The following is a 461,373-nucleotide window of genomic DNA, read 5'->3' as shown; positions in this document are numbered from 1 at the left end:
GTTCCTGGCACCCTGATAACCGGTAGTCAAAGCTTGTTTGGTCTTTACACCGAACTGCAATTTGGCCGTCTCACCGTTTCAACCATACTGAGTAACCAGCGCAGCCAGCAATCGTCGGTAAGGGTGCAGGGCGGTGCCCAGCAAACAGAATTCGAAGTAGACATTGATAATTACGATGCCAACAGGCACTTCTTTTTATCGCACTTTTTTCGCGACAACTACAACACCTGGTTAAAAAACCCTCAAAACATCGAGTCGCAGGTACGCATCGAAAACATTGAGGTTTGGGTGGTAAACCGTCAGGGCAATTTCGAACAATCGCGTAACATTGTAGGTATCATGGACCTTGCCGAAGGTTATGGCCTTAATGAAGAAGATACTAATTTTTTAGCCAGTCCGGAATTACTTAACCCTAATCCTATTCCCAATCAGCCCAGCGAAAATGAACTGAACAAATTATACAGCCGACTGGCCAGCGAAACAGGAATTCGTGTATTATCTACAGTAGACCAGGCTTTTGCCAAAGTAAGCAATCAAAGCAATTACCTACTTTTCGAAGACCGCGATTATATCACCATAGAAAATGCACGTCCGCTATCCGAAAGGGAATTTACTGTTAATCGTGAGTTGGGTTATATCTCCCTCAATTCGCCCCTGCGCAACGACGAGATTCTGGCGGTAGCCTATGTCTATACCTACAAAGGAGAAATTAAAAAAGTAGGTGAACTCACCACCGAACTACCCTCACCCAATGTGCTGCTTGTAAAACTGCTTAAAGGTGTTATTCCATCACCGAAGCATCCGAATTGGGACCTGATGATGAAAAACGTGTATTCCATTGGTGCCTTTCAGGTTAGTCCCGAAAACTTTGTGTTGGATGTACTTTACCGAAACGATAAAACCGGTGTAGCCACCAACGTCATTAAGGAAACTAACCCCAATGCATCGATTTCGGAAGAGGTAGATGGCAAGATACTTCTAAAAGTGTTGAACCTCGATAAGCTGGATTCGCGCAGAGAGCCCTACCCCGATGGAATGCTCGATTTCATCGAAGGGGTCACCATCAACACGCGAAATGGTCGCATTTTCTTTACGGAGGTAGAGCCTTTCGGCAGCGACCTGAGGGCTAAAATTGTGGGCGATACCACCACTTTGAGCCCCGAAACTATTAAGGCACGAAATCGCACAGCCGACAAATACGTTTTTGAAGAATTGTACGATAGTACCCTTAGCAAAGCTCAGCAAGTAGCAGAAAAAAATAAATTCCTTTTAAAAGGCCGCTATCAATCCTCTGGAAGTTCAGACATTCAGCTGAATGCCATGAACGTTCCTGCCGGTTCGGTAAAAGTTACCGCCGGTGGAGTATTACTCACAGAAAATGTTGATTATACAGTTGACTATGCACTGGGCCGGGTAAAAATATTAAACCAGGGATTGGTTGAATCAGGCACGCCTATTAATGTATCGCTCGAAAACAATTCGGCTTTCAATATTCAGCAAAAAACCCTGCTGGGTACCCACCTCGATTACAAGTTTTCGGAAAATTTTAACCTTGGAGCCACCATCCTGCGCCTCAACGAAAGGCCGCTGACCCAGAAAGTTAACATTGGCGAAGAACCCATCTCCAATACCATCTGGGGATTAAATACCTCTTACCGGACCGAATCGCAATTTCTCACCTCGATCATCGATAAACTTCCTTTTCTCGAGACCAAAGAACCATCGAGCATTGCCCTCGATGCTGAATTTGCACAGCTTATCCCCGGCCAATCGAAGGCTATTGGTGAAAATGGAGTAGCCTATATCGACGATTTCGAAGGGGCACAAACCAAAATTGAACTGAAGGCCTTTCATCCCTGGTCCCTGTCAAGTGCCCCAAGAACGGATGCTGGTTCAAGGTATACTTTTTATAACAGTAACAGAGATAGCCTGGCATCGGGATACGGCAGGGCCAAACTCTCGTGGTACATCATCGACCCGATTTTTTATGGCAGCAGCGCAGGAAAACCCGATGTACCCGATGAATTCATAAACAGCCACGAACAGCGCGAGATTCTTATGAAGGAGTTATTCCCCAACAGAGACGACGATATTCCTGGTTTTACAAGCCGCATTTCCGTATTAAACCTTAACTATTACCCCAACGAGCGGGGACCTTACAACTACGATCCTGTTTCGAATGATATCAGCCTTAGCAATCCATCGGAACGCTGGGGAGGGATGATGCGCGAAATTGTGACCAGCGATTTCGAGTCGTCGAACATCGAATACATCGAATTCTGGATGATGGATCCATATCTTGAACGGGAAGGGCATGGAGGAGGGGATTTATTCCTACAATTAGGTGAAATGTCGGAAGATATCTTGCGCGACAACCGGAAATCGTTCGAAAACGGTTTACCCACTACCGAAGAAAAAATTAATGTCGATCAAACGGAATGGGGTTATGTTCCAAAAGGCCAGCAAAGTGTCAATGCCTTCAGCAATGACCCTGATTCAAGGGCATTTCAGGATATAGGCTTCGACGGATTGAACGATTTTGAAGAAGAAGCGTTCTTTCCGGAGTTAAGTGAGCTTCCCGACCCGGCAGGCGATAATTTTAACTATTTCCTCGGATCGGAATACGACAATGCTGGCAGCAGTATTCTTGAGCGGTATAAAAATATCAACGGAGTTGAGAACAATACCCCGGTTGCTTCCAGTGACAATGTAAATTCGGTAAAATCGACTCCTGATGTAGAAGATATCAACAAAGACAACACCCTCAACTCTACCGAAACCTATTATCAATATCATGTAAATCTGCGCAGCCAGGCCTTCGAAGTAGGTTCGAATTATATTGTTGATGAAGTCACATACAAATCGGATAAGAATGATATCCCTGCCAAATGGTATCAGTTTAGAATACCCATCAGCGAATTTGAGAGTAAAGTAGGACCCATCACAGATTTTAAATCGATACGGTTTATGCGCCTGGTCATGTCAGGATTCGAAGAACCTGTGGTATTGCGTTTTGCAACACTCGAACTGGTAAGGGGAGAATGGCGCAGGTACACCACTGACCTCCAAAAGGCAATACCTTCGGTTACCGAGCAGAACGATGGAACCAGCTTTGAAGTATCGTCGGTAAATATCGAAGAAAACGGTAATAAACAGCCAGTCAATTATACTCTTCCCGAAGGCATTACCCGGCAAACGGACCCGAGCCAGCCACAAGTGAAACAGCTTAACGAGCAATCGTTGCTGGTGAAATTCGAAAACCTGCAGGAAAACGATGGTCGGGCAGTATACAGAAACACACAAATTGACCTTAGGCAATATAAATACCTTCAGATGTTTGTTCATGCCGAAGCGTTAACTGGGCAGGAAGGTTCACTTCAAGACCATGAAGTAACCGCCTTTATCCGAATTGGCTCCGATTACAAAGACAACTATTACGAATACGAAATACCACTGAAAGTAACCCGCCACAGAAATGGTGGTGAACTTATTCCAGCCTACGAGGTATGGCCAGACAGCAACAAGCTCTATTTGGAATTGGATAAACTGGTCAATCTAAAAGTTTTACGCGATAAAGCCATAGAGAACGACGCGCAAATCTCCGCACAATCGGTCTATACCATTTACGATGGAAAAAACCGAATTAAAGTAAAAGGAAACCCCAACCTCAGCAACATTCGCCAAATTATGATGGGTGTGCGCAATCCGGGCGATGAATACCTGGACATTGATAACGATGGGCTTCCAAAATCGGGTGAAGTGTGGTTCAACGAATTGCGCATTACCGATTTCAATAACGATGGCGGATGGGCAGCCAACGGAAGAGTGCAAGCCAAGCTTGCCGACCTGGGTATAGTCAATGTAGCCGGAGCTACCAGCAAGCCTGGGTTTGGCTCGATAGAACAACAAACCATTGAAAGGCAGCAGGAAGAGATCAACCAGTTTGATATCTCTACCAACCTCGAAATGGGTAAATTCTTCCCTGAAAAGGCAAAAGTTTCCCTTCCTCTCTACATGGGTTACTCAACACAAGTGCAAAACCCCGAATATTATCCAAAAGAGCCGGACAGAAAATTGAAGGATGTGCTGGATGCCGCTGAATCCTCAGAAGAAAGAAAAGAGATAAAAAAAATATCGCAGGATCTGACAGAACGATCCAGTATTAACCTTACCAATGCACGATGGAACAAGCAGTTTAAAAAGTTCCAGGTTTTTCAGCCTGCCAACTTCTCAGCCAACATTCTCTATTCGCAAATTCAGGCAAGCAATTACAGCATCGATTACAACAAAACACGCAAATACGGAGCAGGTTTAAACTATGTCTACAACTACCGTCCTAAAGAAGTTGAACCCTTTAAAAAAGTAAAAGCACTTAATAATCCTTCTTACCGCATCGTGCGCGATTTCAACTTTACCTATCTACCTTCATCATTTACCTTTGGCACACGATTCGACCGAAATTATCAAACTATGAAGGTGCGAAACGTATACGACAATGTCGATCTGGTCATTGAACCTACCACCAGCAAATACCTTAACTGGGATCGCGAATATACCCTGCGTTGGGACCTGACCAGGGCACTGAAATTCAGCTATTCTGCTACCAACAATGCCATTATCGACGAACCCTATTACGATGAATATGGTAACAGTTACAGTTCGGCCGACTTGTTTGAATCGAATAACCAAATGTGGAAAGATTCGGTAAAGGCTCAGATACTGCAGGGTGGCAGAACTCTTCAATTTTACCAGAAGATGGATTTATCCTACACTCTGCCACTCAACAAAATTCCACTTTTAAACTGGACAAATTTCAAAGCCACTTATGGGGCAACCTATAACTGGATACATGGTCCAATTTTGTTGTCCGAACCCGGTGAGCCAAGTCGCAACCTGGGCCATACGCTTAAAAATGGCAATAACATGGATTTTACGGCAACGTTGAACATGAAAAACCTCTATTCGAAAGTTGGATATTTTAAAAGCCTCGACCGTAAATACAGTGCACAGGGCAACAAAAACACCAAAGAGACCCGGTATAAAACAGTGGAATTTCAAAAAATAACCTTTTTCCTGAAAGACACACCTAAAAACATACAGCACAAACTGAATACGGAAGAGGTTGTCGTAAAAGTCACCGACAGCGAAGGCAATGAGGTAAAAGTAAAGACCGTAATTGTCAACCCCAATAAGGTAACCATTGAAACCGATCATGACCTCACAGGAGCAAGCGTATTGGTAGAAGGAAAGATTGAGAAAGGTGAGAACCCCTTTGTATTTATTGGTGAAAATGGGATTCGGTTTTTGCTGGGTATTAAAAACATCAACCTGAATTATACCCGTAACTCATCGACCATGTTAAGTGGATACCTGCCTCAAACCAATATGTTTGGTTTCGACATGGCCAATTTCTATGGAGCGCCTGGTTGGCCCATCGTTTTAGGCTGGCAAGACGAAAACATCAACACGAATTTTAGCGAGAAAAACTGGTTAACCACCGATCCGACATTTAACACACCCACTTTGTTTGGAATCACCGAAAGCTTTAACTCCCGAACTACCTTCGAACCCTTTAATGGCTTTCGTGTCGACTTCTCCGCAATGCGTTCCTTTACTCGAACAACCGAGCAAAAGTACTTAAACAACTATTCAGGAAACAATTTTGTTCAACAAACCATCGACGATAAATATGTAGGTGGAAATTACACGCGTTCGGTAATTACCATTGGTACAGCCTTCGAAGATGTATCGCCTAACAACGGATGGGAGTCGGCAGCCTATAATCAGCTTAAAGCAAATCGGAGCATCATTTCGCAAAGGTTAAGTTACAGGGCCACTTCGGAGGATGAAGATTACAACCCTGATATTTCGCGCCCCGTAGAACCCGGTTATGGCGATGGTTATAGCTCCTCTTCCTCCGAAGTGCTGATGTACTCATTTCTTTCTGCCTATACCGGAACCAAACCGGAGAAAATTCAGCTCGAACCTTTTAGCTGGCTCATGTTACCTAACTGGAAAGTAACTTTTGATGGATTGACTAAGCTGGATTTGATTAAGAAATTCCTCAAAACGCTTACCCTCACCCATTCGTACCAGTCGCGTTATTCCATCGGACAGTTTAGCACAAACGTTGATTTTTACGAAAGTGACCTGAGCGAGCAAACTCGCTCGTTGTTACGACGCGATGCCCAAGGTGATTTTATACCGCAATACCGTATAAGTTCTGTATCCATCAACGAACAGATTAGTCCATTAATTGGTATGGATATGACCTGGCATAACAGCCTGCTTACTAAATTCGAAATTAAACATTCGCGTTTATTGACTCTTAGTCTAAACAACCAGCAACTCAGTGAAACACGCAACAAAGATTACGTGTTTGGAGCAGGATATATATTTAAAAATCTGCCCCTTACCATCAATACTGCCGGGGGTTCGAAAACGATAAAAAGCGATTTAAACCTCCGCTTCGACCTTACTGTACGAGACAACATTACTATTTTACGTACCATTAATGAGACATCAACCGACCAGGCTACAACAGGTGCCAGGAAATTTATTCTGGGTCTTTCGGCCGATTACCTGTTAAGTCAGAGGGTAAATGTTCAGTTTTACATCGACTGGAATAAAAACACACCCTTTGTGTCTAACTACTTCCCCAATTCGGAATTTAGCTTTGGTTTTAGCCTGCGATTGTCGTTGTAAGGATAGGTATTCTGATAAAAATCACGTTCTCAACAATTAGAGACCTGTCTTGAAAGAAGTGTTATTTTAAATAGTATTAGTATATTCGCGTTGTAGAATTATAACTTTAACATTATGAATATTCCTGCAAATCTTAAGTATACTAAAGACCACGAATGGATACGCCTTGAAGGAAATACAGCAGTGATTGGTGTAACCGATTATGCCCAGGGCGAACTAGGTGATGTGGTTTTTATCGAAATCGAAACTATGGGCGAATCACTTGACAAAGAAGAAGTATTCGGAACCATCGAAGCTGTAAAAACAGTATCTGACCTTTTTATGCCGGTAGCCGGAGAGGTAATTGAAATAAACCCTCAACTTGAAGACAATCCTGAACTTGTTAACAAAGACCCATATGGAGAGGGATGGCTCATTAAAATAAAAGTGTCAGATGTTGCACAGCTAACTGATCTGCTCGACGCAAAAGCCTATCAGGAACTTATTAACGCCTGAGTATCGAAATAATTAATACCTATTCAGCAAAGCAAAGGCCGTTTCAATTTTTATGTTGAAACGGCCTATTTCGTTTAAGAGGATTCATTTTGCAGCTTTGAAAATAGCTTTAGTTGTGCGATTCCAACCTCTGTGATAGGGAACTTGTATAACCTACATAAAGCTTATTTTGTGTGGGCGAAAACAATATGTAAACTTTGTATGCCATTTCATTAGATAAAAAAACCGCTTCAATTGCTTGAAACGGCTTCTTCTGTGTAGCGGGGACACGACTCGAACGTGCGTCCGCCCCAGGCGGATATGAGCCCTCCCTTATAGCGTTTGAATAGTTGGTAGTATTTTTCCCCTGATCATTTCACGTCCTTTGCCGCTTTTATAAAATTTCTCCCGTTGTAATGCCTCAGTTTTTGTGTCAAAGAATTCGATATGAATCAAAATCCACGGACGATAGCTTCTTGTCCAATCTTTTGTCCCCTTTATATTGTGCGATTCCAGCCTCTGTGAAAGAGAACTTGTATAACCTACATAAAGCTTATTATGAGTGGGTGAAAACAATATGTAAACTTTGTATGCCATTTCATTAGATAAAAAAACCGCCTCAATTGCTTGAAACGGCTTCTTCTGTGTAGCGGGGACACGACTCGAACGTGCGTCCGCCTCGGGCGGATATGAGCCCTCACTGTTTACCATTTCAATAGATCAAAAAAACCGCCTCAATTGCTTGAAACGGTTTCCTGTGTAGCGGGGACACGACTCGAACGTGCGACCTCCGGGTTATGAGCCCGACGAGCTACCAACTGCTCTACCCCGCAATATATTTTATAATTAAAATCTTATCAATATCAGGATTTCCCTGCTTCAGCCATAATCGATTTAAAGAGGGCCTACGATTACAGGGGGGCAAATGTAGTGCATAATTTTTACAACAACAAATTTTATTTCGTTAAAATATTTTTAACTTTTTCTGTCAATCTGGCACTAAGAAGATGACTATTTTAGTTTGGTAAGACTTTTGTAAAAGAAGAAAAAAACTTAAAAAAATGGGAATAGGATACATTTTAATTTTTGCTGCATTTGCTATATTCAGCTTAATTGTCAGCCATCAACTCAAATCGCGCTTCAAACGCTATGCAAAAATACCAATCAATAAAAGCATGACTGGTAAAGATGTAGCTGAAAAAATGTTACATGACAGTGGCATTCACGATGTGCGGGTTATTGCAACCGAAGGTCAGCTAAGCGACCATTACAACCCGGCTACAAAAACGGTTGCCTTGAGCCACGATGTCTATTATGGTCAGCATGTGTCGGCCGCAGCTGTCGCTGCGCATGAATGTGGTCATGCCATTCAGCATGCCCAGGCTTATGCCCCGTTAAAAATGCGTTCGGCAATGGTGCCCATTCAGAATATCAGCTCCACCATTTTAAATATCATTTTTACCATGATGTTTTTTGGTGTGTTTATTATGCAAGGGTTCGAGGCAATCGCTTTGCCTATTATAATTGTTGCATATGGTGTATTCACGCTATTTGCTTTTATTACTCTACCCGTAGAGATTGATGCCAGCCGAAGAGCACTAGCCTGGTTGTCGAACAGCGGAGTAACAAATTATAACAACTATCCGCAAGCCAAAGATGCCTTAAAATGGGCTGCCTACACCTATGTTGTTGCCGCTTTGTCATCGCTGGCCATGCTTATTTACTTCATTTTGCGCTTCGCCAATCGCGACTAACAATCAATTTTAAAATGATTGTTTTGTATAGCTCGGAGCAGCTTGCAAAAATAAATACAAGAACCTGTTTCCTGAAAGAGAAAGTTATCTCTTAAATGGAAACAGGTTTTTTGGGCAATCTATTTCTAGCTGAAATGAATATCAGCGACAAACTGAATTCAGAACTGGAATCAATAGCTGATTATAAATTCAATAAACGCCCTACCGAATAACCTGTATAACGCAGCATGACAGGTGCCTTCCTTAAGGCTGTTTGAAGATCAGATTCTCCGTCGGACAAGCAGAAAATTGCATCAAAGTCGTTTTCTAATAGTTTCTCATAATCTTTCCCAAGCGCACCAGCTATGGCAATTACCGGTTTGCCAAATTTTCTTGCCGCCCGGGCCACACCAATTGGTGTTTTTCCCGACAAGGTCTGTCCATCCATTTTTCCTTCGCCGGTAATTACAAGGTCTGCCCATTTGCAGTGCGCCTCAAAACCGATTAAATCAGCAATTAGTGAAAATCCGTTTTCGAGCCTTGCCTTACAAAAAGCAAGTAAGCCAGCACCGAGGCCACCAGCTGCTCCTGCCCCGGACACTTTTTCAATATCTAAACCCAACTCTTTGTGAATTGTTTGTGCATAATGCACCAGGTTGTTTTCAAGTGCCTCAATCATCCATGCCTCTGCTCCTTTCTGTGCAGCAAAACTTCGACTGGCTCCATTTTCGCCCGTGAGTGGATTCGACACATCGCATGCCACCAAAAACTCTGTCTGAGCTATTCTGGCATCTAAACCACTTAAGTCGATGTGGCTCAGTTTCGAAAGCGAGCCTCCGCCTGGTGAAATTGATTTGCCTTCTACATCGAGAAGCTTTGCTCCAAGTGCTGCAGCCATGCCCGAACCACCATCGTTAGTGGCACTTCCGCCAATTCCCAGGATTATTCGTCTACAACCCAAATCCAAGGCATGAATGATCAACTCACCTGTACCAAAAGTGCTGGTAACCCAGGGATTTCTTTCTTCCTGAGTAAGATGTTCAATGCCCGACGCCGCTGCCATCTCAATCACTGCAGTAATGCCATCACCCAAAAAACCATATTTAGCTTCCCGCAAGCGCAGAAGAGCATCTCTGACTTTACATATTCTCATTCCCCCATTTGTGGCCTTTACAATATTAACAGCAGTTCCTTCGCCTCCATCAGCCATAGGTATATTGCGAATATCGAATGATGGTGAAGCGCGCCATAATCCCTCAGACAAATATTGACCTGCCACTTCGGCATTCATGCAATCTTTCAGCGAATCAAAAGCAATTAAAATTTTCATTCAAAAGTATTTCGCATTTAAGGCTTTTGTTTATTTTCCTGTTATTTCACTATTATAAACCAATCCGTTCATCTTTGACGGTTATCTGGAACAGGCGCCTAAGTGTATTTATGCACACAACCATCGGTTTATACCCATTTTTAAGATTAAAGGAAACATCTATGCAACGCTTCCGTAACAACGCTCAAACAAACTTAATAAAGCAATTATGAACCTCAAAAAATTATTCATTCCCCTAGTACTTTTTATTGCCCTTTTAAGCGGTGGAAAACTTAATGCTCAATCTGATTTGGGTGAAGCTCAAGCCATGTTTATATACAATTTCCTGGCACACATTAAATGGCCAGATGCTGACCTCAGTAATAAATATGTGATTGGTGTTTATGGAAAGACCACTACCACTTTACATCTTAAAAAATATACCAGTAACCGGATGGTTGGCAACAGGCCAATAGAGGTAGTAGAATACACAGACCTGGCACAGGTGAAAGGTTGCAATGTTTTACTTATTGCCGAAAGCAAAAGCAGTCAGTTAGCTACGGCCACTTCCCAATTAAAAGGAAAAAGCTGTTTGATTATCAGTGAAAAAGAGGGTGCAACAGCCCAAGGTGCAGCCATTGCATTTCAGGTTAGTGAAGGAAAATTAAGGTACAAACTCAGCGAGAAAAATGCCTCAGAGCACAATTTGTATGTGAGCCGTGCTTTGACCACCATGTCGCTCTAAAAAAAATACAACATATAAAAAAACCGCCCCCATAAAGGGCGGTTTTTTATTTCTACCAACCTGAGATCAAGAAGCCATTCAGGCGGCGGGGTCAATTCTTTCCTCTTTGTAAACCTTGTTGATATCGAAAACGGAATGAAGTTTTACAAGCTGAATAAACTCCCATACTTCGGGTGTAACATGCGTTAGAACTACACGAGAGCCATATCGACGCGACATTCGCGATAATAAATTAAGGGTATCCATCATATGGCTGTCGATAAACCGTATGGCTGAAAGATCAATCTCCAGTTCGCTACCACGTTTGGTTACCATATCCATCAATATCTCTCGAATGCCTATTGTATTTTGAACTGTTAAGCGGTCGACACCAGTGAAAGAAACCAATTTTCCATTCATCGTATTCCTGATAACAAGGAATTTTGCAAATATTGTTTCCATTTTTTTAAGTGTTCGTTTCAAAGAACGAATTCAATCAATTCGTTAGAAAATGAAAAACAAGAACAATGCCAGAGTGATAACCAATTCGCCTAAACATTAAACAAATATCGATTGAGCTTTAGAAGCTATTCACATATTTTGGTTATCTTAGAGTACTGTAGAAACATTTTGCCGGGTGGCATTTTCTGAAAAATGATTTAAATAATGAGTGAATTATTTGCAGTTTTACCATACAGCTTGTTTTTAATTTTGAACGATTCCGGATGGTTTACAGTTCAATCAAGTATCATTTCGGCCCTATTTCTGGCAGTAATTATAGGACTTTTTTTTACAAACAAAAGGCTCTTGGCAAGCAAACACACAGTGAATACTCAGGTTGAGGGGTTAACCAATGAACTAGCCGATTTAAAAACAAACTTTTCAACCCTTGCCCGTGAATCTGAGCAATTAAAAGAAATAATTAAGTTTCAGAAAGAAGAGTTATCTCAACGTAGCACTAAAATCGCAGAAAACGAAGGACTGGTGTACAACGAGGTACTGAAACGCACCAGTGAATTACACACCATGCTTGAAATAGCTGAAGAAAGTAATAAACTGAAAACCGCATTTTTAGAGAAGATCAGTCGCGAACTTCGCACTCCTCTAAATGCCATACTAGGATTTATAAACCTGCTGAACAATCCCGATTTACCCGACCGTGACCGGGCATATTATTACAAATACATCCAGGATAGTGGAAATAACTTACTTAGCCTGATTGACAATATCATCGATTTTTCCAAGCTCGAGACCAACGAGTTAATAATAGAACCCAGAAGATGTAATCTTACAATCATGCTCACCGACCTGGTTGATAAATACAGAAATCGTATGGTGAGGCAAAATCAGTCTGTGAATCTGATATTTAACAAACCGGAATCCGACCACGAATCGCTGGTAGATTGTAAACGAGTTATACACATTGTCGATCAATTGCTTAGCAATGCCATTAAATTTACACCTGAAGGTAAAATTGAATTATACTATCAGGTAAAAGACGACCGTCATGTTTTCCAGGTCAGTGATACTGGAATAGGTATCGACAAAAAATACCAGGAAATAATTTTTGAACGCTTTTATCAGATCGAACCTGAAACAAGGGAGGTATTTCGGGGAGCAGGACTTGGCTTAACAATTGCCAAAAAATTGATAGAATTGTTAGGAGGTACAATCGACCTTCAATCCGAACCAGGGAAAGGCTCGGTGTTTATTTTTACCATTCCATTTATAGGCATCGACCATCCAAATGCCCAGCCCATTGAGGCAAGCAGAGATTATAACTGGGAATCGAAAAAGATACTGATTGCTGAAGACGAAGACTCCAATTTTCACTTTCTCGAGGCAGTATTGAAAAAAACCAAAGCAAAAATTATTCGTGCTGTCGATGGAGTTAAATTTCTCGAGATCATCAACGAAACCAAGGACATAGATCTTGTGCTGCTGGATATTAAGATGCCGGGCATCAATGGGTTCAATGCCATAAAAGTAGTGAGGCAGCAAAAAATTACCATACCTGTAATAGCCCAAACAGCTTTTAACCAACCCGAAGACAAACAAATGTGCCTCGATAGCGGCTGTAACGACTACCTGGCCAAACCTATCGATAAAGACCTATTATTGTCGAAAATTGCCCGGTTTTTTTAATCTCTTGCCTTATCCGAATAAAAAAGCCACCAGCTTTTCGGGCTGATGGCGCTTTGTGGAGGTTCCGAGCGGATTCGAACCGCTGTACATGGTTTTGCAGACCACTACCTAGCCACTCGGTCACGGAACCAATTGTACAATTGGGTTGCAAAGATAGTATTTTTTCGAAATGAACGAATTTTTAAAATGCAATCCTGTACTTATTCCGATTCATATTGCTTCATACAATCCGGACAAATGCAGTCGGAGAATTTTTGATTGAGTATAAGAAATTGCTTTTTATGCAGTTGCACTGTTTCACACCAACAATCGTTCTCTCCCATGCAAGAGAATTCCTTCCCGCACGAAGGACATTTTTTTATACTTACCATCAATTCTGTCTTTTTTGTTCAATTAAAACGGATACCGAAGGCACTCTGCCTTCCAGTGGGGGCTGCAATTTCGTGAGTCTCAATTTCACATGGCTAATCTGCCAAAAATCCTTCAGCAGTCTCGAAACTATTCTACCTGCAACATGTTCGATTAGTTTCGACTTTATTTCCATTTCATTTTTTAGTAGCAAATAAATCAGCGAATAATCAAGGCTCTGTAAAATATCGTCGGTGTTCAAAGCATCCGAAAAATCAAGCTCTATTTCCAGGTCAATTCTGTAATTTCCACCAATGCGCTGCTCCTCAGCCATCACGCCATGATAAGCATAAAATTCAAGACCTTCAAACTGAAGTTTTCCCATGGTAATCTTTCTTACAGTAAATTTAAGATCCAAATTTACCCTTTTTCATAATTAAGCAAGAAAATACTTACTTTTGCAATTCTAAAAACCAAAAAAGTATTTAGTCCAACAGAAGCGTTAATGAACATTGATATATGGGTACCGAAGAAAGTAAATCGTTAAATTTTATCGAGTGTTTAATCGAAGAAGACCTTCGGTCGAATAAACATCAGGGAAGGGTTCATTTGCGCTTTCCTCCCGAACCGAATGGATATTTGCACATAGGACATGCCAAATCCATATGTCTGAATTTTGGGCTTGCCAAACAATACAATGGAAAATGCAACCTACGTTTCGATGATACCAACCCGGTTACTGAAGATACCGAATATGTCAATTCCATAAAGGAAGATATACATTGGCTGGGTTTTGACTGGGAAGACCGTGAGTATTATGCCTCCGACTATTTTGGACAACTTTATGCCTGGGCACAAATGCTCATCCGCAAAGGGCTGGCTTATGTCGACGAGAGTAGTGCCGATGAAGTATCGGCAAACCGTGGAACACCCACTGTACCAGGCAAAGAAAGCATATATCGCAACAGGTCGACCAAGGAAAACCTTGAGCTTTTCGAGCGCATGAAGAAAGGCGAATTTCCGGATGGCACTAAAGTTCTGCGTGCTAAAATTGACATGGCCTCACCCAATATGCACATGCGCGATCCGGTGCTTTACCGGATTAAACATGCTACTCACCACCGTACCGGAAACGAATGGTGCATTTACCCCATGTACGATTTTGCTCACGGACAATGCGACTTTATCGAAAATATAACCCATTCGCTTTGCACACTTGAATTCGAAGTGCACCGGCCACTCTATGATTGGTTTTTGGATAACATCATCGAAGACGAGGCTGTAAATGCCCAGCGTACCCGTCAAACAGAATTTGCCCGTTTGAATGTAAATTACACTGTAATGAGCAAGCGCTTATTGCTGCAATTGGTACGCGAAAAACATGTATCGGGATGGGATGATCCGCGCATGCCCACCATATCAGGATTAAGACGCAGAGGATATACCCCTTCTTCGATTAGAAATTTTGCAGAAAAGGTAGGTGTTGCCAAGCGAGAAAATGTAATTGATGTGGGATTGTTGGAATTCTGTATACGCGAAGACCTCAACAAAACTGCTCAAAGAATAATGGGGGTGATAAATCCACTGAAAGTTACTATCGAAAATTATCCTGATAACCTGGTAGAAGAGCTTGAAGCCATCAACAACCCGGAAGACGAAAGCATGGGTACCCGGAAAGTTCCCTTTAGTAAAACAATTTATATCGAACGCGAAGACTTTATGGAAGATCCACCAAAAAAATTCTTCCGCATGTCGCCTGGTCGGGAAGTTCGTTTGCGCTATGCCTATTACATCACCTGCAAAGAGGTGATTAAAGATGCCAAGGGTGAAATTACAGAGCTCATTTGCACCTACGATCCTGAAACCCGTGGAGGCCAATCGGCCGATAACAGAAAGGTAAAGGCTACCTTGCACTGGGTATCGTGCACCGAAGGAGTAGAAGCTCAGATAAACCTGTACGACAGGCTCTTTAAAACAGAAAACCCTTACGAGGTAGGGGAGGGAAAAACCTTTCTGGATAATATCAATCCCGAATCGCTCATCTCCGTAAAGAGTTTTGTTGAACCCTTTGCTAAAGAGGCCACTATGCGGCATTTCCAATTCGAACGTTTAGGGTACTTTTACCTCGACGACGCGAGTACTCCGGGTCATTTAATTTTTAATCGTACCGTTGGTTTGCGCGATTCATGGGCCAAAGTGGCTGGAGAAGCCTGAAACTATAACCCTAAGAGCACACCTTTGCTTCCTTAAACTACCATGTATTTGTCTATTATGGTGTATAGGTCTTTCTTCAAAATAGGCTTGGCCAGATAATCGTCCATGCCATAGGAAATAAACCTGTCGCGGTCGCCCTCCAAACCAAAAGCTGTTTGCGCTATAATGGGTAATTTGCTGCGAAAAGCTTTTATTTTTTTAGCAGCAGTTAAACCATCCATTACAGGAAGTTTGATATCCATCAGCACAAAATCAATTTCCGGATGATTGATGACCATCTGAATGGCTTTTAAACCGTCATCGGCCCAAAGGACTGAAGCTCCCAGCGGCAATATTAACTCTTTAAGATACAGATAATTAAACTCCTCGTCTTCCACTATAAGGATGTTTTTACCCTGTATAGATTGTTTTTGTAATTCCACTATTGGTTCCGGAAGTTTTGGAATTATTGGATTGGCAGGACCAAGCGGCAACTCTAAATGAAACACAGAGCCCTTTTCGAGTTCTGATTCTGCCCATATATCGCCCGAGAGGGCTTCAGTGAAACCTTTGCAAATAGAAAGTCCAAGGCCTGTACCCTCTTTGAAGTCGTGCAAATAATGATCAGCCTGCCTGAAACGCTCAAATACCATCTCAATCTGAGTGGGAGGTATTCCAATGCCAGAGTCACTTACACGAATTTCGACCATGTCTTTTTTTGTGTTTAGATCGTATTCAATTCTTATCTGGCCTTTCCGTGTAAATTTCATAGCATTCGAAAGTAGGTTTGTAAGAATCTGGCCAACTTTACTTTTATCGCTGTTAAGCATTAAACCTGGAGTCAAAGGTGGTTGCAGGAATAATTCCAGACCTTTCTTCTCGGCTTGAGGGAGAAAGAATTCGTAGATATTTACCAGCAACTCATGTAAATCGAAAATTTCACGCGAAATATTGATAACCCCTGCCTCAATCTTCGAAATATCAATAATATCGTTGATAATGCCCAACAATCTGTCGGCACTCATTTTTATGATATCAACATAGCGATATATATCTTTTTGTGTGAGGGCTTCTTTTCTTAACAAGTCGGCAAAACCAATAATACCGTTCATAGGTGTTCTTATTTCATGGCTCATATTGGCCAGGAAGGATGATTTCAGCTTATCGCTTTCTTCGGCCTGCTTCAAGGCTACAACCAAATCCTTCTCAACCTGCTTTCGTGGAGTAATGTCTTTAAAAACGGTAAGCACTGTATTTTTTTTATCGAAAAAGAGTGGAATAGAAGCCATTTCCACATCTATAATTTTTCCATCGAGCCTTACCATCTGGGTTTCGATTCCTGTAATATCAACCCGGTTACTTTGAATTTGGTTAAATTGTTCCTCAATAATTTCCTTTTGGGGACCGCTGATAAGGTCGAGGATGTTGTTGTTTATAAAATCTCGTTTTGAGCTGCCGGCAAGGGTAGTTTTAATGGCATCGTTCACAAAAACAATTTTACTATCGCGGTGCAGGGCAATGGCACTTGGAAAGTTTTCTACCAGCTTTTTATAACGTTCTTCACTTTCGCGTAAAGCTTCGTCGGCTTTAATGCGTTTAGTAATGTCGCGAATAAGAGACAAGATGGCATTATCTCCATTATGGCTAATGATTCGGCTGCTGAATTCAAGAAAGATTTCCTCACCTGTTGATTGCACGAAATTCGTTACAAAGGTAAATTCGCCTTTATCCATTAACTGCCTGATAATGCTGGATCGCTGACGCGCGAAGCTTTCGGGCATCACTTCGGTGGTTTGCATCCCTATCAGCTTATTTGCCGGCACCTGAAAGATGGCTTCGGCCATTTTACTAGCTTCGAGTATTTTCCCTTCGAGGGTAGTTACTATAATGCCATCAAGGCTGAAATTAAAGATATTTCTGAATTTATCTTCACTTTGGGTCAGGGCCATGATGGCTTCGTCACGTTCTTTTTCGCGCTGATTAATGGCGATAAGCATGTGATTGAATCGGTCGTAAAGAATGCCTATCTCGTCGTTGCTTACTCTCTTTATTTCCTTTTTATAGTTACCTGTTTCGGATATCGCAGAAGCAATGCCCGCTAATCTTAAAATAGGCTGCGAAATGTATTTTTGAAAATGCAATGCTAAAAAGAAGGAAATAATTATTATGGAAACCAAAATAAGCAATGCAGTCAATAACTGCCTTACTATATAGTATTTAAGCCCTGTCTGATACTTTACAAGTACCATTCCGTAAAGTGCACCGTTGTGAAGGATGGGTTCGTAAACTGTGAGATTATTACCCGAAAATTCCACGAAAGTCTTCTGTCTGGAAATTCGCTCCGGAACAGGTTCGTCTCCGCTGCAGGATGCATTAAACAATTGCCCGTCTTTTTTGTATACAGCAGCGCAATACATATCACCCTCCACCAGTTGTCTGTCCAACACTTCTTTAACCCTGTCGGGGAAGTTAAATTCAATGGGCATCACACAATAGTCTCCAAGAAGCTGTGCGTTTTTAATGGCGGTTGTGCGAAATTCATTTTTAGTTTCAACTATCTTGAACACTAGGTTAACCACAAGACTTAAAAATACCGATAACGCACTGATAATGGTTACTATCAGCAAAATCTTAATACGAACCGATACTTTATTGTAAAAACTCATAGCTAATTCGTAATTACCTTGGCAAACTCGAACAACAAATACTCTACTTTATATTTATCCTGATCCAGTCTCTTTTTATTCATCTCGAAATGAATGGTCTGCTTGTTGGTGATATAGAAATTAATATGCGAACCCTTTTGGGCAAATCCTTCGGCATCGGTAACTAGCAGAAAAGTATTCTCCCTGCTTAATTCTGCAGCGTATTCAAGGTCCTTGATTTTTTCGCTTTGTAAGAATAACAAGTCGGTTGGGGGTACTTCCCTTAGTGCATCAAGGCAGGTCACCTCAACCTTCAGGTTTTTAATTTTCCTATTTACAAAAGCCTTTTTAACAGTAAGGCAAAACGACTCATCACCAACTACCGTGATGTTAAACAACTGGTCATCGAATGCATGTGATTCTGGCCAGGTAATATAGCTGGAAAATTTTTCGAGGTAAGCTGTTTTAATTACCTCCTCCTGGCTTTGTGCCTTCACAAATCCGGAAAAAGAAAGTATTAGAAAACTTAATTCAAAACAATATTTTACAACCCGATTCTTCAAAATGGCTCTTTTCCCTCGTAATAATCTCCAAAGATGAAATGTTCAGTTATGAAATACCAACCTATTTACTAAAGTTACGTGGTTTGATTCGATTGAGCAATAGCTTATCAAACTTTTAATCTATGCAAAAAATCACAGGCTTCTAATCGCATAATTCTCCTTGCAAAAAGGAGAATTTAGCAATATTTGTCGGTTATCCAACCTGAAAATATTTTATTCTTATCCACCAAAAAACCATTCAACTTCCAATGAGTTGGTAAAAAAAATCACAACATGTAGGTATTTTATTGCAAATGGCTTCAACATACTTTTGTGCCAATTCATATTTAATCTAAATAAAAATTCACTAGTGGGCATTATAAATTAAGTTACGTTCTTTGAAATTCTTTGTACATCGCAGTTGTAGCGTTTTTTGATAGCGTGACGATTTGAATTGAATAGTTAGATATTTGCTTCAAAACAAGCAAATTCTATGAATCAAGGTAAATTATCTTCGCACAACTTACAGATTTTTTACCCCGCAGGGTTTTTGATCGGATTGTTCAAAATCATGAAGGGAATAAGTATGTTAGAACATTCACTTGTTGGAATCAGATGCTTTGCATGGTCTTTGGACAGCTAACTTCAAGAGACAGTATGCGTGATCTAATGCTTAGTTTGGAAGCACATCAACCCAAATATTATCACCTTGGATTTGGGCCTTCAGTATCCCGACGAAATCTAGGCACTTCAAATGCAAAACGCAGTTATAGAATATTTGAAGAGTTTGCTTACGTTTTAATTGAGCAGGCCAGAAGGAGTTGCTACAAAACCGATTTCGAAGTCAAGGTAGACGGTAACGTTTATGCATTAGATTCCACAACTATTGATCTATGTTTGAGTGTTTTTTGGTGGGCTGAGTTCCGAAAGGCAAAGGGAGGCATAAAACTTCACACCTTATATGATGTGAAGACATCCATCCCAAGCTTTTTAACATATCACCAAAGCAAGTGTCCATGATGTCAATATACTTGATCTCATCCAATTTGAAGCTGGAAGTTTTTATGTGGTTGATAAAGCATATATTGACTTCCGTCGTTTGCATAGATTGCATTCTCAAGGCGCATATTTTGTAACAAGAGCCAAAGAAAATATGCGTTTTAGGCGACTATATTCCAGAGTTGTTGACAAAACAAAAGGAGTACAATATGATCAGGTTGGAAAGCTAGAAACACACTATTCGAAAAAGGAATATCCCGATAAACTTCGCAGAATAAAGTATTATGATCAGGAAAGTAAAAATGAACTTGTTTTCTTAACCAATAATACCGAGTTAGAAGCCAAAGAGATCGCCATGTTGTATAAGAAACGCTGGGAAGTTGAACTATTTTTCAAATGGATGAAACAACACTTAAAGATTAAATCCTTTTGGGGAAATTCAATGAATGCTGTTAAGATCCAAATATATTGTGGGATCATTGCTTACTGTTTAGTCGCCATAATTGGAAACAAACTGAAAGTTGACCGTCCAATCTACGAAATATTACAAATATTCAGCATTTCTCTACTCGATAAAACGCCTGTAAGAGAGATACTTACAAAATGCGATTACAAATATGTCAAAGAACTTCAAGTTAAACAATTAAAAATCAGTGGGTTTTAAGTGCCCACTAATGATAAAAATTATCATGAAAGTAATATTTGTAAAACTTCTTTTACTTGCCTCGGTTGCTTTGTCGGCAAACCCTGTTGACAGTATAAAAACATTGCCTGCCAATAGCGTCGACAAAATGATGACTGCAGAAAGTAAATTAACCATTGGAGGTTATGCACAAATCGATTACAACCAGCCACTTAATAGAAACAGCTATCAGAACGGATTGCTCGATGTGCATCGTCTGGTAATGCTTTTTGGATATAAATTCAACGACCGCACCCAGTTTTTTACCGAACTGGAATTCGAGCATATCAGTGAAGTGTATGTAGAACAAGCCTTTCTCGATTACAAAATTAATCCCTATATCCATTTCCGTGGTGGATTGATGCTCATTCCGATAGGTATTATCAATGAGTATCATGAACCTCCCACTTATAACGGTGTTGAAAGGCCCCATGTAGACAATGTAATAGTACCCACAACATGGAGAGAACTGGGCGCCGGATTTACCGGAAACATTCCAAGAGCCATGTTGAAATATCAGCTGTATGTAGTGAACGGGTTTAAAAGCTACGACGAGGATGGCTATTACCTGAATGGCAAAGATGCTTTTAGAAAAGGCCGGCAAAAAGGCGCAGAATCTATTATCTCCACCCCAAACCTGAGCGGAAAAGTGGATTATTACGGACTACCGGGACTGAACCTTGGGATGTCGCTCTATACAGGTAAAACCCAGAGTAAAGCCTATCAGAATGTGGAGAAAGACAGCAACTTAAAGGTTGCATCGGCCGATTCTACAGTAGTAGGTCTTACAATGCTTGGACTCGATGCCCGATATCAGATTGGAGGCCTTCATTTAAGGGGTGTATTTTACTATTCTAAAATTAAGGGATCGGCAGCTTACAATACAATTTCAGGTAAGGATCTGGGAAGTTCAATGGTTGGCTATTATGCAGAAGCCGGTTACAATGTATTTCATCTCCTGCGCAATGTAAAAAGCCAGCTGATACCTTTTATTCGGTATGAGCAATACGACACTCATTTTACAGTTGATGGAGGGTTAAACCGCAACAAGGCTTATCAGAACGAAATAATTACCTCAGGGCTAGGGTGGAAACCAACCCCAGGTACTGCTATAAAAGCCGATCTTCAGTTTATAAACAATGGCCTTGACCAATATAAAACTATTTTCAATGCTGGCATAGGCGTAATGTTTTAGAAGCAAAAATGAAACAATTCCCGAAGTATACGATTCTTTTATATGCTGCTGTTTTTCTGGCCAACCTTTCTTTTGGCCAGGAGAACAGCCAAGCATACAGGAATTTAGAAAGATATGCAAAAAAAGCCTGGGGCACTGGCAAGTCCGAAATTCAATTATTAGAGAGTTTTCAGGAGCTACCCTCCAACGGACTAATATACGCCATCAGTCAAAATAATTCCCTCATAGGCTATGCCTATACGGGCAGGGTTTTTTCGTGTCGCGAGGGAGGTTGCTCAGCCACTGCAGGTGATGCAGGTTCTGATAGTTATGAGTACTTCGATTACCTGATCTTATACAACATTAAGGCAAGCATCGAACTTGTGCGTGTATTCAACTACCAGGCTACTCACGGGCAGCAGATATGCAATCCTGCCTGGTTGAACCAATTTAAGAATTATAATGGATCTTCAGTTCTACACTATGGCAGTGACATCGATGCAATATCGGGCGCCACCATTTCGGCCATATCCATTATTTCTGACATCGAAAAAATATCGGCCATCGTGAACAAATCGCTCGCAGAAGAATTCGAAAAAACCTCCCGCATAAATTAGCTGGCACCCAAAATAAGTTCTGTTCATCAAAGCAGCAAGTGCAATTGTCAGTAGCCATTTGCTTTGCGTGGTGCTTTTCGCTAATTTAGCATCCCACTGTATTTAAGGGAAGCGGAAAAATTTGACCGCTGGCAGTTTAAATCATAAGACGCGAAAAGAGAATGCTACAAAATAAACTGCAACACGACAGTTTAATCACTTATTCACAATACGATTGGTTAGCGAGCGATGGCCAGCAACTTTATGCCCAGAAATGGGATGCCGGAAAATCTACTAAGGCCGCCATTATGTTGGTTCATGGCTTTGGCGAGCACAGTACACGGTATACAAACTGGGCATTAAGGCTGGCAAAAGAAAACATTTCCGTTCTCACATTCGACATCAGAGGGCATGGACAAACCCCAGGTAAACCAGGAAAAATAAACGATTACAACCTTCTGCTTAAAGACATTGAACTGCTTGTCGAAAAGGGAAGATTTGAGTTTAAAAATATACCTCTTTTCTTGTATGGCCATAGCATGGGTGGTAATCTTGTAGCCAGTTATGCAATTACGCGTAATGCGGACCTGGCAGGAATTATTCTCACTTCACCCTGGTTCGAGCTGACAAATTTACCTCCAAGTATAGTATTATCAACTATTCTGTTCACGAGCCGACTAATGCCATGGTACATAGGTAAGGCCTCGGTAAAACCTGAATTCATTTCGCGCGAGATGCGCGAAGTGCATCAATACAAAACCGATTCGCTGACTCATAACCGCATTTCGCTTGGTCTTCTTCGTGCTGTTTACGAAAAAGGAAAGATTGCCAAACGGAGTGTATACAAAATCAATTCGCCATTGCTGGTAATGCATGGTTCCGATGACCAGATTACATCCTGTAAAGCCAGCCGGGATTTTATAAGAAATGCAAGTGACAAAACTACTTTTGTTGAATGGCCTGGCTGTTACCACGAGCTTCACCACGACATTGACCGGGATAAGGTATTCGAAAAGTTGGTGGAATGGATCAATCAGCAAATAATGGATTAGAATGCTTCCGCTCCAAACGAAAGTTCAGATTCCTCAGCCCGGCTTTTTCATAAACTATGAACAGGTTGTATCACTATTTGGTTCCTGTTTTTCTGATCATATTGGCGAAAAGCTACTCCGTTATAAATTTAAAGCCTGCCCTAATCCATTTGGTGTATTGTACAACCCGGCTTCTATAATAAATGCACTTACGCTTCTTACCCACAAAGAAGCCTTCACCGAAAACAACCTTCAGCATCGAAATGACTTATGGTTTAGTTTTTTGCATCATACTTCCTTTTCGCATCCCGATAAATTAAGTTGCCTCGAAAGAATCAATACCCGTTTCGCTACGGCAAAATCTCAGTTTGAGCAATCGGAAATAATCATTCTTACACTGGGTACTGCTTTTATTTACCGCTTAAAATCGACTGGCCAGGTTGTGGCAAATTGCCATAAAATACCAGACAGTGAGTTCACGCGCGAGTTTCTTTCTCCGGAACAAATTGCAGAATTGATGAGCCACGAAATAGGCCGACTAAACCTTAGTAAACCTGGCATCCGGTTTATTTTCACAGTAAGTCCGATCAGACATTGGAAAGATGGCGCCATTGAAAATCAGCGCAGCAAAGCCTCTTTAGTTTTAGCCATAAGACTTCTGGAGCGAGCACATGAAAACTGTTACTATTTCCCCACGTACGAAATCTTTATGGATGAATTGCGCGATTATCGTTTTTACGCCAGCGATATGCTCCATCCTTCGGATTTTGCCGTCGACTACATTTGGGAAGCCTTTACACACACTTTTTTCGATACTCCCACCCAGCAGCTGATGAAAAAAGTTCAAAAAATCACCAAATCATACCAGCACAGAAGTTTCAATAAAAATACTCCTGCACATAAAAGTTTTGTGGAAAAACTCATCGAGGAAACTGATAAACTTTGCGAACTCCATTCCTATCTGGATTTTAGCACTGAGAAACATAATTTGTTGAATAATTTTTAGTATTCATTAAACAATTCGTTCTTTTTACTTGTTTCTACATTAAACATTACAGTATGAACAAACGCTCAGCCATAGCTTTCCTCTCATTTTTGTTTTTTATCCTACCTGTTTACAGTCAAACAAATGCAAATGGAATTATAGAAGGTAGAATCATCAATCAAGAAACCAACGAACCTATACCTTTTGCTTCACTTGCAATATGGGGCACCAGTATTGGAACCATCAGCGACCTCGATGGCCGATTTATTTTTACCGGCATAGCACCGGGCTATGTGCAGGTGGCAGCCACTTCAATTGGCTTTAGCGAATACCTTTCTGAGTCTTTCCTGGTAACCAATGCTAACAAAGCCTTTATCGAGGTGCCTCTTACCGAGGTAGACATTAAAATCGAGGAGGTAGTGGTAAAAGCATCTCCTTACAGAAAAAAAGAAGAGAGCCCACTTTCGTTGCAACGCATAGGAATTGAGCAAATAGAAAAAAACCCAGGGGGCAACCGCGATGTTTCAAAAGTAATTCAATCGCTTCCGGGTGTAGGATCGGGTGTTTCGTTCCGCAACGATGTTATTGTGCGTGGAGGTGGGCCTAACGAAAACACTTTTATACTCGACGGAGTGGAAATACCTACCATTAACCACTTTGCCACACAAGGGGCTTCGGGTGGTCCGGTTGGCATTATCAATGTGGACTTTGTGCGTGAGATAAACTTTTATTCGGGTGCCTTTCCGGCTAACTTAGGTAATTCGCTCAGCTCGGTGATTGAAATGCGACAAATAGATGCCAATCCGGACAAATTTAAATTCAAAGGTTCTGTGGGTTCGTCTGATCTTGCTTTCACCCTCAATGGACCAGTTTCTCCCAACACCGGCATCATATTTTCAGCACGCCGTTCTTATCTTCAATTTTTGTTTGCCGCTTTGGAATTACCGTTTTTACCTACTTATAACGACTTTCAGTTTAAAAGTAAAACCCGTATAAACGAGAAAAACGAGATTACCTTTATCGGTCTTGGAGCCATAGATCAATTTGTATTAAACGAATCAGCCAATAAAACACCAGAACAAAAATTCCTTCTGGGCACCTTACCGGTAAACGAACAGTGGAACTACACTGTAGGCGCAGTTTACAAGCACTTTCAAAAAAATGGGTTCTATAACCTGGTATTAAGCCGAAACTACCTCAACAATGTATCTTACAAATATTTCGACAACAACGAATCGAATCCGAAACAGTTTGACTATAAATCAGCAGAAATTGAAAACAAAATTCGTTTGGAAAGAAACGTTAACTTTAAAAATAATCTTAAAATAAACTATGGCCTTGGCGGTAGCTATGCCAAATACTTCAATAATACGGAGGCAAATATTTATCTCAACGAAGGATTAACTCCCGTGATTTACGAGACCTACATCGACATGTTCCATTATTCAATTTTCGGTCTTGTTAGCCGTTCGTTCCTTAAAAACAGGTTGTCGTTGGCGGCCGGAGTGCGAGCCGACGGTAGCTCCTATTCGCCAGATATGAGTAATCCTTTGGATCAACTTTCACCACGCGTTTCTGCTTCCTACTCTCTTACTCAAAAGTGGGCACTTAATTTCAGCACAGGCAGATACTATCAGAGACCTCCTTACACTGCCATGGGCTATAAAGACACAAACAATGTACTTGTGAACGAACAAAACGGGCTTAAATACATGCAGAGCAACCAAATAAACTCAGGCATCGAATTCAGGCCCAACGTCGAATCACTAATATCCTTGGAAGGTTTTTACAAAGCCTATTCCGACTATCCATTCTCTTTGCGCGATTCCATTCCACTCTCTACCAAAGGAGGCGATTTTGGCACCTTTGGCGACGAAGAACTGACACCTGTTTCGGAGGGTCGTGCTTTTGGTTTCGAAGTACTGGCCCGCTCTCAAAGCATCCTTAATTTTAATTTTATTCTGGCTTACACCTTTGTTCATAGTGAATTCAAAGACTTACGCAGCGATTTTGAAAACAACTACATCGCCTCATCATGGGATAACGTTCACCTTCTTAACCTTACAGGAACGCGCACCTTTAAAGGTAACTGGTATTTCGGCTTTAAATGGAGGTTGGTTGGTGGCGCACCTTATACCGACTACGATTACGATAAATCATCCATTAAAGAAGCCTGGGATGCCAAAGGGGGGCCGTATCTTGACTATTCAAGGTTCAACCAGCTTCGCTTCAGCACGTTTCATCAATTGGATATTCGTGTAGACAAGGAATATTTCTACAACAAGTGGTCGCTTAACATTTACCTCGACATACAGAATGTCTATAACTTTAAAAGCGAACAGCAGGATTTGCTTTTGCGCCGCTCCTTTGTTGAACCTGGCTACGATGATACTTATACCGATGCAGGAGGTATTGAAAGATATGAATTAGTTAATTTACCTTCGGAGGGAGGCGGCACGATCTTACCGACTGTGGGTATTATAATTGAATTTTAATTTTGTTGGATATGAAAATGCGCATCTCTGAACTGATTTCCATGACATTATTTGCTGCAAGCATGTTGCTTTTGCTGACAAACCAATATAGTTGCAGCACGTCTAAAATTCCGACCGTATACCCAGTCGATACACTCAGCACCAATGTGAATAACCAGGGAGCTGCGCTTTCCATCTATTTCGAAAGAGGAATAACACACAACCACCCTTTGATGGCTATATGGATTACCGACACCAATAACCGTTACATCGAAACGCTTTACGTGGCAAAGAGCATTGCAAAAGGAGTGTTTGAACATGGCGATAAAAGCACAGGAAAATGGCTTGCAGGTGCGCTCCGCAGACCCGCCGCACTTCCTGTTTGGGCTCACAATCGTGGAGTACGTGAAACCGATGGATTGTATATTCCCACTCAGGAAACTCCTATGCCCGATGCCGTAACAGGAGCCACACCTGCCAATAATTTCGTACTTAATACCAGACTCACCAAAGAGTCGCCCCAGGTAATTGATGTCTATTTCGAAATAAACCAACCTTGGGACTGGAACGAATACTGGACTACTACCCTGCATCCCGAAGATGCTGAATACAAAACATCTTGTCAGCCGGCATTGGTTTATAAAACCCGTATCGAATTAAATAATCCTCAACAGCAATATGTTTTTGAACTAATTGGACACAGCAAATTCAATGGATCCAGTGGGGATATATTTCCCGACCTCTCCACCATTACCACTGCAAAAGATATTGCCGCTAAAATTGAAGCAAGGTTAATTCAATAACATTCGTTACCGAAATGAGATGACGCATATCATCGCCTATGAATAGATAAATATTCTCGCGTATCGTATCTATATGTTAAATTTCCAGCATGAAACGATACTTCAACCCTATGGGCCTTTATTCTTATATTCTTGCAGTATTACTTTTCTTTTTTCCGGTTACCATCTATTGCCAGTCAGATATAACTCAGCTTGAGCAAAAAGTAACAGAATATGCCTCTGCCGGAAATAAGGTGGAACAAGCTTCGGCCTTAAACAAACTTGCTCTTTTGTTATGGCAAAGTGGCGAGCTCGATGCTGCCGTTTCACGCTTCGACGAATCTCTTCAAATTAACACAGAACTAAAGAACGCCAATGCCCAGCGTATTATTCACGGATACCTTGGATTAATTTACCTCGAAAAGGAAGACTATTCTCTCGCTGTGAAAAACTTTTCGAAATCGATAGAACTGGGCGAAGCCAAAGGACGGAAACAAGATTTGGTTACTGATTATTACAATCTGGCACTCGCTTATCAGGGCATGGGGAACTTTGTAAAATCGAATGAGCAAGCACATATTTCACTAGAGCTTTCGCTTGAGAGCAATAACCTTAAATCGACCAAGAGCAATTACCTTTTATTGGCAGAGAACAGCGAAAAACAAGGAAATAACAAATTGTCTGCTGAATATTACGAACAATACAATGCCCTCACACGCCACCTTCAAAAGGAGCAAATGCAGACCCTAGAGGCTGAAAAAAACCAGATTGCCTCGCAGATAGAAAGAAAAGAACACGAGTTGCGCTCCGCACTCGACACCCTCGACGAAGTAATGGCTACCAACAGGGCCATTCAGCTTCAGCAGGACCTGCGAGAAGCCCAGATACGCGAAGAGCAAGCCATAATCCGTGCCCGCGAACAATTGCGCAAATCGCAAATATTTTACCTTACCATTGCCCTGGGACTATTTATGTCGGTGCTTATTCTTCTGGTAATACAAAGCCGCCTTCGAAAGCGAAACAATACACGCCTAAAGGAACAAAATGCTGAAATCGAAAAACAAAAACTCGAAATCGAAAAACAACGCGACCTGGCGAATAAGCAGCGCAAAAACCTCACCGATAGTATTCAATATGCCCGACGCATTCAATCTGCTGTGATACCCAGGCAGGAATCGTTGCACAACAATTTTAACGATTCGTTTATATTTTACCAGCCACGCGATATTGTGAGCGGCGATTTTTATTGGTTTGCACGAAAAGATAACATTTTTGTGATTGCAGCAGCCGACTGCACTGGACATGGCGTACCCGGAGCCTTTATGAGCATGCTCGGTGTAGCCTACCTGAACGAAATTGTAAATAAAATCGCCATCAACATTCATATCAATGCCTTAAATGCCGATGACATACTAAACCAATTACGGGAGAAAATAATCGATTCCCTACATCAGTCAGAAAACCTCCGCGACCCGAAAGACGGCATGGATATAGCCCTTTGCATCATCGATTTTGAAAAGAAAAGAATGCAGTTTTCAGGAGCCTATAATCCGCTCATTTTAATCAGAAAAGGCGAATTGATGCACCATGCAGGCGATAAAATGCCTGTAAGCTACCATACTCGCAGGGACATTCCTTTTAGCCGAAAGGTCATCGATCTGAAAGAAAACGACTGTATCTACCTTTTTACCGATGGATTTATTGACCAGTTTGGTGGGAAAGATGGTCAAAAGTTTCTGATGAAAAATTTTACTGCCCTGCTTCAATCGATGCATCATAAACCCATGCAGGAGCAGAAAGAAATATTGAAAAACACCTTCGACTCATGGAAAGGTGAGTATACCCAGATAGACGATGTGCTGGTGATAGGTTTCCGCTTTGTTACTGCCTTGGCCGATCGCACCAGCGACTGGCAGAGCAAAACAGTGCTCATCGCAGAAGATACCGATATCAACTTCTTCCTTATGGCTGAGGTTTTGAAAAAAACAAAAGTCAAACTTCTGAGGGTGAAAAATGGCGCCGAAGCGGTTGAACTTGTAAAATCAAACCACGTCGATCTGGTGCTGATGGATATCAACATGCCAACTATGGATGGTTATGAGGCTACAAAACTGATAAAGGAGTTTAGGTCCGAAATACCAATAATTATACAGACAGCTATACACGAAGATGGCTACGAACGAGCCATGAAGGCTGGCGCCAACGATTTTATAGCCAAGCCTATTGACCTTAAATTATTTATGGAAAAAATTGCTAACTTTTTAAACTGATATTTACCCTATGAAAGCTCTATTTATTGAAGGGAAAGAAGATACTCCACAGATTAATTTCGATCCGGAGAAAGGAGTGTTTGAACTTACAGGCCGCTCCCTGCCTGAAGATACCCTTAGCTTTTATGGTCCTGTTTACGAATGGCTCGAAGAATATATTCAACAAGCCAATGACGAAACCAACCTGAAGCTTAAAATCGATTATTTTAATTCGGCCTCGCACAAAGCAGTAAACGAAATACTCCAGATTTTTTCGAAATTACCTGAGAAAGGAAAAAATGTTACGGTCTTTTGGCATTACCTCGATGAGGATGAAGACATGCACGAATCAGGCATCGATTTTCAGGATCTTACAGGTTTGAGTTTTGTATTTAAAAGCTATTCCCTTTAAGCTTCCGTATTTATTCTTAAATGGTTATATTTAACAAAACAATTAATACAGCCAAGCCTATGTTGAGGTACCGATTCTATTTAATAATAGCCATTGCCATGCCCTGCCTGATGCAGGCCCAGCAGAAGCCATCCTTCGAAAAAAAAACTTATGTATCTCCTGAAGGTAAACTTTTTATACAAAAAGATCTTGGTTTGTATTTATGGCTTTCGACTTCTGCCGACGAAAGTTCGAAAAAATACAAATTAGAAAGCAAGGAAACAGCACCTTATGCCAACCCTATGTACCTCGATACAGACGGGTTCAATTCATTCCGCTCGCCCTCGGCAGTAGATCCTGTAACCAGAAAAACTATTTACCCGATACAAGATGTTGTTTTTGAGGTTTATGCCGATGGCAGCTCGCCAAAAACATCCATTTCTTATGGCGAATCTGGCACCTTTGTGAGCGAAGGGAAAACGTACCTGATGGGAAATGCGAAAGTTACTTTTAAGGCGATCGATGATCAATCTGGCATTGAAAATATCTACTATTCACTGGATGGAAAAGAATTTTTACCTTATACTCAACCTATTTCCTTCAGTTCGGAGAAAGAATATATTTTGAAATATTTCTCGGTAGATATGGTTGGAAATGATGAGCCTGTGCACGAAATAAGCCTGGTATACGACAATTCTGCTCCTACCTCTTCACGCACCATCAGTGCCGATGAGCACAACAACATTCTATCGGCACGATCTCAAATTATTCTTAAAGCAGAAGACAAAGGAATAGGGCTTAAAAAGATTGTTTACAAAATCAATGAAGGTGCCGAGCAAAGTTACCTGCAACCCATTTATGCTGCTTCTCTCCCGCAGGGCGAACATACACTTACTTACTATTCTCTTGACAAAGTAGGTAATAAGGAAAATCTTCAGACTTACAATTTTTATGTCGATAAAACCCCGCCAACCATTATCGAAGAAATAGTTGGAAAAAGCTTTTTTGCCAATGGCAAAGAGTTTTCGTCGGGCAAAACACAATTAAAGCTTACAGCGTTTGACAACAAAGCCGGAGTAAAAGAAATTTACTACTCCATCAACAATGGCGAATATCTCTTGTACACCAAGCCTGTTTTTCTTACACAAGCCTCGGGTACGCTCAACATTAAAACATATGCAGTGGATAACGTCAACAACAAATCAGTTGCCCAGTTGGCCAACGAAAAAGCTTCAATACCTTATATCGATCTTTCGGGTCCGACACTTGGCCAGTTTATTTCTAATCCCACTTTTAAAACGCGCGATACCGTATTTGTAAGCTCAAAAACCAAATTGAGCCTGAGTGCACGCGATCTTGAAGCTGGGGTAAACCGGATCGAATATAGTATCAATGGCGCCACTTCAGAAATTTACGAAAAACCCTTCACGCTTCAGAACGAGGGTGTACATACAATCAGTTTTGTTGGCTACGATGAGGTAGAAAATACCAGCTCAGGTTCATTCATGGTAAAAGTTGATAACGAAGGACCTTCGATTAGTTATCAGTTCAGCACCTCGATTATTGGCAGCACTGCAAACGGCAATGTTTACCCCACACATGTAATATTATTCCTCTCTGGTACCGACAAGGTTACTGGTCTTGAAAACATAAAGTATTCTTTTGCCGATGGCATTCAAAAAGCTTATGTGGCGCCTATTACCGGGCTAACACCCGGTGTAAAAACCATCACCATTGTGGCTACTGACAAACTGGGCAACTCCACTCAACAGGAAATAAAGTTTGAAATAAAATGAAGCCCTGAAGCAAATCATTTTAATAGCCTCCCCGATATCGGGGAGGCTTTTTTATTCCCTTTCATTGAACCTTTGGAGAAAACTGTTGTTTAATATTCGTTATTTATATTCAGTCTAAATTAAATCTTAAAACAACACCTTATGGCCTTTGAATTACCAAAACTCGATTATGCGTACAATGCACTCGAACCGCACATTGATGCCCGTACCATGGAGATACACCATACCAAGCATCATGCAGCCTACACCACTAATCTGAACAACGCCCTCAACGGTACCGAATGGGCTTCAAAAAACATAGAAGCGATTTTAGAAAACATTTCGAAACAACCCATGGCCGTGCGCAATAACGGGGGTGGATTTTATAACCACAACTTGTTCTGGAAAATTATGGGACCCAATGGCGGAGGAGCTCCTACTGGAAAAATACTTGATGCCATTAACAAATATTTCGGGTCGTTCGAAAAATTTAAAGAACAATTTTCTGCAGCTGCTGCTACCCGTTTTGGGTCGGGTTGGGCCTGGCTGGTGCAAACCAAAGATGGCCTTGTAGTTTCTTCTACTCCCAACCAGGATAATCCTCTAATGGATATTGCAGAAGTAAAAGGCAATCCGATTTTAGGCCTCGATGTGTGGGAACATGCTTATTACCTGCACTACCAAAACCGGAGGCCAGACTATATTTCTGCCTTCTGGAATGTGATTAACTGGAATGAAGTGGCAGCCAGGTTGAAATAGAAAAATTCTAATCCGTCAACATTCAGCTTAAATTCCCCTTCAGTTTAATCCTGTGGGGGAATTAAATTTTTTTTACCCTATACAAAGCCCTGAAAAGAATAAACATCGTGAGATCATAGAGGTTGAGTTCAATTCGTATATTTTTCGTAAATTTATTTGTAAACCAAACTATTTAAGGCTATGATAATGGAAACCTTTGGCAGCCTGGTAAAAGAGGAACAATTAAAAACCGTTGAGGCGGGCATCATACCTAACACACTTGTACTTGAAAACCTTGAACCCTTTCCGGGCTATTACGGAGCACAACCTACTGACCGAATTCCAGACTCCTTTTTTCTGATTATCACACAGAAAGAATCGACTGAAAAGATTCTGCGACTTACGCATATCATTAAAAACAATACCAACATTGAATTCGAGGGAAGCCCGGGCCGTATTTGCATTTATAACGATACGTATCACTGCATCCGCATCAGGGGAATAGAAGACTATACCCTTTTGGCAGTGATACAAAATTATTACCGCGATGCAGGCATCAGTTTCATGAAAAAGAAAAAAATTGATGCCCCGGGTATCATACAGATAAAGAAAATATTCCCGATTGAAAAAATCGATGACATCATTTTTAAAGATGCCGAGCGTGATATGTATTACCTGCGAATCGACAAGCAAGTAAGTTGGAGCCATTTTAAAAAAGTTACCGGACAGGTAAAGAATAACCTCCAGTCGGCAGGTTTTGATGCAGCGCTTGCTGTGGTGTATACCCGTGAGGTGATGGACCTTATCCGCATTTATGGAAAAGATATTCAGATAAAAACCCTGCACGAAATACACCGCAAATACTCCGAGTTTCTTGCAAAATCAATTTATGAGGTGAACCCCTGATTTGTTTCTGAGATTTCCGAGTAATTAGAAGCTTTCCTTTTGTTCTGAAAAAGATTAAAGCTCTTTTACATAAATAGTCTTTATGTTGACAAATTCGAGGAGACCAAAACGCGAAAGCTCGCGGCCATAGCCCGATTTTTTAGTTCCGCCAAAAGGCAGGCGTGGGTCGGACTTCACCAGAGAATTCACAAACACAGCTCCATCCTCGAACAAAGGCGCCAATGAAAGTGCCCGCCCGACATCGTTGGTAATAATGGAAACTCCTAATCCGAAGGCTGAATGGTTCGATAGCTCAACCGCTTGTAAATCGTTCTCGACAGCCATTAATGGTATTACCGGACCAAAAACTTCTTCGTCGAACACCGGCATTCCGGGTTTTACATCAGCAAGCACAGTGGGTGCATAAAAAGCATCATTTTTAAACCCACCACAAAGTAGCTTTGCCCCCTGAGCAAGAGAAGCATTCACCTGTTTTTCAACCTCATCGGCCTGCCAATTTCCAGCCAGGGGTCCAATTTCTGTGGAAGGATTAAGGGGATCTCCAGTTTTTAGGCTACTAACTTTCTCAACCAGAAGTTGGGTAAATTCGGGAAAAACCTCACGACGCACAAAAAACCTTTTAGCCGCAATGCAACTTTGCCCGGCATTCATCATGCGGGCAGCCACTGCGATATCCACTGCCTTTTTTAAATCGGCATCTTCAAGCACAATCAAGGCATTGCTTCCACCCAGTTCGAGCACAGTTTTTTTTATACAATTGCCCGCCACAGCAGCAACAGCTGCCCCTGCCTGTTCGCTGCCAGTAAGTGTTACGGCCTTTATACGAAAATCCTCTATTAAAGCTTGCACTTTCGACGAACCCATTACCAGCGAAGAAAAAACCCCTTGGGACAAACCCGCATCAGAAAAAAGCTTTTCGATGGCAAGTGCACATCCCTGCACATTCGAAGCATGTTTTAACAAGCACACATTGCCAGCCATAAGTGTGGGTGCTAAAAACCGAAATACCTGCCAGAAAGGGTAGTTCCATGGCATGATGCCCAATACGATGCCAAGAGGTTCGAATTCTACCCTACTCAGGTAAGCGTCTGTTTTTATTTCTTCGGCTTGTAAAAAAGTAGATGCATTTTCGGCGTAATACTCACAAATCCAGGCACACTTTTCAATCTCAGCTTCTGCTTCCCGAACCGGCTTTCCCATTTCAGTGCTTATCAACACTGACAGTTTTTGTTTATCGGCGCGTAAACGATTGGCTGTGGCTATTAATTTTTCAGCACGTAGTGGGATAGATACCTTACTCCAACTTTTAAAAGCTTCGAGTGATTGATCCAGGCTTTGCTGAAGCTGGCGATCAGAAATTTCATCGTATTCGGCAATAAGCTGCTGATTGAAGGGATTGAGGCTTTGAAGTTTCATAGCGGTGATTTTTTCAAACTTAATGAAGTATGCCCATAATGAAAAGAACAGAAATCAGAGATGCTCAAAAACAAGGTTTATTTATCGCTTGTTTTTCTGTAAGTTTGGTCAAATGAAAACCCTGACAGTCGTATTCTTTGCCAGCTGGAAATTTGCCCTCACCTTTCCGCTGGCCATTTATTGCATGCATATGAGCATGGCCGAAACCCTTTTTTACATCAATTTGGGTGGAGCTCTTGGGGTGCTTTTCTTTGCCTTTTTATCGAAACAAATTCTAGTTTTCTGGAGAAAAAAAATAGAACCTATTTTATTTCCCGGAAGAAGAAAGAAACCCATTATGACGACATATAATCGAAAACTGGTAAAATATAAAAATAAATATGGTCTTGCAGGAATTGTAGTTTTAAACCCTTTGGTTCTTTCGATACCTGTGAGCACCTTTTTAATCATGCGATTTTACGGGCACAAGCTCCGAAACCTGGGCTGGTTAATTGCAGGACAAGTTGCATGGTCGGTGGTTTATTCTGTTTTCTATTTCTATGTAAAACAAAACCTGCCCATCTGGTTTTAGGCTACTATTTTTTTATAACTTCATGCAATAAGTAAGAATTTTTCCCGTCGAACTAAGGGTAAAATATCAATTATTTGTGTCACCATTAAAACCAGCACTATGCATCTCAGAAAAGCGTATCTTCTGCTTCCATTAATATCATTGCTGTTTCTTACAGACATCAAAGCCCAAAAAATCCCGGCAGGAGGTTCCCTTATCTATAACCTTCAAACCAGGGGATTCGGAGTTGGAGCCCGTGCCGAGTTTGAAATAAAACAAGTTGACCTTTTGGAAGGAATTTACCTTGTTCCGCAGGTAGCTTATTTTCCGGGTTTCAATACCATTCACGAATTTTATGCAGGTTCGAGCTTGCACCTGGGTGTTTATGCCACAAAAATGTTTAGGGTGTATGCACTCACTAACCTGTCGTACAATGGGTGGATTAACCATGATGAATCGGCTGCTTCAAACGCCAAATTCTCCAACCTTCAATTCGACCTGGGTGCCGGAATAAGTGGCACGAAATGCTGGCGGCCATTTTTCGAATACCGCTATAACCTTAAATGGAAAGAAGCCAGTCTGCATCTTGGCTTGCTTTATGTCTTCAACTGCAACCAGCGTGGCATGGTACCTTGTTCCGATATTCCTGATGCTCCGAAATTTTAACAAAAAAAATATTCGCATGAAAACTTATCTATCGGCTGTAAAATTTGCGGCCTGCTTTTTAGCCCTTGTCCTTATCGCATTTTCTTCCTGCTCTTCGGAGCGCATTGAGCCTGAAAATAATCTTGTAGAATACGAAGATGCTACTGAATACCTCGAATCGAAAAAGGCCCAGGAACAGGAGTATGAAATTACTGAAGAGGGTGATGGTCCGTTAGTATGCCAACAAGGAACAAAAATATGGCTATCGAATAGCTTGCTCATGTACCCAAATGGCGACAGCGTAGATTTTCCGTACACCATTAAAGTAATAGAGCTGTATACACCTGCAGACTATATTTATTATCAAATGCCCTCAGTATCTGGCTCAGTATTGCTAAGCACCTTGGGTGAAATACGTGTACGTGCTTATAAGGACAATGTAGAACTGGTTTTGAGACCCGAAAAAACATGGCGGATAGAAGTACCCTCAGACGAAGACATCAACGACCTGCTTTGTTATTATGGCAATGCAGCTGAGAGCAAGGTGAACTGGGCGAATCTGCACCAAACACCCTTCGACTCTGTGGCAGAGGGTTACCAGGCAGATGCCAAAGCTTTAGGATGGCTGGCCTGTTCGAAAGATGCCATTGGAGCCCTGGAAACCACCACCATCGGTTTTTATTCGGACAGTATCAGCCTTTCGAACCTTCAGATATTCATCTACCTGCCTGGTGTAAATGGAATTACTCAGGTTTCGGGCACCAATTCCATACCCGTGCCTGTGGATGAAACAGCCAGGATTATTGTAATTGGCCGCCAGGGCGAGCAACTTTATTGTTTCCATGAGGAAATTGAAACCGCCCCGGAAAACAATATCGAAGTAAGCCTTGAGCCTATCAGTGAGGCAGAACTGACAGCCCTGCTGAATGCGCTTTAAAACGAATGGCACATTGGTGTAATTGATGGATTCAATTCGACAGATTATTAAAACAATCATTTTTGCGAATCCAGGCCTGGGTTGATTCATAAATGATTAGCCCATATTATACCGGTTACAAGCTTATTTTATATTTTGCCCACGCTCACCCATCTTCCGATAACCGTCGGAACCCCTAAAGGAGATGAGCCACACGCGAAGCATAATGTGAATGTTGGTTAAAAAAAACAAATGCTTGATATTATGATTAATACAAACCAATATTTAATTTCCAGGCACGATAAAGAGCATTCATTATTCATAATTATTATGTCATAAAATGTTTTCGATTAAGAAAAACTCTGGTGATGGTCTGAATTATCGGGTTTTTAGGTTGTGACAAGCCTCCCGGGGTTAATGGTTAACTGTATGCCTTTGGTTTTACTCTATAAGCCTATGGCTATTTGTTAAAACGCGGAGGCAGAATTTAAAAACCCTTTGGCTATTTGTAAAAGTGCGAAGGCAAAATGTAAAAACCCTTTGTCTTTTTGTTAAAACGCGGAGGCAGAATGTAAAAACCCTCTGGCTATTTGTAAAAGCGCGGAGGCAGAATGTAAAAACCCTCTGGCTATTTGTAAAAGTGCGGAGGCAAAATGTAAAAACCCTTTGACTATATGTAAAAGCGCGGAGGTAGAATGTAAAATGCCTTTAGGAAAATGAAGAAGCACTTTTAAATAATGCAAAAGCCCTCGAAGTATATGAAAAATGCCTCTTGCTAAAAGGCAAAGTGCTTAGGCAAAATTTAAAAGTGCTAAGATTTAAGCGTAATTACCTGAGATTGGTAAACTTTAGCCCGCCAATTTGTTTGAATTGAGGGCTTGAGGCACCAAAAACTGACTTCACATAAGCCTTTGCATCGCCGGCAGCATCATATATACCCGACGGATTATGGTACAGCACTTCGTTACGGGCAATACGGGCATTGTTTAAGGTAACAGAGGCTGCGACAACGGCTGCATTGCTTGAGTTTAAAGCGGTATACAAAGCCGTGAGGCCGGTCACTGTTAACTCGGTTTCGTTGGGTGCATACACCGCATTGCTTGCCAGGAGTTTAATGAGTTTATCGAAATTGTCGAGGCGGTTGTCATAACTCATTTGTGAGGCCGAAGACTCTTTTACCGTTTTACCCGCCGCAGCTTTTAGCTGTTTTTCTTCGTCGCTTAGTTTTGCCGAAGCGCGGCCACCCTGAATTTTGCGTGCCAGTGATTTGGCACTGTCGATTGTTTGAGCGCTAGCCCCGGAGGCTTTTAGAGCATTGCTTACACGTGTAATGAATTTGCTTAAAGGAGCAAAAGCAATTTCGCGTGCAGCAATGGCATTGGTGTAGGCCGACAAAGCTGAATTGACCGCAGCCATGGCAGTTTTGGAACGTGCAGAGAGCGATTGTAAAGCCGGCAGCGCAATGGCTGCATTGGAGGGGTTGTAGGCTGTGCCATAATCCGATACAAAAGAGATTAAGACATCGAGGTTGGCCACATTTTTTGCATGGCCGGTTTCTACGGTACTTGCCATAATAATAGACTTAAGGGTTAGAAATGAGGGAACTATCGTGTTGAAAATTATGAAATTGGAAAAGGAAAAAAAATATTGCGTGCTGAAAAAAAATTAACAAGTTATTCACCTAGCCTTTGTTTTGTTTTTTTGAGGGAGGGAAAAAGGGACTGGATGGCTGCAAAGAGCAGAGCTTTTTTGAAATAAGGGCACGAGTTGAAAACGTGCAGTGGGTGGATTTTTAGGGTAAGGAATTTTTTTGTAAGTTGGGGGTATTATCGGGTTGGCAGCAATTATAAAAAAAATGAATACTTCCAAGAATAAGGATTTTGTATTTGAAGAAGATGATTATTTATGGAAATACCTTGATTTACATAAATTTTTCTATTTTATTATACATAAAAACCTTGTTTTTACCAGATTGGACAGGTTTGAAGATCCATTAGAAGGACTTCCTGATAAAATTTTAAGTATACTATCTATTTTGGAGATAGAACCTAATTCCAAAAAAGAATTAAATGATTCATTCACAGATGAACAAAAGGATGATTTTTTAATTAAACGCAGACACGATGAAAAATATGCAAATGAACAAATTGATTTATATCAAAAAATGCAATTTGCAAATTGTTGGTTTCTTAGTAGAAAGGAATCTTTTGCCATGTGGAATAATTACTCAAATAAAGATAGTGTCGCAATTAGATATAAACCTAATGATTTGCTTAAAATAGTATTGCCTTCTGCAAATAGCTATGTTCATGCGGATTTTCAAGAATTTGTTTATGGCCTTGTTGATTATGATGATATTTGGCCTTATAATCACTATAAGAAAAGCAGAAAAGATATAATATATACTGCTTTTAAAAAGGACAATAGCTATGAACACGAAAATGAATTTCGATTTTTAGTTGCAACAAATACAGAGTGTATAAATAAATACGATTCTTTTGAGTTGCCACTTGGTGATATAACAAAAGATGATTTTTGGATTTTTACAAATCCATATATGGACCAATGGAAATTTAATAACCTAAAACAGATGCTCAAAGATTATTCTATGGATAAAAAACTATATAAGTCAAAATTAAAAATAAAAAAATAACTGTTGGCAACATGCAGTATAGCCAATAAGGGTTTCAGAGGTATGTGAAGAGGTGAAACACGCTCTAACTTTTGTTTAACTTGATAGTAAATCGCCCGCAATGGGCAACTTTTCATACCGCCACCGTTAGCGGAATAGTTGGCAGTAAACCTGTATAAATTTGTTGAACCTTAAAAACTTAACGGCTAAGTATAGAAATGGCGAATAAAAAGTATTATGTTGTTTGGGTAGGAAGGCAAACAGGTATTTTTGATACTTGGGATGATTGCAATGCTCAAATATTTGGTTTTCCTAAAGCTATCTACAAATCTTTCAAAACAAGAGAATTAGCAGAGCTGGCTTTCCAGAGTTCAAGCAAAGAATTTATAGGTAAAGAAATATTTGAAACAGAGTTGACACCTGAACAACTATCTTTAATCGGAGAGCCCATTAAAGATAGTATTTCTGTTGATGGTGCGTGGAATACTGCAAATGGATTAGTTGAATATCAGGGAGTTCATACTGAAACGAAAAAGTTATTATTCAAAATTGGGCCATTAGAAGATGGAACAAATAATATTGTTGAGTTTTTAGCTATTGTTCATGCTTTGGCATATTGTAAACTACATAAATTAAACCTTCCAATTTATTCAGACAGTAGAAATGCAATTAGTTGGGTTAGAGATAAAGAAGTCAGAACCTATCATGAAAAGAGTGATAAGAATAAAAAATTATTTGAGCTCATTGATAGAGCCATCAAATGGTTAAATGAGAATAAATATGAGAATGATATTCTCAAATGGGAAACAAGAGCTTGGGGTGAGAACCCAGCAGATTTTGGAAGAAAATAACTTATATATTAAACCAATAATAAAAAAATTGACGACAACTATAAGAACCAATTTAGGCGCTTTAAATGATAAACAACGAGAAGCTGTTGTAAGCGAGGATAAGCGTTTACTGGTACTAGCTGGTGCAGGCTCAGGAAAGACTAAAACTCTTTTGCAAAAGCTCATTTACTTAATCGAAGAAAAAGGAGTAAGCCCTTCAAGTATACTGGCTATTACTTTCACCAAAAACGCGACCAACGAAATGATTGACCGACTTATCATCTCGACAGACGAAAGTGGTGTATATGAAAAGCAACTTTTTGACAAACGAAAAAGTATTGCAGACAAAGACAAAGAGCGATTTTTACAGCAGAAAAAATATACTTGGATTGACGGACTTACAATAAAAACTTTTCATAGTTTTTGTTATAGCGTTTTACGCAACTATGGTGTAAATGAATTTGATAACAAGTTCAAAATTATTGGTGATGAAAAACGTGATGAAGAAGATGAACTTTCAAAACACGTTGCACCCGTAACTGCTTTTGAAGTAATGCACAAACTTTTAATTGACGATTGTGAAAACACTGAATATCTATTAAAACTCAAACGCTACATACTTGATTATATCATTGACAAAATCCATTTAAAACAAGCAGACCCAAAATATATTCCGAAAGACGGAAAATATTTTTCGACACTCAATGGAACAAAAGTTCGTTCCAAATCAGAGCAGTTTATAGCAGACTGGTTTTATAGACATAGCATTAAGTATGAATATGAGCCACTTCTAAACGTAAAAGATTTTTCATTCCATCCAGACTTTTACATTCCTGACGCAAATCTTTACATTGAACATATCAGTGATAAAAGTTTTTCAACCAAAGACAAAGAAGAACAATTTCAAAAAGGAAATCTGTTGTTGGTGAAAACTTTTGAAAGCATGACAAAAGATTCTGCATTATTCAATCACACACTTGACAAAATTGTAAAAAATCGATTACCAGCCGACTATCACAAAACAATTTCTATAAACTTTAAAGAAGAATTTCACGGCTACCACGAAGATATAAAAGATTTTGTGCAACAGATTATGCGTATCACGGATATGATAAAAGTTGAAAATATCAATATTGACACCGTTTTAGAAAACGCAAGAAAAGACCAACACGAACGAGTTCGCAATTTTTATGAATTGGCAATTCCAATTGTTAAAAAATACATTCATTACTGTACAGATAAATCTTACCTTGATTTTAACGACTTAATTTCGCGCACCACTTCGTTATTTCAAAATCATAGCGATATTGCAAATAAATACAAAAGTAAATTCCAATACATTTTAGTTGACGAATTTCAAGATGTAAACAACTTGCAAGTTGAACTCATCAAATTGTTGCTTACTGACAATACACAGCTTTTTTGCGTAGGCGATGATTGGCAAAGTATTTACGGCTTCAGGGGTTCAAACGTTAGCTACATTGTAGAATTTGAAAAACATTTTTCAAACGCAAGGACAATTAAACTCAACTTAAATTATCGTAGCACACAAAACATTGTTGGTGCAAGTAATGAAGTTATCAAACACAACAAATTTAAAGTTGAGAAAGACGTTCAAGCATCAAAAAAATCCGAACATAAAATTGTTGTTTTTGCAGGTAACACAGAAGAAGAAAATATGCAATTTTGTTATGACAAAGTAAAAGAGTTATTAGATGAAGGGATAAACAATGACGAAATTTTATTTTTGTATAGACGAAGCAAAATGTATTCGCCATATTTTTTCAGATTTAAAAATGAAGACATTCGTGTTCAAAGCAAGACAATTCATGCTTCAAAAGGACTCGAAGCAAAAGTTGTTTTCATTATCGGCTTGACAGAGGGTAATGGTGGTTTCCCTGATATTTGGCTTGAAGACAGAATTTTTCAAGTGATTAAAAAAGCAAATCATGATTTGCTGATGGAGGAAGAAAGACGTTTGTTTTATGTTGCTATTACAAGAGCAAAAGACAAATTATTTTTAATCACACAAAAAGGCAACGAATCAAGTTTCTTGAAAGAAATCCCATCAGCCTATACAGTAAGGTCAACAAACGCAATTAAACAAGTAGTTGACAAAGTAATTCTATGCAACAATTGTTTTAGTCAATTGGAAAAACTTCATAAGTTTTGCCCATACTGCGGACAAAAAGTAGTCGAAGAAAATGAGGATAAGGAAAAATCATACACAGTTGATGAAATAAGAAAGACCTATGCTCAAGCTTATCAGCCATGGACAAAGGAAGATGACGATAAACTGGAACTATACTTTTGTGAAGGTAAAAAAGTGAAAGAACTAGCGCAAATATTTAGACGTAACGAGGGAGCAATAAATTCTCGCATAAAGAAACTTGACCTTAAAGAAAAGTACGAAAAATGATTTCTGAATATAAATCAGGAATTGCCCGAACACATAACAATGTATATGCAAAATAGGCGAAATAACAGTAGTTTCAATGGCTGTAGTCCGCTTCAAATTTGGAATACTTTAATAAGCTTGAAGCCCGCAATCGGCAACTTTAAATACGGCCAAACGTTAAGCCTAATTTAAAAAGTATGAAAAAAATAGAACAACTGGATGCCTTAATATTCATAGATACTAATATACTTCTTGATTTTTATCGAATACGAACAAGCGATGTTAGTTTAAAGTATTTAGAAAAGATTGAAGAAAATATGAATAGGTTAATTACAGGTGATCAAGTGGCAATGGAATACAAAAAAAATAGACAAAAAGTTATTCTTGAGTCACTTAGTAAATTTAAAAATCCAGATTGGAATTCCTTGACTCCTCCTGCTATTTTAAGTTCAGCACAACCTGTAAAAATAATAAATGATAAAAAGAAAGAAATTATTTCTCAGCAAAATAAACTAAAAACTCGTATTGAAGGTATACTAGCTAGACCTCAGTATAATGATGATGTTTACAAAGTTCTACAGCGCATATTTAAAAATAATTCAGAATATAATTTAGACAGAGAAAAAAAAGATCGTTTCAAAATTAGAAACCTTGCAAAAAAAAGATTTTTATTAGGTTATCCTCCTAGAAAAAAAGACGATAATTCAATAGGAGATGCAATAAATTGGGAATGGATAATAGAATGTGCCATTAGAAGTGGCAAAGACATTGTTTTGGTGTCCAGAGATACGGATTTTGGAGCATCATTTAATAATGAGTCATATTTGAATGATTGGCTTAAGCAAGAATTTTCGGAACGTGTAGGAAAGAAACGTAAAATCATATTGACTGATAAATTAGCATATGCATTTAAGCTTGTTGATATTGTTGTAACAAAAGCGATGGAAGAAGAGGAGGATCAAATAATTAAAAGTGAAAAAGGCAAATTGATTATGCCGAAAAACACAGAAACTGACTTTTTTGAGAGAATGAAAAAATACTTTGATAAAGATGAATAACTAGGCATAACAATGAATATACAAAATTGGCGCAACAGTAGTAAATTCAATGGTTGTAGCCCGCTTCAATCCCGAAGTAAATCGGAATGTAACTTGATAGGAAAACGCTCGCAAACGGCAACTAACCTTACCGCCAATGTTGGGCGCAAGTGGCCGAGAAAATCCGTCAAAAAAAATAGAATTAAAAATGATTGATGACAATTTAAATAAATCGGATTTAGAATGTATCGATATGTTGAAATATATCTTCAAAGATGCTTTACAATTTTATAATAAATTAGCACCAAATGGATTGATTAATTCAGAATATATCTTATTCTTACATCCCACGCCAGACCAGCAATTTGAGGAGTACATTAGAATAAACGACAACCTAAAACGGTTGACAAAAAACCCTAAAAAAGAGCAAAAACAAGTTGATATAAGCGATTTTAGACAAGATGAATTGACTGAATTATCAGAATACAATGAGTTTTTTTACATATTAGGACTTTCAACATATGATATATTTTCAAATAACCATGAAGTATTTGGAAATGACAATAAAATCTATGACTTCGGTTCTTTGAGAGGAAGTGGTAGATTTATTGCTGATTTTTTCAACAAACATTATCCAGATAATTCAGGAAAATATGACTACATGGATTTTTATATGGGGACAATCTGGATTAGAGAGAGAGGTAACCTGACACCTTTCTATGAATATATTTTCCAAAAATTAAAGGATTGGAAATGTGATTGGAAATATTCTTTTCCAAGAATGTTTTTAGTTGACCCGAAAAAAATATTTGATGATTCAAGTAATACCAAGATTGAGGAATATAAACCTGAGAAGGCAATACAAGAACAATTAGAATTATCGGACAAGGACAAACAAACTCAAAAGTTTCAGGATGAATTAGATAAGATTTATAATGAGGAATACGATGAAGCCAAATATAAACCTTTAAGCCAGATGGTTCAAGCTTATAAAAATATTTATGGTTTATTACCACAAGGACATCCTCAAAAAGAATTTGAATAATCACCAGCGCCCAACACATGGTATAGTGCATGCGGGTTTCAGCGGTTTGCAGGCGTTTGTATCACGTAAACAAAGGCAGCTGTAAACTGATAGATGATCAATCTGCCTAACCACCACAGCTCTCACGCGCAAACCGTTAGCAACAAGCTTGCATTATGCAACAACTTAAATAAACCAAAAGAAAAATAGCCATTGAGCAAATGTAAAAGTTTGGCAGCCCGTCCTTGCAGGTTTCGCGGCTCTGCAAAACACCTCGCCCGCCCTGCATAATTGTTTCATTAAGCTTCTGTTAAACAAAAAATAGTAACTTGTACGTATTAATAAAGCTTTATACACAACCATGAGCCTTTTTCAGAATTCCGTTGAAGTCAAATATTTAAATCAAATTGATTCGAAGCTACTCGATTCGAAGTTTGATGAATTTAAAGCATACTTTGGCAATCCTGCAATACAGGAAAACATTCGGAATAGCAAGGAAGAACAGTTTCAGGAAGGTTTTTTGAGGGAACTATTCGTTAAGATATTAGGTTACACACTCAACCCAAGTCCCAATTACAATTTAACAACAGAATACAAAAATATAAAGGATAGCAAAAAAGCCGACGGTGCAATAATTTCCACAAGAGGACATGTCCCCTTGGTTAAAGCCGTTATCGAACTAAAAGGCACCGATACTATTGATTTAGGTAAAATCGAAACTCAGGCATTCGGATATAAAAACAACCAGCCCGATTGTGTTTATGTTATCACTTCAAACTTCGAAAAGCTCCGGTTTTATATCGACAATGCCATTGAGCATATCGAATTTAATTTGTTTACCCTCACAAAGCAGGAGTTTCAATTGCTGTATTTGTGTTTGAGTTTTGCGAGCATTGAAAAAAACATACCTAAAAAGATAAAAGACGAATCGGTTAGTAAGGAAGACGATGTTACAAAGAAGCTGTATCAGGATTATTCATTATTCAAACGGGAATTGCACCAAAATTTAGTTGCACTAAATCCGCAATTCGACCCGCTTACACTTTTCAAAAAATCGCAGAAACTGTTAGACCGATTTTTATTCTTATTCTTTGCAGAAGACCGGCAGTTGCTGCCACCTAATTCTGTTCGTTTGGTGCTAAACGATTGGAAAGAATTGCAGGAGCGCGACGAGATTGTTCCGTTGTACGACCGGTTTAAAAAATACTTCGGATATCTCAATACAGGTTTCAAAGGAAAACGTTATGATGTTTTTGCATACAACGGCGGATTATTCCTGCCCGATGAAGTATTGGATAATGTAAAAATCAATGATGATTTATTGTTTAAGCATACCTGGAAACTCTCGGAATATAATTTTGTAAGTGAGGTTGATGTAAATATTCTCGGCCATATTTTCGAAAACTCACTGAATGAGTTAGAAGAGATAAACGCACAACTCGAAGGGAAGGAAGTCGATAAAACAAAAACCAAGCGTAAAAAGGATGGCGTTTTCTACACCCCAAAATACATAACAAAATACATTGTCGAAAATACGGTTGGTCGTTTGTGTGCAGAGAAAAAAACAGAACTTCAGATAAACGACGAAGACTATACAACCGATAAAAAACGACAACTTAAAACCAAGCAAGCTTTATTAGATAAACTTAATACCTATAGCAATTGGCTTTTGCAATTAACAATATGCGACCCTGCTTGTGGTTCCGGAGCTTTCTTAAACCAGGCATTAGACTTTTTAATTTCTGAACATCGGTATATCGATGAACTAAAAGCCAAATTATATGGAGTGCCAATGGTTTTGAGCGATATCCGTAAAAGCATTCTCGAAAACAATATTTTCGGTGTTGATATTAACGAAGAGAGCGTTGAAATTGCAAAACTCGCATTATGGTTACGCACTGCCGAACCAAATCGCAAACTCAACGATTTAAACAACAACATTAAATGCGGTAACTCCTTAATCGACGACCCTGCTGTTGCTGGCGATAAAGCCTTTAACTGGCAAAAGGAGTTTCCAAAGGTTTTTGTTGAAAAGGAAAAAAAGGCGTGGCACATAACAACTGCAACACATAATTCGCGCTATTCTCAACGAATGTTCGACAACCATGTTAAACTTGGAGAACCAGTTTGGCTGAGCGAAAAGGAAGAAATAATTGTTTCACAAACTCTTGCCGATATAGTAAAAAAAGACAAGCTAAATGTGCTGGCCTATAACATATGCGGCGACCACATGCACATCCTGCTCGTATGTGAAGAAAAAGAAGTGCCGAAAATAGTAGGTAAGATAAAAGCTATGTCTGCCCGGGCATGTAATATAGAAATGGGACGCACTATACCTATCGAGGAAACAACAAGGGAGCATGCTCCCTTGTCGAGAACCGGAACCGATACTTTCCCCTTGTCGGATATATCTGCTATATCTCCGTCGATAACTTCCTCGACCTTCTCGCCGGATAAGGCTTCGACAAGGGAGCATACTCCCTTGTCGAAAACCGGAACCTATACTGTCTCCTCGTCGGAAACCGATAGGGATAGGGATAGGGATAGGGAAACAAGGGGACATGTCCCCTTGTCCTATTCCGATTCCGATACCGATTCGGAAACCGAAACCGACTCCTCGTCGAAAAAAAATTCGAACTATACCGAAAAAGGCATAACACAGGCGCACCTGTGGACACAGAAATTCGGGTGCAAGGAAATAACTTCCGATGAACAACTGAACAATACCCTAGCCTATATACAAAACAACCGTAACAAGCACGAGTTGCCTTTCAACAAGGGGCTGCAACCCCTTATCGATGAAATTTGCTGTACGACCGAACACGCTTTCCGCACCGAATATGGCGGCGGCTTTGATGTAATAATTGGTAATCCGCCTTATGGAGCAACTTTTAATGACGAGGAAAAGAAATATATTTCGAATTTTAAAACATATAAGTATAGGTTTGAGAGTTATGTTTATTTTTATGAAATAGCACTTAGAATTTCTAAAAACTCAGGTTTTATTGGATATATTACACCTGAACTTTGGTTAAGTTTAGAAAATTGTGAGCCGTTAAGAAGTTTTATCTTTTCAAATTCTGATTTATTAGAGCTTTCTATCATTGGTGAAAATGTTTTCAATGATGCTGTTGTAAATACTGTTATTGCAATAATTTATAATGGGAAAAAGCATAATGAATTTACTATTATAAAAAATGGCATTAAGTCGATTTATTTATATGATGATTGGAAGCAAGCTAGGTTGCTAGCAATTGACTATAGGATAACAAAGATTGAACAAAAAATAATTGAAAAGATAGAAAGGAATTCGATTAATCTTAAAGAATTCGGTGAGGTTATACAAGGTATAACGCCTTATGATAAATATCGGGGACAAGATAGTGAATTAATAAAAAGCAGAGGTTACCATTTTAACTTTAAAAAAGATGATACTTGTGGAAAATGGTTAAAAGGTGAAGATTTAAATAGATATTCATTATCATGGAGTGGAGAATGGTTGAGTTATGGAGAATGGCTAGCTGCGCCAAGAGAAAAAAAATACTTTGAAGGCTATAGAATACTTTTTAGAGAGATACCCGGAAAAAATAGAAGAATTCAAGCTGTTATAACTAATGAAACAAGCTATTATGGGCATAGTATTACACCGTTTATATTAAACGATAGAGATAATATAGATATACTAAAAAAAATCCTATGTATAGTTAATTCTAAAACTTTAAGTTGGTACGGAGGTTTAAAACTTTCAAATTTTGGAAAAGAAATTTTCCCAAAATTAAATCCTCAAGACATCAAATTGTTACCAATCTGTATTGATATTAAGTCTACTATGGAACCCATGAGTGAAAAAGCAGACTTAACATTAACTTTAATTAATGAATTGCAAGAATTATCACAAAAATTCCAACGCACCATCCAGCGCAAGTTCAATTTAGAAGAATTACCTGCAAAACTTCAGGATTGGTATTTATTATCCTATTCAGGTTTTATAAAAGAACTAGCGAAAAAGAAAATAAAACTCTCGCTTTCCGAAGAGGCAGAATGGGAAACTTACTTTCAGGAAGAATCGAAAAAAGCATTGGAAATTAAAACCAAAATCGAAATCACCGACAAAGAAATCGACCAAATGGTTTATAAGCTTTATGATTTAACTCCAGAAGAAATAGAAATAATTGAAAACAGCATAAAATAGCCGTCATGACCCAAGAAACCGCCATAAAATTATTCGAGCAAAAGCAAATCCGCTCAGTTTGGAAGGATGAGGATGAAAAATGGTATTTTTCAATAATAGATGTTATTGAAGTTTTAACTGGTACTGACCGCCCACGCAAATATTGGAGCGACCTAAAAGTCAAGTTGAAGAAGGAAGGTAGTGAGTTGTCCGAAAAAATCGGACAACTGAAATTAGAATCCTCAGATGGTAAATTTTACAACACCGATGTTGCCGATACCGAACAACTTTTCCGGTTAATACAAAGCATTCCTTCGCCCAAAGCTGAGCCCTTTAAAATGTGGCTGGCACAGGTTGGCCGTGAGCGTATTGATGAGATTGAAGACCCCGAACTGGGCATAGACCGTTTAATGGAAACTTACCTGCGTAAAGGATATAGCAAAGAGTGGATAAACCAGCGTTTAAAAAGTATTGAAGTCCGCAAAGAATTAACCGATGAGTGGGATAACCGAGGCGTACAAAAAGGTCAAGAATATGCAATATTAACAGATGAAATTACAAAAGCTTGGAGCGGTTATACAACCAAGCAATACAAGAGCCTGAAGGCTTTGAAAAAAGAGAACTTACGTGACCATATGACAAATCTTGAACTGGTGCTGAATATGCTTGCTGAAGCTACAACCACTGAAATTTCAAAAGAAAAGAAACCGAAAACATTTAAAGATAATACACGGATTGCCCGACAAGGCGGGACAATTGCCGGAAACACGAGAAGGGAAATTGAGGAAAAAACCGGAAAAAGGGTTGTAACGCCCCAGAATGCAAAACAGCTAGATAAAAAGAAAAACAAAGAAATTGATGATTAATGCTTGCAATGCCATAGCAAAGCAGAAATTCAATTCAGTAAAATTGATTGTTCATGAGACAAATAAATAAAAATCGCCCACTGGCGCACCCCCACTGGCGCGCTTTTGTAAAGCGTGCTGAATTGTTTTGTATAGCATTAGGATAGGATTTGCAATCCGGTATTTTTAGTAAGTTGCTGCCTAGATGATAGTTCAATAAATATTGAAAAAGTATAAAGTCTGAGAGTTTTAAAAATAGAAAATCTAAAATCCGCACGCTTTACAAAAGCGCGCGAGAGGGTTTTTAGTTGTAGATATAACCTAGTTGTAGTGCATTTTGCGAACGGCTACTAGTTATCATTTTAAACTTACAAGGATAAGTAATATGGACAAATTTAGTATAGATATATATCGTCAATTTAGAGATGAAGATATTAATCCGACAGAATTTAAACTTGTTTTTTTGGAACTTTTGAAGCGTCAATTATTGTTGAGGAAATTGTTGATAAATTACATGCAGGGGAAGGGATTGCAATAGACTTGATTAAACCGCAAGGGGAAATACCATTAATACGGCTTGAATTCCTAGGTGGACAAGATGAACAAGGAACAATTGATTGGCTGAAGGAGAATTATTCATTTGTATCAAATGATAAAGATGATTTTCAAAATTTGATTGAAGACAATACGGTCCTTTCTTTAGGAGAAATTGAATTAAATGAAAAAGATTCGAAAGAATTACTAGCATTTCTAAATTCTGAATTTTCTGACGGTTTAGGAGCAATTACAAAAAAGATAGGGATTTATGAATGGGGAGCAAGTGATTATTTTGTTGATTTTATAATAAGCCTATCAGCTGGATTTAGTCAAAGTGGAATTGCTAAAATATTTCAATTTCTAAAGAGTAAAGGACATGATTATGCTGAGATTAAACAATTTGATATTAGCGGGATAAAGGATTTTATTTCAAAGAACTACGAAGTTAATTCTAATATGTTAAAATTGACATCAACAAGAACTTCCGAGAATAATCAGACCAGATTTACATTTTCATCAAGATATGCTGATTATATGGTGGAAATTGATAACAAGAATAATGTGAAAGAAAGTAAGGTAAGGCAATTTAGTCAGACAAACATATAAAAACGCACTACAACAATGTATATACAAAATAGGCGAAATAGTAGTAATTTCAACGGTTGTAGCCCGCTTCAACCTCTTAGCGGTTTGATAAGTTTGAAGCCTGCAATCGCCTACTTTGCATATACTAACCGTTGGCAAGACAAAGCGACAGTGCGATGCACAATGAAATAGAAAATTGAATTAAGCATAATAATAAAGGAATAAAATCCCATGCAGAAAAAGTCTTTAGTGGTAATTGACATTCAAAATGACATTACCAAAAACTACAAAGAAATTATTGAAAATGTGAATCGGTCAATAGATTGGGCAGTGGAAAATGAAATTCATGTCGTTTACATAAAGCATTATAACTTATCTGATGGTACAAGGACTTTCAAACCTAATACCCGTGGGTCTGAATTAGTTTCGGATATGAAATTGGTTTCCAATAACATTTTCGAAAAATCCAAAGGCAACGCATTGACCAGCGAAGATTTTGCAGACTTTATCGAAAAAAATGAAATAAGCGAATTTTACATTACAGGAGCAGACGCCATTGCCTGCGTGAAATCAACCGTTTTTAATATGCGCAAGGAAAACTACCAAGTTACAGTCTTATCAGATTGTATTACGAGCTATGATAAAAGGAAAATTGACGAAATGCTGAATTATTACGAGAAAAATGGCAGTAAGATAATTAGTTTGAATGACTTGATAAATTCTAATTAAAAATGCCAACGGCTCACATCGTATATTAAAACATTGGGCAGTCATTGGGTTATCGGGAATTTCAGCTCGTATTAAAAGTACTTGAAACTTAACTGTGAAGTGAAGTCAAGCCTTCCAAAATGAAGCTCCCCGCAGCAAGCTGACGGGGTATCTGCAAAGGACTTAATTACATTCTAAATGACAAGAAAACTATTCCCAGGGACCCCATTCCATGGTAAGCCGGTCGCGTGTACGACCCTTGCCGGTTGTGGTATTATGCTGATAATAACTCACTCCATCGTCTTCGAAGGTGCAACTAATAATTTCGACCTTTTCAGGGGCACCGGGAGTATAATTGATTAAAAGCGTCTGACTTACTTCTCCCTTATCCTGATACACATAGCGGCTCACATTGCCCTCCTCATTTAATTCAACAAATGTTTTCCAGTTCTCTGCTCCGCTGTTACTTCGGAATGAGCCTGCCCGCAAGTTACCGGCATCGTCAAAATCGTAAGTATATGTACCCTCGGTATATTCGTTTGGTGGATTATTCGATCGAACCAATTCGTAAGCGTAGCCTGTTTTTTTGACTGTATAGCTGGTAATCAGGCATACTTTTTCTTCCTCTTTGGCCGACCAGCGTTCGCAAAGCTTTACCAATTCATACGATGCCAATTCGTTACCCGAATAGATATATTGTTTAACCTGCCAAAGCTGATTGAAAAGAAAAGCCTCTCGCTGAAAGGAAGAACTGGCTGCATATACCTCAAAATACCTTTTTACTTTCACCAATTGATGCCGTTCGTTTAAAAAAACCGAGTCGACGGGCGATTTAAAGTAATTCGCATCGTTATGCCTGGCTAATACGGCCTGCTGGCGAATTACAACCACTTTGTCATTTGGGTTATAGGAATAGAAATGTTGAAAATCAGGTGTTTTCAAACTTTTTATTTTGAAAGGCTGATTCCCTGAACTGATTTGGACACCCTCAGATAAAGGAACCACCAGCTTCCAGGGCTGAAAAGGATCGGAGAAACGAAAGGGCAACACTGTGGCACAATAATCTGTAAGGCTTGTATCGCCTTGAATGTTTGCCTGTCCATCAGCTACGATTAGGTTATCGGTGAATGTATACAAACTGGCTTTTACCAATAAAGGCAACTCGCGCTGAAGGTTCTGAAGTGAATCAATTTCTGCCTGGCGTTTTAAAAGCGAGTCTTTCACAAAGGCAGCCCGCAGAGCAGAATCGATGGCCTGTTGCTGAAAAAAATAAGTAGAGTCAATCCCTTGTCCGATTTCATTCATCACCGAGTCTGTATTCTGTTCAGTGCTGTCGGCAACTATGGTCCTGAAAACAGAAGGCCTGTATATGTATGGCTGTTCGACAGTGCCTGAAGTATCGGATTCTTGTGCATGGACTGCCGGCCAATAAAGGGTAAAAGCCAGCACAAAAAATAAGGCCACTCTTATTTGGTTCATAAAATTTACTTTAAAGTGTAAAATCAATTTACAGATTAAAAATAACACCATCAAGGTTTTAAAACTAACAATCACTGAATTCAATGATACATTTTATTAACCAGTCGTGGTATACGCAGGCTCAACCCGAACCATCATTCTATAGCAAAGACATAATTCTCAATCATAGCCTTACGATTTGCATGAACTAAATGATGTATTACTTTTGCCCCACCATATTTAGATGTTTTGAATAAACAAATACTTCGTTTAGCCATACCTTTTATTATCAGCAACCTCACAGTGCCCCTGGTAAGTTCGGCCGACACAGCCTTTATGGGGCATTTGGGTTCTACAGTGCATTTGGGAGCTCTTGGCTTAGGGAGTGCCATATTCAATTTTATCTATTGGAACTTTGCCTTTATACGCATGTCGGTTGCCGGCATGACAGCCCAGGCCTATGGTGCCGATGACCATGCTGAAGCCGGAAAACTACTGGCCAGATCGCTGGCCATCGCTGTATTGGGAACAATTATCCTGCTACTTTTAAGCGGCCCCATAGGCAAACTTAGCTTTTATCTTGCCAAGGGAGAGGAAGCCGTAGAGCTTTCGGCCCTGAATTATTACCGTATCAGAATTCTGGCAGCCCCTGCCACCCTAAGCATGTATGCCTTTATAGGCTGGTTTATTGGCATGCAGAATGCCAGAGCACCCATGTTCATTGCTGTTGCCGTCAATGTCATAAACCTGGTCTGCAATTATTATTTTGTGGCCATTTTAGGAATGAAATCAGAAGGCGTTGCCTGGGGATCGGTTATTGCAGAATACTCAGGCCTGTTTATTGCCCTGGCAATTGTGTGGAAGAAATATCGCCAGTTCCTTCAACATTTTATGCTTAAAACCTTATTTGACTTAAAAAGCTACGGTCGCTTCTTCCGTATCAATTTCGATATCTTTATCAGAACCTTGGCGGTAATTTCGGTACTTACCTGGTACAATTTTGCTTCGGCCGACAAAGGTGCCCTTTTGTTGGGCATGAATGTAATATTTCTGCAAATGGTATATGCCTTCTCTTTCTTTTCCGACGGGTTTGCCAATGCAGCCGAGGCATTAACTGGAAAATTTGTTGGCCATCGCGACATTCAGAACCTGAAGAAACTCATTGGCAAGGTGTTTATCTGGGGAGCTGGAATAGCACTGGCCTTTACCTTGCTTTATGGCTTTGGCTGGAAGAGCATACTGGGTTTGTATACCTCCGATGCAGCCATTGTGGAATTGGCTGGAGATTATATAGGGTGGGTGGTTGCAATTCCTTTGGTAAGTATTCTTACATTTGTATGGGATGGTGTGTACCTGGGAGCAACAGCAACCAGCACTTTACGCAACATTACCCTGGTGTCGGCAGGATTGTTTTTTTGTATTTACCTTTTATTAAACGGAGTGCTGAATAACCATGCACTTTTATTCGCGCAGGTGTTGTTTTTTGCTCTAAGAGGAATTTTACAAACAATATTTTTTAAGAGAGCCATTATTCACCCCATGAGGAAAAATCGATAAAATGACACTTCTCTATTCTCTTGGTATTCTGGTTTATTACGGCTTGATACTGATTGTATCGGGTTTCAACAAAAAAGCAAAACAATGGATAAAAGGTCGCAAGGGTGTATTAAAATTTCTTCGGTCGAAGATAGGGCCTCAAGACAGGGTCATCTGGTTTCATGTTTCCTCGTTAGGCGAATTTGAGCAAGGCCGCCCGGTAATGGAAGCCCTCAAAAAAGAATTTCCCGATCGTAAAATCCTGCTTACCTTTTTTTCTCCTTCGGGCTATGAAATAAGAAAGCATTATTCCGGCGCCGATATTATCTGCTATTTGCCTCTGGACACATTTTTCAACGCGCGACGATTTATAGGCATTACCCATCCGGAACTTACCATTTTTGTGAAATACGATTTCTGGTACCATATGCTTCGCCAGGCCAAAAAATCAGGATCGAAACTGATACTTATCTCCGCTGCATTCCGCGAAAATCAGGTTTTTTTCAAGCCTTATGGAGGTTGGTACCGCAAAATGTTGAACTGGTTCGACCACCTTTTTGTGCAGAACCAGGAATCGTTAAACCTGCTTCAGAAGAATAATCTGAACAAATGCAGCCTTGCAGGCGACACCCGTTTTGACCGGGTAAGCCAGATAGCCCATGGCAGCCAAGAGATTGAAATTGCAAACACATTCAGCAAAAACAGCTTTACCATTGTTTGTGGCAGTACCTGGCCTGCCGACGAACAATTGCTGTTGCAATATATCCACGAAACACATCATCCGGTAAAACTGATTCTGGCACCACACGAAATACACCACACGCATATAAGCGCCATCGAAAAACAGTTAAAAACACCTTATGCTCTTTTTTCAAAGGCCCGGGAAATGAATTATGCACAGGCAAGGGTATTAATTATCGATAACATAGGTATGCTTTCGAGTCTTTACCGCTATGGCCAGGTAGCTTACATTGGCGGTGGTTTTGGAACCAGCATCCATAACACCCTCGAAGCTGCTGTATATGGCATTCCGGTTCTGTTCGGACCCCAATACCATAAATTTCAGGAAGCCCGGGACCTTTTAATGTGTAATGGGGCACGCACCTTTTTACTCTATGAAGAGTTAAAAGAAATGCTGGATGGCTTTTTTGTAAACTCCGAGTTACTTGAGAATTCTGGTAAGGCTGCTGGTAACTATGTTAACTCTATGCGGGGCGCTACACAAACCATAACGGATTATTTAAAGAACAATTAATACTTATTTAATCCTTATTACCCTGTGGAATATTAGCTTTACTAGTGAAAATTACAGCCAGCCGGCGACACGATAGAACACAGTGTATCGACACTTATAAGCCCTTTTAAGGGCTTTTTTAGTAGGTACTGGTTTGTTGAAGGTTTGGCACAGGATTTTTGGGTTGATTATTTCACCAACCGTCTTTCATTTGAAACTACAGCGATAAGCACTTTAGAAGAATATTTTAAAAAGTTGCTTAAATAATCTATATTCGGATTCTATCGAAAGGCATGGACCAGATCAAGGAACTAGGAAATATTATCTACAAGGAGCGACCTGACTTGTTCGCCATGTTGGCTCATACCGACTCAAAAAAAAGCATGCTTTTCAGGGCTATTATGGAAGGAATGGTCAACACCGACCAGTCAGCCAGCATGCTCATTTATGGCAAACTGGATAAGGGAAAAAAATACCAGATGCTCAAGCGAAATCTGAAAGACAAGCTTATAGAGCTGCTCAATGACCTTCACAGCCGTCATCAGCCCAGGTTAGAAAAAGAAATTGACGAATGCCGCGAGAAAATTATTCTCGCAGAAAATCTGCTTGCCAACAATGTGTTTCATTTTGCTGAAAAAATGCTTCTACAGGTAAACCGCAGAGCCGAATTGCATCAATTATTTTCTATTCTGGCAGAAACATCTAAGCTTTTTAGTCAGATCAATTCGCTAAAAGGTTATCCGGATGAGGTGGAACGATGGAATAAGCAGTATGAGCAGTTTCAGATTCTTAATCAGGAGCAACAGAGAGCCATAGGCTTTTTAAATTATCTGAACGCATACTTTGTGCATCATTGTGGCTTGCAGTCTGAAATAGCCTTAAAAATAGACGAATACGCCAACTCCATTGCACATTGGGCACATGACAAAACAGCACCCAACCTAAGGCTTGTTCTTTTGCAAATCAAAATCAAAGGGGCTTTGCACCAAAACCAGTTTTCGGAAATTGAGGCCTTGATTAAGCAAGAAGAAGGTCTTCTGAAGAAGAATCCCTTTTTCGACAACAAAACCTTGAGGTTGAATATGCTACTTGCCAATTCAGGCATATCTATTACAAAAGGAGACCTTTCCCAGGCAGACCTTTTTTTGCAACAAGCTTATGAGCAGAGCGATTACAAATCATTCAGACGTTTTGAGGTACAAGCCCTGCTTTTTAGTCTGAAAATAAAACAACTGGCCCATCTCGAAGCAGGAGAAATAATTCGCGAAGTAAGCAGCACCTATGAATTTACGCTTTTTCATCCCGAAGCCAAAGCAGCCTGGCACCTTAGAAAAGCCTATTTATTTCTGATTCTGAGCGCCAACCAGAACAATGAGGCCATTCAAACTTTTTTGCCCGAATTTTTAGCCGAAAACCTGGTACTTGCCCTAGACGAAAATTGTAAAAAACTTTTTAAGGATAAACAAGGTTTTCACCTTCATTACCTTATAGTAAGACTTTTACTTAGTTGGAAGTCGAGTTTAACTGAAGTATACTATATCGGAAAAAACATGCAACTCTATTACTACCGAAACCTGAAAAATATGCAGGAGTTGCGCCTGAAAAATCTTTTCCGCAGCCTTGCAAGCCTGGCCATCAATGGCTTCAGATTTTCGGATATCGCAGAGCAGGAAACTCTCTTTAAAAAAAGCCTGTCTGAGCAGCATTATATCAATCGCTTCGATTTAAACGAGATTGTTCCGGCAGAAATGTTGTATAAAATATTGCTCCAGATAAAATAATATCACGAAGGATTCTTACTTTTTGACTTATAGAGCAATATCTTTTTTCAGTAATTTAACATTGCTCCACAAATATTATCAAATGAATTCCGCTAGTTAACTGATTTATTGAGTATTTTAAGCTTAACGCAAATTCAGGATGGCTTAACTTAAAAATAACTTTAATGCAAAATGAATTATTATTTTATTCATTCATAATATCTTAAGCTAAATATGAGAGCGGTATTTTAAAAAAAATTAATATTACCCTTGCAACTCAAATGAATATTCCAATGAGCAGGCAAGAAACTATTTTAGCGCCAGATTGAAAAACAAATTATATATCTTATAATACGGTTTTTAAATGCCTGATTATTAATGAATAATTAACCCCACAGATAGATAACAAATACACTTAAGTTCTTATTTTCGCATGTAAAACCCAATTACAATACCATGAAAAGTAAAAAACACTTGATCTTATTTCTGGTTTTCTTCTCGCTTATGGCCACTGGCCTGAAAGCGCAGGTAGAAACAGTAATCAGCGGAACGCTGATGGACCTCTCAGGCTCTACGGTAATCGGAGCCAATGTCTATGTAAAAGGCACCACGGTGGGCACCGTTACCGGGCTCAACGGCAATTTTAAACTAAGCACCAGCCTCAGCGGCGAACAAACTCTGGTGTTTTCATCTGTAGGGATGGCCAGTATCGAAAAACCCATCGAATTGACAGGCCAAGCTATAACCCTTGGAATTATTGAAATGGAAAGCGATGCAGTGGGCCTTGCCGAGGTAATGGTATTTGCCGACGTTGCCATCGACCGCCGCACTCCGGTAGCAGTATCGAACGTTAAACCAGAGCAGATCGAAGCCAAACTAGGTTCGCAGGAGTTTCCTGAAATTCTGAAATCGACTCCCGGTGTATATGCAACCAAACAAGGTGGTGCATTTGGCGACTCGAGAATTAATATAAGGGGTTTTAATGCCCGCTACGTGGCAGTGATGATAAACGGTGTGCCGGTAAACGATATGGAAAACAACTGGGTATACTGGTCGAACTGGGCAGGCTTGTCGGATGTAACCCGCAGCATGCAGGTACAACGTGGTTTGGGAGCTGCCAAAGTGGCTATACCTTCGGTTGGCGGCACCATTAATATTCTTACCAAAACCACCGATGCCGAAAAAGGCGGGAATGTATTTGTAAGTACCGGCGACAACAACTACAATAAAATGGGTGTAACCGTGTCATCCGGTCTTACCGAAAACAACTGGGCCACCACTTTCTCACTTTCCCGCACAAATGGCGATGGCTGGGTAGATGGCACTCAGTTCGAATCGTATTCGTATTTTCTGAACGTATCGAAACGCGTAAACGACCAGCACCGTCTTTCTCTTTCAGTAGTAGGTGCCCCACAATGGCACGGCCAGCGCAGCACCAAAATGACAATAGGTACTTACAAGGATCCTCAGATTAACAACATAGCTTATAACAAGGACTGGGGTTATAAAAACGGACAGGTTTACCATATTCGTAAAAACTACTACCACAAACCCATGGCAGTGCTTAACCACTTCTGGGATATCAACAGCCAGCTAAGTGTTTCAACTGCAGCTTATGTCTCAACCGGAACCGGTGGCGGCACAGGTTATCTGGGAACCAATAAATTCTACGATACTGACTACCTGGTCGAGAACCAACCCGATGTGGACCGCATTGTGGATGAAAATATCCAACGTGGCTCTCTGGGTTCGGAAACCATTCTTAGGTCATCGGTCAACAATCACTTCTGGACAGGCATTCTGCCCCAGGTAAAATACAAAATGGATTTTCTAACCCTTAGTGGAGGGCTCGATTTACGTTACTATGTAGGAAAACATTACCAGGAAATAACTGATCTTTTAGGGGGCCAGTATTGGATTGAAAACAAAGACGTAAATAACCCCAACGACACAACCTTTGTAGGTGACAAAATTCAATACAACAACGATGGAGTTGTTGGCTGGTACGGTGGGTTTGCCCAGGCCGAAGTGGTATTAGGCAATCTATCAGCCTTTGCTGCTGCTTCACTCTCGCAAAAATCGTACAAGCGTGTGGAATATTTCCTGCTCGAGCACGATGGCGAAGGTGCAGCAACCCAATGGTACAATTTTATAGGGTATAGCTTTAAAGGTGGCGCCAATTATAACCTGAGTGTGAACCACAACGTGTTTATGAATCTGGGCTACTTTACCAACCCTCCCGATTTTAGATCTGTTTTCTACAACAATAATAACAATGCCAACACTAAAGCCCCCAACGAAAAAGTATATTCAGTGGAAGCAGGTTATGGTTTCCGCAATAGCTGGATCAATGGAAACATCAATGTTTACAGTACCACCTGGAAAGACAAAGCAAGAGTATATCCTTTACAAAATAATGATGGTACAACAACCTTTGCTAACCTTGAAGGTATCAATGCCTTGCATAATGGCATTGAACTCGACATGCGACTTAAACCTATCTCCAACCTCGATGTTACGTTGATGGGATCAATTGGCGACTGGCGATGGATGAACGACCTTCCAAAAGTCTATTTCTTTAATGAAGACAATACACTTAAGGATTCTGCTTCAGTCTTCATAAAAGATGTGCATGTGGGCGATGCCGCGCAGACTACCGCTGCCATTGGGGTGAACTATGAATTACTTACCGGCCTGTTTTTTGGTGCAGATTACACCTATTACGATCGTTTGTATGCCAACTTTCAGCCTGAAAACCGCAATTTAGAACCTGCCGAGGGAGAAAAAAACCCCGATGCATGGCAAGTGCCCAGTTTTGGCATACTCGATGCCAATATCCGCTACAAGTTTAAAATCAGTAACCTCAATGCCACCCTGGTGGGCAACATGAACAACCTGCTGGATACCGAGCACATTACCGATGCCGACGATGGAGGTACCTGGGAATCATCGACAGTATATTATGGATGGGGCCGTTCGTGGCGTGTCAGCCTTAAAATTGATTTTTAATTATCGCTCACTCATACAAAAGCATTTAAAATGAAGAAATTAATTTATTATATAAGCATTATAGGGTTAATGATGACAGCTTGCGACCCTATGGAAGACATCAACAAGGAACTTGAGGAGATGCCTAACTATTATATAGGAAAGGAGACCCTAACCCTTTCAAGTGCCGATTACGACCAGATTGCAGCGCTTGCTGTAAAAGGTGGTGTATCGAAATTGGACTCCACAAAAGCAGCCTTTATTGCCGCCCACGAACACTTCAACGATACCGTCTCAGCAGCCACTTATATTCCCGGCCTTTTGGCCCAGAAATACCCCAGATTCAATTATACTTCAAGTGCATTGGTTACCTACAATTACAATGGTGAGATGCCTGAAGAATTTGAGAAATACACTGAGGCCCTAAGCTATGCACTCATTGATGAAGACTATTCAAGCTCCGATTCGATCGTGGACCTCCTGAAGTATTATACTCCCACTTATTCCCCTTTGGTATATATTCCACAGGTGCTCGACAAGGTGGTAGCCGCACCCGAAGATGGCGATCTGATTTTGGTGAATTATGATTATTCCACCGTGCATCCCGATATCGATTTTTCGAAAGTAGGTGATAGCCCTGTGTTTGAACAAACCTTTGAAGAAGAGTCTGCCGGTTTAAATGGCTATACAGCATTTAGCGTGAGTGGTGACCAGGTTTGGGAATGGGCTTCTTATGGCGGAGGTTGCCTTAAAATGACTGGTTATGTCAATCCAACAAGGTATGTCAACGAAGACTGGCTGGTATCAGATGAGTATGATTTAACGGAAATAAGTGAACCAGCACTCTATTTTACCCATGCACTTAACTTTAATAGCGGCGAATGGGGCAATATTGCTGTATTTGTTTCAACCGATTACGATGGCAGTAGCAGTCCCGCTGCACAAGGAACATGGGTAGAACTGACAATACCAGGCGTTCCCTTTACCGAAAGCTGGACCTTTATTTCTTCCGGCCGTATCGACTTACAAGCCTATGCCGGCGAAAAAATTTATGTAGCATTTCGCTATCTTTCTTCTGCTGTCACTGCTGGAACATGGGAAATCAATAACATTCAAATTAGTGCCCCCGGAGTGCCGGTAAGTGGACCTGCCCCACAAAGCTATAAGGAATTCTACACCTATTCCTCCACTGAGGGTTGGGCAAAATCTACGGATGTATACTGTGTGACCAATGCCGACTATAAAGCCATGGGCTCGCCTGGTAAGTATAACAACTTCTCGGCCACAGACAAACCTGACGCTTACCTCCCAAATCTGCTTTATGACAAATTTCCACTTGCCGGCGAAGGTTCAGAAATGGCTGTGGTGTATAACTACTATAATGCTGCGAACAAAGCTACCACAGCACTGGCCGATAACTATACCTTTAAAAGTGGTCAATGGGTATCGACCTATAATTTTGTAGAGCCAAAAACCGATCAGTTTCTGGTTGCCTCTACCGGAAACTGGGTGTTCGACCCCACCATTAACCACACCATGGTTTCGGCCGACTTCCAGCTCATCGTAGACTGGGTAAAAGAAAACAAAGGTGCCGGATACATTGACGATTTTGGTACAGCTGAGTTTTACACAGGTGCATCTGCTTATCGTAAGAACTTCGATATTCGTAATGGAAAATTCGAAAGTGCCGATTTTGCGACGTGGGAGAAAGCTGTTGAATTTGCAATCGGAACAGTGTTACTCCCGGCACGTTACCCCGATATTACTGAGCAGGAAGCAGGTATCGATCAGCATGTGATCGTAACATTCGCTACCTACAGCGGCATTGCCGGAACGTACAAAATGAAATTCCAGGTAACCAAATCGGGTCCCGATCCTGAGTTTACCCTTGTGGAAGGACCTTACTAGTTTTTCGATAAAATTTTTAAAAGCTGGCCTGGTAAATCGGGCCAGCTTTTTTTATGCACTGTATTACAACCGGCCTTTAATATGGCTGTTTATCCATCGAATTTTTCCAACACTCAAATGCATCCAGCTTATATTGACTATGGCATTGACAAACTTCAATACTTCGTTTTTGATAAGGCATTTCTAATTGCTGGTAAATAAAGGCATCGGAAAAATCTATGCCAGGCGCTGCGGCATCGAAACGAGTGGCCGCAAAATAGAGATGCGAAATGCCCGCCCAGATTATAGCTCCATAGCACATAGGGCAAGGCTCGCAGCTGCTGTACAACTCGCAATGAGAACTTGCAGAATCTTGCTTTAACTTCGATTCAACCTGAATATTGTTGAGTTTATATACACCCAGCGAGGCACAAGCACTGCGAATAGCAATGATTTCGGCATGTGCGGTAGGGTCGTAAGAGCGGGTCACAAGATTATTACCTGTCCAATAGCGTAAAATCCTGTTTGTGCTATCATCGACCTGTAACAAAATGGCTGCGAAAGGTCCACCGCCCGTTTTTGCAGATTCAGTGGCAAGCTTACAGGCAAGGTCCATCCACTTATTGCCCTGGATTCCTATCTTAGAATAAAGCGATGTAAAAAGATTGTTTGGTGCAGAAGGATGGCTGCTATCGGTTACATTAATACCTTCTGATAAAGGCATTTGAATCTGGGGCGGCTTAAATTCGCCGATACACTCCACAGGTTTTTTCAATTCGAAATTATGACTCATAGAACCGTACAAAAAGGAAATTACTTGAACTTTGATACGGGGATGGTAAAAAAGAAGGTACTTCCATAACCTAATTTGCTTTCGAGCCATATTTGACCTCCATGCTTCTCAATAAATTCTTTGCAAAGCAGGAGACCCAGTCCACTTCCCTTCTCTTCGGCGGTGCCCAGGCGTACCGTTTGCTCGAGATGGTTAAAAAGCTTATCTTTTATTTCAGGTTTAATTCCTACCCCATTGTCCTTCACGCCAAATCGGATAAAATTACCCTCGCGCTCGCAATTGAGTTCGATCCGGCCCTGAATGCGTGTAAACTTGATGGCATTGCCTAAAAGATTGCGCAGAATAGCCCGAAGCATGTTTTCGTCGGCATAAAGCTCAAGCTCTTCTGGCATATTTGCTTCAATGGTAATTTGCTTGTTACTGGCCATGGGTTGAACGAAACCTAGGATATCGAGAATAATTGGTTTAGCATCGACTATTTTAGGTTCATAAGTAATTACTCCTCTCTGACTGCTAGACCAATTGAGCAGGTTCTCGAGCAATTCATAGGTAGTTTTTGCATTATCAGACAATAAGAGTAGCATACGTTTTTGCTCTTCTGCATTGAACTCTTCGGGCGCATTGACCATAATTTCGAGCATAGTGCGGAAATTGCCTAAGGGACCGCGCAGGTCGTGGGCAATAATCGAAAACATTTTATCTTTCGAGGCGTTAAGAATATTTAGTTCGTGTTTTTGTGCCTGAAGAAATTCAGCCTGCGCCTCGATTTCAGCATTTTTCTCTTCAAGGGTGTTGTTTTTCTCACGTATTTCATGCGTTCTTTTATCAATAATCCGTTCAAGCTCTTCCTGCTTGCGCTTAAGCTGTCGAATACGTATGTGATAGAATAGGTAAACAATGCCTGCAATGCCTAAAAAAACCAATAAATAAAACCAAAAGGTATCGACAAAACGGGGCTTAATGCTGAACGAATAGTTAGCCCCATCGGTATTCCAAACCCCATCGTTGTTGCAGGCGATAACCCTAAAAGTATAGTTTCCATGGGTAAGGTTGGTGTACGAAATAGAGCGGCTGCCGTTGGCTTCGACCCAATTGTCGTCGAACCCTTCTAACATGTATTTAAATTGAACCCTACGAGGTTCGTAAAGGCTTATTGCAGTATAAAAGAAGGTAAACCGCTTCTTCCCTGGTAAAAACACATGCTGACTTGTTAGCGGTACAGACTGGTTATCGACCAATAGTTCGAGCAAATGAACCGGAGGTTTGTAATTGTTACGGGGAATGAGTGATGGATAAATCTGGGCTAGTCCATTTAGGGTTGGAAACAGCAGGCTTCCATCGGCAGCCTTTAAGGATTTGCTTGTGGGGTTACATTCTGAGTCGGCCATACCATCATGTTTGTCGAATAATCGGCAGGCCACTTGATTGATTTTGCCTTCAGTAAGGTCAAACACTTCTTGCTTCCGAACCCTCATTATTCCTTTGTTGCAGGGTAACCACAGGTATCCATGACCATCTTCTACCACATCAAAAGGCGAATCGGCCAATAGGCCTTCCTTTACAGTGATACTGATTACCTTATTGTCGCGAATACAAACCAAACCTCCAAGGGCAGCCACCCAGATGACACCTTCCTGGTCGACATAAGTATTAAAAACAACATTGCTGGCAATTCCATCTTTGCTGGAAAAGGTCTTCACTACCTTGTCGTCTGCAATGATATTAAACCCACCTTCTCCTTCGCTTGTGCCTACCAGTATGTTCCCTTCCTTATCTTCATCGATGGACATAATTAGGTTGGCAGTGAGCCCATTGCTGGCACTTAAACGGGTATAGGTTTTATCGTTGTTAATTTTAATCAAGCCGTTGTTGCGAGTGCCAACCCAGATATTACCCTTGGAGTCCTCAAAAGTGAGGCGAATACGCGATTCGGGAAATCCTGTTTTTTCGTTCATCCAGGTCTCCTGCCCGGAAGGTGTTATTTTCAATATACCCGAATAGGTACTTATCCATAGGTTTTTATGGGTATCGAGCATAATATGCCGAATGCGCTGATCGGACAGGTCTGTTTTAAACCGGTGAGGTAATATTTTATTGTCCCGAATAATGTTAAACTCACCATTGTCGAAGGCAGTAAGAAATTTTCCGGGTTCCAGTTCGCAAATGGCATTCACTACTTTGCCGCTAAGCCCGCCATCCATGGTATAGTTCAGAAACTTTCCATCTTTAAGTTCTGCCAATCCTCCCTTGTAATAAGCCATCCAGGCATTTCCCTCCTGGTCGATTAAAAAATCGTTGATAAAATCGTTGGGTAACCCGCTCTGGGTTGTCAGTTCTTCGAGTAAGCCGGTATCACTTTTAAGTCTGAAGAGTCCCTGATTGCTGGCAATCCAATAGTTGTGGTATCGGTCTTCGAAAATATCATTCACAGTGTTTCCACTGAGCTGGTTATAATGTATAAACTTTTTTCCATCGAATACAGACAGACCGTTTACCTGGCCTATCCAGAGGGTACCTTTCGAATCGGAGTATAGCGAATAAATCCAATCACTGATTAAGCCATCAGCCTTGGTATACTGGGTGAATATCTTATTTTGGTATCGATAGAGTCCATTGCCAAAGGTTCCAAACCAAATACTGCCGTCGGGAGTTTGTGCAATGGTCCTTACCTCGCTATTCAACAATGACGAGGTATGAGTAAGAAAATGAAACTTGCCATTTTCGAAATAAAACCAACCTTTATTCGGGGTTGCAGCCCATACCCGGTCGAGGCTATCAATAAAAATACCCTGGTAAAAATGGCTGATGCCATTGTCATCACCAAAACGTGTAAAAACTCCCTCCTTGTATGACATCAATCCATTTCCCTGGGTTGTCATCCAGAGGGTACCTTTGCTATCTTCTGCAATACCCCGAATGGTATTACTTGTGAAAATTTGGGTATTACGCTTATTAAACACCTTAAACTCATGGCCATCGAAACGGATAAGCCCATCGTAACTCCCAATCCATAAAAAACCATCAGAGCTTTGAAAAATACTTAATAAAGAATTGGTTGGAAGCCCTTCGTTGGTGGTCCAACTTTGCGTATTGTATTGAACCAGTGACTTTTCAGGATTTAGATAATAAGTAGGCACCTGGCAAAAAATAACCCGTGGAAAAAGGAGCATGAACAATGCAAAAAAAAGACTCAGGAATGTGAAAAGCAATTTTTTATTCTCGGTGGCACTCATTCATGTGTCTTGTATTAAAGGCCTGGCTTTTGGTGTACTGCAAATTAATAAAATTTTCCCGACATCAGCCCGATATTCACTAAACTCTTTCGCCAGCAATTAAAAATCGCTTAACTGCTTTGATTTAATAGCTTTGATAAGACAGGTAAAAGAGAAAGAGTAGCATACCAGTAAGTCGTTTTTCAGATTAAAATGCCGCCATCAACAAGTCGATGTCTTTATGATTGATTTTAAATTCGTTACCTATGCGCTCGTGGGTTAAAATTCCATTGTATATATACACACCTTTTCTCACACCGTGATTGTCTTTGAGCAATGGCTTTAACCCTCCGGCAGCACCCATTTCGAGCAAAATAGGAGAAAGAATATTGCTAAGGGCAATGGATGCAGTACGTGCCACCCTCGATGGGATATTGGCCACACAGTAATGCAACACATCGTGTTTTTTGTACATGGGATCAAGGAGGTTGCGGCATTCTGAGGTTTCGATGCAACCACCATTGTCGATGGTAAGGTCGATGATAACAGCTCCTTTTTTCATGCTTTTCACCATTTCCTCGGTAACAAAAAAGCGCGCCCCAAGCTCGGTCAGATCAACTGCACCAATGAGCACATCGGCCGATTGAATAACACGGGAAAACACCTGAGGATGAAAAATAGAAGTATAAAGGCGCATTCCGAGGTTCTTTTGAAGCAATTCAAGCTGCTGAACCGAAGTGTCAAATACTTTCACAAAGGCACCCAGCCCCAACGCAGCCCGTATGGCCGATTCGGCAGCAGTACCTGCGCCAAGCACAACTACCTCAGTTGGGGTAATGCCTGTAACCCCACCAAGTAACACCCCTTTACCTCCTGTGATATTGGAAAGCAACTCGGCCGCCACTACTATTGCAGTACTTCCGGCAATCTCGCTCATTGACTGTACGATGGGGTAAGTGTTAAACTCGTTTTTAATGTACTCGAAAGCAATGGCTGTAGATTTCTTCTGAATGAGAGCTTTAATATACTCGGGATTCTGCTGGTTAAAATGGAAGGCAGAAATAATTACCTGGTTACCTTTTAAACTTTCAATTTCCGACAGGGTAAGAGGAGCTACTTTAAGCACCACATCGGCATTGAATATTTTTTCGTTATCTTCTACAATAAAAGCCCCATGCTCGCTATAATCGGTGCGCGAATAAAGGGCTCCATTGCCTGCTTCTTTTTGAATGATTACATCGTGTCCGTTGTTAACTAATACTTCTACTGCTTCGGGTGTAAGGCCGATGCGCTTTTCGTATTGCTGGTCTTCTTTTGGAAGACCAATAAGCAATTTTTTATGCTTCTTCCCTACTTCCAACATCTCTTCCTGTGGAAGCAATCCGGTATAGAACAAATGATTTTCTGAAGGTTTCTGGTTGTGTTCCATTCTTTTACCTGGGTTTTTGCTGACCAATCAAAATAAGAAAAAAAATAGCAACTTACCCAATAAAGATTTGATAAACCCTAAATCAATTGCATTATTCTGTGCTTTTTAAAATAAGTGAACCCAAATACCCGGATATAATGGGAACAAAAGGCCATTTCGAAGGCAGGCGAACAAAGAGGATGCAAAGAAAAAACTCTGCTTTAAATACTAACCAGAATAATCTTATTCTTTAAAGTTGCAAGAACGGTCTATGGAAGAAATATTTTTAGCAACCGCTTACCCTCATCGAGAGAGGTAATAAATACCTTCGCAAAACTATCAGGTATCAGTTCCTGAGCTTTCTCCGGCCATTCGATAAAGCACCAGCCCTGATTTTCGAGGTATTCTTCAAAACCAATGTCGAACAATTCCTCCGAGTTGGTAATCCGGTAAAAGTCGAAATGGTATATGGTGTCGTTGGTGTGTGTATTGTATTCGTTCACAATAGAAAAGGTCGGGCTGCTTACCATGTCTGTCGATTGAAGTTGATGGCAAAGTGCAGCAATAAATGTTGTTTTCCCGGCACCCATACTTCCATAAAATGCAAACTGTCTTACCGGTTTAACTAACTCCAAAAATTTTGCAGCCGATACGTTCAGATTGTCGAGCGTTATTTCAAGTTGAACGGGTTCCATCAGGTTCTTTACTTTGGCAACAAGCTAACAAGGGGCAAAATCATTTCCTCCATCGAAATGCCCCCATGCTGATAGGTATTGGTGTAATAATTAACAAAGTAGTTATAATTGTTTGGATAGGCCAGAAAACTTTCGCCCAGGGCAAAAATATATTTCGAACTCAATGTTGATTTTGGAAGAAATACTTTAGCCGGATCCAGCACCTCAAATACATCGCGAGGGTTGTAATCGAGGTTTTTGCCTAATTTGTAACGAAGGTTCTTCGAAGTGGTTTTATCTCCAATTACTTTTAGGGCTTTGTTCACCCTTATAGTTCCATGATCGGTGGTGATAACAACAGGAATGCCCTTTAGAGAAAGTTGCTTGAGCAAATCGTAGAAGGAAGAATGCTGAAACCAGCTTAATGTAAGTGAACGGTAGGCCGAATCGTTCGACGACAACTCACGTATCATTTCCATCTCGGTATTGGCATGCGAAAGCATATCGACAAAATTGTACACCAGCAAGATTAAATCGTTTTGAAGCGCATTGTCAATGCTATCGACCAATTTATCTCCGGCCTTTTTCGAAGCGATTTTTTCGTAATAATGCTTTACATTGATGCCATTTCGTTGCTTGAAACGAGTAAACAATTCATCTTCGAACTGATTTTTTCCACCCTCCTCATCATCGTTCAGCCAAAACTCAGCATAGCGCGAAGCGATTTCGCCGGGCATCATTCCGGCAAAAATAGCATTGCGGGCATATTGTGTAGCGGTGGGTAAAATGCTGCAATACACCTCTTCTTTTTCGATGGTAAAGAGTTCGCTTACAAAGGGGGCTATTACCTTCCACTGGTCTAAACGCAAATTATCGATGAGAATAAATACCATTTTGGGAAACTCCGACAACCTTGAAATGACTGACTTTTTAATTACTCCAGGTGAAAAAAGCGGGCGGTTTGCATCGGCTGTCGAAGTTTTATCGACTTGAAACCAATGCTGGTAATTATTCTTTACAAATTTGCTAAACTCTGTATTTGCTTCGGCTTTCTGATGCTTTAATACTTCGTGCATACTGGTGTCATCGGACTTTTCAAGTTCTAATTCCCAATACACAAGTTTGCGGTAAAGCAATTGCCAATCGTTGAAGTTTTTAGCCAGGGCAATTAAATTACTCAGTTCATTAAAAGCCGAACGGTACGCTGAGGTTGTTTCGCGGGTAATGAGTTCGCGCGTATCGACATTTTTTTTTATGGAAAGCAAAACCTGGTTAGGTTTCACGGGCTTAATGAGGTAATCGGCGATTTGAGAGCCAATAGCTGCATCCATAATATCTTCCTCTTCGCTTTTCGTAACCATTACCACAGGCAAAGCGGAGTGTATGCTTTTTATCACAGAAAGGGTTTCGAGGCCGCTTTTACCAGGCATATTTTCGTCGAGAAAAATAATGTCGTATTTTTTACTTTTAACAAGGTCAATGGCATCGTCGCCATTGCTGGCCGTATCAACCAGGTATCCTTTTTCCTGCAGAAACAAAATATGCGGTTTCAGAAGGTCTATTTCGTCATCGGTCCAAAGTATCGATACCTGTTTCATAATAAAGTGCAGCTAGATTTTAATTACCGGCATTAAAAAAGATCAGGTATTGCTCGATTTGCTTATCGCGAAGCAGACGTTCATAGTTCGATTTCGAGATATAAAACAACTGGGCATCCGTTTTATCTACCTCGCGAAACAGTTCCTCAAAAACTACAATCTGTGTGTAATACTTAACAGCCTCTTGCTTATCCTTAAAGGATTGAACTGCCAGGAGGATAGAATTATCGAGGTCGGATTTTTTCACCTTTAGTTCGTTATCGGCAAAATTGTCGATATTAAAATTGATGATATTGAACATTAACTGATTGGCATTGGAATAACGGGAAATTAGCACCACAACAAAATGTTCCTCCAGGGGAGTATCGGTAAAAATACTTGTAGCCTGTTGAATGGCATGCTCTCTGGCGGCTTGTGGACTTTCAGTCTGGAGAAATTTAATTATCTGTCCCGATCGTTCTGCGATATCTGTACCAGGGTATTTCACCATCAGCTTGTCGAGGTCGGCAATGAAGCTGGCAGTATCTTTCGATACACCTTCGGCAATTACAGCCATCAGGTCGTATTGGGGCGTATGTTTACTTTCGGGCCATTCGCTTCTGGCTTGATTAATTAGTTGCAAGGCATAGGCATAGTCGCCCTGGTCAAACACTTGATATATTTCTTGGTATTTAACTTCTTCTTTCCTTTCTTCTTCTTCTAATCTTTTGGTGTATTCCGGATCGGATAGTACACGTGCATAATTGCTTTCGGGGAATTCGCGAATAATTCTTTGCTGGTACTGCGATACCATGTCGATGTTCCGGGTTTCCTTACCCAGAGTATACAGCTTGTAATATACCAACAAGCGATTCGGGTAATCGGGATACCTGATTAAAATATCTTCGTAGGCATCTATTGCTTTTTGATAGTCTTTTAATTCCTCACTGTAGACATCGCCCGAAGTGAGCAAAGATTCCTGGATACGCAGGTGAGACTTGGTTTTCGCACTATCGGTAAAGGGTATTTGCTGCATGTAGTAATCACGCGAATATTTTCCAGCAGCATTTACTTTCTTTTCACCGGTTTGAAAGGTATCCTCAGCGTCTGTTTCGGTATTCAGGGCAAAAGACTGATCCAAAGTTCCCTTATTGGACCTTCTCCAATTGTCTTCCAGTCGCCTTGTTCCCCATTTGCGTTTAAACTCTTGCCGACCCAACTCTATGGTTGTTGCATTATAGAAATACCAACTTTGTGAGTTTGTTGGGATTGCAAACTCTTGCTGTGCAAAAGTATTTTGCTCTATTCTTTGTTCCTGTTCAAGCAAACGTTGTTCTTGTTCCTGTTTCTGAATTTCGGCAATATTTTTATCGATTAACGCAATCAGCTCAGGTTTAGGCATAGCAGAGAGTTTTAGCAGGCTGTCTTCCAGCTGCACACTAACAATGCTTTCAACCAATTTAGTAAGGCTAATCGATTTGGTATAAATCAATTTATAATTGGTGTAGTCAGGTTCGATTACCTGCACTGTACTGTCGTAATAGGCCTGTGCCGGAATATAATCGGCTTGTTCATAATAAATGTCGGCCATTGTCAGATAGGTTTTTGGCTTCTGAAAACTGTTGTCGAGGCTTACTGCCGAAGACATTCGATAATACCTGAGAGCCTCAGTGGTATTGCCTTCCTGAAAATATAAATTGCCAATTGCAAAATAGATCTGATCCTGATAATCGTTGTTTTTATCGTCGCGAAGCATTTTTTGCAATTGCTTCTCTACTTCTTTCCTCGAACCCAGCCCGGCCTGAAAACTTAAAGCCATATTAATCCTTGCATTAAAAGTCATTTCATAGGGAGGATTCAGCTTAATTACTTTTTTATAAGAAAGGGAAGCATCGCTTAATTGGTTGTTAAGCTGAAGTAATTGAGCCAGAATATAATTATATCGTTGCTGGTAAAAAAGTGGCTTCACAGTTTCTGCTGCTTTACGCATCGGGTCAATGGCAGCCACCAGATTACCTTTGGATATTTCAATTGCAGCCAGAGAAGCGTCAAGGTCTGGGGCCAATTTTTTAGGAAACCGGCTGTCTTTCTTTAATTCTGCCAGTATATTTTCCGATTCCTTAATCCTGTTTTTTTTGTGTGCCACATGCGCCAGCCAAAGACGGGCTTCGAAAGAGCTTGCTCCTTCGGGAAAATTGGACACTATATACTGGAAAGTTTCTGATGCCTTGTCGAAATCGTGTTTATAGAAATACGATTTTCCCATGAGAAGGTAGGCATCATCGACCCATTTATTGTATTCCTTTTTGCTGTAAAATTCGCGTTCTGCATCAGAAAGTTCATCGCCTTCCTTCAAAACAGGCTTGGCTGTGATAGAATGCAGGGATATCAGTTTGGCACATTTAGCAATGGCCCTGTCCATTTCTGAACCTATAGCCGAGATTTCGTTTTTGTTGTGGTAAATAAATACAGGCAGCACTTCGCTAAAATTGTCGCTATGGTTCTGTTCGAGCTTTTGCATGCCCTTTTCGAAACTCTCGCGGCCATTAAACAAGATGTTATACTTCGATGTCAGGTTATGATAACCACGTGAAAGAGAAGTGTTTTTCTGGTTAGAGCAAGAAGTTGCCACTACGAAAAGGGCAAAGAAAAGGCTGTATTTAAAGGATAAATGTTTCAAAGAGTATAATTGTTTCCAGATGTAATAACTGGAAAAGTTAAAACATATTTTCCTGCAAAAATAATTTTCATTCTGATATACGGTGCAAAAAAATTAGGAATCGGACAGATTAAACCGATTCGAGGGTTTTGAGCTCAGGCCATTCTTTACGTATTGCCTGCTCTATGCCAGCTTTCAGGGTCATCATACTAAAAGGGCAACCCTGACAGGCACCCAGAAGCCGGACCTTTACGGTATTGTCTGAGTCAACCTCTACAAGTTCAACATCCCCCCCATCGGTAACCAGGTAAGGGCGCACCGACTCTATACCTTTGTTGATTTTGGAGATAATATCTTTGTTGGTAATTTTTGACATAATCAATAGCTTATACAACGGTATCTATACGAAGAATTTCAATACGTATTTTTTCGGCAATGTGCTTAAAATACTCCGAAGTCTTATTTTTTCTTCCTGCGGTAGGAACCCCATTGTCGGCATCTTCGCGAATGCTTTGAACAATGGGTATATGCCCTAAAAAAGGTACATTTTTTTCATTGGCAAGGGCCTCGCATCCTCCTTTGCCAAAGATATAATACTTGCTTTCAGGCAATTCATCAGGTGTAAACCAGGCCATGTTCTCTATCAGTCCCAGCACGGGCACCCCGATAGCCTTATTCTGAAACATGCTGATTCCTTTTTTTACATCGGCAAGTGCTACATCCTGTGGGGTGCTAACTATTACTGCTCCCGTAAGTTTTTTATTCTGAGAAATGGTAATATGTATATCGCTTGTGCCAGGCGGAAGGTCGACAAACAAATAATCGAGAGTGCCCCAATCGCCATCGGAAATAAGCTGCGACAAGGCATTTGAAGCCATAGGGCCCCGCCAGATGGTGGCATCGTCCTGACTCACAAAAAAGCCAATTGAAAGCAGTTTCACTCCATTTTTTTCTACCGGAACAATAACATCACGGCCATTCTTTTTTATTACATCGGGCTTTTCATTCTCTACCCCAAACATCTTAGGTATCGAGGGGCCATAAATATCGGCATCTATCAAACCAACCCTGGCACCTGAATTGGCAAAGGCTACGGCTATATTTGCAGCAATTGTCGATTTACCCACTCCACCTTTTCCCGAAGCTATGGCCACAAGGTACTTAACCCCGGTGAGCACAGGCTCTGGTTCTGGTTTAACGGAAACAGGTTTGAGTTGTGTTTCGACTTTTATATCCACCTCGCTGATGCCCGGAATGTCAAGCAAAAATTTCTCGCAAGCTTTTTTCAGCGAGTTTTTCATCGGGTCGTTTACACTGGCAAAAGACAATACAAAGCTTACTTTGCTGTTGTCGACAACCAGGTTTTTAACCAGGTTCATCGAAACAATGTCTTTTCCACTCGACGGATGGATTACTTTTTGAAGTATGCTTGTAACTTGTTCTACAGTATAGCTCATGAAATTAAATCGATTAACAGGGCTGGCAGACCAAAGATAAGTACATTTTTTTATTTAGACTAATTCAAAATTAGGATCCCAATAAAGCTTTTTAAACTCCACTACCCGGTCATCCAGCACTGCAATTCCTTCGCTTTCGAGCAATTCCTGCATCAGGGTTTCGTGCCTGAAATGATGCTTACCAGTAAGCAAACCATTTCGGTTTACTACTCTGTGTGCCGGAACATCGGGCATGTGATGGCATTGATTCAGCGCCCAGCCAACCATGCGCGCACTGCCCGGTGAACCAATATGGCGGGCAATAGCCCCATAGGAGCATACGCGGCCTTCTGGTATAAGCCTGGTGAGGGCATAGACTTTTGAAAAAAAATCAGTCGAAGTGGGATCCGACAGGTTCTTCGAGCTTTTCATCGGGGCTAATAATAAAACGAAGGTAATGCGACCGTAAGCCTTCCTGAAGCCATCCTTGTTCGTAGAAAGTGCGTATTGAAAGGATTTCATCAGAAGCACGGTCTGATTGGTAAATATCTTCTATAGCAGCTTCAAGGATTAGCTTGTTCCAGCTTACAAGTTCTTTGGTATAGGAATAGAGTGCCACGCTGTCGGTTTTCAGGTTAATGGCTGCTTTGTCAGAAATCAGCGATTGATAGTAGCCAAGGAACCTGCTGGAGGTAAGTCGTTTTAGTGCTTTGCGGGGCTGTGGGTCCGGAAATGTAATCCAGATCTCTTCTACCTCGCCAGCTTCAAAAAAGGAGCGTATAAAATCGATTCGGGTGCGCAAAAAGGCTACATTTTTTAATCCCTCTTCGGTAGCGGTTTTTGCTCCACGCCAGATACGTGCGCCTTTGATATCGACACCAATGAAATTGCGCTCAGGAAACAACCGGGCTAAACCCAAAGTGTATTCACCCTTTCCGCAGCCAAGTTCCAGGGTAATGGGGTGACTATTGCCAAAAAACTCCCTGCTCCATTTTCCTTTCAGGTAGAAGTCTTTTTGAAATACTTGTTCAAAGGGTGGTTGCAATACATTGCCAAAGGTTTTTACCTCGGCAAACCTCAATAATTTTCCTTTCGACGACACGTTCTTAAATTCTTAATGGGGTAAAATACGCAGGCCAATGTCAGAAATTCCCTTCACTCTCCGGTTGCCTAACTTATCTTCGTCGCGCATGGCCTGAATCATTTTAAAGGTATAAATTCCCCGGTATGGGAAACGTATATTCACTTTATAAGGCACCAAAAGGGTGTTCATGGAACCAAGACCCTTACCAAGCCAGCTACCATCGGGGCCAGCGAGTTGTATTTCGAAAGTATCTCTAAGACTTACTCCACTGGGTGCGGTTGTTTCGATAAAAAGCCAGAAATTGCTATATGAATATTGGTTGGTGTTACGCAGGAGCACCATCAGGTCGTATGCCATAGTAGTATCATTTACCTGAACAACAAAGCTTACAGGTTTATCAGCATCCCATTCACGCCCCGGTATATTTTGCACCTCGTCAAAAACAGGACCCTCGTGACAGGATGCCACAAAAAGAAAAATGCAAACAGCAAAAAGTATTTGTTTCATTTTCATCCTTTAGTTTTTATCGGGCCGGTTTTGATTCTGCTCGCGCCCTTTATGAAAATGCTTTTTGTTTCCTCTGAAAGGTTTCTTTTTACCTCCCTGATTGCTGCGCTGCTGAGAAGGCTTATCCTCGAATCGGGTTAAACTCTCGAGACCCACAGAATTTTGGTATTCTACAGCCCCAGAAATGGATAGTGCAGGTTCCTCAATGCCTTTTAGTTTTTCAGGAAACTTTTGATTGGCATTCATTTCAATCACTTCCTTCACCGTATCAACCGACATGCAGGTAAGCGACTTTTTCTCATCTTCCTGCAACATATACCACATCAGACGTTTAAACACATCTGTTTTCTGATGATAAGCCTTACCCTTGCGGGTAAGCAATACAACCGAAGTATCCGGAAAATCCTGTTGTGCATCGAGGTAGGCATCGAGTTCGTAGTTCATACAGCATTTAAGCTTACCGCACTGCCCAGCCAGCTTCTGTGGATTGAGAGAAACTTCCTGGTAACGGGCAGCACTGGTGGTAACCGAGATAAAATTGGTTAACCACGAGGAACAACACAATTCGCGCCCGCATGAACCAATTCCGCCGATGCGGCCAGCCTCCTGGCGTGCACCTATCTGGCGCATTTCAACCCGTATTTTAAACTCATCGGCCAGCACCTTAATTAGCTGCCTGAAATCGACACGGTCGTCGGCGATGTAGTAAAAAATTGCTTTGGTATTGTCGCCCTGGTATTCCACATCGCCAATTTTCATGTCCAGCTTCAGCTCGGCGGCTATCTGCCTAGACTTAATCATGGTATAATGCTCCCGGGCCATGGCCTCTTTCCACTTATCGATATCGACAGGCTTGGCCTTGCGGTATACTTTTTTAAGGTCTTTATCCTGAAGCGAAACGTGGTTATAGCGCATTTTTACCGGAACAAGATGACCGGTAAAAGAAACAATGCCAATATCATGACCCGGAGAGGCTTCCACTGCTACAATCTCGCCCTTGCTTAGGCGCAGGTTATTCGGATTCAGGAAGTAAGCTTTACGGGTATTTTTAAAGCGTACTTCAATTACTTCGTTGTAATCCTCCACGCTACTTATGTCTTTCAGCCAGTCGTAAACTTCGAGCTTATGACAACCATGAAAACACTTCCTTGAAAGGCCACCTTCTTTCGTTTTGAAACCATGGCTTGCTTCACCCTGATCTTCCGCGGTATTTATGTCGTGCTGATCTCTTTCTTCCACGCTACTCGTTTTTCTGCTATGAATGCAAACTTACATGTTTTATTTTTAAACGCCCAAATCATCTCTAACAAATTCGCTCTGCCTCAAAGCTTGAAACAATGAGATAATCATAAAATTAACTCCCGCTTCATATTCAATTCTTCTTAAAAACATATTTTTCGAACTTCGAAAATTTCCTGCAATGAGAATATGTTTTATCATGTACCCCTGGGAAAAGCTAAATCCCCACCAGGATTCTACCATAAGGCTTATTCACGAATGTGTGAAGCGGGGCCATCAAACAGCCATTACTTATCCTTCTGAACTTACAATTCGCGACAGCATAACCCTTGGATTTTGCCGCACCATAGTTCAACCTACGAAAGTTCCTTCGAACATGGCGGGTTTTCACAAGCATACAGAATTCGAAAACAGCATGCAGCCTCTTGGCGAATTTGATGTCATCTTCATGCGCGATAACCCTCCCATGGATCCCATTGTGCTCAATTTCCTGGATTCGGTCAAATACGATACTTTTATTATTAACGCGGTAGACGGGCTGCGCGAAGCCAATAATAAAATCTATACAGCCGCTTACCAGGATCACGGAGGCAATATTATTCCAGTAACCCATGTTTCGAAAAACATCAATTACCTGTTGCGCATTATTGAAGAATCGGATAAAGAAAAGATGATTATGAAACCGCTCGATGGTTATGGTGGACGTGGTGTAATAATCGTTGAAAAAGCAGCCAGGCAGAATATCAAATCGTTGCTCGAATTTTACATCAGCAAATCGGGTGGCGAATCGAATTATATTATCTTGCAGGAATATGTGGAGGGAGCTGAAGAGGGCGATGTGCGTGTATTGATGCTTCACGGCAAAGCCATTGGAGCTCTGAGGCGCAGACCTGCTGCCGGCGATATGCGTTCGAACATTTCGGCTGGCGGAAGTGTAGAAAAATACCAGCTTACTAAAGCCGACCAACTTTTGTGCAATAAAATTGGAGAAAAGCTGGTGCAGAACGGAATTTTCTTTGCAGGTCTGGATATTATCAATGGCAAACTGATTGAAATAAATGTGGTAAGTCCGGGGACCATTACAGATATAAACAGGTTAAACAAGACAAAACTGCAAGTACAGATTATTGACTACCTCGAAAAAGTGGTAGAAGAAAGAAGTTGTCAAGGGAAGTCCTTCAGGTCTGAAAATATTTATGAAACACCCATGATTTGCAAACATAACCGATTCCAATGTATATCGGTAGAGCTCAAAGAAGTTAAACACCAATGAATAAAACTTACATAATGGGTGTTCCCCCGCGAAGCGGGGCAGGCTATCCGACCATTAAAAATTAATTTTGTTCGGATGAAAACACAAAAGATGAAAATCCGCGACATCGTCGCAAATATTGAAAAAAAACAACTCCTGGATGTTGTATCCGATACCGGAGGCTTCAGAATAAAAATCAACAAATATGTTCCCTATTGCTGCACGGCCGTGCATCATGGAAGCCAGTTAAGAAAAGAACTTCAGAAAAAAATTGCGCTCGATAGCTACGAACGCTGGTACGAAGAAGATCCCTTCACGGGCGATTTTATTGCTTCCATGCCCATAACCCTGGTAGGCCTCGACTCGCGCTACGAATACGACTTGAACCGCAGCACACAGGATTGCATTTACAAGGAAGCATGGGGTAAAAAAGTGTGGAAAAAAGAACTCCCCTCCATGGAAAAGAAAATCAGCCGGCAAAAGCACGAAGCCTATTACCTGGTTTTACATACACTACTTACCAAACTCGAAGAACTTTTTGGAGGCTGTGTGGTGTACGATATCCATTCATACAATTACAAACGTTGGGATCGGGAAGTTCCTTTGTTCAACCTGGGTACTGAGCTGTTAAACCGCGAAAAATTTCGTGCCCCCATAAACCATTGGTTAAAGGAGCTCACTGCCATTCATTTGCCCGATATCGAAACAAAGGTAGCCGAGAGCGATGTGTTCGCCGGCAAGGGGTTTCAGGCTGAGTATATCACGCAAAACTTTACTAAAACACTGGTACTGCCTACAGAAATTAAAAAAGTTTATTGCGATGAGCTTAGCGGTGCTGCCTATCCGAGAATCATCAGGCTGTTGCAGCAACAATTAAAAACAGCCATTTTAAATAACGCCAATTCATTCTGCCAGGGACTCGAAAAATGGCATCATTTACCGGCCATTAAGCTTCTTGATAAAAAACCTGATCCGGCCCTGCTAAAAACCGACCGCGAACTTTACCGACTGCTCCGCGATTTTGAACTATTGGCCGCTGTAAACCCAGTGAACACCCCAACAGAAAAGAAACGTTTCTTTAAGGGGAACTACCGCCAGCCTCCTGAGTTTCGCTACAACCCTATCCATGTCGATGTGCTGGCTCTTAAACAACAATTATTGGATATACCGCTTCAGAAAATTCAGGATGTTTCGGTGCGATCTCTTTACGAAGCAGTGGTTAACAGTTATTTCGATAAAATTGATCTGCTCCGCAGTATTGGAACCAACCGATTTCTCTATAACTCGTTGCGGTATTTTGGCAGACCCTCTAAAACCGATCTACAAAATGCATCTTTTATCATGCACCTGCCGCCAATACCTGGTGAAGCTATCAGTGAGCCGATGTGCAGCGTAAAAAAGGCCATGGAAGTATTCCAGCAGCATCTCGATATTTATGGCATTAAGGCCAAAGTTGAAATCGATGCGCGTGTAATCTCACAGGTTATGGTTCTCAATTCATCGAAAAGTATTTTGTTCCAGCCCGATGCCACCTTTAAAACCAGGGAACTTGCTGCCATAATTGAGCATGAAATTGGAGTGCATATGCTTACCACAACGAACTCAAACAAACAAAAACTCAAAATTTTTAACCTTGGCCTTCCACTCAATACCCTTACCCAAGAGGGTTTAGCGGTATTGGCCGAATACCTCAGTGGCAACCTTAGTTTGAACCGGCTCAAAAAACTCGCCTTGAGAACGATCATGGTAGACATGATGTGCAACGGAGCCGATTTTCTCGATTGTTTTAATGGTCTGATAAGAGATTACGAGCTCAACGAGGAGGATGCTTTCAACCTGTCGGCAAGGGTGTTTCGCGGAGGAGGTTTTACAAAGGATCACCTTTACCTCAGTGGCTTTGTGAAGGTTTTACAATTCTGGGAAGACCAGAACGACTTAACACCTCTGTTGATAGGTAAAACATCCCTAAACTTCTACCCAACAATATTAGAAATGATCGGACGCGAAATGATTGCACCTCCTCAACACCTTACAAGAAGTTTTCAGCATCCTGTACCTGAAAACAACAATCCAATTTACAATTACATTCTCGACGGATTAAAAAAGCCTTGATGCTATGTGATAAAAGGAATTAATTGCGAAACAACTCCAGTTCTTTTTTCAGTTTTGTGTTTAGGCTTTTCACGACCAGTTCGTAGGAATGGTCGATCCAGCTTTTTAACAATTTGTCTGGTAAGTTTGCATCGATCAATACTGTATTCCAGTGAGTTTTATTCATGTGGTATCCGGGGGTTACAAAACTGTGTTCTGCCCTGAGCTGAACAGCCAGTTCGGGATCGCATTTCAGATTAATACTTAGCTCCGATTCCAGGTCGGTAAGAGCATACATCTTACCCATTACTTTAAACACAAGGGTAGTTTCGTCGAAGGGAAAGCACTCGGTAACACCGGGTTTGTTTAAGCAGTATTCGCGTAATTCTTCGATATTCATAAGTGCGTAAGGTTTTGATTTCTGATGAGCATTTGAAAAGCATTATTTTGCTTGGTATGGCTAACCAGCAATGGACCTGAAAGCCTCTTTAATATGCGTCAGTTCTGCGCCATTCTCACCGAAAACTATTGAAATAACATCAAACCTGACTTCCGCCGCATAAGCAAGATGCTCCAGATAATGATCTGCGGCTTCAATTAACCTTTTTTGTTTTGCAATGGTTATTGCCTCTGCCGGATCGCCATGGCGGGAGGTTTGCCGGCTTTTTACTTCCACAATCACCACTAAACCATCTTTGGATGCCACAATATCAATTTCATTTTTTTGAAATTTCCAGTTGGTATCGAGGAGAATATAGCCATTTCTTATGAGGTAATCTGCAGCCAGGGCTTCACCCTCTTTTCCTAACTGATTGTGCGCTGCCATGCTTACATTTTTATGCTTACCCCGTCGGCTCTGACTTCCAAGGCTACCTCAGCCCCAAGAATCAGTGGATGATTTGTTGCAATGTGCCCGGCCGGGAAACCAAAAGCCACCGGAAAACTATACCCTTTTACAGCATCGGCAATGATTTCTTCAGGAGTTCGGCCAAAAGGTCTTTTCTCATCGTTCATTTCCGAGAGTCCGCCCACAATGATTCCAGCCAGACCCTCAAATCTGCCAGAAAGCCTGAAGCTTTGCATCATGCGATCGAGGTGATAGGTATATTCCCCAACCTCTTCAATGAACATGATTTTACCCTTCCAATCGATGTCTTCCGATGTGCCTGCCAGGGCATAAAGCAAAGAAAGATTTCCTCCTGCCAGAAAAGCCTTTTCCACACCAGTACAATTTTGCGGAAAAGGCTGAAGCTTATACTCCAAAGTGCCATGAAAAAGAGCCCGGTGAAGGTTTTCAATATCAGGTGAAATAGATGCGGGATTCGCCATATTGATGGGCATCAAACTATGCAGGCTTTGAATGCCCCGGTTTAAAATGGCAGCATGCAATGCGGTGATATCGGAAAAACCGGCAACCCATTTTGGATTGTGTAAAAACTTATGCCAATGAATAGAATCGAGAATTCGAAGCATGCCATAACCACCCCTCGCACAGATTACAGCTTTTATCTCCTCTGCATCGAGAGCCTGCTGTAAATCGCTTAATCTTTGATTGTCGGTACCGGCAAAAATTCCATTTCTGGCAAATAGATTAGAACCTAGCGCTACCTTCAGACCCCACTGCCCGAAAAGATGAACAGCTTTTTCGATATATTCCCGTTCAACCACTCCGGCAGGTGCAACAATGGCCACAGTATCTCCGGGTTTGAGTAAGCGAGGTTTAATGTATGTTTCCATGCCAAGGTTTATTTTTCAGGTTCATCGAAATCGGTATATTTGCCCATTCAAAAAGATAGTCTAAGTTAAATAAAAGAATTATATCCCATTTCGCAATGAAACAGTATAAACGTTACCTGGTTACGGCTGCCCTCCCCTATGCCAACGGACCGGTGCACCTTGGCCACCTGGCAGGTGTGTATGTACCAGCCGACATTTATGTAAGGTATTTACGACTGCGAGGCCAGGAAGTAGCGTTTATTTGCGGCAGCGACGAACATGGGGTACCCATTACCATTAAAGCAAAAAAAGAGGGTGTTGCCCCTCAAGACATTGTAGACCGTTATCACGAGATGAACAAAAAGGCCTTTGCCGACTTCGGTATTGGCTTTGACATATATTCGCGCACAACCTCAAAAGTACACCGCGAAACAGCTTCTGATTTTTTTAAAACGCTTTATGACCGTGGTGAATTTATTGAAAAAACCACCCAGCAGTATTTCGACACTGAGGCCAACCAGTTCCTGGCAGACCGTTATATTGTTGGCACTTGCCCTAAATGCCACAACGAAGGGGCTTATGGCGATCAGTGCGAGGCTTGTGGCACCTCACTCAATGCTACGGACCTAATCAATCCAAAATCGACACTTTCCGGCAGTATCCCGGTTTTGCGCGATACAAAACACTGGTTCCTGGCCCTGGATCGCTACGAACCCTGGCTGAGGGAATGGATTCTCGAACAAAACAAACACTGGAAACCCAATGTTTACGGGCAATGTAAATCGTGGATAGATGCCGGGCTTCAACCTCGGGCAGTAAGCCGCGATTTGGATTGGGGCATTCCGGTTCCGGTGAAAGGAGCCGAGGGCAAAGTGTTGTATGTGTGGTTCGATGCCCCTATTGGATATATCTCTGCTACCAAAGAATTAACTCCAGACTGGGAAAAATATTGGAAAGATGCGGATACCCGTATGCTTCATTTTATTGGTAAAGACAATATTGTTTTTCATTGCATCATTTTTCCTTCGATGTTAAAAGCCGAAGGCAGCTATATCCTTCCAGAAAATGTTCCGGCCAACGAGTTTTTAAACCTCGAGGGCGATAAAATCTCTACTTCCCGCAACTGGGCGGTATGGTTGCACGAATACCTCGAAGAATTTCCGGGTTGTCAGGATGTATTGCGCTATGTATTATGTGCCAATGCACCCGAGGCAAAAGACAACGATTTTACCTGGAAAGATTTTCAGGCCCGCAACAACAATGAGCTGGTAGCCATTTTCGGTAACTTTGTCAACAGGGCGCTTGTGCTCACCCACAAATACTTCGATGGCCGGGTTCCTGAGCTTGGTGATTTAACTGAGTCCGACCGTCAGACGCTGGCTCAGATGCCAATCATAAAAGACAAGGTAGAAGCCAGTCTGGAAAGTTTTCGCCTCCGCGAAGCACTTGCCAACGCCATGGAGCTTGCACGCCTTGGTAATAAATACCTTGCCGATACAGAACCCTGGAAAATTATTAAGCACGATGAACCCAGGGTAAAAACTATTCTGAACATAGCCTTGCAGATTACAGCCAACCTATCCACCCTCATGGAGGCATTTACGCCCAACACTGCCGAAAAAATAAGAGGATTTCTGAACATTCAGTCCATAAGCTGGGAAGATGCTGCCAAATCTGATAACCTTAAGGCAGGCAATAAGTTGAATGTTCCTGGTTTACTATTCGAAAAAATTGAAGACAGTCAGGTAGAATTTCAGGTAAAAAAACTTATGCAATCGAAAGCCGACAACGAAACAGCACAAACGAGGGCCGCTGCACCAAAGCCCGACATCAGCTATGACGAATTCAGTAAAATGGATATACGCATTGGCACTATTATCGAAGCCGAAAAAGTAGCCAAAACCAAAAAACTACTCAAACTTACTATCGATACAGGATTCGACAAGCGCACAGTAGTTTCCGGTATAGCAGAGTATTTTGAGCCAGAAGCCATTATTGGTCAACAGGTGAGTGTGTTGGTAAACCTTCAACCACGCGAACTCAAGGGAATCATGTCTCAGGGTATGATTCTGATGGCCGAAGATGCCGATGGAAGTTTGCGTTTTGTGCAACCTCAGGTAAAAACGAAAAATGGCTCAGAAATAAAGTAAAAGAAAAACAAACAGGTCTAATTTATTCGTTAGACCTGTTAGTGAAAATATCAAATAACACCCAATTCCTTTCCTATTTTGGTAAATGCGGCAACAGCTTTATCGAGATGTTCTCTTGTATGTGCAGCCGAAAGCTGAACCCTGATACGGGCCTGTTCCTTTGGCACCACAGGAAAATAAAATCCGATGACATAAATACCTTCCTGCAATAGGCGTGCTGCAAAGTCCTGCGATAGTTTAGCATCGTATAGCATAATTGCCACAATGGCCGATTGGGATGGTTTGATGTCGAAACCGGCAGCTACAATCTTTTCTTTGAAATAGGCTGTATTTTCGTGTAAGCGACGTTGCAGCACATCGGTTTCAGCCATCATGTCGAACATAGCAATACCAGCCTGGGCAATCATAGGAGGTATTGAGTTTGAAAAAAGATAAGGCCTTGATCGCTGACGAAGCAATTCGATAATTTCTTTTTTCCCGGTTGTAAAACCTCCAATGGCTCCGCCAAAAGCTTTTCCCAAGGTGCCTGTGATAATTTCGACCTGCCCCCTTATATGAAAATGTTCCGTTACACCTCGTCCTGTGTCGCCTACTACTCCTGCAGAGTGGCACTCATCGACCATCACCATAGCATCGTATTTTCTGGCCAGTTCTACAATTTTGTCCATGGGAGCCACATTGCCATCCATAGAAAACACCCCATCGGTTACAATTAACCTGAAACGTTGTGCCTGAGCTTCTTTAAGCCTGACTTCGAGGTCGGCCATATCGGCATTGTTGTATCGATACCGCTGAGCCTTGCACAAACGCACTCCATCGATAATGGAGGCATGGTTTAATGAGTCGGAGATTATGGCATCCTCTTCCCCTAACAGAGGCTCGAAAACCCCTCCGTTGGCATCGAAGCAGGCCGCATACAAAATAGTATCTTCTGTACCAAAATAGTGGGCAATTTTTTGTTCCAGCTCTTTGTGCAAATCGGTGGTACCACAGATAAACCTAACCGACGACATTCCATATCCGTGGCTGTCCAATGCCTTTTTCGCTGCTTCGACAAGCTTGGGGTGCGACGATAAGCCCAGGTAATTGTTGGCGCAAAAATTAAGCACCTGGCTATTCCCCACTTCAATTACCGCATCCTGGGGCGAAGTAATGATACGTTCGTTTTTGTAAAGTCCGGCTTCCCGGATATTCTTTAACTCTTGCTGAAGATAGTTTTGAATGGAACCATACATGGCTAATGATTTTTTTTGATTGCAGTATAAAATTACTGAATTCAGATTGGCAGTGAATGATATTTATCTTGCAAATGCAAGCTGAAAAAAAATATTCCATTCCTTTAAAGCTTTTCCAAACCAGATTTAGGTGAATAGATGCTATACAAATCGAGAAGTTGGTTAAATATCTGGGCATCTTGAGTATTCTTTTTTATCGTAGCAAGTTCCTTTGCCCTCATTAAACCTCCCTGATAATACCGGTGAAACCAAGGCAACACCATTAGTGCAGCATCGAGCAAAGCCAACTGATAGGCTGTAAAAACAAAAACCGTAGCAAAAGCAGCAGTTATCACAAATGAGTTCAAGGCTTCTTTCCATTCTCCAAGGTAAAGCTGACCAAGACCTGGAATTATACTCAGGTACATCGGCAGGTATACATTGGCCATATAATTTTTTTCGCCCACACGAAACAATGAGTCGATAGAGGTCAGCGCAGAAATATCCGTTTCGCCCAAAGCCATTTGGTAGTAATTGTTGGCATTATCAAATTCATGAAGTTGGTAAAAACTGCAAAAAAGATAGAAATACATTTTTGCCTGTTGTTCGGGATGCATTGAATCGTCGACCGAAAAAAGCTCGGCAAGTGCATAAGATGCCTGACGGTTTTTAAGGTGACAGGCTGCGATCCGAAATTTTATTTCCTGATTCAGACTATCATTCGAAATTGTATTCCCTGCCATGCGGTAATAATATACAGCCTGGTCGAACAACTCAAGTTGCATATAACAATCTCCTAGGTAAAACAAAGCGTTGCCAGAGGTGCTATCGCTGAAAAAAACCACTCGTCTGAATTGCTGGGCTGCCAATTCAAAATCTCCCTGTTTAAAAAAAGATATGCCCGACTGATAGGTCTCTTTTACAGGCTGACCAGAAGCAAACTGAATACTAAAAATTACTATAAGTATCCAAAAATGATTTTTCAAAGCTGTCGAGAATCTGGTGGTCAAGGTTGTGATTTGTTTTATTTGCTGATTTATACGATCCATATAAGTTACCCGTGTAAAACGAAAGGCTGATGCCTCCCATAAGCCAGCCGTAAACGCTTTGTGTCCCACTTTTCGAAAATCCCCGGTATGACTGCCATGCAGTTACACCTATAAATAAAAATGAAAAAAGCCCATCTTTCCAATAACCACTGTAGGCCTTTCCCGAGCCTGGAATAACCGTCGACATTATCAGGCTCAGTCGCGGGTCTTTGTATTTGAGAGTGGTAGCCTGCTGAATAGCAGGCAACAGGCCATAAAACTCAGGATATTGTTCCAGTTGTGGCAAAAAAGACTGTGCCTCAGACCACTTATGTTGATACATTGCCCTGGAGATTTGCAGAAATGTTACCTCCCTTTTTAGCCTTGAGGGAACCTGCAATTGTTTGTTCAGACCAATAAAATCACGGTTTAAAATTAGCATTTTCCCATGGAGGGCAAATAAGGTATCACTTTCTGACTGACACATCTTGCAAGTATTCAGGAAACCCAGTCCATCGGCATACAATCCGCTTTGGATATAACTATCCTGGATTTTCATCAGGGCAATTTTGTCATAGGGGTTCAGGAAAAGGACACGCTTGTATTCCTGAATAGCTTGGATGTACTCAGCATTTTTATATAAGTAATCGGCAAAGGCTTTCGAATGGGTATAATCGAATAGGTCGTTTTGCTGGGCAAAAGTGTGGATCCAAAAAAAAAGTCCAGCAAACAAACACATTTTATTTCTCTTCATAGCGCCAGTTTCTTACCGGGTCGATTAGTAATTTCTGCCGGGAATCAACCGGATAATCCTCCGGTGACATGGCATTACAGCGAGAAAACCGATCCCAAAAATTTACAAAACCTTCCATGATTCCTTCCTGCTTTATTGCTATCAGGGCATATTCTGAACAGGAAGGGGTAAAGCTGCAAGAGCTGGCATCCTGCGAAGAAACAAATTTCTTGTAAAACACAAACAGGTTATTGAAAAACCAATCATATTCCGAATAGTTACCTTTAACTTGACCGGCAATTTTATTGTGTCCTGAATCCAGAGATGAAATTTTCATCTCTTCGATCTCGCTCATGGTCTGGGCACCTACAAACAAAGAGACACAGAGAAACAGACCACTAATTCTCAGCTTTCTGTTTGTATCGGTAAAAAGACTCATTTTGCTGGTTATTAACCTTTATATTGGTGTAGGTAGTAATTTTCTTAAATTCTCCTCCCCCCGGCAGATAAGATATCTGAATCACTTTCGATGGAATCTCAAGTCCGCTTACCAGTATGTACTCAGAAAAAAACTGCTTGGCGATAATTTGATCATTTGTATTAAAAGATATGAGGCCTTGAAGCCGGTTATCCTTTTGCGAAAGCATCATTTTTCGCACCCCACTTTCGATGCGCTTATCGGCAAGTTCCCAGGTTGAGATGACCAGACCTTCATCTTTTTCTACTTTTATAAGCTGAAATGGTGTTTCACGAAGTCCAAAATACTCCAGCTGTCCATTCAATGTCAGCCCAAGAACAGAAAAGTCGATTAAGCTTGTCGATAACATATGCTTTTCGTGCCGGTTCGACAGGGCATAAATGCTTGCCGTATCGTTTATAATCAATATTTCCTTTTCGGGGAAACTGATATCAAACACCATCTGACGGTAGTTTTTATCGAAATAAACCCTACCGAGCATCAGGTTTTCATGTCCTGTGCTACTCTTTTCCTTGAGGGAATAATCGGCTTCGATACGATAATGAATTTGCGCTACTGCCTGACAAGTAACAATCTGAAGGAAAAATAAACAAAGGGCAGAAGGTAGCAGTAAAATCTTCATATTTTATTAGGGAAGAATTTAATAGCCCCCTGCAGCCACGTAGTAAATGATGTTAATAAAAGTACCTGCGGCTACACCGATCCAGTATGACAATTTCTGATCGTAATCTTTATTTTGGTTCACAGCAATTACAAAAAAGCCAACCGGACAGCAAAGAAAACCCCAGAGAAAACCTTCCCATTGAAAAACAAACTCTGAGGATGAGGTTGCACCCATGGAATTGGTATTAATGGCAGATAAATCGAATAGATTACCTTGTTTAATGTCGTTAAGGGAAAGATGGTTATTTCCTACTACAAAATTTTCGAGTGCGTTCAGGCTTGCGAATTCCTGTTCCAAGCTTTGCTCATCGAGCGCAAACATATCGGCGCTACCTGCAAAGCAATTAATTGAAAGAAAGGAAATCACAATTAAGATTAGCTTTTTCATATAATTTGACAATTAGGTGTATGGTTCTTTCACAAAAATACACGTTCCAACCAAATGACAATATTTTAGGCTTATTTTTTTTGCATTCTAAATAAAAATGCAAGAACCTGGCAATTAGAATAAAAATAAAGTCGACAAGATGATTTATGATAAAACTAAGGGTTGCAGATGTTTTGCTTGTCAACTCAACTTGGCCTTAATCTTTGCCAGCATTACTTTGGTAGTTTCGTCCAGTCCGTATTTGCTTTTCCAGTGGTCGTGGTCACGGGCATAGCGGTCGTCGATGCTGTCGGGCCATGAGTCGGCAATTTCCTGTCTGAAATCAGGTTTATAGCTAATTTGAAATTCGGGAATGTATTTTTTGATGGATTGCGCCATTTCAGCAGGAGTAGCACTAAAACCGGCAATGTTGTAGCCGGTATGAAAATACACCTCATCCGTGGGCAGGCTCATCAAAGCTATGGTGGCTTCCACTGCATCGTCCATAAACATCAATGGCAGACGGGTATTCTCGCCAAGAAAGCACTCATATTTCCGATGTTGAAGAGCCTGGTAATAAATGTCGACCGCAAAGTCGGTGGTACCACCACCTGGCTCGGTTTTATGGCTTATCAGGCCGGGATAGCGGATGCTGCGGGCATCAATATCGTATTTGTTAAAATAGTATTCACACCAGCGTTCACCAGCCAGTTTACTGATGCCATATACCGTATTGGGTTCCATAATGGTATTCTGGGGTGTATTTTCCTTAGGGGTACTTGGGCCAAAAACGGCAATGGAACTAGGCCAGAATACCTTTTTTACCTCATCCACCATTTTAGCTACTTCCAACACATTGAGCAAACTCGCCATGTTAATATGCCATGCCTGCAGTGGCAATTTTTCGGCATTGCCCGACAATACGGCTGCAAGATGGTAAATCTGAGTAATCTTATTCCGAATCACAAAATGGATAAGGTGCTTGTCGTCCATTACGTTTAAAAACTGAAAAGGACCACTTTCCTTCACATCTTCGGGAGCCTCTTTAATATCAGAGGCAAATACATGACTGTTCCCGTGAACTTTTCTCAGCGCCAGGGTAAGTTCCGAACCAATTTGTCCAGCTGCTCCAATAACCAGGATGTTTTCCATAATGAAAAAAATTTGATGGGGAAATTAGCGAATCCGTAATTTTAAAAATATGACGAAAATTAGTCCTTCTGTGCTTTATGCCCCTCTATTTAACCCACTAACCATTGTAAGCTTGAATTAGTTTCAACTTTGAAGAAACGATGCTACCCGCTTTTTATATCTTTGCCCAACAAAAACATAAACTATGAGCCAACGAGTGCGTGTACGTTTTGCCCCCAGTCCAACTGGCCCCTTGCATATAGGTGGAGTAAGGACAGCACTGTTTAACTACTTATTTGCTAAAAAATCAGGGGGCGATTTTTTACTTCGAATAGAAGATACAGATCAGGCTCGCTTTGTGCCGGGTGCTGAGCAATATATCAACGAAGCATTGGAATGGCTGGGTATGGTGCCCGATGAGGGTGTAAAACAGGGAGGCCCCTATGGACCCTACAAACAATCGGAACGCAAAGAAATTTACCTACCTCTGGCTCAAAAACTTATTGATACCGGCTGGGCTTATTATGCTTTCGATACCCCCGAGGACCTCGAAAACTTGCGACTAAAGGCCGAGGCTGACAAACAAACTTTTGCATACGATTATAAGGTTAGAAATTCGCTGCTTAACTCACTTACGCTGGGCGAAAAGCTTACTGCTGAAAAAATTAAAAACGGCGAAGCCTATATCATCCGGTTTAAAATGCCGGAAAACTATGAGCTTACCGCCACCGATCTCATTCGCGGAAACATCAGGTTCAACACTTCAACTCTTGACGATAAAGTGATTTTTAAGTCAGACGGACTTCCCACCTATCACCTGGCCAATGTGGCCGACGATTATGCCATGAAAATTACCCATGTAATTCGTGGCGAAGAGTGGCTGCCTTCCCTGCCCCTGCATGTAATGCTATACAAGGCACTTGGCTGGGAAGAATCCATGCCTTCCTTCGCTCACCTGCCCTTGATATTAAAACCTAGTGGCAAAGGAAAACTCAGTAAACGCGATGGCGATAAAGAAGGCTTCCCGGTATTTCCGCTCGAATGGAAAAGCAACGAGGGAGAAATTGCCCGGGGTTATCGCGAATCAGGTTATTTCCCGGAAGCGGTAATCAACCTATTGGCCCTGCTGGGCTGGAACCCGGGTTCAGAGCAGGAGCTGTTCAGCATGCAAGAACTTATAAACGCATTTTCACTTGAAAGAGTCAACAAATCGGGTGCTCGATTCGATCCGGAAAAAGCAAAATGGTTCAACCAGCAATACCTGAAAACAAAAACAGATGCAGAACTGGCCACAGATTTTCAGAGCATACTTTCCACCAAGGCAATTCATGCTTCTAAAGAGTATGTAACACGGGTAGTGTCGCATATTAAAGATAGAGCAGTATTTGTAGGCGATTTCTGGGAGCTTTCGTCCTATTTCTTCGAAGCACCAATTACCTACGAAGAAAAGACCGTTCAAAAATTCTGGAAAGAAGAAACGCCTGCACTGTTAAAAGATTGCCTGAAAATTCTGGAAAACCTCAATCCATTTACCTCAGTGCTGGCCGAGGCTGCAATAAAAAACTACATCGAAAGCAACGAACTGGGTTTTGGTAAAATAATGAACCCCCTTCGCCTTGCCATTGTAGGGGCTGGCAAAGGACCGCATCTTTTCGATATCATGGAAATGATCGGAAAAGAAGAAAGCCTCAGAAGAATTGAAAAGGCAATTCAGACACTCTGATTCAGTTTATCAAAAACTACCCTAAAAAGGCTGCTTTATGTACATCGATATTCACCGACATAGTGCCGATAGAGGAGAAGCAGACCTGGTAGTGAGAAATTTGTATCATACCGAAGTCTCAGAAATTCAGCAAACCCCATACTGTTCGGTTGGTGTGCATCCCTGGCATATTCATGAAGCTGTGTCTCAGGATATTATCGATAAACTCGGTAACTCAGCAAAAAACAGCCATGTGCTTGCCATTGGTGAGACCGGACTTGACAAGTCCATAGAAACAAAGCTCGAATGGCAGCTCGATGCTTTTCAAAAGCAGCTAGAAATAGCCAAAAGCATCAACAAACCCATGATAATTCATTGCGTAAGGGCTTACAACGAATTGCAATTGCTCCGGAAGAATTCAGCACACCAACAAGCCTGGATTTTCCATTGGTTCAATGCTTCTGCACAAACTGCATTCGATTTAATTCACAAAGGCTGCTACCTTTCTTTTGGGCATATGCTTTTTAAGGAAAACACAAAAGCCTACCAGGCCTTTTTGGAGATTCCGGTTGAAAGAATTTTCCTTGAGACCGACGATGCAGCCATTTCTATAAAAGAAGTATATGCGAAGGCAGCCGGTTTAAAGCATTTAAGTGGTGAGCAAATGCAAGCGCAAATAAAGAGCAATTTTAAACACTGTTTTGGATTCGAAGTATGAACGAGAATGACTGGCAATGCCGGACCGAACTACTGCTTACCTCCTCGGGAATCGAGAAGCTTAAAAATGCAAAGGTGCTCGTGGCTGGCTTAGGTGGTGTGGGCGGTGCAGCTGCAGAGCAATTGTGTCGGGCCGGAATAGGTCATCTCACCCTGGTTGACAGTGATGTAGTAAATAACAGCAACCTTAACCGGCAAATCATTGCTCTAAATTCTACCTTGAATCAGCCTAAGGTAGAGGCCATAAAGACACGTATGCTCGACATCAACCCAAAAGCAAATATCCGGTGCATCAATCAGTTTATCGAAGAGAAAGAAGCCTTAGAATTACTCAAAGAAAAATATGATTTTGTCATCGATGCCATCGATACGCTTACACCAAAGGTTGAACTGCTTGCAGCATGCGTGCTTTCTGCCACCCCGGTGGTGAGTTCCATGGGCAGCGGGGGCCGAATTAATCCGTCACTTGTGAAGATCGATGACATCAAGAATTCCAATCACTGCAAGTTTGCCTACATCGTTCGAAAATACCTGCACCGAAAGGGAATTTACGAGGGAATTACAGTGGTTTACTCCACCGAAAATGTGCCCAGGCATGCCCTTGTCGAAACCGATGGCTCGAATCACAAACGCACGGTGGTGGGTACCATTTCTTACATGCCGTCAATTTTCGGGGCTTTTTGTGCTTCGGTGGTCATAAGAACGCTCCTTTCAAAAGAATAGGAGCTATTCACTTTCTTCAGAAACAAAGGCAATATTATTTTTTATTCCTTCAAAGCCTTTACGCTCCAGAGCTTTACCAGAGAATCGCTTTTTATATTTTTCCTCTGAAAGTGCCCTCCAATCATCCTTATCCATGCGAAGAAATTCTTCGTCAGGCTGAAATGCTGGTTCGTGTGTTTGTTTCGAAAAACGATTCCAGGGGCATACATCCTGGCAAATATCGCAACCAAAAATCCAGTTCTCGAATTTCCCCCTATACTTTTCGGGAATTGTGTTTTTGCTCTCGATAGTATGATACGAAATGCAGCGGTTGCTGTCGAGCAGGTAAGGCAATACCAGGGCGTTGGTTGGACAGGCTTGTATGCACTTTGTACAGCTTCCGCAATGGTCTTCGATGGGCACATCGTATTCCAGCTCAATGTCAATAATCAGTTCGCCAATAAAGAAAAATGAACCTTGCTGAGGCACAATCAGGTTGGTGTTTTTTCCTATCCACCCCAACCCAGCTTCTGCAGCCCAGGCACGGTCGAGAACAGGTGCCGAATCGGTAAAAAATCTACCCTCACAAGGGGTAATCTCGCTCTGAATACTCTTAAGCAGTTGCTTTAATTTTTCTTTTATCACACGATGATAATCCTTTCCGTAAGCATATTTAGCCACCTTCAACCCCCCTGCATGCTGTTGCTTTTCAGGGTAATAGTTGAGTAGAACCGAAATTACACTTTGAGCTCCCGGAAGAAGTTCGCGCGGATCTACACGTTTATCGAAATAGTTGGACATGTAATTCATGCCGGCATGAAGACCTCGTTCAAGCCATGTTTTAAGAAAGGCCTCCTGCCGGGAAAGCCTTTGAGCACGTGCAATTCCACATGCATCGAAGCCAAGCCTGATGGCATGTTCTTTTATAGCTAGAGAGCTTGCTGAATGGTTCATAAATAAAAAAAGGGCTACGTTTGGTAAAACGAGCCCTTAAATATACGTTATTGAAGACTAAAGTGTCTTTTTCACTTCAAATTGTTCAAAAGCCTCCACCATATCACCAACCACAATGTCGTTAAAACGATCGATGTTCAAACCGCATTCCTGACCGGAAACAGCTTCTTTTACATCGTCCTTAAAGCGTTTCAGCGATCCCAACTGACCGGTGTGAATTACAATGCCATCGCGTATGACACGTACCTTGTTGGCACGTTTAATTTTTCCTTCGCGAACAATACATCCGGCAATGGTGCCTACCTTGGTAATTTTAAACACTTCGAGAATTTCAAGTGTGGCAACAATGTTTTCCTTTATTTCGGGCGACAACATTCCCTCCATGGCCGAGCGAATCTCTTCAATGGCATCGTAAATGATTGAATAAAGTCTTACATCGATTTGTTCTTTCTCAGCCAGCTTGCGTGCACTCACCGAAGGGCGAACCTGGAATCCGATTACAATGGCATTTGAGGCAGCTGCAAGAAGAATATCTGCCTCAGAAATCTGGCCTACAGCTTTATGTTTGATATTTACCTGAATTTCTTCGGTAGAAAGTTTTAACAACGAATCGGAAAGAGCTTCTACCGATCCGTCCACATCACCTTTTACAATTACATTCAGCTCCTGGAAATTACCGATTGCAATACGCCTTCCAATTTCGTCGAGCGTAATGTGTTTTTGGGTACGGATACCTTGCTCACGCTGAAGCTGTTCGCGTTTGTTGGCAATTTCACGAGCTTCGCGTTCACTCTCAAGTACATTAAACTTATCTCCTGCCTGCGGGGCTCCATCCAAACCGAGTACCAAAACTGGCTGAGAGGGACCAGCATCTTTTATAGCCTGTCCACGCTCGTTATACATGGCTTTAACCTTACCGTGTGTAGTTCCGGCAAGCAGCACATCGCCAATTTTGAGTGTGCCAGACTGAACCAACACGGTTGATACATATCCCCGACCTTTGTCAAGTGCAGAATCTACTACGGTACCAATGGCCTTTTTATTCGGATTAGCTTTGAGTTCTAGCATTTCTGCTTCGAGTAGAACCTTATCGAGTAGTTCTTTTATATTCAATCCGCTTTTGGCAGAAATTTCCTGTGATTGATACTTACCGCCCCAGTCTTCGACCAGGATATTCATTTTGGCAAGTTCTTCTTTTATTTTTTCGGGATTCGCTGTGGGGATATCTACCTTATTAATGGCAAACACCATTGGCACACTAGCAGCCTGAGCATGGTTAATAGCCTCCACTGTCTGAGGTTTCACTCCATCGTCGGCTGCAATAACAATGATAGCCAAATCGGTTACTTGTGCACCTCGGGCCCTCATAGCAGTAAACGCTTCGTGACCAGGAGTATCTAAAAAAGTAATTTGTCGGCCATCGTCTAACTTTACTGCATAAGCACCAATATGCTGCGTAATACCTCCTGCTTCGCCAGCAACTACATTGGCACTACGGACATAATCGAGAAGCTTGGTTTTACCATGATCTACGTGCCCCATTACAGTAACAATAGGTGAACGTTCAATAAGCTGCTCGGGTTTATCTTCTTCTTCAGCAATCGATTCCTGAAGTTCAACACTTACAAATTCAATAGCAAAGCCATGTTCGTCTGCCAGTATCGACATCGTTTCGGCATCGAGTCGCTGGTTAATGGAAACAAAAAGACCAAGACTCATGCAGGTTGAAATTACTTCGTTGGCAGGCACATCCATCATAGTAGCCAATTCGCTTACGGTTACAAACTCGGTAACCTTAAGAGTATGCTTATCCTGTTCGCTGCGTAACTCTTCCTGATGCATACGTTGCGAAACCAATTCGCGCTTATCGCGACGGTGTTTCGATCCTTTCGATTTACCTTTTGTAGTAAGTCTCGCGAGGGTATCTTTAATTTGCTTCTGAATATCAACTTCCGATATCTCCGGTTTTTTAACCCCTCTTTTTCTGTTGGCAGAAAAGTCTTTGGCAGGCTGCACAGGTGGCTTGGCGGTACCAGGGGTATTTTTTACATCTACCTTATCCGTGACTATACGCTTTCTTTTCTTTTTATTGTTGTTCGAATTGTAGTTTTCTGATGGTTTTTTTATAGGTGCAGTAGGTAATTCCATTCTTCCAACTACAGTAGGTCCACTCAGCTTTTCTGCTTTGGCTCTGTAAACACTCACTTCTGCAGCTGGTGGTACCTCAGGAGTAATTAAATTCGTGTCAGCAGGAATGCTTTCTTCACTCGCTGGAGCCACTGCTTTTTCGGGTTCTTTTTTAAACGACTCTTTAGCCTTTGGTTCAGTTGCTTTGGATATGCGGTGGCCTTCACGCTCTTTGTCTTTTTCTTCGCGCGTTTTTTTGTCGGGCCTGGTTTTTTGATTGAGCGTGCTTAGATCAATTTTACCAAGAACTTTAACTCCCGATTCTTCTTCGGCAGGTTCTTTTGTAATTGGTTCTTGAGAAACTGTTTCACTTTCAGTTACTGTCTCGGTTTCGGCAGGTTTCTCTGGTTCAACCTCAGAGGTTTCGACTTTTTTAGAAGTCTCTTTTTTGGGAGTATCCTTTTTCTCGATATCAATTTTACCCAGAATGTTCAGTTGAACTTTGTTTGCAAGATTCCGTTCTGTTTCGGTTTCGAAAATCCTGGAACCCACGCCGCTTCCTTTCACCAATAATTCATTGGTTCCTTTTTCAGAAATTTCTTCTTCCTGATCGCGTTCTTTCAAGGAGACGATTTCTTTTTGGTCACGAAGATGCTTTAGATTAACTTTTTCTGACTCTTTCTTAACCGACAAATCAAAGCTGAATTCTCTGAACAAAAGATCGTATTGTTCTTCGGTTATCTTGCTATTCGGATTCGAATCAATCTTTTGCCCTTTACTATGCAGGAAATCCACAATAGTAGTGATCCCTACATTTAGTTCACGAGCAATTTTACTTAGCCTTGTGGCTTTGGTACTATCCATAAAAACCCTTTATATTCTTTCAAAAAAAGCAGTAACGCTTCAATACTGCTAAATTAAGCGTAATAGCAGGAATTATTCAAATTCTGCCCTTAAAATTTGCAATACTTCTTTTATTGTCTCTTCTTCCAGGTCGGTACGTTTCGCCAGATCCTCTGCTGAATGTTCCAGTACACTTTTAGCTGTATCGCAACCAATAGCCTTTAGCTGATCAATAACCCATCCTTCAATTTCATCGCCAAACTCATCCAGGTCAACGTCTTCTTCATCCACTTTGGCAGCCTCGCGGTAAACATCTATTTCGTATTCGGTAAGCTGTCCGGCAAGTTTAATGTTTAATCCGCCTTTTCCAATTGCCAGAGAGACCTCATTAGGCAGAAGGTACACTTCGGCTCTGCGGTTTTCTTTGTCTATGCTGATGGAGGTGATTTTAGCCGGACTTAGTGCCCGTGTAATGAAGAGTTGTATGTTGTTGGTGAAATTGATTACATCGATGTTTTCGTTTTTTAGCTCCCTAACGATTCCATGAATACGCGAACCCTTCATACCCACGCATGCTCCAACCGGATCAATGCGTTCATCGTAAGACTCTACTGCCACTTTAGCCCGTTCTCCTGGCACACGCACAATTTTTTTAATGGTGATAAGTCCATCGAATATTTCGGGTACTTCGAGTTCGAAAAGTCTTTCGAGGAAGACGGGTGAAGTACGCGATAAAATAATGAGTGGTGTATTGTTACGCATTTCTACCCGTACAACCACAGCTCTGATGCTATCGCCTTTTCTGAAATAATCAGAGGGTATCTGCTCAGATTTCGGCATGATAAGTTCGTTTCCTTCTTCATCGAGCACGAGCAATTCCCTTTTCCATACCTGGTATACCTCACCGGTAATGATTTCACCAATGCGGTCGCGGTATTTCTGGTAAATATTGCTTTTTTCCAGGTCCAATATCCGTGCAGTCAGATTCTGACGAAGGGCCAGAATGGCACGCCGTCCAAAATCGACCAATTTCACTTCGTCGGTTACATCTTCACCTACCTCATAATCTTCGTCAATTTTTTTGGCTTCGGAAAGAGAAATTTGCAAATTAGGATCCTCTACTTGCCCATCTTCCACTACCTCGCGGTTACGCCAGATTTCAAAGTCGCCTTTATCGATGTTGATAATGAGGTCAAATTTCTCGTCGGTACCATATATTTTCTGAAGCATGCCCCGGAACACATCTTCCAACACACTTATCATGGTGGCACGATCGATACTTTTCAGATCTTTAAACTCCGAAAATGTTTCTATCAGATTCAGGTTTTCCATATTCTTTACAGTTATTCCTGTTAAAATTTAATTATTACAAATGCCGATACTATATCGGTATAATTTATTGTTTGTTCCTGTTTTACAGTCTGTTTGCGGTTCGAACCATCAATTTTTACTTTCACTTCGCATTCAAGTGTTACACCTTCCTCGTTGGTACTTAATACCAAACCTTTTAATTTACTTCCTGATTTAAGCTGTATGTCCAGCTCGCGGCCGATGTTTCTTTTGTATTGTTCTTTTACCAGAAGCGAAGAACTTAATCCAGGCGAAGTTACCTCGAGCGAAAAATCTTCCACCTCTCTGTCAAGATTATGTTCGATCAGCCTGCTAAACTGAACACACTCTTCGATGGTAATTCCCGACATGCTGTCTACAACCAGCCTTATCCGATTGGCAGAGGTCACATCAAGCGAAACAACGAAATAATCCCCTTCGGAGAGTTTTCCAGCAATGAGCGAGTGTATTTTATCTTTGCTAATCATAACCTGTAGACAATAAAATAGGGGACTTTTGTCCCCTATCCAAATCTCTTCAAATTTCGCTGCGAAGTTATGAAATATATATTATAAGAACAAAATATTTGCAAAACAATTCATTCTCAGCCAAAAATAACTTTACTTCTGTATTAAAAAACTCATTAGTTTTGAGTGGGTCATTTAACAAAACCTCAGGATGAATCAAGGCATTAATAAACTAAAAATAATCAACGATCCCGTACATGGTTTTATTCGGGTTCCCACTGAGCTGATTTTTGATTTAATCGAGCATCCTGTATTTCAGCGATTAAGACGAATAAAACAACTTGGACTCACCAATTATGTGTATCCTGGAGCAACACATACCCGTTTTCAGCATGCTCTTGGCGCAGTGCATTTAATGAGTCAGGCTATTGCAGTGCTGCGGCAGAAAGGAATTGACATCAATACCGAAGAAGAAGAAGGCGTGTATGTAGCCATTTTGCTGCACGATATTGGCCATGGCCCCTTTTCACATGCATTGGAGCATAGCATTGTACATGGCATTTCGCACGAAGATTTATCAAGCTTTCTGATGCGTAAGCTTAACCAGGAATTTGGTGGCCGGCTGGAAGTGGGAATTAACATTTTTAACAATCGTTACTCCAAGCTTTTCCTTCATCAACTGGTATCTGGCCAGCTCGATATGGATCGTCTGGATTACCTTAAGCGCGATAGTTTCTTTACCGGAGTTACTGAAGGAAACATTGGTACCGACCGCATCATAAAAATGCTCGATGTAATTAACGATCACCTGACCATCGAGGCCAAAGGAATTTATTCGGTCGAGAAATTCCTGATTGCAAGACGGCTGATGTATTGGCAGGTTTATTATCACAAAGCGGTAATAGCTTCAGAGTTTATACTCGAAAAAACCTTACAAAGGGCCAGTCAGCTAGCCCTTTCGGGGAATGATGTATTCGGCACTCCTTCTTTGTCTTTCTTTCTAAATCAGGCTATTACAAAAGAATCTTTCCTTCAAAACACTGAAGAAATTCTCGAAAACTTCCTCGAGCTAGACGATACAGACATATTGGTTTCGGCTAAACAATGGACCAGGCATAGCGACAAAACGCTTCGCATTTTAGCTTCAGGAATTATTAACCGTCAACTTCCAAAAGTACAATTGAGCAAAACACCGTTTAATTCCAACCAAATAAACACGCTTAAGCATAAAGCCGGAGAATATTTTCAAATCGAAGAAGAAGAAATAAAGTATCTTGTGGCATCCGACACCATTTCTAACAGCGCCTATACCGACCGCGACGATAAGATATTAATCTCCTTTCACAACAATGAAGTGAAGGATATTGCTGAAGTATCTGACATAATTAACCTCTCTTATCTGAACGAGACTGTGACGAAGTATTATATATGCTACCCAAAAGAATGCAGCATTTAAGAGAAAATACCTACTTTTAACGCCAAAAAAACAACGTATGGAATTTAATGCCAAAGCAATAGCCGATTTCCTTAAAGGTACTGTAGAAGGAAATCCGGAAATAAAGGTAAGCAATGTAAGCCCAATCGAAAATGGTCAGCCGGGGACCCTTTCCTTTCTGGCCAATCCAAAATATGCCAAATACGTTTATACTACCGAAGCGTCGATTGTTTTGGTAAGTAAGGATTTTAAAGCAGAGCAAACAGTAAAAACCACCCTGGTCCGCGTAGATGATGCCTATAAAGCTTTCGCCATGTTACTGGACCTTTATCAGCAATCTCTTCCACAAAAAATCGGTATTGAACCTCAGGCATCCATCAGTAAAACAGCCAGTATTGGCGATAAATGTTACATCGGAAATTTTGCTTACATAGGCGAGAACTCAGTGATTGGCAATAATGTAAAGATTTACCCCCAGGTATACATAGGTGATAACGTTAAAATTGGCGATAATACCATCCTTTATCCGGGTGTGAAAATTTACCTTGGATGCCAGATAGGTAAAAATTGCATCGTTCATGCAGGTGCAGTAATCGGATCCGACGGTTTTGGTTTTGCTCCTACTGAAGAGGGCGAATACAAAAAAATACCTCAGCTAGGTATAGTTGTATTGGAAGATGATGTGGAGGTTGGTGCCAATACAACCATCGACCGTGCCACCATGGGTATTACCATTCTCAAGCAGGGTGTAAAACTCGACAACCTGATACAGATAGCCCACAATGTAGAAGTTGGAGAACACACTGTAATGGCCTCTCAAACTGGTATCTCTGGCTCAACGAAAGTAGGCCCGCATTGCATGTTTGGAGGTCAGGTTGGTGCTGCAGGCCATATTACCATCGCCAAAGGTGTAAAAGTAGGTGCCCAGGCTGGTATAGCCAACCATATAAAAACTGAAGGTGCCACTATAATCGGAACACCTGCATTTGATTTCCGGGAAGCCACACGTTCCTTTGCTGCGTTTAAAAACCTTGGCGATTTAGTGAAACGTGTAAACCAACTCGAACAGGAACTTAAAAAACTTAAAGAGAACAATCAATAGGGCCCTTGCGTTAATTAGAGAGTTTTTTATAACTTGCGCACGCAAAAATTAAAAGGAACAATCAAAAGAATTGTATGTCCGAAAAGCAAAAAACCATTGCCAATTCAGTAAGTATTACAGGTAAAGGTCTTCACAGCGGAGTAGATGTGCTTGTTACTATTATACCGGCCGAACCGGATTTTGGATACCAGTTTGTGCGCACCGACCTCGAAAACAGACCGGTCATTAATGCTCTGGCATCCAATGTGGTTAGTACCGCCCGGGGAACAACCTTGCAGGAAAACGGAGCACAGGTAATGACCATCGAACATCTTCTGGCAGCCCTCTTTGGAATGGATATCGACAATGCCCTCATAGAAGTCTCAGGTCCCGAAATACCAATTCTTAACGGCAGCTCCAAACCCTATGTTGAATTAATAGAAGCTGTAGGGCTGAAGGAACAAAAAGCAGAACGCACTTACTACGAGATTAAAGAAAAAATTACCTATACCGACGGCAAAGGCGTTGACATTGCCATCTATCCCGACGATCATTTTAGCATAGATGTGCACATCGATTACAACTCAAAAGTTCTAGGCCCACAATATGCCTCTCTGCGCAAGCTCTCTGATTTTAAAGATCAGATATCAGCTTGTAAAACATTCGTGTTTCTGCACGAAATAGAATTCCTTGCAGCCAATAACCTGATTAAAGGTGGCGACCTCGACAATGCCCTGGTAATTATGGACAAGGCTATAGGCCAGGAAGAACTTGACCGTTTGGCCGATTTATTTAACAAACCACATATCAGCGTTAGGCCAGAAGGCTACCTGAACAATACCGAATTGGTTTTTCAAAACGAACCCGCAAGGCATAAATTGCTTGATGTTGTAGGTGACCTTTCGCTTATTGGTACTCGAATAAAAGGCAAAGTCATTGCGCGTAAGCCAGGTCACCACGGCAATACGGAAATGGCCAAAATTGTTCTGAAATTAATCAAACAAGAACTCCATAAACCCCTGCCCCCGGCTTTTGATAAAAATGCCAAACCGGTATTGGATATTATCGCTATAAAAAAAATTCTTCCGCATCGTCCGCCTTTCCTGTTAGTGGATAAAATCACCTATATGGACAAGGATACCATTTGTGGTATTAAAAATGTGACCATGAATGAACCTTTTTTTGTAGGTCATTATCCCGACGAACCGATCATGCCAGGTGTATTGCAGATTGAGTCGATGGCTCAATGTGGGGGAATTTTATTGCTAAGCGGCGTACCCGATCCGGAAAAATACCTTTTGTATTTTCTTAAAATCGAAAACATCAAATTCAAACATAAAATTGTTCCAGGCGATACTTTAAACATCCGGATGAAATTACTTGGCCCTGTGAAAAGAGGAGTTGCTTTTACTTATGGAGAAATCTTTGTGGGTGACACCCTGGCTGTTGAAGGGAATTTTGTTGCCCAGCTAGCTAAAAAACCTGAATAAGCGATTGAAAAGCAAAGTGTTATAATATGAATAAATTATCAAGCGTACATCCCGAAGCCAAAATTGGCGAAAATGTCATCATCGAAGCATTTGCCTACGTAGCAAAAGATGTTGTAATAGGTGATGGCACCTGGATTGGTCCAACCGCAGTAATTATGGACGGCGCCAGAATCGGTAAAAATTGTAAGATTTTTCCGGGAGCCGTTGTCTCTGCCATTCCACAGGATTTGAAATATCAGGGAGAAAATACCACGGCCGAAATTGGCGATAACACAACCCTTCGCGAATGTGTAACTGTAAACAAAGGTACAGCAGCCAAGAATAAAACTGTTGTTGGAAACAATTGCCTTATCATGGCCTATGCCCATGTGGCACACGATTGTATCCTCAAAAACAATGTAATCATTGGCAACAGTGTTAACCTGGCTGGCGAAGTAGAAGTTGATGACTTTGCTATTGTAAGCGCCATGTCTGGTGTTCACCAATTTGTAAGAATTGGTAAACACGCTTTTGTTCAAGGGGTAAGCAAGGTGGGAAAAGATGTGCCTCCTTATGTGCTGGCAGGTCGCGATCCGCTCAGCTATGCCGGACTTAATTCGGTTGGACTGCGCCGCAAAGGCTTTACTAACGATCAAATAAACGAAATTCAAGAGTTTTACCGCACTATTTATCAGAAAGGAATGAATACCTCAGATGCCATTAAACATATCGAGGAAAACTTTGCTGATTCGACTTATAAAACCGAGATTGTTACTTTTATTAAGAACTCACCACGTGGAATCATAAAAGGGCTGCTTGATTAAGCAGCCTTTTTTTATATAGGGTATTTAACAAGTCCTATTGCAAGCCATTCCACCCCATGGCTTTTAGTTCTAACAGACTTCCGTCTGAAGCAACAAGGTATTTGCCCTGTTCTTGCGATACAATATGGCCAATAACCGATACCTTGTTCCAATTCTGCACCTTTTCGTAATCACTTAAGGAGATTGTAAACAAAAGTTCATAATCTTCGCCCCCATTTAATGCTATTGTAGTAGGTTCGAGGTTAAACTCTTCCGCAGCCGTTTGAACTTCGTCAGAAACTGGTATTTTATCAAGGTAAACCATGCAACCCACCGCCGATTGTTTGCACAGATGCATCAACTCCGAAGACAAACCATCAGAAATATCAATCATGGAAGTTGGTTGCAGATTGCGCTGGAGCATTTCATTAATAATGTCTTTTCGGGCTTCTGGTTTCAGGTGGCGTTCAAGTACATATTCAAATCCGGTTAAATCAGGTTGTGCCGACTTAGTTTCGGTAAAAATGCGCTTCTCGCGCTCGAGTAGTTGTAAACCCATATAGGCAGCCCCCAGGTCGCCCGAAACACAAACTAAATCATTTGGTTTGGCACCACTTCGATACACCACCCGATTGGGTTCAACCCTGCCAATGGCAGTTACACTGATGGTAAGCCCTGTTAAAGAACTTGTGGTATCTCCACCCACCAAATCAACCTTGTAATGTTCGCAGGCCAGTTTTATTCCATCGTAAAGCTCTTCGATCATATCCACCTTAAACTTCGACGAAACCGCAATGGAAACCAATACCTGTTGAGGCTGAGCATTCATGGCATATACATCAGAAAGATTAACCACTACTGCCTTGTAGCCCAGGTGCCTGAGGGGTGTATAAACCAAATCGAAATGAATGCCTTCAGTAAGTATATCTGTGGTTACAACCAGATTTTCATTGCTACTTTCCAGCACAGCAGCATCATCACCAATTCCCTTTAAACTGGTACTATGCTTTAAAACAATGTTTTGTGTAAGCAAATCAATGAGTCCAAACTCACCTAATTCAGAAATATCCCTTACTTTTTCTGTCATTTATCTCAGTTTATCCATTAAAATATTGCTCCATCGAAGCCTAAACACCTGCAAAGGTAGAAAGAAAACGCTTAGGTGGTTGCGGCAGATAGTTTGGGTGATGTTATTAAAATAACAATGCATTTGTTTCTTCTGGCATTATTGATATTCATTCTCAATAAGATTTAGTATCTTTGTCGTTATTTAGATTAATTCTAAATAAGAATACAACAATCAATTATCTCAATTCTAAGGTAAAATCGGACTCTAACCGCTAAACAAGAGCAAGAAAAGATTGTTATTAAAGAGAAAAGAACACATAGCCTCATGGAAATAGATTGAGGCTGAATGATAAATTGGCAGAAGAACAATGAGCACGGAAAACGACAGGATAATAACCGAAATAACTGAGAACGATTACAAATATGGATTTGTAACCGACATCGAAACAGAAACCATCCCAAAGGGACTGAATGAAGACGTTATTCGATTAATCTCCGGCAAAAAAAACGAACCGGAGTGGATGCTGGAATTTCGACTTAAAGCTTACCGTTACTGGTTAGGAATGAAAATGCCCGAATGGGCACACCTAAAATTACCTGTAATTGACTTTCAGGATATCATTTATTATGCAGCACCCCGTAAGCGGCCTAAATATAGCAGTCTCGACGAAGTAGATCCTGAATTACTCGACACCTTTAAACGGCTCGGTATTCCGCTTGATGAACAAAAGCACCTTGCCGGAGTGGCTGTAGATGCAGTTATGGACAGTGTCTCGGTAAAGACCACTTTCCGGGAAACCCTGGCTGAAATGGGTATCATCTTTTGCTCTTTCAGCGAAGCGGTTGCAGAACATCCGGACCTGGTGAAAAAATTCATGGGTTCGGTAGTACCTTATACCGACAACTATTTTGCTGCACTTAATTCGGCTGTATTCTCCGACGGATCATTTTGCTACATACCAAAAGGTGTACGCTGCCCTATGGAGCTTTCTACCTATTTCAGAATTAATGCCGCCAACACGGGCCAGTTCGAAAGAACACTCATTGTAGCCGACGACGATAGTTATGTAAGCTACCTCGAAGGCTGCACCGCTCCACAGCGTGACGAAAACCAGCTTCATGCAGCCATTGTAGAGATCATTGCGCACGAAAACGCCGAAGTAAAATACTCCACGGTACAAAACTGGTATCCTGGCGACAAAAACGGCAAGGGAGGTATCTACAACTTTGTAACCAAGCGCGGAATTTGTAAAGGCGATAACTCAAAAATATCATGGACCCAGGTAGAAACAGGTTCTGCTATTACCTGGAAATATCCAAGTTGCATATTAAAGGGAGACAATACTGTTGGTGAATTTTATTCGGTAGCTGTTACCAACAACCATCAGCAGGCCGATACCGGCACCAAGATGATACACATTGGAAAGAATTCCAGAAGCACCATTATCTCGAAAGGCATATCGGCCGGGTTAAGCCAAAATAGTTATCGCGGTCTGGTGAAAGTAATGAAGAATGCCTCAGGAGTGCGTAATTTCACACAATGCGATTCACTGCTCCTTGGCGATCAATGCGGAGCACATACCTTTCCATACCTCGAAATCGACAACGAGTCTGCCATTATTGAACATGAAGCTACCACCTCGAAAATTGGCGAAGACCAGATATTCTATTGCAACCAGCGTGGAATAGATACCGAGAATGCAATCGGGCTCATAATAAATGGTTATACCAAAGAAGTACTTAACAAATTACCCATGGAATTTGCAGTAGAGGCTCAGAAACTTTTGCAAATAAGCCTCGAGGGAAGTGTGGGATAAGCTGAATTTAGTAATATAGAAATACAATTATACAATGCTTAAGATAAATAACTTACATGCCTCCATCGAAGGAAAAGAAATCCTGAAAGGAATTGATTTGGAGGTAAAAGCCGGCGAAGTGCATGCCATTATGGGTCCCAATGGATCGGGAAAAAGTACGCTGGCTGCCGTACTTGCCGGACGTGAAATTTTTGAGGTAACCCAGGGTAGCGTTGAATTTATGGGAAAAGACCTGTTGGATATGGCCCCTGAAGATCGGGCCCGCTTTGGACTTTTCCTGGGCTTTCAGTACCCGGTTGAAATACCTGGAGTTTCGATGGTGAATTTCATGAAAACAGCCATTAACGAGCAAAGAAAATACCACAACCTCGAACCCCTATCTGCCACTGATTTTCTGAAACTCATGCGCGAAAAGAAAGAAGTGGTAGAAATTACTTCAAACCTCACAAACCGATCGGTAAACGAAGGCTTTTCTGGAGGAGAGAAAAAACGAAATGAAATATTTCAGATGGCCATGCTCAATCCAAAACTGGCGATACTCGACGAAACTGATTCAGGACTTGATATCGATGCCCTGAGAATAGTTGCCAGTGGAGTAAACAAGCTTCGTTCAAAGGAAAACGCGACCATTGTAATTACGCACTACCAACGCTTGCTCGAATACATTGTACCCGATTTTGTGCATATTCTCTACAAAGGGAAAATAGTAAAATCGAGCGGCAAAGAGTTGGCACTCGAACTCGAAGAAAAAGGATATGACTGGATCAAAGAGCAATAAACTCTTTAAAACACCGACTCATGACAAAATTAGAAAGCCTTCAGCATGAGCTGATTGAACTCTATAAGAACAATACCCGGGAGATAAGCATTCAGGATACCCCGCTGATGTTGCATCATCGCAATCAGGCTTTCAAGAATTTTCAGCAATTGGGAATTCCAACACGCAAGACTGAAGCTTATAAATATACTAACCTCGAACAATACCTGATAGGTGAGGAATACGACTACGAGCTTGCTCCGATGAACTTCGAAGCCAACCTTGACGATATATTTCACTGCGATATCCCTGAACTTGCCACGCACATAGCCCTTGTTCTAAACGGATTTTACTACAAACACAACCGTGCAGTGAATCTTCCGGAAGGGGTAATTTTATGTGGGTTGGCAGAAGCTGCCAAAAAATACCCTGAATTAATAGATAAGCACTATGGTAAATATGCCAATACCTCCTCGGAGAGCCTTACGGCATTAAGTGGTATGTTTGCCCAGGATGGTGTTTTTCTGTATGTGCCGAAAAATAAAATCATCGAAACCCCTATACAGATTATTAATGTGGGGTACTCTTTTAAAAACCTTCGTATTAACAGGCGAAACCTTATAATTGCCGAAGAAAACTCACAGGTTTCTGTGTTGTTTTGCGATCATACCCTCTGCGGAAAAAGCTTTATCACCAACTCGCTCACCGAAATATATGCCGGACCAAATGCCCGGATTGAGTTTAACCGCATGCAAAACCAGAACAGCCATTCGTCTCATATCTCAAATACTTATATACATCAGGAAGCCGCAAGTCAGGTTACAAGCAACACCTTATCGCTTCATGGGGGAATGATAAGGAATAACATCTATGTGAAACTCGATGGCGAACATGCAAGCAACAACACCTACGGGCTTTTTCTGGCCGATGGAAACCAGCACATGTCGACATTTACAGACATACACCACGCCAAACCACATTGCACCAGTACTCAGCTAGTAAAGGGGATTCTGGATGCAAACGCTACCGGATCTTTCAACGGCAGAATTATGGTTGACAAAGGTGCCATTAAAACAGAAGCTTACCAGCGAAATAACAACATACTCATTTCGCCTAATGCCCGCATGAACACCAAACCTCAGCTTGTGATATACAACGACGATGTAAAATGCAGTCATGGTGCTACCATTGGTCAAATGGATGAGAATGCCCTTTTCTACCTGCGCACCCGGGGAATTGGTTACAACGAGGCCCGCCACTTGCTGATGTATGCTTTTGCCAATGAAGTAATCAGCGCCATCAAACTCGATGCTTTGCGGGAGCGTTCCATTGACATGGTCGACAGAAGGCTGAACGGTGAGCTTGGTGCCTGCGAAAACTGCAAAATGAACTACAACTAAAAGATTCAAATGAATCAACTGGCTTTAATAATACAATGCTAATGTTCGATGTAAAAAAAATAAGGGACGATTTCCCTGTACTGCAACAAAAAGTTCATGGTAAACCGCTCGTTTATTTCGACAACGGGGCTACTACCCAGAAGCCCGTGCAGGTCGCCCGGGCTGTTCAGGATTATTATACTCTTAAAAACAGCAGCATACATCGTGGTGTGCACGTTCTAAGCAGCCAGGCTACCGACGATTATGAAAAAGCACGCGAAACAGTGCGTGATTTCTTACATGCACGAAGCAGCGATGAAATAATATTTACCAGCGGCACAACCGGTTCAATTAATTTACTGGCCTTTTCTTTCGGAGAAAAATTCATACAAGAGCACGACGAAATACTTGTAACAGAAATGGAACATCATGCCAATATTGTTCCCTGGCAAATGTTGTGTGCACGAAAAAACGCCCTGCTCAAAGTAATTCCCTTTAACAACGACGGAACTCTTCAAACCGAAACCATCGATTCTCTCATTACTGATAAAACCAAGCTGCTATCTCTCACGCATGTTTCCAATGTATTGGGCACCATCAATCCAATAAAAGACATTATCGAACTGGCTCACAAACGAGGGGTGCCGGTATGCATCGATGCAGCCCAATCGGTGCAACATATTCCCATCGATGTACAAAGCCTGGATTGCGATTTCCTGGTGTTTTCGGGACACAAAGTTTATGGACCCACAGGCATTGGGGTATTTTATGGAAAAGAAGAATACTTAAAAAAGATGCCCCCCTACCAGGGTGGAGGCGATATGGTGGATAAAGTAAGCTTCGAAACCACAAGCTTTAACCAGATCCCACTCAAATTCGAAGCCGGCACGACCAATTACATTGGAGCTGTTGGTCTGGCCGAAGCCATAAAATACATTCAAAAGACAGGCTTGGATGCAATTGCGGCTCACGAGCATGAACTTTTAAAATATGCCACCCAGCGCTTCAACCAGTTAGGAGGAATTAAGATATTTGGTTCAGCCAAAGACAAATCTTCTATTATCTCCTTTTTGATAGAAGGCGTTCACCCGTTGGATGCGGGAATGATCTTTGACAAAATGGGAATTGCAGTGAGAACCGGAACACATTGTGCGCAGCCTATTATGCAACACTACCAGGTAGATGGAATGATTCGGGCCTCATTGGCATTTTACAACACCAAAGAAGAGATTGATTATCTTTGCAAGGGAATTGAACAGGTTAAATTAATGTTCAAAGAATAATCACTAACTAATTAAGCCCTGTGACTACCATTACCAATATTGAAACAGAAATTATTAACGAGTTTGAAGTGTTTGACGATTGGATGGATCGGTATAACTACCTAATTGAAATCAGCAGAGATCTGCCTTTGATCGATTCGAAATACAAAACCAACGAATACATCATTCAGGGATGCCAATCGAAAGTATGGCTCAATGCCGATTACATCGATGGGAAAGTGTTTTATACTGCCGATAGCGATGCCATCATTACAAAAGGAATAATCACACTTTTAATCAGGGTTTTGTCGGGTCAGACACCGAAGGCTATTATGGATGCGAAGCTTGAATTTATCGATGCCATCGGATTGCGCGAAAACCTTTCGCCTACCCGAGCAAACGGCTTGCTTTCGATGGTAAAACAGATGAAGCTTTATGCCATTGCATACAATGCTAAATACAGCAATAACTAATCAAATGGAAAGCAATAGTTCTATCAACCAAATACTTCAGCTCGAAGCAAACCTCGTAATGGTGCTCCGCAGCATCTACGATCCGGAGATTCCGGTAAATATTTACGATCTGGGGTTAATTTACGATATCGAAATAGACGAAGAACGCAAAGTGGAAATTCGCATGACTTTAACCGCTCCAAATTGCCCGGTAGCTGACAGTATCTTAATGGAAGTCCAGCAAAAAACCGCAGCGGTGGAGGGAATTACTGCTAGTGAAGTTAAACTTGTTTTTGATCCGCCTTGGGATCAGTCGATGATGACTGAGGAGGCTAAACTCGAGCTGGGAATGCTATAAAAAAAAGCGCCGGTGACCACCGACGCTTTTTTGCCCTAACTAATTAGTTCCTATTTTAGAAGAACTCTTTTTGTAATTACACTTCCGTTACTAAGTTTTACCTGCACAATAAAGAGGCCTTTTTCGGAAATATCCAAATCAACCTCCACAGTTTTCTGATTCAGGTAGGCCGAAGCAAAAACCTGCTGGCCTAATACATTCACAATTTTTATTTCATCAATACCCTGGTTCGATTGAACTGTAAACTCGCTGCCCAACACAGGATTAGGATAAACATTCACTTCGGTACCGTTGTCGTTTAATGCCAGGTAAATATTGCCGGCAGCCAACGAAATGGCACTTATGCTAAGCAATAGTAAGAAAATGAATGATATTTTAGAAAATTTGGACATAGTTTACACTTAACAATTATCGTGCCGGCTTATATTTTGCACTGGCAAGTTTAAATTCCATTCTCTCATGCAATATTACGGCTTATCGGTGAAACTAGTTATAAAAATTATGGCTTTTTTTCAAATACTTCGAATAATTGTTTGAGAGTTTATTTGTGAAATGGCTATTTCCAAAGAAAAAGGTAAGCCATCAATGACTTACCTTTTATAACTCTTTAAGGATTTTACTATTAGTATAAACCTTCGATAGAAAGGTAGCGTTCGCCTGTATCGTAATTAAAGCCAAGAATAACAGCACCTGTTTTGATCTCTGGTAATTTCTTAGCTATAGCAGCCAAGGTAGCACCCGAGGAGATTCCAACAAACAGTCCTTCTTCTTTGGCAGCTCTCTGTGCAAATTTAATCGCATCGTCCTTCGATACCTGAATCACGCCGTCGAGTAGGTTAGTGTGTAGGTTCGCAGGTATAAAACCAGCACCAATACCCTGAATAGGATGTGGTCCGGGTTGACCACCGCTGATTACCGGAGACAATTCAGGCTCCACCGCAAACACTTTTAGATTCGGGAATTTCTCTTTTAACACAGCGGCTACACCTGAAATATGTCCACCCGTTCCTACACCGGTTATTAAGTAATCGATCCCCTGAGGAAAATCGGCTAGTATTTCCTGAGCAGTTGTATCCTTATGTACTTGCACGTTCGAAGGATTGTCGAACTGAGAAGGAATCCAGGAATTCTTGATTGTTTCAGCCAGTTCCTTTGCTTTTTCAATAGCTCCCTTCATACCTTTTTCACGGGGCGTTAATTCTAATTCAGCTCCATGGGCTGCCATAATGCGCCGCCGCTCCACTGACATGGATTCGGGCATTACCAAAATAAGTCTGTATCCTTTAACCGCAGCAACAATCGAAAGCCCAATACCGGTATTACCCGAGGTAGGCTCTATAATTACCGAACCGGTTTTTAATATCCCTTTTTTTTCAGCATCCTCAACCATTGCAAGTGCTATGCGGTCTTTGATACTGCCACCCGGGTTTACTCTCTCCAACTTAACCCAAACTTCAGTATTTCCCCCAAACAGTCTGTTTATCTTTAGGTGGGGGGTTTTTCCAATTGTCTCTAAAATGCTATTTGCTTTCATATTGTAGGTTTTAATAAAATGCTAAAAATTGCTCGCGCACTAAATCAAAAAAGAATCCAAATAAGACTAAATTTCATATAATTCCAGTTTCTCATCGCGCTGTTTCATGGCTTTTTGCTTGTCGCTCAACTCTTTCAGATTTACTGAACTTAGATGTTCGATAATTGCTTTGTTTAAACCGCACCATAGATCTTTTGCGGCACAATTATGCGCATTAACACATTCTCCATCCTCACCAATGCAATCGACAATTTGCATGTCAGGTTCGAAAGCTTTATATATGTCATAAACACTTATCTCTTCAGGATTTCGAGCCAGGCGATAGCCGCTTTTACGACCTTCGACATTGCTTATTAAACCTTTCGTTTTTAAGGCCGATACAATGTGATCGAGGTATTTATAAGAAATGCGCTGACGCTCAGAGATTTCTTTCTGGTACAAGCCCTTTCCACCCCAATCCATGGCCAATTCAATCATTGCCCGAATACCGTAACGAGTTTTTGTGTTTAGCTTCATTCTATCTTTCCTATTTCATTTGTAGGGTAAAAGTAGATAATTAAACCAAAAAAACCAAAAATGGTTCAATAATTATTTCGACCGGGTTTACATTCGGTCATATTAAAAGAAATAGCTATTACCAAAATGAAGGATAGCAAAAGAGAGCGCACGATAGATTTACTTTTATCCCGAAAGGCGCAGACTGCCGATCGAAGTGCATCCTGGAAAAGAAATTAAATGAAGAGAATATTTAAATTACAAAGTTGATAGGTTCAATATCCTTATTCTTGCTGTCGCGCACCACTGTTTTACTCTCATGATAGACAACACTATAAGCAGGAACACTTTTTGTGAGCCAAACGTTACCACCTACCACTGTACCTTTGCCAACTACGGTATCGCCACCCAGAATGGTGCTTCCGGAATAAATGATTACATCGTCTTCGATTGTAGGATGCCGCTTGCGGCCCTTCATCGATTTCTCGACACAGATTGCACCCAGTGTTACACCCTGATAAATCTTAACCCGATTGCCAATGGAGGTAGTTTCACCAATTACGATTCCCGTTCCATGATCGATAAAAAAGTCCTTTCCAATACTCGCTCCAGGATGAATGTCCACCCCCGTTTTGCTATGCGCGAACTCAGCCATCATGCGAGGTAAAAAGGGTACTTTAAACTGATAGAGCAAGTGTGCCATACGGTAGACAGAGATGGCATAAAAACCCGGGTAATAAAGCACAACACTCTCAATAGAGCGGGCTGCAGGATCGAAATCCAGAAAATTATAGGCATCCTCCATCAGGCTTTTATACACTTCGGGCATGGCAGAAAAAAAATCATCGGAAATCTGTGAAATGGGTTTCTCAAGTATCTCCTCCATTGGGCCCACCAAATCGCGAAAATCAATTTGCAATTGAGCAAGGGTCAATTCAATTTGCGGAAGTGAACATTTTCTATCGACCTTAAAAGGAAATAAAAAATTAATTAAGTTATCTGTAAACGCATGCGCTTTGAGCATGGAAGGCACTGAGGTTTTAAAAATGCCATGCTGTTCGTACAAAAATTCAGCAAATTTGTTATCGATTTTCATGCCGGTCAATTTTTTAAGTCTATTCCGATTTTTTGGTTTTCATAAGGTCCAGCTTATTGAAAGAAGTGAGCAAACCTTTAATCACTGCCGAGCTAAAACCCTGATGTTCCATCTCATTCAATCCCGAAATGGTAACTCCCATTGGGGTAGTCACTTTATCAATTTCTTTCTCCGGATGATTGTTACTTTCGAGTATTAATCGGGCTGCCCCCTTAATGGTTTGAGCAGTAATAAGTTGAGAAACCTCGGCCCCAAATCCTATTTCGATACCACCTTGCGACATAGCACGCATAAAACGCAATGCAAAGGCGATACCACAGGCTCCGACTACTGTTGCAGCTCCCATTAACTCTTCATTAATTACTATAGTCTCACCGAGTTGATCAAAGAATTCCTTTACCTTCTTTTCCGATTCCTTCGACTCGCCATCACCCGAAATACAGGTCATGGAATCGCATAAGGCAATGGCAGTATTGGGCATAGCTCTTACGATGGAAACGCCAGGCAGAGATTCTTTTAGCTGCGCAATAGAAACTCCAGTAATTACTGACACTACGAGTGGTTTAGAAGCAACAATATGCTCAGCTACTTCAGCAAGAAGTGAATTGATCTGGTGAGGCTTCACAGCCAATATTATAAGACTTGCATCCTTCACAGCCTTATCGTTTTCGGCCATTACTACAATGCCTATCTCTTTTAATTTATCAAGCAGATGCACTCTTCGACGGGTAACTTTTATGTGATTAGCCTGGGTAATGCCTGCACTGATTATCCCCTGTGCAATTGAAGAACCCAGGTTGCCCCCACCTAAAATTGCAATTTTCTCGAAACTCATATTGATCTAATTTTGATTGTTTTCCTTAGTCTTAAATCAAATTTCACCCTTTGATGCCAGAGAGTGGGTTGGCTATTTACACTTAGGCCAAAAAGAGAAGATAAAAACCCCGGACTGGTGTAAAAATAACCAATCCGGGGGATTATCAAAAGGTAATGTAATTCTCTTTATTCGCCTCGGATTGCAAGAATTCCCGGCAAGGCTTTACCTTCCATGTATTCTAGCATGGCACCTCCACCGGTTGACACATATCCCACTTTATCGGCTAGCTTATTTTTATTCACAGCAGCAACTGAATCGCCACCACCAACCAGTGTAAAGGCACCCTTGGAGGTAGCCAGTGCAAGCGCTTTTGCAATGGCAGAAGTTCCTTTCGAAAACTTATCCATTTCAAAAACACCCATCGGACCATTCCATAACACTATTTTCGAATCGGCAATTACCTGTGAGAAAGTGGCAATGGATTCGTCCGCAATGTCAAGCCCCATCCAACCATCAGGAGTTTCGTTGGTTTTTGAGATTGAAGTATTAGCATTGGCATCGAAGGCATCTGCATTCACTGCATCGGTTGGCAAATACACTTTTACATTGTGCGCCTTGGCTTCCTGAAGAATTTCAAGAGCAAGGTCCAGCTTATCTTCTTCACAAAGTGATTTTCCTATCTTTCCGCCTTGGGCTTTAATAAAGGTATAAGTCATACCACCACCGATGATAAGGTTATCGATGGTAGGAAGAAGCCTTTTGATAATAAGAATTTTATCGGATACCTTTGCACCACCCATAATGGCTGTTTTGGGTTTATCTGCCGATTTAATAACCTTATCCATTGCTTCAAGTTCCTTCACGATAAGGTACCCAAACATTTTATCCTTCACATCGAAATGATCGGCAATTAGGGCTGTTGAACCATGGGCGCGGTGAGCAGTACCAAAAGCATCGTTCACGTAAACATCGGCATAACTAGCCAGGGTAGCTACAAAATTCTTTTGGCTTTCTTTCACTCTAGCCTTACCAGCCTTTTTTTCTTCTTCGCTGGCATCTTCTGCCAGTCGCGGCTTTCCTTCTTCTTCTTCGTAAAAACGAAGGTTCTCCAACAAGAGAATCTCACCGCTTTTAAGTGCATCAGCCATTGGCTTTGCCTTCATGCAATCGTCGCAAAAAAGAATGTTTTTGCCACCCATTAAAGCTTTAAGTGCAGGAATTACATGTTGAAGCGATGATTTTTTCTCTGGACCAGCTTTTGGGCGACCCAAATGCGACATAAGAATCACTGAACCACCATCTTTTAATATTTTATTGATGGTTGGCAATGCGCCACGTATACGTGTATCATCGGTTACTTCAAAGGTTTCTTTGTTAAGCGGCACATTAAAGTCGACTCTTACAATGGCTCTTTTGCCAGCAAAATTATAATTATCAATTAGTTGCATACAATAAACTTTTTGGTTTTACATTTTGAAGCACAAAGGTAAGAAAACTTATTAAACTGATTGATATCAGTTTTAGCGGTATTGTTATAAACTTCACAATAATATTTACTCTGAAAGCAAATCTAAATTTGAGATACTGCATTTTAAAGAAAAGTCAATTCTTTCGCTAATTTTGAAAGCTTAAAATATGCTTTTTAATCAGGTAATAGGACAAGATCGGGTAAAAGACCATTTGAGGCAGTCGGTGACAGCAGGCCGGATACCTCATGCCCAATTATTTTTTGGTCCCGAAGGTTCAGGCACTCTCCCCTTAGCCATAGCCTATGCGCAATACATAGCCTGCACAAACCGTTCGAAAGAAGATTCATGCGGTGTATGTATCAGTTGTAAAAAGTTTGCGCACTTATCACATCCTGACTTGCATTTTGTATACCCTGTCAACACTTCAAAGGAAGTAAAGAAAGATCCGACAAGTGACGATTACCTGCCACTCTGGCGTGAAACATTGCTTCAAAACCCTTATTTTCTTTCCTCAAGGTGGTATAACTTAATGGAAATAGAAAACAAGCAAGCACTTATTTCGCGCAACGACAGCGAAGCCATTATACGCAAACTAAACCTTAAATCGTTCGAGAGCGACTATAAATTTCTCATCCTGTGGCTACCAGAAAAAATGCATTCCGCTGCAGCAAACATGCTTCTTAAATTGGTAGAAGAACCTCCGGAGAAAACTATTTTTCTGATGATTTCAGAAATTCCTGAGCAAGTGTTAATTACCATTTCCTCACGCACCCAACCCGTAAAATTGTCGAAAATCGACCACGACGAACTTGCGAATTATTTAGTTGAAAAACACCACCTTCCGCCTCCTCAAGCCACAAATGTAGCACGGTTGGCAGGTGGTAGTTTGATTGCCGCCCAGGAAATACTCGAAACTTCGGAAGAAACAGCCTTCCAATTTGAGCAATTTGGAATATTTATGCGCCTGTGTTACAAGGGTGCCATACCTGAAATAAATATCTGGGTGGAGGAGATGGCAAGCATCGGTCGCGAAAGGCTGAAAGGCTTTTTCAAATATGCCTTAAAACTGGTGCGCGAAAACTTCATAAAAAACCTCCAAAACAATGATCTACTTTACCTCTCAAATGAAGAAGAAGCCTTTTCTGAAAAATTTCATCCTTTTGTGAATGGCCGCAATATTATCGATATTTGCCATGAGTTTACCTCATCTAGTGCTGACATTGAGCGAAATGCCAATGCAAAGATTGTTCTGTTTGATATGGCCCTGAAAATGATACGACATATTCGCAAATGAAGCTCCCCTCAGCATGCTGACGGGGTACCTGCAAAGGATTTTATTTTATTCGCCACAAGAGGCGGGGTATTTACTAGCGCACCCGCTTTCAGTCCCGATTAAATCGGGATTCGACTATAAAATTTCATTTCGTGAACTCATGAAATTTAAGTCTCACGAATAAAAGCCCATTTTGAAAAACATGGCCTTTCGGTTCAACTTTTATCTAATAAGCCTTGAGAATTAATAAATTTTTAGTGTTTATTCATTCATAAATTGCTATTTTAAGGGTAAATTTGCATTGTTCGTTGAAATTAATTTCGAATTTAAACAACCTAAAAACTAAACAATATGAGTCTTTCGAAAAAGTACCTGGCCACAAAGCCCGAATGCAAGGTTACCTTTAAACTGGATCAGCCTGCAGCAAATGGATTTTCAGAAGTCTACCTGGTGGGCGATTTTAATAACTGGGATCGCCTTGCCAACCCGATGAAGAAACTTAAAGGTGGGGAGTTTTCGGTTACCCTCAACCTGGAAACAGGCAAAGAATACCAATATAAGTATTTTGCCGATCAGGCAAAGTGGATAAATGACCCCGAACCAGATAAATTGACTACCAATGAATTTCAGGGTCAAAATTGTGTTATTTGCCTATAAGTTTTAGCCTGAATAAAAAACATCAAGCTGTCAGAAATCTGACAGCTTTTTTTATCCCTTTTTTATCGATACTTTCTTTACGCAACCGATAATAAAAGCTAAAATAAATTATCGCCTTTGGTGTATCCTATTTTGCTCCAATCGATAAAAAGTTTCCGTTGCCCTTAACTATTGGCCAGTTTATCAAAAACATATGACGGCTACCGCTTCTAATCGTTACTTTCAGTATCGATTTGACAGGAAACATGTTTTTTACAGCTCACAATAACCCGAATAGATTAATCCAAATTGCATTATTAATAGTGCTATTCTTTGGCATTGTTTCGTGCGAGCAGGAGACAGAAAACACAATAGTCAATTCAGCCAATTTCGACATCCCAGTCGTTACTACAACAAACCAAGCTGTTTCATTAATTAGTCTGAGTCACTCTCAGGGTTCGCAAGTGCAATGGACCGTGAGTGATGGGAACGTATATGAGCTTCCACAAGCCTCGCATACCTTCGCCTCCGCCGGAAAGTATACTATTCTGCTCGAAGTCTTTTTAAACAACAAACTAAATTCTTCCATTGAGAAACAGATCGAAGTGCTTGATAATGGAAGCATATTAAAATCTGATTCGTACCTCAAAGCCAACTATGCTGTTTTCACAGGACAATCCATACTTTTAAGTGTAAATAAGTCTGGCCAGTCAGGCGAAATAGCAAAGGAAATTTTTTACTTGCTCAACACTAAACTCAAAGCAGAAAACCGATTTGAAAATACTGCCGATTTAAAAGAATCTCTTGGAGAATCGAACTTTCTGGGTGATTCTATCCTGGCAATTAACATGACTGAAACAGGATCGAAGAGTTTTCTGTTTTACAAATCGTCGGACCAAAATGACTTATTCGAAACAAGTCAAAGCAACCCGATCGATTACAACGAAGGAATTCTTTTTACAGGATTCAATGCACAAGGAAATTTTAAAATCGATTTTTTTGATGAAACACGCATTAAAGTATGGACAAAAGTATTTTCCCAGCCTAATGCGTCGACAAAACCCTTCCTTTTTAACCTCAACAATAAACTTTACTACCTGAATTTTAATGCTTCTGAAAAAACGGTATTTATAGAAAAATTTAAAAACCCAAGTGTAGTTTTCGAGTCAAAAACCATCCCTCTTTCTGAAACCGAAATGGAATGGGACCAATTGCTTTTTGTGATTAAAAACCCCTTACAAAACAGTATCGACTTTGCCGTGTATTCCAAAAAAAATAACACCACTTCGCTTTATCGTTTCGACGAAAACTGTGCGCTAAGCAAAATAGGTGGAATCGATAAATATTTTGCCGTTCATCCGGAAAACGACCTTTTGGGAGAATCCTTCCTTGTAAAAGACGGCAATAAGCTTATCCGATACAATACAAACTGGAACTTTATTGAGGAAAAAGCAGTAAGCGAGAGAGATTTTGGTTACTGTCAGCTTGGAGACAACCTTTATATGGTATTCGAAAATCTGAGCACAGGCCAAATAAGGCTTTCTTATATCGACAAACACTTTAATCCAGTATTCTTTTAGTATCTTTTCGAATGAAGCTCCCCGCAGCAAGCTGACGGGGTCTATTAAAAGGATTTTATTTTATTCGCCTCAAGAGGCGGGGTATTTACCCGCGCACCCGCTTTCTGTCCTGATTTAAATCGAGATTCGACTATAAAATCTCATTTCGTGAACTCATGAAATTTAAGTCTCACGAATAAAGTAAGGGTAAAATTGCTTTAGTGTGTGTTAGAAGCAGAACGCAAAAAACTCACACCATGAAAAAGATTCAACTTTTAAAAGCCTCGGTAATTATTTTTTCTCTGCTGGTAGCTTTATTGGCACAGTATACCGAAAACAAAAGATCTGAAAAAATACAGCAAGCATACAAAGCCCTGGCTGAAAAGAACATAACTGATCTTAATTAAGCAAGCTGAATTGCTTTCAGGCAAATATTCCACCTTCGCCCGGGTTCCAATCAATAGTGGCTAAACCCTGTTTCAACAGCAATTCGTTAGTTTTCGAGAAATGTTTGCATCCAAAAAAACCCTGATAGGCCGATAATGGTGATGGATGAGCTGCCAGCAGCACAAAGTGTTTTTTCTGGTCAATCAGGCTAAGTTTCTGCTGGGCAAAGCGACCCCATAACAAAAATACAATCCCGTTTTTCTGTTCCGAAAGTTTGCAGATAATTGAATTTGTAAACAGCTCCCAACCTCTCCCTTGGTGAGAACCAGCCTGATTGGCTCGCACAGTAAGGGTGGAATTGAGTAACAATACTCCCTGCGAGGCCCATTTTTCGAGGTTTCCGTGATGTGGAACCGGTATGCTACAGTCAGTTGAAAGTTCTTTATAGATGTTTACAAGCGAAGGGGGTGGTTTGATACCAAATGGCACCGAAAATGAAAGGCCATGTGCCTGATCCGGGCCATGATAAGGATCCTGCCCAAGCAGCACCACGCGCACCTGATCAAAGGGAGTTCGGTCTAAAGCATTAAAAATGAGGTTTCCTTTTGGATAAACAATATAGGAATTCCTTTCAGTGACTAAAAACTCCTTTAGCTTTAAAAAGTAGGGAGACTCAAATTCATCCTTTAATACTTGTTTCCAGCTTTCGTGCAATTTTGGGGTAATTGAATTCATATTATTATTCATCCAAATAAGGCATAATCATTTTATAAACTGAATTGACAAAAGAGTGAATACTTTTTATAAAATTGAGCCATGCAATAATAGTAAACTTAAGTCAAAGGGGCTTGTAAAAATGGTTTGGGGTTAAAATAACATGCCTGCACTTTAAGCTCCATTATTAATAAACCCCGATGCAGTGCACTGTTAGTAAATGAAAAAAAAACAAAGCCCCCTATTTCGTATTTTTGAAAAAACAACCAAAAAACTGCATGGAACGGAAGGTGCTGATTTTAGGTATTATTTTAACCATTTGCGTTTCGATCTTAATTGGCATTCTAGTTATTTATTCGGGTACCAAAACTGAAGCAAACCCGCTTAAGCTAATTCCACAAGATGCTGCGTATATACTAAAGCTTAATGGCTTTGGCATTGCGAGCCAACTCGACCAGGAAGAAATAGTCGTCTGGAACGACTTATGCACTATTGAGGCCTTCGAACGAATTGACCACGAACTTTTTCTACTCGATTCACTTATTGACGAAAATGGAAAATTTGGGAAACATGTTACAAGTAATACCCTCTATGTATCGGGCCATTTCTCAGGCTCAAACAAGGTTCATCATCTTGTATTATTGAGCCTCCCTTATAATCTAAGCGAAAGGGAGGTGCGTCAATACCTTCATCACAATCAATCGAAACTAATCAGCGACTTCTCAGAACGTCGCTACGAGGGCAAAACAATTTATTCCATTAGCCTTACTAACAAAAGAGTTATTGCGTTAGCCCAAATAAACGGCTTTCTGGCTTATAGCAATTCGCCGGTTATTATTGAAGATGCTATTCGACAATCTACTCGAAATGAATCCTTACTCGACAAGCCTGATTTTGAAAAAATTACAAGCACTTCAGGATTAAATAAACAAGCAAATCTGTACATCGATTTTAGCCAGGCAGGAAAGATATTCTCGCTCATCAGTCACAGCAATTTATCGGAGGCAGCCAAAAAATATAAAAATCTGGGTCTTTGGGCTTCTCTCGACCTGAATATTAAAAACAACCTGTTAATGCTAAATGGGTTTTCGCAGAATCAGGAAGGGAATGAAAACTTAATCGGCATGGTATCGCAAGGCCGTCCTGTGCCAATCACTATTGACAAGGTGCTACCAGCCTCTACAGGATCTTTTCTGGCCTTTGGCATTTCTGAAGCAGAGAAATCTTACAGGAATTACATGGTCTATTTAAAAGCTTGTGGAAAATACGATACTTATCAGGCCAACCTGGCCAATATGAATTCGAAATACGGTCTCGATTTTGAACAGTTTTTTCTGAAAATTATTGATAATGAGCTTGGTGTAGCCTCAGTAAATTTTAAGAGTGATGCCCCTGCCATAAATTACCTTGTGTTAAAATGTAAAAGTGGCAGTGAGGCCGAAAAGGAGTTGCAGCACCTTACTGAAAAAATTAGCCAGATCAATCCCGAGGCAGGAGTTCAAACTTACAGCCCAGACAATATCCTTCAATTTCCAGTATACAAGATTCCGATCACACCGCTTTTCGGCCGTATATTAGGCAACTTTTTTCAGCTTGCAGAAGAGTGTTATATGGTGTTATTGGATAATTACCTGGTCGTTGCTCCAAGTCATGATGAAGCCTCTCAGTTTGTATATCAGTATGTTCTGCAGAAGACTCTTGCCAACGACGAGATTTACCGCGATTTTGCCGATAATCTGACCATTCACAGCTATATGCTGGGTTATATTAACGTGAGCCGTTCGAACCACTATTTTTCAAAGCAGTTAAGCCCGGAATTCAATCAAAAGTGGGCTCAGCTACGCAGCGATTTAAATTCGGTACAAGCCTTTGGTTTTCAGATGAGCGAAGTAAGCAAATTGCCTTATCTGAATGTATTTATAAAGCATTTTGCCAACTATCGTGGAAAACCTAAAACCATTTGGGAAAGCCTGCTCGACACTACCCATAGCAGCAAACCCGTTTTTGTGGTTAACCATCTTACCAACCAAAATGAAATATTTGTTCAGGATGACAAACATTCCATCTATCTTTTAAACCAGGCCGGACGAATTCTTTGGAAACAACCTCTAAACGAAAAGATTAATTCTGAAATTGTACAGATCGACTTTTACAAAAACAAAAAACTACAAATTGTTTTTAGCACCGAAAACTATTTACATATTATAGATCGTAATGGCAATTACCTGGAAAAATATCCTGTCAAGCTCCGCGAAAAAGCTACCGCCGGTGTTTCCGTTTTCGATTACGAAGGAAGCAAAGAATACCGATTTTTTATTCCGTGTGCCGACCGTAAAATATATGCCTACACAAAAGAAGGCACTCTTATTCCTGGCTGGAAATTTAATGGTGTAGACCATCCAATCGAACAATCTATTCGTCACTTCAGAATAGAAAACAAAGATTTCATTGTATGTGCCGATAACCATCGCGTTTACATGCTCGACCGACAGGGGAATGAAAGAGTGCAGACCAGTGTGGCAGTTCAAAAATCTGCAAATAACGATATATACCTGCACGATGGTGGAAGTTTGCAGGCATCATACCTGGTAACCACTTTAAAAAATGGCACCATTGTAAAAATCTATTTCGATGGTAGAACAGAACAGCAATCTTTCGATGAATTCTCGGAAAAACACCATTTCGACTACAAAGATGTAAATGCCGACGGAAAGAATGACTATATTTTTCTCGATAATAATAGCCTGCAGGTATTTGACCATCAAGGAAAAAGCCTTTTTAGAAAAGATTTCAAGAGCGAAATTACCGAAAAACCTGTATACTATCATTTCTCCTATACCAATAGAAAAATAGGTCTGGTATCGGTAAAAGATGAAAAGATATTTCTTGTAAACAACAATGGCGAATTGTATAAAGATTTTCCGCTGGAAGGGCGTACACTATTCTCTATAGGCTATTTCGATGTTAGCACGAATAGTTTTAACCTGATAGTAGGAGGAAGAAACAACTTTTTATACAACTATGCCGTAGAATAGGTATTTTAATCTCTGAATGCATGAAGCCAGCCAGATTTTTTGTTTTAACAGGCATTCTGCTTGCCTGCATAAGCAGTTGCAAACGTGACGACCTTGATTTCGATAAACTTTCGGAACAAATTGCCATGGAACGGCAAATAGCCATGCCACTCGTATTTGGCGAGTTTACAGTGCTGGAAATGAGTGAAAACAGCGAGGACTCACTGATAGTGATCGATGGCGATACCGTGAAACTTGTCTATTCGCAAGATTCTGTGATTGATGTGCCTGTAAAGGAACTGCTAAACATTCCTGCTCAGCCAAGATTTGACTACACAATAGCTCCAACAATAGTCATTCCTCTACCCCCTGTAGGGCGTATCGAACTGCCCCAATTAATCAACGATACCATATACGAGTTGCTGCTTAACAATTCCATGCGAATCGACAGCTCCATGATGGACCAGGGCAGCCTTGTATTGCAGGTTCATAATCAATTCAATCATGAGGTTACCCTCTTGATCTCATCAGCATCGCTTCGAAGTCCCGGTGGCATTAATTTTTACGATTCCATCACCCATATTTCACCCAACGAAACCCGAGAGGCTATCTTTCCCATCGACGATTACACAATGCGTACATTTCTTGACAACCAGCTCAGATCGGCCATCTCCGTTAAATTTACCCCTGTTATCCATAAAAATCCCTTTGACGACTTTATTAACCCAGGCGAAAATATTTCAATTGTTTTTGGGGTAGAACAATTGGACAACTTTAAAAGTATTTTTGGTTTTTTTGGCTACCAGACTTTAAACCTCGATACACTTATAAATGATTTTGCTCCGGACCTGATAAGCCAACTTGAAGGGGAATTGAATGTTACCAATCCTAAGTTCAGGCTTCGTTACGAAAACAATATGGGTATACCAATTGCTGTGCAGATGGACATGAATCTCAATCACACCACAAAACCAGATGTGACCATCGATTTTGGAACAAGCCACCTTCTATATTCTGACAATTACCTTATGCCAGACTATTTCGGGTCTTTTTTGTTCGACCGTAATACAACCAGCAATATCGATGAACTTATTGCTTTACCTACACCGGAAGATATTTTAATAAGAGCAAATGCTTATTCGAATCTGGGAGAAGATTCCCTTACTATGAACAATTGGGCCAACCAGGAAAGCATGATGAAAATGATTCTTGAAGTTGAAGTACCTCTTGAATTAAGGGCCGACCTCTCTTACACCGATACGCTAAAAATACGCGAAGAGCCTGCAGATGAAGATGTAAGTTACGAAATTGAATATGCTGAAATCCATTACATTTTTAAGAATTACTTCCCGATTGGTTTTGGTGGCAGCCTGATTGTTTACGATTCTATCAACAACCTCACACTTGGAACCATCGACCTGAACCCTGTAACTGGTTTACTTATTAAACCAGCTCCAGTTGATTTTACAGGTAATGTAGTGGAAACCAATGTAATTGAATACTCCGATGCCATAGAAATTGACCCGGTAACTGCAGAAAACATCTTAACCAACGCCACCCACCTCATATTCCATGCCGCCATGGTCACCACCGATTATGGTTCAGTCAGCTCCGTGCGTGTGGGTGTCAACAGCAAAATAAACTTTCAGTTTGGTTTGAAAGCCAAGGGAAAGTATATAGTTAACTGATAAATTGAACCATTATGAGGCATTTGACCAAACTTATTCACATTGCATCGTTTTTATTGGTTTTTACTTCGATAAGTCAAAAACTTTACGGGCAAGCCAACACTATGTATTACCTTGGCAATGCGCCTCAATCGTATTTGTTTAATCCAGCTACGCAACCCTCTTGCGATGCACACGCAGCATTACCTGTTTTTTCCGAATTCTATGTAAACATCCACACAAGCGGATTAAGTGGCTCTGACCTGCTTTGGCTCGATCCTGAAACGGATTCATTAATACACCCCTTTCATCCCAAAGCAGATATTAACGAGTTTTTAAACAATTTTGGCGATGTTGAATCCTTAGGTTTGACGGCTCACCTGAATCTATTCTCCATCGGATTCCGGGTCAAAGAAATGTACTTCAGCCTCGATGGAACCATCAAGGCCAACAACAACCTTACTCTTTCGAAAGACCTGATGGAGTTTCTGCTTATTGGCAACGAAGATGGAAGAACCTATGACTTCAGCGATGTGGGTTTTGAATCACTCCAATATGCCGAAATTGGATTAAACATATCACGCAATTTCAACGACCGGCTTCAAATTGGTATAAGGCCAAAATACCTGGCCGGTTTGGCCACCATCAGCCCGGTAAATAACAATACCAGTTTGTACACCAGTACCGAAGAATGGGTGCTAACAGCTAACTACCAGGCACGTGTTGCTGCAACCGGCGTAACGATTCCAGTAGATGAAGACGGCATGATAGATTTAGATGGGGAGTTTCTGATCGACAGCACAATGATTTCGCCTGCAGGCTATAAAAAGATTTTTAGCAGCAACTGGGGCCTGGGCATTGATTTAGGCGTGCATTTTAAACCTACTGAAAGAATTCAGCTATCGGCCAGTGTAATTGATCTGGGGTATATTAAATGGCGCGAAAATACGCAAATTACCTCGCTAAACGGAACCTTTGCTTACACCGGACTCGAACAGACTCTTGACGACTCGACCAATCCGGGAGACCTGCTGCTCGATTCATTAAAAGAAAGCCTGAACATAACAGGTTCGAACGAAGCTTTCGTAACTACCCTCCATCCAAAAGTAACCCTGGGAGGAAGATATTTCCTTACACAAGGTTTTGATGTGGGCTTTCTTTCACGTATGGATCTTTATCCAAGCTATGTAGAATCTGACATACTCCTTTTAGCCAACTGGAGACCAATACCAATGATTGCTATCTCTGGCAGTTATTCGCTTTTAAAAGGAAACCTGAATACCTTTGGTCTTGGTCTTGGCTTACGCTTAGGACCACTTAACTTCTATTCTGTAATCGATCATCTTCCTTTCCAATACGATATGGCTAATGTTGATGGCGCCTCTGTTCCAATGCCCGTAGATGTAAGCGAATACAGCGTGAAGTTTGGTTTTAACCTGCTGTTTGGATGCAACCAAAAGAAAAAGCTTGTTCAGGATAAACCTCTATTTAGCTCGTCGGACTGGATATTGTAATCGAACAAAGCAATTATCTTTGCCTCCAGACATGCTAAACAAATTCTTACACAATTAAAACAATGGGGTTTTTTCGCATACTTTTTATCGTACTATTAGTATTTCTGGTATTCCGTATACTCGGCTCATTGTTCCGACCCAGACAGATGCAGGGAGGCAATTTCTTTTCAGACAGGCACGGTAATGTTTCACGCAAAGAGGGAGAGGTGTCCATACAGGTAGATCCAAAAAAAAATACAAAGAAGGTAGATAAAGACCAGGGTGATTACATTCCCTTCGAAGAAGCTTGACCAAAAGTATTTTTCATTTTTTTGGCAAAGCTTGAAGCAAAAATAAAATCGTTGAGTTTTTCGTGACTTGAATTAAGTATTTCGTCGCTAGTACCTTCCCAGCACTTGTATCCCTGGTGAATAAAAACCACCTTTTCGCCGATTTCCATCACCGAATTCATGTCATGGGTGTTAACGATAGTAGTAATCTGGAATTCGTGGGTAATGTCGCTGATGAGCTTATCAATCACTATGGCAGTTTTAGGGTCGAGGCCTGAGTTGGGCTCGTCGCAAAACAGATATTTCGGATTTAAAACTATGGCGCGGGCAATTGCCACACGCTTTTGCATGCCTCCGCTCAATTCTGCCGGAAAAAGTTTATTGACCTTTTCAAGGTTCACACGATGTAGGCAAAAATTCAGCCTGTCTAGTTTTTCATGTTCTGTCATTTCCGAAAACATATCGAGCGGAAATTTGATATTCTCCTCAACGGTAAGTGAATCGAACAAAGCACTGCCCTGAAATAGCATTCCCATTTCTTTACGCAACTGGCTCTTTTCCCTGTCGTTCATTGCCATCAGATTCTGACCGGCAAACAATATTTCACCTTCATCAATTTTATGAAGTCCAATAATTGATTTCAGGAGTACCGTTTTTCCCGATCCGCTTTTGCCAATAATAAGATTCGTTTTTCCGGGCTCGAAATCGACCGATATCTCATGCAACACCTTCTTCTCCGCAAACGATTTGCTTACTTCTCTTACAGTAATCATCAGGCGAGTAATAGTTGAGTAAGGATTACATTAAAAAGCAGAATTAAAATAGAGCTGGCTACTACGCCCTTAGTACTGGAGTGTCCCACTTCAAGAGCGCCTCCCCTGACATAATACCCAAAAAACGCAGGAACAGTGGTAATAATAATGGCAAATACTACTGTTTTAATGAGGCTGTATGATACATAAAAGGGGATAAACCAGTATTGAATTCCATAGATGTAATCGGCAGAAGTTAAAGCACCTGTTGTAACACTAGCCAGCCAACCGCCAAAGACACCAACAAACATGCTTAGAAGAGTCAGGAGTGGATTAAAAATTACCGCAGCTACTACTTTGGGTAAAACAAGGTAACAGGCAGAATTAACCCCCATTACCTCCAGAGCATCAATTTGCTCGGTTATGCGCATGTGCCCAATTTCTGAAGCAATATTCGAACCTACCTTACCGGCTAGGATAAGGCCTACAATGGTAGAGGAAAATTCAAGCAGCATGGTATCACGGGCTGTAAGACCAATTAAATATAATGGAATAAGAGGGTTCTCGAGGTTATACCGAGTCTGAAGTGTAACCACAGCACCCATAAAAATGGAAATAATGATTACAATCCCAATTGAGCGCAGGCCTAAGCTTTCAATCTCCCGCAATGTCTGGCGGTAGTATAGACTCCATCGTTCGGGTTTGGAGAAAACCCTTTGCATGAGCAAAAAATATCGACCTACCTCAGTAAGAATATACATGTAAACTCCTTTTCTGCGAAAATAGTAAATACCTTCAAGATTCACCGATAAAGACAACAAGAATATGTAGCAAAGAGAATTATTTGCTATTCGGAATAAAAAGCGTGAAGTATATCAAAATTATTCAGGCAGTTTTAATTCGATTTCTTATTTTCGGCCCCATAATTAAATCCTCATTCAATATGAACCAAAAAAACTATTGCGTGATTATGGCCGGTGGCGTTGGTAGCAGATTCTGGCCTTTCAGCCGCACGCAAAAGCCAAAGCAATTTCTTGATATATTAGGAACCGGGCAGAGTTTACTGCAATCGACCTACGAACGCTTTAACAGAATAATACCCAAAGAAAATATTCTCATTGTATCCAATGCCGATTATGCCGACATCATTCTAGAGCAGTTACCCGGCATTTCAAAAGATCAGTTATTGCTTGAACCCATGCGCCGTAACACAGCTCCATGCATTGCTTTTGCCAATCATAAAATTAAATCAATCCAGCCCGATGCCAATATTGTGGTTTCGCCAGCCGATCATATCATTCTCAAAGAAATTGAATTCCTGAATGTTGTAAAGAACGGCTTGGATTTTATCGAGAATAACAATGCCCTTCTTACATTGGGTATACAACCATCGAGACCTGAAACAGGTTATGGATACATTCAAATTACCGAAGAAAAACAAGCCGTTACTTTAAATAAAAGCTTCCGAAAAGTAAAAACCTTTACTGAAAAACCCAACCTCGAATTTGCCCGTAAATTCATCGAAAGTGGCGATTTCTATTGGAATTCAGGGATGTTCTTCTGGTCATTGAGCACCATAAATAAAGCCTTTGAAACCCATCTGCCCGATGTCAATCATCTTTTTGAGGAGGGAAGTGGATTATTTAATACGCCAAAAGAAGCTGATTTTATTCAATCTACTTATTCGAAATGTAAAAGCATTTCCATTGATTATGGAATTATGGAAAAATCCGATAATGTGCATGTGCTTTGTGCCGACATAGGTTGGTCTGATCTGGGTACCTGGGGTTCGTTATATGATATTTCTGAAAAAGACAGTGAAAACAATGTCAAGAAAGGTTCCGGTATTTTTCTTTACGAAGCACAGGATTGCCTGATATCTATGCCGAACAATAAAATTGCTGTAATACAAGGTTTAGAAGACTCTATTGTTGTTGATACAGAGGATGTTCTGCTAATTTGCAAGAAACAGGAAGAGCAGCGGATAAAACAATTTGTGAACGACGTAAAACTTGAAAAAGGCGAAGAATTTGTCTAAAGCTTTGCCAAAAAAACAATAACAAAAAAGGCTTGTGAGTAACCCACAAGCCTTTTTTATGCTAAAAGCATACTGATATTAATATTCCCACAAGTCGTGTTCGATATTAAACAGCCAAGTTTTAAGTTGTTCTGCTTCCAGCAAAGCATCGACCCCTACGGTGTAGGCATTGATATTGCGGTTATCGTACACATTGGAAACAGAGAAAATATGGCTGTTAAACCTACGTTGCATAAAAAAATCGTCGAACGAGATACTCTGCGAATCATTAAAACGGTTATACATTTCGTGGTTGGCAAGCAGGGGACGTATTTCGGGGAAATAAACCCAGAAGGTTTTCTTTTGAAGCAATTCATCGGTTTCAACTCCCTGATCGTCGGTACGGTAATACACACGTAGCGGACAGATACCAATGATACGCACTTTCATTACTGAATGATTCTTATCAAAAAACCATTTTTCCTTTATCAACAACTTCTTCACCTGGTCGGTTTTACGCTCGCGCGGCACTATCTGAGTAATCACCTGACCTGTAAAAGGATCCACAGTTGAAACAGTATCCACACCAGAATCGAATACTTTCTCAATATCGTCCAAAGTCATCTGGTTTGTAAATTCATTCACCGGATCCATAGTTGAAAAAGCACGTATGCCTTCATTTTGAATTCCCTGAAAAAGCAGATCGATAAAATTCATGCGGTTACCAATGGGCTTTGTTGGGTAGTACAAAACCATGTTCTGGGTTTGCCTTAAGTCGACCATACGGTATACCACTTTCGACCACATCACATCGGCTTCGCGAATGTATTCATAGGGAACAGCTTTTTTATTGGGAATATGCTCTTTCACGTATATCTCTGTGAGCTGGTCTTGTGCCGACACAAAGGTGCTTAAGGCAAAAAAACCTACTAAAATAACAGCGTACTTTCTCATGACAAGTTCCTTTAAAAGGTTAATTCAAAATAAATGAAATAGTGGATAAATCGCGTGTCGAGCCATCGGGACCTACAGCCTTAATGTCTTGTATATAAACCCTCTGACCGCGGGATAAATTATTAATAATTGCCTTTTGATCTTTGGTAAATTTGTAATTGTTCGAAGTAGCTTCCTGAAGGAACCCCTGAATGGTAGTTGAAACCGTAAACTCAGTAACGGTAAACTTAAGGTCGAAATCGAAATTTTCCATTTCTGCAGCTACTCCGATTTGTGCCAATAAAACAGATTTAGTGATTGCACCACCTGTTTTATCATTCACTTTAGCCACAGGGTTAGGCACTTTCTTAACCCTGAATTCTTTTTTGCCAACCAGTTTTTTCCCTTGTCCCATGTCGGCATAAACTTCTACCCAACAGTTACCCGGACGCTTTGGTTTAACGATATAGGTGCTGCTGCCAGAAGATCTATCGGCCTGAGCATTACTCACATTAATCGATACCTTCTCGGGCATAACGCCTGCTACCGAAACATCGACAGGGTTATCGACACCAATGTAAAAAACGTTCATCTTGGTGGGTGAAACTACAACCGATCCTTCTGCTACCATCACAGAGCGCTTGAAGGACCGTGTAATTTTATTTCCATCCGGTCCGGTAATCTCTATAATACCTCCCCATGCTCTTTCACCTAAGCCAGCCCCTGTGAATTTGTAAATTCCCTTACCTGATTTTGCTACATCCACCTCTGTATATCCGGGTTTCATAGTATAATCATAGGTAATTCCATCAGGGTTTAAGGTCGAATCATAAGGATTACGACCCTCGTTGATAAAAATCTTAGGTGTAGCGGTAGTATCACTTGCTGCAAGGAAAATTTCAGCATTGTATTCATTGCCCCTGATCAGGTAGTTGGTATTAGGTATTACTGTTGCACTCAGGTTATTAAACTTAAAGGAACCTTTGTCGATGTTGGTATAAAGGTAACGTAAAGCTTCCGACTCGGCATTGCGCACATTAATTTGCAACCCAGACATAATTACAACTACACCCGAAAGAGGAAGATGCTCGAAATGAGCCCTTTCCCATGGAATTTTCTCGCCACTTTTATGATCAACTCCATCTTCGGTATCTAAACTACTCATGATAGAATTAATGACCTTTTCACTGGCATCTTCTCCCAACACATTGGCCATTAAAAAGCCCCTGAAATCTTCAATCATTTTGCGTAATTCCGCACCTGCTTTATCATTATTGTCACCAATCATAATAAAAGCAGGAACATCAGTCATATCCTTTCCTTTAATCAAGTCTCCGTTTATGTGATCGCCCTCAACCGCTTCAGCATCTTCACCATCGGCCTCTTTAATTATCTCTATTTTCTTTTCCTGAATAAAAGTGACAATAGCATTGGATCGTTCCTGCACTTGTTTTGCCAAATCGTACCATTTTGCCACTTTTGACTGATTGATCATAAATTGCTCGTCAAAGTTGGTCATCACCTGGCCATTAGTCTGCTCAAGGGTTGATTTAGTGGCTGTTAATCCACTATCCAGCACAGCAAAAGCGTTTAATACTTCGTTCGACACATTCAATGCTAACAGGGCCATTAGCACCAAATACATCATACCAATCATTTTCTGTCTGGGAGTCTCTTTTCCGTGGCCCATCTATTCTAGCGTGGTTAGGTGATTAGTTTTTTGGTTTTGTTGAACCCATGGCATGCAGCATGTTACCATAGATTGTGTTCAGAGAAGAAATGCTGTCTTTCAGTTTCGAAACCTCTTCTTTGTATTTATTTGTTTCTTCTACCGAAGCCTTAAGGTTCGAAATCATGTCGTGCAAACCACTGTAAAGATCCTTTGATCCTTTCATTTGTTCACTCGTTTCTTTTATCTGCGATTGATAAACCTGGTTTAAACTTGAAAGGTTCTGGCTCAGCAGCGACAATTGCTTTTCGTATTCCTGACTGCCAGAGGCGATAGAAGAATGACCCGATTTAATAGTATCGGCAATTTGCTGATAAGAAAGTGCAATTTCGCCGCCGGATTTACGAATAGAGTCAGCAGTTTCGAGGTAAGCACCAGAAAGGTTCGTGGCTGATTGTTTTATACTGGCTGCACTGGAGTTATAGGTTTCGTGGAGCGAACCTACCGAACTGGCGGCAGTTTCGAGGTTACTTACAAACTGTTTTGTAGCCACTGTAGCTCCAGATAAATCTGCAAGTGATTCAGCACTTTTGTTCAACCTGGAAAAGTTTTCGCCCAGCTTCTTCATGGCCTCATTATCCACACCTGCAGCACCTAAAACGTCTTCGATACTTTCAATTTTACGGCCACCCGTTTCGAATACATTTTGCTGGAAATTCTCTATTTCATCCGGATCGGACATACCAGCCAGTTCGGGGTATACCAAAGTCCAATCAAGCTCTTCATGCAACGGTTCAAAGGCAGAGAAGAAGAAGATGATTGCTTCCGTTATAAGCCCCAGCGTAATTACGAGAGACCCTCCGGGCCAGTGGTTAATTTTAAACAGTGCTCCAATAATAACCACAGAGGCACCCATACCATAGAGTTTGGCCATAAACTTTCTCCAACCATCACTCTGAACCAGATCGGATATATTCATAATCGTATAAGTCTTTAATTACAGTAAAATATTTAAATGTCTTCTAGTTGCTACCCAGGTATGAACGTACACAGCGGAAACCGATATACGATTTGGCACTATCCTGGTATTCATAAGTGCGCACACCGTTTTGCAGATAATAAGCAATGTCTTTCCAGGAACCACCGCGAATAACCTTACGTTTTAATACAGGAGGATCATCGGGAAGGGCATTGTATTTGTAATCAGGATTTAAGTCATGGCTAAATACGTATGCTGATTCGTCAAAAGCATTTGAAGTCCATTCAGCAACGTTTCCTGCCATATCGTAAAGTCCATACTCGTTTGGCTGATAGGTACCAACCGGAAGGGTGGTAGATCCTCCATCGTCGATGTAGTTACCACGAAGTGGTTTGAAGTTGGCTAAGAAACAGCCTTCTTTGTTACGTGTATAATAACCTCCCCATGGATACATAGAATGGTCGAGGCCACCGCGGGCAGCAAACTCCCATTCCGATTCGATGGGAAGACGATAATCGTGCACACCAGGCTGACCACTTGCCCTAAGGGCAGCGTTTAAGTAGCGTGTTCTCCAGATTGAGAAAGCAGTTGCTTGTTTCCAGCTAACACCTACAACCGGGTAATTGTCATAAGCAGGATGCCAGAAATACATGTTGGTAAGTGGTTCGTTGAAAGAATAGGTAAAATCTGCAATCCAAACCAGGGTATCGGGATATACATTAACCATATCACGAATGATAAAGCTTGAGCGATCCTGAATTTTAGTTCTTTCTCCATCGGAATTGGTCACATAACCATCGTATTCCTTTGTAGAGAAATTAAAACGATTACCACGGGCAGCAGCTTGTTTCAGATCAATCCAAAAATATTCGTAAAGCAATTTACGGGTATCGTATTCCTTTGCATTGAAAAATCTCTCTTCGTTAGGATAAAACATTTCGCTGAGAATTTCGCTGATTTCTTCGTCACCAAAGTCAATCCGAACTTCCCAATTAATTGAGGGTGGCTCTATGGGATTTCCTAAGGCATCTTCGGAAATGACGAAATCGTCAATTTGTTCACCTAACATCCGACGCATAATTGAGTCGCGAACCCAGTATACAAACTGCCGGTATTCGTTGTTGGTGATTTCCGTTTCATCCATCCAGAAAGGATCTACTGTAACTGTGCGGGTATAATCGTTTTGTGCCCAGGGAACACTCTGGTCGTTAATACCCATGGTAAAGCTACCCTGGGGAATAAAGACCATACCAAAAGGATCTGGCTCGAAATAACGAGCTCTGCCCGGCACCCCCGTAAGCTCTCCAGTCTTGTAGTTACTACAACTACTTATTATTAGTACAGCTAAAACGAAACCTAATGAAATCAGCTTTTTCATAATCAAAGGAATTTATCTGAAATATATCTCTTTCTTTTATAACCAGAAATTAAAATTAACAAAATTTTACAAATACCGGATACTTCTGTAACGTTGAGGGCTTTTTTCTCCTCCAACACTAAAACAATAGTTTAATAAAACCTCGAAACTACCATTGGAAAGCGCCGAGGTTGGATAATCATATGCCAGTCCTACTTTGAGTCCATCGAGTATCATTAATCCTGCCATGGCAGCAACTGCACTTCCGGCTCTATAGGAAACGCCACCCCATATTTTTTTATTGTATGTGAGGGTTGCATTTAAATCAAAGGTAGTGGAAATAAGGTTATCGCTAAAAATTAAAACAGCCGGTTCGACCTCAAATGCCGGATTGGCTAACTGAAAAGTGTATCCGGCTGTAATATAATAGTGAGGTTGCATGTCTTCAATGGCTGTGCTTTCATCGTATTCAATATCCGAAGGGTAGATATTGCTTACAGAGGCACCTAGATAAATGTCTTCTGAACGGTAAAATAAACCCGCCCCAAAACCAAAACCAAAAATATTCTCCTGAGTTCCCTGGGGAATATTAGGATCCAACTCATCGCCATTGGCACCATACTGCCATTTCGAAGCATCGAGGGTTTTTTGCCTTACTCCTCCGGATATGCCAATACCAAGTGTTCCTTCGGCCACATTAAACCTAAAAGCATATCCAAGTTTCACATCAACATCGTTATAAAAACCTATTTTATCGGTAAAGGCTGAAATACCTACTCCATGTTTTGCACCAAATAGTTTAAATGGCACCTCAGCATTTAAAAATTCGTTACTGGGGGCGCCTTCCCCAAAATCAATATACGATCGTTTTAAGATGAGCGAAGCGCAAATCATATCTTTGCTTCCCAAGCTACCCGGATTTGTTCTGGCATGATCGTACATAAAATAGCTCACATTAGGCAATTGTTGTGCAAGAGTATAACCTACTGTACTGATTGCAATGAGAAGAAAAACTAGCTTTTTCATTTTTACCGTTTATAAAGCTTCAGGTTACCGCGCTTATATAATACAAGTAAAATAAGCAAAAATATATTTCTCACACAATACAAGTAATTAACATCCTTAATTACGTTTCCCCTTTTACTCATAAATACGCTTGGGGGTTACTTTTTTTTTAAAAAAAACTGTAATAACCCGCCTACCTTAACGCAGAAGTCTATAAAAGTATTGCCGATAACCAAAAAACGAATAAAAAAACTCCATTTTAAGCAACCTCAAAGCTTATTAGCCTAATTTTTGAAAATACTTCCACCATAAGTTTGGAACCTCGTGGTTACTGGCGGCTACATAATCGTCGTGCGAGCAAGAAACAACAAGAGGGGCCTCGCCTTTTAGATTGGGTATTTCCAACCACCATCGTTCAGTTTTTTGGCTTTTATAGAACACCATGTCGTAATCTAAATCGGAATGGCCCACAATAAAAGTTTTAAAATCATTGTCTTCAGAATTAGGGGTCTCCGGGCATCGATGTTCGACACCTTCGATAAAGTGCCAGATCAATTGCGCGGTCAGTGCAGCGCTTTGTTCGTGCTGATCGAAGCGAGGATTCGATTCAAAAACCCCAAAAAGTCTTACCTGGTCGCCACCGCCTGAATAGCGTGCTAATTGGCAAGCTTCTTCTGCATAGAAACCATTTGGAGAAGGCCGAAAATGACCGGGTGAATCCGATTGCCTTATACAACCCATGTCAAAGCTGACAAGGTCAGTATCGCGTAAAACAGGTTCTATTTTCTTCAGGTCGCTTCGTACTTCGCCCAGGCGGATTGCTTCGTGAAACAGTTTGTTTAACAGTTCCAGACTATGTTTTTCGGTTAAATAGGCCTGATGTCCGGCATGTACAAAGCGAAAGAGTTTTCTTTTCTTCAGCAACAATTCAAACACAAAAGAATCGGCATTGGGTCGCAATGCTGCTTTCTGGGAGTCGATGCGCGAATCGAATACGGTGAGGTTAATTTTTTCCTGATAGTTTTCAAAAGCCTGAAAGGCAGGCAGGGTTAATTCCTGTGTACCCCCTATTAGCACTACTATGATATTATCGCATAAAAGACGATAAACAACCTCTTTGAGAGCCACGTAGGTGTCGTTAAAAGTATTGCCTGCTTTAAGATTTCCGAGATCAATGATAGAGGTTTTCGAAACCGGGCTTACCAATTTATAAAGTTCGCTTCGTATGCGGTCGGGTGCCAGTGATGCTCCCTTGTTAAAGGAGTTCCTATCCTCGGGGACCCCCAGAATAGCCAGCTGAAACCGGCTAAGGTCGTCCGTATTAAAACTTGGAGTATGAATTGTTATTTTTCTGCTTAACAGTTCATCGCTAGCGATATGATATTCTTCGGGTTTATCGAGTTCGACCGGATCGATGTAATCAAGCAGATTCATAGAGTAATGCTATTTTTTGGTTCTGGGTTTCTTTTTTACAGGCGCCTTGTCAGCTTCGGCAATAATCTTTAAACAATCTTCCCTGGTAAGACTGGCGGGCAGCATGGATTTCGGAATTTTGTAATTCTTCTTGCCTAAAGCGATATAAGGGCCATAGCGGCCATTAAGCACCTGCAACTCGGGTTGTTCGTCGAAGGTTTTAATGAACTTATTCTGATCTTTTACCCTTTTTTCTTCGATTAGCTCAATGGCACGTGAAACTTCGATAGTATAGGGATCGTCCACATCTTTCTGGAGAGAAACAAATTTATTGTCGTGGCGGATATAGGGCCCAAACCGTCCGATGGACACTGTCATTTCCTTGCCTTCGAACTCACCCAGGGAGCGTGGAAGCCTGAAAAGTGACAAAGCCTCCTCCAGGGTAATAGATTCGAGGTGCTGGCCTTTCAGCAAACTGGCAAAACGCGGTTTTTCGTTTGTTTCTGATGCCTGTTCGCCGATCTGAACTACTGGGCCATACCTTCCCAGGCGGGCAATGACAAGTTTGCCCGATTCGGGATCGATGCCCAACTGGCGTTCTCCTTTGGAGTACTCGGAAACCGCCATGGTTGTTTCGACCTGAGTATGAAAGGGTTTGTAAAACTCATCGATCATTTGTTGCCAGTTGCCCTTACCACTTGCAATTTCGTCGAATTGCTTTTCAACACTTGCAGTAAAGTTAAAATCGAGGATGTTCTTAAAGTTTTCGAGCAGGAAGTCATTCACAATCATGCCAATGTTATCGGGAAACAATTTAGCTTTTTCGGCCCCTGTATTTTCGGTTTTTATCTCCTTACTTACTTTTTTGGCTTTCAGACTAAGCTGAACATATTTTCTTTCCGTGCCCGCACGGTCTTCCTTAATTACATAGCCTCTGCTAATGATGGTTGTAATGGTAGGGGCGTAGGTCGAAGGCCGACCGATGCCCAGCTCTTCGAGTTTGCGCACCAGACTGGCCTCGGTATAGCGGGGCGGATGATGCGAAAACCGCTGGGTAGCCAATATCTGGTTTTGTTCCAACACCTGGCCGGACTTTACTGGGGGCAATAATCCCTTTTCTTCCTGGTCGGTGTCGTCGTCGGTCGATTCGATATAAACCTTTAAAAAACCATCGAACTTTAATACCTCACCCTGCGCAACGAATTGCTCGCTTGCATTGGATATTCCTATGCCCACGTTGGTTTTTTCCAATTGGGCATCGCTCATTTGTGAAGCAAGTGTACGTTTACGAATGAGTTCATACAGGCGTTGTTCTGAATTTCCTGCCTGAATGGATTTTTTTTCGATATAAGTAGGGCGAATGGCTTCGTGTGCCTCTTGCGCTCCTTTCGATTTGCTTTTATACACTCTTTTTTCGTGATACTCTTTTCCATACTCAGTGGTAATAACCTCCTGAGCTGCTTCAAGAGCAAAATCCGAAAGGTTTACCGAATCTGTACGCATGTAGGTAATATGCCCGGCTTCGTAAAGCTTTTGGGCGAGGGTCATGGTTTGCGACACTGAATAACCAAGCTTGCGACTAGCTTCCTGTTGAAGGGTTGAAGTAGTAAAAGGAGCAGCCGGAGATTTTTTCGAAGGCTTTTTGGTGATGTCTTGCACGGTAAAAACAGCCTGTACACATTTTTCGAGAAAAGCCGAAGCTTCTTGCTCGGTATCGAAACGTCTGTCGAGTTCTGCTTCCAGTTTACTTTTACTCTCGTTAAGGTCGAAAATGGCTTGTACCCGATAGCTGGCAAGAGATTTAAAATTGATAATCTCCCTTTCGCGTTCGACAACCAATCTTACAGCCACACTTTGCACCCTGCCAGCCGATAAACTGGGCTTTACTTTCTTCCATAACACCGGCGAAAGTTCAAAACCCACCAGGCGGTCCAGAACTCTGCGGGCTTGCTGGGCATTTACAAGGTCAATATCGATGTTGCGGTAATTTTGAATCGATTCCTGAATAGCCTTTTTAGTGATTTCGTGGAAAACAATTCGTCGGGTGGTTTTAGGGTTCAGTTTTAGTTCCTCGGCCAGGTGCCAGGCAATGGCTTCTCCCTCGCGGTCTTCGTCGGAAGCAAGCCAGACGATCTTGGCTTCCTTGGCCAGTTTTTTTAACTCCGCTACAATTTTCTTTTTTTCGTTAGGGACAATATATTGTGGCTTATAACCATTGTTAATTTCAATACCATATTCCTTTTTCGATAAATCGCGAATATGCCCCATACTTGATGTAACCTGAAAATCCTTACCCAGGAACCCCTCAATAGTTTTAGCCTTGGCAGGCGACTCAACAATAACCAGATTTTCAATCATCTAACTTAATTTTTACAATAAAACGTATCGCCCGAAGTTATTAAATCGGTATTAATGTTCACTTTAAAAATGATGCTTTGAATTCCTTTAACATACGAAAAAATATTAAGCTGCAAAGGCCTGAGTACAGGCATTCAAAACAAATAATTCATACTTTTGCGATCAGTTTTAAACACGGTTTTAGCTTAGATAAGCTATATTTAATACCTTTCGACGGCAAAGATGAATATTTTTTTTCTGATAAATAAAACGCTCCTTGTTTTTTATAGTGCTGCACCATATTAACCAACCCTTGCGATGAATAACACTGAAACGAATTATACAAAACAAAATCTGATTTTCTGGCTGACAATAGCTGTTCCGGTAGCCTCAATCATTCTTATTTTTATTCTGGCCGGAAGTGGTAAACTCGGTTACATGCCCCGTATCGAAGACCTTGAAAACCCGAAAATAAACCTGGCCACCCTCATTATTTCCTCTGATAACGAAGTGCTCGGATCGGTATATACCGAAAACGAAAACAGAGTTTATGTTGAATACGACCGACTGCCCAATCACCTTGTCGATGCCCTTATTGCCACCGAAGACATCAGGTTTTACAAACACCCAGGTATTGATCTTAAGGGTTCTTTCAGGGCTCTCGTCTTTCTTGGCACCAAGGGTGGAGGCAGCACCATTACCCAGCAACTCTCGAAACAACTTTTTCATGAGCGGGCAAAAAATATATTTTCGCGTTTTGGCCAGAAAATTAAGGAATATGTGATTTCGGTTAAACTTGAAAGGGCTTATACTAAAGATGAAATCATTGCACTCTATTTTAATCAGTACGACTTCTTATACAATGCAGTAGGTATTAATTCTGCAAGCCGTATTTACTTTAACAGGCTTCCCGATTCGCTGCGAATCGAAGAATCGGCTGTTTTGGTTGGAATGGCGAAAAATCCACACTATTACAATCCAAAACGCTTCCCCGACAGAGCCTTAATGCGTCGAAATACGGTTTTAAACCAGATGGCACGCTATGGTTTTATAACGCCTTTAGAAAACGATTCGCTCAAAGCACTGCCCATCAACCTCGACTTTCAGTCGGTAAGTCATAATTCCGGCCCCGCTACCTATTTCAGGGAATATCTTCGCACCTACATGACTAAAGCAAAACCCAGCCGAAAAAACTATCAAAATTATAAAAGCTATCAGGAAGACTCCTTATTATGGGAAACCGATGCCCTTTACGGGTGGTGTAATAAAAACACAAAGCCCGATAAATCGAAGTACGACATATATACCGATGGACTTCGTATTTATACTACCATCAACTCAAAAATGCAGGTATATGCCGAAGAGGCCGTACAAGCTCATTTAGGAAATTATTTGCAGGATGCATTTTTTAAGGAGAAAAAAGGCCGAAAGCGAGCCCCTTTCGACAGTGAATTAACCAACAAAGAAATCGACCAGATTATCCGCAATGCAATTCGCTACAGCGAACGTGGCGTAAGACTCTACAATATGGGAGTTTCGATGGATAGTATTTATAAAGTCTTTAAAACGCCTGTTGAAATGACTTTGTTTACCTGGAAGGGTGAAAGAGATACAGTTTTAACTCCTCTCGATTCGATACTCTACTACAAACATATGCTGCGTACCGGTTTCATGTCGATGGATCCGAGTAACGGGCATGTAAAAGCCTATGTGGGTGGTATCAACTTCAGGCATTTCAAATACGATCATGTAACCCAGGCGAAACGTCAGGCCGGATCGACTTTTAAACCCTTTCTATACATTCTTGCCATGCAGGAGGGTTTTTCTCCTTGCAGGGAGGTGCCTGTAGTGGCTGTTCCTTTCAAAGTGAATGACACGATATGGGTACCTCGTTATTCGGGCGATAAAAAATACATTGGCACCATGAAAACCCTTAAGTGGGGACTAGCCACCTCGCACAATTATATTTCGGCCTGGCTGGTGGACAGGTTTAAACCCGAACCCATCGCCAACATTGCCTACAGAATGGGCATTGAGAGCTATATCGACCCTGTTCCTTCGATGATTTATGGTACCTCCGATATGTCGGTGAAGGAAATGGTTGGAGCCTTTTCAACCTTTGCCAACCAGGGCATTCATATCAAGCCCATGTTTGTCACCCACATCGAAGATAAATATGGTAATGTGCTTGCTACTTTCCATCCCGAAACAAGGGAGGCCATTGATGAACAGACTGCATTTTTAATGATTAACCTGCTTCAGGGTGTAGTAAATTTTGGAACTGCATTCAGGTTGCGTGCAGAATACAAATTTACAGGCGAAATGGCAGGCAAAACCGGAACTACCAATAACCACAGCGACGGCTGGTTTATTGGCATCACACCCCAATTGGTTTCAGGTGTGTGGGTTGGTGGTGAAAACCGTTCCATTCATTTCGATAATATTGCCATGGGTTCAGGATCATCAATGGCTTTGCCTATTTGGGCCGAATACATGAGCCGTATTTATGCCGACCCGAGCCTGAACGTGAAGCAGGAAGATGTGTTTATTAAACCTTCCGAATTCGATGTGGATTTAAACTGTGCTGCTCAAAAGGAAGATGCAGCCGCTGACATAGAAAATTATTACGAAGAAGCAGGGGCTATTTTCGACTAATCTGAGCTTTCTGCTTTCTGATGAAATATAGCTTTCATGGCTTGTTGGAGCGACGATGCCTTTATTATTTCAATTGCATTGTTTTCGAGATTACGGTGATAGGATGAAATAAGCATCTGCTTGAATCCGAGCTTTTGCGCTTCTGCAATGCGTTGTTCTATGCGCACCACAGGCCTCAGCTCGCCCGTAAGACTGATTTCGGCACAGCAACACAGTTTAGGACTAATTGACTGGTCGGTAATCGAAGAAAATATAGCTGCCAGAATAGCCAGGTCGGCAGCAGGATCCTGTAATTTTAATCCTCCGGCTATATTTAAAAAAACATCTTTGTTCGACAGATTAAGTTTTCCCTTTTTTTCGAGCACAGCCAGCAACATATTCATACGGCGGAGGTCGAAACCGGTCGCAGAGCGTTGAGGCGTGCCGTATACCGCAGTACTCACCAGGGCCTGCGTTTCGATTAACAAGGGTCGGTATCCTTCGAGAGTGCAGGTAATGGCTACACCGCTGAATTCGACATGGCTTTGATTTAAAAAATAGGCCGATGGATTGAGTACCTGCTCGAGGCCATTTTGCTTCATTTCGAAAATAGCCAATTCGGGAACAGCCCCAAAACGGTTTTTAAGGGTGCGCAATATACGGTAGTTGAGTTGCATATCGCCTTCGAACTGCACTACCGTATCGACAATGTGTTCAAGTACCTTGGGGCCAGCCAGGCTGCCATCTTTTGTAATATGGCCGATAATAAGTATAGGTGCTTCACTGTCCTTTGCCACCTGAAGAAGCCTCGCTGCGCACTCTCGCACCTGAGACACACTTCCGGGTGCCGATTCGATAAGAGGAGTATAAATAGTTTGAATGGAATCGATAATAAGTAATGAAGGCTTTTCGCGTTGAAAATGAAGTAGAATATCGTCGAGGTTCGTTTCGTTGTAAACCAGGCATTGGGGATTTTTTCCTCCCAATCGATCAGCTCTCATCTTAATCTGTGCCGAACTTTCTTCGCCAGAAACATACAATATTTTTTCTTGTAAAACCAAAGCAAGTTGAAGGGCCAGTGTCGACTTTCCTATTCCGGGTTCACCTCCCATCAGAGTAAAAGACCCGGGAACCAGACCTCCGCCAAGCATGCGGTCGAATTCTGCCAATCCGGTATTAAGCCTGGAGTAAGCTTCGGTTTCTACCGCATCGAAAGGCAGCGGCTTTCGGTTGGTGGAGCGCTCTCCGGAAGCACGGTGAACGGATGCCTTGCCGGTAATCTTAATCTCCTCCACATAAGAATTCCAACTGTTGCATGCCGGGCAACGGCCAATCCACTTTGGCGATTCAGCGCCGCACTCCTGGCAAACAAATATATTTTTTGCTTTACTCAATGCCCTTATCTTAACTTGTTGATGATATTGGTAGTAGAATGCCCTGCTACTAACTCTATAGTTTTTACCTCACCGCCTCTAGCTTTAAGAATATCATACCCAACAATATCTTCCGGCCTATAATCGGCACCTTTCACCAGGTAATCGGGTTGCACCCTTTTAATAAGCTCATAGGGAGTATCTTCTTCAAAAAGAACCACGGCACTCACACATTGCAGCGATGCCATTACAAGGCTTCGGGTACCTTCATCCTGCACCGGGCGCTCAGGTCCTTTAATGCTTCGTACTGAGCGGTCGCTGTTAAGGCCTACTACCATTTTATCGCCAAAAGAGGCTGCCTTGGCCAGGTACTCCACATGCCCACGATGAAGAATATCGAAACAACCATTGGTGAACACGATTTTATAACCCTTTTGGCGCCAGGTGTTCAGCGTTGCTGAAAGAGTTTCAATGGAAAGAATTTTATTTTCGATCAGTGAAAAGAAATCCATACTGTAATTTTTTCAGTTGCAAGTTACCAAGAAAATAGTTCAAATGCTTAAAAGGGAAGGTCAGAAAAAAGAAGGATTTTATTTCAGCGAATTGGTCGCTGAATTGGGGAAAATAATGGTAGGTTTAAAGGTTTTAGCTTCGGTAAAATCAATAGAGGCATAAGAAATGATTATGATAATATCACCAACCGTAACCTTCCGGGCTGCCGGACCATTGAGGCAAATCTCACCAGAACCTCTTTCTCCTTTAATGACATAGGTTTCGAGTCTTTCGCCATTGTTAATATTTACGATTTGAACTTTTTCATTGACTACCAGATTTGCTGCATCAATAAGGTCCTCGTCAATGGTAATGCTACCCACATAATGCAGATTGGCTTCGGTGACCCGCACCTGATGAATTTTCGATTTTACAACCTCTATAAACATAGCGGCACAAAGTTACGAATTAATTTGAATATTATCTATCAATCTTACATTTCCTGCGTGCACGGCAATGCAGGCTGTTATTGGTTTTTCGGGCAGAATCTTCTCCACAGGTTGCAGACTATTATTGTCTACAATTTCGATGTATTCCAGCCTTAGGTTCGAATCTTTTGCAAGGAATTGAGCGGTAAGGCTTTTTAATTCCGTAACGCTCCTGGAATGTATCCCTTCCTTTAACTTGCAAAGGCTTTGGTAAATAAGTGGAGCCGAATTCCGCATGGCGGGCAGAAGAAGTGCATTGCGCGAACTCATGGCTAATCCATCGGCTTCGCGTACAATCGGACAGGGTATTATTTCGATGGGATAGGCCAAATCAGAAACAAGTTTTTTTATGATGGCTAATTGCTGAAAGTCTTTTAAACCAAAATAGGCCTTATTGGGCATCACCGCATCGAAAAGTTTCGAAACAACTTGTCCAACCCCATTGAAATGTCCGGGTCTGTGCTGGCCCTCCATTACTTGTTCGAGGATTCCGAAATTAAACTGTCGTGTATCCGGTACCGGGTACATTTCCTGGTCGGATGGGGCAAAAACAAATTGACAGCCTGTGGGTTTCAATAATTCGAGGTCCCTATCGAGTACCCTGGGGTAACGTGCAAGGTCGTTCTTGTCGTTAAATTGGGTAGGATTCACATAAATGCTCACAACGGTGGCCTCATTCTCCTTCACCGAAGTTTCAACCAGAGAAATATGACCTGCATGCAAGGCTCCCATGGTTGGCACAAAACCTATTTGTTTATTGAGGCGGTAAGATTGCAAAGCTTTCTGAAGCTCGTCGATGGTATGAATGAGATACATAGGATGAAAAATTTGGCAAATATACATTATTTCTTATGCCCTGATAAGGCTATAAATTTGTGATATGAAAAACACCATTTTTCGGCCTGAATAATTTTTAGTATTTTTGCCGAATGTTTTCTGAATAACTCCCTTTATATGGCCAAAAGAATACTCTATGTCTCGCAAGAGATAACTCCCTACCTGCCGGAATCAGAGATGTCAGTAATAGCCAGGAATTTACCGCAAGGTATACAGGAACGGGGCAAAGAGATCAGAACGTTTATGCCCCGCTTTGGGTGCATTAACGAAAGGCGCAACCAGTTGCACGAGGTAATCAGGCTTTCTGGAATGAACCTGATAATCGACGACAACGACCATCCCCTCATAATCAAAGTGGCCTCCATACAAGCAGCTCGTATGCAGGTTTATTTTATCGATAACGAAGATTTCTTTCACCGGAAATATACCCTTCAGGATGCAAATGATAACTTTTACGAGGACAACGACGAGCGGGCCATATTTTTCACAAGAGGAGTAATTGAAACAGTAAAGAAATTGCAATGGGCACCTGACCTTATTCATTGTCATGGTTGGTTTACCAGCCTGATCCCTATCTACATCAAGCAATACTACCACGACGACCCGATGTTTCGCGATTCTAAAGTAGTAACCTCTGTTTACGATACTGAATTCGATAAGCCACTTCATAAGCGATTAAAAGATAAACTGGCGCTGGATGGAATAAAAAAGTCCGATTTAGAAATTTTAACAAACCCCACTTACGAAAATTTTGTAAAATTGGCCATTAATCAGTCGGATGGAGTAATAAACGGAAGCAGGGCAATTAATGGGGTACTTGAAAGTTATATTAAAGAGAAAGGTATAACTCATCTTTCGTATCAAGCCGAAGATGTTTATTACGATGCCTACAACGAATTTTACGATCAGATATTAGGATAAAGAACTCACTTGCATGAACTATATATACCGCCTGGCAGGCTTTCTACTTCTGACCCTGTCTCTCACGATATTTTCCTGTTCCGACGATAGCCTTCAGATTGGACTTGACTTACTTCCCGATACCGATAAACTTAACGCAGGTGCCGATACCCTTGCGGTAAGTCTGTATACCTACAAAGGCATTGCTGGCGAAGTATTACGAAGCAGTTCCAACAACGATAACTGCCCTGTTGGTGAAGTGTTTGATCCTGTTTTTGGTGCCACAAAGGCCGATGTAGTAATGGAATTACTTTATGCTACCGATGTGGCTAACCGCTACCCGAAGAACAGTAAAACAGATCCGTCCGATTCAATTGTATCGATTAAATTGTACCTGGCCACCACAAATTTACAGCCATATGGCGAAAAAAATTCGCTCGATATTGATGTAATCCCTATCAATCAGCGCTATGTGTATAGTGGCAAAACCAACCAACAGGTTCCTTCGGATTATTTCGATGTTACAAATAATGCAGCCTTACAAACCACTAATCTGGTAACTAAAGACAGCATTCCCCGGCAGATATCGACTCTTGATACAAACGAAAGCTATACGGTTATAGAGCTGGATGCCAATCAACTTTCTTTTTTGCTCGATTCTGCCATTAATAAAAGCACCACTGCTTTTTATACCAGTCTGCCGGGCATTTTGTTAAGAGGCAATGCAAAGGAGGGTACGAATGGAGCCCTTCAAAACTTTTTAGCCAATAAGTCAAAATTAATTCTTGAATACCAGCGCACCGAAACCCGTTACATTAAAGACGAAGACGGAGATACAATTAGTATCTCAGATTATGATACACTATATTATTCTACCTGCGATATTGCAAATTACAGAGCTTCTTATGTATATACCCCAAATGGTAGGAATGCTGAAATAGAAGATGTCTTTCGTGATACCCTTAACCAATACAGTAATTTGTATTTACAAAGTATGGGTGCCACCAGAGGTATGTTTCGCATAGAAGGTCTCGATGATTTTAAAGCCGCACATGACAAGGGCGTAGGAATTAATTTTGCCGAATTAGTTTTACCCATTAATGCTGATTACCTGAGCGACACCAATTTTTTTGCCCTTCCAAAACGCATCATCGCGCATTCAATTGTCGAAGGTTCAATCGCTTATCTACCTGACGATATCATCGGATCGTCCTATTTCAATGGGTATCTCGACGAAGAAAAAATGGAATACCGAATTAATCTTACCGAATACATCAGCCAGTTTATGCTCGATAAAAGCGAAAACACCTTACTTAGTCTGATGGTTGGACAAAACAGCAGTGTATCTCCAAGCCTTATAGAGTACAAATATCCCTCGAGGGTTGTCATTAACTCTGGACTTGAAACAAATACCTCAAAGGCTTACCTGCGTATTATTTATACTTTAACAAATAACTGAGATGTGTGGAATTGTTGCCTATATCGGAGACCGGGAAGCTCTTCCGATATTATTAAACGGACTCAGGCGTTTGGAATACAGAGGTTATGATTCTGCCGGAGTTGCCATTTTAAACAATGGCGCACAAATTTTTAAACGAAAAGGCAAAGTAAACGACCTCGAGAAATTTATTGGCGAAGATATACCGCACGGTAGCATTGGCATCGGGCACACACGTTGGGCAACACACGGCGAACCTAACCATGTAAACGCTCACCCTCATATGTCGATGAACGGCAAGTTTATTATCATACACAACGGAATTATCGAGAATTATGCCCGTTTGCGCGACCGTTTGACAAGCCGTGGAGTAACATTCAAGAGTGAAACTGATACGGAAGTATTAGCCAACCTCATTGAATACATCTACGAGAAAGGGAATGTCGATGCTGAAATAGCCGTGAGACTGGCACTCACAAAGGTAGTGGGAGCTTACGGCTTAGTGGTAATATGCACCGACGAAAAAGATAAATTGATTGCTGCCCGCAAAGGCAGTCCGCTTGTAATTGGTGTAGGTAACGAAGAATACTTTATTGCATCCGATGCCACGCCCATAGTAGAATACACCAAAAGTGTAATCTACCTTAACGATGGTGATGTGGCTATTCTGCGCAAAGACCAGTTAAACCTGAAAACCCTTCGACAAGATTCTCAGACTCCTACGGTACATGAACTCGACCTCGATATAGGCGAAATTGACAAAGGAGGCTATGCTCACTTTATGCTCAAGGAAATTTTTGAGCAGCCCCGCTCAATACAAGATACCTTTCGAGGCAGAGTGCGTTCGGAAAATGAAGAGATACACCTTGGAGGCCTTTACGAAGTACTTCCAAGGCTTTCAGAAGCCAAGCGAATTATTATTATCGCCTGTGGAACCTCCTGGCATGCCGGATTAGTGGGTGAATACCTGTTCGAAGATATGGCCCGTATTAATGTGGAGGTGGAATATGCCTCCGAATTCAGGTACCGTAACCCGATTATCAGTAGCGACGATGTGATTATTGCCATTAGCCAAAGCGGTGAAACTGCCGATACACTTGCTGCCATTCAACTGGCAAAAGAACGGGGAGCCCTTGTTTTAGGGATATGTAACGTGGTTGGCTCTTCGATACCCCGCGAAACTCACGCAGGTGTCTACACCCATGCAGGACCAGAAATCGGAGTAGCTTCTACCAAAGCTTTTACCTGCCAGGTTACAGTATTGGCTATGATGGCAATTGCCATTGGACGTAACCGCAATTTGATTGACGACAGCCGCTACCGCAGACTAATTGCTGAATTTAATCTAATACCCGATAAAATACAGGAAATTCTGAGTCACAACGACTATTACGAAAAAGTAGCGGCACTCTATAAAGATGCAACCAATGCCCTTTACCTTGGACGAGGATATTTATTTCCAGTGGCGCTCGAAGGTGCCCTCAAATTAAAAGAAATCTCTTACATACATGCCGAGGGTTATCCTGCGGCAGAAATGAAACACGGACCTATTGCCCTGATTGACGAAAAAATGCCAGTAGTAGTTGTAGCAACCAAAGACAATTCCTACGAAAAAATTGTGAGCAATATTCAGGAAGTAAAGGCACGAAATGGAAGGGTAATTGCGATTGTAACAAAAGGCGATACGGTAATTAAACAAATGGCCGATCATGTGTTTGAAATTCCTGAAACAGAATACTTTTTTACTCCTTTGCTTTCGGTAATTCCTTTGCAACTTTTCTCTTACTATATAGCTGTGATGAGAGGTTGCGATGTTGACCAGCCCCGAAACCTGGCTAAATCAGTTACGGTAGAATAACAATAAAGCTTTCAAATATTTGGAGTCTTATAGAACTCTGATGTTGATTATAAAATAAAAACCCCCTCTGAGAGTTCAGAAGGGGTTTTCTATTTTTCGGCAATGTTTGAGATTTTACATCATTCCCATTCCACCGCCCATACCACCACCCATTGGAGGAGCAGGAGTTTCTGATGGAATTTCAGCTACAACGCATTCGGTAGTTATAAACATACCGGCAATTGAGGCGGCATTTTCCAATGCAATACGGGTAACTTTTGTAGGATCGATAACACCAGCGGCATAAAGAGGTTCGTATTTGTCGGTGCGGGCATTGTAACCAAAGTCGTCTTTGCCTTCTTTGATTCTCTGCACCACTACAGAACCGTCCATTCCGGCATTTTCAACAATCTGACGTAGTGGCTCTTCGAGTGCACGTTTTACGATACCAATACCGGTTGTCTCGTCGGCGTTGATTCCTTCGAAACCTTCCAGTGCTTTGATAGCACGGATATAGGTTACACCACCACCAGGTATTATTCCTTCTTCAACGGCTGCGCGGGTTGCACTCAGAGCATCGTCTACGCGGTCTTTTTTCTCTTTCATCTCTACTTCCGATGCAGCACCAACATAAAGTACAGCTACACCACCAGCCAATTTAGCCAAACGTTCCTGCAATTTCTCGCGATCGTAATCTGAAGTAGTTTTTTCGATTTGTGCTTTAATTTGTGCCACACGTGCGTTGATGTTGGCTTTGTCGCCATGACCATTTACCACGGTAGTGTTTTCTTTGTCAATTACAATTTTTTCTGCTCTTCCAAGCATATCCATCTGGCAACCTTCGAGGGTTAAGCCTTTTTCTTCCGAAATCACCACACCACCTGTAAGTATTGCAAGGTCTTCGAGCATTTCTTTTCTTCTGTCGCCAAAACCGGGAGCTTTTACTGCCGCAATTTTCAGCGAGCCACGAAGTTTATTCACCACCAGGGTTGCCAGAGCTTCTCCATCGACATCTTCGGCAATAATAAGAAGAGGTTTACCACTTTGCGCCACAGGTTCGAGAACTGGCAGAAGGTCTTTCATGGTAGAAATCTTCTTGTCGTAGAGAAGGATAAATGAATTATCGAGTTCGGCTTCCATTTTCTCGGCATTGGTAACAAAATAAGGAGAAATGTATCCGCGGTCGAATTGCATACCTTCCACAACCTCCACAGTAGTTTCGGTTCCTTTGGCTTCTTCTACAGTAATAACACCTTCTTTCGAAACTTTCTTCATAGCTTCGGAAATAAGTTTTCCAATTTCTTCGTCGTTGTTGGCCGAAATGGATGCTACCTGACGTATTTTTTCAATGTCTTCGCCAATTCCGTGTGAGCTGGCTTTGATATGTTCTACTGCCTTAACCACGGCCTTATCAATACCGCGTTTGAGGTCCATTGGGTTGGCACCAGCAGCAACGTTTTTCAATCCTACAGTAACCATTGCCTGTGCAAGAACTGTGGCAGTAGTTGTACCGTCGCCGGCATCTTCCGCAGTTTTAGAGGCTACCTCTTTTACCAGTTGGGCTCCAATATTTTCGAAACGGTTTTCGAGTTCAATTTCTTTGGCCACGGTTACACCATCTTTGGTAACAGAAGGTGCACCAAATTTTTTCTCTATAATTACATTGCGTCCTTTGGGTCCGAGGGTTACCTTCACCGCATTGGCCAGTTTGTCCATACCCTTTTTGAGCAGGTCGCGCGATTCTACTTCAAATTTGATTTCTTTTGCCATTTTTCTGTATGTTTTAAATGTTTTAATAAAAATTAAACGATTGCAAGTATATCAGACTGACGCATAATGAGGTAGTCTTTTCCATCGGAACTCAGCTCGGTACCGGCATATTTGCCATACAATACCACATCGCCGACTTTTACTTGCATAACCACATCTTTATTGCCTGGTCCAACTGCTACTACGGTGCCTTTTTGAGGTTTCTCTTTCGCTGAATCAGGAATAATTATACCGCTGGCAGTGCGTTGTTCAGCAGCCATGGGTTCAACAAGAACTCTGTCTTCTAATGGTTTAATTTTAATTTCGGCCATTGTTTGTTTTATTTAGTGATTAATAGATTTTACGTGCGTGCGAGTCTTAGCATTTTCTGTGCCAAGCTCCGTCTGGCAGAAACATTGGCATTTTTATAGACAAATTTTCAGGTAATCATTCCTTTGCTCAACCAGTATTGACTCCTTCAGCAGTGAAAAGTAAGCTTCAATTGGCTATTGGCGCAAAACAGATGAAAAAAAAATGTCAGTAGTCTATGACATACTGACATTTATATTTCTATTCAATCTGAAAAATCTTACTCCTCTTCCTGATCGGGATAATCGGAAGGCATGCTTGGAAGCATATTCGGGTTAATGGCACCTTCGTTGGTTTCGATTTGCTCCTGAATTTTCGATTGTTTTACTAAATCGGGTTTAGGAATGGCCATACTGGCAAAAATACTCAGCACAAGAAGTGCTCCAGCCAGAGTCCAGGTAGCTTTTTCAAGAAAATCGGCGGTTTTGCGCACACCCATCACCTGGGTCGAACCAGCAAAGTTTGATGCAAGGCCGCCACCTTTTGAGTTTTGTACCAACACAATAAGGGTGAGTAATACACAAACCAGAATAATAAGTATCATAAACAATGGGTACATAGCTAACTATTTTTTAGGATTTATTCATTTTTAGCTTGATAGCAGAAATTTGAGCGGCAAAGTAAGTACTTTTTTCCGGAAATTTCAAACTTAATTTTTCGTAGGCAAAGATAGCTTTGACATAGTTACCCTGCCTAAGATAGATCTGGGCCAGTGTTTCGGTGAGGTAATGATCGTTTTCGCGAATGGAGGCTTCGGCAATTTCAGGATCAACCGCTTCGATTTGTCCATTTTGGGGAACAATTTTTGGGTTGGAAGCCATGAAACTTTCAATCAGGCTGTGCTGGTTCTTTTGGGTAGGACTTAGTTTTTCGATTTCGAGCTGAATGTTGTCTGCCTCTCCTTTCTTAATCAACAAAAGTAGATCATCGCTGCCGGGCAAAGGTTCTTCTTTTGCAACACCCATGGATGGTTCTGCAGGAGCTGACTCAGGGATAAATCCCATGGTTTCGGCTTCGTGATCGGATATGCGAAACACATATTCTTTCAATTCTACATCCTTACCATATTCCTTAATCACATCAAACGAAGCAGAAAATTCAATTTCATCGCTACTAGTTTCGTTGGTATATCTTACTTGGTTAGTTAGGGTATCTGAAATATTTTCGACCATAGAATCCTTAATCTGCTTTTCCGGAGATTTAGGCGTCAACTTTTGGTCTGTGCCCATATTGGGGTGCAAAAGATAATATAGCACCTTGCGGTCGGTTACATAGGCAGCTGTATAATTTAGCACAGGCTTTAAATGTGCAGGGTCAAGTTTGTGAAGGTTTTTAACCCGCAACAATTGAGCTGTATGGAAATATGGGTACTGATCGGCTAAAAGCGTCAACTCAATAATAGTCTGATCACCAAGTTTATCAGGGCTTTTTATATAGCTAACCAGTGTTTGCAAATTCATTTTTAAAATCTTACCAATTGACAAATGCAGCAATAAAAATCTGCTCTACAATATCTCTTCTTATTTCTTCCGACAAAACATCTTCAACGTCATTGAAACTAACGGCATTGTCAAACTCCCTAAACTGGGTAAAAGCACGCTCGAAATTATCGTCGGGGTTTACTGAGTTTTGGTAATTCACTTTTACCGAGATAGAAAACCTCGATTTGGCAGCTGTTTCGCCCGAAGAAATGGCCTGTGGGGTTATTTCGTAAGAAGTTATAAAACCAGAAAAATCAATGTCGCCACGTCCGGTAATCAACCTTAGGTTGGTATTACTCTGGATATAGGTTTTCAGCTCTTCAGTAAAAACCTGGCTAAAGGAAGGTTCGACCAGTGTAGCTTTGTTGTCGAAATACTGCACCGAAAAGCTTGTAATTTTCGGATCGATGGTAACACCGCCTTTAAAATCGTAACGCATAGAAAAGCATCCTTCCAATAGAATTCCAGCTAAAAGTATTATCAGTAATTTTTTCATAAAAGAATAATGCTCCAAAAATGAGCGTGGAAGTTAGTGAATTTGCTAAAAATCTTTAATTAATATCGAATTCTTTTATTTTGCGGTACAAGGTACGTTCGGATATTCCAAGCTCTTCGGCAGCATATTTACGTTTGCCGCTATGTTTGGTAAGTGCTTTAATTATCATTTCCTTTTCTTTTTCTTCCAACGAAAGAGACTCTTCGATAATTTCTTCGGTATCCTGAATAATATCCTCGCGTTCGTGCACATGAAACTGGTTCTTGGGCAAATCGGCCTTAATGAGTTTCGAATCATCCTGTATCAATCGTTCAATGATATGCGCATTGCTTGCATGTATCTCGGCTCCGGCCGGACCCTTTTCGATGATATCGTGCACAAGCTTTTTCAGGTCACTCATATCGTTTTTCATGTCGAACAGAATTTTGTATAAAAGCTCCCGTTCGGTGTTAAAGGTTTTCTGGTCAATCGATTCGCGATAAAGAGCCGGAAGTTTGTCTTCGTAATAATCGGGTAAATAATTACGCATGGTTTGGTTGTCGATAAGCCGTTCCGTTTCGATAACCGAAATTTGTTCTGCAATGTTTTTAAGCTGACGAATGTTACCAGGCCAGGGATAATTTGATAACACATGGCGGGCATCTTCGGTGAGAGTTATGCTAGGCATGCGGTTACGCTCGGCAAAATCAATGGCAAACTTCCTGAAGAGCAGCGAAATATCGTCTTTCCGATCGCGTAAAGGAGGAATAAAAATCGGTACGGTATTGAGCCTGTAAAACAAATCTTCGCGAAACTTCGTTTCCTGAATAGCTTTTGGAATATCGACATTAGTGGCAGCAATTACGCGCACATCCGTTTTAATAATTTTCGACGATCCCACTCTGAAAAACTCTCCTGTTTCGAGCACCCTGAGTAACCTAACCTGAGTGGACAAGGGTAACTCAGCAACTTCGTCGAGGAAAATAGTGCCACCGTTGGCTACTTCAAAGTAACCTTTACGGCTATCGTAGGCTCCGGTAAAGGAACCCTTTTCATGGCCAAATAATTCCGAATCGATTGTACCCTCGGGTATGGCGCCACAGTTTACAGCAATGTAAGTGCCGTGTTTCCGCGAGCTATAAGCATGTATAATTTGCGGAAAAGATTCTTTGCCCACCCCGCTCTCGCCAGTAATTAGCACCGAAAGATCGGTTGGTGCCACCTGAACAGCAACTTCAATGGCTCTGTTTAAGCCCGGAGCATTGCCAATGATTCCAAAACGTTGTTTGATGGTTTGTATATCCATTTCTATTCCGAAATTTTGTCAGTAGTCTGTTTCCAACTTCCCATGGCTATTCATATAAATGAAACCATGATAACCTGACAAAATTACATTTTTTTTAAAATTTCAGGCAATCTCCTGAGCTCATGCTAGGCTTATTTGTAAAAAAACCTTCTGCCCTAAATGGATCTTCGAAAATGTAAAGGCTTTTTTATAAGTTTACACCTGTACTGAAACTTATGCCACAGCTATGAACAAATTCCTTGGTATTATTCCTGCCCGGTTCTCCTCCACCCGTTTCCCCGGAAAACCATTGGCCGACATCAAAGGTAAACCTATGATTCAGCTCGTGTACGAGCAAGCCTCCAAAGCCCTCGACGAGGTGGTTGTGGCTACCGACGACACCCGTATATCAGATGCAGTGTTAGCCTTTCAGGGGAAGGTGGTTATGACCTCTGCCGCGCACCCATCGGGTACCGACCGCTGCTACGAGGCACTGTTGAACTATCAGAAACAAACAGGCAGGCAGTTCGACATAGTGATAAATGTACAGGGCGATGAACCCTTTATTCAGCCCCGGCAGATAGAACAAATAAAATCGTGCTTCGAAGAGGAAGGAACCGATATTGCCACACTGATTAAGAAAATAGAAAACAACGAAGTGGTGTTTGATCCGAATAAGGTGAAGGTGGTGATCAACAAAAATCGCGAAGCACTCTACTTCAGCCGCTCTCCTATTCCTTACCTGCGTCAGCACGATCACTCAAGCTGGTTTGCCATGCACAGTTTTTTCATGCACATTGGCATGTATGCCTATCGCTCAAAAATATTATCAGAGATTACACAATTAAATGCCAGCAAATTAGAACAAGCCGAATCCCTTGAACAATTGCGCTGGCTCGAAAACGGCTTCAGAATAAAAACAGCCGAAACTCTATACGAGTCGCATGGCATCGACACACCGGAAGATTTACAGAAAGCACTTAGCATGGGCGTTTTATAGCCTTAAATCAAATAAGCCTGAAGTAGAAAACAATTATACCTGGTGCAAAGGCAGCGGACTGCATTTGTGGAAAAACAGCCCGCGCGAGATATTGCAATGTCATTTAAAGAACTATTGTAACCAATGAATTGGGGTACTTAGTATCGTTGTGAGATACGTTCCCAATTCAGCAAATTCCAGAAATCTTTCACATAATCAGGCCGACGATTCTGGTAACCCAGGTAGTAAGCATGTTCCCATACATCGCAGGTAAGCAGTGGGGTAAGACCACGGCGAAGCGGGTTACCTGCATTGCCTTCCTGAACAATTTCGAGTTTCCCATCCTGCTTTTTTACAAGCCAGGCCCAACCTGAACCGAACAGCGTAGCCGCTGCTTTGGAGAATTGCTCTTTAAACTCGGCAAAAGATCCATACTGCGCTGCAAGAGCTGCTGCAAGGGCCCCTTGAGGCTCTCCACCACCATTTGGCTTAAACGACTCGAAATAAAAGGTATGGTTCCACACCTGTGCTCCATTGTTGAAAATAGGTCCATCGGCACCAAGAATTATTTCTTCGAGTGTGGCCTTCTCGAACTGGGTTCCTGGCACAAGGTTGTTGAGGTTGGTTACATAAGCCTGATGGTGTTTACCATAATGAAACTCCATGGTTTGTTTATCAATTACCGGAGCCAGCGCATCCAGCCCATAGGGTAATTTAGGTAATTCAAAAGCCATAATAATATAGTTTTAAGTGGAACAATGTAAATTGATAAACCACTAACAAACCTCGCCAAAAAAAGGCTATCGAAGGACCTTAATATAGATTGAATCTAAATAACTCTAAATAATTCCCTGAGTAGATGGAAGCATATTTTTTTTGTATTTATTCAAACAAACTCTTTTGTCCGTTGGAAAAATACACTCCCTCCAATTCGAGGAGTTTCTTCTTTGCCTGGAGACCACCGGCATAGCCAATTAACTTACCATTCTGACCCACAATACGGTGACAAGGCACCAAAATTGCCAATGCATTAGCCCCATTGGCGCTTCCTATGGCCCTGATGGCATCCTGTTTAGAAAGTCTTGCAGCAAGTCCCTGGTAAGTCTCGGTAGTTCCATAGCCCACATTCAAAAGCTCCTTCCAAACCAACTTCTGAAAATCAGTACCTGCGAGCAAAATTGGAATATCAAAAACTTTGCGTTGACTGTTGAAATATTCGTCGAGTTGAGATTTAACACCTAGAATAAGCGATGTCTCTCCTGGCAAAAAGGCAGAAGAAAGTAGAGTGAGAATGCGTTGATCGATAAGGCTGCGCTGCTTTCGGAAACGCCAGTCGCACAGACATAAGCTGCCATCGTAATCGCCCAGCACCAACTCGCCAAAAGGACTTTGATAGTTACTGGTAATAATATACTGCATACCGATAACAGATTTGTTATAGGGAAAAGAAAAACCGATTAAAGTAACAAATTACGAAAAGAAATTAGACGACGAATCATTCACGTATGATCTACCTCAAAACAAAACAGACGATGTGAATAGACATATTATGAGTCTGCCCAATTCTCAACCATTTGACTAGGTAAAATAATTGATAAACAAACGAAAAAAACTATTTTTGCACTTCAAAATAAAAAATCTCAAATCGAAATGAGTGGTTTAAAACGCATTAAAATAAAGGAACTGCTTGATAAAGGCAACATTGGCTCGGAAGTATTAATTAAAGGATGGGTACGTTTTTTTCGCAACGAAAAATTTATCCTGGTAAACGATGGATCAAGCATAAACAATATACAGGTAGTTGGTGCTGAGGGAGTGCTTACAGAACAGCTTATCAAAGACATATCTGTTGGCGCAAGTGTGGCTATTGAAGGAAAACTGGTAGCCTCTCAGGGCAAGGAACAGGCGGTGGAGATCATTGCCACAAAGATTACTGTGATTGGAAAAGCCGATCCTGAGAAATATCCGCTTCAACCTAAAAAACACAGCCTGGAATTTCTTCGCGAGAAAGCCCACCTGCGTTTTCGTACCAACACTTTTGGGGCCATTACGCGTGTGCGTCATGCCATGATATTTGCAGTGCATAAATTCTTTACCGAAAAAGGTTTTTACAACATTCACACACCCATTATTACCGGCAGCGACTGCGAGGGAGCCGGCGAGATGTTCAGGGTTTCGACCTTTAACCCCAACAAAATCCCCCGTAAAGAAGACGGAACAATAGACTATTCGCAAGATTTCTTTGGTCGCGAAACCAACCTCACAGTTTCAGGACAGCTTGAAGGTGAGCTGGCAGCCCTTGCCATGAGCGATATATACACCTTTGGCCCCACCTTTCGTGCAGAGAATTCAAATACAGCCCGTCACCTGGCCGAATTCTGGATGATAGAACCCGAAATGGCCTTTTACGAGCTGAAAGACAATGCCGATCTGGCCGAAGAGTTTTTAAAATATCTGATTACCTACGCTCTTGAAAACTGTCGCGAAGACCTCGAATTTTTAAGCCAGCGCCAGCAGGAAGAAGAAAAGAGCAAACCACAGGATCAGCGTGCCATGGAGCTTTTAGAAAAACTCAGCTTCGTACTTACAAATAATTTTGTCCGGCTTACATATACCGAAGCCATTGACATACTGGAAAATTCTAAGCCCAATAAAACCAATAAATTCCAATACCCGGTAAAAGGTTTTGGTACCGACCTGCAAAGCGAACACGAGCGTTACCTGGTAGAAAAACACTTTAAGTGTCCGGTAATATTAACCGACTATCCAAAGGAAATTAAGGCCTTTTACATGAAACAGAATGAGGACGGCAAAACCGTTCGTGCTATGGATATTTTATTCCCGGGTATAGGCGAAATTATTGGAGGCTCGCAGCGGGAAGACAATTACGACAAGCTGTTTAACCGCATGAAGGAACTTAATCTGCCTACCGAAGAAATGTGGTGGTACCTCGAAACCCGCAAATTTGGAAGTGTGCCGCACAGTGGTTTTGGCCTTGGATTCGAACGCCTGATGTTGTTTATTACAGGCATGGGCAACATACGCGATGTAATACCCTTTCCGCGCACACCAAAAAACGCCGATTTCTAAGCTGTTTATCAGACACACAGAAACATAGCTTCAAAACTTATAAAATATGCAAAGGCCTGAATTTTTCGGGCCTTTTTTTTATCTTTAGGGCAGGATATTTTTTTTGATTCAAGTACCATGTTAAAACAGGGCTTACAACAAAAGCTGCTTCAAAAGTTATCGCCACAGCAAATTCAGATGATCAAGCTGCTGGAGATACCAACCATGCAACTGGAGCAACGCATTAAAAAGGAGCTGGAAGAAAACCCTGTACTCGAAGAAGGAGCTGACAACAAAGAACTCGATGGACCTGCCGATACCCCCACCCAGGAAAATGATGGGAAAGACGATTTTTCGATTGACGAATACCTCAATACCGACGATATTCCATCGTATAAACTCTATGCCCAAAATTATTCGAAGGACGATCGTAAACCTGATATTCCCTTTTCCGTGGGTGCCTCATTTCACGATCACCTCGAAGCACAACTGGGCCTGCGTAACCTTAGTGAACATCAGCATGCACTAGCCGAATACCTGATTGGCAATATCGACGAGGACGGATACCTGCGCCGCGAAATAGAAGCCATTGCCGACGACCTGGCCTTTTCGCTCAACATTCATGTGAAAGACGAAGAATTATTGGATATTCTTCGCATCATACAGGATTTTGATCCCGTGGGAGTTGGTGCCCGCGATTTACGCGAATGCCTGCTGATTCAGATACGTGCCAAACAGCATGCCCAAGGCCCTGTAGCCCACGCTTACGAGATTATTCGTTACCATTTCGACGAGTTTACCCGAAAACACTACGACAAAATACAAGGCAAACTCAACCTGACCGATCAGGAAATGAAGGAAGCTATAGATGAAATACTTCACCTCAATCCAAAACCGGGAAGTTCCTTCAGCGATTCAGGCATTAAAACTTCACAGGTAATTATTCCTGACTTTATTCTCGATAACAACGACGGACAACTCGAAATAAGCCTCAACGGCAGAAACACTCCCGAACTGAGGGTGAGTCGTACCTATTCCGAAATGCTTCGCTCCTATGCGGCAAGCAAAGGTAAATCTACCGCCGACCAAAAGGAAGCTGTTAGCTTTGTGAAACAAAAACTCGATTCGGCCAAATGGTTTATCGATGCCATCAAACAAAGGCAAAACACCCTTCTGGTAACTATGAATTCCATACTCGAATACCAGCGCGAATTTTTTGACGAAGGAGATGAGACCAAACTAAAGCCCATGATCCTTAAAGACATTGCTGATAAAACAGGGCTGGACATTTCGACCATTTCGCGGGTAGCTAACAGCAAATACATTCAAACACATTTTGGTATTATTCCGCTTAAATTTTTCTTCTCCGAAGGTCTCCAGACCGATACAGGCGAAGAGGTATCGACCCGCGAAATAAAAAAGATACTGCAGGATTGCATCGAGGCCGAACATAAAAAACGACCCCTTACCGACGATAAACTGGCAGCCATACTAAAAGATAAAGGATACCTCATTGCCAGACGCACCGTGGCCAAGTACCGCGAGCAGCTTAATATTCCTGTTGCCCGCATGCGGAAAGAACTTTAATCGGGCTACATGGTATTCATTGCGCGTTTCCTCACCTACCTTTTTCACCCCGTTTTTTCACCTTTGATTGGCCTGTACCTGATTTATCATACAGGTGTTTTTGTAAATCCTGTACCCTGGAATCTGGAAAAATTCAGCTATGCCATTGTACTAGTTTTTGGCATCCTGTTGCCCATATCCTTATTGCCCGTTTTAAAATTCTGGCGACTTATTGGCAATTATGAAATCAGTGAACGGCGGGAACGGATTTTACCCATAAGTCTCACAGCTTTTTGCCTGATTGCCATGCATATTTTCATGTCGCGGGTAATGCCTGTGAGAGTCATTATAGCTTTTAGCCTGGCCACGGCGACTACCTCCATCCTCCTGCTTTTCATCAATGTCTTTCATAAAACCAGCATGCACATGATAGGTGCTGGAGGCATAACCGGCCTTTTGCTTTCAATTTCTATCTTATTTCAAGTACAGCCCTTTTTCTGGCTGATAGCTGCGATTCTGGCAAGCGGAATGCTGGGTTCGGCGCGTTTGGTGCTTCGTGCACATACACACGCCGAATTGCTGAGTGGCTATTTCACCGGATTAATCGCTACTTTGCTGGTGATGTTGGTGTCGATGCGCTGATCAATCTCCTAGTTCGCGGATAAGCTCAACAAAGAGAGCTGTCATTTTTTTTTCGGCACGTTCCGCCACCTCAAGAATCTCCTCCAGCACAGCAGGTTTCAGGTTATCAGGATCGCACTCGTCGGTTAACACCGAAATGGCCGCACAGGGTAAACCCATCTGGTTACAAACAATCACTTCCGGAACAGTTGACATACCCACCGCATCGGCAAAATTCCTGAACATGCGGTATTCTGCCCTTGTTTCGAGGTTAGGCCCCATAAACGCCACATACACTCCCTGCTGCAATGCATATCCCAACTTTTTTGCAACATTGTGTAACATATTATTCAATTCTGTTGAGTATGGGCAGCTCATATCGGGGAAACGAGGTCCTAATTCTTCGTGATTTTTTCCCCGAAGTGGATTGTCGGGAATAAAATTTATGTGATCGTCGAGCAGCATCAAATCGCCCTTTTTAAACTTTGGATTCAATGCCCCGGCAGCATTGGAAAGTAAAAGCTGCCTTATACCAAGGTATTTCATCACCCTTACCGGAAAGGTAACCTCAGCCAGCGAGTAGCCCTCGTAATAATGGAATCTGCCCTGCATTGCAATCACCCTGCGGTTGCCAATTTTGCCATAAATTAACTTTCCATGATGCGATTCGACTGTCGAAACCGGGAAATGCGGGATATCTTCATAAGAAATAATACATTCGACTTTAATTTCGTTGACCATTTGACCTAGGCCAGTGCCGAGAATTATTCCCGTTTCAGGTGCATCAATACCCCGGTTCTTTAAGAAAGATACTGCTTGTTGAATTTTATCTATCATTTTGCTCTGGAACTTTATCTTTATTTCCTGATCTAAGCCACCTAAACTAAAATACGACCTGATTTGATTTAGAAAGGTATGTCCATGAAATCTCAATTCAAATTAATACCTTCGCTTCCAAAAATAATCAATTTATGTTTACCGGTATTGTCGAAGAAGCTGCCCTTGTGGTGGGGCTGAAAAAAGAAAAAGAAAACCTGCACCTGAGCCTGTCCTGCTCTTTTGTTAACGATCTTAAAATCGACCAGAGCATTTCGCATAATGGGGTATGTCTTACCGTAGTTTCGAAAGAAGGAAATACCTATACAGTAACTGCCATCAAAGAAACTCTGTTAAAATCGAACCTCGGCCAGCTGGTGGTGGGCAACAAAGTAAACCTCGAACGTAGCGCCAAACTCGATGGCAGGCTGGACGGCCACATTGTGCAGGGTCATGTTGACCAGACTGCTGTGTGCACCAAGGTAGAAGAAGCAAATGGAAGTTGGTACTATACCTTCGAATACGAACCCTTACAGGAAGATTATTTAACCGTTGAGAAAGGATCCGTGACTGTAAACGGAGTAAGCCTGACTGTAGTGAATTCGAAAGAAAAATCGTTTCAGGTTGCTATTATTCCTTATACTTATGAGTTTACCAACTTTCATCAGTTAAAACCCGGCAGCCTGGTAAACCTAGAGTTCGATATCATTGGCAAATACATTGCCCGCATTGTAAAACAGCAGCTTGCCTCTTACAGGTAAACAAACCCACAAAAAAATGAGTGTTGTAGTATCCGGGCTTACAAAATTATATGGCGAACAAAAAGCCGTTGATTCTATTAGTTTTGAACTGAAAAAAGGCGAAATTGTAGGTTTTATTGGACCTAATGGTGCTGGAAAATCCACTACCATGAAAGCCATTTGCGGAATACTTCACCCCGACGAGGGTCAGATTCTTATTCAGGGCACCAGCATACAAGAGGCCGGCATTGAACTTAAACGCCTTATCGGATATCTTCCAGAGAATAACCCATTGTATTCCGACCAATATGTAGTGGAATACCTGCGCTACGCAGGTAAAATTTACGGTATCAGGAATCTATCAGCACGTGTTGATGAAATAATTGCCCTCACAGGCTTAGGTGTGGAAAGAAAAAAGAAAATCGGGCAGCTATCAAAGGGCTACAAACAACGCGTAGGACTGGCACAGGCACTGATACACAACCCACAACTACTTATTCTCGACGAGCCAACCACAGGACTCGACCCCATGCAGCTTACAGAAATCCGCGAACTGATTAAAAATCTGGGCTCAGAAAAAACTGTACTTCTTTCTACTCATATTCTGCAGGAAGTAGAAGCTATCTGCCATCGGGTACTAATGATTAACAAAGGAAAAATTGTAGCCGATAAAACTACTGAAGAGGTGCGCCAGAGTAAAAACCATCGGCAAACCTTACGCATCGAACTAAAAGAAGATGCAGACAAAACCTTATTTAGTTCTATACCTGCCATTCGTAATATCAGACAAGAATCGCCCAGAATATTTTACCTCGAAAGTGATACAGGCGATGACCTTCGCGAACAGGTATTTAAGCTGATATCGGAAAAAGGACTCAGTCTCCTGGAAATGCAAACAGAAAAACGCCCTTTAGAAGCTATTTTTAAGGAACTATCGGGGAATTAATATGAATCTTATTTCCAGTAGTTTGCTTTAGTAAAAAAATGATATTTTTGTTCGCTTAATTTTAATCCTTATATATGAGTTATTTATTTACATCAGAATCCGTTTCTGAAGGACATCCCGATAAAGTTTCCGACCAGATTTCGGATGCACTTTTAGATGAATTCCTGCGTCAGGACCCCAATTCAAAAGTAGCTTGTGAAACCCTGGTAACAACAGGGCTGGTAGTACTGAGTGGAGAAGTAAAAACGCAAGCTTATGTCGATGTGCAGAAAGTTGCCCGCGATGTGATTAAAAAAATTGGCTACACCAATGCCGACTATATGTTCGAGGGCGATGGTTGTGGGGTTATTTCAGCAATACATGAACAGTCGCCCGATATTAACCAGGGAGTAGAGCGTCAAAAAGAAGAAGACCAAGGTGCTGGCGACCAGGGTTTAATGTTTGGATATGCCTGTACCGAAACTGATAATTACATGCCTTTGGCTCTTGAATTATCGCACCTGTTGCTGATAGAACTTGCCGCCATACGCCGCGAGAAAAAACAAATGACTTACCTGCGTCCTGACTCCAAATCGCAGGTGACCCTGCAATACCAGGAGGACGGTACCCCGGAACGTATTCACACCATAGTAGTATCGACCCAACACGACGATTTTGACCAAGACGAGGTGATGCTCAAAAAAATCAAAGACGACGTACTCAACATTCTTATACCACGAGCTAAAGCAAAATTACCACAAAGAGCTCAAGGTCTTTTTAAAGGCGATTTCATTTTACATGTGAATCCTACTGGTAAATTTGTTATTGGTGGTCCGCATGGCGATACTGGTCTTACAGGCCGTAAGATTATTGTCGACACCTATGGTGGCAAAGGTGCACATGGAGGTGGGGCCTTTTCAGGAAAGGATGCTTCGAAAGTAGACCGTTCTGCAGCCTATGCCGCAAGACACATTGCCAAAAACATGGTAGCCTCAGGAATAGCAAGCGAGGTACTGGTGCAAGTAGCCTATGCCATTGGTGTTGCCAAACCTGTGGGTGTGTATGTAAATACCTATGGTACCTCGAAAGTTGGTATTAGCGATGGAGCCATTGCCAGCAAAATTGAAAATATTTTCGATCTTCGTCCAAGCGCCATCATCAAGCGCTTTAACCTTAAAAAACCTATTTTTCTCGAAACTGCAGCTTATGGACACATGGGCCGTCAGTGCGAGGTACGCGAAATTGTGACCCACATCAATGGCGAAAGCAAAAAAGAAAAAGTAGAGTTCTTTGGATGGGAAAAACTCGACTATGTCGATACCCTGAAAAAAGAATTTGGTCTGAAATAGACTTTTCAATCGAGATAAAAAAACCAGTGCTTATGCACTGGTTTTTTTGTTGTTTACAACCCTCTGATGAGGTTAAAACCCCAAGATATTTTATATTTACTTCCTCAAAAACAGCACCTATGGTATACGAGTCATTGCAGAGTAAAAAAAGCAGCTTATCGGTTATTGGCCTAGGATATGTGGGCCTGCCCATTGCACTGGAGTTTGCACGCAGGTTCAAAGTAATCGGTTTCGACATCAACGAAAAACGTATTGCCCTCATGCAAAGGCACATCGACCCAAGCAAGGAGCTTGACAAGAAAGCTTTTGAAAACTGCGACATCAGCTTTACTTCAGACCTTGAACTACTGAAAACTGCAAACTTTCACATTGTAGCGGTGCCTACTCCTATCGATGCCAACAACCAACCCGACCTTACGCCGCTTCTTCGAGCTTCAGAAACCATCGGAAAAGTTATCAAAAAAGGAGACTATGTGGTTTTTGAATCAACCGTGTATCCGGGTGCAACCGAAGAGGATTGTATCCCTATTATCGAAAAACTTTCGGGACTGAAATATAAAACCGACTTTAAAGTGGGTTATTCGCCCGAGCGAATAAACCCTGGCGATTCGGTACATACCCTTACCAATGTAGTGAAAGTAGTTTCTGGCTGCGATTCGGAAGCACTGGAACAAATTGCACTTACATACCAGTCGATTATAAAAGCCGGCATACACAAGGCTTCCAGCATAAAAGTAGCTGAAGCAGCAAAGGTTATTGAAAATACGCAGCGCGACCTCAACATTGCCTTGATGAATGAACTTTCGGTGATATTCAGTAAAATGGGCATCAACACATTCGAAGTACTGGAGGCAGCAGGGACTAAGTGGAATTTTCTGAAATTTTTCCCTGGACTTGTGGGTGGACATTGTATTGGAGTAGATCCATACTACCTAACTTTTAAAGCCAACGAACTAGGTCATTTTGCTCAGGTTATCACTGCAGGTCGTGCAGTAAACGATGGCATGAGCAGGCACATAGCCACGCAGTTGGTAAAAAGCATGCTCAAACAAGGTGTGGATATTATCAACTCAAAGGTTTTGGTGATGGGCATTACCTTTAAGGAAGATGTAAGCGATATACGCAATTCGAAAGTTGCTGACCTGGTAAAAGAAATTGAAAGTTTTGGCGCTAAAGTAGATGTTGTAGATCCTTATGCCGATGCGGAAGAAGTTTTACACGAATATAAAATAAACCTCAAAACAAAAGCAGAAGGACAATACAATGCAGTAGTTGTGGCGGTGGCACACAAAGAATACCTGAGTATGAATGAAGAAAGCATTGCCACTTTCCTCGCACAAGCCGGAACGCTATACGATGTAAAAGGAATTTTCCACAAAAAGATAAAAAGCATCAACTACCTAAGTCTGTAGCATAACTTTTTTTGTGCTTCCTCCTGATAAAAGACGCTCTAATCAAATAATTGCCTCCATTCCTCATACAAGTTCTGTTGAGGTAAGGATTATCTTTAATTTTGCACCAGAATATGAATACGAACAACACCCAACCAAAGAATTTTGCCCTGATAGGAGTAGCCGGCTACATTGCACCGCGCCATTTGCGTGCCATTAAAGATACTGGCAACACTTTGCTGGCTTCACTCGATCCGAACGACAGCGTAGGCCTCATCGACAGCTATTTTCCTGACAGTCCGTTTTTTGTAGAGTTTGAGCGTTTCGACCGTCATATCGACAAACAGCGCCGCAATGGTATAGCCTTAGACTACACCAGTATCTGTTCACCCAACTACCTGCACGACTCGCACATTCGATTTGCACTGCGTTCGGGTTCTCATGCCATTTGCGAAAAACCACTGGTTTTGAATCCCTGGAATGTGGATGCGCTCTGCGAAATTGAAAAAGAGTATAGCAAGCGTATCTACAATATTTTGCAATTGCGCCTGCACCCTTCGATTATTGCCTTGAAACAAAAAATTGACCAGGGCCCAAAAGATAAAATCTACGACATTGAACTGAGCTACATCACCAGCCGGGGTCGTTGGTACTATATCTCCTGGAAGGGCGACGTGCATAAATCTGGAGGCATAGCCACCAACATTGGTGTTCATTTTTTCGATATGCTACTCTGGCTTTTTGGCGGAGTAAAGCAAAACATCGTGCACCAGATGAAAGACGACAAAGCTGGTGGTTACCTCGACCTAGAAAGGGCCCGGGTTAAATGGTATCTAAGCCTCGATTACAACGACATCCCCAATAATGTAAAGGAAACCGGACAACGTACCTATCGCAGCATTACAATTAATGGCGAAGAGATGGAATTCAGCGGCGGTTTTACCGACCTGCATACCGAAAGCTACAAACACATTTTAAGTGGCCAGGGTTTTGGCATTTATGATTCGAAACCAGCCATCGAAACTGTCTATACAATTCGTAACAACACCCCTATTGGACTAAAAGGGGAATATCACCCCATGTGCAAAGAATAAACAAACAAGCAGATATGACAAAAAAAGTTGCCCTTATAACCGGAGTTACCGGACAAGATGGAGCCTATCTGGCCGAATACTTATTGAAAAAAGGCTATATAGTGCATGGTACCAAGCGCCGTGCCTCGAGCTTCAATACCGACCGTATCGACCACCTTTACCTCGACCCGCATACTGATAATTTAAATTTCAAGTTACACTATGCCGACCTCACCGATTCGACCAACCTCATACGGTTGATACAGGAAATTCAGCCCGACGAAATATACAATCTGGCAGCCATGAGCCATGTGGCTGTAAGTTTCGAAACTCCTGAATATACTGCCAATGCCGATGGTATCGGTACCCTGCGGTTGTTGGAAGCCGTAAGGATTTTGGGATTAATCGAAAAAACCAGAATCTACCAGGCCTCAACAAGCGAACTCTATGGTTTGGTGCAGGCTGTACCACAATCCGAAACAACCCCTTTCTATCCGCGCAGCCCCTATGCAGTGGCCAAACTTTACGGATACTGGATTACCGTGAACTACCGCGAGGCATACAAGATGTTTGCCTGTAACGGCATCTTGTTCAACCACGAGTCTCCTATTCGGGGCGAAACTTTTGTGACCCGCAAAATTACACGTGCGGTAGCCCGCATTGTATTAGGCCTTGAGGAAAAGTTTTACCTTGGTAACCTTTCTTCGAAACGCGACTGGGGCCATGCCAAAGACTACGTAAAAGCCATGCATGCCATTTTGCAGCAAGATACGCCTGAAGATTATGTTATTGCTACTGGAGTAACCACCGAAATACGCGAATTTGTAAGAATGGCCTTTAATGAAGTTGGTATCGAATTGGAATTTAAAGGCACTGGTGCTAACGAAAAAGCTTTCGTAAAAGCTTGTCGCAACCCAGAGTTCCAGCTTCCGGCAGGAAAGGAAGTTCTTTCGGTAGATCCCCGCTATTTCAGGCCCACTGAGGTAGACCTCTTAATCGGAGACCCATCAAAAGCCAAACAAAAACTGGGTTGGGAGCCACAATACGACCTGCCTGCTTTAGTGAAAGACATGGTCTGGAGCGATATCAAGCTAATGAAAAAAGAGCAATACCTGAAAGATGGAGGGTACCAAACCCTTAACTATTTCGAATAAAATAAACCAGCTACACCTGCACCTTTTTGCAGGTGTATTTTTTTTATTCATACCAATCAATAAAAGAGAAACCATGAAAAAGGATAGTAAAATATTTGTTGCCGGCCATCGTGGATTGGTGGGCAGCGCCATTCTTCGTACACTTCAGAAACAAGGCTATACCAACCTTGTCGTGCGCACCAGTAAAGAACTCGATTTGTCTGACCAGCAGGCCACTGCCCATTTTTTCGAAACCGAAAAACCTGAATACGTTTTTCTGGCTGCTGCAAAAGTGGGAGGCATGATGGCCAACAATACTTACCGGGGCTTTTTCATCTATGAAAACATACAAATCCAAAACAACGTCATACACTACAGCTATAAGAATGGTGTAAAAAAACTCTTATTTCTGGGAAGCAGTTGCATTTATCCGAAAGAGTGCCCACAGCCTATAAAAGAAGAATACCTGCTTACCAACACCCTCGAATACACCAACGAGCCTTATGCCATTGCAAAAATTGCAGGCCTGAAAATGTGCGAGAGCTATAACATACAATATGGCACTAACTTTATACCTGTGATGCCAACCAGCCTGTATGGCGCCAACGACAATTACAACCTCGAAAAATCGCATGTGCTGCCTGCCCTGACCCGTAAAATGCACTTAGGCAAGTGCCTGATGAAAAACGATTGGGATGCCATTCGAAAAGACCTGAACCAACTGCCCATTGAGGGTGTTGATGGAAAGGCCCCGGAGCAATCAATTATGGCAGTATTGGGAAAATACGGAATAAGCTTCGACGGCAAAAAAACTACCGTAAGCCTATGGGGCAGTGGCAAACCGCTGCGCGAATTCCTGAACTCCGACGACATGGCCGAAGCCTGTGTGTTTATTATGGAAAAGGTCGATTTTAAAGACCTGGTAGAAAGTCGCAAAAAAGAAATAGGCGAACAGGAAGCCAAAGAGGTGCGCAACACCTTTCTGAATATTGGTTCAGGCAAGGACGATACCATCAAAGATCTGGCACTGATGATTAAAGACATTACCCATTTCGAAGGTGACCTGGTATGGGATAGCACCAAACCCGATGGCACTTACCGCAAGCTGTTGAATGTAGATAAATTGAAAGCCCTTGGCTGGTCGCCACGCATTTCGCTGAAAGATGGGCTAACTGAGAACTACCTTAACTACATCAAGTAGCATACAAACAACTTAATTCACAAAAACCCCGGAATACCTATTACTTGCAATAGGAATTCCTGGTTTTTATTCTTTTTCCCAAATGGCGCCTTCCTTGGTATCCTTTAACACTATTCCATTCTCCTTAAGCCGGTCGCGTATCAGGTCGGAGGTTTTAAAATCTTTGTTCGTGCGGGCATTTTGACGTAACTCAATAATCAGCTTCATCAGGCCTTCTTCCGAAGAGGCTTTACTTTTGCCTGCTTGATCCGGGGCAAGGCCCAAAACCTGGGTAAGGGCGGTGGGGTAAAAAGATTTTAACAGCTCCAGGTCGTTGGCGTTAAGTTCAGCCCTTTTATCCTTTAAGTTATTAATGGTTTTTACCAGGTCGAAGAGGTGGGCCACTGCAATGGGGGTATTCAGGTCATCGTTGAGGGCAGCATAAAATGCATCGATGGCATCTTTCACGGTTACTGTTGACATTGCAGAGGCTTGAACAGAAGGGAGTACTTCCATGGCTTGCATCAGCCTTTCGCAGCCTTTTTCCGATGCCTGCAAGGCTTCGTTCGAAAAATCGACGGTGCTGCGGTAATGCGCTTGTAAGACAAATAACCGAATAGTATTTGGCGAATAGGCCTTTTCGAGTAGTTTACTATCGCCGGAAAAAAGTTCGTGCAGGGTAATGAAATTGTTTAGCGATTTGGCCATTTTCTGACCCTTTATCGTAATCATGTTGTTGTGAATCCAATAGCGCACATGTTCTTTGCCATTAGCCGCCACCGACTGGGCAATTTCGCACTCATGGTGAGGAAAAATCAGGTCCATTCCACCTCCATGGATATCAAAGGTTTCGCCCAGGTATTTGGTGCCCATAGCTGAACATTCGAGGTGCCACCCGGGAAAACCATCGCCCCATTCCGAGGGCCAGCGCATAAGATGTTCGGGGGCAGCTTTTTTCCAAAGTGCAAAATCAAGCGGGCTTTTCTTGTCCGATTGGCCATCGAGCTGCCGGGTGTTGGAAAGCATATCTTCGACTTTGCGGCCCGAGAGCTTACCATAATGATGATTCTTGTTGTAAGCTTCAATATCGAAATAAACCGAACCATCGGACTCATAGGCAAAGCCCCTGTCGATTATTTTCCGAATCATCTGTTGTTGCTCGATAATGTGCCCCGAGGCCTGCGGTTCGATGCCAGGCGAAAGAATGTTCATCAGGCGAAAAATGTCGCTAAAAATATTTTTAAACTTCTGCACCACTTCCATGGGTTCCAGTTCCTCTAATCGGGCCTTCTTGGTAATGCGGTCTTCTCCTTCGCCTGCTAATTCGTCTTCTAAATGGCCCACATCGGTAATGTTGCGCACATAGCGTACTTTATAACCCAGATGCATCAGGTAACGATACAACACATCGTAAGTAAGGGCCATACGCACATGCCCCAAGTGTGGTTCGCCATACACGGTGGGGCCACACACATACAAGCCAACATGAGGTGGATTGAAGGGAACAAAAAGTTCCTTTTTACGACTTAGAGTATTATAAAGCGTAAGTGTGTGTTCCATGAATTAGTTTTTGCAAGGTACAATCAAGTGCAAAAATAGAATTATTTCCCTAACCCTGAGAATTTGCCTGCAAAGCAAATCATCGACAATTGCAGATTGTCATAAAGTAAGTATTAGCATACGCTGGTTTCAGGTGATGAAAAATTCTGAAATAAGTGTGTCCGACACAAGCCAGGCATGCTCCTTAATTGAAAAGCCTGAATCGGTTAGAATTAAATTCCCACCAGGGGCCAGTGCCTGAAGAATATTGCGGGTATGGGTCAGCTTTTCGGCTCCAAAGACCCGCCCAATGTCTGTAAATGAAGCACCCTGTGAGGTACGCAGCGAAGTGAGCATGTACTCGTTGTAGGCCATGGTTTCGTCAATAGTTTCACCCGATACATGGTTTCCAATTCCTTCGAGTAAAGATTGGCAATAAAGCGTATTATTCGAAACATTCCAGCTACGCCGGAACCCATTGTAACTATGAGCCGAGGGACCAATGCCAATGTATTTATGCCCCTTCCAGTAACCGTTATTATGCTTCGAATAATAACCCTCCAGGGCAAAATTCGATATTTCGTAATGCTGAAAATGATTTTTGCACATTAGGTTGGTTAATAATTGATAATGTTGCTGACTCACAGCCTCATCGACCGCAGAAATTTTATTTTTCCGGCGCAGGTAATCGAAAACAGTCTTAGGTTCGATGCCCAGGTGATAAGCCGATAAATGAGGAATTTTAAGTTCAAGAAAAGTGTTTATGTTGTTTTCCCATTGTTCCAGACTAAGTCCCGGCACAGCATAAATTAAATCGATATTGAGGTTGTAAAAACCAGCCTGCTGTGCATTGATTACTGCTTGTACGGCTTCTGCTGCCGTGTGCCTGCGGTTCATAAATTGAAGGTCAGAATCGGAAAAGGATTGTATTCCGATGCTAAGTCTGTTCAAGGGTGTTTCATTGGCCAGTTGGGCTAAGTATTCACCATTCAGGTCGTCGGGGTTGGCCTCGAGTGTAATCTCAGCATCATCCGCCACCTGAAAATTCTCTTCTATTGCAACAAAAAGAGATTTTAGCTCCTCCACAGATAGCACAGAAGGTGTGCCGCCGCCAAAATACACTGTTTGAAACAACTCATCTTTCCATTCATGGCTGCGCAGTTCTATTTCCCTTTTTAAGGCTTTCAGCATGGGCTCTTTATACTTAAGAGTGGCCACAAAATGAAAATCGCAATAATAGCACAGTTTACGACAAAAAGGGATATGGAGATAAATGCCAGCCATAGAAAAAAATCAGGGAAAAGGAAAAATTCTTATCTTTAAAGGGATATCACTTCAACAATTGGCTAAAATACGAAATGTATGTGATGCTTAGCGAAGCGCGAGTATCATTTTCAACAACCCTGATCAAGGCCCTGTATGAGTTTTACCGCAACCAACCATGAAGACCAAAGATATTCCTGGCTTGCCGAGCGCAATGGCATTGCGGTGGCCGGAATAAACAGCCAGCTTGTATTTACCCTCAACACCCATGCGCAAATAATATTTGGCCTTACTGCACCTGAAGCTACTTTCGAAGCTATTTCTGAAAAAATTACAGCACCTGAGGACTTCAAAAAATATCTTCAAGAATTGAGTGAGGCCAGTAAAGAATTCCAACTAGACATTCACTTTAAAGGCATAAAAAAAAAATACCATGTCACGGGAATAAAGCCCAGTGGGGCGAATATTGCCGATATTACCCTTCAGCCTTTAGACTCGGACCATCACAATGCAGAATACCTTTGCCAATATGCCACTAACAGCAAGGATGTGTTTGCATTTTGGGATATGGATCAGCAACTAATTTATGTAAGTAACAATTTTGAAGTGCTTTTCGAACGCAGCCGTAAAGAACTCAATGGTAATCCTTTTGCCGAAATGCGATGGATTCACCCCGACGATAAAGCGAGTCTGCCTTCGATGGATCAAGACAGGGAATTAAGCCTCGAATTCAGACTTGAAATGCCCGATGGCAGCTACAAATGGATCTGGCATCAACGTAAACCCCTTTTCCAGAAAGATGCAAGTATATTTCGCTATCTGGGCGTTTATAGTGACATTTCTGCACGAAAAAATGTGGAGCTTGAAATGCAGAATAACCACCAACTGGAAAGGTTGGTTCTTGAAATTTCGAGCAGGTTTATCAGCATGCCGTTCAACACCACAGATGAAAACATACAACAAGCCCTGAAAGAAATCTGCGAATTTACCGAAACAAATTCTGCCCATATCTACCTTTATAATACACAGTATGATACTATTATACTAACACATTACTACTCTGATACCAATCAAGCAATCAATCAGTTCCAGAACATACCATTTTCAACAGAAAACTGGCATTTTAAGGAGCTCTCCAGAAACCGTTTTCTTAAAGTGAGCCAGCTTAGCAGTCTGTCGAATGAAGATCCTATTCGTCAGCATTGCGAAAAAGTGAAAATTGGTTCCTTTATCGATTTTGCCCTTCGTTACCAAAACAGAATACATGGATTTTATGGCTTAACCTGCATAGACCAAGGCCGCACCTGGAGCGACTACCAGATTCAGCTTCTTCAAATTATGAGCGATTTGTTTATGAATGCCCTTCAGCGTCGGGAATATATGTCCGAGTTGCTGGACAGCGAACAGAACTACCGCGAAATATTCAATGCCACCAGCGAGGCAGTTATTATACACCATGCCGAAACCGGAGCCATTGAAGATGTTAACTCGGCTATGCTGAAAATGTTTCAATTGAGTTATGAAAATGCCCTGGAATCAACTATCAAGGATTTAAGCGCTGATTCTCCTGAACAAAAAGCCGAAGCTGCAATCGATCTTATTCAAAAAGCAAGTACTAAACCCTTGGTTTTAGAATGGTGGATGAAAAAATCCAATGGTGAAACTTTCTGGACAGAGGTGACCCTGAAAAAAGCCGAGATACATGGCAGCCTTAAAGTTATTGCTGTGGTGCGCGATATATCCGATCGACACAGAGCAGAGCAGCTTATACGCGAAAGCGAAGCCAACTACCGCATGATTATTGAAGGACAAAACGATCTTATTCTAAAGCTCGACGGCTATTGGGATATTTCATTTGCCAGTCCATCCTTCGAAAAAGCGTTTGAGCATAGTTATAAAAAACAGGCAATAAATAATTTTATATCCTTTGTTTTAAAGGAAGAAACCCAACAAGTATCGGTTGCACTGCAGACCCTTTTTCGTGCACCTTACACCTGCTTTTTCGAACTACCGGCAGAAACGGTAAATGGCATCCGCTGGTTTGCCTGGAATTTTTCAGGTATTAGCAACGAGGCCGAACAAAAAACTGAATTTATTGGGGTTGGGCGCGACATTACTTACCAGAAAATGGTAGAGAGTGCGCTACGCGAAAGCGAAGAGCGTTTCCGCTCCATTGTTCAGAATCTTTCCGACGTAGTATTTCTGCTCGACGAAGCAGCCAATATACGCTATGTTACCCCTTCCTGCGAACAATACCTCGGCTTGAATGTAGAATTTCTACTGGGCAACAACTTGTATAGTCTTGTGCACCCTGACGATGTATGGCTTGCGAAAGAAAATCTGGCTTTGCACCTCGAGGGATCTGACTATAGTTTGCCATACGAAATTAAGCTGATGCACGGCAAAGACAACTGGCGTGTTTTTGAAGCCAAATCGAATAACTTACTTAAACATCCGTCGGTAAACAGTATCATTTTTACCATTAGCGATATAACCGAGCGAAAGCAAATGGAAAAACAGGTGCTGGATGCCATCATTAAAACCGAAGAAAAGGAGCGTGAGCGCTTTGCTAAAGACCTGCACGACGATCTGGGTCCCTTGCTTTCGAGTGTAAAAATGTATGTGGGCATGCTAAAAAAAGTTGAAAAGAAAGAAAAACAGGATTTTATTCTCGCTAACCTGCAGGAAATTGTAAAAGAGGCGATCGCCACAACAAAAGACGTCTCAAACGACCTGAATCCTCACGTACTGAATAATTATGGTTTAATTTCAGCCTTGAGGCTTTTTGTCGAAAAGATTTCGCAGCAAACGCCTATACAGTTTATTGAAGATATAGGAGAAGCCCGCTATTCGGCTGCCATTGAACTTTCTATCTACCGTATAGCAAAAGAACTCATCAACAACAGTCTTAAACATGCCGAAGCATCGCAATTAAAACTAAGTATACACGAAAAAGGTGCTTTCCTTTGCCTCGATTACGAAGACAACGGAAAAGGATTTCCGGAAGAAATGTTGAGAACCAGTAAACCAGGAGGTATGGGACTTTCCAACATTATTAGCAGGGCTAAATCGCTCAACGCCAAACATGCTTTTCATACCCAAATCAATAAAGGATTTAAATTCGAAATCCAGGTTCCCCTCACCCAGGAACAATTTGTTTTGAATAAATAGTTTCCCTAACTTTAACTTTACCATGAAATCCACCGAAAAAAGTAAAATACAGGTTGCCCTCGTAGACGACCACCAATTATTCCGTAATGGCATCAATTTCATTATCAGCGATTCTGACGACATAGAAATTGCCTTTGAAGCCTCCAATGGTCAGGAATTTTTAAAGTACCTCGATAACTACCAGCCCGACCTGGTGCTGATGGATATTAACATGCCGATAATTGATGGAGTTGAAGCCACGCGCCGTGCCATCGAAAAATTTCCGAATCTGAAAGTACTTGTGCTGTCGATGTTTGGCGAGGTAGACTACTACAATACCATGATAGACTTGGGGGTGAAAGGATTTATTCTAAAAGACATAGATAATGAGGAACTGCTCGAGGCCATCAGAAAAGTATACCGGGGCGGCAACTATTTCTCGCAGGAATTACTTCTTCAATTAATTAAAAACAAACCTGAGGATGGCAGTATTCAGCTCACACGCCGCGAAAAGGAAGTGCTCGAGTTAATCTGCCTGGGCTTGTCGAACCAGGAAATTTCCGACAAGCTTTTTATTAGTCAACGCACCGTAGAACGGCACCGTTCGAGCCTTTTATTCAAAACCGACTCAAAAAACTCGGTAAGCCTGGTAGTTCATGCCATTAAAAATGGCATTGTTAAAATTTAAAAAGGCAAAATCAGCGGTCAATTTCAACCATTATATCGTCTTTGTTTACCGTATCGCCGGCACGCACAAGCACTTTCGACACCTTTCCGTTTATAGGCGAAAGAATCTCGTTTTGCATTTTCATGGCTTCGAGAATGATAATGGCTTCACCGGTTTTTACTTCTGCTCCCGGCTCTACCATCACATCGAGTATTTTTCCGGGCATGGGAGCTTCAACCACTTCGATTTTTGTATTCGATTTCTGTTTATCGAGGTATTTTTTGCGCTTAAAGGAAATAGGCGATTCGATAGTAAATGAATAACTAACACCATTGATTAATACGGTGTATTTATTCTGAACCTTACTGCTTATCTCGGCCAGGTATTTTTTTCCTTTATATTCGATGTAGGTAAACCCTTTTTCGTCATCGAATATTTTGATATCCTGTTTTTTATGGTTAACCTTTAAATCCTCGGTAAATATATTTTTTATCGCAAACTTCTTGCTTTGTGCCGAGAGGGCTATAAACTCGGGCTCTTTATTTTTAATTTTCATTTGTAAACATTTAATTTCTAAAGTTAGAGCTTACTTGCAATTCTTTAAATCGAACGCAAGCGTTTGTTGAGTACCCAAGGGCTGATGTTTTTTCCATGTTCGAAATCCACACGGGCCATGTCTTCGGTTTCAAGTCCAGCCACAAAATCAAAAGTAGCCAGAAAAGCAGCCAGCATCTCATCTTCCTCTCCTTCGAAGTACACTTTTTCCATATCCTTTTCGATGAATGAAGTGTTGAAATCACCCTTTCTGAATTTAGGATTCGACAATACGGCTTTTGCAAAAGGAATGGTCGATTTTATACCCTTAATCCAAAACTTGTTCAGTGCACCTTGAGCGTTGCAAATTGCCTTGTCGCGGTTTTCGCCGCTTACAATAAGCTTTAGCATCATGGAATCGAAGTAAGGGGTAATGCTCGAACCTTCGGTTATACCAGAGTCGATGCGTATATTTTTTCCTTTCGGATATTGAATAGCCTCAACAGTGCCCAAAAAGGGTGAAAACCCAGCCTGCACATCTTCTGCATTGATGCGGCATTCGATAGCCCAACCTTCGAGTTTCACCTGCTCCTGCGTAAGTGGAAGTATTTCTCCACAGGCAGTTCTGATTTGCAGCTCGATTAGGTCTAGACCAGTAATAATCTCGGTTACTGGATGCTCTACCTGAATGCGAGTGTTCATTTCCATGAAATAGAAGTTCTTGTCGTCGTCGAGCAAAAACTCTACCGTACCAGCAGTGGTATAGTTTACCGAGCTTGCAATGCGAATGGAGGCTTCTCCCATTTCCCTTCGAAGTTTATCGTCCAGAGCCGATGAGGGAGCCTCTTCGATAAGTTTTTGGTGCTTGCGCTGCACCGAGCACTCACGTTCGCCAAGGTGAATAATGTTACCGTGTTTATCGCCAAATATTTGAAACTCGATGTGCCTTGGGTTACGTACATACTTTTCGATAAACATGGACCCATCGTTGAATGCCTTTTCGGCTTCTGAAGTAGCCAGTTTAAACATCTTCTCGATCTGACTTTCCTTTTCTACAATCCGCATTCCGCGACCTCCGCCTCCGGCTGCAGCTTTAAGAATTACAGGGTATCCTACTTTTTTGGCTATTTCGATGGCCTCTGGTACAGATGCCACAACTCCCGGACTACCTTGTAAAAGAGGAACCTTCGCTTTTCTTGCCAACTGCTTGGCGATGGTTTTATTTCCCATCTTGTGTATCACATCTGGAGTTGGTCCTACAAACAAGACCTTTTCATCTTCGCAACGCTGGGCAAAATATGCATTCTCCGATAAGTAGCCATAACCGGGGTGAATAGCATCGATCTGATGCTTTTTCGCTGCATTAATCAAACGATCAACATCCAGAAATTCTGGAATCTCTTCTATATCATCTGAAAAGTCGATAATTTCATCCACAAAATTCAGGTAATAAGCGTTAGGTTCTTTGGCAGTTTTGATGCCGAAAGTTTTGATCCCCATTTTTTTTGCTGTTTCACAAATGCGGATCACAATTTCGCCCCTGTTGGCAATGAGTAAACTTTTTATTTTCACGCTTTCAGTTTATAAGTTCGTTCACTAATTTCTTCAAATTGGAAAGTACCTTTATAAAGGTATGTTACCGTGCTTACGAGAGGGTCTGCTTACATGCTTGTTTTCGAGCGCTTCAAAGGCGTAGACAAGTTTTTTGCGGGTATCGGCAGGATCAATTACCTCGTCGATATATCCTTTCTCATCGGCAATATAGGGATTTGCAATTTCTTCGCGGTAGCGCTTTGCCAATTCTTTTTTTAGCTTGCCCGGATCATCAGATTCGAGCAGTTCTTTGCGGTACAGGATGGAAACAGCTCCTTCAGGCCCCATAACCGCAATTTCAGCCGAAGGCCATGCAAAGTTAAAATCGCCTCCAAGATTTTTGCTGTTCATTACACAATAGGCGCCCCCGTAACTTTTCCTTAAAATCACCGTGATTTTGGGAACGGTTGCATCGGCATAAGCATAGAGCAATTTGGCCCCATGGCGAATTATTCCGCTGTGCTCCTGGTCAACACCCGGAAGGAATCCAGGAACATCTTCGAGGGTAAGAATAGGAATGTTAAAACTGTCGCAGAAACGGATAAATCGTGCGGCTTTAATTGAAGAGTTAATATCGAGTGTACCCGCAAGCACTTTGGGTTGATTGGCAATAATACCAAGGGTTTTTCCTCTTAAACGCGAAAAACCAACCACTACGTTCTGTGCATAATTAGGTGCTACTTCAAAAAACGATTCCCGGTCGATTATCAGGTTAATGACATCTTTTACATCATATGGTTTGTTGGGATCGTCAGGCACGATATCGAGCAGAGCGGGAATAGAATCCATGTTTAAATCGGCCGTATCGATAAAAGGCGGGTTCTCTAGGTTGTTGGATGGAAGGTAAGAGAGAAGTTTTTTAACACCACGAAGTGTATTCTCCTCATCTTCATAAACAAAATTGGCTACCCCGCTTTTCTTCATGTGCACTTCTGCACCGCCCAGTTCGTCGAAACTAACATCTTCGTTTAACACTTCCTTTACCACATTCGGTCCGGTAACGAACATGTAACTGGTTTTGTTAGTCATAAACACATAATCGGTAATGGAGGGTGAATAAACTGCTCCACCAGCGGCAGGCCCCATGATTACAGAAATCTGGGGAATCACTCCTGATGACTTCACATTACGGTTGAAAATAGCTGCGTAGCCAGCAAGACTAGCTACACCCTCCTGTATACGGGCACCACCCGAATCGATAATTCCAATTATTGGTGCCCCCATTTTAAGGGCCATATCCTGTATCTTGGCAATTTTTGCCGCATGTACTGAGCCCAATGAGCCTCCCATCACCGTAAAATCCTGCGAATAAACAAATGCAAGCCTTCCGCTAATCTTTCCATGTCCAATAATCACTCCATCGCCAAATGCAGTGACCACCTTACCAAAGTTCGATTCGGAGGGTGCTGTGCGGGAAAAAGCATCAATCTCATCAAAAGTACCTTCATCGAACAACAAGGCAATACGCTCGCGGGCTGTAAGCTTACCTTTCGAGTGTTGCTTCTCGGCAGCTACTTCACCATGCTGAGACTCGTATGACTTATTTCTTTCGAGAAATTTCTTGTATAGTTTACCGTTTATATCCATTTGAATCTATTGAGTGAAAGTGATTGCGAAAGTTGAGAGAAAAATTCAGCCCTGGTGGTATTAGAATAGACAGTTTCTTTAACATCCTTTTATAAAAGTAATTTATACCATCTCACCTGAACGGCTGCAAAAATAATAATAAATCGTTCAATAATACAGACTCAGACATTTATCCTACGCTGCGATTTTATAAATTACTGATTTTATTGTATTTACATTTAATATATTCTAGGCAACTTTTCTTAGGAGCCTCTACCATATCTAGATAAAGTATTTCATTTTCTGTTAAAACTATGTATTGAAAACTTATCGGTAAACTTTCTTTTTAGCAAGAAGACCAATGTCTTTGCTAAATTTTTTTCCCTTCGCAGCCGATAAAAGCTTAATTTAGCATACTCCACCCAGGTAATTCAATATGCCCGCAAATAAACCTCTAATGAATAAAAAAGTTAAGAAGAATATATTAGATAAAAAAACTGTTACGAATCAGATTCTGGCCGTTTTTAACCACGAACCCCGAAAACTATTTAATTACAAGCAGGTTGCCAGTGCCATGCTTGCAAAAAATTCAGAAGAAAAGCTGGTAATTGCTGAAATTTTAAACGAATTAAATTATCAGAATCTATTAGAAGAAGTTACCCATGGACGCTATCGGCTGAAACCTACCCGAAGAGAAATTACCGGAAAAATTGAAATCACCCAGGGGGGATATGGATTCGTTGTTACCGATGCTCTTGAGGAGGATGTATTTGTGTCGCAACGGAATCTGAACAGGGCACTTAACGGCGATTTGGTAAGCGTGCTGCTATATGCCAGAAAAAAACAATCGCGACCCGAAGGCGAAGTAATTGAAATACTCGAACGCGGACGATTAACCTTTGTTGGTAACATAGAAATATTGGATAGATATGCCTTTTTCGTAGCCGATTCTCGAAAAATGCCTTACGATGTATTTATTCCCCTCGAACAATTAAATGGTGCCCTCAATGGCCAAAAGGTAGTAGCAAAGATTACCGACTGGCCTAAAAAAGCAAAAAATCCGATTGGTAAAGTCGAAGAAGTGCTTGGTAATCCGGGAGAGCACGAAACAGAAATGCACGCTATACTCTCTGAATATGGCCTTCCTTATTCGTTTACCGAAGAAATTGAATCGGCCGCCGCTTCGATACCCGATACCATCAGTGAAAAAGATATTCAGGAGCGCCGCGATTTCAGAAGAATAACCACTTTTACAATAGACCCCGACGATGCCAAAGATTTTGACGATGCCCTTTCGATTGAAAAACTACCGAATAACTGCTGGGAGGTAGGAATTCATATAGCCGATGTAACACATTATATAAAACCAAAAACATTGCTCGACGAAGAAGCGCTGCGTCGAGCCACTTCGGTTTATCTTGTCGACCGCGTGGTGCCCATGCTACCGGAGCGTTTATCGAACCATTTATGTTCCTTAAGGCCAAAAGAAGAAAAGCTATGTTTCTCTGCTGTGTTCGAAATCGATGAGGATGCCAATATACTCGACGAATGGTTTGGAAAAACCATTATTTATTCCGACCGCCGTTTTACCTATGCCGAAGCGCAGGAAATTATCGATACCAAAAAAGGTGATTTTGCAGAAGAAATGCTTCAATTAAACCGCCTGGCTCAAACTTTGCGCAAAAAGCGATTCATGAATGGTTCGATCTCCTTCGAACGCGACGAGGTTAAATTCGAAATTGACCAAAACGGAAAACCAATCCGGATTATGTTCCGCCAACATGGCCTTTCCAATGAACTAGTCGAAGAATTTATGCTTCTGGCCAACAAACAGGTAGCCAATTTAATTGGTAACCCAAGCGATAAAAAGGATAAAAAGACATTTGTATACCGGATACACGATAAGCCCGATCCGGAAAAGCTCGAAAAGTTTAACCGTATCTTAAGTCGGTTCGGACACCGTATTTTAATGAACAATGCAGCGAATATTTCGCGCACGCTAAACCAGGTTTTATTGGATGTAAAAGACAAGCCTGAAAAAGATCTTGTTGAAACCCTGGCTATACGTTCGATGGCGAAGGCAGTGTATTCAACATCCAATGTAGGTCATTACGGCTTGTCGTTCGAGTATTACACCCATTTTACCTCCCCCATTCGACGTTACCCCGACATGATGGTTCACCGCTTGCTGCATCAATACATGCAAGGAGCGCATTCGAAAAATAAAATAGAATACGAAGGATACTGTAAGCAATCCTCAGAAATGGAACAGCTGGCAGCTGAAGCCGAAAGAGCCTCAATCAAATACAAACAGGTCGAATTTATGCAGGACAAGGTTGGTAGCGAATTTGACGGTATTATCTCGGGCGTTTCGGAATATGGCATCTTTGTAGAGATTATCGAAAACAAATGCGAAGGCCTTGTGGCCATTCGCGAGCTCGTGGATGATTTTTACGAGTACGACGACGAAAACTACTGGCTGATTGGGAGACACTCAGGGAAAGTGTATCAGTTAGGACAAAAAGTAGTGGTAGAAATTCTTCGTGCCAATCTGGTGCGCAAACAACTCGATTTTGCTTTGGTTGAACAGGCAGCAAAAAAGGTACGTTAAATTTCGGCTGGATTATTCCTCAACCACCAACAGCCAGACGGTGCGGTTTGTCTGACGTCGTAAACGCTGAAGCTCATTAAGAGCCTGAATTTTATCGGTATACATGGCGATGCTCACCCGGTAATAACCCTGGTAAAAAAACACCTGGGGCAAATATCCTTCTTTGAATAAATCGTGTTCAATGGCCTTGGCATTCTTTTCAGTTTTAAAACTACCCGCTACCAAATAATATTTTTGTTCTGATTTATCTTCCTCTGTCTGAGTCTCGGAATATAACAAGGCATTTTTTATGTGGGTCGATTCATTGATTTGCTGATTGATTCGGCGCAGACTGGTATCGACATCAGCTTTTGGGCCAAGAATAATTAAGTCGTTTTCAGACTGTTTATTGCCAAAATTAAACAGATAAATGTCGAAACGGGCCGAAAGAATAGCTGTAAAAGCCATCAGCACACAAATTACCACAATGCCAATAACCACAAGAGTTAGGGTATTTCGGCGAGGCTGAAGAATAAGTTCCTTTGCTACCGGTTCGGCGGGTTTTGTAAGAGGTTTTTCCAGACTAAATGCTTCCAGGCCAAATGATTCAGCCAGGTAGTTCTCTTCTTCGAAAGCAGTAAAATTAAGCCCATTTCCCAAGCCCTTGGTAAAAAGCCCAACACCACTGATAATGGCTTCGCGTTGAGCGTCAATACGCTTCACCAGTTCTTCAACATAAGTTACAACAAGCTTTTTCGCTTCATCTTCACTTATCTTCAGACGAGTTACCAGGTACTGTTCCAGGGTGCCTCCCCCTTTCACAAAATCTGGCCTGAAACGAAGCCTTTTGGTGGGTGGAAGCATGCACTTTCTGAGCGTATCGTAGTGCGCAGGCTGATAGCTCGTTTCGAAACCACCAAAACCAGGCAGAATGACACACTCGTTAAGCAGTATAAGCTCTCGTATAAAGGGTGCTAAATCCAAACCAAATAGAATTATCTGCTAAAGTAGTATTTGCCCTAATAATATGTGCTTCGAACCGATTTGTTTTTTTAACATTTAAAATCTATAAATTCCGGACAATGACATTTTATGCATAAATAAAAAGGTAAATTCACTATTTTCGCCAAAATTTTATACATGGAAAAATTGCACATGGTCGACCTGCAAGGGCAATATTTAAGGTTAAAAAAAGATATTGACCAGGCAATCGGCGAAGTGATTCAGTCAGCAGCCTTCATTAATGGCCCACAAGTAAAAGAATTTGCTGCCAAGCTGGAAAACTACCTTCGGTGTAAAAAAGTAATACCCTGTGCCAACGGCACAGATGCACTTCAGATAGCCCTCATGGCGCTGAAACTTCAACCCGGAGATGAAGTAATAGTGCCCGATTTTACTTTTATCGCCACAGCAGAGGTTATTGCCCTGTTAGGTTTAAAACCGGTTTTTGTCGACGTGGATGAGCAAACTTTTCTTCTTGATACTGAAAAACTAAACAAAGCCATTAGCCCCAAAACCAAGGTAATCATTCCGGTGCATCTTTATGGTCAATGCGCCAATATGGAAGAAATTATGGATTTAGCCGAAAAGCATAAGCTTTATGTAATCGAAGACAATGCCCAGGCCATTGGTGCCGATATCCAAATCAAGGGTAAATGGCAAAAAGCCGGAACCATAGGTCATATCGGTTGCACCAGTTTTTTTCCATCAAAAAACCTTGGCTGCTATGGCGATGGTGGCGCTCTATATACCAACGACCCTTTACTTGGCGAAGAAATAGCCTGTATTGCCAATCATGGAGCTAAAGTGAAATACTACCACGATATGGTAGGCATCAACTCCAGGCTCGATACCCTGCAAGCTGCTATTCTGAATGTAAAACTCAACCACCTCGACTCCTTTGGAAAGGCCCGACGCAATGCTGCTGACCGCTATGATGTTTTGCTCTCTGGAATACCCCAAATTAAAACACCCACGCGGGTAAAGCATTCCACTCACGTTTTTCATCAATATACCCTGATTGTGGAACGACGAGCAGAACTTCAGTCCTTTTTGGCTTCGAAAGGTATCCCTACAATGATTTATTACCCGGTCGGCATGCACCATCAAAAAGCCTATAAAACAAACGATGTGCTTCCGGTATCTGACAAACTATGCCAATCGGTACTTTCATTGCCCATGCACACAGAATTAAGTGTCGGTCAACAAGAATACATTGCCGGTGCAATTAAATCGTTTTACGAATAAAAATGCCTATGCCTGCTAAATACTTTGCACACCACACTGCGGTAATCGACGAAGGTTGCCAGATTGGTGAAGGCACCAAAATATGGCACTTTTCGCATATCATGCCACAATGTATTCTCGGAGAAAAGTGCAACATCGGACAGAATGTGGTAATTTCACCAGGAGTAGTGCTGGGCAAAAATGTGAAAGTACAGAACAATGTTTCTATTTATACCGGAGTAATTTGCGAAGATGATGTTTTCCTGGGTCCCTCGATGGTTTTTACTAACGTCATCAACCCGCGAAGTGCTATTGTCCGGAAAGATGAATACATGCGTACCACTGTAAAAACAGGTGCTTCGATTGGAGCCAATGCCACCATAGTCTGCGGTAATGATATCGGATGTTATGCGTTTATAGGAGCCGGGGCAGTAGTTACAAAAGAGGTGCCGGATTATGCCCTGGTAGTAGGCAACCCTGCCCGGCAAATAGGTTGGGTAAGCGAATACGGCCATCGTCTTCATTTCGATACCGAAGGCAAGGCTGTTTGCTCAGAAAGCCATCAAAAATACGAACTAAAAAATAACCGGGTAACCCGGATAAAATAATGACAAAAATTCTCGTCACTGGCGGAACTGGTTATATTGGCTCACATACAACTGTAGAACTGATTGAAAAAGGTTATGAGGTAATTATCGTCGATAATCTTTCAAATTCAGAAATTGAAGTACTTGATGGCATTGAACGTATCACAGGGAAACGCCCTGTCTTTGAACAATTCGACCTTTGCGAGCGGGAAAAAACAAATAAGCTATTTGAAAAAAACCCGGATATAGCTGCTGTCATTCATTTTGCAGCCTTAAAAGCTGTGGGCGAATCGGTTGAAATGCCGCTGGAATATTACCGCAACAACTTATTATCGCTCATTAACCTACTGGAAGCCATGACCACGCATGGGAAAGCCGCTCTTGTGTTTTCTTCTTCCTGTACCGTATATGGCCAGCCCGATGAACTGCCGGTTACCGAGCAAGCTCCGGTTAAAAAAGCCACTTCACCTTATGGATTTACAAAACAAGCGTCTGAAACCATTATCGAGGACAGCGTAAATGCACATAACAAACTAAAAGCAATATCGCTTCGCTATTTCAATCCGGTAGGTGCCCACTCTTCAGCATTAATTGGTGAATTACCAAAAGGAATACCCCTTAACCTGGTGCCTTTTGTTACGCAAACCGCTGCAGGGTTGCGCGACCAGCTGAAAGTTTACGGGAACGATTACAACACGCCCGATGGCACTGCCATTCGCGACTACATTCATGTGGTAGACCTGGCCAACGCACACATTAAAGCCGTAGAGCGGATTCTAACAGCAAGCCAGCGCGAATCCTACGAAGTGTTCAACCTGGGAACTGGCAAAGGAAGTTCGGTGATGGAGGTGATACAGGCATTTGAAAAAGCAACCGGGGAAAGAGTAAATTATAAAATTGTAGACCGGCGACCCGGCGATGTGGAAAAAGTTTGGTCCGATACCCACCTTGCAAACAAGGTGCTTGGCTGGAAGGCCGAAAAAACACTCGAAGAAACCCTGGCCTCTGCCTGGGCATGGGAAAAAAATATTCGTAACATTGATTAATCATTATACACATGAATAGAAATATTATTATCACGGGAGGTGCAGGATTTATTGGCTCTCATGTAGTAAGGCTCTTTGTAAACCAGTATCCTCAATACCGTATTATCAATGTCGATAAGCTTACCTATGCAGGAAACCTCGAAAACCTGAAGGACATAGAAAACGCGCCCAACTATGTTTTCGAGAAGGCCGATATTACCGATAAAACTGCGATTGAGGCTTTGTTTGAGAAATACCAGGTCGATGGAGTAATCCACCTGGCAGCAGAATCGCATGTCGATCGTTCCATCACCAACCCCAATGAATTTATTTTTACCAACGTTGTAGGAACAGCCACCTTGCTGAATGCCGCTGTGAAATTCTGGAAAAATCAGATGGAAGGTAAACTCTTTTACCACGTTTCTACCGACGAAGTTTATGGATCGCTGGGCCAGGATGGATTTTTTGTAGAGACTACTTCTTACGATCCACAAAGCCCTTATTCAGCTTCGAAAGCCAGCTCCGACCATTTTGTGAGAGCCTATCACAATACCTACAAACTGCCGGTAGTAATTTCCAATTGCTCGAACAATTACGGACCAAATCAATTTCCTGAGAAACTGATACCCCTTGTTTTCAACAATATTTTAAAGAAAAAACCCATTCCGGTTTACGGGAAAGGAGAGAATATTCGCGACTGGCTTTACGTAATCGACCATGCTCGGGCTATCGATGTAATTTTTCACAAAGGGAAAAATGGTGATACTTACAACATAGGCGGCGACAATGAATGGAAAAATATTGACCTGGTAAGGCTTTTCTGCCAGATAATGGACAAAAAACTAAACCGTGAAAAAGGAGAATCGGAAAAGCTCATCAGCTTTGTAACCGACCGGGCTGGACACGATATGCGTTACGCCATCGATGCCTCGAAACTTGAAAAAGAATTGGGATGGAAACCCTCAGTAACGTTCGAACAGGGTCTGGAAAAAACCGTAGAATGGTATCTGTCCAACGAAGCCTGGCTTGAGCATATTCTTTCGGGGGATTATGAGAAATATTACAGCAAACAATACTCGAACCGCTAAAGCCAATACAGTTAAAGTAACCTCTAGTTAGGTTACTTTAACTACCCTATTTCGCGGTCTCTGAAACCCATCAGGTATAAAATCGCATCGAGACCAATGGTAGAAATAGCATGACGGGCATTTTCCTGCACTTTTGGTTTGGCATGAAAGGCGATTCCCAATCCGGCAATGTTAATCATAGGCAGATCATTGGCACCATCGCCCACAGCAATTACCTGTTCGAGATGGATATCTTCCTTAAAAGCAATTTTTTTTAGCAATTCAGCCTTCAAGTTCCCATCGACAATTTCGCCAAGGTTTTTACCTGTAAGTTTACCGTCGACAATTTCGAGGTCGTTGGCAAAAACATAATCAATTTCGAACATGCGTTGAAGGTGCTTGCCAAAATAAGTAAATCCACCGGACAGGATAGCTGTTTTAAAACCGAATTTTTTCAAGGTATGGAAAACACGTTGAGTTCCTTCTGTGATAGGCAAGTTCTCAGCTATTTCCTGCATCACACTCACATCCAAACCTTTCAGCAGGGCAACCCTTTGTTTAAAGCTTTCACTGAAATCAATTTCACCCCGCATGGCTGCTTCTGTAATGCGGTCGACTTCTTCGCCCACACCAGCCCTTTTTGCAAGTTCCACAATTACTTCTGTTTGAATAAGGGTGCTATCCATATCAAAGCACACCAGGCGACGATTTCGCCGGTAGATGTTGTCGTTCTGAAAGGCAATATCGGCCCCGATGCTTTTGGCCACTTCGAGAAAATCGCTTCGCATGCGCGACTCATCGCGGGGTGTACCCCGAACCGAAAATTGTATGCTGGCTTTGGAACCCGAATCATTCTGAAAATCTTCAAGGGCCACCCGACCAGTTAAACGGGTAATGCTATCGATGTTGAGCCCTTGCTCGTAAATAACTTCGGTAACCATGGCAAGCTGATAGGATGAAATCTTTCGTGCAATTAAAGTAACAATGTATCTGTTTTTACCCTGCAAGGAAACCCAGTGATTATAATCCTCCACCGTTATAGGCGTAAACCTTACCTTAATGCCCATCTCGTAGGCTTTAAATAAAAGGTCTTTGAGCACAGGCGATGATTCAGCTTCGTGTGGCAATTCGAACAAAATACCCAGGGAAAGGTAATCGTGAATTACAGCCTGCCCAATGTCGAGGATATTCACCTTATATTGGGCTAATATGGTAGTAAGCGCTGAAGTAACTCCGGGTTTGTCGGCCCCGGTAATGTTTACCAGTATAACTTCGCGATGGCTCATGGATGCTGAATATTTAGGGCGCAAAGATAATGATTCGGGCATCAAAATTATGACTGATAGCTAATATTTAGCCATGTCGCCCATTAATTTACAGGCTTATCCCTGAATTATCAGTTTCCCAAGGTAGGCCGATTGAGAGCCCTCGGCAAGTATTGTAAAATTGAAGCCGCAAAGGCGTGCTACTGCTTTCATTTTATTGGAGTCAACAAACAGCCAATTGAAATCCTGTCCCTCGGAATGTTTGAATACGGGAGTGTATTTTACCTGACCGTAGTAGGCATTGTTCAGGTCTACCCATTTGCTACCATCAGGTTCGTAGTAGGCATAATCGATATCGCAAGAATCAAACAGAATTTGTCCCCCGGGCAACAAAAGATTTTTTAAGTGATTAAGAAAATGAGGCAATTCTTTTAATGTGCCAGCCATTCCAATGCCATTCATGAGCAATAAAATAGTATTGAATTTTCTCGATTTGTAGTTATTTATATCGGAACAAACAACTGATTTTATACCTCTGCTTAGCATCACCTCGCAGCAGGCTTTAGAGATGTCGAGGGCAGTAACATCGAAACCTCTGTTTTGTAGCAAAAGTGCATGACTTCCGGCACAGGCCCCTACATCGAGAACTGAACCTTCGCATAAATCCAGGGCCTGCCGCTCGAGAAGGGGCATTTTTCTGAAGCTTCTGAAATAATACGATACGGGAGTTTTCTCAATTCCTGAAAGGCTCGAGCGCATAACCAACTTTTTGCCCCACCGAAACCGGGCTTGATAATAGTCTTTGATAGCAATTCCAAAAGGATCAGTTTGTTGCATGGCCTTGTTTTTAATCAATTGTGCGTGCTATTGCTCTTACAGGCGATCCGTCGCCAAGTTTGATTGGAAGAGGCAGACAGAAAAACTCAAACAGTTGATTGGGCAATTGCTGCAAATTAGTGAGATTTTCGATGATTACCCTGTTACTGCCTAACCAAATATGATGATTTGGCAAATTGCTGCTTCCGACAGGATCGATGGAAATAGCATCGATTCCAAGTCCTTTCAAATTAAATTTCAACAGATTAAGCAATAGCTTCTGAGAAGGAGCCGGAAATCCTTCAAAATATTTTGGTGTTCCCCAATGGCTATCCCATTGGGTATGCAGTAGGATAAAATCGGCCTGAGCAATAAGTTCCCTGTTTTTTTCGAGAGTTTTTGAATTCATCTCCTCCTGATGCGAAAGAGGGAAAACCAACCCAAGCCCACAAAAAAAACCTGCATCAAAATCGCTCAGGCTTTTACCTTCCGGTAAAATATGAGCTGGGGCATCGAGATGCGTACCTGTATGGCTCTGCATTTGAATTAACAGTTCGGCAAAACCATCTTTTTCATGGGTACAATTAGAAATAAAACGAGGAGAATCAGTGCCAGGGTAAACGGGCATGTTCTCCTCTAAAATATGTGTCAGGTCGATAATTTTAAACACCTGCAGGGATTAAAGTTTAATGCTAATCCTCGTCGGCAATGTCTTCCGCTGCCTCCAGTCCATCAAAATCGTCCAGATTTTCGGCTGGGGTTTCTTCTTCCTCTTCCTCTGGGGCTGGAAGATGGTTCTTTGGCATTTTTATTAAATAAGATATCTCCTCTGTTTCGAGGGGTAAGGCAAACTCCAACTCACCTTTGGGAGAAAGAAAGGAAATTAGTTTTTCATCGTACCCATCGGGGTAGGTTTCCTGAACCAGCTTGATTAACTCAGGTGCCAGTGTCTCGAATTTCTTGATAATTTTTTGCTTAGCCACGTTTCTACAACAAATTGAATGTTCCTAGATATTATTCTTCTTCAGTGAATTATCTGACCCTGTCAGTGCTTCCACATCACGGCACTAAATGTATAACTTTTTTTTAATGGCAAAACATGATTGAAATATAAAAAATATGATTTTTTTCTGGTTTAACATTCTGTTTAGTTTCTACAGCAATGTTTTTTGATTTTGTGCTGAAAAAAAGCTTGCAGTTTGCTTTGCCGGATGAAAATTAATTTATATGTTTGCAAGCAGACTGTATATTTATACAATATAATCACTCATTCATTTCGAAAAAAAATAGAATGATAAAAAGAAGCAACTTGTAGTTTTCATTGTTTTGATTTCATGGCAAAAGGGGAGCCACCAGCTTAATTGCTGGTGGCTTTATTTTTTTCAGAAAAAGAATTTTTATCATTTTATGCCACAAACCATTTAGCAGCCTCTTCGGGTGAATTAAAGAACTTCATGGGTACCCCGTGTTTTCCGAAATTCTTAAGCAAAATATTAATATAGTATAATTTAAACACATTACCCTCAAATATTACACCTGCTTTTTTTACACCTCCGGCAATGGCTTTTGGAACAGCATCTGTTTCGAACCATTTTCTATCCTCAGGATTGATTACACCTTGTTGCCTTATATCAGATACAAAATAATGTGTCGGATGCGTCTTTTGGTATTCCAGTGCTTCAAGAAAAGGATTCCTGTATGCATCTCCTTTTGCAGGCTGCTTCCACACAAAATGTGCTAACTTTTGGTCGAAATAATAAATGGCTGTTACATTTTCGTTATCGATAAATACTTCATGGGCTTGATAAATCGAGGCAGGATAAAAGTCAAGTTTCATATTCGATGGGTTAATTATTTATTAAAAAACCAATTCAAAACAGATCAAAGCAACTCCCTAAAGCAAATCTTGTCATTAAAAATAACAAAAAGCAAAAAATAAAAAAAATGGTTTGAGGTTTGGGTTTTGGCTTGAACCGTTTGATCGGTTCAGTTTTCAGACAAAGTCCCGGCTGCATACAAATTGATGCAGACCGGGACTTTCGCTTTTTATTACTGAAAGAGTACCATCATGGAGATGGCAGGTACCTGCACACTGTCCGTCACCTGCTCAATGCCCTCAGGTACAATCCATTGGCCCTTGGCAATAACCGACCAGTTACCGGAAGGAAGCTGTAGTTTATACTCACCGGGCAAAGCATTGTAAACGACAAAGATATTCTTCCAGCTGTCGCCATTGGCGTAATCGTTTATACTAAAAGCTACCACAGAGTTCGATTGTGTTTCAATGAAACGAAGGTGTTTGACAATCTGGTCGCGTGTATGCATGCGAAATGCAGGATGAGCCTTGCGAAGTTCAATGAGGCTTTTGTAATAGGAAAAAATATCTTCATTTTCGGTTTTCCAGTTCCAGTTAATCTGGTTCACTGAGTCGGGCTGATTGTAAGAATTTTCAATCCCTTTTTTGGTGCGCATCAATTCAACCCCGGCATGCAGAAAAGGTACATTTTGCGAGGTAAGTACAATGGCATTGGCCAATTTGTGCATGCGTTTGATATCTGCCAGGCTGGCATCGGGGCAGGCTAAGGTAAGCTTATCGAATAGAGTGTTGTTATCGTGACTTGATACGTATCCGATCGATTGGGCCGGCTCTGAAGCCCACGCCGCTTTTGAATACATAATTTTTGTGTAATCTATCTGTGGATGGTCGGTTGATGCCACTACACCAAATTTTACAGTTTCTGCCAGAGTAGTATCACCACTCACAAAACCCTTGCTTTTGAGGTTAAACACATGGCCCTTTACTCCATCTCGGATATCGTCGCTAAAAGCAGCAACGCCAGGCATATGCAACATGTTCTTTTTCAAAGCCCTGAGACTATCAGGAAGGGGACTGGAGCCCGCTGTCCATCCTTCGCCATAAATAAAAATATTGGGGTCCATTTCGGTAAGGTCAGCCCTCAACTGATTAATAGTTTCGATATCGTGTATACCCATCAGGTCGATCCTGAATCCATCGATATGGTATTCCGTAGCCCAGTATTTGCATGATTCAATAATATACTTGCGCATCATGGCACGTTCTGAAGCAGTTTCGTTACCACAACCAGAGGCATCGGATAGCTTTCCATCGGCTGTAGTGCGGTAATAATAACCCGGAACTTCGAGGTCGAAATTGGAATTACCTTCATTGTGGGTATGGTTATACACCACATCCATGATTACCCGAATACCATTTGTGTGAAATGCCATAACCATTTCCTTGAATTCGCGGATGCGGACCTCAGCCTCGAAGGGATTTGTTGCATAGGAACCCTCTGGCACATTGAAATTCACAGGGTCGTATCCCCAGTTAAACTGTGGCCGGTTGAGCTGTGTTTCGTCGACGGTACGGTAGTCAAACACCGGGAGCAAGTGCACATGAGTAATGCCAAGTTCTTTCATGTGATCAATCCCTGTAGCCTTGCCCTGTGGATTTTTGGTACCCTGCCTGGTAAGTCCGGTATATTTCCCTGGAAAACTGCTTCCAGAGCTGGGATGAGAAGTCATATCGCGCACATGCAACTCATAGAGTACAATGTCATTGGGTGTTTGAAAAGCAGGTCGTTCATAGCTATCCCATCCATCCGGGTTGGTTTGCTTCAGATCAACAACCATAGCCCTCTTTCCATTTACACCCACTGCAGTAGCGTAAATGCCGGGGGTATGGTCGAGCATTTTTCCATCGTATTGAGTCTGGAAAGTATAGTACTTACCAAGGTAGTCGCCCTCGAGAGTAATTATCCAGCTTCCCTTCCGGTAGGGTGCCATGAGGTGAGATTCAATCATGTTTTCACCATATCCCTTTTCGTAAATATTCACTCTAACCTTTTCTGCTTTAGGGGCCCAAATTTTCAAAACGGTTTTACGCGGAGAATACTCTGGCCACAAATCGTTTTGTTTGTAAACAGGATAATCGGCATAGGCATCGTCAGAAGAGTTTAATTCGTTCTGGCAAGAATTTAATCCAAAAATGAGACTTGCAGTCATAAATAATAGCAGTAGTTTACGTACATCCATGAAATTTTATTTTTTATTGGCAGAAAGTATTTGGTATTTTTTGATATTTTGGCTTGTTTTACTGACCAATAATACAAAAAGTTACACAAGCATCTACCTTTCAACAAAATTACTTATTCACCAACAGCACGTATGCATTTTCCGATCAAACAAAAACCTGCAAAAGTAATCTGGCTGACAGGTCTATCCGGGGCAGGCAAAACCACTCTGGCAAAAGGCTTTGGTGCACGTTTGGAGAGCATTGGCATTGCCTGGATCTTGCTCGATGGCGATGAAGTAAGAAAAACCCTATGCAGCGATCTTGGATACAGCATAGAAGATCGCTGCGAAAACATCCGAAGGGTAGCCCGGGAGGCGAGCCGATTGCGCAAAGAAGGAAAAACGGTGATCGCAGCTTTTATTTCTCCTACTATCGAAATCCGATCCATGGCACGCGAAATTATAGGTTCGGAAAATTACATCGAGATCTACTTGTGTACTCCTCTTGAAGTATGCGAGAAAAGAGACCGAAAGGGATTATACAAAAAGGCCCGTGCTGGAGAGATAAGTAACTTCACTGGTATTGATTCTCTCTACGAACCACCGCTGAACCCCTTGCTCAGCATCGATACAAGCCATAAAACTGTGGATAAGTGCCTCGATGAATTAGAAAAAATACTGTTCGATTAGGCATTCATTGTAAAAGGCTGAACCATTGTGCCCAATTATTTAACACCTTCGATTTTTACGCTCTTCGAAAAAATATTAACTTCAAACTAGAAAAGCGCGTAAACAAATGCAATTGCTGTGTCAGTAAACTCCCAATAAGTTTGAAAGTAAAAACCATTTTTATATTTCTGGGCGACCTTATTCTACTGTGCCTGTCCTTGCTTTTCGTTATTGAGATTAACGATCGATCACTGACAGGCATTCTGGAACGCTATCAAGAGTCTCTGCTTTTGTTTATGCTTATCTGGATTCTTGTATCATTTGTTAGCAAGAAATACATTTCTCCTGGTAATCAGCGAAGAAATATTTGGATAAGCTCCTTTCGCATTGCAATTACCAGCCTGATTGTTTTAGGTATCATATCTACCTTAATGTACCTTTTCAGAGTCGACTATTTTTCGCGTTTTGTGGTGTTTGGCACACTGTTCACTCTTAGCCTTGCCGAACTTTTGCTTACTGCCATCTATTATTCATTTAAAAATGCTAGTTCGACCGAACCTCCGGTTTACAGAAAACATTATAAGGCCTTTAAAAACAAAGAGCACAGTAAACTATTCCGCGAAGGAGCATCGACCCTGGACATTACACTACCTGAAGGAATTGCCCATCAGCGAAGTCAGGCGATTTTGGAAAGTCTCGGAAAAGAAGGCCTTGCTTTCGTAGAAACCTACGCTCCGATTAAAGAAAATTCAACCCTGGTATTAAGCACCATTACCTACCGCACTATTCAGCTTATGAATGCCCCTGGCATGAATGCTTTTGTAAACCTCGAACGGGTAAATGACTTTCGGTATATCAACAAATTTTTCGAAGCAGTCAATCACCAACTACCAAAAGGCGGCATTTTTATCGACTATTTCGAAGAAAAGAATCAACGAAAACGACGGATACTCAAGAAATTCCCCCCCGTAATCAACTACATTTATTACAGTTTCGATTATCTGATAAAAAGGGTATTTCCTAAGTTTATGTTAACCAAACAGATATATTTTATCCTTACCCGGGGCAATAACCGCGTGCTCACCAAAGCTGAGGCATTTGGCCGGTTATACAGCTGTGGATTCGAACTCATTGAAGAGCTTGAAACCCGAGAAATAACTTTGTTTGCAGCTATAAAAACCAAAAAACCCCTTTATCCGGTTCAGCCTACTTATGGGCCTCTGATTAAACTTAAGCGCGTAGGTAAAAAAGGAAAAATTATCGAAGTGTATAAAATTCGTACCATGCACCCCTATTCAGAATTTATTCAGGAATATGTCTACAAAAAGGAAGGGTTGAATGAGGGTGGAAAGTTTAAATCAGACTTCAGGGTCTCGACTCTTGGTCGATTTTTCAGGGCACTTTGGCTTGATGAACTGCCCATGTTGTTGAATGTGGTAAAGGGCGAATTAAAAATTGTTGGGGTGCGCCCATTAAGTGAACATTATTTTAAACTTTACAGCGAAGAACATCGTGAGAGAAGGATAAAATACCGCCCCGGATTAATCCCTCCATTTTATGTCGATAACCCAAAAACCCTGGAAGAAATTACTGCCTCGGAGAAAAAATATTTCGATTTGTACGATAAACACCCTCTGCGTACCGATCTGAGTTATTTTTTCAGAGCACTTTATAATATCCTCTTTAAACATGCCAGAAGCGCATAGTTACAATTGAAGTATGAAAAAAAGAATCCCCTGTGCTGCTATATTCTTAATTACGTTTTTCATACTTGTGGTCCTGCCTGTGCAAAGCCAGACCGTATACCACGATGCAAGCAACAGGGCGATATATGAATTCCTCGATGAGCTTAGCAACGAAGGAATAATTCAAACCAGTACGGTTGTAAAACCCTATTCGCGGCGCTTCATAGCAGAAAAACTACAGGAAGCCGAAAAGCATACCAGCCAGCTAAATACGAGGCAAATAAAAGAATTGCACTTCTACCTGCGCGATTTTGGCAAGGAAGTTTATGGCGGCAAATTTGAGCACAAGCGATTCGATGTGCTTTATTACAACGATTCTGTTTTTACTTTCAGTCTGAACGGAATTCTTGGCGCCCAATTCTGGAACAACGAAAACGGCTTTAACTATCACCGATGGTATGGCGGAGAGGTATTTGCCTATGCAGGAAAAACCCTGGGGGTCTATGCCAGTTTGCGCGACAACACGGAAAAGCTGGTTATTTCTGATACCGGCATGATAACTACCCGGCCGGGTGGCAAATACCGTAGTGGCGATTACAGCGAAATGCGCGGAGGAATTACGCTGAGTTGGAAATGGGGCACGGTAGGTCTGGTTAAAGACCGTATGGAATGGGGAACCAGTTACAATTATCCGAATATCATTTCTACAAAGGCACCTTCTTTTGCCCACCTGAAACTGCACCTTTACCCTGCAAAATGGTTTGAGTTTAATTACATTCATGGCTGGCTGGTATCGGAAGTGGTAGACAGTTCGCGCAGTTACAACTACAACGGGGTGCAGCGCGATGTGTTTCATGGGAAATACATGGCTGCCAACCTGTTTACCTTTAAGCCCTGGCAAAAAATTAATTTTAGCCTAGGTAATTCGGTGATTTACTCCGACATAGGCGTTCACCCTGCCTACCTGATACCGGTGTTTTTTTACAAATCGGTCGACCACAGCTATAACGGCAATACCAACGAAGCAGGTCAGAACTCGCAGATGTTCTTCGATATCAGTTTTCGTATGGTTCCAAAATTGCATTTATATTACACCATGTTTGTCGATGTATTGTCGTTCGGTTCGGTCTTTGACTCCGAAACGCATGCCAACCACTGGAGCATGCAGGGTGGTTTCCGGCTTACCAACCTCTTGCCCAACACGGTTTTTACGGCCGAATACACCCGCACCAATCCGCTTACCTATAAAAACGATGTTACAACCACACTCTATAATTCGAACTGGTACAACATGGGGCACTATTTAAACGACAATGCGCGGGGAATCTACCTTTCCTCCGACTATAAATTCTCTGCCCGGTTACAGGCAAAAGCATGGTTTGTGCTCCACCAGAAAGGACCCGATTACCCCTACATTCGCGAAGCAGGAGAAGTGCTTGGTGTGCCCTATATGGAAAGTGTAGAATGGCAGCAACAGTTGTTGGGTATTCGCCTGAGTACCCAGCTGATGAACGACTTTTTCGCATTTGCCCAGGCAGAAGTGCAAAATACTTCCGGTAACAGCGACCAATACCTGGCTCCCTATTTCAGAGGAAACCTGCTCAATTTGAGTGTAGGATTGAATTTTGGGTTTTATTAATCTGAACAACTGATACCACCTACTTTTTTAGATTTAAATGTCACAAAAATTCGGAGATAATTGTAACTTTAAATAGTTGGCAAACATATAAATAGAATTTGAAAAACTCTTTATTAAAGAAACCTGAGGTTATTATACTAAAAAGACTATCAGAACTGCTGCCATGAGTAATAGAAAAATGGCTGAAAAGATTGATGTGAAACAAATAAAATAGCTTTCTATGAAAAAAGCTTTACTTCTTATCTCGGTTGTATTATTTTCATTTGTACCCTATATAGCAACAAGCCAGGTAAGCTGGGACGGTGGCGCAGCAACCACCAACTGGGGCGATGCAGCTAACTGGAATCCAGACGGTGTGCCGGTTGCCGGAAATACAGTTACTATTGGTTCGGGATTTACAGTTGTTGTTGACAATGGCAATTATTCCTGTGCCTCAATTACCTTTTCGGCTAACAGCGCCAACACCCTCTTGCAAATTAATACGGGGGGCCAGCTTGACGTAAGCGGCGCCATTACATGCACAGACCCCACAGTTGGTGGCGTAAGCCAAACCATTGCAGTGGATGGAACAAGCATTTTAAATTGTGGTTCCCTGACTCTTGCGAACACCTCTGGTGCCACCGAAACCAACAACCTCATAATTTCCACAGGATCGGCTACAATTAACGGGAACATCACCACCAATGGAGCAGTCAATGAAAACTTTGTAAGCATTACAGGAGCTGGTACCTTAAACCTTGCTGGAACTTTTACGGGCGGAACCTTCACCACCGCCGCAGGAAGTACCGTGCGCTGGTTTGGCGACAACACAGCTTTCCGAAGTATAGTTTACCATCACCTGACTCTTGAACTGCCAGCAGCTGCTGCAGCCAGCCGCATAAAAACATCGGGTGCTGCATTAACCATAAACGGCAACCTGCTCATCGAAAGCCTTCACCCCATCAATACAATCTCGCTCAATGCAGGTGGTTGGAACATTACGGTAGCCGGCAATACACTTATCAGGGCCCGTGGAAGACTTGAAGATGGAAATAACGGCGGCATAAACTCTTTTCAGGGTAATGTTGATATCGAAGCTAATGGTGATTTCTCGACTGGAAGTAATTCCAATCATATTTTTCAGGGAAACATTACCAATGCCGGTCAATTTAATCCAGCTGCAACTGGAACATTTATTTTCGAGGGAAACATCATCAATACAGGATTATTTAGTAAAACTGGTGCTGGAACAGTTACTTTACAAACCAACCCATTAACCCTTACCAACAATAGTGCATCGACCATGACTATTAACGGTACGATGGCAGTAAATGTAAATACCTTACTTGCCGGAAGCGGAGTAATCAGTTTAAACAGTGCGGTAACGCTGGGTTCAGGAGTTACCCTCGACAATAACATATCAGAAGCCACCACCGGGTTAATTCTACTAGGTACACTAAATGGCAATGCCGACAACAGTTCGGTTTACATCAACAGAACTCTCACAAATTATCGCAACGGTACCCAGCCTATGGCCAATGGCACGCTTAATACCACAGGATTTACTCCCAATACCTTTGCCTACAGTTCTGCCGGAGCCCAAAACATCCGGTCCAATACTTACCATCACCTTACATGCAGTGGAGGCGGGTCGGTCACAAAAACACTTCTTGGCAATAGCGTTTTAAATGGAGATTTTACCCTGGTAACTCTCACCTTTTTCAACCCCGCTGATTTTAATTTTTCTGTTATCGGTGCTACTACGTTGGCAGGCACCTATGCCGATGCAACTTTGCCCGGAACCACTTCCTTTGCGAATGTAAACCTTTCGGGCGGTACCATTGCGGGACCCGCCAGCGGCGTAGTAAACATATCAGGAACCCTTACCTTACCCACTGCAAATGCTATTATCGGCAATGTGGCGCTCACAGTAAGCGGCACTACTACAGTGCCGGCAGGCAGAACCATCACCATAAACAATGCTGCAGGGGCAAAAATATTTAATGGTCTTTTCGATATAGCAGGGATTGCATCATTCACCGCGGCACCATCGCTCACTTTTAGCGATATTTTGGTGCAGGGAACCGGAAGTTGGTCGAACACCGGCAATGCCTCTCCCTCAATAGCCGGAAACCTCACTGTTAACACCGGAGCAACATTCACTGCCGGAACCGGAACTTATTCTTTCTCGGGCGCCACAAGAGAAATTAATGGCACCATTGCCAGCATTAGTTTAGCACAAATGGCAGTAAACGGCAGCCTGAGCAACAATATCGCTACGCTGACAGTAACAGGTACCTCCACAGTAACTAACCCCGGAACATTTACAAACAATACCATAGCTAACCTGGCAACGCTGGCCGGAACTGGTACTCTGATACAAGGTATTGGAGCCACCCTAAACCTTTCGGCAACTCCAACAATTGCAAATCTTACTGCCATTGCTATTGCCAATACCATAAATTATAATGGAGCCGGAAACCAGAATGTGATTGCCACTGATTACTTTAACCTCACCCTGAGCGGAGCCAACACTAAAACACTATTGGCTAACACAACTATCGCTGGCGACCTGAATGTGGTTTCCCCTGTAAACTTCAGCATGGGAATAGTTGCCACCACACTCGATGTAAGCGGAAATTCGACTATTAATGGAACCTTTACCATACCAGGTACCACGGCAAAAACAATAAATATGTCCGGCAACCTCACCGGAACTGGCACCATGGCCATTAGTTCGGGAAGTGCATTAGTGCTGCACCAGATTTATTTAGGAGGCGCCACCAATAGCCTTACGGCATTTACTACCGATGCCTATTCTCACCGTATCCATTACAACAGAAATGGAAGTCAAAGCATGCTGGCCTCAGCCAATTACAGGCGTTTGTCGATAGCGGGTACTGGAACAAAAAGCATGTCTGGCAACATTACAACTGCAGATACCATAAGAGTTGTTGGGGGAACCCTCAGCCTTAACTCCAACACACTTACAGTCAATCAACATGTTTTTATAGAAACAGGGGCCGAATTGCTATTAAATAGCAACGCACGCTTATTAATGGCCAACACACGCATCATCACCAACAATGGCACTTTCAGTGTAAACGGATCGGCAGGCAATGTGGCCGAAGTCAATAACAACGGTGCAGGCAGCTGGTTCTACAATCAGCCAGGCGCCACAGCACTATTAAGGGCACGCTATTACCTTATCGGAAATCTTAACAGCGGCTTAAACATCACTGCCGGAAGTATCGATGGTACCAACAACCTGAGCGATGGTGCGTTTACAGCCGGCACAGGAGCTCAGTCCATTCAACTAACAGGCATCGACCTTACTGGACTGCCCGATGTAAGCAATGTAACTTTCAATGCAGGGCCTACCTATAATGTTTCCCGTACTTCTGGCACTGGTGCCATTAACTTTGTAGATGCCAGCGGGGCAAGGGCAGGAGAAAATTTCGACAACGACAATGGAAACCCGGGCACCCTGATTAACTGGACCAACCCATCGAATACTTATTATTCGAACGGCAACCCCGAAGCAGGACTGGTTACCAGCTGGACACGCAACTCCAACGGCACAGGGCCCAATCCATCGAGTGTGACAAACGGCTTAAACACCTTGATTGTACAAGACGGGCATACCCTGATTGTGGACAACAACGGGAACCTGAACGTATTAAAACTACAAATTGGGCAGGGTAGCTCTGGTACCTTACGAATTGGATCGACGGCTACACAAAGAAGTGTAATTGTGCAGGAATTGCTTGATGTACGTGCTGGTGCTACCCTTAATGCAGGTTCGTCGGGTGCTCCGGCACATACCCTGTTGGTTTATGGCAACATTGTAAACAACGGAAATACCAATTTACGGCCTTCTGCTTCAGATGTGGTGAATCTTGAACTATTCGGAAACAGTATAATTTCCGGTTCAAACAGCCCTGTGCTCAATAACATCACCTTTAAAACCGGAAGCAATACTACCGCTTCTGTTCCTCTTGATATCAATGGAAATGTGTTTTTCGAAACAGGATCGGTATTTCAGGATGGAGGATTAACCCACACAGTGGCTGGAAACTGGTCGGCCACCGGAACGGGAGCCATGACCGGCACAGGCACCATTTATTTCGATGGTCTTGTGAATACCATTAACGATAATCCATCGACTTTAATCATTAATTTCAATAACCTCATCTTCGGTGGTGGCGGAGCTGGCTCCTTTCAGGAAAATGTACAGATTAACGGAAACCTTACTGTAACCAACAACACCAACCTTAATCCCACAACCTTAACAGTGGGTATAGGAGGTAATTTTTTAGTCGAAACCGGATCGACTTACAACCATACAGGCAACACCACTACATTTAATGGAACCAATGCACAATCCATTGACTTCGAAGGTACTGTAAACTTTCTGAACCTTACTTTAAGCAACGGGGGTGCTAATGTAAAAACTATAAATGGGAACCTCCTGGCCACTGGATTGGTTACCATTTCATCTACCGCCACAACCGACGGCAATGGTGACCACATAATTAATGGTGGACTGCGAATCGATGGTACCTGCAACTGGTCTGGTTCAGTGACTTTAAGAGGCGGCAACCTTTCTACAGCCAATGCTTCCAACAGCTTAACACTTGGTACAAGCAGCCTCGTTATTGCTGGTAATGTTGGCTTAACGCAAGCACTGCCTGCTACTTCATTAACCGCAAATATCAACAACAATGTATTCATCAATAGTGGTTATCTGTTATTCAACAACAACACTGCAATTGTTGGTCAGCCAGGTTTCAGCCTAAGTGCTGCAGCAGGTATAAGCATTTATATACGAGGAAGCAATAACTTCCCTACCGGCTTTGGAAGCTATAATTTAAATCCAACTTCGTGGGTGCGGTATGATGCTGCTCTGAACCAAACAATCAGATCCCTTTCTTATGGTAACCTCGAAACCAATGGTACAGGTACAATCAAAACTGCTGACGGACCATTGGATGTAAATGGCAACCTCGATCTAAACGGGGCCACCAACCTTGACCTTCAGAATTACAGCCATACTTTTGCCGGCAACATACAAAACGGTACCAACAGTTCAATCGCAGGGAACCTGGCTACCGTAAGCCTCGATGCCGATGATCTCGACCAGATTATTGAGCCAACAGGAACCGGGAACTATTCATTTAACAACCTGACTATTACACTTAACGGACCTTCGGCAACACGCACAAAAACTTTCCAAGCCGGAAGTACCCTCATTCTCGATGGCAACCTGAATATTACAAACAGCGGTGGCAGTATTGCTACCCTGCTCATTGTGAACCTGAACAACAATGCCATAGGAGGCACTCCCAACAACTTTACACTTGGCGAATATTGTCAACTAAACACTAGTCTGGCCGATTTCGGAGCCGGGGTGATGGATAATTTTGGTGGCACCCGTAGTCTGGATGTGAACAGTACCGTTTACTATTCACTAAACGGAGCACAAACCCTGGCCGATGGCTTTACTTATGGAAATATCACCTTTAATGGTGGTAATAAAACAGCCCGCGGGCCGCTTGACATTAATGGCAATATCACAGTAACAGGCGGCACTCCGGTATTTTTCGATGCAGGCTTTAACCATACCCTGGCCGGTAACTGGCTGCTTAACAACACTGCATACTATACAGCAGCATCCGCAACCGGAACCATTACATTCGATGGATCCAGCCAGTCCATTCAGGGTGTTAATTTCAACAATGTAGTAGTAAGCAATACGGGCATTTTGGATGTGGTTACCGACCTGAATATCTATGGAAACCTCACCGTAAACCCGGCTGCCACCATTGATTTTTCGGTACGAAACCTGAATATGTATGGTAATTTCGCAGTGCTGGGCAACGGATTATTCACACAAACCACCGGAACAACTACCTTTAGAGGCTCCACAAATCAAACACTTACTTCTAACAGCAGCAGTTACCTGGGTAATCTTACTATCAATAAGCCCAATGCAGCAGGCTTGCAAACCCTCGCTGTATTAAGCGAGTTGCATGTGAACCTAAATACCCGCATTTTAGGTAATGCCGGCGTGCTGGATATCAGCAACCAAAATATTTACTTATCTGGAAGCCTTAGGCGTGACACAAATTACGTTGAATTAGGCCAAACCTTTCTTGCTGCAGGCAGCAATCTTTATTTCGATGGAGCCGATGCACAATACATTTATAACGAGCATCCGCTACCCTTGATCTTTAACAACATGGTATTTTCGGGTGCAGGCGATAAGGCATTTGGCAGGCAAAACCTCGGATCGATCAATGTAGAGGTAAATGGAAACTTTACTATCAGTGGATCCACAGTAAGCGCTTCCGGCGGAAACTGGGCCAACGTAGACCTTTATATTAGGGGCGATTGGGATAATACAGGCACTTTTCAGCACAACCGCACTGTTTATTTCGATGGAACGGACCAAAACATCAGCGCATCGAGCTTTTACAATGTGAATTTTACGAATTCTGGCACCAAAACCCTTTTAGGGAATATTACCGCCAACCAGGATTTAATTATTTCAGGCACAGCTACCCTCGATGCCAACGACAACGACATTACAGTTTACCGAAACTGGGATAATACAGCCGCTGGTGCCGTATTTCTGCCACGCACTGCAAGCGTTATCTTCCAGGGTGGAAACGGAACCATTTCTACCGGTACCACTACAGGCCCATTGGCAGGGAAAAGCTTCTACGATGTGGAAATCGGAAAAAACACCAATACAGCCAATCTGGCTGGCGACCTCGATGTGAACCATAATCTTGTGATCACTTCCGGAATTTTTCAAACAAATGCCTTTGATTTATGGCTGGCAGGCGACCTGGACAATCAGGCCGGCACCTTCTCGCACAACAACGATGCAAGTATAATCACCCTCGATGGATCTGCTGGAAATTATTCCTTCAATCCGAACCTGGCAGCTTTAAGAGGAATTGTAGTCAATGCTCCCGGAGCAGAATACAGGGTTCAAAGCAATTTTTCCATTACCAATGTAAATTTTGTGCTTACTGCCGGCGACTTTGTATTGAACCGCAACACCATGACGGTAAACAGCAACAACCGCAACATCGTCATCAATGGAGGCACCTTCTTTGTCGATACAGCTTCGACACTGAACTTCAATGGCAATACCCAGTCTGTTGTGAATAGTGGTGGCACCTTCCGTTTAGTTGGTACAACTGCCGAACCTGCGACAGTAACCCGAAATACCGGAACTTTTGCCATCAACCAATCGGCGGGTATTTTCGAAGCCCAATACTACAATGTGCGCAACGGAAACATCACCCTAACCGGGGGTACCATTGATGCAACCAACAACTTCAGCAACGGATTTTTCCTGATGGGTGCCGGCAATGCTTACCTAACCCTGACGGGGCTTGATTTTGCAGATTTTAATCTGCAAAATGTTGTTTTCACCGCCGGGCCAACCTACAATGTATCCCGTACTTCGGGCCTAGGCGTAATAACTTTCCAGGATGCCTCGGGATCTCTTGCCGGCGAAAACTACGACCAGGATAACGGTAACCCTGGCACGTTGATCGAATGGACTTTCCCGGCAGGATTTTTCTGGGATGGCGGTGCACTTACCGAAAACTGGCACGATGCCAACAACTGGTCGGGTAACCTTGTTCCCGGACCAACAGATATTGCTTACCTCGACCATACCTTTGTTCCCGGACCCTATGCAGTAAGAGTGACATCGGCCAATGCCGAAGCTTTGCGTATTTTGCTTGATGCACAGGGAGGAAACGCCATAAGCCTGGTACAGGAAAATGGCTTTGATATGAACATTACAGAGCACTTACAAATTGGGATCAATACTACCTACAGCCTTACCGACAATACCACTCAATTATCGCTTGGAGGAAACTGGGCGAACAGTGGCACCTTTAACCATGGCAGTTCTACGGTTAATTTTATTGGTACAGGAGGAAACAACACTATCAACAGTGGTGGAATAACTGCCGGAAAGGCATTTTACAACCTGGTTATCAATGCCCCCGGAACCAATTACAACCTGAGCAACCCAAGTGACATCGACAACAACTTAACAGTCACTGAAGGTACCTTCAATCTGGCCTCAGGAGCCAATGACATTACCGTGGGTGGCAATTGGTTTATCGACCAGGCCAACGGAGCTATTTTTCAACATGCCACTGCCGATGTAACTTTCGATGGAACCAACCAGAGCATTACCAATGGTACGTTTTACAATTTACTAACTGCAGGAAGTGCTACTAAAACAATTAATTCGAATATCGACATCGACAACAACCTTACCATCGGTGGAGGTACAAGCTTCAATGCCCAGCTCAATAATGTTTATGTAGGCCGAAACTGGGTAAACAATGGCGCTTTTACTCAGACCGGATTAGGAACGGTAATTTTCGATGGTACTGCCGGGCAGAATATCGACCAGGGAAGCAATGCCACGAGCTTTAACCACATTAGTTTCTTTAATGCGGGCGGCAAGACCTTCTTCAACAATTCGAATGTAGCCGAAAGCTTTACTATTAATGGAGGTTCAGGTACTGTAAACCTTAACACCTATCTAATTACCGGCACAGGTACTTCCAATGTGCTTACCAATTTCGGAGTTCTTGAGTTACGAGGTGCCAGCAACTTTCCGGTATCTTTCGAAACCATCAGCATGGCTCCTACCAGCTGGGTTTACTACCAGGCCAATATCAATCAGGATGTATATGCCACCACTTATGGCAATTTGCTTTTAAGGGGAATTACAGCAGTACCCACCACCAAAAGAGCACTTGGCAACCTGGTTATTTCAGGTTCGCTGGATATAGACGATGTGGATTTCACTGTCTTCGATGTAGCCACCAATCAGGCCTATATTACCCTTACCGGTAACCTGGGCATTCGCCCGGCCTGCGACATTATCTGGGGAACCGGCAATGCGACCCTCGAACATGTGGGTGGTGACTGGGCCATTGATGCTGACCTCGATAGCTTAAATCATCTGATATTGGGTGGTAGTGGCGATAAATGGCTGATGGGCAACCTGCTGATTGGGGGCAATGTAACGGTTAAAACCGACATTGATTTTGTCATGTACCAATACTGGAACAATACAATTTTCCGTACCATGCAAGGGCAGGCAAGCAGGTCGTTTATTATCGAAAGTGGCGGACGGGTCTTTAATGCAACCCCTTCTGCTACGGCCCCTGCCATACCGCAAGGTTTTGGAACCTATAATATTGCCGCAAACAGCTCTTATTACCTGAGCAGTCCTGCTGGTGTTGACCAGACTCTTTTTACAGGCAATTCTATCGTCTATGGTAACCTTACCTTCAACAATGTTAAAAATGTAACTTCCGATGGCCTGGCTAACCTGGATGTTAACGGCGACTTTACCATGAACACTTCGGTTTACTTCGATAACGGAAGGAACATCAATGTAGCTGGTCCGAATATTTACCTTACTTTCTATACGCCATCATCTTCATCCATAGTAGTGAATCTCGATGGTTTTGGCAACCAGTATTTGCGCGATGACCAGGAGAACATTCTACTGTTACCCGCCCTTACGCTCTCAGGGTCGGGAGTAAAAACCATTGGCGATGGTAACGATGCTGTAAACGTCGACGGCAACTTTACCAACTCAGCCGGCATTACCGGTGCTTCGGCACGAAATATTGCATTCAACGGAACTAACTGGAATAACAATGGCATTTTTACCCACACAGGAGGTACCCTTACCTTTAGTGGAACCACCGACCAATCGATTAATCCGGGCCCTGCAAATGCACTGAACTATTTCAACAATATAGCTTTCAGCAACGCCACTATAAAAACATTCACAACATATGGTGCCGATATCAATGGCAGCTTTACCATTAATGCAGGAACGGTAGATATGGGTTCGCTGACACACTATCTTCAAGGCTCTCTTATAAATACAGCTGGCGGCACTCTGCTTAGCAGCAATGCGAATCTGATTCTCAATGGTGGTGGCCAGAATATCAATACACCGGCTTTCCAGATCAATGATATCACTTGCCAGGGAACCGGTACGAAGTATATGTTTTCGAACTGGACCATCAACGGTAACCTGCTCATTCAGACAGGTACCACCCTTAACACTTCAGACAATCCATATACTGCCTATTATAATATCTTTATAAAAGGTAACTGGACCAACCAGGGCGGCTTTACAGCCAATACTTCTACTGTTACCTTTGATGGAGCTGCAGGACCTGTGGATATCACCAGCGGTGGATCGAATTTTTACGACGTAGTAATGGCACCCACAGCCGGCGTATCGTATTTGTTACAATCGCCATCGACCCGTTTCAGAAGATCGCTTATTTTAGGCAACAATGCCACTTTAAGTTTAAACTCCAACACCCTAATACTCGGAAGCAACCTTGGCGCAGGAAAAACTTTTACCATCAACGGAATACTTACCGTGAACGAGAATGCTAATATGCTTTTTAACAACCAAGGCTCACAGAGTGTGATGAATGTGAACGCTGGTGGACGCATTAACCTGGTAGGCAGTTCAAGTTCGGATATTGCCACACTTTCACGCGAAGTGGCAGGTGTAGCAGGTGCAGAAACACAAATTAATGTACTGCCCGGTGGTACCATAGCTGCACGCTATTACCTTATCGAATACCTGCAGGATGCCGGAATGAACCTCCAGGTAGGTTCTGTTTTAGATGCCACCAACAACTTTTCGGATGGTACCTGGAGCAACATAAGAACTGTGGCAGGTGTGCGTTACCTTACCATCGAATCGGACTATAGCGGAGGTATTATCTCTAACATAACCTTTAATTATACAGGAACTCCGGTGCAAGGCAGCCATTTCAATGTACGTCGCGAAGCTGCAGCCACACCAGTCGAATTCAGCATTGTAGGGGGTAACCTTGGTGGCTATCTTTATGAAGATGATGAAGAAGCCACTCCTTCGGCCACTACCGGTTTAATTCGCTGGCCCTCTGTTATACTTACCAACTGGACCGGCGCTGTGAATACCAACTGGCATCTGGATGGAAACTGGGATAATGGAGTACCGACCCTCACCATCGATGCCATCATTCCCGACAGGTCGAATGACCCCATTATTTCCAATGCCGATGCAGAGTGTAAAAACCTCACCATCACCACAGGTACACTAGTATTGGATAATAACCGAAACATTACAGCAACCGGCGACATTTCTATCGGCACTGGCGTTAGTGTAGGTATTCTTTCTGTGGCTACAGCGAACAGTGCTATCTATGCTGGTGGTTTATGGACCCGGGGAACAAACGGATTATTCCTTCACGGGAACGGTACTGTAGTATTCAACTCAGGTGCCGGGTCTGCTACCATTCTGCCTCGCACATCAGATTTTTACAATGTTGTTTTCGACAATGCCATTACCAGTTTCTACCTTTCAGGAACTCCCATCAATTTCAGGGGTAAATTTGAAGTGCTCAACGGCAATGTAATCCCTACTACCAACAACTATTTTTACAATGTCGAAGGAGATTTCAACATCAATGGCGGATTGTTCTATCCTACGCAAGGAGCCGTTACACTGGGTAGGGTTACCCTCAATGGAGCAAACCAGGCAGTAACCAGTGGATCATTTTTCGATCTTGTGGTGGCTGGTACAGGAACTAAAACATTTAACAATGCAACCAGGGTTGACGGTGTAGCAACCATTAATTCATCCATGGTAGCTGCTGCAGGTTGTAACATCGATTTTAACGGTAACTTCTACCTCGATGCAGCCGGAAGCTTCAACGATGGCAACGAAACGCATACTTTTGCTGGCTTACGCTGGGATGGTTTGGGAACCTACACAGGCAATGGCACAATTATTTTCGACCGCACGGTAAACGATCAGTCGGTTTTTGCCGGTACTTTCTATAACCTCGATATTAATTGCCCAGGACTTATCTGGCGCTTGCGGAACAACATCACCGTAAACGGCAGTTTTATTCTCCGCCAGGGTACGCAGTATGCTTTTCTATACGACATGCTCATCAACCACCCTGCAGGCACAGGCAGTTTTACCCTGGAAAATACCACACGTTTGTACGTGTCGGGTACCAATAACTTTCCGAAAGGATTTGCCAGCTACAATATGCCGGCTACCAGCACAGTATATTATTGGGGTAGTATTGACCAGAATGTCGATGGTTTGTCGTATGGCAACCTGATAATTAACAATAATACAGTTAAAACTCTTCAGGGAGATATGGAAGTAAAAGGTTCACTTACCTTTAATAATGCCACCCTCGATGTGAGCAATAACAATTACGCCATTACGCTTTCGAGCGCGTGGAACAATGGCGGTACAGGGAACTTTATTTGTCGCCAGGGCGAGGTAATATTGAATGGCACTGTAGCCCAAAATATTACTTTTGCGGCCCTTAATACGAACGAATTTTATAACCTAACCATTAACAATACCGGTTTTGGGGCAGCAGCCAACAACAACACCGCCAATGATTTTGAAGTACAAAATAACCTACTTGTACCTTCAGGTTATTTTAACGCCAACGGGCGCACAATCTATATAGGTGGCGATATGCTGGCAAGTGGAGCTGGAAGCTTCACCAACAATACGGGGACCTATTACCTGAACAGAACAGCAGGCAGTGCTCAAATTGGAGTGAATGGGTCAAGCCTTTTTAACCTTACTATTAACAGTGGTGCAACTTATACTGCTGTCGATGCCTTTAACCTTATCGGCGACTTTAATTTGCTTGCCGGTACCTTCGATGGTAATGGCCAAACAATTAATCTGGGCAATGGTAACAGCGATGTCATCAACATTTTGGGTAATTATCGCATCGGACCGGGTGGATCTTTAGGAATTGGCGATGGAACCACTTTAACCGTAGCTGTAGGGGGAAGTATAGAAGTAGTGGGTAATGCCTCTTCCATTGCCCGTGTATCTCGTAATACTTCAGGCAATAGATATAACTTCAATGTCGATGGAGCTATTGCGGCCCGCTATTATTTGTTCGAATACATGTCTTCCGGTGGTATTAACCTTAGCAGCACTGCACTCATCGACCCTGTAAATAACTTCAGCGATGGTAGCTTTACTCTGGGGGCCAATAGCGGGCAATTGCTTCGCATCGAAAACAACCAGACTTTTGTCGATCCTACTTACATTCACGATGTGGCCTTCCCCGTCAACCCGGGCGGTAGTGCTGCCAACGTAACAAAAACGGGTACTTCGACTGGCATATTGGAGTTCTATAATGCTACAGGGCTTTTTGCAGGCGAAACATACGACAACGATCCATTTAACATCATCAACTGGACCGGCCCTATTGTGCTTACCTGGAATGGGTCGGTGAGTACCGACTGGTTCGATTCGCTCAACTGGACAGCCAACTTTGGCCCTCCCATTGTACCAACAGGCAACGAAAACGTATTTATAGTTCCGGCAACCAATCAGCCATTAATTGATTCCTTGGGTGCCATAACCGGAAACCTGACCATCCAGTCTGGGGCCTTTGTAATACTCAACACTCCTGCTGACGGCGGAGCCACTGACCTTGATATCAATGGCGACCTGACTATCTCAGGTGGTTTACAGGCCAATTCGGCAAACGACTATATTACATGCGAGGGAAGCTGGACAAGAAATGTTACAGGCTCTGTGACCATGAATGGTAATGTCACTTTCGATGGAAGCGGGGGTGCCAAGATTATCAATAACCGGGGTATTGCCTTTGCTAACCTTACCATTGCAGGCACAAGCCAATATCAGCTTGGATGGGCTACTTCCGTAAACGGAAACCTTACCATTGCCAGTGGTTCGACCTTTAGTCTTAGCCCAACCAATTATGCACTCAACGTGGCTGGTAACTGGTTAAACAACGGAACCTTTCTGCCCAATACGGGGAAAGTGACCTTCAATGCTTCTTCAGGTGCACGCAGCATTGATGCAGGGGCATCGGCATTATACGACCTCGATATCAATGCTCCGGGTGTTACCTACACTCTTAGCAATGCCATGTCGATGGCACGCAACCTAAACCTTATCAGTGGTATCCTCGATTTGCAGGGACAAACACTGAACATAGGTGACGGAGGTGTCGATAACCTTACAGTAACAGGCACACTAATGGTTGACGAAGGTGCTGTGCTGAATATGGCCAACAATTCGCGATTGAATGTAAACAGTGGAGGTACACTCAGCCTTCTCGGAACAAGCATATCCAACCTGGCTACTGTTACCAGTCTTACAAGTGGAAGGTACACCTTTAACATCAACGCAGGCGGTAACCTTTCCGCACAATATTACCAGGTAGCCTATACCAATGCCGATGGATTGTATTTACGCAACTCTTCCATCCTTAATCCGGTCTATAATTTATCCGATGGTATCTTTTCAAATGGTTTTCCAGCTTCCGGAATATATATCAGACTTGAAAATGAAATGGCTGAGGACGATACCATTCGCAACGTAACCTTCAATACGGGTCCGCTTTTCAATGTAAGTCGTTTAAGTGGTACTACTGTCTATTACTTTGAAGATGCAGCCGGCCCATTAGGCACTTACGATTTTGAAAACGACCTGGGTGGTCCCGATGCGCTGACAGGTTATATCCGATGGCCCTATCTGAATACCAACATATGGACCGGGGCCACCAATACCGATTGGCATAACAGCGCCAACTGGTCAGCAGGTACCGTGCCGGATATTACACGCAATGCCATTATACCGGCAACCGCTACCTTCTTCCCCAACATATCAGCAGCTCCGGCATTTGCAAAAATGGTCACAGTAAATACGGGTGCATCGCTCACTATATCGCAGAACCTGACCATTGCCGAGGACTTCTTCTACCAGGCAGCAGTAGCTGTAGTAGGCAGTCCGGTAATTGAAGTAGGCGGTAACTGGAGCGAAAATGGAGGCAGCTTTGTACCTGCAACATCCACCGTGCGCATGACAACTCCATCCGGGACATTGGATATAAGCCTCATTAACGGTACGTTTTATAATCTCGAAATCGATGCCCCTGGTGCCGGTTACGATTTAAATAACGTACTGACTATTAACAATAACCTCACCATTGCCAATGGAACATTGAACCTGAGTGGGTATAACCTGAACATCGGAGGTAGTCTGATCAATAGCGATCAATTGGTTGTTGGTACCCGCACAATTACTTTTAATGGTACAGCAGGTTCGCATACAATAAATGCAGGAGGGACTACCCTCTATAACCTTACCATCAATAGTACAGGCACTGCTGCCTATCAGCTTGCAGCCAATACAACAATAAGCAATAACTTTACACTCACAGCCGGATCGTTCGACCTCTCGCCCGATGCAGGTGTAACCAGTTATAACCTTACTGTGAATAACCGTTGGGTAAATACGGCTGGAACTTTTAATGCCCGCGGAGGCATTATTACAGTAGGCGAAAACTGGATTGCCGGTTCTACTTCTGTGTTTCAGGCAGGCACAAGCACTGTGAGGCTTGTATCCAACTCAGGTACACGCACCCTCACACCCAGAGCAAGTAATGCTTTTTACAACCTGCAAACCGATGGCACAGCCATTTTCAGGCTTTCGAGCAACATGGATGTAAACAATAACTTAAACCTCAACGCAGGTACGCTGGATGTAGGTTCCTCCCCTTCTTATTCAATTAACCTCGGAGGCAATTGGGTGAATAATTCAGCTTTCGAAGAAAGAACCGGTATCGTTGTGTTCGATGGTACCAACCAGACAATTACAACCTCCGGAACCGAGACATTCTATAATTTTACCAGCACAAGTGCTAATCTGGTATTGAATAACAATGTACAAATCACCAACGTTTTTAATTTGAATTCGGGCTTTATCAATGCACAGACTAATCTGCTTACATTAGGAACCAGCACCCTTAGCATTGGAATACTGAACTATATTTCTGGAGGCATTGCCGGAGTATTCGAAAGGTGGGTAAATGCTATCGAAACCGACTATTTATTCCCATTGGGAACCTCAACCAATCAAAATCCGTTTGTAGTAAGGTTTATCAGCAACCTTACAGCGGGTTCACTGGCTGGTGAGTTTGTTGCTGCCAACCCTGGCACATCTGGCCTTCCGGTAAACGACGGACTGATACCCATTGACGATGTATTTACCGAAGGGTATTGGCGCCTTGTTGCAAGAAACAGTTTAAGTTCCGATGACTACAATTTATCGGTCAATGGCAGTGGCTTTACCAGCCAGACCTTCGAACCTACAAACCGTATACTTAAACGTACCAACGGTTCGGATTGGGGAGTGGAAGGCACCCATGTCAATGCCGTGGGAACAACAGCCTACCGGCATACACTGACGAGCATAGCTACAACAAATTCCGATTTTTGTATTGGTGTAATCACCTGTATAGGAGGTGCCATTGGTGACATTGATACCGTTTGCGCCGGCGAAGACCTGGTACCATTTATCAATTATGTTTCTCCTACCGGTGGGTCAGGCTATACCTACACCTGGCAGGAAACCAATGTGCTCACTGCTGTGCCGGGCGATGCAAACTGGACCGATATACCTGCTTCGAATGTACTTGCACTTGACTATGGTGTAATTAGCGACACTACCTTGTTTGTGCGCCAGGCTAATGCTACGGGTTGTGGTACAACTTATTCCAATACTATACAAATTGTGACTTACCTGGTACCCGAAACCGGACCACAATATCACATCAGTAATGATTGGGCACCTTAATTGATAACCTTATAAAGAATGAAGCACTTATTCCTGGTCCTTCCTTTCATTTCAATAACAATAATGTCTGCGAATGCTGCTCAATTGAACAATCTGGCAGAATCTGGTTCGATGGATTCTGCCGCTTGCGATATTGTCATTGAGGGATTAGTAAGCAATGTAAATTGCAAAGCTGGCAAGGATGGCAAAATAGACTTAAATGTGAGTGGTACAGGACTTGAGACAATCACCTGGAGCCATGGAGAAACAACTGAGGATGTGTACCAGCTCGAAGCAGGAAGCTACAGCGTTTTAGTGAAAAGCAGCGCCTGCCGCCAAAGTGCAGTATTTGTTGTAAGCGAACCTGAGAATCATTTGCAGATAAGCGAAATACAGATTCAACCACCCACTTGTGCCGACAGGGACGATGCCTCCATTGATCTCCAGATAAAAGGCGGAACGGAACCTTACCTGGTTTACCTCGATACCCTTGTGAGCAATGGAGCATTTTACTCGCTTAAACCAGGTAATTACGCTTTGAAAATAAACGATTCCAAGCTTTGCCGCATCGATATACATGTTGAAATACCAGAAGTGCAGGTCCTACAAATTCAGCTTGGCGAAGATATTGTGCTTCAATCGGGCGAAACAGTAGAAATTGATGCCGGTGCAGGGTATGCCAATTATTATTGGAGTAGTGGGGAAAGAAGCCAGATTTTATTCTTTGCGAAAGAAACAGACAAAATTTATACCGAACAGCTTTCTGTTGAAGTAACAGACTACAATGACTGTACCCACCATTCGAACGTTAAGAAAATTACTGTTTACCCGGCTCAAATCATTGAAAGCGATTCGAACCAAAGGGATAAAGAAACAACCATCGAACCCACGATTTATTCAGAACCAGAAACTTATTCTGCAACAACAACGAATTCTGATACAACGAACTCCACTACTGAGCCCTATTCTGAATAAGCCAGAATTGCAGCCAGACAACGTCCGGCAGTCTGACCATCCCACAGTTCGGGCCGAACAGGTTTTCTTGCTTGCTCCCGGGCAAGCAGGTATTCTGTTTTAATCCGCTCAATATTATTGCCAACCAGCACGCTCACACCTCCATGCTCCTTTAGAGTAACCGGCCGTTCGGTATTCCAGCGCAGAGTAAGGCAGGGCGTTCCGAGTACAGTACATTCTTCCTGCAAACCACCGCTATCGGTAAGCATAATGCGGGCACTCATTGTAAGGCGTAACATCTCGAAATAACCCAAGGGATGCAGCAGTATCAGGTTCGGTGCATTTTTAACCTTGTCCCACAAATCAAATGCTTCCAGTTGCCTGGCTGCCCGGGGATGGATGGGCCACACCAAGGGCATATCTTTGCCTGCCTCATCGATTAAGAATGACAACAACGGCGATAGCACTTTTTTATCATCTACATTCGATGGCCTGTGAAGAGTCATTACTGCAAAGGCATCCTCAATAATAGAATGCTTATGCAGAGCGAATAAAGTGTTCTCTCCAATGATTTTTTCGAAACTGAGTTGAGAAGCTTTCTGGTAATTGGCATCGAGGGTGTCGATCATAATGTTGCCTACAAAGCCTATTTTCTTTGGTGATACACCTTCGCCAATCAGGTTAGCCGACGACAGGCGGTCGGGGGTAAGCAGCAGGTCGCACAAGCGGTCGGTGACCAGGCGGTTAATTTCTTCGGGCATACTCATATCGCCCGAACGAAGGCCTGCTTCGATATGGCAACACTTGATCTGAAGTCGCTTGGCCACTATCGAGCACGAAAGCGTGGCATTGACATCGCCAATCACCACCACCCAATCGGGTTTTTCGCTCAGAAGTACCTTTTCAAATTCAATCATGGTATAGCCCAGTTGCTCGGCATGGGAGCCTGAGCCGATTCCCAGGTTAATGTCAGCCTCCGGTATGGCCAATTCCTCAAAAAAAAGACGCGACATGCGATCGTCATAATGCTGGCCGGTATGCACCAAGGTGTGTTGAATTTTTGATTGTGTGCCGGCATTGTGTTTCTCAATAGCTCTGATAAAAGGAGCTATTTTCATAAAATTGGGCCGGGCACCTACCACCGATAATATTTTCATTTGCGTGTTCGGGTTTTAATCAGGTAGAATTTAATAACATTCTTTATGTTCTGCAACACCAGCTCTTTTACCCAGGGAAGTGATTTTTCAGTCCAGCGTTGCGGATGAAAGGTAAACATAATCTGATCGGGTAAATCCCCCCTATTCGCCGCATTTATAATGTCAATCGTACATTTAAACCTCCAACCAGAAACTTCGAACTTTGAACTTTGAACTTTGTCCCTCACACTCACCTTATCGCCATCCCATCGGCGGCCGGTATCGGTCAGGTACATAACCTGTGAAAAATCGGTATCAAAATAGGGCTCGCCAATAATTCCAAAATCCCTGTAATTGTGGCTTTTCCATAAATCCTTGCTATCGAATTCCGAACGCGGACTGCCATGCATGCAGATAGTTTCAACGGGCACCAGCTTTCGCAAAGCTTCGAGGTTGGTTTTAAAGTCATCAAGGGCCCTATCTAAATTTCCTTTGCAGGTAGTAAGGCATTCGTAATGATATCCTATTTCGTGACCCAGGGCTGCTATCGCTTTAATGATTTCTTCATCCCAGCTTTCGGGCACCGCACGAAAATAGTAACTGCCCCTAATCCCTAATTGATTTTGCATCTGTGCAAAGACCAGCGAATTGGCGGGCAATAAATCCACATCGTGCCGAAGGATGATTGCATTGTTCTGTGGTGTTTTTAAAAATTCTGCATAGGGTTGAAAGGCGTAACCCTGAGCCTGGAGGGCGTAAAGAAGATCTTTATAGGTTTTAAGGGTGAAGTCGCGCATAAATAAATGTTACATTCATAAACCTCTAAAAATATAAAAACCCCACCATACAGGGTAGGGTTTTCAACTAATGAGCTTTCGATTATTTTAACAAAAGCCGTTCTGTCTGCCGGAAATCATCCCCGCTTATTACCAGGGTATAAATACCGGCTGGCAAGTCTTCGCGACTGATTTCCATGTCGTCTGAAGGTACAATAACCTTCGTCATTACCAGTGCACCCTGCGAATTATACAGCTGAAGATGAACCGCAGCTTGCGAACTACCGCTAAGCGAAAATACTTCCGAAACCGGGTTGGGGTATACTTTAAATGACTGGCTTGTCTCAGAATCTGTAACTGATGCATCTGCCGCCTTAAACCTTGATTTTTCAGGCTCGCAACGACCGAGTGTAGCTCCTTTTGCCAGCAAAGCAGGCACGGCATTTTTCGACACACAAATACTGTTACCATTATGGCAAACCGCTACTTTTTTAGCCTGATCTATCCTGTAGAAATAGAGGTAATTGTAATTATTTGTCCAGCCTGTCGGGGTACAGATTTCGAACAACACATTGCTCCACAGACCATAGTTATTATAGAAATAGCTCCGGCGCGAGTCGTTGATATAAACCGGATTGGCTTTATCCGAAGCCGGATCGATTTTGGTGTAAATAATCTGCGACACCTTATTCTGAGCATTGTAGGAGTAGTCCTGAATATTGGTTATCAGCCCGTCGGAAACCCTTTCGAACCGCAGCTGACTGATCAATCCGTTCTGATAGCTGTAATGCCTGTACTGATAATCGTAGAAAATACCGTCTTTGCGTCTTAATTGCCAGATCACGCGCGAGAGAATTCCATTTTGGTATTCATAAATCCAATACGATCCAGGGTTCCATTGCTCAGAACTCCAGCTGCTTATCAGTTCGTTGATGATTTTGCCCTGCTCATTGTAGTCCGATTCCTTTTTCTGGCTATTTACAAGAATTCCTTCCTCCCACTCTACCAGCAAATCAAAATCGTTAATGCCCTGTTCATTGTAAAAGTAGTTCCATTGCCAGACAGAATCGCGGGTACTCCCATTGAGCAACAATAATTTCGATAAATCATCCTGTTCGTAGAAATAGTGCCTGAGATTTTCAGTGACCCAGGTACTGTCGGCAGCATTCCATTTATTGTAGAACATCGAATCGATATGGGCCGGATATTCTTCACATTTTATATGCGTCTGCTCTTTCTGTCCAAAGGCCTGAAGGCCAAGGAAAAAAACCATTACTTTTAAAAGATGTTTCATAATCATAAAATTTCCAATCTTGTGAGTAACAATTCGCGAGGGAAAAGGTTGGAACAGCTAATATGAATTGGCAGAATTGCAACTCATTGCCAATGCAAAAATAAATCAGCAAGAAAGAGAAAACAAAGCGCTAGTCGAATTTACTGGTGGCTTCATCAAATTTTACTCAGCAGGGTATCGACTACACCAAAAAGTTCCTGCTGCACTGCCAGGGATTTTTGCTGATCAAATCCCTTTTTGGACGAGGTGCGCACAAAGCGGACAATTTCATCGCTATCGCGCGAGTGAAGAACCATCTTTTCCGAAAACATCTGCTTGTCGACACCAAGAAACGTTTTACCCGAGAAAAATGAAACCGAAGGTGTGCCCATGACAGCCGCTTCGCGCGAAAAGGTACCCGCCCCGGTTAGCACTGCATTGGAATAATAGCATACATCCAGGCCATTAAGGGGGGCCGGGGGAATAAAAACCTGCTTGTTCTCATTATAATATGCCTTATCGGCAGCATAGCGGGGTAGGTATAGTACATTAAACCCCGACTTTACCAGCTTATCGATTAACTCCGGAACAATGCTCACCGCACCATCGGGAACATAAGATGCCTGTAGATTTTCTGGCCTTACGGTCACAAACTCTTTAAAAGGTAAATTATCGAGGAAAGAAGGATCAGGCTCATAGCCAGCTGCATAAATGTTTTCCTTGAAGCCCGGATAGGTAATCAATTGCTCTTTTTTAATACCCATCCTGTACATGGCTTCGCGGTCGATAAATTCAGGAGAGATCACAAAGCTTGCAAATTTGCTGTAAAGCCAATTGGGCGAGATGTCGTTGTCATCGAAAACCAGCGACATTTTCCGCTTCAACCAACTAGCCAGCGGGGCTTCGTAATTCGAAGAAAGACTGACATCGAAGTCAGATATCTGGTTGAGCAATAGCATTTCGCGTGAAAGCAAACTGTAAAGTTTTGAAACCCTGTTTTTGCCCCCATGTTTTCCTAATACTTTTGGATGTAAGCCTTTGACTTCTGCCAGTTTCACCGTTTCGACAAATTCACGGGCAGTTATTAGCACGCTATTTTCGGGTTGGCTGTAGTGCTGTATCAGAGGGTAATAAAAATTAACGTGTGGCGGATTGGTAAAGTCGAACCAGAGTTTCATAAAGAAAGTGTTGAGAATTAAAGAATTTTAGCCACGATGGTAGACCCTGCATGCACCTGTTCGCCTTCTCTTACCATTATCTCACAATTGCGCGGAATAATAAGGTCGGCCTGCGAACCCCAGCGGATTTTTCCAAAAATCTGGCCACGGCTAAGCACCTCCCCTTCTTTCGACATTACAATACAACGGTTTACGCCGCGGGCTGCAATTTGCACTACGCCAGCTTTTACGCCGTCTTCTCGCTCAAAAACAGTAGTATTGCGTTCGTTGGTAAGGGTCGATTCGGGTGTGTTGAGCCCTATGGAGGTGCCGGGGGTATGTTTCACCATAATCACCTTCCCATCGATGGGGGCACGGTTGAAATGGACATCGAAAAGAGTCATGGCAATACCAATCAGGTAGCAGGGTTGTTCTAAAATATCGGTTTTGGTTATCTCGCTGATGTGGGCAACCCGCTTTTTCTTTATTGTAACAGGTATCTGATTCGTCTCCAATTCTTTAATGTAAATAACGCGTCCATCGGCAGGGGAAACAATGTCGTTGCGCTCGCCAGGAATAATACGTACCGGGTTTCGGAAAAAACGGTACAGAAAGAGGGCGATAAAAAGCACCAGCACCACAAAACCGCTCACAAAAGGAGTCATCAGCCAAAGAGGCATTGAAATGTACTTGTAAATTAGCAGATTAACAACCGATGAAACAAGGCCAAGCCACACATTGTCGGTATATAGGAATTTGCGGTTAAATCCACCTTTGGCTACCCAAAAGATAAACATGGAGGTTGAAAGCAAGATGGTTGTAAGAACAATGATTATTTGTTCCATCGTAAGAATAATTTTTGTTTTTCGTTCACCAAAGTTAACTGTTTTGGGGGAAAAGCAGCACTTACATATTATGGTTAGTAATGAAGTAGTGAGTTTAAAAAATTATTCCAAGCATCACCCACCCCCGGCCCCTCCAGGGAGGGGAGTCAAGACAAAGAAAAATTATCCGGCTGGTGTTTCATCCGTTTTTTCATCCGTAAAATACAAGCACTATTTTCATTTATATCCGATCAGCCATTCCCCTCTTAGGAGGGGTTAGGGGGGGTTTTGCTAATTTATAGTATTAAACAAAACTCGGTTTACATGTATTGCATTTTGTTGTTAAAACAACCCACCCCCGGCCCCTCCGGGGAGGGGAGTCAAGACGATGTAAAAAATACCCGGTTGCTGTTACACCTATTTCTTCGTCAATAAAATACAAGCTGTTTTTTCATTCATAACCGCCTTTCCATTCCCCTCCCGGGAGGGGTTAGGGGTGGGTTTTGTTAATCTATAGTATCAAACAAATCTCGTTTTACTTTTATCCTGCGTTTTGTTGTTAAAACAACCCACCCCCGGCCCCTCCAAGGAGGGGAGTTCAGACGATGTAAAAAATACCCGGTTGCTGTTACACCTATTTCTTCGTCAATAAAATACAAGCTGTTTTTTCCTTTATATCCGCTTAACCATTCCCCTCCCGGGAGGGGTTAGGGGTGGGTAAGTCAGTCCATATCAACCCCTTTTATGGGCAATATAAAATACCATGAAGGGAAAAACCAGCCCGGGCAAGGGATCGCTCCACGAAAACACCGCATTCTTTTTGCGCATCCACATCGACCTTAGGTAATCTTTCAAGCGAAGTTGCCTTTTCATTAGCGCTTTGAGGGCAAAAACAGTATCGGTAAAGTAATTCATCCATCCCAGGTTAAGGGTATAACTTTTTGGGTAATCCATGGCAATGCCCTGCAGGTAATTATACACCATCAGGGTGTGGTTCACTCCGCAGGCTTTGGCAAGCCCCACCCACAGCCAGGTTCGTGGGTTGATTTCAATTAGTTTATACTGCTGGTCTCGTTCATCGAATAAATATTCCACTTCGCACACTCCGGTATAGCCCAGTTGTTTTAAAAGAACAATACTCTGGCGATGGCATTGTTCATTGTACACACTTTTTGCAAAGGTGCCGGTACCATATTTTACCGGATGTTCACGTATTTTAATGCCCGACCAGTGGGCTTTGATTTCGCCCCCAATGCAAAAGGCAGTAAACGAAATAACCTTATGGGCCGGATGAGAAGGAATCAGTTCCTGTATCAGAATATTTTCCGGTGGAACCCTGGAAGCAATATCAGGCAGAATGGCCTTCAGTTCGGCCAAAGACTCAGCTTGTATGGCCTTTGCACGCAGGTTTTTGTAAAAACTTAACCCCGCCCTTCCTTTTACCAATACCGGGTAACGAAGTCTACTGCCAGCCTGATCGACATTGGAATAAAAAATGGTTTCCGGAACCGGAACCTTGCAGCTGCGGGCTATCTCAATTAACCGGCCTTTATCGATGATATCTGTAAGTTGATCAGGAGCGGGCACCACGGTTTTATAATAAGTTTGAATAATACTGAGGTTGTTCGAAAGGTTTTCGACAATATGGTCGTTGCTTGGGATAAGCACCCAACCTGCAAGATTTTCTTTTTGTGCCAAGTCAACCAGAAACTGAATAAAGTCGGGCGACCGAAAATCGGGACACAAAAAAAACTTCTTGCAATGGCGCGAATACCTTGCCAGGCAGTTGTTTGTATCGACCACATAAACGGGGATCCCTGCTTCGCCCAAAGCTCTGGTATTCGAAAGACCCTGCACATGGCCTTCGAGAACGAGGGCTCCTGTTTTAATCCTTTTCATCTGTTTCTAAAATTTCAGCAAGTGCAAGCAGCATCCATGCCTGCGCCCAGCGCATAAAAGGAATTTTATTAGTATACCAAGCATACTTCCGGTAGTAAAAATAACCCTTTTCTGACTGCATGTTTTCGAGGGTATACCGAGCAATTTGATGCGCAAAAGCTGCATAACCCGGGTTGAAATGCTGTAAGCGTGAGAAAGTAATGATACCCTGGCTCTGGTTGTGAATTTCCACTGGCCATTTATCAGGTACACGCCAAAGGCTTTGCCCATTTTCCAGAAACTGGTAATGCCGATAATAGGCTAATCCTTTAATAATTGCCGTTTGCATTTCGGGTGATTGAAGTCCGGCCAAGGTAGCCAGGTTATGCAGTGAGACCAACACAAAACCCTGATGAAAATCGATCTGCTTGCGTTCTTCACCAGAAGTAAGGTTCATACTATAATACCATTCCCCACCAGGTTTTTGCTTCGACAGCACAAAATTTGCTGCTTTTTGTATATTTTCATGGTAGCGCATTTTGCCTGCTACCTTGTCTGCTTTTGCTAATACCTCAGCAGCGAGCAAACTGGCATTGTAGCAACAATCGGCCTGCAGGTGGGTGTAAGAATAGGCTATTCCCGTTTCGAAAACAGTGACCGGAATGTCCTTCTCGATGTAATGAGCTGCACTGGTTATAGAAGCAGCCGCTTCCGGATCACCCGTAAGCAGGTAATATTCATAAATGCCGTCTACTACAAAGGAGGTTACCACCACCGAAGGAGTATAGGCTTTGAGGTAGCTGCCCGGCGATGCCCAGTCGAAATTATAACCCCAGGCATAGCCTGAATAACCCTTGGAATAGTTTTGCTTTAGCCAATTGAACAGCCACTTAGCTTGATCTAAGTATTTTTCGTTTTTTATTTTTCTATAAAGAAGACAAAAAGCTTTAAGAAAAAGCCCTGCTCCCTTTGGATTGATACCCTTTTTGATACCCATAAAAGGTCGAATATGATAAGGGTTGCGCTTTTGTATCTGAATGGCCACCGGTGGACCCCACTTTCCAAACCAGCGAAAGGGTATGGGCGAATTAAGAGTGTCGTAGGGGTCGTAACCCTGAAAACCCTGTGCTATGCAGTAATCTGCCAGTTTATCGATGGCTGTTTGAATCATCCAATAATTTTTTATAATGCTGCTCAACTCGTCGGCATACTTCGCCGGCATAAAAGCGCCCACGGGCATATTCATAATTAAACTGACTGATTGCTTTGCAATGTTCTGGTTTATCGATGAGCATTGCCATGAGCCTGGCCAGGTTGGGGGCAGAAATATCGGTGGTAAGATAACCCATTTTGTGGTCGATAAAAATATCGGGAATCCCTCCTACCTTGCTTGTTACCACGGGCAGACCGAAAGCCAGGGCTTCGAGCACTGCATTGGGCATTCCTTCGAAATACGAGGGAAAAAGAAACAGATGGGCTTGGGTAAAGGCCTTGATCTTTCCGGTACCCGACACATGCCCTTCGAGAAAGATCTCGCGGTTTAGTTGTTCGCCGATAAATTGCTCCACTTTGCTCCTTTCTGAGCCCGATCCGCAAATACGCATACGCACCCATGGGTGTGTCTGTTGCAAAATTCTGAACGCTTCGATGGCCTCGTAAATACCTTTTGTTTTTTCGAGACGCGACATAAACAAGATTTCAAACTGGTGATTTGAATTATACTTTGCCAGGCTGCTTTCGAAGTCAAATCCATTCAACAAGGCCTCATCCACCAAAGTAGTTTCAACCTCCACAGGGCCCTGGTAACCCCACTCACGTAATTGAGCCTCGAGCTTATGCGACAATACCCAGATCATGTCGGCTTTCAGAAATGTGTTACGAAACAATTTCCACAACTTCTTTTCGACTTTAAGCATTACAGCTTCGTCGATACCCCGAAAGAAAACCAGGTATTTTTTGCGAAAATGTTTTGCCAAAAGAATAAAACCCGCATCGCGCAAGATGCCGGTGAAACCAAACGAAGTATTGACATGTATAAGCTGGTAGCGATAAAATAGAAGTTGAAAAACAAAGCAAAGGTAGTCGAATAGCTGCACCAAGGGATAAAGCATTCGGCTAAGTAGCGACTGCTGGTTGCGCACCCCGCGGACAAAATACCTTATGTTAATGGTATAATAGGGCTTTATTGTCTGGTAATAATGACCTACCCCACCCGGAGAGCGGGGAGAAGGAACCAGGATGAGGATCTTTTTTTTTCTCATTTACATGTCAGTTTCTCAGCCACCTAAGCTCCAAAAAATTTTATTGTCTTTGTTCTTCCTTGGTGTTCTTGGTGTCTTAGTGGCTATCCTTTTTCTGCCACCAAGGCTCCAAGGCACCAAGAGAACCTATTCGTGGTGTTCCCCCCTTGGTGTTCTTGGTGGCTTAGTGGCTATTCTTATTTCGCCACCAAGGCTCCAAGGCTCCAAGAAATGCTATTTTCTTTGTTCTCCCTTGGTGTTCTTGGTGTCTTGGTGGCAATCTTTTACCTCTTGAGCCTTATAATTTCTAAACAATAAATCTTCTTATCCCTTCTTTCATTTTTACAACATTAAAATTAATCAGGTATCCTAATCTTTTCCCTGTAAGTTTTAGATGACTTAGCAGTTGGGCTTCCCATACAGGATTAACATTATCCATTGCTTTGAGCTCGCATATAATGCAATCTTCAACCAATACATCTAAACGAAGGCCTTCATCAAAAACAATATTATCATATTCGATTGGAATGCTAACTTGTCGTTGAAACTTTAAACCTCGTTTGGCAAGTTCATGACAGAAACACACCTCATACACCTTTTCCAACAAACCAGGACCCAGATTCTTATGAACATTAAAAGCAGCATCAACCACTATTTTACCAATTCGATCTATATGTTCAGGCACCGGAGAATATGAATTTGTTTGCATAACTTTAAAATTAACCGATGTATTTTTTAATATAAGCGGTGGCTAGTCTTTTCGCCACCAAGGCTCCAAGAAATGCTATTTTCTTTGTTCTACCTTGGTGTTCTTGGTGTCTTAGTGGCTATCCTATTTTGCCACCAAGGGCTCCAAGACACAAAGGAGCTTAGGCTCCAGCAACATTTTTTCGCTTCATGAATTCAACTATGCTGTGCACATATACTTCTTCAACCGAAAGATTGTTCTCTTTAATTTCCCAGTTTCCATTGATGTATTCATAGTAATCTTTGCTCTTCTGCTGGGTATAGGTACCGTAATGGATGGCCTGGTATTCGAATACATAACCCTTCGACCCATCGTAACCGAAATCGATGGAAAGATTGGGCACTTCGAGAGCCCTGTAATAATCACGCACAAATGGAAACATTTCAGACGGAAACTCTGCTTTACTACCACTCCGGTAATCTATTCCACTGCCACTGGCCCTGAAATCATTCACCCGCACACTGCGCTTAAGAATGAAATACTTTTCGCCATAAATGAGAATTTTCCAATCGTTTTTAAGTTCCGGCACAAAAGGCTGAATAATAAATTTATTTTGATAGGCCGATTCGTGGCCATACCCTTTATGTATTTTGGTCCGTATCCATTCTTTTAATTGAACAGGAAGGATGAAACTGCTACTGGACTTTTTCGCCTTTTTAAGCAACTCCTGCGCATGGCTGGCTTTAAACACACCGCGGCTTTTGGCCCCCGCAGCCATTTTAAATACGCAAGGAAAAGAAATCAGTCCCTTTCCAACGGCCTGTTCCAGTTCGTGAAAAGTACCAAAACAATGACCGGGCAAGGTCTGCAAAGTAGCAGGCAACACAGTCTGACTCAGCACTTCCATAAACACCTTATTGTTGTTGGCCCGAAGGAAACCCGGTTGCGGGAATAATATTGCTCCTGCCAGATGGAGGCCATACACTATATCTTCGATGAAACTTTTATACAAGAGCTTGTATTCTTCCGAAGAGGAATACAGAACTATCTTTCCTTTCCAGTCGATACCGGAAAACGACACCTCGGATGCCTTTAGGAATACGGCGGTATAGCCCTCTTTCTCAAATAGAACTTTTATCAGTTCCTTGTCGAAACCTGAGCGGTAAGGCACTGCATCGAACTTCGAACCGAAGATGCCTTTATAATCGGTGAGGCAATAAATGGGTATCATAAACAATAGATATAAAACCGGATACTAAGGTAATGAAAAGCTTCTACGCTGCTAATGTGGATAGCATGTTATAAATAGCCGCATGCAAAAATACAACCTGACAAATAGTTAAAAAAGCACCACAAAATTGGCTAAAATGTAAATTGGTGTTAGGGAACAAAAGTTGCAATTCGAATATAAAGTACATCTATTTGTACCTAATTAATAATCAACAAAAGCAAAAGGCATGATTGCGGCAAATTTTTCTGAGTTTAGGACTCAATTAAAAAAATACCTTGATGATATCGAGGATAATAATGAGACTCTGATTGTAAAAAGAAAAACAGGTAAAGGTACTGTCATGATATCCCTGGATGAGTATAACTCCATCATGGAGACGGTTCATCTGTTAAGCTCCAAAAGCAATGCTGACAGATTGTATGAATCGATACGTCAGATGAAAGAGGGAAAGACTGTTGTAAGTGATTTGATTGAAGAATGACGCGGATTACGTTTTCTAAAAATGCCTGGGAAGATTATCTATCATGGCAGAGAGAGGATAAAAAGATACTCCGAAAAATGTATCCCTACTACCAAGTAGGTCATGGTTAGATGTTGCAGATAAGTTTACTTTGTGTTAGCTTGGGTAACTACAGCTTAAAATTTTGCGGCAACAAATCGGTTAGTTGGTTTACTTTATAGTTGGGTATAACTTCCAATACTTTTCTTAGCCATTCAAAAGGGTTTATATTGTTCTTTTTACAGGTGCCGAAGAAAGAATAGAACATGGCAGCCCTTTCAGCTCCTCTTTCGGAACCGGCAAACAGGTAATTCTTTCTGCCAAGGGCTATTGGTCGAATAGCATTTTCAGCCAGGTTATTGTCTATTTCCAATGAACCGTCATTTAAGTATGCCAATAAATTATCCCAACGAGGTATGCAATATGCCAGTGCTTTGCCTAAGGCCGATTTTGGCAATTCGGTTTTATATGTTTCAACTATCCACTTGCCCAATTCGTTGAGTATGGGCAGCGACTGGTCAAGCCTGAGTTCATGCCTTTGCTGCTGGGTAAGGTTTTCATCTCTGGCTTTTTGTTCTATGGTATAAAGTTTTTGGAACATGTCCATTGCATATTCAGCCTTGGGTTTATCATAATCCAATGCTTTTTCGAACCCACGCCGGGCATGCGCCATGCAATTTAGCAGGGTAATATGTTCTTTCTTCCCGAAAATGTCATATACGTTATAGCCATCGGTTTGCAAATAACCTTTGAAGTTTTTCAGGAGCCTTGTTGGTCCTTCCCGGGAGCGCCCATTGTTATAGTCGAAGAATACAGTCTTTTCAAGCGGGCTGTAATATATCCAGTGGTAACCACGGTGTGTTTTCCCCTTTTTCGTTTTATCTAATACCTGAATAGGGGTTTCATCGACCTGTAAGTAGCCTTGCGAGAGCACCCTGTGTTTTAAGGTATCATAAAGTGGTTCCAGTAAATTACATATCGATTCCTGCCAGCCATTAAGGGTCGAGGATGGCATGTGAATGCCTTCTCTTTTAAACCGTTCTATTTGCCTGTAAATAGGCAGGTGGTCTACAAACTTATCAACCATGATCTGTGCCAGTAAACCAGGGCCTGCTATGCCTTTTTCGATAGGAAAGGTTGGCAGGTCGGCTATAATGCCTACATGGTTTAAAGCAGTTTCATCGGTTGGCTTTATGTATCTTGGACGGATAAACCGTTTGATGTACAGTTTGGCCGGGACAAGTTCCAGTTGGTCGGTTACCTCTTTGCCAATGCACTTTAACCCTGTTGTATCTTCTTTAGGCTCTATAACTATCTCTTCAACTGGTAAATGTGATGGCAGGGGCAACCTTCCCGGATGTTCCCTGTGGGTATTTTTCGACCGTACATAACTGATAACCTCCTGCTCTTTTTCAGGGGCTTCTTCCACTTTCACATCAAAGGGCAAGGTAAGTTGGGCTTCGTCGGCGTTGCGGATGAACCTTTCTCTCTTTGCCCCGAAAAGCAAGCGGTTCATCTGATCAATCTGGAACTGCATTTGGCTGATTTGTGACTCCAAATGGTTTATCTGAGATTCTTGTTTTTTGTTTATCTCAACAAGCTCTTGAAAGCTTATATTTTCGGGTGTCAAAGTCATGCCCCAAAAGTATGCAAATAGCTTTGCAGTAAAGGTTTTTGCCCACCTTTGTTATTCACTATGTTTCAAGGCTTTGTTAATAAATATCAGGAAACCAGGCTTGGCTGGTATTGCTTTCTTCGTTGGATGTTTTTTATACTTAACCCATCCACTATCATTACCATTTGGGTATAGCCTATGGTTATGCTGCCAACGTTGGCATCGTAGCTTGGAAGTTCGAATGTGCCTTTCTCAAGCCTTTTGTAATAAAGTGTAAAACTAATGCCCTGCCAGTGCAATAGCTTTATCTTATTTCGCTGCTTATTGATGAATATAAAAACATCCCCACTACATGGGTTGTTTTCCAGGTTGTTTTGCACCAGTCCGGCCAGGCCATCAAAACTCTTGCGCATATCGGCTTACTGGCTGAACAGGTGGAACTTATTGGTGGATGAGAGGGTAAACATTTGCTTATAGCTTTATTAGTCCCCGTAATTGCTCGATGCTCGTAGTGGTAGGGCAATTTACAACAACCCCATTTGGATAGCTTATAGATATCATCCCGGTATTGGATTCCGGCAGGTGGGTAGTGATAGTTTGAGGTATATGTACAGGTATAAATGACTTTGTTGATCCTGGTTTTTTACCATGTCTATCCTTCTGGTATTTATTAAACCAGTACTTGAAGGTACTATAGGAAAGATGGTTTTGATTACAATAGTTTTTCTGCGATATCCCGCTTTCTTTCCATAGCTCTATTGCCATGTACATCTCTTCCTGTGTATACTTCTGGTTCTTTCTCATGCCCCAAAAGTATACCCTGGCTATATATTTTTATATACCTACTTGGTAGTAGGGATACCGAAAAATCAATGAACTTGTAAAAGATATTCAAAGAACTCCTTTTGATGGGAAAGGGAAACCTGAAGCATTAAAATATGATTTGGCTGGTTATTGGTCGCGTAGGATTGATTTGGATCACAGACTGGTTTATCAATATCGGGATGAAGAAATTTTAATCTATAGCTGTCGGTATCATTATGAGAAATAGTTTGACCCTATCAGCTGTTGAATCGCAAGGAGTTAACCCCCTTAAATGCTGAAACAGCTAGCCTTAAAGCCAATTCACTTACCCATTGCCTTAATTTTATCAAGTGATAGGATAAGAGCAGCCAACCGGTATAATTGATGTTTCTGACGAACCGTAAATGACTTATCGATTATTTTATCCATATCCTTGTTTAAATACGGGCATGGTTTTTCTAATGCTGGCCAAAGAATATTTTTGTACCACAACAAATAATCTGTTGTGCGTGTATACTGCTTGTTACTTTTCCGAAAGGCATGTACCAAAAAATAGTAATAGGCTGCCAGAGGCCACAAAAAAATACTGGAAAGGTCCTTTACCCTGTATAAGCGGTCGAAACGGGTTGGCTTTAAGGCAGGGCACAAATAAGCAATTGCCCTGGCAAAGAGAATTTTTGACTTCACATTCCGCAATGGATTTTGCTTAAAGAGAGCTTTTCGCAAGAAACTTATCTGCGAGTTGAGCAAAAAATTAAGAAAATCAGCTTGTATAAACGGAACTGTTACATTAAAGGAAGCTTTAAACACTTTATTTGCCGCACCAAAGAACTTCGCATATTCTTCGTTAATTACAAATTGCAGAATATTTAAATTGTTTTCCTGCACAAAATAGGGACTAAGTGTTTTTAAATAAGCCTCAGAAAATGAGTTGATATAATCTGTATTAAGCATTCCTGTTGAATGAATGGCTTCTTCGAAATCAGGTAATAGTTCGCGGTAGTCTTTAGCCTGTAAAAGACGTGCTGCAAAACGAGTAAAAGTAACTTCTGCACCCAGTGCCTGGCCATTAATAATTTCACCCCCCATAAAACCTATAATCAAATTCGCGGGAGGCATGTGCGCTGAATACTGTTCGTATTCGACAAGGTTAAAAAAAACAGGATTATCGAGGTTTTTCTCCAGAAAGTGCTCAAATATCACGGGTAATTGTTCTAAATAGTGCTCATCGAGTAAAAGCGAGAGCTGCCCTTTGGCAAATTGTCCAATAAAGGACTTGAGTGTTTCTGATTCAATATTTCCAGGCTGACCATAGGTTATTGTATTAATATCCTGTTTGTTATGTACCAAACTCGCCAGGATAGCCCTTGAATCGAAGCCTCCTGTCATGGAAATAAAATTGGGGATTTCTGTTGAAATTTCTTGTAAAACAGCTTGCTGCAATTTTTGTGCAAACAACTGACTATTGATTTTATAACTCTTTGCAGTTAGTTGAAAATTGCCGGCATAATTATAAGGCACACTCCATTCGGTTTCTGACCCGCCTGATAATACTACCCTTGAACCACCCGGCAGTCGTTTCACATCTACCAATAATGTGCGATCCAGGAGCGTATAGTTAAACAACAGAATATCGAGCAGGGCAAAAACATTTTCTTTTTTGCTTGAATGTTCTATCAGATCTCGAAATTCTGAGGATAGATAAATCCCATTATCCTTTTCGAGTAAAAACAGAGAATAGAACCCAAAAATATCGGTATAAACGTAGAAAGACTTTTCCTTTTTATCCGCCAGTAAAAGGTATCCATTGCTCAGGCTTTTAATGTGGATTTCAATGTTTTGTCGTGTAGGATCTGCCGATACAGCTGCATAGAATGTTTGGTTTACATCGCCTATAATTAAGCGTTCATCGGTTTCGATCAGAACTTCGCGGTGAAGGTTTTTTGCATCCGGTGTGTAATGCAAATAATACCCTTCAAGAAAAAAATGATGACTGTGATTGCTCTTCCCTGTTTTGCTAAGAAAAAAATGCATCTGTTTTACGTATTTTCTTTTTGGTACAATAATTTACCCCTTACCTCCCGTAAGCGTTCAGAACGCACAAAACCCATAAGCGCTCCTAAAAGCAAAAAAGCAATGGAACGGTAAGTGATAATATTGATGCTGCCATTGATGGACACAAACACCAATATGAGAAAAATGGCAAACATCGCTGCTTTGTATTCAGCATACCGGGCCTCATCGGGCACCCTGTAAAGCCAGAGAAATAAAGTTAAATAAATAAAAACATACAAGATTATTCCAAAAATACCTACTCCATAAAACAATTTTGCAAAATCGGTGTGGTACATTCGGCCTGCAATAGCCTTGTCGCTGATGTTTTCGGCAAAAATTTTATTCCCTAATCCAAATAGAATCCTGGCGGGTTCTTCAAAGCTGGTTATTTGTTCCCATATTTCGACATTTTCGAGGTATCGCCCTTCTGTTTTATAAAAATCTTCTTCAAAGCGTCCTTGCTTTTTTCTCATCTCAAATCGTTGCAGCAAAACCTGTTCGTACAATGGATAAGTAACTAACAAAAAGGCTATTAATAAAATAAAAACCTTAATTATTTGCGCCTTATGACGATGAAAAAAAAGTAACCCAAACAAACCAATTATGGGTATCATAATCACTGTTCGACGAATGGTAAGCAACATAAAAATATAAAGCACAATGCTTAGTATGGGCAACAATATTTTCTGGTACTTTGGCGGCTTAGTTTTTAAAATCAGAGGCACCAGGGCAATTACAATACCCGGCCCATACAAGCCGCTACTGCCAAGCAAACCGATAACATCCTCCTCTACATCATTTTTACCAAGGTAATCAAACGATCTCCCGATGCCAAACAAATAGCCCAATGAAGTAGCTACAATGGCTACTACAACCACCCAAAACAAACTGTGCAGAAGGCGAAACAATTTTTGCTGTGTATTAAAATAATTATAGGCTACAATAAAAGTGAGCATTGAAAACACAACCTGTATCACGGCCTTAAAAGAGTATAATAACTCGGCGGACTGTGTAAGCAGAAAAGATATCCAGAAGAAAAAGAGGTAAAAAGGCAGAAAAAAGCGGTTGGTGGTTATGTATTTGTGTGCGGAAAAAAAGTAAATAAAAAAGACAACGCCCCTTACATAGGCTGGGATACCAAATCCAACAAAGACGTTAAATGACATATCCATGCCAAGTCCGAAAAATGGAATGAAATATATAAAATCAGCACGTTTAGTAATGACCCAATAAAGGAGAAAAAGAAAAAATGCATATAGAATAATTTCTCCCATATTTTAGTCCAACACAAAGTATTTATTAATGCCTTGTTTTACAATAATTTCTTCAATAGTAAGAGTAGAAATTTTTCCAAGTAAATTTACTTTTGATTCAAAAAAATCAAAAGTAAATTTACTGCATTTCAAATGTGTCTTTATTAATAAGTTCATTGTAAAAGTCTTCAAAAAACTTCCTATTTTCATTGATCATTATTTCAGGGGCTGAATATATTGAATTACACTCACCATTAGGAGTTGACAGCTTAATTCCCTTAAGCATCTTAGTTCGCTCAAAAAAAGTGAAATAAACCAATTTAAATAGTTCATTTCGGTCGATTTTGAAAACGAATTGACCAGAAATTAACTTTCCTAAAGTTTGAAAATATTCTTCATTACTGGATGGAGACAATATGAAGGAATGATTCCTATAATATGGCATGCCTGCAACTAAACAAGGTTTACCTAAAAAAGCTGTTTCTAATCCAATTGTGCTTGAGTAAACCATTGAAAATTCCATACCCTTTAATAAAACATATGAATTGACTTTATCGGTTGAATCGAGAAGAATAATGTCATTTGTCTTAATGTGTTTTTTTATTCTATCGCCCATAAATTCAGCAGTTGCTGTTCTATGCTTAACCTCTGCAGGATGGACTCTTATAACAAGCGTTAAACCATTGACACTTCTTTCCCAAAAATCAATAACTGAAATAATCCAATCCTCCATATCAATAAAAATGTTGTGCTTGCTTAATACAGCAGTATCAATATTAAGATTTGTAAATAGGCAAGCGTAACGTTTTACTCCTTTAAGCTTGTCCGTTTCGTGTTCAGCATTCCATTTGGTATATATACCATTTCCTGATTGCAAACTGGAGAAAAATTTTTCTACAGCATCTATTATTTGTTTATTTAGTATTGTATTTTTTTTAAAAACGGACCACTCATTAGGCCAGGATAAATTCATAACCTCATCGTTTTTTTTGTAAATAACACTATTGCTTCCTGTAAATGTCTCATAAGTAATGTAATTTACATTATTTCTGTGGCAGAACTCCCTATATATTGACTCGAATGCAAGAGTGCCATTTGCTAAGATTGAATTATTAATTAGCCTTGTTTCAAATAGCTTCTTTATAATTAGAAAATGCTTAACACTGGCTTTTAGTATTTTTTTGTATATATCAATTTCATACGGAACATTATAAAATTTACCTTGCAATAAATAACGTAAGACGTTTTTCTCAGCAACAACCCCAATTCCAAAACCGGAATACTCAAAATTCTTGCAATCAGTTAATGACTCTATTTTTTCAATTATAGCAATTTGTTCAATCCAATAGACTTTTAAATAATCATCAAAAAAATCATTCATCATCAGAATTTCAATTCCAGTGCTTTTACGGATTTTATTATAACCATGAAAACACTCTCTACAAAAATTGGGATTCTTTGAGCGATTTTTGAAGTAGGTCTCTTTCATGCAAATTTCGACAGAAGAATTACAAACAAACAATATAGGCTTAAAACCTTTTTGCTGAAAGTATTTTGAGAATAAAAGATTTAGAAGAATAAAATTACTATTGGCACCTACTTGTGTTGGTATTAAAAGTATTTTGTCTCCTGTATTTTTAGTAAACTCACCTTTGAACCATTTAGCAAAATCTCTATGTTTTATAAATGTATGAACACTCTTATTGACACCAAATAACCTTATTATCCAATCTATTGGTTTCTCAAAAAAAAGAATTATTTCGGAGTTACCTATAAAAGCTATTAAAGGATAGAATATTAGTTTTAGATAATATGTTTTTTTTAGGAACTTCCTATTCTTTCTTTTTATTACGTCCGAATGATTCATCTATTTTAATAGGTATTTAGTAGTTTCCTTTTTGTAATAAAATATGCAACTGCAAAATAAATTATGTCGATAATAAGAATAGAATACGCTAAGCCTTCTATTTTATTTGTAAAATATACAGGGAGCAGAAATGGAATTAATGCAGAAACTAATAAATAAATCACTGATATTATCAACCTTTCTTTATAACCCTTTATACTATTTAGAGTAATAACCCCAATGAAAGAACTAAAAATAATGCCAGATAACAAAGCCATTCTGCTTGGGAATAAACTATCTATATACTTAGGAAAAAATAATTCAAGTAATTCTGGCATATAATAATATATAGGCAAAACTATTAAACCTAGGCCAGCAAGGAGCATAAAGGAGATGTGTTTTACTGGCTTCCAAAGTTGAGATGAATCACCTGATACACCAATCTTATATGTAAATTTCGGATAAATATATTGCGAAATTATTTTTGGCAATGTATTAATACTGTTTCTAATAGTCAAAACGGGTGAAAACAAACCTAACATTTCTACACCACCAAACTTTAGAATAGCAAACTTAATAAACGTTTTAGATACACCATACATGTATGACATTACAAACAATGGCATGCCAGTTTTAATTAATATTTTAAACTCCTGTTTGCTATATCTACTTTTTACTCTTATTGGGTTTATTGCTAATAATACCAATAAGGAAATAATAATTGTAATGAGATTATATAAAAGAAATCCTTGAAACTTATTGAAATAAATAATTGGAACTAAAAATATGTTAACTGCACCTTGAAATAAAAAAGCATAGGATAAATTATTAAACGCTTTGTTTGTTCTAAAAAGAGTTAAAATATATTCTTTATAGTAATTTACAGAAAGTATTACACCAACAACAATTAGTGTAATAATAAATAAATAGCTAGATCCCCTTAAATAAAAAATAACTGCGGCGCAAATTGTTATTAATAAAGTAATTATTGAGCTAAACAAACAGTAAGCCTTTGCTGTAGAAGCTAAGCTAAAGGCTTTTTCTTCTTCTCCTTTACCGAGCAGGAAAGGTAATTCTCTACCTAATCCGGTATTAACACCTAAATTTCCAATTATTGCATAATTATTAATTATTAATAGAAGTTGCCAAATTCCCATTTCTTCAGGACCTACCCAACGCAGAACTAAAAATCCTGCTAAAAGGCTTGTAAAAGTTGAAAATAAAGAGGTTACAGTATAAAAAAAACCAGCTTTAAAGTGCTTTTTATAAATATTTATAACGTTAATTACCTTTTTCAATATTCTTAGTTTTCATATTACTCTATATCATCCCATTTTAAAGCATTGCCTTTTTTAATATTTGACTTTGCTTTTTTATTAATCACATCCTTAAAATGTTTTGGGTGTAAACCAAAACCAGGTCTAATAGAACGAATGTTTTGAGACGAGAAAAGGTCACCTTTTTTAATATCCTCAACAATATAAAGTGAGCGTGAAAAAGACCTTCCCCTTTTTTGCTTTTGGGTAAGTTCATAATCAACTATCCCGATGGCCTTTTCAGCTTCTCTTACTGCTTTTACCATTTGCGTAAACTCCTTTTCATCTAAAGAAAATGAAGAATCTGGACCTCCGATTGAACGATCTATAATAAAATGTTTTTCAATTACTTTTGCTCCAAGAGAGGTTGCAACAATTGGAACAGTTATACCCATAGTATGATCTGAGAGGCCCGCATAAACACCGAAACGCTTCATAAAATCAGGTATCATTAGTAAGTTTGCTTCATCAATGGGTGCAGGATAACTTGAGGTGCATTTTAATAATATAATTTGATGATTATTAATCTTTCTACAGGTTTCAATTGCCAATTCAATATCTTCAATATCAGCAATGCCTGTAGATATTATCATTGGTTTTCCTTTTGATGCAGCGTATTCAATTAGAGGTATATCAGTTATTTCGAATGAAGCAATTTTATAGGCTGGAGTATTTAAAGATTCCAGAAAATCAACTGCCGAGAAATCAAACGGTGAAGAAAAACAAATTAAATCATGCTTCCTCGCTTCTTCAAATAGAATTGGATGCCAATCCCAAGGTGTATATGCTTCTTTGTAAAGATCATAAAGATATTTGCCATCCCAAATTGTATCCTCGTTTATTCTAAAATCCTTATTTCTAGAATTTAATGTAATCGTATCAGGGGTATATGTTTGCAACTTTATTGCATCTGCCCCTGCTCTTTTAGCGGCTTTTATAGTATCAATTGCAACTTGCAAAGAACCATTATGATTTGCAGATAATTCCGCAATTATGAATACTCTGCTATTTCTTTCGAATAGGTGCTTTCCTATTTTAATAGATCCGTCGTTACCCATTTCACATACTTATAGTAGTCCTTATTATCCTTTTTCTCAAAACCAAGGCTTTCAAAAGCTCTAATCGATTGAATATTTTGTAAAAAAACTTTACCAACAAAAACTTTAACGCAAATATTACTCAACTCTTTCATAAGAATTTCTATACCCATTTTGAGGATTGTTTTTCCATAACCCTGTCCATGGTATTTAGGATCAACTAAATAACTTATTATTGCCTCGCCCTCGATAACATCAAAGCGTATTGAACCTAATGGTATACTGTTTTGGAATGCTAAATAATAAAAGCACTGAGGATTATTAATTTTACTAATAAACCAATTAGTATGTTCTTCAATACTAATAATATGCTTATTAAAAGCAAATTGGCGTATGATTTCATTATTAGCCCATTCAAATGTTATGTTCAAATCACTAATACTAGCTTTTTGTAATTTTATTCTAAACTCTTTATCTAAAATAGTAAACAGTTTTAAAATTCTTATAGGCGATATCCCATCTATTAATTTTATTTTATTCTGGTCTGTGGCTATCTTTTTTAATGCCAATTTAATTTCATCAGATGAAAATGTACCTGCATCCACAATGCACCCTGATTTTTTAAAATATTCATATACTAAATCTTGATTATCAACATATTTTCCTGTAACTGGAATACATCCAACAGATAAAACTTCATAAAGCATACTGCTTGCGGGCACAATTGCAACATCAGACTTAATCATTAATTTCAGCATTTCTTGCTCATTCACTGCATGTTTATGTATTATTCTACTATCGTTTTTCGATATGCTCTCAATATATGCTTTGTTCTGATTAGCATGACCTGTTACAATGATTATTTTTTTAAATATCAATTGACACAAAGTTATCTCAAGTGTTTTTTGAGTTAAATTAAGTGGGTCAGATCCACCAAAGCAGATAAAAACGGTTTCCATTTTATTAACTTCTTTGGGTTTTTTTGCTTGCTTGAGAAATGATGGTCGTAACAGGATATAATTCATGCCAAGAGCAAAAATTGTATATGGTGCTGCATTATACTCTTTAATTTCAACTCCAGGTGTATAGTTTAGAAGTATATCACAATTGAACCTGCTTTTATGTACATCATCAATACAAACTAACTTAACTTCTATTTCCTTAATCCTTCTTTGATACTCATAATCAAAGGAGTACCCATCTATTACAATAATTTGCCCATAACTTAATAGTTCAAAGAATTCTTCTTCTTCTTTAATTATAATACTCTCAATCCCTTGTTTAAAAATATTATCCTTTAAGTCATCCGGAATTTCTTTGCAAATAAATTTTACTGTAAATTTTTTCTTCAACATTAGAGCCAATGAAACGCATCTAATTAAGTGCCCTAAGCCAATCCTTGCATTTCCGTCTACTCTAATATATACCACCCTTTTCATAAAAAAATAAAACTATTGACCTTTGATCATATCACTAGTAATTTTTGTGTACTTGTTAAGCGTGTCTATTAATACATTATCCGTTTTATATCTTAGCGTTAGATGAGAATTTATACTATTTATCTCGGGATGAGTATCAAGGAATGAAAATATATTTAAAATATTTAAATCTAATTTGCTATTTATTAAATTATCGTGCAATTGATTAAACATCTCTAAATCTTCAGGATAATCAAGTGTTAAGCGATAATTCCGCACAAGTTCATCTGGTAAATCGAAAAAATTCAGCTTGAAATATTCAGGATTGTTTTGAAAATACCATGTCATGTATTCAGAATATTTCGCGCTTTTAAAGTAGTTTTTGATCTTTTTTAGTGAAGTGGCATTAATAATTTCAACTCCAGTACCAACTGCTACATTTTTTGATATCGTATAATCTGCGCCTTCGCTAAAATGCGATTTTAATAATTTTTCAACAATAATACTTGAAACAAATGGCATGTCGGCGGTTACTCTTATTATGATATCAATTTTTAGCTTTTCAACAATACCCAAATATCTTTTTATAACATCCTCTGGATCCCCTTTATGAAAAACCACACTAGAATTATATGTGTAATTCTTTAGATCATCATCATCTAGTAAATCAGATGTGGCAAGTATTGTGTGATTAACATCTTTAAATTCAAGGCAACTTTTTAAACATCTCTCAACTGATGGTAAACCACCGATTGGGAGTAATGCTTTATTTGGTAACCTTGTTGATTTTAACCTACAAGCTACTATCGTTGCTATTGTTGCTTTTTTAAAATCATCTATTGATAAGGTGTCTCCCTCTTTTTTGTCAATAGCAATAATATTAAAACTATTTTGCAGCTCTTTAATCTCCTTTGAAGTAAGTCCGCTTTTATTACTTCTTCTAAATATAACATCCTCATTAAAATTAATTAATGAACCCGCCTCAATATCTTTTTTTAAAATTGGAATCATCATTGTGTTTTTTAAATACACTTTTTCTTTATCGTTAATAAATGGTTTTTCATTTAAAGAAGTATATCTATTAATTTGAGATACCATTTGCTCAAACCTCGAAGGGGTAAGGCTCGAATAGTGATCATACTTAGTCTCCATTTCTTCGAGCATAACATGCTTTTCGATGTAATCAACTCCTAAAGTGGAAATCACTAAGGGTAGGATAATTGCATCATCTGATCTTCCTTCAACATGATCGGCAAAAACAATTCTTTTATTAAATTTTGCTTTAATAATATCGAGTTTACACAAACCAGAATCTTCGAGTGAAGTAGGATAGGCTTGATAACCAAATTCCAATAATATTTCCTCGGGTTTCAATCCTTCTTCTAAATAATTAATTATTTGCTGAATGTCTTCAATAGGTTGTGCTGCAACATTAATTATTATTTTTTTCTTGCTTAAATCAAATGTTTTGAGCTTATTAAAAACTTCGTAATTATATAAAACCGAGGATTGAAATTTAATGCCAACTATTTTTTCTGTATTTTCACTTAAAACTTCAATTCCATACAAGTCAAAAATATCTAACCAAATCTCTTTTGATTCAAAAGCCTTGCTTATTATTGTGCTCCACTGAATATTATTAAAATATAACTCTTTATATACATCAAAATAAGCATAATCATTGGTTGCAATTGTATCGGGTTTAAATGGTTGGAATTTAATGCCAAAACCTTCTTTATATTCCGAAAATTTATTAATTAGAGCTATTATATACTCAAAATTACCTCCATGTGTATTTGCTACTTCAATAATATATTTAGGCTTTTTCATAATATTGATAAAAACTATTTGTTTTTATTTGTTTTAAAAATTAGGTTAGGGCTAGTTCCAAATACAATTAAGTTAGAATCCACATTCTGATCCTTAATAAAAGTATTTGCTGCAATAATTACATTATCACCAATAAAAGTATTCCCAATAACTTTACTATTGGACATCATTTTTACATTTTCGCCAAATACAGGAAAGATTCCTTTGTTGTTTCCAACTGTACAACCCTGTGAAAAGAAAAAATAATTGCCAAATGTTCCTCTCCCAATTACAGTACCTAGAGGGTGATCTAATTCAAAAATTGGCGGCAAATTCACTTCATAAAATAAGTCTACTGCATTTAACATTCGGTTTAGATAATAAATTTTATCACATAGGGGGGTTAATATTTTAGTAGTATAAATTGTGTTGCTCAAATAATATAAAAAAATACACCATTGTCCCGAATGAAATGGATTAAAAACAGTTTCTCCATCCTTCTTGTAATATTTGTTTGTTGATGCAGAAAAACAATATTCAGTCCTTTTTTTTGCTTCAAGATATGCAACGTGTAAGTATTTTGTTTCTTCTTGGGTAATACTAAAAAAGGATAATTGCTTGGTTAATAATGCAAGAATAAACTCATCGCTATAATCACATTTCATTATAAAAATTTTTAACCGATTTTATAACATGTAGTTGTTGTTCTTCCGTCATTGTCGGAAACATCGGGATACTAAGGCATTGGCTATAGTACTTCTCGGCATGGGGCATATCGCCTGCTTTGCCACCCAACTGCTGGTAATAGGGCATCAGGTGCACCGGGATATAGTGTACCTGGGCAAAAATACGCTGTTCGCGGAGGTAATCGTAAAGCCCTTTGCGGTTTTCAACTTCAATGATGTAGAGGTGATAGGCATGCCCGTCGATTAAGCCTGAGTGCCCTTTTATGTATGGCTTGTTAGAAAAAGCCTGGTTATACTTTTCGGCTATTTGCCTACGTCGGTGCAAGCCTTGCTGCGCTCTTTGCAGCTGGCTTAAACCTAAAGCTGCCTGAAAATCGGTCATTCGATAATTAAACCCCAGCTCCTGCATTTCGTAGTACCAGCCACCATGGTTCTCATTCAACAATGCGGGCTCCCTCGTAATACCATGGGTTCGTAACATCAGAAGTTTGTTGTATAGGGCTTCGCTATTGGTGGTAATCATACCCCCCTCTCCACAGGCAATGTGCTTTACCGGATGAAAGGAAAAAATGGATAAATCAGCATAGGTTCCGTTTCCGCAAAACTGTGTGGTTCCTTTGGAGTCTGTAAAGTAACCTCCGGGTGCGTGGCAGGCATCTTCAATAATCCATAGGCCATATTCATCTGCCAGTTGCCTGAATTTTTCCATATCCAACGGCCGGCCAGCAAAATCAACGGGTATAATTCCCTTAATGGTTCCCCGGGGCGCTTGCTCCAATATCCGGCGAACCTGATGGATGTCGATCAGGTAAGTCTCCGGGTCGATGTCGGCAAAAACAACTTCTCCCCCACAGTAGCGCACACAGTTTGCACTTGCAGCAAAAGTAATTGGTGTGGTGATTACTTTATCGCCTGGTTTTACATCGAGCGCCAGGGCACAAAGGTGCAGGGCTGCTGTTCCGTTCGAAACTGCTACAGCATATTTACTTCCAATATAGGATGCAAATGTCTCTTCAAATTTAAATATTTCAGGCCCCTGGGTAATCAATTCTCCTTTTAATACCCTTATCACTTCCTTTATATCCTGTTCAGTAATATCCTGCTTTCCGTAGGGTATAGGTTTCATACAAGCGGTATAAAATCAGAATCGACATATTTCACAATAAGTTCGCGCATTTCTTCCACACCCACCCATTGCTTGTTTTGTCCGGAATTGTACTTAAACCCCCCAGGAACCCTTGTTCCCTTATAGTAGTCGAGGTAAGTCTGCATATTGCATCCGGCGGGGAGAATTGCATAGTACTTGCCTATGTCAATTGTATAGTAGGAGTCGCTCTCGGTAATCATTTCCTCGTGAAGCTTTTCACCAGGCCGTATTCCAATATCGCGGAGTTCAGCATTGGGGGCAATGGCTCTGGCAACTGTTTCAATCTTATAGGAGGCAATTTTTGGTACAAATATTTCGCCACCAATCGCATTTTCGATGGCCCAAAGCACCATATCCACCCCATCTTCGAGTGAGATATTAAAGCGGGTCATTTCAGTATGGGTGATGGGTAAAACCCCTGTTTTGGCTTTTTCCATAAAAAACGGAATCACAGAACCTCTTGACCCCATTACATTGCCGTAACGTACCACAGAGAAACGTAAATCGCGCCATCCCTTAATGTTGTTGGCGGCAATAAACAGCTTATCAGAAACCAGTTTTGTGGCACCGTAAAGGTTGATTGGTGCTGCAGCCTTATCAGTGGAAAGTGCGATTACCACTTTTACATCGCTACTTAATGCTGCTTCAATGATATTTTGTGCCCCTCCGATATTTGTTTTAATAAATTCGTCCGGATTGTATTCTGCCATGGGCACCTGCTTCAATGCGGCAGCATGAATAATGACATCTATTCCCTCGCAAGCCCTCTTGAAGCGGTTCAAATCGCGCACATCGCCCAAAAAGTATCGTATTCCGGGGTATTTATCATGCGAAAAAACCTGAGCCATTTCAAACTGCTTCAGTTCATCGCGCGAAAATATAACCAAGCGTTTAATGTCGGGGTACCGGTTAAGAATCGTTTCGGTGAATTTCTTTCCAAAAGACCCTGTACCTCCTGTAATTAAAACAGATTTTTTGTTTAGCATGCTTTTCTGTTATTATAAAACCACAACCTTCTCCCTCTTACACCCCTTGTTTCAGTTTTTCTTCTGAAACAATCTTTGCCATATTTTTGGGGTTTTGATCTCCTCATCGTAATAATTATGCCTGTAGCTATAAGTGTAGCCATAACCATAGTCGTAGCGGTACGAATAGCCATAGTAACCTTTTAGCTGTATGTCGTTTACCACCACACCCACGTTTTTAATGCTGCGCGTTTTGGAAATGTGGTTAATGAGTTCGACTACCTGCCTATCGGAATAATTGTGGCGAATCACAAAGAGAAATGCATCGATCAGGTGTTTGAGGGTCATTGTATCCGACACAATGGCCACTGGCGGAGTATCGATAATGATAAAATCATAGTCTTTCTTGGCCTGCTCCAGAAACTGCTGCATTTGTGCCGAATCGATGAGCTCAGCAGGGTTAGGGGGTATGGGGCCCGAAGTGGCTACCCACAGGTTAGCAATGTTGGTAGGGTTTATCACCTCTTTATAGCTGCTCCGGTTAATCAGGTAGGTACTCAGGCCGGTCTCGTTGGTGAGGTTAAACACTTTGTGTATTTTCGGGCGGCGTAAATCGAGACTTAACAGCAGTGTTTTACGGCCTGCCATGGCAAAAATGGTGGCCAGGTTCACTGAGCAGAAGGTTTTTCCTTCGCCACTCACTGCTGAGGTAACGGCAATTACTTTTTCACCGGGTTCTTTTAACAGGTATTGCAAGTTGGTGCGCATGGCCCGGAACGATTCGGCCAGCGAGGAGCCAGGCTTTTCGTAAACCGGTAATTCTCCGCCGCCGTCAAGATGGCCTATGTTGCCCATTACTGGCACACGCAGGTTAGTTTCGAGCGTACGGCGGTCGGTAATTTTTGTATTGAAAAATCCGATAATCAGCAGCAGGCTTAAGGGCAAACCTCCACCCAATGCCAATGCCAACATGTAGTTGGCAGAGGTTTTTGGTTTCACCATCACCACATTTTCGGCGCGGGCAAGGTCGAGTGGTTTATGGTCGGAATTGTTCGAAGCTTTGGTAATGCCTGCTTCGGCACGTTTTTGCAGTAGAAAGGTATAGATCTGGTCGTTGATGGTAAATTTACGTTGTATGTTTATTAACTGCCGCTCGGTGCCAGGCAGTTTTTGTACCTGGGTGTCGATGCGGGCGATGCGCTCTTCGAGGGCTTGCATGGCCAGGCGGTTGCTCTCTACCAGGTTCTGAAGGTTTTCGCGCAATACCTTGCGGGTATCAGCAATTTGACTGGCCAGTTGCATGTTTTGGGGCGAATCGTCCTGAAGGCTGAACTCGAGGGTACGTTTTTTCATGTTCTGCTCGTTGAGCGAGGCTACCAGCGAATTAAGCAGTTGGTCGTGTATGCCAATGACCGAAGGAGCCACCACATCGGAAAAATCGGTTTTGTTGTCGATGTACTCGAGAAGGTAGCGGAAATAGCGGTCGTTCATGTCGAGGGTAACTTTTTCGCTTTGCAGACTCTGCACCTGGCTAAAAAGAAAGTTGGCTTCCTGGCTCAGGTCCATCACCTTGTTGGCCGAGCGAAAATTCTGCAAACGAAGACCGGTTACTTCGAGGGAATCCACCACACCCTGCAGTTGGTCGTCGATAAAGCGCATGGTATTTTCCGAAGTAAGGTTTTTAGTCTCGAGGTTGGCGCGTACATAGACTTCTCCCAGCTTGTTCAGGTAATCGGCCATTTGCTGCGGCACAAAACCTGAAATGCTTAGAAAAAGAATGGAGCCCTTGTCATCGTTAACCGTAACATTCAGCCGGCGGCTGTAACCAAGAGCCATCTTGTTTAAGTTGTTCACCACAAAATAATACTTGTTCGAATGTTGCCGGTCATGCACATAGTTCGCAGCATCGCGCAGGTATAGGGTGAAAACACTTTCGCCTATTGTAACGGTCTCACCGAAGTAGTAGGTTTTCTCAAACTGATCACCCAGGTTTAGTTTGTATTTTTGCGATGAGAGAAGGGTTATATCGATGCGGCCTGTACCCTTTTGCTGGGTTGCCGAGTCGGGCACTACCACAAAGGGAGACGAAAGATACAATTGTGTTTCGGCAATGTTACGGCGGCCCACTGCGGTATAGGTAACACCAAAGTTAAGCTCTTCGAGTGCCTGGCGCGCCATTTTGTATGATTTAAGGATGGTAATCTCGTTTTCAACCACTGCCTTGCGGTTGCGGTTCCGCACCCGCGAAAGCTCGTCGAGCATATTCTCTACACTACCGGCTGCCGATTGCTGCTCGCCAATAATGATGGAACTACTCACGCTGTAAACATTCTGGGCATAGCGATTTACCAGGTAGGCAATGGTGAGGGAAATAAAGAGCGTAATGGCAAACCACCACCAATGACTCAGCACCAGAAAGATATACTTCTTAATGTCTATGCCTTCTTCTTCGGGTAATGTGATATTTCCTTGCGGGCTTTCCATTCTCGGGTTAACTATTTAGGTTGAATGTAATTCAGCACCAATATAAAGGTAGTGATGCTGGTGAGAAACAGGGACCAGACGGGAATGTTGTTTCTGAAATTCTGACTCTTCACGGGTTCCACATACACAATGTCGTTAGGCAACAGAAAAAAACCGTCGGAAACCAGAATGGCTTTATCAGTAAGGTCGAGACGGTGGGTTTGGGTGCCATCCACCCCCGGACGAATTACCATTACTTTCCGTCGTTCGCCAAATGGAGAAATATCGCCGGCCTGGCTGATGGCTTCCAGCACGGTAAGCTGATTGTTGAAATTGGTATAGATCCCGGGGCGGTTCACCTCGCCCAACACCGAGTATTTAAACGAAATCAGCTTTACGATGACCGTCGGATCCTTGAGGTACAAATAAGTTTGCTGCTCGATAAGTTTTTTAGCTTCTTCGAGTGTTTTGCCCACCACATGAACTTTGCCCACTATCGGTATTTCTACATATCCCGAATCGGACACATTGTAACCATACAGATAAAAGCTGGCCTCGTTGTTAAAGATATTTGCTGCAGTGGTAGGTGTGGCATTCATCACTTCGCTCACTTCTCGGTTCATGGAGATGATGCGCACATAGAGTATGTCGCGTTGCTGAATCCGGTAGGCCGGCACCTGGTAAGGATAATAACCTAAAGAATCGGCCTTCAGGGCTTCATTTTCCTGCAATAGCACCAGGTCTTTGTAGCGCGTACAGGAGGCTATGGCAGCTACCAGCAGAATAAAATATAAAGGGGCTTTTCTCAGGTTCATGGAAAGAAGCAAACGATTTAGGGGTTGAATTTACTACTTTTTTAGCAATTTGCTCTTTCTGACATGCAACAGCTTAGAAACGATCTGAATTCAGCTAAGCGTATCCTGCTTATCTCACACTTATTTCAATCGAAACAGGTGCACAGAAAGTAGATCTTTCGAACTCAATTTGTGAGTTAAGAGGCCCTTTCGGCAAGCTCACATTTCAGGTGGCTGGTTGGAATGTTCACCAGTAAATTTTGTTCGAAGTGATCGAGGCATACCCTTACCCGCCTGCCTCTGGCGGTTTCAATGAGCTCGCCTGTGAGACCTGCAAGCGAACCAACCATTACTTCAACCCTTTGTCCTGGTAGAAAAATACCGCAGGAAGTTTCTATTTCTGCATCGCTGTTCACCAAAAGAACGAGGTTATCGATTTGCCTCTGTGTAATTTCCATTGGTTTTCCTTCGAAGCAAACCAAATTAACAACTCCTTCAGTTTGAATTATCTTATGATATTCGTGAAAATAAGTTTTCACAAACACATAGGAGCGGATCAGTGGAAGGTGCACCATTTTTTTGCGGTCGCTCCATTGCCGTAGTGTTTTCTGTATGGGAAGAAAGGCATCGATGCCCTGCCAGCTGAGATGGCAAAACACTTTTTTTTCAGCTCTCGAACGGGTGTAAACTGCATACCAACTGCGGGGTATAGCAGTTTTCAATTGCACTTCCACTAACTTAAGGGATGTTTTGGTTGTGGGTATAAAAATAAGAATTGCAAGGAAATATTCTGCATAAAGATTTATATAAATTAGAGAATTTCAATATAAAATCCCTCACCCCACAAGCCGGCTGGGGCGTTGCCCGCAGCCCAAGTTAGCCGGGCCTTCAGCCCGAAACCTAACATGGCCCCTGCTGCAGCGCCCCGAAGGGGCAGCTCACTTCTACCCGCGGGCAGCGCCCCGGGGGTACAACCCCGAACAGGGGCCCACCTGGCCCGAAAATTGTAATAAGATAATATGCCTATCAAAAAATAATTATAAATTGTAGACAAAACTTTATCATCCTTAAGTCTCCCTCCCTACTATCACTATTAATATGTGTGATAGGTATTTGCAACAATGCTATAGAAAACAGGTAAAAGGTCTTAAATCATTATGTCGCAATCCTTAACCAAACTTTACATTCACCTTGTATTTCATATCAAATACAATAGTGTACCCATCCGCTATCAGGATAAAAAAATGCTCTATGCCTACATGGGTTCAATCATAAAAGACAATCAATCTATTCCGATTATCATTAACGGAGTCGAAAACCATGTGCACATCTTATGTGTGATGTCAAAAACTATTACTCTTGCTAAACTCACTGAAGAAATTAAAAGACATAGCAGCCGCTGGATAAAAACTCTCGATGACTATTATAAGAACTTTGCCTGGCAAAAAGGTTATGCTGGTTTTTCAGTGAGTTATAGCGGCTATGATAGGGTTAAAAAATATATCGAGAACCAGGAAGAACATCACCGAAAAGAACCCTACCGCGATGAATTAATTAAATCCTTAGAAAACTACCAGATAGAATACAACGAGCAATATCTATTTAACTATTAAGCTGCCCTTACAGGGCGATGCCCACCCCACAAGCCGGCTGGGGCGTTGCCCGCAGCCCCAAATGACTTCTGCTGCAGCGCCCCGAAGGGGCAGCTCACTTCTACCCGCGGGCAACGCCCCGGGGGTACAACCAACGGTACAGCTAAAAATACAGCATCAGGGTTTGGCCAGGTTAAGCAGGATAATCCCTCCTGAAACAAGCAACAGTATGCCGGATAGTTTCTTCAAAGGGAGTAAACTGAAAGTCGAGTGCCCGAATTAGTTTCTCCGAAGAATAATTCTGCTTGCGATGTGCGGTTCGGGCCGTCCAACGCGAAAGGGTGGCAGGCCTGCCGAAAAAAACTGAAATAATACTCCCTACCAGCCAGGCCATTTCTGTCATCCATGGCTTGGCAAAATAGCGTGGTGGTTTTAAACCCAGCCTCAGAGCAATCTCCCTGAGAACTTCTTCGTAACTTTTATTTTGTGCACTTACAATGTATCTTTCATTTGGTTGCGTGCTGTTCATTAATGCAACCATAACTTTTGTAACATCGCGCACATCGACAAATCCGGTGATACCGCGGGTAAAAAAATTCATTCCCCGGTAAACCTTCCAAAATAACCTGCCGCTGCCATTTTCCCAGTCACCTGGCCCTAAAATCACCGAGGGATTAAGAATTACTGCAGTCAATCCTTCCGCCATGGCTCTCTGTACTTCCTGTTCAGCAAGCATTTTTGTGCGCGAATAGGGCGATATTTTTCCTGCTGGCCAAGGGCAATTTTCAGTAAGTGGTTTTCCATCATTTGTATGCCCAAGGGTAGCAATTGAACTAACATGCAAAAATTTTCCGACTTTCATTTCAAGACATGCATTTACCAGGTTGGCAGTACCATTCACATTCACCTGCCACATGGAATCCAGATCCCTATTATTGAAAGACACCACAGCCGCACAATGATAGACCTGCTTAATTCCCTCGAGGCTCCTTACAAGCGATTCGGGATCATTCACATCGCCAACAAACCAATCAGCCTGCTGAATAAACTTCTCAGGATCGGAAGTATAATAGCTGAAAACTTTACGGGCTTTTTCGATCGACCGCAGGTTGCGCACCAGGGCACGAACAGCATATCCTTCCTTTAAAAGTAGATAAAGCAGATGACTGCCCACTAAGCCAGTACTTCCGGTAACAAGTATCATAAAATCCTACCAATTATTTGACTAAAATAGCAATTATTACCGAGCGACTTCAAAGAATGGCTTAGTACGTTGGTGTTCAAAAAAATAGAGCACAAAATGATCTTCTTTCGTAAATAATATTTAAATTAAGGGAATAGAGAAAGTACATAAATGGCAGAGCAGGAAAATTTAGCAAAAGTACTGGTGGTGGATGATATTCAGAGCAACATCGATTTTGTGACCGACGTGCTCGAACTGGAGAACCTGAACATAATAGGCGCCTCGAGCGGAAAAAGCGCTCTGGAGATGGCCTTTGGGGAACAACCCGATATTATCCTACTCGACATTTCTATGCCCGATATGGATGGTTACGAGGTGTGCGAACAATTAAAATCGCAACCCAGAACGAAAGATATTCCGGTAATTTTTCTAACCGCACGGGTTCAAAAAGAAGATATTATTAAAGGATTTGAGCTGGGTGCAGTAGATTACATCATTAAACCTTTTAATTTTAACGAGCTTATCTCGAGGGTACGCACACACATCGATCTGAAACAAAAAACGGAAAAACTCCAGACGCTAAACCTCGAACTTGAATCGATTGTGGAAAGGCGGACCGAAGAATTGCGCCTTACAAATAAAGAACTTCAACTAGCCAACGAAAAGCTCACACACTTCAACGAGGAACTTTCGAAACTCGATAAGACTAAAACAGAGTTTGTGCTGCACATCAACCACGAGCTGCGCACACCCCTAAACGGCATTCAGGGATATACCTCCATCCTGGCTGAACAACTCACCGACCAATCGCAAATCGAAAGCATCAACAACATCAAAGACCTTACAAACAGACTAATTAAAGTATCGGAGTTGTCGCTGCTTTTTACAGAACTTAAAACCATCGAAAGCAAGATAGAAAGAAGGCCGGTCGATTTCAATGAAAGTCTTTCGCATGCCTTGGATATGCGCGAAATCGAAAAGAAAGAAATTGAAATTGAAATTGAAAATCCTTTCGATACGCTTTATGCACTTGCCGAGCCTAAATTGCTTCAATCCTGCTTATCGATTGTAATTGACAATGCCATTAAGTATTCGCCGCAGAAGGGTAAGGTTCTCATTTCCATCAAACGCTACCACGAGTATATTGATATAATTATTCTCGACGAAGGGCCTGGTTTTTCTGATAAGGCCAAGGAAGAGCTTTTTAGTTTCTTTGCTGCAGATAACCTGCAACAACAATCTTACGGCTTCGGCGTAGGGCTGGCCACTGCAAAACTCATACTGGATCTGATTAAAGGAAGCATCGATATCGACAACCGCCCTAGCCGTGGAGCACTGGTTAGGTTAAAAATTCCCGAGACCATTAAAGCTTAATTATTTCTTGTAGGATAAGAAATTACCATCGACAAAAAGTAATTTGGCATATCTTTTGTAATACCAATTATACAGAATCGTACCAAAATATACCTGATAAAACAGGGCAGTCCCGCCGCAGAATTTTCCGGCGGGATTTTATTTTTTAGCCCACTAAATTCAGGCTTAGCGAATATCAAAAATGCCTGTAAGTTTTTTTACCTGGTGCAGGGTTTCACTCGCCAGTTCAACCGCTTTTAGCGAATGCTCCTTCATCAGATTTTCGACAAAGGCACGGTCACTCATCAATTCGGCTTTTTTTATTCTGAAAGGGGTCGTTAATTCAATGAGTGCTTCTGCAGTAGCTTCTTTTAAATCTTTGTACTTTAAGGTTCCAGATTCAAAATCGTGTGTAAAGGAATTCACAGCATCCTCTTTGCCACAAGCTTTTAAAAGGTTGAAAAGATTGGCCACACCCTCACTCATCGTTCCCTCAGATGGAGTGCCGGTATCGGTAACTGCTGAACGCACTTTTTTGCGTATCCTCTCTTCTTCTTCGAACAAACCTATATAATGCTTTTCGCCGAGACTTTTACTCATTTTTTTGGTAGGATCGGCCAGCGACATCAGCTTGGGTATTTCTGTGAACAAGGGTGCCGGCTCTTTAAAATAATGTCCGAATTGCTTGTTAAAACGTATGGCAATGTTGCGGGTTAGTTCGAGGTGTTGTTCCTGGTCTTTGCCTACGGGAACAAAATCGGCATTGTAAACCAGAATATCGGCAGCCTGTAAAACAGGGTAAGTAAATAACCCGGTAGAAATTATAGTTTTGCCCGATTTGCTTTGCAACATTTCCGACTTGTCTTTAAACTGGGTCATGCGCGACAATTCTCCGTACGATGTCACACAATTAAATATCCATGCCAGCTCGGTATGTTGAGGTACCAGCGACTGAACAAATAGCACTGATTTTTCAGGGTCAATTCCGCAAGCCAGCAATTCCACTACCATGCGATAAGTGTTTTCGCGTAAAACTTTCGGATCGTAAGGCATGGTCATGGCATGCAAATCGACAACACCATACACACAACTATACTGATCCTGCAACCCGACCCAGTTTTTTACAGCACCAAAATAATTACCCAAATGAATTTCGCCCGTTGGCTGAATACACGATAAAACTCTTTTTTTGCTCATGCGAAGAATAGGTTGTTGGCTATTTGAGCCACAAAACTAAGAAATGTTATCGAAAAAGGAAGTTAATCTAAAAAGGGCTTTTAACTTTAAAAACCGAAAAAATTCAAAATAAATTCTTGCAGACTGATATACTGAATCAAAGCTAAACAATTCAGCTAGTTTTTAATACCTTTGCGTCTATAAGCAATTCGGATGGATTCAACAAGACAAACTCGCATATCCAAGCAAATTCAGAAAGATCTGTCGGATATACTCCTACATCATACAAGTAGCCTGGCTCCGGGTAAAATGCTCACCATTACACGTGTACGCATTACACCTGACCTGGGACTTGCAAAAATCAATATCAGTGTCTTTCCTTCGGAAAAGGCAAGCGAAGTGGTCAATCACTTGAATGAACATTATGCCCCGTTGCGCCATGAACTCGGAAACCGGATGCGTAATCAGCTAAGAAAAATTCCCGACCTGAAATTTTATCTCGACGACTCGCTCGACTATATCGACAACATTAATCAACTGCTTAAACCCTGAAGGCCTTGAACCTCTCGTTTTTCATAGCCCGACGCTACATTCTTGGAAAAAAATCGCACAATGCCATTAACATTGTTTCGGGGCTTTCTACACTCGGAGTAGTGGTGGGTACCATGGCATTTATCCTTATTCTTTCGGTGTTTAACGGTTTCGACAAGCTGGTGCAAAGCATGTACAATTCATTCTATCCCGATATTGCTATAACCCCAGCCCAGGGAAAAATCTTTGTGCTTTCTACCGATACCCTTGCATTGATTAGTAAGGTCGAGGGAGTGGAGGAATTCGCTGAAATACTCGAAGACAATGGGCTACTGGTATACAACGAAAAACAAACTGTAAGCACCATACGCGGAGTTAGTAGCAATTACCAACGCGTAAATTCTGTCGATTCACTTCTGTGGAGAGGTGATTTCAGCCTTTATTATAATAACATTCCAATGGCTGTAATGGGCAGAGGATTAGCTTATCACCTGAATCTTAACCCCGATATGTACGAACCCCTCAAGGTTTTTGTTCCCAAACGATCGGCAAGTTTATCAATGGATCCCAACAAATCCCTCACCCGAAAACTTATTCTGGTATCGGGCATCTTCTCTTCTCAACCCGACATTGACGGAAAATATACTCTGGTGCCCATTTCCTTTGCCCGCGAACTTTTCGATTATCCCATTGGTCTTACTTCGCTCGAAATTAAACTCAACAGCAAAGTACCCCCTTCAGCCACACAAAAGAATTTACAAAAACTTTTAGGTGAAAAATTCATGGTTAAAAATAAATACGAGCAAAACGAATTGTTGTACAAAACCATGCGAACCGAAAAATGGGCCATCTTTGCCATTCTGGCGCTGGTACTGATCATTTTGCTCTTTAGCCTGGTGGGCTCGCTGAGTATGCTGATCATTGAAAAAAAGAACGACATTAAAATCCTTCACTCGCTGGGTGCCAGTCAAAAACTTATCCGCAAAATTTTTTACCGCGAAGGACTTATCATTACCATGTTGGGCGTTTTGATTGGGCTGGCTATGGGTATCTTACTGGTGTGGATCCAGGAAAAATATGAGATAGTAAAACTCCATGGCGGATTTATTATCGATGCCTATCCGGTAGAACTTCAGAGAGGTGATGTGTTAATTGTTGTTGGCACAGTAGTAGCAATTGGTACAATAGCTGCCTGGTATCCGGTAAGGTTTCTGCTCAAAAATACGGTAAACGCTGTATAAAAGTAATTGTTTATCAGTTGCAAGGCTTGTAAATCAACTATTTATCAACAAGCAAAAAAAAATAAATTCTTTTCTATTTACTTGGTCTTCTGGCATTTATGACTCAAAACTTGGATGAATTGAATTGAACCATTCATTACCGATCATTTCCTTGCTTCGCAATTTCCCTTATTTTTAGCGGGTTGTAGTGAAAAAGAAGGGTTTCTCTTTGAAACTTTACTTATCAACACAACGTAACACTTATCAACATATTCATGTCCGGACACATGATAATTCGATTTCTCACTCTTTTCATAGCATGCACAATGCATGGAGTTGGCCTTTTTAGCCAACATACCATCATTGAACCCAAGTCACCCCTTTGCTATGGATCGGAAGAGGGAATAATTACAGTGAAGCTAACTGCCATCAAAGCTCCTGCTCAGTTAAGACTCATGGAAGCTCATAATTACAAACAATTGCAATCGTGCACTTCTTTATCCGACACAACCATTTCCTACAAAAATCTGAAAGCAGGAAATTACCTGATACAACTTGTTTTACCAGATACTGCCGAAGAGCACAGCCTGGTGCTTCCCGAACCAGAAGCTCTCGAAGCCCGCAGCATTGAAATTACCGATGTGAAAGGCAAGGGAGAATCCGTCTCCGCCGACCTAAAGGCAAACTGTTTTGGAGGCACACCGCCCTATTCAATCAAGTGGTCAGAAAATACAGGCAATCAGACTGGCGAATATGCCAAAAATCTGGAATTTGGTATTTATACCTTTACCGTGACCGACAATAACAACTGTGGTCCCAAATCGGCCACCTTCTTTTTATTCGAAGACGAAATTGAAAAATTCAACCAGAAACAATGAAAACCATGAAACTAAATAATATGATAATGAGAGTTCTTTTAATATTATTCTTTTTAAGCCTTACCAGCTTAAAAGGTTTAAATGCACAGGTTATTGAACTCAATTTACAAATTGAAGTAACGGTACAATTGAATGAATTAGATAATACCCTGAATATACTGGTAAAAGCAGATAGTGACAATTCTCCTTTTACATTTCTGGTATACGATGTTGCACCCTGGAAGGGTGGTGTTGTCATAGAATCTTCAGAACCAACAAATCAGAACCAATACATGTTTACTGGTCTAAAACAGGCTAATTACATGGTTTGTGCTATGGATAAAAACCAGGTAATAAGTTGCGAAAACATCCAGAACAAAGAAAAATAAAAAGCCGAACCTATGAAAATGATATTTACCACAAAGTCCGCACTACTTTCGATAGCGTTGGTTTTTATTTCGTTGCTTCAAGTAAGTGGTCAAATTACGGGCACCATTGATGATGATACTGTTTCCTGCACAGTAAATAGGGCCAGAATTGTGGCTACAGTGACATCCGGAACTGGACCTTTCAATTATACATTGTTTCAGGGATTTCTTGGAGGTCCTATTCTTCAACAATCATTAAACGATCCAAACCCTGTACATAATTTCGATAATATACCTGCCGGAACCTATTATGTTGCCATAGATAATGGTTCTCTAACTGGCGGTAGTATTACCGTTACTGAAGTTAAAACTGTTGCCCTTACCGTACTCGAAACCATTGTAACCAAAAAACTTTCCTGTCCCGAAGGCAGCGATGCCAATCTGTTGGCACAAGTAAGAGGTGGCAACCCACCTTATACATATTTGTGGTCGCCCGGGGGAGAAACTACCCCAAATAAAAACGGCGTAGGCCGTGGCACCTATACGGTAATCGTAAACGATTCCTACAATTGCGGTACCCTGGCCACCAAATACGACCTTATTTTCGACGAACTGCACGACAGCTTTCCTACAACCTTAGTATCCGGTACGATCGCCATAGCCTCACTACAGGTTTGCATAAACTCTACCCCTGCACCCTTCACCAGCAGTGTAGCCGCTTCAGGAGGATGGACTTTCACCTACCAGTGGCAAAGAAACTCTGCCACTTTAGGCACATGGACCGACGTACCCGGAGCCACTTCAGCCACTTTTACCGAATCCATCCCTTTAACAGAAAATACCCAATACCGCAGGGCAGCTATTTCAGGAGAAGGCTGCGGTACAGTATATTCCAACATATTATCGATTACTGTAAATCCGCTACCAATTCTGTATGATGTGTCCGGAGGTGGAAATTACTGTTCCGGCGGAGCAGGAGTACCGGTGGGTCTTAGTAACAGTCAGAGTGGAATCAATTACCAGCTTTACAGAGGCGCTGTGGCAGTCGGAAGTCCGGTAAGCGGAGCGGGGTCAGCCATCAGCTTTGGTAATCAAACCGTAGCAGGAACCTATACAGTTACCGGAACAAACGGTACAACTTCTTGTACTGCCACCATGAACGGCAGTGCTACCATCACCATCGATCCTCTACCAACAGCATTCAATGTGACTGGCGGTGGAAGTTATTGTTCGGGTGGCACAGGTATCTCAGTTGGACTAAGCGGAAGCGAAGCCGGCATGAACTATCAACTTTTTGTAGGAGCCGCTCCGGTTGGAGCCGCTATTGCAGGTACAGGAGCCGCCCTTGATTTTGGCTTGCAAACTGCTGCAGGAACTTATACTGTTACCTCAACCAATACCATCACAAGTTGTGTTGCTACCATGACAGGTAGTGCAATCATAAGCATTAATCCCTTGCCCACCGCATTTGATATGACCGGTGGTGGAGCCTATTGCAGCGGTGGTGCCGGTGTAGCAGTGGGACTAAGCGGGAGTCAGTCGGGAGTAAATTATCAGCTCTATCGCGATGGTTTGCCAGTAGGTGGTGCTGTACCCGGAACCGGTTCAGCACTTGGCTTCGGTAGCCAGACAGTGGCAGGTACTTATACCGCCGTGGCAACAAATCCAACCACAACCTGCGTGGCCAACATGAATGGAAGTGTGGCAGTAACCATAAATCCTCTACCTAATCTTTTCAACATAACCGGAGGGGGTTCTTATTGTAGCGGTGGAGCAGGCGTACCTATTGGCATTGACGGAAGCCAGATTGGAGTAAACTACAGGCTATATCGCGGAGCATCGCAAGTAGGTCCAGCCCGCGCAGGAACCGGTTTGCCCATCACCTTCCCGAACCAAACCGTAGCAGGCACTTACCGTGTAAGGGCTATCAACCCAACAACCGGTTGTATTTTGTTTATGAACGGAACGGTAGATGTAATCGTCAACCCATTACCCACAGCTTATAACGTTACCGGTGGTGGAAGCTACTGCACAGGCGGAACAGGCGTGAACGTTGGTCTTGCCAACAGCGCCATAGGAACAGATTACCAACTTTTGCGGGATGGAACCCCGGTTGGAGCGCCCCTTGCAGGAACAGGTGGAGCTCTTAGCTATGGCCTGCAAACTGTAGCAGGTACTTATACCATCACTGCCACCATCACAGCAACGGGATGTTCAGGCCCTATGACTGGAAGTGCGATTATAAGCATTAACCCCTTGCCAGCAGTTTTTGATGTAACCGGAGGAGGAAGTTATTGTTCCGGTGGAGCAGGCATGCCTGTTGGATTAAGCAACAGCGAAAATGGAATAAACTATCAACTTTACCGAGGTGCTGTCGCGGTGGGTTCTCCGGTTAGCGGAACCGGTGCTGCCATCAGTTTTGGCAACCAGACAACAGCAGGCACATATACTGTGGTAGCAACCAATGCCACCACTACTTGTACTTCTAATATGAACGGCAGTGCCGTTGTTAGTATCGACCCTTTACCTACATCGTATAATGTTACCGGTGGTGGAAGTTTCTGCTCCGGTGGTGCAGGGGTAATCGTTGGTCTTAGCGGAAGCGATGCCGGAATCGATTACCAATTGTACCTTGGTGCAGCAGCCATTGGAACTCCAGTATCAGGAACTGGTGCTGCTCTAAATTTTGGAAATCAGACCACTGCTGGTACCTACACCGTGCAGGCAACAAATACACTTACCAGCTGTACTTCCATAATGAGTGGCAGTGCCATAGTGAGCATCAACCCCTTGCCAACTGCTTTTAATGTTACCGGTGGAGGCGCCTATTGCTCCGGTGGAACAGGAGTGGCCGTTGGTTTAAGTGGAAGCGAAATCAACATTAATTACCAGTTATACCTCGATGGCAATCCGGTTGGAGGAACAATACCAGGAACGGGTCTTGCCATCAGCTTTGGAAATCAAACCCTTGCAGGAACCTATACGGTAATTGCAACAAATACAATTACTACTTGTGTAGCCAACATGAATGGCAGTGCCGTGGTAAGCATCAATCCATTGCCAACTGCATTTAATGTCACCGGAGGTGGTGCCTATTGCTCAGGCGGAGCAGGCGTGCTTGTTGGCCTCGATGGCAGTGAAGCAAGTGTAAACTATCAGCTTTACCTTGGTGCCGCCCCCACAGGAAGTCCTGTTGCCGGTACAGGTGCAGCCATCAGTTTTGGAAACCAGACATCAGCAGGTACTTACACCGTAGTAGCCACAAACGGCACTACAAGTTGTATTGCCAACATGAACGGTAATGCGGTTGTAAGCATCAATCCCAATCCAACTGTGTATGCTGTTACCGGTGGAGGAAGCTATTGCTCCGGTGGAACTGGTGTAAACGTGGGACTTAATGGCAGCGATTTAGGAACCGACTACCAGCTTTACATCGATGGCATAGCCTCTGGAGCTGCCATAGCAGGAACAGGAGCCAGCCTCAGTTTTGGCCTTCAAACTACAGCCGGAACCTACACTGTTACTGCAACCATCACAGCTACATCATGCACAAGCCCCATGTCGGGCAGTGCCGTCATAAGTATCAATCCGCTTCCTACTATCTTTAATGTAACTGGAGGAGGTAGCTATTGCTCCGGAGGAACCGGCGTAGCCGTTGGTTTGAGTGGCAGTGAAGCCAGTGTGAATTACCAACTCTACCGCGATGGCATACCCGTCGGAAGTGTAGTGAGCGGAACCGGCCTGGCCATCAGCTTTGGCAACCAGACTACAGCTGGAAATTATACCGTTGTAGCCACTAACTCTGTTACCAGTTGTACCAGCAACATGAATGGAAGTGTAGCTGTAACAATCGATCCTCTGCCATTAGCCTTCAACCTTACCGGTGGTGGCAGTTATTGTTCAGGTGGTGCCGGAGTACCCGTAGGACTCAGTGGCAGTGAAGCCGGTGTCAATTACCAACTCTACAGAGGGGCAGCTGCAATTGGTGCTCCTTTGGCTGGTACCGGAGCAGCCCTTAATTTCGGAAACCAGACCCTTGCTGGTACTTATACTGTAAGGGCAACCAACGCACTTACCTCTTGTCTTGCTACCATGACAGGCAATGCTGTAATATCCATCAATCCTTTGCCCACTGTATTCAGTATGACAGGTGGTGGAAGCTATTGCTCTGGAGGAGCTGGAGTGAATGTAGGACTCAGCAGCAGCCAGAATGGGGTTAATTACCAGCTTTATGTCGATGGCAACCCGGTTGGTGGTAGTGTACCCGGCAGCGGTGTGGCCATTAGCTTTGGCAACCAAACAACAGCAGGAACTTATACCGCTGTAGCTACAAACGCTTTAACAGGCTGTATTTCGAATATGAGCGGCACAGCCGTGGTAACCATAGACCCTCTGCCCCTTGTATTTAATGTAACTGGCGGTGGAAGCTATTGCTTAGGCGGAGCAGGCGTGCTTGTTGGCCTCGATGGCAGTGAAGCAGGCGTAAATTATCAGCTTTACCTGGGTGCTGCGCCCACAGGAAGTCCTGTTGCCGGTAACGGTGCAGCCATCAGCTTTGGAAGCCAGACAGCAGCAGGTACTTACACCGCAGTAGCCACCAATGGCACTACTACTTGTATTGCCAACATGGGCGGTAATGCCATCGTGAGTATCAACCCTTTGCCAACTGCCTATAATGTAAGCGGTGGAGGAAGTTATTGCTCGGGTGGAATTGGTGTGCCTGTTGGACTCACAAACAGCGACTTGGGAACCGATTATCAGCTTTATCTTGATGGTGTACCCGTTGGACCAGCAGTGCCTGGCACAGGAGGTGTACTTAGCTTTGGCGACCAATCTTTGACCGGAACCTATACGGTGATTGCTACTATCACAGCCACCGGTTGTACATCTAATATGACCGGAAGTGCGGTGATTACCATCGATCCGCTACCCATTGCCTTTAACGTAACTGGCGGTGGCGGCTATTGCTCAGGTGGTTTTGGTCTTCCGGTAGATTTAGACGGAAGCGAAGCGGGAGTGAATTACCAACTTTACCTCGATGGCATTGCCACCGGATTCCCCATTAGTGGAACCGGCTTTGCGATTAGTTTTGGCGATCAGCTTTTACCTGGCACCTATACCATTGGCGCTATAAATGCCACAACAGGTTGCAGCGCCCTGATGAATGGAAGTACCATTATCTCTATTAACCCCTTGCCTGCTGCAACAGCCTCTAACAATGGCCCAGTATGCGAAGGCAACACCCTTAGTCTATTTGGTGGCGTCAATCCGGCTAATTCTTATAGCTGGAGCGGACCTCTTGGTTTTAGCTCAACCGATCAAAACCCATTGGTTTCGTTGTCTGCCACCACCAGCATGAGTGGCGATTATACAGTCACTGTAACCGATCTAAATAGTTGCACCAACAATGCCACAACAAGTGTAGTAGTTGATCCGGCGCCACTTGTAGACGCGGGCAATGATACTGCCATTTGTAACAGCGATATAGTAACAGTGAACGGAGCCTCCATCGTCGGTGGAACCCTCGATCGCTGGAGAACATCAGGCGACGGTACTTTCGACAACGCCAACATCCTTAATCCGGTTTATACTCCGGGTATACTTGACAGAGCAGCAGGATCGGTAACACTTTACCTCGATGTGAACGGATTTGGAACCTGCGGATTGTTTACCGATTCCTTGTTGGTAACCATCCCCAGTCCGGTTCAGCCTGCCATTGGCGAACCTGCGCCTTTCTATATTGCCCCTTCCACAGCCATGGAGGTATGTATTACTACCAGCGGTCACCAGCGAAACATCGACATGGGCTATTACCTTATTGCTCCCGATGGATTAACCACGATAACCCTGGCTACTGCTCCCATGGAGATCAATTTTACTACGCCTTGCGTTCCTGCCTCAACCGGCAACCCTGGCGATGCCATTGACCTTTGCTTTACAAACAATCCTGCCGATCCGTTACTGAATATATGTGCCGACCCCCGTCCGCTTACCGGAGACCATTTGGCCGAAGGAAACTGGTCTGCACTGTATGGCCTCAATCCGGCACAAGGCGGTTGGACTGTAATGATTAAAGACACTGCCAACAACAGGCCCACCATTGACGATGGCGCCATTATCGAAGCTTCTGTATCCTTTGCCGACATTGCACTGGCAACCGGACTTCTTAAGACGGTCGATCATAATTCAGGCGCGATAAATGTACCTATTATCGAGCTGACAAATAACAAAGTTATGTTGGTGCGCGATTTAACCGTAAGCTGTTTTGGCGAATGCGATGCACAAGCCATTGTAACTGTTCTCGGAGGAACCCAGCCTTATGTGACTTATAGTTGGTCACCCCTGCCAGCAAGTGGCAACGGTGCCGATACCGTAAATCTTTGTGCCGGAACCTATAACCTTACTGTTACCGATGCATTGGGATGTAGCGGCAGCACCAGCGTAAACGTACTGGAACCACCACAAATTTCGATTACCAGTCTTAGCTATCCGGACAGCCTTCAATGTAATGGCGATTCGACCGGAGTAGTGGTAGTGAAAGCTTCCGGAGGAACAGGACTACTTACTTACACCCTGCAACCGGGCAACATACCTTCTGCTTCCGCCGATAGCGGTTTGTTCAATGCCCTACCGGCAGGCAGTTATACGCTACAGGTTACGGATGCTTCCGGATGCCAGATAGACAGCAACCTTGTCATAGCCCAGCCCAATGCCATCAGCATTGACACTGCTTATATAAGGGATCCGATAAACTGCTTTGGCGATACCACTGCAAGCATAGTTGTATCGGCTATTGGTGGCAGAGCACCTTATACCTACCTTCTTGAACCAGCCATGGTAAGCAACGATTCAGGAATATTTGTAAACCTGAGTGCCGGTAACTATGTAGTAAGGGTTACCGACCAGTTTGGATGCCAGGGCGATACCGCTGCAATAAGCATTACCCAGCCTTCCGATCTGGAAGCAGATACCATACTGATTGAACCCATAGCATGTTTTGGCGAACTGGCCACCATCCGCGTGGTGGTGCAAGAAGGTACACCCGCTTATGAAGTCTCTGTCGACAGCATGAACACATGGATTCCTACTAACGATACAGCCGTATTCGGAGGTCTAACCGCGGGTAACTATTACATCTACCTGCGCGATGCCAATGGATGCAGCGATTCTACAGGTACTGTAATAATTACTGAACCAACCGCCATTCAAATTACAAGCCTCAACTATACCGATAGCCTTCTTTGCAGCGCAGATACCAATGGAACAATTGTGGTAAAAGCTACAGGCGGCACAGGATCGTTGACTTATCTTCTGCAACCGGGCAATATACCTTCTGCTTCGGCCGATTCCGGATTGTTTATCAACCTGGGAGCTAACATATATACTGCTCAGGTAATCGATAGCCTCGGATGCCTGGCCGACAGCATTGTACAAATCTGGGGTCCTTCAATTCTGGAGCTTGATACAACTTATATCTCAGCTGGTATTTCATGTTTTGGCGATACAGTGGGTGAAATTACGGCAATAGCTTCCGGAGGAACTTTGCCTTATACTTATGTTTTATTCCCCAATCTGGATACCAACAACACCGGTATCTTCAATAACCTTGGAGCCAATACTTACTTTGTGAAGGTATACGATGCCCGTGGTTGCGATACCCTCACAAGCAGCCCATTGTCACTGACTGTTCCATCGCCATTGGTAATCGATACCCTTATGGCTATGCCTATCGCATGTTTCGGCGACAATACACCATTGTCGGCTGTGGCTTCAGGTGGCAGCGAACCTTACGATATAAGTCTTACTTTAATTGGATTTACAACTACTCAAAGTGGTTTCAACTCTGGCGATACTGCTTTATTTACAGGTTTTGCAGGCATGAATTACATAAGAGTGGTCGATGCCGCTGGCTGTTCTGCAGAAGACTCTATACTGATTCTTGAGCCAGCTTCAGCGTTGATATTCGATAGCATTCTTACAACACCTGTTACCGGTTGCTCCGATAGTGCCAATGGTACCATTCGTGCCTATGTTTCAGGTGGCTGGGGTGCTTATCAGTATTCGAGAGATGGAACAATCTACACCCCCTCTAATACTTTTATCAAACTTACTCAGGGCAACTACACCATTTATGTTACCGACAGTTTGGGATGCAGCATCACCAGCACCATACAGACAATTAGCGGGCCTTCGCCGCTGGTAGCCAACGCCATTGTGCAGGATGCGGTGGGCGAAACCCCCGGAAGCATTACCTTTATGTCGATGGGAGGTACTCCGCCTTACACTTATTGGATAGGTGCCACCTACCTTCCTGATTCATTGCGAACTTATGTGTCAGACCCACTGTTCGACAGCCTGAACGCAGGCACCTACTTTGTGGCTGTGCGCGATGCCAACGGATGTACCGATGAAGATGTAGCTACCATTAGCCTGGTAAGCTTACAAGTAGAACTGGAATTTACCTGTGCCTATATTAATGGTCCACTGATTGAAATCAGTATTCTCAATGGTTCGGCACCCATTGCAGTTTTAGACAGCAACCTGTCTACTTCGGTTGTCAACCTCTACACCAATATCTTCGACAACCCCTATTACATGGCTGTCGATACCGGATGGCACAAAATACGGGTAAGCGATGCATTCCTCTATTTCGATACGACCCTCTATGTGACCTATCCAATTATCGATACTGTGTTGATAACTCCCAAAACCTGTTCGGCATTAGGTTTCGATGGCAATCCTACATGGGACGGTGCAGCTGAGGTAGTAGTGAATGGAGGCACAGCCAACAAGTTTTACAGACTCGATGTGCACAACCCGAGTGGTGTGCCAATTATAGGTTACCAAAACAACCACACAGGGATCTTTACTGATTTGGGCCAATACAATTGGTACAATGTGGTGGTTGTGGATGATCAGCTTTGTCAGGATTCAATCTCGTACCGCGATATACAAATGATGTATGCCCGCTATGTACAGGTATCTGGTCTTTACAACGATACCACAGTTTGTAAATACAACCAGCTTGAGTTGTTTGCCGGTTACAGTTATCCGACAGCATTCCCGACACAGAAATACAGCGTAAGCGCAACCTGGGCACCTGATACAGCTTTTATCGATTTCAACAACGATAACCGCACTCCATCGGCCACAGCCTTGATTTTAGAGGATTCGATCACCATTACCCTCCGCCTCGAGCAAACAGAAGTGGCAGAATGTATGCTAATAGACAGCATCAAAATTAAAACCTTTGAGGCGGTGGATATTCCATACTCACTCGGACAAAGTGCCGGCTTCGGAATCGATTCTGAAACCGGTGAAATTCTGGCTACAGTAGGGGCACAAATTAATGTAAGCATGGATTCTGCCTATTGGCATACGGATATACTCGAGGTATTACCCGACTCCCTGGTAAAAGGAAATAAGGTTAATCCTGTGTTCAACCCACCCAATGCGCCACATGAGTACACCATTTTTGCTCCAAATGATTCTACGGCATTTTTTGCCATTATGATTACCGAAGATGGTTGCTCTGAAACCGATACTATTATTATTGATGTGCGACCGGTGATTGAAAGCGATAGCCTCTACAATGTGTTTACCCCCAACGGTGATGGACATAACGATACCTGGGTAATTCCGCATGTACATTTATACACCGATGCTGAAGTAGAAATCTTTAATCGCTGGGGTCAGCTGGTGTATTACCGCAAAGGTTATGGATCGGATACCTCGAACGAGTGGGACGGCAAATCGATGAAAAATGGAAAAGAACTGCCATTAGGCACCTATTTCTTTATCATCAAACCGAACGATGGCCAAACCGAAACACTTACCGGTACAGTCACCATAATCAGGTAAGTTAGTAAACTGAAAAGAAAAAAGCAGACATGAAAAAAATAACCCTCATCGGATTGCTTGCCTTAGCGGGCCTTTGCGGAAAAGCGGCTCAAGACCCTTTGTATACGCAATTTATGACCAATCCCTATCTGATTAACCCAGCCCTTACCGGTACCTATCCATATTATCAGATTATTTCCAATAACCGGATACAATGGACAGGAATGGAAGGTGGCCCAATAACCAATACGCTTAGCATGTACGGACCTTTCAAATCGCAGCCCATGGGGGTTGGGGGTTACATCATGAGCGATAACGTGGGTCCGGCCGAAACACGCATTAGCATCAATGGTTCCTATGGCTACAACTACTCCATTGCCGAAGACCTGAAAATTAGCATGGGGTTGATGCTTGGAGTGATGCAACATAAAATTGACGGTTCGAAACTACGCATTGCTGAATATGATCCCTATTTTACGCCCGGACAGGTTTATACCAACATTAAACCTGATGCTACGGTAGGGTTTTACTTGTTTTCTTCAACTTACAACGGTGGATTGTCGGTAACCAATCTATTTGGAAATAAATTCCAGTTCGATACACCCGGCGAATTCGATACTGTTCCGCGCAGCACTATCGCAAAATTGAACCAACACTTTTATTTGCACGGTGGTTATAAATATTATGTCAACCGCGATTTGGCCATCGAACCCACCCTCATTCTGAGGAAAGTAAAAGGCACCTCTCCCCAGCTCGACTTTAATGTGCGTGCATGGTACGGACAGCGTAACTGGGATGGCACCCAACTCTGGGGTGGTCTTTCGTACCGTTCAGAAGATGCTGTAACCATTCTTGTGGGCGTTATTTACCAACGTAAAATTGAGGTAGGGTATTCGTACGATATCGGCATTAACAAATTGAGCCCTTATAACTCAGGCTCGCATGAACTAATGATTACATTCCGCTTCAACAATTTCCAGGAACTTTAGCAACTACTCAAATAGTTTTTATAGTTGAATCCCCCGTTATAGACTACCTTCCGGGGGATTCTTCTTTTCGAAATGCTCGTCGGAGAGTTTGAATATCAATCAGATCACCTTTTCCACCCAGAGAGAATCCTGGCATTCATGCAATAAGGTAGCAATGGGTTTTTTCTCTATGGGATGCAGAAAATCATCCGCTATTTCGGCCAGGGGAACCAATACAAACCTGCGCTCTAACATTCTGGGATGTGGCACTGTGAGCGATGGGGTTTGAATAATGCTTTGGTTGTAGAGAAGAATATCAATATCAATGGGTCTGGCAGTGTACCCTTTTTCGGACCGGATTCGTCCCATTGATTGTTCTATTTCAAGCAATACTTGCAGTAATTCCTGGGCTGAAAGTTCGGTTCGAAGCTGAATGGCCTGGTTATAATAGTGGCTCACATCGGCATAACCCCATGCTTCGGACTCGTAAAGGGCACTCATCTGTATAATAGTACCCGCCTTTAAATCAATTTCCCGGCAAGCCATTGCAAGGCTCTCCTTGCGATTTCCTAAGTTACTTCCCAGAAGGCAATACACGTTGCTTGTCATCCATTTCGATTCTATTCAATATAACTGAAAAAAGCTTTGCAGCATTCCGCAGAAAATTACTTAATTTTATTCGGGCTGAATTAGGTTCAACCAAAAATATCCTCCAAATAAAAAAACACATCGTTATGAAAAACTTTTTTACTTCCCTGTTAGCTACCGTGGTAGGTATCATTCTTTCCACTTTTATACTTGTATTAATTTTCGTTGGCATTGTAAGTGCCCTTTCGGCAAGTAAGGATAAAGCAGTAGAGCTGAAAGACAATACTATTTTATACCTGAAAATTGATCAACCCATTGTAGATCGTAAACCAAGCTCGCCTTTTGATTTTGCCCGCTTCAGTAAAAACGAACAAATCGGGCTCAACGATTTGCTCGAATGCATTGAAAAAGCTAAAACCGACGAAAAAATTGCAGGCATTTACATCGAACCTGGCTATTCGTTTGCCGGAATGGCTACCATCGACGAAATTCGCAGCGCACTCATTGATTTCCGAAGCTCCGGAAAATTTGTGGTAAGCTACAGCAACGACCTGCTTTCGCAACCAGGTCTTTATTTATCATCGGTATCGGACAAGGTGTTTTTAAACCCGGTGGGCATGCTATTGCTCAATGGCTTGAGCCTTCAGACCATGCACGTAAAAAATGCTCTAGACAAACTCGATATCGAATCGGAAGTAATAAAAATAGGCGAATACAAGGGTGCTGGCGAGATGTTCGAATTCGATGAAATGAGCCCGGCTAACCAGGCACAGCTCGATCGGATAGTAACCACCATTTGGGATAATATGGCCGATGGCATTTGTGAATCAAGAGGTATTTCCAAAGATACACTCAACTACCTAGTGAGTTCTCTGGGGATTAAAGATCCGACTTATGCACTAAAATACGGGCTTGTAGATAGCCTTATTTATAAAGGCGATGTGATCAAATACCTAAAAAGCCTAACACAAATTGACGATAAGGACGACCTGAATACAGTAGAGCTGTCAAAATATTCCAATGTACCTGGCAAGAAAAACTTTAAAGGCATTGCCCGCGAAAAAATTGCTGTAATCTATGCCTCTGGCAGCATTGTCGATGGCGAGGGTGAAGTCAACAACATTGGGGGTCAGAATTTTGCCCGCGCCATACGCGAAGCCCGTCGCGATTCGACCATAAAAGCCATTGTATTGCGTATCAACTCGGGAGGTGGCAGCGCCATGGCCTCCGAAGACATACTTGTGGAATTGCTAGAAACCAAAGGCGTAAAACCCATAGTTGTTTCCATGGGCGATGTAGCCGGATCGGGCGGCTATTACATTGCCTGTGCAGCCGATACCATTCTGGCAGGAAAAAATACCATCACCGGATCCATTGGAGTTCTGGGAGTATTTTTAAATGCCGAAGGCTTCTTTAACCGATTGGGCCTAACCTTCGATGTGAGTAAATCACATCCTTATGCCGATTTTGCGTCACAAACAAAACCCCTTCAACCTGAAGAAAAAGCCTTTCTGCAACATTTTATCGAAATCACTTACGACCAGTTTATCAGCCATGTGGCTGAAGGACGCAGCATGACGAAAGAAAAGGTTAATGAAATCGGACGCGGACATGTGTATAGCGGTTCGGATGCCAAAGACATTAACCTGATTGACAATTATGGTGGATTAAAGGATGCTATTGCTGTGGCCCACCGCATGGCCAAACTAGGCGAAAAGTACCGCGTGGTGGATCTGCCTAAACAACCAGACCCCATCGAACAATTTGTAAAAGAAATAACCGGCGAGGCAAGGGTTAAAACCATGCTTCAGGAGCTTGGTATAAGCGCCGATACCTACCAGCAGGCAAAAGACCTCATGCAAACACAAGGTATTGTAGCCCTCATGCCTTTTATTATACAGTTAAAATAAACCAGCCTCTTGTATAACATACAACCCGGAATGCATTATTCCGGGTTTTTTTTAATCATATTTAATGATTAGCCTCTATTATGCCAGTTACTACCATATTTTAAATTTTGCCCACGCTCACCCCTCTTTCCCCTAAAGGGGATGACCCCCGCGCTTTTCCCGGTAGGGAGGTAAAAAGTGCCTGTAAGCAAAAAAAGAACAAATGCTTGAAATTAATATTAATACAATCTTTTCTATCGTACTAGTATGATAATGCCTATTCATTAATATTTTATGGATAGGTTCAATTGAAAAAAAACCCGCAGACAATTAGCCTGCGACCTTTGCGGAATTATAGCGTGACACAAAGTCCATTACCATTGCGACAGATCGTTCATCCAGCTTTCTAGTTTTATTTCTTCTTCGTCAGAAGGTTCGGTTAACACTTTTAGAAGTGAATCGGAAATTAAAATTTCTTCGGAAGTGTTACTTTCACTATTTTCTTTTAATTCTGTTTTCGTATCCATGGTTTCCAGATACCATGCTGATAATTCAAACATCCAGTTTTCAAGTATGATTTCTTCTTCATAAAATTTTTCGCTTGATGCAGGCGCTCCGCTGTTGGCATTTAAAACAATTACTGAGAAAAGAAAAAGCATTGCAAGAATACTAAGGCTTATAGTTAAATTACGTTTCATGTTTTTGTTTTTTAAAGTTTGATGCTTGATTATCCAATCGCATGCCAATAGTTGTAATATATTGAATTAGTACTATTTATGTTGCTTGTATTATCGTTACCGTTTCAATCTTCGAACGAAATCGGAAAATTAATGTACGTTTTCGTACGTCCTCAAAATATGAAATCTGCCCGTTTAAATATTTCGAATCGAATGAATCTCACGAAAGGGTTCAATTTATTTTAGGTATTTTTGCTTTTATGAAAAGGCCAAACTACCCAATTCTTCAACAAATTTTCGGATGCGCTGGCTACTAATTCCATTCACACCCCTCTACGGACTGGTAGTTCGAATAAGGCATAAACTATTCGATTGGAAAATTCTAAAATCGGTTAGGTTTGAAGTCGCTACTATTTGTGTTGGAAACATTACCGTGGGTGGAACGGGAAAAACTCCCCATATCGAATACCTGGTTGATCTTTTACATAAGTCACTACCTATTGCAGTGCTTAGCCGGGGTTATGGCAGGCGCACAAAGGGTTTTGTGCTGGCAGGAAAAAAATCAACACCAATAAGCATAGGTGACGAATCCTATCAGATTTTCAGAAAATACAATAACATTCTGGTGGCTGTTTGCGAGAAACGTGTAAAAGGAATAAAAAACCTTCTCGAAACCAATCGCAAGATTAAAGTGATTTTACTCGACGATGCCTTTCAACACCGCTACGTCGATGCCGGATTAAATATTGTACTTATCGATTACAACCGTCCTGTTTTCAAAGACATCATGCTTCCGGCAGGCAACCTTCGCGATAGCCGCAATCAGTTAAAAAGAGCCGATATTGTGCTTGTGACCAAAGTGCCCGACACTTTTAGTCCACTCGAAAAAAGACTGTGGATGAACGAGCTGAAACTATTTCCCTATCAAAAACTTTTCTTTACTTCTCTGGTCTATAAGAATGCCATCCCTCTGTTTAAAGAAACCAGCGAAAAACTTTCGGTAGAAAAAATTAAAAAGGAAAATGGAATCGTTTTGTTGGTAACAGGGATTGCCAACCCTACCCCATTAAAAAATTATTTAGAGTCAAACGAAATTACTTTTCAGCATCTTGAATTTGCTGATCATCATCTATTTAACGAATCTGACCTTGAACGTATTCGAATTCAGTTCGACCTGATTCCGGGAAGAAAAAAAATTATACTTACAACTGAAAAAGATGCCGTAAGGTTGAAAACTCTAAAAAGGTTCCCAAGAAGTTTAAGGGATAAAACTTATTACCTGCCAATCAGGATTAATTTTTTGGAAAAGAGCCATACAGAATTTGATAAACTAATTGTGAATTATGTTACAAAAAATAAAAAGATCGGCCGAATACATCCATAAAATTATAGAAAGCAAACCCAATAAAGCCCTAATTCTCGGATCGGGTCTGGGAGGTTTTATTAGAGATGTGGAAATTCTGCATGAAATTCCATATCGTTCAATTCCAGACTTTCCGCAAACAACTGTGGAAGGCCATTCGGGCAATCTGATTCACGCCCGAATCGGCGATAAAGAAATACTGATCATGCAGGGTCGAATTCACTATTACGAAGGCTATTCGATGGAGCAACTGGCCTATCCGGTAAGGGTATTAAAATATCTGGGAGTGGAATATCTTTTTCTTTCCAATGCCAGCGGCGGCATGAACCCTGAATACAACATCGGAGATCTGATGATTATAACTGACCATATTAACTTAATGCCCAATCCGCTTATTGGTGCGCACAGTGCCGAGTTCGGTGCCCGCTTTCCGGATATGAGCCAGGCATACAGTAAAGAACTTATCAATCATGCCCTAAAGCTTGCTGCATCGAAAAAAATTCAAGTACACCAGGGTGTATATGTGGCCACTACCGGACCAACTTATGAAACCCCTGCTGAATATAGATATTTCCGTATTATTGGTGGCGATGCAGTTGGAATGTCGACCGTACCCGAAGCAATTGTTGCAAACCAGATGGGCATGAAATGTTTTGCCATTTCAGTAATTACCGATTTAGGAATATCAGGTAAAATTGAGACCATCACACATGAACAGGTACAAATTGCCGCTTCGAAAGCGGAACCCAGAATGGCCACCATTATGAAAGACCTGATTTTACAATTTTAGCTCTATGTTATCCTGCTTGCCTCATGCAATGGAATATTAGGTTTTTCCAGTCAAACCCGGAAGTAAATTAAAGCTTACCGAAAAATTAAAATAAATTAACCCTTCAACTACTATAAAAATGTATATTGAACAAGCCCTTAAAAACGAGAACCAGTGGTGGCGGTACCTGATTACTTTCTTTATCGTGGGTGCTGCCCAGTTTATAGGGTCGCTTCCCTTGTCGCTGGTAATCATTTTAAAAAACCTTTCATCGGGCGAAGCTCTCGACTACAAGGCCTCACTTAACCCTGAAATCATTGGAATCAGCCAAAACATGGGCTTGTTTTTAATTATGTTGCCCATGGTGCTGACCTTTTTTGCCTTGCTTCTGGCTATGCGCTACATACACGGTCAAAGCCTTCGGGAGATATTCACCTCGGCCTCAAGAATACGCTGGAAGAATTTTTTCTTTGCTCTCATCACCTGGGGTGTTATGTTGATAGTAGCCGAAATTATTACCTATGGATTTACTCCGGAACAATACTCCTTTAACTACAAGGCCTCCGAATTTTATGTTTTGCTAGTTATTTCTATACTCATGATCCCCTTGCAGGCTGGAGCTGAAGAGTTGTATTTCCGGGGAAATCTTTTTCAAGGCCTAGGTATTCTTAGCCGGTCGAAAATAATTGCCTTGCTGGTAACCTCCCTGGCTTTTGGATTACTTCATTTCAGCAACCCTGAAGTAAAACAATTCGGATTTCTACCTTCGATGACTTACTATGTTGGCTTTGGATTATTTATGGGCATTCTGGTTTTACTAGACGGAGGTCTTGAAATGCCCATTGCCATTCACACGATAAATAATTTTTTCGGAGCAACCCTGGTAGGTTATTCAGGCTCTGTGCTGCAAACACCATCGCTTATTAAAATGAACCATTACAATGCCAATGCGATGCTCATTTTTTTTGTAGTGTTTGCCATACTCTACCTACTTATTTCGAAAAAAATATTTAAGTGGAAAAGTATTGGCTTTGCCTTTAAAATGCAAGAATAAGCTACAGACAATTTAACCCGAATTAACCAATAAAAGGCGAAGGATTGCCTGTCCAGCCTTGCGGGAAACCAAATTAATTGATTTAACTGGGTAAAAGTAATTTGATCAAGCCCTCCAGAGAATTTCCAGCCAGGTCTTTTTGCAATATCGTGGCATGTCTCCCGGACTGTGCATGGAAAGCAGCAAGGTATTCCTGCTCTGGCTGTCCTGGTGTAGGGACCAGAATGGCTCTTCGACGAAGGCATTCAAGATCCATGAGTGTGGTGTAACCTGCACGGCAGATTATTACTTCAGCATTTTCAATAAGTCCTTTTAACAACCCGGCCGGGCAATGATTGATTGAAAATGGAAAAGAGGGAGCAGCAGAATCGGGCAATCCGCGCACTATCAAACAGGAAGAGGGTTTGGAACTTGATTCCACCAGACTCCGCATGAGCTGTTCAAAAACCGTACGTTGCTTTTCCGGACCTGAAATAAGAATCAATACCCATGGTTTATTTGCAGGTTGAATAGCAGTGACCATTTTAAAGCGGGAGAGGATACCAAGATAAAGCAGCGGAATTTTAATGTCGGCATTTCTTTCCGACAAACGTCCAGCCATCTGGTTATCGGAATAATCCGGAACCCAGCATTCGTCGAACTGGTCAATGGCCCAGGAATTCAACTTTTTTAGAACAATGTTGCTCCATTGCAAAGCCCTTGGGGGTATAATATTCAACTGGTGGGTCACAATAATATTCAAAGCCAGCTTACTCCTGAAACCATAACGGTTATCGGAAATAATTCTTTCCACATGGTGCTGTTTCACCCATTTTCTTGCCCGCCAACCATCAAGAACAATGGTAACAAAAAACTGAGGCAGATAGATTAAAAGAGACCATAACTGATTCTGACGCTTTGAAAACACCGGACCAGAAGAAGGAATATCCAGCACAATAATATTCGAAAAGGCTTCTTTGTAAATACTTTTCTGCTGAGGCGTTGCCGTTACCAAAACTTCGTGACCCTCGTCCAACAATTGTCCGATAAGCGGTAACATACGGGTAGTATGACCAAGCCCCCAATCGAGCGCGGCTACAAGGCTTACCATAATTTAGCCCGATATTTGAACCTGAATCCCGAGAGCTTCAACCCTTTTTCCAATGTCTTCTAATTGTTTCAAAGGCACTTTTTCGAGTGTATCGAAAGGGGTATCGCGCGCAATGGTATAAATCATAACCATAGAAGGATGAATGGCTGAAAGTGTTTCGAGCCAGGGAACCAATTCTTCTTCCGTAGTATTGTCCACAGCAATGCCTTTGAAACTACCTTTTACAAACATAGTTTGAATGATAATTCCTTTAAGTTGCCTGAGTCTTTGAATAGTTTGTTCTATGCTGAAATTCCCAAGTGGACAATTTAAAAGTTTTACCGTAGAAGGATTGACCGAATCGAGTTTTAGGATGCACTGATCGATCTTTTCGAATGCCCTAAGCACCTTGCTGCTCCCCAGGGTAGTGGCATTGCTCAGCAGCGCTATTTCTGCCTTTGGGTAATAAAGGTTTCGAAGCTTGTAAGTATCGTCAATGATTCCCGCAAAATCTGCATGCATAGTAGGTTCACCGTTTCCGGCAAAAGTAATGGCATCGATGGTTTTACCTTCCTGGTTCGATTGCTTTAAAAAAGACTCGAGCTTCTGAATCACCTCTTTCCTTTCAGGCAGTTTGCCGACAGTACTCTTTGTAAGTCCACATTCGCAATATATACAATCGAAATTACACACCTTACTCGTCGAAGGCAACAGATTAATGCCTAATGAAACGCCCAGGCGACGACTTTTTACAGGTCCAAAAATTATCTGATCGAATAAGAAGGTTGGCATTATCTTTTATCTTTCTGATTTGTAGCCTCCAGGGAACCATTGTATTTTTTCACCTTTATGCTTGATAACTCCATACTTTTAAAGAAATTCGCCTCACCAGATTCGAGCTGAGGAAGAACAACAGCAATATAGGAATAGTCTTCGGTGAGATGAAAAACAAACTGATAATCTCTCACAAAGTTCGACTTGTACAAAGGAGCCTTTGCCACTTCAAGCCGCTGATTTACATCGCTGTCCGCAATATCTTTATAAAAATAAATCAACAATTCCGGATTCTCCGAAAGGTCGTTGGCAAAAAGACGCACTTTTACTTCGAACAAATAAACACCCATTCCTTTGCTCTCCATGCGATAAGTTGGCGGATAGCTTGCAGTATCGCCTTCAATTTTCATGAAACGGTTCATGGTAAATACTTGTTCTACATCCGAAGAGGCGAAATAGCCAATCAGTTTTTGATATTCCTCATTTTGTTTATCGAGAGCGCCAAATACCTCGTCGTAAAGGGCATCGAGTTTTTTAGGGTGGTAGGCATACCACTTCATGGTGGAATCGAAACTAGCCTTATCGGTGCCATGCTTTTTCAAAACCGAAGAATAAAGGTTCAGAGAATCGACTGTCCGCAGCTGATGGGGCAACTGGTAATCGGTAGCCAATGCATCGGCTAAATGCAAATCGACAAGCAGGTTTACCAACTTTTCGTGGGGAATACTTTTTGTGTCAGGCCCCTTTTGGCAAGCAAGCACCAGAGCAAGCAAACAAAAACCAATAATTAGATTTGCAAAGCGCATGTATATTGTTTTAAACGATTAAACCTTCGTCGGCAAAGCTAAAATATTTATTGCCAGCCACAATAAGATGATCGAGCAATGTGATATCAAAATACTTTGCAGCTTCTTTTACTTTTTGGGTAATCTGAAGGTCTTGCTGACTATATTGAATATTTCCCGAAGGATGATTATGGCAAAGGATAAGGGATGCAGCCCGCAAGTCCACAGCTTTTTTCATAATCATTCTAACATCGATTACGGTGCCTGAAATGCCCCCACTGCTAAGAATCGATTTTTCGATAAGCTGATTGGCCTGGTTCAGGCATGCAATCCAGAATTCTTCATGATGAAGATCTTTCAGTAAATCGCCAAAAACATTATATGCTTGCTGGCTGGTAGTAATCTTTTCCCTTTGCGAGGGTTCCGATTCGCGTCTTCGACGACCTAGCTCCAGCGCAGCAACTACCGAAACAGCCCTGGCCTGTCCAATGCCTTTGATGCGGGTAAGTTCTGCAACATTTAATCGTCCCAAATCAGTAAGATTGTTGCCGGTGATTGCTAGAATTTTTCTTGCCAGTTCAACTGCAGAAAGTTCACGGGTACCACTGCCTATGAGAATGGCTATTAATTCGGCATCGGATAAAACTCTGGGGCCGTTTTGAAGTAATTTTTCACGTGGACGGTCTTCGAGCGCCCATTGCTTGATACTCAGATGATCCATCGGGGAATGAATTGATAACAAGTCTGTAAGTTAATTCAATCAATTATCAATGCAAATACCAGATATGAAATATGATTCTTGGTAAAATAAAAAACCTGAAAGCTTTTCAGACAAAAGGGTCTTACCCAGTCTTAGAAAGCCTTCAGGCATAAAAAAATTACAAAGAGTTTATTGACACTTCAATTCGTGCTCAATCCTGTAATTGGCAAGTTCGGTATATTGTCCATAAGCTGCTTTTTTGTAAGCGGCACAGGCAGCTTCAACATTACCATTTTTGGCATTCGACTCAGCAATAACCATGTAAATTTTAGCTTTGTCCTCGTTACCTCCTTTTTCGTTTGCAATTGCTTTCTCTCCAAACTCGATAGCTTTTACATAATCCGATTTATCGAAATAGGTCGATGAAAGAAGATACAGGGTAGTGGCATCGGTGGCATCGTATTCGAGCGAAGAGTTTAAAGCCAAAATAGCTTCGCTATAGTTTTTCGCACTCTTGGCTGCATTTCCTTTTTTCAGAAAGTATTTTTTAGCATTCGAGCGTATCTTCTGTTCGTTGCTTGTATCATTTGCTTCAAGGGCCACCTCTATTCCTTTGTTAGCTGTAAGCCTTAAAAGCTCATCGTTTTCGGTAGTACTGTAAACAACAGATTTTAAATAATATGCCGAAACATAATTAGGATCATAAACCAATACCTGATCCATGTCGGTGAGAGCACTTTCGTAATTCTTCTCTTTAAAACTGGCTACTCCCCTTTTGTAATAAACCTGCAAAAGGGCTTTTTCGGTCTTGGCTACTGTGGCTTCATTTCCAAATGACTTGCTCACTTCAATGCACTTATTCAAAGTAGCTATTCCCTTATCGATTTCGCTATTTTTAATCTGGCTTGATCCGAGTTTATAATAAAGGTCGGGCAATATAGGTTTAATGGTCATTACATAGTTATCGGCTTGCTCATCGGCCGATTCTGCAAAAATTTTCTGGCTCATTTCCAGACAGGCAGTAAACTGTACAATTGCTTCTTCCAAATTCCCTTCGTTGTTGGCAGTAACACCCGCATTATAGGCCTGAGTAGCCTCTTCGATGGTTTGTGCCGAAAGCTTGGTCACAAACATGGCAAGCAATAAAAACAATACAACATTCTTCTTCATATACATTTTAATTTTAGAATAATTATTCGATTTAAAGATAAAGCCTCAAATATAATAATTGCAACAATTAACTCAACCAATTGTTTACCTGTCTATATCCATTTTTGTGGAATCCGAAAGCCATCAACCCAATTTCATGCCAAAAAAACTACCGTTCTGCCGATCGGTAGTTTTTTTGAACTTTTCATGAAAAATATCTTACCAGGCCGATAAATCCAACATCCAGGGCTCAAGTTCGATGTCTTCTTCTTTTTCGGTTTCCATTGCAACTGTCCAAGAGATATGATGCGGATCAAGCATCCAGTCTTCGAGCACTAACTTTTCTTCCATGAACTCGTAGCTGGCAAATTCTGAACTACCAGAAACAGAAACTGAATAATTTGCTGAAAAAATTTTGGATAATTGGTTATCTGAAGATTTTACCAAACTTGCCATCACCGTAGTAAGACTATCGTTAGTTTGTTTTTGATTACAGGTAGGCTGACCTGCCAGAAAGCTATGAGCAACAAGGATAAGAAGTAATGTAAAGACTAGTTGTAGAGTCTTGGGTTCTGAGTTAACGTTCATTGTTTTCATGGTGTGCTATTTTGTGGTTTGATCAGTAAATTTACAGGAAGTGTGCCAAAACCTTATATGTATTTGTTTTATAATCAATTAATGCCAGTCAAGACTTTATTAAGAACCCTTGATTCAAGTATCAATTTTAAAATAAAATGAACGCTTTCGAACACTTGTTTACAACTCTAAACCGATTTGTGATTAAAGTTTAGTAACTTAATGTTAGCATAAACTTAACACAAGTTGTAAGCTAAGTCTCATAGCCTTAACTATTTTTGCCCCACTAAAAAATACACTGAATGCGAAGTATTTCGCCCAAACAACAAGCAATTATAATCGCTATAATTTCGGCCATTATTAATGTACTGGCCGGATTGCTCTGGTTTTTGTTTGTCGATGCCCACTATCTGGTCATCCTTCTGTTTGTTGGCTTGTTGGTGTTTTTTAGCATTTTTCTCATCGTATTTTATTCGCTTAATAACTTTATATACAAGAAATTAAAACCAATCTACAAAACCATTCAAAGCATCAAATACACCGAGGGGCAGCTCAAAAACAACTTCGACGAAATGGACAACGACATGATCCAGGATGTGCAGAACGATGTTTTAGTTTGGGCTAAGCGCAAAACCAGGGAAATTGCTCAGCTAAGGCAACTCGAAAAATACCGACGGGAGTTTCTGGGCAACGTATCGCACGAACTTAAAACACCTATCTTTAATATTCAGGGGTATGTTTCCACCTTGCTTGATGGAGGTTTGGAAGATGAATCGGTAAACCGCTATTACCTCGAGCGCACCGACAAGAGTGTTAACAGGCTCATTTCCATCGTGAATGACCTGGAATCTATTTCTCGTTTGGAATCGGGCGAACTTAAACTCGACATTAAAAAGCTTAACATTGTCCGACTGGTAGAAGATGTATTCGAAGAACACGATATTCTTGCAAAAGAGCGAAATATTAAACTTAAACTAGTCCATGCGAGCGAAAAACCCATCTACGTGATGGGAGATAAAAAACGACTAACGGAAGTATTGAACAATTTGGTTATCAACTCTATAAAATACGGCCATAACAAAGGAACCACTAAGGTGGAATTTATGGATATGGAAGACAGTGTGTTGGTAGAGGTATCGGACGATGGTATGGGCATTTCAGAAAAAGACCTTCCTCGTATTTTCGAGCGCTTTTACCGCACCGATAAAAGCCGCTCACGCGAAATGGGTGGAACTGGACTTGGACTGGCTATTGTAAAACATATCATCGAAGCACACAACCAGACCATCAATGTACGTAGCGAAATAAACCAGGGAACCTCCTTCACATTTACTCTCAGCCGGGCTTAATTCTAGCAACAACCTGTTGATTTTCAGCACGCTATTCTTTTACTCTCAAAATTGGTTTTTTGTGATCATAAATCTATCTTTGTACACTTTTTAAAACCGATAAAACCTAGTTCAATGAGCGGTAAATTCGCAGAATACAAGAATTTCAACCTTTCAGAAATAAACAAGGAATACGCCCAGAAATGGGTGCATGAAAAAACTTTTCAAGAAAGTATCCGGCTAAGAAAAAATAGTCCTGAAAAACCTTACATTTTTTACGAAGGTCCCCCTTCTGCCAATGGCATGCCGGGCATACATCATGTAATTTCACGTACCTTAAAAGACTTTGTATGCCGCTACAAAACTCAAAAAGGTCATATGGTAGAGCGCAAAGCCGGATGGGACACGCACGGGCTGCCAGTAGAATTAAGTGTGGAAAAACGACTTGGAATTACCAAGGAAGATATAGGCATTAAAATTGCTATTACCGACTATAATCAGGCCTGCAAGGAGGATGTCATGAAATACACCTCTGAATGGGAAGAGCTAACCCGAATTATGGGCTATTGGGTTGATATGGAGAATCCCTATATCACCTACGACAGCAAATACATCGAAACTCTTTGGTACCTCTTGAGCGAATTATACCGGAAAAAACTGTTGTATAAAGGATATACCATACAACCCTATTCACCTGCTGCAGGCACCGGCTTAAGCTCTCACGAATTGAATCAGCCAGGTTGCTACCGCGATGTAAAAGATACTACCTGTGTGGCTCAATTTGAGGCAATCAGAAATTCAAAATCAGAATTTCTTTTTCAAGCCACCGATACCCCGGTTTACTTCCTTGCATGGACTACTACCCCCTGGACATTGCCATCGAACACCGCACTGGCAGTTGGAAGTCAGATTCGTTATGTATTGGTTAAAACCTGCAACCCCTACACCGCAGAAACTATTTCAGTGGTATTGGCCAAAGACCTGATGTGGGCCTACTTCAATGAAAAAAATTCCGAAATAGCTTTCGAAGAATTTACTGCCGGAGGAAAAGAACTGCCCTTTAAAAAAATGGCAGAATTCCAGGGCAAAGAACTGGAAGCTATTCAGTACGAACAACTTCTTAACTGGATTCGCCCCGAAGGAAAAGCCTTTGAAGTATTGCTGGGTGATTTTGTGACTACCGAAGATGGTACCGGAATTGTGCACATAGCCCCTACCTTTGGTGCCGACGACTACCGTGTTGCCATTAAAAATAACGTTGTGCCGCTTTTAGTTACCGATAAAGAAGGCAACAAGGGACCACTGGTTGATAAAAAAGGACGTTTTATCAGGCTAGTCGATATCGAAAGTAATTTCCTGAAACAACAAGTAAACATTGAAACTTATCAGGAATTTGCCGGCAGGTATGTAAAAAATGCTTATGACGAGAGCCTTCCCGAGAATGCACCCACAGTCGACATCGATATTTCCGTACATCTGAAACAAGCGGGTAAGGCCTTTAAAATCGAAAAACAGGTGCACAACTATCCGCACTGCTGGCGTACCGACAAACCTGTTCTTTATTATCCACTCGATTCGTGGTTTATTAAAACCACTGCAGTGAAGGACAGACTTCTTGCGCTGAACAACACCATCAACTGGAAACCCGAATCGACCGGTACCGGGCGCTTTGGTAAATGGCTCGAAAACCTGGTCGATTGGAACTTATCGCGTTCGCGCTATTGGGGAACCCCTCTTCCTATCTGGCGCACGGAAGATGGCAGCGAAGAAAAATGCATTGGTTCGGTGAAAGAGCTTTGCCATGAAATTGAAAAAGCACTTTCTGCTGGTGTAATGAAGCAGCATCCTTTTAAAGATTTTACGCCAGGCGATTACAGTAGCGAAAACTATTCAAAAATCGATTTGCACCGCCACACTGTCGACAGCATTGTATTGATCTCTGACCGTGGTAAACCAATGCACCGCGAAGACGATTTGATCGATGTGTGGTTCGACTCAGGAGCCATGCCCTATGCACAGGTGCATTATCCATTTTCGGTAAGCGATAAAGATTTTAAAGAAAAAATGTTTCCGGCCGATTTTATTGCCGAAGGGGTAGACCAGACGCGTGGATGGTTTTTTACCCTTCATGCCCTTGCAACCATGCTTTTCGATTCGGTATCGTTCAAAAACATTATCAGCAACGGCTTGGTCCTCGACAAAAATGGAAATAAAATGTCGAAACGACTAGGCAATGCGGTGGATCCATTCCAAACCATCGAAAAATATGGTTCCGATCCTCTGCGCTGGTACATGATTACCAATGCACAGCCCTGGGACAACCTAAAATTCGATATAGAAGGAATAGAAGAAGTAAGAAGGAAGTTTTTTGGTACCCTTTACAATACCTATTCCTTTTTTGCACTTTATGCCAATGTCGATGGGTTCAAAGCCCAGGAACAGGAAATTCCGGTAGTGAAACGCCCAGAAATTGACCGTTGGATAATTTCCTTGCTCAACACCCTGATAAAGGAGGTTGATGAAAACTATGCCAATTACGAACCTACTAAAGCAGGAAGGGCCATTCAAGACTTTGTGAACGAAAACCTTAGCAACTGGTATGTGCGCCTAAACCGCAAACGCTATTGGGGTGGCGAATTTAACCAAGACAAGCTTGCAGCTTATCAAACCCTATATACCTGTCTTGAAACAATTGCAATGCTGATGGCGCCTCTGGCACCCTTTTATTCCGACAAGCTCTTTTGCGACCTGAATGCAGTATCGAAAAAACACAAGGTGAACTCGGTACACCTCTCAGATTTTCCGGTATTCTCCAGTAACTATATCGACAAAGACCTGGAGCAGAGAATGGAAATGGCCCAGGAAATATCATCCATGGTGCTTGGCCTTCGGCGCAAAGTAAGCCTTAAAGTAAGACAACCATTGAGTAAGATTATGGTTCCGGTTCTTAACGAGCATTATGGCAAACAACTTAGAAACGTAGCAGAACTGATTTTATCCGAAGTGAACGTAAAGGAAATCGAATACCTTACCGACACTGCCGGTATTTTGGTAAAAAAAATAAAACCCAACTTCAAAACCCTTGGGCCAAGGTTTGGCAAACTCATGAAAACGGTTGCCGATGCGGTGAATGGCTTTACCCAATCTGACATTTCAGCTATTGAGCGCGATGGAAAATATTCCATTACCCTGGAAAATCAAAGCATGGAAATAAGTCTTGAAGATGTAGAAATAAGTTCCGAAGACATTCCTGGCTGGCTTGTGGCCAACCAGGGTATCCATACAGTTGCACTGGATGTAACCCTTACCGACGAATTAAAACAGGAAGGAATTGCCCGCGAACTTGTAAACCGTATTCAAAATTTGCGAAAAGAGAGTGGTTTTGAGGTGACAGATAAAATAAACATCCGAATAGGCGAAATATTATCAGTTAATGAGGCTGTAAACAAATTTGGACATTATATTCGCACCCAAACACTTGCTGAGAGAATTGACCTTCTGCCAACCCTTCATGGCGAAAATGCCATCCTAATTGAAATTGACGAAGAAACTCAAACGTCTCTTTCAATTAGTAAGATTTAGGATACACGTTTATCACGTGTGATATTTTTTGTTATATTTAAAATTGTTAAACATACTGTTATGTCAGAAAAAACAAGATACTCCGACGAAGAACTGGGCGAGTTTAAGCAAATTATTCTCGAGAAACTTGATAAGGCAAAAAAAGACTTCGAATTGCTTAAGAGCGCCATTACCCAGAGTGGCAGCAACGATACCCAGGACACCTCCCCCACATTTAAAGTGCTGGAAGAAGGTGCAGCCACACTTTCGAAAGAAGAATCGGGCAAATTGGCGCAACGCCAGCAAAAGTTCATTCAACACTTACAGGCTGCTCTTGTTCGGATTGAAAATAAAACCTATGGCATATGCCGCGAAACAGGAAAGCTGATTGCCAAAGAGCGTCTGCGCGCTGTACCGCATGCCACTCTATCTATTGATGCCAAACAGAAACAGAAGTAAATAAAATAGTACCCCTGAAAATAAAATGATTGGGTGTTTTCCCAATCATTTTTTTATTTTTGGCCAACTATAATAAACAAATCATGTCGAAATCGTACAAAGCAGCACTCATTGTAATTGTTATTCTGGTCATCGACCAGGTTTCGAAAATAGTAGTAAAAACTCAAATGGAGCTTGGCGATTCAATTCCTGTGCTGGGCAATTGGTTTATTATTCGATACATCGAAAATCCCGGAATGGCATTTGGCTGGGACATTCCGGGTCAATTTGGTAAAATTCTTTTAAGCTTATTCCGACTGGCAGCCATAATTGGCATTATCTGGTATTTACGAAAACTTATCAGGCAGAATGCCCCGGCTCTTTTGCTATTGAGTATAGCAATGATTTTGGCAGGTGCCATTGGCAACCTGCTTGACAGCAGCTTTTATGGTTTGATTTTCGATAAAGGCACCACTTACGATCCTGAATACAGACGCTGGTTTGGGTATGCCGGGCAGGCTTTATTTGACTTTCCGGGATACGCCCCACTCTTTAAAGGTTGTGTGGTAGATATGCTCTATTTCCCTTTATTCGAAGGCAATTACCCAAGTTGGTTCCCTTTTCATGCAGGGGAACATTTTATTTTCTTCCGCCCCATATTCAATATCGCCGATTCTTCCATTACAATAGGTGTATTCATTGTTTTGATTTTTCAAAAAAGACTGTTCAAAGGACTAAACTAGCATATCTCACTTTTCGAAATCAGATATTTTCATTGCTTTCGCCCTTCTAAACCTACCGGAAATTAGACACAATTGGTAAAAAACACGGACAATTCAAACCTCATTTTAAAAAAATGTGATGAATATTCGATTGCCAGCCATTTTTTAAATCAAGTTGTGAATAAGTTTCGGCACAATTAGATATAAACTTGTATTTTTGTTAAGCATTAAGCCCTTACCTCGAAGAAAGTACCATGAAGGAAGTAGTAATTGGAATTGATATTGGCGGAACATTTACCAAGTTTGGCGTGGTTGACAGAAATGGGAACTGCCTGAAAGATAATTTTACCAGTACCGACAAGTTTGTCGATTTTGAGGTTTATCTCGAACATCTTCATACCGAAATTGTTGAGCTCATCAGTACAATTAACGAGGAAATTAAAATCAGAGGTATAGGCATTGGTGCACCTAACGGCAATTACTACCAGGGCACCATCGAAATGGCACCTAACCTCAACTGGAAAGGAATAATACCCTTTGTAGAGAAATTTCAGGATTACTTTCCTGGTATACCCATAAGACTTACCAACGATGCAAACGCTGCTGCTATTGGCGAAATGATTTACGGGGGTGCAATTGGTTTAAAAGATTTTATTGTCATCACACTCGGAACAGGCCTCGGTAGTGGTATTGTGGTAAACGGAAACGTCGTTTACGGCCACGACGGTTTTGCTGGTGAAATGGGACACTTGAATGTGAGGCATCGCGGAAGAGCATGTGGATGTGGAAAATTCGGATGCCTCGAAACCTATGTTTCTGCAACAGGTATCAAACGTACAGCTTTTAAATTACTCGCCGAGCGGATTGATAAAAGCGAGTTGCGCGATATCAGCTTCAACGATCTTACTTCGAAAATGATATCAGAAGCAGCCAAAAAAGGTGATAAAATTGCCCTCGAAGCTTTTGAAATTACAGGTCGTATCTTAGGCATCAAACTAGCCGATGCGGTGGCCTTTTCAAGTCCGAAAGTGATATTTATTTTTGGTGGCCTTGCCAAAGCCGGCGATCTGATTTTTGAGCCTACAAAGCGCTATATGGAAGAAAATCTCCTTCCGATTTATAAAGGAAAAATTGAAATCAAACCCTCGCAATTACAGGATGTGAATGCGGCTGTGCTGGGTGCTAGTGCGCTTGCCTGGAGGGAACTTCAGAAATTAGGCCAACTATAATACTCAAAAGCATTAGTCCTGCCGTTTTTTAAGCATGAATCAATCGCATAGAATTGTAGGCCCATTTATGAACATTTTGGTATAGTCTTCGTAACATTGCAATGTAAATAGCCAGAAAACCATGACCCCTCCAAACCTGCAAAAAAAATGTATTCTTGTTGTCGAAGACGAAGAACGCAACTGGCTCCTGATAAGAGACATTATTGAGCTTTGTAACGGAACAGCCATCTGGGCCGAATCGGGCATGCAAGCCATTGACAAAATCAAAAAAGATAAAAACATCAGCATGGTTCTGATGGATCTTCAGCTGCCTTTTATGAGCGGCATTGAAACTACAAAGAAAATCCGCGAAATCGATACCAAGATTCCAATCGTTGCCCAAACAGCATTCAGCGATCCCGAATTGCTGCATAAATTTACCAAAGCCGGATGCAACAATTACATCTTAAAACCCCTCAATTTCGAAGAGATGTATAAAATACTGGGTGATTTTCTTTGCTAAATCCAGACTATTCCTCAACCTTTTCAATAGCCTCATTTAAAAACCGGTTGAGTGGGAAAAGGGCTTTAAAAACATTTACTGCATCTGCTATAAAATGCTCCGAAGTAAAGTCCGATTCGGAACAAACCTTCATTACAGTATAGTGTTTAAATTTAAGGTACTCCATTCCCTCAAAATTTTCTGGAAAACCAGCTGGGCGCATTTTTAGCTTATCGCCAGATAAACCTCCGAAATGTTGGATAAACTCCTTTTTCTTAACTATAGCCAAAAACTCAGCATAATTTTCGAATACCTCTCTTCTGATTGCCTTTAATACCGGAGAGGAAGGCATATAAATTCCACCGGCAAGAAACGAATTGCCTGGTTCGATGTGTATATAATAGCCGGCTTTGCCATTATTTCGTCCGCCCGGTGCAATAAATGCACCGAAATTGGTTTTATAGGGTTCCTTGTTATTCGAGAACCTTATATCGCGGTTAATCCGAAAGATGCAATCTCCTGGCGCAATGCCAGGAATCGATTTATCAAATTTCCCCACTTCGTGAATTATAATTTCCAGGTTTTGCAAAAAATTCTCTTTGCAATTTTGGTAGCGGGTTTTGTTCTCTTGAAACCATTCGCGGTAATTGTTCTTGCTAAGATCGGAAATGAAGCGGTAAATTTCAGGTGATAGCATGGTTTAGGTATTTTGGATAAATAATCTTCACAGATGGTATGCTGAAAAGCAGGCTATTCATTAAACTTTGTTTGCCTTTTAAGGTTCAATCCAATCGTTATTTTGCTTTATCAGTTCTATTAATTCATCCAGAGCGCTTTCTTCGGGCACCCCTTTCTTTATGAGTTCTTTACGATGATAAAGGTTTACCTTACCAGGAGCACCGCCAATATATCCATAATCTGCATCGGCCATTTCGCCCAGGCCATTCACAATACAGCCCATAATGCCAATCTTCAAGCCTTTGAGGTGAGCAGTTTTTTCACGAATTTGTCGGGTGGTTTTTTGGATATTGAATTGTGTACGACCACAAGATGGGCATGAAATATACTCGGGTCGACTCACCCGTAATCGGCTTGCCTGCAAAATTCCGAATGCAGTGGAGGCTATATCTAGCGGATTGATAAGACTGTTTTCAAGCCAAATTCCATCGCACAAACCATCGAGCAACAAGGCTCCCAAACTGGCAGCAGCATGAAGCTGAAAGCGCTCTAGATCCGCATCATCCATTTTAAAAGAAACAATTACAGGCAATCGAACCGAAGCCTCCCACATGCGCAGGATAGCTGCCCGCAAGGCTGCCGTAACATTTATATTAGAGGTAAAAAGCACAATCACTTTTTCTTCTAATCCAGATAATCGATTCAGGATTTCTTCCGTTAAATCTTCGGCATAAACTCTCAAAAAAGCTACACCGGTGTGTTTCCCTAGATCCGGGTGTTGAGCATCGACAATGGGGTATGGAACTCCTGTTTTTGATAGCAGCCGTTCTCTTTCCTGTAAGGGTATTGAAACAGTTGTACTAAAACTAAGACCCTCTGAAGTAATTTCGTTTAACAAATAATCAGGGTTAAGGTCTTGTAAGAATTCTGCACTTCGCAAAATTACCACTATTGGAGGCATTTCGGCTCCAATGTTGAGAACTTTCGAAGTTTTCCGGCGGCTAAACTGATAGGGATTCAGCGGATAGCTCAAGGGAGCCTGAATTTTGGAATGATTTTCCATGCCCTCAAAGAGACTGAGAAGTTTTTCCGCAACCGGAATCTCACATTCTGGTTCTTCAGTTAGCGATACACGAATGGTGTCCCCAATTCCGTCGGCCAACAAAGCACCTATTCCAATAGCCGATTTTATCCTCCCATCTTCTCCCTCACCAGCTTCGGTAACCCCTAGGTGCAGGGGATAATGCATATTTTCAGCCTCCATGGAGTGCACCAGCAGACGCACAGCCTGCACCATCACAAGGGTGTTGCTGGCTTTCATCGAAACCACCACATCGTTAAAATTGGCTTCGTGGCAAATGCGCAAAAACTCCATTGCCGATTCCGCCATTCCTTCCGGAGTATCGCCAAAGCGGCTCATGATCCTGTCGGACAATGAACCATGATTGGTGCCAATGCGCAGGGCCGTTTGATGTTGGCGGCATATTTTAAGCAATGGATTGAATTCGCTGCGAATGCGCGCCAGTTCATTTTGATATTGTTCTTCGGTATAATCAACTTGATTAAACTTTTTACTGTCGGCAAAATTTCCGGGATTGATTCGTACTTTTTCTACCACCCGTGCAGCTTCGAATGCTATTTTCTGGTTAAAATGCACATCAGCAACAAGGGGTGTGTCAAAGCCCTTTGCGCGCAGTTGTTTTTTTATTTCGGCCAGGTAATTCACATCGTTCATAGAGGGTACCGTAATCCGAACCAATTTGGCACCCGCCTTTATCGACCGGATAATCTGCTCTACCGTTAAGGATATGTTGCTGGTAGGGGTGCTTGTCATGGTTTGAACCACCAGGGGTGCAATTCCTCCAATGGATATCTTTCCAACCTTAACTTCGTTGCTACTTCTTCTCTGGAAATGGTATAAATTACTGCAGTACATACAAAATAAATTAGTCCTGCCAGGTTTTGACAGGACTAACAAAATTAGAAACAATCATTAATTCATCTACACCAATCCGTCTCCTAAAGAATAATTGTTTGTAACCAAACCCAAATCCCTCAGGTAAGGTACAAAAAACCAATATCTAAAGTAAAGGTTTATAAAGTGTGAGGCATCATTCAATGGAAGTGATATGCCTCATCATAGAAATCAAAATGAATATTCGATGGCCAGAGCTTTGTCCAGTGTTTCTTTACTGATTTCGTCTTTGATAATGTATGAACGCGCACCAGCTTCTATCATTTGAACAATGTATTTCATTTCTGAATGAAAGGAAACAGCAATAATAACAAGGTTACGATAAATCTGAGTCGCTTCGCGGGTGGCTTCGATACCATTGAGTGAGGGCATATTGATGTCCATGAAAACGGTATCGTATAATTTATTATTAAGCTCGCTAAGGCATTGATTGCCGTCTTTTACAATATTGATTTCTTCGATTTGATCCTGAAAAGAATCAAGCAGCATAAACTTCAATGCCTTGGCAAAATGTGGGTTATCGTCGGCGATGAGTACTTTCTGCTTTTTCATCTGTAAATATTTTTAAGATAAGGTCATTTGAAACTTGCATAATGGACTTAAATCCGTTTGTGTGATTAAAGAATTATGCTTGTTCCACCGGATATAAATTATGACCAAAACTACTTCTTTCTCAAATACAATTTAATAGCATAAACACCAATAATTCAAACAAATTCACTTACAACTCTATAAGTAAAAACCGTCAAAAAAAAACAGGGTGACAAATATAAAACTGCCACCCTGTCGTCTACCTAAATCCAACCAAACCCTACATCAAAAGACTAATCATTATTTCGACATGATTACTGTTTTGATTCTCTATTTGTCTTTTCAAAGATAGCTTACAGTGTGATGGAATTTATAAGTATTACTGCTCAATTGCTAGGTAAATACCCCTAGATTAATTTGGGTAAAAACCGACACTTTCAAAAGCGAAATATTCAAATTCCTTTATTTTTGGTGCAGCCATGCGGCTAATTGCGCCAATGGATTTTACGCTCGAAGCCCCAAGTGATTCGAAGGTATGTCTGGCTCTAGTTTGAAGGTTGCGTTGTAAACTTTTATCGGTGTGCATACCATCCAGGTCGAGCACAACTTTAAAGCCTTTGCTCAGTTTAGTGATTTCTTTTCGTGCCAGGTAAAATGCAAGTTCCACTTCCGATTTCATGAAAAATCCCCGCAACTGAATCAGCAGGCTGTTTGATGCCACATCGGCTTTAACTTTAAAGGTATCTATCATATAACAGTGTTTTAACTAAAACAAAGATACTACAACACGATATGCCGATGCATGATGTTAAATACCTAAATGATGGTGGTAAATGCCGAGAAAAAAGGTCGATTCTCTGACGAACGGCTGTCGGAAAATCCCCAGAGAAACTCCCTGGTTTTGAAATCAGAATGGAATGAATTCCGGAAAGTTATAAAGCCCAACTTCCAACTCAGCAGTATTTTTCGATCAGGTCGATGTGCTTTGGATAAGCCTGAATAAGATCCTCTTTATCAAAAACTTCAAAATCTTCAAACTCAAATCCGGGAGATACAACACAGCTCACCAGGGTATAGGAATTTTGTTCATGCACTTCGGCACAAAAAACACTACCGCCTGGCACTAGTAACGAGAATTGCTCGGCCTTCTCGTGGTTATTTCCAAGAAAATGGGTATGCTTTTTCCCTTCTGTATCTATATAAATTAGTTTCAATGGGCTGCCAGCATGAAAAAACCATATCTCATCGGATTTTAGCCGGTGTAACCTCGAAATATCTTCCGATCGGAGCAAATAATAGATATTGGTAAGAAGTCTTCTTGACGATTTATAGCCAACAGGCAAATGCTTGTTGCTTACTTCGATGCTGGAACGATAAACTTCTTTAAAGAATCCCCCCTCAGGATGTGGTTTTAACTGTAAATGTTGTATCCAGTATTCGGCTTTGTTCATGACAAACTTTTTTATTTGAAGATAACAAAAAGATGGTTCAAAAAAAAGAAACTTTAAAATACCAGACGATTACTTGGATGGCAGTTTGAATATATTGCTTATAATTTGTATATTTAATCCAATCAGGCATAAACCCACTTGAATGAAATTAGATTTACTGAAATATATGTCGGAGCGACTTCAGGATGACTCAGAAGATTATCGTGAATCGGGTCCCGTTATTACTATTTCCAGGCTTTATGGTTGTCCTGCGAAAGCTGTTTCCCAAAAACTCTCCGAATTACTCAACTGTAAACTTGCGGCCAAGGGATTTAAAGACATCGAATGGCACTTTGTAACCAAAGAAATACTGAATGAAGCGGCCCGTGAGCTTGAAATGGATCCCGTGAAAATTGAATACATATTCGACTCGGAGAAAAAAAGTCTGATTGAGGAAATTATTACATCGCACACTCAAAAATACTATAAAAGCGACCGAAAAATACGCAATACCGTAGCTAAAGTTATTCGGAACATGGCAATAGAAGGCCATGTGATCATTGTTGGCCGGGGTGGGGTTGCTATTACCCGCGACATGCCCCGCTCTTTGCATATTAACCTTGAAGCACCCCTCGATTGGCGTAAGTTGCGTGTTGCTGAAAAATACAAGCTCTCCTTCATCGAAGCTGAAAAAACCATACATGATATTGACAAAAGCCGGAAGGAATTAAGAGAATACTTCCAAGGAAAAAACACCGACTATACTCAATTTGACATTACCTTTAATTGCATGACCCTTTCGATTGACGAAATTGCCTCTATTATCCTAAAGGCAATAGAAGAAAGAAAGCTACTCAAATAAGCAATGCCGGCTTTGAACCCCAAACCTTTTAAACCCATGATAAATACTGCATAAGAAGGTAATAAGCTTGAAATTGTTAATGAATAGGTTTTTATTCCATCGATAAGTTTATATTTTTGTACTAGAACACCAACATGCTCTCAAATGGAAAACCTGCAAATTGAAGGTACTGCTACATTGCCCAGTGTTTTTATGTCTACCGAAGGGAGAATAAAACTCGAAGGCAGAGCACTTCCTGAAGATGCAGTGAGGTTCTTCAAGCCCATTTTAGCCTGGGCAGGTGAATTTCACGGTAAGTCAATTGTTGTAGAAATAAACCTGGAGTATTTCAATACGAGTGTCTCCAAACAATTGCACGATTTTTTGAATGTACTCGATGCCAAGCCCAACGATTGCGAGGTTCAGGTAATCTGGTTTTTCGAGGAGGGTGATGATGAAATGCTTGAGTCAGGCGAAATATACCAGGAACTTTTCCCTCGCATCAAGTTTAGCTACAAGGAATATGAAGAAATAGTGGATTAAGAAAGCCATCCATGTTCATTCTTCGAAATATTTCATCTCTAAAACATCTTCAGCTTTTAAAACTTCCATTACTGATACCAGTTTTTATAATTGGTTTAGTGCCTGTTAGTGCCCAGCTAACAAAGCAGCCAGAAAAACTAACTACCTGGAATGAGAAATACCAGGCAGGAATGCCCCGCGTCAGTATTGCTGCTATGCCTGCATACACCCCAGAACATCAATTCAGCGCAGCAACGGCACTGTTAATTAGTTTTAAAACCAAACGCAATAACAACTACTTAAACCATTCAAGCCTTCCTTTAGAGTATGTAACCAATTTCAATCAAAATCACTCATTCTGGGGTCAATTAAACAGCTTTTGGTACGATAACCTGATAAAATTTGAAGTAGAAGCTAACCTCCAAAACCGACAGGATCATTATTGGGGTGTGGGTATGACCGATGCCATGAATGAAGCAAAAAACGAATCTACCACTCAATATTACAAAAACTACGGGCAGATATGCCCAGCAATAGGAGTGCGCCTGATTGAGAACCTCTATGCAGGCATTGGCTACAATTTTAATCAAACCAAAGCCACGAATTTAAGTCCTGCGCTTTCCGAGGATACTTATATTATTTCGCAAGGTTCGCAAATACTCAATACAGGAATAGGATTTCTACTGGATTATAAAATAGAAGATATAGGAAACAAACCTAACCACAACCTTCAATTTAAGAGCACATTCAATTTATATTCTGACTCAAAGCAGGGCGATTTTACCTACCAGAAACTAATAATCTCCTACCTGCATTCTATCCCTTTAGAAATACTCTCGAGCCGTTTGAACTGGAATCTGAATGTAGAAAATAATTTTGGCGATGTACCATGGACCGATATGGCCATGCTTGGTGGCGCACGACAGATGATGGGGCTGGCAGAAGGAAAGTATCGCGAGAAAAACCTGGTACAAGCCTGGTTGCAATACAATTATGTTTTTAATAGCCAAATCAATCAAACTGTACACAGGCACGAAGCAATTGTGCGGTTTGGAGGAGGCACAGTATACAGCGATGCCTCCGTGAGTTATACCATTTTCAACTTTGTGGTGGGTTACCGGTTTCGTTATCAACCAGATTATAACCTCAAGCTTGATTTTGCTTTTGCCGATGGCAGCTTCGGCAGCTATGTAGGTTTTGAACAAAGATTTTAATAACTTTCAGCATTATAACTTTACCATTGATTAGAAGCACTATGCAAAAGCTAATATTGGCAACACTTTTTTGCAGCATTAGTTTATCTATTTTAAGTCAGGAAGAGGTTTATTCGAAGAAAGAACAAAAACAGATTCAAAAAGAAGAGCGCCTGGCTGCAAAAGAAGCTGAAAATGAATTGCTCCGGTTTCAAACAGAAAGCATGCTTCAGATGCGCCGTTTCGTGTTGGAGGCTGATTATTTATCGGACAAAAGTGGAAAACGTGTAGCTGTAAATAGCACCATTAATTTTATTAAAATCGATTCGCTGAAGTTAGTGATGCAACTGGGGTCGAATTATGGTGTTGGATACAATGGTGTTGGTGGTATTACAATAGATGGCAGAGTTACAAAATACGACCTGAAAATAATTGAAGGAAAAAAGGGTAAATCTTATAATCTGACCATCATGGTTATGTCCAGTACAGGGAATTATGATATTATGCTGATGATAAATGATGTAGGTTCTACCGATGCCACCATTCGAAGCAATACCTCGGGCCAGCTTCGCTATTATGGTAAGCTGGTGCCAATTGAGTTATCGAAAGTTTATAAAGGGTCGCCTACTTATTGAATAAAATCAGGCAATATCGGGCATAAAATCCCGTTTTGCTAACTTAAGAATCGAAAAATATCCAATATAAAACAAAAATAGGTATGAGAAAAATAAGTTTAATGTCCGCCTTTTGCTTGCTTTTTCTGGCCTTTTCAAGCTGCCAGAATAAACCACAACAAAATGAGAGTGAAATTGATGTGCATTTAATGCAATTTACCACCATGTTTGGTGAAAAGGGTAACCTTCAGCAGGTGGCAAGCATTATGAAATTCTCGGGCATTGAATACACCCCCCAGTTAACCCTTGATACCGCTATAAAAGCAAGTTATACCAGCACGCCCCAATATGCAGCACTTATATGCGGTGTATATAGCGCCGATGCATTGTATCATGCTGCTTTTTCGAACAGCGATGCGGCTTTTGAGAGTTATACTTCGGCACAGGTTTTGGCCAATCACGTTGGCTTTGGCCCATTTTATGTTGAAACACTGATACAACGACGCAATGATGGACTCAGCGAGTCTGATTCGGTTTTGTTTAAGCTTGACAACTTCCTGTCTGAAATAGATACCACTTTTACCGAAGAAGAACGCTTTAAAATAATTGCCTCATACCTCATAGGTAACCTCATCGAAAAAATGTACCTTATTGATGCGGCATTGACAGGCTTCGAAGGAAGAAAAATTAAAGATATTAGCGATGAAGCTAAATTTGTTTACCGCATTTTATTTTCTGAGAGCGATGCCATACTTTACCTAACTGAACTGACCCGGAAATACGGGCACAATCCGGTGCTAACCATTGAACTGGCCAAGCTGGCTGAACTATTTATCACACTCAAAAACAGCGAGCATCCTAAGTACAGCCCCGAAGATGTTTTCATACCAAATGCTGAACTTAAAGCCATTTCGGATCAGATAAAAAGGCTACGTGAGTATATTGTAGCAGGAAATGAATAAGATATCCTCTTTTTTACATAACCGGGTTTTATATCATTCCCGGTTTTTTTATTTTTGCACGCAATAAAACCCATCTGAATCAGTTACTAACAAAAACTACAATAAATTATGGAACCCACTAACAACACCAAATCTTATTCGCCTTACAGTAAACCCCAGCAAAAAGTACCCATGTTTCTGGTGGTTATACTAATTACCCTCAGCGTACTGGCTATTGTGCTGGGCATTGTGCTTTATCAGAAAAGCCAGGCTCTTACTCTCTCTGAAGAAGACCGTGCTTTTGTTGAAGAACAGCGCTCAAGTCTCGAAGGAGAACTCACCGATCTCATTGTCGGCTACGACTCACTTAAAACTGAGAACGACAGCATCAACGAAAGACTAGTTATTGAACAAGATAAAATACGCCGACTATTAAAAGTGAATGCCTCAAATGCCGAAAAAATCAGGATGTACGAGAAAGAGCTGGGCACCTTACGCCAGGTTATGCGTAGCTACATCATCCAGATCGATTCGCTAAATACACGCAACCGCGAACTTACAGAAGAAAACATCGCTGTAAAAACAGAGCTGCGCGAAAAAGAAGTTCAATACCAGGAACTTTCTGAAACCAAAGAGCTCCTTACAAAAAAGGTAGCCGAAGCCCAAAAACTAAGTGCTAAGGGAATTCTTGTAGAAGGACTCAACAGCCGTTCGAAACCTAAAAACGATGTCGATAAAATTGCAAAAATCCGCGTTTGTTTTACCATTCGTGAAAACACGGTGGCCGAACCAGGTAAGAAAATGATTTACCTGCGTATCCAGCGCCCCGACGAAGTGGTGCTTTCCTCATCTGATGCAGGCATGTTTGAGTACCAGAAACAAAGTGTGGTTTACACAGCCAAGCGCGAACTGGAATATGACAATCTCGATATTGACATGTGCATCTATTGGGACAAATCGGAGGAACTGATGGCTGGAACCTACAAAATAACCCTTTATGCCGAAGGTTATGAAATTGGCACTGGGTCAATTGAATTGAAATAGCAAATAATTCCTGATATTGTTGTATGAGGCTGTCTTAATAAAGGCAGCCTCATTTTTTTATTGAATACGACAGGTTGAACTGGTTTAACCTTGATTATTTTGTTATTCGTATTCTGCCACTACCATGCTCCAATACTGAAGAATAGGAAGATTGAAAGTATAGGTATTACCAGATTGTTCAAATTCCAACACCTGTGCCGCACCATAGAGATAATCGGGCGATGCAAACCAAATATTTTTCACCGGTTTGCTCTCAGTAAAGGAGACCTCTATGTTATTTATTACCTCCGGATAGCTTTGAGCACCCAATTTATCTCTCCATTCGAGATGTATGGCATTGGTAAAATTAATTAAATGTATCACCTGGCAATGTTCAAAATCTTTTCCAAAAGTAGCCACTTTCCCTATTGCCGGTGGCCAGTTTTGCAAAACCACACGGCTCTCGTTAGAGCTTAGCTCTGGCATATTAAAACTGCCTCCATCGCGAAGAAGATTCTGATAAGCCACGAGAAAATCATAATACTGCATTAGAGGCTTTTTCAGGTCATCCTTCATTGTTAGGTTTTTATTGGGGAAATATTCTTTCCCGAGCATGTGCTCACCCAGTTCGAGATGGGCCCCTCCGTGAGAAAAAATCACCGCATTGGTCAGCAATACGCCCGGAGTATTAAAATATCCTGCATTGTTAGCCAGTTCATAATTCATATAAGCAGCCAACACGGTACTTAGCTTATTATTACTGTACCCATTGTTGTTTTTAATTAGCTGTGCCAGACTAGAATAATTTTCGTTGGGTCCCCAAACTTCTGTATACAAAAACTCTATCTGCGAATTGGCAATATCAGCCTGACCATACTGGTTCACAGCATTCATAATTAACTCTTTGGTGGGAGAACCGGTTTTCATGGCAGCAATAAACGATGCATAAGCCTGAGGAAGATTTACGGAATTGCCCCAGTAATCGTAACGTGCTCCCCTATCGCCCAGCTGATCGATGTGAAAGCCATCGAACTCGAGGGCCTGATAGACCCCTGTATTTTTTTCGGCCAGGTATTGCTGCCATCCTGTGTTGGCAGGATTAATTAAAAAAATGTCGCTTTTAAAGGGTGGCTTTGGTAAAGGGTGGTAGTCGATATTTGTATGCTGAGCATCGGAAAACAAATACCATTCGGGCAGCACTCCATCGCTGGCTGCATCGTCCAATGCTCCAAAGGCCAGATTATAAAACATTGCTTGCATGCGATGGGTATGAGCCAGATCAATATAGCTTTCGAGAGTAGCAAAATATACAGGCTTATTGATGATGTCATTCCAGACAGGCAATGGATTTTGAGTTGTTCCGGCAAGTGGGAAATGATGCTTGAATTGCCAATCGTAAAACTGCAGCCCATTGATGTGATGTCTGTTAAGAAATTTAATGACTTCCTGCATCTCTGATTGATCGAGGTTTCCAAAATCGGATAAAAAACCATAGCGTGGGAATTTCGACCACGACGAGGATACATCGATGCCAATAGTGGCCATTAGCTTTTCTCCTTCGCTACTATTGGTATATAATTCGGCCATATAGCCCTGAAAATCCTTTGATGAACATGTCCAGGTAAATGATTTACCCGATACTGCTATCTCCTGAATCATCACACCCAGTTGTCTGATCCTGCAAATACCCTCGAAGGTGCGGCTCAATTCAAATTTAACCTCGCTGCCGGGCAAGTAACTGGCTTTGTTGCAAGAAATTGTTATACTTTGGGTTACTGGCAAGGCAGGTGTTGGATCAGGCTTGCAGCAAGTGAGTAACACAAGCATAAAAAAAGAAAGAAGAAATTTCATCATTGTCAATACTATTATTGTGAGTTAGACCAAAATTGATCCGTTCGAGTGTTATTACAAATTAAAAAATATGATTAGCCTCGATTATACCAGTTACAACCTTATTATTATATCTTGCCCACGCTCACCCCTCTTTCCCCTAAAGGGGATGGCCCACGCGCTGTTCCTCGTAGGGAAGTAAAAAGTGCCTGTTGGCAAAAAAAGAATAAAGCTTGATATTACTATTAATACAGGCTTTTTTTTCTTACTGGTATGATAATGCCTATTCATATTAAAAAATAAGTATGATTAGAACCAGCACGCTATTGTTTTTGGTTTAGCACTCTGAAAGTAACTTTTTCAGGGCCTACACCAGTAATGGTAATCGATTTCCAATCTTTTGGTAAACAAGAGGTTTTCTGAACAATACCTTGGTCAGTAATTTCCATACCACCAAAACCATTCATAACTGCTTGAAGCATGCCGCCTGCTCCGGTAACAAAATAAGGGTTATCGCAGCTTTGGCATTCGGCAAGCACTCCAAAAGGAGGTCGCTGGTTTTCGGTATAACCCAACAGAAAATATCGATAAGCCTGATCGCATTGACCCAATCGGTTAGCAATCACCGAAAATATACTGTGCGTCATGGCAGGACCCATGTCTACCCTCTCTGAATAATAATCAAGGTCCTTTTTCATAATCACCGGGTCCGATACCAGTCCTAAGGGATAACTTAAAAGATTGGCATCGGCCTGTTTAATCAGCTCACCTTTGTAAGTAGCGTGTTCCCTTGTAGTGCCATCGGCAAAGGTGGGTATTACAAGCTTATTAGCAATTTCTACCCATTGACTGTTGGAGGGATAATTTAAAATCTCAGCAGCTTTATACGCTGCTTCGAGGACAATTTTTGCTGCACCATTTGTGAAGGAGTTGTTGTCGACATTTTCGGCATACTCATCAGCACAAACCACATTTCGTATTTCATATTCACCCTTATCATTCACCTCTGCACGGCTAATCCAAAAATCGGCCACTTCCTTCAACACCAAAAAACCTTTCTCTCTTAGCCAGACTGTGTCTGAGGTAACCAGGAAATAATTCCAAAACGCTATGCCCACATCGGCAGTTACGTGGTGTTCGAATGGACCGGTGAGCGCCCAAACCGGTGTTTCCTCGGTACCTTCAAAGGCCGATTCCCAGGGAAACATAGCTCCTTTGTAACCATGACTTTGAGCATTTTGCCTGGCTATTTCCAAACGATGGATTCGATAGTCGAGCATAGATTTTGCCATTTCCGGTTGCAGAAGCAGCAGTGGCGGAAACATCCATAACTCTGCATCCCAGAAAATATGCCCATTATAACCATTCGACGACAATCCCATCGGAGGTATACTTAATCCCGATTCTGACCTGATGGAGGAATAAAGGTTATAGATTGCAAACCGCACATCTCTTTGGGCATTGACATCGCCTTCGATAAAAATATCGCTCTGCCAAAGCTGATGCCACTCCTGTTGATGGAGTTGGACCAATTTTTCCTGCCCTGCCAGATAGGCAAACAGGGTAAGCCTTTTTGCCTCGTTAAACGGATCAGGGTGCCCCACCGAAGATGTAACTGAGCTCAGTAAGCTAAACCTGATTTCTTCCCCCTTAGTAAGGTTTGTGGTAAATCCAAATTTGGAAAAGGACGAATCGCTTTGTTTTATTTCTGCTACCTCAATACCCTGATCAGTGAAAAATGCATTCGAAGCAGCCAAATTAATCTTGCCCAACGGAGACCTGGCTTTAGCCGAATAAAGTGAAATGTGCTTTATTTTATCGAAAACAACTTCTGTAAGTTCGGCCGATTCAGAAGATGAAAAAGTATTGCTTATTTGCAAATTCTCCAGGCTTCTTAGAGCAGTAAGTTTTACCTGTGTGAAAAAAGTAAAGGGAAGATGTCTGAGAGCCAGTTGATGGTATTCTACCCGATAAAGATTTCCAAAATCAAAACGAGTAATAAGCGTGGCATTTTTCATGTCCAACACCTGCTCCCAATTATGAATCATGGTATCAGGCACCTGCGACAAAGCATAATTACCGGTTAAAATTTCAATTTCGCCCGAATTAATTCCCATGACAATATTGGTAACCCCTTCGCCCCTTCCATAACAATCGTATACTCCATTATGCAATACATAATTCAGCTGAAGCGGAATTGAAGCAGGAGTAATTCCAATCATTCCATTAGCAAGGGTAGGTGCATAATAGGGCTGACGATTTTTGGCCATTAATGTCCAGCCTTCAGTAAGCTCCTGTGATGTGCCAATCATTCGAAGAACAAGAAGTGTAAACAGAAAAATTGTGCGCATAGAAAAAAGTGTATCAATCGAAGGTAAATAAAAAAGCCAAAAATAGGAGATTGAATCGATAGTTTCCCTTCGAAAAAAGCCTTTAAGTATCTATAAACCTGGAATAATAGAAAACTTTACCGCATGTAATTTGTTATCGTTATATTTGCGCCTCGTTTCAACGATGCATACAATTCGACAATAAACAATCAAATAAACAGATAGAATGAACAAAGCAATATTGATGATCCTCGACGGATGGGGAAATGGTAACCATGGTAAAGGCGACATTGTATACCAGGCTAATACTCCCAACATCGACAAACTGATGAAAAATTACCCCACCTCACAATTGCTCACTTCGGGCGAAAATGTGGGTTTGCCCGATGGACAAATGGGAAACTCCGAAGTGGGGCACCTGAACATTGGTGCCGGACGTGTAGTTTACCAGGATCTGGTTCGCATTAACAAAGAGATTAAAGAAAATACCATTGCCTCTAACCCTGTTTTGGTAGAAGCCTATCAATATGCTCAAAAGAATAACAAATCGGTTCACTTTATCGGACTAATAGGCCCTGGCGGTGTGCATGCCATGAGCCATCATCTTTTTAAACTGGCCGATTTAACAGCCGATTATGGCCTTGAAAAAGTATATGTGCATTGCCTCACCGATGGCCGCGATACCGATCCCAGGAGCGGATTGGGTTATATGACTGAAGTGGTGAATCATCTTAAACATTCGAAGGTAAAAATTGCCTCGCTCATTGGCCGCTATTTTTCGATGGACCGCGACAAACGCTGGGAGCGCGTGAAACTGGGTTACGACCTGATGGTGTATGGAACGGGAACTCCTTCTACCGATGTGATTAAGTCAATTGAAGATTCTTATGCTGAAGGTGTTACCGACGAATTTATCAAACCCCTTGTGATGGTCGATGAAAAGGGTAAGCCTCTGGCCACCATTCAGGAAGGTGATGTAGTAATCTGCTTTAATTTCCGTACCGACCGCTTGCGCCAGATTACCACCGTGCTGACACAAAAAAACATGCCCGAACACGGAATGAAAACCATACCGCTGCATTATGTCACCATGTGCACCTACGACGAGAGTTTTAAAGGGGTGAACGTGATTTTTGAAAAAGACAATGTAGAAAATACAATTGGTGAAGTAGTGTCGAAAGCCGGGCTGAAACAAATACGTATTGCCGAAACCGAAAAATATGCCCACGTTACCTTTTTTATGAACGGGGGCCGCGAGGAAGAATTCCCCGGTGAAAAACGAATTTTAATTCAATCGCCCAAAGTTGCCACTTACGACCTGCAACCTGAGATGAGTGCCCCGGAAGTGCGTGACGCGATTGTAGCTGAACTAAACAAAGGTGAAGTGGATTTTGTGGCCCTGAACTTTGCCAATGGCGACATGGTTGGACATACCGGTGTGTATGAGGCCATAAAAAAAGCAATTGAAACAGTAGACCAATGCGTTGGAGCGGTTGTAGAAGCGGCCCAAAAAGGTGGTTATACCGCCATGATTATAGCCGACCACGGCAATGCCGACAATGCCCTAAACGAAGATGGATCGCCCAATACAGCGCACTCGTTAAACCCTGTGCCATGTATCCTGGTTAACAACCATTATAAAACAATAAAAAGTGGAATTCTGGCCGATGTGGCCCCTACCCTTTTAACCATAATGGGGCTTCCCATTCCGAAAGAGATGACAGGAAAGGTGTTGGTATAAAAAATAAGAGAGCAAATAATTGAAAAGCCGGTTTTTCAGAACCGGCTTTTTTTATATGCAATACCAAGGTATTAAAAGACACCTCTGATTACACCCCCATCGACCGCATACACCTGCCCGGTGATATAGTCAGATAAAGGCGAAAGCAGCCAGGCCGCCAGGGAGGCAAAATGCTCAGTAGAACCCGTTTTGTGCATGGGAATCCGTTCTTCAAGCAGCAAACGTGCCTGTTTTTTCGAAATATTTTCGTCTTTGGCTTTCTTATCAATGAGACGTTCTACGGCAGGAGTATAATGGTAGCCCGGAGCCAGCACATTGAATGTAACTCCTTTATCAGGCATTTCCTGAGAGAGGGTTTTCACAAATCCAACCACCGAAAGGCGCATGGAGGTGCTCAATACCAGGTTCTCGAGCGGCTGTTTTACCGAAGCGCTTTCGATGTAAAGCATGCGTCCAAAACCATTTTTTAGGAGAATGGGCAAAAAAGCCTGTGTAAGCTCCACTTTCCAGCGTAGAATTTTATGGTAGGCTTCGTCCCAATCGGTGAGTTTGGTTTCGACAAATTTCATGGCTGGCGGTCCTCCCGCATTGACTACCACACCGGATATAGTTTTGTTAGCGCTCTGTCTTAAGAGTTTTTCAATGGTAGTGCTTTGAGTAATGTCGCCGGCTAAAACATCGATTGAATCTGCAAAAGCATCATTCAATTCAATCAGCTTTTCCTCTTGCCTTGCGATAGCCAATACTTTTGCACCTTCGGCAATTAACAACTTTGTAATGGCCAAACCGAAACCGCTGGTAGCACCACATACAATGTAATATTTGTCTTTTATTTGTAAATCCATGGAGGTATATTTAGAGAGTAAACAAGCCAAAAGGATAAAGGTTTTTCATTTCCCCGAACTGATTATTTCAACTTATTTGCCAATTTAAAAAGCTGATGCAGTATAGCACAGTAATAATCCATCTAAATAAAAGGCTGTCTAAAATGAATCAGACAGCCTTTATTCATGTTCAAAAGAAATTTTTGTGTACTAGCTCAACACCATAGCTTTTGTTCTAATAATTGACTACTTCTCTGGTTCTGAGTTTTCGTAAAAATTTACGGCGTTTTATTCTCAATTTCCAGATGTAAAACATATAGTACATTACCGGAATAAATATCAGAGTAAGGAAGGTTGCAAAGGATAATCCAAAAATTATGGTCCAACCCAGCGATTTGAAAAACAAGCTACTGTCGCTACCCAAATGGATATTTGGCGAGAAATCGCGGAATAATCCAACAAAGTCAACATTAAGTCCAATACACAAAGGTATCAGACCCAATATCGTAGCAACAGCTGTTAAAATTACCGGTGTGATACGGGTTTTACCTCCCATGATAATTGCCTCGCGGGTTTTCATTCCCCGTTCTTTCAGTACATCGGTAAATTCTACGAGAAGAATTCCATTTCGAACGACTATTCCCGAGAGGGCAACAAGACCCATACCGTTCATAATCATGGAAAAAGGCATTCTAAAAATCGCAAGGCCAAGTAAAACCCCACTTACACTGAAAATAACTTCGGTAAGAATTATAAAAGGTTTACTGGTTGAGTTAAACTGCGTTATTAGTATAAACAATACCAGAAACATTGCAAACAGGAAGGCCTTTCCGAGAAATGCACCCGTTTCTTTCTGATCTTCTGTTTCACCGGTTAACGAAACTTCAATTCCTTCAGGAAGGTCAATTTTATTAAGCAGCTTTTGAATCTTAATATTCACCTCAGGCGAAGAATGTCCGGTAAAAATATTCGAAACCACTGTCACTACCCGTTTCGAGCTGATACGGTTAATACCCCCATAGGTACTGACATATTCAACAGAAGCTACCGACGAAAGCGGTATCTGACGCAGCAAGCCGGTATTCATATCGCGATAGGTGATTTTCAGGTTCATCAGGCGATCGATATTCTCACGTTGATACTCATTATAGCGCAATTGTATAGGGTATTGATCTTCGCCATCGCGGTATTTAGAAACCTCCACACCATTAATTGCTGTGCGTATCTCATTTCCAATCTGAGCAGTAGATATTCCTTCGCGATTGGCCCTGTCCCGGTCAATATTAATAACCAGTTCAGGCTTGTTGTTTTCAAATTTCGACTGCATTTTATCAAGACCTGGGATCTCTGCTGAATCGATTGCTTGAATGAGTTTATCGGTAGTGGCTAAAATCAGTTCCATATCTTCCCCGCTAATTTCGAGATTTACCGGTGCGCCTGTTGGTGGCCCTTTTGCTTCCTTTTCCACTGATATTTCAGCGCCAGGAATATCTTTCACAGCTACCCGGAAATCTTCGAGGTATTTGTTAGTCGATTCACCGTGACGTTTGGCAAATTCAACAAAATTCACTGTAACCTTTGCAAGGTGCGATTTTGTTCCTGCATCGAACCAGTCGCTCGAAGCATTGATAGCCACGTTGGTTATCACACTTTCTACAATTTTATTGTCAGGACCAATTACTTTCATGATCTTATTCTCCACGATAGAGGCAATAGAATCGGTGTATTTAACATCGGTACCTACAGGCAATTTAATATAGGTATGCACTATATTGGGTTCATTGTCGGGAAAAAAAACCAATTGGGGTTTGGAAGCACCATAAATTATAAATGATAGTATCAATAAAACTACCAGTGACCAAACCAGCATCTTAGGTCTTCGTTTTTGGAGAATCCATCTCAGCACTTTTTCATACTCATTGAGTATTCCTGGTATAATTTTATGCTGAAACTTTAGTAATACTTTGTACCCCCACTTATTGTGCAAGACATAGGAAAGGGCAAAAAACAAGGTTAAATTCGCCAGGAATGGCAAGCGGAAAAGATGAAGAAAGACTCCAGCACCTGCAACTATTAATCCTGTTCTATAGATCTTGCGATTAGGCACTTGTTGTGTTTCATCCTGGTGAGCCATAAAATCTACCGCAAATACAGGGTTGATAATATATGCAACTACCAATGACATTAAGAGGGCAAGAATAATTGTGATGGGAATGTAGAACATAAAATCGCCAACTACTCCAGGCCAGAATGTAAGTGGGAAGAAAGGAGCAAGGGTAGTGAGAGTACCCGAAAGAATGGGCATAAACACTTCGCCTGCAGCTTTCTTAGCTGCTGTTTTTATATCGAGCTTTTCGGCTTTAAAAATTCGGTGAGTATTCTCGATGACTACAATGGCATCGTCAACCACAATGCCCAAGGCAAAAATAAAGGAGAACATTACCAGCATGTTCATGGTAAAGTCGAGACCCGGAAGTAAGATATAACTCAGGGCCATTGCAAGTGGAATAGATAAGCCTACGAAAAATGCATTGGTAACACCCATAAAAAACATCAACACAATAAATACAAGAATGAATCCGAAAATTATGGTGTTGTTGAGGTCGAAAAGTAACAGGCGTGTGTATTTCGATTGATCACCTGTGATATCTACATTCAAGTCGTTAGGTATTTTAGTATCGCGGGCATCCTTTAAAATGGCGGCAATTTTCTCAGAAGCATCAAGAAGGTTCTCACCACTCTTTTTAATTACATTGAGTGTAATTACATTTTTACCGTTCATGCGTGAATAACTTTCCTGCTTTTTATGGCTGTCTTTAACCTCGGCAATATCTTTCAGCTTCACAATAGCGCCACTTGAAGAGATAAAGGAAATATTTTTAATGGTTTCGATATCGTTAAATTCTCCTACAACCCTCACGCTGCGGGTTAATCCCTGCATATCGATGTTACCACCGGAGATGGTCATATTTTCGTAACTAATGGCATTTTGGATTTCATAAAATGTTACGCTGGCTGCCTGCATTTTATACATATCCACATCGACCTGAATTTCGCGGTCGAGGGCACCTACTATGTCCACCCTTGTAATTTCCGGAAGTTCTTCGATCTGATCCTGAAGCATTTCGGCATATTCCTTTATCTTAGAAAGAGAATAGTCTCCTGAAAGGTTAATATACTGAATGGGCATATCGGCAAAATTTATTTCTGCAGCCTCTGGGTCGGCAGGTAAATCGTTGGGAAGGTCGTCTGCAGCTTTGTCTATTGCATCTTTCACCCTTTGTTTAGCCTCAGTAATTTCAACTTTAGTAGTAAACTCCACCGAAATCATCGAAAAGTCCTGCACCGATTTGCTCGACACCTTTTTCACATCGCGTATCGACTTCAATTCCTTCTCAAGTGGGCGGGTAACCAGGTTCTCAATATCAACGGGCGAAGCTCCAGGATAGATTGTTGTAACAAATACGGTAGGTATTATAATCTCCGGAATCTGTTCCTTGGGTATGTTTTTATAACTAAGTGCACCAAAAATGGCGATAATGATAGTAAGCATGTAAATACTCACCTTATTATCAATTGCCCAGCTGGTTGGCCAAAATTCTTTAAATTTCTTTTCCATTGTTTTTTCTGTTAGAATAATTGTGAAAAGGTTTATAAGCGTACATTTTCACCATCTTCAACTTCGAGATAGCCAAGTGTAATTAACTTATCGCCCACATTCAATCCGGATGTTATTTCGGCCATACCATTATAAATTTGACCAGTAATTACAACTTGCTTTACAGCTTTAAGCTCGTCGCCATTTTGCCTTGCGACATATACAAAATTGCTGTTTTGATCTTTCTGCACGTAGTTCACAGGCAGGATTATGGCATTTTCCTTTTTGTAGTCGTTAATTTTAAGCACAACAATCATATTGGCTTTCATTCCGGGATCTGACTCACGAAGCATAGCTTCAACACGGAAAGTGCGGTTTACCTGGTTAATAAAATTGCTGGCAAAATTTACATTCGCCTTTAAAGTTTTATCGATATCGGGCAGATACACATCTATATTATCACCGACTTTTATTTTTGAAGCATAGGCTTCGGCTACATCGGTTACCACTTTAATCTGTCCGAAGTTAACAACACGGCAAGCAGGAAATTGAGGTGAAGCCGACTGACCAATTTTAATGGACAAATCTTCTATTGTGCCGGAAATAGGCGACTTAATCTGCATCATTTCGAGCTGACGTTCAGCAGCTGCAAGTTGCGATTCGAGTGTTTCCTTGGTACTTTTTGCCTGTAAATACTGAACCTCTGAACCGATGTTCTGATCCCATAAACTTTTTTGTCTTTCGTACATGGTTGTTGCCAGTTCGAGGTTTGTTTTTAAACCTTTTATCTGTTCAACATAGGCAGCATCGTTCATTTTTGCCAATATCTGGCCTTTCGAAACTTTTTGACCAATTTTTACATATATCGCATCTATCACGCCCATTCCTTCAGGAAAAACGGCCACATTGTTATCGCCATCTAGCGAACCCTGCACTTCGATAAAATGTTCGAAGGTTTCAGCTTTTACTTCTTCAACAGCAATAAGTTGTGAGTCCTTATTCTTCTTATTCGTATCAAGCGTTGCAAGTTCAATCTCGAGTTTTGAAATCTCCTCTTCGATGGCCGAAATTTTGGCTTTTTTACTTTCAATTTGTTTTTTAATCGCTTCAGGACTTTTTGTATTGCAGCTCATTAGTAAAATCACTGCAACAAAGGGTATTAACTTTTTCATATTTTTTATTTTTCTGATTATTCTTTTTTTACAATTTGCTGTATGCTTTGTCGAGGGCTACTTTTGCGGTGAGCAATTCTTGTATGGAGGCTGCATAACTGATCTGGGCAGTTAAAAACTGAATATTGATCAAAGATTGCTCCAGACTCGATACCATGCCCAGCTTGAATTTCTCGTTTGTTTTATTCAATACTTTGGCAGAAAGTTCAAAATTAAGTTTCTCGTTTTCGTATTTTCTTAAAGCTGTCTGGTAATCAAATTTCGCTTGTTCGGCTGTCAATCTTAGTCCTTCAGAATTTTGCTCTTTTAATATCTGTGCCTTCTCATACTCAATCCTAGCCTGAGAAACTCTGGCAGCCCGTTGTCCGCTCTGAAGAATTGGCCAGCTTGCCGATACACCCAATACATGGTTAATGTTGGGACTAAAATCAGAAACTTCTGTTTGATCGGAATAGGCATAAAAGCCTGCAAGGGTAGGCAAGTAAGTCGACTTTTGGCGGTCCATATTAAGCTTTTGAAGATCCTCGGCGGTTTGCAAAATATTGAACTCGATATTTTCTTCGAGTACAAAATTGTAAGTGCTGTCGGAAATGATATTCGTTTGAATGAGGTATTCCAGCTTTTCTGTCAGCACAACCTCATCCTGATCCGTGAGCCCCAGCAAATATTTGAAAAGACGCTGCATGTATTGTATCTGATTGTCAATGGAAGTAAGATCGTTTTCAGTTCTTTTCACCGTAAGGCTAAGCTGATCGACCTCGGTATCTTCGACCAGTCCGGCCTGATAAGTTTTTTCGATCTGGCTTAAATTATCCTTAAGGTTGTCAAGGGTCTTTGAAAGTACCTCGCGGTTAGCCTGAAGTACAAGGATTCCATAATAAGTGCCGGCAACATTTTCGCGTAAATCTATCTTTACCTTTTCATAATTTTCTTCTGAAAAAGTGCGGTAAACCTTTGCTGCTTGTAAGCCTACAATGTATTCGCCACTGAAAATAAGCTGCGAAACTGTAGCACCATATTTTAAAGTATGCTCCGGCGCGATGGAAAAACTTATCATGTCTTCGGGGTTGGGTCCCATGGGTATGGAAATGCTTGGCGCATTGGGAATGAATTGGTAGTCGCTCGTGGCAGTTACTTGCGGAAGCCCAATGGCGGTAGTTTCCAGTATCTTCTTTCGCGCAATTTCAATATCCTTCTTTGCATTGACACTCAGGAAGTAATTCTCGATAGCATAATTCTGGGCCTCCACCAGAGAAAAGCTCATGATGGAATCGCTTTGCGCCGAAAGGTTCCCCAGCAGCAGGCTAAAACCCAGTATTCCAATAATTCTGTTCAAATTCATTGTTTTATAGCTTTATGTTATTTTCAATTTGTTCACTGTACTTTTCCAATAGCTTCTCCCCTGTCTTGTTAATGATGCCATGCAGGTGATAACGGCTGATTTGTATTCCTCCGGACTAAACACACCAGAATGAGGTATGTGTTCCAGTCTGGAAAAGATCACCCGGCTGATTATATCTTCGTTTAAATCGGAACGAAACACCCCCTCGGATTTGCCTTTGATCAGGTTCTGTCGGATACCCGGTAAAAAAAGCCTTTCGTATTCGTCTCTGATTTGGTCAAATAGTGCAGGATAATACTTTTGCAGGTCGTAATTAAATGGCTGACTCAGGTCGTTCAGGAAACTGTAGAGAAAAGTGTTGAGTCTGATCAACTGCAGTACCGCATCGCCGGGTTCGGCAAGAATGCCGAGAAAAACTTTTTTGTATTGCTGAAATTCGGCTTGTAATACCTGCCCTATGAGTTCGCTTTTATCACTTACCTGCTGATAGAGGGTTTTCTTCGACATACCTAATTCACGGGCAATGTCGTCCATCGAAACACTTTTTATCCCATAGTTTCGAAAGAGTTTTCCGACTTTATCGTGAAGTAGTTGCTGCGTCATCATGAACATGGCAAAGTAAACTTATAACTCGTTAGTAGTTTTTATAGTTTACCCCAAATCAAAAAATTACTCCAAAAACCATAAGGAGCAAATAAATTACCTGGGGATTAAAACTGAATTACTATAGTAAAAATTCAAAACGAAAATAGTTCATTCTGCAGTAAAAACAGAAATATATTTCGGTAAACAACAAGCTTCTATCGGTAAGTCGGGATAAACCTCACCTGAAAAAGCCAGTTGATGAATATCACCCATTCTATTTAATGTAAATCACTTACCGGCAGCCTGCATAAGCAAGCACAATATTCTATATTTAGCCATACCAAAAGAGAGAAGGCAATGTTAACTTACAGGATTGATGCGAAGAGGTATTCTCCAGAGGTTTTCATCGACAAAACCAACCAGCTTATCGAAATCTCAGGGTCATCGACACTTAAAAATACAAGCTGGTTTTATAGCAATGTCATGAAATGGGTTATTGCATTCAATGCCCGTTCAGAAAAGTTCACCACCATCAACATCAGGCTCGAAAAAATTAACGAAGAATCGGTAAAATGGATAACGTTAATTATGAAAAAACTACGCAGCCTGTTTCCCGACCAATTGATTACAATCAACTGGTATTACGAAAAAAGAAATGTACTGGTTCAGCTTAGTGGCGAACGTGTAAAACTCAATGCCAAAGTACCTGTAAATCTGATTGCTGCCTGATTGTTCTCGGATTGGGAATTTAACTCTGTTTTATGTTTTCAAAACCAAAAATAAAGGCTGCCACCATGTGGCTACCCGCGGTTGAAGTTAAAAAGAAACTAAAACGGGTGGTAGTAACCGGGCGCTCTCATATGTCTGATCCTGGCGAATATTACAATGAATTTGCCAATACCTTATCGGACCTGTTTACGGAATTCAACTACAATTTATTTCTCGACTTTCACTTCGATTATGTCAATACCGGTTCTTCGAAATGGTTGCTGTTTGTGCTGCAATACCTTGAGGCTATGCTCAAAGAAAAAGGCGGACAGATAGAGATTACCTGGAAATACGACAGCGACGACGAATCCATGCTTACTACCGGCGAATTATTTCGTTCAATCACCACCATTCCTTTGGTATTGAAAGAAGTGGATTAAACCCCCTTGTGTATTCCTGTTTCGCAAAATGTGCCCGAAATCAAGGGCAATCAGTAGAAAATTGTATCTACCTTTGCAAAAAGCCAAAATGGAGTTATTAGGTACCAGCTTCTCTTCATTTCAGATTTTTCTGTATTTCACTTGTGGCATTCTCATTGGTATGTCAAAGACCGGGTTATCGGGAGCCGGATTATTGGTGGTTCCCATCATGGCAAGCCTCTTTGGTGGTAAAACCTCTACCGGCATTCTTTTACCCATACTTATTATGGCCGATGTGTTTGCAGTGTATTATTACCACCGGCATGCACAGTGGCGTTACATTTTTATCGCCCTTCCCTGGGCAGTAGCAGGCGTTATACTAGGAACTCTATTTGGTGCCTCGGTGAACGATGATCTTTTTAAAAACATTCTGGCTATAATTATTCTCACATCCATTGGATTAATGCTTTGGCTGGATTTCAGAAGTAAGCAGCCTACTATACCTGATACCTGGTGGTTTGGTGCCCTGCTGGGTTTAATTGGTGGTTTCGCCACTATGGTAGGCAACGCATCAGGACCTATCATGGCACTCTACCTACTCTCGATGCACCTACAAAAAAACAGCTACATTGGCACAGCAGCATGGTTCTTTTTTATAATCAATTTAATAAAGGTACCTTTTCATGTGTTTGCCTGGCATACCATTACTCCCGAAACCCTTCAAATCAATCTGATGGTTTTACCGGCCATTGGATTAGGCGTTATCGCCGGTATAAAGCTTATAAAACTTTTTCCCGAAAAAGCATATCGCTACTTTATCGTTTTCACTACATGCCTGGCAGCAGTTTTTCTGTTCTAAAGCAATAAACACTGTTGTATATTTGTTTCTACTAAAAAATGATATTATGAACACAACTTATATTAAAGTCCTGTTTCGAAAAATTATCGTTTATTCTTTTGCCTTCATATTGTGTCTTTTTCCACTGCTTCTTGAGGGACAAATTGAAACAAGTTGCGAAAAATCGAATTCCTTTACTAAACTTGTTGTAACCGGCAACATTAGCATAAGTCTCGAAAGGGGTGAGGAAGCTCAAATATGCGGGCTTGCAGGCACCAATCCGTCCGACCTTCAGATAAGCATTAGCGGGAATACCTTGCGAATTAGCCGGATTTCGGGAAAAAAATACGAAAAGCAACCTAACCTGAAAATTATCTTTACTACCTTAAATACTATAGAAGGCTACTCCAAAGCCGATATCAGTACCCTGAACCTCATTAAATCAGATAGCCTAAGGATTGAATTAAAGAATGGCTCGGTGTTTTATGCCGATTGTGATATAAAATACCTCCATGCCAATATCATAGAAGGATCGCTTCTTACCATAAAAGGTTATGCCGTAGAACAACAGATACAGGCAAACGGAAAAGCTACTTTTAATGGATTTGAACTCGAGGGTACCACTGCAGAGGTAAAAACAGCCACCGGTGGAATTGCCAAAGTGAACATCGAAAAAAGCCTTACAGGCACTAGTTCTTCAGGCGGACATATTGCCTACAAAGGAAAACCCCAGGTTGACATTAAACAAAGCATGGGCGGAAAAGTTGTAGACGAAAATTAAGTAAACAAACCTGCAAAGACATTTGCCATCAGTAAATCTTGCGGAGTAGTAATTTTAATATTCTCGCGGTTGCCCTCAAACAAACTCACTAAAAAACCAGCCGATTCCACCACCGAAGCATCATCGGTAAAGCTTTCGCGGTAGTTTTGTTCATAAGCTTTAAGCAGAATATCCGTTTGAAAAACCTGTGGTGTTTGCACCAGTCGGTAATTTTGCCTCCATACAGTAATAGATTGCGATCCCTTAATCTCGCGCAAAGTATCGTGCAGATCAATCACTGGCACTACGGCACCCTTTGTTATCGCCAGGTCAAAACCACGTTTTATGGTTTCGGGGCTTACAAAAGGCCTTACCCCATCGTGTATGGCAACCAGGCTGCCTGGCAGCAAATCGTACAAGCCATTCTTTACCGAGGCAAAGCGGGTATCTCCCCCTTCGTAAACCTTGTGATCGATTGTAAAATTGTGATTTTGCTGCAGCTTGTTCCACAATTGAATCTGGTTGCCTGGTAGCACCAACCGAATTTCGATTTGCGGATTGAAAGTATAAAAACGCTTGAGGGTATGCATAAGCACAGGCAATCCGGCTACTTCGATAAACTGTTTCGGAAGCTCGCTTTGCATGCGGTTTCCGACCCCTCCTGCTACAACAATTACGGTTTGATGCATATTAATTATTCAAGCCTTCGAAGATAAGTTTTTTAATTCTTGCTTAAATAGATCCATTGAATTTATATCGTGCCTTTGTTACTGAAATAGCTGCATTCTTGCAAGGATATTAGGGTCGATGATTGTAACTTAGTATGGTAATAATAACACCTGAAACTTTTGATGGAATATATTTCTTTAGTTTTTTAAATGTCTCAACCCAATGGCAGGAACACTCGAAAAAGCCCTGAAAATAAACCTCGATCCCCGTATTTATGGCACTCTGGCAGAAATAGGTGCCGGCCAGGAAGTTGCACGTAATCTTTTTTTGGCTGGAGCAGCTTCAGGAACCATAGCCAAAACCATGTCGGCCTACGACATGCAGTTCAGCGATGCCATATATGGAGCCGAACCCGACGGGCGTTATGTCTGCTATTCGCGGGTAAACAAAATGCTCGACTGCGAATACAAGCTTGTGCTGGAACGCCTTGAGAATCATAGGCCCGAGAATACAACCTTTTTTTCCTTTGCAGACACTGTTACCACAAAAAGTCAGAAAAACCAGCGCGATGGGCATGGCTGGATGGGAATCAAATTTCAGACCGACCCTATGTCGGAACCCAATAAAATAATCCTGCACATCCGCTTGCACGAAAACTCGAATGTACAACAACAGCAAATTCTCGGTGTATTAGGTATCAACCTCATTTATGCAGCCTATTTTTTAAGCCAACAACCCACACAATGCATCGATACACTGCTCGAGAACATTGCCGAAGGAAGCATAGAAATTGATATGATTGAGTTTCTTGGGCCTGTTTTCAAAAAAACAGACAATAGGCTGATGGCGCTTCACCTCGTAAAATCGGGACTCACCCGGTCGGTATTTTTTACCCGACAGGGAAAACCAATTCAGGGAGCCGATCTTTTATACCGAAAGAATATACTTGTATTACGGGGTAGTTACCGACCTTTTACACTTGTGCACGAAAACATGATTGCTTGTGCCAAACAAGCCTTTATGCAACGTAACGGTTTTGGAGAAGATGAAATTGTGGTATTACCCGAATTGTCTATGTCGCACCTGTTGGCCTTTGGAACCCTTGATATAGACGATTTTCTGGGTCGTGTGGATACGCTCAATGCCATGGGAATGGCTGTGCAGATCAGCGATTTTGCCAATTTTCATTCGCTGAAAGTGCACCTGGCACAGTTTTCTACTGAACGCATCTCTTTGGCCATAGGCATAAAAAATGTCTCCGAAATATTTTCTGAACAGAATTATACCGAACTGGCAGGGGGTATGGTAGAAGGCCTCGGAAAGCTTTTCTCAAATGGTTCGAATCTGTACGTTTATCCGAAGCGGCTTAAAACAGAAGAAATCAGAGAACTGGATCAGATGGTATTCGACGACCAGGTTGAACATCTTTTCCAATATTTTTTTACCACAAACAGGTTAATCGCATTAAAACAATATAACCCTAAGCTAATAAACATTTATACCCACGATCTGCGTGCAGCAATGTCTTCGGGCGACCCTTCGTGGCAAGAAAAAATACCTGCTCCTGTGGCCGAAATCATTCTTTCAAAGAAACTATTTGGCATTCGGAAAACCCAGTAGATTACTTCTTTTTCTTTTTCCTTCTGTTGCCTTTCTCTTCCTCCGCTTCGCGCATGAGGGTTTTCCAGTCGGCGTGACTGTCCTGACTGGCAGCGATGGTATCGTGGTAAGTCATGGTATCGATTTCGAGCACAGCGACCGAATGGCCCAGGTAATTCTCTATTTCCAGTAACAGGGATTTTTCTTCTTCGCTGCAAAACGAGATGGCCCTGCCCCTTCGACTGCCCCGTCCCGTTCGGCCAACCCTGTGCACATAGTTTTCGGTTTGTTCCGGCAAGTCATAATTCACCACATAATCTACCTCCGAAATATCGATACCGCGCGCACTAACATCGGTAGCAATGAGCACCTTGGTTTTTCCGGTGCGGAAATCGGCCATTATCTGTGCCCGCTGTTCCTGCTCTTTATCGCCATGTATGGTTTTCGAAACAACACCTATACGCTCCATGGCAGCACAAACACGTTCGGCCCTTACTTTGGTGCGCACAAAAACCAATATTTTAGTTTCGGGATTTTCGTTGATGAGCCTCTCGAGAAAAAATCGTTTATCGTCCATTTTTATGAATGTCACAAAATGGTCGATGTTGCGTGCTACCGGGTCTTTAGGCGATATCTGGATACGAATGGGGTTGGTTACAAGTGAGTAAGCCAATTTTTTTATGGATTCGTCGATGGTAGCTGAAAAGAAAAGCGTTTGCCGGCCCTTTGGTAACATTTTTACGAGTTGCCGTATATCGTTAATAAAACCCAGGTCGAGCATATGATCGGCCTCATCCAATACCAGTACTTCAACCCTGTTCAGTTTCAAGTGACCCTGGCTCACCAGGTCGAACATGCGGCCAGGAGTTGCTACCAGAATATCAAAGCCTTTTTCCAACATGTCAATCTGCGGTTGCTGGTCGACACCACCATGGATACAAAATGTTTTAACTGCAGTTCCCTTTGCCACCTGATCGAAAACACTTGCTATTTGTAAGGCAAGCTCGTGGGTAGGGACCATTACAATGCACCTGATGCCATCGGGCCTTCGGGCATTCTTTTTTCCTTCGATGTTGTTAATTACCGGAATGGCAAAAGCAGCTGTTTTTCCAGTGCCGGTTTGGGCAATGGCCAAAACGTCTTCGCCGTTTAGGATGTGCGGTATTGCTTTGAATTGTATGTCGGTAGGCCGGCGAAAACCTGCTTCGACCAGGTTACTTTTTATGCGGGGGGCAATATGGTAGTCTTCGAATTTCATGCTGCAAAGATAGAACTGTCCTTGCTACTTTTATCATGGGTCAGAGCTTTTAATTCAATGCCTGTTCCCGTTCGGCCATGATGGCTGCCACCGCCATGCGCAGTTCGGTATAAGAATAGCTGCTGTCAAGTTCTTCTTTCAGGGGTGCCAGGTTCACTGTTTCAAGCTCGTCAACCATTTTTCGAACTGCCTGCAAACGCTGCGGACTGATAAAATTTTGCACCCCGATAGTTCCGAGCCTTACATAATGTGCCAGATGCCCTTCGATGGTTGTTTGCGAAAAACCTCGTTCGATGGCAATTTCATTTATCGATTTCCCTTTTTGATAAAGTTCAAAACTCACAGCTTTGCTATCGATTTTTTCTTTTTTGTCTTTTTTAAGTTTTGCCTTTCGCGGTGGCTTGGTTACCTTTTCTCTTTTGATTTTCCTTTCCGGCACGGACCTTTGCAGCTTATCTTTTGTGAATTCGCTTTTTGCCATGGAAGCCTCCAGAAGCGAAACAGCTTTATAAATATGCTGAATCTGACGCTGAAAAAGGGCATCGAGTTCGTAGAGATCGTTTCGATACTTTTTAATGCCCTTTTCGTTTCCTAATTCCATTATATGCTCATAAACCTTGTCTGATATTGCCTGCAAACGAGGTTCGAAATACGTTTTTGCCGCATTGAGGCGTTCGAGCAAATAAGAATACTGCGCTTCTTCGTCAGTAAGAATAGTATGTATCTGTCGGGTAAATGACTGTGCTGTTTGTTGCAAAGGCATCGCAATCTGAAGAATTCCCGAAGCCCATTCTTTGTATTGCTGTTTTAGCGAACGGTTTTCTTCTTTGTTGTAGCTTGCCAGGTGAAAGGATAATTCCCTACTCAGATAACTAAAATCGAAAGCTTGAGAAATAACACTTTGCAGGTATTTTCTGGTTTCCTGTACAAAGATAGTTTGCAAGTGCCCGGGTTCGGATTTTAAGATGGAGAACTCACTTAATGCACTATCAGGCTGAAGAAGGTTTCGGGGTATAGGAGAAGACAATACCAGTCCATCGAGTGAGGTAAGGCGCGAGAGGGCAACATAAATCTGACCCGGAGCAAAGGCGTTCTCCACATCGATAATGGCTTTCTCGAAGGTAAGTCCCTGACTTTTATGCACGGTAATAGCCCAGGCCAGTTTGATCGGAAAATGTTTAAACCTTCCCACTACCGTTTCGTCGATGGCATTGGTTTCTTTGTTGAGAGAAAATTTTTTATTTTCCCAGGTGTAGGGCTCTATCATTACGGGGTCTGTTCCATCGCTAAAACTCACGATTATTTCGTCTTTTTTAAGCGAACTTACGCGGCCAATTTTACCATTAAAAAAACGCTGCTCGCCGGAGTAATCGTTTTTAAGCATCATTACCTGAGCCCCTTGTTTCAATACCAGTTTTTTATCCACCGGATAGAGGTACTCACTGAAATCGCCTTCTACTTCTGCTTCGAACTGAAAGGAAGTCGCTTTTAGTTTTTGAAGGGTCTCGAGATTTTTGGCATCGGCAATACGGTTATGGGTGGTAAGCAAGACATAACCATCGAATTCGCTCTGGCCAAAATCCGGAATAAAATGCGTGTTAAGCAATTCAAAATCGACATTAGTACAACAATTATCACGCAGGTTATTGAGAAGCTGAATAAAAACCGGATCGGATTGCCTGTATATTTTATCGAGTTCGATATACAAAGGGGGCTGTTGCTGCAAAACCTTCGCATTAAAAAAATGCATGCCTTTGTAATATAACGATAAATGTCGCCACTCTTCGTCTTTTACAACTGGCGGAAGCTGAAGCAGGTCGCCAATGAACAATACCTGAACGCCGCCAAAAGCCTGGTTGCGGTTGTAGCGCACATGCCGGAGAATAACATCGATGGCATCGAGCAAATCGGCACGAAGCATACTTACTTCATCGATAATAAGTAGCTCCAGTTCGCGCAGCATATTGCGCTTGGCTTTGTTCATCTGAAACGACTGAAGCAAAGATTTTGGCGTATGCAATGCTATTGAAGAATGTGAATCGGAAAGGGTTTTGTCGAGGGGAATAAAACTGGCAAAGGGCAACTGAAAAAGTGAGTGAAGCGTCACACCTCCTGCATTGATAGCGGCAATTCCCGTTGGAGCAGCAACTATGGCATTTTTGTGCGTGCGACTGACAATATCGCGAATAAAAGTTGTTTTTCCGGTTCCGGCTTTTCCGGTAAGAAAGATGGTGCGGCTTGTCTGATTCACAAACCTCGCTGCCACTTGAACTATTTGATCGGAAGAAACCTGCATAACGAAAGGGATAGGCACAAAAACTTAATTTTCTGTGCGACAGGCAAGATACAAATTTCGTAAAACATCACGTTTCGACCTTAAAGAAAAAAAGCATTTCGTTAGAAAGTATATCCAAATCCTACATAAACCGATTGGTTTCCGGCTTCCTGATTAAGCGGTGCGGCATAGTCAATGCCAATTACAATGTTTTCGTTCATCACCAGTTTGCCTCCAATGCCACCGGCAGAATACCAGCCTTGATAAGAGTCGCGGAAATATTTTTCCCGATCTGATGCGGTAACGGAAGAAAAATCGATTGGGTATGGTTCGAGAATAAGTCCTGTATGGAAAATAGGCACCAGGGAAATGTGCCAATTCTGATTCAAAAACCTAAATTCAAATAATCTGGCACGTAGTTCGAAATTGCTCAATGCCATTTTTCGGCCCACAGCTCTATTTTGCAATATACCCCAAATCGTCCCAAAGCCCTCGCCTACTACCCCAAAAGCACCGCCATAACCTTCAATTCCATCGGCCAACACCTGACGGGTGTAAAAAGGGAGGTTTCCAAAACTTGCATCGTATCGCAAGCGGTATGCAAAGGATACGCGATCGGGTAAAAGTGTAAAGAATTGATGATGCTTTATGGATAATTGCAGCGCAGTAGTAGGATTACCAGCCTGTTCGGGCGAGAAACGCAATGTGGTTTCTACCCATGTTCCCTTCATCGGGTTTGTAAGGCGGTCGCGTGTATCGTATGACAAACCTGCCTGAATAGAATTGGCCCATCCGCCCTCTTTCTCCTCTTCAGCAATCAGCTGCCATTCAATATACTTGTCGTAAAGTGTAGGAGCATCGACATAAATGCCATTGGGTTTATTGTTTTTATTGAGCTGATCGAAATCAACGCGGTTAATCTGATAGTAAGCTAAATTGAATCCCAAATTCCACTTGAAATCTGATAAACCAAACTGATCCTGCAATTGAAACTCGAAGTGGCTGCGCGATTGCTGGTAATAATAAAATGCCGAGGTATTAAAAACATTGGAATTTGGATCTTCAAAGGCCTGGTTGTATTGAGTCTGGTAACCATTATAGCCATAAAAAGGATAAAGTTGTGAAAGGCTATAACCCATTTTACCAGAATAATTAAGGTTACCATATCGCTTGTAGCGCAAGGACAAATTTGTTTTTCCCTTGGTACCATGCGCCAGGTTCAGATTAAAAAATTGCTTGTAATCCGGATATTTTTCGCCGGTGCCATAATCGAACAATGTGGCATTGATGCCCAGGTAAATTCCTACCACCGGGTCCACTCTGAATTCGGGAAAGGGTGCCAGATTGTAACCAACTTTAGGCTTGGATTTTTCGCGGGTGTTTCCTTCGGGATTAACTGAATTTTCATCCTCCATTGAAAGTGTAAATACACTAAATGGTATTGAGAAGAAAAATAAAGAGAAGAAAAAGATAAGCCGAAACAAACTCATTTTATTTGCTACCTGATTGGAATTGTTTTTCAGAACGTAAAGATTAAAAAATAGTTCCGATTATACACCTACAAAACTTTAGACAAGGTGCAAATTAGGTATTTAAAGAACAGCCTAATGAGTATTCTTACCCATTAGGCTGCGCAAGGTTTACGAAAACAATACTTCATCAAATAAGTTTGTACTTTTAAGGCAGTACAAAACCTGAAGTTTACAAAACCTCAATTTTCAGGGGTCACATGCAACACACGGTATTCCCATTGAGCTAGTGTAATGCTAACAGAAGGAGCCACTTCAACCACCGTATCGGAAAAAAGCTCGGTATAACTTCCTTCGAAACCAGTTCCGGTAAATTCAAAACTTACTTGCTGTGCAGAAAGATTGAAATAGGCAAAGACTTTATGCTCATCTTTCTGACGATAAATGGCAAAAACCTTCGTATTGGCTGTGGTGTTGATACGTTGTGGATCTCCACCTTCGGTACCATTCCAGAGAGCTTTGTTATTTTTCTTGAGATCAAGCAGCGAAGTATATAAGCTCTTGTTGCTATGTTCGTTCCAGGGTATAAGGTCTTTCTCAAAAAATTGGAACCTTTTGTTTAAGCCGGCTTCCTGCCCGCTGTAAATCATGGGCATACCAAAGAGCGTATGTGTAAGTGATGCAAAAGTAGGTGCCGAAACCCCGTATTGTTCTGCGTCGGTTCCTACCCAAGAATTCTCGTCGTGGTTAGAAGTAAAATACAGTCTGTACTCTCCAGAATAATTTGTGAGCTCTGTGGTTAAAAAATTATCGAGTGCCGAAACATTCTTTGTGCCCTCATAAATGCCGGTTAAAATGCCACCCTCGAAACCATGAAGGCTCCAGGCATAAGTCATATCGAAGCCATTATTATGGTATTTGGTGCCTTCTCCTTCGGCCAACATCAATAAATCGGGGCGAAGTTTTTTAAGCGAATCGTTGGCTGCTTTCCAGAAATCGAGTGGAACAAAATCCACTGCATCGCAACGGAAGCCATCGATACCGGCTTCTTTTACCCAAAATTCCATCGATTCAATCATGTAAGCACGTAAATCGCGGTTGGCATAGTTCAACTCAATCACATCCGACCAATTGGTTCCGGGTGGTGGTATAAACTCACCGGAAGTATTGGTGACATAAAATTCCGGATGCGCAGTGGTCAGCACGTTGTCCCAGGAAGTATGGTTAGCCACCCAGTCGATGACCACATACATACCCGCATCATGAATAGCCTCAACCAGCTCCTTAAAATCAGTCATATTGCCAAACTCAGGATTAATTGCCTGGTAGTTAGAAATTGAATAATAACTACCCAGGCTTCCCAGTCTTTTTTCAACCCCAATCGGATTTATGGGCATGAGCCAGAGAATGCCAACACCCATTTCTTTTAACCGGGGAAGATGAGCAGCGAAAGCATCAAAAGTACCTTCAGGAGTGTATTGCCGGATATTCACTTCGTAAAGACCCTTGTTGTAACTCCATTCCTGATGATGAGTATAAGAAATTATATCAGTGGTATCGACAGGCTCTCCGGGTTCATCCACAGGAGGCAGATTTTCATTGTTCTTTTCACATGCCACAAAGAAGGGTAAGAGAGCTATTAAATAAATCAACCTTTTCATAATAGTATATTTTATAGGTACACTACAAAGTAAACTCTCTGTTCTACGAATAGAAAAATATATAGGCCTGATATGGCTACAGACAGTAACTGAAAATTATAATTGCCTGATATATTGATAATTAATTCAAAGAATGGAGTAAAAAGTATGGCTAGAAACTAGGAGAAAGTATAAAAAAAGAAGGGAAGAATTTCTCCTTCCCTTCGAGTGGTCCCAGCTGGGCACGATCCAGCGACCCTCTGATTATGAGTCAGATGCTCTAACCAGCTGAGCTATGGGACCAATATTTTTTGCTTAATCTCTTTTGCTATCCGTTTTAATCAATTCACTGACAGTGTCTGGTTACACAATCCGTTTTGAAGCTTGGCTAAAAGCGGGTGCAATATTAAACAATTGCCAAGTAATTTGCAATAATTCTCCATTTTAGTTTTTTTTCTGGTCAGTATGTTTTACTATAGCGATTTGGCATTTTACGCTGGCAGTTTTACCTTTGCACCAAAGAAACAAAAAGTGAAAATAACCGATCCGGCAGAACTTAGCCCACAAAAAATTAAAAACATTGTATTCGATTGGGGTGGGGTGCTCATTAACATCGATTACCAAGCCACCGTAAATGCCTTCAAGGCTTTAGGTGTTGACAACTTCGATCAGCATTTTGCTCAGGCGCAGCAGCGAGAACTTTTCGACCAACTTGAAACAGGAGCCATTAGTCCCGATGCCTTTAGAAAAGGTATCCGCGAGGAATTTGGAGATTTTATTACCGACCAGCAAATGGATGCTGCCTGGGGAGCCATGTTGCTGGATATACCATCGCACAGAATAGAAACCTTGAAGGCTTTGCGGAAAAAATACCGGATATTTCTGCTGAGTAACACCAACCAGATCCATGAGGACCAGCTGATGGAGGGTTTGAATGCTGCACTTGGCTTTGAGTTTTTTTCGCTCTTTGAAAAGGTTTATCTCTCACATAGAGTAGGTATGCGCAAACCCCATACAGCTATTTTTGATTTGGTAGTGAAGGAGAATGGCTTGATTAAAGAGGAAACGCTGTTTATCGATGACTCCGAACAACATGTGAATGGTGCAGTAAAAGCAGGGCTTCATGCATTTCATCTGCAGCCAGGAATGGAAACCAGCGAAATATTTCGATTGTGGACAGAATAAAAATTCCGATACCGGAAGACTTTCATTTCAAAACCCAAATTCGCATACAAATTGGGGACATTAACTATGGCGGCCATTTGGCCAACGATGCCTACCTTCGACTGGCACACGAAGCCCGTTTACAAATGCTGCAAAATTTTAGCTGGAGCGAAATGGATTTTGAAGGATATGGCCTTATCATGATCGACGCCGGGATTCAGTTTATGGCTGAGGTCTTCCGGGGAGAATCCCTTACAATCGAGATTTCCTTAAACGATTTGTCGCAAAGGGGATTTAATTTATACTATCACTTTCGTTCGGCAGAAGGGAAGTCGGTAGCCAAAATAAAAACAGGTATGTGTTTCTTCGATTATGCTTCAAGGCGCCTGGCTGCATTGCCTGTTGAGATAAAAGAGATCATTGAGCAGCGATTGAGGCAATAAACCTTTCCTTAAGAAAGTTTCAAATAGTAAAAGCCAGATAAAAATTTATAATTTAGTCAGACCAAAAACACAAAACGAACTAAATAGAATACCATGAAAACTATATTTATTGCCTTGCTTTTTGCCTTTTCGCAGGCTTTATTAGCCCAGCAAACCGATGTGCCCGTAAAGATTATTCTTAAATCGGGCGAAGAGATTGTAGCCAAGCACCTTGGGCAACTATCGTGTGGCAATGCACAATTTGTTGATAGTTATGTATTGATTCGTGGAAAATACATGGATACACCCACCGAGATCAAAACCTATCAGGATTTTAAAAAAATTGATTTTACCGGTTTCGTGGCAGAACCAGCACCTTCTGTAGGCAACGAAAAAGCAACCATTACCTTTTACCGCAAAGATGGAATAACGGTAGAACTAAAAGAAGCCGATATTAGTCAGTCATGCTACAGTTCAGGAGATATGTTCAACCAAATCAGCATTCAATTAATCAATCCACTAAACCAAAAGGTATACGAGCAAAAAATCGAAACCCGGAATATTCAGTCTATTTATTTTTTATAGACTTTTCTACACTTGTTTTAAAAAACGAAACAGAAAATCCCTTACCCTGGCAAACACCCGGGTAAGGGATTTTTAATTAATGACCAAAGTATTAGATACCTTTTTTATCGAGTATTTTCTCAATCTCGTCCATGACACGATTCATGGCTTCAATGGTTTTATCAAAAGCTTCGGAACTGGTCATATCTACACCGGCGCTTTTTAACTGGTTAATTGGATAATCTGAACCACCAGAGCTTAAGAAAGCTATATAGGCATCAATGGCTCCCGGCTCCTGACGCAAAACTCTTTCGGCCAAAGTATTTGATGCTACAAAAGAAGTGCTGTACTGATAGACATAGAAGTTGTAGTAAAAATGAGGTATATAGGCCCATTCCATGCTGATGTAATCGTCTACCTTACACACACCTTCTGCATGGCCATAGTATCTGTTTACAATATCGGAATACATTCCCGATAACACATCGCCGGTAAGAGCTTTTCCTTCCTGCGCTGCCTGGTGCATTTTCAGTTCAAATTCGGCAAATTGTGTCTGACGGAATAGTGTTCCTTTAAATCCATCGAGGCGTTCCATCAATAGGGAGAGTTTAACCTCATCGTTGTCAATGGTTTTCATCATGTGCTCGAATAGCAATACCTCGTTAAAAGTCGATGCCACCTCGGCTACAAAAATGGTATAATCGGCAAGTGGATATGGTTGGGATTTATTCGAAAAATAACTTTGCATGGTATGCCCCAGTTCGTGTGCCACAGTGCTTACATCTTCGTATAAATCGGTATAGTTTAACAAAATATAAGGATGACCATCGTAAAAAGCACCATTCGAATAGGCGCCTGAACGTTTTCCGGGTGTTGGATATACATCAATCCAACGCTCGTCAAATGCTTTTTTTACAGTGCTGGTATATTCTTCGCCCAGAGGTTTAAGGGACTCTAGAATCAATTTCTGAGCCTCGTCATAAGAATATTTCAAATCAACGCCTGATACTGCAGGAGCATATAAATCGAGGTATTTCAAAGTATCGAGACCCATCATGCGCTTTTTAATTTGCAGGTAACGATGAAAAGCAGGCAGGTTTTTGTTTACATTTTCTACCAACGAATAATACACTTCCACCGGAATGTAGTTGGGTGAGAGGGCTGCCTCGAGGGTTGACTCGTAATTGCGTGCTTTTGAGCGGTAAAGCGAGGCTTTCACCTGTCCGTAAAGCATTTCGCCAAAAGTAGCTTCGAAGTTTTTGTAGTTGTTCCAGAATTCGGTAAATACCAATTCGCGGTCGGCACGTACTGGAGTAGCGCGATATTTACCATAGGTAGAAGAATTAAGTTTTACTGTTTCGCCATTGCTGAGGGTCACTTCCGGTGCTGGCATTTCGGCATTGCTAAAGGTAGAATAAACCGAAGCTCCGGTTCCTGTGGCCATTCCTGACAAGGCGAGGATACGTTCTTCGGGTTCGCTCAATGTATGCTTTTGCTGATCGAAGAGGTCTTTCAATCCTTTTTCGTACACTTTCAGTTTGGGTTCGTTCTTGATAAAGCCTTCTATCACGCTCCACTCAGAGGTAAGAATTTCTGGATTGATATAGGCTCCCTTTGAGGAAAACTCAGAAAAAAGCTGTTGCAATTCTTTTTCCATGCCGGCATATTTCATATCGCGCGTATCAAGGTCGGCGTTCATGCTGGCATAAATGTAGAGTTTTACGGCTTCTTTGTTCAGGTTGGTATTGTACTCTAAACAAGCTAATAAATTAGCAGCCGATTGGGTAATCGTGCCTTTAAAGCTTTCGATTTTTGGCAGTTCAACCATCATTTTTTCTTTGGCTTCCATCCATTCTTGGTCGCTGGTAAAAATCGGACTAAGATCCCATTTGTACTTATCGTCAATGGCAGATCGTTCAGTTTGTGCGAACAAACTAAGCTGAAGGACGAAAAGAAACAGAAGGGACAAAATCGGGGTGTAGTTTTTCATTTTCATTGCTTTGATTTTTCCGTTAATTATTGATCTTATATTTAATAATGTGTGCTAAAAATAGGTCTATTCCTTAGAAAACAGGAAAAGTAAAAGTAGATCAAATCGTAACGCTGAAAACTAACAGATATCAGTTTTTACAATTTGCCGAATTTATAAGACTATTCATGACAAATCAGGATTCGAATTTGTATCCCAGACTTTCTACTGTCGATTTCACTTTGAGCAAATCCACATTTCTGCCTTCCAGTAATACGGTTTCAGTATCCAGATTCACCTTTACGGCATCAATGCCTTCGAGTTTAAGCAGATTTGTTTCCACCGTATTTTTACAGTGGTTGCAGTTCATTCCTCGCACAAATACCCTGATATCAGGCTTGTCGAGGGTAAATTGAGGTTCCGTCTTTTTCATTTTCTTCATCCATTTTAAAAGAAAAACATTGGCAATCAATGCAGTCATAAGTATTCCGGAAGCAAGGTGAACAAAAGGAGGCAACAAACCATGCTCATGGTGGTGATGGGCATTAAGCCCTGATACAAACCACTCACGTGGAAGAAAATAATCGATAAATAGCCCCGACAAAAGTGCACCAGAAATGATAGTAAAGAGGTAGATGATGAGTGTTCTTTTTCCCATTGCTTTACCGATTACCGAAATGGTGGCTGCATTGGTAGCCGGTCCTGCCATGAGAAACACAAGGGCTGCACCGGGTGAAAGACCTTTTAAAATAAGCACGGCCGCAATAGGTACCGAGCTGGTTGCGCAGACATAAATAGGTATCGACACAACCAAAATAATCAGCATGCCCAGAAAATCGTGGTGCAGGTAAGAAGCAAAAAAATCGTCTGGAACAAAAACTGCAATCAGGGCTGCTACCAGAAGTCCAATCACCAGCCATTTGGCAATATCCTGAAGAAAATCGACAAAGGCATACTTAAAAATTGCCACAAGCGGATGTATACTTTTGTCTCGGGGCACTGGTATTTCTGCTGCTTTCGAAGGAGCTTCGGAGCGATTTTCTGCGCGGTTGGTAAGATACCCACCCATAATGCCCGTAAAAAAAGCTACTATCGGGCGCACAATGGCAAAAGGCAAGCCCAATAAGGAATAGGTTACCAGAATGGAATCTACTCCTGTTTGCGGGGTGGAGATTAGAAACGACACGGCGGCACCCTTCGAAGCTCCATTTTTATGGATGGATATTCCTGTTGGTATTACCCCGCAGGAGCATAAAGGCAATGGTATGCCAATGAGGGCGGCACGTAAAACCGATTTCATGTTCGATTTTCCAAGAAGCCGATTCATTTTTCCTTCAGGGAAGAATACATGCAGCACACCTGCAATCAGAAAACCAAACAACAACCAGGGGCCCATATCAAGAGTAAGGGCAACGAGCTCGTTCCAATATTCTTTTAAAAATTCCATTGTCTACTTTTTTTCGTCGTGAATCAGCTGTTTTTCGCTGCAACAATTGTATTCGAATTGAAGGGTTACATGGGTAATATGAAATTCCTTTCTTAGCAAGCGTTCAATTTTCTGCTTTAAAAGGCTGGTCTCGCTAACTTTTATGTCGGAAGTAACATCGATATGGCATTCGAAATGTGTTTGGCTGTCGCTCAGGTTCCAAAGATGGGCATGATGTATGTTGTCAATTCCTTCCAGATTTTCAAGCTGTTTCTTTACCTCTTCGAGACTGATATTGGCAGGTGAGGCTTGCATCAGAATATTGAAAGACTGCCGGATTATAGAAAAGGTTTCTTTTACAATATAAAGCCCAATGAGAATCGTAAGCAAGGGGTCGATCCAGTATACTTCGAAAAAATAGATCAATACCGAACCCACAATAACAAGGGCTGAGGAAAAAGTATCGCCAAGCAAGTGCAGGTAGGCAGCACGCATGTTGATGTTTTTTCCTGAATCGCCTTTAAGAAGAAGCATAGCGATCACGTTTGCCACAAGCCCTGCAGTAGCAACAACAAACATAAGCAGTCCCTTGATTGGTTCGGGGTTTTGAAATCTCAGAATGGATTCACGTATCAGAAAAGCAATAATCACCAAAAGAATTGCTGCATTAAAAAAGGCTGTCAGTATTTCGATGCGCCTGTAGCCAAACGTCTTGCGGTAGTTAGCCGAACGTTTGCCAATACGGTTGGCAACCCAGGCCAGCATAATAGCCAACGTATCGCCCAGGTTGTGCACGGCATCGGATAAAAGAGCAAGGCTATTGGATAAAAGACCACCGACAATCTCAATCACAGTAATAAACAAATTAAGCAAGGTGGCCCATAAAAGCCTGTTCTCCTTTAAGTCATTGTGGTGATGTGACGAATGGCTATGGTGATGATGATGCCCGTGCGAGTGATTTTCCATTGAGTGAACTGCTTAAATTGAATTACATTCTATGATAAGGCAGAAAAGTATTATCGCTATTGAGTAAACAAGCGAAAGCCTGAGTAGTTCAAGTTTTTCAGAGTTTCGGATTTAACAAAGAATCTGCTGCCATCTCCAGTTCATCATACCAGTCCTTTCCGTAGTGGCGTATAAGAGGTTCCTGTAAAAAGCGGTAAACATGAAGGTCCTGTAGCGCACCCAAAGCGCGCGCAGGTTTGCAAATACCCCACTCATGAAAATTCACCGCTTCGAAGCTTGCATACTTTTTCAGCCGTATCGGGTACAAATGGCACGATACAGGTTTTCTAAAAAATGTTTTCCCTTCGAAATACGCTTTCTCGATGGCGCACTTGGCAATGTCCTTTTCAAAAAATACATAGACACATTCCTTACCATTTATTAAAGGTGTAACCTTATCGTTTTCGTGGTCGGTCACCCAGGTACCCTGCTCCTGCACTGCTTCCACACATTCGGCACGCATAAACGGTCTGATATGCTGATATTCCCTCTCCAGAATGCCTGTTTCCTCTTCGGTCAAGGGTGCACCGGAATCTCCTTCGATGCAGCATGCTCCTTTACATTTCGCCAAATCGCAGCAAAATTTTCTTTCCACCACATCCAGGCTAATGAGCGAATCCTTTATCTGTAGCATAGTCACTTCTTGCTTATCCATAAGTTGAATTGATTCCGCAGGTAAAGTTAATCCTTTAAACGAAAAGGGGTAATTGTTTGGCTTATTGATAAAGTGCATTTTATAATCGAAATAACTATTTAGAATCTATTTTTCAAACTGAATACTATTGCATTAATTAATAATGATTTAGAAACAATTAATATTTAAAATAGAAGTCGTATAATTTACTTTTGTTTAATCTTTTTGTATTTTTTGTTTAACCTTTTGAATCAAGTCCTGTTTCTACCTCGAACCATAAATACTTTTAAATTATGAAAAAGTTTACTCTTATAATGGCAACATCACTGCTGGTAATTGGTAGTGCATTTGCTCAAACAGCAAGAGTGCAGGTTATCCATAACTCTGCCGATGCTGCCGCCGATTCGGTGGATGTGTACCTCAACAACACTTTATTACTCGACAATTTTGCATTTAGAAATGCCACGTCGTTTATCGATGCCCCAGCCGGCAGCCCAATTAGTATTGACATCGCTCCTAAAACAAGCTCCTCGGCCACAGAAAGCATTTACAATCTCACTACTACTCTTTCAGCCGGAGAAAAATACATTCTGGTTGCGAATGGTATTGTGAGTGCCAGCGGTTATAGCCCTGCCACTGCATTTAATATTTATGTAAACGCTATGGGTCGTGAGTCGGCTTCAAACAGTGCCAACACAGACTTACTTGTATTTCATGGCGCTACCGATGCTCCCACAGTAGATGTTTATGAAGCTACCGGTCCTGCTAATCTGGTTAATGATTTAGCTTATGGAAGTTTTGCCGGTTACCTCGAACTGCCTACTGCCGATTATTATTTACAAGTGCGCGACGCTTCAGGTACTGTAAACGTAGCTGCCTACAACGCTCCCCTGGCTACCTTAGGCCTTGATGGTGCTGCAGCCGTAGTGGTAGCCTCAGGTTTCCTGAACCTTGCCAACAACAGCGATGGACCTGCCTTCGGCCTTTATGTAGCACTTCCTTCAGGTGGTGAATTGGTGGCACTGCCCCAAACTACCACCCGTGTGCAGGTAATTCACAACTCAGCCGATGCTGCTGCTGACAGTGTTGACGTTTATCTGAACGATGGATTATTGATCGACAATTTCGCTTTCAGAACAGCCAGTTCGTTTATCGATGCACCGGCTAATACCGAAATAAGCATTGATATAGCCCCTAAGGGAAGTGCCTCATCAGCTGAAAGCATTTATAACTTAACTACCACTTTAGATCCGCAGGATACCTATGTACTTGTTGCTTCGGGTATTGTAAGCGCTTCAGGTTATAGCCCTGCTACAGCTTTTGATATCGATGTGTATGCCATGGGCCGTGAAGAGGCTTCCAATAGTGCAAATACCGATCTGCTTGTCTACCACGGCTCGACTGATGCACCCACAGTAGATGTTTTTGAAGCTACTGGCCCTGCTAACCTCGCCAACGATCTGGCTTATGGAAACTTTGCCGGTTACCTTGAACTACCCACTGCCGACTATTATCTGCAAGTGCGCGACGCTTCAGGTACAGTGAATGTAGCTGCCTACAACGCTCCCCTGGCTACCTTAGGCCTTGATGGTGCTGCAGCTGTAGTAGTGGCCTCAGGTTTCCTGAACCCTGCCAACAACAGCGATGGACCTGCTTTTGGCCTTTATGTAGCACTACCTACTGGTGGTAATCTGGTAGCTTTGCCAAAATCGACTGCAAGAGTGCAGGTAATTCATAACTCAGCCGATGCTGCTGCTGATTCGGTAGATGTTTACCTGAATGATGCTCTTTTGCTCAACAACTTTGCTTTCAGAAATGCATCACCCTTTATCAATGCACCTGCCAATACAGAAATAAGCATCGATATTGCTCCTGCTTCAAGTACTTCGGCTAGCGAAAGCATTTACAACCTCACTGCTACTTTGGATCCTAGAAATAGCTATGTTTTAATGGCGTCAGGTATTGTAAGCGGAACTGGTTATAGTCCTGCTACTCCATTTGCTATCAATGTGTACGATATGGGTATGGAAACAGCCATGGGCGATACTACAGCAGTATTGGTATATCATGGTGCTACCGATGCTCCTGCCGTTGATGTGGTTGAAACACGTGCCGGTGCCGGAACAATTGTAGATAATATAGCTTATGGCGATTTTGCTGGCTATCTGATGTTACCTACTGCAGACTATACCATAGATATCAGAGATGAAACAGGTGCAACCACAGTAGCCACTTATCTTGCTCCATTAGCCAATCTCAGCTTAAATGGCCAAGGCATAGTAGTATTTGCTTCAGGTTTCCTCACCCCTTCGAATAACAGTGATGGTCCAGCATTTGGTTTATTTGCTGCCACTGCTGGAGGAGCTGTTGTTGAACTACCTTCTGCTTCAGAAACTGCTTATGCTACCTTTAGTGTAGATATGAGCTACTGGGCGGCTACAGAAAGGTTCGATCCTATGACCGACTCAGTAGATATTGCAGGAAGTTTTAACGAATGGGCTACAAACTACACCGGCTTGGATAAAGGTGTCGACAATATCTATTCAGTAACTCTTCCTTTGGCTACCGATGTGGTGCATGAATATAAATACCGCATCAATAACTCATGGGATGATGACAAATCGGAATTCCCAAGTGGTGGAGCGAACAGAACTGTTGAGATTATGGGAGACACTGTGCTGGCAACCGTATTCTTTAACGACGAAACCTTCACTGCCCGTGTACAAGTAATTCATAACTCAGCCGATGCTGCTGCAGCAGAAGTGGATGTGTACCTGAATGGCGGTTTGCTGATCGATAACTTTGCTTTCAGAACTGCGAGTTCCTTTATCGATGCACCTGCCAACTCAGAAATCAGCATCGACATAGCTCCAGCTTCAAGTACTTCAGCTTCGGAAAGTATTTATAATTTGACTACTACACTCGACTGGAATGCCAACTATGTGCTGGTAGCCAATGGCATTGTAAGTGCTACAGGTTATAGCCCTGCCCAAGCCTTCGATATTTATGTGCATGCCACTGCACGAGAAGAAGCTTCAGAAGCAGCTAACACCGACCTGCTTGTATTCCACGGTTCGACAGATGCTCCTGTTGTGGACATATACGAAGCCACAGGACCTGGCGAATTGGTAAACAATCTGGCTTATGGAACCTTTGCCGGCTACCTTGAACTGCCCACTGCTGATTACGTGATTGAATTGCGCGATGAGGCTGGCACTACAAAGATTCAGCGTTACGATGCTCCACTTGAAACACTTGGACTCGATGGTGCTGCAATTACAGTAGTAGCTTCAGGATTCCTGACCCCTGCCAATAACAGCAATGGTGCAGCATTTGGATTGTGGGTGGCATTGGCCGCTGGTGGCGACCTGGTTGAATTGCCTGTATCGAATTACACCAGTGTAAATACACCTTCAGGAAATGCATTAAGCTCAATGGTATATCCAAATCCGGCAAGTAAAGAACTTACTGTTGAATTTGATTCGGAATACCAGGGATTTGTAACAGTAAAAGTAGTAGGAATTACCGGACAGACTTTAATTCTACTTTAACAGATTAAACAAAACCCTTGTAAACATTGATATTTCAAGGAAATTCAGTATCTTCAATGCACAGAAAAACAGGCTTATCGTTCCGAAAAATGTTTAATACAACGTAAAAATAATAATCGATATGGAAAACACTGACCTCTGTAATAGAGCGAGTTAGTGTTCACCTTAATGATTATCAGCATGTATTTTGTAATTCAACAAAGAAGTTCTTTGACAAAGCACAGCAATATTCATTAGGAATAATACAAAGTCAGATGCGCAATATTGAAAGAATAAGCGAAGATTTGGGAGCTAACTACCATCAAATGCAGCACTTTATAACTGAGTCTAACTGGGATCATCGAGTTTTGATAAATCAAGTAGCCCAGGAAGTAAGCCAGGTTTTACCCAAAAGAAAACTTACAGGATTGATTATTGATGAAAGTGGTTGGGTAAAAAAAGGCGACCATAGCGTAGGCGTTGGACATCAATATTGTGGGAATGTAGGGAAACTATCAAATAGTCAGGTTGCGGTATTTGCTTGTTTAAGTAATGGGGATTTTGCATCAATGGTTGATGCCCGACTATACCTTCCCAAGGCTTGGTGTGACGACAAGACAAGATGCGAAAAAGCAGGCGTTCCTGTAAAGCACCGAACATTTAAAACTAAGCTCGAACTGGCATTAGAAATTATTCGCCAGCAAGTAACCAATGGCATCATCTTCGATTTTATTGGAGGCGATGGTTATTATGGTAACGATGTGGATTTTGCCAGCAGCATAGATTTGCTTGGTTATCTGTACATGCTGGATATCCATAAAGACCAAAAAATATATTTGGAACGTCCTGACTTGGCTATTCCCGAGCGAAAAAGCAATAAGGGTCGTGAACCCAAGAAATTAAAAGCAACTACAGACGAATTAAGTGTATCAAAATATTTACAGACTTTAAATGACGAAAATTGGCAGCGTATTAGTGTTCGTAATACAGCCAAAGGAGTTCTTGTAGCTGACTATCATTTTATAAAGCTTTGGATAATCAATAACAGTAAAATGCAAGTAGAGCAAAGGTTACTGGTTATCCGTAAAACGAAAACCAAAGAAGGCAAGGACGAAATAAAATATTCTTTTACCAATGCTAATCTTGAACAATACACTAAGAAAGCTATAGCCTATATGCAAGCACAACGGTACTTTGTAGAACATTGCATAAAAGAATCAAAACAGATACTCGGGCTAGACCAGTTTCAGACACGAAAATGGCTTGCATGGCAACACCAGGTTGCATTAAACTTTTTGGTCTCGTCATTTATTTTAAAAGAAAAATTGCATTGCTTTGATGATTTACCTTTACTATCGGCTCGTGATATTAAAGAATTTATCACTTTTAAACTTTATAAACAGATGACCGAAGAACAAATGATTGATAGAATTTATGACCGGCATTTAAAACGACAGCGTGATATAAATTACTCATATTCAAAATTGTAAATCTGTTAAAGTAGAATTAATTACAAAAACTCAAAATGCAAATAATAGTGCTATGAGTATTGGTCTGGAAACACTTCGCTCAGGAATGTATATTCTTCAAATCGAAAGTGAAGGAAAATCGGAAACCATACGCTTTAATAAAATGTAAGACAGCCCTGGCTGAGGGTTTGGTTGGAAGGCTGTACTGCTCCTTTGGGGCAGACAGCCTTCTCTTTTTAAAGTCTTTTTTATTTTTAGAATGAAAACATTAAGAGCTTCTTCACCAAAGTATCTGGGAGAAGTCTTATTTCCCTTCGGTGGGTTTAGGCTTTCGCCACAGCAAATAAACACCTGCTGCCACAAAAGGTATGCTGAGTATCTGGCCCATATTTAACTTCATGCCTTCTTCGAACGATTCCTGCGCTTCTTTTACAAACTCAATAAAAAAGCGTGCAGAAAAAACAAGTATCAGCAACATGCCAATGAAATATCCATTCTTTAATACTTTGTAGCGCCTTTCGTACTGCACCATCAGAAAAACAAAAATTAACAGGTAAGCTAAAGCCTCATAAATCTGAGTGGGGTGTTTGGGTACTATCTGTTCGGCTGTGGGATAGGGTGGATAGAGCATTTCGCGCATAAAGCGGAAACCCCAGGGCAGGCTGGTTTGTACCCCATAAATTTCGGAATTAAACAAGTTTCCCAAACGAATAAACGCACCAGCCAAGGCGGTCACAATGGCAATTCGGTCGAGGATCCAAAGGTAATTCACCTTAAACTTTCGAGAAAATAACCATAGACCTATTAAAATACCAATGGCACCTCCATGACTGGCAAGTCCCTGAAAACCAGTAAACCTGAAATCGTGTCCGATACGGCCCTCGAAGGGTAAAAATATTTTCAGAGGATTTCTCAGGTAAATATCGGGTTCGTAAAAAACACAATGACCAAAACGAGCACCCAAAATGGTAGCTATTATAATATAAAAGGTAAGTTTGTCGAGCAATTCGAGCTTAATTCCTTCGCGTTTAAAAAAGCGTTGCATAATGTAATAGCCCACAATAAAACCCATTGCGAAAAGAAGGCTATACCAGCGCAATTCAAAGCTTTCGAATTGAAGAATCTGGGGCTTCACATCCCACTGAACAAAATTGACCATCATAATGCTGATTTTTAAGTGCGTGAAGTTAGAGTTAAATTTTTCACAGGACAAGAAATATGTTTGAAACAAATATAAAATTTCTTCAATTTAAAACTTTCAGATATAAGTCCAGGAGTTCAGTTTGTAACTCTCATATAGGAAAAGGACTTTCCTGAATTGGGAAGAAAATAAACACTATTTCCGCAACAAGTTGTATTTTTGAAGTGAGTTAAAAAAGAAAACAATTATCCCTTGAAAAAATATTTCTATTATATCCCATTATTTTTCGTTGTATTAATGGTAACTGCATGTGCCCGCTTAGGCACCCCGCCAGGTGGTCCGGTCGATGAGGATCCGCCGGTGATAACCGGTTCGAAACCTGGAAACTATTCCACCAACTATTCGCGAAACAATGTTTACATAGGCTTTGACGAGTGGGTAACACTGAAAAATCCATTTAGTGAGTTTACTATATCGCCCCCACTCGAAAAAACTCCACTGCCACGTACGCGGGGTAAAGGAGTATTAGTTGAATTGCCTTTGGCCGAATTGGATACTTTTACCTATACCCTTGATTTTGGAGAATCGATTGCCGATAATAACGAAGGTAACCTGCTGCCAAATTTCCAGTTTGTACTTTCGAAAATGGCACACATCGATTCCTTTTCGGTGAGTGGTACCATTGTCGATGCCTTTACCCTTGAGCCAACCAAGGAACCATTGTTTGTTTACCTTCGCAGCAACCTTGCCGATTCGGCCCCTTACTCAATGAAACCCTCCTTTTTGGCAAAGAGCACCCCAAAAGGTGAATTTAAAATCAACCACGTCGCACCTGGCATTTATTCCTTAATGGCTTTGAAAGATGCCAATGCCAACATGATATTTGATATTACCACCGAAGTAATTGCCTTTTATGACGAACCGGTGTGTCTTCTTGCCGATACCTTTCTGCAAATTAAAAACAGAAAAATTACCGAAGAACTGAGCAGAATAGACACTTCCAAATCAATAACCGATTCACTTTCTGCTTCAAACCTATCACATTCCGGTTCCCTATTGCCTGCCGATTCCATTGTGAACGACTCCATCGAAAGGATGGTGTATGGTTTTGCAATCAATTTGTTTTCGTTTACTGAATACACAAAACCAAAACAATATTTAGTGGACTATAAGAGAGAATCTCCCGAAAAATTCAATCTCACTTTTAACGACATTCCCGATTCTTTACCAAAGTTGGAATTGCTGAATCCTAAAGCTTCAGGCGATTGGTACCTGAAAGAATCGAACCCGCGCGGCGATACACTTGTCTTCTGGCTCCCCGACAGCAACCTCATAAAAACCGACAGCCTGCAAATATGCCTTACACATTTCGAAACGGATACCTTAGGTTTGCTGGCAAAGATTTACGATACCTTGTTGTTAAAGTCGCCAAGTTCTGCCGATGCAGCTTCAGGATCGAGTGATAAACGCAAAGGCGGCCTCCGATTGCCTTTTGGTGAAAAGGACGAAATTGCCGACACACTGATCATAAAGGCTCCACGCCTACCCTTAAAAAACAATGTCAATCAGGCTGCCCATCATCTTTATTTGCCTGTAATAATTACTGCTGAAGCGCCTTTGCAGGAATACAATAAGAACCTGATAGAGGTGGTGCGTCTCGAAGACAGCCTTAGTTTTCCTATTAGTTTCAGCCTCGAAGCCGACTCCTCACGACCACGCCAATTGGTTATTGACTTCAGTTACGAACCCTTTACAACCTACCAGGTAAACCTTCACCAGGGAGCAATAACCGACATTTTTGGCCGAACGATTGATTCGACTCAAATTCGCTTTGTGACCCAACGCGACGATTATTACGGAATGGTTGAGTTGAATATGAACAATGTGAATTCGCCTGTTATTGTTCAGCTTTTAACCAGCAAAGATCAGCAAGTGGTAAAGCAGACTATAATTCAGACAAGCGGTAAAGTACAATTCGATTACCTCACACCCGCCACCTATAAATTGAAAGTGATTTTCGACGACAACAACAACGGAACATGGGATACAGGTAACCTGAAAACAAAACAGCAGCCAGAGCGTGTGCTGTATTTTACGAACGAAGCGGAGGTTCGCTCCAACTGGACGAATGAATACGACTGGGAATTATAGGTTCATACTTCTTGTACCACAATCCCAGAACCTGACAGGCTACTTTCTTTGTGGAAAAATGGGTTACATATAAAAGTTAGTACGGAAAAATTGTAAAATTGGTATAACATTTGTTTGCAGAGCAACAACCCTACTACAAATGAAAACACTCAAGTTACTGGCCATTCTTTTTCTCGCTGCATCCTGCGTTCCGCCTCAACAAATTACAAGACTCGAACCTTGTGGTACAAACAATCTCTTCAGCGATCATGGTAAAAATTTTTCCTGGGATAAGAAAGACCAGGTAATCATTTCCGTAGGGTATTCAGGTAAAATAAACAAAGACCAGGTGTTTGAGGTTACCATCGACAACCAATCCGACTCAGCTATTTTCTTCGATCCGGAGCAATCGTACATTTTTTGCTACGATACAAATGCCCAGTTGATTTCCAACTTCCTCTTTTATTCTACTCCGCCAGACAGCGTGCTGCTCGATTACAGCGAAAAAATCGACTCACTGAATAAGAGGGTCATCACCAGTTCAATTTTCAGCATCTTGTTAGGAGTGGCCTATATTGCTGCCGATGTAGCCATAGCCGAAAGTGATCTGTCTCCGGCTACGCGAGATCTCCTGGCGGTTTCGCACATGTCAGGCCAGGCTATTATGGATGCCAGCAGACAGTATAACTTAGAAGAAATGGATAAGATGTCGTACGATCGCGATTATGTGGCAAAAGAAATCATTCGCCGGACACGCATTGAGCCAGGAACCTTTTATACCGGCACCCTTCATTTCAAGGTGCCCGATTCGCCGATGTATAAGCTTTATCTTCCTTTGAACCAGCGGGTGTTCAGTTATCGTTTCAAAACCATAAAAACTGCTACCACTCATTAATTATAAAAGACTGTAAAAGCAAATGGCATAAACACCAAGAGGGAGCAAATTGCTCCCTCTTGGTGTTAAATCCCGAAATCTGTTTTTATCTGGTTCGTTTAAAGGAAGCTCCATTTGGCACCATTCCTACCGCATATTCGCCAAGCTTGTTGCCACTGGTCGAATACCGCATCATTGTTCCGGCACTCACATAGTTGCCGGCATCGAACACAAAAAGCACATCGGATTGTGGGTCGTAAGCAAAACCATAGGCATATTCATCGATAATTTTTGTAATTGACGTTCCGGACTCTGCTGTTTCGTAACTATATATTCCTCCATTTATTCCTCCATCGAAATAGAGCGTTGTTCCATTTTTATCGATCTGCAGGTTCGAAGGATGAGCATGTTCGAATAATTGCACCGTTGAGATTATTTCATACGAAACGGGATCGACCTGATAAATCAAAGAGGCAGATTCTTCCAGCAAGTCGTAGGGCGGATTCCAGTCGTAAACTGCCTTACCGGCGCACAATACCCAGATATTACCCTCCTTGTCTGCAACCATACTTTTGGGATTATATGGAACTACAATGCAATGCTCCACCGAATCGGTAACCGGATTAATTACCGATACTACTGAGTCACTACCAAAAGCTCCACTATTGGCCACAAAAAGCTTTTGGTTCGAAACCAGCATGCGTTCGGGTCCATTGCCTACCTCGATGGCTTTTACTATATCGAGACTATTCAGGTCAACCACTTTGACCGAATTATCTCCCCAGCATGTCAGGTAACCCTTAGCGTGGGTGCTGATAAAATAGCGAGGCGAGGGCAAAGCCTCCAGCACACCCTGTTCTTCAAAAGTAAACCGATTCACAACCTCTAGCTTGTTCGAATTATTTACCACAATATAAGCCTTTTCGCCATCGGCCCAGAGCGACTGAACCACATCGCCAAGAATGCGTTGATTCACCCGGTAGAAAATATCGTTACTTACCGAGTCTCCGTTGTAATAATAAAAACTGACAGAGCCATTGTTTTGTTGAAAAGTACCTTCGTTAACAATGTAAACACCGTTTTCGAACTGACCTTTGGCCAAGGGTTCATCCTTGTCGCAGGAAATGCCCAGAAAAATTAGGGCCGATACAAGCAAAGGCCAGCCAGGAATAACAAATTGATTTTTTTTCATGAGAGTATGTTAAAAGGTTAAATGAATTCCGGTATAATAGCTTCGTAATGCCTGTGCATAGCCCGGTCTGAGCTGATAACTGGTGTTGAACACATTTTTTATTTTAACAGAAACTATCAGTTCGTAGCTTTTAAATTGTAAACGGTAATCGCTATGCCAGTCGGCTAAATAATAAGGATCGAGTATTACCCCTGCATAATTCACAGGCCGCTCGCCAACCATCTGGCTGTATAGCGCTGTTGAAAACGAACTTAAATACAACTGTAGTTTAAGTCCTGCCTTTTGTTGTGGTATATATAATTTTGAAAAATAGTCCGAAGATTGTGCCTGCATCGCTAGAACATGCGCATCGGTATACACATAATCTACCCCCCATACAAACCTGTTTTTCTTCCACTGATAGCTGAGTTGCCCGTTGTATTCCAGTCCGCTCGTTAAACTGTGCTCGTAGTTACCAGGTATCCAGACCCTGTTGCTGTCTTCGGCCCAGAGAATAGCATTGTTCAGTTCAGAACGATAGACTGTAAATTCATGCAAATGAGAAAAAGAGACCTGCCTTTTTTCAAAGATTATGCCCCCCTCTGCACTCCATCCGTTTTCGGGTAAAAGATCCGGGTTACCAGCTGCATAGTTTGTTGGGGCCCAATACAAATCGTTCAAATCGGGCAGGTTGTAAAGCTTAGAAAAAGACGTTTTAAGCAAAATGGAATGGAGTGGTTTGAACTCAGCCCCTGCACCATACACCAAAGGAATGGCATCGGAATCGACCCAGGCCTGGCGCGCTTCGACACTTACCAGAAGTTTCGACTGAATGAGTGAGGCACGGTAAGAACCAAACAAATCGAAATTATTCCTCCGTGGATTGGAACTATACGAAGAAACATCAGCCCGATCGAGGGTATAATTTATTCCAAGGTAAACCGATTGTTGGCGGGTTAGTTTGTAATGCGATTCGAGCTCGTGAATTGAACTGAACGATTTACTAAGAGAGTTGGAATAATTTCCGTTCAATGCCATCAGGTAATCGATACTGTAATAAAGAAAACCACTGCGGTATTTTACAAACCATCGGTTGGCATATTTGCCAGCCGACAGGGCAATATGCAGGTTCTCGTCGGTTTGTTCGTTCGTACCGGGCACAAGGTCGCTGGTTAGCGATGGAATCTGCTTAAAATGATGCGTATACCACACATCGGTTTCTATCAGAAGCGAAGGAGCAGGTTTAAAGGTGTTATGCTGCAAAAGCGAAATAGTCTGATACCCGGCATGTTCCTGCTTTTCGGTTGGATTACCAAAGCGATCCTGATTCACAAACTCAAAATTATTGGCACACGAGAGGTAAGCAATTTTTAGCTGCGAGCCTGCTTTCGGGCTTTTTAGAATTACGTCTGTAAAAAGGCTAAGCGTTTCGAAACTGCCATACTCAGCGCTGGCATTAGCCTTTAAACCGGCCGAATCGAGCCTGAGAGTATTAGAAAGGTATACCAGGCCAGTAGCCGAACCTGTACCATGCCTGGCAGAAGAAGGCCCGGGTTGAATGGCCAGATTATCGAACATAGCGGTGTGTATGTTCGAGAGGTTCTGGTCGCCACTCATGGGCGGTTTGATGTTCAGGCCGTTCCAGATAAAACCTATCTGGTCTGAATTTCCGCCTCGGATTTTAATGCTGCTTACCCCACCTGCACCATAAGAGTTTACTTGCACGATGCTGGTCTGAAGCATCAGGTCGGTTAAAAGCGAATGCTCGTAATGAGCAAGCTGAAGAGAATCGGTTTTTATCAGTTTTGTGCCTGCACTCTGCTGCTCATACCTGATGCCCCTCACTTCTACTGCATCAATAGCAATAAGGGTATCGGCCATTTCGGCCGATAGGCTGAAAGCCCTGATAAGGGTAAAAAATAAAACGATCCTGCGCAACATTACAAATGAATTAGTGCGTGCTAATCATTTGTAACTTTTTGGAGCAAAAGATTATAGATTGTTTTCCAGGCAACCATCATCTGCTTTTCTCCCGAAAGCTACATAATGAAAAATAAAGCATGGCAGGTCTTCTGACTTGTTCCGGATTTTGATGCCTTCCCCCTGTTTTGGTAAAACCTGAAAAAAAGTTTACCGGTGAGTCGGAGTGGCGTGTGATTCAAAAACCTGGTGGCTTTTTACAGCCAGGAACTTACAGCAGCGGGAACTGTTGCCGACTTACACGGCATTCCCTTTTAACCCTTTTACCTCGAAGCGAGGCAGTGGGACCATTGCGGTGCAATTTTAAGTCAAATATTTTTAACCGCCAAAATCAATTTAAAAACTACAAATTCCCTTTTCGAATAAAACCTCCTGCAACTGGCACTGCAACGAAAAAAATAGGGCTCCAATTTTTTTTCTACATGCCAAGCTTGTTAAAACCATACGGTGTCTGCAAGGATTTCGTATTTTTGGGTGCACACCAAGGTATCGGAAATACTTTCCGGTTAAACATCGAAAAATAAACTCAGCATGTTAGTACAAGAATCAACGCGGCTTGCAGATGTAATTCATCACAATTATCTGGTTCTACCTATTCTGAACCGTTTTAATATCCACCTTGGCTTTGGCAACAAAACCGTAAGCGAAATCTGCAAAGAAAGAGAAGTTCATGTTCAGTTTTTCCTCGAAATTGTTAACTCGTTCCTCGACAAAGATTATTTTCCGCAGAGCGAACTGCAGTCATTTCCTTTGAAATACATCATCGAGTACATCAAGCGTTCGCACATATTTTATGTCGACTTTAAAGTGCCCCAGATTGAACAGCTTATAGTCCGGTTGATTGAAAATGCCTCAGCGGATAATAAAAAATCTTATGAACTCATTCAGAATTTCTTTCTCGAATACAAAACTGAACTGTTGGTTCATATCGAGAAAGAAGAGAAAAATGTACATCCCTATGTGCTAAAAATTGACGAGGCCTATCAGAGCGGACAAATCACCGAAGAAATAAAAAAGCTAGTGGAATGCGAACCCATTTCGAACTATGCCGACGACCATGACAATGTCGAAGACAAACTTTTCGACTTAAAAAATCTGGTAATCAAATACCTGCCTCCTGCCCAGGATTATACCCTTTCAAACACCATACTTATTGAACTCTTCCGGCTCGAACGCGACCTGAGCGACCACTCGCGCATCGAAGACAAAGTATTGGTACCAAAGGTGGCAGGCATTGAGGAGAAAATTCTGGGAGGCCGTCGATGAAAAAGGGCGGAATAATGGTAATAGTGCATACAGTGCTTTTTAAGCCTGCCCTTAAGCAGCTGATGGGAGAATTGAATATTACTGAACCCCTTGACTTTAATTATAGTCTGGCAGATTGCCTCAATGGCAATTGCCAACCCGAGTACCTGGTAATTGAAATGGCTTGTCTTACTTCCCCTGCCTCTTTCACGCTGGAGCGGTTGCGAAAAAAAATTCCCCGGTGTAAAATCATGCTTATCTGTGCCGAATGCATGCCGGACAACATCGGTGCCTATGTGGATGAAAACATCGCCCTGAACGAGGACGAAACGAAGATAAACTCGAAACTTCAAAGTTTCTTTTCCAAAATTGCAACCAGCGAGTCGGGCGATAACACCCTTAGCGAACGAGAAAAAGAAGTAATAAAATTGGTAGCCATTGGTAAAACCAATAAAGAAATCAGCGATACGCTCTTTATCAGCCCGCACACGGTAATCACACATCGCAAAAACATTACTGCCAAGCTTGGAATAAAAACCATTGCCGGATTAGTGGTCTATTCGGTATTAAATGGCCTCATCGATCCGGACCAGGTAAACCGTTAATCAGAATTTTCATTCTGCCCCGCTGTAAAATAATAAAAGGTTGTAACTTAAAGTTAAAATCAAGGATGCGTTTATGAGTCGTTCGAAATTCTTACTCATTGTACTTTTATTTTTTGGCACAAAGCTATTTGCTCAAACCCCTGTCGATTCAATCTTAAAAGTCCTGAACCACAGCGATGACTCTTCTAACTTTTTACTCTACACCCAATTAATTGCTAATTACACCAAGGCAAACCCCGACAGTGCACTGCTGTTTTGCCAGGAGGCACATGACCAGGCATAAAAAAAGGGAGCACAATGGCTCCCTCTTCTAAATCTTTAGGGCAAACTAGTTCACAACTTCACCCAGTTCGCTACCAGCTTTGAATTTTACAACCCTAGTGGGTTTTCCTTCTGCTTCTCCGCCTCTAACTTTATTCATTTGGTCGTGAGAGAGTTTTTGTAATTCGCTGGATGTTTTTTGTAACTTTTTCATTTTACGTGAGATTTAAGTTAATAATTATCCCTTTTTTGTTGTATCTGCAAGGGAAGCACGTCCACTCTTAGAGGGTTTTCCTTCTTCTTCTCCGCCTCTAACTCTATTCATTTGGTCGTGAGAGAGTTTTTGTAATTCGCTGGATGTTTTTTGTAACTTTTTCATTGTAAGTAAGATTTTGGTTATTAATTATTCAAAAAAACTTTATTTGTAATATTTTGTTAAAAATCAAATCTATAAAAGTATTTTAAATTAGCAAAACTAAATGTCAACTATAAAAATTGGGCATAACACTAATTTAGTAATTTATAACTGACTATAGTTCATAAAGTTGAGAAGTGATCGCATATTGTCTTAAGTGATGCACTACTCTTTATATTTAAATTAAATACAATACGAATAAATCGATTAAAATGTTTCTGATGCTTTTACAATACCCTTTATGCTATTACTAAGATTATTCAAGTAACCTGAAATCGACAAGAAAAGCTGGCCAGGGAAAATATTACCCCTGCAAATTGTATAAGGCGAATGATACATCAAAAACTCTCCGCCAACCTATTTACAATTATCGGGCAACAATACCCTATAGAAACTAGCAATAGTATTGCCCTGATTGTAGAAATAAGATAAAAGAAACTATCGTATTTGCTTATTATATATTGCTTTAAGGGGGTAAAGAATTCTTTCTGCCAGGGAAAGATCTTCTGTAATTATTTCAGCAACCCCTTGCATATTTTGCCTGAAGGGTAATAATATGTCGTAATTAGTTTTCAGAGAATCGGGCAATAGAATTGTGCCTATATAAACAGAATCTGGGACGGTGGAGAGGGCAGCGAGCCTGCATACGACCATGCCAAATTCATTATAAGGGTAATCTGTAAATTTCAAATTGACCAATTGTTGGGGTTTTACTTTACCCGAACTTTGCAAAGGAATGTAAATCCTGCCAACGATAGCTGATTTGCCTGAAGGCACCACAGTCATTATATGTTGTCCTTGTAAAATGTTCTGGTTTACCTGCCATATTTTGGAAAAGGCAATCACCCCATCAATAGGGCTGATAATGCAAAAATCATTTTCCCATGAAGAAACTTTGCCGATTAAATTATTTAAGTTCTGTTTGATCTGAGACAGAAGTTCAGCTTCTGTCTCCAATTTACTTTTTTCTAACTCAATCAGGTCTTGTTGATAATCAGAAAGAGTGAGCTTAACATTGGACAATTGTATTTCTGCATTGGTCTGAGCAATTTTTTGATTTATTAGTTCCTTTTGAGAGTTTTCGTAATTCAGAGCTGAAATATAATCATTACTATATAGAACTGAATCACGCTTAAACGAACTATTTGCCAATCGAAGGTTCTCTTTTGAAGTGGCCACCTGATGAGATAACAATGTAATGTGCGTACGCAAATCCTTAATTTTTTTATTGATATGCTTTTCCTGTGCAGTATAAGTATCAATATTTTTGAAGTTCTGATACTCTTCAATCGACTTCATATAAGTTGAAAGAGGATCATATAATTGGCCATACCTGCAAACAGGCTTATTAATAGTAGCCCAAATGCGAGAAATATCTAGAGGATTTTTGTCTATTTTAACCAAGGAATCTATTGCCAGGTAACCCTCATAATTGACAGGATTTTCTATAATTGCAAGTAGCTGATTGACCTTTACTGAGTCGCTATCGGCAACAAATATGTATTGTACTTTACCTGTAGATTTAGCCAATAAGAAAGCGGGCGGGTTTGTGGTTTGTATAAAAAACTCACCTTCTATTACATCAGGGTATCTAAAAACGATTGAAAAAATTATTAATCCGATGATTATGAGCGTAATGATGGAAATGCCAAATCGTACTATCCTGCTTGGAATAATCCCAATTATTTCATTTACCTCCTCACTGCGCAACTGGATAAGCCCAAAATCATCATTGTTAGCTTTACTATTATTATTTTCCATAAAATCAAACGCTTCTAGTCCAATTATTTTCCTAATTCAAGCTGGTTTTTTACCAATCTAAAGTAGGCACCTTCTAATTCTACTAATTCACTATGAGTGCCTGTTTCAATTATCTGTCCACGATCCAAGACAATTATTTGGTCGGCATTTTTCACGGTGCTTAAGCGGTGAGCCACTACCACAACTGTTTTGCCTTTGAAGAACTGATTTAGATTTTCCATAATAATTTTCTCATTGTTGGTATCTAATGCGTTAGTAGCCTCATCCAAGAAAATGAAATCTGGATCTTTATATACAGCTCTGGCAATGAGAATACGCTGTTTTTGCCCTTGACTTAACCCACTGCCTTCCTGCCCTATTTTTGTATTGAAACCTAATGGCAGCGTATCGATAAACTCATGAACATTGGCAATTTTAGAAGCATAGGATAATTTCTTCTTATCAATTATCTCATCCCCCATGGAAATATTCTTGGCAATTGTATCTGTAAAAATAAAGCCATCCTGCATCACAACCCCACATCTACTGCGCCACCACCCCTGATTAAACAGTTTTATATTTGTCTCGCCAACTTTAATTTCGCCCAAACTTGGCTCATAAAAACTAAGTAACATTTTAATGAGTGTGGTCTTTCCACTGCCACTAGTTCCAACAATTGCAGTCACTTTCTGAGCAGGTATATTGAAACTAATATTATTGAGCACTTTTGGAGAATGAGGTCCTTCGTAATGAAAGGTTAAATTATTAATATTTAAATCCTTAGCTCCGATAAACTCAGACAAATGTTCTTCTTTTAGGTTTACCTCATCTTCTTTCTTATGAATCTCATTTAGACGTTCCAGGCTAATTTTTGCATCCTGAGCTGAATGGGCAAAATAGATTATATCATTTATGGGGCTATATAACTGTCCTAATATGTATTGCACCGACAGTAACATACCAAGTGTCATTTCTCCATTCACCACTGCTGTGGCAGCAAGAATTGTAATAATAATATTTTTAGTTTCATTGAAGAACAACCCACCTAACTTTTGATACTGACTAAGAGATAAACTCTGAACATTGATATGAAAAAGCCTGGCTTGTATTCGTTCCCACTCCCAACGTTTCTGTTTTTCGCAATTATTGAGTTTAATCTCTTGCATTCCAGTAATAAGTTGTATGAGATTGCTTTGTTCGGAAGACATTTGGGCAAATCGTTTATAGTCAATAGTGCGACGTCTCTTCATAAACAACCATACCCAAACAAAATATAAAAGACTACCAATGGTAAAAACCATAAATATTTGTAGGCTATAATAAGCCAAGACTCCACCAAACAAGACAATATTAAATAAAGAAAAAAGAACAGTTAACGATTGGTTAGTTAGAAATTCTTCTATTCTGGAATGATCTTCTATACGTTGAATAATATCTCCAGTCATTTTAGTGTCAAAAAAACGAATAGGCAATCGCATTAGTTTAATAAGAAAATCACTAATTAGGGAAATGTTAATGCGGGTACTTACATGAAGAATTATCCAAGACCGTATGAATTCCATACTCAATCGACTTATAAATAGCATAAGTTGTGCAATGAGTATTAGCCAGATAAAACTGATATTATGAGTGTTTATACCAATATCAACAATCGCTTGTGTAAGAAAAGGAAAAAACAGCTGAAGAATACTTCCTACTAAAAACCCTAAGAACAATTGAATAATAAACTTTTTATGCGGCTTTAGGTATTTAAACAAAAATGAAAACCCGGATTTGTCGGGATCTTCATTTTCAATATTATAAAAGTTGGGTGTAGGCTCTAAAATAAGACAGATTCCCACTGGCAAATCATTAGATTCAGTGCTTGCCCAGCATTTAATAAACTCAGCTTTAGTATAAACAACCTTGCCATAAGCTGGATCAGCTACATATACTTTTTCATTCTTAATAGCATAAACTACCACGTAATGATTTTGATTCCAATGGGCAATTAAAGGCAGTGTTACCTCTTGTTCCAATCTATCAAAACCAACCCTAATACCCATGGTACGAAAACCAATGCTTTCTGCAGCCTCACTAATACTAAGCAGGGAGACTCCAGTGCGTGTAATGTTGCACCTTTCTCGAAGTGTTTCCAGATTAATGTGGCGCTTATAATGTTTGGTAACCATCTGTAGACAGGTAGGTCCACAATCCATGGCGTCTAATTGGCGAATAAAATGAAAATCATTTTTCATTTAACATCAATTGAATTAATGTTTAACATTTAGCCATTTAAATTTGATTCGTTAAATGGGTTACCTTTTCGAAAGCTTGTAAATATAATATACATGTTTGTATTTTGATTCTGTTGAACGAAAACGATATTAGAACACATTAAGTAAAGTATCTTCAATTGGACGTTTAAATCCATTTACTTTTTTTAGATCATCTTGTGCCATAACGGACCAGACGGTAAAAAATTCGGGAATTCACGTTTCGAAGAATTTTTACAACAACAGCATTCCTGTCCGATGTTGCAGCAGCAATCGGCACTTGATGGTTTATGGAATGACTGGAAAAAGGAGAAGGAACAAATAGACGATGTGATTGTACTGGGTATAAAACTTGTTTAGTATAGTGAAAATAGAAACTCAAAGCCAAAAGTTCTAAAAATTAAGTTTTTCCTTCAACGATTTTAATCCGCTCTTGCTTATTTTTATGGCAGTAGCGTCTTTAAGCCGCACCACATAACTGTCCTTTCCATAAGGTTCGAGCTGGTTCACCTGGTCGATGCGCACGATATACGAACGGTGTACGCGCAGGAAGTCGTTGCTGTCCAGGTTATCTTCGAAATATTTCATGGTACCCTGTTTCAGGTGTTTTCCTTCGGTGGTGTAAAGCATCACATAATCGTCCTGTGCCTCGAGGTATTTAATTTTACTTACCGGAATGACATGTATTTTATGGTTGCTTTTTACCACCACCCTTTCGAGGGTTTCGGTAATTGGTTGCTGCGCCAGTTTAGAATAGACCACACTACTGTTTGTATGTGGCCGTGTACGCCGCCGGTCGATAGCTTTTTGAATAGCTTCAAAAAAGCGTTCTTTCGAAAAAGGTTTTAAAAGGTAATCGATGGCATTGAGCTCAAAGGCCTGAATGGCAAATTGGTTGTAGGCAGTAGTAAAAATTATTTCGGGCCGGTTGGCGGAGTCAATTATTTCAAGCATTTCGAACCCGTTGAGTTTGGGCATTTGGATGTCGAGGAAAACCAGGTCGGGCTTTTGCTCGTTGATTGTCTTTGCGCCTTCGAACCCATTTTCACATTCGGCAACCAACTCCACAAGGTCTATTTCTTTCAGGTAGTTTTTTACCACCTCGCGACCCAATTCTTCGTCTTCGATTATCACCGTCCTTAACTTTTCCATAGCTTGTTCTTTTACAATTCAATTACCGGTTTTTCTTTCTCAGTTTGTGGAAAACGAATTACCACTTCGAACTTGTTTTCGGTTTTATGTATTTTGAGTAATTCGTCGCTACCATAAAGTATGCGCATACGGCTCATTACATTGCGCAAACCGATACCTGCACCTTTTTTTACCAAAAAATCCGGATCGTAATCGTTGCGCACAACAACTTCCAGCATATTATCTACCTGGCGGCTTTCGATGCTGATTTCTGTTTGATCAATGCTTTCGTAAACGCCATATTTTACAGCATTTTCAATAATAGGCTGAAGAATAAGACCAGGCAACTCGTGTTTAAGCGAACTACCCGAAATGTGCTTTTCCACATGCAGGCGCTTTCCAAAACGGATTTTCTCAATTTTTAGGTACCGTTCGATGTTATTAAGTTCGTCTTCGAAACTGGTGAGTATTTCATTTTTAGTTGAAAGCGAATAGCGCAAAAATTCCGATAGGTTGATGACCATCTCTTGTGCTTTTTCTGGCCTGATCATTGTAAGCGAGCTGATAGAATTTAGGCTATTAAATAAAAAATGTGGATTAATCTGAGCTTTCAGAGAATTCAATTCCGACTCCTTCACAAGGGCTTTTAACTCCGACTCGCGGGTAAGCTTCTCCTTAAAATTCTGGTAATAAATTAGCAGGTAATAGTTCGATATCAATAAAATATAAAAAAGAAAACCAAAGCCTATTCTCCAGGGCAAAGTATTTTGAAGATGCTGCACATAATCAGGCATCTGACTAAACAAGCTTGTCAATACCAGATAACTCAACCAAAGCCAAAGTGCAACGGCAAGTGAACTCGAAGCCAGGTGGTTGGTAATAAAATTGGTAATCTTGTTTTTTTCCAGGTCGGTATAATATACCGGATACCAGATACCAATTCCAATAATAGCGTAAAGCGAATTGAATATGGCACTTTCACCAATCGAGACCCACAGGCTGCCCGGATAAAAGTATAAAACAATAGCAACCTGTGTGAAGGCAATAAGCAGCCAGGCCGATAAATAAGCCAGCGAGTATTTCCTGTTTTTTAGTATTGGATTCAGCATGGGTTCCCCGATAGAAGCATTGGTTAATAGCTTTTTATTTCGCCACCACCAAAAATTACAAAACCCTTTATAATCAGTTCTGGTTCGCCTTCTTTCGATTCATCAGGGGTATGCACACGATGCTTGTCGCTAAATCCTCCAAAAATCGATATGGCACTTACCTTCACATTCCAGTTCTCAGGAACAATTAACTTAAACCCGCCAAACAGGATCAATACATCGAAATAGTTTTTACCCGGCAACAGCTTCGATCGCGTAAGGTTAAAATTTGACCCACCGAAAATGGCTAGCATTTTTCCGCCGCTGAAGCTATCGCTCACAATGGTACGATCGCCGCCTCCGAAAATAGCTACCTCATCAATGGTATCTATACCTTCTTTTTTCTCACGATAATGCCTTTCACAATGCACCGGATTTTTTCGCTTCATTAAAATAAATATTCCGGCTAAAATGAAAGCAGAGGCCACAAATAACTGCCAGAAATTAAAGCCATAAGGCAATTCAATGTAGTTACGAAGGTAGAGGCCGCCGCCAATTAGTAGCAACAAATAACCCGGACCATTGCCTTCGTGTGAAAAGACATTGATAAGTCCAAAGGCTATCAGTATCATCTCCCACCTGAAAATGTATTCGCTGATAAAATAATCATATACTCCAAGATTGCGCATTAAAAGCAAGGCTCCAACTACCAATACAATTAATCCAACAATCACCCTTTTTTTGGTATTACTTCTTTCCATTTTTTTATGCTTAAAATTACCTTCCAAAAGTAAGGGCCAACTCCCTTACTCAAAACACAATATCGGCCAAGCGGTGTTAATTATCGGCAAACTAGCTGAAAGAAAAACAAATCTAAAAAAGCTATCAGTAACAATTTTAACTTATTTTCGTTACTACAAGAAATTTATTGCTTAAAAAGATGAAAAAAATATTACTCCATTCCGCAATGCTTATCGGCTTAGCTTTGTCGGTATCTAATTGCGACAAAGAAAGAGGCTTTATCATTATGCCCCTCTCTCAGGAAGTAGACCTGGGCGAACAACTCGACAGCACCATTCGGGCCAATCCGAGCGAGTATCCTGTGCTGGATCCTTCGCAGAATGCGGCTGCCTATGCTTACCTGCAAACTATTGTTGATGACATTTTGGACAATACCGAAGAACCTTTGAAATACAAAGACAAATTCGATTGGAAACTCACTATCATTAACAAAAACGAGCTCAATGCTTTTGCAGCCCCAGGAGGGTACCTTTATTTCTATACCGGATTGTTAAAATACCTCGACAATGCCTCGAATGTGGCTGGTGTAATGGGGCATGAAATGGCCCATGCCGATTTAAGGCATGCTGCCCAGCAAATGCAAAAAGCCTATGGAGTAAACTTTGCTGCCTCTATTCTTTTTGGTACTGATAAATCGCAACTCGAGCAAATACTTTCTGACGTAGGTTCAGGTCTTGCATCCTTGCAATTTAGCCGCGAAGACGAATACCAGGCCGATGCATTTTCGGTGCGCTATCTTGCGGGCACTGAAGCACTCAGCAACAATTACGATGCGAAATACGATCCCCGAGGAGTAGCCGGTTTTTTCGAAAAACTCGAAGGGGAAGGAAAAGAGGGCGAATCGTGGGAATTTTTAAGTACCCACCCTTCGGGCTCTAACAGAGTTGATGAAATTGATAAAGTATGGCAAAGTCTTGGAAGCCCAACCGGACAAACATTCGACAGTGAATACCAGTCTTTTAAAGCATTGTTGCCCTAAACAAAGAGTCATTAAAATAGTAATCCCGACAATAAAAAATTGCCGGGATTTTTTCGATAAAAGAATAAGATGTAAAAGAGTTGTGGGCATTACTGGATTCGAACCAGTGACCCCTACCCTGTCAAGGTAGTGCTCTAAACCAACTGAGCTAAATGCCCAACTAATTTTGCAAATATATACATTTCTCTCTTTGATTGAATTCCATAGATAGTTTGTATTTTCGAAAAGTTTTTTGAATTCCTACATTCCCCAAAAAATTATCATGGACGAAAAAAAAAGAATAAAAGCCATACAAACTGCCTCGTGGATAGGCATAGGGGGTAATACCCTGCTTGCACTTGCAAAAATTACTACAGGTTTCTGGTCAGGCAGTATGTCGGTGCTAGCCGATGGCATTGATTCAGCGGGCGATGTGGTATCGGCAACACTTATACTTTACATCGCTACACTCCTCTCCAAACCTCCCAGCCTCAAATTTCCTTATGGTTTTGCCAAAGCCGAAACCAATGCCACCAATTTGCTGGCCTTTATTATTTTCATTGCTGGTATGCAACTGGCTATAGTCTCGATAAAAAAACTGCTTTCAGGCACCAGCGATGCACTTCCCGAAACCTTTGCCATTTATGTGCTTTGCTTTTCAATTGCAGGTAAATTTCTGCTGGCCTTCTATCAGCGATATATGGGTAAAAAAGTGAACAGTGGCATGTTACTGGCCACTGCTAAAAACATGCAAAGCGATGTACTCATCTCCTTTTCGGTATTAGTCGGATTAATTTTCACCCATGTGTTTCAATTGCCCATGTTAGATCCAATCGCAGCGCTTTTGGTAAGTCTTTGGATTTTGTGGGTAGCTATACGAATATTCTTACAAACCAATGTTGAATTGATGGATGGCAATGTGGACAAGGAAATTTATGAGAAAGTCTTTCAGCTGCTCGATTCCATCGAAGGAGTTAAAAACCCGCATCGCTTGCGAATCAGAAAAATAGGACCAAAAAAGAATATCAATATCGACATCGAAATGGATGGGCAGATGACCCTTGCAGAAGCACACCGTATTTCGCATTGTGCAGAAAACCTGCTAAAAAAAGAAATTCCTGATGTATTTGATGTGGCCATTCACATTGAACCCGAAGGCGAACACCTCGAAGAAAAAAACATAGGAATATCGCGAAAAGGCTTGCTTTAGCCGAACCGCGGTTGCAGGAAGCCTATAAAATAATCCTATCGCCCAACTCTTTACTAATGCTTTTCTTTAGCTCGTTAAGCAAGGTAAATTTTTGCATTAATAATTCAATCGATTCCCGGTCGTGCCTGTCCTGGGCACTCTGAATTTCGTCTTGTGTTTCGGAAAGCAGGAGATGGAGTTTTTTATTTTTAAAGGAAGTCACTAATTCCGGCACGATACTTTTTAGTTTCATCTCTTCCGTTTCCAGCTTTACATCGTGCTTGCTCCATAGTACACTCATCTGCTCATCGTAGCTGGTAGTCATCATTTCAACGGCGGTCGAGGTAATTTCGATGTCTTCGTTCATTACCAGGTAATTGTTATCGATGCGCATTTTGCGGTCGACCCAGCCGGTTATTGTTTCGAAAATTCGCCGATAAACCGGATGAAGAAATTCGAGGCTGTCTTCACGAAGTTCATTCACCACGTATTGTGCCACGCTCACTGATTCTTCACCAATCAGTAGTTCGCTGTTTCCGAAATTCAGCAATACTCGCATAATGTCGTACTCATGCTTAAACTCATGACCCAGGTTAAGTACAATCTCGCCCGATTGCTGAACAGAAGCATTTTGGGGTTGGGTGGGTTTGTACCGTCTTTCCTGTTCCTGGTATTTAGTGCGGCGAATTTTATAAGTTTCGTCGTAAAGAATTTTCTCCTCGATATCCATAAGTTTGCTGCACTCACGCAAATACACGCTGCGCACTATGGAATCGGGGATCACGGCAATGGTCTTTACAATTTCGCTGATAAGTCGTGCCCGTTTAATCGGATCGTTCTCAGCATCCTTTATCAATAAACGGGTTTTAAAGCGAATAAAATCGCTTTCGTTCTTTTCGATAAACTCAAAAAACTCGGTATGGCTATGGGAGCGGGCAAAGGAATCGGGATCTTCGCCTTCGGGCAAGAGCAGTACTTTAACGTTCATGCCTTCTTCGAGTATGAGGTCGATACCCCGCAAAGAGGCCTTGATGCCCGCCTCATCGCCATCGTAAAGCACTGTTATGTTTTTTGTAAACCGTTTAATCAGCCTTATCTGCTCGGCGCTAAGGGCAGTACCCGACGAGGCTACTACGTTTTCGATACCTGCCTGGTGCAGACTGATGACATCGGTATAACCCTCGACCAAAAAACAACTGTCGTGTTTGATAATGGCTTGGCGGGCATAATACAAACCATAAAGCAGGTGACTTTTATGGTATATTTCCGATTCGGGCGAATTGAGGTACTTGGCTGTTTTTTCGTCTTTCTTGAGTACACGTCCGCCGAAACCAACAACCTGCCCAGATAAACTATGTATTGGAAAAATTACACGGCCCGAAAACCGGTCGAAACGGTAATTATTTTTTTCGATCGACAAACCTGTTTTTAGGAGGTATTCGAGCTTGTATCCTTTTTCAAGTGCAAGATTGGTAAAGGCATCGCGGGCTTCGAGCGAATAGCCCAGCTGAAATTTTTCGATGGTACTTTCCCTAAATCCACGTTCCTTAAAATAAGCCAACCCGATGGCTTTTCCTTCGTCGCGCTTCCAAAGCCATTCGGTAAACTGATTGCGGGCAAAATCAGTAGCAGCCAATAGGCTTTCACGCTCGTTTCGTTCCTTTACATCCTCCGAAGTAAGTTCCTTTTCAACAATCTCGATGTTGTATTTTTTCGCGAGGTATTTAAGCGCTTCGGGGTACGAAAGCCTTTCGTGCTCCATTAAAAACTTGACCGAATTGCCACCCAATCCGGAACTAAAACATTTAAAAATTCCTTTCGAAGGGCTTACAAAAAACGAGGGTGTTTTCTCGCTCGAAAAAGGACTTAGTCCCTTGTAGTTAGTGCCCGATTTTTTAAGTTTCACAAAATCGCTGATTACCTCAACAATATCGGCAGTGGCAAAAATTCGATCAACGGTTTCGCGATTTATCATGAAATAGATTTAAGGGCCTAAAAATACGAAAAGATACCTTAACTTATCATAACTGCAGCTTTACCCGAAATATCCCCTAATATTTTTCGATACCTATTTACAATGGAAAAGCTCGGCAAAGCCAATATGACCTATAGTTCCCGATTGCTTCGCATCGGGATCAGTTCGACTTGATAATTTTAGTTCATCACTAATTCTCAGGATTTCTAAAATTATAGTCTCACTGATTTGACTTATTTTTACATGAAACGAAATTCAATGCAAAAGCTTGTAATACTTAGTGGTGCAGGAATGAGTGCCGAAAGCGGCCTTAAAACCTTTCGCGATATGGGAGGCCTCTGGGAGAATTACGATGTGATGGAGGTGGCAAGCCCTCAGGGATGGAACCGCGACATGGAGCTGGTATTAAAATTTTACAACGAACGACGTGCCCAATTAAAAGATGCCCATCCGAATGAAGGTCATCTCGGACTTGTTGAGTTGGAAAAATATTTCGATGTGCACATTATTACACAGAATGTCGACAACCTTCACGAGCAGGCAGGAAGCAAAAAAGTGCTGCACCTGCATGGCATTTTAACCAGGGTACGCAGCATAGGCGACGAAAACCTGGTTTACGACATTGGTTACAAGTCTATAAATAAAGGCGATAACTGCGAAAAAGGATTTCAGCTTCGCCCGGACATAGTTTGGTTTGGAGAGGCAGTACCCGCCATGGATGAAGCCTGCCGTATTGCTTCTCAAGCAGACATTTTTGTGGTAATTGGCTCCTCTTTGGTGGTGTATCCTGCAGCTTCGCTGGTGCAGTATGCTCCTTCAAATGCTCCGGTTTTTGTGATCGACCCCAACGAGGTGAATACCCCTTCTGGCCGAAAGATAGAATACATTAAAGAACCGGCAGGAAAAGGTGTGAAGGTATTGACAGAGAAATTACAGACCTATATGAAACACTCGGAATAACCAGTAGAAAGACTCTGAGAAGAAAATTTAAAATAAAACATAGTGATTCAACAAAATCGTAGCTTTGAATTATCAACCTAATCACCTAAAAAATTTCCCATGAAACTTAGACACCTTCTTCTCCCGGTATTGTTCATGCTATCAGTAACAGCCTCAGCACAGCGCTTTCAGGGAGGAATTTTGGTTGGTATGAATGCTTCACAAATCGATGGCGACACCTGGGTGGGATTTTTTAAAGGCGGAATTCTTGCCGGGGCATTTGTAAATACCGACCTTCAGGACAAATTCGGAGCACAGCTCGAAATAAAATACTCCCCAAAAGGTTCAGCCCCGGGCAGCAAGCATCCAAATTATCCGGCAAAAATAAGGCTTAACTACATCGATGTTCCTATTATGGGCACCTACGAAGCTGCGAAAAACCTTAAACTTGAAGGCGGGCTCTCTTTTAACTATTTGTACAAGGCACAATACTTCGATGGAGCCTGGTTTGAATGGGATGAAGGAGAAGGTCCTAATTCCTTTGAAACAGCCATTCTATTTGGTATCAATTACCGGTTTTTCCAACGCTTCGATTTAAACCTCCGATGGAACTATTCACTGTTTCCGGTGCGCGCCACTTACTCAGGTTCGCCCTACAGCGAAGGGGCATGGTACAACCAGGTAATTAATTTCGGATTGTATTTCCATATCGGTCCTAATAGCTAATGCAATAAGAGCATACAAAAGCATGGCGATATCACCATGCTTTTTTTGTTTTTTTCCCTACTTAATTACAAAATATCGATGTTTTTATCTTTCGGATATTTGACCGAATAGGCAAACCTGATAATCTTTGTTTCACCTGGTTTAAGGTTCAATTTCCAGAGTACCGATCCGTAGTTTGAATCGTAAATCGCTCCACCAATATCTTCTGCTTTTACTTCTATTTCTTTCGATTTCGAGATAGGCATCTGATCAAGCACCTCGATGTCGATGGCAAAAGTATTGTTATTGCGTACCGAAATCTCAAAGCCTCGAGACTCTTTTATTGTACCGGCTATTTGTTGTTTCGAAGTAAAATCCTGCAATTGAGTGCGCTTGATGGAGATTTTATCGTCTTGACCCAACGAGAGGAGCATGGAATCTACTGTAGTAACCGGATTGAGGTACGATTGTCCCATGTACATACCCTCTAAAAAGAGGTTTGAAGGACCTGGTAAAAGGTTGAATTTTCCATAGTCGGCCACTTTTGCCAATAAAAATGCTCCCGGATCGAGTTTCGGCACCGCATGGTATACATAATTTGAGTTTAGCTCGTAGGCCTGAATGGCCACCAGATGGTTGTTGCCATCGGAAGGTATGTCCTGGGCAATGTCGATACGATATTCTGCCGACATTCGGTTGTTAGTTTCCTGCACAAGATAGGGTACTGGTGCAGATTCTTCTACATCCTCCGAAACAACTTCGGCGGGCATAGCACCCTGATAAAGGTTTTGAGCAGCAACTGACCTTTTATCTGCAGAATATTCATCGGAATAATTCCAGGAATGTACAAAGTCGATAAACCAGGGATACAATACTGGTCTATCCTTACTTGCAGTAGGGTTACCTGTAGATATTGTGAGTTGCACACCGCTCCAATCGATGCCACTGGACTGGTAAACATTAGCCTTGTAAATCAGTTGCATGGGTTTGTTTGTACCTTCGGCCCTTACATCGTAAAGAGGTGTCCACCCGGCATCGTAAATCAGATAATTAAAGAATAATTTCTGGCTAACAGCTTCTTTCGAGCTAATATTAATTACCAATTCACCAACCGATTTTTTTTCAGAATTCCGGAGTTCATCCAGTTTTTGGGACAGAAGTAAGCGCATAAGCATGAGTTGGTCGACTTTTTTGTCGATGTTAAAGTTTTTCTGGTGAATATCCAGAAGGCGGGTGCGAAAAAATTCCGAGAGTTTCACTAATTCTTCTACCTGCATTTTTTGTTGCTCGTTTCCGAGTTTCTGGTTGGCCAGAATTATTTTTTCTTCTCCTTCGTACACTGCCTTTTCGCTTTTTAGCCAAAGCACTTCATTGTCGATGGCTATAATGGAATCTTCGATTTGTTTGGTGCGTATTGGTAATTCTTTATTTTCGAGTAAGCGCGTTCGAACACTGGCCGACAAAAGAATTGCAGAACCACTTACCTTCACCTGGATACTATTCGGATCCATGCCAACCGGAAGGTTGCTGATGATTATTTCGTTATTGCCTGCGAGGAGTTTAACGTTTGCTTCGCTTGTGATTTTAGCACCCTGCTGGTAAACAATTACCTGGTTTATTTTAGAGGGATTGTTGGCCCAAGTGCCTAAACTATAAGCAGTAAGAACCAATAGTAAAAATAAGTTTTTCATTTGTGAATAATTTATTAATAAGGTTGAATGGAACACACATGATGAATTTTGACTACGTCGATTTTCAATTCATCCTTGTTTGTGTTTAACGAATCATGCTCGTTTCATAATGTATGCGATTAATATTTACAGTACAGATGCAGCGACTATATGAATTCCATAAATCCCCTGTTAAAATTTTTCTCTCCTAATTTCCGAAGAACAGATAGGCCACAAATATGGCTGCAATCACACCAGCCAGGTCAGCAACAAGCCCGGCTGTAACAGCATAGCGGGTTTTACGAATGTTTACCGATCCAAAATACACGGCAATAATATAAAAGGTAGTTTCGGTACTACCCTGAAAGATCGACGACAATCGACCGGCAAAAGAATCGGCACCGTAGTTTTGCATTGTTTCCACCATCATACCCCGGGCACCGCTTCCGCTCAGGGGTTTCATTAGCGCAGTGGGCAAGGCAGGTACAAACCGCGTATCGAAACCCATAGCAGCAAAGAAGTATTGGAACCCACCCACAATCCAGTCGAGCGTGCCAGAGGCTCTGAAAACACCAATGGCAAAGAGCATGGCCACCAAATAAGGAATTATTTTAACAGCCACCTCAAAACCCTCACGTGCACCTTCGATAAAAACCTCGTACAGGTTAATTTTTTTCCGAATGGCCAATAAAAAGAAAAAGATAATGATGGAAAAAATGATAAAGCTGCCCGCAAAGCGCGAAACTATTTCTATCTGACTTTTATCGAGGTGAGCAAGCAGAAAAAACAAGGAAGCGATAAATAATGCTGTACCGCCCAAATAGGCTAACACAATTTTGTGAAAGAGGTTAATGCGTTGTATCAATGAAACTAAAACCAAACCCACAAGAGTGGAAACAAAAGTAGCCATTAAAATAGGTAAAAATACATCGGCCGGATTGGCCGCATTAGCTGCAGCACGTAAGCCCATAATGCTTACAGGAATAATAGTGAGCCCTGAAGCATTCAACACCAAAAACATAATCTGCGCATTCGAGGCAGTATCGGGTTGTTTGTTGAGTTGTTGCAACTCGTTCATGGCTTTTAAACCAAGTGGTGTGGCTGCATTGTCAAGGCCAAGCATATTGGCGGTTATGTTCATGAGCATACTGCCCATGGCCGGATGATCCTTTGGTACTTCAGGAAAAATACGTGTAAAGAAAGGCGATGTAATACGGGCTAGCACCTGAACCGCACCACCCTTTTCACCAATCTTCATAATGCCCAGCCACAGGGCCATGATACCGATAAGGTAAATGGTAATTTTAACGCTGCTTTCGGCCATTACAAAGCTTGAATCGACAATAGCTCCAAACACATCGCGGTCGGCAGCATCAAACACAATCGATCCGAACCAGTCGACATGCTGCTGCAGGTAATATCCGGCCACCCGCAAAAGAGCTACCATAAAAGCAACCAGAAAAAAGCCAATCCAGATATAATTCAGCACCATAACAGAATATTTTATGCAAGATAAACCAGAAATTTCTGAAGGCTCAAAAAAGTTATAAGCCACAAGGCAGGTGGATTATGCTCACAAACAAGATTTTTTGAGGGATTATAAGGTAATTACCCCAATTTGTTATTTCGCAAAATCTTGCTGATATTCGAACTAAAATTCAGAATATCAACAAAGAGATATGATTACCATTGAACATGTGAAGGCCGCAATACGCAACGTGCCGGATTATCCTAAAAAAGGAATACAGTTTAAAGACCTCACTACTGCAATGAAACAACCCGAAATATTTCACTTTTTAATCGAAGAAATATCGGAAATGTACATGGGGCGTGGCATAACCAAAGTAGTTGGTATCGAGTCGCGCGGATTTATTTTAGGTGGTGCGCTTGCCGCAAGACTTGGAGCCGGTTTTGTGCCCATCAGAAAAAAAGGCAAATTACCGGCTGAAAAATATTCTGTATCCTACATGCTTGAATATGGCGAAGATTCTATCGAAATCCACCGGGATGCCATTGAACCCGGAGAAATAATTCTGCTGCACGACGATTTACTTGCCACAGGAGGCACTTCAAAGGCCGCCCTCGAATTGCTCATGCATTTTAAACCCGAAGAAGTATACTTGAACTACATTGTAGAGCTCGACTTTTTAAAAGGACGTAAGCATGTAGGCAGCGAATTCGATATTAGCAGCATGGTTCATTTTTAATCCAATTACAGCCCCCAATAAAATAAAAAAGGTGCCTTGTGAGCACCTTTTATATATTTTACCATTGTTTGCGTTTGCGTTTCTTATTCTTATCGGGAAAGTTTGCCCTTCCGCCACCACCGTTTCGTTCGCGAAATTCACCTTCAGTTTTATCTGCCTTCGATTTGGTAACTACTATGGGTAAATCTTCGATAAACGTATTCTGAAAGGCTTTCAGAATTGTTTGTTCGTGGTTGCTATCGGCTTCGAAAAACGAGAAATTACGTAAAATGTCTATTTTCCCGATTTCAATTTTTCCGCCAGGAACCACATCGTTAATCATGTTGAGCAAATACGAAGCATTGGCTTTGTTGTTGGTACCAATGTTGATGTGAAAACGTGCAAATTTAACTCGGCTCCTGCTGCCCTTTTCCTGTCTGATTTCGTTTCTTTCGGCGCCCGCTTTTACATTCAGATCGGGAGCATCTTTATAATAAGCTAAAAAGCGGTTAAACTCTACCGAAACAAAATGCTTGATGAGTTCTTCCCTATCGAGCCATTCAAGTTTCTTAAAAATAACCGGAAGGTATTGTTCAATTTGTTGATTGTCAACATGAATATTCTCTACAATATCTACCAGATGAAAAAGTTGTTTCTCGCAGATGGCCCGTCCATCGGGTACTTGCTTTTGCTCGAATTTCTTTTGGGTCATGCGTTCCAACTCGCGAATATGACCAGTTTCCTTGGTATGCACAATGGAAATTGAAATGCCACTTTTCCCTGCACGGCCGGTGCGACCGCTGCGGTGCACGTATACTTCCAGATCATCCGGGAGATTATAGTTGATTACATGCGAAAGATCGTTCACATCCAAACCACGAGCTGCCACGTCAGTAGCTACCAATATCTGCAGGTGTTTCTGACGAAAACGGCCCATGACATAATCGCGTTGTGCCTGGCTTAAATCGCCATGAAGAGTATCGGCATTGTAACCATCCTGCATCAGCTTATCGGCTACTTCTTTGGTTTCGGCACGGGTACGACAAAAAACAATACCGTAAATATTTGGATTGATATCGGCCACCCGCTTAAGAGTCTCGTAGCGGTCTTTTGCCCGTACCATGTAATACTCGTGCTTGACATTATCGGCACCAGCATTGCGTTTACCTACCGATAGTTGGTCGGGATTCTTCATGTAGTTTTTGGAGATGCGCTCAATTTCTTTTGGCATTGTTGCCGAAAATAAGAGTGTTTGCCTGCTGGCAGGTGTACCCTGTAAAATGGCATCGAGGTCTTCTTTAAAACCCATATTAAGCATTTCGTCGGCTTCGTCCAGAATCAGCCAGCGAATATTTTCGAGCTTAAGCACTTTTCGTTTGATAAGATCGAGTGTACGCCCCGGTGTGCCAACCACCACATGGGCGCCGGCTTTCACCTCTCTGATTTGATTGACTATGGCTGCACCGCCATATACAGGCACTACTTTAAAGCCTTTTATATACTTCGAAAAATTCTGAAGATCTTTTGTAATCTGCAGACCCAATTCGCGTGTTGGACAAAGCACCAGAGTCTGAACATCTTTGTTCCCGATTTCGGTGAGTTGCAATACCGGCAAACCAAAGGCAGCGGTTTTTCCGGTGCCTGTTTGGGCAAGTGCCACAAGGTCGTTTTTCGATTCTAAAATCTGAGGAATTGTTTTTTCCTGAATGGGTGTGGGATTAATAAATCCCATTTCGGCTATAGCACGAAGAATTGCTTCGTTTAAACCAGTTTCGTTAAAAGTCATACTAATAGTTTAATCAGATCCTGAAAAAACTCCACGCCGGACTTTTAACGGGACCCAAATTTATAATTCTAATTACTTGATGTGAGGATTAAAATAATGGAAGGGTTTTTAAATCGGCACAAAGGTAATGCTTTTTTACTAATATCTATATTTATTTAAAAATAAAGTATTTACGCCCGGTTCATGGGCAGTCTAGTAAATAAATGGAAAGAGTCGCCAGGTGTTTTGCATGTATTTTTGATACTCGGGCATTCGTTGCAACAGCATTTTTTCTTCGTAAAGAAGTTTCAAAACCTGGTTCACAGTAAAAAAAACAGCAATAACTATTCGCCACCAGCTAAAGTCCAATAATAGCAAGCCCGTCAATCCCATAAAAAGAGAGCTGTACATCGGATGACGAATTTTACTGTAAGGCCCGCTCAAGATAAGCGAAATCCCGGGCATAGGATCAGGAAAAGCAGTAAGAACACCTTTTCGAAACTGGTAAATAGCCCAAACAGCAAGTACAAAACCAGCTGCCATAAAAAGCAGGGAAAGCAGATGCCAGTAAAAACGAGTAGTAATAAACAGATAAAAGAATATGCCAATTTGAAGCGCTACATGCAACCAAGACCTCAAATTATATTTCATGGGTTTAAATAAACAATATCAGGCTGGCACTCATGATCATCATACCGGCAATAAGGCCGTAAATAGCCCAGTGCGGACGTCCATATTCGCGGGCTGCAGGCAAAAGCTCATCGAGCGAAATAAATACCATGATACCGGCAACCGAGGCAAATAAAATTCCAAAGAGGGCCTCACTCATAAATGGGAGTAAAAGCAGGTAGCCTACTGCAGCGCCAACAGGCTCAGCAAGGCCCGAAAGAAAGGAAAGCCTGAAAGCCTTTTTTTTGTCGCCGGTAGCATAATAAACTGGCACCGACACAGCAATCCCTTCAGGAATGTTATGAATGGCAATGGCTACCGCAATGGCTATACCATAGGCTGGTTCGTGCACGGCAGCAATAAAAGTGGCCAATCCTTCCGGAAAGTTGTGAATCCCAATAGCCAGAGCTGAAAAAAGGCCCAGGCGCATCAGCTTTTTTTTATCGAAGTTCTGCTTGTTAACATCTTCAACCTTTTTGAGTTCGTGGGGGTTTTCATAACTCGGCACCATTTTATCGATGATAGCAATTAGCAGAATGCCTCCAAAAAAAGCCAGTGCTGTAATCCAATACCCCATGGGCTCTCCATAGGCCGATTCGAGCGAAGTACGTGCTTTCTGAAAAATTTCCACAAGGGCCACATAAATCATTACACCTGCCGAAAAGCCAAGGGCTACGGATAAAAAACGGGTATTGGTTGTTTTCGCAAAAAAAGCAATGGCGCTTCCAATGCCTGTAGCCAAACCCGCAAACAAAGTAAGACCGAAAGGCAAAAGTAATTCTTTAAATTCCATATACTTTTTAGGCTTAAAGGAGCAGACAAATGGTTCTACTCCAACTGTCAACCAAAATTATCGCAACAAAACTATACATTAATAATGCATGTTTCCTATTTTAATCAGCTTGGCCTCGTCTACAATTTTAATTTTCCGGCCATGCAATTCGATGAGTCGGTCTTGCTTAAATTCGGAGAGCAAGCGAATTACCGACTCGGTGGCAGTGCCCACCAGGTTAGCCAGCTCTTCGCGTGTAAGAGATATTTGCAGGAAATTATCGCTATCGAGGTTAAAAGTCCACTTCAGGTGTATCAGCACCTCGGCCAGGCGCTCGCGTACAGTTTTTTGGGCAATGTCGGTAATATAGTCGTTGGCTTCGCCCAGCTCTTTGCAGGCTAGTTCGAGAAGGTCCATGGCAAAATCGCCATTGCTGCGCACAAACGATTTCACCAGATCGCCAGGGATGTAACACACCGCCGAATCTTCGATCACCTTGGTAGATGTACAGGCCAATTCGCCGGTGATGGTAGAACGAAAACCCATGATATCGCCAGGTTTGGCAAAGCGAATAATCATATCTTTTCCGTCAAAGCCAGTTTTAAAAATCTTAACAATACCGCGCAAAACACAATAAAAACCATTGATACGGCTCCCTTCTTCGTATAAAAGTTCGTTGCGTTGATAGAAATCCGGGTCCTCATCGACAGGTATCAATTCCAGTTCTTTTTGTGTAAGGTGTTTGAAAACAGTGTTTTCATGTAAAAACTGACGAATATTGACTGATTCATTCGAAGATTTCATCATAGCAAATTGGTTTTCAAAATTTGTATAGGCAGTATTAAAGATAAAAAATCTTGGCTAAACCTAAGAATTTTTTTGCATAAACGCCGAAAGATAAGGGTTTAGTACGAATTATTTTATTCGTGAGACTTAAATTTCATGAGTTCACGAAATGAAATTTTATAGTCGAATCCCGATTTACCCTAAAATCCGCATGTCTGCTGTCAATGCTATCCGCCTAAGGCGGAGTGGCAATCGGCTCTAATAAAAGATTGCTTCATTTCATTCGCAATGACGCACTCTGATTGACGTTCTTTCATACAGATGCGGATTATAGGTTACATCGGGACTGAAAGCGGGTGCACGGGTAAATACCCCGCCTCTTGAGGCGAATAAAATAAATTCCTTTGCAGATACCTCGTCAGCTTGCTGCGGGGAGCTTCATTGACTTTCCATAAAATATTGCTGATTTTTATTCTGTATCACACAGGTAATTTTGTATCTTTCAAAACAACTGCTTATCAACTTCTTATTCAAGTGTGAAGGCTTTTTGTGCTTTTTAGAAATGAACGTTTCAGCAATTTTCTTGTTCTCTCGATTGGAATCCAATAAATGATTAGACTAAAAATTATGAAAGAAACACTGAATGTAAACTGGACAGGAAAAATGAGTTTTTCTGCCGAAATTGATGGACATACAATTCAAGTAGATGCAAAAAAAGAATCTGGCGGCGATGAAAAAGGACCACGGCCTAAACCACTTATGCTCCTTGCACTTGCTGGTTGCACAGGCATGGATGTAGTGTCGATTTTAGAGAAAATGAAAGTTAAGCTCGACAGTTTCGATGTAGATGTATCGGCCGAAATGACCGAAGATCATCCGAAAGTTTATACCCACATGCACATTGTTTACAAATTCGGTGGTAACGATTTACCCTTGGATAAACTCGAAAAAGCCATCAACCTGTCGCAGGAGAAGTATTGTGGTGTGAGTGCCATGTATCGCAAATCGTTCAAGGTAACACATGAAATTAAAATAAATTGATAGTTGGTCCTAACAAGCTACTTTAAGGCATTTTTAAATTTGTTGTTTCCCGGGCTCTGTGATGCTTGTGGCGACCCTTTAGCCGGCAACGAAAACAGGATTTGTACTTCTTGCCTGGCTAAATTGCCTTTTACACATTATTGGAAATCTGCCGATAATCCAGTTTCATCTTTATTCTGGGGTAGAATTGGTTTGGAGAATGCTGCTTCGGTATTATTTTTTGAAAAAGGCAGTGCTTTGCAGCATCTAATCCACAATTTAAAATACAAAGGGAAAAACGAAATTGGCATTGTGCTGGGTAAAATTTCAGGTGTTAAACTTCAGGGTACACCCTATGCCCTTGCCGATTTGATTATTCCAATCCCATTGCATGTTTCGCGCCAACGTAAAAGAGGTTATAACCAGAGCGAAATGATTGCGAAAGGCTTAAGCACCATTTTAAACATACCTCTTGAAAATGAGGCAGTCATCCGCTGCAAAGCCACCCGCAGCCAAACAGCCAAAACCCGCTACGAACGCTGGTTGAATGTAGAAGGAGCCTTTCAGGTAACCCGACCCGAAGTGTTAAGAGGTAAGCACCTTCTGGTAGTGGACGATGTGGTTACCACTGGGGCTACCTCTGAGGCTTGTATGGAAGAGCTGTTGCGCACACCTGGAGTAAAAGTATCTTACCTGGCTATTGCATCTGCCTGAAATATATTTTCTACCTTCAATTACTAGGGTATACGAAGTCTTACACCGGCATAAACCATACGACCAAAAACGGGTCCCCAGATAAGCGAAGCATCGAAATACTCGCCAAAAGGGTCAGATGAAGCAAGTATTGGGTTCGGTTGTTTAAACCCAAGAATATTTTCTACCCCTAAATACACATCGTATTTTTCAGCCCATTGCTTACTCACTTGTGCATTCATCAGGAAAAAAGAGGGTGAATGGCTACTGAGACGATAAGCTTCGGGGTTAGATTCGGTGGAGGGTATACGCTTGCTGCTTTGCCATTGCACAGTATAATCGAAGCTCCAATGACTACGGGTACGATAAGCCAGGTTGGCAAAGGCCCGGTGTGGCGAAACCAGAGGTTTTTGCAACATACCCGACAAATACTGGGTACGCAGCTCGTACCAACGGTAAGCCAGTCGTATATCGAAACGTGGCAACAATTCGTAATCGAGCTGAATCTGCATGCTGCTTGCGTAAGATTTACCTTCCAGGTTATAGAAAGTAATTTCCTGCGGACTTTGATCCATATCCACTACAACCTGGCTGGTAAAATGGGTATAGTAATAATCTGCCGAAAGTGTTCCTTCGCGGTAACCCAATTTAAAATTCTGGGTAAAATTTGTTCCAAAATTCCAAGCTACTTCTTTATCCAGACCATAGGGTAAAGTTTCTTTCGATGGACGGATGATAAAGCTGCGTGACGAAGCCAATACAGAATTGTTTTCTGCAATAATGGAGGCTGTACGCTGACCACGACCACCTGAGAAACGCATGACCGAACGATCAGCCAGGGCATAGCGAATATGTACCCGGGGAGTAAAAAATACTCCATAAAGATTGTGGTAATCAGCGCGCATTCCCATAACCAGGTCGAAATGGTCATTTAAGGAATAATTGTACTCAGCAAAAATACCTGGCACCAATTCCTGCCTCTGAAAGTCTAGGCTGTCCAGCGTTTCAGCATATCCATCGTACTGAAAACTGAACCCAGCTTTATAACTGTGAGAAATATCTTGCACCGACTGAAATATTACATTGGCATAAAGCGATTTTTGGTTTCCAGCATAATGCTTTTCACCAAAGGTGGAATTATGATCATGTACAAGACCCGAAAATTGGGTTCCGATGCTTTGCGCGGGATTTTTATCGAACACTTTACCAATTTTCAGCCATCCTTCGAGGCGGTTGGTTTCCATATTCAGACCCCATAAACCGGAAGGAGTATTTTCAGGAAAACCCATCTGTCCTCCTGTATTGCGGTTAAAAGTTGCCCGAAGCCCAAGCTGCGATTCCCAGCGATTTGTTGTCACATAATTCCATCGGTTAAGCAGAATCAACTGCTCACCAAGTGGTTTGTCCATAAAACCATCGTCATTGCCATCCATTTGGGTTTGCTGGGTGCGGGCATGCAACAAAAGACCAGTAGAAAGTTTGTCGTTAATTTTATGAGCGAGATTTAGGTTGGTTTCCACCCTCGAATCCTGGTTAACATAGGCATTAAAATGGAGTTTTTCAGCAGATTCGGGTTTGCGAAGTTCCACATTAATCTGCCCTGCGATGCTTTCGAACCCATTGATTACCGAACCGGTTCCTTTGTTAAGCTGAATGCTTTCTATCCATGTTCCGGGAATAAACTCCAAGCCATAAATAGCCGATAAACCTCTTATATCAGGAATGTTTTCCCGTGTAATCTGAGTATAGGGGCCAGCCAGTCCCAATAATTGAATTTGTTTGGTACCGGTGATGGCATCAGTAAACGAAACATCGACGGAGGCATTGGTTTCGAAGCTTTCCGAAAGATTACAGCAAGCCGCTTTGAGAAGTTCTGTTTCGGATATTTTTTCAAATTTTATCGGATCGATCATGGAAAAACTGGTAGTTTTGCTTCGTTTTACTACCTCTACTCCTTCGATTTCGTAAACGTTATCGAGCAAAATTTCGAAATAATTCAACTGATCGGTTATAAGTGTGTCGGCCTTATAGCCCGAAAAGCTTACCACCAAAAGATTGGTAGAAGTATTTCGTTGGATGGTAAAGCTGCCATCAGGTTTGGAAATAGTACCTTGCGTGGTACCTGCCCAATAAATATTGGCCCCCGAAAGGGGATGCTGTTGTCCCTGCTCCAACTCGAAGACTTTTCCTGTAATGATTTCCGGGGCTGGCTGCGCTCCAACTCCAAGAGATACAAGAAAAAGTAAGGTCAAACAAATCGTTTGCTTCATGTCGAGTTTAATGTACCTGAACTCCATCGCGGTAAGCGCAGCACGATGGGAGTTTTTTATAGGCAATAGAATCGGCCTCTATGTTACCGGCATTATGCCCGGCTGAAGCAATGCTATTTTGAATACTTTCCAACGATACCTTATCGGAATTGTAAACTACTTTGAGTGTTTGGGTGTCTATGTTCCACTCGCAAAATTTTACACCTTTTATATAGGCTGCATTTTCGATGCGGGCTTTGCATTGTTCGCATACACCCGGTACACTAAATTTCGCTTCGGTTTGATTGCTTTGCTGGGCCAAAACACCACTCGAAAAAATAAAGGAAAGAAATATCAGGTCGAAAAAGATTATCAATCGTTTCATGATAGTAAATTTTAAAATTATTAAACTGAATGTTTTCCGGCAGAAAAATCAAATACAGTTTAAGAATGGTAAAAAAGAAACGAATGATAAACAAGATAAAATGGAGGATGTACGCTCAATGGCGGAGAAAGATCTGGAAATTTAGTCTTGTCGGAAGCTGCCAGTTCGGGTTGAAATAAAAATGCATCACTTAGTTGACTGGCAACAGAAAATTTACAAATTACCTCTGTAGCTGCACCTGCTGTTAGCTGATTCTCATCCACTTCAATATCTACCAGCACATTGGCGCAACAAGCACAATGAACAGTAGCGAGATCGCTGCAACAAGACTTTGTAGGGATGTTGAGAGAAACATTTACCAGCTTGCCATGACAGAAATGAAAATTAATGGCATCGATCGAGGTGACCGATAAATAGAAAAAAACAAACAGGATGGAGAACCATTTTTTCATGATTTAAAATTAGTTCATTTTTTAGGCATAAATGCTTGTGCACGTGTTAAAAACAGGTTAATCATTTTTGGTATTGTATTATCCAAAGACAAATTAAGGTCCGTGACTTGCTTGAAAAGAGGCGAATAATAAACCTATAGATTTTTAAGTATGGCGTTAGCTGTGCCTCTGATTGGTTGATTTTCAAAGGAATGATTTAAATAACCATAAATGTATCAAATAATCATTGGCAAATTTGGTTGATTGGCTCACATCTCAAATTACAAAGCTGACAAAGTAAGACTCGCTTTTATAACTAAAGCAAACCTTCTTAATATTTGTATCCCCAAATTAGGGTCTTGCATTTTTTGTTTTACGAAATGGTCTTAATTAACCTATGCTTACAATCAAATTGGATAATGCTTGGGTTATATTAGGCGTGTCTTTATCTAATCCTATAATCAATTAAATTCTTACTGGCCAATCTGCTAAGCAGATATCTCAGACTCTCTTCCGAAAGATTAAATTTGGCAGATAATTCGTCTAGTTTTATAGATTTTTTTTCTTTTATAAAATCCAATATCTCTGTTTCTATTTGCTGACACCATTCGTCAAACAGGCCTCTTAGTTCAGGTGTAGCAAACTTTGCAGTGTTTGCAGTTTCTTTAAACCCAGTCATCATTTCGCCGCACATATCCATTGGAATTTTGGTGTTTTGACCACCTACATTGGTTGAATCACCTTTTTTACCCATCATCATCGACATCATGCCCATCATTGGGTTTTTGCCCATTATTTGTCCCATCATTTTTGGCATCATGCCCGACATCATTTCTTTTTTTTCATCTTCCGACATGTTGGAAAAGAACTTTTCCATCATAGAATCCATCATTTGTTTTTTATCATCTGAGGACATATTTTTGAATTGATTGTCCATCATTTTGTTCATGAGTTTTTCTTTAAAAAGCATGGCACATTCCTCCTATTCGTTAGTATTGTATTTGTGAATTATCCAATCTGGACAAAACCTGTAACCTGGGTTTTGCTTTATTTCTGAATTTTCAAAAAGCTCTAAAAAAAGGTTAATAGCATATAGTATTTTATTGTCTCGCAGGTAATAAAAAATAAAAGGACCATTTCTTTTAGTTTCGAGAATTCCATTTTCTTTCAGTATTTTAAGGTGATGCGATACAAGAGGTTGCGAGAGATTAGTTGCCTTCACAATCTCTCCAACAGCACATTCCTTGTCTGCTATGGACTTTAATATGCCAAGACGGTTATAATCAGATAGGGTTTGAAAAATTAGTTGCAACTTTTTTAACTCATCCATATAAATATATATTTATATAAGCATTCATTTATATAAGCCCAAATTTATATTAATTTTCAACATTAGCAAAAGAATGCACACTTTTTTTTTTTAGATATCGTGAAACCTTGAATGTATAATGAAAGAAGGGTTTTTTATAAGTCGCATTTTCGAAAACAGAATAAAAAAATCGATAAAATATTTGGAAAGTGAAAAATTTGATCGTACTATTGCAGTGTATTAGTTATGTAATACACTAATTAACCAAACAAAATGATACAAATCGAAAACCTTTGTTTTAGTTATTCCCGCAAGCAAATGCTCTTTGACCAGCTGTCTGTTCAACTGCCAGCCGGAAATATTTATGGCTTGCTTGGAAAGAATGGAGCCGGAAAATCAACTTTACTTTACCTGATTACCGGTTTGTTGTTCCCCAAAAAAGGTAGTGTGGATGTCATGCACTTTGAGCCAAAAAACCGTGCTCCCCAATTTTTACGCGAAATATACCTGGTTACCGAAGAGTTTTCGTTACCCTCGATGAAAATGGAGCGTTTTGTGAGTTTATATAGTCCGTTTTATCCACGGTTTAACCATAGTTTGCTCGACGAATACCTCAACGAATTCAACCTACCGCGCGACAAAAAACTTACAGACTTGTCGTATGGCCAAAAGAAGAACTTTCTACTATCGTTCGGCCTGGCCACAGATTGCCGCCTGCTAATTCTCGATGAACCTACTAACGGACTCGACATCCCATCGAAAAGTCAGTTTCGCAAAATAGTGGCCAATGCCATTCACGAAGAACGAAGCTTTATTATCTCCACTCACCAGGTGCGTGATATGGAAAACCTGATTGACCCCATCATAATTCTGGATGAAGGTAAAATTGTTTTTCACCAGAGCATCGAGAAAATTTCTGAGAAACTGACATTCTCCAGGCAAACCCAGGCACCTGACAATAGCACGGTAGTGTATTCCGAATCTTCCCTGACCGGGTATTCGGTAGTGAGACAAAACACCAGCATGACAGAAACCAACATAAGTCTGGAAATGCTGTTTAATGCCGTAATCAGTAACACGCATCGAATTACAGAAATATTTAATTCTTAAAGTCATGAAACCAACGAATCACTTCAATATATCAAGGTTTTTGCTTCTGATGAAAATGGAACTTTTCAGAAGCCTGAAAGGAATTCTACTGACCTTTGCCCTGGTTTTCGGTCTTTTGTTTGTGTTAGGATTTGTTCTTGCCATTGTTTTTGATGCCGACCTTTCGGTTTATTCGCATGCAGGAACTTTTGCTTTCAGCCTGATTACAGGTGGCTTTATCTTGAGCAGTCTTGCTTTTAACGATTTGAGCAATACACTAAAACGTTACAGATATCTGACATTGCCTGCTTCTGGCTTCGAAAAATTTCTTAGCATGTGGTTACTCACCTCCGTAGGATGGATTGTGGTTTATACTCTTGCTTATTTTATCTATGCAGCCATGGCCAATGCCTTGGGTTCTGTGGTATTCCGGAGTATCATTTTTCTGCCTTTTGAGCCCTTCGGTCATATTTCTGTGCAGGCTGCAAAATATTATTTTGTGCTTCAGGGTATTTTTCTGGCCGGGGCCACCACTTTTAAAGGCTATGTATTTCCAAAGACAATACTCTCGCTGGTTTTGTTCGCGCTGGCATGTGGACTTGTCTTTTACCTGGTGCTGGCAGACATGTTTACACTCGACGAAGATTATTTTACAAAAGACAATGCTTTGCTCCAAATGCCTGTTTACAGGTTCTGGCAATTTGCGGTGTGGCTTTTCTGGTGGATATTGGCCCCTCTGGGCTGGGTAATAGGCTATATGGGATTAAAAGAGAAGGAGGTATAATATGGAATTCAGTGATAGCCAGGCTATTTATTTACAGATAGCCGACCACTTTTGTGAGAACATTTTGCTTCGCAAATGGAAAGAAGGAGACCGCATACCCTCGGTAAGGGAAATAGCAATTAGTATCGAAGTAAATCCAAATACAGTTATGCGTACATACAACTATTTACAGGAAAAAGGAATCATTTTCAACAAACGAGGCATTGGCTATTTTGTAGGAGAAAATGGTTATGAAAAAACACGAATATTGCGCAAAGAGGAATTTGTAAGTCAGGAATTACCCCGTTTTTTCAGGGCACTAAGCCTGCTGGACCTTACCATGGATGATGTTACCGCCTATCACCGCGACTACATGAAAAACAACAAAACAGGCTCCGAGAGTGGAATTCCCTCAAACTAATAAAAATTGAAAAATGATTTGTAAACCAAAGCATTACAACAATGAAAAAATCTAAAATACTCTTGTTATCCACTGCAGCCTTTATATTGTTGTTACTTATTTCGGCACTTGCAGTATTGCGTATGGATGTCCGCACACTGGTATCGGATGCAGACAAGGAGTTAAAGTATATTCCGGTCGAAGTGCCTGCCTTCAGCAGCTTATCGGTACCAGCCCATTGGAAGGTTAAAGTTAGACAAGGCAGAGATTTTAAGATTGAACTGGCAGTAAAGGGAAATGCATCATTCAAACCAGCTCTGGTGGTAGTTCAGGAAACAGCTGTACTAAACATAGATACTACAATGGCACATTCCGCAACAGACACTGTTTATGCACGGGTTACCATGCCTTTGGTTTGCATGATACATGCTGCAGAGGGAGCACAGATCCGGCTCGAAAACTTTACTTCCGATTCCATCAGACTGGAGCTTCAAAATGGCGTCTTGTTCTCCGGTAAAAACAACAGCTTTAAATACGTGAGCTACAAAACAAGAGGCGAAGTGCACATCGAAAATAATAACATAATGGCTAACTAGGAAAAACTACACTTATAACAAAACTGAAAAATGATACTTTGATTGATGCAGATGCAAAAAACTAAAAGTTGCCACCATGAAATCCAATCTTCGTAGTACGGTATTTTACTTTTTTCCGCCAGCCGTTTTAGGTATCGAAAAACAGGCCGGGTGCACAATCAACCAGATTTTGTTTCAATACCAGCTAAAAGCTTATCCCATCATTTCAGCTCCATTTGCATTTCAGGCTCAATAAATTTCAACCACAAAATGAAAATAGTATTTGGCATATTATTCTTTTGCTTTTTGAGTAGCCGGCTTACAGCCAATGACCCAATAAAGGGTATTGTGCTTGATGCCAAAACAAAGGAACCCCTGGCTTTTGCCAATATTGTGGTTTCGGGCCAGCAAAAAGGAACCGTTTCGAACAGCGAGGGTAATTATGTGCTTGCCATGGATGGCATTTCGCCCAGCGATACAGTAATGTTTTATTACATGGGTTATGAAACCTTGAAAATCAGGGCTTCGAAACTCCAGCAGTTAACTCAGGTAGAAATGAAGCCCTCTTCCATTAAACTGCGCGAGGTGCATGTATCTTCGAAACAACTCGAAGTGCGCGAAATACTCTCTTTAGTGCGAAAAAACTTTGCTGCAAATTACCCTGATAAACCTCAAAAAAGGAGTATTTTCTTTCATACTTACGAAAAGACACCCTTTCCTGAAACGAATAAAATCACACTTAAAAAATCGGATTTTGTAGGTCTGGACCGCAAAACATTCGACGAACTTTTAGATTTAATGCCTCGCGAATTTATTGAATATCAAGATGCCGTGATTGATTTATTCAACTTAAAGGAAAACTATAAGCTGCTGCCTGTGCAGGCAATTTCGCTCGAAGAGGGATCGTACCAGGCAATCACAAAAGAAATTGAAAGTAAGTTGAGTGTGCTTTTCGAAGACATCGAAAAAACCAAGGCTGAACCGGATGTTTACTATAAAATCCGATCGGGCCTGCTAAGCCAGAAGCTTGACAAGAACGGCACGAACGATTCAATCTGGAAAGAATACAAAAACGACCCCACCAACTATACAGTCGAAACCAAATTTGTACAAGCCGAAATTGTCTCTCTGCTGAGCGATTACAGCACCATCGATAGTAAAAACTGGGAATTTATCACAGACCCGGCAAAGTATCGCTATAAAAAAGAAGGCTTTTCGATGTACAACGATGAACAGGTTTATAAAATCAGCTTTACCCCGCAAAGCCGCGGAAAATTTCAAGGTACAATGTATATTTCCATGTTGACCTATGCGGTTCTGCAGCTCGATTTTGAATTTGCCGAAGGTGTACAGACCGAACAATTCGATGTGCTTGGATTCGAACATTCCATGAACATGAAGAAAGGCCGTGTACTTTTCGAAAAAGGGAAAAACGGATACTTTATCAGGTATATTTCGGCCAATCAGAACGAATCGGCACGTGTCGAACGCGAATTATCCATTATAAAAAAGCAAAAACGGTTTTTAACCGATAAGGAATTAAACGAAATAAAAATGGAACTGGAAATCTTCTTTGATATTAACAGTTCGTGGGAACTATTGGTGCTCAACACAGAGGAAATCGAACCTGAAAAATTCGAAGAAGTGAAACAACCTCTGCTCATGAAATTTAAAATTGAATATGCCTACACACCCGAAATGTGGAATAATCGAACAGTTCTGGTACCAACCGCGGAGTTAAAAAAAGTAAAAAGAAAGGAATAGTCATGAAGGAATCAATGCAGATAAGTCTGGCCGAAGGTGCAGGAATGTTGGTCCTGGCGTTCATTCTATTCGATAATCTTCAACCTTTTGAAAAAACAATTGCTATCGTTTGCCTTGGCTACTGGATATTTAAAAATTGGTTGCAGTTGTTCAGAGGCTTCCTCTTTATGGCCAAAATGCTTTCAAAGGCCTTTGCGGTAATATTTTAAATTCAAATTGATGGACAACAAAACCATAAAAACATGAAGAAGCAATAATATCCTCTCAAAGCCTCCGTAAGGCAGCCTGAAAATACTAAATCGTTTTAATGCAATTTGATTCATTCGGAAGCATCCACAAGATGGTCACCTGGAAGAGGTATGTCCTGAAAAAAGTAAATGCAGATACAAAAAGCCTTCATCGAGGGTTAAAAAGGTAAACAATCGAAAATAAAAATATTAAACTAATATTTATGAAAAGGAACATTATTTTAACGATCGGATTACTCTTGCAGCTGGCTTTAGCCAGTGGGCAGGAATTTATGCAAACTGTTCGCGGAAAGCTCACAGATAGCGACAGCAAGCTACCCTTGATTGGTGCCACAGTAATGATCAATGGCACTACTCCAAAAATTGGCACGGTTACAAATGCCGAAGGAAACTATCGACTGGAAAATGTACCCATAGGACGTATCACTCTCGAGATTTCTTACTTAGGATACGAATCGAAAACTATCTCCCACATTGAGGTAACTTCAGGCAAAGAAGTCATTTTTAACCTCGAAATGCATGAGTCGGCCCATAAAATGGAAGAGGTAGTGGTGAAGGCCACTAAAAACAAAGGAGAAGCTATCAATGACATGGCTTTATTAAGCGCCCGTTCCATTTCTGTGGAAGAATCGAAACGTTATGCCGGAGGTTTTGTGGATCCTTCGCGTATTGTATCGAATTTTGCCGGTGCAGCCAATACGCCCGATGGCAGCAGCGATATCATTGTAAGGGGTAATGCGCCTAAGTATATGCAATGGCAACTGGAAGGAGTCGAAATTTCAAGTCCTTATCATTTCGATGATCAGAATGCCTCATTCGGAGGACTAACAGCACTGAATAACAATCTGCTCGAAGCTTCGGATTTTTATACCGGTGCCTTTGCTCCTGAATATGGTAATGTGTTGTCGAGTGTTTTTGATGTAAGACTCAAGGCCGGGAACAACGAAAAGTTTGAAGGCTCGGTTGGATTAGGCTTACTGGGAACTGATGTAACTTTAGAAGGTCCCGTAAAAGCCGGGTATGGAGGATCGTACCTGTTAAACTACCGTTACTCCACCGCCTCTCTGATCAGCGAATTAGGATTGATAGACATCAATGGCATTCCAAGTTACCAGGATGCTACTTTAAAAATTGTACTTCCAACCCGAAATATTGGCTCATTTTCTCTCTTTGCCCTGGGCGGATTAAGTGGAACGAAAATAGAGGATATAGCACCAGAGATGGCATCTGTCGGATTCAGTAAATCAGTTTATGAAGATATTCAGAAAGATTACGACAAAGGGAATTACCTTTTAAATACAGGTTTGAATCATACCCTGCCAATAAACAGGCGAAGCTATCTGAAATCAACACTTAGTTTCTCTGGAAACGGAATCTCGGATAAGCTTTACGAATCGAAACGGGTATTTGATACAAATGGTGAGCCTGTTTCCGATTCAACCTACAACAAACGCCAGACTTTCGATAACAATATCCAAAAATCGGCCTATCGGGCTTCGGTTACCTATCACAATAAAATAAATGCCAAACACAAAATTCAGATAGGAACCAAATATAGTATAATGGATTATGAATTTGAACAAAGCATGGTTCAGCCCGAAACAGATAGCTTGTTTACTGTTGTCGATTTTAAGGAACAGATACCAACCTTCGAAAATTTTATCAGCTGGAAATACAGAGTATCCGAAAACTTCAGCATTGTTACCGGCATCCACAATTTAAATGTTATCTACAACAAAAAAAGTACACTGGAGCCCCGAATTGCAGCAAGCTGGAACCTGAATCAAAAAAATTCGTTTAGTGCGGGTTATGGCAACCACAGCAACATGGAAAGCATTCATCACTATTTTGCAAAAGTGAAACAGGAAAATGGTGGTATCACCGAACCCAATAAAAATCTTGGATTACTAAGAGCACATCATTTTGTACTTGGCTATGAAAGGCGTTTCTCGAAAAACTTAATGGCAAAAGTGGAGCTCTATTATCAGTACCTCTACAATTTGCCAGTGGAAAACCTCGATACCAGTTATTTTGCAACCATCAACGAGGGACTCGAATACCGCTATTTGGAGCTTGTGAACAAGGGTACAGGGAAAAACTATGGAGCCGAGATTACAATCGAACGCTTTTTCGATGGTAACTATTTCTTCATGGTAAATGCCTCGCTTTTCAACTCGGCCTATCAATCGCTCGAAGGTGTTGAGCGCAATACCCGCTACAACAATACTTATCTTACCAACTTATTGGTGGGAAAAGAATTTCATGGACTTGGCCGAAAAGAAAATCAAACAATGAGTCTGAATGCCCGTGCATTTTTTCAGGGTGGACAAAAGTACATTCCCCTGTTGCGCAATAGCAACGGCGACCTGATGGTTGACCCCGAAAATAATGAATACTACGACTATGAGAAAGCTTTTAATGAATCGTTGGACAAGGTCTTTCAGTTGAATATTTCCTTTAGTTACATTTTCAACCGTGAAAATACAGCCCATGAGATATTTATCGATTTGCTCAATGTTACCAATAATACCGCCCGAATTAACGAGTACTACAACGAGTCAGAACCCAATTCAATCGGCTATGTAAGGCAGTTTGGCTTCTTCCCTAACTTAATGTACAAGCTATATTTTTAAACTACATGCAAGCAAGAATGAAAGCAAAGAAAAGCTTAACTTACAGAGAACAAGTGAATACCCATTTAAAGCTGATGGAAAAATCAGAAACCAAACCGGAAATCAGCCAAAATGCTATTGATGAATTCAGATATGTAATTCGATCAGTACTCGAAACCTATTCCAATGTACACCGTGGAAGCGGGTATCACTCCATGGTTACCACTCGGTTGTTCGACAAGGCAAGAGAAATTGTGTTGGCAAGCCTTGGTTTAAAAAGCAAAAACCATGTGGTAATCTTTTGTACCCGGCTTGGTGCAGAAATGCTGAAATCTCAGCTTAGTCCCGCAAATTATAGGAGTTTGTCGGCTGCTGAATATGGCTTGCCTATAGGTGTATATGCCCTGGCTGTAGAACGAAAAGCCCTGAGCACCAAAATTACTTTTCAGACCGGGGGCGGAACTGCCCGTCTTGTGGCTCCCAAATGGGTTATATGGGCCAAAACACCCGATAAATTCGAAGCCGGAACTCCGGCCATTGTCAACATCATCGCATTTGCCCACGCGCTGCAGTTAACCCGCAAATATGGAAATGATATTTTCAGGACTTTTACAGTTCCACAAAGTACAGTAAAGGAAATCTTGTATCACGACAGCCTGAAACCTTTTTCGGGCAAAGAGCTGTTGGCAGAACTCAACAAGGCGCTGATTGGACACAATAGCATTGTTCCGACAACAAAAGGCGACAAACAATTTATCAACTTTGATAATGCAGCCAGCACCCCTACCTTCACTCCTATTCTGGAAGCTGTATTTCAGGCTTGTGTTCAACCCCGGCAGGTTCAGCAGGAAATCATTCAGGAAGTAAAATTGATATGTTCTGTTGCATTGAATTTTAACCTGAAAAACTATGATGTTCTTTTTACCTCGAATACTACAGAAGCCATCAATCTGGTGGCCGAAAGTTTTAAACACCAGTTATCGGATGACACTGAACCCCTTGTACTGAACACCCTGCTCGAACATAACTCGAACGAATTGCCCTGGCGCGCAGTGCAAGGCTTATCCATTTTGCGCTTGAAAATTGATGCCAATGGATTTATTGATTTGAATGAGCTGGAATCACTATTAAAGGCCTATAATCTGAATAATGAGTTTGGAAAAAAGCGGATAAAACTGGTAGCAGTTTCTGGTGCATCGAATGTGCTGGGTGTGTGTAACGACCTAAAGAAAATTAGTGAAATTGTGCACCGGTACCATGCCCTCCTGCTGGTTGATGCAGCCCAGCTGGTGGCCCACCGTAAAATCGATTTGGAAGAATGTGGAATTGATTACCTGGCCTTTTCGGCCCATAAAATGTATGCCCCCTTTGGTAGTGGCGCCCTGATTGCCCGAAAGGGTCTGTTGAATTTCGAAACAGACAGGTTGAAACAAATACAGCTTTCCGGCGAAGAAAATGTGGTGGGCATTGCAGCCATGGGCAAGGCCTTTGTTCTATTACAAAGAATCGGAATGGATCTGATTTGCAACCATGAACAGCAACTTCTGGCCTATGCGCTTGAAAAAATAACACAAATACCGGGAATAACTATTTATGGATTAAGCGATACATATGCAGCTGATTTTCACCGTAAAGGCGGAGTAATTGTCTTTAGCCTGAAAGGAGTTATGCCTTTCAAAGTAGCCAAACAACTTGCCTTACAAGGAGGTATTGGGGTGAGGAGCGGTTGTCATTGTTCGCACATACTCATTAAACATTTGCTTAAAATTCCGGCCAAGCTTGAACGCTTTCAGGGATTGATTGTTAGTATTATTCCGAAACTAGAACTACCGGGGGTTGTGCGCATCAGCCTTGGAATGCAAAATACAAAAGTGGAGATTGATACATTGATACAAACACTGAAAGAAATAGCAGGAAAGGCAAGCAAGCATGACAAAAGAAGTAGCTCGCAAATTTCGCCCGAACAGGTGAAACAAAAGTTGAAATTAAAGATCGAAAGAAAAACAGAAGAAGTATATAATTAATCACATGCATTATGAAGAATAAATTAAAATTTGGTGAAACCGTCGAAGGTTATTCCATTCCGGTTTTAAATGAACGAGAAATCAGGGCTGCGGCCGGAATACTCTTTTTGTTCACCTTTTTGTCGTTGATGTTAATAGTCTTAAAAGGCAACTTTATACTCATAAAATATGTCATCACGGCTTTTCTTGCCGATTTTCTGATTCGCGTTTTCATCAGTCCCAAATACGCGCCAACATTGGTTTTAGGCCGCTTAATTGTCAGGCGGCAAAATCCGGAATACGTAGGTGCGGCCCAAAAGAAATTTGCCTGGATTATTGGAATAATTCTCGCAGCTACCATGTTTATACTTATGGTAGTGGTGAATTCGTACAGTGCTATTAGCGGAATTATTTGCCTGTTCTGCCTGATTTTTCTGTTTTTCGAATCGGCTTTTGGCATCTGTCTGGGTTGCCTGTTTTATGGATGGTTCTATAAAGAAAAAGCACAGTATTGCCCGGGTGAAATATGCGATGTTAAAGCCAGACAGGATATACAAAAGATATCTTTCTTGCAAATTGGGATGCTGCTGAGCTATCTTGTTTTTATATTAATTATTGCATTGACATTTAACGAAATTCTTAGCATTACCCCAGTTGAACTGTGGTCGAAGTTCCAATAGTGATATTCATAGGCTGATATTTATCTGTCTTGCCCCAAGGGGCGGGGAACCGATTCCGATTTACATCGTAAGAACCCGGTGAAATGTATATGACCCAATCCGGATTAAAAACAATGCAGAGGTTTTCGTAAAAGGTCAACAGGGATTTAACAAATGGGGGTATATTAGTAAATTAGTTATAATTCATATATTGCGTCATTCTTTACCGACGAAACAATATGCAATCAAAAAATTCCCTATTATCAATACTAAAATACACATCCCTTTCGTTGGCGCTTTCAATTGTTGTATCCTGCAGTAAAGAAGACAATCAGATTATACCGGTGCAGGTGAATGACTATCTGGTTGAATCTATTTACAGAGACGATGTATCAAAAAGTGTAATCAGTATGACGGCCCAACTAGCTGGTTATCCTCAATTTTCGAGCTATTTACACTATTCTATTAAATTATATGTCATAACCTATCGTACAACATACAAAGGAGAACCAATAATTGCTTCAGGTATAATCTCATTGCCCATAACTTCGGACTCTATGCCAATGATGCTAGTTGGGAACGGGCTCATTTTTGCTGATGAAGATGCGCCGTCGCGTTTCGATTTACCCAACCATTTTACAGGTTTTGAATTCATTGCATCGATCGGATACATTACCCTGATTCCAGATATGATCGGTTTTGGTATATCCAGGGACCAGCTATTCCCAATTCAAAATTACGAACACTCTGCAAATTCCATGATAGACTTCCTTTTCGCCTGCGAAGAATTTATTAAGGAAAAAAATATCCCAACCAGTCAAAAGAAATTTCTCACCGGTTATTCACAGGGTGGCTATATTGCCATGGCTACCTTAAAAAAAATTGAAGAACATCCTGAATTAGACATAAAGATTGACGCCACAGCAGTTGGGGCAGGAGGTTTTAATCTTGTAAACCTGTTGAATTATTCACTCGACAAAAATTATTACTCAGCCCCAAGTCATCTTGCTTTGTTGTTAAGTTCGTACAATATTGTTTACGACTGGAACAGGCCCCTAATCGATTTTTTTCAGGAACCTTATGCATCAGAAATACCTTACCTTATCGATGGTGGATACAACCGCGAAGAAATAGACCAACAACTGGCTTATAGTTTCGACAGCCTGCTGAACCCGGTATTTTTGCACAATCTAAAAAATAACAGGGAAGAAAGGCTGATGGACGCACTCACCGAAAACAGCGTAGACAATTGGGTGCCCAAAGGCACACTAAGGATAATCCACAGCATAAATGACGACAGAATACCAATATCTGATTCAGAAGATATGTACAATCAAATGGTAAGTAAGGGGTCGGAAAGTGTTACATTCACAAAAATTGAAACCGTTGGGCATATAGAATCGGGACTGGCATTTGTTGAAATAGCCCTTCAGTGGTTTAATACCATGAAATAGGCCAGGTATATCAATACTTGCTGAACAGTAAAAGCAATATTCTTTACCGATAGAAATAAAATATAATCAGAGCCATAATCTTTTAGAGAAATTCTGAATGAAGCACCCCGCTTTGTAAATGCAAAAGCTTGCCAATAGGCAAGGCACCGATTGCAAATCGGCGCCAGATGGTTCAGACATTCCTGGCCTTAAAAAAGCAGAAAATCACTTTGTACTAAAATATCCTCAAACTAAAATTAGGAAGCATTCTAAGTGAACCGTCTGGCCCTAAAGCATGAATCTCTGTAAAAGTTATTACCTGATTTACTCCTGATTTTTTAATCGCTGATTTCATTTCATCCGTTAAATGCCTATTATCCGATGTAAATTCCTCCTTCATACCACCACTATTAATTTTCATATCAAAGGATGTGACAGTAAATCTTAAATTCATCATTGTACTGAAATAGCGATTTGGATCATCACACTCCAAATAACCATGCTCCAATAAAATATTCTTATCTATCTCCTTTATATTCGGCTGGTGAATAAAAGCAATTGGATAGGGAACAAGAATAACTCGATAAGGCTTTCTGAAAACCTCAATCTTATCCACATAGACTATCAGGTTTTTTACGCCTATAGTTCGGGAATTAACGGTATACTTCGATTCGTAAATGTTCACTAAATTAACAATGCCACCTTCTAATTCTACATCAATTCTGTCATGTGCAACATCCTCAATTCTTACACAAACAGGATTGTCAACACCCCAAAACATAAGTGGTAAATTATTTAAACTATCTTCTTGCGCAGAAACGGTAGAAAAGCACAGGTTGCAGATACCCAGGAGTAAAAAATTAACCAAATATGTTTTCATAATCGACTAGATAAAATCCTTAAAAAATTCATCGAAATATTCTTCTGTCACTTCTACTAAATCCAGTTGCTGAATGGGTTCTCCAACGATCTGATTTTCCTTATAAAACAAATATATTTTTTTGTTGAAATACGAAACCGCTAAGATGCTATATGTGAGGGCTTCCGGCACTTCGCGATAGGTGAGTGAGCTGTCGGTAAAGGTGTACGGAGAAATCACTGAATTTATCTCCTTAAAAATTAAATACGAACGTATGGAAGAGGAAGCAATGCTTGTGGGGACAGTAAACTCTATATCAATTCTATTTTCGTATTGAAAATAGTAATCGATATTTTTCCACCCAAAACTACTTAACCGGGTTTCATTGTATACTTTCTTCTTTTTGTCGAATTCTTTACTGTATTTTTCCTTTTCTTCAGGCGACATTTGCTTTACTTCGAAAGTTTCGTTTAGCGTATCATTCCAAACAATCACTTCAATATTTCTTTTTTGTTTGAAAGGCTTTCGGCTAGGTGCACTGTAAGATAGTTCTTGCCTTGTGGGAGTCCAATTCATTCTGCCTGTACTGTCTCTTTTCCCATCAAACAAGAGCATGGGTTCATCTGTTATGCGCGGAAACACTACCGGCATTGTGCAGCTATCCTTTAGTAGTACTTGTACACTATCCGAAACTAAATTAATGTAATACATACCGCCAGAAACTAACAATTCTCCGTTCGAAGTAGTAGTGGTATGGTGCTTTATAAATTCTTCTTTTCGGGTTAATTCCACTAGCTCAACCCGGATACTATCCTTGATTGCCGTGCCATCGGATAGTACTAAATCTTTGGGGTCGATAAAAAGGATTGTACCATTCATGCCCACAACTTCTGAAGGCTTATCGGAAGCTACAGTAAAAATCTGAGGTGAATTTTCATAGTGTTTCAAAAATGCATTTGTTGCATGAAGAAAGTCTTCGGGCGATTCATCTTTTTTTGAATCCGGATTTTGACTAGTACAACTAAAAAGAATAGGCAGTAAGAAAATAAATGTGCAATAAGATTTCATGGCATTTTTTAGTCTATCGTAATTTTCCATAATAAGGTAGTCTATTTTTTTATCAGGTGGTTACCAAAAAAATTAGTTTCCAGGGCCGGCAAAATAGCGGTGGACCGACAAGCTCTTTTGAAACCCGGGGTACATCGGGTTTGGTTGAAGCGTTGGCTACCCGAAGCAAGTTCGGGACAGGCTGTGGGGCTTGCAATTGAAAAACATGAGCGCATTTGAAAATTATAATAAGTGCGAATAAATATACTTACACCTGTGTGATGGCTCTTAAAATCCATCTGGAACCAATTTGAGTTTATTTATTGACGTATTAACAAATTCGAGGCTTTCATGTACTTCCAAAACCTCTTCGTAATCCCAGTATCTTAAATCTTCAAGTCCTTTAATTGTTGCAGAATGTTTTTTAATTTTTTCAATCTGCGCTTTATCGGAAACAGCAACCACACCCTGAACAGCAGGATTATTATTGGCTTTCAGGAGGTTTAAAATTAAACTATCAATTGAACCTTTCGTCTGAACTTCATAAACGTACAGGACTCTTCCCATATTACCAATTGTAGATTCCCAAATTGCATCAACTACAGAACCATCTGCTACTTTCTGTTCAATTTTGGCAGTAAACCCTAACCATTGACCTATATCTCTTATCGCATCTCTAATCTCATTATGAACAAACTTCGATTCTTCTTTTGTTAAACTCTCAACCGATTTTAAATCCTGTGATTTCTTATGTATCTGAGAAAGATTTACTTCGAATTGAAGTTCTTCCCAAATAAAGTAGTCCACAGCCAACAATGTTGAATCTACGGCGCCTAAAGCTCTCATTTCTTCAGCTATAGTTTTCCCAATTTCTGAGAGTTCTTTGTATTTTTTGCCGTTTAACTGATAGTTGTATTTTGGTAATCCTTTTATTCCCAAAAATTCTAGACCAACATAGGCTCTACGATTCCAAAGTATAAATTCATTTGGAAATACATGACACAATAATTCGCTTTGTAGCGCAGGGCCAAATCCTTTTATATTTTTTGTTGCATTATCCCATCTTATTTCAATTGGCGATTTATCCCAAACTAATGCAGCAAGTTCCTTTTTGAAGTTATCAAAACCATTGTCTGAAATAATCTTATCAACGACATACTGTTTATTGCCCCAGATAAGCATTGCCCACAACTTTGACAAGTATTCCAATAAATCTTCTGGAGACATTTTAAGTATTTTCTCCTTAGACCATGCCTGGTAGTATTTTACCCTTTCAATTCTTTCAACTTCATCACTCTTGAGTTTTTCGGGCTCATTTGTAAGCTTGTTCAGAAAGCTTTTAATGTGTTTTTGCAGTATGGGTTTGTCCATGGTTTTTTTATTTATGACGCAGTTTAAGATATAAGGGATAAAACTTACTAAATTCGTTCAATACTGTAGTTATTATTTTTTTTGAAGAAATTCGAGAGTCGAGTCAACCCAACAACCCTCCCTAACTTACAATTTTATTTTCTACCAGAAAAATCCCGATGTTGCGGCTCTGTGGTTCCCTTGCTTAAAAAAAAGAGTGCATGGGAGCGAAGCTCTGATTGCAAATCGTCGCCGGAGTTGGGCCTCCGCAAAGTATCCAATATTAGTCTGAGGATCGGTGATCAACTTAAAAGTCTATTTTTAAGAGTACTCCCTATCTGTTCTCCAATGGGTTTAAACTCTATATCATCGAATTCATCGGTTTTAGCATTATTGCACCAGTAGCAGGCAGCAACACAATTTTCCACAGTATATTCCAGGTTGGGTTTTTTTCGGTCGATTTCGAAATGCCAACCTCTTTCATTCTTTTTGTATAGCTTATTCTTATCTGCCAACAATTCAATGTCCTGCATTGTGAGCCCGCAATAATAGCAATGGTCAGCTTTATTCAGTTCATTGAATGTGTTTTCCGGGAATTGCGATTTAAATATTTCCTCAAAATACTTTTTTTCTAGAATTTTCAACTCTGCAACTTGCATTTCCTCTATGCTTTTCATTCTAGCATAAATCTCGTTTATTGTAAGAGGCGATGGATGACTTTTAAGTGTTTTGTTTCCTTCTATTTGGTAATACTCTGCTGTAAATAATTGAACCAACTGTTCAGTAATTTCAAATTTTATAAAATCATCCTCAATTATTAGGTTTCGATTATTTAATACACAATCGAAAATAAAAAAACGTTTACGGGTGTTAAAACTGTCTGTTGATTTGGATCGGAAGCTCATTTGAGTTTTTTGATTATTTACTTACAATATTATATTCTTCTTTAAGGAGAATAAATGAACCCTCCAGAATAAGATTCAATTCAGCAGGAGTCAACAATTCAAAAGGAATCTCAACCAAATTTCCAACAATATTCCGGTCGTAAATTTTAGGTAATTTACCTTTAAAGTGATTTTTATAAAGTTCAAAGCTTGAGTCGGATATTTCTATGCTTTGGCGATAATTTTCACTCACTATTGTAATCTTGTTTTGGTAACAAAACTGAATGGGTTTTCGCTTTCCGCTTATCTTAATTCCGGCTGAAAAGCCGACTGTTCCTAATCGTATATCTCCGCCGAGACTTTTCCATTTAATCCAAAAATCCTGTATTACTTTTGCATATTCAGGTTTGCCAACCGACTGTATAAATTCCGATTCAGTTAAAATGGGACGACTGCCTTTTCCTTCTTTTTCGGGTAATTGTGAATCAATTTCTACTTGCCCTGTATGTGATATCTCAAGCCGAATAACACTTCTTTCAACTTCAGTAGTTTTGGTAATTACCTTTGGCTGCAGAAGAATTGTAGTATCGTTTAAAACCTTAGGCGACAATTCAACAAGACTTATTGTAAAAGATAGATGTGGTACAGCCTGAATGGATTCTACTATTTCAAGAACATTCGGATGAATGTGATCGCCAACAATGATAACATAAAAATTACCGGTTTGCAGGTTTTTCTTTAATGAGGATTTAAAATAATCATCGAAATTTTCTGATGCATTTGAATACTGGCTCTTTTTAAGAATTTCGATAAACTGTTCGACATTAATCCTTGTCAGCGCTTTTATATAATCGATTACCTGAGCAACAACCGTGCGGACAGATTCGGGATTCCGCAATAATTTTGTTTCAATTAAAACAATATCCGAATTGTTTGTAACATAGATAATGTCAATCGGACCGCTTGAAGTAGGAAATTCTCTACCGACCAAAGGCACACCGGCAGCATTAATTTCCAGCTCCTGTAAATTCGTTATTATTTCGGGGTGAGTGGCTAAAATTACCTGGGGCGATATTTTATGATAGCCTTCGCTCTTAAAGGAATAATCTTCGAGTCTTTTAAGATTGTTGTCTTGAACATTTAAAGTATAGCTCATAATCAGAACAGATTTTTTGAATTATCATACTTTACTTGATTGCTAATTCCTTTTTGTCTTCTTCAATATCCTTGTCAATATTAACATACTTTCCCCAAATCCAGTTTTCGAGTTTGAGTTTTATAAGATCGATAAAGCTGTTAAGGTTGGTAACTGTACCGAAGGTTAAAAAGTTTAAGGCTATACAAACCAATATGGCTGCTTCGGAATAATTGAGTGCATCACCTAAATTTTCTATACATTGAAATTTAATTAATACGAAAATGTAAGCACCCCAAAGTAGAATAAAACCAAAACGCACAGCAAAGTAGGTGCGTCTAAATATTTTTGTGAGTTTAAGTTTTAATTCTTCCTTCTTTTCTATAAGGGCTTTTAATTTTTTATGGCGGCGTTCGACTTGTTCTTTGTTATCTTTAAATTCTTCGGGAGGTGTAACATTACCAATATTAACTTTACCTAAAGAACCTACATAAATTAGTATTAAAACAATTACGAAAATTACAATTAACACCCAAACCCAAGCTGGTATTTTTTTTTTTTTAGCCATTGTATTTAACTATTGGTTCTGCTGCCATATTTAACCTTTCCTCTTCCACATCTTTTACCCTTACCTGCCCGTTCATAAGCATGGGTAATAACCAATCGCGGAGGGAGGCAAGTTGTTCGTTTTCTTTTTGAATAAGGTTAATCTTACTAAACATTAGCTGAATTGCATTATTTAGTTTTGATACAATTGAATTATCCTTTGTTATTGCAATTTTAAGCGCATTTAAGGTTGCTTGATTAACATTCTTCAAAATAGTGCCTCCAGAACCATTTTGGATTAACTGTTCAATTGATTTCAAAAAGAAAAAAACAGGAATCTTATTTTCGTAATTATTTAGTTCAAAATGAATAGCAAAACCACAATACAAAGTGTTTTCTGCAATATCTGCTATTAATCTTGTCGCACCTGGTATTCCGCTTCGTGCAATGATTATACTTTCTTTGTGTACTGCGTACTTTTTGACGTCAGACTCTCTCAAATAAATAGTGTCTAAATCTTCGTTTTTAAGGAAATAACTACTTGAACTTATGTTTCTAACATTAATTATTGGACAGGCAATTTCACCAGGGTTAGAAGGGTCATAATTAACACCATTCTTAAAATTACCAAGCTCCTCTAATGCTTTCACTTCCCACCCCTCAGGAATTTCTCTTTTTAGTGCTGCGTTGTACACCATTTTGCCACCCGATGATTTATAGGGTTTGCCTATACCCACCCCGTCCTGCGGACACCCCTCCAAAGGAGGGGAATAGGGAAAATCGAATTGTACAAACCAATAATCGTACAGCGTTTTTGCCATTGCTTCCAACTCGGCATTGATGCGGTTGTTGAGTTCTATTTTGGAATCTAAGGCGGAAAGAACCGAGGCTATTGCCTTCCATTCCGTTTTTTCTGGAACTGGAACTTCAAAATTTTGTATTGCCTTTAACGAAAGGTTTTTTATAGTTGAGCCAGTTGCTACATTGTAAAAATATAATTGAACATCTTTTAATTGAAAGTAGTAATAGAAAAACTTATTTATATCCGTTTTGAAATTCAAATATGCTGCACTTTTCCCAAGCATAATTTTCTGACCTCCATAAAATGCTAAACTACCTAGTGTTCCATTTATTGAAAGTAAAAGTGTATTATCATTTAATTCAATAAAACCCTCGTTAAAATCAGACTCAGCAACTCGATTTGTATTGGGTGTTATCTCTATTTTGCCATTTTTAAGGTTATTCCCATTTATGAAATAATATTCGCTTTTATCATCGTAGGAAGGGGTTCCGTGTAGTCCATCACCAATACGACTACAAAGCGACTTTAACGGCATTTTAGACCAATGATTAATTGCCATAAATCAACCCCTCCAATTGCTTTTTAATCTCCTTTTCCAAATCAGAAGATTCAGAAAATAACTTATTCAAATTGGTTTTATAACCGTTCATCTTTGTTTCAAATTCCTCGTGTGTTATATCTACATATTCGATTTTTACCTCAAAATATTGCCCTGCACTAAAGCTGTAGTTTTTTTCTTTAATATCGTCGTACGAAACAACCACAGAAAAATCGTCAACTACCTCTTTGTTGTTAAAGGTGTTTATGATTTTATTTTCTTCGTCTGGGGTTAGGACAGTACGCTGGTTCTTTCCATCATCTTTAATGGTTTCGCCTAATTTGGAGGCATCGATTAATACCACATCGCCTTTGTCAGCTTCGTCGATAAATAAAATAGACACGTTTGTACCTGTAGCTGCAAAAATATTGCTTGGCATGCTTACCACACCGCGTAGCATTTTTTCATCGACCAAACGCTCACGAATTTTTTTGTCTATACCACTTTGTGCGGTAATAAAACCTGTAGGTACTACAACAGCAGCTTTTCCTCCCTTTTTCAAGCTAAACATAATGTGCTGTAAAAACATGAGGTAAATAGCCATGCTTTCTTTTTTTGTTTTAGGCACATTAGGTATTCCTGCAAAAAAGCGCGCGTTATTTTGCTTGGTGTCGAGGTCGGCACTATAATCCGAGAAATCGAGCTTAAAGGGTGGATTAGAAACGATGTAATCGAACTTTTGCAGCTCACCGTTTTCTTTATGATAGGGCTCTAAAATGGTATTGCCTTTTACAATGTTGGGTATGGAATGCACAAGGTTGTTCAAAATAAGGTTCAAACGCAAGAGGCTTGAGGATTTCTGCGAAATATCCTGCGAATAAATGGTGCATTTGTCCTCGCCAATCTGGTGGGCAAGGTTCATTAACAGCGTACCTGAACCCGCCGAAGGGTCGTAACAGGTTACGTTGTTCACATCGCCATGCACCATGCATCGCGCCATGATTTTTGCTACGGCATGGGGCGTAAAGTATTCGGCATATTTACCGCCGCTGTTGGTGTTGTAGTCTTTAATGAGGTATTCGAAAATGGTAGCGTAGAAATCGAATTTTTCATTAAAAATATGTTCGAAGCTAAAACCAATTAATTTATTGATAATGGCACGGCAAAAGTCATCGCGCTTATCGGATACATATTTACTGATGTTTTCGAAAAGGGTAATCTTTTCGCCATCCTGTGTGATTACCGAAAATATATCGCTGTTCTCTTTTGCAATATCCAGCAGGGTATTGTCGAAAGTATCGGCAAATTTGGGTTCGTTTTGTTTTTCGAACAAGGCACTTATCAAATGGTCGGGCTTTATGCTTGCTGTTGCCTCGCTCATTTGCATGGTGAGCATTTCGTAATCGTCGGCACTATACCTTTTTAATATTTCAACCGGTTTTTCGGCATTGGCTATTTTATCATCGAGCTTTTTTACCTCGTAAACAAATTTGTCGTTCAAAAATTTATACAGAAATACCTGTGTAATAATCTTAAACTCGTTTCCATCGTTCCCCAAACCATAGTTGGCACAAACCGATTTTAAACTGTCGATAAGTTCTTTGGTTTCTTTCTCAAATTTCTGTGTGGCTGTCATATAAAATTGTCTGAATCAGGATTTGTAGGATTATTTGATTAACAGGATTTTGTTCCCTACATTCTGATATATTTGTTTCATTATTGGTCTGTCTGTGTTTTACCTGTTCTATCTTATTCAATTATAATAAATCTTGCTTATCCTTCAATCCTTAGAATTCTGATTCAGACAATATTCTGATTAAATATTTTCTTAAATTGTAAACTCTGTGCGCCAAAATTAATGAGCAAGCCAATTGGTTTATCATAGGCTACCACATAATTTTTAGCCTGTGCCAAATGAACGTCTTCTAAATTGATCATTGCTTTTATCTCTACCACTACTTGATTTTCTACAATAAAATCTGCCCTTCTGGTACCAACATCTATTCCTTCGTAATAAATTGTTTGTTCTTTCTCCCGTTCGTATTCCAACCCTGCTTTCTCAAACTCTAAAGCTAAGCACCTTTGGTATATAACTTCCTGAAACCCGTTACCCAAGGTGTTATGCACTTTCATGGCACAACCATTTATTTTATAAGTAATGTCGTCTAATTTCATTTGTCTGATTCTGGATTTTCAGGATTATTGGATTTCTTGATTTTATATTGTCGCTGTAGTGACCATTATATTTAATCATTTGCTTTTTTTACTTTTCAAATAATCTTGTTCATCTTTTCATCCTGCAAATCCAGATTCTGACAATTAAGCTGTACGTCCATAAAACTCATTCATGTATTCTTTTACCACCATGGCATTTATCAACTTGCTGCGGTTGGCATCGAGTGGTAAATGGTATTTGTTTTTCAATTGCTCGATAACCAAACGCAAAATCATTTTTTCTACAAAGCTTTCGTTTTCCAACATTTTTGCATTTAGCTGTATCTGGTTATCTACTTCCTGTTTCAAACTTTGTAAGGCTTCAAACAGTTTTGCTTCGCTATCGGTTAAAGGGTCTTTCTCCATTAATCGCTTATGCAAACGGGCATATTTTTCATCGTTTTTATACTTGGCGCGAAGTAACTGATTTTTGCGTTCCAATTCGCGGGCTTTGTTGTATATAATTTCCAAAGCGGCAATGTTGGCTTCCATTTCCTCTTTGGTAACTTCGTTCAGGTTTTTCTTTTTAAATAAGCGTTCCAGTTCTTCTTTTAACGAAATAAATTCAGGGTCTTTCTGGTCGAAATTACCGCCCAATGCTTCACGGGTTTTCTGTAAGGTATCTTTTAACTTATCAGCAATAACCATTTCTTCCTCTTTCACCTTGGTAAATGCAAAAATTACATCTTCCAAGGCTACGTTCAGCAAATTGGTAGTATCTACACTATTCTCCAATCGCTCTTTTGTGTTGATAAGGGCTAAACGGTTGTTTGCATCGCGCGAAAGAATGTTGAGCATTTTAAAATCGAGCTTGTCGAGTAATTCAAAATTGCCCGAAAGTCGAATGATATTGTAAAGTGCCTTTGCATTGTTCAGCACTTTGGTAATTTTCAGCATTACAGCACGGTCGTTAATCTCGCTTATTTGCTGAGAGAAAACCTCTGCATTCTCGGTGTCGAAATGGAATAATACTTCTTTTATTTCCTGAATTTCAGCTTCAATTTCTTCAGCCGATTTAAAGAGGTTGGAATAATGTTCCATTTCATCGCCCAACTCGGCTTGAAGTTCATTAAAGTAATCACGATTGGTTTTATCGAACTCTTTTTGAATGTCGGCAAAATCCACTACATAACCGTAAAGGAAATTCTTATACCTGCGGTTAACACGGGTTAGGGTTTGCAATAAGTTGTGCGCTCTAATTACACGGCCAATGTATAATTTCTTCAAACGTTTAGCATCGAAACCGGTAAGGAGCATGTTAAACACAAAAAGAAAATCGATTTTTCCGTCTTTGAAATCGTCTATCAGGTCTTTGCGTTCCTGTTTGGTTCCTTCGTCATGTAAAATAAGAACAGCGCTTGTTACTTTACTTTTTCGTTTTTGCTTTTCGCCATAGCTTTCTTCGGGTTCGGCAGCCTGTAATAAAATATCGTCGGTTTTGTTGGCATATTTATCCTGAAAAATCTTGTACATCATTTTTGCCTGAGGAGCAGAATCACATACCACCATACCGCCAATGGAATTGTCGTTCATGATAATACGGGCTTTTTCAAAATCCTTAATGATGTAATCGAGCATTGGCTCCACAAACTTGTAATGGGCATATACTGTAGTTCTATCAGCATTGCCTTTAAGAATTTCAATTTCTTTTAAGGCTTCCTGTAAAGTGAGTTTGTACGTTGTTTCAATCTCTTCGCGAATGAGGCGTAAAGTATATCCGTCTTTAATTGAAGCATTGTAATAATACTTGTGAATATAATCGCCGAAAAGAGTTTTTGAATTATATTCTGAACCTAGAAGCGGAGTGCCAGTCAATCCGATTTTTACAGAGCCCTTATCAGCCTGTTCCAGATTTGCCAAAAAGCTTCCCTTTGGATTATAGCTACGATGAACTTCATCTAAAAAGAATACCCGTTGTATGTTTAACTGATAATCGGTATTAGGAATAACATTTGGGTCGTCCTCAAATTTTTGGATGTTTACAACGGTAATTTCGGCTTTTCCTGAATGATTGTGAATTACTGTTGTTGCTTTGATGTCCTTTGCAAAAGCATCGCGCGAATCGATTTCGTGTACCACCAATCCGCGTGCTTTAAACTCTTTGGCAGCTTGTATTAAAAGGTCGATGCGGTCGACAATGAAATAAAATTTAGGAACAATGCCCTGCTTTTGGTAATAATCGGTTAAGTGTTTAACGTTGTAATAGGCTAAAGCCGTTTTTCCACTGCCTTGTGTATGCCAAATAATACCCTTTTTTACGTTGTTGTTCAGCTTGTTTTCAATTGCCTTGGTCGCAAAAATCTGAGGATAACGCATGATGTGTTTTTCCAGGCCCTTTGATTCCTTTACATAGGCAATTGCATACTGTAAAAGAAAAGCCAGTCTTTCTTTCTGGAATAAAGAAGTGCAAATTCGATTTGTAGGTGTATTGGGGTTTTTATTGATGAGGAACTCCTTTGAGTTTTTAATACTCAACAGGTTGTTGTCTTTTAGAACCACTGTTTCAGTTTCATCGTCAATCGGCTTTAGCAAAGTATCTAAATCGAACTTTTCTTCTTCCCTAAAATAGTTAAAAGGAGGTTTGTCATAAGAAGCAGTTGCATAAAAAGCACCTTCAATTGGTTCAGGAGTGCTGTCATCGTATTCCATATTATTAGAGAATACCATGATTTGAGTGAGGTTCACAAACTTGCGAAACTTCTTATTTCCGAATCGGGTTTGAATCCGTTTGTGTTCTGCAATTATACCGTCTCTGTTATTTGGCTTTTTTACTTCAACGAATGCTAAAGGCATCCCATTAATCAATAGAATAATGTCGGGTCGGAATTCTTCCTCATCCTTTTTGTAAGTAAGCTCCGTTACAACGTGAAATTTATTGTTGCTGAAATCCTCGAAATCAATCAGTCTGGTTTTCGATTTATTAGATATTTTTTCGTAGAAAGCTTTTCCTAAATCCTCATTTTCCAGTGTCAGTGATAATTCATCGTATTCTCTGTGTATGTCGGATTCTGAAAGTTGTGGATTTAGGTGTTTTACGCTGGCTTTGAAAATATCCGTGAAAATATTGGTCGACTCATCCCAAGTCTGACCGGACAATGAAAGGTATTCATATCCCAATCGAATCAGGTGTAATATGGTAGGGATTTTAACCCTTGAGTCTTCGTTAAATTTCATTTCTTTTTAATCCAATTCTCAAATTAGCTGCAAAATAACAAATTTGCATGGGTGCGATGGCAAAAAAACAACTCTCCCCTCAAAAATAATGGCTGAAGCCTTGGCTGGAGGAGTTTGCAAATGAGTGCAATGAGGCTTGGCTGTTTATTATTTCGTTTTTCTTTTCTGTCTTTTAGTAGCAAATTGTACGATGTGTCTGTTTTTACACTTACCGTTAACGTTTCGCATCTACCCGCAGGTAGGGCAGACTAAAAAAGGACTTCTGCGAATTATTGTTTTTTAGCATTGTAATATTCTTCATGGGAACGAAAGTGTCCGTGCTTGCGTGTAGATGCTGTTAGCTGCTGTTCTTCTTTCCATCGTGTCTTTATTTGAAGCGTTCTTTTATGTAATCAACTTGTTTCTTTCCTTCAAGCTTATCTGTTGCTGGATTTGTCCTAACAAAAAACTCTATTTGGTCATAAAAGCAAGGTTCACTTGATGCTTTACAGTCAACCCTTAATACTTGATGTCCAGCAATGTTGAATAAGTCGTAATCAATTAATGAATAAAACTCTGAACCAATTTTTGAATTTATTGCATTTTTAAAATTCAGTTTATACTTGTCAATTGACGTAAAAAAGTCATCTTCAACTCCTTTTATTTCTCCATTGTCAGCAATGCCGATAAGAAGCGTTCCGCCGTCTGCGTTTAGAAAACCAACAATATTTTTTAAGGAAGATTTTTCAATCTCTTTATCTTTTAGTCCTGTCTTAATGTTTTTAGAAAATGATTCTTTAAACTCAATGTGTTTGTTTTCTCCCTTTCTAATCAAACTTAAAATTTGGTCTTCTGAAGAGAGTTGTTTCAATGGACTTTGAATACTTTCAAACTTGTCAAGGATAACATTTGCACTCTTTGGATTCAAACTAAGTTCAGTTTTTAGCTGATTAATTGTGACTTGTAGTTCAGCTAGTTTTTGATTGGTCAGAATTAGTAAACTCTGTTCAGTTAAACTAGGAATTGAAACAAAACAGTTTTCAATGTCTGATTTATTTATGTTCGGAATAAAGCTGCCGCTTGTCAGCGATTTCAATATTTGTCTGCCTAAATCCGAATGAAAGAACAACGCAAGGTATTCAGATTTTACTATGTCCGAGTTGAGAACAACTTGAAAAATATTTTGGTGTTTAATTGTTGTTGCTTCAATGTCCGCTACAACAAGAGAAGTTCCAATTTTAGGAATATAAATACTGTTGGGTTTATCTTGAAATGATTCACGGGTTAAGTTGATTTCAAGTGCAACATCTTTCAGCTTATACTTATTGTATTCTTTGTATTGCGTTTGAAGATTGTCTATTTCATTCTCAATTCTATACTTAAAAAAGGATTCAAAACTTTCTCTGGCAACAATAATCCCTGTAGCTAAATTGTTTGTTGATATTCTTGCATTAATGGAATCCAGTAAAGGCTCAAAGTCGCTTGTGATTTCTCCTATAAAAAGTTCGTTTTGCTTTTGTCTTTCAAAATGAATGATGATTGGTTGAAATACCGTTTCAGGATAAAGCAACTTTTCAGGAAGTTCAAATATAGAGTTGTGAAAATAATTTTCCAACGCTAAGTCGTTAAGAAATTTTTGTCCTTGTGTTGAAAACAAAATGCTTGGTTCAATTAAAAAGAATGCTTTCCCATTTTCATTTAAGGTTCGCAATGAAGTCAAAACATAGCTCCAGTTTTTATTAACTTTAAGTTTTGAAACTGTGTCAGTCGGTATAGATTGCATACCAAATGGAAGGTCGCCAATTACCAAATCAAATTGTTTGTTCTTAACCCTTTCAAAATCTCCTTCAATCTTCAATTCTGTTAACGATTTGTTTGAAATGTCAAGTATTTGCGGCGTTGTAAAATTCAAAAGCAGAATGTCTTTAACTTGTCCGTTTGATACGAACTGATTTAGAAAATCTGTTACTATTTGTTTACTATTTTTCATTTCTATTTCCCGTTTTATTCAGTCAATTCAATGTTTGCAGTGTTGTCTTAGAATAGCAGCTAACGGTTGTCGACATATTGTCGTGTGTGGTTGGCGAAGCTATCAACTATCAGTTTACAGCCACTTTTGTTTACGAGCCATAAACCTTTGAAACCCTTATTGACTATATTGTGTGTTGTGTTGCGTATTTTAAAGTTCACTTTCAATCGTTGCAATCAAATCATTAAAATAGCCATCTCCCATTGTATTGATGTAATAATTAATCGCTTTATAGTTTAAAATCTCTTTACTTATCACTGCATGTTTCGATAGAATTTCACCAAATTCATGATGGTCTATATCAGCTGTTATATTAAAAATATGTTCAACATCAATCTTAAACTCTTGATTTATAGATTGAATTACGGAATTATCTTTGTAAACTTCAACTTCTGGTGGTTGAGTCCCTGGTAATGAAAATAATTTTTCAGGAGGATTTGGCCCTTTATCAGCGTCTCTAATACCAATGGTTCTTAAATTCCCTCAATAATTTCACTGCATTGCGAACAGAATCAGTGTCTCCAACAGCTTGTATATTTATTACTTTTAAAATTTCAGGTTTTATTCGCCTTATTATCTCTGCCAACAAATGACTAGCAAATACATCTTCAACACAGATATTCAAAGCTTTTTGATGTCCATTAGATAATAAAGATTTTGCACGGTAGGCTGATAATTTATCATGCACCTTCACTTGATTTTCTTGCCTAATTAAAAATTTTCTCGCCTCCGGTGGTAGTGTTTCTAAAATAATATTTGAATGCGTTGACAAAATAATTTGATGATGTCTTCTATTAACAACATCAAGAAAATAATTTGCTAAGTGATGTTGTGCATCTTCGTGTAATGAAGTTTCTGGCTCTTCAATAATGAATAGACTTTGTTCAGGAGAATTTTCCATTAAATCAATCATATACAGCAATCGCCCTTCTCCAAATCCCATGTTATTTTCTGAATAAACATGGCCATTACGACTTGCTAATCCAAGCTCTCCAGACTTATTTTGGTGAGTAATTTCTTGAAATGCAATGTCTTCATAATGATTGTCAAGAATTCTACCTACATGTTGCTTTGAAATTACAGATAATTCACGGCGTAAACCTAATTCAATTTGTTGTGCTCTATATATACTTAAATCTTTCCGTTCAACTTTAGGAATATAAAGAGTAAAACCAACATAAAAGCAATGTCTCTCTGGTTGACGTTTGTATCCAGTCCATTCAGATTGCATTCGTGTAACTGTTAATTCTTGGTTCTTTGCAAGATTAGTAGTATAAGAATAAAGAACATTCGAACCCACTCCAAATGGCATTGGGTCAGCAACATTTACCGGAAAGAAATCTTTTATATAATATCGTTTATAGTTTAGGGCTGTAACAGGTCTTCTATAACCACAAATAGCTAATTGTCCAATTGTACTTTTACCTGTACCATTAATTCCTGATATTGCAGTTATTGGATATTCAAAATTTATTTCTAAGTTATGAATCCCTCGAAATCCATTAATCATAATTGAATGCAAACAGGCTCCAAAATTATTGTAACGATTTTGAATCCGGTATTTCTGAAATATGGCTAGTCTTAGGTCTCTCATTTGCACTTAGGTTCGTTAATATGCGACACAACTAGATAATACCCCCAACTTACAAAAAATTTCCCTGCCCTAAAAATCCAACCACTGCACGTTTTCAACTCCTGCCCTTATTTCAAAAAAGCTCTGCTCTTTGCACCCACCCCACCCCCTTTTCCCCTCCCTCAAAAAACCAAAACAAAGGCTAGGTGAATAACTTGTTAATTTTTTTTCAGCACGCAATATTTTTTTTCCTTTTTCAATTTCATAATTTTCAACACGATAGTTCCCTCATTTCTAACCCTTAAGTCTAATTTTATGGCAAGTACTACAGAAACCGGCCATGCTATCAACGTGGCCAACCTCGATGTCTTAATCTCTTTTGTATCGGATTATGGCACAGCCTACAACCCCTCCAATGCAGCCATTGCGCTGCCGGCTTTACAATCGCTCTCTGCACGTTCCAAAACTGCCATGGCTGCGGTCAATTCAGCTTTGTCGGCCTACACCAATGCCATTGCTGCACGCGAAATTGCTTTTGCTCCTTTAAGCAAATTCATTACACGTGTAAGCAATGCTCTAAAAGCCTCCGGGGCTAGCGCTCAAACAATCGACAGTGCCAAATCACTGGCACGCAAAATTCAGGGTGGCCGCGCTTCGGCAAAACTAAGCGACGAAGAAAAACAGCTAAAAGCTGCGGCGGGTAAAACGGTAAAAGAGTCTTCGGCCTCACAAATGAGTTATGACAACCGCCTCGACAATTTCGATAAACTCATTAAACTCCTGGCAAGCAATGCGGTGTATGCACCCAACGAAACCGAGTTAACAGTGACCGGCCTCACGGCTTTGTATACCGCTTTAAACTCAAGCAATGCAGCCGTTGTCGCAGCCTCTGTTACCTTAAACAATGCCCGTATTGCCCGTAACGAAGTGCTGTACCATAATCCGTCGGGTATATACGATGCTGCCGGCGATGCAAAGGCTTATGTGAAGTCAGTTTTTGGTGCCTCAAGCCCTCAATTCAAACAAATTGGCGGGCTAAAGTTTACCAATCTCAGGTAATTACGCTTAAATCTTAGCACTTTTAAATTTTGCCTAAGCACTTTGCCTTATAGCAAGAGGCATTTTTCATATACTTCGAGGGCTTTTGCATTATTTAAAAGTGCTTCTTCATTTTCCTAAAGGCATTTTACATTCTACCTCCGCGCTTTTACATATAGTCAAAGGGTTTTTACATTCTGCCTCCGCGCTTTTACATATAACCAAAGGGTTTTTATATTTTGCCTCCGCGCTTTTACAAATAGCCAGAGGGTTTTTACATTCTGCCTCCGCGTTTTAACAAAAAGTCAAAGGGGTTTTTCATTTAGCCTCCGCGCTTTTACAAAAAGTCAAAGGGTTTTTACAAATAGCCAAAGGCTTATAGAGTTAAGTTAAGAAAAGTTACCGTCATCGAGGAACGAAGCGATCTCTTTATTCAGCAGATTGCTTCACTTTATTCGCAATGAAGAACATACTGGAAGGCTAGCTTAACTATATTGGGCTCGCGATAGCTGGAGATTTGGGTTGCAAACCCAAATCAGCGGGGGTTATGCTTCGCGCGTGGCTCATCCCCTTAAGGGGAAAGAGGGGTGTGCGTGGGCAAGATATAAAATAAGCTTACAACTGGCATAATAGTGGCTAATCATTTAGTAAAAATACAGACTATACCTTCGCGGCTGCAGAAACCCTCTATTTAAAGACAGGGCAACAATTAGCTTTGTTAAAAAAACCGGATGAGGGAGAATTTTTTATACCTTGTATATTAAAGCTTTACCATGAAGAATTTTTTAGCACTACTGGCATTTATCTTCTTTCAGCATTTTTCGTTTGCTCAAATAAGTGTGCTGGATACTTTAAGTAATGTGCTAATGCGAAAAATTGAGGACTCCACCAAAATAGACCTGCTTAACAAGAAAATTACCGAATTCTCAGCCATCCAACCGGAATATACTCTTCTTTATTCAGACTCCGCAATTGAACTCTCCATAAGTATTCGCGACTCTGCAAGACTTGCACATTCCATTAGCCGGAAAGCAGTGGCTCAATATTATCTGGGCGATTTTAACAGCTCCATGGAAAATTATTTTTTATCGCTGAGCATTAAAGATAAAATCGGCGATAATGAATCGGTAATAAAGGAATACAATAACATTGGTTTGATTTTAAACAACCTCGAAAATTACAAGATAGCTGCTCAATATTTTGAGCTTGCGTTAAATATATTGGAAAAGAATAAGGGTGACAGGTTTATAAAAGCATTGGCATTAAACAACTTGGGGGTGAGCTACAGAGGTTTAAAGCAATACGATTCAGCAAAAGTTGCCTATAAGAAAGCTTTGGAGATCAATACCGAAATTGGAGCCCTGCGGTCAAAGGCCCATAACCTGAACAACCTGGGTAACCTGTATTTTCTGGACAAGGATTATAATAGTGCAATTGACTATCTAAGCCAGGCCCTGGAATTAAATCGGTCGCTCTACAACAATTACGAGGAAGCCCAGAATTTATGTAACCTGGCCGATGTGTATTTAGCAACTAATGATTACACAAAAGCCCTTAGCCATTTAAACGATGCTGAAAAAATAATTCTTGAAATTAATGCTGATTATCTAAAAACAAGGCTTCTTAACCTTTACTCCAATTACTATAGTGCCAAGAAGATGTACCGTGAGGCCTATATTTACAGGGACAAATATGCCCTACTAAGAGATAGCATCATTCAAGCATCCAGAGTCAAACAATTTGATCAATTAAAAAATCTGGCGAATGCGGAAAAAGAAATTCAGAAGGTTGAATTCCTCAGGCAGATAAATACCTTGCAAGAGAAAGAAATTCGGGTTCAAAGATTTATGCTTATTGGCGGAAGCCTATTATTACTGTCCATTCTGACCTTGCTTTTTATTACCCTAAAAAATCTCAAAACCATCAAACAACTCAATATTAAGCTTCTTGATCGAACCTACGAAATAGAAACTCTTAACGAAGAACTCTACTCCACCAACGAAGAACTTCATGCGCAACGCGATAATCTGGAAATCGCGTTAACAACTCTTCAGGCTACGCAAAAACAACTTATCCATGCTGAAAAGATGGCTTCCATAGGTGTTCTGGCATCCGGAGTGGCGCATGAGATTAATAACCCGTTAAATTATATCATGGGAGGTATTGTAGGTATAGAAAACTATTTGAGCAAGAATCTAAATTCTCATCTCGAGGAATTATCTCCACTCATAAATGCAATAAATACCGGCGTAGACAGAGCAGCTGCCATAGTTACCAGCCTGAACCATTATAGCTCTATTGGCAAAAGTTCGATAACAGAATGCGATGTCCATGCACTAATTGACAATTGTCTTGATATGCTACAAGATCAGATTACAAATAAAGCGGAGATTAAAAGAATATACAACGCGAAACCTCGTATGGTTTTTTTCAACGAAAACAAATTGCAACAGGCCATTTTTAATATTTTGCTAAATGCTGTTCAATCCATCGAAAGTGATGGAAAAATTACAATTACTACCTTCGGTACAGAAGATAACTTCAGCATAAAAATTGAAGATAACGGTTGCGGCATAAGTAAAGAAAATCTGTCAAAAGTTTTCGATCCCTTCTTTACAACCAAAGATCCGGGCAAAGGAGCCGGATTAGGACTCTCAATTGCATATAATATTTTCAAAGAGCAAAATGGAAGCATAGAGCTCGATTCTGTGCTCAACAAAGGCACTTGTGTAACTATTCAGTTTTCGCCCTCGGGCAAGCCTACTGCACAAGAGGCAAATAAGGAATAAGCAACTTTCTAGCCCCTCTGAAAGCAACAATCGGTGGCTTACAATTCGACTAAACAAAAAACCCGGAGTAAGCCAACAGGCAAATACTCCGGGTTTTCACAAGCAACAATATTTTAAAGAACTAAAACTTGTAGACGAAAGCCAAAAGACCTCTGGTATTCGATACTGCTTTATCATTTGTTACACGACCCTGGCTATCGCCATTGGCAGTACCGTATGTGGCCACGGTGTGCTCAAGTTCAAAGGCAATTTCAAATTTTCCCGATATGAAAGTAACCCGTGGGGCAAGCCTGTATACATTATCGATATTGGAGCCCCTTGCATAGAAAGTCTTTGTTTTAATATTATCTGCAGATCCTAAATTCTTTGTATATCCTGTAAACAATCCAAATTGAATTTTCTTTCCATTTGTATTCGCGTCAAGCCATACCGATGCGGTGTTCAGGTTTGTAAAGCTTTTGGCACCCGTAAGCGAATCGTTTATCTGTTGCACAGCATAGCCACCAATCATTGCCATGTCATATGCATTCTGGGCATACACCCCTTCGATGCGAATCGAAACAGGTTTGAATTTAAATCTGGCAAAGGCTATGGCCGAAAGGCTGCTAATGGTTTCTGTCGATTGATAAGTTAATATCTTAGTATAATCAACCGTGTAAAGCTCTGGCAGAAGTGTTTTATAGTCGATGCCTGCACCAAACAAATGCTCGGATGAATCGGGAGCAAACTGCACCTGAAAATGCGCATTTGGAATTGCCGCATTGCGCATGTATTTCGGACTGGCAACTGCAAGGGAAGTGTACTCGCCAGTGGTAGAATTTTTAACATATTCAGGGCCCGTGCTGGAAAAATCGCGTTGCGTAAACAGGCAGCCAATCAATTTCAAGCCTCCGAAAGATTGGCTCACCCTTATCTGCGGATTTCGGGAAAAGGGTTGAAAAGGTGCACCGGTATTGAACGATACCGTACCCGGAAACGATTCGGCAATAAACATCGGATGCCAATACTGCCCCACTAAAAGCTCGGTTGTTTTCCAGTTCAGTTTCACAAAAGCATGCCGTAAACGGAACCCGTTTAAATCGCCAAAGCTGCTGTTTTCGTTGCCAAAGAAGTCGGCTTCCAACACACCCGAAGTTTTTGCACCAAAAGCATCGGGACCTGTAATAGAGCCTCTTAACCTCGATTGAATGGAAAGCATGTTAAAAGTTGACTTATCATTGATATCATTCTTGTTGGCATCTGGGGATACATTTTCGGGATAAAGTAAAAAGTGCCCTTCGCGGATATTCACTGTTTGTCGGGTATCGTAAAAAATATCTGTTTTTACAAATCCTGAGAAACTGATACCAAATTTTGGTGCTTCTTTGTTCTCCTGAGCCTGAACTGCCAGAGAAATAATTGCCAATAGAACCAAACTTAATTTCTTCATAGATATATTATTTACTAAAATCTTTTGTTGAATTGTCTTTCTGGGTCATAAGTGAAATTGTCACCAAAGTAATTACGGCCAATGGTATGGAGATAATGCCGGGGTTGTCGAGCGGAATTGGAGCATCTGCAGGTACAAGGCCATACTTATCGTACATGGTGGGCGAAAATAAAATGATGCCTATTGAAGAAACAATACCTACAATAATTGACCATGCAATACCTTTGGCGGTAGTCTTTTTCCAGAATAAAAGGAATAGAATTGCCGGAAGGTTAGCAGATGCTGCCACAGCAAATGCCAGCCCCACCAGGAAGGACACGTTCATTCCTTTAAACAGGATTCCCAGGATGATGGCAAAAATACCAACGCCAATAGCAGCAAGTTTTCCGGCCTTCACTTTAGCTTTGTCAGACATTTCAACTTGCAGGTACTTATCGATAAAATCGTGCGCAATAGCACCCGACGAGGCTACAATAAGCCCACTAACTGTTCCAAGCACAGTGGCAAAGGCAATGGCAGATATGATGGAAAAGATTCCTATCCCAAATGTTTTTGCCAATAGAGGTGCCGACATGTTGCTGCTCTCTACATCCAAGGCACCGCTAATCATGGAACCAAGCCCCATGTATAGAGTTAGAACATAGAAAAATCCGATAGCTGAAATAGCCACAATGGTAGATTTTCTTGCGGCCCGTTGGCTGGGTACTGTGTAGTATCTGATTAAAATGTGCGGCAATGCCGATGTGCCCAGGAATAAGGCCAACATCAACGACAAGAAGTTTAATCTATCCCAGAAGGATGCTCCGGCCGATTTCGATAACTTGTATAAAAGGCCTGGTTTCATCACATTTTCACCTTTGGTAACATTTTGGTACCACACAGTTACTTTGTCATCTCCGTCGGAAAAAGCCTTTTTTGTAAAGCGCACAACTTCGCTGCTTTCAATGGTTTCTAAAAATTCAAATGGTCCAACAGGGCCCGTTTTGTCGACTTCTTTACCATCCACAATAATTTTGCTGAGGTGTCCGACCTGATAAAATTTCTTCTCAGATTTTGGCGCGCCATTGTATAGCTTTTCGCCAACAGGGTTTACTGTGATATAAGGCATTTCGTCGAGAACTGCCTTATCCTCTGTTTTGTTGAGTTTATACCAGCCATCGATTCCATCTTTCTCAACTTTCACAAAGACATTTTTGTCTACCACTTTGGTGGTTTTAATCGCATAGGTTGAATCTGATACACTCACAATGGTATCGTTTGCAACCGCTGCATTGATTTGGACAAATTTGTGGTAGTTCTCATTCGGATTTAAGGTCAATCCATTGTTTAAAATATAGACTGTAAGGATTGTAGAGAAAATAACCAGCAAGGCACCTTTCACAAATTGCACATAAGTGGTTGAGGTCATACCTGCTGTGGCTACAATGTAGATTACAATAGAACCAACAATTACCACTCCCATCCAGTGAGGCAATCCGAGCAGAGGAACAACCAGATCGCCGGCTCCAACCATTTGTGGTATCAGGTAGAAAATTGAAACAATAAGCGTACTTATTGAGGCCGCTAATTTGATGTGTTTCGAATTAAACCTTGAATCAAGGGCATCGGTAAAAGTGTACTTGCCTAATTTTTTAAGTGGTTCGGCCACTAAAAATAAAGCTACTACCCAGCCTGCAAGGTATCCGATGGAGTATAAGAATCCATCATAACCCGAAAATGCAATCATTCCGCATATTCCTAAAAAGGAGGCGGCTGATAAATAATCACCGGCAAAGGCGATACCGTTTACCGCCCAGTGAATATTTCCGCCGGCTGCATAATAGCTTGAAGCCGACTTAGTTTTTCTTGCAAAGTAAAAGGAGAGGCCTAATACTAAACCAACAATAAATAGAAAAATTGCTATCGCCAAATTTGAAACTTCGTAAATCATATCTTCTTACTTTAGTATTAGTTTTTGTTTAATTTATTTTCCAACCTTGTGCAGAAATAATTATAGATAAAGCCCATAACTATTGCAAGCAATATCAATCCAAAGCCATATACAATGGCCAGGTTTTGTCCGCTTAATACTTTCAGGCCCATTAATTCGGGTTTAGTTAAGCCTATCAGCACAAAACCAGCATAAATAATTGTATAAGCAATAAACATTTTCACGCCTAGCTTTGCTTTTCTTGCTGCAGCCTTGTCGGTTCCAATTTCTACTACGGGTTCATGTAACATATATTTTTGTTTTTAATTTTAAATTAAAATAAATTTTGCTGCTAAAGTTATCATTTAAAGCGTATGAGCAAATCTTTATTATATAGTTTTAATTGTCATTTTCAATTATTTAAAACCAATTTATGCAATTTATGAGATTTCATCAGAATAAAATTAGTTTTAATGGTCTGATGGAACACCCATGTTATTGATTTTATTCACTTTGTGTTTGCTAAACATGGGTGTGTCATCTACAAGAAATAATTCATGAAAATACAGTATTGTTCGGATTTGCACCTTGAATTTGGTGCAAACAGCAGTTATCTTTCTAAAAACCCCCTAAAAGTCAGTGGTGATATTTTACTGCTGGCCGGAGATATTATTCCACTGCACGATGAATTTTTTAACGACTCATTTTTTAGTTTTATAGCCGAAAATTATAAACAAGTATTTTGGGTACCGGGCAATCACGAATTTTATTACAAGGATATTACCGAATTCAGCAATTCCTATACTATTCGAATTAGAGAGAATATCCATATTGTAAACAATGTGGCTGTGGTTTACGATAATATCCGATTCGTTTTTAGCACATTATGGACAAAAATCAGCCCTGAAAATGAAAGAAACATAGAACTGGGTGTTGCAGATTTTTCCAGCATTTCGCATAAAAATAAAAAAATCAAAACGAAAGAATACAACCAGCTTCATCACGAATGTTTTGAGTTTATACGGCAATCTTCCAAAGAAATGCATAAAAAAACGGTAGTAGTCAGCCATCATTTACCCTCGAATTTGTGCAACTCTTCGGAGCATAAAAACAGTTCGATCAACGAAGCATTTTGTGTCGATTTAACCGATTTTATTGAGTCCAGTAATGTCAATTTCTGGATTTACGGCCACAGCCATTTTAATCAAAAGCCGCTGCTTGTTGGAAATACCATTCTACTCACCAATCAGTTGGGATATGTGCAGAACAACGAGCATAAAAGTTTTAAGCGGAATGCCTATTTTTCAATTTGAATAAAATAAGCGAATTCAGAGTTGAATTTTGGTGAAAGTATTACCGAATGAACAATTCCCCTCCTTTGGAGGGGTCAGGGGTGGGTTATTTTAACAATCTTATCAATACACAATTTAGTAATTTACACCGTTTTAAACCATTTAAGTGCTTATTCGAAAATCAATACTGAGTTTGTTCTGATAGGCTGGTAGTTGCGACAGCACTTTTTTTAGAATAGAAACTTCGATATCAATTAGGCTTTTTGTGTTCAATAAATTGGTTAAGGGTAGGTTTTTGTCCAATAAATTAATCTGGTTTTTGAAACGAAGTTTCATTAAATAGTTGTACACGAAAATAATTTCATCGACAGTCTTTTTTTCAAGAATATGTTTCGTTTTTAATGCCTCTAACCTTTCGATAGTGTTGGTTGCCCAAATATTGTTTTGAAGCGCATAGGTACGGGCAAACATGATTAAGTGATTAATACTCGCTTTTAAATCAAGCATTTCGGCATTACCATCCGACAGAATGTTTCCGGCAGAAATGCTTTGAGTTTTGGTGTTAAAACTGTGATAAGCCAGATGGTACAAGAAAACCGATTGCTTCGAAATCAAGGCATAAATCATTTTCCTTAATCGTTCTGCAAACTCTTCGCTGCCATATACATTTCTGAAGTCGAAGAAAATTATGGCATCCAGGAGATTTTGTGGTTCGGGAGTGATAATCCAGTTTGTGAAATATTTTTCCCAGGTGCTGATTGGTTTGTTCCACTGCGGATTTTTTGCCATTACATTGCCCTTGCAAAAAGAATAGCCTACGTGGTTTAAGGAGTTGCACACCATTTCCCCCAGCTGGTTGAAATATTCGCTCACCAATGCTTCTTTGTCAGCCTGCACATCTTCGTAAATAATGGCATTGTCCTGGTCGGTATACAAACTTTCTTCTCTTCTCCCCTCGCTTCCCAGGCATATAAAAGAAAAATCTGCAGGTGGTTCGCCCAATTTACTTATCGATAAATCAATAATTCTTTTTATAACCGAATCGGAAAAAGCAGAAGTAAGGTTGGTGATATGTTTAATAAATATGTCGCTTCTGATCAGAGGTTTAATAAACAGTTGATGCGCCTTATAGCATTGCTTTAGTTCATCGTTAGTTTCGGCCTTGCCGGCCTTATCGATGTAGAGGGAGAGTGAACTGGAGAAATGCTTATAAATTTCTTTTGTACTAAATATGCCTGATATTGTATTCGTTTCATCAAGCACAGCCAGGTGGTTAATGTTTTTCTCCTCGCTGATGCGAATGGCATCGATAACAGAAGTATGGCAACCTACATAGACAATAGGAGAACTCATGATTAAATAGACCGGGTTGTCCAGGTTCAGTTTTAAGGATAGTACCCGCTTTTGAATGTCGCTGTTTGAAATGATACCTATGTAGTCCTTTTCATTTTTGGTAACCAATAAACAATCGGTCTTTTGTTTCGATAATATTTTTACTGCTTCATCAATTGTTGCATCTGCATCGACTGTATTAAAGGGGATAATATATTTCTGAATAGCTTGTTCCAACAGAAAACTATTTGATTTTAAATCGGCAATCAGGTTATTGTAATGCGTTTTCTCTTTTTCCTGTACCGTGATGTCTTCGATTATCCCATCGCAAACTAAATGTTCAGGGTCTTCACTTTCAATTACAACCAGGGACATGGCAACTATCGAATTCTTATTGCTTTTGGGATTAATTGTTAAAATCCTGTTTTTTATATAGCCTTGCGATAAAAGTGTTTTTCTGAGGTTCTTTCTTTCCTCAGAATCTGTAAACAGCTTTAAAATATTCACTTCAGAAAGCTCGTCAAAGCTTTCAAATCCAAGAATTCGAATAGCTGTTTCGTTGGCCAGTAAAATTTTGCCCTTTGTATCGATTCTTACTTTAAAAAAGCCCAGGTTCAGAGTACCAATCAGTTTTTGATAGTCGAGATTGGAAAAGGATTGACTCCGGTCGATACTCAGGTCTTTCACAATAAAAATATTCACCATGTTACCAAAAAACTTAGCGGTTGATGCGGTAACAAGAACCTCTACAAATCCACCATTTTTCTTTTTCAGGTTAAGCTCGAACTGACCTTCTTTAATAACAGCATTCTTTAAAAAAATATCGATAATATCTTTGTTGTTGTTCTCGCTGACTATTTCATCGAGCGAACGGTGAATGAGTTCGGCAGACTCGTAACCAATTAACTTATTGAGCACCCTGTTAACAAAAGTAATTTTACCATCGATAAGCATCAACAAACCTTCGGTGGCTGCCTCCACAAGAGTTTTGTATTTTTCTTTCGATTCGTTTAAATCCTTTTCCGCTTCAATTCTTTTGCGTTCTATGTGCAAACTTTGTTTGATAATATAAAATAGCAGAAGAGCGGTTAAAATGGATATGCCAATCGAAATCCAAAGCATTCTTCTGGATAGAGCCGAAATTTCTTTCTTCACATCTTCGATGTAAATACCTGTTCCTATAACCCAATTCCAGGGTTTAAAGATTTTTACATACGACAATTTCGGAACAATGTGAAGGGAGTCGTCTTTCCATTGCCACATGTAATTGACATAGCCATGCTCCGATTTTTTTACCGTTTCAACGCATTCTACAAAAAGCCTTTTTCCATGCGGATCGGTGAAATCCGATAAATCTTTCCCATTCAGGTCGGCCCTGAACGGATGCATAATCATATTCGGAAAAGTATCGGTTATCCAAAAATAATCTTTGCTTTCATCGCCATAGCGTAAATACTGAATTCGCGATATGGCGTACTTTTGGGCCTCTTCGCGGGTAAGCAGTCCATTTCTCTCGTCGGTTTCATACTCCAACAATATGCTCAAGGCCGAGTTGGTAAGCTCCTGTATCATTTCCCGTTTTCCGTTCATGATATTCTGCTGGAACCGGGGGATAATGATTAAGAAAATAGTAAGAATAAACAATAAAATTGTGAGAATGGTAGGAAGTAATATTTTCAGATAAAACCTTTTCACGCAAAAACAGATTTTTATTATTTTCTCTGAGCATACAGATCATCCGAGTCCTTCTTTGAATCTGAATCAGGGATGTTTCATGCTTTTCGAAATCAGCCATTTACCAACTTGTAGCATAAAGTTAGCTTAAAGGCACAAATTGTAGGCATGCAAAGGCAAAAATCATTTCAACATAAGTGGGCAACCCTCCTTCCCGATAAGATGATACAAAAGAATGGTTTTCTGCTTTGTGTCAATGATTTTGTGTGTTACCCCAACCGCTGCGCTATTAAGCACACAGCCTTATTCGTATAGATTACATTTTCTTTTGTTAGGTTTTTTTAATAAGTTGCTAATATTTTTGAGTTGGACACAAGCTAAAAAATCACTTTTACAAAATATTATGAAATCAATATTTATTTGCTTTTTTATTTTTTTTGGGTTTAATATTTATAGCCAAGATGATGAATTTATTGTTGGAATAGATGATTACATTTCTAAAACAAAATGGGATTCAGTTTCAGAATATTCAGAACAACTAGACGACGAATATCATAACTATAAAATTTTTACGTTTAATGGGGAAATTCTTAAAATTGAAGGAATTGGCTCAGGTGAATTTAGAGCTTTTAAATACGAATTTTATTTCAGAAATGATACTTTAATTTATTCAGACTATTTCAACAAAGCTTTAAAAGGACATTGGAGCGAATTTGAAGGTAGAGAATATGAATATCATGAACGGGAAGAATATATTTATTATCTAAATAATCAACCATATAAAATAAGTGGTTCTGATTCAGAGTTAGAAAATCAAATACAAACTGGGGATTCAGAAAGTTTAGATAATCAAAATGAGGAAAATATAGAAATTAAAGAAAATCAAATTTATTGTGTAGATTTCGCTTATGAATTGCTAGAAAAACTTAAATAGTATTAACTACGCCAGTGCCCAACACACAATAGAGAGCATGCGGGTTTCAGCGGTTTTCGAGTGCTAGTGGCTCGTAAAAAAGTTCGGTGTAAACTGATAGAAAATCGCCTCGAAATCCCGCACGTAACCATACCATGGGGGCGTTGTAGCCAATGTCACCGAGCATGCTGTAAATAATTCTGAAATTACTGCAATCCTTTACAACTATTCTCAAAAATTAGAGTATTATAAAGAAAAACTAGATATGAAAAATCCGATTTTATTTTTTGCAATTCTAATTGTTATTGGAAGTTGCAGTAAAGGCGATGATTTTGACAATAATTCTGGTATAATAATCAAAGGAAATATTCCGGAAGCTCAAACCAAGAGTACCAAAGTAATTTCGGAGAACCCATTATCTCTATCCGATGCAACAAAGGTGCTGGTTTTTAGCAATAATTATTATCAGCTATATGATATTGTGGATGGTGCGTTTTCGGTCACCGGAGAACTCGGTACAGGGATTGCTTTAATATTCCTGGATAAAAATTATAAATACATTGGTAACTTAACTTCTCAAGGATTGAATATGCTTCCCCTTGGAAGTCTTACTGATGGAGAAAATACCTCTATCAATTTATCCACACTTACTTTGGTGGACAATAGTGTTATTCCTTCGCACGATCCGTTTGGAAATGAAATTGTAATATCTTCAGCAGAAATTAGCAGCTTAAAAGCTATAGGTGGCTATTATGCCTCTATTGCAAAAAATATAGATACAGACAACGATAGTATCCCTGATGTTTTATCAAATAAACAACTGGTTGTATATAGTATATTTGCCAGATACAGCGGAAAATGGGGACTTAACGAATCTAACCCCATACCTTCTGACAGTTCGCATGCCTATATTAACTATTCGGTTGCAATTGAAGGCGGTTCAGGCCTGACATTTTCCAATGGTAACATAGCATTGTCCGGACCAGATGATGATCCATATACCGATATTTCGACATGGGGCTACAATTTAAATTCCGATACCGGTGGATTTATATCTTCATTCAACAGACAAGCAAATGCTCCTTTGGATGCCCCATGGGGTACAGCTTTTCTTCCGTTTAAAATGGGTACTTATACCTTAACACTTGATGGCACAAACAGGCATACACTAGATTATTCAAATATTGACGTACAATTTAATTTAGTTATCATTAATCCTACGCTCCATACGAATAGTGAAGGGAAACTTACTTCACTTACTTTTGAATATAAACTGCCAAATGGAACCGTAGTAAATCCTGCCAGTATTTTAACCGATGTAATGGTTCAATTTTGCGATAATAGTATGCATCAATTTTTTAATAGCTCTAATTTGACATCTTCAACCGGTTTCTCGGTCATTGATTTTAATCCTGCTATTGATATTGCTTCACTCTTTCAAATAGATATTTGGTATAGTGATCTGTTAGGTAACAAATACGATATTATTTGGCGTGGCAATTGATTGAAAATGCACAGTTGCCAACATACAACAGTAAGCATGAAGGTTTAGCTTTATTACTCCCTGTGGTCGTGAACTCACTTCGTTCGGTTCGCTGAGCTCCCTCCCGGTCGGTTGCGGCTCGTAAACAAAAGTAGCTGTAAACTGATAGTTGATTACTTCGCCAACCACGCACGACTCGCTTTTGTGGGACCAATGTGTATCATAATAGAAGAAATAGTAACTTTCAAAGAAATTGAAATAAGAGCAACTAATCGTAAACTAATGTGATAGAATGAAGAATAAAAAGAGCACTTATTTAATTGTTTCAATTTCCATATTCGTTGGACTATTACATTTCGTCATCGGCCCAGATTATCAAGGAATTTTCAAGCATTTTATTCGTGGTTATTTAATTGACATTCTGCTACCAATGAATCTATACTTATTGGTACAAATATCACTAAGAAAGAACATATCAGTAAACAAAGCCCGAATCATAGGTGCCATATTCACTGTTGCTTTTGGAACAATAGTAGAATTATTACAACTATATGAAATTGAATTTCTTGGCAGGACTTATGACCCTTGGGATTTAATAATGTATATAATTGGAGTGGGATTGGGTATTGTAATTGATTTGACAATAATTGATAAGTTTGAAAAGCAAGGACAGAAAAATGAATAATTACAACACACTACATCGTGTATAAAACATCTGGGTGTAAGTGGCTATACAAAGAGTCTGCCCCCGTACCAGCGTTTTTGTCAGCAGATAAGAACGAAGCCCGCACTCCCCAAGGTTTCATACACGCAACCGTTGTGCTTATATAAAAACGCTGCTCACATAAGATTCTTAATGAAATTAGAAGACTTTGGATATAGCGAAAGAATTGAAAAGTTAAGGTTAGAGAACAACCTGAAAGACTTTGAGATTGGAAGAGTGATAGCAGAACATAAAGAAAGATACATTGTTAAAACAGAAAAGGGAGAGTTTGAAGCCGAAATAACAGGTAATATGCGATTCTCGGCTAAAAGTCGCGAAGATTTTCCCGCCGTGGGTGATTGGGTTGCTTTGATAAATTATGATTCTGAATTTTCGATTATTCACACCATACTTCCACGATTCTCAATAATTTCCAGACAGGCTGTGGGTCAATTTGGTGAGGTGCAAATAATCGCAACAAATATTGATTATGCTCTTTTAGTTCAGGCTGTTGACAGGGATTTTAATATTAACCGCCTCGAAAGGTACCTGACTATTTGTTATTCCTCTAAAGTAAGTCCAATTATTATTCTAACGAAAACAGACCTGATAAATGACCAGGAGAAAATTGCAATTGTCGAAAGTATAAATCGTCGGATAAAAAATATACCGGTCATTGCAATTAGCAACGAAACAAGAGATGGGTATGAAGCTTTAAACCCGATAATTGAAAAAGGAAAGACCTATTGCATGCTAGGTTCCTCCGGAGTTGGAAAATCTACTTTGTTAAATAATCTCTCCGGAAGGACAATAATGAGAACAGATTCAATTAGCCAAAGTACCCACAAAGGCAGGCACGTCACGAGTCACAGGGAATTAATCGTTTTAAAAAACAGTGGAATACTGATAGATAATCCCGGAATGAGAGAGGTCGGTATTGTTGATACAGCTCATGGATTGGAAAGCACATTCGATTTAGTATTCAAATTTTCTAAGAATTGTAAATTCAAAGATTGTACACATACGAGCGAAACGGGTTGTTCAGTTCTTGAAGCTGTTGAAAAAGGAGAGATAGACCGCAGCTCGTATGAAAATTTCTTAAAAATGGAAAGAGAGAAAGCCCATTTTGAATCATCGGTTGTTGAAAGACGAAAAAAAGATAAGGATTTTGGGAAAATGATGAAAAACTATAAAAAAGATATAAGTAAAAATAAGTACTAAGCACAACAGACGGTCATACCCCATGGGGGTTTCAGCCAAATATCCTAGTGAAAGTTTTGCTGAATAGGCTTGATACCAGGAATACAAACCCAACGTCGATTTCCAAAACGATGCAACCCGCCCAACCCTACCCAAATACCGCAAAGCACAACAATATCCATTAGATTACGTGATTATTATCTGATTAAAATATCGTATTAATTGTGAAATTTTAAATCCCGTTAAACAAGATCTGATTGAACCTTTGTGATTTGGCATTTTAATTGTACCCAACAGGTAACCAAATTCACAAACATGAAACAAATAATTAAAATTGCCATTAATCTAATTTTGGTATTGCTCATAATAAGTTGTGATGAGTATTCACCAGCAGAATTAGTTACCTCCATTGATTTTAAAGAAACATACAAAAATGAGGTTTTGAATCTTCCAAACGGTAGCTATTCACCCGACAATCCCTATTTTGAAATTAATAAACCTGAGACATGGACTGGAAACATGGCTAAATATGTCAATCATAATTATTTATATTCTGTTTCATATAGTATTAGCAATTTAGGAGATCATATTGCTTATGATACTGAAATAGATTTGTTCTATACATACGACAATGGCGAAAATACATTGGAAACACTATATATTGGTGATATCCAACCTAATGAAAGTATCAACTATTCAACTGGTGTTGGATGCACAAACAAACAATTAGTCGAGTGCAGTTGTGTCGTGTATTGGTACGAATAAGGTAGTTTTCAAGGAATAGGGCTGCTATGTAAGGAAATATACCAAACCTCCAAATCCTAATAGCAAGCGAAAAATATCAACAATATGAAAGTCCAATTGTTATTTCCATGGATAACAACAGACTTCACCTATGGCAAACTACTTAACAGCCGGTGCATCTTCCGGAATAGGAAAAAAACTAACCGATAAATTTGCTGAATCAGGCCATCAGGTATTTGGTACCTACCACAAAAGGGTATCGGAGTCAGATAATTCTAAAATCCACTTTTTTCCTTTGAATGTATTGGACGAAATCATCTCGTTTGATTTTTTGCCAGAAAACCTGGCAGGTGTTATTTATTGTGCCGGAAGCATCAATCTTCGACCATTTGAAAGAATAAAACCTGAAGATTTTGTAGACGACTATAGGCTGCAGGTTGTTGGGGCCATAAAAACCATACAGGCTGTAGCCTCAAAATTAAAAACAAGCGATAACGCAGCCATCATTTTGTTCTCTACAGTTGCCGTTCAGACAGGTTTGCCATTTCATTCGCAAGTATCTGCATCAAAAGGGGCCATTGAGGGTTTAACAAAAGCACTGGCAGCAGAGTATGCCCCAAAAATTCGGGTGAATTGCATAGCCCCTTCCCTGACGGATTCCCCACTGGCTGCTTCGTTATTAAACACCGATCAGAAAAGGCAGGCCAATGCCGAGAGGCACCCCTTGAAAAGAATAGGAACTACTGATGATATTGCCGATATGGTTGAATTTTTGCTTTCTTCAAAGGCAAGCTGGATTACCGGACAAATACTGCATGTGGATGGGGGATTTTCAACTTTGAAAGCATAAAGCAATTCCATTCACTTCGCAGAAAATGATTCAATTTAACTGTACAAATACCGACTATGAATAAGCTGATTTCCAACATTGACCAACAAATTGCCAAATGGATGAGACGCTGGAGTGTTCCGGCAATACGTGTTTCGTTTGGAATTATATTTATCTGGTTTGGTATATTAAAACCCTTCGACGTCTCGTCGGCCGAAAGCCTGCTCAAAGCCACAGTAGTTTGGTTGCCTTTTGGTACGCCTGAATTCTGGCTTATCGTCATAGGCTGGTGGGAGGTTGCAATTGGCGTTACATTCCTGTTTTCGAGAACCACCAAAATTGCCATTGCATTGCTTTTCCTTCAAATGTTCGGGACTTTTATGCCCCTGGTAGTTTTGCCCGAAGTAACATTTCAGAGCGGAAATATTCTCACACCCTCCCTGGAAGGACAATACATTATAAAGAATGTGATGATTATTTCGGCCGCCTTAGCACTAGGTGGTAAGTTTTATAAAGAAAAAGCATAACTTATTTGACCATGGCATTTTATCAATTAATCAAAACTCAAAAAATCCCTGTAGGTATCAGCGAAATCTGGAATTTTATCTCGTCTCCGGCCAATTTAAAAGAAATAACCCCCGAGCATATGGGTTTTGTAGTAACCAGTAGTAACAGCGCAGAAAAAATGTATCCGGGCATGATTATTTCCTACAAGGTAAGCCCCTTGCTTGGAATAAAATTAAGCTGGGTCACAGAAATTAAGCAAGTGAGAGAACGTGAATATTTTGTTGACGAACAAAGAATAGGCCCCTATGCGATGTGGCACCATCAGCATAAAATTGAAGCCATTGAAGGGGGTGTTCTGATGACCGACATTGTTAGTTATCAGCCGCCATGGGGCTTTTTAGGTGCTTTGGCTAACAGCTTATTCATAAAAAATCAGCTTCGCCAGATTTTTGATTACAGAACCATTGCCCTTGAAAAACGATTTGGAAAATTTACCGCATGAAAATTCTACTCACTGGGGTAACCGGATACATTGCACAGCGTTTATTGCCCGTTTTACTCATGAATGGGCATGAGGTAGTATGTTGTGTAAGAGACAAAAACAGGTTTAACCACAGAATGTATTCATCCAATAAGCTCACCGTCATTGAGGCAGATTTTTTAGTAAAAAATAGTTTAGCACAAATTCCCGATGACATCGATGTAGCTTATTACCTCATTCACTCCATGTCAACCCAAACCGGAGACTTTGAAAGAATGGAGGAGGTCTGTGCCACTAACTTTAAAAACCGCCTGAAACAGACAAAGGTTAAACAGGTAATATACCTCAGTGGAATCAGCAATGCGGAGGAGTTATCGAAACATTTGTCATCGAGGAAAAATGTAGAAACTATTTTATCCTCTTCTTCTATAGCGCTCACCACTTTAAAGGCCGGGATAATTGTAGGATCGGGAAGTGCTTCCTTCGAAATTGTGCGCGATTTGGTAGAGAAATTACCGATCATGATCGCACCGCGATGGCTCAAAACGAAATCGCAGCCTATCGCCATTCGTAACGTAATTGAGTTTTTAACCGGGGTAATCGGCAATTCCGAAACTTATAATAAGAGCTATGATATTGGCGGGCCTGATATTCTTAGTTACAAAGAAATGCTATTGCGCTTTGCAAAAATACGGGGCTTAAAAAGGCGTATACTCATTGTTCCGGTAATGACTCCAAAGATATCTTCGTATTGGTTATACTTTATCACAGCAACCTCCTTTGCCCTTGCTCAAAATCTGGTAAACAGCATGAAAATAGAGGTGATTGGAAAACCCAATAATCTGGCTGCGCTGCTCGGAATAAAGCTTATAAAATATGAACAAGCCATTGAATTGGCCTTCGACAAAATTGAACAAAACCAGGTTATTTCAAGCTGGAAAGATGCTCAATCAAGCGAAATTTTCAACGAAGGTCTCTCGAAATTTATTGAAGTGCCTGTAAATGGTTGCTTCAAAGACAAACGCTCGATGAAGGTGATTCACGAGAATACCTCCTTGGAAAAAATCTGGTCCATTGGCGGCAAAAACGGCTGGTATTATGGCAATTGGCTTTGGGAACTCCGGGGATTTTTAGATCAGCTTATCGGGGGTGTGGGAATGCGAAGAGGCAGAAAGAGCGACACGGAATTAGCTCCGGGTGATGCGCTCGATTTTTGGAGGGTTTTACTGACGGATAAAAATGAAAAACGCCTACTCTTGTTTGCTGAAATGAAATTACCGGGCGAAGCATGGTTAGAATTTAAAATAGATGAACAGCAGATTCTTACACAAACCGCCACCTTCAGGCCTCGAGGCATGTCGGGCAGGCTTTATTGGTATGCGGTGCTTCCCTTTCATGGTTTTATTTTTAGAGGAATGATCAACAAAATTGCGAAAACGAGAACTGGCTATTTTTAATGTCCTCCATTCAGATAGGTATTTAAAAAAGCAAAGCAGATGAACGGAAAAATAGTATATCAGTTTACCGCAGCCATTTGGAAATACTCATCCCCTAAAGGTGGCTGGTATTTTGTTTCACTTCCATCAGATATTTCCAAAGAGATTAGAGAAAACCTTAAATGGCAGGAAGAAGGTTGGGGACGACTAAAATCAACCGCAAAGATTAATGCTTCCGAGTGGGATACAACTCTATGGTTCGATACGAAAATGAATACCTATCTATTGCCTCTTAAAGTTGAGATAAGGCGAAAAGAAAATCTTGAGATCGACAAAACCGTGAATATCACTCTTTGGATTTGATGTGCTAAAGAAACATTCCTAATACCATAACCCCGGGTTCGAAATCAGAAAAAACGGCTACATCTGCTCCATGAAAGCTATGAAGCTGCAAAATTTTGCAAACTACTTTTTCATTATTAAGTCGTAAACAATAGCATGCTCATTTCGCAATTCCAAAATATACATACCACTGCTAAGCCGGCTGATGTCTATAAAGCCCGGAAATGATAGTTTAACTGTATATACCGGTTTTCCTTCCATGTTGTACAATACAGCATCGCCAATGCCAAAGTAATCGCTTTCAATGGTGAGCAAATTTTCTGTTGGGTTGGGAAACACCCGATAAGCCGATTCGGACAAATCTTTCAAACTTATTGGTTCAGCAGCGCTTTTAATTCCAAAATGCAAAATTGTGCCCATCTCCCCCACTGCCCAAACATGGTTATCATCTATGGCAACCACATCGTTCAGGCGTCCAAGGGTATCGACACTTTGATCGGTTGTAAAAAGCATATACATTATAGGCGAATAAGCCATGTAAACAATCGATCCATTATCGCCAACTGCCCAGAATTTTAAATTTTCAAGGCCTGATATTGCCCGGAGAGTATCGTCAAAAGGAAGGTCATAATCTGTAGAATTTGACCATTTATCTTTTGTAAAATATACCTTTCCACCAGAACCTACCATGCAACCATATTTATCGCCGGCATTACATAAATCTTTCAGATCAATTTCCCAATGAAAAATGCTCAACCACCAATGCTCTCCCTTATCAGAAGTACCTACAAAAAAACCTCCCGTTCCACAGATATTTCCATCCAGCGAATCGCGGAAACTTATGTTAAGCATCGCTCCGTTCAGAAACATATTTTCCATTTGCCGCTTCCAGGTGTTTCCGCCATCTTCGGTTAACATAATGTAATTGATGGTATCCTCCTCGATGTCATAACCTGCTGCCCAGCCTGTGTTTTCATCAATGAAAAAAACATCGTTGAAAAGAATCTTGGTGCTGTCCACAAGGCTTGTCCAGTTTTCGCCCTCATCGTCGGTGAATAAAAGCCTGCCATGCCCCCTTTCCTCGCTGTATCCTGAAATCCAACCAATATTTTCGTTGATGAAGAAAACTTTGGTTGCATACAGGTTGTCTAATTCATTCTGAATTTCCCAATTCTTACCCCCATCATGGGTACGAAGTACAACTCCGTTTTCGCTCACTACCCAACCATTCAGGGTATCGTAAAATGAAACAGATACAAGATTTTCTTCAATCGGACAATCCTGAGTATGCCAAACCGGCTGACCAATAAGTTGATTATTCGATAAAATAAACAGCAGTGAAGCAAAAACAAGACCTAATGTTTTCATTTTGGTGTAGGGATTAAATTCGGATAACAGGCATTTACCAATTTAATTTTCCAATGAGAAGGTATAAGCTTGAAAGCTGTGTGAGAGGAATAATTCCTTCCTAAGAGTTATATAAGGTCGTATCGAACAATTGCACTCACTTTTCAGAAAGGGAAAAGCTTAACCGGAATAATTCCGGTGAATCAGAGCCGAAATGCATTTTTAAATATGACACACTACAGTTTTGAAAAACAAAAACTGCCAGATGTAAAGCAATAGAATGCTGTAGAGTAAGAATTAACAAAGCATAAATTTACAACGAAATAAGGCTAAAGTCAATGTAATCAAACGATTTAGTTTTCTCCGCAACAAAGTCAGGCAGAGTAATTTTCAAATCTACAGGATGAGCTATTTTCTTTGTTCGTATTGATACACGGCTTTCTTTATTCTATCCATAATGGCAATGCCTAAACCTTCTTCCAACACAGGTTCAATAAAAATTTGCTTTACCTGCTCATCATCTTCCATGGTATGAAGCGAAGAGAAAAGATTGGCGGCAATTTCGAGAAGGTTGTTGTTTTCGGAGGTATAAATAACTCTTTGGCTCTGTGCCACTTTGTTTTTCAGACAATGCAAAACCAGCCCTGATTTTTCGGGAAGCTGTGCTGGCTGGTTTGTGAATAAATACAAAGGTTTATTCGGCGAATAGTGGCTTTTTAACAATCCTGGCGCCACTAATTTTTCTGATTTATGGGTTTCGAAAACAAATACACCGGGTAAGGCCTTTTTAATTTCATCGATAGTAATTTTCCCCGGGCGCAACATCGTGCAAATGTTTCCTTCGATCGATACGATAGTTGATTCAATGCCAATTTTTGCTTTCCCTCCGTCTAAAATAAAATCTACGTTGGGCAGTTGTTTCCTGACATGGTGGGCACTCACCGGACTCAAATTGCCAAATTTATTGGCACTCGGCGCCGCTATCGGGCATTTCGAAGTTCGAATCAGGCTCAAGGCAATTTCGTTGTCGGGCATTCTGATTCCAACCGTAGGCAAATCCGAAGTAACAATATCGGGAACTGCCTTGCTTTTAGGCAATACAATGGTTAAAGGTCCGGGCCAGAATTTCCTGGCTAATTTCAATACCAAATCGTTAGGCTCGTTGGTAAGCGTTTGTAAATCGTCGATCGAAGCAATATGCACAATAAGCGGGTCGAATGTAGGCCGTTCTTTTAAGGCAAAAATTTTAGCTACCGCTAACGGATTAAGTGCATTGGCACCTAAACCGTAAACAGTTTCTGTGGGAAATGCTACCAGCCCGCCGTTTTGAATAATCCTTGCCGCCGCTTGTATTTGTTCAATGTCCATTCACGATTTTTTTGTCAGCTACTACCAATATATTTCCCTTATTATTTTGAACTTCTTAAAGAGTCGATGCAATGGTCTGTTATGTTTGGGGTATTTGTTATTCCTTCGGTTTCTTTACTATTTGTTCCGGTAAAATAAAAAACACTGCTAAATCTTACGATTGAAGCCGGGCAATAGTTTCTTTTCTCAACTCGTCGAAATAATAACCATTATACAGGGTTTCCGGATCTCTGCGGCGTATAAAATCCCCGGTATTGATTACCGAAATCCCTTTGGCAGCAAGCGCTTTGTTCGCCTCAAGAGGCGTGGTATTTACCCGCGCACTCGCTTTCAGTCCCTATTTAATTCGGGATTCGACTATAAAATTTCATTTCGTGAACTCACGAATAAAATACCATCTCACCACACACTGCTGATGCTGCCAACTGCCAATATTCGAATAAACTCTCGTAAAAAGCCTGATGCTATTATTCGGAAATGCAAATCTATAAAACTAAGCCAAGCTTTCAATTTTAGTCAAGTCCATTTTTAGGATAAGTTCTATTTATTCATTACCAAATTCCTCGTGAAGCCAAACAGAATCCCTATTTTTGCCTCGCATCAACCAGAAGATAAAATTTATGAGGAAGTTCAAGGTTTTGGGTCATTATAAATTCAGTATTGGCTGGTTACTTATAATGGCTTACTTACTCTTTAGTCCATCCACTACTCTGCCACGTACGGGTTTTTTACATGTAGCCCATTTCGATAAGGTGGTACATTTTGGTATGTTTGGCATGCTAACTCTGTTGTTTTTTTACGAAACGGAGCGCCAGAAATCATTCCTAAAATATACCCTTTGGTTGTTTCTTGGTACAGGTTTACTGTTTGCTATTCTTTCCGAACTTGTACAAGCCTTCCTGGTCGAAGGCCGTCATGGTAGTTTTGCCGACCTGATTTCAGATTTTGCGGGGATGCTGGCAGGTTTGGGCTTTTACTTTTTGGTTTTGAAAAAATACGCACTGTTCGGGCTTCTAAATCGGCCAAACAATTAACTGCAGGAAATTTTATCGATTCGTCGCTGGTGGCGTCCTCCCTCGAAAGCCGTATTTAAAAAAACATTTACTATTTGTTGGGCTTCTTCTTTGCTAAGAAAACGTGCCGGAAGGGTACACACATTGGCATCGTTGTGCTCTCTGGCCAGTTTGGCAATTTCTGTGGTCCAGCATAAAGCCGATCGTATGCCCTGGTGTTTGTTCAAAGTCATGTTAATTCCATTACCACTACCACACATAGCAATGGCGAGCTCATACTTTCCTTCTTCAACAGCTTTTGCAAGTGGATGGGCATAATCGGGATAGTCGACACTCTCGGCAGAGTTTGGTCCAAAGTCATCTACTTCTGTTCCTTGTGCGCGAAGGAAATCAACCAGGTAGCTTTTCATTTCGAAGCCAGCATGATCGCTGGCCATTGCAATTTTCATATTCAACAGTTTGAAGTAACTTATCGATGCAAGGCGAAGTTATAAAAATTGGAAGGGAATTTACTCACAATTAAATGGAAACATCGTGTGAATTATTTGTTGATTATGTTCGATAATTTTTGACAGAAAACACTTGATTTATTCAGATAGAGTATTGTATAATGCATGGCAAGCACTTTTCAAAGCAAAAAACGTGTGAGTTTTTCGCTTTTTTTTAGCTGCTTTTTTAACAAATCAGACCTGTTTATATCCTGCATTTTTTTCAACTTTTAGAATATTAACAAGCTGTTAATTATTGCAAGAAACAAATGATTTTCAGTATTTTTGATCCCTAATACCTGTTGATAGTTGTGTTAACCCACTATTGGTAACTAAAAAGCAAGTGAATTGCATTTTTTTAATTAACACTGTTAACAGCCTATCATCATCATCATAAATAATTTTAAATTATTTCTTTTTTTTATTTTATATGTTTAATAAGTCTGATATTGAAAAATATGGATATCTGAATTTGAAAGCAGATAAAAGTATTCATTTACCAAAGGCCATCAAGCAACTTTGCGAAGATAAGAATGCTGTAATATTTGCCCATTATTATCAAACTGGAGATATTCAGGATATAGCACATTTTGTTGGCGATAGTCTGGCACTTGCTCAACAGGCTGCACGCACCAAAGCTGATATTATTCTGCTTTGTGGGGTCCATTTTATGGCCGAAACAGCAAAAATCCTTTGTCCTGATAAAAAAGTGCTTCTCCCCGACACAAAAGCTGGTTGTTCACTGGCAGATAGTTGTAATCCGGTTGAATTCAAAAAATTCAGAGAGGCACATCCCGATTACACTGTAATAAGTTATGTAAATACCTCTGCGGCAATTAAGGCTCTTACCGATATTGTGTGTACTTCAACCAATGCGCTGGCCATTGTAAATAGTTTACCCGCAGGCGAGAAAATAATTTTTGCACCCGATAGAAACCTTGGTAGTTACATTAAATCGCAAACTGGTCGTGAAATGCTTATTTGGGATGGTGCCTGTCATGTGCACGAGGAATTTTCGCTTGAGCGCATTTTGGCTATCAAGAAAGATCATCCGCAGGCAACGATTATTGCGCATCCTGAATGCAAAAAGCCTATCTTGCTTGTTTCAGATTTTATTGGTTCCACGGCGGCATTGTTATCTTTTGTGAAAAAAGACAGTGCACAAAGTTATATTGTAGCTACAGAATCTGGTATCTTGCATCAGATGAAAAAGGCTTGTCCCGATAAGGAGTTTATTGCGGCCCCTCCTATCGATTCAAGTTGCGGATGCAACGATTGTACTTTTATGAAATTGAATACGCTGGAAAAGATATATCATGCATTGAAATACGAGTTACCTGAAGTTTTAGTGGAAGAATCTATTCGTACTCAGGCTGTAAAACCAATTAATCGAATGCTAGAAATATCCGAAAAACTTTCGCTTTGATGAGGTATAGATTTATTCTTTTACTTTTCTTCGTGTATGCTGTGCAAGGCTTTAGCCAGGCAGAACTGAATCCGAATGGATATAACAAGATTTTTTACCCAAATGGAAGTCTTCAGAGCGAAGGCTTTTTAAAGGATGGTAAACCAGAAGGTTATTGGATAAGCTATTACCCAACCGGGGTTAAAAAATCTGAAGGGAGACGAACCAATTATCAATTAGACAGCATTTGGGTTTTTTATAATCTGGTTGGCGATACTGTTTCGAAAATGTCTTACCTCAATGGTTTGAAGAATGGTTATACTTTTAAATATTACGAGGAGCCAGAACAAGCTATCGGAAAATATATCAGCAAAGAACTATTTGTAAACGATCAACTGGAAGGAACCGCTTATTATTATTACGAGAGCGGTTTAGTGAAGGAAATGGCAAATTATGCCAATAACAAGCGTGAAGGTTTTTCATACGAGTTTGAAAAAGATGGTAGAATAGTGGCCATTTATTCTTATCGAAAGGGTGTAATTAAAGAACGGGTAAGATTAAATCGTTATAATGAAAAGGGCAACAAAGAAGGATTATGGCAGGAATTTTACGAAGGTTTTAGAGTTAGAAATGAGAGTTACTATAAAGATGGACTGTTGGATGGCTATTACAAAGAGTATGCAAGCAACGGTGAGTTGGTGTTAACCTTGCTTTATCGGGATGGAAACCTGATCGAACGCGTGAATGAAGGATCTATTGAATCGATAGAAAAGCAAGTATTTAATGAAGATGGAATTCTGAAAAGCTCCGGTCCTTATATTGAGAATAAGCCTGTAGGCATACATAAGGAATTTGATCGCAGTGGAGCTGTGATAAAAACATTGGTGTACAACGATTATTCTGAGTTAATTGGCTCAGGTTTTATTGATGAAGAGGGTCAGCGTAATGGCAGTTGGGAAGATTATTATAATGGTGGAGCTATTAAAGCGAAAGGTGTTTATAAGGATAACCAACGCGAAGGTCCCTGGGTCTTTTATTCTGAGACGGGCAAAGTGGAGCAAACCGGAAATTATTCGAAAGGAAAATATTCAGGATTATGGAAATGGTATTACCCAAACGGTAAAATCTGGCGCGAAGAAGAATACCTCAATGGAAAAGAAGAAGGTTTCTATTACGAATACGATACACTGGGCACTCTGATTGTGGAGGGAACTTATTTTGATGGTGAAAAGGAGGGAAAATGGAAACTAGTTATTAATGACCACAGAGCTGAGGGCAATTATGTAACAGGTTTAATGGATGGTAAATGGAGGCATTATTACGACAATGGAGCACTTTCGTTCGAAGGCAATTTTGTACAGGGCAACGCAAACGGAAAACATGTGTTTTTTTACGAAGATGGTACCTTAAAAGAGGAACAATATTATAGCAATGGCATTAGAGAAAGACATTGGAAAAAGTACAATGAGTTAGGTGAATTAAAAATAACGATTAGTTACAAGAACGATATAGAGTATCGCATTAATGGTGTTCGTATTGATTTTCCTGTAGAGGGTTCGAAAGTGATTCAATAAAGAGGGCGATGGAAGATTTTGATATAAGGCAAGAGCAGCTTCAGGAGAATGTGGATAGAGATAACATTATTCGACCTAAAAGCATTGATGAATTTAAAGGTCAGAACCATATCACTGAAAATTTAAAGGTTTATGTAAAAGCTGCCCTAATGCGCGATGAAGCGCTGGATCATGTTTTGCTTGCTGGTCCTCCTGGATTAGGTAAAACTTCCTTGGCAAACATTATTTGCAATGAACTGGGTTCGGGTATCAAGATAACTTCCGGTCCTGTATTGGAAAAGGCTGGTGATTTGGCTGGAATTCTTACTAACCTTGAAGAAAAAGACATTCTATTTATCGACGAAATTCACCGTCTAAGTTCTGTGGTCGAAGAGTTTCTTTATTCTGCCATGGAAGATTTTAAGATCGATATCATGATCGACAAAGGGCCTAACGCCAGAAGCATTCAACTTAATCTGAATAATTTTACACTTATTGGAGCCACCACTCGTTCAGGATTACTAACCAGTCCGCTACGTTCACGTTTTGGTATTAAGCTTCATTTGGAATATTACGATACGGAAGTACTAAGTGGAATTGTATTGCGTTCGGCCCGTATTTTAAATGTTCCGATTGTGAAAGAAGCCGCTCAGGAGATAGCCCGTCGTTCGCGTGGTACTCCCCGCATTGCTAATGCTCTTCTACGGCGTGTCCGCGATTTTGCTCAGGTAAAAAGCAATGGCTCTATCGATCGGGATATTGCACAGTACGCCCTAGAGGCAATGAACATCGATAACCTGGGTCTTGATGAAATGGATAATAAAATTCTCAATATTATTATCGATAAATTCAGTGGAGGTCCTGTAGGGCTTAATACCATTGGAACTGCCATTGGTGAAGATCCGGGTACAATCGAAGATGTCTACGAACCCTTTCTTATTAAGGAAGGCTTTATAAAACGTACTCCTCGTGGCCGTGAGGTTACCGATTTGGCTTATAAACATTTAGGTAAAAGCCTTAATGGACGCAACCTTACCCTTTTTTAGCCAAATGTTTTATAGATGCGAGAACTGTTTTAGAAACCTTACATCGTTTTCGAAAAAGTAGCGGATGTCCTTTATCTGGTATTTGAGCATGGTAATACGTTCTATGCCCATACCAAAAGCAAACCCGGTATATTTCGTACTGTCAATATTCGATACTTCCAGCACATTCGGATCGACCATGCCGCAACCAAGAATTTCGAGAAAGCCTGTATACTTGCAAACATTGCAGCCTTTTCCATGACAAATGGAGCATGATACATCCATTTCAGCCGAAGGTTCGGTAAATGGAAAAAAGGATGGTCGGAGCCTTATTTTGGTTTCTGAACCAAAGAATTCTTTTGAAAAAAGAAGAAGAGTTTGTTTGAGGTCAGCAAAGGAAACATCGGTGTCGATGTAGAGGCCTTCTATCTGATGAAAGATACAATGCGAGCGGGATGAGATGGCTTCGTTTCGGAAAACTCTGCCGGGAAAAATCTGTCGAATCGGAGGTTTTTGTGTTTCCATTACACGTACTTGCACCGACGAGGTATGTGTGCGGAGTAAAATATCCGGATTTTTTTCGATAAAAAAAGTATCCTGCATGTCACGGGCCGGATGTTCTTCAGGGAAGTTTAATCCCGAAAATACATGCCAGTCATCTTCAATTTCTGGTCCTTGTGCTACTGTGAAACCTAGTTTGGTAAATATGTCGATAATTTCGCGCCGTACCGATGAAATGGGGTGTCGAGATCCAAGGTTAATGAACTCAGGAGTTTTGGAAAAGTCTTCCTGCGAACCTGTTTTTAAGTCTGCCAGTGATAATGTTTCTTTTGCCTGGCTGTAAGTATCCTGTGCAAGTTGTTTAAGTTGATTGAGCTCCTGACCTATTATTTTTTTATCGGATGCGGGTACATCCTTAAAGTCGTTGAACAGGTTACCCAGAGCACCCTTTTTACTCAAAAATTTCAGTCTGAAATCTTCTAAATGGTCTGCAGAAAGAAGGTTTTGTTGGATTATTTCGTTTTTTATTTCTTGTATCTTCTCCTTCATCGATTACTTATTTAAGGGTATACATCTTTATTATTTTAATATCCTCGAGTGGTCTGTTCCGTGTATCGGTTGCTACACTTGCAATTTGGTCAATCACTTCCAGGCCTTCAATTACTTCGCCGAATACAGTATATTGTGTATCCAGGTGTGGAGTTCCTCCAATGCTTGAATAGTCTGCTTTTTCTATTTCTGTAAAAGGTTTGTGCATTCCTTTTTTCACATAGGCATCGAGGTAGAGCGAATCTAAAACCATACCTTGTACAATGTAAAATTGCGAACCCGATGAAGCTTTTTTTGGATTCGTAGCGTCGCCTTGACGAGCTGCAGCCAATGCTCCCTTTTTGTGGTAATACTTATCACGAAACTCCGCCGGTATGGTATAATCTTTTCCTCCTGTGCCTAATTCCTTACCGGGGGCAGCACTGATCGATTGGTCATCGCCGGTTTGTATCATAAAATTCTTGATAACTCTATGAAAAAGTTGACCATTATAATATCCTTCATTCACTAATTTTACAAAGTTATCGGAATGCAATGGAGTATCTTCGTAAAGAATTAATTTAATGGTACCGGCTGTGGTTTCCATTATCACCGTTGGATATTTCGGCTGTGCGCTCACGATTAAAGTAATAAACGAAGCAAGAAAACAAAGCTGAAGTTTTTTCATAGCTGGAGGATTTGGAACAAATTTAACAATAGAATTGTACCTAAAAAAACGAAACATTGAATGATTTTAAGAAACTCGCTGGCCAAACGGTAATCTATGGTCTGGGTACTATGGTTCCAAGGCTGTTGAATTATCTTTTGCTTACTCCTTATTTTTTGTATTCACTTTTTAGCGAGGCCCATCAGGAGTATGGAAAAGTAACGGAATTGTACGCTTATATTACCTTTTTGATGATTTTATTAACCTTAGGCATGGAAACAACCTACTTCCGTTTTATGTCGGGGAATAAGGATAAGGTTAAAGTGTACAATACTATACTGACTACTCTCCTGTTTGTTTCTGCACTTTTTCTGATTCTAATACTTGTGTTTACTCCGCAAGTAGCACATCTTTTAAAGTACGATGGTGAACCGATTTTTATTCAACTTTTAGCTGGTATTCTGGCAGTAGAAGCTTTTAGTGCTATTCCTTTTGCGCGCTTAAGGATAGAAAATAGAGCCATGCGTTTTGCTGTGTTAAAGTTTATACATGTGATTTTGAATATTTCGCTTATGTTGGGCATCTATAATTTCGGCCCCAAAGTTTTAGGTTATAACACATATTTGCTTAATGAGGAAGGCATTATCAGTGCCAGGTTTATTTTTCTGGCTAACTTTTTAAGCAGTTCGGTTATTTTGTTATTATTAATACCCGAGTTAAGGAATTTTAGAATACAGCATTTTAGCTTTAAATATTTATTTCCAATTCTTGTATACGGCTTACCACTTATGATTAGCGGATTGGCCGGCACTATCAATGAAACCCTCGACAGAAGCATCTATAAACACATTATTTCTGATCAGAATGTGGCTTTGTATGAACTCGGAATTTATGGTGCTAATTATAAGCTGGGAGGGCTAATTCTTATTTTTGTGCAAATGTTTCGGTACGCTGCGGAACCCTATTTTTTCTCCAAATCGCGCGATGTGGATGCAAAAGAACAGTATGCTTTATTGATGAATATTTTTGTGGGTCTTATCCTTGCTTTGAGTTTATTTATTTTACTGTTTCTTAATTACCTTAAATTCTTTATAAGCCCTGGTTACCACGAAGGTTTATTTGTTGTGCCCTACATTGTCATGGCTTATATTTTATATGGTGTATTGTTCTATCAATCTATCTGGTATAAATTATCGAACCGTACCAATTATGCTTTGATTATAATGCTTATTGGTGCTTTATTTACCGTGGTTATCAATGTGTATTTTGTTACACAATACCGATATGGTGCCAGTGCAATTGCCCATGTAATTTCTTATGGTATGATGGTTTTAGTTTCATACTTTCTTGGTCAGAAGTATTATCCTGTTCCATATAATCTTTCTCGTATTGGACTGTATATGATTGTGGCCTTTTCAATTTATGTTATAAATAGGCTTATTACTGTTGATAAACTACTGTTCGATCTACTTATAAAATCAGTTCTACTTCTTTTATTTCTTACTTTTGTAAGCTGGAAAGAAGGATTACTTAAAATGTTTTTCATTCATGATCGTAAAAATCGTTAACAAATCAAAACATGATTTACCCGCTTACGAAACACTTCATGCTGCCGGAATGGATTTGCGTGCTAATATAGAGCAATCCATAGTTCTCCGATCTCTTGAGAGGGTTTTAGTACCCACGGGTTTATTTATGGAATTACCCGAAGGCTTTGAAGCTCAAGTACGTCCTCGTAGTGGACTTGCTTTGAAAAAAGGAATTGGAGTCTTAAACTCCCCGGGTACTATTGATGCTGATTATCGAGGTGAAATTGGAGTTATTCTTGTGAATTTATCAAAAGATGATTTTACGATTCAAGATGGCGACCGGATTGCCCAGATGGTTATTGGTAAACACGAAAAAGTGGAATGGATGCAAGTAGAAGTTTTAAATGATTCGGCCAGAGGTGCCGGAGGTTTTGGTCATACTGGAAAGAAATAGTATTGAATATGAAGGTTATTATTCCCATGGCAGGACGCGGCACCAGGTTGCGGCCACATACATTGAATTTGCCTAAGCCATTGATGAATATCGCAGGCAAGTCGATGATTGAATGGATAGTAGAAGAAATTAAGCACTCCAGCAAATCTCCTGTAGATGAAATTCATTTTATCATAGGTAATTTTGGGAAAGAGGTAGAAGAAAAACTTATTGCCACTGCGGCTAATATCGGATGCAAAGGCTATATTCACTATCAGTATGAAGCGCTCGGTACTGCCCACGCTTTGTATTGTGCTCGTACAGCTCTTTCGGGTGAAGTTTTCGTGGTTTATGCCGATACCTTGTTCAAAGGAAAAATAGAAACAGATCCGAAGGCAGACGGTATTATTTGGACTATGCGTGTGGAAAATCCTGAGAAATATGGTGTTGTAGAAACCGATTCAGAAAATTTTATCACCAACTTCGTAGAAAAACCTAAAAAATTTGTATCAAACAATGCCATTGTTGGCCTGTATTTTTTTAAAGAAGCATCTCATCTTCAGTTCGAAATCGATGATCTTATAAAAAACAATGCAAGAGAGAATAACGAATTTCAGCTTACGAATTGCCTGGAGACTTTAAAGCAGAAGGGATCTAAAATAAAGTGCGCAGAACTTGTCGAATGGTTAGACTGCGGTAATCGCGAGGAATTGCTTGCTACTAATAAGCGAATGCTTGAATTAACGTATCCAACTCAATCGAATTTTATTGCACATGATGCGAAGGTAAGTAATTCGACTATAAAATCGGGTGTTAGCATTGAGTCAGGTGCTATAATCGAAAATTCGATTCTTGAGAATACAATTGTTTATAGTGGTGCAGTTATTCGGAATTCTGAACTAAGTAATTCAATACTTGGTAATTTTTCGAAAGTAAATGGATTGAGAGGGAAAATATACCTTGGAGATTACAGTGAATATGAGAAGATTTAGCTTTTACTTAAGTGCTTTTTTTATTTTAGTTTCATGTGCTGGTAGCAATAAATCTTCAGTACAGAAAATGATAAAAACTGAGGATCAGTACTATTCTGTTTTTACTGAAGCTACCAAATATGCATTGATTGGAAATTATACGGCAGCATTGCAATTGTATAATTTATGTACTGAAGAGTTTCCCGAACGAGCCGCTCCGTATTACCAACTTAGCACTATTTATGCTAGAACTGGAGAGATGGATTTGGCTAAAGATAGAGCAAAAAAGGCTGTGGATCTTGATAGTACTAATAAGTGGTACTTATTACATTTAGGCGATATATACTATAGTCAGGGTATTTTAGATAGTACAGTATGGGTTTACGAGACCGTTGTAAATCTTTCAGATGAGCCAGAGTACCTCTATCGGCTTGCCATGTTGTATAGTAATTCTGGTAAGTACGAACAATCCATGGCCTGCATTAGTAAGCTTGATCGCGAATTGATTGAGAGCAGAGAGGTTTTAGTGGTGCGACATAAGAATTATTCCGGTATGAATTACCAGGATAGTGCTTTGGCAGTTCTTGAAGACCTTATTTTTCTGTTTCCTGAGAATATCGAAAACTATGGGATGTTGGTCGAATATTTAAATGTGATTAATGAGGCTGAAACATCCAGGCAGGTTTATTTAAATTTGCTTCAGCGCGAACCTGATAACGGACTGGCAAATTTGTCTTTTGCCGACTTTTATTTCAACCAAGGTAAATTGGACAGCGCCTTGTATTATTATAAAGTAGGATTTGCTTCTGAAGATGTGGAGCTTCAGGATAAATTAGGCATACTCTACAATTATTCTATAGAGGAGCGTTTCCAAAAAGAAGATTCAACTTTTTTGATAAGTCTTATCGATTTATTAAAGAGCGAATATAGTACCGATTATCGGCCTTATGCATTTAGTGCCGATCATTGCATTAAACGAAAAGACTATGCTGGTGCCGCCCGGGAGCTAAAATCTGCTTTATACCTTGATGGAGTTAATTATGTTATTTGGGAACAATATCTGATGATCTGCAATTATATAGAAGACCATTATGCTGTTTCGGAAGTTTATGCAGATGCCCTAAACGAATATCCTAAAGAAATTAATCTAATTATTTACGCAGGATATTCCTTGTTTTCTCTGGACCGTTATAAAGAAATTATCGATTTAGAGGCAAAAGGCTTATCAATAGAAAATAAAACTATCGAACAGCAGGTTCAATTTTTAAATCTTCTCGCTGATTCTTACCGTGAGATTGGTAATATCGTTAAGAGCGATAGTTTGTATGAATCAATAATTGTTATTCAGCCTGATAATCTTTGGGTTCGAAATAATTATGGTTATTATTTATCATTACGCGGCGAAAAGCTTGATCGTGCAGAGGAATTAAGTAAGTATACCATTCGCATGGAACCTAAGAACCCTACCTATCTTGATACCTATGGTTGGATACTTTACAAGAAAGGAGATGCTGCAGAAGGGCTTAAGTACATTGAAAGTGCAATTAAAAATGGTGCATATAACAATTCCGAAGTTCTTGAGCATTATGGTGATATTATGCAAAGTTTAAATCGTTGCAGCGAGGCAGTAGAAGCATGGACAGAGGCACTTAAGTACGATAAGGAATTGTACGATCGAATTGCTGGTAAAATTGAAACAATAAAAAAAAGTAGTTGTTTTGAGAAATAGTATTTTCTTTTTTTTATTTCTTTTCGCAGTCTGCAGTCTTCTCCAGGGACAGGCTAAAAAGAACGAGCTTGTAACTAAACGGGAAAAATTACTGAATGAGATATCAGTAACAAACAAGCTCATTGAATCTACCGAGAAAAAAAAGGGTAGTACTATACAGTCATTAAACCTACTAGATCGTAAGATAAACAAACGGCAAGGACTTATTTCAAATTACCAGGCTGAGATAGTTGTGATTGAAACTAAAATACTGGACAGAGAGAGGACTATAGCCAGCTTGAACCGGGATATTAAGAAGCAAAAGGATTTGTATGCTGATTTTTTGCGCTATGCCTATAAAAACCATAATGAGTTTACTGTAATTATTTTTTTGTTAGCCTCGGCCGATTTTAATCAATTTTATTTGCGTACCAAGTATTTCGAGCAGCTTCAGCGTGCCCGGAAAGAACGTATTGCTATTATTACAAGCATCAAGAAACAAATTGATCGCGAGTTAAGAGAATTGGTGAGGGAGAAAGCCTCCTTAGGAGATGCTTTATTAGGTGTAAAGCGTGAAAATAAGAACCTGGAATACGAAAAAGCTTCACGCGAAAAAACACTTAAAAAGTTGACTACTGAAGAGAAACAACTTAGGGCTGATTTGGAAAAGAAGAAAAAGATAGAGAAGGAAATCAATAGTAAAATCGAAGCTCTTATTCGCGAAGAAGCTTCTAAAAGCCCTTTGTCAAAGCTTACTCCTGCCGATAAGATTGTTTCTTCACAGTTTGAACTAAACAAGGGTAAACTTCCATGGCCAACTCGTCAGGGTATTATAACAGAACAGTTTGGAGAACATTATCATCCTGTTATTAAAGGAGTGAAGGTTCAGAATAATGGAATTGATATTTCGGGTGTAGGCGATCCCTCGGTACGTGCGATATTCGATGGCGAAGTGAGTAAAGTTTTTGCGATAAAGGGCTCTAATTATACGGTTATAATTAGGCATGGCAAATACTATACAGTCTATCATAACCTTAAAGAAGTGAAGGTGGCAATAGGCGCTAAAGTGAAAAGTAAAGATACAATAGGTATAGCTGGTAAAACTGGGTCTAGCGACAGCTATCTGGTACACTTAGAGATTTGGAATGGCCTTGAGAAGCTTAATCCAGAACTATGGATAGCGAATTAGTCATGGATAATGTACAAATAGTATTTAAAAAACGGCGATTTATTGAAATAATCGTAAATTGCATAGAATTTTAGAAACTTGTTGTGAATAATGCAGTATAAGAGGTTTGAATAATCAGTGAATTAATGGAAAAGTCACTTAGCATAGCTTCAAAAATAGATAATCTGAGAAGAGTAGAAAAGGTTATCGATGATATTTCTGCCGAATTTAAAATTGGCGAAGATCAATATGGAAATATCTTAATTGCTGCGCTTGAAGCAGCAAATAATGCTATTGTTCACGGAAATAAATTAGATGAGTCTAAGACAGTAAATGTTTTTTTTACAATCGAGGATACTTTTTTTAGAATTCGTGTGGAAGACCAAGGTCCTGGATTTGATTTTACTAATATTCCTGATCCTACTGCTCCTGAAAATATTGAAAATGTGAATGGCAGAGGTATTTTTCTTATGGAGAAATTATCAGATAAAATTAGTTTTTACAAGAACGGTTCAATAGTCGAGCTTGAGTTTAAAATAAAGTAGTGTGAGCATTCGCTTTCATTATTCCGAAGTTTCATTTGAACTTATCAACGAGGATAAAATTTGTTCATGGATTCAGCATGTGATTGAATCCGAAAAGAAAGTACCAGGTGACATTTTATATCATTTTGTCAACGAGGAACAAATTCTTGAGATTAATCTATTACACCTATCGCACGATTATTTTACCGACATTATAACATTCGACAACAGTTTTGTTAACATAATTAATGGAGAGATTTTCATTTCTATTCCAACTGTTCAATCTAACGCTATACATTTTAACACTGAATTCCTTTTAGAACTGCATCGTGTTGTAATTCACGGAGTTCTGCATTTGTGTGGATATAAAGATAACTCAGATTTGGAAAAAATTCAGATAAGAAAAATGGAGAATCATTATCTGTCTTATTTAGAAGAATTATAAATAACTTTACAAGAAAATTTATGTTCGATTATGATATCATTGTTGTAGGTGCAGGTCATGCTGGATGCGAAGCTGCCTTTGCAGCAGGAAAGTTAAGGTGCAGGGTTTTATTGGTAACCATCGATTTAAACAAGATAGCTCAAATGTCTTGCAACCCTGCGGTAGGTGGTGTTGCAAAGGGACAAATTGTTCGAGAGATTGATGCCCTTGGCGGAATGATGGGTATCATTACAGATAAAACAATGTTGCAGTTTAGAATGTTGAATAAAAGCAAGGGACCAGCCATGTGGAGTCCTCGCGCTCAATCCGATCGCTTTCAGTTTAGCTTCGAATGGAGAAAGGCTTTAGAGAGTTTACCAAATATACACTTTTGGCAAGATGCAGTTACGAGTCTTGTTTTTGAAGGAAATAGGGTTACTGGTGTAAAAACAAAAATTGGAGTTCAGTTTTCTGCGAAAGCTGTTGTACTAACAAATGGCACTTTTGAGAATGGTTTAATTCACATTGGAAGTACCCAATTTGTGGGAGGTCGAATTTCTGAACCAGCTTCTGTGGGTATCTCTAGTCAACTAGCTAGTTTAGGTTTTGAAGTTGGGAGAATGAAAACAGGTACTCCTGCCAGAATTGATGGCCGTACGGTTGATTTCACCAAAATGATTGAACAAAAAGGCGATGAGGAAGGAGGAAACTTTTCATTTCTTAATCGGGCTATCAAAACGAATTACTCTTGCTGGATAACACATACTAACGATAGGGTTCATGATATACTGGAGCAAGGTTTTTCAGTGAGTCCATTATTTAATGGAAGTATTAAAGGTGTGGGTCCCAGATATTGCCCGAGCATCGAAGATAAGATTGTAACATTTTCAGAAAAAGCGAGTCATCAATTGTTTTTAGAACCCGAAGGTGCCGATTCTTATGAGATGTATTTAAATGGATTTTCTTCTAGTCTTCCCTGGGAAATTCAGTATAAGGCATTGCGTGAGATATCCGGATTAGAGAAGGCAGTCATTTTTCGACCAGGTTATGCCATCGAATATGATTACTATCCCCCAACTCAGTTAAAACACACCTTGGAGACTAAGCAAGTTTCTGGACTTTATTTTGCTGGACAAATTAATGGCACTACTGGTTACGAGGAGGCAGGAGGTCAAGGCTTAATGGCAGGTATCAATGCGGCTTTGAAGTTATGTGGTAAAGAAGAGTTTGTGCTAAGTCGCAAAGATTCTTATATCGGCGTATTAATCGATGACCTGGTTACTAAAGGAGTCGATGAACCTTATCGGATGTTTACTTCACGGGCAGAGCACAGGATTTTATTACGACAAGACAATGCCGATGAACGACTTACTTTGGCTGGTTACAAAATTGGTTTAGCAACTGAGGATCGACTAAAAGTATTAGAAAAAAAGATTGGAGAACGAAAACGGTTTATAAATTATCTGGAAACTTTGAGCATAAATCCATCTACGGCGAATGAGTTTTTAGGCGAGGTTGAAACATCCCTACTTCGTCAACAAGTGAAAGCAATTGATCTTGTTCGTAGGCCTCAGATTACTTTATTTGATTTGCTTCAGAAAGTAATCTCAAAGACTAATTCTGTTTTCGAATCAGAGATTGACATGGCGTTATTATGCGAAGCCACCGAGATTCATGTAAAATATTTCGGTTACATTGAAAGAGAACAGCTTATTGCTGAAAAGGTAAAAAGGCTGGAGAACATTCGAATCCCAGATCATATTACTTACAATGATATGCTATCAATATCGACAGAAGCGCGACAAAAGTTAACACGTCTACGACCTGAAACGGTGGGACAAGCTAGTCGAGTGCCTGGAGTTTCACCATCCGATATCAATGTATTGTTGGTTCATCTGGGCCGCTAGATTTCTATTGTTCCACGTGGAACCAAAAAATTGCTTCACTCCATGGCTGATTTAAAATTCATACTTAGCAATTTACCAGATTTGCCTGGAGTGTACCAGTTTTATAACCAGTCTGGAAGCCTATTGTACGTAGGTAAAGCGAAAAGTCTAAAGAAACGGGTAGCTTCTTATTTCTCAAAGCAAAAATACGATTCATTTAAAACTAAAAGGCTTGTTTCACAAGTATACGATATTCGCCACATTGTCGTAGAAACAGAGTCCGATGCCTTGTTGCTTGAGAATAATATAATCAAGACCAATCAACCTAAATACAACATTTTACTCAAAGACGACAAAACCTTTCCATGGATATGTATAAAGAATGAAGCATTTCCGAGAGTTTTTTCCACCAGAAATCGTATTAACGATGGTTCGGAGTACTATGGACCTTACACTTCTGTGGTGATGGTGAGAACCCTTTTGGGACTTATTCGAGAATTGTACCCTATTCGAACCTGTTATTATCAATTAAGCTCTGAGCTTATTAAAAAGAAAAAGTATAAAGTATGCCTGGAGTATCATCTTGGTAATTGCCTTGGTCCTTGCGAAGGAAAACAATCTGAGATAGATTATAGAGAATCCATTCAACAAATACAGTACATTTTAAAAGGGGATATTCAGCAGGTTCAGAAGTTTTTATATGGTCTTATGATGGATTATTCAGAAAAGCATCAATTTGAAGATGCTGAAAAGATTAAATCCAAGTACGAAATATTATCACGCTACAAGAGTAAATCGGCCATTGTAAACCCAAAAATTGACAATGTGGATGTATTCTCTTTCTATCAGCGGGAGAGTAGATCCTATGTGAATTTTATAAAAATCCTTCAAGGGGCAATTGTACAGTCTCATACAGTAGAAATTGTCCAACAACTCGAGGAATCGAAAGAAGACTTATTGCTTTTCGCACTGCTCGATATAAGAGAAAAAGTGGGTAGTACAACTTCCGACGTTTATGTGCCTTTCGTTTTACCAACGGTAATTGGAATCGATTTTACCGTTCCGAAAATTGGAGATAAGAAAAAGCTTTTGGAATTATCGGAAAGAAATGCATTGCAATTTGCCCTGCAGAGCGAAAAGAAGTACAACGAAGTAAGCAATAAGCTTTCTAAAACATCTAAGTTGCTTATTCAACTCAAAACAGATTTGCGCTTAAAAGAATTACCAGTTTATATCGAATGCTTCGACAACAGCAACATTCAGGGAGAGTCTGCTGTGGCAGCCTGTGTTGTTTTTCGAAATGCAAAACCATCAAAAAGAGATTATCGGCATTATCACATTAAAACAGTAGAGGGCTCTAATGATTTTGCTTCCATGGAAGAAGTCATCACCCGGCGCTATAAAAGGCTGCTTGAAGAAGGAGCAGAATTGCCTCAACTTATTATTGTGGATGGAGGTAAAGGTCAATTAAGTGCTGCGGTAAAAAGCCTTGAAGGTTTAGATTTGTATGGTAAAATTGCCATTTTGGGAATAGCAAAGAGGCTGGAAGAACTCTATTTCCCGGGAGATCCTGTACCACTCTATTTAGATAAGAATTCTTATTCTCTTAGAATAATTCAGCAACTGCGTAATGAAGCACATCGCTTTGGAATTAGTTTTCACAGAAAAGTTAGATCGAAGAAAATGATGCAAACCCAACTGCTCGAAATTAATGGAGTAGGGCCAGCTACCATTCAAAAGTTGCTTGCTCATTTCGGTTCGGTGTATCAATTGAAGGCTCAACCCATTGATGTGATTGCTTCTGTGGTGACTAAGAAGCAAGCCGAATCAATCTGGAAATATTTCAACGAGAAGGAAGGATTGTAAATTTATTTTCTGCGCGAAACGATATATTCAATCAGGTCAGAAAAACTATCCCTTGCTTCATTCGAAGGAAATTCTACTAATAATTCAAGGGCTATTTGTTTAAAATGCTGCATTTTATTCTCTGCATATTCCAAACCTTTGTATTGATGTACAAATTGATATATAGTATCGTAAGTATTTCTTTTAGAGGAATTTCTATTTATTAACCTGATAATACTTCTTGATTCGTCAGTAGGAGCATTCTTTAGCGCAGCAATAAGTGGAAGGGTCAGTTTTTTCTCTTTTATATCGTTTCCGATAGGTTTTCCGGTAGAGCTTGTTTTCTCGTAATCGAACAGATCATCTTTTATCTGAAAGGCTATTCCCAAGTTAATGCCAATTTGCTTCATTTTTTCAACATGTTCGGCATTGTCCGAAACAGAGCGTGCTCCGCTGGCCGTACACGCAGCAAGAAGTGTAGCTGTTTTTTTAGTAATAATTTCGAAGTATTCCTCTTCGGTAATATTTAGTTTGCGTGTTTTCTGAATTTGGAGTAATTCGCCTTCGCTCATTTCCTTTACGGCATCAGATACAATTTCGAGCAATTCGAACTGCTTGTGCTTTACTGCCAATAGAAGTCCTTTGGCCAACAGAAAATCACCCAGAAGCACAGCAATCTTTGACCGCCAAAGGGCATTGATTGATAAAAACCCTCTACGTTCCATGGCATCATCAACCACATCATCGTGCACAAGTGTAGCCGTATGCAGCAATTCGATGAGCGAAGCTGCCACATGGGTGGCCTCGTTGGTAGTGCCCACAGTTTTTGCCGAAAGAAAAACCAATATCGGTCTTATTTGCTTTCCTTTTCGGCGTAAAAGGTAGTTGGTAATTATATTCAAAAGAGGCACAGGGCTTTTCATCGACCCCGAAAAATTCTTGTTAAAGCTCTTTAAATCATCACTAATTACAGACTTTATTGCTTTGCTTGTTTTCATATTGTTTTCTCGCTGGCATCAAAGATACCCATTCTTTTTATATTGAATTCATCACAGGTTCAAAACTCCTTATCCACCTACTCAATACTTCAAGGTTGATGAATATACTCCCGAATATAACGATGAAATTGATTTCGTTGAAAAGCATTCTTGTCCGCGCATCCGCTTTCAGTCCCAATGTAAATCGGGATTCGACTATAAAATTTCATTTCGAGAACTCATGAAATTTAAGTCTCACGAATAAACTCTTTCTAGTAAAAAGCCTTTATCCCATGTAATCAGGATTTTAGGTAATACATGAAAAATAGTTATATATTTGCATAAATAAATTTGAAGTCATGATTAGCGAATTTAATGTGGATCAATTGAACAAAGCAGCAGCAATGTTGAAAGCAATTTCGCACCCGTTGCGAATTGCCATATTGAACCAGCTCGAAGCAGGCAAACAACTTACAGTAACCGAAATTCACGAAGCTCTAAATATTGAACAATCAACTGCCTCGCATCATTTAGGAATCTTACGCGACAAAGATGTCCTTATTGCTCGCCGTGATGGTAAAAATACCTTCTATTCGCTTAAGCATCAGCGAATTAACACACTTATCGAATGCATTAATAAATGCGCATGCGATTAAGAATTAGCTTAGTTTATGAAGAGCCGGACTATTGAAACAAGCGATAGTCCGGCTTTTTTTATGTAATTTTTCGGCTTAATTATTCAAACTCATGGAAAACAGGAAGCGATTGTTTTTATTGGATGCTTATGCATTGATATTCAGGGCTTATTATGCCTTTATTAATCGACCTGTAACCGATAAACAGGGCAACAATACTTCTGCAATTTTTGGTTTTGTCAATACCCTTGATGAAATATTGCGTAATGAAAACCCATCGCACATTGCGGTAGCCTTTGATCCACCTTCTCCCACCTTTCGGCACAAAATGTACCCCGAATATAAGGCAAACAGGCAATCAACCCCTGAAGACATTCGGTTTGCTGTGCCATGGATTAAAGAGATTATTTCAGCTTACAGGATACAAATTATTGAAAAAGAAGGATTTGAGGCCGATGATGTAATTGGAACACTCGCAAAAAGGGCAGCAGAAAACGGTTTTGAAGTATATATGATGACTCCCGATAAAGACTATGGTCAGCTGGTTTCTGAGCATGTTTTTATGTACAAACCAGGCAGGAGCGGAGGCGAAAAAGAAATATTGGGAATAGAAGAGATTCAAGAAAAATTCGAAGTAAGTTCTCCGATTCAAATCATCGATTTACTAGCGCTTTGGGGCGACAGCTCTGACAATGTTCCTGGAGCTCCAGGCATTGGCGAAAAGACTGCCAAGAAACTGATTGCTGAGTATGGTTCGATTGACAATCTTCTCAAATCAACCTCTGAATTGAAAGGAAAATTAAGAGAGAGTCTGGAAAATAACCGGGAACAAATTCTTCTTTCGAAAGAACTAGTTACCATTGATTTAAATGTACCCCTGGAAGTGGACTTTGATCAAATGATCGTTAAGGACCCAGACCAAAAAAAGCTGTTGGAATTGTTCGAGCGTTTCGATTTTCGCACTTTTAGTAAACGTTTATCTGCTAAAGAAACAAAACAAAATCAACCTTTTCAGACTTCGCTCTTTGGAGAAAGTCTACCTGAAACAGAACCTGCAGAAATCGTTTCGTCTAAAGAAAAATTTCAAGCAGAAAAGGTGGAGTATGTGCTCGTGGATACTGACGAAAAGGTTCAGAAACTGTTAACGGAATTGCTGAAATGCGAGGCAGTTTGCATCGATACTGAAACAACCGGATTGAATTACTTTTCCGATCGTCTGATTGGAATTGCTATCTCTTATCAACAGACAAAGGCTTATTATCTGGCATCTGGTTCCGACGAACAGATGCTGAGGTGGGTTGGCATGCTCAACATATTCTTTTCGAATCCCGAAATACTAAAGGTAGGGCATAACCTCAAATTCGATATTCACTTTCTGGCAAGGTATGGCGCCGATATTAAGGGCCAACTTTTTGATACCATGGTGGCTCATTACTTGCTAAAGCCCGAAGGCCGGCATAAACTTGACGATGTAATTCGCGAAGAGTTTAATTACGAAATGATCCCAATTGAAGAGCTAATAGGCAAGAAGGGAAAAGACCAGCGTACCATGGAAGGTGTCGATTTGCAATTGGTGACCAATTATTCCTGCGAGGATGCTGACTACACTTTTCGTCTATTCACCAGGCAACAAAAGCAGCTTTCCGACAAGCAATTGTTGGAATTGGCTACCCGCATCGAAATGCCTTTGGTGAGTGTTCTGTTCCACATGGAACATTCTGGCTTTAAGATTGATAATGAGACACTTAATAAGTATAATGAACAATTACTGGAGGAAATTGAACAAACCAAAAAGCAGGCATTCGAAGCTGCCGGTGAAGAGTTTAACCTCTCCTCTCCCAGGCAGTTAGGAGTAATTCTTTTCGAAAAACTATCTATATCGAGTCAGAATAAGCTTACTAAAACCAAACAATACAGTACCAGCGAAGAAGTGCTTCAAACCTTAACCGACAAACATCCGATTGTACCCCTTATACTCGAATACCGTGGACTTTCAAAATTGCAATCGACCTATGTTTCGGCTTTGCCATTGTTAATAGAACCTTCCACTCAAAAAGTGCATACTTCTTTCAATCAAACCATTACAGCTACAGGCCGCTTAAGTTCGGTGAATCCTAACATGCAAAACATTCCAATTCGTGATGAGCGTGGAAGGGAAATCCGGAAATCGTTTATTGCTTCTGACAAGGAGCATGTGATTCTGGCTGCTGACTATTCTCAGATCGAACTTCGTCTTATGGCGCATCTCAGCCAGGATCCGCAAATGATCGAAGCATTTAAACAAGGAGCAGACATACACCGTTCCACCGCTGCTAAAATTTTCAAAGTAACAGAAGAAGAAGTTACACGTGAGATGCGCAGCCAGGCCAAAACAGCCAATTTTGGAATTATATATGGTATATCGGCATTTGGGCTTGCAGAACGCTTAAAGATTTCGCGTGCAGATGCCAAACAACTAATCGACAGTTATTTCGAGTCTTTTCCGAAAGTAAAACATTATATGGATTCCTGCATCACCTCTGCCCGGGAAAAAGGATATGTTGTAACCATGTTTGGACGTAAGCGTTATTTACCCGATATACAATCGGCAAATGCTACAGTGCGCGGGTTTGCTGAACGAAATGCTATCAATTCGCCCATTCAGGGATCAGCGGCCGATGTGATAAAAATTGCCATGGTGGCAATACAGGAAAAGATTCTCTCCAATCGATTGAAGTCGAATATGATTTTGCAGGTGCATGATGAATTGGTTTTTGATGTGTTTTTACCTGAACTGGAAACAATGAAAGAATTGGTGCGCTATGAAATGGAAGCTGCAGCCAGGTTAAGTGTTCCGCTTACGGTGGATATGGGTATAGGCAACAACTGGCTCGAAGCTCATTAATAGGCAAAAACTATCAGGCAAACCATTTTTCTAGAATGGCAATTACTATTTCTGATTTAACTGGTTTTGTGGTATACTCGTTCATTCCTGCTTTTAGCGAAGTTTTTCGCACAGCCTCGGAAGCCGAGGCCGTCATGGCTACAATAGGCAATTGGTAACCCAATCCGCGTAGTTCGATAGTGGCCTCAAGCCCGTCTTTTTCGGGCATTTCGAGGTCCATAAAAATAATATCGAAATGCTTGAGTTTGATCAATTCTATTACCTCTAGGCCATCGTTGGCAATTTCAATAGAGTATCCAAGATTTTTAAAAATGTTTTCAGCTACCTTTTGGTTGATCAGGTTATCTTCTGCCACCATTATTTTCAAGTCATTTCGTAATTCAGGTTTCGAAAAGCTCTCGGGAATCGATGGGAAACACTCTTTCAGGAAAGATTTTAAAAGTTTATGCTCAAAGGGTTGAACCAGGTAATAATCGACTCCGGCTAAACGCGATTGTATATGGTTTTCAGGTTTATGGTTCGAGCTGAACATAAATACCCGGTGGTTGTCGGTAAGCTTTTTAGCATGAAGCTTTTTTAATAACCAGAGACCATCCATACCTGGTTCGTCGATTATGACAAGCAAATGAAATTTTGCCTTTTTATTTTGTATCCGGGTTTCAACTTCCTCCAACACATGCTCTCCAAACAGTATGGTTTCTATTTGAATCGAATTTTGTTCTAAAAATGAATATAATCTTTTTCTTGTCAATTCGTTATGGCAAACAATTACGCATTTAACTTCCTCAAAAGACTGTATTTTCTTATAATCGAAAACTTTATCTAATTCCTCGTTCGAGTAAACTTCAATGATAAAGTAGAATGTAGTACCCGGAAACTCTTTGTTGCTGTTCAATCTGGAAGGGCTTTCAACCCAAATTTCTCCATTCATCAGCGTTACGAGTTGTTTGCAAATAGTGGTGCCCAAGCCAGATCCACCATATTTTCGCGAAGTACTGTTATCGGCTTGTGTAAATGAGTTGAAAATGGTAGGAATTTTTTCCTGAGAAATTCCGATTCCAGTATCCGAAACACTAAACAACAAAGTGATATTACCAGCGTATTCATCTTCAGTTTCGACCATTACCACAATTTTTCCGTGATGCGTGAATTTTACCGCATTACTGATCAGGTTCGACAATACCTGCCTAAGCCTGAATGGGTCACCAATTATACGGTTCGGAACATTGGGTCCTACGTTCAATTCGAGCAACAAGCCTTTTTCTTCGGCAATGGCTTTAAAAAGCTGAACGGAAAGTTCCACCTCTTCGCGAAGAAGAAAAGGAATTTCTTCTATCTGCATTTTGCCGGCTTCGATTTTGGAATAATCGAGTATATCGTCGATAATATTAAGCAGCAAATCGGCCGAACGGCGCACAATGCTGATGTATTCCTGCTGTTCTGAGTTTAAATTTTCACGTGCCAGGGCTTCAGTCATCCCAATTATGCCATTCATGGGCGTTCGGATTTCGTGGCTCATTTTTGCCAGAAAATCAGATTTGGCAATGTTTGCCGCTGCTTCGTATTTGCGCTCTTTCTCTATTGAGGTCACATCGATAAAGGTGCTCAGCACGTATTCTTTATTTTGAATGTTACAGGGAAGCTCCTTTTTAAATATAACTACTTCGATACCATGACGCTGATAGTAAAAAAACTGGTCGGTATCGTAAGAGGTATTTGGTTTATCGGAGGGTTTTGTAAAATTGGTAAAGCGGCGTTCCACAATAGCCGAGCTGGCGTCTTCGTTGGGTCCTATCAGCAAAATTTCACGGGCAGTTTGATTAATAAAGTGTACCTTTTTGAAATAGTCATACACCACTAAGCCTACCGGCAAATGCTCCAGCGATTGTTGAAAGAAATCGAAGGAGTGCCTTAGGCTTCTATTTTTTTTTTAAGGTTTTTAATCTGAATGAGCAGATAAATGCTCACCAAAAGAAAAATGAGGAGGCTGGCAATAGAAATGATGGCCAATTGCGAAAACACCTTAAGCAGAAAGGTGTTATGGTCAATACTCATGGCAATGCCAAAATTTCGGTCGAGCAGGTTGACTGGCGTGTAAACTGTGAGAATTTTATGATTGAGGGAGTCGGTACTGATGGTGTGCACCATGAGTCCTTCGAGGTCATGGTTTAGGTTGGTGACTACTTCTTCCAGTCTGCCGTTCCAATTGTATTGCTGTACATCGGCAGTGGCTACTGTTTCTGTTTCGGTATCAATTACAAATTGCCACGAGATTTCGTCGAGGTGAAATTTCTTAAGTTCCGAAAGAATGTAGTTATTGATGTTGATGGTGACTACAATGTTGGCATACAATACATTGTCTTTAAATACGGGCAATACATACTGATACTCATGTCCATTATGGGTTACCTCTTCTTTTGGAGCAAGCATACGCTGCCGTTGACCTACATATTGGTCAGTGATGAAGTTCTGCTTTTTATCGCGAAAGAGGTTTAAAACATTTTTTTGGTTGTCGTAAATATCAATGTTTTTAATGAGTCCATTATAAGTGGAATAAAACAATTGAAGTTTACGCAGGGCATCGGAATTGACATCGGTAAAAAGCTTGGCAATGTCGTCGGAGAAAAGAATATAATTCAAGTCGCTCTCGAATTTCAGAAGGGTACGTTCAACTTCGTTCACACACACTTCCGATTGCCGCAGCAAAAAGTTTTTATATTGGTTAATCTGAAGGTTATAAAAGCTTCGGTAAAACAATACGTTTACCGAAACAATTAGTAAAAAGGAGAATGCGATTATAAAGTAAAAACGTTTCATTGCCGGTTTGTTAGCAGAGTATCAAAATTATAATTCTGCCATTGTAACAAAAAACTTAACACAATTTCTTGTTAACAATATGCTAAAAGATGCAAATTTTACGTAACACGGCAAGAAAAGTTGGCTATTTTATCGGTGTTTTAACGAATCGTCCAGAAAAATATTTACATAACTGCGGTATCGCGACTCGGAAATATTTCCTTTTTCTACCGATTCGCGCACTGCACAGCCAGGTTCGTGGATGTGGGTGCAATTAATGAATTTACATTTGGCCGAAGCATGGAACACGTCTTTGAAATACAAACCGATTTCATTCTTGTCTAAATCAATAAGCCCAAATGAGCGAATACCCGGAGTATCGATGATGTAGCAATCGGGAATTACTTCGAATATTTCTGAGAAGGTAGTAGTGTGCTTTCCCGATTGATGCGATTCGGATATTTCGTCGATACGAATGTCCAGTCCTGGATTAAGTGCCTGAATAAAAGACGATTTACCGACTCCACTAATGCCCGATACCAGACTTATTTTGCCTTTCATACGACGAAATACTTCCTCAACACCTTGGTTTTGTGTGAGGCACATGGGCAGGCATTCGTAACCGGCTTGCTTGTAGAGTGCAATGAATTTTTCCAGGCAATCTGCATCGATTAAGTCAGTTTTATTCACCAAAATGGTAACAGGAATAAAAAACATTTCGGCTGAAACTAAAAAGCGGTCAATAAATTCATAAGGAGTTGTCGGTGCCTTTAACGAAACCATCAGAAAAGCCTGGTCGATGTTGGCGGCTATCATGTGGGCCTCGTGATGAAAACGTGTGGCTTTGCGGATTATGTAGTTTTTGCGGGGCTCAATGGCGGTTATCATTCCGGTATTGTCTTCGGCTATTCGGGTAAATTCTACCTTATCGCCGACAGTAACCGGGTTCGAAGTTTTTATTTCGCGGGTTCGGAATTTGCCTTTTATGCGGCATGCCACAATTTCGCCCTCAGAAAGTACATTGTACCAGCTACCGGTTGACTTTAATACCAATCCCTTGGGCATAATCTTAGTTTAATTATTGAATAAAGTGCAAATTATCCTTTATTGAGTTTGGGGATAAAGATAAGGCGGTATAATGTGTTTTAAGTCCATTGCACAAAAAAGTTCTGGTTTAATTGTTTTCAGGTTTGCCAACAATGCCCGAAAATTTCTTTTTCCACATCACATCAGGAATGGATTTATACCTTCCCCAGAATTTGTAGCGGGTTAGTGAAGCCAGCGAAATGAGTTTTGCAGCCATTGAATACCGAAGCAAAGCATGCTGAAATAAATAAAATAGCACAATTAACCCCAGAAAAGCGAGCATTTGAAATAAACTATTGATTGGTTCAAGGGAGACAATTTCCGGCAAACTTCTACGAAATATCCAGCCAGTTAATACTGAATAAAAAATGCTTGTTACCACTAGCAAACCATGGGATGTTTCGATGGCTCTTTCCGGACAAACGTTCATGCAATGCATGCAGCTTTCGCACTTTAAAGTCCAGAAGGGCCTTTTATTTTTGGTAACAATAGCTTTTACTGGACATTGACTGATGCAAATGCCGCAATTGTTACAAAGGTGGCTGCAATAAAAAGTTTTTGCAATGATAAATCTGCCAATGAAATAGTAGGCAAGTGCAATGGGACTGATGATAACATCCTGAACAATGTCGCGGTGAGAATGAAAATCTCTTTTCCCTGAAAATATCTTTTCGTTGTGATGCCTTACTCGCTCGTAGTTTTTGGCATGCAGGTAGGCTACCGTATTGTTGTTAAGGGCTGGGTGAAGCGAAATCCAATTCGAAGGCATATCGAAGGGTATGCTTCCCATAAGGGTATATCCTTTTCTTTTAAGCCACAAACTTGAGATTAAAAAAGCTATTCCTGTAAGTCCGGGAGTAACAAACTTCCCGATTTTCATGCCAGCCCTGGTATTCATCAACACTACCGAATTTTTTCCGGTAGGAAAATGGCGGATGAAATCGAGCGTAATTTTTGGATAATTGAAACCATGTATCGGAGAGATAATGATAATTAAAGCCTGCGGAGGACAGCATACCGGCAAGGTTTGTTTTGCAATGTTGTGCAATTGGCATTCGATCTTTTCTTCCTCGGCGTGTTGGGCTATCCACCTGGCTATCTGGCGGGCATTTCCAGTGCCGGAAAAATAGAAAAGTTCGATGGAATGGATTTTTTTCATGAGGCGCTATTGGCAGGAAAAATCTTAATTTTTTTGATGATTATGGAATAATAAAATCAAATTACACCAATCCCAAGCAGTTGACTGATTTTATCGACATTTAATTTGGCATCCACCAAACTAATTGTTTTTTGTATGGGCATAATTTCTTTGCCCACAGAATTATAAAGAATCAATCTGTAATCATTATTTTGTAAATCAAGCGTTCGGTTACTCCGGCTATAAATTCGCCAGGCTTTCTTCGAATTTTTAATACCAATTTTCATATCCGGTTCAATGTTAATCCAATTCCCGCTTGGAATTAGGCCGAATAATTGATTGACAAACCGCATCCTTTTTTTTTCGAAATCTGTTTGTGTGCTGGTGGTTGTAAAACCAACAAAGGAGCCGATTAATACTAAAATCAGGCCCGCGAAAGAAAAAATGGTAATCACTATTCCGGCTGCAAACAAAATTAATCCAGCAAAACTACCTGCAGGACCAAAGGATTTGTCAAGATTGTTTTTTGTTGTCATAAACTTCGTAAAATGCAGTGGTTGATATGATTTTTTTGTGCTCCAAAAGATGTGCAGCCTTTTAATTTGTTATTGGTTTAAATAGGTATTTCTCGTCATAATCAATTCCGAAATCGACCAGTATTTTGGTATATTCCTCTAAAAATGATTTTTTGCAGTGATGTAATTCCTGATTTTCGATGTAATTAGCCACTGAGTGAACTTGTGATTTTGAATAAGAAAATGCGCCATATCCCTCCTGCCATGAAAATTTTCCGGCAACCAGCTTATTTTCATTTATCCAAAGCGAAGAGTCGCCTTTTATATCCCTCATTAAATCGGACAGCGATTGAGCTGGGCGCATACCAAATAGAATATGAATATGGTCCGGCATTCCATTTATAGCTAAAAGCTTATGGCCATGATTTTGGATTATGCCGGTAATGTATTGGTATAAACGCTGGCTCCAGGATTTTGAAATAAGGGAAGGGCGATTTTGCACAGCAAAGACCGTATGAATGTGGATTTGGGTGTAGGTATTAGGCATTTTATTTTAGTTTAAGGCATCATATTTTTTTACAGTAAGGCATGAAAGCTTAACAGATAAGGGTGTACTTAATTGTATATGCTGCCTTGATGCGTGCCGTTAGGTACGAAAACTCGGTAAAAAATCTCCAGGAATAGTTCTCCCGCCCCAGATGGGGCGGAACAAAAGTCTGCCAGTTGTTTACCTATCTTCTACCCCTAACGGGGTAAATACCAATGCTACCAGGTACAAAAGCTCGTTAACAATCATTCGTAAAGGCTTTTCTTGTCTATCTCAGACGAGAACGAATAATCAACCGAAATATTCTTTATCACCGATGTTTTGTCCCTTAACGGGTATTACTTGTTTATTTTCAATTTTTTCAATTTATCGCGATTTTCTAAGTACCGGAATTCTACAATCAGCGCAATCAGCTCATAGGGTATGGGCTCGCTGAGCGAAAATTGCACCGAACCTTTTCCTTGCTTGTATTTCGATAAGTCCTGCGCAAATTCGCTGTGCCCGCTCGGTGTGGCATAAAAGCCGATGTGATTTTTATAACCCGCAAAATACACCAGTGGCTTACCAAAAGCTTTGTAGGCAGGCATCTGGTAAGTAAGGCTCTCTTCTGCAACGGGTGCTTTTTCTTTGATAATTGACCTTATCTTATTGAGAATTATCTGAATGTCTGCGGGAAAGGCCAGTATATAGTCATCGACCGGGTTGTGTGCTGTGTTCATAGCAGAAAAGTACGTTCTCTCAAACTTACAAAATTATTTGCACAGCAATGGAATGGCCACCAAAGTAATTTATCGGTGTAAAAGCCTGTCCGGCACCCTCTAAATTCTCATACTTATAGTTTATTTTTACAGCTAAATAATTGTTTATGCGAATTCTATCCTACAATGTAAACGGTATCCGTGCAGCCCTGAACAAAGATTTTGCTACGTGGCTTAAAAGCGAATCGCCCGATATTTTATGCCTTCAGGAAACAAAAGCTCAGGATGCACAAATAGACACCCCTTTGTTCGAACACCTGGGCTATCATAGCATCGTCCATTCGGCTGAAAAGAAAGGATACAGCGGGTTGGCCATTTTATCGAAAACTAAACCCGATAAGGTTGTAAAAGGAATGGGCACAAAAAGATTCGATTCCGAAGGCAGGGTGTTGCGTGCCGATTTCGGTGATTTTACCCTCATTAATGTTTATATTCCCAGCGGCACTACCGGCGATATCCGTCAGGATTTTAAAATGGAATTTCTCGAAGCGTTTTATCAATTCATTCAAAACCTCAAACAAGAATGGCCAAAGTTATTAATATGTGGCGATTATAATATTTGCCATAAACCCATCGACATCAACCACCCCGAAAGGCACAAAACTTCCTCGGGCTTTTTACCCGAAGAACGGGAGTGGTTCGACCGCTTTATTGCACTTGGGTTTATCGATACTTTCCGCGAGTTTAACAGCCTGCCTCAGCAATACAGCTGGTGGAGCTACAGGGCCAACTCGCGCGAAAAAAACCTGGGCTGGCGAATCGATTACCACCTGATAAGCGAGGCTCTGAAAGAACAACTCAAATCGGCTTCCATTCTGCCACACGTGGAACATTCCGACCACTGTCCGGTAGAAGTGGTGCTAGGCGGGATTGGATAAACAAAATTGTTGGCAGTAGTTTTTGTTAAACAAATTGAAACGAATAGAAAATGAACTATAAATCTTTTGTTTTTATAATTATTGGAATTTTTTCCTTTCGGGTACTAGCAGCACAGGGGACAATCTCAACAGACTATGAATTTGTGAATTCTGTATATAAAAATCATGTTAAGAGGAACTTAATCTACTACTATTTATATTATAATCCAGCTTCTGATCAATTTATCCAGCCATTAAAAGATACATTAATAAAATATGTTAGTGAAACGGATATCATGTTGATTAAAAATCAAATGGAGTTTCCTGATACTTCTTTTATTTGGGACCAAGAATACTTGAATAATTGTAAAGTCATAGAAGAGAATAAAGCTAGAGAAATACAAATGAAAAATTCTCATATGTCAGTGCTAATTATTGATTCTATTACTGACAAACCAATAAACACTTTGCATGGCAGTGATTTTATTCCGATTGAAGAAAGACAATTTTATTATTTCTCCAAACCAGTCTGGAATAATGATAAGACATTAGTAATTTTTAGCGTTCATTTTTATGAGGGTAATCTTGGACAGATTAATACATATATCTACAAAAAGGAAAAAGACGAATGGAATTTAATAACAACAATACCAGGTATTGAATGGATGGGTATTTAGGGCCATTCGACCAACAAATTGTGGAGAAATTGTGTGTTTCTGTGGATTTTCACGATTTACATCGGAACACCGTGTTAAAAAGTGCTTCGAAATCAGCATATAAAATTACTTGACAACAGTTCAAATCCCATAATAAATAGCTCATGCGCCTATTCAAAGCCATTTTGATTTTTTATCGCAAATTGCTTGTTCCTGCTTTGATTTTATCAAGTTTGGTTGGTTTCATTGAGTTTTCCATTATAACTGAGTTTCCCTTTAAAACCTTTGGATATTCTTATATGATATTTGGCTTGCTCTTTCATTATTTTATTTATGAAATAAGAAATTACAACGAATACTATTTTTATTACAATCTTGGATTAAGCCGATTAAGCCTTTGGATTAGCAGCCTTGTTCTGAATTTCTTCGTTGGTCTGATTTTTATTTTATTATGAGCAAACTGCATGTAGATAGCGTTTTAAAAAGTTTTAATACAAAACAAGTATTGACAGATGTTTACATTTCATGTGAGAAAGGTGAAATTGTCGGATTGCTTGGTCGAAACGGTACAGGAAAATCGACACTCTTAAAGATTATCTTTGGCTCGCTCTCAGCAGATAGAAAGTTTGTGAGAATCGGCGACAGAATTTCCAATGGACTTTTTAAGAACCGCCATTCGATAAAATACTTGCCACAGGAGAATTTTTTACCAAACCATATAAAAGTTGACACAATAATTCATCTGTTTTGCAATGAAAACAATGCAGGCCTGATAAAGAGCCATGAATTAATCAAGCCTATGCTTGCAAAAAAAAGCAAGCAGCTTTCGGGAGGAGAAAAACGTTTGTTAGAGATATTTCTTATCGTGTTTTCTGATTCAGCTTATACCTTTATCGACGAGCCATTTAATGGTGTTGCCCCCATTTACAAAGACGAGATTAAAAAAATTATCAAAGAGCAATCGGAACAGAAAGGGTTTATTATAACCGACCACGATTACCGGAGTATACTGGAGATAGCCACGCGAATCATCATCATGCATGATGGAGGCACCAAGGAAATAAAAAGCGAAGATGAGCTGAGGTATTGGGGATACATTCCTGTTGAAAAAAGCAAGAAAAAACAAAAAAAGGCACACCTGATAGATTAGATGCTCCGTGAATAGAGGGCTTTAGTTTGAGTATAGCTTATAGTAATTTTCTCTTGTTTCCGATGGCGAACCCCCCGATAACATTAAATACGAATACTTTAGTAATAACCCAAGGCTTAATCAAAGAGCTCAACTAAACAACACAATCTAATCCGTGCAAGAAGCCATTTCCTGCCAAAATAGAAACAAGGTATAAATCAACAAAATTTAGAACCTGCTTTTGTTCCAACCCAAACCTCTTCGCAGTTAGCCTTAAAAACACCTTGTTCACTTTCGTAATACTTTCTAAACAAATTCGACAAATATTTCGTTTACATTTGCATAATGATTAAAAAGATAACAGCACATAGTTTTATTTTCATCGCCAATATATTTTTATTGGCTCATGCTGTTTTGCCCCATCACCACCACGAACAACAAGTTTGTATTGTGCAAACACATTGTGCCAATGATGCCAGTTCACATTCTCCAACAACAACCGAACACAATCATCAACACGATGGAACAAATTCAACGTCTTGCATTCTCAAACAAGCCGTAGTTTTACCTACTTCACAGGCAAGACTTTTAATTAACTGTGATAATTGCACTGACAATCATAATCACGATTTTTTTATTCTTTCTTATTTCGGGTTAGAAACATTACAGCCCATCACGGTGTCAGTCCCGACTGTACCCGAATTTGCCTTTTTATTTTCATCGCGTATAACCAGTTCTATTGGTTTTCGTGCTCCCCCGATGGCATAAACTTTAAGTGCTTTATTTTAAATTTTGAATGGGAACATTGTTCTCGTTTATTGTTACGCAGTATGTTTTCAATATTCAATATTCAACATTTAGCATTTAGCATTCATCGTTTTCAATTCAACATTTAACATTCAAAATTTCAAAAATGAATTACAAGATATTTATAGGGGTGTATTTGGCATTTGCCATTGTATCATGCAACCCATCCGGTTATAAAAATGATAATCACGAAGAACATGATAAAATAAAATTTCAATATACTGCCTATAGCAATGATTTTGAATTATTTGCCGAAGCCGATGCATTTATTGTGGGCGAAGAAGCGAATGTTTTATCACATTTTTCAATGTTGCCCGATTTTAAGGCTGTTGAAAAAGGGGAAATTACAATCACCCTATCAATTAATGGAAAAGTAGCAACTCAAAAGCTTGATAAACCAACGCGTAAAGGAATTTACAGTTTTGATATTAAACCCGATACACAGGGAAAAGGTACTTTGAAATTTGAAATAACCAACGACAATGGTTCCTATGAAGTTATTGTTCCAGAGGTAAACGTTTTTGCAAATAGCAAAGAAGCCCTCGAGGCCTCGGAAGCAATAGTTGTTTCAAAAACAAATGCTACGGTTTTTACAAAAGAACAGTCGTGGAAAATCGATTTTGCAACGGCAAATCCAAGTTCAGAGCCATTCGGACAGGTTATAAAAACTACGGCCTTGGTGCAATCATCGCCCGGTAATGAGGTGGTTGTTTCTGCAAAAACAAATGGCATTGTGCTTTTCAATCCCGAAACATTGCTCGAAGGTAGTCAGGTAAAAGCTGGTCAATCGTTATTTACTGTATCGGGAAATAGTTTTGCCGATAACAATATTTCAGTAAAATATGCCGAAGCAAAAAGCAATTTCGAAAAAGCTGATGCAGACTACGAAAGGGCTAAGGAACTCGCCAAAGATAGAATTGTTTCTGAAAAGGATTTGAACTCAGCTAAAAACGAGTACGAAAACGCCAAAGCTGTTTACGACAATCTGGGTAAAAACTTTAACGCCACAGGTCAAACCATCACCAGTCCGCAAACAGGATTTATAAAACAAATTTTTGTTCAAAACGGTGCATACGTCGAGGCTGGTCAGCCTATTACCGTTGTTTCTCAAAATAAATCACTTGTGCTTACCGCCGAAGTTCCTATGAAATACGCTTCGCTATTGGCAAACATCAAAACTGCAAATATTCGTTGTATCAACGAAAATCGTTTCTTTTCACTCGAAGAATTAAATGGAAAAATTTTGTCTTATGGCAAAGCAGCTAACAGCGATAATTATCTTTTACCGGTCAACTTACAGGTAGAAAACAATGGAAGTTTTGTGGCTGGAAGTTTTGTTGAAGTTTATCTTAAAATATTCTCCAACAGCACTGCAATTACAGTTCCCAACCAGTCTTTACTCGAAGAGCAAGGTTATTTCTATGTGTGGGTTCAGGTGAATCCCGAATTGTTTGAAAAACGGGAAGTTTTTATAGCTGGCAGCGATGGTATAAACACCGAAATTAAAAAGGGTATAACTGCCAATGAACGGATTGTGACCAAAGGGGCAATGCTTATTAAACTAGCACAGGCAACAGGTACATTAGATGCTCATTCAGGTCACGTTCATTAATCCTTATAGCCATGCTAAATAATATTATAAAATTCTCACTGAGCAACAAATATCTTATATTGTTGCTTTCGGTGGTGCTGGTAGTTTTCGGGATGAGAACTGCCACTAATATGGATGTGGATGTGTTTCCCGACCTCACAGCACCTACCGTTGTTGTAATGACCGATGCGCACGGCATGGCCTCCGAAGAAGTGGAACGCCTTGTTACTTTCCCTATTGAAACGGCTGTAAATGGTGCAACCGATGTTCGCCGTGTCCGTTCGGCTTCTTCTCAGGGGTTTTCTTTTGTGTGGATTGAGTTCGACTGGGGAACCGATGTTTTCAAAGCCCGCCAGATAGTAAGCGAAAAACTTATTAGTGTTACTTCCCAAATGCCATTAGGTGTGGGGCAACCTGTTTTAGCTCCACAATCGAGCGTAATGGGAGAGATTTTGTTTATTGGTATTCAGTCAGACAGCACCAGCATGATGGATTTACGAACCATTGCCGAATGGAACGTGAAACCACTCATTCTGGCAACAGGTGGTGTTTCGCAAGTTACTATCATTGGTGGCGATTACAAGCAATATCAGGTGCTGGCCAATCCGCAAAAAATGAAATTCTACAAAGTTTCCATGACTGAATTATCGGAAGTCTGTAAAGGCATAAGCCAAAATTCAACTGGTGGGGTTCTCAGGGAGTATGGCAACGAATACGTTGTTCGGGGCATTGCCCGTTCGTCTGATACAGAGGTTTTAGGCAGCACTTATATTAAATCGATAAATAAAAAACCTGTAAAAATTGCAGATGTTGCCGAAGTTAGAATTGGAGCTGCTCCAAAAATGGGTTACGCTTCGGGTAGTGCTAAGCCTGCTATTATTATCTCCATCTCGAAACAGCCTAATGCGAATACACTTGATGTTACACAAAGGATTGAAAAAAACTTATCAGAACTTAAGAAAACCTTACCTGCCGATGTGAAATTAGACACCAAAATTTTCCGTCAGGCCGATTTTATCGAAACATCGGTTAACAATGTTCAAAATGCGCTTATCGAGGGAGGTATTTTTGTTATCATCATCTTATTCCTTTTCCTTGGTAGCTTCCGAACAACAATCATTTCATTGCTTGCAATTCCACTATCGTTGTTGGGTGCAATTTTGGTTTTAAAATACCTTGGCATGAATATCAATACCATGAGCCTTGGGGGTATGGCAATTGCAGTTGGAGCTTTGGTTGATGATGCCATTATCGACGTGGAGAACGTGTATAAACGATTACGCCAAAACAGACTCAAACCAGAACATGAACAGCAGAATTCGTTTACAGTCGTGTTCGAAGCTTCAAAAGAAATAAGGGCTTCTATTTTCAATGCAACTTTAATTATCATGGTAGCATTTTTACCCTTGTTTTTCCTTTCGGGAATGGAAGGGCGTATGCTGCAACCTCTTGGGATAGCTTTTGTCGTTTCGCTTTTCGTTTCCTTGGTGGTGGCAATGACATTAACTCCGCTCTTATGTAAAATGCTACTTTCCAACGAGAAATATCTCGCTAAAAACGAGAAAGAAAAATGGTTGGTTCGCACTCTTACCAGCCATTACGAGAAATCGCTGGAATGGGCTTTACATCGCAAAAAGGAGGTATTAATAACTTTGCTTGGTTTGTTTGTGGTTGCTTTGGTACTCTTTGCTTCCTTTGGTCGCAGCTTTTTACCGGAATTTAACGAGGGTGCCTTAACCTTATCTGTAGTAACCCAACCGGGCGTTTCCCTCGAAGAAAGCAACCGTTTGGGCAATTTGGTAGAAACTGAGTTATTGGCACTGGATGAAGTTACCAGTACTGCGCGCCGCACCGGGCGTGGAGAACTCGACGAACATTCGCAAACAACCAACAGTGCTGAGGTAGACGTTAATTTTACTTTGAAAGAGCGAAGCCAACAAGAATTTCTTGCCAAGGTACGTGAAACACTTTCCCGTATTCCGGGAATTGCATATACAGTTGGGCAGCCACTGGGTCACCGAATCGACCACATGCTTTCGGGTACTCGTGCCAATATTGCAATTAAACTGTTTGGTATCGACCTCAATAAAATGTTTACTACTGGCAACCAAATCAAAAATGCCATTGTAGATGTGGAGGGTTTGGTAGATGTAAATGTGGACCAGCAAGTTGAAATTCCTCAAATTCAAATTTGCGCAAACCGTGATATGCTGGCACAATATGGAATTACCATTCAGCAATTTAACGATTACATTGACATTGCCTTTGGTGGCGAGAAACTGGCCGACATTTATGAGGGACAGCGCAGGTTCGATTTGGTGCTTCGTTTAAATCTCGATCATACTCAAACTCTCGAAGGCATCCGAACAGCACTTATCGATACCGAAAGCGGAAAAAAGGTTCCATTAGAGCAGGTTGCCGAAATTGTTTCGGTATCTGGCCCAAGTTCTATAAGCCGCGAAAATGTACAGCGTAAAATTGTAATATCGGCAAACGTTGCAGAGCGTGATCTACGAAGTGTGGTGGAAGATATTCGCAAAAACATAAATGAAAAAATCACCCTGCCAGAAGGATACCGCATTGAATACGGCGGACAGTTCGAGAGCGAGGCAAAAGCATCCAAAACACTTATGCTTACCTCTTTTATAGCTCTTATTATAATTTTCCTTTTATTGTACCAGGAGTTTAAAAACTTCAAACTCGCTGGAATTATTTTGCTCAATTTACCCTTGGCATTAATAGGCGGTGTATTTGCCATTTGGTTTACATCTGGCATACTAAGCATACCTGCAATAATTGGTTTTATTACGCTTTTTGGAATTGCTACCCGAAATGGCATATTACTCATTTCAAATTATCAGCGATTACAGAGTCAGGGAGTTTCTCTTAATGAAACAATCACAAAAGGTTCATCAGACCGTTTGAATGCTATTTTAATGACAGCTCTTACCGCTGCCCTTGCACTTATACCATTGGCTATGCAAGGCGATTTGCCTGGCAACGAAATTCAAAGCCCTATGGCAAAGGTAATTTTGGGAGGTTTATTGACATCAACCTTGCTGAATATTTTTATCGTGCCAATCGTTTACAGCGTCTTTTACAAAAAGGTTGAATTATAAATTTTAAATGAAAAAACATTCAGCATCAACATTCAGCAGTTACCACTCAACATTCAAAATTATGTATCGAATAAGTATCCTATCAGCAATAATGGCTTTCAGCCTTAATCTTTATGCCCAAAGCGATATTGATTCAGTTTTGGCTCAGATAGAAAGGAATAATACCACGCTGGTTGCTTTGCAAAACAGAGCCGAAGCCGATAAACTTGGCAACAAAACAGGTAATTACCTTCAAAATCCTGAAATAGAATTTAATTATTTATGGGGCAATGATGTTACAGGTAACCGTACTGACTTTGCAGCAACTCAAGTCTTTGATTTTCCGTTAGCATACAGCTATAAAAATCAAATTTCGGACATTAAAAACGAACAGGTGGAGCTTGAATATCAAAAGCAACGAAAGGAATTGCTTCTGAATGCCCGATTAATTTGTTACGATTTGGTTTATATTAATGCGGTAAAAGCTGAGCTTGCGAAGAGGCTTCAACATGCGCAAAACATTGCCTCTGCCTATAAATCGAAACTCGATGTGGGTGAAACCAATATTCTGGAATACAATAAAGCACAATTAAACTTGCTGAACCTGAGTAAGGAAATGGAAGTACTTATCATCGAACAAGAAGCATTGCAGGCAGAGTTGACTCGTTTAAATGGTGGAATTCCAATCATTTTTTCCGAAAATGAGTTTCAGGCTGCAATCTTGCCAACAGATTTTGAACAATGGTATTTGCAAGCCGAACAGAGCAATCCTTTATTAAATTGGTTAAAAAAGGAAGTTGAAATAACGCAAAACCAAATAAGTCTTAACAAGGCTCTGAGTATGCCCAAATTTCAGGCAGGTTACCTGAGCGAATCGGTGGTTGGGCAGGAATTTAAAGGCTTCACGGTAGGCTTGTCAATACCCTTATGGGAAAACAAGAACACAGTAAAATATTCGAAAGCCAATGCGCTTGCTTTGGAAAACACTGCATCTGACAATAAATTGCAACTTTATGGCCATTTAAAGGTGCTTCATACAAAAGCAGTATCGCTTCAGAGTAATGTAAATGATTATAAAACAAACCTAAAACTGTTTAATAATTCCGAATTTCTTAAAAAGGCATTTGACAATGGCGAGATTTCGCTGATTACCTATATGCTCGAACTTTCCTTTTATTACGAAAGCGTTATAAACTTGCTTAAATTAGAGAGGGATTTGAATAATACTATTGCAGAGTTAAATCAATATTTATGACAGAGCATAAAAGCAAACACGAGAATAAAACCATGTGGGTAGTGCTGCTTACTGCCATTACTATGGTTGTAGAGATAATTTTCGGATTAACCACAAAATCAATGGCCTTACTGGCCGATGGTATACACATGGGTTCCCATGTGCTTGCCATTGGGCTCAGCTGGTCGGCGTATATCATTGTTCGTAAAGTTTCTAAGAGCGAAAAATTCAAAGGAAATACAGATAAAATTCTTTCCCTTTCAGGATACAGTAGCGGTTTGATGCTATTGATTTTTGCCTTTGTAATAATGGTTGAGGCAATACAGCGCTTTTACAATCCGGTAGCTATTATTTATAAAGAAGCCATTTTAGTAGCCATTATTGGACTCATTGTGAATATCGTAAGTGCCTTTCTTTTGCACCACGACCATGAGCATTCCGACCATAACATACGAGCAGCCTATCTTCATGTAATTGCCGATGCTTTAACCAGTGTGTCAGCAATTTTGGGATTAACGGCCGCCATGATTTGGAATATCCCGTTTATCGATACCATTGCAGCACTAATAAGTTCCCTGGTCATTGTCAAATGGTCAATAGGATTATTGAAGGATTCAGGGAAAGCGTTGTTGGACATAAAAACGGAGCATGAAGGACATAATCACGGACATGGGCATCATCATTGATTCCCTAATCAAAAGTAATTCGCTTTGCTGATTTACAGCCAGATGAGTATCTGGATTCTGGTTCGTCCTCGGTTGGCTTTGCCGATTTTCAATTCAGAAGTTTACGAAGAAATGTAATCAAATATAAAAATTAGAATCTTTGATAGGAATATAGCATATAAACAATAGCACAACTTACTTCCAACTTGTTCTTCGTCTTCGGAAAATTCTTAAAGAACGGACCTAGGTGTTTAAACCAGAATAAAAAATAAGAATGGCATAAACACATAATCCTTGAAAATGTGTTATTAACTTGCACAATGAAAATTTTAACCACAATACAGCTATAAACCATGAAACAACTGAAACAATCGTATAACATTCCGGCCCCGGCCGAAGAGGTTTATATTGCGCTTACTAATCCCTTTACCATCGAGCTCTGGTCGGGCTATCCGGCAGAAATGTCTACCGAGCCTGATTCTGAATTTTCGCTTTGGGAAGGCGATATCTGTGGCAAAAACCTCGAATTCAAATTAAACGAATTGGTAAAGCAGCAATGGTATTTCGAAGGACAGGATGAACCATCGGTGGTAAGCATTCAGCTTCGCGCCAAGGGCGAAAGCACTTCTGTAGAGTTGGTACACGAAAACATTCCCGACGAAGCGTATGAAGAAATGAAAGAAGGTTGGAAAGATTTTTATTTCGGTGCCTTAAAAAAGTTCTTTAGTTAAGTATTGTGCATAAGTTCGATTGTGTTCATGTGCGTTATTAATAAGCATTATCATACTAGTAGGATAGATATATTAAATTCAAACATTTGTTTTTTTCTTGCATATAGGCACTTTGTACTTCCCTACTAATTACAGCGCGGGGGTCATCCCCTTTAGGGGAAAGAGGGGTGAGGGTGGGAAAGATATAAAACTGTGTTATAACAGGCATACTATAGTTTAATCATAACGTTCTATTATTCAATTTTATGAATACGTTTATTTCAGCAAATACTTTTAAAAGAGAAGAAATTGAAATAATGGCTCCGGTAGGGTCGTTCGAATCGCTGATGGCTGCCGTGCAGGCTGGTGCCGATTCGGTCTATTTCGGATTAAGCAAAATGAACATGCGTGCTCGTTCTTCGGTTAATTTTACTGAAGAAGATTTGGATAAGATATTGGAAATCTGTCGTGAACATAAAATCAAAGCCTATCTTACTTTAAATATTGTCATATACCAGGATGAGCTGGAAGACATGCACCGCTACATTGACCTGGTGGCTGACAAAGGCATTACGGCCATCATTGCCAGCGATCCGGCGGTGATAGGCTATGCACGTTCAAAAGGGGTCAACGTGCATATTTCGACCCAGGTAAACATCAGCAACATCGATGCAGTGAGGTTTTATGCTGCCTTTTCCGATGTCATGGTGCTGGCGCGTGAGCTCAATCTTGAACAGGTACAAGACATTTATGGGCGCATTGAGCTAGAACAAATTAAAGGGCCTTCGGGTGAGCTTGTAAGGCTCGAAATGTTTGTACATGGAGCCTTGTGTATGGCTGTTTCGGGTAAATGCTACCTGAGTTTGCACGAGCACAACCAATCGGCCAACAGGGGAGCCTGTCTGCAGGTTTGCCGCCGGGCTTATGAAGTGAAAGACAAAGATACCGGCATAGAACTAGAAATCGACAACGAGTACATCATGTCGCCCAAAGACCTTTCTACCATTCATTTTATCAATAAAATAATTGACGCTGGTGTGCGCATTTTAAAAATCGAAGGAAGGGCAAGGCCGGCAGAATATGTATTCACCGTAGTCGATTGCTACCGGCAGGCTGTGGAAAGCTTGTTGGACGGCAGTTTTGGACAGGAGAAAATAGAAGCATGGCAGAAACGCCTGTCGAGTGTGTTTAATCGCGGTTTCTGGGACGGTTATTACCTGGGCCAGCGATTGGGAGAATGGAGTGGGGTATACGGTTCCAAAGCCATGAAAACCAAAGTACTGGTCGGAAAATGCACCAATTACTTTACCCAGCTGGGTGTAGCCGAATTTTCCTGCGAAGCCTCGGTGGTTGAAACCGGCGATGAACTTTTAGTTACCGGGCCTACAACTGGCGTGGTAAGTTTTAAGGTGGATGAAATAAGGGAAGATCTGGTGCCTGTACAAAAAACCACTCAGGGAGTAAAATTTTCTGTGAAAACCCCACAGGTCATCAGGCGCAACGACAAGCTGTTTAAATGGGTAAATACGAATGCTTGATTGATTAGCCATGGACAATTTTGTGGCTATAAGGCTTTTCCTTTGTGAGAAGAGGATTTTACATACTATTTATAACAGTTTAAAGTGCCTTAATTCATCAATCACGACAAGCCATCGCGAAGTTTACGAAGTTCTTTAAGGTTTTTCGCATCAAGAGCATCTTTCATTCTTATCGAGTTTTCTTTGCACACAATCAAATCTTCGAACCCGATAAAACGAACATCTCTGCCATTAATTTTTGTGGAAAAATGGTTTTTATAACACTTATCGAAATCATTTTTAACGATAAAATCATCTACCAATTCAATTTTAGTGTTTTCAAGCGGAATTTTAATCATATGGCTTTTACTGAGGGCCTCAATCGCTTTAATTGAATTATCCTTATTGTAACCTAGTTCCACAAAAGCCTTCAATAAACGTTCAAGGTTATCTTTTTTAAGGTCAATCCAAATATCTATGTCTGTTGTTGAACGGGTAAAACCATGCACATTCACAGCAAATCCGCCGACCACCATATAGTCGACCTTATTGCTATTCAGGCAATCCAAAGCTTTGATATAGTGTTCTAAAAAATTCATTTCAATTCAAAAACTTTCGGATGATCATTTTCTAACTGGATGGAATAATAGGGATTATTTTTTGCCAAAAACTCCGTTAACTCAATACAACGTATAAATCGCTCACTTGGAGTAAGTAATAAACAATCTTTTAAATAATCAATGTCTACATTCACATCCATTTTTTTTGCGATTCTTGGTAGATTTTTACTCAACACCTTATCCAAAAATAACAAATACTTTCCACACTCATTCTTTGGCCAATAAAAAAGCCTGCAAGACTTCTCTGGCAGGCTTATCCTTATCAAACGAGTAAATAAATGTGTAATTCTAATTAGCCGCTGCTTTCACATTATCCATAAACATATCGAACAGAAACTCGGTATCGGTTGGGCCGCTGGAAGCTTCTGGATGGAATTGTGAGCTGAAAAAGGGTTTTATTTTATGCTTCACCCCTTCGTTGGTTTCGTCGTTCAGGTTAATAAACAGAGGCTCCCAATCGCTGGTTAGTGTTTTGTTGTCGGTGGCATAACCATGGTTTTGCGATGTGACAAATGCACGGTCGGTGCCCACCTGTATGCAGGGTTGGTTGTGGCTTCGGTGGCCGTATTTAAGCTTATAGGTATCGGCTCCGGCAGCCAGTGCCATTAACTGGTTACCAAGGCAAATGCCCGTTATGGGTTTCTTACCTTCGAAGGCTTTTTTCAAGTTGGCAATTGTGGCAGTACATTGCTTGGGGTCGCCGGGGCCATTCGAAATAAAAAGCCCATCGTATGCTTCCTGGTTAAAATCGTAATCCCAT

General features: G+C 40.9%; 377 protein-coding genes, 4 tRNA genes, 2 pseudogenes and 1 riboswitch (2 of these 384 only partly in view). Of the genes and pseudogenes, 189 read left to right on the top strand and 194 right to left on the bottom strand.

The features are described 5' to 3' along the window. Together sprA and gcvH are read left to right on the top strand one after the other, a co-directional pair. A protein-coding gene (sprA, locus tag IPM71_09740; GenBank protein ID QQS49893.1) for a cell surface protein SprA crosses the window boundary here: on the top strand, window positions 1-6,705 show its 3' portion. The gene continues 732 nt to the left of window position 1, outside the view; the window shows 6,705 of its 7,437 coding nt (coding positions 733-7,437); its start codon lies off the left edge, out of view; its stop codon occupies window positions 6,703-6,705. A 114-nt stretch (window positions 6,706-6,819) separates the two neighbouring features. After that, on the top strand, window positions 6,820-7,200 hold the full coding sequence (gcvH, locus tag IPM71_09735; GenBank protein QQS49892.1) for a glycine cleavage system protein GcvH: 381 nt from the start codon (window positions 6,820-6,822) through the stop codon (window positions 7,198-7,200). Between the two features lie 109 nt (window positions 7,201-7,309). On the opposite strand, the gene IPM71_09730 is transcribed toward gcvH, so the two are convergent. From IPM71_09730 to IPM71_09720, 3 genes are all read right to left on the bottom strand, one after another. Further along, a complete protein-coding gene (locus IPM71_09730) occupies window positions 7,310-7,408 on the bottom strand; it encodes a GIY-YIG nuclease family protein (protein QQS49891.1) in 99 nt (32 codons plus the stop codon). Between the two features lie 104 nt (window positions 7,409-7,512). Next, complete coding sequence (locus IPM71_09725) at window positions 7,513-7,776, bottom strand: GIY-YIG nuclease family protein (GenBank protein ID QQS49890.1); 264 nt, start codon at window positions 7,774-7,776, stop codon at window positions 7,513-7,515. A 163-nt stretch (window positions 7,777-7,939) separates the two neighbouring features. Then, a tRNA-Met gene (locus IPM71_09720) sits at window positions 7,940-8,012 on the bottom strand. A gap of 228 nt (window positions 8,013-8,240) precedes the next feature. Here IPM71_09720 and IPM71_09715 point away from each other — a divergent pair. Further along, a complete protein-coding gene (locus IPM71_09715) occupies window positions 8,241-8,933 on the top strand; it encodes a zinc metallopeptidase (GenBank protein QQS49889.1) in 693 nt (230 codons plus the stop codon). Window positions 8,934-9,114: 181 nt separating this feature from the next. Here the strand turns inward: IPM71_09715 and IPM71_09710 are convergent, their stop codons facing one another. Further along, window positions 9,115-10,242: a glycerate kinase gene (locus IPM71_09710; GenBank protein QQS49888.1), complete on the bottom strand. Its 1,128-nt coding sequence runs from the start codon at window positions 10,240-10,242 to the stop codon at window positions 9,115-9,117. A 208-nt stretch (window positions 10,243-10,450) separates the two neighbouring features. Between IPM71_09710 and IPM71_09705 the strand changes: the two genes are divergently transcribed. After that, a complete protein-coding gene (locus tag IPM71_09705; GenBank protein ID QQS49887.1) occupies window positions 10,451-10,966 on the top strand; it encodes a YfiR family protein in 516 nt (171 codons plus the stop codon). Window positions 10,967-11,044: 78 nt separating this feature from the next. Here IPM71_09705 and IPM71_09700 read toward each other — a convergent pair whose 3' ends face one another. Further along, complete coding sequence (locus tag IPM71_09700) at window positions 11,045-11,407, bottom strand: STAS domain-containing protein (protein QQS49886.1); 363 nt, start codon at window positions 11,405-11,407, stop codon at window positions 11,045-11,047. A 204-nt stretch (window positions 11,408-11,611) separates the two neighbouring features. Between IPM71_09700 and IPM71_09695 the strand changes: the two genes are divergently transcribed. Continuing rightward, complete coding sequence (locus IPM71_09695; GenBank protein ID QQS49885.1) at window positions 11,612-13,090, top strand: response regulator; 1,479 nt, start codon at window positions 11,612-11,614, stop codon at window positions 13,088-13,090. 56 nt (window positions 13,091-13,146) lie between these two features. On the opposite strand, the gene IPM71_09690 is transcribed toward IPM71_09695, so the two are convergent. The 3 genes from IPM71_09690 to folB all read right to left on the bottom strand — a co-directional run bounded on the left by IPM71_09690 (window position 13,147) and on the right by folB (window position 13,856). Further along, a tRNA-Cys gene (locus IPM71_09690) sits at window positions 13,147-13,220 on the bottom strand. Between the two features lie 70 nt (window positions 13,221-13,290). After that, on the bottom strand, window positions 13,291-13,461 hold the full coding sequence (locus IPM71_09685; protein ID QQS49884.1) for a cysteine-rich CWC family protein: 171 nt from the start codon (window positions 13,459-13,461) through the stop codon (window positions 13,291-13,293). Then, a complete protein-coding gene (gene folB, locus IPM71_09680) occupies window positions 13,461-13,856 on the bottom strand; it encodes a dihydroneopterin aldolase (GenBank protein QQS49883.1) in 396 nt (131 codons plus the stop codon). The genes IPM71_09685 and folB overlap by 1 nt, the downstream gene beginning before the upstream one ends. Before the next feature lie 101 nt (window positions 13,857-13,957). Between folB and IPM71_09675 the strand changes: the two genes are divergently transcribed. After that, window positions 13,958-15,652 carry a glutamine--tRNA ligase/YqeY domain fusion protein gene (locus IPM71_09675; GenBank protein QQS49882.1) on the top strand — a complete coding sequence of 565 codons (1,695 nt, stop codon included), beginning with the start codon at window positions 13,958-13,960 and terminating at the stop codon, window positions 15,650-15,652. Window positions 15,653-15,684: 32 nt separating this feature from the next. Here IPM71_09675 and IPM71_09670 read toward each other — a convergent pair whose 3' ends face one another. Continuing rightward, entirely contained in the window at window positions 15,685-18,297 is a 2,613-nt protein-coding gene (locus tag IPM71_09670) for a PAS domain S-box protein (protein ID QQS49881.1), read from the bottom strand. A gap of 2 nt (window positions 18,298-18,299) precedes the next feature. After that, on the bottom strand, window positions 18,300-18,839 hold the full coding sequence (locus IPM71_09665) for a YfiR family protein (protein QQS49880.1): 540 nt from the start codon (window positions 18,837-18,839) through the stop codon (window positions 18,300-18,302). 472 nt (window positions 18,840-19,311) lie between these two features. Between IPM71_09665 and IPM71_09660 the strand changes: the two are divergent. The 12 genes and pseudogenes from IPM71_09660 (at window position 19,312) to IPM71_09605 (ending at window position 33,600) form a co-directional block, all read left to right on the top strand. Next, window positions 19,312-20,481 (top strand): annotated as a pseudogene (locus IPM71_09660) (IS4 family transposase). Between the two features lie 22 nt (window positions 20,482-20,503). Continuing rightward, window positions 20,504-21,694: a hypothetical protein gene (locus IPM71_09655; GenBank protein QQS52813.1), complete on the top strand. Its 1,191-nt coding sequence runs from the start codon at window positions 20,504-20,506 to the stop codon at window positions 21,692-21,694. Between the two features lie 8 nt (window positions 21,695-21,702). Further along, window positions 21,703-22,290: an FMN-binding protein gene (locus tag IPM71_09650; GenBank protein QQS49879.1), complete on the top strand. Its 588-nt coding sequence runs from the start codon at window positions 21,703-21,705 to the stop codon at window positions 22,288-22,290. Window positions 22,291-22,451: 161 nt separating this feature from the next. Further along, on the top strand, window positions 22,452-23,321 hold the full coding sequence (locus tag IPM71_09645) for a lysophospholipase (GenBank protein QQS49878.1): 870 nt from the start codon (window positions 22,452-22,454) through the stop codon (window positions 23,319-23,321). 1 nt (window position 23,322) lies between these two features. Then, the gene (locus IPM71_09640; GenBank protein QQS49877.1) at window positions 23,323-24,306 is read left to right on the top strand and encodes a GSCFA domain-containing protein; all 984 of its coding nucleotides are present in this window, start codon (window positions 23,323-23,325) and stop codon (window positions 24,304-24,306) included. A gap of 53 nt (window positions 24,307-24,359) precedes the next feature. After that, window positions 24,360-26,780, top strand: coding sequence for a TonB-dependent receptor (locus tag IPM71_09635; protein ID QQS49876.1), 2,421 nt, complete (start codon window positions 24,360-24,362; stop codon window positions 26,778-26,780). Between the two features lie 11 nt (window positions 26,781-26,791). After that, the gene (locus IPM71_09630; GenBank protein ID QQS49875.1) at window positions 26,792-27,562 is read left to right on the top strand and encodes a hypothetical protein; all 771 of its coding nucleotides are present in this window, start codon (window positions 26,792-26,794) and stop codon (window positions 27,560-27,562) included. 89 nt (window positions 27,563-27,651) lie between these two features. After that, the gene (locus IPM71_09625) at window positions 27,652-29,811 is read left to right on the top strand and encodes a response regulator (protein ID QQS49874.1); all 2,160 of its coding nucleotides are present in this window, start codon (window positions 27,652-27,654) and stop codon (window positions 29,809-29,811) included. Between the two features lie 10 nt (window positions 29,812-29,821). Further along, window positions 29,822-30,202, top strand: a complete 381-nt coding sequence (locus IPM71_09620; protein ID QQS49873.1) for a DUF1987 domain-containing protein — start codon at window positions 29,822-29,824, stop codon at window positions 30,200-30,202. A 59-nt stretch (window positions 30,203-30,261) separates the two neighbouring features. Further along, window positions 30,262-31,977: a hypothetical protein gene (locus tag IPM71_09615; protein ID QQS49872.1), complete on the top strand. Its 1,716-nt coding sequence runs from the start codon at window positions 30,262-30,264 to the stop codon at window positions 31,975-31,977. A gap of 141 nt (window positions 31,978-32,118) precedes the next feature. Further along, window positions 32,119-32,715 (top strand): superoxide dismutase, encoded by a 597-nt coding sequence (locus tag IPM71_09610; protein ID QQS49871.1) that lies wholly within the window; start codon window positions 32,119-32,121, stop codon window positions 32,713-32,715. 180 nt (window positions 32,716-32,895) lie between these two features. Beyond that, window positions 32,896-33,600: a hypothetical protein gene (locus tag IPM71_09605; GenBank protein QQS49870.1), complete on the top strand. Its 705-nt coding sequence runs from the start codon at window positions 32,896-32,898 to the stop codon at window positions 33,598-33,600. A 54-nt stretch (window positions 33,601-33,654) separates the two neighbouring features. On the opposite strand, the gene IPM71_09600 is transcribed toward IPM71_09605, so the two are convergent. Next, complete coding sequence (locus IPM71_09600; protein ID QQS49869.1) at window positions 33,655-35,016, bottom strand: NAD-dependent succinate-semialdehyde dehydrogenase; 1,362 nt, start codon at window positions 35,014-35,016, stop codon at window positions 33,655-33,657. A gap of 112 nt (window positions 35,017-35,128) precedes the next feature. Here IPM71_09600 and IPM71_09595 point away from each other — a divergent pair, with 112 nt between their 5' ends. The 3 genes from IPM71_09595 (at window position 35,129) to IPM71_09585 (ending at window position 37,148) form a co-directional block, all read left to right on the top strand. Continuing rightward, entirely contained in the window at window positions 35,129-35,587 is a 459-nt protein-coding gene (locus IPM71_09595; GenBank protein ID QQS49868.1) for a hypothetical protein, read from the top strand. A gap of 99 nt (window positions 35,588-35,686) precedes the next feature. Next, on the top strand, window positions 35,687-36,232 hold the full coding sequence (locus tag IPM71_09590) for a hypothetical protein (protein QQS49867.1): 546 nt from the start codon (window positions 35,687-35,689) through the stop codon (window positions 36,230-36,232). Between the two features lie 16 nt (window positions 36,233-36,248). Next, entirely contained in the window at window positions 36,249-37,148 is a 900-nt protein-coding gene (locus IPM71_09585) for a hypothetical protein (protein QQS49866.1), read from the top strand. Between the two features lie 807 nt (window positions 37,149-37,955). On the opposite strand, the gene IPM71_09580 is transcribed toward IPM71_09585, so the two are convergent. Further along, window positions 37,956-38,699, bottom strand: coding sequence for a hypothetical protein (locus IPM71_09580; GenBank protein ID QQS49865.1), 744 nt, complete (start codon window positions 38,697-38,699; stop codon window positions 37,956-37,958). 283 nt (window positions 38,700-38,982) lie between these two features. Here IPM71_09580 and IPM71_09575 point away from each other — a divergent pair, with 283 nt between their 5' ends. The 9 genes from IPM71_09575 to IPM71_09535 all read left to right on the top strand — a co-directional run bounded on the left by IPM71_09575 (window position 38,983) and on the right by IPM71_09535 (window position 51,915). Next, window positions 38,983-39,780, top strand: a complete 798-nt coding sequence (locus tag IPM71_09575; protein QQS49864.1) for a hypothetical protein — start codon at window positions 38,983-38,985, stop codon at window positions 39,778-39,780. A gap of 197 nt (window positions 39,781-39,977) precedes the next feature. Further along, the gene (locus IPM71_09570) at window positions 39,978-40,610 is read left to right on the top strand and encodes a ribonuclease H family protein (GenBank protein QQS49863.1); all 633 of its coding nucleotides are present in this window, start codon (window positions 39,978-39,980) and stop codon (window positions 40,608-40,610) included. Further along, a complete protein-coding gene (locus IPM71_09565) occupies window positions 40,546-43,008 on the top strand; it encodes an ATP-dependent helicase (protein ID QQS52812.1) in 2,463 nt (820 codons plus the stop codon). Before IPM71_09570 ends, IPM71_09565 begins: the two co-directional genes overlap by 65 nt. Window positions 43,009-43,184: 176 nt before the next feature. Next, a complete protein-coding gene (locus IPM71_09560) occupies window positions 43,185-44,045 on the top strand; it encodes a DUF4935 domain-containing protein (GenBank protein QQS49862.1) in 861 nt (286 codons plus the stop codon). Between the two features lie 136 nt (window positions 44,046-44,181). Beyond that, on the top strand, window positions 44,182-45,069 hold the full coding sequence (locus tag IPM71_09555) for a hypothetical protein (protein ID QQS49861.1): 888 nt from the start codon (window positions 44,182-44,184) through the stop codon (window positions 45,067-45,069). Between the two features lie 340 nt (window positions 45,070-45,409). Further along, window positions 45,410-49,240: an N-6 DNA methylase gene (locus IPM71_09550; protein ID QQS49860.1), complete on the top strand. Its 3,831-nt coding sequence runs from the start codon at window positions 45,410-45,412 to the stop codon at window positions 49,238-49,240. A 5-nt stretch (window positions 49,241-49,245) separates the two neighbouring features. Then, window positions 49,246-50,085 (top strand): Bro-N domain-containing protein, encoded by an 840-nt coding sequence (locus tag IPM71_09545; GenBank protein ID QQS49859.1) that lies wholly within the window; start codon window positions 49,246-49,248, stop codon window positions 50,083-50,085. A gap of 519 nt (window positions 50,086-50,604) precedes the next feature. Further along, entirely contained in the window at window positions 50,605-51,207 is a 603-nt protein-coding gene (locus IPM71_09540; protein QQS49858.1) for a hypothetical protein, read from the top strand. Between the two features lie 210 nt (window positions 51,208-51,417). Next, window positions 51,418-51,915: a cysteine hydrolase gene (locus IPM71_09535; GenBank protein QQS49857.1), complete on the top strand. Its 498-nt coding sequence runs from the start codon at window positions 51,418-51,420 to the stop codon at window positions 51,913-51,915. Window positions 51,916-52,104: 189 nt separating this feature from the next. Here the strand turns inward: IPM71_09535 and IPM71_09530 are convergent, their stop codons facing one another. After that, complete coding sequence (locus tag IPM71_09530; GenBank protein ID QQS49856.1) at window positions 52,105-53,373, bottom strand: hypothetical protein; 1,269 nt, start codon at window positions 53,371-53,373, stop codon at window positions 52,105-52,107. Window positions 53,374-53,601: 228 nt separating this feature from the next. On the opposite strand from IPM71_09530, the gene IPM71_09525 reads away from it, so the two are divergent. The 5 genes from IPM71_09525 (at window position 53,602) to IPM71_09505 (ending at window position 62,778) form a co-directional block, all read left to right on the top strand. Next, window positions 53,602-54,909, top strand: coding sequence for an MATE family efflux transporter (locus IPM71_09525; protein ID QQS49855.1), 1,308 nt, complete (start codon window positions 53,602-53,604; stop codon window positions 54,907-54,909). 1 nt (window position 54,910) lies between these two features. Beyond that, window positions 54,911-56,143, top strand: a complete 1,233-nt coding sequence (locus IPM71_09520; GenBank protein QQS49854.1) for a 3-deoxy-D-manno-octulosonic acid transferase — start codon at window positions 54,911-54,913, stop codon at window positions 56,141-56,143. Between the two features lie 272 nt (window positions 56,144-56,415). Beyond that, a complete protein-coding gene (locus IPM71_09515) occupies window positions 56,416-57,903 on the top strand; it encodes a hypothetical protein (GenBank protein QQS49853.1) in 1,488 nt (495 codons plus the stop codon). A gap of 435 nt (window positions 57,904-58,338) precedes the next feature. Next, window positions 58,339-60,891 (top strand): TonB-dependent receptor, encoded by a 2,553-nt coding sequence (locus tag IPM71_09510; GenBank protein QQS49852.1) that lies wholly within the window; start codon window positions 58,339-58,341, stop codon window positions 60,889-60,891. A gap of 30 nt (window positions 60,892-60,921) precedes the next feature. Then, window positions 60,922-62,778, top strand: coding sequence for a choice-of-anchor J domain-containing protein (locus IPM71_09505; GenBank protein ID QQS49851.1), 1,857 nt, complete (start codon window positions 60,922-60,924; stop codon window positions 62,776-62,778). Between the two features lie 76 nt (window positions 62,779-62,854). On the opposite strand, the gene IPM71_09500 is transcribed toward IPM71_09505, so the two are convergent. The 12 genes from IPM71_09500 to IPM71_09445 all read right to left on the bottom strand — a co-directional run bounded on the left by IPM71_09500 (window position 62,855) and on the right by IPM71_09445 (window position 77,322). Beyond that, window positions 62,855-63,640 (bottom strand): nucleoside deaminase, encoded by a 786-nt coding sequence (locus IPM71_09500; protein ID QQS49850.1) that lies wholly within the window; start codon window positions 63,638-63,640, stop codon window positions 62,855-62,857. Further along, the gene (locus IPM71_09495; GenBank protein QQS49849.1) at window positions 63,571-66,783 is read right to left on the bottom strand and encodes a hypothetical protein; all 3,213 of its coding nucleotides are present in this window, start codon (window positions 66,781-66,783) and stop codon (window positions 63,571-63,573) included. The genes IPM71_09500 and IPM71_09495 overlap by 70 nt, the downstream gene beginning before the upstream one ends. Window positions 66,784-66,970: 187 nt before the next feature. Continuing rightward, window positions 66,971-68,191 carry an alanine dehydrogenase gene (locus IPM71_09490; protein QQS49848.1) on the bottom strand — a complete coding sequence of 407 codons (1,221 nt, stop codon included), beginning with the start codon at window positions 68,189-68,191 and terminating at the stop codon, window positions 66,971-66,973. A 248-nt stretch (window positions 68,192-68,439) separates the two neighbouring features. After that, window positions 68,440-68,865, bottom strand: coding sequence for a tRNA (adenosine(37)-N6)-threonylcarbamoyltransferase complex ATPase subunit type 1 TsaE (tsaE, locus tag IPM71_09485; GenBank protein QQS49847.1), 426 nt, complete (start codon window positions 68,863-68,865; stop codon window positions 68,440-68,442). An 8-nt stretch (window positions 68,866-68,873) separates the two neighbouring features. Beyond that, on the bottom strand, window positions 68,874-70,442 hold the full coding sequence (locus IPM71_09480) for a PglZ domain-containing protein (protein QQS49846.1): 1,569 nt from the start codon (window positions 70,440-70,442) through the stop codon (window positions 68,874-68,876). A gap of 19 nt (window positions 70,443-70,461) precedes the next feature. Beyond that, the gene (locus IPM71_09475; protein QQS49845.1) at window positions 70,462-73,101 is read right to left on the bottom strand and encodes a tetratricopeptide repeat protein; all 2,640 of its coding nucleotides are present in this window, start codon (window positions 73,099-73,101) and stop codon (window positions 70,462-70,464) included. Window positions 73,102-73,210: 109 nt separating this feature from the next. Next, window positions 73,211-73,432 (bottom strand): NifU family protein, encoded by a 222-nt coding sequence (locus IPM71_09470; protein QQS52811.1) that lies wholly within the window; start codon window positions 73,430-73,432, stop codon window positions 73,211-73,213. Window positions 73,433-73,466: 34 nt separating this feature from the next. Then, on the bottom strand, window positions 73,467-74,537 hold the full coding sequence (locus IPM71_09465; protein ID QQS49844.1) for an Mrp/NBP35 family ATP-binding protein: 1,071 nt from the start codon (window positions 74,535-74,537) through the stop codon (window positions 73,467-73,469). A 54-nt stretch (window positions 74,538-74,591) separates the two neighbouring features. Further along, window positions 74,592-74,948, bottom strand: a complete 357-nt coding sequence (locus tag IPM71_09460; protein ID QQS49843.1) for an MGMT family protein — start codon at window positions 74,946-74,948, stop codon at window positions 74,592-74,594. Continuing rightward, the gene (gene trmB / locus IPM71_09455) at window positions 74,908-75,618 is read right to left on the bottom strand and encodes a tRNA (guanosine(46)-N7)-methyltransferase TrmB (GenBank protein ID QQS49842.1); all 711 of its coding nucleotides are present in this window, start codon (window positions 75,616-75,618) and stop codon (window positions 74,908-74,910) included. Before trmB ends, IPM71_09460 begins: the two co-directional genes overlap by 41 nt. Before the next feature lie 12 nt (window positions 75,619-75,630). Next, a complete protein-coding gene (locus tag IPM71_09450; GenBank protein QQS49841.1) occupies window positions 75,631-76,107 on the bottom strand; it encodes a gliding motility lipoprotein GldH in 477 nt (158 codons plus the stop codon). Between the two features lie 9 nt (window positions 76,108-76,116). Continuing rightward, window positions 76,117-77,322, bottom strand: a complete 1,206-nt coding sequence (locus tag IPM71_09445; GenBank protein ID QQS52810.1) for a hypothetical protein — start codon at window positions 77,320-77,322, stop codon at window positions 76,117-76,119. A gap of 205 nt (window positions 77,323-77,527) precedes the next feature. Here IPM71_09445 and gshB point away from each other — a divergent pair, with 205 nt between their 5' ends. Together gshB and IPM71_09435 are read left to right on the top strand one after the other, a co-directional pair. Next, window positions 77,528-78,619 carry a glutathione synthase gene (gshB, locus tag IPM71_09440; GenBank protein QQS49840.1) on the top strand — a complete coding sequence of 364 codons (1,092 nt, stop codon included), beginning with the start codon at window positions 77,528-77,530 and terminating at the stop codon, window positions 78,617-78,619. A gap of 75 nt (window positions 78,620-78,694) precedes the next feature. Next, complete coding sequence (locus IPM71_09435) at window positions 78,695-80,710, top strand: flavohemoglobin expression-modulating QEGLA motif protein (GenBank protein QQS49839.1); 2,016 nt, start codon at window positions 78,695-78,697, stop codon at window positions 80,708-80,710. Window positions 80,711-80,729: 19 nt separating this feature from the next. Here IPM71_09435 and IPM71_09430 read toward each other — a convergent pair whose 3' ends face one another. The 3 genes from IPM71_09430 to IPM71_09420 are packed head-to-tail and all read right to left on the bottom strand — an operon-like array spanning window position 80,730 to window position 82,426. After that, a complete protein-coding gene (locus tag IPM71_09430) occupies window positions 80,730-81,089 on the bottom strand; it encodes an MmcQ/YjbR family DNA-binding protein (GenBank protein QQS49838.1) in 360 nt (119 codons plus the stop codon). A gap of 60 nt (window positions 81,090-81,149) precedes the next feature. Then, complete coding sequence (locus tag IPM71_09425) at window positions 81,150-81,515, bottom strand: YraN family protein (GenBank protein QQS49837.1); 366 nt, start codon at window positions 81,513-81,515, stop codon at window positions 81,150-81,152. A gap of 2 nt (window positions 81,516-81,517) precedes the next feature. Beyond that, on the bottom strand, window positions 81,518-82,426 hold the full coding sequence (locus IPM71_09420; protein ID QQS49836.1) for an LD-carboxypeptidase: 909 nt from the start codon (window positions 82,424-82,426) through the stop codon (window positions 81,518-81,520). Between the two features lie 95 nt (window positions 82,427-82,521). Here IPM71_09420 and metG point away from each other — a divergent pair, with 95 nt between their 5' ends. Then, complete coding sequence (gene metG, locus IPM71_09415) at window positions 82,522-84,555, top strand: methionine--tRNA ligase (GenBank protein QQS49835.1); 2,034 nt, start codon at window positions 82,522-82,524, stop codon at window positions 84,553-84,555. A gap of 50 nt (window positions 84,556-84,605) precedes the next feature. Here the strand turns inward: metG and kbl are convergent, their stop codons facing one another. The 7 genes from kbl to IPM71_09380 form a co-directional block, all read right to left on the bottom strand. After that, entirely contained in the window at window positions 84,606-85,790 is a 1,185-nt protein-coding gene (gene kbl / locus IPM71_09410; protein QQS49834.1) for a glycine C-acetyltransferase, read from the bottom strand. A gap of 104 nt (window positions 85,791-85,894) precedes the next feature. Next, on the bottom strand, window positions 85,895-86,755 hold the full coding sequence (locus tag IPM71_09405; GenBank protein QQS49833.1) for a hypothetical protein: 861 nt from the start codon (window positions 86,753-86,755) through the stop codon (window positions 85,895-85,897). Then, window positions 86,718-87,551, bottom strand: a complete 834-nt coding sequence (locus IPM71_09400) for a hypothetical protein (GenBank protein QQS49832.1) — start codon at window positions 87,549-87,551, stop codon at window positions 86,718-86,720. The genes IPM71_09405 and IPM71_09400 overlap by 38 nt, the downstream gene beginning before the upstream one ends. Further along, the gene (locus IPM71_09395) at window positions 87,538-87,867 is read right to left on the bottom strand and encodes a membrane protein insertion efficiency factor YidD (protein QQS52809.1); all 330 of its coding nucleotides are present in this window, start codon (window positions 87,865-87,867) and stop codon (window positions 87,538-87,540) included. Before IPM71_09395 ends, IPM71_09400 begins: the two co-directional genes overlap by 14 nt. 61 nt (window positions 87,868-87,928) lie before the next feature. Next, complete coding sequence (locus tag IPM71_09390; GenBank protein ID QQS49831.1) at window positions 87,929-88,630, bottom strand: hypothetical protein; 702 nt, start codon at window positions 88,628-88,630, stop codon at window positions 87,929-87,931. Between the two features lie 18 nt (window positions 88,631-88,648). Further along, window positions 88,649-89,059: a hypothetical protein gene (locus tag IPM71_09385; protein QQS49830.1), complete on the bottom strand. Its 411-nt coding sequence runs from the start codon at window positions 89,057-89,059 to the stop codon at window positions 88,649-88,651. Window positions 89,060-89,239: 180 nt separating this feature from the next. Further along, entirely contained in the window at window positions 89,240-90,193 is a 954-nt protein-coding gene (locus IPM71_09380) for an NAD-dependent epimerase/dehydratase family protein (protein ID QQS52808.1), read from the bottom strand. 181 nt (window positions 90,194-90,374) lie between these two features. On the opposite strand from IPM71_09380, the gene IPM71_09375 reads away from it, so the two are divergent. From IPM71_09375 to IPM71_09365, 3 genes are read left to right on the top strand one after another with little or no spacing between them, the layout of a single operon-like run. Further along, window positions 90,375-91,892 (top strand): glutamate--tRNA ligase, encoded by a 1,518-nt coding sequence (locus tag IPM71_09375; GenBank protein ID QQS49829.1) that lies wholly within the window; start codon window positions 90,375-90,377, stop codon window positions 91,890-91,892. Between the two features lie 37 nt (window positions 91,893-91,929). Then, window positions 91,930-92,589, top strand: a complete 660-nt coding sequence (locus IPM71_09370) for a TatD family hydrolase (GenBank protein QQS49828.1) — start codon at window positions 91,930-91,932, stop codon at window positions 92,587-92,589. Then, window positions 92,586-93,311, top strand: coding sequence for a tRNA threonylcarbamoyladenosine dehydratase (locus IPM71_09365; protein ID QQS49827.1), 726 nt, complete (start codon window positions 92,586-92,588; stop codon window positions 93,309-93,311). The genes IPM71_09370 and IPM71_09365 overlap by 4 nt, the downstream gene beginning before the upstream one ends. Window positions 93,312-93,314: 3 nt before the next feature. Here the strand turns inward: IPM71_09365 and queG are convergent, their stop codons facing one another. The 4 genes from queG to rimP all read right to left on the bottom strand — a co-directional run bounded on the left by queG (window position 93,315) and on the right by rimP (window position 99,031). Continuing rightward, on the bottom strand, window positions 93,315-94,244 hold the full coding sequence (gene queG / locus IPM71_09360) for a tRNA epoxyqueuosine(34) reductase QueG (protein QQS49826.1): 930 nt from the start codon (window positions 94,242-94,244) through the stop codon (window positions 93,315-93,317). Between the two features lie 57 nt (window positions 94,245-94,301). Further along, the gene (infB, locus tag IPM71_09355) at window positions 94,302-97,235 is read right to left on the bottom strand and encodes a translation initiation factor IF-2 (protein QQS49825.1); all 2,934 of its coding nucleotides are present in this window, start codon (window positions 97,233-97,235) and stop codon (window positions 94,302-94,304) included. Between the two features lie 72 nt (window positions 97,236-97,307). Next, window positions 97,308-98,546 (bottom strand): transcription termination/antitermination protein NusA, encoded by a 1,239-nt coding sequence (nusA, locus tag IPM71_09350; GenBank protein QQS49824.1) that lies wholly within the window; start codon window positions 98,544-98,546, stop codon window positions 97,308-97,310. 20 nt (window positions 98,547-98,566) lie between these two features. Beyond that, entirely contained in the window at window positions 98,567-99,031 is a 465-nt protein-coding gene (gene rimP / locus IPM71_09345) for a ribosome assembly cofactor RimP (GenBank protein ID QQS49823.1), read from the bottom strand. A gap of 202 nt (window positions 99,032-99,233) precedes the next feature. Between rimP and IPM71_09340 the strand changes: the two genes are divergently transcribed. The 4 genes from IPM71_09340 to lpxA all read left to right on the top strand — a co-directional run bounded on the left by IPM71_09340 (window position 99,234) and on the right by lpxA (window position 103,819). Beyond that, complete coding sequence (locus IPM71_09340; GenBank protein ID QQS52807.1) at window positions 99,234-100,466, top strand: HD domain-containing protein; 1,233 nt, start codon at window positions 99,234-99,236, stop codon at window positions 100,464-100,466. Between the two features lie 37 nt (window positions 100,467-100,503). Then, window positions 100,504-101,547, top strand: a complete 1,044-nt coding sequence (lpxD, locus tag IPM71_09335) for a UDP-3-O-(3-hydroxymyristoyl)glucosamine N-acyltransferase (GenBank protein QQS49822.1) — start codon at window positions 100,504-100,506, stop codon at window positions 101,545-101,547. 74 nt (window positions 101,548-101,621) lie between these two features. After that, window positions 101,622-103,016, top strand: a complete 1,395-nt coding sequence (locus IPM71_09330; protein QQS49821.1) for a bifunctional UDP-3-O-[3-hydroxymyristoyl] N-acetylglucosamine deacetylase/3-hydroxyacyl-ACP dehydratase — start codon at window positions 101,622-101,624, stop codon at window positions 103,014-103,016. Between the two features lie 26 nt (window positions 103,017-103,042). Continuing rightward, window positions 103,043-103,819 carry an acyl-ACP--UDP-N-acetylglucosamine O-acyltransferase gene (gene lpxA, locus IPM71_09325; protein QQS49820.1) on the top strand — a complete coding sequence of 259 codons (777 nt, stop codon included), beginning with the start codon at window positions 103,043-103,045 and terminating at the stop codon, window positions 103,817-103,819. Window positions 103,820-103,853: 34 nt separating this feature from the next. On the opposite strand, the gene thiL is transcribed toward lpxA, so the two are convergent. After that, a complete protein-coding gene (thiL, locus tag IPM71_09320) occupies window positions 103,854-104,885 on the bottom strand; it encodes a thiamine-phosphate kinase (protein ID QQS49819.1) in 1,032 nt (343 codons plus the stop codon). A gap of 349 nt (window positions 104,886-105,234) precedes the next feature. On the opposite strand from thiL, the gene sufB reads away from it, so the two are divergent. The 6 genes from sufB to IPM71_09290 are packed head-to-tail and all read left to right on the top strand — an operon-like array spanning window position 105,235 to window position 110,891. Further along, window positions 105,235-106,683, top strand: a complete 1,449-nt coding sequence (gene sufB / locus IPM71_09315; protein ID QQS49818.1) for a Fe-S cluster assembly protein SufB — start codon at window positions 105,235-105,237, stop codon at window positions 106,681-106,683. A gap of 34 nt (window positions 106,684-106,717) precedes the next feature. Further along, window positions 106,718-107,461: a Fe-S cluster assembly ATPase SufC gene (gene sufC, locus IPM71_09310; protein ID QQS49817.1), complete on the top strand. Its 744-nt coding sequence runs from the start codon at window positions 106,718-106,720 to the stop codon at window positions 107,459-107,461. A gap of 20 nt (window positions 107,462-107,481) precedes the next feature. Next, window positions 107,482-108,840: a Fe-S cluster assembly protein SufD gene (gene sufD / locus IPM71_09305; protein QQS49816.1), complete on the top strand. Its 1,359-nt coding sequence runs from the start codon at window positions 107,482-107,484 to the stop codon at window positions 108,838-108,840. Between the two features lie 41 nt (window positions 108,841-108,881). Further along, the gene (locus IPM71_09300; protein QQS49815.1) at window positions 108,882-110,102 is read left to right on the top strand and encodes a cysteine desulfurase; all 1,221 of its coding nucleotides are present in this window, start codon (window positions 108,882-108,884) and stop codon (window positions 110,100-110,102) included. A gap of 29 nt (window positions 110,103-110,131) precedes the next feature. Continuing rightward, a complete protein-coding gene (locus IPM71_09295; protein ID QQS52806.1) occupies window positions 110,132-110,554 on the top strand; it encodes a SufE family protein in 423 nt (140 codons plus the stop codon). A gap of 4 nt (window positions 110,555-110,558) precedes the next feature. After that, on the top strand, window positions 110,559-110,891 hold the full coding sequence (locus tag IPM71_09290) for a DUF59 domain-containing protein (protein ID QQS49814.1): 333 nt from the start codon (window positions 110,559-110,561) through the stop codon (window positions 110,889-110,891). A gap of 50 nt (window positions 110,892-110,941) precedes the next feature. Here IPM71_09290 and IPM71_09285 read toward each other — a convergent pair whose 3' ends face one another. The 6 genes from IPM71_09285 to IPM71_09260 form a co-directional block, all read right to left on the bottom strand. Then, window positions 110,942-111,283, bottom strand: coding sequence for a T9SS type A sorting domain-containing protein (locus tag IPM71_09285; GenBank protein ID QQS49813.1), 342 nt, complete (start codon window positions 111,281-111,283; stop codon window positions 110,942-110,944). Window positions 111,284-111,513: 230 nt separating this feature from the next. Next, window positions 111,514-112,425 carry a cysteine synthase A gene (gene cysK, locus IPM71_09280; GenBank protein ID QQS49812.1) on the bottom strand — a complete coding sequence of 304 codons (912 nt, stop codon included), beginning with the start codon at window positions 112,423-112,425 and terminating at the stop codon, window positions 111,514-111,516. A gap of 66 nt (window positions 112,426-112,491) precedes the next feature. Beyond that, a complete protein-coding gene (locus IPM71_09275; GenBank protein QQS49811.1) occupies window positions 112,492-112,941 on the bottom strand; it encodes an Rrf2 family transcriptional regulator in 450 nt (149 codons plus the stop codon). Between the two features lie 232 nt (window positions 112,942-113,173). After that, window positions 113,174-114,016: a serine acetyltransferase gene (locus IPM71_09270; protein ID QQS49810.1), complete on the bottom strand. Its 843-nt coding sequence runs from the start codon at window positions 114,014-114,016 to the stop codon at window positions 113,174-113,176. Window positions 114,017-114,035: 19 nt separating this feature from the next. Beyond that, a complete protein-coding gene (proC, locus tag IPM71_09265; GenBank protein QQS49809.1) occupies window positions 114,036-114,851 on the bottom strand; it encodes a pyrroline-5-carboxylate reductase in 816 nt (271 codons plus the stop codon). 167 nt (window positions 114,852-115,018) lie between these two features. Next, window positions 115,019-116,281, bottom strand: coding sequence for a phosphoglycerate kinase (locus IPM71_09260; GenBank protein QQS49808.1), 1,263 nt, complete (start codon window positions 116,279-116,281; stop codon window positions 115,019-115,021). Window positions 116,282-116,468: 187 nt separating this feature from the next. Here IPM71_09260 and IPM71_09255 point away from each other — a divergent pair, with 187 nt between their 5' ends. The 4 genes from IPM71_09255 to IPM71_09240 all read left to right on the top strand — a co-directional run bounded on the left by IPM71_09255 (window position 116,469) and on the right by IPM71_09240 (window position 120,177). Continuing rightward, on the top strand, window positions 116,469-117,596 hold the full coding sequence (locus IPM71_09255) for a DNA polymerase III subunit delta (protein ID QQS49807.1): 1,128 nt from the start codon (window positions 116,469-116,471) through the stop codon (window positions 117,594-117,596). Between the two features lie 330 nt (window positions 117,597-117,926). Continuing rightward, complete coding sequence (locus IPM71_09250) at window positions 117,927-118,232, top strand: isoamylase early set domain-containing protein (protein QQS49806.1); 306 nt, start codon at window positions 117,927-117,929, stop codon at window positions 118,230-118,232. 245 nt (window positions 118,233-118,477) lie between these two features. Further along, complete coding sequence (locus IPM71_09245; GenBank protein ID QQS49805.1) at window positions 118,478-119,791, top strand: PKD domain-containing protein; 1,314 nt, start codon at window positions 118,478-118,480, stop codon at window positions 119,789-119,791. A gap of 236 nt (window positions 119,792-120,027) precedes the next feature. Continuing rightward, window positions 120,028-120,177 (top strand): hypothetical protein, encoded by a 150-nt coding sequence (locus tag IPM71_09240; GenBank protein QQS49804.1) that lies wholly within the window; start codon window positions 120,028-120,030, stop codon window positions 120,175-120,177. A gap of 16 nt (window positions 120,178-120,193) precedes the next feature. Here IPM71_09240 and ung read toward each other — a convergent pair whose 3' ends face one another. Beyond that, window positions 120,194-120,892, bottom strand: coding sequence for a uracil-DNA glycosylase (gene ung / locus IPM71_09235; GenBank protein ID QQS49803.1), 699 nt, complete (start codon window positions 120,890-120,892; stop codon window positions 120,194-120,196). A 257-nt stretch (window positions 120,893-121,149) separates the two neighbouring features. On the opposite strand from ung, the gene IPM71_09230 reads away from it, so the two are divergent. The 4 genes from IPM71_09230 (at window position 121,150) to IPM71_09215 (ending at window position 127,356) form a co-directional block, all read left to right on the top strand. Next, window positions 121,150-123,906: a DUF3352 domain-containing protein gene (locus IPM71_09230; protein ID QQS49802.1), complete on the top strand. Its 2,757-nt coding sequence runs from the start codon at window positions 121,150-121,152 to the stop codon at window positions 123,904-123,906. 20 nt (window positions 123,907-123,926) lie between these two features. After that, entirely contained in the window at window positions 123,927-125,573 is a 1,647-nt protein-coding gene (locus IPM71_09225; GenBank protein QQS49801.1) for a hypothetical protein, read from the top strand. Between the two features lie 14 nt (window positions 125,574-125,587). After that, entirely contained in the window at window positions 125,588-127,066 is a 1,479-nt protein-coding gene (locus IPM71_09220; GenBank protein QQS49800.1) for a hypothetical protein, read from the top strand. A gap of 62 nt (window positions 127,067-127,128) precedes the next feature. Beyond that, window positions 127,129-127,356 (top strand): hypothetical protein, encoded by a 228-nt coding sequence (locus tag IPM71_09215; protein ID QQS49799.1) that lies wholly within the window; start codon window positions 127,129-127,131, stop codon window positions 127,354-127,356. Here IPM71_09215 and IPM71_09210 read toward each other — a convergent pair. Both IPM71_09210 and IPM71_09205 read right to left on the bottom strand, forming a co-directional pair. Continuing rightward, complete coding sequence (locus IPM71_09210; GenBank protein ID QQS49798.1) at window positions 127,332-128,108, bottom strand: ATP-binding cassette domain-containing protein; 777 nt, start codon at window positions 128,106-128,108, stop codon at window positions 127,332-127,334. The genes IPM71_09215 and IPM71_09210 overlap by 25 nt on opposite strands. Further along, window positions 128,108-128,848, bottom strand: coding sequence for an ABC transporter permease (locus IPM71_09205; GenBank protein QQS49797.1), 741 nt, complete (start codon window positions 128,846-128,848; stop codon window positions 128,108-128,110). The genes IPM71_09210 and IPM71_09205 overlap by 1 nt, the downstream gene beginning before the upstream one ends. A gap of 182 nt (window positions 128,849-129,030) precedes the next feature. Between IPM71_09205 and IPM71_09200 the strand changes: the two genes are divergently transcribed. Further along, on the top strand, window positions 129,031-130,125 hold the full coding sequence (locus IPM71_09200; GenBank protein QQS49796.1) for a mannose-1-phosphate guanylyltransferase: 1,095 nt from the start codon (window positions 129,031-129,033) through the stop codon (window positions 130,123-130,125). Between the two features lie 78 nt (window positions 130,126-130,203). Here the strand turns inward: IPM71_09200 and gldN are convergent, their stop codons facing one another. The 7 genes from gldN to topA form a co-directional block, all read right to left on the bottom strand. Then, a complete protein-coding gene (gene gldN, locus IPM71_09195; GenBank protein ID QQS49795.1) occupies window positions 130,204-131,058 on the bottom strand; it encodes a gliding motility protein GldN in 855 nt (284 codons plus the stop codon). Between the two features lie 19 nt (window positions 131,059-131,077). After that, complete coding sequence (gldM, locus tag IPM71_09190) at window positions 131,078-132,727, bottom strand: gliding motility protein GldM (protein ID QQS49794.1); 1,650 nt, start codon at window positions 132,725-132,727, stop codon at window positions 131,078-131,080. A 22-nt stretch (window positions 132,728-132,749) separates the two neighbouring features. Beyond that, window positions 132,750-133,685 (bottom strand): gliding motility protein GldL, encoded by a 936-nt coding sequence (gene gldL, locus IPM71_09185; protein ID QQS49793.1) that lies wholly within the window; start codon window positions 133,683-133,685, stop codon window positions 132,750-132,752. Between the two features lie 43 nt (window positions 133,686-133,728). Continuing rightward, window positions 133,729-135,063 carry an SUMF1/EgtB/PvdO family nonheme iron enzyme gene (locus IPM71_09180; GenBank protein QQS49792.1) on the bottom strand — a complete coding sequence of 445 codons (1,335 nt, stop codon included), beginning with the start codon at window positions 135,061-135,063 and terminating at the stop codon, window positions 133,729-133,731. Window positions 135,064-135,129: 66 nt separating this feature from the next. After that, window positions 135,130-136,068, bottom strand: a complete 939-nt coding sequence (locus IPM71_09175) for a PorP/SprF family type IX secretion system membrane protein (protein ID QQS49791.1) — start codon at window positions 136,066-136,068, stop codon at window positions 135,130-135,132. 258 nt (window positions 136,069-136,326) lie between these two features. Next, the gene (locus tag IPM71_09170; GenBank protein QQS49790.1) at window positions 136,327-137,481 is read right to left on the bottom strand and encodes a formimidoylglutamase; all 1,155 of its coding nucleotides are present in this window, start codon (window positions 137,479-137,481) and stop codon (window positions 136,327-136,329) included. Window positions 137,482-137,490: 9 nt separating this feature from the next. After that, complete coding sequence (topA, locus tag IPM71_09165) at window positions 137,491-139,818, bottom strand: type I DNA topoisomerase (protein ID QQS49789.1); 2,328 nt, start codon at window positions 139,816-139,818, stop codon at window positions 137,491-137,493. A gap of 297 nt (window positions 139,819-140,115) precedes the next feature. Here topA and IPM71_09160 point away from each other — a divergent pair, with 297 nt between their 5' ends. Beyond that, complete coding sequence (locus IPM71_09160) at window positions 140,116-142,452, top strand: transglycosylase domain-containing protein (protein ID QQS49788.1); 2,337 nt, start codon at window positions 140,116-140,118, stop codon at window positions 142,450-142,452. Here IPM71_09160 and radA read toward each other — a convergent pair. The 4 genes from radA to IPM71_09140 all read right to left on the bottom strand — a co-directional run bounded on the left by radA (window position 142,449) and on the right by IPM71_09140 (window position 145,600). After that, a complete protein-coding gene (radA, locus tag IPM71_09155; GenBank protein ID QQS49787.1) occupies window positions 142,449-143,825 on the bottom strand; it encodes a DNA repair protein RadA in 1,377 nt (458 codons plus the stop codon). The two genes, IPM71_09160 and radA, sit on opposite strands and share 4 nt — an antisense overlap. 5 nt (window positions 143,826-143,830) lie before the next feature. Then, window positions 143,831-144,316 carry a D-glycero-beta-D-manno-heptose 1-phosphate adenylyltransferase gene (gene rfaE2 / locus IPM71_09150; GenBank protein QQS49786.1) on the bottom strand — a complete coding sequence of 162 codons (486 nt, stop codon included), beginning with the start codon at window positions 144,314-144,316 and terminating at the stop codon, window positions 143,831-143,833. A 78-nt stretch (window positions 144,317-144,394) separates the two neighbouring features. Beyond that, window positions 144,395-144,745: an aspartate 1-decarboxylase gene (locus tag IPM71_09145; GenBank protein ID QQS49785.1), complete on the bottom strand. Its 351-nt coding sequence runs from the start codon at window positions 144,743-144,745 to the stop codon at window positions 144,395-144,397. A 12-nt stretch (window positions 144,746-144,757) separates the two neighbouring features. Continuing rightward, on the bottom strand, window positions 144,758-145,600 hold the full coding sequence (locus IPM71_09140; GenBank protein QQS49784.1) for a pantoate--beta-alanine ligase: 843 nt from the start codon (window positions 145,598-145,600) through the stop codon (window positions 144,758-144,760). A 138-nt stretch (window positions 145,601-145,738) separates the two neighbouring features. Here IPM71_09140 and IPM71_09135 point away from each other — a divergent pair, with 138 nt between their 5' ends. Genes IPM71_09135 through glmS form a run of 3 tightly spaced genes read left to right on the top strand, consistent with a single transcriptional unit; the run spans window position 145,739 to window position 149,817 of the window. Continuing rightward, window positions 145,739-146,542, top strand: a complete 804-nt coding sequence (locus tag IPM71_09135; protein QQS49783.1) for a glycogen/starch synthase — start codon at window positions 145,739-145,741, stop codon at window positions 146,540-146,542. 13 nt (window positions 146,543-146,555) lie between these two features. Then, a complete protein-coding gene (locus IPM71_09130; GenBank protein ID QQS49782.1) occupies window positions 146,556-147,980 on the top strand; it encodes a DUF4270 family protein in 1,425 nt (474 codons plus the stop codon). Window position 147,981: 1 nt separating this feature from the next. Continuing rightward, complete coding sequence (gene glmS / locus IPM71_09125; protein ID QQS49781.1) at window positions 147,982-149,817, top strand: glutamine--fructose-6-phosphate transaminase (isomerizing); 1,836 nt, start codon at window positions 147,982-147,984, stop codon at window positions 149,815-149,817. A gap of 114 nt (window positions 149,818-149,931) precedes the next feature. On the opposite strand, the gene groL is transcribed toward glmS, so the two are convergent. The 6 genes from groL to IPM71_09095 form a co-directional block, all read right to left on the bottom strand. Further along, window positions 149,932-151,566 (bottom strand): chaperonin GroEL, encoded by a 1,635-nt coding sequence (gene groL / locus IPM71_09120; protein ID QQS49780.1) that lies wholly within the window; start codon window positions 151,564-151,566, stop codon window positions 149,932-149,934. A gap of 32 nt (window positions 151,567-151,598) precedes the next feature. After that, entirely contained in the window at window positions 151,599-151,877 is a 279-nt protein-coding gene (locus tag IPM71_09115; GenBank protein ID QQS49779.1) for a co-chaperone GroES, read from the bottom strand. 257 nt (window positions 151,878-152,134) lie between these two features. Further along, window positions 152,135-152,473: a preprotein translocase subunit SecG gene (gene secG, locus IPM71_09110; GenBank protein ID QQS49778.1), complete on the bottom strand. Its 339-nt coding sequence runs from the start codon at window positions 152,471-152,473 to the stop codon at window positions 152,135-152,137. A gap of 13 nt (window positions 152,474-152,486) precedes the next feature. Further along, window positions 152,487-153,374: a hypothetical protein gene (locus IPM71_09105; GenBank protein ID QQS49777.1), complete on the bottom strand. Its 888-nt coding sequence runs from the start codon at window positions 153,372-153,374 to the stop codon at window positions 152,487-152,489. A 10-nt stretch (window positions 153,375-153,384) separates the two neighbouring features. Continuing rightward, window positions 153,385-153,891, bottom strand: a complete 507-nt coding sequence (locus IPM71_09100; protein ID QQS49776.1) for an LptE family protein — start codon at window positions 153,889-153,891, stop codon at window positions 153,385-153,387. 55 nt (window positions 153,892-153,946) lie between these two features. Further along, a complete protein-coding gene (locus IPM71_09095; protein ID QQS49775.1) occupies window positions 153,947-155,176 on the bottom strand; it encodes a sigma-54-dependent Fis family transcriptional regulator in 1,230 nt (409 codons plus the stop codon). Window positions 155,177-155,402: 226 nt separating this feature from the next. On the opposite strand from IPM71_09095, the gene kdsB reads away from it, so the two are divergent. Beyond that, on the top strand, window positions 155,403-156,155 hold the full coding sequence (kdsB, locus tag IPM71_09090; protein QQS49774.1) for a 3-deoxy-manno-octulosonate cytidylyltransferase: 753 nt from the start codon (window positions 155,403-155,405) through the stop codon (window positions 156,153-156,155). A 137-nt stretch (window positions 156,156-156,292) separates the two neighbouring features. On the opposite strand, the gene IPM71_09085 is transcribed toward kdsB, so the two are convergent. Both IPM71_09085 and IPM71_09080 read right to left on the bottom strand, forming a co-directional pair. Continuing rightward, the gene (locus IPM71_09085; protein QQS49773.1) at window positions 156,293-156,868 is read right to left on the bottom strand and encodes a superoxide dismutase; all 576 of its coding nucleotides are present in this window, start codon (window positions 156,866-156,868) and stop codon (window positions 156,293-156,295) included. A gap of 148 nt (window positions 156,869-157,016) precedes the next feature. Then, window positions 157,017-157,553, bottom strand: a complete 537-nt coding sequence (locus IPM71_09080; protein ID QQS49772.1) for a methylated-DNA--[protein]-cysteine S-methyltransferase — start codon at window positions 157,551-157,553, stop codon at window positions 157,017-157,019. 231 nt (window positions 157,554-157,784) lie between these two features. On the opposite strand from IPM71_09080, the gene asnS reads away from it, so the two are divergent. The 3 genes from asnS (at window position 157,785) to IPM71_09065 (ending at window position 161,411) form a co-directional block, all read left to right on the top strand. Then, window positions 157,785-159,224: an asparagine--tRNA ligase gene (gene asnS / locus IPM71_09075; protein ID QQS49771.1), complete on the top strand. Its 1,440-nt coding sequence runs from the start codon at window positions 157,785-157,787 to the stop codon at window positions 159,222-159,224. A 117-nt stretch (window positions 159,225-159,341) separates the two neighbouring features. Then, complete coding sequence (gene rpoN, locus IPM71_09070; GenBank protein QQS49770.1) at window positions 159,342-160,790, top strand: RNA polymerase factor sigma-54; 1,449 nt, start codon at window positions 159,342-159,344, stop codon at window positions 160,788-160,790. A gap of 9 nt (window positions 160,791-160,799) precedes the next feature. After that, window positions 160,800-161,411, top strand: a complete 612-nt coding sequence (locus IPM71_09065; protein ID QQS49769.1) for a hypothetical protein — start codon at window positions 160,800-160,802, stop codon at window positions 161,409-161,411. On the opposite strand, the gene IPM71_09060 is transcribed toward IPM71_09065, so the two are convergent. Beyond that, entirely contained in the window at window positions 161,412-162,227 is an 816-nt protein-coding gene (locus tag IPM71_09060) for a purine-nucleoside phosphorylase (GenBank protein QQS49768.1), read from the bottom strand. 134 nt (window positions 162,228-162,361) lie between these two features. On the opposite strand from IPM71_09060, the gene IPM71_09055 reads away from it, so the two are divergent. The 7 genes from IPM71_09055 to IPM71_09025 all read left to right on the top strand — a co-directional run bounded on the left by IPM71_09055 (window position 162,362) and on the right by IPM71_09025 (window position 170,018). Continuing rightward, complete coding sequence (locus tag IPM71_09055) at window positions 162,362-162,967, top strand: riboflavin synthase (protein ID QQS49767.1); 606 nt, start codon at window positions 162,362-162,364, stop codon at window positions 162,965-162,967. Between the two features lie 16 nt (window positions 162,968-162,983). Continuing rightward, window positions 162,984-163,892, top strand: coding sequence for an ATP-binding cassette domain-containing protein (locus IPM71_09050; protein QQS49766.1), 909 nt, complete (start codon window positions 162,984-162,986; stop codon window positions 163,890-163,892). A gap of 74 nt (window positions 163,893-163,966) precedes the next feature. Continuing rightward, the gene (locus IPM71_09045) at window positions 163,967-165,220 is read left to right on the top strand and encodes a methionine adenosyltransferase (GenBank protein QQS49765.1); all 1,254 of its coding nucleotides are present in this window, start codon (window positions 163,967-163,969) and stop codon (window positions 165,218-165,220) included. A 119-nt stretch (window positions 165,221-165,339) separates the two neighbouring features. Beyond that, the gene (locus tag IPM71_09040) at window positions 165,340-166,632 is read left to right on the top strand and encodes a nucleotide sugar dehydrogenase (GenBank protein QQS49764.1); all 1,293 of its coding nucleotides are present in this window, start codon (window positions 165,340-165,342) and stop codon (window positions 166,630-166,632) included. Between the two features lie 113 nt (window positions 166,633-166,745). After that, window positions 166,746-167,705, top strand: a complete 960-nt coding sequence (locus IPM71_09035; GenBank protein QQS49763.1) for a Gfo/Idh/MocA family oxidoreductase — start codon at window positions 166,746-166,748, stop codon at window positions 167,703-167,705. 14 nt (window positions 167,706-167,719) lie between these two features. Beyond that, window positions 167,720-168,838, top strand: a complete 1,119-nt coding sequence (gene gmd / locus IPM71_09030) for a GDP-mannose 4,6-dehydratase (GenBank protein ID QQS49762.1) — start codon at window positions 167,720-167,722, stop codon at window positions 168,836-168,838. Window positions 168,839-168,911: 73 nt separating this feature from the next. Next, a complete protein-coding gene (locus tag IPM71_09025) occupies window positions 168,912-170,018 on the top strand; it encodes a GDP-L-fucose synthase (protein QQS52805.1) in 1,107 nt (368 codons plus the stop codon). Window positions 170,019-170,084: 66 nt separating this feature from the next. On the opposite strand, the gene IPM71_09020 is transcribed toward IPM71_09025, so the two are convergent. Both IPM71_09020 and hemW read right to left on the bottom strand, forming a co-directional pair. Then, window positions 170,085-171,557 carry a cysteine--tRNA ligase gene (locus IPM71_09020; protein QQS49761.1) on the bottom strand — a complete coding sequence of 491 codons (1,473 nt, stop codon included), beginning with the start codon at window positions 171,555-171,557 and terminating at the stop codon, window positions 170,085-170,087. A gap of 129 nt (window positions 171,558-171,686) precedes the next feature. Continuing rightward, window positions 171,687-172,820, bottom strand: coding sequence for a radical SAM family heme chaperone HemW (gene hemW / locus IPM71_09015; GenBank protein ID QQS49760.1), 1,134 nt, complete (start codon window positions 172,818-172,820; stop codon window positions 171,687-171,689). Between the two features lie 135 nt (window positions 172,821-172,955). Between hemW and IPM71_09010 the strand changes: the two genes are divergently transcribed. After that, complete coding sequence (locus IPM71_09010; protein QQS49759.1) at window positions 172,956-175,970, top strand: PAS domain S-box protein; 3,015 nt, start codon at window positions 172,956-172,958, stop codon at window positions 175,968-175,970. A 22-nt stretch (window positions 175,971-175,992) separates the two neighbouring features. Next, window positions 175,993-176,637 carry a response regulator transcription factor gene (locus tag IPM71_09005; protein QQS49758.1) on the top strand — a complete coding sequence of 215 codons (645 nt, stop codon included), beginning with the start codon at window positions 175,993-175,995 and terminating at the stop codon, window positions 176,635-176,637. A gap of 10 nt (window positions 176,638-176,647) precedes the next feature. Here the strand turns inward: IPM71_09005 and IPM71_09000 are convergent, their stop codons facing one another. The 3 genes from IPM71_09000 to IPM71_08990 are packed head-to-tail and all read right to left on the bottom strand — an operon-like array spanning window position 176,648 to window position 180,330. Next, window positions 176,648-177,172: an acetyl-CoA carboxylase biotin carboxyl carrier protein subunit gene (locus tag IPM71_09000; GenBank protein QQS49757.1), complete on the bottom strand. Its 525-nt coding sequence runs from the start codon at window positions 177,170-177,172 to the stop codon at window positions 176,648-176,650. Between the two features lie 44 nt (window positions 177,173-177,216). After that, window positions 177,217-178,722: an ATP-grasp domain-containing protein gene (locus tag IPM71_08995; protein ID QQS49756.1), complete on the bottom strand. Its 1,506-nt coding sequence runs from the start codon at window positions 178,720-178,722 to the stop codon at window positions 177,217-177,219. A gap of 51 nt (window positions 178,723-178,773) precedes the next feature. Next, window positions 178,774-180,330: an acyl-CoA carboxylase subunit beta gene (locus tag IPM71_08990; GenBank protein ID QQS49755.1), complete on the bottom strand. Its 1,557-nt coding sequence runs from the start codon at window positions 180,328-180,330 to the stop codon at window positions 178,774-178,776. Between the two features lie 436 nt (window positions 180,331-180,766). On the opposite strand from IPM71_08990, the gene rnr reads away from it, so the two are divergent. Continuing rightward, window positions 180,767-182,920, top strand: coding sequence for a ribonuclease R (gene rnr / locus IPM71_08985; GenBank protein QQS49754.1), 2,154 nt, complete (start codon window positions 180,767-180,769; stop codon window positions 182,918-182,920). A 12-nt stretch (window positions 182,921-182,932) separates the two neighbouring features. Here rnr and IPM71_08980 read toward each other — a convergent pair whose 3' ends face one another. Further along, the gene (locus IPM71_08980; GenBank protein ID QQS49753.1) at window positions 182,933-183,883 is read right to left on the bottom strand and encodes an SPOR domain-containing protein; all 951 of its coding nucleotides are present in this window, start codon (window positions 183,881-183,883) and stop codon (window positions 182,933-182,935) included. A 156-nt stretch (window positions 183,884-184,039) separates the two neighbouring features. On the opposite strand from IPM71_08980, the gene IPM71_08975 reads away from it, so the two are divergent. From IPM71_08975 to rfbB, 4 genes are read left to right on the top strand one after another with little or no spacing between them, the layout of a single operon-like run. Then, window positions 184,040-185,146 (top strand): DegT/DnrJ/EryC1/StrS family aminotransferase, encoded by a 1,107-nt coding sequence (locus tag IPM71_08975; GenBank protein QQS49752.1) that lies wholly within the window; start codon window positions 184,040-184,042, stop codon window positions 185,144-185,146. Window positions 185,147-185,154: 8 nt separating this feature from the next. Continuing rightward, entirely contained in the window at window positions 185,155-185,733 is a 579-nt protein-coding gene (locus tag IPM71_08970; GenBank protein ID QQS49751.1) for an N-acetyltransferase, read from the top strand. Then, on the top strand, window positions 185,730-186,758 hold the full coding sequence (galE, locus tag IPM71_08965; protein QQS52804.1) for a UDP-glucose 4-epimerase GalE: 1,029 nt from the start codon (window positions 185,730-185,732) through the stop codon (window positions 186,756-186,758). The genes IPM71_08970 and galE overlap by 4 nt, the downstream gene beginning before the upstream one ends. A gap of 11 nt (window positions 186,759-186,769) precedes the next feature. Continuing rightward, on the top strand, window positions 186,770-187,825 hold the full coding sequence (gene rfbB / locus IPM71_08960) for a dTDP-glucose 4,6-dehydratase (GenBank protein QQS49750.1): 1,056 nt from the start codon (window positions 186,770-186,772) through the stop codon (window positions 187,823-187,825). A 41-nt stretch (window positions 187,826-187,866) separates the two neighbouring features. Here rfbB and serB read toward each other — a convergent pair whose 3' ends face one another. The 6 genes from serB to pulA all read right to left on the bottom strand — a co-directional run bounded on the left by serB (window position 187,867) and on the right by pulA (window position 193,941). Next, window positions 187,867-189,090, bottom strand: a complete 1,224-nt coding sequence (serB, locus tag IPM71_08955) for a phosphoserine phosphatase SerB (protein QQS49749.1) — start codon at window positions 189,088-189,090, stop codon at window positions 187,867-187,869. A 96-nt stretch (window positions 189,091-189,186) separates the two neighbouring features. Further along, window positions 189,187-189,906 (bottom strand): methyltransferase domain-containing protein, encoded by a 720-nt coding sequence (locus IPM71_08950; GenBank protein ID QQS49748.1) that lies wholly within the window; start codon window positions 189,904-189,906, stop codon window positions 189,187-189,189. Between the two features lie 10 nt (window positions 189,907-189,916). Continuing rightward, a complete protein-coding gene (locus IPM71_08945) occupies window positions 189,917-190,555 on the bottom strand; it encodes a cyclase family protein (protein ID QQS49747.1) in 639 nt (212 codons plus the stop codon). Window positions 190,556-190,577: 22 nt separating this feature from the next. Continuing rightward, on the bottom strand, window positions 190,578-190,868 hold the full coding sequence (locus tag IPM71_08940) for a hypothetical protein (GenBank protein ID QQS49746.1): 291 nt from the start codon (window positions 190,866-190,868) through the stop codon (window positions 190,578-190,580). Between the two features lie 422 nt (window positions 190,869-191,290). After that, a complete protein-coding gene (locus IPM71_08935) occupies window positions 191,291-191,722 on the bottom strand; it encodes a hypothetical protein (GenBank protein ID QQS49745.1) in 432 nt (143 codons plus the stop codon). A 212-nt stretch (window positions 191,723-191,934) separates the two neighbouring features. Further along, on the bottom strand, window positions 191,935-193,941 hold the full coding sequence (gene pulA / locus IPM71_08930) for a type I pullulanase (protein QQS49744.1): 2,007 nt from the start codon (window positions 193,939-193,941) through the stop codon (window positions 191,935-191,937). 132 nt (window positions 193,942-194,073) lie between these two features. On the opposite strand from pulA, the gene cysC reads away from it, so the two are divergent. The 5 genes from cysC to IPM71_08905 all read left to right on the top strand — a co-directional run bounded on the left by cysC (window position 194,074) and on the right by IPM71_08905 (window position 215,578). Beyond that, window positions 194,074-194,610, top strand: a complete 537-nt coding sequence (cysC, locus tag IPM71_08925; GenBank protein ID QQS49743.1) for an adenylyl-sulfate kinase — start codon at window positions 194,074-194,076, stop codon at window positions 194,608-194,610. Window positions 194,611-194,750: 140 nt separating this feature from the next. Further along, window positions 194,751-196,295: a sugar transferase gene (locus IPM71_08920; protein ID QQS49742.1), complete on the top strand. Its 1,545-nt coding sequence runs from the start codon at window positions 194,751-194,753 to the stop codon at window positions 196,293-196,295. Between the two features lie 13 nt (window positions 196,296-196,308). Further along, complete coding sequence (locus IPM71_08915) at window positions 196,309-197,913, top strand: hypothetical protein (protein ID QQS49741.1); 1,605 nt, start codon at window positions 196,309-196,311, stop codon at window positions 197,911-197,913. 220 nt (window positions 197,914-198,133) lie between these two features. Continuing rightward, on the top strand, window positions 198,134-214,624 hold the full coding sequence (locus IPM71_08910) for a hypothetical protein (protein QQS49740.1): 16,491 nt from the start codon (window positions 198,134-198,136) through the stop codon (window positions 214,622-214,624). Window positions 214,625-214,642: 18 nt separating this feature from the next. After that, window positions 214,643-215,578, top strand: coding sequence for a SprB repeat-containing protein (locus tag IPM71_08905; protein ID QQS49739.1), 936 nt, complete (start codon window positions 214,643-214,645; stop codon window positions 215,576-215,578). Here the strand turns inward: IPM71_08905 and wecB are convergent. From wecB to IPM71_08855, 10 genes are all read right to left on the bottom strand, one after another. Continuing rightward, window positions 215,566-216,714, bottom strand: a complete 1,149-nt coding sequence (gene wecB, locus IPM71_08900) for a UDP-N-acetylglucosamine 2-epimerase (non-hydrolyzing) (protein QQS49738.1) — start codon at window positions 216,712-216,714, stop codon at window positions 215,566-215,568. The two genes, IPM71_08905 and wecB, sit on opposite strands and share 13 nt — an antisense overlap. Then, window positions 216,711-217,490: a hypothetical protein gene (locus IPM71_08895; protein QQS49737.1), complete on the bottom strand. Its 780-nt coding sequence runs from the start codon at window positions 217,488-217,490 to the stop codon at window positions 216,711-216,713. Before IPM71_08895 ends, wecB begins: the two co-directional genes overlap by 4 nt. An 82-nt stretch (window positions 217,491-217,572) precedes the next feature. Then, on the bottom strand, window positions 217,573-218,763 hold the full coding sequence (locus IPM71_08890; protein ID QQS49736.1) for a T9SS type A sorting domain-containing protein: 1,191 nt from the start codon (window positions 218,761-218,763) through the stop codon (window positions 217,573-217,575). 155 nt (window positions 218,764-218,918) lie between these two features. Beyond that, complete coding sequence (locus tag IPM71_08885; protein ID QQS49735.1) at window positions 218,919-219,920, bottom strand: DUF354 domain-containing protein; 1,002 nt, start codon at window positions 219,918-219,920, stop codon at window positions 218,919-218,921. A 17-nt stretch (window positions 219,921-219,937) separates the two neighbouring features. Then, window positions 219,938-220,744: a phosphatidylserine decarboxylase family protein gene (locus IPM71_08880; protein ID QQS49734.1), complete on the bottom strand. Its 807-nt coding sequence runs from the start codon at window positions 220,742-220,744 to the stop codon at window positions 219,938-219,940. A gap of 711 nt (window positions 220,745-221,455) precedes the next feature. Next, on the bottom strand, window positions 221,456-222,622 hold the full coding sequence (locus IPM71_08875; protein QQS49733.1) for a hypothetical protein: 1,167 nt from the start codon (window positions 222,620-222,622) through the stop codon (window positions 221,456-221,458). After that, window positions 222,609-223,847 carry a hypothetical protein gene (locus IPM71_08870; GenBank protein QQS49732.1) on the bottom strand — a complete coding sequence of 413 codons (1,239 nt, stop codon included), beginning with the start codon at window positions 223,845-223,847 and terminating at the stop codon, window positions 222,609-222,611. The genes IPM71_08875 and IPM71_08870 overlap by 14 nt, the downstream gene beginning before the upstream one ends. Continuing rightward, entirely contained in the window at window positions 223,750-224,862 is a 1,113-nt protein-coding gene (locus IPM71_08865; GenBank protein QQS49731.1) for a glycosyltransferase, read from the bottom strand. The genes IPM71_08870 and IPM71_08865 overlap by 98 nt, the downstream gene beginning before the upstream one ends. 286 nt (window positions 224,863-225,148) lie before the next feature. Beyond that, a complete protein-coding gene (locus tag IPM71_08860) occupies window positions 225,149-225,550 on the bottom strand; it encodes a GxxExxY protein (protein QQS49730.1) in 402 nt (133 codons plus the stop codon). A 160-nt stretch (window positions 225,551-225,710) separates the two neighbouring features. Further along, complete coding sequence (locus tag IPM71_08855; protein ID QQS49729.1) at window positions 225,711-226,760, bottom strand: hypothetical protein; 1,050 nt, start codon at window positions 226,758-226,760, stop codon at window positions 225,711-225,713. Between the two features lie 226 nt (window positions 226,761-226,986). Between IPM71_08855 and IPM71_08850 the strand changes: the two genes are divergently transcribed. Both IPM71_08850 and IPM71_08845 read left to right on the top strand, forming a co-directional pair. Then, complete coding sequence (locus tag IPM71_08850; GenBank protein QQS49728.1) at window positions 226,987-227,241, top strand: type II toxin-antitoxin system Phd/YefM family antitoxin; 255 nt, start codon at window positions 226,987-226,989, stop codon at window positions 227,239-227,241. Further along, window positions 227,238-227,351 (top strand): type II toxin-antitoxin system YoeB family toxin, encoded by a 114-nt coding sequence (locus IPM71_08845; GenBank protein QQS49727.1) that lies wholly within the window; start codon window positions 227,238-227,240, stop codon window positions 227,349-227,351. Before IPM71_08850 ends, IPM71_08845 begins: the two co-directional genes overlap by 4 nt. Before the next feature lie 38 nt (window positions 227,352-227,389). Here the strand turns inward: IPM71_08845 and IPM71_08840 are convergent, their stop codons facing one another. The 3 genes from IPM71_08840 to IPM71_08830 all read right to left on the bottom strand — a co-directional run bounded on the left by IPM71_08840 (window position 227,390) and on the right by IPM71_08830 (window position 229,678). Further along, window positions 227,390-228,895 carry an IS66 family transposase gene (locus tag IPM71_08840; protein ID QQS49726.1) on the bottom strand — a complete coding sequence of 502 codons (1,506 nt, stop codon included), beginning with the start codon at window positions 228,893-228,895 and terminating at the stop codon, window positions 227,390-227,392. An 86-nt stretch (window positions 228,896-228,981) separates the two neighbouring features. After that, window positions 228,982-229,287: an IS66 family insertion sequence element accessory protein TnpB gene (gene tnpB, locus IPM71_08835; protein QQS49725.1), complete on the bottom strand. Its 306-nt coding sequence runs from the start codon at window positions 229,285-229,287 to the stop codon at window positions 228,982-228,984. A gap of 58 nt (window positions 229,288-229,345) precedes the next feature. After that, complete coding sequence (locus IPM71_08830; protein ID QQS49724.1) at window positions 229,346-229,678, bottom strand: hypothetical protein; 333 nt, start codon at window positions 229,676-229,678, stop codon at window positions 229,346-229,348. Between the two features lie 64 nt (window positions 229,679-229,742). On the opposite strand from IPM71_08830, the gene IPM71_08825 reads away from it, so the two are divergent. Further along, on the top strand, window positions 229,743-229,925 hold the full coding sequence (locus tag IPM71_08825) for a Txe/YoeB family addiction module toxin (protein ID QQS52803.1): 183 nt from the start codon (window positions 229,743-229,745) through the stop codon (window positions 229,923-229,925). Between the two features lie 74 nt (window positions 229,926-229,999). Here IPM71_08825 and IPM71_08820 read toward each other — a convergent pair whose 3' ends face one another. From IPM71_08820 to IPM71_08760, 13 genes are all read right to left on the bottom strand, one after another. Continuing rightward, window positions 230,000-231,712: a hypothetical protein gene (locus IPM71_08820; GenBank protein QQS49723.1), complete on the bottom strand. Its 1,713-nt coding sequence runs from the start codon at window positions 231,710-231,712 to the stop codon at window positions 230,000-230,002. A gap of 5 nt (window positions 231,713-231,717) precedes the next feature. After that, window positions 231,718-233,007 (bottom strand): hypothetical protein, encoded by a 1,290-nt coding sequence (locus tag IPM71_08815; protein ID QQS49722.1) that lies wholly within the window; start codon window positions 233,005-233,007, stop codon window positions 231,718-231,720. 118 nt (window positions 233,008-233,125) lie between these two features. Continuing rightward, the gene (locus tag IPM71_08810; GenBank protein QQS49721.1) at window positions 233,126-234,853 is read right to left on the bottom strand and encodes a hypothetical protein; all 1,728 of its coding nucleotides are present in this window, start codon (window positions 234,851-234,853) and stop codon (window positions 233,126-233,128) included. 5 nt (window positions 234,854-234,858) lie between these two features. After that, window positions 234,859-236,130 (bottom strand): hypothetical protein, encoded by a 1,272-nt coding sequence (locus tag IPM71_08805; GenBank protein QQS49720.1) that lies wholly within the window; start codon window positions 236,128-236,130, stop codon window positions 234,859-234,861. 17 nt (window positions 236,131-236,147) lie between these two features. Beyond that, window positions 236,148-237,206, bottom strand: coding sequence for a pseudaminic acid synthase (gene pseI / locus IPM71_08800; GenBank protein QQS49719.1), 1,059 nt, complete (start codon window positions 237,204-237,206; stop codon window positions 236,148-236,150). Next, window positions 237,179-238,624 (bottom strand): UDP-2,4-diacetamido-2,4,6-trideoxy-beta-L-altropyranose hydrolase, encoded by a 1,446-nt coding sequence (gene pseG, locus IPM71_08795; GenBank protein QQS49718.1) that lies wholly within the window; start codon window positions 238,622-238,624, stop codon window positions 237,179-237,181. The genes pseI and pseG overlap by 28 nt, the downstream gene beginning before the upstream one ends. A gap of 12 nt (window positions 238,625-238,636) precedes the next feature. Next, the gene (locus IPM71_08790) at window positions 238,637-240,433 is read right to left on the bottom strand and encodes an N-acetylneuraminate synthase family protein (GenBank protein QQS49717.1); all 1,797 of its coding nucleotides are present in this window, start codon (window positions 240,431-240,433) and stop codon (window positions 238,637-238,639) included. A gap of 14 nt (window positions 240,434-240,447) precedes the next feature. Further along, a complete protein-coding gene (locus IPM71_08785; GenBank protein ID QQS49716.1) occupies window positions 240,448-241,077 on the bottom strand; it encodes a transferase in 630 nt (209 codons plus the stop codon). Then, window positions 241,067-242,224 (bottom strand): UDP-4-amino-4,6-dideoxy-N-acetyl-beta-L-altrosamine transaminase, encoded by a 1,158-nt coding sequence (gene pseC, locus IPM71_08780; GenBank protein ID QQS49715.1) that lies wholly within the window; start codon window positions 242,222-242,224, stop codon window positions 241,067-241,069. Before pseC ends, IPM71_08785 begins: the two co-directional genes overlap by 11 nt. Beyond that, window positions 242,221-243,231 (bottom strand): UDP-N-acetylglucosamine 4,6-dehydratase (inverting), encoded by a 1,011-nt coding sequence (pseB, locus tag IPM71_08775; protein ID QQS49714.1) that lies wholly within the window; start codon window positions 243,229-243,231, stop codon window positions 242,221-242,223. The genes pseC and pseB overlap by 4 nt, the downstream gene beginning before the upstream one ends. A gap of 51 nt (window positions 243,232-243,282) precedes the next feature. Further along, window positions 243,283-245,694, bottom strand: coding sequence for a polysaccharide biosynthesis tyrosine autokinase (locus tag IPM71_08770; GenBank protein ID QQS49713.1), 2,412 nt, complete (start codon window positions 245,692-245,694; stop codon window positions 243,283-243,285). An 11-nt stretch (window positions 245,695-245,705) separates the two neighbouring features. Further along, window positions 245,706-246,488: a polysaccharide biosynthesis/export family protein gene (locus IPM71_08765; protein QQS49712.1), complete on the bottom strand. Its 783-nt coding sequence runs from the start codon at window positions 246,486-246,488 to the stop codon at window positions 245,706-245,708. A gap of 176 nt (window positions 246,489-246,664) precedes the next feature. Continuing rightward, window positions 246,665-247,195, bottom strand: a complete 531-nt coding sequence (locus tag IPM71_08760) for a UpxY family transcription antiterminator (GenBank protein ID QQS49711.1) — start codon at window positions 247,193-247,195, stop codon at window positions 246,665-246,667. A gap of 429 nt (window positions 247,196-247,624) precedes the next feature. Here IPM71_08760 and IPM71_08755 point away from each other — a divergent pair, with 429 nt between their 5' ends. Continuing rightward, window positions 247,625-248,080 (top strand): transposase, encoded by a 456-nt coding sequence (locus IPM71_08755; protein ID QQS49710.1) that lies wholly within the window; start codon window positions 247,625-247,627, stop codon window positions 248,078-248,080. 172 nt (window positions 248,081-248,252) lie between these two features. On the opposite strand, the gene IPM71_08750 is transcribed toward IPM71_08755, so the two are convergent. Beyond that, window positions 248,253-249,263, bottom strand: a complete 1,011-nt coding sequence (locus IPM71_08750) for an NAD-dependent epimerase/dehydratase family protein (protein QQS49709.1) — start codon at window positions 249,261-249,263, stop codon at window positions 248,253-248,255. A 150-nt stretch (window positions 249,264-249,413) separates the two neighbouring features. On the opposite strand from IPM71_08750, the gene IPM71_08745 reads away from it, so the two are divergent. Continuing rightward, the gene (locus IPM71_08745) at window positions 249,414-250,616 is read left to right on the top strand and encodes a response regulator (GenBank protein ID QQS49708.1); all 1,203 of its coding nucleotides are present in this window, start codon (window positions 249,414-249,416) and stop codon (window positions 250,614-250,616) included. 165 nt (window positions 250,617-250,781) lie between these two features. On the opposite strand, the gene trpS is transcribed toward IPM71_08745, so the two are convergent. Then, a complete protein-coding gene (gene trpS / locus IPM71_08740; GenBank protein ID QQS49707.1) occupies window positions 250,782-251,792 on the bottom strand; it encodes a tryptophan--tRNA ligase in 1,011 nt (336 codons plus the stop codon). A gap of 192 nt (window positions 251,793-251,984) precedes the next feature. Between trpS and rbfA the strand changes: the two genes are divergently transcribed. From rbfA to IPM71_08710, 6 genes are all read left to right on the top strand, one after another. Further along, window positions 251,985-252,323: a 30S ribosome-binding factor RbfA gene (rbfA, locus tag IPM71_08735; protein QQS49706.1), complete on the top strand. Its 339-nt coding sequence runs from the start codon at window positions 251,985-251,987 to the stop codon at window positions 252,321-252,323. A 5-nt stretch (window positions 252,324-252,328) separates the two neighbouring features. Then, window positions 252,329-253,543 carry an ABC transporter permease gene (locus IPM71_08730; GenBank protein QQS49705.1) on the top strand — a complete coding sequence of 405 codons (1,215 nt, stop codon included), beginning with the start codon at window positions 252,329-252,331 and terminating at the stop codon, window positions 253,541-253,543. Between the two features lie 266 nt (window positions 253,544-253,809). Further along, window positions 253,810-254,400, top strand: a complete 591-nt coding sequence (locus IPM71_08725; protein ID QQS49704.1) for a hypothetical protein — start codon at window positions 253,810-253,812, stop codon at window positions 254,398-254,400. A 5-nt stretch (window positions 254,401-254,405) separates the two neighbouring features. Continuing rightward, entirely contained in the window at window positions 254,406-254,768 is a 363-nt protein-coding gene (locus IPM71_08720; protein QQS49703.1) for a hypothetical protein, read from the top strand. Between the two features lie 12 nt (window positions 254,769-254,780). Beyond that, window positions 254,781-264,608: a gliding motility-associated C-terminal domain-containing protein gene (locus IPM71_08715; protein ID QQS49702.1), complete on the top strand. Its 9,828-nt coding sequence runs from the start codon at window positions 254,781-254,783 to the stop codon at window positions 264,606-264,608. A 29-nt stretch (window positions 264,609-264,637) separates the two neighbouring features. Beyond that, complete coding sequence (locus tag IPM71_08710) at window positions 264,638-265,576, top strand: type IX secretion system membrane protein PorP/SprF (GenBank protein ID QQS49701.1); 939 nt, start codon at window positions 264,638-264,640, stop codon at window positions 265,574-265,576. A 99-nt stretch (window positions 265,577-265,675) separates the two neighbouring features. Here IPM71_08710 and folK read toward each other — a convergent pair whose 3' ends face one another. Next, window positions 265,676-266,164 (bottom strand): 2-amino-4-hydroxy-6-hydroxymethyldihydropteridine diphosphokinase, encoded by a 489-nt coding sequence (folK, locus tag IPM71_08705; protein QQS49700.1) that lies wholly within the window; start codon window positions 266,162-266,164, stop codon window positions 265,676-265,678. Window positions 266,165-266,289: 125 nt separating this feature from the next. Between folK and sppA the strand changes: the two genes are divergently transcribed. Continuing rightward, a complete protein-coding gene (sppA, locus tag IPM71_08700; GenBank protein ID QQS49699.1) occupies window positions 266,290-268,053 on the top strand; it encodes a signal peptide peptidase SppA in 1,764 nt (587 codons plus the stop codon). A gap of 353 nt (window positions 268,054-268,406) precedes the next feature. Here the strand turns inward: sppA and IPM71_08695 are convergent, their stop codons facing one another. After that, the gene (locus IPM71_08695) at window positions 268,407-268,730 is read right to left on the bottom strand and encodes a hypothetical protein (GenBank protein ID QQS49698.1); all 324 of its coding nucleotides are present in this window, start codon (window positions 268,728-268,730) and stop codon (window positions 268,407-268,409) included. A gap of 280 nt (window positions 268,731-269,010) precedes the next feature. Here IPM71_08695 and lpxK point away from each other — a divergent pair, with 280 nt between their 5' ends. The 3 genes from lpxK to IPM71_08680 all read left to right on the top strand — a co-directional run bounded on the left by lpxK (window position 269,011) and on the right by IPM71_08680 (window position 271,895). Next, window positions 269,011-270,093 carry a tetraacyldisaccharide 4'-kinase gene (gene lpxK / locus IPM71_08690; GenBank protein ID QQS49697.1) on the top strand — a complete coding sequence of 361 codons (1,083 nt, stop codon included), beginning with the start codon at window positions 269,011-269,013 and terminating at the stop codon, window positions 270,091-270,093. Next, window positions 270,053-270,862, top strand: a complete 810-nt coding sequence (locus IPM71_08685) for a purine-nucleoside phosphorylase (protein QQS49696.1) — start codon at window positions 270,053-270,055, stop codon at window positions 270,860-270,862. Before lpxK ends, IPM71_08685 begins: the two co-directional genes overlap by 41 nt. Before the next feature lie 118 nt (window positions 270,863-270,980). Further along, window positions 270,981-271,895, top strand: a complete 915-nt coding sequence (locus tag IPM71_08680; GenBank protein ID QQS49695.1) for a CPBP family intramembrane metalloprotease — start codon at window positions 270,981-270,983, stop codon at window positions 271,893-271,895. 82 nt (window positions 271,896-271,977) lie between these two features. Here IPM71_08680 and IPM71_08675 read toward each other — a convergent pair whose 3' ends face one another. From IPM71_08675 to IPM71_08650, 6 genes are all read right to left on the bottom strand, one after another. Further along, the gene (locus tag IPM71_08675) at window positions 271,978-272,985 is read right to left on the bottom strand and encodes a hypothetical protein (GenBank protein QQS49694.1); all 1,008 of its coding nucleotides are present in this window, start codon (window positions 272,983-272,985) and stop codon (window positions 271,978-271,980) included. A gap of 3 nt (window positions 272,986-272,988) precedes the next feature. After that, on the bottom strand, window positions 272,989-273,756 hold the full coding sequence (locus IPM71_08670) for a radical SAM protein (protein ID QQS49693.1): 768 nt from the start codon (window positions 273,754-273,756) through the stop codon (window positions 272,989-272,991). Further along, on the bottom strand, window positions 273,756-274,544 hold the full coding sequence (locus IPM71_08665) for a DUF4296 domain-containing protein (protein ID QQS49692.1): 789 nt from the start codon (window positions 274,542-274,544) through the stop codon (window positions 273,756-273,758). Before IPM71_08665 ends, IPM71_08670 begins: the two co-directional genes overlap by 1 nt. Before the next feature lie 10 nt (window positions 274,545-274,554). Then, on the bottom strand, window positions 274,555-275,244 hold the full coding sequence (gene radC / locus IPM71_08660; GenBank protein QQS49691.1) for a DNA repair protein RadC: 690 nt from the start codon (window positions 275,242-275,244) through the stop codon (window positions 274,555-274,557). Between the two features lie 168 nt (window positions 275,245-275,412). Further along, window positions 275,413-276,393 (bottom strand): tetratricopeptide repeat protein, encoded by a 981-nt coding sequence (locus tag IPM71_08655; protein ID QQS49690.1) that lies wholly within the window; start codon window positions 276,391-276,393, stop codon window positions 275,413-275,415. 198 nt (window positions 276,394-276,591) lie between these two features. After that, window positions 276,592-276,969, bottom strand: coding sequence for a hypothetical protein (locus IPM71_08650; protein ID QQS49689.1), 378 nt, complete (start codon window positions 276,967-276,969; stop codon window positions 276,592-276,594). Between the two features lie 281 nt (window positions 276,970-277,250). On the opposite strand from IPM71_08650, the gene IPM71_08645 reads away from it, so the two are divergent. From IPM71_08645 to IPM71_08620, 6 genes are all read left to right on the top strand, one after another. Next, window positions 277,251-278,297, top strand: a complete 1,047-nt coding sequence (locus IPM71_08645; protein ID QQS49688.1) for a sensor histidine kinase — start codon at window positions 277,251-277,253, stop codon at window positions 278,295-278,297. Window positions 278,298-278,411: 114 nt separating this feature from the next. After that, window positions 278,412-281,858 (top strand): isoleucine--tRNA ligase, encoded by a 3,447-nt coding sequence (locus IPM71_08640; GenBank protein QQS49687.1) that lies wholly within the window; start codon window positions 278,412-278,414, stop codon window positions 281,856-281,858. A gap of 60 nt (window positions 281,859-281,918) precedes the next feature. Then, a complete protein-coding gene (locus IPM71_08635; protein QQS49686.1) occupies window positions 281,919-282,296 on the top strand; it encodes a TraR/DksA C4-type zinc finger protein in 378 nt (125 codons plus the stop codon). An 83-nt stretch (window positions 282,297-282,379) separates the two neighbouring features. After that, a complete protein-coding gene (locus IPM71_08630; protein ID QQS49685.1) occupies window positions 282,380-283,018 on the top strand; it encodes a lipoprotein signal peptidase in 639 nt (212 codons plus the stop codon). Between the two features lie 233 nt (window positions 283,019-283,251). After that, window positions 283,252-284,226 (top strand): ROK family protein, encoded by a 975-nt coding sequence (locus tag IPM71_08625; GenBank protein QQS49684.1) that lies wholly within the window; start codon window positions 283,252-283,254, stop codon window positions 284,224-284,226. A gap of 121 nt (window positions 284,227-284,347) precedes the next feature. Next, window positions 284,348-284,728 carry a response regulator gene (locus tag IPM71_08620; GenBank protein ID QQS49683.1) on the top strand — a complete coding sequence of 127 codons (381 nt, stop codon included), beginning with the start codon at window positions 284,348-284,350 and terminating at the stop codon, window positions 284,726-284,728. Between the two features lie 7 nt (window positions 284,729-284,735). Here IPM71_08620 and IPM71_08615 read toward each other — a convergent pair whose 3' ends face one another. The 5 genes from IPM71_08615 to IPM71_08595 all read right to left on the bottom strand — a co-directional run bounded on the left by IPM71_08615 (window position 284,736) and on the right by IPM71_08595 (window position 289,342). After that, window positions 284,736-285,404: a DUF2461 domain-containing protein gene (locus tag IPM71_08615; protein QQS49682.1), complete on the bottom strand. Its 669-nt coding sequence runs from the start codon at window positions 285,402-285,404 to the stop codon at window positions 284,736-284,738. 78 nt (window positions 285,405-285,482) lie between these two features. Continuing rightward, window positions 285,483-287,321: a (E)-4-hydroxy-3-methylbut-2-enyl-diphosphate synthase gene (ispG, locus tag IPM71_08610; protein QQS49681.1), complete on the bottom strand. Its 1,839-nt coding sequence runs from the start codon at window positions 287,319-287,321 to the stop codon at window positions 285,483-285,485. Window positions 287,322-287,531: 210 nt separating this feature from the next. Further along, on the bottom strand, window positions 287,532-287,912 hold the full coding sequence (locus IPM71_08605; GenBank protein ID QQS49680.1) for a response regulator transcription factor: 381 nt from the start codon (window positions 287,910-287,912) through the stop codon (window positions 287,532-287,534). Between the two features lie 391 nt (window positions 287,913-288,303). Further along, the gene (locus IPM71_08600) at window positions 288,304-288,642 is read right to left on the bottom strand and encodes a hypothetical protein (protein QQS49679.1); all 339 of its coding nucleotides are present in this window, start codon (window positions 288,640-288,642) and stop codon (window positions 288,304-288,306) included. Between the two features lie 202 nt (window positions 288,643-288,844). Continuing rightward, window positions 288,845-289,342, bottom strand: coding sequence for a cupin domain-containing protein (locus tag IPM71_08595; protein QQS49678.1), 498 nt, complete (start codon window positions 289,340-289,342; stop codon window positions 288,845-288,847). Window positions 289,343-289,484: 142 nt separating this feature from the next. On the opposite strand from IPM71_08595, the gene IPM71_08590 reads away from it, so the two are divergent. The 6 genes from IPM71_08590 (at window position 289,485) to IPM71_08565 (ending at window position 294,476) form a co-directional block, all read left to right on the top strand. Continuing rightward, window positions 289,485-290,183 (top strand): cytidylate kinase-like family protein, encoded by a 699-nt coding sequence (locus IPM71_08590; GenBank protein ID QQS49677.1) that lies wholly within the window; start codon window positions 289,485-289,487, stop codon window positions 290,181-290,183. A 144-nt stretch (window positions 290,184-290,327) separates the two neighbouring features. Then, entirely contained in the window at window positions 290,328-290,705 is a 378-nt protein-coding gene (locus IPM71_08585) for a DUF1987 domain-containing protein (protein ID QQS49676.1), read from the top strand. Window positions 290,706-290,716: 11 nt separating this feature from the next. Then, on the top strand, window positions 290,717-291,898 hold the full coding sequence (locus tag IPM71_08580) for a hypothetical protein (GenBank protein QQS49675.1): 1,182 nt from the start codon (window positions 290,717-290,719) through the stop codon (window positions 291,896-291,898). Window positions 291,899-291,939: 41 nt separating this feature from the next. Continuing rightward, window positions 291,940-292,512, top strand: a complete 573-nt coding sequence (locus IPM71_08575) for a DUF4251 domain-containing protein (protein QQS49674.1) — start codon at window positions 291,940-291,942, stop codon at window positions 292,510-292,512. A gap of 83 nt (window positions 292,513-292,595) precedes the next feature. Continuing rightward, entirely contained in the window at window positions 292,596-293,453 is an 858-nt protein-coding gene (locus tag IPM71_08570; protein ID QQS49673.1) for a hypothetical protein, read from the top strand. Window positions 293,454-293,561: 108 nt separating this feature from the next. Continuing rightward, window positions 293,562-294,476: a hypothetical protein gene (locus IPM71_08565; GenBank protein ID QQS49672.1), complete on the top strand. Its 915-nt coding sequence runs from the start codon at window positions 293,562-293,564 to the stop codon at window positions 294,474-294,476. Window positions 294,477-294,578: 102 nt separating this feature from the next. Here the strand turns inward: IPM71_08565 and IPM71_08560 are convergent, their stop codons facing one another. Then, window positions 294,579-296,309: a glycoside hydrolase family 66 protein gene (locus IPM71_08560; protein ID QQS49671.1), complete on the bottom strand. Its 1,731-nt coding sequence runs from the start codon at window positions 296,307-296,309 to the stop codon at window positions 294,579-294,581. Between the two features lie 299 nt (window positions 296,310-296,608). Beyond that, complete coding sequence (locus IPM71_08555; protein QQS49670.1) at window positions 296,609-298,636, bottom strand: glycoside hydrolase family 65 protein; 2,028 nt, start codon at window positions 298,634-298,636, stop codon at window positions 296,609-296,611. Between the two features lie 205 nt (window positions 298,637-298,841). Between IPM71_08555 and IPM71_08550 the strand changes: the two genes are divergently transcribed. Then, window positions 298,842-300,356: a 2,3-bisphosphoglycerate-independent phosphoglycerate mutase gene (locus tag IPM71_08550; GenBank protein ID QQS49669.1), complete on the top strand. Its 1,515-nt coding sequence runs from the start codon at window positions 298,842-298,844 to the stop codon at window positions 300,354-300,356. Window positions 300,357-300,427: 71 nt separating this feature from the next. On the opposite strand, the gene IPM71_08545 is transcribed toward IPM71_08550, so the two are convergent. The 5 genes from IPM71_08545 to IPM71_08525 all read right to left on the bottom strand — a co-directional run bounded on the left by IPM71_08545 (window position 300,428) and on the right by IPM71_08525 (window position 307,898). Beyond that, window positions 300,428-301,201 (bottom strand): SDR family oxidoreductase, encoded by a 774-nt coding sequence (locus IPM71_08545; GenBank protein ID QQS49668.1) that lies wholly within the window; start codon window positions 301,199-301,201, stop codon window positions 300,428-300,430. A gap of 214 nt (window positions 301,202-301,415) precedes the next feature. Continuing rightward, window positions 301,416-304,799: an efflux RND transporter permease subunit gene (locus tag IPM71_08540; protein ID QQS49667.1), complete on the bottom strand. Its 3,384-nt coding sequence runs from the start codon at window positions 304,797-304,799 to the stop codon at window positions 301,416-301,418. Between the two features lie 32 nt (window positions 304,800-304,831). Then, complete coding sequence (locus IPM71_08535; GenBank protein QQS49666.1) at window positions 304,832-305,950, bottom strand: efflux RND transporter periplasmic adaptor subunit; 1,119 nt, start codon at window positions 305,948-305,950, stop codon at window positions 304,832-304,834. Window positions 305,951-305,978: 28 nt separating this feature from the next. Further along, on the bottom strand, window positions 305,979-307,292 hold the full coding sequence (locus IPM71_08530; protein QQS49665.1) for a TolC family protein: 1,314 nt from the start codon (window positions 307,290-307,292) through the stop codon (window positions 305,979-305,981). A gap of 12 nt (window positions 307,293-307,304) precedes the next feature. Continuing rightward, entirely contained in the window at window positions 307,305-307,898 is a 594-nt protein-coding gene (locus IPM71_08525; GenBank protein ID QQS49664.1) for a TetR/AcrR family transcriptional regulator, read from the bottom strand. A gap of 336 nt (window positions 307,899-308,234) precedes the next feature. Here IPM71_08525 and IPM71_08520 point away from each other — a divergent pair, with 336 nt between their 5' ends. The 4 genes from IPM71_08520 to IPM71_08505 all read left to right on the top strand — a co-directional run bounded on the left by IPM71_08520 (window position 308,235) and on the right by IPM71_08505 (window position 310,623). After that, window positions 308,235-308,606 (top strand): DUF1987 family protein, encoded by a 372-nt coding sequence (locus IPM71_08520; GenBank protein QQS49663.1) that lies wholly within the window; start codon window positions 308,235-308,237, stop codon window positions 308,604-308,606. 32 nt (window positions 308,607-308,638) lie between these two features. Then, complete coding sequence (locus IPM71_08515) at window positions 308,639-309,025, top strand: DUF1987 family protein (protein ID QQS49662.1); 387 nt, start codon at window positions 308,639-308,641, stop codon at window positions 309,023-309,025. 88 nt (window positions 309,026-309,113) lie between these two features. Continuing rightward, the gene (locus IPM71_08510; GenBank protein ID QQS49661.1) at window positions 309,114-309,863 is read left to right on the top strand and encodes a sulfite exporter TauE/SafE family protein; all 750 of its coding nucleotides are present in this window, start codon (window positions 309,114-309,116) and stop codon (window positions 309,861-309,863) included. Between the two features lie 46 nt (window positions 309,864-309,909). Next, a complete protein-coding gene (locus tag IPM71_08505; GenBank protein QQS49660.1) occupies window positions 309,910-310,623 on the top strand; it encodes a DUF2807 domain-containing protein in 714 nt (237 codons plus the stop codon). Here IPM71_08505 and IPM71_08500 read toward each other — a convergent pair. Next, complete coding sequence (locus IPM71_08500) at window positions 310,620-311,291, bottom strand: 2-C-methyl-D-erythritol 4-phosphate cytidylyltransferase (GenBank protein ID QQS49659.1); 672 nt, start codon at window positions 311,289-311,291, stop codon at window positions 310,620-310,622. The two genes, IPM71_08505 and IPM71_08500, sit on opposite strands and share 4 nt — an antisense overlap. A 202-nt stretch (window positions 311,292-311,493) precedes the next feature. On the opposite strand from IPM71_08500, the gene IPM71_08495 reads away from it, so the two are divergent. Further along, on the top strand, window positions 311,494-312,891 hold the full coding sequence (locus tag IPM71_08495; protein ID QQS49658.1) for a TonB-dependent receptor: 1,398 nt from the start codon (window positions 311,494-311,496) through the stop codon (window positions 312,889-312,891). Window position 312,892: 1 nt separating this feature from the next. On the opposite strand, the gene IPM71_08490 is transcribed toward IPM71_08495, so the two are convergent. The 5 genes from IPM71_08490 to IPM71_08470 all read right to left on the bottom strand — a co-directional run bounded on the left by IPM71_08490 (window position 312,893) and on the right by IPM71_08470 (window position 319,815). Further along, the gene (locus IPM71_08490; protein ID QQS49657.1) at window positions 312,893-314,128 is read right to left on the bottom strand and encodes a DEAD/DEAH box helicase; all 1,236 of its coding nucleotides are present in this window, start codon (window positions 314,126-314,128) and stop codon (window positions 312,893-312,895) included. Between the two features lie 49 nt (window positions 314,129-314,177). Then, window positions 314,178-316,442: a helix-turn-helix domain-containing protein gene (locus tag IPM71_08485; protein QQS49656.1), complete on the bottom strand. Its 2,265-nt coding sequence runs from the start codon at window positions 316,440-316,442 to the stop codon at window positions 314,178-314,180. An 83-nt stretch (window positions 316,443-316,525) separates the two neighbouring features. Next, window positions 316,526-317,818 (bottom strand): BamA/TamA family outer membrane protein, encoded by a 1,293-nt coding sequence (locus IPM71_08480; GenBank protein QQS49655.1) that lies wholly within the window; start codon window positions 317,816-317,818, stop codon window positions 316,526-316,528. A 296-nt stretch (window positions 317,819-318,114) separates the two neighbouring features. Beyond that, window positions 318,115-319,533 carry an alpha-amylase gene (locus IPM71_08475; protein QQS49654.1) on the bottom strand — a complete coding sequence of 473 codons (1,419 nt, stop codon included), beginning with the start codon at window positions 319,531-319,533 and terminating at the stop codon, window positions 318,115-318,117. 208 nt (window positions 319,534-319,741) lie between these two features. Beyond that, window positions 319,742-319,815, bottom strand: a tRNA-Ile gene (locus tag IPM71_08470). Between the two features lie 228 nt (window positions 319,816-320,043). On the opposite strand from IPM71_08470, the gene IPM71_08465 reads away from it, so the two are divergent. The 3 genes from IPM71_08465 (at window position 320,044) to IPM71_08455 (ending at window position 321,683) form a co-directional block, all read left to right on the top strand. After that, window positions 320,044-320,697 carry an HAD family phosphatase gene (locus tag IPM71_08465; GenBank protein QQS49653.1) on the top strand — a complete coding sequence of 218 codons (654 nt, stop codon included), beginning with the start codon at window positions 320,044-320,046 and terminating at the stop codon, window positions 320,695-320,697. After that, complete coding sequence (locus IPM71_08460; GenBank protein ID QQS49652.1) at window positions 320,685-321,119, top strand: thioesterase family protein; 435 nt, start codon at window positions 320,685-320,687, stop codon at window positions 321,117-321,119. The genes IPM71_08465 and IPM71_08460 overlap by 13 nt, the downstream gene beginning before the upstream one ends. A 93-nt stretch (window positions 321,120-321,212) precedes the next feature. Further along, complete coding sequence (locus IPM71_08455; GenBank protein ID QQS49651.1) at window positions 321,213-321,683, top strand: hypothetical protein; 471 nt, start codon at window positions 321,213-321,215, stop codon at window positions 321,681-321,683. A 91-nt stretch (window positions 321,684-321,774) separates the two neighbouring features. Here IPM71_08455 and pepF read toward each other — a convergent pair whose 3' ends face one another. The 4 genes from pepF to IPM71_08435 all read right to left on the bottom strand — a co-directional run bounded on the left by pepF (window position 321,775) and on the right by IPM71_08435 (window position 326,696). Then, window positions 321,775-323,652 carry an oligoendopeptidase F gene (pepF, locus tag IPM71_08450; protein ID QQS52747.1) on the bottom strand — a complete coding sequence of 626 codons (1,878 nt, stop codon included), beginning with the start codon at window positions 323,650-323,652 and terminating at the stop codon, window positions 321,775-321,777. Between the two features lie 175 nt (window positions 323,653-323,827). After that, a complete protein-coding gene (locus IPM71_08445) occupies window positions 323,828-325,078 on the bottom strand; it encodes a permease (protein ID QQS52746.1) in 1,251 nt (416 codons plus the stop codon). Between the two features lie 3 nt (window positions 325,079-325,081). Beyond that, window positions 325,082-326,023, bottom strand: coding sequence for a cation transporter (locus IPM71_08440; GenBank protein QQS52745.1), 942 nt, complete (start codon window positions 326,021-326,023; stop codon window positions 325,082-325,084). Between the two features lie 97 nt (window positions 326,024-326,120). Continuing rightward, complete coding sequence (locus IPM71_08435) at window positions 326,121-326,696, bottom strand: DUF3109 family protein (GenBank protein QQS52802.1); 576 nt, start codon at window positions 326,694-326,696, stop codon at window positions 326,121-326,123. 293 nt (window positions 326,697-326,989) lie between these two features. Between IPM71_08435 and IPM71_08430 the strand changes: the two genes are divergently transcribed. The 3 genes from IPM71_08430 (at window position 326,990) to IPM71_08420 (ending at window position 331,864) form a co-directional block, all read left to right on the top strand. Next, window positions 326,990-330,247 carry a DUF4397 domain-containing protein gene (locus IPM71_08430; protein ID QQS52744.1) on the top strand — a complete coding sequence of 1,086 codons (3,258 nt, stop codon included), beginning with the start codon at window positions 326,990-326,992 and terminating at the stop codon, window positions 330,245-330,247. 254 nt (window positions 330,248-330,501) lie between these two features. Continuing rightward, window positions 330,502-331,716 carry an IS701 family transposase gene (locus tag IPM71_08425; GenBank protein ID QQS52801.1) on the top strand — a complete coding sequence of 405 codons (1,215 nt, stop codon included), beginning with the start codon at window positions 330,502-330,504 and terminating at the stop codon, window positions 331,714-331,716. 52 nt (window positions 331,717-331,768) lie between these two features. Next, complete coding sequence (locus tag IPM71_08420) at window positions 331,769-331,864, top strand: T9SS type A sorting domain-containing protein (GenBank protein QQS52743.1); 96 nt, start codon at window positions 331,769-331,771, stop codon at window positions 331,862-331,864. A 135-nt stretch (window positions 331,865-331,999) separates the two neighbouring features. On the opposite strand, the gene lgt is transcribed toward IPM71_08420, so the two are convergent. Next, window positions 332,000-332,857, bottom strand: a complete 858-nt coding sequence (lgt, locus tag IPM71_08415) for a prolipoprotein diacylglyceryl transferase (protein QQS52742.1) — start codon at window positions 332,855-332,857, stop codon at window positions 332,000-332,002. Between the two features lie 231 nt (window positions 332,858-333,088). On the opposite strand from lgt, the gene IPM71_08410 reads away from it, so the two are divergent. Both IPM71_08410 and IPM71_08405 read left to right on the top strand, forming a co-directional pair. After that, window positions 333,089-334,987 carry an Ig-like domain-containing protein gene (locus tag IPM71_08410; GenBank protein QQS52741.1) on the top strand — a complete coding sequence of 633 codons (1,899 nt, stop codon included), beginning with the start codon at window positions 333,089-333,091 and terminating at the stop codon, window positions 334,985-334,987. A 139-nt stretch (window positions 334,988-335,126) separates the two neighbouring features. Next, a complete protein-coding gene (locus tag IPM71_08405; protein ID QQS52740.1) occupies window positions 335,127-335,861 on the top strand; it encodes a hypothetical protein in 735 nt (244 codons plus the stop codon). An 85-nt stretch (window positions 335,862-335,946) separates the two neighbouring features. Here IPM71_08405 and IPM71_08400 read toward each other — a convergent pair whose 3' ends face one another. Further along, on the bottom strand, window positions 335,947-337,032 hold the full coding sequence (locus IPM71_08400) for a hypothetical protein (GenBank protein ID QQS52739.1): 1,086 nt from the start codon (window positions 337,030-337,032) through the stop codon (window positions 335,947-335,949). Window positions 337,033-337,041: 9 nt separating this feature from the next. Continuing rightward, complete coding sequence (locus IPM71_08395) at window positions 337,042-338,952, bottom strand: TonB-dependent receptor (protein ID QQS52738.1); 1,911 nt, start codon at window positions 338,950-338,952, stop codon at window positions 337,042-337,044. Between the two features lie 103 nt (window positions 338,953-339,055). Further along, window positions 339,056-339,298: riboswitch (cobalamin riboswitch) on the bottom strand. Between the two features lie 224 nt (window positions 339,299-339,522). On the opposite strand from IPM71_08395, the gene IPM71_08390 reads away from it, so the two are divergent. The 3 genes from IPM71_08390 (at window position 339,523) to IPM71_08380 (ending at window position 341,124) form a co-directional block, all read left to right on the top strand. Next, complete coding sequence (locus IPM71_08390; protein QQS52737.1) at window positions 339,523-340,257, top strand: hypothetical protein; 735 nt, start codon at window positions 339,523-339,525, stop codon at window positions 340,255-340,257. A gap of 14 nt (window positions 340,258-340,271) precedes the next feature. Next, window positions 340,272-340,841, top strand: coding sequence for a helix-turn-helix transcriptional regulator (locus IPM71_08385; GenBank protein QQS52800.1), 570 nt, complete (start codon window positions 340,272-340,274; stop codon window positions 340,839-340,841). Window positions 340,842-340,914: 73 nt separating this feature from the next. Beyond that, the gene (locus tag IPM71_08380; GenBank protein ID QQS52736.1) at window positions 340,915-341,124 is read left to right on the top strand and encodes a hypothetical protein; all 210 of its coding nucleotides are present in this window, start codon (window positions 340,915-340,917) and stop codon (window positions 341,122-341,124) included. Window positions 341,125-341,169: 45 nt separating this feature from the next. Here the strand turns inward: IPM71_08380 and IPM71_08375 are convergent, their stop codons facing one another. The 4 genes from IPM71_08375 to IPM71_08360 form a co-directional block, all read right to left on the bottom strand. Beyond that, window positions 341,170-341,316 (bottom strand): hypothetical protein, encoded by a 147-nt coding sequence (locus tag IPM71_08375; GenBank protein QQS52735.1) that lies wholly within the window; start codon window positions 341,314-341,316, stop codon window positions 341,170-341,172. 24 nt (window positions 341,317-341,340) lie between these two features. Then, complete coding sequence (locus IPM71_08370; protein QQS52734.1) at window positions 341,341-341,481, bottom strand: hypothetical protein; 141 nt, start codon at window positions 341,479-341,481, stop codon at window positions 341,341-341,343. Window positions 341,482-341,955: 474 nt separating this feature from the next. Continuing rightward, window positions 341,956-343,278 carry an HlyD family efflux transporter periplasmic adaptor subunit gene (locus IPM71_08365; GenBank protein QQS52733.1) on the bottom strand — a complete coding sequence of 441 codons (1,323 nt, stop codon included), beginning with the start codon at window positions 343,276-343,278 and terminating at the stop codon, window positions 341,956-341,958. A 23-nt stretch (window positions 343,279-343,301) separates the two neighbouring features. Next, a complete protein-coding gene (locus IPM71_08360; GenBank protein ID QQS52732.1) occupies window positions 343,302-345,494 on the bottom strand; it encodes a peptidase domain-containing ABC transporter in 2,193 nt (730 codons plus the stop codon). Between the two features lie 195 nt (window positions 345,495-345,689). On the opposite strand from IPM71_08360, the gene IPM71_08355 reads away from it, so the two are divergent. Beyond that, window positions 345,690-345,872, top strand: a complete 183-nt coding sequence (locus IPM71_08355) for a hypothetical protein (protein ID QQS52731.1) — start codon at window positions 345,690-345,692, stop codon at window positions 345,870-345,872. 33 nt (window positions 345,873-345,905) lie between these two features. Here IPM71_08355 and IPM71_08350 read toward each other — a convergent pair whose 3' ends face one another. The 3 genes from IPM71_08350 to IPM71_08340 are packed head-to-tail and all read right to left on the bottom strand — an operon-like array spanning window position 345,906 to window position 348,492. Continuing rightward, window positions 345,906-346,664 carry a LytTR family transcriptional regulator DNA-binding domain-containing protein gene (locus tag IPM71_08350; GenBank protein ID QQS52730.1) on the bottom strand — a complete coding sequence of 253 codons (759 nt, stop codon included), beginning with the start codon at window positions 346,662-346,664 and terminating at the stop codon, window positions 345,906-345,908. Window positions 346,665-346,675: 11 nt separating this feature from the next. Then, on the bottom strand, window positions 346,676-347,752 hold the full coding sequence (locus IPM71_08345) for a histidine kinase (GenBank protein QQS52729.1): 1,077 nt from the start codon (window positions 347,750-347,752) through the stop codon (window positions 346,676-346,678). A 23-nt stretch (window positions 347,753-347,775) separates the two neighbouring features. Further along, entirely contained in the window at window positions 347,776-348,492 is a 717-nt protein-coding gene (locus IPM71_08340; protein QQS52728.1) for a hypothetical protein, read from the bottom strand. 179 nt (window positions 348,493-348,671) lie between these two features. Between IPM71_08340 and IPM71_08335 the strand changes: the two genes are divergently transcribed. Further along, entirely contained in the window at window positions 348,672-349,511 is an 840-nt protein-coding gene (locus IPM71_08335; GenBank protein ID QQS52727.1) for a M48 family metalloprotease, read from the top strand. 83 nt (window positions 349,512-349,594) lie between these two features. Here IPM71_08335 and IPM71_08330 read toward each other — a convergent pair. Continuing rightward, a tRNA-Val gene (locus tag IPM71_08330) sits at window positions 349,595-349,669 on the bottom strand. Window positions 349,670-349,773: 104 nt separating this feature from the next. On the opposite strand from IPM71_08330, the gene IPM71_08325 reads away from it, so the two are divergent. After that, entirely contained in the window at window positions 349,774-350,700 is a 927-nt protein-coding gene (locus tag IPM71_08325; protein QQS52726.1) for a cation transporter, read from the top strand. Between the two features lie 22 nt (window positions 350,701-350,722). Here IPM71_08325 and IPM71_08320 read toward each other — a convergent pair whose 3' ends face one another. Then, window positions 350,723-352,654 carry a DNA primase gene (locus IPM71_08320; protein QQS52725.1) on the bottom strand — a complete coding sequence of 644 codons (1,932 nt, stop codon included), beginning with the start codon at window positions 352,652-352,654 and terminating at the stop codon, window positions 350,723-350,725. A 258-nt stretch (window positions 352,655-352,912) separates the two neighbouring features. Between IPM71_08320 and IPM71_08315 the strand changes: the two genes are divergently transcribed. Both IPM71_08315 and IPM71_08310 read left to right on the top strand, forming a co-directional pair. Continuing rightward, window positions 352,913-353,614, top strand: a complete 702-nt coding sequence (locus IPM71_08315) for an NAD-dependent deacylase (protein QQS52724.1) — start codon at window positions 352,913-352,915, stop codon at window positions 353,612-353,614. A gap of 99 nt (window positions 353,615-353,713) precedes the next feature. After that, window positions 353,714-354,319: a PorT family protein gene (locus IPM71_08310; GenBank protein ID QQS52723.1), complete on the top strand. Its 606-nt coding sequence runs from the start codon at window positions 353,714-353,716 to the stop codon at window positions 354,317-354,319. A gap of 65 nt (window positions 354,320-354,384) precedes the next feature. Here the strand turns inward: IPM71_08310 and IPM71_08305 are convergent, their stop codons facing one another. After that, window positions 354,385-355,989, bottom strand: a complete 1,605-nt coding sequence (locus IPM71_08305) for a DUF4139 domain-containing protein (protein ID QQS52722.1) — start codon at window positions 355,987-355,989, stop codon at window positions 354,385-354,387. 187 nt (window positions 355,990-356,176) lie between these two features. Further along, entirely contained in the window at window positions 356,177-357,460 is a 1,284-nt protein-coding gene (locus tag IPM71_08300) for a spore maturation protein (protein ID QQS52721.1), read from the bottom strand. Between the two features lie 187 nt (window positions 357,461-357,647). On the opposite strand from IPM71_08300, the gene IPM71_08295 reads away from it, so the two are divergent. Then, entirely contained in the window at window positions 357,648-358,175 is a 528-nt protein-coding gene (locus IPM71_08295; protein QQS52720.1) for an adenine phosphoribosyltransferase, read from the top strand. A gap of 58 nt (window positions 358,176-358,233) precedes the next feature. Here the strand turns inward: IPM71_08295 and IPM71_08290 are convergent, their stop codons facing one another. The 4 genes from IPM71_08290 to IPM71_08275 form a co-directional block, all read right to left on the bottom strand. Then, window positions 358,234-359,940, bottom strand: coding sequence for a DEAD/DEAH box helicase (locus IPM71_08290; GenBank protein QQS52719.1), 1,707 nt, complete (start codon window positions 359,938-359,940; stop codon window positions 358,234-358,236). A gap of 192 nt (window positions 359,941-360,132) precedes the next feature. After that, entirely contained in the window at window positions 360,133-360,570 is a 438-nt protein-coding gene (locus IPM71_08285) for an isoprenylcysteine carboxylmethyltransferase family protein (protein ID QQS52718.1), read from the bottom strand. Window positions 360,571-360,574: 4 nt separating this feature from the next. Then, a complete protein-coding gene (gene zupT / locus IPM71_08280; GenBank protein QQS52717.1) occupies window positions 360,575-361,381 on the bottom strand; it encodes a zinc transporter ZupT in 807 nt (268 codons plus the stop codon). Window positions 361,382-361,459: 78 nt separating this feature from the next. Continuing rightward, window positions 361,460-362,167, bottom strand: coding sequence for a Crp/Fnr family transcriptional regulator (locus IPM71_08275; GenBank protein ID QQS52716.1), 708 nt, complete (start codon window positions 362,165-362,167; stop codon window positions 361,460-361,462). Between the two features lie 606 nt (window positions 362,168-362,773). On the opposite strand from IPM71_08275, the gene IPM71_08270 reads away from it, so the two are divergent. Both IPM71_08270 and IPM71_08265 read left to right on the top strand, forming a co-directional pair. After that, window positions 362,774-363,187 carry an OsmC family protein gene (locus IPM71_08270; GenBank protein ID QQS52715.1) on the top strand — a complete coding sequence of 138 codons (414 nt, stop codon included), beginning with the start codon at window positions 362,774-362,776 and terminating at the stop codon, window positions 363,185-363,187. A 3-nt stretch (window positions 363,188-363,190) separates the two neighbouring features. Beyond that, on the top strand, window positions 363,191-363,880 hold the full coding sequence (locus tag IPM71_08265) for a ComF family protein (protein QQS52714.1): 690 nt from the start codon (window positions 363,191-363,193) through the stop codon (window positions 363,878-363,880). A gap of 23 nt (window positions 363,881-363,903) precedes the next feature. On the opposite strand, the gene IPM71_08260 is transcribed toward IPM71_08265, so the two are convergent. The 5 genes from IPM71_08260 to IPM71_08240 all read right to left on the bottom strand — a co-directional run bounded on the left by IPM71_08260 (window position 363,904) and on the right by IPM71_08240 (window position 368,254). After that, the gene (locus tag IPM71_08260) at window positions 363,904-366,129 is read right to left on the bottom strand and encodes a TonB-dependent receptor (GenBank protein QQS52713.1); all 2,226 of its coding nucleotides are present in this window, start codon (window positions 366,127-366,129) and stop codon (window positions 363,904-363,906) included. A 7-nt stretch (window positions 366,130-366,136) separates the two neighbouring features. Then, window positions 366,137-366,493 (bottom strand): cation transporter, encoded by a 357-nt coding sequence (locus tag IPM71_08255; GenBank protein QQS52712.1) that lies wholly within the window; start codon window positions 366,491-366,493, stop codon window positions 366,137-366,139. Window positions 366,494-366,552: 59 nt separating this feature from the next. Continuing rightward, window positions 366,553-366,945, bottom strand: coding sequence for a hypothetical protein (locus tag IPM71_08250; protein ID QQS52711.1), 393 nt, complete (start codon window positions 366,943-366,945; stop codon window positions 366,553-366,555). A gap of 424 nt (window positions 366,946-367,369) precedes the next feature. After that, entirely contained in the window at window positions 367,370-367,864 is a 495-nt protein-coding gene (locus IPM71_08245) for a hypothetical protein (protein ID QQS52710.1), read from the bottom strand. A 42-nt stretch (window positions 367,865-367,906) separates the two neighbouring features. Beyond that, window positions 367,907-368,254, bottom strand: a complete 348-nt coding sequence (locus IPM71_08240; GenBank protein QQS52709.1) for a helix-turn-helix transcriptional regulator — start codon at window positions 368,252-368,254, stop codon at window positions 367,907-367,909. 252 nt (window positions 368,255-368,506) lie between these two features. On the opposite strand from IPM71_08240, the gene IPM71_08235 reads away from it, so the two are divergent. The 11 genes from IPM71_08235 to IPM71_08185 all read left to right on the top strand — a co-directional run bounded on the left by IPM71_08235 (window position 368,507) and on the right by IPM71_08185 (window position 379,800). Further along, entirely contained in the window at window positions 368,507-369,343 is an 837-nt protein-coding gene (locus IPM71_08235; protein ID QQS52708.1) for an ABC transporter ATP-binding protein, read from the top strand. A gap of 4 nt (window positions 369,344-369,347) precedes the next feature. Beyond that, on the top strand, window positions 369,348-370,106 hold the full coding sequence (locus IPM71_08230; protein QQS52707.1) for a hypothetical protein: 759 nt from the start codon (window positions 369,348-369,350) through the stop codon (window positions 370,104-370,106). A 1-nt stretch (window position 370,107) separates the two neighbouring features. Continuing rightward, entirely contained in the window at window positions 370,108-370,506 is a 399-nt protein-coding gene (locus IPM71_08225; protein QQS52706.1) for a GntR family transcriptional regulator, read from the top strand. A 41-nt stretch (window positions 370,507-370,547) separates the two neighbouring features. Then, window positions 370,548-371,081 carry a DUF2807 domain-containing protein gene (locus IPM71_08220; GenBank protein ID QQS52705.1) on the top strand — a complete coding sequence of 178 codons (534 nt, stop codon included), beginning with the start codon at window positions 370,548-370,550 and terminating at the stop codon, window positions 371,079-371,081. Between the two features lie 76 nt (window positions 371,082-371,157). Continuing rightward, a complete protein-coding gene (locus IPM71_08215) occupies window positions 371,158-371,316 on the top strand; it encodes a hypothetical protein (protein ID QQS52704.1) in 159 nt (52 codons plus the stop codon). Between the two features lie 14 nt (window positions 371,317-371,330). Continuing rightward, on the top strand, window positions 371,331-372,824 hold the full coding sequence (locus IPM71_08210; GenBank protein QQS52703.1) for a carboxypeptidase-like regulatory domain-containing protein: 1,494 nt from the start codon (window positions 371,331-371,333) through the stop codon (window positions 372,822-372,824). A 2-nt stretch (window positions 372,825-372,826) separates the two neighbouring features. Further along, a complete protein-coding gene (locus IPM71_08205; GenBank protein QQS52702.1) occupies window positions 372,827-373,033 on the top strand; it encodes a hypothetical protein in 207 nt (68 codons plus the stop codon). A gap of 242 nt (window positions 373,034-373,275) precedes the next feature. Next, window positions 373,276-375,705, top strand: a complete 2,430-nt coding sequence (locus tag IPM71_08200; protein ID QQS52701.1) for a carboxypeptidase-like regulatory domain-containing protein — start codon at window positions 373,276-373,278, stop codon at window positions 375,703-375,705. A gap of 17 nt (window positions 375,706-375,722) precedes the next feature. After that, a complete protein-coding gene (locus IPM71_08195; protein ID QQS52700.1) occupies window positions 375,723-377,708 on the top strand; it encodes an aminotransferase class V-fold PLP-dependent enzyme in 1,986 nt (661 codons plus the stop codon). An 11-nt stretch (window positions 377,709-377,719) separates the two neighbouring features. After that, window positions 377,720-378,367 carry a DUF4395 domain-containing protein gene (locus tag IPM71_08190; GenBank protein QQS52699.1) on the top strand — a complete coding sequence of 216 codons (648 nt, stop codon included), beginning with the start codon at window positions 377,720-377,722 and terminating at the stop codon, window positions 378,365-378,367. A gap of 218 nt (window positions 378,368-378,585) precedes the next feature. After that, window positions 378,586-379,800, top strand: coding sequence for a hypothetical protein (locus IPM71_08185; GenBank protein QQS52698.1), 1,215 nt, complete (start codon window positions 378,586-378,588; stop codon window positions 379,798-379,800). 214 nt (window positions 379,801-380,014) lie between these two features. Here the strand turns inward: IPM71_08185 and IPM71_08180 are convergent, their stop codons facing one another. The 12 genes and pseudogenes from IPM71_08180 to IPM71_08125 form a co-directional block, all read right to left on the bottom strand. Continuing rightward, the gene (locus IPM71_08180) at window positions 380,015-380,659 is read right to left on the bottom strand and encodes a hypothetical protein (GenBank protein ID QQS52697.1); all 645 of its coding nucleotides are present in this window, start codon (window positions 380,657-380,659) and stop codon (window positions 380,015-380,017) included. Between the two features lie 6 nt (window positions 380,660-380,665). Then, window positions 380,666-381,736, bottom strand: coding sequence for a hypothetical protein (locus IPM71_08175; GenBank protein ID QQS52696.1), 1,071 nt, complete (start codon window positions 381,734-381,736; stop codon window positions 380,666-380,668). 237 nt (window positions 381,737-381,973) lie between these two features. Beyond that, entirely contained in the window at window positions 381,974-382,912 is a 939-nt protein-coding gene (locus IPM71_08170; GenBank protein QQS52799.1) for a hypothetical protein, read from the bottom strand. 425 nt (window positions 382,913-383,337) lie between these two features. Further along, window positions 383,338-383,940, bottom strand: a complete 603-nt coding sequence (locus IPM71_08165; GenBank protein ID QQS52695.1) for a hypothetical protein — start codon at window positions 383,938-383,940, stop codon at window positions 383,338-383,340. Window positions 383,941-383,953: 13 nt separating this feature from the next. Continuing rightward, on the bottom strand, window positions 383,954-385,075 hold the full coding sequence (locus IPM71_08160; protein QQS52694.1) for a hypothetical protein: 1,122 nt from the start codon (window positions 385,073-385,075) through the stop codon (window positions 383,954-383,956). Between the two features lie 31 nt (window positions 385,076-385,106). Continuing rightward, window positions 385,107-385,622: a hypothetical protein gene (locus tag IPM71_08155; GenBank protein QQS52693.1), complete on the bottom strand. Its 516-nt coding sequence runs from the start codon at window positions 385,620-385,622 to the stop codon at window positions 385,107-385,109. Then, window positions 385,615-386,961, bottom strand: a complete 1,347-nt coding sequence (locus IPM71_08150; GenBank protein ID QQS52692.1) for a restriction endonuclease subunit S — start codon at window positions 386,959-386,961, stop codon at window positions 385,615-385,617. The genes IPM71_08155 and IPM71_08150 overlap by 8 nt, the downstream gene beginning before the upstream one ends. Further along, window positions 386,951-388,576 (bottom strand): SAM-dependent DNA methyltransferase, encoded by a 1,626-nt coding sequence (locus tag IPM71_08145; GenBank protein QQS52691.1) that lies wholly within the window; start codon window positions 388,574-388,576, stop codon window positions 386,951-386,953. Before IPM71_08145 ends, IPM71_08150 begins: the two co-directional genes overlap by 11 nt. 164 nt (window positions 388,577-388,740) lie before the next feature. Then, the gene (locus IPM71_08140; GenBank protein ID QQS52690.1) at window positions 388,741-389,115 is read right to left on the bottom strand and encodes a GxxExxY protein; all 375 of its coding nucleotides are present in this window, start codon (window positions 389,113-389,115) and stop codon (window positions 388,741-388,743) included. Window positions 389,116-389,259: 144 nt separating this feature from the next. Then, window positions 389,260-392,328, bottom strand: coding sequence for a type I restriction endonuclease subunit R (locus tag IPM71_08135; protein QQS52689.1), 3,069 nt, complete (start codon window positions 392,326-392,328; stop codon window positions 389,260-389,262). 367 nt (window positions 392,329-392,695) lie between these two features. Next, entirely contained in the window at window positions 392,696-394,297 is a 1,602-nt protein-coding gene (locus IPM71_08130; protein ID QQS52688.1) for a putative DNA binding domain-containing protein, read from the bottom strand. 189 nt (window positions 394,298-394,486) lie between these two features. Continuing rightward, window positions 394,487-395,930 (bottom strand): annotated as a pseudogene (locus IPM71_08125) (AAA family ATPase). A gap of 294 nt (window positions 395,931-396,224) precedes the next feature. On the opposite strand from IPM71_08125, the gene IPM71_08120 reads away from it, so the two are divergent. Then, window positions 396,225-396,968, top strand: a complete 744-nt coding sequence (locus tag IPM71_08120; GenBank protein QQS52687.1) for a hypothetical protein — start codon at window positions 396,225-396,227, stop codon at window positions 396,966-396,968. Between the two features lie 752 nt (window positions 396,969-397,720). Further along, window positions 397,721-399,736 carry a tetratricopeptide repeat protein gene (locus IPM71_08115; protein QQS52686.1) on the top strand — a complete coding sequence of 672 codons (2,016 nt, stop codon included), beginning with the start codon at window positions 397,721-397,723 and terminating at the stop codon, window positions 399,734-399,736. Between the two features lie 121 nt (window positions 399,737-399,857). Here the strand turns inward: IPM71_08115 and IPM71_08110 are convergent, their stop codons facing one another. Genes IPM71_08110 through IPM71_08100 form a run of 3 tightly spaced genes read right to left on the bottom strand, consistent with a single transcriptional unit; the run spans window position 399,858 to window position 403,385 of the window. After that, window positions 399,858-401,165 carry a hypothetical protein gene (locus IPM71_08110; protein ID QQS52685.1) on the bottom strand — a complete coding sequence of 436 codons (1,308 nt, stop codon included), beginning with the start codon at window positions 401,163-401,165 and terminating at the stop codon, window positions 399,858-399,860. Between the two features lie 7 nt (window positions 401,166-401,172). After that, complete coding sequence (locus tag IPM71_08105) at window positions 401,173-403,095, bottom strand: cation acetate symporter (protein QQS52684.1); 1,923 nt, start codon at window positions 403,093-403,095, stop codon at window positions 401,173-401,175. A gap of 17 nt (window positions 403,096-403,112) precedes the next feature. Continuing rightward, complete coding sequence (locus IPM71_08100) at window positions 403,113-403,385, bottom strand: DUF485 domain-containing protein (GenBank protein QQS52683.1); 273 nt, start codon at window positions 403,383-403,385, stop codon at window positions 403,113-403,115. Window positions 403,386-403,631: 246 nt separating this feature from the next. Here IPM71_08100 and IPM71_08095 point away from each other — a divergent pair, with 246 nt between their 5' ends. After that, a complete protein-coding gene (locus IPM71_08095) occupies window positions 403,632-404,387 on the top strand; it encodes a metallophosphoesterase (GenBank protein QQS52682.1) in 756 nt (251 codons plus the stop codon). 141 nt (window positions 404,388-404,528) lie between these two features. On the opposite strand, the gene IPM71_08090 is transcribed toward IPM71_08095, so the two are convergent. Next, window positions 404,529-407,393 (bottom strand): cache domain-containing protein, encoded by a 2,865-nt coding sequence (locus tag IPM71_08090; protein ID QQS52681.1) that lies wholly within the window; start codon window positions 407,391-407,393, stop codon window positions 404,529-404,531. A 382-nt stretch (window positions 407,394-407,775) separates the two neighbouring features. On the opposite strand from IPM71_08090, the gene IPM71_08085 reads away from it, so the two are divergent. Beyond that, the gene (locus IPM71_08085) at window positions 407,776-408,306 is read left to right on the top strand and encodes a hypothetical protein (protein QQS52680.1); all 531 of its coding nucleotides are present in this window, start codon (window positions 407,776-407,778) and stop codon (window positions 408,304-408,306) included. 46 nt (window positions 408,307-408,352) lie between these two features. Here IPM71_08085 and IPM71_08080 read toward each other — a convergent pair whose 3' ends face one another. After that, complete coding sequence (locus IPM71_08080; protein QQS52679.1) at window positions 408,353-408,520, bottom strand: hypothetical protein; 168 nt, start codon at window positions 408,518-408,520, stop codon at window positions 408,353-408,355. A 30-nt stretch (window positions 408,521-408,550) separates the two neighbouring features. Here IPM71_08080 and IPM71_08075 point away from each other — a divergent pair, with 30 nt between their 5' ends. The 9 genes from IPM71_08075 (at window position 408,551) to IPM71_08035 (ending at window position 416,031) form a co-directional block, all read left to right on the top strand. Further along, window positions 408,551-409,789, top strand: coding sequence for a hypothetical protein (locus tag IPM71_08075; GenBank protein QQS52678.1), 1,239 nt, complete (start codon window positions 408,551-408,553; stop codon window positions 409,787-409,789). 271 nt (window positions 409,790-410,060) lie between these two features. After that, a complete protein-coding gene (locus tag IPM71_08070; GenBank protein QQS52677.1) occupies window positions 410,061-410,453 on the top strand; it encodes a DUF2809 domain-containing protein in 393 nt (130 codons plus the stop codon). A gap of 171 nt (window positions 410,454-410,624) precedes the next feature. Continuing rightward, window positions 410,625-411,692: a ribosome small subunit-dependent GTPase A gene (gene rsgA / locus IPM71_08065; protein ID QQS52676.1), complete on the top strand. Its 1,068-nt coding sequence runs from the start codon at window positions 410,625-410,627 to the stop codon at window positions 411,690-411,692. Window positions 411,693-411,986: 294 nt separating this feature from the next. Beyond that, window positions 411,987-412,436 carry a hypothetical protein gene (locus IPM71_08060; GenBank protein QQS52675.1) on the top strand — a complete coding sequence of 150 codons (450 nt, stop codon included), beginning with the start codon at window positions 411,987-411,989 and terminating at the stop codon, window positions 412,434-412,436. 130 nt (window positions 412,437-412,566) lie between these two features. Continuing rightward, on the top strand, window positions 412,567-413,265 hold the full coding sequence (locus IPM71_08055; protein QQS52674.1) for an SDR family oxidoreductase: 699 nt from the start codon (window positions 412,567-412,569) through the stop codon (window positions 413,263-413,265). 101 nt (window positions 413,266-413,366) lie between these two features. After that, entirely contained in the window at window positions 413,367-413,771 is a 405-nt protein-coding gene (locus IPM71_08050; GenBank protein ID QQS52798.1) for a DoxX family membrane protein, read from the top strand. 11 nt (window positions 413,772-413,782) lie between these two features. Next, a complete protein-coding gene (locus IPM71_08045; GenBank protein QQS52673.1) occupies window positions 413,783-414,253 on the top strand; it encodes an SRPBCC family protein in 471 nt (156 codons plus the stop codon). After that, on the top strand, window positions 414,250-415,689 hold the full coding sequence (locus tag IPM71_08040) for an SDR family oxidoreductase (protein QQS52672.1): 1,440 nt from the start codon (window positions 414,250-414,252) through the stop codon (window positions 415,687-415,689). The genes IPM71_08045 and IPM71_08040 overlap by 4 nt, the downstream gene beginning before the upstream one ends. Window positions 415,690-415,740: 51 nt before the next feature. Then, window positions 415,741-416,031, top strand: coding sequence for a DUF1905 domain-containing protein (locus IPM71_08035; protein ID QQS52797.1), 291 nt, complete (start codon window positions 415,741-415,743; stop codon window positions 416,029-416,031). Window positions 416,032-416,133: 102 nt separating this feature from the next. Here the strand turns inward: IPM71_08035 and IPM71_08030 are convergent, their stop codons facing one another. Both IPM71_08030 and IPM71_08025 read right to left on the bottom strand, forming a co-directional pair. Next, the gene (locus tag IPM71_08030) at window positions 416,134-417,378 is read right to left on the bottom strand and encodes a T9SS type A sorting domain-containing protein (GenBank protein ID QQS52671.1); all 1,245 of its coding nucleotides are present in this window, start codon (window positions 417,376-417,378) and stop codon (window positions 416,134-416,136) included. Window positions 417,379-417,765: 387 nt separating this feature from the next. Then, window positions 417,766-418,725: a threonylcarbamoyl-AMP synthase gene (locus tag IPM71_08025; GenBank protein QQS52670.1), complete on the bottom strand. Its 960-nt coding sequence runs from the start codon at window positions 418,723-418,725 to the stop codon at window positions 417,766-417,768. Window positions 418,726-419,345: 620 nt separating this feature from the next. On the opposite strand from IPM71_08025, the gene IPM71_08020 reads away from it, so the two are divergent. Beyond that, window positions 419,346-419,759 carry a VanZ family protein gene (locus IPM71_08020; GenBank protein QQS52669.1) on the top strand — a complete coding sequence of 138 codons (414 nt, stop codon included), beginning with the start codon at window positions 419,346-419,348 and terminating at the stop codon, window positions 419,757-419,759. Here the strand turns inward: IPM71_08020 and rpiB are convergent. Next, the gene (gene rpiB / locus IPM71_08015) at window positions 419,756-420,187 is read right to left on the bottom strand and encodes a ribose 5-phosphate isomerase B (protein QQS52668.1); all 432 of its coding nucleotides are present in this window, start codon (window positions 420,185-420,187) and stop codon (window positions 419,756-419,758) included. The two genes, IPM71_08020 and rpiB, sit on opposite strands and share 4 nt — an antisense overlap. Before the next feature lie 469 nt (window positions 420,188-420,656). On the opposite strand from rpiB, the gene nadA reads away from it, so the two are divergent. From nadA to ruvB, 3 genes are read left to right on the top strand one after another with little or no spacing between them, the layout of a single operon-like run. After that, a complete protein-coding gene (gene nadA, locus IPM71_08010; protein QQS52667.1) occupies window positions 420,657-421,652 on the top strand; it encodes a quinolinate synthase NadA in 996 nt (331 codons plus the stop codon). Continuing rightward, entirely contained in the window at window positions 421,652-423,205 is a 1,554-nt protein-coding gene (locus IPM71_08005) for a hypothetical protein (protein QQS52666.1), read from the top strand. Before nadA ends, IPM71_08005 begins: the two co-directional genes overlap by 1 nt. Before the next feature lie 8 nt (window positions 423,206-423,213). Beyond that, complete coding sequence (ruvB, locus tag IPM71_08000) at window positions 423,214-424,230, top strand: Holliday junction branch migration DNA helicase RuvB (protein QQS52665.1); 1,017 nt, start codon at window positions 423,214-423,216, stop codon at window positions 424,228-424,230. Between the two features lie 9 nt (window positions 424,231-424,239). Here the strand turns inward: ruvB and pheS are convergent, their stop codons facing one another. Together pheS and IPM71_07990 are read right to left on the bottom strand one after the other, a co-directional pair. Next, window positions 424,240-425,259 carry a phenylalanine--tRNA ligase subunit alpha gene (gene pheS / locus IPM71_07995; GenBank protein ID QQS52664.1) on the bottom strand — a complete coding sequence of 340 codons (1,020 nt, stop codon included), beginning with the start codon at window positions 425,257-425,259 and terminating at the stop codon, window positions 424,240-424,242. 7 nt (window positions 425,260-425,266) lie between these two features. Continuing rightward, window positions 425,267-425,926, bottom strand: coding sequence for a peptidylprolyl isomerase (locus IPM71_07990; protein ID QQS52663.1), 660 nt, complete (start codon window positions 425,924-425,926; stop codon window positions 425,267-425,269). Between the two features lie 56 nt (window positions 425,927-425,982). Between IPM71_07990 and IPM71_07985 the strand changes: the two genes are divergently transcribed. The 9 genes from IPM71_07985 (at window position 425,983) to uvrC (ending at window position 436,414) form a co-directional block, all read left to right on the top strand. Then, window positions 425,983-427,473 (top strand): oligosaccharide flippase family protein, encoded by a 1,491-nt coding sequence (locus IPM71_07985; GenBank protein QQS52662.1) that lies wholly within the window; start codon window positions 425,983-425,985, stop codon window positions 427,471-427,473. Next, a complete protein-coding gene (gene dut, locus IPM71_07980; protein QQS52661.1) occupies window positions 427,454-427,888 on the top strand; it encodes a dUTP diphosphatase in 435 nt (144 codons plus the stop codon). The genes IPM71_07985 and dut overlap by 20 nt, the downstream gene beginning before the upstream one ends. A gap of 8 nt (window positions 427,889-427,896) precedes the next feature. After that, window positions 427,897-428,859, top strand: coding sequence for a nucleotidyltransferase (locus tag IPM71_07975; GenBank protein QQS52660.1), 963 nt, complete (start codon window positions 427,897-427,899; stop codon window positions 428,857-428,859). Further along, complete coding sequence (locus IPM71_07970; GenBank protein ID QQS52659.1) at window positions 428,846-430,567, top strand: hypothetical protein; 1,722 nt, start codon at window positions 428,846-428,848, stop codon at window positions 430,565-430,567. The genes IPM71_07975 and IPM71_07970 overlap by 14 nt, the downstream gene beginning before the upstream one ends. Beyond that, window positions 430,557-431,735: a peptidoglycan DD-metalloendopeptidase family protein gene (locus IPM71_07965; protein QQS52658.1), complete on the top strand. Its 1,179-nt coding sequence runs from the start codon at window positions 430,557-430,559 to the stop codon at window positions 431,733-431,735. Before IPM71_07970 ends, IPM71_07965 begins: the two co-directional genes overlap by 11 nt. A 125-nt stretch (window positions 431,736-431,860) precedes the next feature. Then, on the top strand, window positions 431,861-432,259 hold the full coding sequence (locus tag IPM71_07960; GenBank protein ID QQS52657.1) for an ATP-binding protein: 399 nt from the start codon (window positions 431,861-431,863) through the stop codon (window positions 432,257-432,259). A gap of 1 nt (window position 432,260) precedes the next feature. Beyond that, entirely contained in the window at window positions 432,261-432,683 is a 423-nt protein-coding gene (gene ybeY, locus IPM71_07955; protein QQS52656.1) for an rRNA maturation RNase YbeY, read from the top strand. Between the two features lie 20 nt (window positions 432,684-432,703). Next, window positions 432,704-434,569, top strand: a complete 1,866-nt coding sequence (gene mnmG / locus IPM71_07950; protein ID QQS52655.1) for a tRNA uridine-5-carboxymethylaminomethyl(34) synthesis enzyme MnmG — start codon at window positions 432,704-432,706, stop codon at window positions 434,567-434,569. Window positions 434,570-434,611: 42 nt separating this feature from the next. Then, window positions 434,612-436,414: an excinuclease ABC subunit UvrC gene (uvrC, locus tag IPM71_07945; protein ID QQS52654.1), complete on the top strand. Its 1,803-nt coding sequence runs from the start codon at window positions 434,612-434,614 to the stop codon at window positions 436,412-436,414. A gap of 2 nt (window positions 436,415-436,416) precedes the next feature. On the opposite strand, the gene IPM71_07940 is transcribed toward uvrC, so the two are convergent. Continuing rightward, complete coding sequence (locus tag IPM71_07940) at window positions 436,417-437,391, bottom strand: polyprenyl synthetase family protein (protein ID QQS52653.1); 975 nt, start codon at window positions 437,389-437,391, stop codon at window positions 436,417-436,419. Between the two features lie 338 nt (window positions 437,392-437,729). Between IPM71_07940 and IPM71_07935 the strand changes: the two genes are divergently transcribed. Together IPM71_07935 and polA are read left to right on the top strand one after the other, a co-directional pair. Then, entirely contained in the window at window positions 437,730-438,026 is a 297-nt protein-coding gene (locus IPM71_07935) for a helix-turn-helix transcriptional regulator (GenBank protein QQS52652.1), read from the top strand. A gap of 91 nt (window positions 438,027-438,117) precedes the next feature. Then, entirely contained in the window at window positions 438,118-440,889 is a 2,772-nt protein-coding gene (gene polA / locus IPM71_07930; protein ID QQS52651.1) for a DNA polymerase I, read from the top strand. A 13-nt stretch (window positions 440,890-440,902) separates the two neighbouring features. Here the strand turns inward: polA and IPM71_07925 are convergent, their stop codons facing one another. The 7 genes from IPM71_07925 to IPM71_07895 all read right to left on the bottom strand — a co-directional run bounded on the left by IPM71_07925 (window position 440,903) and on the right by IPM71_07895 (window position 447,690). Further along, window positions 440,903-442,762 (bottom strand): response regulator, encoded by a 1,860-nt coding sequence (locus IPM71_07925; GenBank protein ID QQS52650.1) that lies wholly within the window; start codon window positions 442,760-442,762, stop codon window positions 440,903-440,905. A gap of 38 nt (window positions 442,763-442,800) precedes the next feature. After that, window positions 442,801-443,706: a hypothetical protein gene (locus IPM71_07920; GenBank protein ID QQS52649.1), complete on the bottom strand. Its 906-nt coding sequence runs from the start codon at window positions 443,704-443,706 to the stop codon at window positions 442,801-442,803. 129 nt (window positions 443,707-443,835) lie between these two features. Continuing rightward, a complete protein-coding gene (gene rsgA, locus IPM71_07915) occupies window positions 443,836-444,750 on the bottom strand; it encodes a ribosome small subunit-dependent GTPase A (protein ID QQS52648.1) in 915 nt (304 codons plus the stop codon). 109 nt (window positions 444,751-444,859) lie between these two features. Continuing rightward, window positions 444,860-445,930 carry an EFR1 family ferrodoxin gene (locus IPM71_07910; protein QQS52647.1) on the bottom strand — a complete coding sequence of 357 codons (1,071 nt, stop codon included), beginning with the start codon at window positions 445,928-445,930 and terminating at the stop codon, window positions 444,860-444,862. Window positions 445,931-445,986: 56 nt separating this feature from the next. Then, on the bottom strand, window positions 445,987-446,445 hold the full coding sequence (locus IPM71_07905) for a hypothetical protein (protein QQS52646.1): 459 nt from the start codon (window positions 446,443-446,445) through the stop codon (window positions 445,987-445,989). Window positions 446,446-446,506: 61 nt separating this feature from the next. After that, window positions 446,507-446,971: an IS200/IS605 family transposase gene (gene tnpA / locus IPM71_07900; protein QQS52645.1), complete on the bottom strand. Its 465-nt coding sequence runs from the start codon at window positions 446,969-446,971 to the stop codon at window positions 446,507-446,509. Window positions 446,972-447,309: 338 nt separating this feature from the next. Beyond that, window positions 447,310-447,690: a DUF1801 domain-containing protein gene (locus IPM71_07895; GenBank protein QQS52644.1), complete on the bottom strand. Its 381-nt coding sequence runs from the start codon at window positions 447,688-447,690 to the stop codon at window positions 447,310-447,312. A gap of 146 nt (window positions 447,691-447,836) precedes the next feature. Here IPM71_07895 and xth point away from each other — a divergent pair, with 146 nt between their 5' ends. The 11 genes from xth (at window position 447,837) to IPM71_07840 (ending at window position 460,014) form a co-directional block, all read left to right on the top strand. Continuing rightward, window positions 447,837-448,607 (top strand): exodeoxyribonuclease III, encoded by a 771-nt coding sequence (xth, locus tag IPM71_07890; protein ID QQS52643.1) that lies wholly within the window; start codon window positions 447,837-447,839, stop codon window positions 448,605-448,607. Between the two features lie 50 nt (window positions 448,608-448,657). Next, window positions 448,658-449,263, top strand: a complete 606-nt coding sequence (locus IPM71_07885; protein QQS52642.1) for a hypothetical protein — start codon at window positions 448,658-448,660, stop codon at window positions 449,261-449,263. A gap of 143 nt (window positions 449,264-449,406) precedes the next feature. Then, window positions 449,407-449,697 carry a hypothetical protein gene (locus IPM71_07880; GenBank protein ID QQS52641.1) on the top strand — a complete coding sequence of 97 codons (291 nt, stop codon included), beginning with the start codon at window positions 449,407-449,409 and terminating at the stop codon, window positions 449,695-449,697. Next, complete coding sequence (locus tag IPM71_07875) at window positions 449,694-450,392, top strand: ATP-binding cassette domain-containing protein (protein QQS52640.1); 699 nt, start codon at window positions 449,694-449,696, stop codon at window positions 450,390-450,392. Before IPM71_07880 ends, IPM71_07875 begins: the two co-directional genes overlap by 4 nt. A 324-nt stretch (window positions 450,393-450,716) precedes the next feature. After that, window positions 450,717-451,139 (top strand): hypothetical protein, encoded by a 423-nt coding sequence (locus IPM71_07870; GenBank protein QQS52639.1) that lies wholly within the window; start codon window positions 450,717-450,719, stop codon window positions 451,137-451,139. A gap of 145 nt (window positions 451,140-451,284) precedes the next feature. Then, on the top strand, window positions 451,285-452,790 hold the full coding sequence (locus tag IPM71_07865) for an efflux RND transporter periplasmic adaptor subunit (protein ID QQS52638.1): 1,506 nt from the start codon (window positions 451,285-451,287) through the stop codon (window positions 452,788-452,790). 11 nt (window positions 452,791-452,801) lie between these two features. Next, window positions 452,802-455,888, top strand: a complete 3,087-nt coding sequence (locus IPM71_07860) for an efflux RND transporter permease subunit (GenBank protein ID QQS52637.1) — start codon at window positions 452,802-452,804, stop codon at window positions 455,886-455,888. Between the two features lie 61 nt (window positions 455,889-455,949). Further along, window positions 455,950-457,122: a TolC family protein gene (locus tag IPM71_07855; GenBank protein QQS52636.1), complete on the top strand. Its 1,173-nt coding sequence runs from the start codon at window positions 455,950-455,952 to the stop codon at window positions 457,120-457,122. Then, window positions 457,119-457,787, top strand: coding sequence for a cation transporter (locus IPM71_07850; GenBank protein QQS52635.1), 669 nt, complete (start codon window positions 457,119-457,121; stop codon window positions 457,785-457,787). The genes IPM71_07855 and IPM71_07850 overlap by 4 nt, the downstream gene beginning before the upstream one ends. Window positions 457,788-458,119: 332 nt before the next feature. Beyond that, the gene (locus tag IPM71_07845) at window positions 458,120-458,497 is read left to right on the top strand and encodes an SRPBCC domain-containing protein (protein QQS52634.1); all 378 of its coding nucleotides are present in this window, start codon (window positions 458,120-458,122) and stop codon (window positions 458,495-458,497) included. 245 nt (window positions 458,498-458,742) lie between these two features. Beyond that, window positions 458,743-460,014, top strand: coding sequence for a U32 family peptidase (locus IPM71_07840; protein QQS52633.1), 1,272 nt, complete (start codon window positions 458,743-458,745; stop codon window positions 460,012-460,014). Window positions 460,015-460,115: 101 nt separating this feature from the next. On the opposite strand, the gene IPM71_07835 is transcribed toward IPM71_07840, so the two are convergent. Continuing rightward, complete coding sequence (locus IPM71_07835; protein QQS52632.1) at window positions 460,116-460,592, bottom strand: nucleotidyltransferase; 477 nt, start codon at window positions 460,590-460,592, stop codon at window positions 460,116-460,118. A 309-nt stretch (window positions 460,593-460,901) separates the two neighbouring features. After that, window positions 460,902-461,373: the 3' portion of a glutamine-hydrolyzing carbamoyl-phosphate synthase small subunit gene (gene carA, locus IPM71_07830; GenBank protein QQS52796.1), read on the bottom strand. Its footprint extends 611 nt past the window's final position; 472 of the gene's 1,083 nt are visible here — the last part of the coding sequence; its start codon lies off the right edge, out of view — the gene reads right to left on this strand; it ends in the stop codon at window positions 460,902-460,904.

Source organism: Bacteroidota bacterium (assembly GCA_016699695.1).
Taxonomy (GTDB): domain Bacteria; phylum Bacteroidota; class Bacteroidia; order Bacteroidales; family UBA10428; genus UBA10428.
This window is presented reverse-complemented; position numbering and strand designations above follow the sequence as displayed.

What these genes read in the sequence shown, in the direction of transcription:
- gcvH (QQS49892.1), top strand. Translation starts at nt 6,820, where the DNA reads ATGAATATTCCTGCAAATCTTAAGTATACTAAAGACCACGAATGGATA.
- IPM71_09730 (QQS49891.1), bottom strand. Translation starts at nt 7,408, where the DNA reads ATGGCATACAAAGTTTACATATTGTTTTCGCCCACACAAAATAAGCTT.
- IPM71_09725 (QQS49890.1), bottom strand. Translation starts at nt 7,776, where the DNA reads ATGGCATACAAAGTTTACATATTGTTTTCACCCACTCATAATAAGCTT.
- IPM71_09715 (QQS49889.1), top strand. Translation starts at nt 8,241, where the DNA reads ATGGGAATAGGATACATTTTAATTTTTGCTGCATTTGCTATATTCAGC.
- IPM71_09710 (QQS49888.1), bottom strand. Translation starts at nt 10,242, where the DNA reads ATGAAAATTTTAATTGCTTTTGATTCGCTGAAAGATTGCATGAATGCC.
- IPM71_09705 (QQS49887.1), top strand. Translation starts at nt 10,451, where the DNA reads ATGAACCTCAAAAAATTATTCATTCCCCTAGTACTTTTTATTGCCCTT.
- IPM71_09700 (QQS49886.1), bottom strand. Translation starts at nt 11,407, where the DNA reads ATGGAAACAATATTTGCAAAATTCCTTGTTATCAGGAATACGATGAAT.
- IPM71_09695 (QQS49885.1), top strand. Translation starts at nt 11,612, where the DNA reads ATGAGTGAATTATTTGCAGTTTTACCATACAGCTTGTTTTTAATTTTG.
- IPM71_09685 (QQS49884.1), bottom strand. Translation starts at nt 13,461, where the DNA reads ATGGTAAGTATAAAAAAATGTCCTTCGTGCGGGAAGGAATTCTCTTGC.
- IPM71_09675 (QQS49882.1), top strand. Translation starts at nt 13,958, where the DNA reads ATGGGTACCGAAGAAAGTAAATCGTTAAATTTTATCGAGTGTTTAATC.
- IPM71_09670 (QQS49881.1), bottom strand. Translation starts at nt 18,297, where the DNA reads ATGAGTTTTTACAATAAAGTATCGGTTCGTATTAAGATTTTGCTGATA.
- IPM71_09650 (QQS49879.1), top strand. Translation starts at nt 21,703, where the DNA reads ATGAAACAATTCCCGAAGTATACGATTCTTTTATATGCTGCTGTTTTT.
- IPM71_09645 (QQS49878.1), top strand. Translation starts at nt 22,452, where the DNA reads ATGCTACAAAATAAACTGCAACACGACAGTTTAATCACTTATTCACAA.
- IPM71_09640 (QQS49877.1), top strand. Translation starts at nt 23,323, where the DNA reads ATGCTTCCGCTCCAAACGAAAGTTCAGATTCCTCAGCCCGGCTTTTTC.
- IPM71_09635 (QQS49876.1), top strand. Translation starts at nt 24,360, where the DNA reads ATGAACAAACGCTCAGCCATAGCTTTCCTCTCATTTTTGTTTTTTATC.
- IPM71_09630 (QQS49875.1), top strand. Translation starts at nt 26,792, where the DNA reads ATGAAAATGCGCATCTCTGAACTGATTTCCATGACATTATTTGCTGCA.
- IPM71_09625 (QQS49874.1), top strand. Translation starts at nt 27,652, where the DNA reads ATGAAACGATACTTCAACCCTATGGGCCTTTATTCTTATATTCTTGCA.
- IPM71_09620 (QQS49873.1), top strand. Translation starts at nt 29,822, where the DNA reads ATGAAAGCTCTATTTATTGAAGGGAAAGAAGATACTCCACAGATTAAT.
- IPM71_09615 (QQS49872.1), top strand. Translation starts at nt 30,262, where the DNA reads ATGTTGAGGTACCGATTCTATTTAATAATAGCCATTGCCATGCCCTGC.
- IPM71_09610 (QQS49871.1), top strand. Translation starts at nt 32,119, where the DNA reads ATGGCCTTTGAATTACCAAAACTCGATTATGCGTACAATGCACTCGAA.
- IPM71_09605 (QQS49870.1), top strand. Translation starts at nt 32,896, where the DNA reads ATGATAATGGAAACCTTTGGCAGCCTGGTAAAAGAGGAACAATTAAAA.
- IPM71_09600 (QQS49869.1), bottom strand. Translation starts at nt 35,016, where the DNA reads ATGAAACTTCAAAGCCTCAATCCCTTCAATCAGCAGCTTATTGCCGAA.
- IPM71_09595 (QQS49868.1), top strand. Translation starts at nt 35,129, where the DNA reads ATGAAAACCCTGACAGTCGTATTCTTTGCCAGCTGGAAATTTGCCCTC.
- IPM71_09590 (QQS49867.1), top strand. Translation starts at nt 35,687, where the DNA reads ATGCATCTCAGAAAAGCGTATCTTCTGCTTCCATTAATATCATTGCTG.
- IPM71_09585 (QQS49866.1), top strand. Translation starts at nt 36,249, where the DNA reads ATGAAAACTTATCTATCGGCTGTAAAATTTGCGGCCTGCTTTTTAGCC.
- IPM71_09580 (QQS49865.1), bottom strand. Translation starts at nt 38,699, where the DNA reads ATGGCAAGTACCGTAGAAACCGGCCATGCAAAAAATGTGGCCAACCTC.
- IPM71_09575 (QQS49864.1), top strand. Translation starts at nt 38,983, where the DNA reads ATGAATACTTCCAAGAATAAGGATTTTGTATTTGAAGAAGATGATTAT.
- IPM71_09570 (QQS49863.1), top strand. Translation starts at nt 39,978, where the DNA reads ATGGCGAATAAAAAGTATTATGTTGTTTGGGTAGGAAGGCAAACAGGT.
- IPM71_09565 (QQS52812.1), top strand. Translation starts at nt 40,546, where the DNA reads ATGATATTCTCAAATGGGAAACAAGAGCTTGGGGTGAGAACCCAGCAG.
- IPM71_09560 (QQS49862.1), top strand. Translation starts at nt 43,185, where the DNA reads ATGAAAAAAATAGAACAACTGGATGCCTTAATATTCATAGATACTAAT.
- IPM71_09555 (QQS49861.1), top strand. Translation starts at nt 44,182, where the DNA reads ATGTTGGGCGCAAGTGGCCGAGAAAATCCGTCAAAAAAAATAGAATTA.
- IPM71_09550 (QQS49860.1), top strand. Translation starts at nt 45,410, where the DNA reads ATGAGCCTTTTTCAGAATTCCGTTGAAGTCAAATATTTAAATCAAATT.
- IPM71_09545 (QQS49859.1), top strand. Translation starts at nt 49,246, where the DNA reads ATGACCCAAGAAACCGCCATAAAATTATTCGAGCAAAAGCAAATCCGC.
- IPM71_09535 (QQS49857.1), top strand. Translation starts at nt 51,418, where the DNA reads ATGCAGAAAAAGTCTTTAGTGGTAATTGACATTCAAAATGACATTACC.
- IPM71_09530 (QQS49856.1), bottom strand. Translation starts at nt 53,373, where the DNA reads ATGAACCAAATAAGAGTGGCCTTATTTTTTGTGCTGGCTTTTACCCTT.
- IPM71_09520 (QQS49854.1), top strand. Translation starts at nt 54,911, where the DNA reads ATGACACTTCTCTATTCTCTTGGTATTCTGGTTTATTACGGCTTGATA.
- IPM71_09515 (QQS49853.1), top strand. Translation starts at nt 56,416, where the DNA reads ATGGACCAGATCAAGGAACTAGGAAATATTATCTACAAGGAGCGACCT.
- IPM71_09510 (QQS49852.1), top strand. Translation starts at nt 58,339, where the DNA reads ATGAAAAGTAAAAAACACTTGATCTTATTTCTGGTTTTCTTCTCGCTT.
- IPM71_09505 (QQS49851.1), top strand. Translation starts at nt 60,922, where the DNA reads ATGAAGAAATTAATTTATTATATAAGCATTATAGGGTTAATGATGACA.
- IPM71_09500 (QQS49850.1), bottom strand. Translation starts at nt 63,640, where the DNA reads ATGGCTCGAAAGCAAATTAGGTTATGGAAGTACCTTCTTTTTTACCAT.
- IPM71_09495 (QQS49849.1), bottom strand. Translation starts at nt 66,783, where the DNA reads ATGAGTGCCACCGAGAATAAAAAATTGCTTTTCACATTCCTGAGTCTT.
- IPM71_09490 (QQS49848.1), bottom strand. Translation starts at nt 68,191, where the DNA reads ATGGAACACAACCAGAAACCTTCAGAAAATCATTTGTTCTATACCGGA.
- tsaE (QQS49847.1), bottom strand. Translation starts at nt 68,865, where the DNA reads ATGGAACCCGTTCAACTTGAAATAACGCTCGACAATCTGAACGTATCG.
- IPM71_09480 (QQS49846.1), bottom strand. Translation starts at nt 70,442, where the DNA reads ATGAAACAGGTATCGATACTTTGGACCGATGACGAAATAGACCTTCTG.
- IPM71_09465 (QQS49844.1), bottom strand. Translation starts at nt 74,537, where the DNA reads ATGAGCTATACTGTAGAACAAGTTACAAGCATACTTCAAAAAGTAATC.
- IPM71_09460 (QQS49843.1), bottom strand. Translation starts at nt 74,948, where the DNA reads ATGAAAAGCTCGAAGAACCTGTCGGATCCCACTTCGACTGATTTTTTT.
- IPM71_09450 (QQS49841.1), bottom strand. Translation starts at nt 76,107, where the DNA reads ATGAAACAAATACTTTTTGCTGTTTGCATTTTTCTTTTTGTGGCATCC.
- gshB (QQS49840.1), top strand. Translation starts at nt 77,528, where the DNA reads ATGAGAATATGTTTTATCATGTACCCCTGGGAAAAGCTAAATCCCCAC.
- IPM71_09435 (QQS49839.1), top strand. Translation starts at nt 78,695, where the DNA reads ATGAAAACACAAAAGATGAAAATCCGCGACATCGTCGCAAATATTGAA.
- IPM71_09430 (QQS49838.1), bottom strand. Translation starts at nt 81,089, where the DNA reads ATGAATATCGAAGAATTACGCGAATACTGCTTAAACAAACCCGGTGTT.
- IPM71_09425 (QQS49837.1), bottom strand. Translation starts at nt 81,515, where the DNA reads ATGGCAGCGCACAATCAGTTAGGAAAAGAGGGTGAAGCCCTGGCTGCA.
- IPM71_09420 (QQS49836.1), bottom strand. Translation starts at nt 82,426, where the DNA reads ATGGAAACATACATTAAACCTCGCTTACTCAAACCCGGAGATACTGTG.
- metG (QQS49835.1), top strand. Translation starts at nt 82,522, where the DNA reads ATGAAACAGTATAAACGTTACCTGGTTACGGCTGCCCTCCCCTATGCC.
- kbl (QQS49834.1), bottom strand. Translation starts at nt 85,790, where the DNA reads ATGTATGGTTCCATTCAAAACTATCTTCAGCAAGAGTTAAAGAATATC.
- IPM71_09400 (QQS49832.1), bottom strand. Translation starts at nt 87,551, where the DNA reads ATGAAGAGAAATAAAATGTGTTTGTTTGCTGGACTTTTTTTTTGGATC.
- IPM71_09395 (QQS52809.1), bottom strand. Translation starts at nt 87,867, where the DNA reads ATGAAAATTTCATCTCTGGATTCAGGACACAATAAAATTGCCGGTCAA.
- IPM71_09390 (QQS49831.1), bottom strand. Translation starts at nt 88,630, where the DNA reads ATGAAGATTTTACTGCTACCTTCTGCCCTTTGTTTATTTTTCCTTCAG.
- IPM71_09385 (QQS49830.1), bottom strand. Translation starts at nt 89,059, where the DNA reads ATGAAAAAGCTAATCTTAATTGTGATTTCCTTTCTTTCAATTAATTGC.
- IPM71_09375 (QQS49829.1), top strand. Translation starts at nt 90,375, where the DNA reads ATGAGCCAACGAGTGCGTGTACGTTTTGCCCCCAGTCCAACTGGCCCC.
- IPM71_09370 (QQS49828.1), top strand. Translation starts at nt 91,930, where the DNA reads ATGTACATCGATATTCACCGACATAGTGCCGATAGAGGAGAAGCAGAC.
- IPM71_09365 (QQS49827.1), top strand. Translation starts at nt 92,586, where the DNA reads ATGAACGAGAATGACTGGCAATGCCGGACCGAACTACTGCTTACCTCC.
- queG (QQS49826.1), bottom strand. Translation starts at nt 94,244, where the DNA reads ATGAACCATTCAGCAAGCTCTCTAGCTATAAAAGAACATGCCATCAGG.
- infB (QQS49825.1), bottom strand. Translation starts at nt 97,235, where the DNA reads ATGGATAGTACCAAAGCCACAAGGCTAAGTAAAATTGCTCGTGAACTA.
- nusA (QQS49824.1), bottom strand. Translation starts at nt 98,546, where the DNA reads ATGGAAAACCTGAATCTGATAGAAACATTTTCGGAGTTTAAAGATCTG.
- rimP (QQS49823.1), bottom strand. Translation starts at nt 99,031, where the DNA reads ATGATTAGCAAAGATAAAATACACTCGCTCATTGCTGGAAAACTCTCC.
- lpxD (QQS49822.1), top strand. Translation starts at nt 100,504, where the DNA reads ATGGAATTTAATGCCAAAGCAATAGCCGATTTCCTTAAAGGTACTGTA.
- IPM71_09330 (QQS49821.1), top strand. Translation starts at nt 101,622, where the DNA reads ATGTCCGAAAAGCAAAAAACCATTGCCAATTCAGTAAGTATTACAGGT.
- lpxA (QQS49820.1), top strand. Translation starts at nt 103,043, where the DNA reads ATGAATAAATTATCAAGCGTACATCCCGAAGCCAAAATTGGCGAAAAT.
- thiL (QQS49819.1), bottom strand. Translation starts at nt 104,885, where the DNA reads ATGACAGAAAAAGTAAGGGATATTTCTGAATTAGGTGAGTTTGGACTC.
- sufB (QQS49818.1), top strand. Translation starts at nt 105,235, where the DNA reads ATGAGCACGGAAAACGACAGGATAATAACCGAAATAACTGAGAACGAT.
- sufC (QQS49817.1), top strand. Translation starts at nt 106,718, where the DNA reads ATGCTTAAGATAAATAACTTACATGCCTCCATCGAAGGAAAAGAAATC.
- sufD (QQS49816.1), top strand. Translation starts at nt 107,482, where the DNA reads ATGACAAAATTAGAAAGCCTTCAGCATGAGCTGATTGAACTCTATAAG.
- IPM71_09300 (QQS49815.1), top strand. Translation starts at nt 108,882, where the DNA reads ATGTTCGATGTAAAAAAAATAAGGGACGATTTCCCTGTACTGCAACAA.
- IPM71_09290 (QQS49814.1), top strand. Translation starts at nt 110,559, where the DNA reads ATGGAAAGCAATAGTTCTATCAACCAAATACTTCAGCTCGAAGCAAAC.
- IPM71_09285 (QQS49813.1), bottom strand. Translation starts at nt 111,283, where the DNA reads ATGTCCAAATTTTCTAAAATATCATTCATTTTCTTACTATTGCTTAGC.
- cysK (QQS49812.1), bottom strand. Translation starts at nt 112,425, where the DNA reads ATGAAAGCAAATAGCATTTTAGAGACAATTGGAAAAACCCCCCACCTA.
- IPM71_09275 (QQS49811.1), bottom strand. Translation starts at nt 112,941, where the DNA reads ATGAAGCTAAACACAAAAACTCGTTACGGTATTCGGGCAATGATTGAA.
- IPM71_09270 (QQS49810.1), bottom strand. Translation starts at nt 114,016, where the DNA reads ATGAAAATCGATAACAAATTTGCTGAATTTTTGTACGAACAGCATGGC.
- proC (QQS49809.1), bottom strand. Translation starts at nt 114,851, where the DNA reads ATGAGTTTCGAGAAAATTGCAATTTTAGGTGGGGGCAACCTGGGTTCT.
- IPM71_09260 (QQS49808.1), bottom strand. Translation starts at nt 116,281, where the DNA reads ATGCAACTAATTGATAATTATAATTTTGCTGGCAAAAGAGCCATTGTA.
- IPM71_09255 (QQS49807.1), top strand. Translation starts at nt 116,469, where the DNA reads ATGCTTTTTAATCAGGTAATAGGACAAGATCGGGTAAAAGACCATTTG.
- IPM71_09250 (QQS49806.1), top strand. Translation starts at nt 117,927, where the DNA reads ATGAGTCTTTCGAAAAAGTACCTGGCCACAAAGCCCGAATGCAAGGTT.
- IPM71_09245 (QQS49805.1), top strand. Translation starts at nt 118,478, where the DNA reads ATGTTTTTTACAGCTCACAATAACCCGAATAGATTAATCCAAATTGCA.
- IPM71_09240 (QQS49804.1), top strand. Translation starts at nt 120,028, where the DNA reads ATGAAAAAGATTCAACTTTTAAAAGCCTCGGTAATTATTTTTTCTCTG.
- ung (QQS49803.1), bottom strand. Translation starts at nt 120,892, where the DNA reads ATGAATTCAATTACCCCAAAATTGCACGAAAGCTGGAAACAAGTATTA.
- IPM71_09230 (QQS49802.1), top strand. Translation starts at nt 121,150, where the DNA reads ATGGAACGGAAGGTGCTGATTTTAGGTATTATTTTAACCATTTGCGTT.
- IPM71_09225 (QQS49801.1), top strand. Translation starts at nt 123,927, where the DNA reads ATGAAGCCAGCCAGATTTTTTGTTTTAACAGGCATTCTGCTTGCCTGC.
- IPM71_09220 (QQS49800.1), top strand. Translation starts at nt 125,588, where the DNA reads ATGAGGCATTTGACCAAACTTATTCACATTGCATCGTTTTTATTGGTT.
- IPM71_09215 (QQS49799.1), top strand. Translation starts at nt 127,129, where the DNA reads ATGGGGTTTTTTCGCATACTTTTTATCGTACTATTAGTATTTCTGGTA.
- IPM71_09210 (QQS49798.1), bottom strand. Translation starts at nt 128,108, where the DNA reads ATGATTACTGTAAGAGAAGTAAGCAAATCGTTTGCGGAGAAGAAGGTG.
- IPM71_09205 (QQS49797.1), bottom strand. Translation starts at nt 128,848, where the DNA reads ATGTATATTCTTACTGAGGTAGGTCGATATTTTTTGCTCATGCAAAGG.
- IPM71_09200 (QQS49796.1), top strand. Translation starts at nt 129,031, where the DNA reads ATGAACCAAAAAAACTATTGCGTGATTATGGCCGGTGGCGTTGGTAGC.
- gldN (QQS49795.1), bottom strand. Translation starts at nt 131,058, where the DNA reads ATGAGAAAGTACGCTGTTATTTTAGTAGGTTTTTTTGCCTTAAGCACC.
- gldM (QQS49794.1), bottom strand. Translation starts at nt 132,727, where the DNA reads ATGGGCCACGGAAAAGAGACTCCCAGACAGAAAATGATTGGTATGATG.
- gldL (QQS49793.1), bottom strand. Translation starts at nt 133,685, where the DNA reads ATGAATATATCCGATCTGGTTCAGAGTGATGGTTGGAGAAAGTTTATG.
- IPM71_09180 (QQS49792.1), bottom strand. Translation starts at nt 135,063, where the DNA reads ATGAAAAAGCTGATTTCATTAGGTTTCGTTTTAGCTGTACTAATAATA.
- IPM71_09175 (QQS49791.1), bottom strand. Translation starts at nt 136,068, where the DNA reads ATGAAAAAGCTAGTTTTTCTTCTCATTGCAATCAGTACAGTAGGTTAT.
- IPM71_09170 (QQS49790.1), bottom strand. Translation starts at nt 137,481, where the DNA reads ATGAATCTGCTTGATTACATCGATCCGGTCGAACTCGATAAACCCGAA.
- topA (QQS49789.1), bottom strand. Translation starts at nt 139,818, where the DNA reads ATGATTGAAAATCTGGTTATTGTTGAGTCGCCTGCCAAGGCTAAAACT.
- IPM71_09160 (QQS49788.1), top strand. Translation starts at nt 140,116, where the DNA reads ATGAATAACACTGAAACGAATTATACAAAACAAAATCTGATTTTCTGG.
- rfaE2 (QQS49786.1), bottom strand. Translation starts at nt 144,316, where the DNA reads ATGGATTTCTTTTCACTGATCGAAAATAAAATTCTTTCCATTGAAACT.
- IPM71_09145 (QQS49785.1), bottom strand. Translation starts at nt 144,745, where the DNA reads ATGTTTATAGAGGTTGTAAAATCGAAAATTCATCAGGTGCGGGTCACC.
- IPM71_09140 (QQS49784.1), bottom strand. Translation starts at nt 145,600, where the DNA reads ATGTATCTCATTCATACCATCGACGAGCTTCAGAAAGCTTTGCAATCT.
- IPM71_09135 (QQS49783.1), top strand. Translation starts at nt 145,739, where the DNA reads ATGGCCAAAAGAATACTCTATGTCTCGCAAGAGATAACTCCCTACCTG.
- IPM71_09130 (QQS49782.1), top strand. Translation starts at nt 146,556, where the DNA reads ATGAACTATATATACCGCCTGGCAGGCTTTCTACTTCTGACCCTGTCT.
- glmS (QQS49781.1), top strand. Translation starts at nt 147,982, where the DNA reads ATGTGTGGAATTGTTGCCTATATCGGAGACCGGGAAGCTCTTCCGATA.
- groL (QQS49780.1), bottom strand. Translation starts at nt 151,566, where the DNA reads ATGGCAAAAGAAATCAAATTTGAAGTAGAATCGCGCGACCTGCTCAAA.
- IPM71_09115 (QQS49779.1), bottom strand. Translation starts at nt 151,877, where the DNA reads ATGGCCGAAATTAAAATTAAACCATTAGAAGACAGAGTTCTTGTTGAA.
- secG (QQS49778.1), bottom strand. Translation starts at nt 152,473, where the DNA reads ATGTACCCATTGTTTATGATACTTATTATTCTGGTTTGTGTATTACTC.
- IPM71_09105 (QQS49777.1), bottom strand. Translation starts at nt 153,374, where the DNA reads ATGAATTTGCAAACACTGGTTAGCTATATAAAAAGCCCTGATAAACTT.
- IPM71_09100 (QQS49776.1), bottom strand. Translation starts at nt 153,891, where the DNA reads ATGAAAAAATTACTGATAATACTTTTAGCTGGAATTCTATTGGAAGGA.
- IPM71_09095 (QQS49775.1), bottom strand. Translation starts at nt 155,176, where the DNA reads ATGGATATACAAACCATCAAACAACGTTTTGGAATCATTGGCAATGCT.
- kdsB (QQS49774.1), top strand. Translation starts at nt 155,403, where the DNA reads ATGAACAAATTCCTTGGTATTATTCCTGCCCGGTTCTCCTCCACCCGT.
- IPM71_09085 (QQS49773.1), bottom strand. Translation starts at nt 156,868, where the DNA reads ATGGCTTTTGAATTACCTAAATTACCCTATGGGCTGGATGCGCTGGCT.
- IPM71_09080 (QQS49772.1), bottom strand. Translation starts at nt 157,553, where the DNA reads ATGCAGTATATTATTACCAGTAACTATCAAAGTCCTTTTGGCGAGTTG.
- asnS (QQS49771.1), top strand. Translation starts at nt 157,785, where the DNA reads ATGAGTGGTTTAAAACGCATTAAAATAAAGGAACTGCTTGATAAAGGC.
- rpoN (QQS49770.1), top strand. Translation starts at nt 159,342, where the DNA reads ATGTTAAAACAGGGCTTACAACAAAAGCTGCTTCAAAAGTTATCGCCA.
- IPM71_09065 (QQS49769.1), top strand. Translation starts at nt 160,800, where the DNA reads ATGGTATTCATTGCGCGTTTCCTCACCTACCTTTTTCACCCCGTTTTT.
- IPM71_09060 (QQS49768.1), bottom strand. Translation starts at nt 162,227, where the DNA reads ATGATAGATAAAATTCAACAAGCAGTATCTTTCTTAAAGAACCGGGGT.
- IPM71_09055 (QQS49767.1), top strand. Translation starts at nt 162,362, where the DNA reads ATGTTTACCGGTATTGTCGAAGAAGCTGCCCTTGTGGTGGGGCTGAAA.
- IPM71_09050 (QQS49766.1), top strand. Translation starts at nt 162,984, where the DNA reads ATGAGTGTTGTAGTATCCGGGCTTACAAAATTATATGGCGAACAAAAA.
- IPM71_09045 (QQS49765.1), top strand. Translation starts at nt 163,967, where the DNA reads ATGAGTTATTTATTTACATCAGAATCCGTTTCTGAAGGACATCCCGAT.
- IPM71_09040 (QQS49764.1), top strand. Translation starts at nt 165,340, where the DNA reads ATGGTATACGAGTCATTGCAGAGTAAAAAAAGCAGCTTATCGGTTATT.
- IPM71_09035 (QQS49763.1), top strand. Translation starts at nt 166,746, where the DNA reads ATGAATACGAACAACACCCAACCAAAGAATTTTGCCCTGATAGGAGTA.
- gmd (QQS49762.1), top strand. Translation starts at nt 167,720, where the DNA reads ATGACAAAAAAAGTTGCCCTTATAACCGGAGTTACCGGACAAGATGGA.
- IPM71_09025 (QQS52805.1), top strand. Translation starts at nt 168,912, where the DNA reads ATGAAAAAGGATAGTAAAATATTTGTTGCCGGCCATCGTGGATTGGTG.
- IPM71_09020 (QQS49761.1), bottom strand. Translation starts at nt 171,557, where the DNA reads ATGGAACACACACTTACGCTTTATAATACTCTAAGTCGTAAAAAGGAA.
- hemW (QQS49760.1), bottom strand. Translation starts at nt 172,820, where the DNA reads ATGGCTGGCATTTATCTCCATATCCCTTTTTGTCGTAAACTGTGCTAT.
- IPM71_09010 (QQS49759.1), top strand. Translation starts at nt 172,956, where the DNA reads ATGAGTTTTACCGCAACCAACCATGAAGACCAAAGATATTCCTGGCTT.
- IPM71_09005 (QQS49758.1), top strand. Translation starts at nt 175,993, where the DNA reads ATGAAATCCACCGAAAAAAGTAAAATACAGGTTGCCCTCGTAGACGAC.
- IPM71_09000 (QQS49757.1), bottom strand. Translation starts at nt 177,172, where the DNA reads ATGAAAATTAAAAATAAAGAGCCCGAGTTTATAGCCCTCTCGGCACAA.
- IPM71_08990 (QQS49755.1), bottom strand. Translation starts at nt 180,330, where the DNA reads ATGGATATAAACGGTAAACTATACAAGAAATTTCTCGAAAGAAATAAG.
- rnr (QQS49754.1), top strand. Translation starts at nt 180,767, where the DNA reads ATGAATAAAAAAGTTAAGAAGAATATATTAGATAAAAAAACTGTTACG.
- IPM71_08975 (QQS49752.1), top strand. Translation starts at nt 184,040, where the DNA reads ATGGAAAAATTGCACATGGTCGACCTGCAAGGGCAATATTTAAGGTTA.
- IPM71_08970 (QQS49751.1), top strand. Translation starts at nt 185,155, where the DNA reads ATGCCTGCTAAATACTTTGCACACCACACTGCGGTAATCGACGAAGGT.
- rfbB (QQS49750.1), top strand. Translation starts at nt 186,770, where the DNA reads ATGAATAGAAATATTATTATCACGGGAGGTGCAGGATTTATTGGCTCT.
- serB (QQS49749.1), bottom strand. Translation starts at nt 189,090, where the DNA reads ATGAGCCATCGCGAAGTTATACTGGTAAACATTACCGGGGCCGACAAA.
- IPM71_08950 (QQS49748.1), bottom strand. Translation starts at nt 189,906, where the DNA reads ATGCAACAAACTGATCCTTTTGGAATTGCTATCAAAGACTATTATCAA.
- IPM71_08935 (QQS49745.1), bottom strand. Translation starts at nt 191,722, where the DNA reads ATGAAACTTGACTTTTATCCTGCCTCGATTTATCAAGCCCATGAAGTA.
- pulA (QQS49744.1), bottom strand. Translation starts at nt 193,941, where the DNA reads ATGGATGTACGTAAACTACTGCTATTATTTATGACTGCAAGTCTCATT.
- cysC (QQS49743.1), top strand. Translation starts at nt 194,074, where the DNA reads ATGCATTTTCCGATCAAACAAAAACCTGCAAAAGTAATCTGGCTGACA.
- IPM71_08915 (QQS49741.1), top strand. Translation starts at nt 196,309, where the DNA reads ATGAAAAAAAGAATCCCCTGTGCTGCTATATTCTTAATTACGTTTTTC.
- IPM71_08910 (QQS49740.1), top strand. Translation starts at nt 198,134, where the DNA reads ATGAAAAAAGCTTTACTTCTTATCTCGGTTGTATTATTTTCATTTGTA.
- IPM71_08905 (QQS49739.1), top strand. Translation starts at nt 214,643, where the DNA reads ATGAAGCACTTATTCCTGGTCCTTCCTTTCATTTCAATAACAATAATG.
- wecB (QQS49738.1), bottom strand. Translation starts at nt 216,714, where the DNA reads ATGAAAATATTATCGGTGGTAGGTGCCCGGCCCAATTTTATGAAAATA.
- IPM71_08895 (QQS49737.1), bottom strand. Translation starts at nt 217,490, where the DNA reads ATGCGCGACTTCACCCTTAAAACCTATAAAGATCTTCTTTACGCCCTC.
- IPM71_08890 (QQS49736.1), bottom strand. Translation starts at nt 218,763, where the DNA reads ATGAAACATCTTTTAAAAGTAATGGTTTTTTTCCTTGGCCTTCAGGCC.
- IPM71_08885 (QQS49735.1), bottom strand. Translation starts at nt 219,920, where the DNA reads ATGAAACTCTGGTTCGACTTTACCAATCCGCCACACGTTAATTTTTAT.
- IPM71_08880 (QQS49734.1), bottom strand. Translation starts at nt 220,744, where the DNA reads ATGGAACAAATAATCATTGTTCTTACAACCATCTTGCTTTCAACCTCC.
- IPM71_08875 (QQS49733.1), bottom strand. Translation starts at nt 222,622, where the DNA reads ATGAAAAGGATTAAAACAGGAGCCCTCGTTCTCGAAGGCCATGTGCAG.
- IPM71_08870 (QQS49732.1), bottom strand. Translation starts at nt 223,847, where the DNA reads ATGAATATGCCCGTGGGCGCTTTTATGCCGGCGAAGTATGCCGACGAG.
- IPM71_08865 (QQS49731.1), bottom strand. Translation starts at nt 224,862, where the DNA reads ATGAGAAAAAAAAAGATCCTCATCCTGGTTCCTTCTCCCCGCTCTCCG.
- IPM71_08860 (QQS49730.1), bottom strand. Translation starts at nt 225,550, where the DNA reads ATGCAAACAAATTCATATTCTCCGGTGCCTGAACATATAGATCGAATT.
- IPM71_08855 (QQS49729.1), bottom strand. Translation starts at nt 226,760, where the DNA reads ATGATACCCATTTATTGCCTCACCGATTATAAAGGCATCTTCGGTTCG.
- IPM71_08850 (QQS49728.1), top strand. Translation starts at nt 226,987, where the DNA reads ATGATTGCGGCAAATTTTTCTGAGTTTAGGACTCAATTAAAAAAATAC.
- IPM71_08845 (QQS49727.1), top strand. Translation starts at nt 227,238, where the DNA reads ATGACGCGGATTACGTTTTCTAAAAATGCCTGGGAAGATTATCTATCA.
- IPM71_08840 (QQS49726.1), bottom strand. Translation starts at nt 228,895, where the DNA reads ATGACTTTGACACCCGAAAATATAAGCTTTCAAGAGCTTGTTGAGATA.
- tnpB (QQS49725.1), bottom strand. Translation starts at nt 229,287, where the DNA reads ATGCGCAAGAGTTTTGATGGCCTGGCCGGACTGGTGCAAAACAACCTG.
- IPM71_08830 (QQS49724.1), bottom strand. Translation starts at nt 229,678, where the DNA reads ATGAGAAAGAACCAGAAGTATACACAGGAAGAGATGTACATGGCAATA.
- IPM71_08820 (QQS49723.1), bottom strand. Translation starts at nt 231,712, where the DNA reads ATGCATTTTTTTCTTAGCAAAACAGGGAAGAGCAATCACAGTCATCAT.
- IPM71_08815 (QQS49722.1), bottom strand. Translation starts at nt 233,007, where the DNA reads ATGGGAGAAATTATTCTATATGCATTTTTTCTTTTTCTCCTTTATTGG.
- IPM71_08810 (QQS49721.1), bottom strand. Translation starts at nt 234,853, where the DNA reads ATGAATCATTCGGACGTAATAAAAAGAAAGAATAGGAAGTTCCTAAAA.
- pseI (QQS49719.1), bottom strand. Translation starts at nt 237,206, where the DNA reads ATGGGTAACGACGGATCTATTAAAATAGGAAAGCACCTATTCGAAAGA.
- pseG (QQS49718.1), bottom strand. Translation starts at nt 238,624, where the DNA reads ATGAAAAGGGTGGTATATATTAGAGTAGACGGAAATGCAAGGATTGGC.
- IPM71_08790 (QQS49717.1), bottom strand. Translation starts at nt 240,433, where the DNA reads ATGAAAAAGCCTAAATATATTATTGAAGTAGCAAATACACATGGAGGT.
- IPM71_08785 (QQS49716.1), bottom strand. Translation starts at nt 241,077, where the DNA reads ATGAAATGTGATTATAGCGATGAGTTTATTCTTGCATTATTAACCAAG.
- pseC (QQS49715.1), bottom strand. Translation starts at nt 242,224, where the DNA reads ATGAAACCTATACCCTACGGAAAGCAGGATATTACTGAACAGGATATA.
- pseB (QQS49714.1), bottom strand. Translation starts at nt 243,231, where the DNA reads ATGCTAAACAAAAAATCTGTTTTAATTACAGGAGGTACAGGGTCTTTT.
- IPM71_08770 (QQS49713.1), bottom strand. Translation starts at nt 245,694, where the DNA reads ATGGAAAGCCCGCAAGGAAATATCACATTACCCGAAGAAGAAGGCATA.
- IPM71_08765 (QQS49712.1), bottom strand. Translation starts at nt 246,488, where the DNA reads ATGAACCTGAGAAAAGCCCCTTTATATTTTATTCTGCTGGTAGCTGCC.
- IPM71_08755 (QQS49710.1), top strand. Translation starts at nt 247,625, where the DNA reads ATGTCGCAATCCTTAACCAAACTTTACATTCACCTTGTATTTCATATC.
- IPM71_08750 (QQS49709.1), bottom strand. Translation starts at nt 249,263, where the DNA reads ATGATACTTGTTACCGGAAGTACTGGCTTAGTGGGCAGTCATCTGCTT.
- IPM71_08745 (QQS49708.1), top strand. Translation starts at nt 249,414, where the DNA reads ATGGCAGAGCAGGAAAATTTAGCAAAAGTACTGGTGGTGGATGATATT.
- trpS (QQS49707.1), bottom strand. Translation starts at nt 251,792, where the DNA reads ATGAGCAAAAAAAGAGTTTTATCGTGTATTCAGCCAACGGGCGAAATT.
- rbfA (QQS49706.1), top strand. Translation starts at nt 251,985, where the DNA reads ATGGATTCAACAAGACAAACTCGCATATCCAAGCAAATTCAGAAAGAT.
- IPM71_08725 (QQS49704.1), top strand. Translation starts at nt 253,810, where the DNA reads ATGATAATTCGATTTCTCACTCTTTTCATAGCATGCACAATGCATGGA.
- IPM71_08720 (QQS49703.1), top strand. Translation starts at nt 254,406, where the DNA reads ATGAAACTAAATAATATGATAATGAGAGTTCTTTTAATATTATTCTTT.
- IPM71_08715 (QQS49702.1), top strand. Translation starts at nt 254,781, where the DNA reads ATGAAAATGATATTTACCACAAAGTCCGCACTACTTTCGATAGCGTTG.
- IPM71_08710 (QQS49701.1), top strand. Translation starts at nt 264,638, where the DNA reads ATGAAAAAAATAACCCTCATCGGATTGCTTGCCTTAGCGGGCCTTTGC.
- folK (QQS49700.1), bottom strand. Translation starts at nt 266,164, where the DNA reads ATGACAAGCAACGTGTATTGCCTTCTGGGAAGTAACTTAGGAAATCGC.
- sppA (QQS49699.1), top strand. Translation starts at nt 266,290, where the DNA reads ATGAAAAACTTTTTTACTTCCCTGTTAGCTACCGTGGTAGGTATCATT.
- IPM71_08695 (QQS49698.1), bottom strand. Translation starts at nt 268,730, where the DNA reads ATGAAACGTAATTTAACTATAAGCCTTAGTATTCTTGCAATGCTTTTT.
- lpxK (QQS49697.1), top strand. Translation starts at nt 269,011, where the DNA reads ATGCGCTGGCTACTAATTCCATTCACACCCCTCTACGGACTGGTAGTT.
- IPM71_08685 (QQS49696.1), top strand. Translation starts at nt 270,053, where the DNA reads ATGTTACAAAAAATAAAAAGATCGGCCGAATACATCCATAAAATTATA.
- IPM71_08680 (QQS49695.1), top strand. Translation starts at nt 270,981, where the DNA reads ATGTATATTGAACAAGCCCTTAAAAACGAGAACCAGTGGTGGCGGTAC.
- IPM71_08675 (QQS49694.1), bottom strand. Translation starts at nt 272,985, where the DNA reads ATGGTAAGCCTTGTAGCCGCGCTCGATTGGGGGCTTGGTCATACTACC.
- IPM71_08670 (QQS49693.1), bottom strand. Translation starts at nt 273,756, where the DNA reads ATGCCAACCTTCTTATTCGATCAGATAATTTTTGGACCTGTAAAAAGT.
- IPM71_08665 (QQS49692.1), bottom strand. Translation starts at nt 274,544, where the DNA reads ATGCGCTTTGCAAATCTAATTATTGGTTTTTGTTTGCTTGCTCTGGTG.
- radC (QQS49691.1), bottom strand. Translation starts at nt 275,244, where the DNA reads ATGGATCATCTGAGTATCAAGCAATGGGCGCTCGAAGACCGTCCACGT.
- IPM71_08655 (QQS49690.1), bottom strand. Translation starts at nt 276,393, where the DNA reads ATGAAGAAGAATGTTGTATTGTTTTTATTGCTTGCCATGTTTGTGACC.
- IPM71_08650 (QQS49689.1), bottom strand. Translation starts at nt 276,969, where the DNA reads ATGAAAACAATGAACGTTAACTCAGAACCCAAGACTCTACAACTAGTC.
- IPM71_08645 (QQS49688.1), top strand. Translation starts at nt 277,251, where the DNA reads ATGCGAAGTATTTCGCCCAAACAACAAGCAATTATAATCGCTATAATT.
- IPM71_08640 (QQS49687.1), top strand. Translation starts at nt 278,412, where the DNA reads ATGAGCGGTAAATTCGCAGAATACAAGAATTTCAACCTTTCAGAAATA.
- IPM71_08635 (QQS49686.1), top strand. Translation starts at nt 281,919, where the DNA reads ATGTCAGAAAAAACAAGATACTCCGACGAAGAACTGGGCGAGTTTAAG.
- IPM71_08630 (QQS49685.1), top strand. Translation starts at nt 282,380, where the DNA reads ATGTCGAAATCGTACAAAGCAGCACTCATTGTAATTGTTATTCTGGTC.
- IPM71_08625 (QQS49684.1), top strand. Translation starts at nt 283,252, where the DNA reads ATGAAGGAAGTAGTAATTGGAATTGATATTGGCGGAACATTTACCAAG.
- IPM71_08620 (QQS49683.1), top strand. Translation starts at nt 284,348, where the DNA reads ATGACCCCTCCAAACCTGCAAAAAAAATGTATTCTTGTTGTCGAAGAC.
- IPM71_08615 (QQS49682.1), bottom strand. Translation starts at nt 285,404, where the DNA reads ATGCTATCACCTGAAATTTACCGCTTCATTTCCGATCTTAGCAAGAAC.
- ispG (QQS49681.1), bottom strand. Translation starts at nt 287,321, where the DNA reads ATGTACTGCAGTAATTTATACCATTTCCAGAGAAGAAGTAGCAACGAA.
- IPM71_08605 (QQS49680.1), bottom strand. Translation starts at nt 287,912, where the DNA reads ATGAAAAAGCAGAAAGTACTCATCGCCGACGATAACCCACATTTTGCC.
- IPM71_08600 (QQS49679.1), bottom strand. Translation starts at nt 288,642, where the DNA reads ATGATAGATACCTTTAAAGTTAAAGCCGATGTGGCATCAAACAGCCTG.
- IPM71_08595 (QQS49678.1), bottom strand. Translation starts at nt 289,342, where the DNA reads ATGAACAAAGCCGAATACTGGATACAACATTTACAGTTAAAACCACAT.
- IPM71_08590 (QQS49677.1), top strand. Translation starts at nt 289,485, where the DNA reads ATGAAATTAGATTTACTGAAATATATGTCGGAGCGACTTCAGGATGAC.
- IPM71_08585 (QQS49676.1), top strand. Translation starts at nt 290,328, where the DNA reads ATGGAAAACCTGCAAATTGAAGGTACTGCTACATTGCCCAGTGTTTTT.
- IPM71_08580 (QQS49675.1), top strand. Translation starts at nt 290,717, where the DNA reads ATGTTCATTCTTCGAAATATTTCATCTCTAAAACATCTTCAGCTTTTA.
- IPM71_08575 (QQS49674.1), top strand. Translation starts at nt 291,940, where the DNA reads ATGCAAAAGCTAATATTGGCAACACTTTTTTGCAGCATTAGTTTATCT.
- IPM71_08570 (QQS49673.1), top strand. Translation starts at nt 292,596, where the DNA reads ATGAGAAAAATAAGTTTAATGTCCGCCTTTTGCTTGCTTTTTCTGGCC.
- IPM71_08565 (QQS49672.1), top strand. Translation starts at nt 293,562, where the DNA reads ATGGAACCCACTAACAACACCAAATCTTATTCGCCTTACAGTAAACCC.
- IPM71_08560 (QQS49671.1), bottom strand. Translation starts at nt 296,309, where the DNA reads ATGATGAAATTTCTTCTTTCTTTTTTTATGCTTGTGTTACTCACTTGC.
- IPM71_08555 (QQS49670.1), bottom strand. Translation starts at nt 298,636, where the DNA reads ATGCGCACAATTTTTCTGTTTACACTTCTTGTTCTTCGAATGATTGGC.
- IPM71_08550 (QQS49669.1), top strand. Translation starts at nt 298,842, where the DNA reads ATGAACAAAGCAATATTGATGATCCTCGACGGATGGGGAAATGGTAAC.
- IPM71_08545 (QQS49668.1), bottom strand. Translation starts at nt 301,201, where the DNA reads ATGGATTTACAAATAAAAGACAAATATTACATTGTATGTGGTGCTACC.
- IPM71_08540 (QQS49667.1), bottom strand. Translation starts at nt 304,799, where the DNA reads ATGGAAAAGAAATTTAAAGAATTTTGGCCAACCAGCTGGGCAATTGAT.
- IPM71_08535 (QQS49666.1), bottom strand. Translation starts at nt 305,950, where the DNA reads ATGAAAAAGTTAATACCCTTTGTTGCAGTGATTTTACTAATGAGCTGC.
- IPM71_08530 (QQS49665.1), bottom strand. Translation starts at nt 307,292, where the DNA reads ATGAATTTGAACAGAATTATTGGAATACTGGGTTTTAGCCTGCTGCTG.
- IPM71_08525 (QQS49664.1), bottom strand. Translation starts at nt 307,898, where the DNA reads ATGATGACGCAGCAACTACTTCACGATAAAGTCGGAAAACTCTTTCGA.
- IPM71_08520 (QQS49663.1), top strand. Translation starts at nt 308,235, where the DNA reads ATGTTAACTTACAGGATTGATGCGAAGAGGTATTCTCCAGAGGTTTTC.
- IPM71_08515 (QQS49662.1), top strand. Translation starts at nt 308,639, where the DNA reads ATGTTTTCAAAACCAAAAATAAAGGCTGCCACCATGTGGCTACCCGCG.
- IPM71_08510 (QQS49661.1), top strand. Translation starts at nt 309,114, where the DNA reads ATGGAGTTATTAGGTACCAGCTTCTCTTCATTTCAGATTTTTCTGTAT.
- IPM71_08505 (QQS49660.1), top strand. Translation starts at nt 309,910, where the DNA reads ATGAACACAACTTATATTAAAGTCCTGTTTCGAAAAATTATCGTTTAT.
- IPM71_08500 (QQS49659.1), bottom strand. Translation starts at nt 311,291, where the DNA reads ATGCATCAAACCGTAATTGTTGTAGCAGGAGGGGTCGGAAACCGCATG.
- IPM71_08495 (QQS49658.1), top strand. Translation starts at nt 311,494, where the DNA reads ATGGCAGGAACACTCGAAAAAGCCCTGAAAATAAACCTCGATCCCCGT.
- IPM71_08490 (QQS49657.1), bottom strand. Translation starts at nt 314,128, where the DNA reads ATGAAATTCGAAGACTACCATATTGCCCCCCGCATAAAAAGTAACCTG.
- IPM71_08480 (QQS49655.1), bottom strand. Translation starts at nt 317,818, where the DNA reads ATGGAGGATGAAAATTCAGTTAATCCCGAAGGAAACACCCGCGAAAAA.
- IPM71_08475 (QQS49654.1), bottom strand. Translation starts at nt 319,533, where the DNA reads ATGAAAAGGTTGATTTATTTAATAGCTCTCTTACCCTTCTTTGTGGCA.
- IPM71_08455 (QQS49651.1), top strand. Translation starts at nt 321,213, where the DNA reads ATGAAAACTATATTTATTGCCTTGCTTTTTGCCTTTTCGCAGGCTTTA.
- pepF (QQS52747.1), bottom strand. Translation starts at nt 323,652, where the DNA reads ATGAAAAACTACACCCCGATTTTGTCCCTTCTGTTTCTTTTCGTCCTT.
- IPM71_08445 (QQS52746.1), bottom strand. Translation starts at nt 325,078, where the DNA reads ATGGAATTTTTAAAAGAATATTGGAACGAGCTCGTTGCCCTTACTCTT.
- IPM71_08440 (QQS52745.1), bottom strand. Translation starts at nt 326,023, where the DNA reads ATGGAAAATCACTCGCACGGGCATCATCATCACCATAGCCATTCGTCA.
- IPM71_08435 (QQS52802.1), bottom strand. Translation starts at nt 326,696, where the DNA reads ATGCTACAGATAAAGGATTCGCTCATTAGCCTGGATGTGGTGGAAAGA.
- IPM71_08430 (QQS52744.1), top strand. Translation starts at nt 326,990, where the DNA reads ATGAAAAAGTTTACTCTTATAATGGCAACATCACTGCTGGTAATTGGT.
- IPM71_08425 (QQS52801.1), top strand. Translation starts at nt 330,502, where the DNA reads ATGCGCAATATTGAAAGAATAAGCGAAGATTTGGGAGCTAACTACCAT.
- IPM71_08420 (QQS52743.1), top strand. Translation starts at nt 331,769, where the DNA reads ATGAGTATTGGTCTGGAAACACTTCGCTCAGGAATGTATATTCTTCAA.
- lgt (QQS52742.1), bottom strand. Translation starts at nt 332,857, where the DNA reads ATGATGGTCAATTTTGTTCAGTGGGATGTGAAGCCCCAGATTCTTCAA.
- IPM71_08405 (QQS52740.1), top strand. Translation starts at nt 335,127, where the DNA reads ATGAAAACACTCAAGTTACTGGCCATTCTTTTTCTCGCTGCATCCTGC.
- IPM71_08400 (QQS52739.1), bottom strand. Translation starts at nt 337,032, where the DNA reads ATGAAAAAAAATCAATTTGTTATTCCTGGCTGGCCTTTGCTTGTATCG.
- IPM71_08395 (QQS52738.1), bottom strand. Translation starts at nt 338,952, where the DNA reads ATGTTGCGCAGGATCGTTTTATTTTTTACCCTTATCAGGGCTTTCAGC.
- IPM71_08390 (QQS52737.1), top strand. Translation starts at nt 339,523, where the DNA reads ATGTTAGTACAAGAATCAACGCGGCTTGCAGATGTAATTCATCACAAT.
- IPM71_08385 (QQS52800.1), top strand. Translation starts at nt 340,272, where the DNA reads ATGGTAATAGTGCATACAGTGCTTTTTAAGCCTGCCCTTAAGCAGCTG.
- IPM71_08380 (QQS52736.1), top strand. Translation starts at nt 340,915, where the DNA reads ATGAGTCGTTCGAAATTCTTACTCATTGTACTTTTATTTTTTGGCACA.
- IPM71_08375 (QQS52735.1), bottom strand. Translation starts at nt 341,316, where the DNA reads ATGAAAAAGTTACAAAAAACATCCAGCGAATTACAAAAACTCTCTCAC.
- IPM71_08370 (QQS52734.1), bottom strand. Translation starts at nt 341,481, where the DNA reads ATGAAAAAGTTACAAAAAACATCCAGCGAATTACAAAAACTCTCTCAC.
- IPM71_08365 (QQS52733.1), bottom strand. Translation starts at nt 343,278, where the DNA reads ATGGAAAATAATAATAGTAAAGCTAACAATGATGATTTTGGGCTTATC.
- IPM71_08360 (QQS52732.1), bottom strand. Translation starts at nt 345,494, where the DNA reads ATGAAAAATGATTTTCATTTTATTCGCCAATTAGACGCCATGGATTGT.
- IPM71_08350 (QQS52730.1), bottom strand. Translation starts at nt 346,664, where the DNA reads ATGGAAAAGTTAAGGACGGTGATAATCGAAGACGAAGAATTGGGTCGC.
- IPM71_08345 (QQS52729.1), bottom strand. Translation starts at nt 347,752, where the DNA reads ATGCTGAATCCAATACTAAAAAACAGGAAATACTCGCTGGCTTATTTA.
- IPM71_08340 (QQS52728.1), bottom strand. Translation starts at nt 348,492, where the DNA reads ATGGAAAGAAGTAATACCAAAAAAAGGGTGATTGTTGGATTAATTGTA.
- IPM71_08335 (QQS52727.1), top strand. Translation starts at nt 348,672, where the DNA reads ATGAAAAAAATATTACTCCATTCCGCAATGCTTATCGGCTTAGCTTTG.
- IPM71_08325 (QQS52726.1), top strand. Translation starts at nt 349,774, where the DNA reads ATGGACGAAAAAAAAAGAATAAAAGCCATACAAACTGCCTCGTGGATA.
- IPM71_08320 (QQS52725.1), bottom strand. Translation starts at nt 352,654, where the DNA reads ATGATAAATCGCGAAACCGTTGATCGAATTTTTGCCACTGCCGATATT.
- IPM71_08315 (QQS52724.1), top strand. Translation starts at nt 352,913, where the DNA reads ATGCAAAAGCTTGTAATACTTAGTGGTGCAGGAATGAGTGCCGAAAGC.
- IPM71_08310 (QQS52723.1), top strand. Translation starts at nt 353,714, where the DNA reads ATGAAACTTAGACACCTTCTTCTCCCGGTATTGTTCATGCTATCAGTA.
- IPM71_08305 (QQS52722.1), bottom strand. Translation starts at nt 355,989, where the DNA reads ATGAAAAACTTATTTTTACTATTGGTTCTTACTGCTTATAGTTTAGGC.
- IPM71_08300 (QQS52721.1), bottom strand. Translation starts at nt 357,460, where the DNA reads ATGGTGCTGAATTATATCTGGATTGGCTTTTTTCTGGTTGCTTTTATG.
- IPM71_08295 (QQS52720.1), top strand. Translation starts at nt 357,648, where the DNA reads ATGATTACCATTGAACATGTGAAGGCCGCAATACGCAACGTGCCGGAT.
- IPM71_08290 (QQS52719.1), bottom strand. Translation starts at nt 359,940, where the DNA reads ATGACTTTTAACGAAACTGGTTTAAACGAAGCAATTCTTCGTGCTATA.
- IPM71_08285 (QQS52718.1), bottom strand. Translation starts at nt 360,570, where the DNA reads ATGAAATATAATTTGAGGTCTTGGTTGCATGTAGCGCTTCAAATTGGC.
- zupT (QQS52717.1), bottom strand. Translation starts at nt 361,381, where the DNA reads ATGGAATTTAAAGAATTACTTTTGCCTTTCGGTCTTACTTTGTTTGCG.
- IPM71_08275 (QQS52716.1), bottom strand. Translation starts at nt 362,167, where the DNA reads ATGATGAAATCTTCGAATGAATCAGTCAATATTCGTCAGTTTTTACAT.
- IPM71_08270 (QQS52715.1), top strand. Translation starts at nt 362,774, where the DNA reads ATGAAAGAAACACTGAATGTAAACTGGACAGGAAAAATGAGTTTTTCT.
- IPM71_08260 (QQS52713.1), bottom strand. Translation starts at nt 366,129, where the DNA reads ATGAAGCAAACGATTTGTTTGACCTTACTTTTTCTTGTATCTCTTGGA.
- IPM71_08255 (QQS52712.1), bottom strand. Translation starts at nt 366,493, where the DNA reads ATGAAACGATTGATAATCTTTTTCGACCTGATATTTCTTTCCTTTATT.
- IPM71_08250 (QQS52711.1), bottom strand. Translation starts at nt 366,945, where the DNA reads ATGAAAAAATGGTTCTCCATCCTGTTTGTTTTTTTCTATTTATCGGTC.
- IPM71_08245 (QQS52710.1), bottom strand. Translation starts at nt 367,864, where the DNA reads ATGATGGACAATCAATTCAAAAATATGTCCTCAGATGATAAAAAACAA.
- IPM71_08240 (QQS52709.1), bottom strand. Translation starts at nt 368,254, where the DNA reads ATGGATGAGTTAAAAAAGTTGCAACTAATTTTTCAAACCCTATCTGAT.
- IPM71_08235 (QQS52708.1), top strand. Translation starts at nt 368,507, where the DNA reads ATGATACAAATCGAAAACCTTTGTTTTAGTTATTCCCGCAAGCAAATG.
- IPM71_08230 (QQS52707.1), top strand. Translation starts at nt 369,348, where the DNA reads ATGAAACCAACGAATCACTTCAATATATCAAGGTTTTTGCTTCTGATG.
- IPM71_08225 (QQS52706.1), top strand. Translation starts at nt 370,108, where the DNA reads ATGGAATTCAGTGATAGCCAGGCTATTTATTTACAGATAGCCGACCAC.
- IPM71_08220 (QQS52705.1), top strand. Translation starts at nt 370,548, where the DNA reads ATGAAAAAATCTAAAATACTCTTGTTATCCACTGCAGCCTTTATATTG.
- IPM71_08215 (QQS52704.1), top strand. Translation starts at nt 371,158, where the DNA reads ATGAAATCCAATCTTCGTAGTACGGTATTTTACTTTTTTCCGCCAGCC.
- IPM71_08210 (QQS52703.1), top strand. Translation starts at nt 371,331, where the DNA reads ATGAAAATAGTATTTGGCATATTATTCTTTTGCTTTTTGAGTAGCCGG.
- IPM71_08205 (QQS52702.1), top strand. Translation starts at nt 372,827, where the DNA reads ATGAAGGAATCAATGCAGATAAGTCTGGCCGAAGGTGCAGGAATGTTG.
- IPM71_08200 (QQS52701.1), top strand. Translation starts at nt 373,276, where the DNA reads ATGAAAAGGAACATTATTTTAACGATCGGATTACTCTTGCAGCTGGCT.
- IPM71_08195 (QQS52700.1), top strand. Translation starts at nt 375,723, where the DNA reads ATGAAAGCAAAGAAAAGCTTAACTTACAGAGAACAAGTGAATACCCAT.
- IPM71_08190 (QQS52699.1), top strand. Translation starts at nt 377,720, where the DNA reads ATGAAGAATAAATTAAAATTTGGTGAAACCGTCGAAGGTTATTCCATT.
- IPM71_08185 (QQS52698.1), top strand. Translation starts at nt 378,586, where the DNA reads ATGCAATCAAAAAATTCCCTATTATCAATACTAAAATACACATCCCTT.
- IPM71_08180 (QQS52697.1), bottom strand. Translation starts at nt 380,659, where the DNA reads ATGAAAACATATTTGGTTAATTTTTTACTCCTGGGTATCTGCAACCTG.
- IPM71_08175 (QQS52696.1), bottom strand. Translation starts at nt 381,736, where the DNA reads ATGGAAAATTACGATAGACTAAAAAATGCCATGAAATCTTATTGCACA.
- IPM71_08170 (QQS52799.1), bottom strand. Translation starts at nt 382,912, where the DNA reads ATGTCTCCAGAAGATTTATTGGAATACTTGTCAAAGTTGTGGGCAATG.
- IPM71_08165 (QQS52695.1), bottom strand. Translation starts at nt 383,940, where the DNA reads ATGAGCTTCCGATCCAAATCAACAGACAGTTTTAACACCCGTAAACGT.
- IPM71_08160 (QQS52694.1), bottom strand. Translation starts at nt 385,075, where the DNA reads ATGAGCTATACTTTAAATGTTCAAGACAACAATCTTAAAAGACTCGAA.
- IPM71_08155 (QQS52693.1), bottom strand. Translation starts at nt 385,622, where the DNA reads ATGGCTAAAAAAAAAAAAATACCAGCTTGGGTTTGGGTGTTAATTGTA.
- IPM71_08150 (QQS52692.1), bottom strand. Translation starts at nt 386,961, where the DNA reads ATGGCAATTAATCATTGGTCTAAAATGCCGTTAAAGTCGCTTTGTAGT.
- IPM71_08145 (QQS52691.1), bottom strand. Translation starts at nt 388,576, where the DNA reads ATGACAGCCACACAGAAATTTGAGAAAGAAACCAAAGAACTTATCGAC.
- IPM71_08140 (QQS52690.1), bottom strand. Translation starts at nt 389,115, where the DNA reads ATGAAATTAGACGACATTACTTATAAAATAAATGGTTGTGCCATGAAA.
- IPM71_08135 (QQS52689.1), bottom strand. Translation starts at nt 392,328, where the DNA reads ATGAAATTTAACGAAGACTCAAGGGTTAAAATCCCTACCATATTACAC.
- IPM71_08130 (QQS52688.1), bottom strand. Translation starts at nt 394,297, where the DNA reads ATGAAAAATAGTAAACAAATAGTAACAGATTTTCTAAATCAGTTCGTA.
- IPM71_08120 (QQS52687.1), top strand. Translation starts at nt 396,225, where the DNA reads ATGGCAAGTACTACAGAAACCGGCCATGCTATCAACGTGGCCAACCTC.
- IPM71_08115 (QQS52686.1), top strand. Translation starts at nt 397,721, where the DNA reads ATGAAGAATTTTTTAGCACTACTGGCATTTATCTTCTTTCAGCATTTT.
- IPM71_08110 (QQS52685.1), bottom strand. Translation starts at nt 401,165, where the DNA reads ATGAAGAAATTAAGTTTGGTTCTATTGGCAATTATTTCTCTGGCAGTT.
- IPM71_08105 (QQS52684.1), bottom strand. Translation starts at nt 403,095, where the DNA reads ATGATTTACGAAGTTTCAAATTTGGCGATAGCAATTTTTCTATTTATT.
- IPM71_08100 (QQS52683.1), bottom strand. Translation starts at nt 403,385, where the DNA reads ATGTTACATGAACCCGTAGTAGAAATTGGAACCGACAAGGCTGCAGCA.
- IPM71_08095 (QQS52682.1), top strand. Translation starts at nt 403,632, where the DNA reads ATGAAAATACAGTATTGTTCGGATTTGCACCTTGAATTTGGTGCAAAC.
- IPM71_08085 (QQS52680.1), top strand. Translation starts at nt 407,776, where the DNA reads ATGAAATCAATATTTATTTGCTTTTTTATTTTTTTTGGGTTTAATATT.
- IPM71_08075 (QQS52678.1), top strand. Translation starts at nt 408,551, where the DNA reads ATGAAAAATCCGATTTTATTTTTTGCAATTCTAATTGTTATTGGAAGT.
- IPM71_08070 (QQS52677.1), top strand. Translation starts at nt 410,061, where the DNA reads ATGAAGAATAAAAAGAGCACTTATTTAATTGTTTCAATTTCCATATTC.
- rsgA (QQS52676.1), top strand. Translation starts at nt 410,625, where the DNA reads ATGAAATTAGAAGACTTTGGATATAGCGAAAGAATTGAAAAGTTAAGG.
- IPM71_08060 (QQS52675.1), top strand. Translation starts at nt 411,987, where the DNA reads ATGAAACAAATAATTAAAATTGCCATTAATCTAATTTTGGTATTGCTC.
- IPM71_08055 (QQS52674.1), top strand. Translation starts at nt 412,567, where the DNA reads ATGGCAAACTACTTAACAGCCGGTGCATCTTCCGGAATAGGAAAAAAA.
- IPM71_08050 (QQS52798.1), top strand. Translation starts at nt 413,367, where the DNA reads ATGAGACGCTGGAGTGTTCCGGCAATACGTGTTTCGTTTGGAATTATA.
- IPM71_08045 (QQS52673.1), top strand. Translation starts at nt 413,783, where the DNA reads ATGGCATTTTATCAATTAATCAAAACTCAAAAAATCCCTGTAGGTATC.
- IPM71_08040 (QQS52672.1), top strand. Translation starts at nt 414,250, where the DNA reads ATGAAAATTCTACTCACTGGGGTAACCGGATACATTGCACAGCGTTTA.
- IPM71_08030 (QQS52671.1), bottom strand. Translation starts at nt 417,378, where the DNA reads ATGAAAACATTAGGTCTTGTTTTTGCTTCACTGCTGTTTATTTTATCG.
- IPM71_08025 (QQS52670.1), bottom strand. Translation starts at nt 418,725, where the DNA reads ATGGACATTGAACAAATACAAGCGGCGGCAAGGATTATTCAAAACGGC.
- IPM71_08020 (QQS52669.1), top strand. Translation starts at nt 419,346, where the DNA reads ATGAGGAAGTTCAAGGTTTTGGGTCATTATAAATTCAGTATTGGCTGG.
- rpiB (QQS52668.1), bottom strand. Translation starts at nt 420,187, where the DNA reads ATGAAAATTGCAATGGCCAGCGATCATGCTGGCTTCGAAATGAAAAGC.
- nadA (QQS52667.1), top strand. Translation starts at nt 420,657, where the DNA reads ATGTTTAATAAGTCTGATATTGAAAAATATGGATATCTGAATTTGAAA.
- IPM71_08005 (QQS52666.1), top strand. Translation starts at nt 421,652, where the DNA reads ATGAGGTATAGATTTATTCTTTTACTTTTCTTCGTGTATGCTGTGCAA.
- ruvB (QQS52665.1), top strand. Translation starts at nt 423,214, where the DNA reads ATGGAAGATTTTGATATAAGGCAAGAGCAGCTTCAGGAGAATGTGGAT.
- pheS (QQS52664.1), bottom strand. Translation starts at nt 425,259, where the DNA reads ATGAAGGAGAAGATACAAGAAATAAAAAACGAAATAATCCAACAAAAC.
- IPM71_07990 (QQS52663.1), bottom strand. Translation starts at nt 425,926, where the DNA reads ATGAAAAAACTTCAGCTTTGTTTTCTTGCTTCGTTTATTACTTTAATC.
- dut (QQS52661.1), top strand. Translation starts at nt 427,454, where the DNA reads ATGATCGTAAAAATCGTTAACAAATCAAAACATGATTTACCCGCTTAC.
- IPM71_07975 (QQS52660.1), top strand. Translation starts at nt 427,897, where the DNA reads ATGAAGGTTATTATTCCCATGGCAGGACGCGGCACCAGGTTGCGGCCA.
- IPM71_07970 (QQS52659.1), top strand. Translation starts at nt 428,846, where the DNA reads ATGAGAAGATTTAGCTTTTACTTAAGTGCTTTTTTTATTTTAGTTTCA.
- IPM71_07960 (QQS52657.1), top strand. Translation starts at nt 431,861, where the DNA reads ATGGAAAAGTCACTTAGCATAGCTTCAAAAATAGATAATCTGAGAAGA.
- mnmG (QQS52655.1), top strand. Translation starts at nt 432,704, where the DNA reads ATGTTCGATTATGATATCATTGTTGTAGGTGCAGGTCATGCTGGATGC.
- uvrC (QQS52654.1), top strand. Translation starts at nt 434,612, where the DNA reads ATGGCTGATTTAAAATTCATACTTAGCAATTTACCAGATTTGCCTGGA.
- IPM71_07940 (QQS52653.1), bottom strand. Translation starts at nt 437,391, where the DNA reads ATGAAAACAAGCAAAGCAATAAAGTCTGTAATTAGTGATGATTTAAAG.
- IPM71_07935 (QQS52652.1), top strand. Translation starts at nt 437,730, where the DNA reads ATGATTAGCGAATTTAATGTGGATCAATTGAACAAAGCAGCAGCAATG.
- polA (QQS52651.1), top strand. Translation starts at nt 438,118, where the DNA reads ATGGAAAACAGGAAGCGATTGTTTTTATTGGATGCTTATGCATTGATA.
- IPM71_07920 (QQS52649.1), bottom strand. Translation starts at nt 443,706, where the DNA reads ATGAAACGTTTTTACTTTATAATCGCATTCTCCTTTTTACTAATTGTT.
- rsgA (QQS52648.1), bottom strand. Translation starts at nt 444,750, where the DNA reads ATGCCCAAGGGATTGGTATTAAAGTCAACCGGTAGCTGGTACAATGTA.
- IPM71_07910 (QQS52647.1), bottom strand. Translation starts at nt 445,930, where the DNA reads ATGAAAAAAATCCATTCCATCGAACTTTTCTATTTTTCCGGCACTGGA.
- IPM71_07905 (QQS52646.1), bottom strand. Translation starts at nt 446,445, where the DNA reads ATGACAACAAAAAACAATCTTGACAAATCCTTTGGTCCTGCAGGTAGT.
- tnpA (QQS52645.1), bottom strand. Translation starts at nt 446,971, where the DNA reads ATGCCTAATACCTACACCCAAATCCACATTCATACGGTCTTTGCTGTG.
- IPM71_07895 (QQS52644.1), bottom strand. Translation starts at nt 447,690, where the DNA reads ATGAACACAGCACACAACCCGGTCGATGACTATATACTGGCCTTTCCC.
- xth (QQS52643.1), top strand. Translation starts at nt 447,837, where the DNA reads ATGCGAATTCTATCCTACAATGTAAACGGTATCCGTGCAGCCCTGAAC.
- IPM71_07885 (QQS52642.1), top strand. Translation starts at nt 448,658, where the DNA reads ATGAACTATAAATCTTTTGTTTTTATAATTATTGGAATTTTTTCCTTT.
- IPM71_07880 (QQS52641.1), top strand. Translation starts at nt 449,407, where the DNA reads ATGCGCCTATTCAAAGCCATTTTGATTTTTTATCGCAAATTGCTTGTT.
- IPM71_07875 (QQS52640.1), top strand. Translation starts at nt 449,694, where the DNA reads ATGAGCAAACTGCATGTAGATAGCGTTTTAAAAAGTTTTAATACAAAA.
- IPM71_07870 (QQS52639.1), top strand. Translation starts at nt 450,717, where the DNA reads ATGATTAAAAAGATAACAGCACATAGTTTTATTTTCATCGCCAATATA.
- IPM71_07865 (QQS52638.1), top strand. Translation starts at nt 451,285, where the DNA reads ATGAATTACAAGATATTTATAGGGGTGTATTTGGCATTTGCCATTGTA.
- IPM71_07860 (QQS52637.1), top strand. Translation starts at nt 452,802, where the DNA reads ATGCTAAATAATATTATAAAATTCTCACTGAGCAACAAATATCTTATA.
- IPM71_07855 (QQS52636.1), top strand. Translation starts at nt 455,950, where the DNA reads ATGTATCGAATAAGTATCCTATCAGCAATAATGGCTTTCAGCCTTAAT.
- IPM71_07850 (QQS52635.1), top strand. Translation starts at nt 457,119, where the DNA reads ATGACAGAGCATAAAAGCAAACACGAGAATAAAACCATGTGGGTAGTG.
- IPM71_07845 (QQS52634.1), top strand. Translation starts at nt 458,120, where the DNA reads ATGAAACAACTGAAACAATCGTATAACATTCCGGCCCCGGCCGAAGAG.
- IPM71_07840 (QQS52633.1), top strand. Translation starts at nt 458,743, where the DNA reads ATGAATACGTTTATTTCAGCAAATACTTTTAAAAGAGAAGAAATTGAA.
- IPM71_07835 (QQS52632.1), bottom strand. Translation starts at nt 460,592, where the DNA reads ATGAATTTTTTAGAACACTATATCAAAGCTTTGGATTGCCTGAATAGC.